Origin of the sequence: Pseudoalteromonas sp. APM04 (assembly GCF_022809815.1) — a bacterium.
Classification (GTDB): Bacteria; Pseudomonadota; Gammaproteobacteria; order Enterobacterales; family Alteromonadaceae; genus Pseudoalteromonas; species Pseudoalteromonas marina.
The window spans coordinates 1-461373 of record NZ_CP094441.1; the positions used below are offsets into that span (position 1 = coordinate 1).

Below are 461373 nucleotides of genomic sequence, written 5' to 3' on the forward strand. Positions count from 1 at the left end.
TTGATGTGCGGGAATAAAAATTATATCTCTGGGAGTTTAACTGTGTATCTGTCGGTTTGGCAAAGTTGTTTATATGTATTGCAAGATGAATTGCCTTCGCAGCAGTTCAGTATGTGGGTAAGACCACTTCAAGCAGAAAGTACCGAAGATACTCTGACTATTTATGCACCTAATCGCTTTGTGCTTGATTGGGTGAGAGAAAAATACCTTAACCGCATTAACGAACTACTCGTCGAGATTTGTGGTGACGAAGCACCGGAACTTCGTTTTGATGTAGGTAGCAAACCACTTTTAAGTACACAGGTTGCACCTGCTACAGAAACACAGCCTGCACCCAGTATTCAAGCATCAGCAAAGCAACAGCCGCGTGAGCAAAAACCGGTTGTTGAACCCGCACCTAAATCGGGCTATAAATCAAACATTAAAGAAAACTACACCTTTGATAGTTTTGTTGAGGGTAAATCTAACCAATTAGCAAAAGCGGCTGCAACTCAAGTGGCCGATAACCCAGGCTCTGCATTTAACCCTGTATTTATATACGGTGGTACGGGCTTAGGTAAAACGCACTTACTCCATGCTGTAGGTAATGGCATTATGGCAAATAAGCCTGATGCTAAAATTGTGTATATGCATTCAGAGCGTTTTGTACAAGATATGGTTAAAGCACTACAAAATAATGCAATAGAAGAATTTAAACGTTATTACCGTAGTGTTGATGCATTAATGATTGATGACATTCAATTTTTTGCCAATAAAGAACGTTCTCAAGAAGAGTTTTTTCATACCTTTAATGCGTTGCTTGAAGGTAATCAGCAAATTATTTTAACTTCTGACCGTTACCCTAAAGAAATTGAAGGGGTAGAAGACAGGCTTAAGTCTCGTTTTGGTTGGGGATTAACAATTGCTATTGAGCCACCAGAGCTTGAAACACGTGTCGCTATTTTGATGAAAAAGGCGCAGCAGAGTAAAATAAATTTACCTCATGAAGTGGCTTTTTTCATTGCAAAAAAATTACGGTCAAATGTACGTGAACTTGAAGGCGCACTTAACCGTGTAATTGCAAATGCAAACTTCACTGGACGTCCTATTTCTATCGACTTTGTAAAAGAAGCACTGCGTGACTTATTGGCGCTGCAAGATAAGCTCGTCACAATTGATAATATACAGCGTACAGTGGCTGAGTATTATCGAATTCGTGTCTCGGATTTACTTTCTAAACGCCGAAGCCGCTCTATAGCAAGGCCTCGTCAGGTTGCTATGGCGCTGTCTAAAGAATTAACCAATCACAGTTTACCTGAGATTGGAGACGCGTTTGGTGGTCGTGACCATACAACGGTTTTGCATGCGTGTCGTAAAATAAAATCGTTACGTGATGAAAGTCACGAAATTAAAGAAGATTATCAAAATTTAATAAGAACATTGTCATCTTAGGGCTGACTTTTTTATGCAAATAACAATATCAAGACAACAATTTTTAAAGCCATTGGTTCAAGTATCGGGCGCAATTGAGCGTAAGCATACGTTACCAATTTTATCTAACGTTTTGTTAGTAGTAGAAAACGGACAGCTTTCGATGACAGGGACCGACCTTGAAATTGAATTAGTGTCTGGTGTTTTTGTTGGTGATGATATTGCCGATACAAAATTAACTTTACCTGCTAAAAAGTTACTCGATATTTGTAAAAGCCTACCTGAAGGTTCAGACATTACGTTAAGCTTACAAGACCACCAGTTGTTATTAACGAGTGGTAAAAGTCGTTTTTCACTCACAACGTTATCAGCGGCTGACTTCCCTAATTTAGAAGAGTGGGATGGTGAAGTTGAATTTCAACTAACGCGTTTAGAGCTTCGTAAATTACTTGAAAGCACGCACTTTTCAATGGCAAACCAAGATGTACGTTATTACTTAAACGGTATGTCGTTTGAAGTTGATAACAGCGATATTAAAACGGTGGCTACCGACGGGCACCGCTTGGCGATTGCACAGAAAAAACTTACTCAATCACTGAATACTCAACGCCAATTAATTATTCCACGTAAAGGTGTGCAAGAAATCATGCGCCTTATGGTTGCCGACGATGAGCTAGTGACTATTCAATTCGGTGCTAACCACATTCGCATTATTGACATTGAGTTTACGTTTACCAGTAAACTAGTTGATGGTCGTTTTCCTGATTACCGTCGTGTACTTCCACGAGGCGGTGATAAAACAATTATTGCCAACCGTGAATGGTTACGAAATGCTTTTCAGCGTGTATCTATTTTATCAAATGAGAAGTTTCGTGGCGTACGCTTAAACTTATCAAATGGTTTATTAAAAATTACTGCCAATAACCCAGAGCAAGAGCAAGCTGAAGAGGTTGTTGAAGTAAATTATCAAGGTGATGAGTTAGAGATTGGTTTTAATGTTTCATATGTTTTGGATGTATTAAACACATTAAAAACTGAAGATGTACAGTTTACGTTAGCAGACTCAAACAGCAGTGCACTAATAGAAGGTGCTGGTGATGATGAAGCAATGTATGTTGTTATGCCTATGCGTTTATAAGATCACAAACATATAATGAGCTTAAGTCATTTGAGCCTCAAATATTTTCGTAATATTGAGGCGCTGACGCTAGAACCTGTTAATGGCGTAAACATTATATATGGTGAAAATGGCAGCGGAAAAACCAGCCTTTTAGAAGCTATTTATTACCTTTCTCACGGCAAGTCTTTTAGAACACCAAAGCACAAAAGCATTATTGCACACCAACAAGAGCAATTTGTAATTCATGGCCGTAAGACGGTACATGATTTATCAATTCCTATTGGTATTAGCAAAACGCGTTTAGGTGAAACAAATTTAAAGATTCAGGGAAAAGCGAGCCGAAAAATATCTGAGCTTGCACAGCTTATGCCTGTTCAAATTATTACGCCTGAGAGCTATTCCTTATTTTTTGGTGGGCCAAAAGAGCGTAGAAAGTTTTTAGACTTAGGTTTGTTCCACGTGGAACATGAGTTTTTTTACTTGTGGCAATCGTTTAATAAAGTATTAAAACAGCGTAATGCTTTACTAAAATCTAAGCCTAAGAATTATTTTGACCAAATTAAGTTTTGGGACAAAGAATTTGTTAGACTGGCTGAAGAAATAAATAAATTAAGATTGGCGTATATAAGTAGGTTTAAGCAGCAATTTTTTGATAAAATGTGCCCAGAATTAACGCTTATACGCGATTTAGAAATGACGTTTAATGCAGGCTGGAAAGAGAGTGAATCTCTTGCAGATGCGTTAGAGCAAAACTTTGAGCGAGATGCTCGCCAAGGATTTACAAGTAAAGGCCCACATAAGGCCGACTTTAGTTTCAGTGTCGCTGGCAACAGTGTAGAGAATACGTTCTCACGCGGGCAGTTAAAGTTATTATTGTATGCGTTAAAAGTAACGCAAAATAGCTTAATTGAGTCAGAGACCGATAAGCAATCTATATTGCTAATAGATGATTTACCCTCAGAGTTAGGCGAAGATACAAAAGAGAAAGTTGGGCAATTATTGTCTCACTGCAGTTCTCAAATATTTATCTCTTCAATTTTATCTGAGAGTATTTCTGCTGTGGTGGAACCCATGCAACGAGAACTAAAAATGTTCCACGTGAAACATGGCAACCTAATAACAAGATAAGTGGGATTAACCATGTCTGAGAATTATGACTCGTCGAGTATTAAAGTACTTAAAGGATTAGACGCAGTAAGAAAGCGTCCTGGGATGTATATAGGGGACACCGATGATGGCACAGGCTTACACCACATGGTGTTTGAGGTCGTTGATAACTCAATAGACGAAGCCCTTGCTGGTCATTGTGATGATATTTTTGTAACGATTCACTTAGATGGCTCTGTATCGGTTAGAGATAATGGCCGTGGTATCCCAGTGTCTATCCATGAAGAAGAAGGCGTTTCTGCTGCCGAAGTAATCATGACGGTACTTCATGCTGGTGGTAAGTTTGATGATAACTCTTATAAAGTATCAGGCGGCTTGCATGGTGTGGGTGTTTCGGTTGTAAACGCACTTTCAGAAAAATTAAAACTAACCGTGCGTCGAGAAGGTAAACTTCATGAGCAGTTTTACACTATGGGTGTGCCAGATGCGCCACTTGCTGTTATTGGAGATTCTGAAACAACGGGTACAGAACTACGTTTTTGGCCAAGTGCAGAAACATTCACTAATTTAGATTTTCATTACGATATTTTAGCAAAACGCCTACGTGAACTGTCGTTCCTTAACTCGGGCGTTAGTATCATTTTAAATGATGAGCGTGAAGAAAATAAAAGCGACCACTTTAAATACGAAGGTGGTATTCAGGCATTTGTTGAATACATTAACCGTAACAAAACACCTATTCATAAAGGCGTTTTCCACTTTACACATGAGCGTGTAGAAGACGGAATTAGCGTTGAAGTATCAATGCAATGGAATGACGCATACCAAGAAAACATTTACTGTTTTACAAATAACATTCCACAACGTGATGGTGGTACTCACTTAGCCGGTTTTAGATCTGCGCTAACACGTACACTTAATAACTTTATGGAAAAAGAGGGCTTTAACAAGAAAGCAAAAACAACCAGTAACGCAACCGGTGACGATGCGCGTGAAGGTTTGACTGCTGTAATTAGTGTTAAAGTTCCTGATCCTAAGTTCTCTTCGCAAACAAAAGATAAGCTAGTATCTAGCGAAGTTAAGTCTGCCGTAGAACAAGCAATGGCTGAGAAGTTCACTGAGTTTTTATTAGAAAACCCAGTAGATGCAAAAATTGTTGTTGGGAAAATTATAGATGCATCACGTGCGCGTGAAGCGGCACGTAAAGCGCGTGAAATGACACGTCGTAAAGGCGCAATGGATCTTGCAGGTTTACCGGGTAAATTAGCCGATTGTCAGGAAAAAGATCCTGCACAATCAGAACTTTATATAGTGGAAGGGGACTCTGCTGGCGGTTCAGCCAAGCAGGGTCGTAACCGTAAGAATCAGGCGATTCTTCCGCTTAAAGGTAAAATTCTAAACGTAGAAAAAGCACGTTTTGATAAAATGCTGTCTTCACAAGAAGTTGCAACACTAATTACTGCATTAGGTTGTGGTATTGGCCGTGACGAATATAACCCTGAAAAACTACGTTATCACCGTATTATCATCATGACCGATGCGGACGTAGATGGTTCTCACATTCGTACTTTATTGCTTACGTTCTTCTATCGTCAAATGCCGGAAATTGTAGAGCGCGGATATATTTATATTGCTCAACCACCACTTTATAAAGTGAAAAAAGGTAAGCAAGAGCGCTATATAAAAGATGACCCAGCACTTGTTGAGTACTTAACATCGCTTGCACTTAATAATGCAGCTTTATACACAAGTGCAGACGCATCTGCGCTTGAAGGTGAAGCATTAGAGAAAATAGTTCACGATTACCAAAATACAGTTAAAGTAATCGAGCGCTTAAAACGTAAATACCCTAACACGGTAATGGAACGTTTAATCTACCAAAGCGAGTTGACCAAAGAAGACCTTGCAGACGAAGCTAAAGTAATTGCGTGGACAAAAGAGCTTGTTGACGATTTAGTTGACCGTGACGAAGATGCAACTATTTTCAACGCTGCAACTCAGTATGATGCAGAGCGTAACTTGTATTATCCTGTTGTGAATATTCGTCAACACGGTGTAGATAAGTCTCACGTACTAAGCTACGACTTCATCACATCGCGTGACTACCAACGTATTGCTGTGACTGGTGTTAACATTGCAAACATCATTACAGAAGGTGCTTATATTCAACGCGGTGAGAAAACAAAACCTGTTGATAACTTTGTGGATGCTTTGGAATGGTTGATCACTGAATCTAAGCGCGGGATCTATATTCAACGCTACAAAGGGTTGGGTGAGATGAACCCAGATCAACTTTGGGAAACTACCATGGATCCAGACGCACGCCGTATGTTACAAGTAACCATTGAAGATGCTGTAGGCGCGGATCAGTTATTTGCTACGCTTATGGGCGATCAGGTAGAGCCACGTCGTGACTTTATCGAAACTAACGCACTACGCGTAGTTAACTTAGACGTGTAAAAACATATTTAGATAATAAAAAGGAGCCTAAGGGCTCCTTTTTTATTTTCTACAAATACACAAACTGCTTAAAACCTGAGTGTACACACGGTATACTAAGGATAATTTTCACGCTACTTCTTAGATAGTAAAAAGCCAAATATGCAAAAATACGACGTAAAAACCTTCCAAGGTTTGATCCTGGCTTTACAGGATTATTGGGCACAGCAAGGCTGTGTCATTATTCAACCACTTGATATGGAAGTGGGCGCTGGGACATTTCACCCGCAAACATTTTTGAAATCAATTGGCCCTGAGCCAATGTCTAGCGCATACGTACAACCGTGTCGCCGTCCTACGGATGGCCGCTATGGTGAAAACCCAAACCGCTTACAACATTACTACCAATTTCAGGTAGTCTTAAAACCATCACCAGATAACATCCAAGAGCTTTACTTAGGCTCACTAGAAGCAATGGGTATTGATACCCTAACTCACGAAGTACGCTTTGTAGAAGATAACTGGGAATCACCAACGCTAGGTGCATGGGGCTTAGGTTGGGAAATTTGGTTAAACGGTATGGAGGTAACGCAATTTACCTACTTCCAACAAGTAGGTGGATTAGAGTGCTCACCAGTAACTGGCGAGATTACTTACGGCCTAGAGCGTTTAGCGATGTACATTCAAGGCGTAGATAGCATTTACGACCTAGTATGGGCAGACGGTCCACTAGGGCGCGTAACTTACGGTGATGTGTTCCATCAAAATGAAGTTGAGCAATCAACCTACAACTTTGAACATGCAAACGTAGAAGACTTGTTTGCGCAGTTTGATAAGTGTGAAGCTGAGAGCCAAAAGTTAATAGAAGCAAATTTACCACTTCCTGCCTACGAGCAAGTGATGAAAGCATCGCATGCATTCAACCTATTAGACGCGCGCCATGCTATATCGGTAACAGAACGTCAGCGTTATATTTTACGTGTTCGTGCGTTATCAAAAGCGTGTGCACAAAGTTATTACGATGCACGCGAAGCGCTTGGTTTCCCGCTGTGTAAGGATAAGTAAGCATGACAGCACAAAATTTATTAGTAGAAATTGGCACTGAAGAGTTGCCACCAAAGTCGTTGCGTAAACTTGCCGAGGCATTTGCTGCAAATTTAACTCAAGAGTTAGAATCGCTAGAATTAGCACATCAAGGCGTAAGCTGGTATGCATCGCCTCGTCGTTTAGGTTTACAAGTTAAAGCACTTGAAGCTAAACAACAGGACAAAGAAGTTGAAAAGCGCGGCCCAGCAACTAAAGCAGCATTTGATAGTGAAGGTAACCCTACAAAAGCAGCAATGGGTTGGGCACGCGGTTGTGGTATTGAGGTAAGTGAAGCACAAACACTTGAAACGGATAAAGGCGCATGGTTATTGCACATTGCTAAAGTAGCAGGGCAAGAAACTAAAACGCTAATGGCAGATGCTATCGCAAAAGCGTTAAGTAAATTACCAATACCAAAGCCAATGCGCTGGGGTGCGAATAAAACACAATTTATTCGCCCAGTTCATACCGTCACTATTTTATTTGGTAGCGAATTGCTAGAAGGTGAGATTCTTGGTAAGCAAGTAAGTAACCAACTTCAAGGTCACCGTTTTCATCACCCAGAAAAAATTAGCATTAACCATGCTGATGAGGTTTTTGATGTACTTAAATCTGCTTACGTTATTGCTGATTACGAACAACGTAAAGCGCAAATACGTGCACAAATAGAAGAAGCTGCAAGCGCAGTTAACGCTGTTGTTGCAATGGATGAAGATTTACTAGAAGAAGTTACTTCACTGGTAGAGTGGCCAGTTACTTTAACGGCAACATTTGAAGAAGCATTTTTAGATGTACCAGCCGAAGCGCTAATTTACACCATGAAGGACGATCAAAAATACTTCCCGTTATTAGATCAAAACGGCAAGCTTTTAAATAAGTTTTTGTTTGTATCTAACATCGAGAGTAAAGATCCAAGCGTAGTAATTTCTGGTAACGAAAAAGTTGTACGCCCACGTTTGGCTGATGCACAGTTCTTCTTTGAGACCGACAAAAAGAAAACATTAGAAAGCCGTTTAGAATCGCTTGATACCGTTTTATTCCAAAAGCAATTAGGTACGCTTAAAGACAAGTCTGAGCGTATTAGCGAACTTGCAGGGTATATTGCTGAGCAATTAGGCGCAGATAAAGACTTAGCAAAACGTGCAGGCCTATTAAGTAAAACAGACTTAATGACCGAAATGGTAATGGAATTTACCGATGTACAAGGTGTAATGGGAATGCATTACGCTCGCTTTGACGGTGAAGCAGAAGATGTAGCGCTTGCACAAAACGAGCAATACATGCCACGCTTTGCAGGCGACAACTTACCTACAAACCTAATTAGTTGTGCAGTAGCCATTGCAGATAAGTTTGATACGCTGGTGGGTATTTTTGGTATAGGCCAAGCACCAAAAGGTGATAAAGACCCATTTGCACTTCGTCGTGCTGCTATTGGTGCACTGCGTATTATGGTAGAAAAAGAGTTACCTCTTGATATTTTAGACCTAGTAGCAAAAGCACAAACATTGTTTGGCGATAAGCTAACTAATCTAAATGTATCAACCGACGTATTTGAATTTATGCTTGGGCGTTTCCGTGCATGGTATCAAGACGAAGGTATTGAAGTAGATGTTATTCAAGCTGTGTTAGCACGTCGTCCAACTAAACCAGTTGATTTTGACCGTCGTGTTAAAGCCGTAAGCCACTTCCGTACTTTAGACGCAGCAGAAGCCCTTGCAGCCGCAAATAAACGCGTAAGTAACATTCTTGCTAAAAACGATATCACAAGCCAAGGTAATGTTGATGAGAGCTTATTAAGCGACGACGCTGAAAAAGTATTAGCATCACAAGTGGCAAAATTTGCAACTGAGCTTGCACCACTTTATGCCGATGGAAACTACCAAGAAGCGCTTAGCCAATTGGCTGGCATTCGTGAAAGTGTTGATAACTTTTTTGACAACGTAATGGTTATGGCCGACGATGAAGCTGTTAAGCAAAATCGCCTTGCGCTATTAAGTCAGTTAAGTAGTTTATTTTTAGATATTGCAGATATTTCTGTTTTACAAAAATAACTGCCATTAGCAATTTAAAAAGCCAGCATAACGCTGGCTTTTTAGTTTTAATACCTATTAGCTTAATTAAGCTAATAGGTATAACGAATAGGATGAAAATTGATGATTTCAATAAAAAAAATAATACCACTCGCTATTGCTGGGTTACTCAGTGCATGTTCAAGCCAAATATCAATTAACGATGTATTGCCACAAAAAGAACTCGACCGCACCATGTACCTGCGAGGCGATTTTACTTTATGGGACGCAGAGCCACAGTACCAATTTAACTTAGTGGGCCCAGCACTGTATCAAGCACAGGTAAAATTTAGCACACCAGGTAAAGTGTACGAATTCAAAATTGCCGATGCCGATTTTAGTGAAGGCTTTAACTGTGGTTACAGCGACTCATACCCACAAGGTCAAAGTTTAACACTTGGGCAAGCTGCAACGGCAGACTGTAATACTATTTATAATTACTTTAGTTACACACCTGCGATAAAAGGCACATACATAGTAAGCATTGATTTTAGTGACTATGACGAGCCAAAAGTGACTATTACTAAGAAATAGCAGAATGTTTATAGTTGTCAGTTTTTAGCGTAAAGAGAAGTAAAAAACCGTACTTGATTTAACGAGCACGGTTTCTATTTTGAAACTGAGAACTGAGAACTGAGAACTGAGAACTTTACAACCCTTTCTTCACCACATACCTATACGGTGCTTCATCGGCATCTTTAGCCACCAGCGTGTGATCCATAAATACACAAAAGCTGGGGATGTCACGTGTGGTTGATGGGTCATCAGCGGTTATTAAAAGTGTTTCACCATCGTTCATTTTACGAATAGCAGCACGTACCATCATTACAGGCTCGGGGCAGCGAAGGCCAATGGCATCTAATTGGTGATCGGGGTTATCAAAATTCATAGTACGTATGCCTGTAAATAGTTTTCAAATCTGTGATTTTACGAGTAGTCAGATTTTTTGTTGCGCCAAAGTTTAGCGTAATTTTAAGTATAAATTAACTAATTTACTTAGATCTGGATCAGTTTTAATTTAAGTGTATTTATATCAACGCCAAATTATAAACCCGATCACAACAACACAAATCTAAATTGCGTTAGTAAGGCGCCTTAAAAATTGGCAAATAAAAAAGGCGAACTAACTTTCGTCAGTGCGCCTTTTTACTCACCAAGATGGTTTACGTGTTAAGAGTATTAGTCTTGAACACGCTCAAATACAGTTGCGATACCTTGGCCTAAACCAATACACATTGTCGCTAAACCGTACTTAGCATTTTTGTCTTCCATTAAGTGAATTAGCGAGGTGCTAATACGCGAACCAGAACAACCCAGAGGGTGACCCAGTGCGATAGCGCCGCCATTCAAGTTAACTTTTTCGTCAACCACATCAGCTAAACCTAAGTCTTTAAGTACTGGTAGTGATTGCGCAGCAAAGGCTTCATTAAGCTCAGCTACGTCGATGTCATCAATAGTGATACCTGCTTGGGCAAGTGCTTTTTTACTTGCTGGTACTGGGCCGTAACCCATGATTGATGGATCGCAACCGGCAACCGCCATTGCTTTAATGCGCGCACGAATTGGTAAACCTAGCTCTTTTGCTTTTTCTTCGCTCATTACTAACATGGCTGATGCACCGTCAGAAAGTGCTGAAGACGTACCCGCTGTAACAGAACCCGAAGCTGGGTTAAATACTGGGCGAAGCTGAGATAAACCTTCAACCGTTGTTTCAGGGCGAATTACTTCGTCATCTTCAACTAAAATTAAAGAACCATCTGCTGCGTGACCTTCCATTGCTAAAATTTCGCGGCGGAAACGGCCTTCAACCGTTGCAGCATGTGCACGTTGGTGCGAACGGTATGCAAATTCATCTTGCTGCTGACGGCTGATACCGTGAATAGTCGCAAGGTATTCTGCTGTTAAACCCATAGAGCCAGACGCTTGTGCAATTGAAGTTGCTAAGCCTGGGTGAAAGTCGTTACCGTGAGTCATAGGAACGTGACCCATGTGCTCAACACCACCAATTAGGTAAGTGTCGCCAGCGCCCGTCATAATGGCGCGTGCTGCGTCATGCAATGCTTGCATTGACGAACCACATAAGCGGTTAACTGTGGTTGCTGGTACTGAGTGTGGAATACCCGCAAGAAGTGATGCGTTACGTGCAACGTTAAAGCCTTGCTCTAATGTTTGCTGTACACAACCCCAATAAATGTCGTCGATTGATGCTGGATCAACCGCTGGGTTGCGTTCTAGTAAGCCCTTCATTAAATGAGCGCTTAAGTCTTCCGCACGCTTGTTTTTAAATACGCCGCCTTTTGAGCGACCCATTGGTGTGCGGATACAATCTACAATTACTGGATTATTCATGATATTAACCTTCCACCTTATAGAAAACACGGCCTTCTTCAGCCCATTTGCGAGTTTGCTCTGATACTTGGTAAATCGCACCTAGGTGAGCGTATTTGTCTGCTGCTGCAACAAAGTTAGCTAAACCAGTTTGATCTAAGTAACGGAACGCGCCGCCTCTAAATGGAGGGAAACCAACGCCGTAAACAAGTGCCATGTCAGCTTCTTGTGGAGAAGCAACAATGCCTTCTTGTAAACAAAGAAGTACTTCGTTGATCATTGGAATCATACAACGGTCAATGATTTCTTGCTTATCGAATTCTTTCGGTGCATCAGTAATTGGCGCTAGTAGCTCAACGGCTGTTGCATCGCTTGATTTTTTAAGACGACCACGACGGTCTGTTTCGTACTTGTAAAAACCTGCTTTGTTCTTTTGACCAAAACGTTTTTCGTTAGCAAAAACAGTTACCGGATCTTTTTCTGCACGTGCCATACGCTCAGGGAAACCGTCAGCCATTACGCCAGTACAATGATAAGCCGTATCAATACCTACAACATCAAGTAGGTAAGCCGGACCCATAGGCCAGCCAAATACGTTTTCCATTACTTTATCTACTTTTGCAAAGTTAGCGCCTTCAACAACTAATTTGCTAAAGCCTGCAAAGTAAGGGAATAAAACACGGTTTACAAAAAAGCCTGGGCAATCGTTTACAACAATAGGAGACTTGCCAAGTTTAAGGGCGTAATCAACGACTGCGTTAATTGTTTTGTCTGACGTTTTTGCACCACGGATAATTTCTACTAATGGCATTTTTGGCACTGGGTTGAAAAAGTGCATACCACAGAAGTTTTCTGGTTTATCAAGTGCTTCAGCAAGTAGGTCAATACAGATAGTCGACGTATTTGATGTAAGTACAGTGCCTTCTGGCATGTTCTTTTCAAGGTCTGCTAATACTGCTTGCTTAACTTTAGGGTTTTCTACAACGGCTTCAACAATAATGTTAGCGTCTTGTAGGTCTGCATCGTTAAGTGTTGGCTTAATTTTGCTTAGTGTTGCCAACATTTTTTCCATTGGCATGTGGCCACGCTTAACTTTTGCACCTAATAATTTAGACGCTTCACCCATACCTAAATCAAGCGCATCTTGTTGGATGTCTTTCATTATGATTGGTGTGCCTTTATAAGCAGACTGATATGCAATACCGCCGCCCATAATACCCGCGCCTAATACTGCAGCTTGTTTAATTTCTACATCGCTGTGCTTAGCAAGTTTGCGTGCTTTACCTTTGATGAACTGGTCATTTAAGAAAATGCCCGTTTGCGCTGCAGCTTCGTTGGTACGCGCAAGTTTAGCAAAGTTAGCATTTTCGATTGCCATTGCTTCATCGCGAGTACAGTTTGCCGCTGCTTTAATAGTACGCACTGCCATAACCGGAGCAGGATAGTGGCCTTTGGTTTTACCCATTACCATACCTTCTGCCATAGCAAAGCTCATACCTTGCTCAACACGGTTTAATTTAAGTGGCTGTAGTTTTGCGTTGCGTTTTGCTTGCCAATCTAGCTTGCCTGCAATCGCTAATTCAAGTGTTGCTACACTTGACTCTAAAAGTTTGTTAGCACTAACTACTGCGTCAAACGCACCTACTTTAAGGGCGTCAGCTGCGCGGTTTTCAGCGCCAGAAGTGATCCACATCATGGCGTTATCTGCGCCAATGATACGTGGTAAGCGCACTGTGCCACCAAAACCAGGCATTATGCCAAGTTTAACTTCTGGTAGGCCCATTTTAGCGCTTTCGCTTGCAACACGATAATCGGTAGCAAGTGCCCACTCACATCCGCCGCCAAGTGCTAAGCCGTTTACAACGCTTAGAGTTGGGAATGGAAGGTCTTCAATTGCATCAAAAACGTCAGTTGCGTTTTTGATCCACACGACTAAATCTTCTTCAGGTTTAGTAAATGTAGGTAAAAATTCGAAGATGTCGGCGCCAATAATAAAGTGGTCTTTATCACTGGTAAAAACCATGCCTTTGATATCAGAATTAGCAGCTAATTCTTTTAATGCTGCTGCACAATCTGAAAGAGTTTTTTGAGATAATGTGTTTACAGAACCTGCAACACAAAACTTAAACTCGGCGATGTTTTCCTTTAGGAAGCTAACTTCAAAGGAATCGCTTTTATATAACATTTTATTCTCCCTAGTTGACGAACTAAGACTGGTACGATGAGTTTGCATTTCAATCAGTGTGCTTGCTTTGAGTAAAAAATGCAACGAAAAATTTAACTCGGTTACAAACGACTGGTTAAAATATAGCTGGTTTGGTGCTAAGGTGGTGAAAAAGCTTTTATTCACTACTTTAATTTTTTATTAAAGGACATTATGAAAAAACAATTATTTAGTTTTGCGGCAGCTGCTTTTATTTTTCCTCTTTATTCTGCCGAGGCTAGCATCGATAACGACGCATTTTTAGATGCTGAAAAAAAAGTACGCAACGCAAGTTACCGCGAGTTTAAAAACGTAGTTAATAACCTAAACCACCCACTAAAACCGTATGTAGAAAAAACATACTGGCAACGAAACCCGAGCATAAAATATCAAGCAGAAATAGAAGATTACTTAAATATATATCAGCATACGCCACTTGAATGGCCCGTTCGTAAAGTATGGCTGGAGTATCTTGAAAAAAATAATAGAAAAGCGGCGTATATTCGTAATTACCGCGACACGAGCAACGCTGAATACACCTGTACATATTTGGGTTATCAATTAGATTTAGGCGCCCCAGAAAAAGCCATTTTAAATCAGGTGACGGATTTATGGACGGTGGGAAAGTCACAACCTAAGGAGTGCGATTCGTTATTCTCGTACTGGCGCAAAAAAGGCTATATGAATGCCGATACTGTATGGCAACGAATTACACTTGCCGCGCAAGGTGGAACGCAAAGCCTACTACCTTATTTAAAAACACTTTTACCAAAAAATGAGCGTTACCTTGCTGACTTATATTTAAAAGTTCGCCGCGACCCAAGCGCTGCGGCGGGGTTATATCGCTATAAAAATAAATCGCTTAAAGAGGGTCAAATTGCACTTTATGGTGTTAAGCGTCTAATTTGGCGCGACAAAGAACTAGCGCTGCGCGCATGGGAAAAAATAGAGCGTATGTTTAACTACAGCGATAAAGAAAAGGCAGATTTATACTACACCTTTGCTTTATCACTAGCTTCTAGCGGACATAAGCAAGCCAGTTTTTGGTTAAACAAAGTGCCAAAAGAGCGCCAAGACAACAAATTAATGCAATGGCAGCTTGGTAACATGCTTAAAACCCAAGATTGGGCAGGCATTGCTGCGTTTTTTACAGGCAAAGAAAATCTTAGTTTAGGCCAGCAATACTGGCTTGCGTATAGTTATGCAGAACGCGGTGACGATCAAACAGCTAAAAAAATGTGGCAAAGTATTGCGACTAACCGAGACTACTACGGTTTTTTAGCCGCTGCGCGTCTAGGCTTGCCGGTTGATCTAAATAATCAACCAAAAGTGGTTAGTGAGCAATTAATTGCAAAGGTGAGTAATGCCCCTGGTTTTAAACGTTCAAAAGCATTATATGAGTTAGATCGTGTTACTTCAGCGAGACGTGAATGGAATTACTTAACAAACACTTCAAATGAAGAAGAAAAGCTTGCAGCCTCTGTTTTATCTACCAATTTGGGATGGCACGACAGCACAATATTCACACTCGCAAAAATAAAAGCCTGGGATAATGTTGAACAACGTTTTCCATTTGCTTTTCAAGACATATTTGAGCGCTACAGCAAGCGTAATAAAATAGATGTAGCTTGGAGTATTGCTATTGCAAGGCGTGAAAGCTCATTTGCTCCTGACGCGCGATCAAGTGCTAATGCACGAGGTTTAATGCAATTGCTGCCAAGTACCGCTAAGTATGTAAATAAAGGCAGTGTGTCTAATAGTCGGTTATATCAACCTAAAACAAATATTAGGCTAGGTACCAGTTATTTACGTTACTTGAAAAAGAAAAACCATGGTAACGAAATACTTGCTACAGCATCTTATAACGCAGGCTACCATCGTATAAAACGTTGGGTGCCTGATGATGCAATGCCAGCAGAGTTATGGATAGAGCTTATTCCGTATAGAGAAACACGCGATTATGTCAAAAATGTATTTGCTTACAGGCAGGTATATCATACTCGTATGGGCCGAGAGGGTAATTTACTGGCTCCTATACTGGAAATGAAAATAGGCGGTTAGTAAACATAAGTTTAAATAAGGGGGATTGTGCTTACAGTGGGCCATCCCCCTTTTTTGAGCGTAATAGCTATAAGTGGTAGACTCAAAGCAAGTTAAATTTAACAGATGGATTAACAATGGATAAATTAGCCGTTTTATACGCCGAACATATTGCAACACTGCAGCAGCGTACTCGTACAATTTGCGAAAGCGAAGGGTTAGAAGGATTAGTTATTCACTCTGGCCAAGCAAAGCGCCAATTTTTAGACGACATGTATTACCCGTTTAAAGTTAATCCTCACTTTAAAGCTTGGTTACCTGTTATTGATAATCCACATTGCTGGATTGTTGTTAATGGTAGCGACAAACCTAAGCTTATTTTTTATCGTCCTGTTGATTTTTGGCATAAAGTACCTGACGAACCACGTGATTTTTGGGCTGAATATTTTGATATAGAGCTATTGTTACAACCCGATCAGGTTGAAAAGCTACTTCCTTATGACAAAGCAAAGTACGCTTACATGGGCGAATACATAGAAGTAGCTCAAGCACTTGGCTTTAGCATAATGAACCCAGAGCCCGTGCTTAACTATTTACACTTTAATAGAGCATACAAAACGCAGTATGAACTTGAGTGTTTACGTAATGCTAACCGCATAGCGGTTGATGGCCATAAAGCTGCTCGCGACACTTTTTTTAATGGTGGCAGTGAGTTTGATATTCAACAAGCGTACCTTATGGCTACACGCCAAAGCGAAAACGAAATGCCGTATGGTAATATAGTGGCGCTTAACGAAAACTGCGCTATTTTGCATTACACTCATTTTGAGCCAAACGCGCCGCAAACACATAACTCATTTTTAATTGATGCTGGCGCAAACTTTAACGGCTACGCCGCAGATATAACGCGTACTTATGACTTCAAAAAGCAGGGTGAATTTGCTGAGCTAGTTAATACAATGACGACGACGCAAATTGAATTAGGCAAAGGATTAAAGCCAGGTATGCTTTACGGCGACTTACATGTTGAGTGTCATAACCGCATAGCGCAAATTCTTAGCGACTTTAATATAGTTAACTTACCGGCTGCAGATATTGTAGAGCGTAAAATCACCTCTACTTTCTTTCCGCATGGTTTAGGGCATCACCTTGGTTTACAAGTACACGATGTGGGCGGCTTTATGAGTGACGACAAAGGTACTCATCAAGCATCTCCAGAAGGGCATCCATTTTTACGTTGTACACGTATGATAGAGAAAAATCAGGTGTTTACTATTGAACCTGGCTTGTACTTTATTGATTCGTTGTTAGGTGATTTAGCGCAAACCGACAACAAGCAATACATCAACTGGGATAAGGTTGAAGCGTTTAAACCTTATGGCGGTATTCGTATTGAAGATAACATTATTGTGCACGATGATAGTTTAGAAAATATGACGCGCGACTTACACTTAGATTAAGTGATAAGTTAGCAAGAGAAGGGGCCTAATGGCCCCATTTTTTTGGTTAAGTAAAATATGTCAGAATATAAATACCCAGCCGACGCTGTGTTTCACCAAGAAGAAATTAAAAAAAGTACGTTTATTGTGCATATTGCACATACTCCCGATTTAGCCGCAGCTAAAGCTTTTATTAAAAGTATTGAAGATAAATACAGCGATGCTCGGCATAATTGTTGGGCCCATGTGGCAGGTAACCCCGGTGGCAGCCACGTGTATGGTTTTTCAGATGATGGTGAACCCAATGGTACGGCCGGTAAACCAATGTTAAATGTGCTGGTGGGATCAGGGCTAGGTGAAGTTACTGCCGTGGTAACCCGGTATTTTGGAGGAATTAAACTTGGAACTGGCGGGTTAGTGCGAGCTTATGGCGGGTCGTTAAATAATGCATTAGCCAAATTAGACACCGTACTTAAAGTTCCAAGTGTTGAGCTAATTGGCAGCAGTGAATACAGTATGCAAGGCGCAATTGAGCAGCTACTTAAAACGCACTACCAAGTGCTCAACATTGAAAAGCAATTTACTGCTAATATTGATTGGGTGATCACCATTGATAGCCGCCAAGCACAGCAAGCAATTAAAGATATTTTTGATTTAAGTCACGGCGCAGTTGAGTTAACTATTAAAGAGTAATAACCTACACAAGTTGCATACAATGCATATTCATTCTATTTAACCAGGCTAATGCAGTTGAGCCTGAATTTACTAATAATAAAAGCGATTAGCTAAATGCAATTTCGTACCATCATAAAAATTCTTGGGCAACTTGTTGCGCTGTTTAGTATTACCATGGTGCCACCTGCTGTGGTGTCTTTAATTTATAAAGATGGTGGTGGTGTTCCTTTTGTTTTAGCGTTTATTTTCAGTATTATTATTGGCTTAATAGCGTATTACCCAAACCGACATGAAAACGGGGATTTAAAAGCGCGTGAAGGCTTTTTAATTGTGGTTTTGTTTTGGTTGGTACTGGGGGCATTCGCATCCTTGCCTCTTATCTTTCTACAAGAACCTAACTTATCCCTTGCTGATGCGGTGTTTGAAGCCTTTTCGGGTTTAACAACCACAGGCGCTACGGTGCTGACGGGGATTGAATATTTACCTAAGTCAGTGCTGTTTTATCGCCAGCAATTACAGTGGTTTGGCGGTATGGGGATCATTGTATTAGCTGTTGCAATACTGCCCATGCTAGGTGTTGGTGGAATGCAGTTGTATCGTGCTGAAATCCCCGGCCCAGTAAAAGATTCAAAAATGACCCCTCGCATAGCCGATACCGCAAAGCATCTTTGGTATATTTATGTGTCGTTAACCATTGCCTGTATGTTGGCGTATTGGGCGGCAGGGATGGATTGGTTTGATGCCATTTGTCATGCGTTTTCTACCGTCGCCATTGGTGGGTTTTCGACTTATGATGCTTCTATGGGCCATTTCGACAGCCCGGTTATTAACTTTATTTGTGTATTCTTTTTAATCATTGCCGCTATTAACTTCTCCTTGCACTACGCTGCGGTGGCAAGCCGGAACGTGCAGGTCTACATTCGCGACCCCGAGTTTAAAGTATTTTTATGCATTCAATTGGCGCTGGTGGTTATTTGTTTTACTGTGTTGTCGTCGAACGAGATATACGCCAATGGTGATGAAACCCTTGACCAAGCACTATTTCAAGCGGTATCAATGAGTACAACGGCGGGTTTTGCTACCGATAACTTTTCAACATGGCCGCTGTTTTTACCTATTTTATTAATATTTTCGAGCTTTATTGGTGGTTGTGCAGGGTCTACCGGGGGCGGTATGAAAGTGGTGCGCGTGTTTTTACTTTACCTGCAAGGCGTACGTGAGCTAAACCGCCTAGTGCACCCTCGTGCTATTTATTCAATCAAACTTGGCCGTAAAGCATTGCCCGATAAGGTTGTAGAAGCTGTGTGGGGGTTCTTCTCTGCCTATGCTTTAGTATTTATTATTATTATGCTGGCGCTTATGGGTACGGGAATGGATAATATTACGGCGTTTTCGGCCACGGCAGCGTGTTTAAATAACTTAGGCCCAGGGTTGGGTGATGTTGCCTCGCATTATGGTGCAATAACCGACGGCGCTAAATGGTTGCTGACTATTGCAATGGTATTTGGCCGACTAGAAATTTTTACTTTGCTTGTGTTATTTACGCCTACGTTTTGGCGCGGATAAAACACAACGTTTTACTACTATGTTTATGGAATGGATATGCCAGCAACACATGCAGATAAATTAAATAATATACCGGTTGGCAGTTTAGTTGACTTAGAAATATTAACACCCACTAGCAGTAAGCGCGTGAAAACAGAAATGGTAGGCTTGCTTGATGAAAAGTTTATTATTTTAAACTTTCCTACAGCTAAACGTTTACCGGGTGGAAATGATTACTTACGAGATGGCGTCACCGTAGTTGTAAGAGCATTAATAGAGGGTGACGATGGACAAATAATTGCGTTTAGACAGCAAATTAAATCTATTGCATCACACCCCGTTAGGCTGATTTTTATAAACTACCCCAAGCAAGTTCAGCTATTTAGTTTACGTTCGCAAACCCGTATTCCAACTCTATTGCCTGCAAAACTTAAACTCAGTGATGACAAGGTACTCGATGGTGTTATAAAAGATATTTCGCTAACGGGGGCTATGTTTGATGTAAAAACTGACGCAGATCTAGAAAGCATCAAAGACTCACAATGCACTGTGGTATTAGGTAGTAATAGCAAAGGCTTTGAAGGCGAAGTGTGCAGCGTGAAAGATCATAATGCAGGCGTGCGTTGCGGTATTAAGTTATTAGCCAGTAAAGAAGAGATGAAAGCTTTTATGAAAGAGCACTTTATTGACCCCGCTATGATAGAACTCGATGCCGATTAGGTTTTAATGTCGCTATTTTGCAACAAAATAGCGACTTTTTACTTTATGAACGAAAATAAATTACCAACCTCTAAATTATTATTTTTTATTAAATAAAAACAGAGATATAGCATTCAAATTTTTTATATTTTATTTTATTTTTACACCTTGTTCAGTTTAAAACTTCCTGCTCAATACCTAATTACACCTTGATCATTTAAATAACTTCGCTTTGTGGTTTTTTACATTAAACCTAAGCATCTGATTTTTAATAACTTATAGTTTTTAATTAAACCAGCGTTGCTAAATAGCTACAAAAATAATGCTTAAATTTGCACTTTTTTCAGTATTTAACACGTAAGGCACTGAAAAATATAAACTAATAAATATTGGCATTTAAGTTGTAATAGTCTGGTTGTACTAATCGAAAAACGTGATTAACAGTAAGTACCAATCACTCACATACAACTTGAAGGATACATACTATGAAACGCATTAATAAAACATTAGCACTTATCGCACTCGCTTCTTCGTCAGCCGTTTTTGCAGGCTCTGACTTTAATACACTCGATGTAGACGGTAATGGTGCAATTAGCCAAGCCGAAGCATCAGTTGATGCAAAATTAATGAGCATGTTCTCAGAGCTCGATACAGACCAAAATGGTGAGTTATCAAAAGAAGAGTTTTCAAAAGCCTAAATTCAGTAAATGGAATCCTGAGTTGCCAAAGACAACCTAAGTAGGCAAGGGAGCTTACGAAAAAGGATAACAAGGAAGTGAAACCATTTTAAAAGGTAATAAGCCCATTTTTTTGATAGAACATTAAGTATGAAGGATTAAGTTATGAAACATTTAAATAAAGCATTAGCACTTATTGCATTAGCGTCTTCTTCAGCTGCGTTTGCAGCATCAGATTTTGACAGTTTAGATACCGACAGCAGTGGAGCAATTAGCCCAAGTGAAGCGGCAATAGACACCGATTTAATGGCTGAGTTTACAGAGCTAGATACAGATGGTAACGGTGAGCTGTCTAAAGACGAGTTTGCAAAATTTTAAAGTTAACCGGTATTGGTTTAGCTATTTTTCACAGACAGGGATCTTAGAAAAGGATTTCTCATTTTACTAGGAACATCACTATGAAAACATTAAATACAACACTTGCGGTTTTAGTTTTAGCGTCTTCTTCAGCAGCTTATGCAGCGGTAGACTTTGCATCGTTTGATAGCAACAGTGACGGTGTTATCAGCATGGAAGAAGCTCAAGTAAACTCACAATTAGTGAAAATTTTTAAAGATTTAGACACAGATGGAAATGGTGAGCTTTCTAAAGAAGAATTTGCCAAAGTACAGTAGCATTGATAAGCCCCAATCATACTCCACTAAAGCCGCGATGTTCAGCGGCTTTTTTGTGTTTGATGCGTTATAAAAATATAGCACTTACTTGGAAGAGCTTTTCTACTACGTTGATATGTTTTTTATCAATTAAAAACATAATCACGTGATCGCCCGACATAATAATGGTGTCGTCGTGGGCAATAAGTACATCGTCGTTACGCACAATGGCCCCAATAGTTGTTCCAGCGGGTAGTTTTATATCGGCAATTGCACGGCCAACTACTTTGGAGGTATTTTCATCGCCATGAGCAACTGCTTCAATAGCCTCTGCAGCCCCTTTACGCAATGAATACACGTTAACAATATCACCTCGACGTACATGGGTTAACAATGCAGAAATTGTTGCCTGTTGCGGCGATATGGCAATGTCTATTTCGCCACCTTGTACTAGGTCTACATACGCACCACGTTGAATAAGCACCATGGTTTTTTGCGCGCCCATGCGTTTGGCAAGCATGGCCGACATAATATTGGCTTCATCGTCGTTGGTAACGGCAATAAACACATCCACTTGTTCAATATGTTCTTCAGAAAGAAGTTCTTGATCGGAGGCGTCGCCACAAAATACTACCGTGTTGTCGAGCATTTCTGAAAGCTGTTCAGCACGTTCTTTACTGCGCTCTATTAGCTTAACGGTGTGATTTTTTTCAAGAGAGCGAGCAAGGCCTGCACCAATGTTACCGCCACCAGCAATCATTATTTTTTTGTATGAACGCTCAAGCTTCTGCAGTTCGTTCATTACGGCGCGTATATGTTTGGTTGCCGCAATGAAGAATACTTCATCGTCGGCTTCAATAACGGTTGTACCGAGCGGTTTAATGGCTTTGCCTTGACGGTAAATAGCTGCAACGCGAGTTTCTACATTGGGTATATGCTCTTTTAATGCAGATAAGGCATAGCCCACTAATAAACCACCGTAATAGGCTTTTACTGCAACTAGCGAGAGCATACCATCGGCAAACTGCAATACTTGCAATGCGCCAGGGTAGTCAATTAAGCGGCGTATATACTTAGTAACTAACGCTTCTGGGGCAATGTAATGGTCGATTGGTAAATCATCGTTTTGGAAAAGTTTTTCACGGTATTTTAAATACTGCTCAGAGCGAATTCGGGCAATTTTAGTGGGTGTATTAAAAATACTATACGCCACTTGGCACGCCACCATGTTTACTTCATCTGAGCTGGTTACCGCAATAATCATATCGGCATCGTCTGCGCCGGCGCGGCGCAAAACATCAGGGTGAGCACTGTGGCCCATTACACCTTGAAGGTCGTATTTATCTTGCAGTTCGCGTATACGGTTACCGTCAATATCTACTACGGTAATTTCGTTTTGTTCGCCTACTAAGTTTTCAGCTAGCGTGGCGCCAACCTGTCCAGCACCGAGTATGATTATTTTCATTATTTACCAGTGTATTAAGTAGTAATAAAAAGCCATTTTTAAATTTAAAAATGGCTTGTTGTACGCGTTATTAAGCCTTGTTTAACTAGGCTTTTTTAACCATTTTAGCGTAATAAAAACCATCACTTTCACCCGGAAGTAGCTGCAAACCCGGTGTGGTGAGGGTGTCTTTATCATGAAGAGGAATATGCTCTACGTCATCGTTATTAGCTAAAAATTTAGCAACTTGTTGTTGGTTTTCTTTTGGAAGAACCGAACATGTTGCATATACCAATGTACCACCAGGCTTGAGTAGAGGCCAAATGCTATTGAGTATATCGCCTTGTAGTGCGGCTAAGTCTTCAATGTCGGATGCACGGCGTAGCCATTTTATATCAGGGTGGCGACGAATAACGCCGGTTGCTGAACAAGGCACGTCTAATAAAATACGATCGAACTGTTCATCGTCCCACCATGTGTGCGGTTGCGATGCATCACCACATTGTAGGTCGGCACCTAAACCTATACGGGTTAAGTTTTGCTTTACGCGTTCAAGGCGAGTGGCATCGCTATCAAGTGCAAGTACGTCGGCGTCGGCAAGCTCTAATATATGGCATGTTTTACCGCCGGGTGCTGCACAGGCATCTAAAATAACGTCATCATCTTTTGGCTCTAAAAAGCGAGCAGCTAATTGCGCTGCTGCATCTTGCACTGAACAAGCACCCGTATCAAACTCAGGAAGTGAAAAAACATCACGCGGCTTGGCTAGTTTAATCCCATCTATAAAGTTTGGGTTTAATGTATGTTCTATATCGTTAGCCGTTAGCATATCGCTGTATTCTTGCGTGCTAAATTGTGATTGATTTACACGTAACCACATTGGCGCTTGTTGCTGGTTTTCTTCAAGTATGGCTTCCCAGTTTTCTGGGTAGGCTTCTTTTACCTGTTTAATAAACCAATTGGGGTGGTTGTATAAACACACTGGAATAAGCTTTGCTTTTTCTTCAAGCTCTGCTTGCTGGCGTTGAAAGCTACGTAAAATAGCATTTATTAACCCTTTTAATCCTAGTGCACGCATTTGACCCAGTGCATTTACGGTCTCGCTTATTGCTGCATGCGGTGGAACGCGCATGTGCTGCAATTGATAAATACCTACGTAGAGTAAAAACTGAAAAATTCTGCGTTTACCTTTTAATGGGCTTTCTACTAAATGTTGGCAGTAGTTTTCAAGGCTAGGTAAGTAGCGTAATACGCCATAACAAATTTGCTGTAACAGTGCTTTGTCTTTTGGTGGTAAACCTTGGCTTGCAAATGGTAGTTCTTGATTAAGCGAAGCGCCTTTATCAACCACGTTATATAAAGTCTCAGCGGCTAGCGCTCGTACGTTTTGTACTTTATTCATTATTTTCGCCTAATAGTGTGCCAGGGCTAACCCAGTCACTGCGACCATTTAAAAAGTCGCTAATTGCCATTGGTTTTTTACCTTGCGGTTGTAACTGAGTAATGCTTAAAGCGTGTTCACCACAGGCAACCACAACACCGTTTTTATCACTTGTTAAAATTTCGCCTGGCTTACCTGATTGATCAACTACTTTCGCTTGGTATATTTTTAGGGTTTGTTCGCCCATTTGGGTAAAACACACTGGCCAAGGATTAAAAGAGCGAATATTACGTTCTATTTGCACGGCGCTCATAGACCAATCTATATTTGCTTCTTCTTTAGAGAGTTTTTTAGCGTAGTTAGCTAGCTCATCATTTTGAGGCTCAGGGGTAATGTCGTCATTAGCTAGCTTATTAACGGTGTTGATTAATGCACTAGGGCCTAACTCTGCTAATTTGTCATATAAACTGGCACTGGTTTCTGTGTCACTAATAGGGCAGCGGCTAATATGCAGCATGTCGCCGGTATCTAAGCCTTCATCCATTTGCATTATGGTTACGCCCGTTTCCTTGTCACCCGCCCAAATTGCACGTTGAATAGGCGCAGCACCACGCCAGCGAGGTAGTATAGAACCATGCACGTTTAAGCAGCCTAAGCGTGGCGCATTTAAAATAGCTTTGGGTAAAATTAAGCCATAGGCCACCACAATCATTATGTCGGCGTTTAAAGCGGTGAGCTCTGCAAGTGCCTCATCATTTTTTAATGACTGAGGCTGAAAAACAGGCAAGTCATTTTCAAGTGCTAGCGCTTTAACTTCGCTCGCTTTTAATTTTTTACCACGACCTGCTGGGCGATCTGGTTGACTATATACGCCCACAATTTCATGTTCGCTATTTATTAGCGCTTGTAAATGGCGTGCGGCAAAATCCGGCGTACCGGCAAATATTATGCGTAATGGTTGGATCACTGAGTTTTCCTAAGGTACTGATTACTGTGCTGCAAACTTAGCTTCTTTTTCAAGCTTTTTACGAATACGTTGGCGCTTTAATGGAGATAAGTAATCAATAAATAGCTTGCCTTGTAGGTGGTCTAGTTCGTGTTGAATACAAATAGCTAATAGCTCATCTGCGTCTAACACAAATTCTTCACCGTTTTCGTTTAGTGCAGCCACAGTCACTGTTTCTGCTCGGTCTACTTTTGCGTACGAGTTAGGCACTGACAAACAGCCTTCTTCGCTAATCGTTGACCCATCTTTTTTAATGATTTGCGGGTTAATTAATACCAGTGGTTCGTCACGCTCTTCAGAGACATCAATAACCACAATACGCTGGTGGATATTTACTTGTGTTGCTGCTAAACCAATGCCATTTTCGTCGTACATGGTTTCGAGCATGTCTTTTACAATTTGGCGAACTTGGTCGTCAACGTCTGCAACATCTTTTGCTATTGTACGTAAACGCTCATCTGGAAATCTTAAAACTTCTAACCTAGCCATTAGTTACCTTTTTCACTTGTGCTTAATTTAGGGTATTGTATGCTCTTATTTTAGCCATTCACGTTCACCTTTAACAGGTTTTGGGCAATAATAATGAAAAAACAATACAAGGAAGCTCAATGAAATTTCCGTTAGTTGCAATCATACTGGCACTAAGCACCTCTTTTGGGGCGATTGCTGATGTGCTAAAAATAAAAAAAGATGCACCAAAACAGTATGTTGTAAAAAAAGGTGATACGTTGTGGGATATATCTGGCATTTATTTAGATGAGCCATGGTTGTGGCCTGAACTATGGCAAATGAACCCGCAAATCGATAACCCTCACCTAATTTATCCGGGTGATGCGTTGGCACTTATATACGATGCTGACGGAAATCCACGTTTAGTTATTAATAAAGCGTACCGAAAGCTGTCACCTCAAGGACGTATTACCCCAAAAGGGTTGAATGCAATTACCACTTTACCTTTGCAAATGATTAAACCTTATTTAAGTTACGAGCAAGCGATTAACAGTGACGATATAAAAAATATGCCGTATGTGTTAGGTGCTAACGAAAACACAAAAACACAAACATTAGGCCATATTTTATACGTTAAAGGTGACTTAAAAGTACATGGTGCTTATGCGATTTACAACGAGGGTGAACCCTACAGAGATTTAAACACAGGCGAAGTATTAGCAACGCGTGCATCGTACGTTGGCATGGCGCGAGCGTTTAGAAGTGGCGATGAAAGTAATGGTGTGCCGTCGTCATTACGTGTTGAGTCAGTAAAACGAGAAATTAAACAAGGTGATTTTTTAATGCCAGCAATGGAGGGGCAGTTGCTGCCAGCCTATTTTGATATTCACCGCCCACTAGAGCCAGTAGAAGGGCAAGTTATAGCGTCTCCTCGCCAAGTAAGAGAATTCAGCACGATGGATGTTGTAGTGCTAAACTTAGGCAGCGAGCAAAATATTGAACCAGGTCATGTTTTAGATTTAGAGCGTGAGTCACCTACGGTTATTGATGGCCCTCGTGGTCCTCGTTACCCAGAGGATTCAAGTAAATTTGAAAAACTGTTATCTGATGCAAGTCAGTTGTTTAGTAATAAAGCTGACGAAGATAATACAACATGGAAAATGCCTAAAGAAAAAGTAGGCGAGTTAATTGTATTCAAAGTGTATGACAAAGTAAGTTATGCATTAATAACAAAAAACCAGCACCCAATTCGCGTTGGAGATATTGCAGTTATTCATTAAGAAGTAGCGAGTCGGTGCTCTAGGAGAGAGCATGGATCAGTCATCAGGCAAGTTAGCTCACTGGCTTGCCTTTTATATGTGTAAGGGATTAGGCACAAAAACCTTATTAGCCCTATCTAAACACCACCCACTTGAGTCATTGTTTGACTTACCCCACGCTAAATTACACGAGTTAGGGTTAACGGCTAATCAGGCCAGTAATTTACTCAATACAGATTGGCAAAAAGTACAGCATTATGAGCGGCTTGTTGCAGAGCATAATATTGAAGTTATTTGTTTTTTTGATACACGTTACCCAGATTCACTAAAACACATAGCTAGCGCACCTTTATTACTATTTTGTAAGGGTGATGTGTCTTTACTTTCTAGCTCACAAATAGCCATTGTTGGTAGCCGTAACGCCACCCCAACAGGGCTTGAAATAGCCTCCGAGTTTGCCTACGAATTAACAAAGGCTGGTATTACTGTGACATCGGGCATGGCTAGAGGAATAGATGGCGCAGCACATAAAGGTGCTTTAGCAGGGAGTGGTAAAACTATCGCGGTATTAGGCACGGGTGTTGATATTTACTACCCTAAACGCCATAAACTATTAACAGAACAAGTACTCAATAGTGGTTTATTAATTAGTGAGTTTTTACCCGGAACCGCCGCTAACGCACATAATTTTCCTCGTCGAAATAGGATTATTTCGGGCTTATCTTTAGGTGTATTAATTGTTGAAGCTGAAATTAAAAGCGGCTCATTAATTACTGTGCGTTATGCGCTTGAACAAAATAAAGAGGTGTTTGCAGTACCAGGCTCTATTAAAAACCCGCTTGCACAAGCCAGCCACTTTTTAATTAAGCAAGGTGCTAAACTTGTTGAAAATGTGACAGATATTTTAGATGAAGTGAGCTTTTCTTATCAAAGCGGTCTATATAGTAAAGAAGAAACGCTTCAGCAAAGTAGTGATTGTGAAGTTTTAAACAGTATTGGGTTTGAGGTAACAACTGTTGACGATATTGTACGCCGTGTTCAATGGCCAATAGATAAAGTACTAGCAAGGTTGCTTGATTTAGAGTTAGACGATCAAATTGAACGCATTTTAGATGGTTATATTAGGCTTAGCGTAGGAAGGTAGCATGTTCGATATTCTTATGTATCTATTTGAAAATTACATTCATAGCGAAGCTGACATTTTTGCTGAGCAAAATGAATTAACCGACGAGTTAGTTCGTGCAGGCTTTAATAAACCAGAAATATTTAAAGCCTTAAATTGGCTAGAACAGTTAGCCGATTTACAACACAGCGATGAATCTCCTTATTTAATCGCTAACCCAGGGCGCGCTATTCGTATATTTACAGAAAGCGAATGCAATATGTTAAACGTTGAGTGTCGTGGCTTTTTAATGTTTGTTGAGCAAATTGGAGTTATTAATAGCATTACCCGTGAAATGGTTATGGATAAGCTTGCAGCACTTGATAAGCCAGCGATTAGCTTAGATGATTTAAAGTGGATAGTACTTATGGTGTTATTTAATGTCCCCGGCTCTGAAGAAGCATATGAGCAAATGGAAGACTTAATTTTTGATGAGCCCACCGAGTTATTGCATTAATACCTTATGAATTTATTTATATAACCCAAATTACTCGAGATGAAGCGCATAGCATAGCTTGTATCTTTAAGTGGTTTGGGTATATTAGGCGAAAATTCACTTACCTCTTAGGAACACTATGAGTAAAATCGACCATTCGCTTTTCTCGGCGAATAAGCACGCCTTAGAAAAAGAATACGAAGTATGCCCACAGTGTGGTTCAGAGTTAGTGATCCGCAACAGTAAGTCAGGCCCTTTTTTGGGGTGTGCAAGTTACCCTCAATGTGACTTTATTAGGCCATTAGTACAACACGAAAGTAACGAAATAAAAGTACTTGAAGATTCCTCTTGCCCTCAATGCAGCAAACCGCTGGTGGTTAAAAATGGCCGTTACGGTATGTTTATTGGTTGTACGGGGTACCCTGATTGCCATTATATTGCAAACGACAACGAGCAAAAGGAACAAGAGGCTACGTTACCAGCATGCCCAAAATGTAAAAAAGGCCACTTAGTTGCTCGCAGTAATAAGTTTGGGAAAGTATTTTACTCATGCGACAGCTACCCAAGCTGTAAATACACGCTTAATAATAAACCTGTTGAGCAGCCATGCCCTAAATGTGATTGGCCCATCGTCATAGAAAGACACATGGCAAATGGTACACTACTGCAATGCCCGCAAAAAAGTTGCATGCATAAGCTTACTCAATAACGTTTAACATTTTTGGAGACCACCTTGTCAGAACTTTCAAATATGCCTTCAGCACTTACATGTTTAAATGAAGGCGAAGTTATTGTTTATCCAACAGAGGCTGTGTTCGGCTTAGGATGTGATCCCGATAATCAGCATGCTGTTGAAAAATTATTGGCAATTAAGCAACGACCAGTTGAAAAAGGCCTTATTTTAATTGCTGATAATTATGGGCAATTATTAAAGTATGTTGATGATGCTAAAGTACCTATGGACAAACGTGCAGACATATTTTCTAGTTGGCCTGCTGCTATTACGTGGGTTATGCCAGCGGCAAAAAGCACACCAAAATGGTTAACAGGGCAGTTTGATACTATTGCGGTTAGGGTAACAAATCACCCAACAGTTAAGCGCTTATGCCAAGAGTTTGGAAAGCCACTGGTATCAACCAGTGCAAATTTAACAGGCCAAGAAACAGTAATAAGCATTGAGCAAGCAAAGGAGCAATTTGCTGATCAAGTTGGCTTTTATGTTGATGAGCCGTTAGGTGGAAACACACAACCCAGCACAATAAAAGATGCCATGACCGGTAAAGTATTTAGAGGGTAATATGCAAAGCGAATTATTAGAACAAGTAAAAGCCTACTTTATGGCTTTGCAAGATACCATTTGCCAAGGGCTAGAAGCTGCAGATGGCAGTGCTAAATTTGTCGAAGATAGCTGGCAAAGAGCTGAAGGCGGTGGTGGCCGTACTCGAGTAACTACTGATGGTAACGTAATTGAGCAGGGGGGCGTAAATTACTCTCATGTATTTGGCGCATCCATGCCAGGTTCTGCAACCGCCCATAGGCCAGAGCTTGCAGGGCGTAGTTTTCATGCTTGTGGGGTTTCACTTGTTATTCATCCCAAAAACCCGCACGTACCAACAAGTCATGCCAACGTACGCTTTTTTATAGCCGAAAAAGAGGGCGAAGAGCCAATATGGTGGTTTGGTGGAGGTTTTGATTTAACCCCTTTTTACCCGGTATTTGAAGACGTACAGCATTGGCATCAAGTTGCACACGATATATGTGTGCCGTTTGGTAGTGATGTTTATTCAAAATACAAAACATGGTGCGATGAGTACTTTTACCTTAAACATCGTGATGAAACACGTGGGGTGGGTGGTTTATTTTTCGATGATTTAAATGAACTAGGCTTTGAGCAAAGCTTTGCATTTATGCAGTCAGTCGGCAATGGCTTTTTAGATGCCTATATTCCGATTATTGAACGTCGCAAAAACGATGAGTACACTGAACAGCAACGTGACTTTCAGCTCTACCGCCGTGGTCGTTACGTTGAGTTTAACTTAGTGTGGGATAGAGGCACATTATTTGGATTGCAAAGTGGCGGGCGAACAGAGTCTATTTTAATGTCGATGCCACCACTAGCGCGCTGGGAGTATAACTTTACACCAGCTGAAAACAGCCTTGAGGCAAACTTATATCAGTATTACTTGCGACCACAAGCTTGGCTTTCAAGTAAACCAGAAGAGCTAATAGCCCGAGAGTGGCAAATATAAACAATATAAAAGACGCAAAAGCGTCTTTTTTATTGTTTATGATTAATGTTGGTTAATCATGTGGCTTGCTAGCTGAGCAAATGAATTTTTAAGCCCTTCTCGAAGTAGTGGGTTGTCAATTTCAATATCAAGAGTTTTGTTCATACAATACATCCATTGATCCCGTAAGCTCTGGTCAATTAAAAATGGCATATGGCGTTTACGTAACATGGGCTGCCCATGATTTTGCTCAAATAGTGAAGGCCCACCTAACCAACCAGATAAAAACTCGAAAAAGACTTGGCGAATTCTATCTAATGGTTGAGGATGCATATCATATAACGGTTTAGCGTATTCATCTGAGGCCATAATGTCGTAGAATCGTTCAGAAATAGCGCGTGCACCTTTCTCTCCGCCAATGATTTCGTAAGGCGTTTTTTCAGGTGTAGGTGTTTGATCTACTTTCTTAGGCTTAGATTTAGAAAAAAGTCGTTTAATCATATTATTTATCATCGATTATAGGCAGCACTTAGCTGCAAAGAGGTTGTTTTAAAATGGACAAATATGCGGTTTTTGGAAATCCAATTAAACATTCAAAATCCCCCGCGATACATAAACAATTTGCTATCTCGCTAGGTGAGCAAATCGACTATCGCGCAATATTAGCACCTATCGACAGCTTTGAAAAAACAGTATCGACATTTTTTGAGCAAGGTGGAAAAGGTGCGAACGTTACCATGCCATTTAAAGAGCAGGCGTTTGCAATGGCTGATGAACTTACACCGCTTGCTAAAATAGTCGGTGCAGTTAATACACTTAAAAAAAGAAACGATGGAACATTATTAGGAGATAACACCGACGGTGTTGGTTTTGTAAATGACCTCCTTGCTAACAAAGTTGTGATTACAAATAAGCGTATTTTAATAATTGGTGCTGGTGGTGCTGCAAGGGGGGTAATATTACCATTGCTTGAACAAAAACCCGCAGAAATTATTATTGTTAATCGTACCGCTCAAAAAGCAAAAGACTTAGCTCTGCTATTTGCTGAATACGGAAAAGTTTCAGGCTATGGGTTCGATGATTTACCAGTAAGCGATTACTCACTAATTGTAAACTCAACGTCTAGTAGTATGAATAACGAATTACCAGCCTTAGGTAAAAAGCACTTAACATGCTGTGATGTTGCATACGATATGTTTTATTCACTGACAAACACTATTTTTATGAACTGGGTTGCAGAGCATAATAACAATACTAAGCTTTTAGATGGCAGTGGTATGTTGGTAGGGCAGGCAGCACAAGCTTATTATGTTTGGCATAACAAAATGCCAGAAATTCTCCCCGTGGTTAAAGCACTTAAAAAAGGCTCACTAAAATGAACCAAGCTGTACAATTTATAGATAGACTCGAGTTTAGAGAGCCTCATCACCAGTTAGTGTTTTTTGCTCAAGTGAGTGGCGTGCTGGTGGAGTGTGTTATTGCGATAAGTACACTTAAACTCACGGATGAAAGTCACGCAACAGATTATTTTGAAAAATACCGTTTTGAATACGAAGAACGTGCCGAGCAACTAATAGAAGAAGAAAGTTATAACTCGGCAGGTCAAATTGAAGTGGAATTAGTTAGCTTCAGCTAGATATTCATCTTTTAATTGGACATAGTTATCTGCCGATATTTTTAAAAAAGCGAGCTCCTGCTCAGTCAATGGACGGGCTTGCTTTGCTGGACTTCCTACATACAAATAGCCTGATTCCAAGCGCTTATTTGGTGGTACCAACGAGCCCCCACCAATAATAACATCATCTTCTACAATTACATTATCCATGACAATCGCACCCATACCCACGAGTATACGGTTACCAAGCACGCACCCATGTAGCATAACTTTGTGACCAACCGTTACATCGTCGCCTATTATAAGAGGGTAACCATCTGGATTGCTTTTAGTTGCACGCGATAAATGTAATACACTGCCATCTTGAATATTAGAGCGCTCACCAATACGAATATGGTTAACATCGCCGCGAGCAGCAACTAAAGGCCATACACTGCTATCATCGCCTATAGTAATATCACCGACTAATACAGACGACTCGTCTATATAAACAGACTTGTTAAACGCAGGGGTAATTCCTTTATAAGAACGTATTGCCATATATGCACCTTTAAATTAAACATATTAAGTGTATTAGTGTAGCAGTAGTGCTTATTTCAGTGCCAGTAAAGCCTATATTGTTTATAAAACTATCAGTTTTAAGGGCTTTCGCTCATATACTGACCGAACAGTGTTTTATTTTAGTTTTTCTTTGAAAAAGTACTTGCGTAAAAATCTGTTCTCCCTATAATGCGACCCCACTGAGACGGCAGGCGCCAACGCATAGCGAGGCAAGAGTTAATCAGAGAGTTAAGTAAAACTTCGGTTTTAAATTGTCGTAAGAAAGTTTAAAACAAAGTGTTGACTCGAAAAATAAAGGATGTATTATACGCATCCCTAGCGACAACGTCGCAACGTTCTTTAACAATATAAAGCAATCATCTGTGTGGGCACTCGTACAGATTGAGTTCTAACAGCCAAGCTACTAAGGTAGTGAGGCAAACAAATTAGAGTCTCAATTGAAACTGAGTGACCAACAGCAATAACTTACTTAGGTTTTACTTAAGGAAAGAATTGCAGCACAGTCAATTCAATATCGAAAGATATTAAATAAATTCAGAATTCATTGAGCTGTCGAAAGACACAAAACTTTTTAATTGAAGAGTTTGATCATGGCTCAGATTGAACGCTGGCGGCAGGCCTAACACATGCAAGTCGAGCGGTAACAGAAAGTAGCTTGCTACTTTGCTGACGAGCGGCGGACGGGTGAGTAATGCTTGGGAACATGCCTTGAGGTGGGGGACAACAGTTGGAAACGACTGCTAATACCGCATAATGTCTACGGACCAAAGGGGGCTTCGGCTCTCGCCTTTAGATTGGCCCAAGTGGGATTAGCTAGTTGGTGAGGTAATGGCTCACCAAGGCAACGATCCCTAGCTGGTTTGAGAGGATGATCAGCCACACTGGAACTGAGACACGGTCCAGACTCCTACGGGAGGCAGCAGTGGGGAATATTGCACAATGGGCGAAAGCCTGATGCAGCCATGCCGCGTGTGTGAAGAAGGCCTTCGGGTTGTAAAGCACTTTCAGTCAGGAGGAAAGGGTGTGAGTTAATACCTCATATCTGTGACGTTACTGACAGAAGAAGCACCGGCTAACTCCGTGCCAGCAGCCGCGGTAATACGGAGGGTGCGAGCGTTAATCGGAATTACTGGGCGTAAAGCGTACGCAGGCGGTTTGTTAAGCGAGATGTGAAAGCCCCGGGCTCAACCTGGGAACTGCATTTCGAACTGGCAAACTAGAGTGTGATAGAGGGTGGTAGAATTTCAGGTGTAGCGGTGAAATGCGTAGAGATCTGAAGGAATACCGATGGCGAAGGCAGCCACCTGGGTCAACACTGACGCTCATGTACGAAAGCGTGGGGAGCAAACGGGATTAGATACCCCGGTAGTCCACGCCGTAAACGATGTCTACTAGAAGCTCGGAACCTCGGTTCTGTTTTTCAAAGCTAACGCATTAAGTAGACCGCCTGGGGAGTACGGCCGCAAGGTTAAAACTCAAATGAATTGACGGGGGCCCGCACAAGCGGTGGAGCATGTGGTTTAATTCGATGCAACGCGAAGAACCTTACCTACACTTGACATACAGAGAACTTTCTAGAGATAGATTGGTGCCTTCGGGAACTCTGATACAGGTGCTGCATGGCTGTCGTCAGCTCGTGTTGTGAGATGTTGGGTTAAGTCCCGCAACGAGCGCAACCCCTATCCTTAGTTGCTAGCAGGTAATGCTGAGAACTCTAAGGAGACTGCCGGTGATAAACCGGAGGAAGGTGGGGACGACGTCAAGTCATCATGGCCCTTACGTGTAGGGCTACACACGTGCTACAATGGCGCATACAGAGTGCTGCGAACCTGCGAAGGTAAGCGAATCACTTAAAGTGCGTCGTAGTCCGGATTGGAGTCTGCAACTCGACTCCATGAAGTCGGAATCGCTAGTAATCGCGTATCAGAATGACGCGGTGAATACGTTCCCGGGCCTTGTACACACCGCCCGTCACACCATGGGAGTGGGTTGCTCCAGAAGTAGATAGTCTAACCCTCGGGAGGACGTTTACCACGGAGTGATTCATGACTGGGGTGAAGTCGTAACAAGGTAGCCCTAGGGGAACCTGGGGCTGGATCACCTCCTTATACGATTTAGAACTTATTTGTTCGTAGTGTCCACACAGATGATTGTTATTGTAAAGAGAACAACACTTATTGTTTGGGTCTGTAGCTCAGCTGGTTAGAGCGCACCCCTGATAAGGGTGAGGTCGGTAGTTCAAATCTACTCAGACCCACCACTTCTTCGCGAAGTCGGTAACTAAACAATAAGACCAGCATATGTGGGGCTATAGCTCAGCTGGGAGAGCGCCTGCCTTGCACGCAGGAGGTCAGCAGTTCGATCCTGCTTAGCTCCACCACTTTTACTTCTTAAAAATAAATATTCTTTATCGGGCAGCTAAATCGCCTGAGAATAGAGTGTGTTTAATTTTGAGAGGTTTTTGTATCTCTTGCTCTTTAAAAATTTGGAAAAGCTGATAATAAAATTCGTATGAATAACAATGTTATTTGTACAGAGTTTTCAAAAGTAAAAAAGAATGATAGCAGTATCATTCAGTGCCATTTAATCACTCTTTGAGTCGATTGATTGGTATCTACTTTAGTATTCAATATTAACTTCTGGCGAAGTTAAACTGTCACAAAACAAAGACCCGTTTGGGTTGTATGGTTAAGTGACTAAGCGTACACGGTGGATGCCTTGGCAGTTGGAGGCGATGAAGGACGTATTAACTTGCGATAAGCCTAGTCAAGCTAGTAAAAAGCACTTGAGACTAGGATTTCCGAATGGGGAAACCCACCTGCTTGCAGGTATCGTTAACTGAATACATAGGTTAACGAGGCGAACGCGGAGAACTGAAACATCTAAGTACCCGTAGGAAAAGAAATCAACCGAGATTCCGAAAGTAGCGGCGAGCGAAATCGGAACAGCCCTTAAGCTTATTATGTGTTAATGGAAGGCTCTGGAAAGTGCCACGATACAGGGTGATAGTCCCGTACATGAAAAGACATTTTAAGTGAAATCGAGTAGGTCGGAGCACGTGAAACTTTGACTGAATATAGGTGGACCATCATCTAAGGCTAAATACTCCCAACTGACCGATAGTGAACCAGTACCGTGAGGGAAAGGCGAAAAGAACCCCTGTGAGGGGAGTGAAATAGAACCTGAAACCGTGTACGTACAAGCAGTAGGAGCAGACTTGTTCTGTGACTGCGTACCTTTTGTATAATGGGTCAGCGACTTATATTTTGTAGCGAGGTTAACCGATTAGGGTAGCCGTAGGGAAACCGAGTCTTAACTGGGCGAATAGTTGCAAGGTATAGACCCGAAACCCGGTGATCTAGCCATGGGCAGGTTGAAGGTTGAGTAACATCAACTGGAGGACCGAACCCACTAACGTTGAAAAGTTAGGGGATGACCTGTGGCTAGGAGTGAAAGGCTAATCAAACCGGGAGATAGCTGGTTCTCCCCGAAATCTATTTAGGTAGAGCCTCGGACGAATACTTACGGGGGTAGAGCACTGTTAAGGCTAGGGGGTCATCCCGACTTACCAACCCTTTGCAAACTCCGAATACCGTAAAGTAATATCCGGGAGACACACGGCGGGTGCTAACGTCCGTCGTGAAGAGGGAAACAACCCAGACCGCCAGCTAAGGTCCCAAAGTCATAGTTAAGTGGGAAACGATGTGGAAAGGCCCAGACAGCCAGGAGGTTGGCTTAGAAGCAGCCATCCTTTAAAGAAAGCGTAATAGCTCACTGGTCGAGTCGGTCTGCGCGGAAGATGTAACGGGGCTAAACTATGCACCGAAGCTGCGGATTCATACTTTGTATGAGTGGTAGGGGAGCGTTCTGTAAGCGGTTGAAGGTGTACCGGGAGGTATGCTGGACGTATCAGAAGTGCGAATGCTGACATGAGTAACGATAATGCGGGTGAAAAACCCGCACGCCGGAAGACCAAGGGTTCCTATCCCATGTTAATCAGGGTAGGGTAAGTCGACCCCTAAGGCGAGGCCGAAAGGCGTAGTCGATGGGAAACGGATTAATATTTCCGTACTTGGTATAATTGCGATGGGGGGACGGAGAAGGCTAAGCAAGCATGGCGATGGTTGTCCATGTGAAAGTGAGTAGGGCGTTTGTTTAGGTAAATCCGGACGAACATTAAACCTGAGACACGAGACGAGTCACTACGGTGATGAAGTTGCTGATGCCATACTTCCAGGAAAAGCCTCTAAGCTTCAGATTATACCGAATCGTACCCCAAACCGACACAGGTGGTCAGGTAGAGAATACTAAGGCGCTTGAGAGAACTCGGGTGAAGGAACTAGGCAAAATCGTACCGTAACTTCGGGAGAAGGTACGCTCCTATCTGTGATGAGACTTGCTCTCTAAGCGGACGGGAGCCGCAGTGACCAGGTGGCTGGGACTGTTTATTAAAAACACAGCACTGTGCAAAATCGCAAGATGACGTATACGGTGTGACACCTGCCCGGTGCCGGAAGGTTAATTGATGGGGTTATCTTCGGAGAAGCTCTTGATCGAAGCCCCGGTAAACGGCGGCCGTAACTATAACGGTCCTAAGGTAGCGAAATTCCTTGTCGGGTAAGTTCCGACCTGCACGAATGGTGTAACCATGGCCACGCTGTCTCCACCCGAGACTCAGTGAAATTGAAATCGCAGTGAAGATGCTGTGTACCCGCGGCTAGACGGAAAGACCCCGTGAACCTTTACTACAGCTTGGCACTGAACATTGAACCTACATGTGTAGGATAGGTGGGAGACTTTGAAGATGAGACGCTAGTCTTGTTGGAGTCGTCCTTGAAATACCACCCTTGTAGTTTTGATGTTCTAACGTTGGCCCCTGAATCGGGGTTACGGACAGTGCCTGGTGGGTAGTTTGACTGGGGCGGTCTCCTCCCAAAGAGTAACGGAGGAGCACGAAGGTTGGCTAAGTACGGTCGGACATCGTACGGTTAGTGTAATGGTAGAAGCCAGCTTAACTGCGAGACAGACACGTCGAGCAGGTACGAAAGTAGGTCATAGTGATCCGGTGGTTCTGAATGGAAGGGCCATCGCTCAACGGATAAAAGGTACTCCGGGGATAACAGGCTGATACCGCCCAAGAGTTCATATCGACGGCGGTGTTTGGCACCTCGATGTCGGCTCATCACATCCTGGGGCTGAAGTCGGTCCCAAGGGTATGGCTGTTCGCCATTTAAAGTGGTACGCGAGCTGGGTTTAGAACGTCGTGAGACAGTTCGGTCCCTATCTGCCGTGGGCGTTTGAGAATTGAGAGGGGTTGCTCCTAGTACGAGAGGACCGGAGTGAACGAACCGCTGGTGTTCGGGTTGTCATGCCAATGGCATTGCCCGGTAGCTACGTTCGGAACTGATAAGCGCTGAAAGCATCTAAGCGCGAAGCAGGCCTCGAGATGAGTTCTCACTAGACTTTTAAAGTCTCTGAAGGGCCGTTGAAGACTACAACGTTGATAGGCAAGATGTGGAAGTGGTGTGAGCCATTAAGCTAACTTGTACTAATTACCCGTGAGGCTTAACCATACAACGCCAAACGCGTTTTGTGTGACAGTTAAGACAGAAGTTAATAACTAAAGTAGATATTACTGACAGAAAGACTTAAAAAATATTATCAGATATTTTCCAAATTCAGTTAGTGCGTAGAAATACGAATTAACGCCCAAATTTGCTTGGTGACAATAGCGTTTTGGACCCACCTGACTCCATGCCGAACTCAGTAGTGAAACGAAACAGCGCCGATGATAGTGTAGCATTTGCTATGTGAAAGTAGGACATTACCAGGCTTCAAATTGTAGAAAGCCGCTTCAGAAATGAAGCGGCTTTTTTACGTCTGCAGGAAAGCAATCTTCAGTATTCCCTTCTCTAAAGCGTAGCGTCTGTTGAGCAAAGCGCCTCTTTGTAAAGAGTGTTTTGACTATTTAATACAATGACTTATGGTAGGTAACATTTCACTGTGACTCTCTACCGCTGAGGGCACCATGACATTAACAGGCTCAAATAATAGAGACCTGTTACAGCAGTGTGACAGTTTTTTACTTTCTTGGATAAAATAAAGAACTAAACTAATATCATCTCCATCAAAAATGCCAACCAACGTAAGGTTAAGTCAATTCTATCCCGTGTCTAGATCATAAACTTTTTACCTTTGACTACTGAGTTTTGTGATCTACTTTATTCTTTACATCTCTTCTTATTTTGTTGCAATTTCATTCTTGGCTTACTAAGTGACCTGTGTAAGACTAGCTGTGTTAATTTAGTAAATCAGGTGACATGAATGTCGAATAGTAAAGTTTGGAAACTTATAAGCCTGTTTTGTTTGTTTACAGTGCTTATGGGTTGTCAATCTAAAGAAGAGCAACTACAACAAACAATTCAAGAGTCTATAAAGAAAGCGGATGCTGAGCTATCACAGCTAGGTAGTGCGCTAGATAATGGCAGTATACGCAATGCTGTATTACTTAAAGAGTATGGTGCGCTTTTAAAAAAACAACAGCCAGAGCTTTCAAATGTTGTTGATGTAATTACTTTAGATGCTTCGCGCCAAGGTGCACTTTATAGTGGTTTATTACAGCGACTTAAAGAGACTAAAAGTACTTACTTAATCCCCCCTTACGAAGATACGTTGCACAGCATCGATCTTTTACGTGAAGCTGCAAAACCTTCACTGTTCTCTGACGCTTTAACTGATCCAATCAATATGCTTGCTGATATGTCAAAAGGATCGCTAGCTCGCGTTGGTGCTATTAGCCAACAAGCCGAGGGTGAAGGGGTAGGTAACCAGATGGTGGGTAATCCCAACTATGGTAACTGGCAAACAAATAGCAGTGGCATCAGCTTTTGGCAATGGTACGGCATGCACCGTATTTTAGGGGATGTATTTGACAGGGTTGAATACGGAAGCTGGAGTAAACGCCGTAAGTACAGCTATTACAACGACTATGGTCGTTATCGCTACTCAAGCCCTAAACAAATTAAAACACAAAGCGCGCTAGAGACTCGTACACGTCAAACATATCAACGCCAAGGTAAGCAGTTCACAAGCCCGTATGCGAGTAAAAAGACTGGTGCATCAGGGTTAAGTCGAAGTAGCTATACACCGCCTAAGAGTCGCAGCAGTTACTCACGTTCAAGTAGCTATAGCAATAGCTCTGGTTCAGTTCGTGACAGTGGAAGCAGAACCTCTCGTGGCGTGAGTCGTGGTAAGTAAAGAATAAAGTTGGAGTTAGAATAATATGTATGAATTTAATGGAATAACTACGTGGTCGCTGCAAGCTTTAGCGATAGACTTTGCAATAATTGTGCTGCTATTTGTTAGCCTTAAATATATAAAGGGCTGGGTTTCAAATTTACATGCCAATGACGAAATAACAGAGCGTGATAATTTTGCCTTTGGTATTAGTTTTGCCGCTGGTTTGGTTGCGCTGGCTATCGTATTAACCGGTGTAAGCAGTGGTGCATTTGCTGCAACGCTTCAGCAAGAAGCACTGCAAATGCTTGGCTATGGTGCGCTTGCCATTGTGTTAATTAAGCTTGGTCACTTTTTTCAAGACAAAGTTGCACTGCGTAAAGTGAGCCTACATGATGAAATTGTTAAAGGTAATGTGACTGCTTCTATCATTGATTTTGGCCATGTAGTGAGTGTGGCAATTGTCATTCGTTCAGCACTGCTATGGGTAGCTACAGAGGGATGGCATGGTTTACCGATTGTCATTGCTGCCTTTGTTATTGGTAGCATCGTGCTGTTATTTGTGAGCCAGTACCGAGTTATGTTATTTAAACGCACAAATAAAAATGGTGACTGTCTTCAACAAGCTATTATTGATGATAACTTAGCTGTTGGTATTCGTTACGCTGGTTATTTAGTGGGTAGTGCATTAGCAATCACAGCGGCAACAGGTGTTGCACCGTATGCTGCAGATAATATTAATGCTAGCCTATTATATTGGGCTGTTAGTGCAGTAGTGAGCCTAGTTGCGTTTATTATTTTACACTTAGTGACCATTAAAATAATTTTATCGGGTTGTGATATTTCTGATGAAGTTAATCGTCAAAAAAATGTGGGTGTAGCAGCTATTTCTGCCGCTGTATCGTTTGCCGTAGGCATCACAATGGCAACCTTATTAGGCGCATAATTCGTGTCATCAACAACTCAAAGCCCAAGTAAGTCTCGCTTACTTGGGCACGATATATTACTTATCACTGTTATGGCTGTGCTCGCTGGGTGCGGCCTTATTTATGAGTACCTACTCTCTCACTATGCCGGCCGAGTACTAGGCTCTGTAGAAAGTGCTATTTACGCCATGATTGGCACCATGATAGTAGCTATGGGGCTAGGGGCTTTTTTAGCGCGTTGGTTTAAAGATGCGTTCACCGCATTTGCTTGGCTAGAAAGCATTATAGCTTTGATTGGCATGGGCTGTATTTTGGCCATAGCAAGTGTGATTGCAGTTAGTTATTCGCTTCCTCATTTGTTCTCGAGCATTTTTAACCTGCCACCTGACGTTGTACTTAATGGCTATGTATTTCAAAAGTTACAAGAATGGTCACGCTTTTTACCTTATGTATTTGGCTTAGTATTAGGACTGTTTATTGGTATGGAAATACCGCTTATAGCGCGTATTCGCCAACATGTGTACGGGCGGTTTTTAGAAAACAATGCAGGAACTATTTATGGTGCAGACTACATTGGGGCAGGTATTGGGGCAGCAATTTGGGTAAGCATAATGTTGGCTATGCCTATCATGCAAGCTGCTGCATGGACCGCTTTATTTAATATTATTGCAGGGCTTGCTTTTTTATGGCGCTACCATGCCCATGTTCGCTTTGCTAAAGCTTTGTTGGTTTGCCATATTTTACTGCTTGTGCTGTTTGGCTTTATTTTAGTGCTCGGCAGCAGTTGGATGAATAGCCTAAGCAACGTCTTATATAAAGATAAAGTTATTTATTCTCAAGCGACTAAATATCAGCATGTTGTATTAACAGAACGACTTAGCAAAAATCAACCGCAACCTATTACCGACCTATACTTAAATGGCCGCCTACAGTTCTCAAGTGTTGATGAACAAATATATCATTCAATGCTAGTTTATCCGGCTATGCTTGCCTCTAACCGACATGATAAGGTGCTAATTATTGGCGGGGGTGACGGTTTAGCATTAAGGGATGTACTAAAATGGTCGGTAAACGAAGTCACTTTAATTGATTTAGACGGACAGTTACTTAACCTATTTGGCCACGAAGACGATAAGTTTACCCCGCCCAAAGCCATCACGCAGCGATTAATAAACCTCAACAACGACTCAATGAAAGACCCCAAAGCTAACATAATCGTGGGTGATGCTTTTTTAGAGGTTGAGAAGTTACTCGATCAAAACAAACAGTTTGACACTGTTATTATTGATTTACCTGATCCGAATCATCCTGACCTAAATAAGTTATACAGCGATTATTTTTATAATCATGTACGTCAATTACTTGCTCCTGATGGGGCTATGGCTGTGCAATCAACGTCGCCATATCATGCAAAAAAGGCGTTTCTGAGTATAGCTAAAACTGTTAAGGCTGCCGGGTTTGATTACGTGGAGCAATACCAACAAAATATTCCATCGTTTGGTCAGTGGGGGTGGACAATTGCTACCAAAATGGGTCAACCAGCCAGTGCACGAATAAGTAATATAGGCGAAATGCCGGTATCGTCACGATGGATAAGTAAAAAATATTTACTAGCAAGTTTTGTATTCCCTAATCAGTATTTTGAACAAATAAATGACATTGAGGTCAATAGGTTAGGTTCTGGTCAGCTTTATGATTATTACCGTTCAGCATGGCAAATAGAGAGTGAATTGTATAAAAACTAACAAAACATGGTTGACATAATATGTCTACCGTGCGAATCTTAACTCAGACATAATATGTCAAACAACACAAAGGCAGAGACATGGAATTAAACGAACTTTCAATAAAATTAGCCTCTTTTGAAACTGAAGGCGCTAACTTTGAGTCTTTCTTGATTGCCAATCCAGGTGAGCAAGATGTTTTACAAGTCATTGTTGATGGAAATGATGAACTTCCAATTTTTGTTACGCAAACTCAAGAGCAGTTGTTATGTATTAGCTACTTGTTTGGCGAAGACGAAGTGAAAAGTGAATTACGCAACGAGTTAAACGAAACATTGTTACGTTTAAACGTGCCAATTCCACTAAGTGCATTTGCTAAAATCGATAATAAATACGCGATTTTTGGTGCACTGTCGGTAAACTCATCATTAGATGATGTTACCCACGAACTAGTGACATTAGCTGACAACGCTATTGATGCACTAGAAGCCGTGACCTTGTATTTAAACGATTAGTAACTAGTTAGTGGAGTTAAGATTATGAGTATTTTAAAAAAATTATTTACAGCAGTACGTGGTGGCGCTCGTGAAGCGGGCGAAGCAATTGTAGATGCAAATGGTATCCGTATTTTTGAACAAGAAATCGCTGATGCACAAAATGCACTTCACCGTGCTAAAAAAAGCCTGACCGAAGTAATGGCTAAAGAAATGCAAACTAAGCGAAAAATTAGCGCTGTAGATGCATCAATTGCTGAACACGAAGCGTATGCAGGCCAAGCACTTGAAAAAGGTAACGAAGCCTTAGCATTAGAAATTGCAGAAAAAATTGGTGACTTTGAAGCTGAAAAAGCTGAAAACGAGCAAGTATTAGCAGGTTTTAGCAACCACATTGTAACGCTTAAGCAGCAAGTTAAAGACGCTGAAAAGTCGATTAAAGAAAATCAACGTCAGCTTACTATGGTTAAAACCACAGAAAGCGTACAGCAAGCGACAATGGCTGTTAACAGCACGCTTAATACGAATAGCTCTTCGATGACCTCAGCTCGACAATCACTAGAGCGTATTAAACAGCGTCAACAAGACCGTAGCGATCAGTTAGGTGCTGCAAAAGAGCTTGAGTCAGAAGTTAATGGCGACGATTTAAAAGCGAAAATGGCTGAAGCAGGCATTGGCGATACAAGTCCAAAAAGTGCCGATATTTTAGCGCGCATTAAAGCCAAGCAAAACGGCTAATAGTTCGTACATTTATAATAAAAGGTAATTAAGCGTCGCTTAGTTACCTTTTTTGCTTAAGGGATGCTTTATTATGTTTAATTTTTTCAAATCTAAAAAAGAGCCAGAACGTCAGCTTAACCATGCAAGTGAGCTTAAAAAAGGTGACATGTTTACCGTTATAGATTCGTTTGCTTATCCGTTGTGGTTAAAAGGACAAACATTGCGTGTTATTGATGTGCAAACTTATCAATATCAGCACAGTAGTGATACTGAGTTTGTGCTTGAGACAAACAGTGGTCAAGTTGTGTTTTTACAAATAGCACAAGAAGACGGCGAGCAGTGGGCTAATTTTTCGATAAAAGTTCAACGAGATGAAGTAGACGATATTTTCACATTAGATGAATTTGCTCGTATTTTTGATGAAGAGTTGTTAACGCATATTGCAGTTAAAAATACTCCTGAGCGTTTTATGCAGTTTTTGGCTAAAAGTTACCAACAAACTGAATCGCCGTTTGTTTGTTATTTTCATAATAAAGACTTTCGTGGTCAAAGCCTACCTCGCTATGAGCAAGACGGTGGCGAGCCTTGTGAAATGATATGTTTAGAATCGCCTGATGAAGGACATAGTCTAAATATTGAAATTTGGGATGGCGGCGAAACCGAAGTGTCATTAACACTTACGCGTCCAATTACCGATATAGTGGATTTATTTCCTGGAGACGCGAAGTGAGTGATGCTAAAGATAAGTGGTTGCGCCAAGAGCAGGCTGTACGTGCAACACAAATGGCATTTGATTTGAGTAGCGATGTTCAAAAGCAAATAAAAAAGCAAGCAATTGACCAAGAGCTCACGCCATCCGATATGATCCGCAAAATACTTGGCTTAGATGTTAAGTCTAAAAAGACTCGACAGCGCTTATCGTTCAATTTGAATGATGATGAGATAGCGCAACTAGCGAGCCGCTTTGATGTACCAAGCGAAGATAAGCGCGCGGTAAAGCAACAAGTAGCAGAGCTTTTAATTGCGCATACTAAAAAAGCTAAGTAGTTGACCTAAATCCTGGCTTATAAAAGTATGTTAGGCAGTTATTTTAGCTAAAAATAAGATTAAATGGATGGGTACTTCAATGTACTTCTAAATCATTTATCAAAAGCTAATAAATTGAAAAGCAGTGCTTTTGCGTTCTTTGTATTAAGCCCTTACACTAAAGGTAACAACTATAAAGAAGTACTGCTTTGAATATTATACTGATTACTTACCTAATTATTTTTGCTTTATTTGGTACTGCAGCAAGTTATTTTGTGCGTTTTATATATGCATACTGGGTACTAAAAACCATGCCAATGAAGTACATACTAAAAGCAGGGATATGTGTGCTGCTAGTCGTGGTTATTTCAGCGCTTATTCCGTACTTAAGTCAATAACGCTGAAATAGTACTTAATACTTTATTTATTACTTAATATCTATTGATTGGCATTGCTGGTTAATACACAGCGATTGTACTTCAATAACCGGTAAGCAATCGGTTAGTGATTGTTGCTCATTTTGATTTTTTTCTTGTTCGGTGATCTGCTTTGCAATGCTTTCTGCTTGCTCTTGAGGGGTATTTAGCGTTGAATAAACAGCATATTTGCTCGGCCCGCCACATGCTCGCGCCCCTACTTCAAGTACCTTACACTGAAAGCTTGCTGTACAGCCATTGTTATCAACAATATTGGCAAGTTGGCTATTTAAAGCCGACAAGCTCTGCCCTTGATCGCTATTTACAGATGCTGTTGTTGAGCAACCGCTGAGTAAAAAAATGCTAGCAGCAACACTAAAAATTGATAATTTAACTGTCAATGTCAAACCACTCATATTGTTATCCTTAAAATACACTTACTGCTGAGCCTTCAAGTTTAACACATTTATTTTCAACACACTGAGTGCTTGGTGTTGTTAAATGCTGGCAAATACTCATCATTCCTTTTTGCGTATTAAAATTACTTTCAAGCTCGGTGATTGTTTTACTCAGTGTTTTTACTTGCTCGTCTTTTGCTGTTTTGGTTGAATAAACTTCAAAGCTACTAGGGCCACCACAGGCGCGACTACCTACTGCAATAACTTTACATTGCATACTTGTATCGCAGCTAGTGTCAGCAATAAGCGTGTTTAATTGGGTTTTAGCTGTCGTAATATCTTCAACCGATACCGCTTTAAGACTTGAGTTTGAAAGTTCCTCAACGTCACTTTTTGTTTGAGTGGTTTCTTTTAGTGTTTGTTGTTTTGGTTTTATTACTTCAGCAGTGGTTACTGATTCTTTTTCTGCTGGTGTTTTATCTAAACACGCACTTAAACAAAGGGGTAAAACAAGAGCTAATAATACAGGGCGCATAAGATACCTTGATAGTGATGAATAATTCATCACTATCATACACGGTGCATTTTTTACGGCAATAAAAACTCTATAATCAAGTAATTAAAGCCGTATTTATGGCTTTTCAAAAACTACAAACCACCTTGTGTGAGCTTAGTCGGGTTGAGCAGTTTTTCGAGCTCTTCACGTGGTAAGTCAGTTTCTTGTTCGGCAACATCAATAATAGGACGGGCTTCTTTATAGGCTTGCTTGGCTATTTTTGCTGCTTTTTCGTAACCGATCACCGGATTAAGTGCAGTCACTAAAATAGGGTTTTTAGCAAGAGCGCGGTCAATGTTAGCTTGATTTACGATAAATGTGGCTATGGCTTTTTCTGCCAAAGCTTGGGCGCTGTTTGTTAGTAGCTCTATGCTTTGCAAAATATTATAGGCAATAACGGGCAGCATAACATTTAGTTCAAAGTTACCAGATTGACCAGCAACGGTAATTGTAGCGTCGTTACCAATCACTTGTGCGCTAACCATCGCAGCGGCTTCTGGTATGACTGGGTTTACTTTACCCGGCATAATAGATGAGCCAGGTTGTAGGGCTTCAAGTTCTATTTCGCCTAAACCTGCAAGAGGGCCTGAGTTCATCCAGCGTAAGTCGTTCGCTATTTTCATTTGTGCTACAGCGAGTACTTTTAACTGCCCAGACAGTGCAACAATGGCATCTTGTGAACCAATATTATAAAAAAAGTTTTTGCTTGGCGAAAACCGGATCCCCACGTTTTTAGTTAGGTTAGTGCAAAATAAGTCTGCAAACTTTGGGTCGGCATTAATACCGGTACCAACAGCTGTACCACCTTGAGCAAGCTCACACACTGGCTCTAAGCTATGGCGAATGCCTGAGGCTGCGTTGTTTACTTGCGATTGCCATGCATTAAGGGTTTGCTCGAATGTAACAGGCATCGCGTCCATTAAGTGGGTGCGACCTGTTTTAACAATATCGCCTACCTCGCTCTTTTTATTTTCTAAATGTTGCGAAAGGTTTTCAAGAGCTGGCAGTAATGCTTGTTTAACGGCTAATGCACTACTTAGTGCAATAGCCGTAGGGACTACATCGTTTGAGCTTTGGCCCATGTTTACATCATCATTAGGATGTACAAGCTCCTGTTGAGTACTGGCAAGTGTTGCTATTACTTCATTGGCGTTCATATTAGAACTAGTTCCTGATCCGGTTTGAAACACATCAACAGGAAACTGATCATGATGCTTACCATCAATAATCGCTTGGCAAGCATGCTCTATTGCAGTTGCCTTGGTTTTATTTATAAGCCCTAGCTCACAGTTACTTTGTGCTGCAGCTTGTTTTATATATGCCAGTGCCTTTATAAATTGTGCTGGCATAGTGAGGGCGCTAATAGCAAAGTTATTAACAGCGCGCTGTGTTTGTGCTTGATATAAAGCGTTAACAGGTACTTTTAATTCGCCCATACTGTCTGATTCTATTCTAAAGTTGCTCATTAATGTGCTCCTTAAAAAGGGTTGAATTCGTGACTAAGAATACGAGCTTCACGCTCAAGTAATAAAAATTTAGCACGGCTATTGTGGCTTATGTAGAAACGCTTTAATGCAAGTAATGGTTTGTGTAGCTGGTGTAGACATTGTTTGCGAATTGAATTATGAGTAAGAGGATCGCACATTTTATTTATAATTTCATGGTGTGTGCGTCTAAGGTAATACTCCTGAAGTAGCGGATTATCAAGTTGTTCAAAGTTTTTAGCTACGTTGAGAGCTGCGTCTATATAATGAGCGACAAGCATTGGGGCATGCAGACCTGGTCTTTTGCAATTAAATGCAAGAGTATGCTGATAGTTATGTAAGGCGTGATTTGAAGACATAAAAAAACCGACTCAACTAATGATAATAGTTATCATTACATTTAATCGGTTTCAGTGTAAATAGTTATTATAAAAATTATTTACGGCGTGTATTTTAATTATAGCCGAGAATAAATATCTGGTCTGTTTCATGTTTAGTGATCGCCTTTTGATTATGTTTTGGATGAGAAAGTAAATCAATTACTGTTGCTCTCATATCAAGGGTTTCACTGTGATCATCGGTACTTTTTTCGGTTATAGCTACTGCTGCATCAACAGCGGTATAGGGAGGCATATGCATAATTTTATCCTTTTGTGATTAGTTAATTAACCCTTAAATGGGTCAATTATGTTGCTGCATAATACATACCAATCAAGCCAGCTATATCTAACTACATGATTATATTTAACTTAATAAATAAATCATAATTAGTCACGACAACATATTGCAAATTTGCTTTACTATTGTGCAAACATCCACAATTTTGGTGCACTCAATGACAAAGCCATTTTCACAAGCATGTGAAAACAATAAAGGGCCAATTTTAGAGCATTTAAACAGCGCGTTAAAAAACGTTGAAACAGTATTAGAAGTTGGTTCTGGAACAGGTCAGCACAGTGTATTTTTTGCTGAAAAATTACCTTATCTACAATGGCATACAAGTGATCGTGTCATTAATCATGAAGGTATTAGGCTATGGCATAGTGAAGTTAATTTAGCTAATTTACATGCCCCTATTGAGCTTGATTTAAACCAGCCATGGCCTATCGAAAAAGTAGATGCTATATATACCGCGAATACATTTCATATTGTAAGTTGGTTGTTAGTTGAGCGTTTTTTTGACGGGGTTAAACGTCACTTAAATGATGAGGGGATTGTGTGTATTTATGGTCCTTTTAAGTACAAAGGTGAATACACTAGCCAAAGCAATCAAGAGTTTTGCGCCTTTTTAACTGAGCGAGATCCTTTAAGTGGTATAAGAGATTTTGAAGCTGTTTTATTATTGGCTAAGCAAGCAGGGCTTTCGCTTATGAGCGATCATGCTATGCCAGCTAATAACCAGTTACTCGTTTTTAAACGGCAATAACGATGTGCACTGTGCTTTGTAAAGTGCAATATGCTGGCGTTCTCGAGACAGGTAATCTTCAATTGCACTGCTAAAGTCATTGTTAACAATATGGTGGGCTGAAAAAGTAGTAACGGGTTCAAACCCCCTCGCTATTTTATGCTCCCCTTGTGCACCTGAATGAAAGCAGTCGAGTTTATGTTTAATAGCAAATTCTATCCCTTGGTAATAACATAGCTCAAAGTGAAGTGCGTCAATATTTTCGCTTGCCCCCCAGTACCTGCCGTAAAGTGTGTTTTCACCAATTAAACTGAGTGTTGCAGCGATGACTTGACCGTCTTTTTTGGCAAGCATAATAACCAGCTGCGATGCCATAAGTGCATGCAAAAGGGTAAAAAATTCACTGTTTAGATAGCCTAAATGTCCTGAGCGTTTTAAATAGGTGCGCTGATAAAATTCGCAAAACAGCTGCATTATTTCAGGTGTAATATCTGAACCCTTTAGCCATTCAATAATAATATTTTGATGTGTTATTTTAGCGCGTTCTTTTTTTAGCGATCTACGTTTACGCGAGTTTAGCGTTGTTAAAAAGTCGTCAAAAGTATCAAACCCTTTATTAAACCATTGAAATTGAACGCCCTCTCTGAGCATCGCTTGCTGCTTAGTGAGTAACGTTGCTTGTGTTTGGTCGCAAAAGTTTATATGCCAGCCAGACCATCCTTGCTCAATGCTGTGTGTGCAGAGCTGCTCTGTAATATAGTTGTATACGTCGTTGTGGTTTGTGTGATGAATGGCAATACGTTTACCTTCAATTGGGCTAAATGGCACGCCTGATAGCCATTTGGGATAGTAATGCAAACCATTTTTTTCGTATGCTTCAGCCCATGCCCAGTCAAATACATACTCACCATAAGAATGGCTTTTTACATAACCAGGTGCAAGCGCTATTAAGTTACTCCCTTCATATACAGCTAAATGATAGGGCTGCCAGCCACTTTGCTGTGTTACACATTGGCTTTGCTCTAAGGCGTATAAAAAGGCATGTTGAGTAAAAGGTTCATCACCAAAAAAAGCATGCCATTGCGCTTGGTCTATTTCATTAATATTTTTAAACCATCGATGAGAAAAGCTTTTCATGATGCCGACCTTGTAAATATTGCGTGCTTAATTGTGCGCTCTAACTTGTAATTTTATTGGCACTTAATTTACTTCTAAGCTTCAATTTATTTTTTCAGAGCTTTAAGTAGTCACGTATTAAAGTGATTTTTACGATGCGATTAGGCTATTGTGTTATTAAACACCACGAGTGACCATAATAACTCAGTCACGTAGCGTGATGGTAACAATTTTTTGGGTGCTATTTAGTAACTGTTTTTACAAACTGACTCAAGCACTCGGTCAGTTTTGCAAGTTCTATGGGTTTTGCTAAATGTTCGGTAAAGCCTGCTTTTTTAGCTTTAATTTTATCTTCTGGCATGGCATCAGCTGTTAGCGCAATGATGGGTAATGTGTGTTGCGATTTAAACGCTCGAATTAATTCTGTTGCTTTATAGCCATCCATAACAGGCATTTGGCAATCCATTAATACCAAATCAAAATGTTGTTCTTTGATTATATTTACAGCTTCTTCACCATTTTCAACCAAGTGAGGAATGATACCTAAAGATCCCAACATCGCTTTTATTACCATTTGATTCACAGGATTGTCTTCTGCGACCAAAATATTTAAAGACGTAATATCAATATCTTTTGATATGGCTTCTGGCTCTATATCTGGCTCTGATGTTGTTAAGTTAACGGCAAACGTAAAGGTTGACCCTTCACCCAGCTCGCTTTTTAAATTAAGTGTTGCTCCCATTAGCAAACATAGTTCTTTAGCTATTGTTAAACCAAGGCCTGTGCCACCAAATTTTCGAGAGGTTGAACTGTCAGCTTGGGTAAATGCGTTAAATAAGGTGTTGTGTTGGTTTTTTTCAATACCTATGCCAGTATCTGATACTGCAATGCTTAGTTTTACCTTATTGGCAGACACAAACTCTGTATCTATATCGAGCGTAACGCTTCCTTCGTTAGTAAATTTAATCGCATTACTACATAAATTAAGTAGTATTTGTTCTATGCGCATTGCATCGCCTAAAAACCAGGTATCTACAGGTAAGTTACATTTGAGAATCCATTCAATGTTTTTATTTTTCGCACTTTGCTCAAACATTGTGTCAATGCGCGTTACAAGTGCTTTTGGATCAAACGCAATGGACTCTAGTATTAAATGTTGTGACTCTATTTTTGAAATATCAAGAACGTCGTTAATTAGGTTTAATAGACTGTTTGAAGAGGAGTAAATTTTTTTAATGTAGCTGAACAGCTTTTGAGCATCATCACCTCTTTTCGCAAGTGACGATAGGCCAATAATGGCATTTAATGGGGTGCGTATTTCGTGACTCATATTGGCTAAAAATTGGCTTTTAGCGCTATTGGCTAAGTCAGACTGTTTTTTGGCTTTTACCAATGAGCTTGTTCGTTCTGCAACTTGGCGGCTAAGCGCTAGTTGCTGCTGGTTAAATAGCATTAACACTACAATAATAAGTAAACACACAGCGGTTTGTAGCATAAGTAAAAATAAAGACATTTCAATGTTTTGTTGTGAAATGTAGTTTTCTTTAAGTGCTAATTTTATTACCCATTGCTGACCTCCAAAGTTAATATTGAATGACATTAACTGGCTTTGGGTTGCTTGCTCAAAGTTTTGAGAGTCGTTACTGTAAAAGGCGGGTTCGTTGTCAAATTCAAACACATCAATAGAAAACATTTCAGATTGCTGCTGTGTAATAGCTTGTTCAATAATTTTATGGGCCAAAAATACACCGGTGGCATAACCCTTTATATTTTCATTTTGACCATAAACAGGCGCAAATAGTAGATAGGCGGGTGTTGGTGTTTTTGTTTGGACTAATTGAATGATTTTAGTGCTGATAGGTAAATATTTGATAGCTGGATTTTGCAAAGATGCTTTTCGATCTGGGTTTGAATATACATTAAAGCCAACCGCCTTTTGGTTACTTTCTAAAGGAGCTATATATTTAACAACCACTAGAGGGTCATCATCTTCGAGAGGATCACCAACAATGTTTATATTTTGCCGATAAATTGTTGACATTGTATTACTGAGTGTTTGGCGCTGCGCTTGTGTTATTTGTACATTCCAAGACAATGCTTTAATAAATGAATGCTTTTCAAGTAGTTTATTTGCTGAAGCGTAAAAGTCTTGCTCATTAAACTCAGGTGATGATTGTACTTGGCTTGCTAAGCTTTGCACGGCGATAATACTTTGATTTATATACCTGTATAAACTGTTTTCAATAACTTCAACTTCTCGCTCTGCAATTTTAATTGTATTTTTGCTGTTTTCGCGTTCGTAAATTTGTGCTGTAAGCGCCACAGATATAAATAAAATAGAGCAAACTGCAATGGTTTCATAGGCTAAGACTTTGCGTTGTCCAGGTGCTTTGGGCAGTAGCGACAATAAAAAAGGTGAGGCAATAAGTACCCCTAATATATCTCCTAACCACCAATAAATAACATGAAGCCAATGGTCCTCAATACTATAAAGTGGGTTAAAGTTACTTAACGCAAATACACCAATATTTGATGATAGTAAGCTTACTAAAACAGCAACTACAGCAATAAAATAAGCAATGTATTTTCGTTTACGAAAATAAAGCGGATTTCCCAACCAATACCTTAATATTGCGGCACCGACCATAGCTTGGATAATAACGCCAAGGGCAATGTAAATGGCCTGAGTAAACGTATTGCCGACCAGCATTATTTCATGAGCTGAGTTGTCGAATATATTTAAGTTAAATGCAATTGCTGCTGCAAATAAAGGCGGTATAAAACGCCACCACCATATATAACAACCAACTAAAGCAATACCTGCCGGTAGCCAGATAGGGACTATTTGCGAGTTAAATGCAAACGCAGTAAGTCCAACGCCCAGTAAGTAATAAGCGAGGGCGAATAATATGTAGAAAATAATTGATTGAGAGGTTGAGGCGAATATTTTCACATAATATCCATATATCTATGTTTCTGTTTAAGAAATATCAGTATAGCTAACAACTTTGTATTTGCCGTACTTTTATAGCGGAAGCTGCTTTTTAGTGAACGACTGCTTAAGTACCACCGTTGACTCTATATTCGCTATGCAGCTCAAACTACCTAACCGATGTTTAACAAATTGTTCATAGCTTTCAAGATCGTTAGCAATAATTTTTAGTAAATAATCATAGCTACCTGATATTACACTGCACTCTAATACATGAGGTAGCTTTTCTACCGACTGTTCAAATAAGTCTGCCGCGCTAACAGAATTTTGATTTAGCCTAATAAAAGCATATACCAATACGTTCAGTTCAAGTTTTTTAGGATTAATTGACGCGTGGTAGCCCGTAATAACATGCTCTTTTTCAAGTTTTTTGATTCGCCTTAAGCAAGGCGTATCAGACAAGCTAATCGTATTTGCTAAATCTGAAACCGGTATTCTGGCATTTTCTTGTAGTGCTGTGAGTATTTGCTGATCTTTTTTATCTAACATTTATTGTTATCTATTTTTAAATTTTTAGTGATTATCACTAATTATAGACACTTTCACTTTGTTTTTTGATGATTTACGCTCACGTTACTCTGTTAGCATTTAAATATAAAAATAATAGAGCAAAATAATGAATACACATACGGCCACATTTGATGATTGGATACGCACTGAGTTTGTAGAGATAAATACTGAATTAGAGCTGCTTTATTGGCAGCAATTCGATAAAGCAAATGTTGAAGGTGTTGGTGAGAAATTAAAGCAACAATTAAAAAGGCAAGGCAATGTATTAATTTCACACTTGTTAGCAGAAGGAAATACCGATCAAGGGTTTGATCGTGCATTTGATTTATTAGGCAATGTTGGATTATTCATGGCTGCATGTCGCCGCCATGAAATAACTGAGCCCAGTAGAGAAACTACTTCACCTTTGGTAGAGGCATCGGCATTGGCAATGCATATTGGTGCGTCGATTGGTGTAACACCGCGGTTTGCTACCGCGCATTTAACCACCCACAATAAAGCTGTTAATGGCACCTATAAGCGCTTTACTAATTTACCTGATGAAAAACTTTTTTTAGATTATAACACTCAAGGTATTTTAGCCTACAAGCGAGCAAGTGATGCCTTATTAAAGATAGTACCACTGGGTATTTCGCACCCTTTGTGTGGTGAATTACTAAAGGCTGCAAAGTACGCGCTCATTAATGTAATTGAATCTAACAATGCACTTTACACACAATTAGATACAGATCGTTTTTTTAACTGCGTTCGCCCTTACTACAAACCATACCGTGTTGGTAAAGAGATTTATCGAGGTGCAAACGCAGGCGATTTTGCCGGAATTAACGTAATTGATATGTTGCTTGGTCTTTGTAGTGCAAATGAGCCAAGCTACTCACAAATGCTGGTGGATAAGTTTTTGTATATGATGCCAGAAGATCAGCAAATATTAAGAGAATCAATGCGAATACAAAGCTTTATGGACGATTTTTTACAGGCGCAGCAATATAAAAATAGCAACTGGTTTAAATCACATGGAAAGCTATTTATGCAAGTATGTAAGTTACATGGTGACACAGCAATCGGACATCATAACCAGTTAGTAGAAAAATTTATTGCGCAACCGTCAAAGCAAATGCAAGAGCAACATTTAAGTAAAGTAACGGCAAGTGGACCGCCACTTCATGTATTACTCGATTCGTTAGAAAAGTTGAGGGATAGACGCGCAGCGGCAAAAAGGGACGATATAAAAACGCGGTTTGATGATCTCAATTCATTAAAAGAGTGGGTGAAGTAATATGCTTAAAAATGATTTTTGTATATCTGAAGGTTGCTACTTTTTAAGCCACTCCGTCGGCAGGCCACTAAAAAGTTCTCAACAGTACTTTACAGAGCATTATCTATCACCATGGCAAGATTCAAATAAAGAGCCATGGCAACAATGGTTACCTCAAATAGATGCGTTTACTTCTGCACTAGGTAAGTTATTTAATTCGCCAAGTTCACAATTTTGCCCGCAAGTTAACTTATCAAGCGGTTTAACTAAGTTAGTTATGTCGCACCCTCAATTACAACAAGCACGCTGCAAAGTGCTTATGGCACAAAGCGACTTTCCAAGTATGGGGTTTGTAATGCAAAAGGCGTTACCGCCTTGTGCAGAAATACTGTTTATTCCTGAAGAGGAAAATCTAAGCGATATAGCTGTATGGGAGCGTTATTTAACATCCGATATAGATATGGTGTTTGTAAGCCATGTTTATTCAAATACGGGGGTTCAAGCACCGATAAGCGATATTGTACTACGCAGTAAGATGACTAATAGCCTTTCACTAATTGATGTGGCGCAATCTGCTGGAGTGTTGCCTATTGATTTAACAACGCTTGATGCCGATTTCATGATTGGCTCAAGTGTTAAATGGTTGTGCGGCGGGCCAGGTGCAGCCTACTTATGGGTTAATCAAAACCAGCTGGAGCAGTGTAAGCCAAAAGATGTGGGGTGGTTTTCTCATGAAAACCCCTTTGAGTTTAATATTAACCATTTTAGTTATCATCACAGCGCGCTGAGATTTTGGGGAGGCACCCCTTCTATAGCCCCGTACGTGATTGCTGTAAATAGTATAAATTACTTTGCAGATCTGACAGTTAGAAAGGTAAGAGAGCATAATCTCGCGATGATTTCGAATATTCATCAGCATTTAAGTGAATTTGTTGTGTCACCAATACAAAGCAATCAATGTAGTGGTACCGTTATTATGTTTTTTAAGAATAAACAGCAGCAAATATTAGCAGCGCTGGGTAAAGCAAACATGAGTGTTGACGAGCGCAAATACGGAATACGAGTCTCACCGCATATTTATACAACGGAAGAAGATGTAAACGCGCTTATCAATACCATAAAGCAAGCGCTTAAGGAATTTGACTAAGCAACTGCTTTCGTTGACGTAAAGCATCTATTTGTTGTTGTGTTCGCGTAACCTTTGATTCATATGCGCTGGTAATTGGCGCTGTTTTTTTAGCAATGGCGTCAGCAATAGAAGAGGCGCCTAACCGGTTAGCCTGATCTTGTGTAACATAGCTGGCTTGCTTTACTTGCTCTTGGTAGGTCTTTTCTGTTTGTTTAAGTGTTAATTGTAGCTTGCTTATTTCACGTTCTATTTGCTGAACTTCTAAAAAATTGTCTACTGAACTATCGGTAACATTATTTGTTTGAGTGGGGCTTTTATAGGCTTCAATTATATTGATTTCTTTTAGTGTGACCTGTTCGGCATCTTTTGAGCAAGGTGTTTGGCTAAAGGTAGGAACACCTTTAATTACACACTTGTATACCGTTGTATTTTGCGAAAAAGAAAAAAAAGGTAGCGCTGTGCATGTAATTAACAATATGAACCTGTTCATAGCAAACCTTAAGTGGCTATCGTTTTAGTAATAATGCACTAAGTCATAGCGGGTTACAATTTGTTTAATTTTTATAAATTTTAGGCACAAAAAACCACAGTTAAGTGGTTTATATCTAGCATATAGTGGAGAAAGGGGAATAGACTTGCTTTCATCCATGTAATCAATCGCTGTGCGACGCTTGCAGCGGCCCAAAATGTTCCAGACATTTTGTCGAACCCTGTCGAGGGTCTCACCGTCCAATTTAGTATTAGTGTTAAAATTTAGGCACAAAAAAACCACAATTAAGTGGTTTATATATAGTATATGGTGGAGAGGGAGGGATTCGAACCCTCGATAGAGCTACAAACTCTATACTCCCTTAGCAGGGGAGCTCCTTCGGCCACTCGGACACCTCTCCAACGCATAACCGGTTGTATTGATGATATAAAAAACCACCAACTAAAATATGGTGGAGAGATAGGGATTTGAACCCTAGATAGGCTACAAACCTATGCCGGTTTTCAAGACCGGTGCATTCGACCACTCTGCCATCTCTCCGTGACGCAGAATAATACTTAGGTGATGGGGGTGTGTAAATAGCAAAATGTCTGTTTGCCTAAAAAATAGACGTAAATACGTGTTTTTTTACAAATTAGGGGAAATTAAGGCAATTATTAATAAAATAAAGAGGTTGCAGCAAACTGTGGGAGCTAAAAAAGAGACTTTTTAGTGGTTGGGTGTTTGCTGCACCGAATAAATAACCATGGTTGGGTGATTATTTATATTGCGCTGCGCCGCCAAGTGCTAATTTTTTACCAAGGGTATTAAGCCTAGCTAGCATTTTTGCTTTTCGGTTGGTTGGTTTAACTGCAATTTGTGTGTTTGCTGTTTGGTTTAATGTATTTATTGGGTTCATCACTTGGCTCCGGTTTAGGTCTGTTGAAAACATGCGCATTTTGCATGCAAAGCGTACAAAAATAAAACGATAAAAATTACCTGTGAGGCATTAGTTATTTTTATCTGAAGTAGTGGTTGTTAATAAAATGTTTAATTATATTTTTTCTGTTTTTTAATTTTTATTTCACCCTGATCTTTTTTAGTTTGTTGTTTTAATTGTATTTTTACTGATTTTGTTTTTTATTTATGCATATTCGATTATTTTAAATGGGTAATTATTCAGATTATTTTATTTTGGTTTTTAATTGTTATTTTTGTGGTTTTTTTATAGCAGCTAGTGGTTATGCTTAGTGCATTAAAAATCGTCGTTAATTTGATATTTAAAATAGTAATTGACTTAAAAATACGATTTTTTAATAGTGTGCTTCTCTAATAAATAAAAAGCGCCTGCTATGAGGCAGGCGCTTTAGTGTTAGTTACGTTTAAACGTGTCTAACTGGGGATGGAGCCTCTCAGCTTTTTGCTAAGGGCATAAATTTTGAAGCAAATTGCTTGCTGAATATTTTAGTCTTGCTTAGCCACTAAAAATTGGATGATTAAATCTTTAGTGTGATCAAAAACAGGGGGGCATATGAGTTAAATTTATGTCCATAAAACGCTGCTTTTATCTTTATTGTTTATAACGATAAATAACGAACGCAGTCTATGTTTGTATAAAGCCATAGAGTTGTTTACTTAGGCAAGTACTAACTAGACCAATGGCCCTTATTCTGAGCCGAACAACATAAACGAGAAAAAAGAGACAGAACAGATACAAAAAAGCAGCATTCAATAAAATAAAATGCTGCTGAAGGGATGTTAAATATAGTGAGTTAATTGCGGGTTATTTAACGTGTTTAAAGGTAAATAATTGATAACCTTCTAGCTCAGGAACTAACGTTACTAGCTGCTCTTCTTGTTTTGCAATTTCAGCAAAATTACCGCATAACGAATTAGCTCGTTGCTCTAAGTTGTTCGCGTGTAACTCTACTTTCTCTTCAATTTGTGCGCCCATATTTTCCATGCGTTCTTCGAATGCATCCATATCGCCGCCAGAACCTAATAACTCCGATCCAAGCGCGACCAGGATACTACCCATAGATTGCATGACTGCTGATTCAACGGCTGTTTCTATTTGATTTTCAAACTGATGCTCAAAGTTTTCACCAAATTGGTTAAAACTTTGCTGGCCCATAACAAAGGTGCCTTCTTGATAAAACGTGTTTTCTACTTCTACGCGTATATCGTCCATTAACGATGACATATCGTCTAAGCCATTAATGTTAAATGCATTACCGACTTCTTCTAAAGCAACACCGGCGATTTTTACGCCGTCTAATGCAATATTAGCGACTTCGGGTAGCTGTATACGTAAGCTATCAGAGTATTGAGTAAGAGCTTGGCGTTGTGAGTTATTAAGCGCTACAAACTCACCGTTTACCATTAAATCGCCATTGCTGTTGAATTGCATAGCTTGGTTTTTTGCTGTAAAAATTTCTAGTTCGTTTGGCTTGATGCGAACATCATTTTTAAACTCTACGTCGCATTGATCGTTGCTAAATGAAATTGTTGAATCATTATCGTTGTGTGCCATAGCAACAGGTGTACAGATTAATGCGCTAACTAATAGTAATTTTTTCATGTGATGACTCTATTTTTTGTTGATAACAAATAACTAATAACAAGTTTGGTGCCACTATTTTTTAATCAACAAAAACAATGACTTGCATTTCATGCTAGGTTTAAAGGTCTGTTTGGTTTTTATTATTAGACTATATTTTGGTGAAATTAACCAATGAATATAAATTTATAAAAAAAATTTATCGATACGATAAAAAACTCTCACTTTCCACAATTGCAATTTAGCGCTATTTATTCACATTAATGACATGAAGGCTATTTACTATGGCTTTGTGGCTTTACTTTGATGCTAATTTGCACAGCATATTGGTGTTAAATTTTTTAATTTACCAATTACATTAATTAAAGCGTAATTGGTCTCAAACACTTTATGGAGTGGGTTGTGGGTAAGACATTTAGTTACGATGCGCTAGATGATGATTTTGTTGAAGACGAATACGAAATGGTCGGTCGAAATCAACACGATAAAAATAAGCAAAAGGTTAAGAAAAAGTTGGAAGACTACCTTGAGCAAAAACGCTTGCGCAAAAATCTAGGCGAAGACGACTTAAGCGATTACATCGATTAAATCGCACTAGTATAATTACAATACCAATTAATAACGGCGGCTAGGTGCACAAAAAAGTGCGCTTAAGCGGTTGTTACATTGGCAATAAAGAGGCTATGTGCCTCTTTATTACTTTTTACTGCGTGCTTTTAGCCTTACTTAATGCTTTTTGTATAGTGAGCTCTATCTTTTCTGGCTTAGTAAAAGGGGCATAGCGCTTAATTGGCGTGCCATCGGCTGCAATTAAAAACTTAGTGAAATTCCATTTTATTTTTCGAGTTAAAAACCCCGGTAATGCTGATTTTAAAAATCGAAATACAGGGTGTGCATTTTTACCATTCACATCAACTTTGTCTGTTATTAAAAAGCTGACTCCGTAATTTATTAAGCACCCTTGCTCTATTTGCGACGCATCTCCAGGCTCTTGTTGGCCAAATTGATTGCACGGAAAGCCTATAATCACAAGTCCTTGACTGGCGTACTTTTCATGAAGCGCTTGTAAAGATGCGTACTGGTAGGTAAATCCGCATTTACTTGCAGTATTAACAATGAGTACAACTTTTCCCTCAAAGTCATCAAAGTTAATAGGTTGGCCTTGTAGACTTGTTGCGCTTAATTGATGAAACTTTTGCATGGTGGCTTCTTATTATTGTTGTTAGGCATACTTTAACGCGGTAAAGGTTTCACATAAAGTATAAAGTATACTCGTGACGCGAGATATGTGACCTAACGGCCTTGGTATAGTTTGAGCTAAATTTTGCGTATTGCTTATACCTAATTGCACATCCTTGTCGGTGAAAAATAATAAACAATCCTCAGGCTGATAAAACTTAACTTTAGAGGGTAATAAGCCCTAATTTAAAATTAGAAACAAACCCATACCGGCAAGTGTTGTGTAATAAATGTTATGTGTTTTATAAGCTACAATAATGGCTACAATAGCGGCACTTAAGTAAGGGTTTTGCCAATGCAGGTTTATGCCTTCTTCACCCAAAAATACAATAGGAACCCAAATAGCGGTAAGCACGGCCGGTGCACTAAAGCTTAAAAATTGCTGCATTTTAGGGCCCACTTTAAAAGGCAATGCACGGTGTAAAAATAAATAACGCGTAAAAAACGTAATGCAGGCCATGAGTAAAATAGTGGTCATCATGTTTTAGTGTCCTTTTTCGCTGTTAGCCTTGCCGTTGTATAGCCTGCACTCATTGCTAATAATGCGGAGCACACTAGCCATAATTCAAACCCTGTGCTTTTTAACCACGTAGCAGTAATACCTGCCACAATAACAGTCACTAAAGAGGCGGTATTTTTAATACCTGGAATAACCAAGGCGATAAAAGTAGCTGCAATTGCAAAGTCGAGCCCTAAGTTAGTTAAATCAGGAAGCATAGATCCTGCAACAATGCCTATTAATGTCCATATATTCCATGCGATGTAAAAACTAAAACCTGCACTAAGCGCATAAACTAAACGCACTTTTGTGCGATAAGCTTTACGGTGATGAGAAAACGCAAATAATTCATCGGTTAATACAAAGCTAACAGGTAGGCGCCATCGCATTGGTTGATCTATGACTTTATGTCTAACAGCAAGTCCATATAAAAAATGCCGAGAGCTAATTATAAACGTAGTGAATAATATGGTAAGTAAGGGGGTGTTACCCGCCATAAGTTCAATAGCGACAAGTTGAGCTGAACCTGCAAAAACCAGTAACGACATGGCTTGTGTTTCAAGAGCTGTAAATCCATTTTGAATAGCTAAAGAGCCGCAGAGTATTCCCCATGGAATAACGGCTAAGCAAAGCGGAAGCATATCTAAAAAGCCTTTTATTATCGCTTTTTTAACTGGTTGCATAGCATTTACCTTGCTGGCTTGTAGAATGGCAGATAATGACACCTTATTATGAGGTTGATGAGCATTTTAATAATACTGTTTTTTTGAGGGTAAACACAATGACGACGATAAAAGTATGGGATGGGTTTATACGGTGTTTTCATTGGCTATTAGTCATTAGTATTGCCGTTTTATATTTTAGTGTAGAAGAGGGTATGATTGAGCTGCATTTTGTTGCTGGGTTCTTTACTTTAGCGCTCATTGTTACGCGAATAGTATGGGGGATTGTTGGTAGCCGAACAGCAAAATTAAGTGGCTTGATTCACTCACCTAAGGCTGTGTTACAGGGGCTTAAAAAACCGATTGACACCATTGGGCACTCTGCTCCTGGTAGCTATATGGTTATTGCTTTTTTTACGCTTATATTAACGCAATTAATTACTGGGTTGATGAGTAGCGACGGTATTTTAACTGACGGCCCGCTTGTTGAATATGTATCGAGTGATACGGTAGATTTTGCTAATTGGCTGCATCACCTCAATTTTGACATATTACTGTATGCAATAGGCTTGCATATAGCGGCAATTGTTGTGTACAAGATTAAAGGTAAGCCTTTAGTAAAGGCAATGATTACTGGAGAAAAAGCATCAAAATCAAACGGTGTAAAAAGCTCCGTAACTAAGTCGCCTTGGCTCGCGTGGGCTATATTTGCAGGCTTACTAATTGTACTCGCATTTACTTGGGGGCAAGAGCCTTTACAGTACTTATTTGGATAAATTTGCTTTAAAGTGGTCCTTAATTACTGGTTGTAAATCTCGGTTACATTCTTTTGTTTGATTGTTAGGGTGTGGGTATTTATAATTAACCCTTACTTGGCAAGTTAGTGGTTTGCAGTATTACTTGTTATTGGTGCTTGTTGTTTATTCATAGTGAATAAACTATGTCACTCTTAAGGTGTAGCCGTGTTTATGCATACGTCGTTGGCCTGCGGGGAATGGTCAACAATTGGTTGCTTAAATCATCACACTCAATTATTTATTGGTGATGTGGTGAAAGTAACTTTTTATGACATGCAAGGAGAGCTAATTAGCTTATCGTTTGATTTTAAAATTACTTCATTTGAACAAGGGGAGCCCCACGCTTGGCCGCGTTTGATAGCAGAATACATTAATGTTCACATTCCTTTGGTTAGTGCAGGAAAAATGACTGAACACGGTTTAGTAGTCGCTTATCGGAATAATAAAATCTTTGCATTGCAAAGTAGCGGTATATGCAAAGCGCATATTGATTTTCATTGTATTGCAAAATGCGACGATCGTGACGTGAGCACTCAACGCTTGTATGAGTATGTTTACCCTGAGCATAGTGAACGCTATAACGCAGGTACTAAGGTGTTACAGCCTAAAGATGGTTGCATATATCAATGTAGGCCTTGGCCTTTTAACGAGTTTTGTCGAAAAGCAAAGGATAAACAGTCAATATTTGAACCAGGGATAGGTAAAAGTTGGGCTATGGCTTGGCTGCAATTATAAATTAGTTAATTACATGTTTCTTCCCATAGGTATTACAGGTTTAGGAATAAATCAGTTGCCTTTAAGCCCACTCAACTATTGAGTGGGCTTTTTTATTTTTATGATAAACTGCGAGCATTATTACTTCTTTAATTTGGTTTATTTGTGCCTAGTTCAGACTACTCTTTACGCTTGTTGCCTCATTTCCCTGTTGCTGAAAAGCAGCCCCACATATTAACTACACATAATAAAAAAAGAACCGACCATTACTATTGGATGCGTGATGATGAGCGCAAAAATGAAAAAGTACTCGCACATTTACAAGCCGAAAATAACTATTGCGATGAGCAATTAGCATGTATTAAACCCTTGCAAAATACCTTATTCGAAGAGTTAAAAGCGCGTATTGTAAAAGACGACAATTCCGTGCCCGTCAAAGATGGAAAATACTGGTATCACTCTGAAGTGCGCGGTGACGATGAATATGCGCGTCACTATCGTAGCACAAGTATTAAAGCTGAAAATAAAGCCCTTTTGCTAGATGTAAACGAACTTGCACAAGATTTTGAATTTTTTGACCTTGGGGAAGTTGCATTAAGCCCTAATGAGCAGCTTATGGCATATTCACAAGATACTGAAGGTCGCCGTATTTATAACGTTCGTTTTAAAAATATATCAACAGGCGAAATGCTCACTGATGAGCTTGAAAATACAGAAGGGCAAGTTGTTTGGGCAAACGACAATAAAACCGTTTTTTATGTTAAAAAAGATCTGCAAACTTTATTAGGGTACCAAGTATTTAGGCATGAGCTGGGAAGTGCGCAAAGCCAAGATGTGTTGGTGTATGAAGAGCAAGACAGCAGCTTTTTTATGGGACTGGGTAAAAGCCGAGATGAAGCGCTAATTATAATTGATTTGGCGTCTACTGAGTCCAACGACACATGGGTGCTTGATGCCAATAATCCGCAAGGTCAATTTAGCGCACTCATGCAAAGAGAAGAGGGCCATGAGTTTGATGTCGATAAGTTAGGTGACACATTTTATATTGTCACCAACTGGCAAGCTAAAAACTTTAGATTGATGACTGCAACCGAGCAGACCATTGCAGATAAAACTCAGTGGCAAGAGCATACAGCCCACAGGGAACATGTATTACTTGAAGGCGTTGAGCTTTTTAATGATTTTTTAGTCCTCAGCGAACGAGAGCAAGGACAAGCACGTTTTGTTGTAGTAAATAAAGAAGGCAAGCGTATGGCGCTTGAGTTCGACGATCCTTGCTATTACGCTGCTGTTGCAATGAACCCAGAGCCCAATGTTAAAACGGCGCGCATTTATTACTCAAGCTTAACCACTCCTGGTTCTTTGTACGACGTTGACCTTATAACGGGTGAAAAAACATTGCTTAAACAGCAAAAGGTATTAGGTGACTTTAAAGCCACAGATTATAAGTCTGAGCGGCTGATGATTACTTCGCGTGATGGCGTCAAAATACCTGCTTCTGTTGTATACCGAAAAGATAGTTTTAAAAAAGATGGCACCAACCCATTATTTCAATATGGGTATGGGGCTTATGGTTACACCATTGATCCGAGCTTCTCTAGCACGTCGCTCAGCTTACTTGACCGTGGTTTTGTTTATGTCATTGCACATGTGCGTGGTTCCGAAATGCTAGGCCGCAATTGGTATGAGCAAGGTAAAAAAACACATAAACAAAATAGTTTTAGTGATTTTATCGACGTAACAAAAGCGCTGGTTGAACAAAAATACTGTGATAGCAGCAAAGTATTTGCATCCGGTGGTAGTGCGGGTGGCTTGCTTATGGGGGCGGTGCTGAATCAAGCTCCACAGTTATATTGTGGTGTAGGGTGTCATGTGCCATTTTTAGATGTACTCACCACTATGTTGGACGAGAGTATTCCACTGACCACCAACGAGTACGATGAATGGGGAAACCCGAACGATCCACAGTTTTATAATGTAATAGAAGCGTATTCGCCTTATGACAATATAAGCGCACAAAATTACCCTAATATATTAGTCACTACCGGCCTACATGATTCGCAAGTGCAGTACTGGGAGCCCATGAAGTGGGTTGCTAAAATGCGAGAATACAAAACAGATAATAATATATTGGTATTTAAAACCGATATGGACGCAGGTCACGGCGGCGCATCTGGACGCTTTAAAAGCTTGGAAGAAAAAGCACTAGAAATGGCATTTTTTATTGCGTTGGTTCAGTAATTACATTTAGAAGCATCTGCACTACTGAGTATTATGAGGACTCCTAACTAGGGCTCATAATACTCTCTAAACAGCTTTTATAACGCCTTGAAAGGTTGAGGTATATATCGTTTTTAAGTTTGATTTTATAATCACCGCTATCTGTTGGCATAAGCTCAGAAATAGCTTGTTTTCTTACTAATGTTGAACGATGAATACGTATAAAGCCTTCAGGCTCTAACTTTTTTTCAATGTTCTTCATTGTTTCACGATGTAAAACCGGTGTGTCACATTTACTAAAATGCAATTCGACATAGTTACCAGCTCCATTGACCCAGATAATGTCTTTTACATCTATAAGTCTTACTTTCCCTACATCTTTTACAACGATATGGGAAGATGATTTATCTACCTTGATATCTTCTTTATAAGTAAGCTTTGTTTCATTTTTATAAGAGTAAACATGCATGATTTTATCAAAGCATTTAGCAATACGCGCTGGCGTAGAGTTTAGAAGAAGAAAATCAACAGCTCCAATTTCGAATGCAAAACTAGCTAAACTTGAGGATTCCGCCACTAAAATAACATTAAGTTTTTTTGCTAGCTCACACAAATATACTATTTGTAAGGGGTCGGATTCAGCATTTAATTCGTAAAAAAGTACGTTGTAATATTCTGTGTCTATTTGATTAAGCCGACCTTTTTGATAAGGCTTAAATTCAAAATGTTTGTAATTTTCTATCATGTCATTTAAAGAGATAGAGAATTCTGTGTTATCAATAAGAGTTAATGCGTGAAAAGAAGCCGTCATTATCTTATTCCTTTAATTTACATAATGAGCAAGACCGAGGTTATAACAAAAAAATTACAAAATCCTTATTTTTTTGTAAATTAATTGTGAAAATATTTTTTATCACACAAAACACGCACTTTATACCAAAGTAAACGCCTACCAAAAAAAGTATCTAGAGTCTGTTGGTCAATCACCTTACTGTTGCGCATGAGGTAACTTTCAAGTTACACAAAAATAACAACTTACAATAGTTCAGGGAAATCATATGAGTTTAACTAACATAAATAATGAGCGATCTTTTAAAAAATCATCGTTAACATTAGCGCTTAGTGGTGCATTAATGGCCGGTTTTTCATTTCAAGGTGTTGCAGCTGAGGATGATACGGTAAAAAAAGTAGAGCGTATTGAGGTAACAGGCTCAAGGATTAAGCGTGCAGACATTGAGGGCTCTTCGCCAGTTACATCAATTGGTCGCATGGCAATTGAATCATCAGGTGTTCAAAGTGTTGGTGAGCTTCTTCAAACTGTAGCTCAGGCCGATTTGTCGGGCTTGACTCAGTTAACAAATAACACAAACGCGAATGATGGCTCTCAAACTATTTCACTTCGTAATTTAGGCGATAACAGAACTCTTGTTTTAGTTGATGGTCGCCGTTTCTTAGCGTTAGGTGGTGGTCAGGTTGATATTTCTCAGATTCCTATCGCAATCGTAGAGCGTGTAGATATCCTAGCTGATGGAGCATCAGCTGTATACGGTTCTGATGCTATAGCTGGTGTTGTTAATATAATAACCAAAGATGGCTTTGAAGGCGTGAGTTTAGACGCAACCATTGGTGCTAACTTTGAAGGTGATGGCGAGTACAAACAGGCCGGTATTTCAATTGGTACTATTCAAGGAGATACTTCATTATTTTTAAATGTATCAAAATCTGAAGAAAAAGAGATTGGTGCGGGAGATCGTACAATTTCAGAAACCCCAGTTGCATATGTTCCTCAACGATTTGGTTCTGCTTTTGGTTTATATGGTATTTTTAATACATCGGAAGGCTTTCAATCGCTTGACCCTGAAAAAGAAGGTGCAGGTGTTAGAACTGCTGACGATTTCGAACCTTTCGGAACAAAGCATAGATACAATTTTGCTCCGACAAACTACTTAAAAACACCGTCAGAGCGTTTAAACGTTTTCGCTAAAGTTAATCATGAGTTTTCTGATACATTATCGGCATTCGTCAATTTTACTTACAATCAACGCAAGTCTGTAACTCAAATCGCAGCCGTTCCTCTTGTGGCAGGCTTCTCTGGCCCACAATGGGAAATTCCTTATAGTAAAGATAATATCTATAATCCGTTCGGTGAAGATTTAACTGCATTTGGTTTTAGAACATTGCCTATTGGCCCTCGCACTAATATTCAAGATTATGATACTTACTTTATTACAGGTGGCTTTGAGGGTGAGTTTGAAATTGCTGACACAAGCCTATTTTGGGATGTGTCTATGTCACGTGGTGACAGCAGCCGAAATGAACATGGTGAGAACTTTGTAAACTTACAAAACTTAAGAAATGCGGTAGGACCATCTTTTGTACAAGATGGTGTCGCACAGTGTGGTACTGCTGATGATGTAATTTCAGGTTGTGTGCCTTTAAACCTATTTAATGGTGAAACTGGTTTTACAGACGAAATGGCCAACTACATCGGTTATGAGCTGAACAATCAAGTTAAAACAGGTACAACTAACTTTACTGCAAATATTTCTGGTGAAATATTTGAATTACCGGCTGGGTTTGTTGGTTTTGCGGCAGGCTACGAAAAACGAACGAATACATACGTAGATAATCCTGACTCTGTTGTTGCTGCTGGTTTAAGCTCGAGCAACTTTAGTGAGCCAACTAATGGTAGCCAGACTGCTGAAGAGTCTTACTTTGAATTTGCAATCCCGTTACTATCTGAGTTACCAGGTGTTCAAAGTTTAGAGCTTAGTATTGCTGGTCGGTTCTCGGATTTTGAGAATAGTGGTTTTGTAGGGACAAATCCGGTCACGTCTAAATTTGACAACGAAAGCTTTAAATTTGGATTTACATGGCGCGTATTTGACGATTTAATGTTCCGTGGTAACTACTCTGATACTTTCCGTGCACCTTCAGTAAATAACTTATTTGCAGGTGGTGGTGAAGGTTTCCCATCAACTCAAGATCCATGTAATACAACTCAGTTTCCACTTCAGTCTGCGGCAACGCAAGCTCGATGTATAGCTGATGGTGTGCCTGACGGTGGTTCAATTCAACCTACAGGTCAACTTCGTTCGTTGAATGGTGGTAACCCAGGTCTACAGCCAGAAGAGGGTAATACAACTACTTTCGGTGTGGTTTACAACCCAAGCTGGTTAGACGGCTTTGATATGACCGTTGATATGTATAAAATTGAACTTAGCGATGCGCTATCTTCTATTTCTGCAGGTGGGATGCTCAATAATTGTTATGTTCAAGGTGAAAGTGAGTTTTGTGGATTTGTTGAGCGTCGAAGTGATGGTCGTATTGCTACAGTACGTACCTCACAGTTTAATTTAAGCCAGCTTGAAGTTGAAGGTGTGGATTTTAATGCGAACTATGCTTTCCAAACAAATGATTACGGTAATTTTAATTTCCGTTTAAATGGCTCATACACTGATTCTTACCGCACTGCTGGTCTAGAAGAAAGTATTGATGATGCAGTGAATCAGGTTGCCCGAATTGATAGTGACATTCTTCGCTGGAGAGGAACGTTTAATACTACATGGTCTTATGATGATCTAACGGTAACATGGGGTATGCGTTACACAAGTGAACTAACAGAGTCATGTTCTATTCCTGAAAGTTTCTTAGAAGATGGGCTTGCAACGCGTGAGCTATGTAATATGCGTTCAGCGACCAGTGAAGATTACCCAAGCGGATTAAACCGCATTGGTAGCGTAACGTATCATGATTTATCTGCAAGCTACGTTCTTCCTTGGCAAGCAAATGTTCGTGTAGGTATGAGAAACGTGTTTAGAAAAGAGCCTCCTGTTGCTCTTAATCCATTCGCTAACTCATTCTATTCTGTGCACGATATCCCAGGTGGAACATGGTTTGTGAATTACAAACAAGACTTTTAAGGTTTGTTTCTAAATTTAAAACTGTCTAGTGTTTTATCTCGGCTTATAAAATTAGAAATAGCCTTGTAAAAAAACGCCACTGGTAACAGTGGCGTTTTTAAGTGATTTTAGACTTTTTTCTAATCCAAATAAGCTTTTAGCATCCAAACTAGTTTTTCTTGTTCAGAGATGTAGTCTCCCATTAATGATGCTGTACCTTCATCGCCTGCATCACCTGCTTGGTTTAAAATCTCACGTTGCTTTTTAATTAATGTACTGTAGCCCGCTAATATATTTTCTACGGCAGTAACACCATCACTTATGCCTTTTGCTTCTTTTATTTCACTTACTTCAAGATAATCTGAAAATGCATGTAACGGCGCGCCATCGAGCGTTAAAATACGCTCTGCAACCTCGTCTACTTTCAAAAGTAACAGGTTATAAATTTCTTCAAACTTAACGTGTAATTCAAAAAAGTTACGGCCTTTGATGTTCCAGTGAAAACCACGAGCATTCATATACTGTATTTGGTAACTACTCAGCAGAGTATTAAGTGATTTTACAATGTCGTCGCTTTTTGCGCTGTTTAACCCAATTGCATTTACTTGTGACATAACTTGCTCCTTAAGAACCGTTTGTTTGTTAACTTGAGTAAAGTATTACTTTTTTAGTTAGATTAGTAAAATTGTTTATATCTATAGAATTAATAGTTAAAACCTATTAAATGACAGGTGCATAAGTTTTGTTCGCTATATAGACATGGGGTCTAATTATAAAAATTCACCTCATTTTTTAAAGTGGTTTGTTGCGTAAAATATGATCTGAAACAAGCTTAGAAGGTGTTACTAAATGTGTTAATTTATTTTTTGATTTAGGTCAAAAATCACTCTTTTTGAAAGCGCATAATAATGATGCTGAATTAATTAGGAGAGTGAACATGTACGCAAAAACAGGCAAACAAAATAAAGCAGAGTTAATTGTGGTATGTATTGCGCTGGTGGCATTTGTGCTCGGTTTAGTAGCTCATCTAGCGGGTGCAAGTATCGCTAACTCAGACGTGTTTGGTTATATAGCTGCGCCAATTCCGTTGGTGCTCGGGGTTATTGTATTACTAAGTTATAAAATAGCTGAGGCAGCAGAAGATTAACTGCCTTCGCCTAAACACTTTAAAATATAATCGACCACTTCACGTGAGTAAATCATACTGGTATGGCTTAAGTGAAACACTTTGTGTTCTGCCATACCTTTTAGTTTAGTTTCATCAAGAAGAACCGTGCCGTCTGACTTGCTACCCTTTACAATAAGAGGCATTAAGCCGATTGGTAGGTCGCCAGCAATACTATAAAGCTTTGCTTTAAATGGCCAGTTACCATTTTGTGTGAGTAAAAACTCAACGCTATTTTTTAAAAAAGCTTCAAACCCTTTTTGTTTCATTTTTTGTGCAATGTGACTGCCTTGATGCGGAGTACCAAGCGTCACTACTTTTGTAACGAATTGGCTCGCGCTTGAGTTAGCTTCTAAGTAAGCTCTAGCTACTAACCCACCCATAGAGTGGCATACTAAAGCTGTTGGTTCGTTACCAATAAACTCATCTATTTGTGTAAAAATAGCATCACGATTTGGGTCAAGAGTATTGTATGTAAGGTTTAACACGTTAACGCCTGAGCTCTCTAACCTAGAGCAAAGGGGGCGCATAACAAAGCCAGACATATACAAGCCATGTAAAACAATAACGTGTTTAACTTTCATATAACCCCTAAAGCAACAGCAATTACATCAATTGCTGTGGTTTTATCTCAATATTTGTATTATCAGTGTTAACCCATACCTCACCATCTTGAATGGTAACTGTAAGCTGTATGTTGCGATCAACTAGCTCAGCAAGTGCTTGTGTTGCTGCATAGTCTAAACTAAAGATACTTAAATTTTTAAATTCGTACAATTTTGGTTGGTGTTTTTGCCACCATATAGCTTGGTTGTTTTCACCGTAGGTATAAAGCACAACTTTTTTAGATTTATTGCAGGCTTTTTTAAGGCGCTTTTCGTCAGGTAAGCCTAGCTCAATCCAAAGCTCTACTTCTTCACTGTAATTAACGTGCCAAAGCTCTGGCTCGTCATCAGCGCTTAGCCCCTTGGTAAACTCTAAACCATCACAATAGTTAAGTGCAAACGCAAGCAGGCGAATCATTAACCGCTGGTCAGTTTCCGATGGATGCTGAGCCAGAGTTAAATTTGTATCTTGATAAACATGGCGATCCATATCGCTAAGCGATAATTGTGCCTTCATAATGGTTGATTTAAGAGCCATAACAACTAATCTAAAAATATTTTCGCCAGTATAGCGCAATTAAATGAATTGCCAGTTAAAATAGCGCTTAAATATACGTTAGGAGTTAAAAATGGCTATCCAGTGGTTCCCTGGACGCTTGAATTAACTTCCGCAGCACTCCGCAGTTATATTAAAAGCCTAATAAAAACATGGTTGTAACCTGTTTTTATTCCGGGTTTGTCCAGTCTTATCTTGTTACTTCTACTATTTTTAGTACCCACGTTAGTACCCATGAGGTTGTATTTTATATATACTAGCCTTAATCATCACTGTGGAGCTTATTATGGCCAGGCCTGTAGTTCGTCTAACGGATAAAAAAATAAAATCAATTACTAGTACAGGCAAAGAGCAAACGCTTTCTGATGGTGGCGGTCTTCAACTGCGGGTTTTACCTAGTGGGACTAAATCTTGGCAGTTTAAGTTTAAAAACCCAGTTAGCGGAAAGTTTAATAGGATGCCTTTAGGTTTATACCCTGCTTTATCACTTGCTAATGCCCGTATTAGAGCACTTGAATGCCAAGAGCAACTGGTGCAAGGCATTAATCCAAAAGCTCAAGAACAGAATAAAAAACAAGCTGAAAAACAAAAGGCTAAAAATACATTAATTGTTGCTGCGCAGCATTGGTTTGAAATCAAGAAAACTAAAGTTACGTCAGCTCATGCACAAAGGGTATGGCGAACTTTGGAGATTTATATATTTCCAAAGATGGGAGATTTACCTTTAGAAGCTATAAATAGACGTAATACATACGATTTGATAAGACCTATAGAGATAGATGGAAAGCTCTCGACTGTAAAGCGTATTTGCGAAAGTTTGGGTCAAATTATGGATCACTATGTAAATATTGATGTTCTTGATGTCAATCGATTAGCAAAAATCGGAAATATGTTTGCTAAAAAGAAAGAGCAACATATGGCGACGATTAAACCTGAAGAGCTTCCTGATTTTTTAATAGCTTTAAATAGCTCTAAAACCATACAAAACCAAACTAAGTTATTAATTTTGTGGCAACTACACACTATAGCTCGCTCAAAAGAAGCAGCTAGAATCAGGTGGGCTGATATTAATATCGAAGAAGCCGTTTGGGTTATTCCGGCAAAAGAGATGAAACGCAGGAGAATTCACCGAGTCCCCTTAACCCCAAGCACTTTAGCAATACTAGAGCAAATGAAGCCTCTAAGCGGTCACCATGAATATGTATTTCCAAATAAACGTAACATACAAAGCCATGCAAGCACCTATACGGTCAATAATGCTATAAAGAAAAGCTTGGGTTATAAAGATAAGCTGATGGCTCATGGTATGCGCTCCATAGCCTCTACAGCACTTCATGAACATGGATATGATTCATTAGTCATAGAGGCCTGCTTAGCTCACAATGATGAAAATAAAACAAGAGCTGCATATATGCGTTCAGACTTTCTTAAACAACGTAGGCCTATAATGAGCTGGTGGAGTGAGTTTATAGAGAATTCATCTCCAATTAAAAAACAAGGACTTACATAATTATGATGTAAGTTTCACTCAGTTTTTTAACTTTTTATGTGCTTCTTCTATGAGTAGTTCTATAGTTTCATTTAACTTGAGCCGCTCTGCTTTGGCTAACTCTTTAAGCTTTTTTTTCACTTCAGTCCGAAGCATGTAATTAGATGATGATCTTCCCTCGTTTTCATTTCTATATTTACGCTGGGAATAAGCTTTTCTAATTTTCAAATTTAGATTTTCAGCAATCTCTGGCTTAGTTGTCATGTGTAAAGTATCAAAAAAGTACATCACCCCTAATGCTTTTTCCTTTAATTCAAGACCCAGATGTAAGCTTGGTTTATTTTTATGTAGGTCTTGAAATTCTGCCACTCTGGCTTGCATCAGTTTGTCAATTGCAGTAATTATGTTGCGGTCTTTATAACTCTTTATGTAGCTAATTATCCAGTTCAATTGATCATCATCTTCACTATTAATCCATTGATTACTATTAAATATAGAACCGTATGCATTAACAAATAAATCAAAATCTGAGTCTTTTTTTTCTGCTCGATTTGAAAAGTTTCTTTTATTATGTAACACAAAATGCTTGTAATTTATACAATCTAACAGCGTTTGAAGATGTAACAGAGGATTAGTAAAAGTCAAAGAATCTGGGATAAGATTCCTAAGAGAGGCATAGGAGTTATAACAACAGCTGAGTAAGTAATTTACGAACCTAAAATCAGACTTCTTATTATCCTCAAGCTGATCGATGATTGGGTGGCTAAATCTGTGTTTTTTATACATGTCTAAAGCTGCGTTCAAGTCACCTATTTGGAACTGATAAAGCTCTTGATGTAGGTCTTTAACGTGGATGTTTTGAGAGGCCTTAGTTTGACGGTAATCGCCAATTAAGTAGATATATAAAAACAAGGCCTTTCTATAGTCTGTCTTAAGCTCGCTAATGATTTCATGCTGATTCACTAATATCACTCCGTAATTTGTTGTCGTTTTTGTAGTGGGTTATTAATGCTTTCTTAGTTTCTTATTAGTGTTTTATTATAGTTAAAAATATAGATATTTTTGTTTAGAGTCAATGAATATAAAGGGTTATGACTATATGGCTAAGTGAAAAGTGATTTTTAGGTAGTAAATAAGAGGTTAGCTTTTAAAACAAAGCATTTAGAGTTACAAATCTAAGTTTTTTAAAGAGAGCTGATTTCGTATAGTTATTATAATGACTACAAATAACAGGTATTAAAATTCAGTGTTATTTATCAGTTAAGGTATTTTTTCACATAACTCTAACTTCTTATGAACTATTTAAAATAGAGAGTTAGAAATGAAAAAGAAACGAAACATAGTGTTAAGTATCAATCCTTATAATAAAAAGCAGGGTATTTATGGGGACCATTGGCTATTAATTAAAAAGGCTTTAACGATGGCTCACAATAGTTACTCTAGGCTATCTGTAATCCGTTTTGACTTACGTATAACTGATATTAAGACCGATGATCCAAGTATTATTCTAGATGGTGTTATGAAGCGATTCTTTACATCCCTACAATCCAAAATAAAACACAATACTAAGTTTAAAGCTCATGCTAAAACTCAATATTTGAGATATGTTTGGGTCAAAGAAAAAGGTAATGAAAAGGATAAAGAGCACTTCCATATTTGTATTTTTCTAAATAAAGATGACTTCGGTTTTGTAGGTCAGTACAGGAAGGATAAAAGAGGAAATAAAAAAGTAATAAATACTTTACGTGAATCTATAGTTCAGGCATGGGCTACAGCTATTAATGTCCAGTTACTGATGGCTGAAAGATTGGTTTACTTTGGTAAAAAATCAGTTCATTGGCTTGATATAAAAAGGCATAACTATTCTGCCGATTTAGAAAACGTCAAGAAAAGACTTTGCTATATGGCTAAAGTAGAGACTAAAGAATTTTATGCAAGGAAGATAGGTATCGGAAAGTATGAGATTTATAAACCAAGTAGAAAAGCTCTAGCTCTACAGCAATAAAAATAATTAATTAGAGAGAAGGTATTACCTTCTCTCTATGCTTATTTATCATTTATGACATCACGTAAAATAATTAAAATTGCAATTACATGCGTGACTAACCGTGCAGTTTTATTACGTCTAAGCATTCTACCTCCTGTTTTAGTTGAGCTAATAAATTAAGTTCAGCAAAAGAGGCGTATGAGTTACCAATGATTAAATGATCTAGTACCTCAACATCTATTAGCGATAAAGCTTTAATCAGTTTGCCGGTTATAAGTTTATCTGCTGTGGATACCTCTACGTTCCCTGAGGGGTGATTGTGCGCGAGTATTACACTTGCGGCGTTAACTCTTAGGACGTCCTTTACAACCTCTCTGGGATACACTGAGGCTGAATTAATTGTCCCAAAAAATAACTCCTTATATTCAATTATTTCATTGTTATTGCTTAAGTAAATTATCGAGAATACTTCCTTCTCGTAGCTACCTAATTTCAGCTTTAAAAAATCTACAGTAGATCGTGGTGAGGTTATTTTCCCTTCTCTTTTTAAGCGTCGAAATAATATTCTTGATGCCAAATCAACAATTTCATCATCAGTCAAAATTGTATTATTTGTGCTTGGTAATTGCTGGCTTTTTAACATGTGGATCTCTTATGAATTGTTTGCTCATAGAAGTGATATAGATTTGAAAGTATTTGGAAAAGTGCTTTAGGAAAGCAAAGGAAGCCTAAAAGTATTTTTTTACGCAACTCCCTCATTAGATGACAAAAATTAGGAGTCATCAAATGCGTTTAATCAAATTAAAAGAAGTAATCGAAAAAACATCACTTGGCCGCTCAACAATTTATGAGTTTATGACTAAAGGCACATTTCCAAAGCAAGTATCATTAGGTGCCAAATCTGTAGCTTGGCTTGAGTCAGAAGTGGATGACTGGATTATGGAGAGAATAGGTGAAAGGGGATAGGCTTATGTAGTCACTTCATCATTTTATGATTAAGTAAACTGTTACTTGTATTAAGAGCCTTAGCAGCTCAATTATTAATGTATAGAGGGGTAGGCCATGCCTACCCCTCTATTTGATCTAATATTTAAATATGGAGTTTAGAAGCTTAAATACGGCCTTGTTCTTTAAGCCACCACTTTGGCGCCCAGCTGGTGGCACCTTTAAATAACTCCTCGTTTTCATTAAACGTATAAAACTGTTTTAACTCGTCGAGTACTGTTGAGCTATTTGATTCAATGTTTGAGTTTGGGTACATAGAGCGAAGCCAAAGACCAAAGTAATCGGTGAATTTAGGGTGCTCAGCTATTTGGTACCTACAGTTATCCATAACAGATCTAAAGTAATGACCCATGGCCAATAATAAGTATCCTAAATCTTCGTACTGTGTCTTTTTGCTTTCAAGGCAAGAATCTCCGTATTGCTTTAGTGTTTCCTTATCAATTTTCCACCTAGTTAATTGCTCAATATTCTCTAGTGGTGACTCATTATTAATTGGAGTACACAGTAAATCCCAAAACTTAGCTATAAGCTCGTCTTTTGGTTCTTTTGTTATACAGCCATCAAATGCTTTATTAATAAGCTCAGAGTACTTATCGATTAAGCAAGCACGGGGAACAGCATTGCTATTCAACGAATTAGCTTGCTGCATTAAATCGTGATAATTACGATAGCCTAAATCCCGCGAGCACTCTTCTAAGCATTGTGAGTGTGTTTTTTCTGGGTTTTGTTTATATAGTTTTTTTGCACGTTTTTTAACGTGTGCAATTAAATTTGAATTTGTATCTGACATGACGTTCTCCTCAAAGCCATTGAACAAAGTGCACCCCTCACCAAAAACAATGACGAAAAAAACGTTAAATTTGAATAGTTAGGTTCTCCTGAGGAGATTTCCCTTTGGGGTGGGGAGGCGCCCTTTTAAGCACCACAAATATGATGTCTTAAAATAACAGGTGTTGTCAACATAGATATTTCATAAGTAACCAATAACGTTACAAATAATATTTAATTTTGGTGTGTATAAGTTCGGCTGTTAGTAAGGGATAGCTAATATATTTACTTAGGAGTGTTCAATTTATTAAGTTTGTTTTACTCTGTCAGTAATAAGGGATTGTTTAGCGTTAGATTGAGTCAGTAAAGCTTAATATGGATATGAGCAAAAAACCATGCCATTGTATTTACTAAGCTTCCATCAACTACTCTGCTCATTAATGTATAATCTAACCTAGAAATCCTCAGCTTATCGCAAGTTAAATACAACGAGATTTAATAATGGAAAAAATAACGCTCTCACAGCTAGAGCAGTACCTCTCAAAAGCAGCCTGGATCTTAAAAGGGCCAGTAGATGCTTCCGACTTTAAAGTATACATATTCCCGCTACTTTTCTTTAAGCGTATATCTGATGTATATGACGAGGAGTACCGCTTAGCGCTTGAAGAGTCAGATGGCGATGAAGATTACGCCGCACTACCAGAAATGCACCGCTTTGAAATCCCACAAGGCTGCCACTGGCAAGATATTCGTGAAACTACCACCAACGTAGGTGCAGCCATAGAAAGCGCCTTACGTGGCATAGAGCAGGCCAACCAAGAATACCTTTACGGTATATTTGGGGATGCACAGTGGAGCAATAAAAATAAGCTATCTGATGCCTTACTCATTGACTTAGTTGAACACTTTTCACAATACATATTAGGTAATCAAAACGTTGACCCTGATATGCTAGGTAATGCCTACGAATACCTTATAAAACACTTTGCCGATCTAACTAACAAAAAAGCCGGTGAATTTTATACGCCTCGCTCAGTGGTGCATTTACTAGGGTTGATTTTAGACCCACACGAAGGCGAAACAGTTTACGACCCAGCATGTGGTACGGGCGGCATGTTACTTGAGTGTGTCGATAACCTAAAACACAACAACGAAGATTACCGAACGCTAAAACTCTACGGCCAAGAAAAAAACCTAACGTCTAGCTCTATTGCGCGTATGAACATGTTTTTACATGGCATAGAAGACTTTGAAATATTACGTGGCGATACACTGCGCAACCCAGCCTTTTTTGAAGCCGACGGCCTTAAAACGTTTGATTGTGTAATAGCTAATCCACCGTTCTCATTAAAAGACTGGGGCGCTGAAAATTGGGCTAACGACCCATACGGCAGAAACATCGCTGGAGTACCATCTAAAGCTAACGGCGATATGGCCTGGGTGCAGCACATGGTTAAATCCATGAACAGCACTGGTCGCATGACAGTTGTACTGCCACCAGGTCCATTATTCAAAAGCGGTGCAGAAGGAAAGATCAGAACTAAGTTGTTAGAACTAGATTTACTTGAAGCTGTCATTGGATTAGGAGAGAACCTATTTTATGGAACACCTATTTCAACCTGTATTTTAGTTTTCAAGCAAAACAAGCTTACTGATAAAAAAGGTAAGGTGTTGTTTATTGACGCTTCTGATCAAATTCGCTTAGGTCGAGCACAAAACTTCCTTGAGCCTAACCATGTCCAGCAAATTTATGATTGGTACCACAATTTTAAAGACGTAGAAAATTACGTAAAAGTAGCTTCTATGGACGAGTTAAAAGAAAATGACTTTAACTTAAACATACCACTCTACGTTGAAAAAATAATTGAAGACGATCTGCCATCAGTAGAAGAAGCAATGGCCGATTTAAAACAAGCCTGGCAAGCAAGCTTAGAAGCAGAAGAGAAGTTTAAAGCTGTTTTAAAAAGGTTTTTGTAAATGAACAAGCATTTAAATATCTTTAAAACATACGCTAAAGACAACCGTAGTTACCAGTTAGAGAACGATCTAACCAGGGCTTTAGCAATATGCTTGCAAGAAGACGCATTATTTTTTCATGAGGTACTAAAAGCCGTTATTGGCAACTCCGGATTGTACAACAGGCTATTTGAAGATCTCGACGGCGATACAGAAGTACAAATAGAAATACAAAAAAGAACCAGCCAAATACAAGAGTTTGAACAGGTTTTTGCCGTTTCGCTAAGCGAAAGCGCTATGTCTGACTTTTGGCAGCAAACTCATAACACTGAATACGACCCTATTTGCGACATGGTCATCACCATAAACAATATTTTAATTGTTATAGAAGCTAAAAGAGACAACATCGACTGTACTTCGCAACTGTATAACCAAATACTTAATATATTCACTAATCAAAGCAAGCGCCTTGAAGACAACAAACAAGCGATTACACCAGTTGATTTAAACTGGAAAAAACTAATGGTAATAGCTGTTAAGGTGGCCAGTTTTGAAAAAACCACAGCTAATGCAAATAGGTTTCTTAGTGATTTTATCCAATTAGTAAAAGAGCATAATTTTAGTTGGCTACCAGAGACGCCAATAGGTTCTTTAAAAACCGTTAATGCTAAATCAATTTCCAGGCGAATTGAGTCAGCACTTATAAAGTTTTGTGATGAGGATACCAAGGTAGAAAAGTTAGCCTACCGAGATAGGTTAGGTACCACATTTACTAAAAGGTGGGCTAATGAACTGCTATTTAATATAGACGCGAACACCGGTGACTTAATTGTCGATATTTACCCTGGTAATACCAAAGGCCAAGGGTATGACATTTTTCAAAATGAGCCGCAGTTTAATACCCAGCTAAATATAGATGATCAGTTTTACAGCACAAAAAAAAGCTACCATATCAAAATTATGGGGCAATCATACATAACAGGCCTGTGGCTTAGCGATAGCGACTTTAAAAAGCCTCTATACACTAAACAAAACTTTAATAAATACACTGGTAGAGTTAAAAGGGAGTCATGGAACACCATTGAGGCTCTATTAAACGACCACATAAGCTCAGACTGGAAAAGCGAATGCCAGTGGCAAGATAAAATCATCAATTCAAACAGGACACTGTTTAACATTGCCTTTGGTTATCAAATTAAAATTAGAATACCGTTTAATAAACTGTCGCAGTTAGATACTAATCACAGCGACATAACGCCATTAGCTAATTTAATTAATAGTATTTATAAAGCATTTGAAACAAGTTTGCTTATTGAGGAGCCATCAGCATGATGACCCAACAAGAATTAGAAAAATACCTTTGGGGTGCAGCCACAGCACTCAGAGGTACAATAGATGCCGGTGATTACAAACAGTACATATTCCCGCTTATGTTTTTTAAACGTATATCAGATGTATACGATGAAGAGTTTGAAAACGCACTCGCAGAAAGCGATGGCGATTTAGAGTATGCAGCCTTTGCTGAAAACCATAACTTTTTAATCCCTGAAGGCGCACATTGGAATGATGTACGTGAAACCACTACCAACATTGGTTTAGCACTGCAAAACGCCATGCGCGCTATTGAAAAAGCCAACCCAGATACCTTAGATGGTATTTTTGGCGATGCCAGCTGGACCAATAAAGACCGACTAACCGATGCCATGCTCACTAACCTTATTGAGCATTACTCACAGCACAAACTTAACTTAAAAAATGTACCCGACGACAAGTTAGGTAATGCTTACGAGTACTTAATTAAAGAGTTTGCTGACGATAGCGGCCATACCGCAGCAGAGTTTTACACCAACCGTACCGTGGTTAAATTAATGACCATGATAATGGACCCACAACCAGGTGAGTCAGTATACGACCCGACCTGTGGCTCGGGCGGTTTATTACTTAACTGTGCCTTGCACCTTAAAGACGAAGGCAAAGAATACCGCACCCTTAAATTATATGGCCAGGAGATTAACCTATTAACCTCAGCCATTGCCCGTATGAACATGTTTATGCATGGCATTGAAGAGTTCGATATTGTGCGTGGTAATACCTTAAGTAATCCCGGTTTGCTAGAGAATGACGAGCTAAAAAAATTCAATGTGATTTTAGCTAACCCTCCATATTCAATTAAATCATGGGATCGCAAAGCCTTTGAAAGTGATCCGCATGGCCGAAATGTATGGGGTACGCCGCCACAAGGTTGTGCTGATTATGCCTTTCAGCAACATATTCAAAAGAGCCTTGATTTAGGTAATGGTCGTTCCATTTCATTATGGCCACATGGCATTTTATTCCGTGATGCCGAAACAGAAATGCGTAAGAAAATGATCGAGCAGGACCAAGTTGAATGTGTCATTGGCCTTGGTCCAAACCTTTTTTATAACTCGCCTATGGAAGCCTGTTTGTTAATTACTAAAACAAATAAAATCGAGAGTAAAAAAGGTAAAGTACTAATCATTAATGCCGTGAAAGAAGTAAGGCAAGACAAGAACATTGCCTACCTTGAGCAAAATCATATTGAGCGTATTTACAATGCTTATCAAAATTATGCTGATGAAGAGGGTTTTAGCAAAGTAGTTACTATAGACGAAGTGCTTAATCATAAAGCCAGTTTAAATATGGCGCTTTATGTCAGTAATGTTGATAGCAGTAAAGTACAAATATCATTAGATGATGCACTCGATAACTGGAAAACATCATCAGAGCAGCTATCAAACAGCATGGATCAATTATTTAAGGAATTAGGTTAAATGTCAGAAGTAAAAACAGATTTAAACTCTTTTGATTCGAGATTGGACCTAAACAATTTAGATAAATCCAATTGGAAAACTTACCGCTTTGATGAAATTGCCAAAAACATTTCCGAGCGTGTAGATCCGAATAATACCGATTTAAAGGTATATATTGGCCTTGAACATATTGATTCTGAATCGCTACATATCAAGCGACACGGTACACCTGATGATGTAAACGGTCAAAAATTAAAGTTCTACAAAGGCGATATCATCTTTGGTCGCCGACGTGCTTATCAACGTAAAGCGGGCATCGCCACTTGTGATGGGTTTTGTTCAGCACATGCCTTGGTTCTTAGGGCAAATTCTAGTGTTATAGAACCAGAGTTGTTCCCGTTTTTTTTACACTCAGATCAATTTATGAACCGAGCAATTGATATTTCTGTGGGCTCTCTATCGCCAACTATAAATTGGGGAACATTGAAAAACCAAAGTTTCATTTTACCTCCAAAGGAAATGCAATCGAAGTTTATTAACTTGTTTTCATCTGTAAACGAATTAGTCAATGCCAAAACAATTGTGCTAAATAGACAGAAAGTTTTTAATTTTTCTAGGGAAAAGGCTGGGTTGCATGGTGAGAATATTTCAAAGAATGATCGCAAGGATACTGCTATTGGGTTACTACCAAGCTCGTGGAAAGTTGTCCCTCTTACTGAAGTCGCTTGGTTTCAAGAAGGGCCTGGCCTCAGAAAATGGCAATTTACAGATGAGGGAATAAAAGTAATAAATGTGACAAATCTTGTTGAAGGTAAACTAGATTTAACATTAACTAATAGGCACGTGTCTCTTGAAGAGTTCAATGCCAAATATCAGCACTTTGAATGTGATGAGAATGACATAGTTATTGCTAGCTCTGGAAATTCTTATTGCAAACATGGGGTTGTTAAAAAGCATGATTTACCATTAATGATGAACACAAGCGTGATAAGGTTTAAGCCACTAGATGGTGTAGACTTCAATTACCTTAATCAATTTTTAAAGTCAAAATCATTCAAGAAACAGATAGACAAGTTAATAACTGGTGCAGCACAACCTAACTTTGGGCCTTTTCATTTAAAGAAGGTGTTATTCCCATTACCTGAAAGCATAGATGAGCAAATTCATATAGGTTTAAAATTAGAAGAGTCTGATGATCGTATGGATCTTTTGTTAGAAAATTTAGATATTTCAAAGCAATTGCAATTAAGTTTAATAAACAAGGTGTTTTAGGTATGGGATTTACCGAATTAAATAGTGTGGAACACTACATCATCCATCAAATGACGGGCGTTAATTTTAACGTCTCTCATGGTAAAAATGAAGTTTCAGAACCAAAGCCAAAATCATTTGGAATTCAATGGCAATTCCAATCGCCAGAGCAATTAGGCCGTGGTGTTAATGAGGTTTTAGTTGAATCTGAATTGGTTAAAGCATTAATACGCCTTAATCCTGAGATTGAAGCTAACCCTAATTTGGCTGATGAAGTAATACATAAACTCCGTGCTATTTTAATTTCGGTAAATCAAGTTGGGCTAGTAAAAGCCAATGAAGAGTTTTTCGCTTGGATGACAGGTGAGAAAACTATGCCATTTGGCGAAAACAATCGCCACGTACCCGTTAACTTAATCGACTTTGATGATTTAACCCGTAACGACTACGTGGTGACTAACCAATACCGTATTCACCACCGTGAAACCAAAATACCCGATGTGGTATTAATGATTAATGGTATTCCTGTAGTGGTGGGTGAAGCAAAAACACCGATTAGACCCTCAGTAAGTTGGTTAGATGGTGCTCATGAAGTACATAGCATTTATGAAAATGCTGTACCTCAGCTATTTGTGCCAAATATCTTATCTTTTGCTACTGAAGGCAAAGAGTTGTTCTATGGCGCAATACGTTGCCCGTTAGAGTTCTGGGCTCCGTGGCGTGTTGAAGATGCACAGTTAACCCGTGCTGTTGGCTTATCGGGTGTAGGGGCTGAACTAACCGATTTATTAAGCCCTGAACGCTTGCTGGATATAATGCGAAACTTCTCGTTGTTTACCACTAATAAAAAGAAACAGCGTATTAAGGTAATACCGCGATTTCAGCAATATGAAGGTGCTAATAAAATTGTTCAGCGTGTGATTGAGGGTAAAGTTAAAAAAGGTTTAATTTGGCACTTTCAAGGCTCGGGTAAATCATTATTAATGGTGTTTGCTGCACAAAAGCTCCGCCGTGCTGCACAGCTTAAAAGCCCAACAGTTATTGTGCTGGTTGATAGAACCGATTTAGATACCCAAATTAGCGGCACCTTTAACGCGGCTGATGTCGCTAACGTGGAATCAACCGATAGCATTAAAGAATTACAGCAAATGCTAGAGCGTGATACTCGAAAGATCATTATCTCAATGATCCACAAGTTCCGTGATGCCAAACCTAATATGAACGAGCGTGAAAACATCATTGTATTAGTGGATGAAGCACACAGAACCCAAGAAGGTGATTTAGGCCGCCAAATGCGTGCTGCTTTACCTAATGCCTTTTTATTTGGTTTAACCGGTACGCCCGTAAACAAAGCTGATAAAAATACCTTTTGGGCATTTGGCGCAGAAGAAGATAAAGGCGGCTATATGAGCCGTTATACCTTCCATGACTCTATTCGTGATGAAGCCACCTTGCCACTTCATTTTGAGCCACGTTTGGTAGATGTACACGTAGATAAAGAAGCACTCGATAAAGCCTTTAAAGACTTTAAAGAAAGCGCCGCGCTAACAGATGAAGAAGCCGATGCGCTTAATCAAAAATCAGCCAAAATGTCAGCGTTTTTAAAATCACCTGAGCGCGTTGAAAAAATAGTCGAAGACATCGCCATTCACTTTATGGATAAAGTGGAGCCCCATGGTTTTAAAGCCATGATAGTGACACCAGACCGTTATGCCTGTGTGCAATATAAAGAGGAACTTGATAAACACTTTGATGTAGCGGCCAGTAAGGTGGTTATATCCACCAGCGCGAACGATGACTATGAGTTTAAGCAAAAATGGGGCGTAGATAAAAGCCAGCAAGAAAAGCTGGTGGATGAATTTAACGATGCAAAATCAGAGCTTAAATTTATTATTGTTACCGCAAAGCTGCTAACCGGGTTTGATGCACCTATATGCCAAACCATGTATTTAGATAAGTCGATTAAAGACCACACCTTATTACAGGCAATATGTCGTACAAACCGTTTATATCCCAATAAAACCTTTGGCTGTATTGTTGACTACTTTGGCGTATTTGACGATGCCGCAAAAGCACTAGAGTTTGATGAAGAAAGCGTACAACAAGTTATCTCTAATCTGAGTGAACTACGTGTGAAGCTTCCACAAGCGATGTCCGATACATTAGCTCACTTTATTGGTGTAGACAGAACTATTGACGGTTTTGAAGGCCTAGAGGCCGCACAGAACGCTATAAGCACCGATGATAAGAAAGATGCTTTTGCACTCGATTTTAAATACCTAGCCAAGCTTTGGGAGTCGCTTTCACCCGATAGCGTACTTGATGAATACAACGAAGATTACAAATGGCTAGCCCAGGTTTATGAGTCGGTAAAACCAGCCTCAGACAACATTGGTAAGTTGTTGTGGCTAACGCTAGGCGCACAAACAACACAACTCATACACGACAACGTGCATGTAGGTAATGTACATAACCTAGAAGAGTTTGTGCTTGATGCTGATGTTATAGAAAACATATTTAATAACCCAGACCCACGTAAAACAAAACAGCTTGAAAAAGAGCTAGCAAAGCGTTTTAAAGACCGTGGCGATTTACCTGTATTTAAATCATTAAGTGAACGACTAGAAGCCCTGCGCGACAAAGCCGAAAAAGGCCTAATAGCCTCAATCGACTTTGTTAAAGAGCTTTGTAAAATAGCCAAAGAAACCGTCCAGGCAGAAAAAGAATTAGACGACGAACTGCAAGAAAAAACACCCAAAGCCGCATTAACAGACCTGTTTTTAGAGCTTAAAGACGATCAAACCCCTGCTGTAGTAGAGCGCATAGTAACCGACATAGACGCTATTGTACGTGTTGTTCGCTTCCCAGGCTGGCAAACCACCACAGGTGGCGAACGCGAAGTACAAAAATCACTGCGCAAGGCACTACTTAAATACAAGCTCCATACAGACCAAATACTGTTTGATAGAGCGTATGGGTACATAAAGGAATATTATTAATGACAATTATTTTAGGGACTGGGTATGCAAGTTTTAGATGATATCTGGTCTACGATAAAAGGTAATGCAAAGACCAGAATCAAAGATCCCATAGCAGGAACGTTTATTGTTTCATGGTGTTTTTGTAACTGGGATAAATTAGCGCTTTTGTTTTGGGGTAAAGGCGACTTAGAGAAAAGAATAAATGCTTTAGTCGAAAGTATGTCTGTGTTGTCAAATCCAAGTCTATTAAAACAAGATTTAGATTTATTAGTAATACCTACTGTGCTCACTATAGGCTACTTATTTATACTTCCTTGGGCTTCTTTATGGGTGAAAGAAAAGCAAAAAAAGACAGCTGTTTTGCAGCATTCACATGCTGTTGATTTAGATATTGAACATACTAAAAAGCAATGGGAACTCAATAAGGAAAGGCTTAGAGCAAATCCTGAAAAAGACTTTTTAGCACAAGATGTAACATTAGATATTCAAAAAGAAAAAGATAGGGTAGAACGAAGAAATAGAATTCGAGATTACATTGATAAGAAAGTTAAAGCAGCTACAGCAATAGCTGATAAAGCTAAAGCAGATGCTGAAGCTGAACAAATTAGTTTAGAGAAAAAGCGTTTAGAGCTAGAAGAAAAACAACGCAAAGCAACCAAAGAAAAGCAACGGTATGAAGAGCAGTCTGCAATTCATAACGCCACTATGGCTTCGCATCGGTTTCCCGCTGTTTTTTATTTTATGGATTTGCTGTCTAACTCTTTAAAAGAGGATGGGGTTGCACTTACAGCATCAGGGCTTGCCTCATGTATTGCAGCTGTTTTTGGCTATGAAATAGCTGATGACCTTATAAATGACAAAGATTTTAATAATGAGAATCTGAGTAAACTTAAATATATTATTTTAGATAACGATTTAGCTAAAAAGTTAGATGATATATGTGAACTAGAAAATTCAGAGAATGAAGATTTAAGTTCGGATTTAATATTTGATCATACTCAAATGTTATTTGAGCGCCTTCCTTTTAAGCTTGTATCAGAAGATACATTAGCCGAAGAAATCTCAGAAAGGGTTAATGAAGATTCATATGATTTGTTAATGGGAGATGAGTTATCAGGACCGATGGCCGAAACAGATACCATTTTTGATGAAATTGAGTTATCAGTTGATGTTTATAATTTTAATACAAGCTTTGATGTAAAACTAAGTGGATATGCGAGTGGCTCTCACAGAAGGGAGTCAGATGTTCCGGGAAGGGATATAACTGTAAGTGTTGAGGCTAAATGCCAGCCAGTTATGGGCTATTTTGGCTTACAAGATTACGAACTTACTGTTAACGGTGCACCAAGGGATTACGACTAGGCTTTTAATTGTTATTTACGTTACATTGATTTCATATTGGAATTTAAGCGAGTTAAAGAATTTTGGGTTATGAGGATTTCATGACAGTATCAGTATCTCATATAACGCACATTGATAACCTGGCTAGCATTTTAGGTCAAGGTTGCTTATGGTCTGACGCTAAACGTATTGAGCTTGGTTTAGTTAACCAAAATATTGGCTATAACCATATTAAGCAACGCCGTTTAGTTCGCCCTGTAAAAGTGGCTGCGGGTGGTACAATTGGGCAGTATGTGCCGTTTAATTTTTGCCCGCGCTCAGTCATGTTGTATGTTATTCATTGCGGGCATGATGATTTTGGCGGTGGGCAAGATAAGGTATTACACTTAATTAGTGACACAGAAACTGTGTGCCTGGGAAACCAACATTGCTTTTTTACTGATATTCATGCTGATTTAGACTATGCAGAGCAAATTGATGATTTTACACGTATTAATGAGTTGGATATTAAACGTATTATTAATGAACGCTATTGGCAGGACTTTAAAGAAGAAAAACAAGCTGAGTTTTTAGCGTTTGAATCTGTACAATGGGCAGCTATTCGCCAAATAGGCGTAAAAACACAAGATGTTGCTAATGAAGTAAATATGCTACTTCAAACTGTGCAGCATAAACCAGAGGTCGTAGTTAGGCCGCAGTGGTACTACTGAGGTTAAGATGATTACTTATCAAACAGGCAATATATTACATGATCAAGCTGATGCTATTATCAATACAGTTAACACTGTAGGGGTAATGGGTAAAGGGCTTGCTTTGCAGTTTAAAAAGGCCTTTCCAGATAATTTTAAGGTATACAAAAAAGCCTGTGACGATAAAGAGCTAGTAACAGGTGAAGTGTTAACTGTTGAGCTTAACTCCATTAATGCACCATTTTACATTATTAACTTTCCTACTAAAGCACACTGGAAAGGTAGTTCTAAACTTGAATATATAGAGCAAGGGCTGAACAGCTTAAAAGCTGAAGTAAAGCGGTTAGGGCTTAAATCTGTCGCTTTACCAGCACTGGGAAGTGGTTTAGGGGGCTTAGATTGGCATGCTGTTGATTCACTAATACAGGGTTCTTTAGCTGAGTTACCAGGCGTTGAGTGGCGCGTTTATCCTCCACAAAATGCACCAAGTGCCCAGGCTATGCCTAATAAAACTAAAAGACCCGACATGACCTTGGGTAGAGCCGCCGTTTTAGGCTTGATTGAGCGTTATACCTCTACAGGATTTGGTTATCGCTTATCGCTATTAGAAGTACAAAAGCTTGTGTATTTTTTAACTGCTGCTGGTGAGCCTTTAAACAAAGTGGTATTTAAAAAGCATCATTATGGCCCTTATGCTGATGTGCTGCGCCATGTACTAGATAAAATGGAAGGTCACTTTATTACTGGTTATGCAGACGGTATAAATAAGCCTGATACGCCTATAGAGTTAAAAGGTGATGCGGCTATCGAAGCAATTAACTATTTGCAAGAATGCCCAAACACAAAGCAACGATTTGATAAAGTAGCCAGGCTAATAGAAGGCTTTGAGTCGCAAAACGGTATGGAGCTACTTTCAACTGTGCATTGGGTTGCAACGAATGAGTTAGAAGGCAATAACATTACTGATGAAGAGCTTATTAATACAGTACATAGCTGGAATGCTAGAAAGTCGGAAATGAAGCCCACCCATATCCTTGCTGCTTGGAACAAGCTAAAACAAGAAGACTGGTTGAACTTAAAAGCACAAACAGCTTAAAACTATTTTAAAGGGAAGCGCGATGCTTCCCTTTTGTGCCGTGCTTTGGCTATGCTTTGAATATCAGATTAACTTACTTAGGTTACCCTTCGAAATACTTACTGAAAATTGAAATAGGCCCTGAGTGTTTAGACGAATTTGCACTTAATAATGTTAGTTACCATGTTTGGTCTTACTAGAAAGGGCTGTTTTCTGATTAAATTGTTACTTGTGGCTTAGCCTAATCTGAGTCAATAAGTAGTCATAGTTTTTTAAAATAACTATCTTTAATATAAATTCAAGGATGAAAATGAAGTCTGTTTTTAATACTGTTGATATTTTATTTGGGCATTTTGCTCATGGTTTTATAATTGTTTTTCTTTATTTGGCCTTAAGCTTAATTGCTGCTTTTAGCTTGGTTTCTATTCCCCTTTATTTTTTTGAGTATGATGCTGGCTTATCTGATTTAGATCTGAGTGAAGTCGGACTTTTCATTATATTTATAGCCTCAGTATGGCGGTTTTTTGCGCGTTGTTTTGCTTTGAACTGGACTAAATGGAAAGCACTTAAGCGCTTTGTATTTGTAGTTGCCCTTGCTGAACTGTTTTGTACGCTCTTTTTTACACTCTATTTAATAATTGAATTAATAGACCAAGGTGTACTTGGGGTGGCTATATTAGATAAATATGCAGATATTCAATCCTTCCTTTCTATTCTTATTACAATTATTGCAATTTATGCGAGTACGCCTTTGCCCAACTTTTATAAAAGTAAAGATGATGCAACCAGTAACTTGCCTGACAATGAATCAAATAATGATCAACCAGCAGCGATGAGCTAAGTTTACAAATGTTTGGAAGTATAACAATGAAAAAATTAATTTTAAGTTTAGTGGTCTTAACCGTTTTTTTTAGTACGACCCGCCTTGAGGCAAAAGAGCAAGTATTCCAACCTGATGACCCAGTATTTTTGCAATCATCTTGTAGAGAAGTGATTGAGATATTTGACCGAAAACAAGAGCCTGGGAAGTATGCTGCTCTTCATACTTCAGTATCAGAGGCTATGCGTGCTGGCTACTGTATAGGCGTATTGCAACAATATATTAAGAGCTCACCGTCGTGTAAAAAAAGATATAGACATTATAAAAAGAGTAATTGGTTCGACTTAGCACAAATAATTGCGAATATGTCATTTGGTGCAGAGCAACTAAAAGGACTTAAAGCGAGTCACTTACTTGAGGCGGTTTACTGCAATGACTAGTGGTATGACCGTTCCTGATGCTATTCGCTTCTTATTTGGGATCGATGTTGCCAAAGAAAGCACATATTTAAAAGATAAAGCAAATTCCCTTGTTCGTAATAAGCTTATTAAAGTTGAAACTGAGCTAAAGGTTCAAAGGTCAACAAAGCGCTTGGCGGATGGGCAGCTAGATGTGCTATTTAATGCTTTACTACTCAATGCAATTTTTCATGATCCCAAAGACGTAAAAAAAATATTTGAAGATAAGAGCTTTAGGCACCATTGTGCTGTGATAGTTAAGCAATTATTTGGCGAAAGTAATTCATTAATGGGAATTTCTCTGAGTAAAGCGACCGCTGCTGAATTTGCGAATGCGCTTGCTAGTGATTGTGACTTGCGTAAAAAGAGATTACCTAACCCGTTTGCCGTAATGCCTCAGCTAGCTTTAGGGAAAAATCTCAGTTTATTACATGCATTGCTTGCGCAATCTGCCCTTACCAGCTCAACAGATAACTTGCTCTTAGCTTATTTAAATAACGATATAGACAAAGCGTTAGCATTATCAAGCCAATTAGATACAAATAATCATAGTGTTAAGCAATTAATAGAACATATAACATCTCGACACAAGGAAGCAGAGGAGTTTGATGATCTATTAGGGTATTTTCAAAAAATGTAATTATTAAAAAAATAATGTTTGTTAGTGCATTGCACTAAGTGAATCTATGGCTGTCAGCAATAGATGGAGATTCATATGACAAATATTAAAGAGCTTGTTATTAACTTTCACATGACCGAAGCGTGTAATTACCGTTGTGGTTATTGTTACGCTAAGTGGCAAGATAATACGTCAGCAACAGAGTTACATCATTCTTCAGAGAGCATTCAAGATTTACTGCTAATGCTGGCTGAGTACTTTTTTTCGAATAATCAAATACGACAAGAATTAGGTTATCAATCAGTAAGGATTAACTTTGCCGGTGGAGAGCCTGTTATGTTAGGTGCTCGCTTTGTTAGCGCTTTATTATTTGCAAAGAGTATAGGCTTTAATACATCACTTATTACTAACGGACATTTTTTGTCACCAACAATGTTAAGGCGTATTGCCCCTCATTTAGATATGCTTGGTTTAAGTTTTGATACTGCAGATTATTTAATTGCTCAAAGCATTGGCCGAATAGATCGTAAAGGTGAGTGGTTTTCCCCGCAAAAAGCATTAACTGTTACAGCGCTATATCGTCAGTTAAATCCTCAAGGTAAGTTGAAAGTTAATACTGTTGTTAATGCATTTAACTTTCGTGAAAATTTGAATGCAGCAATCGCATTATTGCAACCCGACAAGTGGAAGCTCTTACGTGCATTACCTGTCTATAGTGACCAGTTAACTATCTCGCAAGAAAAATATGATTCTTATGTTCAAAAGCATAAAGAGCACAATAATGTTATTGCAATTGAAGATAATTGCGATATGTGGCAATCATATTTGATGATAAATCCAGAAGGTAACTTTTACCAAAACTCGTCATCGTGTCAGGGATTAACGCTTAGTCCTTCAATATTGGATATAGGGGTTTCTAAGGCTTTGAATCATGTGAACTTTAACGTTAAAGCATTCGCAAGCCGATACCCTTCAAGCTTTCCGCAAGTTATTAAAGAGAATTTGATAACACTAGGAGAGCAATAATGAAAAAATATAGTAATGATAAAAACATTAATACGTTGGTTTGTAAGTTATTGAAGAAAAAAGGTTGGTCTTTAAAGCGTGGGCGTCATCCAAGGCTGATTGCGCCATCAGGTATTAAAATAACAGTTCCAAGCACACCAAGTGACTTTAGAGCATATCGAAACTTTAAAATGGATATTCGACGATTGAAGGAGTTTTAGCTAACGCTGAAACTCCATAAGTCGAATCACAATTAACTTTTTAAGGAGACATATATGTCTAGCAATAATGATCATAAATCAAACCAAGGAAACAGCAATAAAGGCACTTCTGGAGTCAATGTTCCATACCAAAGAACACAAGATAATCGAAGTAATCAGTTAAATCCGAACAACCCTAACTATAACGGTAAAAAATAGTTAAATAATTTTATTTAAGCTAAGCGCAGCAAAAGCTGCGCTTAGCTTTATATTACGCAAGATACTTTATATAAATTTGTAGGTAAGAGATTTGAATTATAAAAAAAGAATTGAAGACGCGGTGCTTAGAACTCAAGAGTTACAGCTAAAATTGCCTCCAAGTCCAGTACCGTTTAGTAAAAACATTAGTGAAGATAAAAAACAAGAAGTATTAATACATTGTCTTGAAATGTTGCAACTTCACGGTTTTAAGTCATCCCAAGACTTGGCAGGTAAATGTACGGATGTTCATCTAATGCTTCAGTATTTTTTAAAGAAAGATTTAAATATAGACAGCTATATTACAATAGGGGATCGGTATTGGCATGATTATATTTATTGTGAAATGTCGGATGCGAGTATTAAAAGTGAGTTAAATTCCCCTGGTTTAAATGAACCTATTAAGGCACATGTTTGGCTAACTTTAACTGATGGAACGATACTTGATTGTACTGGGGAAGCACATGCTGATTTAATATTTAATCGAGGTAACTTTCCATTGCATGAGTGTATACACTTATTTGCCCCTAATGAAAAAGAAGATTCAATTGAGGGATATTATAGGCCGTATTTAATTGGCATAGATTTCCTTGAAAAAACGGGTGTTTGCAAAATACTTATACCATCGTAAATTTTTATTGAAATAGAAATAACTGACTGGCTTAATCAGCCCACAACAAGCACGTGAGAAAGGGAATAACATGCCTATAGAAAGGTATATAAAGAGTGTGGACTAAATTGATATTTAGTTATTCATATATTTTCATAAGAATCCAAGTGCAATTTTGTAGTAGACTAACTCCCATAAACGAAAAGTACAAAAGCATAGTTTTACTTTTAGTACCCACATTAGTACCCATAGGCTGCGGCCTTTAATTAAAGGTCATACAAATCAAATGAGTAGAGCAGGAATACAGTGGTTCCCTGGGCACATGAATAAAGCCCGAAATGAAATTAAAGAAATAATGCCACAAATGGATGTGATCATTGAAGTGCTTGACGCACGCATTCCTTATAGTAGCGAAAATCCAATGGTGACAAGCCTTCGTGAAGGCAAACCGGTCATCAAAATTTTAAATAAGGCTGATTTAGCCGATCCTAAAATGACTCAAGTATGGAGAGACTACTTTGAGCAAGAAAGTGGTGTTAAAGCCATTGCGTTTGGTCATGATAAAGCCGCTGAAGTACATCGTATTAATGAGCTTTGCAAAAAGTTAGTGCCGCACAAAGTGGGTGCCGATAAGCAAATCAAAGCCATGATCATGGGTATTCCAAACGTGGGTAAATCTACATTAATTAATGTATTAGCTGGTCGCATAGTGGCAAAAACGGGTAATGAACCTGCGGTTACCAAGGCGCAGCAGCGCATTAAGCTTGAAGATGGCATTATGCTATACGATACGCCAGGCATGCTTTGGCCAAAAGTAGAGAACGAAAATTCAGGTTATCGGTTAGGTGCAACGGGTGCAATACGCGACACTGCACTTGAGTACGAAGAAGTTGCTAGTTACACCGCTGAATATCTACTGCATGCTTACCCTGAACTACTAAAAGCGCGCTATAAGTTAAACGAATTGCCAGAAAGCGATTGGGAATTTGTGGAAATGGCGGGTAAAAAGCGTGGTTGTATTCGTGGTGGTAATCAAATAGACACGTATAAAATGTCTGAAATACTCATTAACGAACTTCGAGATGGCATTATTGGTCGCATTACCATGGAAACACCAGCCATGCGTGAAGAAGAAGAAATAATGGTTGCCGGATTACGCGCCGCTGCAGAAGCTAAAAAAGCTGCTAAAGAAGAAGAGAAAAAACAGCGCCGTGCACGCGCACGAAAAAACCGCCGTTAAATTGTGAGCTTATGTGAGTATGTTGCTCACTAAATTTCAGACATAAAAAAAGCCCGTAAGGGCTTTTTTAGTTTCATATCTACCGTCACCGATATGAGCAATGTAGCAAGTAAAATAGTAGGACGGTTACTTATCATCAACATCAAGGGGCGTTGCGGTTAATAACAAGTAACCATAGCTGTTAACGTGCGCCACACGTTGTTTCAGGGTCGAGAAACAAGTTATTCATTCCGTTACAAAGCTGTATGTTCTGCCTTGTTGATAGTGATTATCAATTAGATCTAAGTATCTGTCAATACTCAAATGCAAATAATTATCATTATCTTGGTGGGCGTTTTTTATTCTCTTTTAAATCGGTATGTTAGCGTTAAATAACTACTCTTTTTTATTTTCACTTAAGCGTAAATTTATTTTATCAACTAGCACTTCATCGAGCTTATTAAACCTGCTAACAATAAGTAAAAAATCACTTCCATCTGTTTTTATTACTTTAATAGTGGTGTTATCTAGTTCAGTTTTACCGTATGAGGTTTCTATTTTATCAATGTCATTAAAGTGACTAAGGTCTGACTCAAGCTTTCCAGCATCGTTTTTATAGTAGCTAAAAATATAATTATCAGTTATTCCGTTTCCATCGTCTCGATAGTCAAACATGGCATCACTATAAAAATAGAGAACGTCTTCATTTTCTGGTGTTAGGCGGTTACGTTTTAAAAAGTGAGTTTGATAAGCCCATAACTTTTCGCCTTTTATTATAGCGCTACCAGGTAAAATATTAGCTTCTTGAAGTACACCGAAGAGTAATATTGGCGCAAGCGCCAGAGACATAAAGTACTGTCTGACTCGCCAGTAAGAGTTGTAATGCAAAGCTTTTTGGTTGGTGTTTGCGTGCTCTATGTAACTCACTAATGGAAGCCATAGAAAAGGCATAACCAGCAATGCGATAGTGGCGTATTCTTCCATGCGGTAAACCAATGTGGTTGCAAGTACTAATAAAAATAAAACAGCAGCCCCCCAGCTTGGGATTATTTTACTTTTACTTGATTGCAATTCACTGTGTTGCTTCAGTGCTTGATAAAGCGGGTAATACCATAAAATGGCGAAAATACCGCGAGCAATAGGCATTATATTAGCATTGCTGTGCTGCTTTATAGCTTTAAAGTTACGGTAGCACCAATAGTTAATATAAATACCTAAGCTTAAAATGCTGTAAATAATAAACTTGCTGACCGATACAGCGTAAAATGGGTTATTTTCAAAAGTAGGGCGCTTTGCCGACTCGAGTCGCCAGTCTGCAATAAAGAAAATAAATAATAAAAGGTAACCGGCAAGTGCGTATTTAAGCCAATTACCTCCAAGGTTATCGAGTATGTCGGCCGTTGTTTGAGGCGCCTCAGTTGTGTTTGCGTACTTTAAAATTGAGTAGTGCGTGGCTGAAATAAGTTTGTTTCGTTGCGCTAGGTAGTCGCTGATTTTATCAGCGGGAATATGGTCTTTCTTTGCGTAAAAGTGATAGCTTAGCGTTAAAATATTATCATTAAAGCTAACGGATGTTTTTAAATAAAAGTAGTCGTTATCAATCTCGTCTTGGCTATTGTCAAACGCCCAGTTTTTTTCAGTGAAATGAAGTTTTATGCTGGTGTCGATTATATTGGGGTATTCAAAATAAAGTGGGTCTGTGCGATTAGTTTGCTTTGGCTCGTAAACACTGTTTTGTATTTCAGAGGCGTAAAAATCAGCTTCATATCCGTCACTGGTTTTTTCCCAAAATTGGCTAATAAGGTACGACTCGCTAGTGATAAACTGACCTGTTTGTTGGTCCTCACTTACCGCCATGGGTTTATCGATTTTGAGCTCGTCAAAAAAACCTTGGTAGTATTCAAGGTATGATTTTGCAACGCTGTCTAGCCCGTTGCGCGCTAAATTACTTCTGCGATTAATAGCCTGAAACTCGGCATAAGAATATTCGGTAGTAAATAGGACCGGTTCTTTTACTGTTTTAGGAATATAAAATTGATCGTTTACTGTTACCTTTTTATGCACAGGAGTTTGTGCCATAGGCGTTAATGTATTTTCGCCATTTTTTATAATAAGTGCATATCCGTAATCGGGCTGCGCTAAATAGGGAAGTGTCCCTCGTTGATAACTAATGGTTGGATCCAGCCAATAGCGTTTGCCTTTGTACTCAAGAGTTACAATTACGTGGTTAAAAACGCTTGCTGTGGCCGGTAGTTCTATTAAGCGCTTCGTTTCTTCTGTATCTACAAGAGCAGGGTATGCCTCTATTTTCATCGCTTCTAATAATGAAATGAGTAGAGTTGTTTTATCTTTACAGTCACCATAACGTAGAGATAGCGTTTCTGAGGCAGGTGTTGGCTGATGAGAATTGGTGCCCATTTCTAAACCTAAATAGCGTATTTCGTCTTGGCTAAAGCGTAATGCTGCGGCAATCCTATCGGATGTATTGGTATGCTGTGCCTGTATAGATTGCGCTATGGCGTTAATACTACTGGGTGTTTCGATTGCTGACTCATAAAGTGGTAATGCCCAATTAACAACTTCGTCCCAACTATTATATTCAGAGAGATAAACTTGCATGTATGGGTTGTACCAGGTGGGTGTTTCAGAGTCTTGCGTGAGTAAAGGGGCTTCGAACTCTGATATAGAGTAGTCCGTACCGTATTGGTTTTCAGTCTGTTTTGTTTCGGCAGTGCCATTTATGGTTTTTATATTAAGAGGTGTTTTTTTACCCCATAAAACACGCATATACTGTTGCACTACGGGCACTGACCACCTTAGTGTGCGCCGAGTACTAAATTTATTGGCATAGATAGGATTACTGCCGGTAACACTGTAGCTATAATCGAGCATATCTCCGCTTCGCATATCGTCAACAATGATATTTAAAGAAAGCCTTCCGTTATAAATTTTATCAGCTAATTCAGGCTCGCTCTGGATAACAGATAACCTTGCAGTTGAAAGCTTATCTATGTGCTTACCATCTCTAATTATGGAGAGTGTGTGCAATGTTAGGGTCTGATAGCTTGGGTCAAAATCGAGGCTTAACTGGCTTATATAGTCAACGCCACTTTGATTAAGTGCTTGCATTACTAGGCGTGTGTATCGTTGTTGCTTTTGACGTTCAGGAACATAAGTTTGGTTGTCGAGTAATAGGTAAAGTGTGCCATCGCGCATTTTTGCCATATCACTTTTTTGGGGCTGTTTTACGTCATGTAGGGTGACCCAATTACCAGGTGCATCTATTTTATATTGCGTAGCATAAGCTGGTGCATTACATAGAAATAAAACACATGTTAGTAGCCAATAAATAGGGTAAAGAAATGTCCGTTTCATTTTTAATTCTTATTATTTGTTATTAATGCATACCACTTATAGGTTTATATAGTGGCCTATTTTTAATCGATATTATCATACAGATTGAATCGTGAAGAGCTTTAGTAATGCGTTATTTTTAAATACTCGCCTGCTTTAACTTTAATTAAATAAACCTTTCTTCAATGTGTTTATGGGAGAATTTACGACTATTTATTTATACCTTAAAGGGCGCAGCTGCAGTAAAAATTATTAAACATAACAATATGCTCGATATCAATAAGGCCTTTTAAGTTACCGATACAAAATTAAAAAGCATTATTTAAAATGCAGTGTTTATGAAATAAAGCCTAACGTTTTTATTGGTTTATATAATAAACAGCGTGTTGTACCGTTAATATATTCTCTTTGTAAAAAAAATATAGTGAATTGATTGCATTTTAAGCGACTTCTATGGTGATGTTCGCTTTAAGTAATGCTATACTCCCGCCGAATAATTTATCGACTTTATTAAGAGTAAAATAATGGCAGATTTATCGAAGTACAGAAACATTGGTATTTTCGCGCACGTTGATGCGGGTAAAACCACGACTACTGAGCGTATCCTGAAGCTTACAGGTACTATCCACAAAACAGGTGAGGTTCATGATGGTGAATCTACTACCGATTTCATGGATCAAGAAGCTGAGCGCGGTATTACTATCCAGTCTGCGGCAGTAAGCTGTTTCTGGAAAGATCACCGTTTCAACGTTATCGATACTCCTGGACACGTTGACTTCACAGTTGAAGTTTACCGTTCACTTAAAGTATTAGATGGCGGTGTTGGTGTATTCTGTGGTTCTGGTGGTGTTGAGCCACAATCAGAAACTAACTGGCGTTACGCGAACGAATCAGAAGTTGCACGTATTATTTTCGTAAACAAATTAGACCGTATGGGTGCTGATTTTTACCGTGTAACTGAGCAAGTACGTAAAGTACTTGGTGCTGTACCATTAATCATGACTTTACCAATCGGTATTGAAGATGATTTTGTTGGTGTTGTAGACGTTCTTACTAAAAAAGCATACGTTTGGGATGACACTGGTCTTCCTGAAAACTACGAAATCACAGATGTTCCTGCAGACATGGTAGAAAAAACTGAAGAATACCATGAAATGCTTATCGAAACTGCTGTAGAGCAAGACGATGATCTAATGGAAGCGTACATGGAAGGTGAAGTACCTTCTGTTGAAGATATTAAGCGTTGTATCCGTAAAGGTACTCGTGACCTTGCGTTCTTCCCAACGTTCTGTGGCTCTGCATTTAAAAACAAAGGTGTTCAACTAGTACTTGATGCTGTTGTTGATTACTTACCGGCTCCTACAGAAGTTGATCCTCAACCTCTTATGGATGAAGAAGGTAATGAAAACGGCGAGTTTGCAATTGTTTCTGCAGACGAACCTTTCAAAGCGCTTGCATTCAAAATCATGGATGACCGCTTTGGTGCATTAACATTCGTACGTATCTACTCTGGTAAGCTTAACAAGGGTGACACTATCCTTAATGCGTTTACTGGTAAAACAGAACGTGTTGGCCGCATGGTAGAAATGCAAGCTGACGAGCGTAAAGAGCTTACTTCAGCGCAAGCGGGCGATATCATCGCTATCGTTGGTATGAAGAACGTGCAAACTGGTCACACTCTTTGTGATCCTAAGCACCCAGTAACACTTGAACCAATGGTATTCCCAACTCCAGTAATCTCGATTGCTGTACAGCCTAAAGATAAAGGCGGTAATGAGAAAATGGGTGTTGCTATCGGTAAAATGGTTGCAGAAGATCCATCTTTCCAAGTTGAGACTGATGAAGATTCAGGCGAAACTATCCTTAAAGGTATGGGTGAGCTTCACTTAGATATCAAAGTAGATATCCTTAAGCGTACTTACGGTGTAGACCTTGTTGTTGGTCAACCACAGGTTGCTTACCGTGAAACTATCACTCGTGAAATCGAAGATAGCTACACGCATAAGAAACAATCTGGTGGTTCTGGTCAGTTCGGTAAAATTGATTACCGCATCAAGCCAGGCGAAGTGGGTTCAGGCTTCACGTTCACATCATCAGTTGTTGGTGGTAACGTACCTAAAGAATTCTGGCCTGCAGTTGAGAAAGGCTTTAAATCAATGATGCAAGAGGGTGTGCTAGCTGGCTTCCCTGTACTTGACGTTGAAGTAGAACTTTTCGACGGTGGCTTCCACGCCGTGGATTCATCTGCAATTGCATTCGAAATCGCTGCTAAAGGCGCTTTCCGTCAATCGATCCCTAAAGCGGGCGCACAACTTCTTGAGCCAATCATGAAAGTTGACGTGTTCACGCCAGAAGATCACGTTGGTGATGTAATCGGTGACCTTAACCGTCGTCGTGGTATGCTAAGCGACCAAGAAGCTGGTTTAACTGGCGTTCGCATTAAAGCTGACGTACCGTTATCAGAAATGTTTGGTTACATCGGTTCACTACGTACTATGACATCAGGTCGTGGTCAGTTCTCTATGGAGTTCTCACACTACGCACCATGTCCAGCTAACGTATCTGAAACGGTAATCGCTGCAGAAAAAGAGAAAAAAGCTGCTAAGTAATTAGCCTTTTAAACTCTAAAAAAAACCCGCACATGTTGCGGGTTTTTTATTGGCTAAAAATTTTTCTAGCTTCTGTGTAATTTATAGTTAGCATATATTTTAAGCATAAAAAAAGGAGCGCTAAGCGCTCCTTTTTAGTGTGATGCACGGTTAATTAAACTTTCTAATTAACTTTGCTTTGAGGTTTTTGATTTTTAGCTTACGAACACGATGAAAGCGTTGTACTGGCATTGTTGTTAATTGCTCTGCGGGTAGTCCTGGCAAAGTTTCAGGGTATTGCCCTTTGCTTGGTACTGATACTGTTTGTAAATGTACTTTAAGTGCCGCGAGTGTTTTACTGTTATCGACTTCACTAGGGCATATAAATATGCCTAGCTTTCTGAGCGCTAAGCCAAACTTAATACTACTCGAGTAACGAACAATAGGAGCTGCAAGTATCAGCCCTAATAAAATAGGTGATAGCCACCAGAAAAATACAGGGGTAAAGTAATAAGCAACCCCGCCCCAAACAACTGCAACTACAGTTGAAAATAGTGTATAGCCAAAGGCTTCTTTCCACGACACCATGCGGCCTTCTCGCGGTTGAGCATCCCACGTTACTTTTTTACCTAAAAATACACATACTACAAAGTAAGCATGAAAAACCATCATCAGCGGTGCCACAATAACGGCAAATAAAGTTTCAATAACTGAACCAGCTATGAGTTTAATTGATCCACCAAAACGCTTATTTCTGTGAACTAGGGTAACAATGACCCCCATTAACTTAGGCATTAATAAAATAATAATGGTTAAATAAAGTAATGAGTCAATTAAATCTGTTTTAGCTATTTGCCATGTAGGAAATAACTGATAAGCACGATTAAAATAGACATCACTGTTTAATGCGCGGGTAACGGCATCAATAGTACTTAATGCGAGCATTGATAGCCAAATAAGCGACGATATATATGCTGTGGCACCCAGTAAAAAATGAAACTTACTCATAAGCTTTAATTTATTTGATGACAATAAACCAAGGTGTTGAATATTGCCTTGTACCCAGCGCCTATCACGAATTGCGTAGTCTAATATATTGCTTGGAACTTCTTCATAGCTACCTTCAATTTCAGATAACAACAATACATCCCAATCTGCGGAGTGAAGTAAAGAAGCCTCAACAAAGTCGTGGCTGAGAATTTCACCACCAAAGGGCGCATTCCCTTTTAATGTTGGCAAACCACAACATTTAATGAAGGCATCGACCCTTATAATTGCGTTATGTCCCCAGTAGTTAGCTTGATCGGTTTGCCAAAAAGCAGAGCCAGTAGCTAGCATGGGGCTGTAGAGTACCGATGCGAATTGTAAAAAGCGACCAAAAAAAGTATCTTGGCGAACCGGAATAGGGATTGTCTGAATAAGACCTGCTTGTGGGTTATTTAGCATGCTAGTTGTTAGCTCAAGCATACACTTGCCAGTCATTATACTGTCTGCATCGAGTACAATCATATGATCGTATTTACTACCCCAGCGTTCACAAAAATCCGTTAGGTTGCCTACTTTGCGGTGTTTATTGTCTTCACGGCGGCGATAAAAAATATGTTTGGCAGTATCTCCTAAGCGCTCGCACATTGCGTGCCATGCATTGAGTTCATTCTCGGCTATCTGCGGGTCTTGTGTATCGCTTAGTAAGTAAAAATCAAAGTGTTCGAGCTGTCCGGTCTCTTTAAGCGACGCTAGACTTACTTCAAAACCAGCAATTACACGGTGGGTGTCTTCGTTGTAAATAGGCATTACAACCGCTGTTTTTTGCTTAGCAATAGCTTGGGCGTGGATCGCGATTGGTTTTATGCGCTTTAAGGTAAGTGGATCGATACGAAATAGCTGTAATACAAACCCTATTGTGCCACTACAAAATGCCGTCACTATCCATGCAAATGTAATAGAAAATAAGACAAGCAGTGCATACTCAAGCAACGTCATGCCGTTTGAGTTAAGTATGTCGAACATGATTGATATGCCATAGCCTGATATGAATATAGCGGCAATTGCAAAAAGCCATACACGAGCTGTTTTAAATGGCATTGTCGTTCCCTTTTTTTGCTTACTTGATGTCATTTGGATACCAAACATAGCTCCATACCTCACTAATGTCTTTGTCACGTAGTTTTAACGATAAGCGCATATCGACGGGTTTGTCGTCTTGTGGTGCAATTTTAAAAGCAACACGCCAGCCGTACCCTTCAGGCAGTTTTTGAACGGATACATCACTTACTTCACCCGTAGTTAGCTGAATACCTGCATTTAACTTAAGTTGTTCAGAGAGAGCATTTAGAGCAGGGCCTGAAAAATCAACAGTGAATTGACGATGACTTTGTGGTGGCGGGTTATCTTCACCGGGCAATGCCGCGCTGCCGATACGAGTACGAACTACATGTGCTTTTTCATGTTTGTTTAAACTGCTATTAAACGTGCTCATTTTGTAGCTAAGTTTTAATGAATCACCTGCTTTGAAGGGGTTTTCTGGTACCCAGTAGCTAACAATGTTGTCGTTTGTTTCGGTATCTGTTGGAATTTCTACTAGCTCAACACGGCCATTGCCCCATTCACCCTGAGGTTCAATCCACAGGCTTGGGCGATCATGGTAATGTGCTTCTATATCAAAATAGTTATTAAAGTCACGGTCGCGTTGCGCAAGCCCAAAACCTTTAGGGTTTTCGTACGCAAATGAGGTAACACTCAGTTGCGATGGATTATTCAGTGGGCGCCATACCCACTTGTCATCCTGTGATTGAGTTAACAAACCATCAGAGTCATGCACCTCAGGACGATAATCATCAAAAAATTTTGTGCTATTTTCACCATGATAAAACATGCTCGTTAGTGGTGCGATGCCTAACTTTTTCACGTCTTTACGGGCAAATATTTGCATGTCTATTTTAACGGTTGTGTTGGTAGTAGGGTCAATATTAAATTTATAAGCGCCAGATACTGATGGGCTATCAAGTAATGCAAACAGTACAATGCTAGTTTGTTCTGCTGTCGGTTTTACTAGCCAAAACTCTTTAAACATAGGGAACTCTTCGCCAGATGCAAGCGCTGTATCAATTGCTAATCCGCGAGCTGAAAGGCCATAAACTTGGTTTGGACCTACAACACGAAAATAAGAAGCACCTTGAAACACTATAATCTCATCTTTATAAGTATTAGTATTTAAAGGGTAGTGAAGCCTAAAACCTGCATGGCCAAGCTGTGTATTGGTTGTGCTTTTAGTTAACTCATCTTTTAGCGGTGCAGCCGTTCCATCGTAATTATAAAAGTCAGTATTAAAGGGAAGTCTGCTGTGTTTTGAGTCGCTATCAACAGTATTTATTGTCACCGGTGTTTTGTATAAAAAACCAGGATGAAATAGCTGTAATTCATACAAACCATCATCTTTCCAAACAGCTTGATCTTGCTTAAAACGAATAGAGCGGTAATCCTGATAATTAATGTTATTTAGTGCATCAAGTTCAATATTGTTTGGCGCCTTATAGTCTTCACTGGCTAATTTTTTTGCACGTGCGCTGATAACATCAAATAAACTACTTTGTGAAATAGAGGCTTTGGTGGTACTTGCTAATGCTTGGTTACTAACTGCAAATGTTGAAAGTGCAATAAATAAACCCAAAATCGATTTAGTATGAGACTGCCATCGTGTTGTTAATTTGATAAGTTGCTTCATTTTTTCTTCCTTTATGAAAACGGCTAGGTCACATTTAAAAGTGATTTTTTTACTTAATGGGTAAGCCTAAATTAATCTATGAATTTGATGTTAAGTACTGAAGTTACGAGGTTTGTAAAGTTACATTTAATAAAAAATGAACTACCTAACGCAAAAGATATTAAGGGGGGATAGCTGAAGCTTGTCTGAATTATTTTTACAGAGGAATAAAAAAAGCCGCGAATGCGGCTTTTTATTTCTTACTTTAAGCTAATTATTTCTTTTTAAAGCGACGCACTATAGAAAGTGGTGCTAAAAGAAGAGATAACCAAAGCAATGAGCCAGCATCGTTATCATCATCTGAACGCAAGTTATTTACCTTCACAGCAACTTTTTCAGCTTTTGATACATTACCAACGCTATCTTCAACTTGTACAGTAAACGTAATGCGGTTTTCAAATTCATAATCAATTTCACCAGCAACAATTAGCTGACCTTGATCATTAATTGACACACTATCGTTTTCAGACACGATAAATTTAACAACAGGTGAATCTTCAGGGTTAGGATCTGAGTAATCAAGCATGCCAATAACAGTACCTACAGCGCTGTTTTCATCAATAGAGAATACTTGATCTGGGGCAACCACAGGAGTCTGTTCTTCTGGTGTAAGCACAACTTCAGATTTGATATCAACAATCACAGGGTCATGATCAGACGCGCGGTATGCACTTTCTGAGTAAAGAGTAGACTGATGCCCTTCGCTCTTAAACTCTACATTGTAATCAAGTACGATAGGCTCATCGGCATTAATGTGCCAATCTTTAGCAGCCACTACTTTACTAAGTAAAGACTCAGTCGCCACTGCATGGTCAAGGCTACCAGCGCGGCCTGAGAAGCTGTAAGAGTAAGCTAATGTATTACCATCAAGCTCAGCAACAACATTTTTGTAGCCTTTTTCGTCAAATTTGCGAATTGGATCTTCCATCGCGTAGGCGTTCATATCACCCACTAAGATAATATCTTCGTCGTCTACACCTGTTGGTTTGCTGTCTAACCAATCAGCAAATGCGCTTGCACCTTCTGTACGGATTTCATTCCAACATGCTTGACCATCGTTTTGATCTTCATTAGCGCCACTTGCACTACCACAACCGCCTTTTGATTTTAAATGCGCGACAGCAACAGTAAATACTTCTTGCGACTCTAACGATTTAAAGCTTTGTGCGATAGGTGTACGGTTGCTGAAATCAAATGGTGCTGCGGTAGTAATAGCAGCAGACCCTACTTCTTCAACTTTGTTTGCGCGGTAAATAAGTGCAGTTGTAATTGCGTCAGTACCTACTTGGTTAACATTAAAGTCTACAAAAGCATATTCGTTAGCACTGTCAGCATCATTTAGTGCGTTTACTAAACTTGCAATTGCACTAAACTCACCAAAGCCATCGTTTTCAATTTCCATTAAACCAACAACGTCAGCTTGCATTGCGCTAATTGCACTTACTAACTTAGCTTCTTGGCGCACCAACTCTTCAAGTGAGTCAGCACCGCGGCTGGTTGGGAAACCAGCGCCTTGGCCGTCACCGTTGAAGTAGTTTAGAACGTTAAAGCTTGCAACACGTAAGTCTGCTTCAGGATTTAGTTCCGGTGCGTCTTCACGTGGATTAGTTGCAATAAACTGCGGTGCAACTGTTGGGTGAATACGGTATGTGCTAAAGCTATACGCTAATGCGCCTGTTACGCTGTTCACACTATCGCCTGTACGTAATGTGTTTTCTGCTGATAAACCTGGGGTCGGGTAAGCAGTAGGATCTGAGTTTTGAACAGTTGAACCGTCATCAACTAAGATTTTTTTAGTTAGGTTTTCTACTTCAACAGCGTTAGCTGCATCGCCAGGCATAGCAACTTGTGTGCCTTGGTATAAACGTTCTGTTGCAAGCTCAACTTCACCGTAACGGCCTAAACCAAAGTTATTTGTTACAACTAACTCTTGGTCTAAAGTAACCAGCATGCCTTCAAAGGCTTCTAAATCATCTTGGCTTGCTAAAGGTAAAGAAATTTTAGTGGCGCTTACTGATTGACCCGTTGCACATACCGCAACTTGAACAACATCAGAAATTTGCGTTGAATCGTAGTATTCATCAACTGTACCTTGAACGCGTACGTGATCGCCAACGTTTACATCTGTATCTGCAAAGTAAACAAATACACCTTCAGAAGTTAGTGGGTTTGTATCTTCATCAGCGGCAAGAGAGGTTACAAAGAAACCTTTAAGTTCATCATCACCTTGGAAGTCGGCAGTAACAATACCCTCTAGTTCTACTAGTGTGTCAACTAGTGGGCTTTCGTTTCCTTCGCCTTGAATAGCACTAATTAGCGTTTTGTCTGCAGCACATACGATTGGATCAATTGGATCTGGTTCAGGTTCTGTTCCGCCACCATTACCCGCATGAGAACCGAGACCGTCAAAGGTATCAATATCAAACTGTTCCCACTCTTCACTTGGTAAAAACTCAGCAGTTGAATCGGTGCGACCTGACGTTATGCTTAGCTTACGGCGTAACGTTTTGTTTTGTGTTTGTGCCGTAGCATCGGACCAAAATGACCCAGGATCAACCCCCACTTGGCCAAAGCTATCAACAATCACGCCGTCTTTAGTTAAAACAAGGGCATCATCACCGTTGTAGTAAGTCACAGTGCTAGTTGTATCTGCAATGTCCAGTATGTCGGCTGTTGCACCCGGATTTGAAATTATGTAGGTAGTATTAGCGGCTAATGTACCTGTTAAATCAATCGAGTTACCAACTGAACTGCTACCATTTGAATAAAGTCCTAAAACATAGCCTTCAAGAGAAATCTCGGTATCAGCATTATTATAAAGTTCAATGGCTTTATTATTACTGCTACCTTCAATATATTCAGAAATGATTAGATCAGCGGACGCTGGTGCACTAAGACCTGCTAGTACAAGCGCCAGTGGCGTTATTTTTGTTTTTAACATTTTTTATTATTCCCGTGTATTTAAATCCCAAAATGGGACACCAGTTTAGAGAATCTAAATGACAAAAATAATACAATTATGTTAATGAATGTAAACGAAAAGGCGGTTTTACCGCCTTTTTATCAATTACTTACTTTTTAGTGAGGTATTGCGCGGCTTGCTTAGCGAAATAGGTTAATATGCCATCAGCCCCTGCGCGCTTAAAAGCGAGTAAAGACTCCATAATTGTGGCTTCTTCGCTCAGCCAACCGTTATCAATCGCTGCTTTGTGCATTGCGTATTCTCCACTAACCTGATATGCGAAAGTAGGTACACCAAATTCGTCTTTAACGCGGCGGACAATATCAAGGTAGGGCATACCGGGTTTAACCATCACCATGTCGGCACCTTCTTGTAAATCAAGCGCGACTTCTCTAATTGCTTCATCTGAGTTGGCAGGATCCATTTGATAGGTTTTCTTATCGGCTCCTTTTAAGTTACCTGCAGAGCCTACAGCATCTCTAAAAGGCCCGTAGTAGCTAGAAGCATATTTAGCTGAGTAAGCCATAATACGTGTATGAATATGGCCATCTGCTTCAAGTGCTTCGCGAATAGCGCCAATACGACCATCCATCATGTCAGATGGCGCAACTACATCTGCGCCTGCCTCGGCGTGCGAAAGCGCCTGCTTAACAAGAATTTCAGTGGTTATGTCATTAATTACATAACCTTTATCATCAATAATGCCGTCTTGACCATGAGTAGTAAATGGGTCAAGGGCTACATCGGTAATAACCCCAAGCTCAGGAAAAGCTTCTTTTAAAGCGCGCACAGTACGTTGTGCTAAGCCATCTTCATTAAAGGCTTCTTCAGCCATCAGGGATTTTTTGTCACCAGGAGTTACCGGAAAAATAGCCACGGCAGGTACACCTAAATCTACAAGCTCTTTTGCTTCTTCAAGCAAAAAATCAATCGATAAACGTTCAATTCCAGGCATAGATTCGATGACTTCTCGGCGATTCTTACCTTCTAGTACAAAAACAGGGTAAATGAGGTCATTTACACTAAGTTGGTTTTCGGCCATTAGACGACGAGAAAAGTCATCGCGGCGCATTCTGCGCATACGAGTATATGGGAAAAGGTCTAGTCCAGATTGGGCCATATTACTATGCTCCTATTGTATAGTTTCAAAATTAACAACTTGGTTACGACCTTGTTGCTTAGCGCTATAAAGTGCTTTATCTGCGCATTCCGTGAATAACTCAGGGGTATTTATATCATCAGCGATAAATGTATAGACACCGGCACTAATCGTAAATTTAACCTCAGCACCTGCAACAATGACTGGGTTTTGGTATATATGTAGTCGTATTTGTTCTGCTATATCAAAAGCGCCTTGGTTTGCAGTGTTAGGGAGTAAAATTACAAACTCCTCACCGCCATAGCGAGCGACCTCATCCAGCGGTCGTTTCAAAAAGCGTTTGATAATATCAGCAGTTGCTTTTATAACGTTATCACCGCTTAAGTGTCCGTAGGTATCGTTAATTGTTTTAAAGTGATCGATATCAATCATAATAATACTTAGCGGTGTTTGTTCTCTTCGTGAACGACGAAGTTCCATTACCAGTTTCTTATCAAAAAAGCGGCGGTTTTTAGCGCCTGTTAGCGCATCTTCTGTATTTAGCTGTTCAAGCTCTCTGTTTTTTTCTTCAAGTTCTCTAAGTGTTACTTGTAGTTCAAACGTGCGCTCATCTACTTGTGATTCAAGTTCGTACTGAGCTTCTTCTTGAAGTGCGAGCCGCTCTTTTAACAGTGTGTCTTGAGCCGTACTTTCTGCAATCACAGTTTGTTGTTCGATTATCTGCTCATCTCGTTCAGTTATAAATTGCTTCATAACTGCATAACATAAGCAAAATGTACAACTAAAAAAGAACACCGATACAATGAACAACCCCATTGTTTCAAAGGTGTACCATCCCATCACGGTTATAATAAAATAAACCGTTACTGCATTAAAAAAGCCTAAAGCTAGTAATAATGCATTTATAGATTTTGAAGGGTGGGAGCGAGTAGATAAGTAGGTTGTTAAAAAGTACAGACTTAAAACAAGAGGGGTTAATATTAGGCAATATGCAGTGACCAACCAGTTAGGAAGTAGCCAAATAAATAATAGAGAGGCAGCCAGCAATTTTGTTATTAATTTTTGCACACGTATAATTTTTTGAGCGTGAGGCTTGCACATTTGTTGTTGAAGAGGGAAAAACAACAGCGCGATTAAAATAAGTAATATTGGCATTATTACTTGTTGGATTGTGGGAATATTTGGGTGCAAGTAACGAAATCCAAAGCCGCCAAGGTACGCTAGAAAAAGCCCTAGCGTGAAAGTGATCGCTCCCGCTAGTGCAAAATAGCGCTTTCGAGTAAATCCATACAAAAATATACAGCTTAATGCCAATGCTGCTAAAAAGCCGACCATTAATCCATAAACTAAGTTAAACCCCTCTTTTTGAGTTAAATAAACATCTTGTTGCCATAAACTGATAGGGATACGTAAACCTGATGGGTTACTAACTTTGAGAATAACCCGAGTGGAGGAGCTTGCTGGAAGCGTTAATTTAGTTAACAAAAACTCACTCTTTATAGTACGTTCGTCAAGTGAGAATGAATCACCTAGCCGCATTTCTGACAGTATTTGTGCATTTCTCAAGTGAAACAGCTGAACTTCATTTAAAAATGGATTGTCTATTAAAATTAATGGACTAAAGCGACTATTTAACGTGTTATTTATTTCAAACGTAACCCAAACAGGGCGACTTTCTAGGCCAAAATTTAACAGTTTGGTGTTAACCGAACGCCATTGGTTAGGCTCAAGTTGTAAAGCTGTCTCTATCGATGAAGGCTCAAAAGAATAAGTAAGATTTGTAACGATATGGGATGAAAAATCTGAATTTATTACTACGGTAGACGCAAAGCTTTTAAAAGTGAAAAGCATTATAAGTAGGCAGATAGCAGCCTTTATACTGTTCATTAACGGGCTTCTAAACCAAAAACAGCATAAAAGTTATCTGTTGTTTGCTTCGCCACACTCTTGGCATCTATTTGATATAGCTCAGCAAGTGTTTGGCAGACATACGTTAATAGTGCTGGCTCATTTCTTCGCGACTTAGGCTTTGGTTTAACTGTGCGTGGAATTAAAAAAGGCGCATCAGTTTCTATAAGTAAGCGGTTTAAGGGAATGCTTGGGGCTAAAGCTTGCAATGCTTGTCCGCGTCTTTCATCACAAACCCACCCTGTGATACCAATGTATAGGCCTAATGCTAAATAACTTTTGAGTGCGCTTTCATCTCCTGTAAAGCAGTGAAGCACACCGCGAACATTGAACTCCGTAAGAATATTGATCATGTCATCACTCGCATCACGCTCATGCAAGTAAACCGGTAAATTTAACTTTTCGGCTAGTGCAAGTTGGCGTCTCAATACGCTACGTTGAACATTTCGAGGCGAAAAATCACGGTTATAATCAAGCCCGCATTCACCAATAGCAACAACCTGAGGTTGAGTGGCAAGCAATGTTAATTGGTCTTCTAATGAATCAGTTGCTGTTTTGGCATCATGTGGATGAATACCGGCGGTTGAAAACAAGTGATAGCTTTTAGCAAGTGCTAAAGATTGCTCACTTGATGAGATGTCGCAACCAATAAGCAGCATTTTTTCGACACCCGCGCTTTGAGCGCGGGAGATGATATCTGAATGCTCATTATCAAACTGGTGGTTTGTTAAGTTAACGCCAGCATCAACCAGTGTGTAAGGCATTACTTAGTTCGTTTAACGCGAATAGAACGGTTTTGACCATCTTTTCGTAATAAAAATGAGTTAAATACACCGCGGGTAATGGTTACAGTATCAGACTCTTTCAAACGCATGCTATCAGAACCAATTTGGCGCCATTTTTGGTTGTTATCCAAAGTGATGATCAGCTCACCATAGGGGGCTTTGTCAACAGATGTTACCGCTGCTTTTATTTCACTGTCTTTTTCTGTGTGATTTTCTTTGTGCTCTAGACCGAAGTCTTCTTTTGGCGCTTCAACTGCAACAACAGGGACATTGGTGGCTGTTGTTGGCGCTGTCACTTTTTGGGTTACTGTAGATTGTGTAAGTGGTTTACCCGCCATTGTGTTGTCGTAACAAAGTAGGCGGTTAAAGTCATTTTCGATAAAGCTACACGCTTTTAGCGTTTGAGTATTAATGTCTGACTGCGCAGAAAATGCAGGTGCGCTCAATATAACCAGTAGTGAGAGTATTTGTTTTTTCATTTTATTCCTCAACTTCTTCTCGTGGTTTAGCGGTGTAAAATTTCGCTAAAATTAAACCTAATTCAAACAAAAGCAACATCGGAAATGCTAATAATGTCTGCGATAAAACATCGGGCGGCGTTAAAAACATCGCCACAACAAAAACACCCACCACAATATAAGGGCGCTTTTCTTTTAAGCTCGTTGTTGTCGTTGCACCACTCCAGCACAAAAGCATAATAGCAACTGGAATTTCAAATGCGACGCCAAACGCAAAAAACAGCTTTAATACAAACCCTAAATAACTACTTATATCTGGCGCTAGGGTCATCATTTCAGGCCCCGTATTGGTAAAAAAACCTAAAATAATGGGTAGCACTACAAAATAGCAAAATGCGATACCGCCATAAAATAGTAAAATACTGGAAGCAAGAATAGGCATCAGCATTTTCTTTTCATGCTGATATAGTCCCGGCGCTATAAACCCCCAAATTTGATGCAATATCCAAGGTATAGACGCAAATAATGCAACAAATAAAGTCAGCTTAAATGGGGCAAAGAAGGGGGCTGTGACATCGGTTGCAATCATGGTTGCAGTGCTTGGTAAATGAGAGACTAACGGCTGCGCAACAAACGCGTATATATCGTTTGAAAAATATACTATTGCAATAAAAATAACTAAAATACTCAACAGTGATTTTATAAGCCTGTCACGCAGCTCTATTAAATGAGCTACAAACCCCGATTTTACTTCCTCAACCATTTTTATTTATACCATTTAGTAAGTTGACCATAGAAAGGTAAATTAAATTCACTTTTTTTCATCAATTTGTTGGTTAGGTTCTGATTCTTGTGGCTGTTTTTTATAGCTGTGAGTCACTGATTCTGCAGCCTGTTTTAGCTCACTTAATGAGCTTTGTAATTCAGGGCTTAAATCTTGTAGGTTTTGTTGCTCAGCTTTTTTTAGGTTTTCGTGGAGCTCGTGTACGCGCAATTCTTCACTCACTTCAGCTTTAACTGAGTTAGCAAGAGATTTAACAGTTTTGATCCAGCGACTAACCGTTCTTATTGCAACGGGTAAACGTTCAGGCCCTAATACAACAAGCCCTACAATAAAAACAACAACTAGCTCCCACATGCCCATGTTAATTAAGCCTTATCGGTGTCTTTTGTTTTTTCAGTATCAGTCGTCGTTTTTTGTGACGTTTGAATTTGTTCAGGGGAGTCTGTTTCAGTTGGTTTTTCATCCGACATTGCTTTTTTAAACCCCTTAACAGCACCACCTAAGTCACCCCCCATGCCGCGTAATTTTTTAGTACCAAAAAGAAGTACAATGATTGCCAAAACAATCAATAATTGCCAAATACTAATGCCGCCCAATCCCATGGTTCTCTCCAAATAATAAAATGATTAAATGTATATTTTAAATACTAATTATACGCCCTAAACCGTAAATAGCACTTTGTTTATGTGTGTCGCCATGCCGCAATAAAACACGCGGCGGAACAGGTTGCTGTAACGCCCGCAGCAATTAAATCATGTTGCAAATAACACAGTGCAGACACTACCAAAGTAGCACTCCCCAACAAGCTAAGCACTAACGCTTTATGAGAAGCTGGCTTTACAACTGCGTGGGTGCGCACTGGGCGCTTTAAGTTTTGATAAATCAAGTCAGGTAACTCAGGCATTTTTTCAGCCCAAAATGGTAGGTTTGCATACATTTGTTTCAAGACAGATAGCGGCCCTACTTGTTCTTTAACCCACTGCTCTAAGAAGGGTTTAGCCGTTTTCCATAAATCTAGTTGAGGATAAAGCTGTCTTCCCAGCCCTTCAACATAGAGTAATGTTTTTTGAAGTAGCACTAATTGTGGTTGCACCTGCATATTAAATCGACGCGCGGTGTTAAATAAATTTACCAGTACATGCCCAAATGATATTTCAGCAAGTGGCTTATTAAAAATAGGTTCGCAAACAGTGCGAATAGCAAATTCAAACTCTTCGATACTGGTATCTTCAGGAACCCAGCCAGAGTCAACATGCAGTTGGGCTACTTGGCGATAGTCGCGATTAAAAAAGGCGATAAAGTTTTCTGCTAAATAGCGCTTATCTTCTTTGCTTAAGGTACCAACAATACCGCAATCAATACCAATATATTTAGGGTTTTCAGGATGCTCGCGAGATACAAAAATATTACCGGGATGCATGTCTGCATGAAAAAAACTATCTCTGAATACTTGTGTAAAAAACACTTCTACACCACGTTCTGCAAGCAATTTCATATTTGTATTTTGCGCTATTAACGACTCGGTATCTGACACGGGTATACCGTAAATACGCTCCATCACTAACACGTTGCTTCGGCTGTAATCACTGTAAACAGTAGGAATATAGAGTGCATCTGAATCATCAAAATTACGTTTTAATTGAATGCCATTGGCACCTTCACGCATTAGGTCTAATTCATCAAGCAGTGTTTTTTTATACTCTTTTACTACTTCAACAGGGCGCAAACGTTTTGATTCGTTATGAACATTAGCAAGCACCTGAGCAAGCTTTTCCATTAATGCTAAGTCTGCATTTATTTGTTCATGGATGTTTGGGCGAATTACTTTAATGACAACATCTTGCTCAATATTATCGTTGTCAACTAGTGTTGCAGTATGCACTTGCGCTATTGATGCAGATGCCAATGGCGTTTGTGAAAATTCACTAAACAGCTCGCTAATGTCATTAATATCGAGTGCATTTTCTATAATTTGTTGCGCCAATTCACCTTCAAAAGGCTGAACTTGGTCTTGCAAAAAGGCAAGCTCTTGCGCGATATCGTGAGGAAGTAGATCGCGACGTGTTGACAGCATTTGGCCAAATTTAATCCATACAGGTCCTAGCTCTTGTAATGCTAAACGTAAGCGCAGTCCTGCAGGTTTTTCTTTATGCTGATTTCGTAGCCAAAATAAACACCCCCTGGCAATTTTTGCAAACCAAGGTGTTTTACTTTTAGGCACTAATTCGTCTAAACCATAGCTAAGTAATGTTTTAGTGATGTAATACAATCGTGAAGAAGACACAAAAAGTCCTTAGCGTGTTTTGGCGCTTAATAAAGTGTTTATACGCTGCTCTATGGCGGCAACTTGGCCTTTTAGCTCTCGGTTTTGTTGTTTAAATTGTGCAAGTTCTAAAGGGTGAATTGTAACAGCTAGCTCGTCTTGAAATAAGCTTGTTAACGTGGTGCTTAGTTGCGCGTTAATTTTGCTACCATGGCGCTTTATCGACATAAAATGCAAATAAAGTTGTTGAGCTGGTGCATCGCCAATATAACTTGATAACTGTTCGGGCCAATCTATGTCTAACCCTGAAAATGCACCGCTATATGCTTGCGCTATATTCAAGTCGCCTTGTAAATCGAGTTTATCTTGACGAATTAGCTGTGTAAGCATGGCTGGGTTTTTAAGAGCAACAAGCGTGTCTATATCGGCGCTGATCATGCAATCGCTATAATCGCTGTTGTCAGCGGCATAAAGGTGTAATTTTTCGTCAGCAAAAACAACCTGTATGGTTTGTTGCCAGTCTCTAACTTCAACAAGTAAACGCTGTTGTTTTACCGTGTTTAGCTTTTGGGCAACGTTAGGGTCGAGTTTAAGTGCTTGATTTAAAATGCGCTCAACAAGCGAAAGTACAAAGTTAGGTAGCATCAAAAAGGTCGATGTGTTTGTATTATCACTGTTTTTTTCAGATGCTTGATCAAGCGCCATGACTCAGAGCCTTAATATTTAAAACCACGGTGAAGGGCAACAATTCCGCCAGTTAGGTTTTGATACGTTGTTTGTTCAAACCCAGCTTCATCCATCATTGCTTTAAGCGTATCTTGGTCTGGGTGCATACGAATCGACTCTGCTAAATATTGATAAGACTCACTGTCGTTAGCAACTAGCTTGCCCATTGTTGGCAGTAAATTGAACGAGTAAAAATCATACGCTTTGCTAAGTGCTTCGTGTTTTGGCTTAGAAAACTCTAATACTAACAAACGACCACCTGGCTTTAGTATGCGATACATTGAGCGCAGCGCCTTGTCTTTGTCGGTTACATTACGTAAACCGAAGGCAATGGTGATCACATCAAAGCTGTTATCTGGAAATGGCAGCATTTCAGCATTCATTTGTACGTAGTCAATATTGCCTACAAGGCCTAAATTATGAAGCTTTTCACGACCTACTTTGAGCATAGATGAGTTAATATCGCCCAAAACCACTTGGCCAGTTTCACCGACCAGTTGACTAAATTTTGCAGTTAAATCGCCTGTACCACCGGCTAAGTCAAGAACATGATGGCCTTTACGCACGCCTGAACTGGCTATAGTTTGACGTTTCCATAAACGGTGGACACCAAAAGACATTAAATCATTCATTACATCGTACTTAGCCGCAACAGAGTGAAATACATCTGCAACCATTGATGCTTTTTCGTTTTCAGCAACGGTTTTGTAGCCAAAGTGCGTGGTCTTTTCTGGGGTCTCGTTCATGATTAATCTCTATCGTGGCAATAAGCACTAGTGTACTTTATTGTGCACCGAAGGTGCAATTTGAATATGATTTATCAGGTGTTTTATTGGCCGGCGGTAAAACTACTTTGGCCAAGAGAGCGGGCTTTAAATGCCGCATGTGATGCCTTTTTAGCCAGTTGGTTAAAGTCTTCTTTTTGCTGATGCTGAGCGATTCCCAGCGATAAGTTAATGCTGGGCAGTTTTGCGCCACTTTTTGAGCTTACAAAACGCAATTTTTCTACACCTTTACGAACTTTTTCAGCAATGAGAATCGCTGTTTCAGGATCAATGTCAGCTAATAAAACAGTGAACTGATCTTTAGCGGTACGCCCCGGTAAACCACTTTGCATTACATACTTTTGAACTTGTTTAGCCACTTTATTTAAAATCACTTCACCAATAATATCGCCAAAGTTATCAATAAAATGCGCTAAATTATCGATTTGAATGGCAATGGCACAAATAGACTTGTCTTGAGTCGCCCATAGTTCAGTTTGTTGGGTTAAGTAATGGCGTTTAAATAAGCCGGTTTGACTATCTATAATGTGTTGCTTACGAAGTTGAGAAAGTTGTTTTTGTGTTCTTTCGTGTAGTTTTTTTGCTCTCGTTAGCTCTAGCTTAAACTTTTTATGTTGAGCGAGTAACTCAGCAGTTTGCTTATCAAGTTTGTTAAGTGCTTGGCGGCTTTGTTCTATATTGTTTTCGTCAAGCGAATGAACACATTCACTCACTTGATCTGCAAAGCGACTGATTTGTTTTTCTGTATTTTGCGCATTGTTAGACAATGAAGTAATAACGCCGTCTACGTTTTGAATCATCGACACTTGCGTATTGTGTCCGACATTTAAAAATTCAAAATAAAGTTGCTCTATTAATACGCCATCAATGTTTTCATCGGTGGAAATAGCGCGATCTAATGTTTTATTTAATTTTAAATTTGCTTGGCTAACGTAGGTGTAAACAACTTGAAAGTTCAGGGGCGTTGGCGGCAATGTATAGCGTTCTAAGAACATACACACTTGAGTCATTTTCTCTTGAGCAATAGCCATGGAATCATGGAACATCATTATTTAATACCAACTAAGTACGCATCAATGCTTAATTTATAATTTCATTCCATGAGTCGATTGCGCGTCCAAGCTTTTTTATTATTTTTTACTACTGTATTCGTTATAACTGCTATTAAAAAGCAAAAATAGGGCCAAGGGAACTTAAATTTTACTTTAGTCGCTTAATAGCTGCTTTTCTCATCAATTAGGCTTGTTTTTAGCTCATTTAATAGGATTGATCGTTTAATAAATACTTTTTAAAACTGTACTTTTAGAGTTGATTTTTATTTAAAACTTTATCTTACAGTGGTGGTTTTAGTAATAAGGTAAAGGCACGTAATAAAGAGACGCTATTGCAAATGCGCCTGATAGCGCAGTGTAATTGCAATATGCTGTATCATAGCTTGCCCTTTTATTGAATAAGCTTTAAGCCTGGTAGGGCGTTAATATCAACGATACTTGTCTCATTTACTTGCTATTTACTGAGTCTGCGATAGCTTTGTGAAATTCATTATCTGACTAAATTTTATTATGACGAATAATTTATTACTTAAGCCATTCCGCAATACACTTATCAGCATGACGCTTTTATGTACTTTAAGTGCCTGTCAAACCACAAACTATAACGCCGATAGTCAATTTACAGCGGTTGCAGATAGCATTGTTGATTACCGACAAAGTTCCAGCCCTTACGGCAACATTGAGGGTGTTAATGGTTATTTGTTAGCGAATTTATCGCCTGAGTTTTTAGAGCAGCAATACAATAAAAAAACTCAGTTCTTGGCTGAGCTAGACGCCTTAGATGCAGCGTCCCTGAGTGATGAAAACCAAATAAACTTCAGTATTATTCGTGCTCAAGTACAAAACAGCGTTGACGAATATGTATTTAATGCTCATTACATGCCGCTAACTTCTGAGTACGGTTTTCATTCTGGCTTATCGTATATTGTAAACAGCAGCCAATATAAAACACTGCAAAATTATCAAACTTATTTAGCACGTTTGGCTCAGGTCCCTCGCTTTTTTGAACAAAATATTTATTGGATGAAAAAAGGTCTTGAAACAGGTTTAACGCAACCTAAAGCGGTGCTTGAAGGGTACGAAGAATCAATATCAGCCTATATAGTTGAGGATGTTACAACGTCTGAATTTTATAAACCTTTTTTAAAAAATAACGCAGGCTTGCCAGAGGGTGAATTTAAATCACTTCAGCAACAGGCGCAGTCGGTAATAAAGGATAAAGTAATTGAATCATATAAAAATTATTTAGCTTTTTTTACACAGGAGTATCGCCCCGGTGCGCGCACTTCGATAGGTATTTCAAATACCCCAAACGGCGAATCGTTTTATAAAAATAGAGCTAAATATTACACCACTACTGAGATGACCCCTAAAGAGATACACGAGCTGGGGTTAAAAGAAGTTGCACGCATTCGCGGCGAAATGGAAGCCATTATAAAAGAAGTCGAGTTTGAGGGAACATTTGCAGAGTTCATTCACTTTTTACGAACCGATCCGCAATTTTATGCAACCACACCGGAGGAGCTACTTAAAGAGGCAGCATATATAGCAAAAAAAATGGACGCACAACTGCCTAAGCTGTTTCATACCTTGCCTCGTAAACCGTATGGTGTTGCGCCGGTACCCGCGAGCATAGCGCCCAAATACACAACGGGTCGCTACTCAGGGTCAAGTAGAGATGATGAGGCGGGCTATTATTGGGTGAATACGTACGCACTTGATAAACGCCCACTGTATGTATTAGAAGCGCTCACTTTGCACGAAGCGGTACCGGGTCATCATTTACAAATATCATTAAATGCAGAATTAGAAACCTTGCCACGTTATCGTCGAGATGCGTATTTATCGGCATTCGGTGAAGGTTGGGGGCTTTACTCTGAGTACTTAGGCATTGAAGCGGGCTTTTATCAAAGTCCATATAGCCGATTTGGTCGTTTAACTTACGAAATGTGGCGAGCTGCTCGTTTAGTGGTAGACACCGGTATGCACATGTATGGTTGGAGCAGAGAGCGCGCTATGCAGTTTATGAGCGAAAATACAGCGTTGTCGTTACACAATGTGAAAACCGAAACCGATCGCTATATAACTTGGCCTGGCCAAGCACTGTCATACAAAATTGGCGAGCTTACGATTAAACGTTTACGTAAAGAGGCTGAGCAAGCACTTGGGCAAAGTTTCGATATTAGGGAGTTCCACCATCAGGTATTACGCCATGGCTCTGTCCCTTTATCAGTTTTAGAGGCGCAAGTACGTTTATATATTAATGAAGAGTTAGCCAAACAGAAGAGTTAACTTACAGATGGTTAATTCTTGAATGCATAAAAGTGTTATGTCATTTTGGATATAGCACTTTTTTATTTTTACAGCAGCGGATCACCAATGAACAACTTTATAATGTTTAGTATTGACGTATTTGCGAGTCTATTTATTGTTTTTTTAGGCTTATTAGTTTTAATTGTGGCTGTTTTTTATATCCGCGATGTTACACAAACAAAGCATGCAATTAGACGAAATTACCCTGTAATTGGACGCTTTAGGTATTTTTTTGAACGTCAAGGCGAGTTTTTTAGACAATACTTTTTTGCTCTCGACAGGGAAGAAATGCCTTTTAATCGTGCCGAACGTAGTTGGGTTTATCGCGCTGCAAAAAATGTAGACCGTACCGCGGCATTTGGATCTACACAAAGCTTAGAGGTCACAGGTACAGTAATGTTTATGAACTGCGCCTTCCCTACGCTTGATGAAGAAGCGCTTGCGCCAAGTGAAGTAACGCTTGGTCCCTATTGCCAAACACCTTATTCAACCAATTCTTTATTTAACGTATCGGGAATGAGCTTTGGTGCGCTATCTAAGCCCGCTGTGCGTGCTCTTTCTAAAGGGGCAAAGCTCGCGGGTTGTTGGATGAACACGGGGGAGGGGGGCTTGAGCCCTTATCATCTTGAAGGTGGCGCAGATTTAGTTTTTCAAATTGGTACTGCTAAATACGGGGTACGCGATGAAAATGGCCAGCTCAGTATCGAAAAACTCAAACAGATTGCAGCACACGAGCAGGTTAAAATGTTTGAGCTTAAAATGAGTCAAGGTGCTAAACCCGGTAAGGGAGGCATGCTTCCTGGGCGCAAAGTGAATGCTGAAATAGCAAAAATACGCGGTATTCCTGAGGGCGAAGATTCTATTAGTCCCAATGGGCACCCTGAAATTAAAAACCCCAGTGATATTCTCGATATGATTGCGACGGTACGAAATACCACAGGTAAACCAACTGGCTTTAAGGCTGTTATTGGTGCGTATGGCTGGTTAGAAACCTTATTTGCTGAAATAAATCACCGTGGTATTGAGTCGGCTCCTGATTTTATTACCATTGATAGTGCTGACGGTGGAACCGGCGCTGCTCCTCAGCCCTTAATGGATTCTGTGGGATTACCACTTCGTGAAAGTTTACCGCTAGTAGTCAATATGCTTGAAAAACACGGACTGCGTGATCGTGTTAAAATAATTGTTTCGGGTAAGCTTATTGTGCCTTCTAAGGTTGCTTGGGCGTTAGCGCTTGGGGCCGATTTTGTTGTATCGGCTCGCGGACATATGTTTGCATTAGGGTGTATCCAAGCAATGCAATGTAACAAAGATTCTTGCCCTACCGGTATTACTACTCATAACGAACGCTTGCAGCGCGGTTTAAACGTTGCGGATAAAGCGCAGCGAGTGGCTAACTACAATAAGTATATTCACTATGGCGCGGGGCTTATTGCTCACTCATGCGGTGTAACAAGTGCACGAGAGCTTAAACGCGAACATGTGCGTATAGTTCAAGAAAGTGGCCTTTCGGAGCCATTAGATAAAATTTACGAAAATTATAAGTAGGTTAAAATAAACAGATGTAATAGGTGCGTGTTTATTTTGAGTGGTTCCAAAAATGAAGTAAGGAAAGCGTGTGTTCAATAGTAAATTACCTGACGTTGGTGTGAGTATATTTAGCCAAATGAGTGAGCTGGCGAATCAGTTCTCTGCAATTAACCTTTCGCAGGGTTTTCCTGAGTTCGACACACCAAACTTTTTAAAAAGTCAGATTACTCATTATGTTCAACATGGTGTTAATCAATATTCTCCTTCAAGTGGTGTACCTAAATTACAGCAGCAAATTGCAAGTTTGATACAAAAAAAATACGCTACAGAGCTTAATGCTGCAAAGCAAATAACCATCACATCGGGGGCAACCGAAGCTCTTTTTGTTGCCATTCAAACAATAGTTCGCCCAAACGACGAAGTCATCGTATTTGACCCAGCTTATGACGCTTATAAACCCGCGATTGAGCTTGCAGGCGGGAGGTCCGTACATATTGCATTAAAGGCCCCCGACTATACGATTAACTGGCGTACGGTAGAGCAAAAAATTACAAAGCACACCCGCGCTATTGTTATAAACACGCCTCATAATCCAACCGCTAAAGTGATAACTCAGCAAGACATTACAGAGCTTAAAAGGTTGGTTGGTACTTACAAACTATATATTGTAAGCGATGAGGTGTATGAGCATATTGCATTTGATGGGCAACCACATTTAAGTGTATTACGAGATAAAGAACTGTTAGCTCAAAGTTTTGTTGTTTCGAGCTTTGGTAAAACATTTCATTGTACAGGTTGGAAAATGGGTTATTGCATTGCCCCTGAACATTTAGCGAGCGAGTTTAGAAAAATTCATCAATATGTGACCTTTTCTAGCTTCACACCTGCTCAGCATGCATTGGCCGACATGTTAGAACAACAAAGCGAGCATGTAGATTCGCTCAGTGATTTTTATCAACAAAAGCGCGATTTACTTATACGTCATTTACTCGGCAGTCGATTTACAGTTTTACCAAGCCAAGGAACCTACTTTTTATTGTTAGATTATAGTGATGTATCTGATTTAAACGATGTTGAATTTTGCCATTGGCTAGTTGAGCAAGCAGGTGTTGCGGCAATACCTTTAAGTGTTTTTTATCAAACGCCACCGGGTGATAAAGTTATCCGCTTATGTTTTGCAAAAAATGATGAAACCCTAAAAGAGGCAGCCCATATTTTATGTCAACTTTAACGCTTACATTGGTGCAAAGCTCCCTTCACTGGCTTGATAAAAGCGCTAATTTAGCGATGCTTGATAAGCTGCTAGAGGCGCTAACAGAAAAGCCTGACCTTATTTTATTACCTGAAACATTTGCCACTGGTTTTGCTATAAATCTTGACTGCGCGGAGCCAGAAAATGGCCTAGTGCTTACGTGGTTAAAACAACAAGCAAAAAAACATAATGCAGTGATTGCTGGGTCGGTGCTGGTGGCGCAAGGTAATAAAAAAGCCAACCGCTTTTATTGGGTAAAAGCATGTGGTGAAGTGAGCTATTACGATAAGCGCCATCTATTTCGCTTAGGTAATGAGGGAGCCTATGTTATCGCCGGTAAAGAGCGAAAAGTGTTTGAAATTAATGGCTTTAAACTATTACCGCAGGTGTGCTATGACCTGCGTTTTCCGGTGTTTCAGCGCAATAAAAATGACTACGACATAATGGTAAATGTAGCAAATTGGCCAGCAGTGAGACGGCCCGTTTGGGATACATTATTGGCAGCTCGTGCAATAGAAAATTTATGTTATGTGGTAGGGGTTAACCGTATAGGCGACGATGGCAATGGTGTTGCCCACACTGGTGGCACTGCAGTTTATAACTTTAAGGGAGAGGCATTAGCTAAGGCGGCCGATAACACAGAGCAGTTAGTGACAGTGACACTTGAAAAAAAACATTTAGAGGCCTTTAAAGCGGCTTTCCCTGCTTATTTAGATGCCGATACGTATACTCTGACTTGAATCATCTTCACATAGCACTAAACATATTAAGTGTTAAAATAGACGCTATTACATTGATTGGCGGCTAATTAGCAAAATGAACACTTTAATCACTCCTGTTATTTTAGCTGGTGGTATTGGCTCTAGGTTGTGGCCTTTGTCGCGCCAAGCAATGCCTAAGCAATTTTTGCCACTATTGAATAATGAAAACTCATTATTGCAAAATACATTAAATCGGGTCTCTGGGGCTGAGTTTTCACAGCCAATTTTAGTGTGTAACGAACAGCACCGGTTTATTGCTAAAGAGCAAAGTAGTGCAGCTAATGTGTTTGGGTTGATACTAGAGCCTATAGGTAAAAATACGGCTCCTGCTATTGCACTTGCTGCCCATTATGCAATTCAAAGTGGGCTCAAAGGCCCTATGTTGGTGATGCCTGCTGATCATCATATAAAGGATTTTTCTCCGCTAACATCACAAATAAACGATGCTGTAACACTGGCAGAGCAAGGAAAGTTGGTTACTTTTTCAATTACACCTTCAATGGCCCACACTGGGTTTGGGTATATACAGCAAGGCTGTAAAATTTCAGGCTCAAACTGTTTTGAGGTCGCTGAATTTAAAGAAAAGCCAAATTTAGCCACCGCTGAGCGTTATATAGCTGAAGGGGGTTATAGCTGGAATAGTGGGATGTTTTTATTTACACCACAAGCCTATTTGGATGAACTGGAACGCTTCGCACCAAAAATTGCGCACAGCGTGAAGATGGCTTCTCATTTTTCACATGACTTAGGTTTTACTAGGCCCGATAGTAAACCGCTTGAGTTTTGCCCCAGTGATTCAATTGATTACGCTATTTTAGAGCGTAGTAATAATGTTGCTGTTATGCCTGTAGCACTTAAATGGAATGATGTGGGCAGCTTTAGTGCGCTTGCTAGCCTGAGCAAAAAAGATAGTTATGGCAACAACAAAAACCAAAACCATATAGCACAAAACAGTACTAATAATTTTGTTATTAGCGAACACGACCATAGTATCGCTACGCTTGGCGTAAGTGATTTAGCCATTATTCACACCCACGACGCCACACTGGTTGCCGATAAAAATAAGCTCGATGAGTTACCTTTACTATTAAAAAAATTAGCACTAGAGCACAGTGATAAGCTTGATCATCATCGAGTAGTATACCGCCCGTGGGGTAGCTATCGCACATTAGTTGAGGGCGCTGGTTTTAAAGTAAAAAAAATAACTGTAAATACTGGCGCTAAGCTCTCAACGCAGCGCCATCAGCACCGTGCAGAGCATTGGGTTATTGTATCTGGGGTGGCAGATGTGCGTTTTGACGACCAAGTATTAATGCTCACCCAAGATCAATCTTGTTATATTGCCGCTAAACAACTACATAGCTTAGCGAATAACCAGCAAGTGCCGTTAATTGTTATTGAGGTACAAACGGGTGCCATACTTGATGAAAATGACATTGAGCGATTTAATGATATGTACGGAAGGTATTAAGCTGCTCTACTTTTTAAAGTAAACCGCTTTAACCTAATTCACTACGTACAAATTTTAAGTATTTCTCAAGGCTGCGTTGCCAAAGATCAAGTGCCTCATCAAGCATGCCGTTATGAGGCTTATTGTCGAGTAGGCGACGCTCAATTTTTTTAAGTTCCATACCGTAACGATTAAACCCTAATTGCAATGCAGTACTCGCTTGGCGGTGTAAAAGTTTAATGCACTGTTCAGGATGCTGGTCTATTAAATCTTGGCAGCGTATCAGCTTATTACGAGCAGAGAGAACAAACTCGTTATAAATAGACGATACCTCATCCTCACTAAACGAGCTGGCGAGTGTTTCAATAGCCGTTTTATCATACAGGGTATCTATAAGCTCTACTGCAATATTTGTGGTTTGATTTGATTGAGAATCGCTTAATGCTTGGCGCAGTTTTTGGTGTTTAATTGGCTTACCAACAATGTCTTTTATACCCAGCGCTAAATACTCTTTAACTTCATCAGGGCTTAAACTCGCAGTAAAAGCGAGTACTGGTGTACGCTGGTTTTTGTGATCAAGGCGTTTAAGGCGTTTAAGAACTTCTTGGCCTGTTAAATCGGGTAGATTCATATCAAGTAAGACGACGTCAAAATGATGAGCTTGCATTAACTCAATGGCACTTTTACCGTCTTTAGCGAGCTTAATTTTGTGTTCGTCGTCGGCCATAAACTCAATAGCAATTTTTTGGTTTAGGTCTAAATCTTCCACCAAAAGAACATCAAGCCCTGTTAAATAATCTTTTGTTTGATGGCGTTGCTCTACAAGGCTTAACTCACCCAGCGCAAAAGTAATCGTAAAGCTAAATACACTACCAGTGCCCAGTTGACTAGAAATTTCAAGGCGGCTACCGAGTTTTTCTAATAAGCGACTGGTAATTGCAAGTCCAAGACCGGTGCCGCCCTTTTCCTTGCCTGCACTACTTTGTACATAAGGCTCTGTTAAGTAGGCGATTTCTTCATTTTCGATACCTGGGCCTGAATCTTTAACACTCACTTTTATAGTGTGTTCTAGTTGTTTTTCTAAAACTAAATCAACTTGAATTTTTACTACGCCACGGTCAGTAAATTTAATAGCATTACCAACTAAGTTAATAATTATTTGTCGAAGCTTTTGCTGGTCACAGTAGTAGCATGCTTGTTCAGGAATATTACATATAAGCTCAAATTTAAGCTGTTTTTGTTCTGCTAATGGGCTGAGCAATAAGCATAAGTTATTTAGCCATGTTTTAAATTCAATATCTTCTTCATAAAGGGCTTCGTCACTTTGGTCTAGACTTGCATATTCAAGTACTTTATCGACCAGTAGGTTTAGTGATTCGGCAGAATTAATAATTGCTTCGCAATAGGCTTTACTATGCGTATCGCTTGTTTGGTTCATGACCAATTGTGCACTACCTAAAATACCATTGAGTGGTGTACGTATTTCGTGACTAATAGTCGATAAAAATAGCCCTCGTATTTCTAAATCTTTCTGCGCTTTATCGGCGAGCGTATTGAGGTGATGCTCTCGGCGTTCATTACATAACAGTGCCATACCAGCGGCATAAAACATAGGTGCTATGATGCCATTTAAAAATAATACAGTGCTAAACCAACTGCTTGAGACGAGATCTTTTTGCTCAATTTCATTCATAAAAATTGAACGCGCAATAAAGGCTAACACCACGAGTGTTAAAATTGTAATGTATACAATACTGCCGTTGGGGTAAGGTTTACGAGCGTACTTTATAAATATAAACAGTAAAAACAAGGCTTCTGAAATATGTTGTAGGTCGGATGCGATAACACGACCAGCTAAAGAAGGATCAAAAAAACTATAATAACCAAATACCATTGCACTAAATGCGGTCACTGAACAAAGAAGCTTAAATCCAGGTCCGCGATAATCTAAAAATTGACTAATAGCAAAACAGTGCACAATAGAGGCTGCAAACATTAAGCTACACGCTGCATTTATAACAAGTAAGTTATGTGAGCTACTTACAAGCGAAAATGCAACGACAGCACATAGCATCAATACTGGATAAAAAATGTATATCAGTGTCCCTGGGGTTTGCTTATTGGTTCGCCAAGTTAAAATATTCAAAAAAGTCATTACGACAATAACGGCTATGCTGGCAAAATATAAAGTGTATGAGTCAAGCATGGGTTTTCCAGCAGGTGATTTTGATTAGATTAATTAAAAATTATAAACTTAACAAGCGCTTATATTAAATACAAAAACAGACACCTAAGTGTCTGTTTTTGTATTTCAGTCGAAGTCAGCGTTTAGCGAATTTCGTCTGGTATATTTTGCTGTGCCCACGATAAAAGCTCAATACGGTTACGACACTTGGTCTTTCTAAATGCGCTGTATAAATGAGTTTTTACAGTGTGTGGGCTAATGCTAAGTTCTTCAGCAATTTCTTTGTTTTTAGAACCGTTACTCATTAATGAAATAATCGCTTTTTCTCGCTTAGTAAGTTTGACAGGTTCAATATCGCCCTCTGTAAGCTTGTGAAGTGCGTCTTTATTAAACTGCAACATGCGATTTAATGCATTACACATGATGTCGCGACGATACCAAAGCTGATCTTCTAATAAGAGTCGAATACCTTTCATTAGCACATCTGCATTATCGGTCGTGTAAAATACACCACGAATACCGCTGAGTAGTGCTCGATTAGCAAGCTCTGGGTTTTCATCTAAGTTAAATAATATGATATCGCACTTAACACGAAGGTTTACTAGTTGTTCTTTTAATTTTCCCCACGCGTCATTGCTAGATGTTTCAATAAAAAGTAAGCGAGTCCCTTCAGGTGTATCCAATATATTAGTACCTGTTGTAACGTCTAGTCCTTGCGTTTTTAGCAATGGCTCTAATACGTTAATACCAATAGTATTAATTGGATCTTTATCTAATAACAAAAAGGCAGAACTGCTCATGTTTTTATACTCTTTTATAAAGCTGACTGATTAAGTTTATCACGATTCCCACACCTTTAGTATTAGAAAACCGCTATCGTACTTAAAAACAAGTACAATTTTATGATTATTTAAACATAAAATGTTGCAAATAAGTAATTGTTTTTTAATTTATAGGAACACATGCTTTTACATAGCATGTAGTAACTGAGCTTAATTAAGCGATTTCTTTTTTATTATCTTGATAAGGAGGCCACCCCATTTGCTTACCGGCAAGCATGTGAAGATGGATATGATAGACGGTTTGTCCGCCATGATCGTTGCAGTTCATAACAACACGGTAGCCGTCATCACTAAAGTTATGTTCTTTTGCAAGCTTAGCGGCCACCACATACAAGTTGCCTACTAAATGTGCGTTATCATCATTTATATGATTTATGGTAGGAATTGCAATTTTTGGGATAATTAACACATGAAAAGGAGCTTGAGGGTTTATATCTTCAAACGCGAGAGTATTTTCGTCCTCGTAAATTATGTTTGCTGGGATCTCGCGGTTGATTATTTTTGTAAAGATAGTCTCTTGGCTCATTGTGTGTTCCTTATCAAGTGGTATGAAATTTAGATTCACTAATGACAAATTTTCAAAGCAGTGTCAAACTCAAATCAACCAAAGGAGTTAATATGCGTAAATCAGTGTTAATGAGCAGTGTAGCTGCATTGCTATTTAGTGTATCGAGTATGGCAGAAAATATTCACTTTCCTGAAGAGTTTGTGCCGTTGCAAGTCGGTGAGCGAATAATAGAAAGCTCTTTGTTTAGCCGTGTAGAAGATTTAGAGCTAGCGCCGGGGTCGTATCGGCTAAAGCTTAAATATACCGACTTATACGATGAAGATTACGATATGCATGAGGTGGTCGAGTCAGAGCCTTTTTGGGTTGATATTACAATTGAGGCGGGTACAGATTATACCTTGGTATTTAATCGTGCTGAAAATGCAGTAGCGGCTAAAGTATTTGCTCAATCGCCCATGGTAAGTTTAAAAGCTAAAGGCAGTGCGTTAGCTGCACCATTGAGTGTTGTCTCTAATAACCAACTTGCTAGCGAAGCGCCTGTTAGAACTATGCGAGAAGCACCAGCGGGTCCAGAAAAGCCAAGTAGGCCAATTAAACCTATTGCGCCTATTACAGGCAAAGGCATGCCAAGTGCGGCGCAAATGCTCGACTTTTGGTGGCAGCAAGCAACAGTTGCTGAGCGCAAAGCTTTTTTAGAAAAAGTAACAAACTAAGCTATTTAAAATAAGCATTAAAAAAGGGCCAAATTAGGCCCTTTTAGTTGTTACTTTACATTATTTATTATTCAAATAATGCGTCAATAGTGCCTTGTGCTAGTGGGTGGTATCCGGGACGTGCTTTTAAGTAAACACTCTGCGCCCAGTCTTTCTTACCGTTAGTGATAAGTGATTTGTACAGAGGCACAATTAGTTTACGACGACCAATACCTGATAAGTGCGCATCAAGTGCAGGGTAAATTGGCTGATAACCGTTGCCTACTGCTAGCATATACCATGCAAATGCACGTTCTGCGTTGGTTGATTGCGTTAAGTTAAACTCATCATCTAATTCAGTCATTTTCTCAATGCTTAAATCGCGTGGTAAGTTATTTAAAAAGTGCAACCACTCGTGTACTGTCCAGTTTGCTGTAGGTAACTGAGCAGCAGTTTTTGCGCCTTGCAACCAGGCTGTAGTTGCAGTATCAACCTTATCGAACGCATCAGAGGTAGGGTTAGGAGCATCTGTTGGTAAACCTGGCTCAAAAATCCACTCGTTCACTTTATCCATGCTAACAATACCTGGGTACTTGTTAATTAAATTAGCTTCAATATAGGTAACAAATTGTGCAGTCGTTAACGATTTAAAAGCAAACTCGTCAAAATAAGTTTTTACGAAAGGGTCAAACTTGTCACGACCAAACTTGTTTTCCAAGTAAATTAAGAATAATTGACCTTTAGTGTATGGTACCGAGCTAAATGCATCATCTGGGTCACGACCATTAAGCTTTAAGTTAAGGCGTGTGTCTGGCGCGTCAATGGTTTTAAGCTGCGCGCGAAGACCTGCTGCATCGAGTGCTTGTTCCATAACGGCACGGTCGCGGCCAAACACTTCTTCCATAATGCGGTTTTCAACGTATGAGGTAAAACCTTCGTTTAACCATAAATCTTCCCACGTTGCATTAGTCACTAAGTTACCAGACCAAGAGTGAGCAAGCTCATGCGCAATAAGGTTAACTAAGCTTTTATCGCCTGCAACAACGGTAGGGGTAATAAACGATAAACGTGGATTTTCCATGCCACCAAACGGAAAACTTGGCGGAAGCATGAGTAAGTCGTAACGGCCCCAAGCATAGTCGCCATACATGGCATTGGTTTTATCGATCATGGCTTGCGTGTCGTTAAATTCGGCAACAGAGGCTTCTAAAATTTCAGGCTCTGCAAATATACCCGTCTGATGAGACATTGCTTTAAATTCCAGGTTACCTGCACCAATGGCAATTAGGTATGGCGAAATAGCTTGCGGCATTTCAAAATGGTAGTCGCCATCTTTATAAAGCGCATCTTTGTTGTCTGCGCTCATAACCGCACGAATATCTTTAGGTGTGGTAATTCGTGCAGAGTAGGTTACACGCATTGCTGGAGTGTCTTGTACTGGTAACCAGCTACGAGCGTGAATTGCTTGCGATTGGCTGTACATAAACGGGTGCGTTTTACTGGCAGTTTGCGTAGGTGTTAACCATTGTAGACCAGATGCTTCTGGGCGACTGTTATAATAAATACGCACTATTTTAGCTTGGTTTTTAAATTCAATAGTAAGCTTTGAGCCTTTAACATCATCACGATTCGCTAAAGTGAATTTAGCTTTGTGCCAGCTGCCTGTTTGTGTTTGATACATTACTTTATCAATGTCTAAGTCGCGGGTATCAAGCACTAGTTTTTTGCTTTTGCTGTTATTCCATTTAAGCGTATGCTCAACAAAGCCTTCTAATTGCTTGTCGTCAAAATCGACATCTAAATCAAGGCTAAGGTGAGTTGTAACAACATCGTCAAGATTGGCGTATGAGTTTTGATCAACCGCATTCGCCATTGCTTGCGAACACATACCTGCCATAGCGAGGCTTAAAAAGAGAGGTTTAATTTTCATAATTACCCTGAACACAAATAAAAAGTGCAGGTTTTATATCACGATTGGCTGGGTGGGTTGAGCAATTTTTACAATCTGATGCGCATTTTGCGACGATGAGGTAAACTATTACGATTAGTTAACGGTTTATCTTGAGAGCTTTGTGGCGTACGCATTACACCCTTTACACACCTTTGCATTACATAATCAATGCCAAAATTTAGTTAAAATTACTCACCTTGAGCAACTTTATACTCAAAGCTTTTCGTCACCATTTTGTTTGTTGGGGGAGGGGAGTAATACCATTTTTTTAAACGATTACCACGGTACGGTTATTAAAATGGCCACCAAAGGGATTACTATTACACCCCGTGAAACCGATACTTTAATAAGCGTTGCCGCTGGTGAAAATTGGCACGCATTAGTAAGTTACTTGCTGGATAAAAACTTACCAGGGCTTGAAAACTTAGCACTTATACCTGGTACAGTTGGGGCGTCACCTGTACAAAATATTGGAGCCTACGGTGTTGAGCTTTCTAAGTTTGTAGAGTCGGTTGAGTACTTTGACATACACAGCAAGAAACTTGTTTGTTTGACTAACGCGCAATGTGAGTTTGGCTACCGCGACTCTGTATTTAAACATGGACTAAAAAATAAAGCCGTTATCACACGTGTATTGCTAGCATTGCCAAAGCAATGGCAACCTGTTTTGAGTTATGGGCCATTAAAACAGCTAACAAACGTGATACCACGCGCCGTATTTGAACACGTTATTCAAACTCGTAATAGTAAACTGCCAGATCCATACACGTTACCAAATGCGGGCAGTTTTTTTAAAAACCCGATAATTACCAATCAACAGTTAGCAACGTTGTTAAAGCAGTTTCCTGATGCACCGTATTACGCCTATGGGCAAAGTGAACATAAGGTAGCTGCGGGTTGGCTAATCGATAACGCAAATCTTAAAGGTTATCGCGTAGCGGGTATTGAAGTTCATAGACAACAAGCACTGGTATTGGTTAATCACGGTAACAGCAAAGGCAAAGACTTGATTGCTATGATCACGCATATTCAGCATGTTGTGTATTCGCGTTACAACATACTGCTTGAGCATGAAGTACGGTTAATAAACACAACCGATGAATGCTACATACAAGGAGACGTTACACAGTGAAAGCACCCGATGGCAATAAACTCGCTATATTGAATGCGTTAAATCAACCCGGTTTTGTATCTGGCCAAGCGCTAGGTGAGCAGCTCGGTATTAGTCGCGCGGCAGTGAGTAAACATATAAATAGCTTACAAGTTATGGGTTTAGATATTTTTAAAGTAACGGGTAAAGGCTATAGCCTAAATAACCACGCTGGGCTTTTAAATCAAACAAAAATACAGCAGCATTTCAATCAATTAACTAGCCAGTTAAAGTCACAGCCAGTGAACGTAGAAGTACATCCTATAATTGACTCAACCAATTCCGAACTTATGAGGCGGGTACAAGCTAAAACAGCGCTTGAGTCGGGGACCGTGATTGTGGCTGAAATGCAGCAGGCTGGCCGAGGACGACGAGGCCGTGTGTGGCAGTCACCGTTTGGTGCAAACCTTTATTACAGCTATTTTTGGCGTTTAGATGATGGTCTTCAAGCAGCTATGGGGGTGTCGATTGCGGTCGGATTAGCGGTATACGATACAATTAAAGCGCTTTACAACATAGAGTTAGAGCTTAAGTGGCCAAATGATATTTACCTAAATAAACAAAAACTTGCTGGTGTACTTGTTGAGCTAGATGGGCAGCCGCAAGGGCCGTGTCAGTTAGTGCTAGGAATAGGTATTAATTTGCAAATGCCACAGAGCTTTAGTCAACACATAGATCAAGCATGGACTGATCTAAGCCAGCATACCCAGCAGCTAGATAAAAACGAGCTGGTGGCATCACTCACCTACCACTTAGAGCACCGGTTAGATCAGTATCGTAAAAGTGGGTTACACACAATGCACGAGCAATGGAATTCGCTTAATGCATTTGCGGGTGAGTACGTAGAGCTAAATACAGGCCATAGAAGTTGGCGGGGAATATGCGAAGGAATTGACCCTCAAGGTGGGATTCGTATTCGCCAAGACGGCGAGGTAAAAAGCTATTATGGCGGTGAAATATCACTGAGAAAGGCACAGCTATGAGATTACTCATTGATGTAGGTAACACATCTTTAAAAGCAGTACTTTGGCACAATCAGCAGGCACAACCAGCAGATTTAAATAATTTACCCTGGCTGCAAATAACAGAAGTTGTATACGCTTGTGTAGGTCGAAGTGACTTACTTAATAAATTATTAGCCCAAGCTGCTAAGCATCATATAGCATGCTATGAAGCAACGGTGACTAAAACACTTAAAGGATTAAGCTGCGCATACGAGCAAGTAAACAACCTAGGCATAGACAGATGGCTTGCGCTTATTGCTGGTTTTACATTGCACCCTAACCAAGCATGTATCGTGGTTGATGCTGGTACGGCCACAACGATTGATGTGTTAACCAGTGAAGGCCACCATTTAGGTGGGTGGATTTTACCTGGGCTCGATTTAATGACGTCATCGTTGACACAAAACACCCAACGAGTATTTGATGACGAAAAAACCCCCTTTGAGAATCAATTAGGGAAAAATACACCTAACGGTTTAAAAAATGGTGCGTTGGTTGCGACCATCGGGGCGGTAGAACAAGCTAAATTACACTTAGGCGTGCAAAATAGCACAAAAACAGTACAAATTGTTTTTGCTGGTGGTTATGGCGCACTGTTACAGCAACAATTTGAAGGTAGTATTTTTGATTCTTTATTAGTAATGAAAGGTTTAAATTTTTGGCGAGATTTAAGCAAAACAAGCTAAAAATAGAAAAATCAGCGACTTTTGCATGAATATTGAACATTTAACCAATAAAATCGCATTTTTTTTAATTTTATTGTTGCATCCCAATAAACCTTACTCTAATATCTCGCCCCGTACTAAAGCAGTGCCGACTTAGCTCAGCTGGTAGAGCAACTGACTTGTAATCAGTAGGTCAACCGTTCGACTCGGTTAGTCGGCACCACTTTCCTTTTACCGAAAGTGAATTAGTAGAGAATTATCGTGGAGGGGTTCCCGAGCGGCCAAAGGGATCAGACTGTAAATCTGACGGCTCAGCCTTCGCTGGTTCGAATCCAGCTCCCTCCACCACTTTATTCTTGACGGTTAGAGGTAGATTAAGAACAGATTCCTAACGCGGGCATCGTATAATGGCTATTACCTCAGCCTTCCAAGCTGATGATGCGGGTTCGATTCCCGCTGCCCGCTCCAGTTCTTGTGTTGCTGATATAGCTCAGTTGGTAGAGCGCACCCTTGGTAAGGGTGAGGTCGGCAGTTCGACTCTGCCTATCAGCACCAGTCTTAAGAATCTTCTTGATTACTTCCTTTATCTGTCAGAAAATACTATTTGAAAAAATTAACTTAATCTACCTTCGGTGGATTATTTTCATATGTAATCTAGATACACAAAACTGATAGGTTCCGTCATGGCAAAAGAAAAGTTTGAACGCGTAAAACCGCACGTAAACGTTGGTACAATCGGCCACGTTGACCACGGTAAAACTACACTAACTGCAGCAATCACTAACGTACTTGCAAAAGTATACGGCGGTGTTGCTAAAGATTTCGCATCAATCGATAACGCTCCAGAAGAGCGCGAGCGTGGTATCACAATCTCAACTTCACACGTTGAGTACGACACACCAACTCGTCACTATGCACACGTAGATTGTCCTGGTCACGCCGATTATGTTAAAAACATGATCACTGGTGCTGCACAAATGGACGGCGCTATCTTAGTAGTAGCTGCGACTGATGGCCCAATGCCACAAACGCGTGAGCACATCCTTCTTTCTCGTCAGGTTGGCGTACCTTACATCATCGTATTCATGAACAAATGTGACATGGTTGATGACGAAGAGCTACTTGAACTAGTAGAAATGGAAGTTCGTGAACTTCTTTCTGAGTACGATTTCCCAGGTGACGACTTACCACTAATTCAAGGTTCTGCACTTAAAGCACTTGAAGGCGAGAAGCAATGGGAAGACAAGATTGTAGAGCTTGCAGAAGCACTAGATTCTTACATCCCAGAGCCAGAGCGTGACATCGATAAGCCATTCATCATGCCTATCGAAGACGTTTTCTCAATCCAAGGTCGTGGTACTGTTGTAACTGGTCGTGTTGAAGCCGGTATCATCAACGTGAATGACGAAGTTGAAATTGTTGGTATCAAAGAGACTACTAAGTCTACTTGTACTGGTGTTGAAATGTTCCGTAAGCTTCTTGACGAAGGTCGTGCTGGTGAGAACATTGGTGCACTATTACGTGGTACTAAGCGTGAAGACGTTGAACGTGGTCAAGTACTAGCTAAGCCTGGTTCAATCAACCCACACACTACATTCACTTCAGAAGTATACGTACTTTCTAAAGATGAAGGTGGTCGTCATACTCCATTCTTCAAAGGTTACCGTCCACAGTTCTACTTCCGTACAACTGACGTAACTGGTGACGTACAGTTACCAGAAGGCGTAGAAATGGTAATGCCTGGTGATAACATCAAGATGACAGTAACTCTAATCGCACCAATCGCGATGGATGAAGGTCTTCGTTTTGCTATCCGTGAAGGTGGCCGTACTGTAGGTGCTGGTGTTGTAGCAACTATCGTAGAGTAATAATTAACGTTTTAGTTAATTGTTAGAAAAAGGTCACTTAGGTGGCCTTTTTTAATGCCTGCAATTTGCCTCACGTGAAGGCGGCGCTCTTACCTCAGGCGTAGGTGCTTTGTAGCAACGTTCAATGAGTGATAGTTAACGTTTAAGTTAATTAATACTAAAAAACTCGAGCTTAGCCTCGGGTTTTTTAATGCCTAAAGAAAAGTGTTTCGTTTTCAGCTATTAGTAGCTTGGTGTTAAATTATACTTAACACATAAAAAAGCACGACTTTAAGCCGTGCTATTAATTAAACTTTTTGATAACTGACAAATTTTACAGCTTAGTGTTTTTTGGCATATGCTTCAGCTTGCTTCCATACTCTTAGTGTATTGCCACTTAGTATTTTTTTTATGTCGCCATCGCTGTAGTCTCTATCCATAAGGCCTTGTACTAAGTTTGGATAACTAGATACATCCTTCAAGCCAATCGGTAACGAATCGCCAACACCGTCGTAATCAGAGCCAATGCCAACATAATCAATGCCAATCAACTCTACAACGTGATCAATATGATCAAGCACTTGTTCAAGGCTGGCAAAAGGATACGGATTTTTAGCGCGATAAGCCGCATCAAAATCATTACTTAACTTAGTGCCTTGTTCTTTAGCAGACTCTTTTGTACTTTTTAGTTGCTTACCCCATGCACCTGCTTTTGCTGTAACAAAGCTTGAACCAAAGTTAATTTGAATCACACCACCGTTCTTTTTAAGGGCTAATAGCATATCGTCATTCATATTACGCTCAAAACCAGGGGTGTACTTACGCAATGATGAATGTGAGGCAATAACAGGGGTTTTAGACAATTCCATTACCTGATAAAACGCATCATCTGAGATATGCGACACATCAATCAGCATACCCATATTATTCATTGCAGTGACCAGCTCTTTACCAAAGGGGCTTAAGCCTTTCCATTTGCGGCGAATATCGTAAGATGAGTCAGAAATATGATTACTTTGTGAGTGTGCAAGAGTGATGTAACGTACGCCACGGTCAAAAAAGTGCTGAAGGTTTTTTAAGTCACCTTCAATAGGGGAGCCGTTTTCCATCCCCATAGCAATAGACAATTTGCCATCTTTAAATTGTTGTTCTATGTCGTTTGTAGAGCTTGCCATTGCAAATTTAGCGGGTGCACGTTGTGCAATCGCTTCCATCCCGTCAATTAACTGATTAGCTAACTGATAGCTTTTGCCTTTACCTTCAAACTCTAAATGGGCAGGAATATATATCGACATAAATGGCGCGTTTAAGCCACCTTTTACTGCGCGAGGATAATCAAAATCGCCATCCTGAGTCGCTTTAGTTACATCAGCCCATTTATCATGAATACGGTAAGGTACATCAATGTGGGTGTCGATTAAAATAGTGTCTTTGGCAAGTTTAACCGCTTTGTCTGACGCGCTAACAGGTTGCTCTGCAAAGGCTTGGTTTGTTAAAGCTAGTGATACGGCTACCACTAGAGTGCTGAGTTTTATCATGTTTTGGCTCTTTGGGTAAAAAGCCATTGTGTACGCTCAGCTAAAAAGTTACAAGTATTACACTCTAATCATACGACGCTTGTTGGTGCTCTTCACTTTGCATAGCTTTGAACTCGTTTTTTGAAATAATGGTGACCGATTCGTGCAGCTCTGAAAAAAACACCATGGCTTCACCATTTTTTAGTTGCTGATTGACTTGCGCTACTTTACTTTCAATACTGAACTCTTGCTCGCCATAATCAGTGCCTTCACGCAGTACATAGCTTTCTATTAAATTGTATAGTGTGTCTTTATCAAGTTGTTCAAAAGGGATAATCATTACTGCTTGTTACTCGTTTTGTTTATTATGTGTTGGCTAAAATAGCTAGGTACGGCTTTTTCTAACCAAAAAATGGGTTTAAACGGATTACTACCGCTAATAAATCCAACGTGCCCACCTTTTTCAGAGACGCACAGGGTAACATCTTCACTCACATCTTGCTTGCTAGGCACGGCTTTAATCGACAGCATTGGGTCGTCTTTCGCATGAATGATTAAGGTAGGTACAGCAATATGTTTTAAGTAGGGCATAGCACTGGCTTGACGATAATAATCATGTGCATTCTCAAAGCCATGCAAAGGGGCTGTTATATGATTATCAAATTCTAATAAATCATTAATGTCCATTAATTCATCAGTTGTAATGGGTATTTGCTGCTTAATTTGAGGCAACTTGCGCTGCATCGATTTTTTCATACGATCGAGCAAATACTTTTGATAAATTTTACCCAAGCTTTTGCGTATTACATCACTTGATGATGATAAATCATACGGTGCTGATATAACGGCTGCTGCATTTAATGGGCATCGCTGAGCTTGCTCACCTAAATATTTTGCTAATACATTACCACCTAACGAAAAACCAACCGCAAATAAAGGCCTGTTTGGAAATTGTAGTTTTAAGTGATTAATAAAAAAGGCTAAGTCGTCTGTGTCACCACTGTGGTACGCACGGGGAAGTCGGTTTACCTCTGTTGAGCAGTTTCTAAAATGCATGAGTACAACGGCATACCCTTGCTTTTTTAGCGCTTTCATCATGCCTTTGGCATAAAAGCTATTAATATTGCCTTCAAGGCCATGCAATACAATGGCAAGTGGAGCATTTTCGTTATGCGGAAGTGACCATGCAAGCTCAATAAAATCACCGTCGGGTGTATCAAGCTGTTCTAATTCGTAGCGAGTATTATGAAAAGGGCGGAAAAAACGCGGCATTATGGTTTGAACGTGACGATTGGTCATCCACCATGCGGGTTTAAACTTATGAGTCATGTTTATACTACACACTTTGCAAAAACGAAGCGTTAGTGTATCAAAAAGAATAAAAAGCGCCTAATTAATAACTAATTAGGCGCTTTGTGCGTCGTGCTTAATTTTTTAATGTTGTTCTTTCAGATCAGCGTCGTGTACTTTTTTCATGAAAAAATACACAAAAAATAGGCACAAACTAATAACGACGCCTAAAAAGCCAAATGATAGAAATAACACTGGGTCGCTAAAAAAATCTCTAAAGAATACGTCCATAATTGCCTCCTGATGTCTATGGGGTAATCATAGGTCTATTTTTGCAGCTCTGAACTGATCCAGATCAAGCTATTTTCCTGATTATTAAATGAGTCGTAAAGAAGTTGATTTGGATCAAATAGGTTGGCTAGAGCTAGCGAAACCCAACGAGAATTAATGATAAAAAGCAGTTTCAAGGTAATGAATTACTGTAGGTCGTCATTTATGGCGATAATTTTTATTGTAAGTTTGCTGAGCTAAATCACGGCTTTGTTTTTCTCTTAAAGCGAAGCGCCTCTATGCCTCATTGTGAGTCAGTTATTTAAATAGTTTTTTGCACAAAGAGAGAATGAGAAGTAAATGAGGGGAATGCAAAATTTATTCGCAGCTAAAGCTGGTTCCTACAAGCTTAGTAGCAATAACATCTGCTTGGGCTTATAATTTTCCTTTATAGCTTTATTTTTATACCTAGTAATAATGGTGGTAGGCATTGAACATTATACGGATAGTTAAATACACTTTAGTGATTATGCTGCTGCAAATTGCCTTATCGACATTACTTAATACTGTTGTTGGTTTTGAGCGCTATGCATCATCGAGGCTTGGCGATTACATTCTTATTGCAATCATGCCTTCTAGTGTTTTATCTTTTTTACTATACGGTGTAATGGCATATCGCAGTGATAATTATGCTTGGCGATATACATTTTATGTTTACTTTTTAGGCTCTTTGCTTGGTACAGTAACTGTCTCATTGATATTGCAAGAGTTTTACTTTTTCAGTGAAACTTCCATTATAGAGTTGCCTGTTTCATTGTTAGTTATTACTTTAGCAACCCTAACAGGGTTGCAGTTGCAGCAAAAAACGAATGCTTAAAGCTCTCCAACATATAGCATTACATTAGTGGTCCTCGAATCAGGCTCTAATGTTAAAGTATTCACTTTTTCTACTAACATCTGTTGTTGTTGTTTCTCGAGCTTGAGCTCAGTACTGAGCAGCTCTTTACGAATTACAGCGTAATCTGCAATCTCGGTTTGATTTGCTTTTAGATAGGCGCGTGTAGCACGAAGGGGCTTCAGTACCTGCTGGTCAAATTCACAAATTGATTGTTCAAGCTTGTTTAGCTGAGTTTGACTAACTGCTAGCTTGAGAGAGTCTAGGTAATACAGTAACAAACACAGGTTTACATTTTTACCTAGCTGGTTTTGATAATCCAACAGGCGCGTTTGCATGTCACCCTTGCTATAAAGGTCACATGCAAACTGCCAAAAGTCGTCTTTATTGAGCAAGTTCATCGGCAAAGGCCTGTTCTTTTTCTTCCATTTCTTCAAGCGCCATAAGTAACTCTTCTTCAATATCGTTAAGTTTAGGCGTAAGCGTGGCTTGCTTAGCAATTAACTCTTTTAACCGGGCTTTGTTGTCATCGTTGTAGAGCTCGTTATCGCCAAGTGCAACTTCCACTTCGCTGAGCTCTGCGGTGTGTTTGTCGAGCTGCTTTTCAAGTTTCTCAATTTGCTTTTTAAGCGGTTGAATGGCTTTTCTAAATTCAGCCTCTAAGCGCTTTTGCTCTTTTCTATTAACCCCTGAGTTTGCTTTTGGCTCATCGGCCTGCTCCGATTTAGTAGCCGCTTTATTCGCATTAAGAAGCCATTGGTAATAATCGTCAAGTTCGTAGCCAAATTGGGTTACTTCACCGCTGTCTACAAGGTAAAACTCATCGGCGGTATTTTTCAGCATGTGGCGGTCATGCGATACGGTAACCATAGCGCCTTCAAATCCTTGTAGAGCCATAACAAGAGCATGGCGCATTTCTAAGTCAAGGTGGTTGGTTGGCTCATCGAGTAGCAGTAAATTTGGTTTTTGATATACCAGCATAGCCAGCACTAAACGGGCTTTTTCTCCACCCGAAAACGGTGCTACAGGCTCAAGCGCTTTATCGCCAATAAAGGCAAAGCCGCCTAAAAAGTCGCGTAGTGATTGTTCAGTAGCTTTTGGGTTTAAACGTTGTAAATGCGTAATTGCGCTGGCTTTTAAGTCAAGGGATTCAAGCTGGTGCTGTGCAAAATAGCCAATATTAAGGCCTTGGTGCTGAAATACATCCCCAGCTTGTGGTTTTAAGTCGCCGGCAAGTAATTTAATTAATGTGGATTTACCTGCGCCATTTCTACCCAGTAGTGCAATACGGCTGCCAGGTACTAAGTTCAGCTTAATACTATTTAAAATAGTTACGTCGCCATACCCAGCTTGAGCTTTGTCGAGCGTCATAAGTGGGTTTGGTAGCGCTAATGGCTCTGCAAACTCAAAATTAAATGGTGAGTCAGCATGTGCAGGGGCAAGCTTTTCCATACGCTCAAGAGCTTTAACACGGCTTTGCGCCTGTTTAGCTTTACTGGCTTTTGCTTTAAAGCGAGTAATAAACTGTTCTAGGTGGGCAATTTGCTCTTGCTGTTTTTCGAACATGGCTTGCTGTTGTAATAAACGCTCTGCTTTTTGGCGTTCAAACTGCGAGTAGTTACCTTTGTATACATTGATAAGTTGTTTATCTATGTGCCAAATTTGATCAACCACTGCATCTAAAAACTCACGGTCGTGCGATATAAGTACCAGTGTGCCTGTGTAGGCACGTAAAAAGCGTTCAAGCCAATATACGGCATCTAAATCAAGGTGGTTTGTTGGCTCATCGAGTAATAGTAAATCAGCGTTTCGAATAAGTGCTTGGGCAAGGTTTAAACGCATGCGCCACCCCCCCGAAAACGCACTAACAGGGTTTTCTATTTGGTTATTAGCAAATCCTAACCCATGCAATAGCTCGCCAGCTTGCGATTCAATGCTGTAGCCTTTCATGTTTTCTAGCTGAATATGCACTTTGGCTTGAGTATCGCCATCGTTATTTTGTTCTGCTTCTCTCAGCGCAATACGCAGCGCGTAGTATTCAGGGTGTCCTTGCAATACATAATCAATCGCGCTTATTTCGAGGGCAGGGGTTTCTTGTTTAACCGAAGCAATAGACCAATCTTTAGGAATACTGCAATTACCAGCATCAAGTTGCAATTCAGATTTTAGTAAACCAAATAAGGTTGATTTTCCACAGCCATTGGCGCCCACAAGGCCTACTTTGTGCTCTGGAAATAACGTAGCTGATGCATTTTTTAATAAGGCTGTTCCGCCACGAAGGAGTTCTATTTCTGATATTTGGATCATGAATGCGTTACTTTACTGTACCCTTGTTAAGTTGGCGCTATCATACCATAGAACTTAATGCGCTTATCAAGCGTATCAACAAGTGATGTTATACGATAAAATAGTTGTAGTTCAAACCACAGGAAAAATGTTGTGAGACAAAAGAAGCGATTTATTGCTGGTGCATCGTGCCCTGACTGCAAAGCCATGGATACAATGATGCTTTACAGAGAACATGATGTTGAAAAAGTAGAGTGTGTTGAGTGTGGGCATAAAATGTCACAACCAGAGAACGCTGTTCAGGCATCTACTCGCCAATTTGAGCAAGTCATTGGTGTGTTTAAACCGGGCGACTAACCCGGTTTTTATTGCCTAAGTACACACCTTTTAGTAATGCGGAGGCGGTGGCTCTGGCATATTAGACATCATAGAAGGCGAGGTTTGCGCTTCTTTAATTTTTTCTGCCAGCAGTTCTGTTTGGCGTTTCATTTTAGCTAGCATTTGCTGGTGCACTTTGATCTCATCGTTTAAGATTTCAATCGTTTCATCTTGAAAAGCCACTTTGGCTTCAAGTTCCATTACGCGGTGTTCAATTGTGTTCATTAGTGTCTCGTATAATAAATCGCTCTGCGATACCGCTGGAGCTTTCGGTTAACAACGACTTATCGTTATCTATAAATGCCACATCAAGCACAACGGCCGATTTTGGTTTACTGCCTTCTCGCGGCGTAACTTGCCACGTTTGAATTTTTTCACCGCTTGATATTTGCCATAAATCAACTCGCTTATTAGGCGAACCCGTTGCCAGCAATGTGCCTTGCTCGTTAAAGCGCACGGCGGTAAAAATTTTCTGACGCGCAATATACGCCAGTTTACTCACAAGATCACCTGTAGTCAGTTTCCATACATGTGCTTGTGCCATACTGTCGGCGGTAAATGCAAAGCGACCTTGTGGATCAAGGGTTACTTGAGTAACACGAGTTGGGTGGCTAAAGCGATGAATAACTTGGCCTGTATTGGTATCCCAAAAATAGGCCACGTAGTCGTTAGAGCCGCTTAAGGCGTAGCGCCCATTAGGCGATAAATCAACGGTGTTAACTTTATCTTGATGGCCTAAAAACTCAATGCGACGTCCGGTTTCAAGGTTTAAAAATACAACCACACCATCGCTACGGCCATATAATACACTGCGACCTTGGTTACTAATGGCAATATCTCGAATCGTGGCTTTTTGTATTTTGTAATAGCCTTTGTTTTCGCCAGTGCTGATATCCCACACTGCGAAAGTTGTTTTTTCTGCGGTAACCGCCACGCTGTTATCAAAGGCAATAGCAAGGCTGTAAACTAAGTTGTCTTGTGATTGCTGCTGAAACCATTGGTATTTTAAAACGTGCTGTTGATTATCCCACAGCGCGACCCCATGGTTGATAGAAGAGATTAAACTGTACTTTCCATCGTGAGAGAGAGCTGACGAAAATGCACCTTGTGCGGTGTGCTCAAAGCTTTCTACCGATTGATTTTTTTTATCGGTACAGGCAATGGCTAAAAAACAGCTAAAAACGATTAAAAAAGTACGAAATATCGACATCTTACAGGTATTTCCTCTTAACTCTTAGTGACTGAGAGGTTAGACTAGGTGCGTTAAATGCCTAGGTTGTTTGTCTAATCACTGGATATATATTTCTAAGTTTAGCTAACAATACAGACTTTAGTTATTAAACAAACAGCCTACCATGTAGGGCGTTAATCTTTAACTAGTAATATTACAATAAATGACAACTGCAAAGTATGTCGGAGATTTAAAATGAAAAAGACGATTAGATTGTCATTGATTGCAGCGTCGGTTTTAGCGCTTACAGCTTGTAATCAAGAAGCAAAAAAAGAGCAAGCTGAAGTAACATTAGACACTGTAGAGCAACAACAAGCATACGGTATTGGTGCTTCTGTAGGTAACTTTTTAAATAAAGACCTAGCAGACAAATCTGAAATTGGCATTGAGCTAGACCAAGCGCTATTAATTCGTGGTTTTGAAGATGCACTTGCTGGCAATGCAAAAATTGACGAAGAAAAAATTCGTGAAGTGTTAACAGCTTTAGATACCTCAGTACGCACTAAGCAAGAAGAAAAAGCGAAAGTTGAGTCTGAAAAAAGCAAAGCGGCAGGTGTTCAATACCTAGCTGATAACGCTAAAAAAGAAGGCGTAACAGTAACTGAGTCTGGTCTACAATACGAAGTATTAAGCGAAGGCGAAGGCGAAAAGCCAGCAGCAACAGACGTTGTTAAAGTACATTACAAAGGTACTTTATTAGACGGCACTGAGTTTGATAGCTCATACGCACGTAACGAACCAACTACATTCCCACTTAATCGCGTAATTGCTGGTTGGACGGAAGGTTTACAACTTATGCCTGTAGGGTCTAAGTACAAGTTTACTATTCCTTCAGAGCTTGCTTACGGCGATCGTGACCTTGGTAAAATTCCAGCTAATTCAACACTTGTTTTTGAAGTTGAATTACTAGAAATTCAAAATGCAGAAGCACCTGCAGAATAAGCCAAGCTTAAAACGTAAAAAGGGACCTTAGGGTCCCTTTTTTAATTCGTGTAACTTAATTAAATCTTGATTTAATCAGTATGATTAGAAAACAGGTTATCAATCAGTTCATCTTCAAGCTCAAAACGAAGCTCTAATGATTCACCAATAACTGAAAGGTCGTTATCAAACCCTTCTAATAAGTCTTCTTTATTTACTTCAGCGTACTTGTCATTAAAATCAAGTGCGACATCGGTGGTGCTTGAAATGCGCGGATAAATTGAGTTTGCAAGCTTTTGGCTCTCTAAGCCCTTTTTTTCACAGGCTTTAGCAATATCATCGTACACTTCAAAATGCCCTGCAGAGAGGTAATCCATAAGGAGTTGGCAAAAAGACAGTATTTGTTCAGGCTCTGGTAGCGCGTGATCTTTTTTATCATAAGGCGCAAACCCTGCAATCTTGCAATACAGTACAATAAGTTCTTGGCGTTCATTAAGCCAGTTATCGATTACTGTATGGCTACCACCCCATTTCTGTTGAGCTTTTTCTACACGCGTCAGCATAACTGTTCTCCTAAGCTGGGTTGGTTTTTAGTTACATTCGTTTTTATGTACATCAAGATATATTTAATTTGCGTGTATATCAACAAGTAATGCAGATGTTGTAAAAGTGCAGAAGAATTATTTATTGAAAGGCTAAATATTTTATTGCAGGCAAGAAAAAACCACCGGTTAAGGTGGTCTAATTTCTTCAAGTGGCTTGTTATAACAAGCTTTCTTATTTTTATTAAATGATTTTTATTGTTATTATTTAAAACTTTTTATTTTTATTGTTTTAATAATTTATTATTGTTTTTGTTAACGCGGGAAAGACAATACCAAGGTTTTTGTTATGTTGCAAACATATTAACAAAAAGTTTTAAATGTTAGTGTTTTTTGCCTAATTTATAATCAAAATGGATTAAAACCATCAATATTATTGATCTGCTTCTATGTAAAGGCGTTTTCGTCTTTAAGAAATAGAGAGGCGATGAATATGGTGGTACAATCTTGCATAATTTCTATAAGCATTAGGATCATTTACGCCATGAGCGAATTAAAAAACGACCGTTATTTACGTGCACTTGCAAAACAACCTGTTGATGTAACGCCTGTATGGATGATGCGTCAAGCTGGACGTTATTTACCAGAGTACCGTGCTACACGTGCGCAAGCGGGCGATTTTATGAGCCTGTGCCGTAATGCTGAGCTTGCTTGTGAGGTAACACTTCAGCCACTGCGTCGTTACCCATTAGACGCGGCCATTTTGTTCAGCGATATTTTAACGATTCCTGATGCAATGGGTTTAGGTTTGTACTTCGAAACAGGTGAAGGCCCTAAGTTTGAACGTCCTATATCGTCGCTTGCAGATGTTAAAAAAATACCTAAGCTCGATCCAACTGACGAGCTTGGTTATGTAATGAATGCAGTAAGTACTATCCGCCGTGAACTTAAAGGCGAAGTACCACTTATTGGCTTTTCTGGTTCACCATGGACACTTGCTACATACATGGTTGAAGGCGGTAGCAGCAAAGTATTTGGTAAAATTAAAAAAATGGCGTTTGCAGAGCCGCAAACACTTCATTTATTACTAGATAAACTTGCTGATTCAGTAATCGACTACTTAAACGCACAAGTAAAAGCCGGCGCGCAGTCGTTAATGGTATTTGATTCGTGGGGCGGTGTATTAAGCCCGCGCGACTACAACGAGTTTTCACTGCAATACATGCACAAAATTGTTGATGGTCTGATACGTGAGTACGATGGTCGCAAAGTGCCTGTAACGTTATTTACTAAAAATGGTGGCCAGTGGATAGAAGCCATTGCAGCCACAGGTTGTGATGCAGTAGGCCTAGATTGGACCATTAATATTGGCGATGCTAAACGCCGCGTAGGCGATAAAGTGGCCTTGCAAGGCAACATGGACCCGTCAATGCTTCATGGTACGCCAGATCGTATACGCCAAGAAGTAGGCACTATTTTAGAAGACTTTGGTACAGGCAATGGCCATGTGTTTAACTTAGGTCACGGTATTACGCCAGATGTTGACCCAGAAAATGCCGGTGTATTTATTAATGCTGTGCACGAGCTTAGCGGCCAGTATCACAAATAATTAATGTGTTTTATGCATTAATACTAAAAAGCCCGCTTAACAGCGGGCTTTTTGTTTATACGCTTTAAAGTGCTTACTTAAACAAGCGATTTAAACCATTTAATGCTGCAACTCGATAGGCTTCTGCCATAGTTGGGTAGTTAAATGTGGTATTTACAAAGTAGTCGATATTATTGCCACCATTTTTTTGCTCCATAATGGCTTGGCCAATGTGAACAATTTCAGAGGCACGTTCGCCAAAGCAATGTACCCCAAGTACTTCTTTGGTTTCGGTGTGGAACAATATTTTCAAACTACCTACTTCAGTACCTGCAATTTGCGCGCGTGCAAGGTGTTTAAACTGAGCGCGGCCTACTTCGTAAGGTACTTTAGCAGCGGTTAGTTCTTGCTCTGTTTTGCCCACGGAACTCATTTCTGGAATGGTATAAATACCCGCTGGGATATCAATAATTAACTTATCATCACAGTTACCACAGGCTATTGCATCAGCTGCAATACGGCCTTGGTCAAACGCAGCACTAGCTAGGCTTGGGTAGCCAATTACATCGCCTACCGCATAAACGTTTTCAACCTCAGTTTGGTAGGTTTCGTTTACTTTTATTTGCCCACGGCCGTCGGCTTTTAAGCCAATGGCTTCAAGGTTAAGTGTGTCAGTGTTACCTGTGCGGCCATTCGCAAATAAAATACAGTCAGCCTTTACACGCTTGCCCGATTTTAAATGCATAACAACGCAATCGTCGCGCGTTTCTACACGATCAAACTCTTCGTTATGACGAATAACAATGCCGCTATTCCAAAAGTGGTAGCTAAGTGCATCAGATATTTCAGCATCCATAAAGGCAAGTAAACGGTCGCGAGTATTCACTAAATCAACTTTAGCGCCTAAACCTTTAAAAATAGAAGCATACTCACAGCCAATAACCCCTGCGCCGTATATAAGTACGCGCTGAGGGTCGTGCTCAAGGCCTAAAATAGTATCGCTCTCGTAAATACGAGAATGGCTAAAATCAACTTCAGGTGGGCGGTAAGGGCGAGAGCCCGTAGCAATAACAATTGTTTTTGCAGTAATACGCTCGGTTGAACCGTCAAGACGTTTTACTTCAACAGTGTGTTTATCAACAAAGCTCGCATCACCTTGAAACATATGAATACGATTACGATCGTAAAAGCTGCTACGCAAATTAGACTGCTTAGAAATAACCGAACTTGCGTGACGTAAAATATCAGGAAACGTTAAACGACTCGGGCGTTCACCAATATTAAACAACGGGTTGGCTTTGTATTCAATATAGCGGCTAACCGAGTGACGTAATGCCTTAGAAGGGATAGTTCCCCAATGCACACAACCGCCGCCGACTGTTTCTTGGCGCTCTATAACCGCTACTTTTTTGTTGTTTTTCGAAAGGTTCATGGCGGTGCCTTCACCGCCAGGGCCCGTACCAATAATTATTGCGTCATATTGGAAACTTACGGGTGCTTTTTTCTGTTCTGGTTGTTTGGCCACAGCCACTCCTAAATTAATTAAAAGAGGCTTTTAATAACCTCGCATTAAGTGCTAGCCATGCCTGCTTTTGATTTTCCCAGGCGGCTTCCAGCTCGTGATATTGTGCCATTAAAGCTGAACGTTCACACTGCTTTGCCATATTATTTTTTTTAACTTCTAAAACTTGTTTTTGAAGTGAACAATAAGTCTGCAGTTTTTTCAGCAATAAATCGTATTCTTGTTGTAATAATGTAAGCCTATCTTGCGCTAAAGGCAATTTTGCAAGGCGTGTTTGCGTTTTGCTCATAAGCGTATCGGCTTTGGCTTTTTCTATGCGCTCAACAGGGGTACGCTTTAATTTACTGGCTAAACCAACAGCAGCTAAAGAGCGAATCATCCATTTAGTGGGGTCATAATGAAACCACTTAATCCCATTACGGTAATCACTTGCAAAAATATGATGAAAGTTATGGTAACCCTCGCCATAAGTAAATAACGCTAAAAAGCCATTATCGCGTGCGGTATTTTTTTCAGTGTATGGGCGCGAACCCCATATGTGAGCCACCGAGTTAATAAAAAAGGTAAAGTGTTGGCTTAATACTAAACGCAGTAAACCCGCTAAAATAAGCATACCCCATACGTCGCCCACTAATAAACCAAGTACTAATGGTAGGCCAACATTCATCGCAATAACTAGTTTTAGGTAGTGCTTGTGTTGCCACATAACGATTTTATTACGCTGTAAATCACGACAATTACTGTAATCACCGTAGCTATCGCCTTGGTAGTCACGTAACATCCAGCCAATGTGGCTGTACCAAAAGCCATTGGTTGCGGCGTAAGGGTCTTTTATTGGGTCGTCAACTTGGCCATGGTGTATACGGTGATCGCTACTCCAGTGCAAAGCGCTGTTTTGCAACGCAAACGCACCGCCAAGGGCAAAAATAAATTCAACAGCAGGATGAGCATTATATGTTTTATGTGCCCATAAACGGTGGTAACCGGCTGTGATAGATAGGCCCGCAAAAAACATACAGGCTACAAAAGCAATCCAATGTGCGCTGGTAAATCCGTAGCTAATGCCATACCAAGGAACAAGTGTGATAGCCGCTAAAAAGGTAAGGCTAAAAAATAGGACGTTTGTCCAGATAATCGGTGGTTTATTCATCATTCTCAATCTCAGCGTACAACTGTAAGCTAAAATAGTATTTCAAACTCTCGCCGTCAAGTATTAGACTGGGGAATTGAGCTATTATCACTAAATATTAATATAAAATTATTCAGGGAGTTGTTGATGTCGGGTGTTAGAGCGCAACAGAAACAAAAAACACGACAAGCCTTAATTCAGGCGGCATTTAATCAGCTAAGTGCAGATCACAGCTTTTCGAATTTAAGTTTACGCGAAGTAGCCCGCGAAGCCGGCATTGCGCCCACCTCGTTTTATCGCCATTTTAAAGACATGAACGAGCTAGGTTTAACCATGGTAGATGAAGCCGGTTTAACCCTTCGCCAGCTAATGCGCCAAGCCCGCAGACGCATAGCAAACGACGGTGGCAGTGTAATCAACACCTCGGTTGTTACGTTTATGGAATTTATAGACAGCTCAAGCAACCAATTTAGGTTATTACTGCGTGAGCGCTCTGGCACATCTAAGGCGTTTAGAGCCGCAGTCGCACGCGAAATCAAACACTTTATTTTAGAGCTTGCCCACTATTTAGAAAGCGAAACCAAGTGCGACGCCATGCACGCCTACATTCAATCAGAAGCCATGGTAACACTGGTATTTAATGCCGGCGCTGAAGCATTAGATATAGAAGGCCAACAACTTGACGAACTTGTTGAGCGTGTTATTTGGCAGCTGCGTTACATAACGCGTGGTGCAACCCATTATGTAAGAGAAAAGGCTGACTAATTTAAATTATTTACATAAAACATTGTAGATTTATTGTTCTAATTTCATTATATTACGCGTTGTAAAAGCAGCGCGTTACCTAGACAGTAAAAAATAAATAACTCTCTTACAAAGAGAAAGCGAGGATGCAAATGCTCACCAAGGATCCGGTGAACTTAAATTACCCCCCATTGTTTGAACAACCACATGACGAGCTTGAAAACTCTCAGCCCGTGGTTACATTCTCTCATTTGAGCCGTGCTCAATTTTGCCAACTGCCAAAAGTACTACAGAGCAAATTACAAAGTAATTTATTTGGTGTGGTAGACAAGTACCAAGCTGCTTGCCTGCGCGACGATACACGCAGCCAATACTGGGTAAAAAATAAAGAGTGGCAAAAAGTGTCGTATTCGGCTTACAAACAAGCAAGTACGCGTGTTGCTATTTATCCAAAACAAACTCAAGCACCCACAAAATACTCAGGCGCAATTAATAATGGCTCAATAGCATCATCGCAAGCAGCGCTACAAAGTAATAACTTTACTAATAAAGGGGTTATAGCCCCTAATACACCTGCATTTATTAATAGCCAAGCAGCGGCGCAAAATACGCCACAGTATATAAACCAGCAAAGCTATAAGGCTAAAACAACAAAAAAACCTCGCCCTGCGCAGCAGTATACCCCCGCTATACGCATTTATAAGCCAGAGCTAAACAGCACAATGCTATTAAAAGCATCGCACACAGTTAGGCAAAATTTTACAACTCACGTACTTAGCGCCGCCGAAACCGTAGAGCAACTCGCACAGCAATATACCGGCTATAAAAATGCCAACTTAATTTACGATTACAACTTAGGCTATAGCGAACGCAAACCTGCAAAAGCAGGCACAAGCTTAACAGTCCCCAATGGTTGGAAACTTAATATTGAAGGCTCATGCAGTAACAGCCGCAGTGTAGTTATTCAGTGGCAAGGGCCAACTAGTGGGCAAATAACGCTACAACTAGAAAAAAAACGCCCCGACGAAGTCTCGTTTTGGCAGCACTACGCTGAAGTAAAACCGGGTATTTATAATGTTACGGTAACGGCCAGTGGCGCAACCGACACCACCACATTTACAGTTGAACAACCCACTTTAGCCTACGAAATAGAACTACTCGACGAAGCTGGCGAGCCACAAGCTAACATGGGCTACAAAATACGCCTACGCAACGGCCACATTATTACCGGGCAGCTTGATCAAAACGGCTATGCCAACGTATCAGGCCCCGACTTTGAAAATGCTAAAGTCAGCTTTTTTGAACTCGACAGCGAAGATTGGTCTGTAGGTAAAGTTTAAGGATATACAATGACCCAACAACACACCGTAGCCCAAGGTGAAACGCTATTGCGCATAGCAAAGCAATACGGCTACCAAACATCTAAAGCACTTTACAACCACCCAAGCAATGCAGAGTTTAAAGCCCTACGCCCAGACCCAAACTTAATTTACCCGGGCGATAAAATTACGATTCCGCCAAAAAAAGAAAAGTTCATACCGCTGCGCACCAACAGCATTAATAGCTTTGTTGTACAAAACGAAAAAGAATACTTTCGCCTGCAAGTTATTCATGAAGATGGCGACGATATTACGGGTAAGCGCATCGTAATTACTATTGGTAGCCAAACAATAGACACTGTATTACCAAGCAATGGCTTAATAGAAGTTGAGTTAAACGAAAATGATTCACTCACTGGGCAGGTTGATTTATACCTCAAGGAAGATCAAAGCTCACCAAGTGAAAGTTTTACCGCACAAGTTGGTCATTTAGATCCCATCGATACCCTTTCAGGCGTACAAGCTCGCTGTAATTTATTAGGCTTTGACTGTGGTACAGTTGATGGAATTAACGGCTCAAAAACCAAAGCGGGAGTGAGGGATTTTCAATACGAGCATGATCTCGAAGTAGATGGAATTGCAGGGGCAAAAACCAAAGCAAAATTACAGCAAGTATTTGGGAGCTAAAATGAATATTTCACAGTGTTCGCCCATGCAGATAAATAATATAAATAAAAAGTATATTACAGAGCCAAAAATCACCTTTGCATACCAGTTAAATTTAACTAAATCATCGGCTAAACCAATAAACCCGCTCAATGAGAAAATTATTTTAGAACATGTGGAAAGCAGCTGGCGCCAAGAATGCCCTGTCGGTGAACGACGTATTGTAGATACAGATTGGGTTCGGCTCACGTTTAAAAAAATCCCTACAGAAGGTACATTTAATTTATTACAAGATCCTAATGACGGGGCTGAGCCTTTTTATATCTTTGAACGAGTGCCTTACGCACAGCTCAGTGGTCAAACACCGCAAGCAGAATTAATGCCAAGCATTAATATAGATGATGAATGAATTTATTATAAATAACATAGGCTTAAGATATAAATCCATTGATGAATTCACACCGCATATACTAGGATTACCCATGTCATTAATCTCAAAAAACACAGCCCGATACAAACCGTTTTTAACGCCGCTGTTAACTAAGTCATTTTTACGCCTTGCAGTAATAATGTTATTAAGTGTCGCTACATTGCTATTAACTGGCTGTGGTGAGGAGCCTAATCCACCTGCTAAACAAGTTGCTGAAGAGCAACCCAGTCGATTTAGTAAAGATAAAAGAGCATATCGGCATACATATCATCCTGAGTGGCCTAAAGAGGTGCGCGACGAGGTGTATGGCGATAAAAAAACATTTTCAACCCCGCGTATTTTATTTAACGCGAAAGTCGAATGGATGAAAAGGAAAACGCTGTTCTCAGCACGGATGGATGGCTCTGATAGGCGCCGCATTATCCCAGAAGCTGCCTTTGAAGGTAGAGGGCTTATTGGTAGCCACACGCCAAAGCGCTCTCCTGATAACCGGTACATTGCTTTATCTATGGATACAACAGAGCACGGTTTTACCCGCGAGCTGTGGGATACCAAAACCCAACAGTTTATTTTAATGAGTGAAGGTTATGGGCATGCCCATTTTAATTGGACTAAAGACAGTGAAAATGTGATTTTTTACGCCAGTGGAAAGCATTATAACTTCCATGTGCCTACAAAAAAGCTCACTGAGCGGCCAATTATTTACTCTAATGGCTTGTATTTATTACCAGACGGCAAAACTTTTTTAGCCGATAAAAAAAATAAATATTGGTTACATGACTTTAATGGCGATGTGATAGAGAAGGTCGATTTAGGCTTTAATACTCAATTTACTATGAAGTATTTAAAAGTATCCCCCTTCGGTGATTATATTTATTTTGTATCAGAGGGACTTGGATACCCTAAAAATTACTGGATTAATTTATCAGATCCGAGTAAGCGCATTATACTACCAAGGAAAGCAGGGACGTTTTTTTTCTCAAATAAAAAAATAAAGTGTTTAGTCCCGCATCAAGAGATTCGACAGAGCTAATGGGGGACGGCCGCCCATACCCTGATTATTACTTTATTGAATTGGATTTAATCACTAAGCAAGAAAAAGAAATACCGCTTAAAGAAAGTAATATTTGGGGCATGGGAACTTTGCGTATTTTTGGCGTGTTTAATATCAAGGATGAACAATGACAGAGCAATTTGATAAAGGGCAATCTAGTTTTCCTAAAGCGTATTTACTCACGGGTTATGTTAATGGGGGGGAGCCAATCAGTAAGCTCACTCCACTGTTTAACCGTGTGGTGGTGGCTGATAGCAATGAAGCCACACCAATACTATTAAGTAGTGATGAAGGTGCGGTGTTAGAAACTGTTGATGACAAACAGTTAACAACACGCACACCGTTTCATACTCATAAAACTATTTATCTTAAGCTTCTTAAGCTTCTTAAGCTCAGCAATGCTGCTTCTACGGCCAATTTACACCGTACAATCAAGGACTATTGATGTCATTAATCTCAGTAAAAAACTCACCAATAACGCCGCTGTTAACTAAGTCATTTTCACGCCGTGCAGTAATAATGTTACTAAGTGTCGCTACATTGCTATTAACTGGCTGTGGTGAGGAGCCTAATCCACCTGCAAAACAAATTACTGAAGAGCAACCAAGCCGATTTAGTAAAGATAAAAGAGCATATCGGCATACATACCACCCTGAGTGGCCTAAAGAGGTGCGCGACGAGGTGTATGGCGATGAAGAAATATTTTCAACCCCGCGTATTTTATTTAACGCGAAAGTCGAATGGATGAAAAGGAAAACGCTGTTCTCAGCACGGATGGATGGCTCTGATAGGCGCCGCATTATCCCCGAAGCTGCCTTTGAAGGTAGGGGGCTTATTGGTAGCCACACACCCAAGCGCTCGCCAGATAACCGTTATATTGCCTTGTCTATGGATACAACAGAGCACGGCTTTACCCGCGAGCTGTGGGATACTAAAACCCAACAGTTTATTTTAATGAGCAAAGGCTATGGCTATGCCCATTTTAATTGGACCAAAGACAGTGAAAATGTAATTTTTTACACCAGTGGTAAACATTATAACTACCACGTACCCACTAAAACACTCACTGAGCGGCCAATCATTTACTCTAATGGCTTGTATTTATTGCCAGATGGTAAAACCTTTTTAGCACATAAAAAAAATGAGTATTGGTTGCATGATTTTAATGGCGATGTGATAGAAAAAGTCGATTTAGGTTTTAACACTCAATTTAGTATGCAGTATTTAAAAGTATCGCCTTTCGGCGATTATATTTCTTTTTTATCAGAGGGACTTGGATACCCTAAAAATTACTGGATTAACTTATCAGACCCCAGTAAGCGTATTATATTAGACTATGATAGATATACATATTTTTTCTCAGATAAAAAAAATAAAGTAATGTATATTGAAACGATAAGGTCAACGGAGGAGATGAAGCCGAATGGTCGATTCTATTTTGATGACTATATTGTAGAAACAGATTTACTTACTCAAAAAAAGAGAAAAACACCCTTAAAGGAATGTGGTATTTGGGGAATTGGGTCAATATATATTTTTGGCGTGTTTAATATCAAGGATGAATAATGACAGAGCAATTGAATACAGGAATATGTAGCTTCCCTAAAGCGTATTTACTCACTGGCTATGTGAATGAAGGTAAGCCAATCAGTAAGCTCACTCCGCTGTTTAACCGTGTGGTGGTGGCTGATAGTGATGGAGCTGCACCAATAATATTAAGCAGTGATGAAGGCGCCGTGCTTGAGGCTGTTGATGGCAAGCAGTTAACAACACGAACACCGTTTCATGCCCATAAAACCCGACCTATTATTGTGCCGCCGGTAGATGCGATAAGCTTGTTAGCGGCAAGCCAAGGTGATGAGTGGTTTGAGGCGTTTAAAACTCAACTAGGAAGTTATAAGGGGAAGACCAATACCCTGAGCTACACAAAAATTGCAGTTGAGGATTTAAAGCGCCCTGATATTAATAGTAAAGATAAAACTTACAGCGATTGGTATAACGAGCACATTATTAAATGCAAGGTAAGCCATATTTATGGTTATGTGATACCCAAAACACGGGCGCTGTTGCTGAGTGTAAATCGCTCTATTCCGTTAGCGGCCGGCGCTGGTAATGTTGAGGTAATCAAAGGTACTGAAAGGCCAATTATAGGTTTTTTTAATACGGAGGATGAACTAGGAGCTGATAGCAAAGTCTACACCGCTATAATTAATAGCAGTGACCAAAAATTAAGTGCAGGACTATATAAAATTAGGATCTATTTAAATAAAGTAGAGCTTGAGGATCTGCACTCCTATTGGAGCCAAAACGCTCTTAGTTATGATGAACATGGCACCCCTTATTACGAACTCAGCGAAATGTTACATTTTGATATTCAAAATGAAGCCGGTGAGTTTGATATTGTTAACTGCGACCCAATTTCAGTTGAAGAGTCACTGATTAAGCAGTTTCCGAGTTATTACCCCCATTTAATTAACTTTGCAAAAAACACGGCCTCTGCCCCTGCTGCTTTTGACCCTAATGAGCCAAAAAAAGGCTTGCCTGAATATGGCTCGCCCGATGCCAAAATGCCGAATAGCAAACCCACGGCAATTGCCAGTGGCTTTTTAGATTACTGTACAAATTGGGAGTTAACTAAAACCCGCGCCAGCCTTGCTGCGGGCTTTTTAGTTGCCGACATGCAGCAATATGTTGATGCCGATGGCGTACACCATGATAACCGAGGGAAATTTGCCAAGTTAGTTGCTAAAACGCTGCATACCCACTTTCAAACTAACCAAGACCCTGCAGTATCGGCAATGCTTGATGCTACCTTTGCACTTGATAGCGGTGTTGATGCGTGGGCTAAAATGAGGGAGGCGTTAATTAACCCCAGTGACCTGACAACAAGCGATGCATTAAGCAAATACTTCTTACCTTTTAGTTTAGCTAACGGTGGTTTAACTGATAATCAGGAACGGCAATTCAATAATACCTTCGGTGATACGTTAGGTGTGCCTGCGCGCGTACTCAACGTATTAGATAAGTCTATCAATACCGTTGATTTAGCTGTAAGTATTAGCGCGTTTAGTGAGGCGACCATATCGTACTTTGGTAAGGCGAAAAACACTTTAAACACTAGTGTTAATCATTATAAAAGAGTAGCTGATGATTATTTTGCCCGTTTAAGCGAGCGCGAAGTAAGCCACGATGTAGTTATTCAAAGCCAGTTTGAACTTGATAGTGACGTTGTGAGTGAGCAGTACCAAAATGAAATAATATCGCGTAGCCAAATTATTGTTGAAGGGCTGCTCGCAAACCCTAATGCAATGGTTGATATTTCGGGGTATACCTGTGATATCGGAGGCGTTGAATATAATAAAAAACTGTCTTTAAGGCGCGCTGAGGCTGTTAAAAGTATTTTGGCTGAGCAGATGATTAGCCGCGGTATGGATTCTAACCAAGTTGAATCTCGCATGCGGGTATATGGGTACGGCATGCTTGAGAACTTGGTTGATAACGATTCAGAAAGCCAACGGGCAATTAACCGGCGGGTAAGCCTTAAGGCTTATATTGTCAGTAGCCTTGCTGTAAGTGTCTCACGTGAGGGGCTGAATAATTTAGAACGTTACCGTAGCTTAAGTGTTGAGAAAAAAATCGCACGCTCAAAAGAGGGCGACAAAGCATTAATGGCGGCGCTTGACACTGCGCTTGCGGTATTAAGTGTAATACCTCATACCGCGCTTGCGGCACGCTCAATTGGTTTTTTTAAAGCTGTGGTAGACGCAGCGCCTGTTGTTACTCGTGGCGTTGCTGCATTAGCTGATGAAGTAATGACAGATAATATATGCAAACAATATTTAGCAGTTGATGATAGGCAAAAACAGCAAAGCGAACGAAGTAGCGCCAACCAAGCACTGATGCGTGATTTAGTAACAGAGATGAACAGTAACCACACCATTGCTAATAGTACTTTGTGGGCGGCGCAATACAGAGTAAGAGCTGAAGCCATTGCGGGTTTAGTGGGTTTACTACTGAGAGCGCAAGTGTATGCAAGCACCAAAGAAGACTACATTAACAATGCAAGAAAATTAGAGATTCAAGCGTATATTGAAAACTTTTTACTCGGCGATGAGTGGGCATATCCGCTAATAGATAACGCGGTAATAAAAATGGATACGTTTTGGGTTAACTTAGTTGAAAACGTAAATAAAATGAAAAGCTCTGGTGCCGCTGAGCAGGAGTATCAATTAACCTACGGTGTAAACCAAGACTTTAAATTAACCGCCGCAAGTAATCGTAAAACGTTATACGAAAACCACGTACAAGTAATGGACGATAAAAGAGCAACATCAAGTTTGATAGGCATGGTTAGCCCTGCGCTTGGGTTTTATATGATGTCTAAAGCGCCAGTGTCTTCATTGCAAGGTTACTTACAAACACAGTATCAAAAGTATTTTCCGATTCATACTTTAGGCACTAATGAGCTTGACAACTTTATTGATACTTTTGACCCCTTAATGATGCAATACGGTGAGGCAAACTATCATTGTAGTGTGATGTATTACCAAGATGTTAATACCAAAAAATGGCACTTAATGAGTGATTTAGGGGATGAATCAATTACACCATTTACGCCGGTTAGAGTGCTGGTAGTGTTTGATGAAAAAATGGCCCATATAGCACCACTCACATTTGAAGTGGAGCGTATCGATGGCTGGGATGTGACCAGCATTAAGTATTCAGAGCTTGCACGTGCGTTGACCAAAGATGAGCTGTTTATAAATCAAGACGGTTTTGATGAATCGCGCTATATAGGGATGGTTGGGTGTGTATTTCAGCCATTTTATCAACTTGGGCCTAAAACGTATTTAGGCATAAAGCCAACCGCACACCAAGGAGCTTTTTTATTACCCGGGATTAATAGCGCAGATGACTATGCTGACTCTGGTCGGCTAAATAATATGCGCTATAGAATCACGTGCCAAGTGGCTGGCACTAAGAGTGAAGATTTACCGCTTCAACAAACACCTGCACAAGGCCCTGTTGAGTTTGATGGGGTATTTAGTTTTATTGAAGACGACTTTTTAGTGAGTGTTGATAAAGAAAAGCACAGCTCCATGTTAATTAAAGACTACCTAACAAGCTATGATTCAAGCTTTGCCTACCCTGAGTTATTTGATGGTGAGAAAACCGTTACTATGGCAATTAGAATTGGGGGCAAAGGCGCGCCATTTATCTCATTAGCGAATTTAAACAATGAGTATTTAGAGGGACCTTACAAAAAAACTATTAATGAAGAGCTGTATAAGCGCGAGCTTTGGGCAAGTGAAAATAAAAACAACCTTACCATCACTCGCCACGGTAATAGCCTTAAAATTAAAAAATATGATTGGGATACTGAAATAGAAGTGTTTGTCGTGGTAACCGCTGATAAGTTACTTGAAGATAATTACAGCAAAGACCTGATCAACCTTAACCCCAATACTATTCCGTGCTCTTTAAGTATGGCGGGTATTTCGTCAAGTTGGCTCAAAGACAGTGAGTTGCAAGGACCTACTTATCCCAGTAATTTAATTAATATTGGTGAAATTGAGCGTTCTCTAACAGGTGGTTTTAACAGAGGCAAAATACGTGGTAATCACTATAAACTAACAAGACGACGTAAAGTTAAAGAGCAATTTCAACTTCGCGATTTTATCTCATTTTTAAAAGATGATACTCCAGAGGTACTCTCGTTGTTTAATTGGCATAACAAAAAAGCTGAGTTAGACAAGCAAGGCCAAACTGAGAAAAAACATTTGTATGTCGCACGTTTTAAACTGGATTATAAAACCCCTAAAGGTAATACCGTAAAAGGTATTCGCCCTTTCGGTAACGTGGACATAAACGCTAATGGCTCGGTTGATGAATCACCTAAAATATGTTTTAAAGAATTTAGAACGGCTGGTAATTCAGGAATAAGCGTTGCCGACTTTAGTACTGTTGATGGTTTGTTTTTAGACGATACATACAGCCATGGCTTTGGTCTAGAGGTGGAGTTACCGAAATCGATAACCAGCAACGTGCCATGGTCTAAAGCCATGAAGAGTAAACGCTATAACAAACTCGAGCCCCACTTGAGTGATTATCAAAAAGACTTTTATAGCTCCAATGACATGACTGTTGATGAAGTTAAAGAGTGGTTTGAAACACATTCAAACAGCTTATATGAAGCGCGTATAGAGGCAATCAATGTACGTAAAATAAGTGATTAGCCACAATATACAAAAAAAGCCCATTAACTTGGGCTTTTTTATTGAGTTTTTTAAAAAGGATATTTAAATGTTTTCGCCAAAAAGGCACTGTGTTTTTATATTAGTTTTCAGTTTAATTGTGTTTTTAACTGGTTGCTCAGAGCCCTCATCGCAAAGTATAACAAACACAACAGCCGTTGATGTTGCTAAATACCCATGGGCTAAAGAGCACAAAAACCATCCAGAGTGGCCACTCGAAATACGCGAAGAGGTGTATGGTGATGCAGATACATTTTCAACCCCGCGGCTAATGTTTTGGAATAAATATAAAGGCAGTGACGTGCGCACACTGTGGTCATCACGGTTAGATGGCTCAGATAGGCGCCGAATTATTCCTGAGAAAATATTTACCCAAATGGAGCCTGCGGGATTGCATCCACCAGCACGCTCACCAGATAACCGTTATATTGCTATTTCGGGTTATATAAATGATAGAGCAACTCGCCAGTTATACGATACTAAAGAGAAAAAGCTAATTACCATGTCAGGCGGAGGCGGCTACCCTTGGTTTAATTGGACCTCAGACAGTGAAAACGTCATTTTTTACTCAGATGGTAAAAACTTTAATTACCATATACCAACAGGGGAGCTAACCCCACGGCCACAAATTCATCACAGCGGCGCTGCTTTTTTACTCCCGGGAGATAAAGAATTTTTAGCCATAAAGCACGATGGCTTTTGGATACATAAGTTTAATGGTGAAGTGGTTCGCAAAGTTAATTTTGGTTTTCCACGTAAGTGGAGAATGAAAAACCATCGAATTTCGCCCGATGGCAAGTATTTAGCGTTTATGACCCACGCTAGACCGAAAGCCCACTTTCATTGGGTGAATATTGCAAACCCTGAAATAGAGCACTCAGAAAAAGGGGAGGGAAATGGCGTAATCTTTTCACTTGATGAAGATGTTACCCTTAAATTTGGCTATAACCCTAGAGGTGAAGTTGATGAAAATAACAAGCCAGTTACTTATAGTATTATTACCCAAACTAATATTTTAACCGGTGAACAGCAGGTAATACGCACTAAAGAAATGAGAATGTGGGGGCTTAGAAGCATAGCGCCTATTGCTATTACCAACCAAAAAGCACAGAGTAACTAATTATGCATGACATGAGCAAAGGAAGTGCCAGCCCACTTGTTTATTTACTAACTGGATATGTTGAAAATAATAAACCGATTCCATTGATGTGAAAGTAGGTTCAATATGGCTCAAATCATTTCGGGTCTTCGGCCATAAAGTGGTAATGGCACTTTTTAATCATTAAACATGTGATTACTTTATAAACTTAAATAAAAGTGACAAAACTTATCTAATCGGGGATCACTTTAAAGCCGATTTAATTATGGTGACAAGAAGCGTGTTTGGTATTTTTAATCTTATTATTTGCGATTTTTTAGTTTATATTTTCTTTGTGGTTGTGTTTTGGAGGTGTTTTGTGGAATATTTATGCTTGCTTCGATCTCTCTGTAATGTTAAAAATAGGCCTCACTGAACACACACACAAGAAACAAGATGCAAAATATTCGTTTAATTACACTAAAACTTAACCTCTTACTGCTATGGCAAGTAAGCGGGGATTAGTGTGTTTGCATTGAGTTGAACATTAAAAACCCCGCAATTGCGGGGTTTTTTTTATCTCGCGGCTGGGATAAATTGAAATTTGGGTAACATAGGAATGAGGGGCAGTTATGCAAGACAAAGATAAAGTATGGATTTTTGATACCACTTTACGTGATGGCGAGCAGGCACTTAAGGCAAGCCTTACTGAAGATGATAAAATTCAGTTAGCGCATACTATTAGCCGTTTGAATGTTGATGTGATGGAAGTGGGTTTTCCGGTATCCAGCCCTGCTGACTTTCGCTCGGTGCAACGAATTGCAACTGAAGTAAAAGGCCCAATTATTTGTGGCTTAGCACGTTCAGTAGCAAAAGATATTGAAGCCTGTGGTGAGGCACTTCGCACAGCACAGCAAAGCCGTATTCATACTTTTATTGCCACAAGCCCTTTGCACCTTGAACATAAATTACGTATGAGCCTAGATGATGCAACGGCCATGGCGGTTAAATCAATTAAATTAGCGCGCAACTACACAGACGATGTGGAGTTTTCGTGTGAAGATGCAGGGCGCACGCCGCACTGGGATTTATGTAAAATTGTTGAGCAGGCCATTAACGCGGGTGCCTCTACTATTAACTTACCCGACACTGTTGGCTTTGTAACGCCAGACGAATACGCTGCAATGATCCGCCATTTAATGAATAACGTGCCAAATATTGATAAAGCACGCTTAAGTGTGCATTGCCACAACGATTTAGGTTTAGCTGTCGCTAACTCGGTAGCCGCGGTACAAGCGGGTGCTCGCCAGATTGAATGTACAATAAATGGTATTGGTGAGCGTGCGGGTAACTGCTCGCTTGAAGAAGTGGCGATGATCATGAAAATGCGCAAAGACCACTTAAAAGTTCACACCGATATTAAAAGCGAAGAAATTTATCGCGCATCTCGCCAAGTGGCAAAAATTTGTAATATGCCAGTGCAGCCAAATAAAGCCATTGTGGGCGAAAACGCCTTTGCACATAGCTCGGGCATTCACCAAGATGGCGTACTAAAAGCACAAAATACGTACGAAATAATGTCGCCAGAAAGCGTAGGCGTACCAAACAACCAATTAAACATGACTTCGCGTTCGGGGCGTCATGTTATTGAGCACCGCTTAGAAGAGTTAGGGTATCAAAAAGCGGACTACGATATGGACAGCCTATACGAAAGCTTTTTAGCCCTAGCTGATCAAAAAGGCACGGTGTACGACTACGACCTTGAAGCCATGATTTACCTAAATCAAATTAACGACAAAGATGAAAAATACCAGTTAGAGTTTGTTAACTCAGCGTCTAACTCGCAATCGGTAGCCAGCTCTACTATTGGTATGGTGATTGATGGCGAAGTTAAACAAGAAGCCGCAACAGGTAATGGCCCAGTAGAGGCGTCGTTTGCAGCTATTGAGCGCTTAACCGGTATGAGCGTTGAAATGATTGAATACAACTTAGAAGCGACAGGCCAAGGCGCAAGCTCGCTAGGCCAAGTAAACATTATTGCTAAATACGATGGTCGCCCTTATCACGGTGCGGGTATTGCTGCGGATGTGGTAGAAGCGTCGGTACGCGCCATGATCCGTGTTTACAACTTAATTTATCGTGCACAAAAAGTGTCTGATTTAAAACAACAAAGGAAAGCAGGATGAGTAAAACAAACTACAGCGTTGCCGTATTAGCAGGCGACGGTATTGGCCCAGAAGTAATGGCAGCAGCAGAGCAAGTACTTGATGCTGTGAGCAATAAGTTTGGTTTTACTCTAAACCGCGAGCATCATGCTATTGGTGGTGCAGCCATTGATGAATTTGGTGAAGCATTACCACCAAAAACACTAAGCGCGTGTGAAAACGCCGATGCCATTTTATTTGGCTCAGTAGGTGGCCCTAAGTGGGAAAACCTTCCACCAAACGAGCAGCCTGAGCGTGCATCGCTTTTACCGCTTCGTAAGCACTTTGGTTTGTTTTGTAACTTACGCCCAGCACAGTTATTACCAGCATTAAGTGCAGCGTCGCCATTACGTGCCGATATTAGCGAAAAAGGCTTTGATATTTTATGCGTACGCGAGCTTACCGGCGGCATTTACTTTGGTGAAAAAGGGCGAGGTGGCGAAGGCGAAGAAGAGTTTGCCTTTGATACGCAAAACTACTCGCGAAAAGAAATTGAACGCATTGCCCGCTTTGCTTTTGAAGCAGCAAAATTACGTAGTAACCATGTTACCTCTGTTGATAAAGCCAACGTACTTGCATCAAGCGTATTATGGCGCGAAGTAGTCACTGAAGTAAGTAAAGACTACCCAGAAGTCAGCCTAGATTACATATACGTAGATAACGCAGCTATGCAATTAGTTAAACAGCCTAGCCAGTTTGACGTGCTACTTTGCGATAACTTATTTGGTGATATTTTGTCAGATGAGTGTGCGATGATCACAGGCTCAATGGGCTTATTACCATCGGCAAGCTTGAATCAATCGGGTTTTGGATTGTATGAGCCAGCAGGCGGTTCAGCACCAGATATTGCAGGTAAAGGCGTTGCAAACCCAATAGCACAAATTTTAAGTGCCGCATTAATGCTACGCTACTCGCTAGGGCAAGACGAAGCTGCGCGTACGATTGAAAAAGCAGTAGCAGAAGCCGTAGAAGCAGGCGTTGGCACGCCAGATATCTACCCACAAGGTGGATACAGCACAAGCGATGTGGCAGCTGCCATCGTTTCACGTATTTAATATATAAATCGCAGCACCGTTATGCTGCGACTTAACAAAGTAGGGAATTAGCAAGTGGCCCAAACGTTATACGACAAAATTTGGCAAGCACACACCGTTGCCAGCATAAACGAGCAAACTGATTTACTTTATATTGACCGCCATTTAGTACACGAGGTGACATCACCACAGGCTTTTGCAGGCTTACGTGAAAAAAACCGTACGGTGCGTTGCCCAGAAAAAACCTTTGCAACGATGGATCATAATGTATCGACTAAAAGCCGATCACTTGATGCCGCAAGCGAAGTCTCTAAAAACCAGTTAATGGCGCTAGATGCGAACTGTAAAGAGTTTGGCATTGTACTTTACGATTTAAACTCAATTAACCAAGGTATTGTGCATGTAATGGGCCCAGAGCAAGGTATTACGCTGCCTGGCACTACCATTGTATGTGGTGATAGCCATACTTCTACGCATGGTGCGTTTGGCGCATTAGCACATGGTATTGGTACCTCTGAGGTTGAGCATGTATTAGCAACGCAAACGCTACAGCAAAAAAAGGCAAAATCGTTAAAAATTCAAATTAACGGTGTGCTTCGCCCAACGGTAACTTCTAAAGATTTAATTATGGCGGTTATAGGCAAGTTAGGTACCGCTGGTGGCACAGGTTATGTTGCTGAATTTTGCGGTGAAGGCATTGAAGCACTTTCAATGGAAGCCCGTATGACGCTATGTAACATGAGCATAGAAATGGGTGCTAAAGCGGGTTTAATAGCATCTGACCAAATTACGTATGATTACTTAAAAGGTCGTCCGTTTGCACCAAAAGGCGCTGACTTTGACGCAGCAGTTGAATATTGGGAAAAATTAAAAACAGATGAAGGTGCACACTTTGATTTAGTTGTTGAGCTTGAAGCTGACGACATTCAGCCACAAATTACCTGGGGTACAAGCCCAGAGCAAGTAATTGGTGTTGATGAATGCATACCAGATCCAGACCAAGAGCCAGATTTAATTAAAGCCGACGCTATTCGCAGCGCACTTAGATACATGGATTTAAAAGCGGGCGATAAATTATCAAGCGCGAAAGTAGATACAGTCTTTATTGGCTCTTGTACTAATAGCCGTATTGAAGATTTACGTGCCGCGGCAAAAATTGTTGAAGGCAAGCAAGTAGTAGCTGGCATAGAGGCATTAATTGTACCGGGCTCTGGTCTTGTTAAAAAGCAAGCCGAAGACGAAGGCTTAGCCGATATTTTTAAAGCGGCAGGTTTTGAGTGGCGCGAGCCGGGCTGTTCAATGTGTTTAGCAATGAACGACGACCGCTTAGAGGCGGGCAAACGCTGTGCATCTACGTCTAACCGTAACTTTGAAGGTCGCCAAGGTCGTGGCGGACGTACACATTTAGTAAGCCCTGCAATGGCGGCAGCCGCTGCAATACATGGTCACTTTGTTGATATAAGAGGAGAAGCCTAATGAGCGTATTTTTTAGTGGCTTAATGGCCCCACTTGATAAAAACAATGTTGATACAGACCAAATTATTCCTAAGCAGTTTTTAACATCAACTAGCCGTGATGGTTTTGATGCAGCACTGTTTTACGATTGGCGTTACCTAGAAAACGGCGAACCAAATCCTGATTTTATTTTAAACCGCCCATGCTACCAAGGTGCGCAAATATTATTAACGCGTGACAACTTTGGTTGTGGCTCATCACGTGAGCATGCACCGTGGGCGCTTAAGCAATATGGTTTTGAAGTAATTTTAGCGGAAAGCTTTGCAGATATTTTCTTTAATAACTGTGGCAACAACCAAATGCTAGCCATTGCCCTACCAGCTGATACGCTTGAACAATTGTTTGTACTTAGTGAGCAACACGACGATATAAACATTCAAATCGATCTTGAAAACCAAACACTAACAAGCGATAAGTTTGCGCCAATTAGTTTTGATATTCGTAAAGACGTAAAAGAGCGTTTATTAAGTGGCTTAGATTTTATTGGTGTGACCGAAACGCTAAATCCACAAATTGATGCGTTTGAAAAACAACTTGCTGCTGAGCGCCCTTGGCAGTAAAAAAAGCAATTAATTACATATGAAAACAAAGCGCGGCTGAGTATATAAGCCGCGCTTTTTTATGTTTAAGTTTTCTAATTATTAATGTCTAAAATCTGCCATTAGCGCGGGTATGCCTGGCAGCATGCCAACAATGGCCATTACTGTGGTTAAAACCACAAACATAATGAGCGGTACAACCCAGCGGCTCATTTTAGTTAAATTAGCACTGCGCTCTTTACAGCCAATTAAGCCTAAGTTATCAAGCAGCATAGTTAGAGACCAACCAAAAGCAGGGTTAACCAAGCTAGAGGCAAACACAACAATAGCGGCCGATTGCGTTGTTTTACCTTCGCGTGTCATTTCCATACCCGCCTCAAGCAGCGGAATAAACACACCTACAATAAGCGCAACACACAGCACAGGTTGCCAAATGGCTAAATCCATTGGGTAGCCCCATAAACCCGCAATAATACAAAATACGGCTGTTAAAATGGCGCCCGCCGGGATAGGGCGTTTAGCAATAGCGGCAGGGACAATGTAAGTCCCCCACGATGAGGTAAAGTTAGCACCACCGGCCAGCGAGCCAAAGGTTTGTCTAACCGATGCGCTTAGCATGGTGTCGTCTATGTTCATTTGAACTTTTTCAGTGCGTTGCGGGTAACTAATTTTTTGAAATACTTGATGCCCTAAAAAATCCGGTGACCACATAGCGACAGCTAATACCGCAAACGGCAGCACAACCACAAAGCTTTCAAGCGTAGGTAAGCCAAGCATCCAACCTGTGTTTTCGCCCCACCAATAAGCTGGGTTCATATTTGGTAAGCCCGGCGCGGTATTAAATTCAAACGGCGCACCGAGTGCAAATGCAACCACACCGCCAATAAGGCAGCTAAGCGGCACAGCTAACCAGCGCTTTTTAAAGTGCTCAAGTAACGCATACAATAAAATGGTCGCCAAAATAACAATAAACGCAATGTGCGCCATATCAATGGCCTCAGCCCATGCAAACAGTTTTTTAACCTGCGAAATTGTGCCAATAAAGCCTAAATATATAAGTAAGCCCCCGCACACGCCTTTACTCGTTAAGCGTGCCAGCAAGCTCCCTCCTTTGGTTATGGCTAAAATAAAGCCAAAGGCACCAATCAGTAAGCCAAACGCCATAGGATGGCCGCCAGCGGCAACCACAATAGGAATAAGTGGAATAAGTGGGCCATGAGTACCCGCTAAGTTAGCGGTAGGTAAAATAAAGCCCGAAAACAAAATAATAAAAATAGAAACAATCAGTAATTCATAACGTACGTTCTCTAACACAAACGCATCGCTTAAACCTAGTGGCGCTGCAAATGTAGCGGCAATAGCACCTACCATAACCACTTTGCCAATGGTGCCCGCCATGGCAGGAATCGTGTCTTCAAATTCAAAGCGGTAGTCTCTAAAGGGTAAATTAGGCCGCCAGCGCTTAGGCTGCATAATTTGCAGTTCGTGCTCTAGGTATTCGTCACGGGTATTAAACTCTGAACTGGGTTTATGGTTGTTTTGATAGCTGTTGGTATTGTCGTGCAATGTACTTTTGTGATCTGAGTTGTGACCCTTTGGGGTTACTGACATAGTCCCTCCTGTTACTCGTTGCTTATTTACTAATACGGCTTTTGTTAAAGCAAATGAATAGTGAACAAGCAGGGTAGATCAGCTTTTACTCAGGAATGTATAGGCAAAAGGTCGTGTATGGTTGTTTTTAATACAGTTAATTTAAAAAACAGCTTTACACTAAAAGTCATAAATTACAGAAAATGATTAAAAGTTTATATAGATCATGTTCTTGAATGTGTCATTAAAGATGCTCAGAGCTATTTGCAGAAATAGTATCGTGTTAACGGCAGGTTATTATCCTTTAGTCTTAGTGGTTGTTAAAGTTGTTTTATTTCAAGCTATTTGTTTGCGGGAGCCGTTAATTTTGTTTTATTTGTGGTGGAATAATACATCTGTTACTTTCTGATTGTTAATAACAACAATAAAGAATAGAGATGCAATTCAACTCCCCTAAATCAATTGGTATTTTACTTGGTACGCTTTACGGCATATTTATGCGGCTGTTTGTAGAGCTGCTTGATACTTATAATTTAAGTAGCCTTGTATCCATTTCATTTATGTTTTTAGTGCCCGTTGCAATTGGTTATATTCGTATTCATTTTGAATTTAAAAGCTCAAATACATTAACTAAAAGGCAAATGGTGACTATTGCTTGGCAGCCAATTTTTGTTTTTTTACTTGTAAGCGTTATTACACTGCTTGAAGGCAGTATTTGTGTGGCAATGGCTTTGCCTGCCTTTATGCTCTTTGCAAGTATGGGTGGTTTATTGGCAGGCTTTATTAAAAATCGCAAAACAAAAAACGCTAATAGGCCTTTACTTTCAATCGCTTTGCTTCCTGTATTGCTCTCACCTATTGAGGTAAATTATTTACACTTATCAAAAACGTACGAAGTCACCAACTCTATAATTATTGAAGCGCCTATAAATCGTGTATGGCAGCAGCTTGCAAATGTAAGCACCATAGAGCCACAAGAATTGCCATTTTCGCTTACCCAATTAATAGGTGTACCTAAACCCTTAGAGGCAAATATGAATGCTACTGGTGTTGGTGCAATTAGAACCAGTAAATGGAAAAAAGGGGTTATATTTAAAGAAGTTATTACTGATTGGCAGCCAAATAAACAGATGCTTTATAGGTTTGACATAGACCCTGATGCTATTCCCGATGATGCACTCGATAAACATGTAAAACTAGGCGGCGAATACTTTTCACCTCTTTACGGTGGATATGAGTTAAGTGAAGATAAAAGCGGCAATACCATTTTAACTTTAAAAACGACCGTGCAAGATAATACAAATTTTGGTGTTTATTCGCGAATATGGGGTGAGGTAATTTTTCAAGACTTCCATTATTCACTTTTAACATTAATGAAAAGCAGAGCAGAAAAGCCACTTGTCGCAGCTACTTCCTATTATTAACTTAAACCGCTATGGTATTAAAAAACTATTATAAGAGTACTTTATGAAATTATTAACGGCAGCAACGTTATTACTTGCTTCATCAGCCGCTATTGCGCGCCCTGCGCCTTTGGTATCTATACCAACACACGATGCGTTTTTTAATAATATAGCTGCGCATTGTGGTAAGGCGTTTGAGGGCAAAGTAAGTGTAGATAATGCAAAAGGCCCAAGCTCATTTGATAATAAAAAGTTAGTTATGCATGTACGTAAATGTACTGATAGCGAGCTACAAGTGCCATTTCATGTGGGTGATGATGCATCGCGTACGTGGATCATTACTAAAACGGGCAGTGGTTTGAGCTTAAAGCATGATCATCGCCATAAAGATGGCACTGACGACGCTTCTACTATGTATGGCGGTCATACACTTGATGCGGGTTTTGCACAAATGCAGTCTTTCCCGGCCGATCAATACTCTAAAGAATTATTTGTAGCACAAGGTATTGCGCAGTCGGCAGGTAATACATGGCAAATGTATATTTATCCTGAGGTATTTACGTATCGGTTAATTCGCCAAGGGCGCGAGTTTAAGGTGGACTTTGATTTAACTAAACCTATTACGCCACCCGCTGCACCATGGGGATACGAAGAGTAAGCTTATTATTCAGGCTTTTCGCATTGCAATAAAACCGTTAAAGGTGGTTGATAAGCGCGTGGTTTAGTAGGAAAACGTTCGTACTCTTGCACGCCTTCAAGCACTTTTAACATAAAAGTGTTACCACGGCATAACCTGTCTGCATGGCGCAGTAAAAACATACTTTGATTAGCAAAGTGTTTGTAATCGTCTGATTGTATTTCTATTTTATAATTGCTGTTGTCAATTTTGGTTTGATAATAATGAACTTTGTTATCAAAGTCGTATGATTTTTCTTTTTCGACGGTGTCGGCCAGTGCAGTGCCTGTATTCGAAAGGCCCACCAGTACGCAACTAATGATAAAGCGCGGTGAATATAACCCTTTCATAAAATGTATCCTTTAATTTGCGAACTTAATACCCATTAAATACTCATACAAGTTCGGTTTATGTACGTTAAGTCTAACACCCAAAAGAGATAATGTGATGTTCAAACAAATAAAACAGCTTTTTACAGCATTCGATGATCCAGCGCCAAGTATAGAGCCACACGATTTAAAAACGGCTGTAGCAGCGTTGCTAATTGAAGTGATGCGTGCAGATACCAAGCTCGACCATGATGAACAACACACCCTGACTGTAACCTTAAAAAAGTATTTTAATTTAACAGATTCTGAGGTTGAAGAACTCACTACCAATGCAGCAAGTAGTTTAGATGGTGCAATTGATTACTTTCAGTTTTCAAAGCAGATTAATGAGCATTGCAGTGCGGCAGAGCGAATAGAGATAATAGAATTGCTGTGGCGTTTAGCCTACGCAGACGGTGAAATAGACCCACAAGAAGAGTACGTAATACGTAAAATAGCGGGTCTATTATATGTAACGCATGTTGATTTTATCGCCGCAAAAATAGCGGCGACAAAGCAAAAGTAAAGCGTATAAGGTTACTTTAATTTGCTTGCAACACTGACTAATTGATGAGCAAGCGAAGATACTTTATCAGCTATTTCTGGGTCGCTAATTTGGCCATTGTCATCAAAAACAGAAAACGCAGACGGTACAGCAAGTTGGTCGGCAAGTACTAACGAACCAATGCCGCTTAAAATATCACGTACGTGGTTTAAACCGCGTAAACCTCCTAATCCACCCGGTGAAGTAGCAAATAAGGCCACAACTTTATTACGAAACGCCGGTACTGCACCTTGCTCAGTGCGTGAAGCCCAGTCTATAGCGTTTTTTAACGGCGCAGTGATAGACCCGTTATACTCTGGGCTTGCCAGTAAAATACCATCTGCAGAGCGAAGTTTGTCTTTTAAACGTTGTGCATCAGCGGGTGTACCTTGTGCTTCAATATCTTCGTTAAATAGTGGAATATCTAACTCGTTTAACTGAATAACTTCTACTTCAGCACCTGTTTGCAGAGCAAAACGTGCTGCTTCATTAATAAGTTTTTGATTAAAGCTTTCTTTACGTAAGCTGCCCGCAAGCGCGATAATTTTTGGTGCTGACATGAGTTTGGCCTTTTTATGTTTTAAGTTACATACCTAATGTAGCAAACTTTTACTTGTAGAAAACCCAAATAAACGCAACACTTATGTGCATATATGCACACAAGTTAAAGGCAGAGCGCATGGCAATTAAATTTGATGACTGGCAAGACGTAAAAGTGGCCTTTGAAGTGGCGCGGCTTGGCACACTTACAGCTGCAGCAGAGGCACTTAATGTGCACCACAGCACTGTGTTAAGACGAATTAACAGCCTTGAAAAAAACCTAGATACCCGCTTGTTTCATCGCCATGCTCGTGGTTACAAGGTAACTGAAATTGGCGCTAAATTATTTGCGACAGCGCAAACTATAGATACCTCGCTCGAACAGCTACATAACGATATTGCCGCTGCCGACAGTACTTTACGCGGAAGTTTATTACTTACTACGGTGAGTGGGTTTATTGATGTTATGGGTGATGTATGTGAGCAATTTCAGGCATTACACCCACAAGTGCAGCTTGAAGTTATTTTGGAGCAAAAACGCTTGCGGCTCGATCACGGGCAAGCACATATTGCGCTTCGTGCAGGCCCTAAACCTGATGAGGGTGACTACATTGCTCAGCACTTAGCAAAGCTTACATCGGGTTTATATGCTAACAAACGCTACATTACAAGGCATGGCATGCCTAAATCACTAGGTGATTTATTGCAGCATAATTTTGTATCAGGAGTGGCGGGATATAATGCGCGCGTACCTTATTTTGCTTGGGCAGACGAAAACATTCCTGCATCGCAAATCAAATTACGTGTATCAGAAACTGCCGAGGCCACGCGCGCGATTATTAAAGGCTTAGGCATTGGTGGTTTACAACATGATGTAGCAGCGCAATATAGCGATTTGGTCCCTGTGCTACATAGTGAATTAAATTGGCCCACAGATGTGTGGTTAGTGACCCACCATTTAGTGCATCGCACCGCGAAAGTACAAGCTTTTGCAGGCTTATTAAAGGCGCATTTTAATAAACTTGCTAAGTAAAAAAATTGAAGGGCTCCCGATCGAGTTATTTTTTGGCAATTAGCATTTAAACAGTTTTACAATGAAAAGGCGTACAACAACAAGTTGTACGCCTTTTTAGTTTTTAAATTACTGTGCTTTACAACTTACGTTTTTAAGCTCAATAGTGAGATCTTTTTTAGGGTAATACAGCACGCATTGCTCGCCAATAATTTGCAAAACAAACTTTTCTGACTTGATATTATGCGCGCCCATAATGGGCATACCATTGGGATCTTTACTTGTACCATGGCTTAGTAAAAGCTCACTGCGTTTGGTAAAAACGGTGTCGGCCAGTGTAACAAGCGTACCGTCTTTAGCTTTTATTATTGCCTGTTGCAGCACAGTTATAACGCCTGGGTTAACTTCTGTTAATAGCGCAGGCTTTGCAACGGCATTACTCATACTATTACACCCTCCTATACTTATTAATACAGTGAGTACCGCCAGTAACTTTACCATTATTGCTCCTTAGACAACGTAGGCCATGTAAGGTCCATGTTACCGCGGGTAAGATCATTTGGTGCGTTTAAAGGCTGCAGTTTTTCGCCCGTTGCAGCAAAGCTTGGTACATCTACTTTACTATTAGCGACTGTTGTTGTAATTGGGCATGCGCCGTTATTATCTATATGAAAAAGTGCTGTAGATAGTAACCTTTCGTTGCTATCACCAAGTTGATTATCAAAGTCATCACTAACAACACACCCTTGTACATCGGCATTAAATTGTGGTGTTGGTGTTGGGGTAAAGCCTGCGGCATATTCGCCAAAGCCTTTACTGTTAACGCCACTAAATTGAATGGTGTAGTAGGTTGTTCCACAGTTGTGTGTAGGCGTAAATCCGTATGGTTTACCACAGGTTGTGTCGCCAATAAGTACCACCTCTGCATCTATTCCTTTTAAGCCATTAATAAATGCTTCAGAGGCTGAACAGGTACCTGATGTACTTAGTACATACACTTTAGATAAGTTTAAATCAGGTAATTTATCGCCAGTACTAAAAAACGTTGAGTAATCTATTTCTTCGTCAATAAACGGAAATGGAGAATCGACAGGCTGTTTATCATTTTGTTGTGTTTGATAGTAAAAGCGGTTTTGTACATTGGCACTTCCTGCCACCATATAAGCTAGCTGCGCAGACAGCGCTAATAAACCACCGCCGTTGTATCTAAAATCAATAACGAGTTCGTCTACGTTATCGGTTCTAAATTTATTTACTGCATCAATTAGGCCCTCTTGGGCAATACCTATATGACTATTAAACTGCATATAACCAACGCGCGTGTTATTGCTTGTTACAATCGTTTTTACATTTTGAACAGGCGTTTGCTCAATGTTACCCGCTGTGACGTTAAATGTTTTTTCCGTGCCGTCGTTACTGCGAACAACAATTGTATGTGAATCACCGTTGGTTGGGCTAAATAAGCCTTCGTTTAAAGTATCAATCCCTGCTTGGGTATTGGTATTAATGCTTACGCCATCAACTTCAAGTACGGTATCGCCTCGTTGAAAGCCAATTTGGCTAGCTGGTGAGTCATCTTCAAGGTAAGCAACACGTAAAATTCTATCGGCTGAATCACCAATAAATGCCCAGTTAATACCATAACCAGAGGTAACGCCCGATTGTGCTTCTTGGAAGTAATCTTCAGAGGGTTCTGAAAAATGAAAGTTATCTTTTTTAGCGCCTGAATCGGTTAGCTCTTCGGTTTTTAGTTGAGCAAAATAGTCAGCGACGGTATCGAACGATTCAGGGTCGTTATCGGCTATTTCGTCATACCACAGGTATGTTTCGTCGCTCCATGAGCGAAGCCATAGTTTTTCGTATAAGGCTGAACCAGCTTGGTCAGGGTAAGGCTCATTATTATTAAACGGGTCGTTACCTGTACGTGGGTTTTCGCAAAAGTTTTTGAGTTCGTCTGAAGGTTCAAATACACCGGCAGTCCATGTCGGTGTGCTACTTGTAGGTGGCGTGACAGGCGCTGGTGTAGTGTTGCTACCTCCGCCTCCACCACAACCTGTTAAAGCAAAAACTGAGAGCGCGCTAATAATTGCAAGCGATAGAGTGTTGTTTTTAAACATATTCGGTACTTCCTGTAAATAAGTTGTTTAAAATACTACAACACCTGATTATTTATTCAACGTTTTGCTTTTTCTTTATGTAAATAATTGTGTCATTTTTTATTGGTAAAGCAGTATTTTAAGTTCGCTTATTAGCGGGAATATCATTACATTTTTTGTATAGTGCTTTTTAGTGCTAGATCTTGCTTTTGCCACGCATTAAAAAGTTTTTGTTGTTGTTTTGAAATTTTTAAACCATAGGTTTTTTGCATGTAAGCATAGGCGTCGGCAATTTTTTTACGGGCATAAAATGGTGGCTCAACAACACGTTGCTTAAAGTTTACTTTTACATCGCATTGGCCGTATTGAGTCGCGGCTCCACCTAGCATGCCAAAACGATAATTAGAGCGGTCAGCATTTATTTCGCCAATTGCGGGGGCTAAGTTATTTATATCAGCTTCCATTTTTCGAAATTTTTCGCTGACTTTACGGCAGTTTTTCCGCCCACCATTTTGCCAACATTGTAGTTGATGCCCAAACTCCCATGCCGATACAATATGCTCCCATTCAATACGTAAAGCGCGCTGGTTTACTTTGCCTGAGCGGGTAAATGTATTACGAGGTACATAGCCACAACCCGTTGGATCTGGCACTAGTTTTTTACCTTGTTTTTTAATATCACAACCGCAATACAGGCTTTTTGCATTGTGCGGTAGCGTTTTTATTAAGTGCTTTTTAGCAGTAGAGAAGCGAGTAAAGTCTTTACTTGATACCGAAAAACAGACACAGCAAGCCAGTAAGGCCAAAATCAATCGGGTCATATCCATCACATACGTGAACTACAGGAGCCCCTAGTTTACTGGCTCAACAGGCAAACATAAACTTATTTAAATCTGCGTTTAATCCTTATGTTTTGCAATAGCAGTAAAAAGCCAGTTAAACAAAAAAGCACACTGGTTGCAGCAAAGCTAATTAATAGAGGATTGTTAAAGTTTTCACGTTCATCGTAATCCATAATATGCAGCATCCAAAAAAAATCGAAAATTCGCCACAGTGTGCTGCGCACAGTAATCACTTTGCCCGTATCTGATGACAAATAGAGTGTGGTACTAAATGTATCGTTAAATTGTACTTTCCATACATCTTTTTTATAACCGCTTTCTCTTGGTCCTAAACCTATTAAAGTGGTACTTACTGGTTGAGCATCAATAAGTAAATGCGCGTGTGCATTAGCAATTATTTGCTGTTTATTGGGGGCTTTAAATGGTTGCCCAGTAATACCATTAAAACTTTGAGGGTTGCCTTCACTGGTTACAGTTATAAGTGGGGTAGATAAAAAATGCGCAAAGGTTATCTTAGTCGGATTAGTTACTTGCGAAACAATATTATCAATTGATGCGACGTAATCGCTGCTTTTAAAGGGGTTAGCTAGGGTGCGTGTTGCTAGGTGTTTACCATGTACTTTTTCAAGCGGAATAGCGCTCATAACCAAACCGCCAAGCAACCAAGCTAATATTTGTATTCCTAATAAATAGCCCAACCATTTATGAAGTTTACGTGCTGGTTTAAAAACTTTTTTCATGTGTGTTTATCTTATTATTTTTACGAGACATTTTACGCGATGGTTGAGCAAGGTGAGTGCGACAAAATGTCGCACTAGTGCATTAAAATAGCGTTTCAGCACAATAGCGCCAATTGTAAGCAGCAATAGCACTCTAAAATAAGAGTATTACTATATAAAACGTCTATTTATAGGGTGTTGATTTGGTATAAAGGTAAAACTGCGTTAAAGTTTGCATGGTAACCATTAGAGGATAAATACGAGACAATGTCGGAAATTCAATTTTTAAATGTAGATCTAGAGCTTGAGTCAAAACAAGATATTAGTGTGCTGGTGGCCGACCTAAAAAAAGTCGCAACGATTTTACATTATGACAAAGACGAATACCGTCAATTAGCACGTATTGAGGTAGCTGGCGATGTAAAATCACCAGACAAAGCAATAAACCATATATGTGAGCTTATTGAGTCATGTTCACGCAATGCATTAAAGCAATGGTTGAGCTGCTCACGTAGAACGTTTGATATAGGGTTTGAGTCAGGCACGTCGCCAAAGTGTTTTAATCAAGCTTTACATGCAGATACACTACTGCGTATATCTGCTATTGGCGCGGGTATGGAAATAACAATTTACCCTCTCGAAAAATAACTTACGTCTTTCGCTCAACAACGGCTGCGGTCATTTTTGATACGCAGCACAGCTCGTTGCGGCTGTTTGTGATTTTTATTTCCCAAACAGAGCTTCGTTTTCCAATATGAAATGCGCGTGCTGTTGCCGTTAATGCACCATTGCGAGAAGCCTTTAAATGGCTTGCACTTATTTCTTGCCCAACACAGTAAAACTTTGTGAAATCAACCACAAAATTAGCAGCATAGCTAGCTACGGTTTCGGCGAGTACAACGTTTGCGCCGCCATGAACCATACCAATAGGGTTATGGTGTGCAGGGATTGCAGGCATAGTTGCTACTAAGTAATCGTCGCCTATCTCTGTTATTTCGATTCCCATGGTTTTCATTAGTGTCCCTTGGCCATTAATGCCTTCGTCCAATTGTTTACACAATGCTAATGTAATGGGTTGATGCCAAATACTCATATAGATTCCTTTAAATTTAATGTAGCAAGTTACTATTTTTATAGGCTATTTTAGAAAGCCCCTAAAATGTACACGTAAGGAAGTAATTTGGCTATTTGAACGGATAATTTAAATTTGCGATTTTTATTTAACTGTATATACTCACAGTTAAATGTACTGTATGGAAAACCAGTTGTATGCGCCCATTAACTAAACGCCAAGCTCAAATACTCGAATTAATTAAAGTGTTTATTAAAGACACTGGTATGCCGCCTACACGTGCCGAAATAGCACAAACGTTAGGGTTTAAAAGTGCAAATGCCGCTGAGGAACATTTAAAAGCCCTTGCCAAAAAAGGGGTGATTAAAATGAAACCTGGCGCAAGCCGTGGAATCCAACTTGTTGAAGAAGAGGAGCCAGAACAATTAGGTTTACCGCTTATTGGCCGAGTTGCGGCAGGTTCCCCTATTTTGGCGCAAGAACATGTTGAAAGCCACTGTAAAATTGACCCATTAATGTTTAAACCAGCTGCCGACTTTTTACTGCGCGTAAACGGTATGAGTATGAAAGATATAGGCATTATGGATGGCGATTTACTTGCTGTGCATAAAACACAAGTGGCTGAAAATGGTCAAGTTGTGGTTGCCCGTGTTGATGACGATGTAACCGTAAAACGCATTGAAAAGGCGGGTCGCCAGGTGTTGCTTCATGCTGAAAATGACGAGTTTGCACCAATTAAGGTCGATCTTGAAACTGAGTCGTTCAACATTGAAGGCTTGGCAGTGGGCGTTATTCGTAACGCAGACTGGATGTAGTTTTTCTTATTTTATAAAAAGCGCACTTTTTTGGTGCGCTTTTTTAATTTTTAAAATTTTGTTTGTTTTTTATTCACACTCTTTCATTTCATCCTTAGCCCTTACTACCTCTCGACTTGAGCTATTTCTCTCTACGTTCAACTAAACCAACTCTCTACTTTTTATATATTTATTGTTTGTTTTTAATACAAAAAACTTGCATGGTGGTTAAATATTAACTAATTGTTAATAAGCTGACGCTGGCAATACTCATCGCTTTTAAGTTTTGAGCACACACAATAAATTTTTGCTAGCGCAGTGAATGCCAATTTTTATAAATAAAACGGCATTAATAAAAAAATAAAAATAACGAATTGGCGTTTAAGCCGTATGCCTCTTCGCTTTGCACTAGCAACAGCATCAAAGGAGTCGTCACATGGGTAAACTTAGTTGTACCTTGTGGCTTATATTGTGTGTTTTTCCGCAGTTAGCCTTGGCAAATAGCCAATTTAATATGCGTAAAGGCGTTACAGATATAAGTGAAAATGTTTACGAATTACACATGACCATATTTTTTATATGTTGTGTGATTGGGATAATAGTGTTTGCCATTATGCTTTGGGCACTCATTCATCATCGCAAATCTAAAGGAGCGGTTCCCGCTCAATTCCACGAAAGCACCAAAGTAGAAATTCTTTGGACCGCCATTCCATTTGTTATTTTAATTGCTATGGCTGTGCCTGCTACAAAAACCTTAATCGCTATGGAAGATGCCAGTAAAGCCGACTTAACAATTAAAGTTACAGGTTCACAGTGGAAATGGCATTATGAATACATGGGAGAAGATGTAGAGTTTTACTCAATGCTTGCAACTCCTCAGGATGAAATAACTAATTTAGCTGATAAAAACCCAAATTATTTACTTGAGGTAGACAAACCCCTCGTACTACCAATTAATCAAAAAATTCGTTTTTTAATGACCTCAGATGATGTTATCCACTCTTGGTGGGTACCAGACTTTGCCGTTAAAAAAGACGCCAATCCAGGCTTTATTAACGAAACATGGACCAACATAAACGAAGAAGGTATTTACCGAGGTCAGTGTGCTGAGCTGTGCGGTAAAGATCACGGATTTATGCCCGTTGTGGTAGAGGCTAAATCTGAGGCTGACTTTAAAGTATGGTTGGCCGATGCTAAACAAGCTAAGCAACAAGCAGCTTTAGCTGATGCCGCTTTACTTGGTCAAACATTACCTAAAGAAGAGCTAATGGAGCTGGGCGCTCAAGTATACATGGCAAGTTGTGCAGCATGTCATCAACCTACGGGGTTAGGGCTACCGGGCGTATTTCCGGCTCTAAAAGGCAGCCCAATTGTACTTGGCGATATAAAAGGTCATATTGACATACTTATTCATGGGAGCCCAGGTACGGCAATGCAATCATTTGCCAAGCAGTTATCTATAAAACAATTGGCTGCGGTTATTACTTACAAGCGAAATGCATGGGGTAACGATACCGGTGATGTTATTCAGCCTAGTGAGATTCAAGCAGCACTTGATGCCGACGTGGAGGCTAACTAATGAGTAGCATAGCAGAACAACCAAACGCCAATGAAGCGCATCATGCGCATCATCCAGCTAAAGGCTTTAAGCGCTGGCTTTATACAACAAATCATAAAGATATTGGCAGTTTATATTTAATATTTTCGTTGACCATGTTTTTAATTGGTGGCGCCATGGCTATGGTGATCAGGGCTGAACTATTTCAGCCTGGGTTGCAGTTGGTCGATCCCCACTTTTTTAATCAAATGACTACAGTTCACGGTTTAATAATGGTGTTTGGCGCCGTTATGCCTGCCTTTACGGGATTAGCCAATTGGATGATACCGTTAATGATAGGTGCGCCAGATATGGCATTACCTAGAATGAATAACTGGAGTTTTTGGATTTTACCTTTCGCATTCTTAATTTTGCTTGCTTCTTTATTTATGCCTGGAGGAGGCCCTGCTTTTGGCTGGACCTTCTATGCTCCGCTTTCAACCACATACAGTAACGACAATACTGCCTTGTTTGTATTTGCGGTGCACATAATGGGTATTAGCTCAATTATGGGTGCTATTAATGTGGTTGTGACTATAGTTAATTTGCGTGCACCTGGGATGACGTGGATGAAACTCCCCCTGTTTGTATGGACATGGCTAATAACGGCATTTTTACTCATTGCTGTTATGCCCGTTTTGGCAGGGGCGGTGACCATGGTTTTAACCGATAAATATTTTGCGACTAGCTTTTTTGATGCTGCCGGCGGTGGCGATCCGGTGATGTTCCAGCATATATTTTGGTTTTTTGGTCACCCCGAAGTTTACATCATGATTTTGCCAGCCTTTGGTATCATTTCAACCATAGTGCCCACTTTCTCGCGTAAAAAGCTATTTGGCTATGCATCTATGGTTTATGCCACGTCATCTATAGCATTGCTAAGCTTTATTGTGTGGGCGCATCACATGTTTACCACCGGTATGCCGGTAGCTGCAGAGCTATTTTTTATGTACTCCACAATGCTGATATCGGTACCTACCGGCGTGAAAGTATTTAATTGGGTAGCCACCATGTGGCGCGGTTCTATTAGCTTTGAAGTCCCTATGATGTTCAGTATTGCTTTTATAGTGCTGTTCACATTAGGTGGTTTTTCAGGGTTGATGCTTGCTATTACTCCCGCTGATTTTCAATACCACGACACTTATTTTGTAGTGGCTCATTTTCATTATGTGTTAGTGACAGGGGCGGTATTTTCTATCATGGCGGGTGCTTATTACTGGCTGCCAAAATGGACTGGCAATATGTTTAATATCACGCTGGCTAAGTGGCATTTTTGGTTGTCGTTAGTCAGTGTAAATGTGCTGTTTTTTCCAATGCATTTTGTGGGTTTGGCTGGTATGCCTCGTCGTATTCCTGATTATGCACTGCAATTTGCAGACTTCAACGCAATTATAAGTATTGGTGGTTTTGCATTTGGTTTATCTCAGCTGTTGTTTGTAGTGGTTGTTTTTAAATGTGCAAGAGGCGGCGAAAAAGTCCCTGCAAAAGTATGGGATGGCGCTGAAGGGTTAGAGTGGGAAGTTGAATCCCCTGCGCCTTACCATACCTTTTCAACACCACCGGAAATTAAATAATGACCCACGCACCGCTCCTTAAACGCTTGATTATTATCAGCATAGGTATGTTTGCGTTTGCGTTTGCCTTAGTGCCGTTATACGACGTGTTTTGTGACTTAACCGGGCTAAATGGTAAGCCATCGTTAGAGCAAGCGCAGCATAGTAGCGTGATTGAGCAAACAAGGGACGTTAGCGTGAGTTTTACAACTCATGCACAAAGCGGTGCACCTTTTGAGGTGAAATCAAAAGAGTACAGTGTGGTTGTGAAACCCGGAGAAATGCGAGAAGTCGTTTTTAGCGCAAAAAATAGTAGTGAACTCGATAAAGTTATGCAGGCAGTACCGTCTGTTTCACCAGGCAAAGCGGCAAAATATTTACACAAAATGGCCTGCTTTTGCTTTGATCAACAACCCCTAAAAGCGGGGGAAGAGCTCGAATTTAAATTGCTTTTTTATGTTGATACAGCGCTTCCAAGTGATGTTGAAGAGCTAACTTTGTCTTACACCGTATTTGATATTAGTGAGCAACTAGTTGCCAGTAATAACTAGCAACAAACACTAGTGCGAAACTAGGAGCAAGTAAAATGAATCAAGAACATGAGCATTATTACGTACCAGAGCAAAGCCCGTGGCCCATTGTAGGAGCGGTTGCGTTGTTTTTTATCGCCGTAGGCGCAGGCTTAACAGTTATGGAAGTTGGCAAGGAAGGGGGGAGCGGTGTTTATTTACTTTATGCCGGTATAGCCGTTCTTTTATATATGTTATTTGGCTGGTTTAAAAATGTTATTCACGAGTCAGGCCAAGGGTTGTACTCAGCACAAATGGATCGTTCTTTTCGACAAGGCATGAGCTGGTTCATTTTTTCTGAGGTTATGTTTTTTATGGCCTTTTTTGGTGCGTTATTTTATGCACGTATGATTTCGGTGCCCTGGTTGGGGGGCGCGGGTAACAATGCTATGACTAATGAAGTGTTGTGGCCTACCTTTGAAGCTATGTGGCCTTTGGTTGTTACACCCTCCGGTGACACAACCCAAGCTATGGGGTGGCAAGGCCTACCATTGATCAATACGTTAATTTTAATCGCTTCATCGGTCACGTTACATTTTGCCCATGTTGCAATGGAGAACAACAAACGTAAACCACTGAAAGTGTTTTTAGGACTTACGGTGTTATTAGGCGTGTGCTTTTTAGCATTGCAAGTAGAGGAATACGTTCATGCATACAATGACTTAAATTTAACATTAGATGCCGGTGTGTACGGTAATACATTCTTTTTGCTTACAGGCTTTCATGGCATGCATGTCACACTCGGAGCCATACTTTTATTTGTCATTTTAATACGAATATTAAAAGGTCATTTTACCAAAGAAAAGCACTTTGCGTTTCAAGCTGCTGCTTGGTATTGGCACTTTGTTGATGTGGTATGGCTGTGTTTATTTGTGTTTGTATATGTGCTGTAACGTTTATGGGCGAGCTATTTGCCTTTATATAACCGAGCTTAACTGCTGCGATTGTGACCACTAATACAACAACCGAAAACAACACTCGGCGTCCTAAAAAGTGAGACATAGGTCGCCCGTTTGTTTTCCCAGACACCATAATAAATAGCGCTCTAAATAAGTTAAAAAGTATAAACATTAACAACAGTACAATAATAATTTTAATAATCACTGAGTTGACCCTTTATGCAAGTAGTTTTAAGGCACAAACAAAAGCTTAGTTCAATAATCACAATTTGTATGGTTGTGGTTGTCGTACTGGTATGTGTGCGCCTAGGTTTTTGGCAATTAGAACGAGGTGAAAAAAAACAGCAACAGCTCACTGCTATTGCTCAAATACAAACTCATGGTGTTATGAGTTGGTCGCAGTTGCTTAATTTACCAAAGCAGTGGAATAAAACCGGTGTACTAGTCGAGCTTAAAGGGACACTTTTAAGCGAACATTACTGGTTGTTAGATAATCAAGTATATAACGGACAAGTGGGTTACGACCTACTCGTCCTGTTAAAACCAAATAATGATATGCGTGCAGTATTGGTTAATTTAGGTTGGATGAGAGCCCCGCTATCACGGGATATTTTACCTGCAGTAGTTATGCCCCAAGGTGAGTTTACGGTCAAAGCACAAATTAAAGAAAATAACCTCAGTAGTTTTACTCTAGAAGACAAAACCTCGAGTGGTGATCTGTCCAAACGCATTCAATCAATCGACTTAAGCTTTATACAATCACACACTCATTTCCCATTAGTTAACTTTATGGCTTACCGCCAAGGTGAGGGTGATGAAATTGCGATACCGCATTACGAAGCGGTTGTAATGAGCCCACAAAAACATAACGCCTATGCGGTGCAGTGGTTTTTAATCGCCTTTGCATGTGTTGTTGTAGCCATTTTTGCGAGTAAAAAAAGGAATAAAAATGAAAAATAAACCCCTTTTATTGTTTGTAACCTGTTGTGCTATCCCTTTGTTTTTAGCCTATAGCGCGCTCAAATTCGATTGGTTACCTAGTGCGGTTACAAATCACGGTGAATTTCTAAATGAAGAGATAAAACTAGAAAACTGGCAACAAAATAATCCTAAACAATGGACTATAGCGCTTAATTATTCGAGTGAGTGCAGTGCGTCATGTAACGAGCAACTTGAGGCGCTTAATAATTTGTATATAGCGCTTGGTAAAAATCAAGGAAAGGTAGATATGGCTGTTATGGGGAGTCCTTCACAAGCTGACTTACCGTGGAAAAAAATGGCCCAGCAAGCAAGCTTGACCCCCGCAAGTTTGTATTTAATTGATCATATGGGACTTGTGGTACTTGAGTACCCATACAAAGCAAAGCCTCAAGAAAACCGCTTAGTTCAAAAAGGGCTATTAAAGGATTTAAAAAAACTACTTAACTATTCTCGTTCAAGCTAATCCGTTTAGTGTGAGGTAAAAGATGTACAAAAATTATAAGAATTGGGTTTTATTGACCGGACTTTTTGCTTTAGTTGTTGTTGCACTGGGTGCATACACTCGTTTGAGTGATGCAGGGCTGGGTTGCCCAGATTGGCCCGGGTGTTATGGCTTTTTAACGGTTCCTAAACATGAAGCTGATATTGCTTTAGCAACACAAAGCTACCCTGATATGGTGTTTGAAAAAGCAAAAGCCTGGAAAGAAATGATTCATAGGTATTTTGCGGGCACCTTAGGATTGATGATTTTAGCGCTGTTTATTGTTGCTTTTTTAAAGCGCCAATTTCCAACTACACCATTAAAGCTCACATCTTTATTGCTATTACTTGTTGTGTTTCAGGCTGCCTTAGGTATGTGGACTGTCACTATGAATCTGCAACCACTTATAGTGATGGGGCATTTATTGGGTGGTTTTAGTATTTTATCGCTGATTACATTGCTGTATTTAAGGTTAACAGCAAAACCCATTATGGGCGGAGATGCGGGGGCTAAGCGGTATTATGGATTAAGTTTAATTGCGCTTATTGTACTGGTCTTGCAAATAGCGCTGGGTGGTTGGCTTGCGGCTAATTACGCAGCACCACACTGTAATGGTTTACCTTTGTGTGATTACGCTCAGCCTTTTTCACTGAGGAGTGTTTTTCAGTTACCGCTTGAGCACAGCAACTACGAGTTTGGTGTGCTTTCACAACAAGCAAGAATGTCTATTCACTTATTACACCGTATTTGGGCATTAGTAACCTGTATAGTTTTGGCGCTTATTATGTGGAAAATTTACAGTCACGCTTACTCTCAAAAAATTAAAAGCTGCGTAATAGCAGTATTGGTTACTTTATTTTGCCAAATTAGCTTAGGACTCATTTTGGTACATTGGCACTTTCCGTTGGGTGTTGCACTGGCGCATAACCTAATGGCTGCCATACTGTTATTAAGTATGGTTAGGTTGTGTTATTACCTAAAATCACGCACATAAAGGAGAAATATAATGGCACTAACAATAAACAAAAAAACAATACAGCCTGCACATACTCAATCACTTAGCTTGCGTGCTTACGATCTATTACAAGATTACTTAGCCATCAGTAAATTTAAAGTGGTGGCGATGTTGGTTTTAACAGCCTGGGTTGGATTAGCATTAGCCCCGGATGTTGGACGTGGAATAGGCGTTCAGATGATTAGTCTATTAGGAATAGGGCTGTTATCTGCTGCCGCTGCCGTTATTAACCATGTAGTAGATAGCGAAATAGACTCTAAAATGGCAAGAACGCGTCATCGCCCTGTTGCTAAAGGGCGTTTAAGTAAAACACATGCATTAACGTTTGCGGCAAGTATTGGTATTGCTGGTTTCATCATGCTTATGGTGTGGGCTAATACGCTTACAGCAATATTAACGTTATTTGCATTAGTGGGTTATGCCTTTATTTATACGTCATTTTTAAAACGTGCAACACCTCAAAATATTGTAATAGGCGGACTTGCTGGAGCGATGCCGCCATTGCTTGGTTGGGTATCTGAAACAAACCAAATGGCAGCAGCGCCGTGGTTGCTTGTTATGATTATATTTACCTGGACTCCTCCTCATTTTTGGGCTTTAGCCATTGCTCGAAAAAGTGATTACGAGCGTGCAAAAATTCCAATGCTGCCGGTTACCCACGGTATCGACTTTTGTAAAACATGTGTAGTTGCGTACTCAGTTTTATTGGCCTTAGTGTGTGTGATGCCATACTTAATTGGTATGTCAGGAGGTATTTACTTAGTTGGAGCTTGTGCGCTAAATAGTGTGTTTATGTACAAAGCCATTAGGTTAAAATTTGCAGCTAATAACGACAAGGCTATGGATTTATTTCGTTTTTCGATAGTGCATTTAATGGTACTCTTCGTGATCTTATTTATAGATAAATGGCTTCCTTTATGAAACGGTTATGGCTTTTAGTAATTGTTGTTTTAAGTTTATTTTTATCAGCGTGCTCAAGTGAAAACGATCCTCAAAACTTAAATGCACTTGTTTATGAAAACGCTAAATCACTTTCGGATTTTACGTTAAAAAATCAGCACGGCGAACCAGTGACAAAAGCGCAATTTAAAGGGCAATGGAATTTAGTGTTTTTAGGATACACAAGTTGTCCCGATATATGCCCGTTAACATTGGCTAAGTTAAACGCAGTTTATAAAGAGCTGGAGGCTGATTACCCATTACAAATATGGTTTGTGTCGGTCGATCCAAACAGAGATACAGCAGAAAAACGAAAACAATATATAGATTACTTTAACCCCAATTTTTTGGCTGTTTCAGGGGAGCACAAAGATCTTTTTCCAGTAGTAAGAGAGCTTGGCCTCATTTACGCAATTAGTGATACAACAAAAGCTGATTATGCGGTTGATCATAGCGCATCAGTTGCGTTGGTTGATGATACAGGAGCGCTAAGAGCTATTTTCAAACCTGAGTTTAAACAAGGCAGTGTGCCGCTTATTAATTCAACTCAATTAGCGCAAGAGTTTAAAGTTATTGCAAACTACTACTAAAAACTGACTTTTTAGATTTTCACGTATTTTAAGGGGGCTTTAGGCTCCCTTTTTTGTTTTTTCATTCCTGTTTATAAATTTATTAAATTTTTTTTTGACCCTTTTATGGCAATTTTAGTAACTAGAGCTAAGCTTTTGTTATGAATTGAAATGAAAGGGATTACACAATTTTAAATGTTAAAACTTCCAAGCGAACTTGTGATTACCCAAGTTGAAACGCTCCACCAAGACTTACTACAAGAACTCAATAGCAACGACGATATAAGTCTTGATATTAGCGGTGTAGTGTCTGCAGATACTGCATCTATTCAGCTGTTATGTGCGCTTCAAAAACACTTACTTACCATCCAACACAAAATTATATGGGTCGGCAGTAGTGCAGCATTAGCACATACCATTAATCAGCTTGGCTTAAGTCATTATTTAACAATCGAAAGAAATAGTTAGAGGTTTATATGAAAAAAATCTTAGCAGTTGATGATTCAGCATCAATGCGTCAGATGGTGAGCTTTACCTTAAAAACCGCAGGCTTTGATGTAACAGAGGCCAAAGACGGCAGTGAGGCATTGGCTATTGCTAAGCAGCAAGGTTTTGATGCGGTTATTTCAGATGTAAACATGCCCATTATGGATGGTATTACATTAATTCGAGAGCTACGTACATTACCCGATTATAAATTTACGCCACTACTTATGCTAACAACCGAGTCGGGCTTAGAAAAAAAGGTAGAAGGTAAAGCGGCTGGTGCAACAGGCTGGATAGTAAAGCCATTTAATCCTGAGCAGTTACTAGCGGTAATTAAAAAGGTTATTCGTTAGTCAAGGAGCGCAAAGTGAGTATAGATTTAAGTCAATTTTTTGAAGTTTTCTTTGAAGAGAGTTTTGAAGGCCTCGATACCATGGAAGCTGAGCTTTTAAACTTAGTACCCGGTGAGGAAGACTTAGAAACTATTAACACTATTTTTAGAGCCGCCCATTCAATAAAAGGGGGGAGTGGGACATTTGGTTTTTCATCGGTGTCTGATTTTACTCATGTACTTGAAACCTTACTTGACCAAATTCGTCAAGGCGAGCGCACCCTGACAACCGAGCACGTTAATTTATTACTTAAAGCGGTTGATTGCCTTCGTTCGTTACTGGCTGGATTGCAGGCAGAGCAAGAGACCGACTTAACTGAAGCCGATACACTACGAGCACAATTTGAAGAAGTGCTAGGAATAAATAGCACAACGCAAGAGTCCAACATTCAAACGTCTGATAGCCAGTCTGATAGCGATACATACCAAATAGACTTTAAGCCTCATCATCACTTATTTAAAACAGGTAATGAACCACTCATTATGATTAGTGAGCTTGAGCAGTTAGGCGAGTTAGATACCACCGTTTTTTATGATGAAGTCCCTGAAATAACCAATTTGAGCAGTGATGAGTGCTTTTTACATTGGCGTTTTTTCTTAAATACCAGCCATGGTGAAAGCGCAATTAAAGAGGTGTTCGAATGGGTTGAAGATGACGCTGATATTACCATTGAACTGTGTGGCGGCCTGTTTACTGATGAGTTACCCGCTCCTGAAAATGACAGTAGTACAGTAGCTCAAGAGCCATTAATCCAAGAGCCAGAGCCAAAGCAGGCGGAACAAGCTAAGCCCATAAAGCCAACCTCTGCTAATACTAATAAAAAATCAACAACACCCGAGTCGACTTCTATTCGCGTTGGGATTGATAAAGTTGACTCATTAATAAACATGGTGGGTGAGCTTGTTATTACTCAAGCTATGCTTAATCAACTTAGCGAGCAAGACATTACGCCAGCAACAATTACGGCATTGCAAGAAGGTTTAGCGCAACTTGCGCACAACACTCGCGATTTACAAGAAAACGTAATGCGTATCCGCATGTTGCCAATTAATTTTGTATTTAGCCGTTTCCCACGTTTGGTGCGCGACATTGCGCAAAAGCTAAATAAACAGGTTGAATTAAAGCTGATAGGCGAGCAAACCGAATTAGACAAAACCGTGATGGAAAAAATTTCTGATCCTATGGTTCATTTGGTTAGAAACTCATTAGATCATGGCTTAGAAACGGTTGAGAAAAGACTGCAAGCCGGAAAAGATCCAGTAGGAACGGTCACTTTAAATGCATTTCACCAAGGCGGAAATATTGTTATTGAAATAATGGATGATGGGCAAGGGCTAAACACTAAAAAAATTCAAGAAAAAGCCATTGCTAATGGACTGATCTCTGCCGACAACCACCTTAGCAATGAGGAAATAAACGAGCTTATATTTATGCCTGGTTTTTCCACTATGGATGAAGTGAGTGACTTATCTGGCCGTGGTGTTGGTATGGATGTAGTTAAGCGTAATATTCAGTCATTAAATGGCTCTGTAGAGGTTACATCCGCGCCAGGTGTAGGATCAACGTTTACAATTAGATTACCGCTTACACTGGCTATTTTAGATGGCCAATTAGTTAAAGTGGCCCAGCATACCTATATTATTCCGCTTATTTCTATTGTTGAATCGCTGCAAATTGATATTGCCAAAGTAAGCCGTGTAGGCAAAAACCTAGACGTACTTAGATTGCGTGATGAATACATTCCAATTTTAAGACTCTACGATATTTTTAATCATGATAACGCCATTGAGTCTCTTGATAAAACCCTGCTTGTTGTCGTAGAAACCGACAACCAAAAAGTGGGTTTATTGGTAGATGACCTCCTATCGCAACAACAGGTTGTTATTAAAAGTTTAGAGGCAAATTACCAAAAAGTAGATGGTATATCCGGTGCGACTATTTTGGGCGATGGACGGGTTTCATTGATAGTTGATATAAGCGGGTTGATAAAGCTTTCAGGTTTAAAAAAGCCGGGCAGCCAAGAGTTAAGTATTGAGTCGCAAGCTGCTTTGGAGGCGTTATGATTTCGGAGCTAAATCTGCAGCAGCAAAAGGGCGTGAAACAATTTTTAACATTCATTATGGCTGATGAAGAGTACGGCGTAGATATTTTAACTGTGCAAGAAATTCGTAGCTGGGAGGAAATAACCGTTTTACCCAACGCTCCCGAATTTGTAAAAGGCGTTATAAATTTGCGTGGCACCATAGTGCCGATTATTGATTTAAGGCTGCGATTTGGATTGCCCAGTATAGAGTATGGGCCGCTTACAGTGGTAATTGTAGTAAAAATAGAGTTTGAGCACGACAGTAAAATTATTGGTATTACCGTTGATGCCGTTTCTGAGGTTTACAGTATTTCAGAGCAAGACGCCAAAGCGGTACCAAGTATTTCAGAGACAAATAACGACGATTATGTGGCAGGGTTAGTTAACGTGGGTGAAAAAATGGTGGCGTTAATCGACTTGCAAAAAACAATGAATATTTAGAGTCAGTATTTGCTAAATAAAGTAAAAATAACTTAAAGGTGGTGATGAGCATGGGATGGTTTAGTAATCCAAAACAGTCTGAATCAAATAATGATTTAATTGTAAGCGCATTAAATAAGTCATTAGCTGTGATTGAGTTTGAGCCAAGCGGTAAAATAATTACCGCTAATGCTAATTTTCTTCGCGTAATGGAATATCAACTAGAAGAGATTCAAGGCCAGCATCACTCTTTATTTGTTGATAATACCGAGGCCCAAGGGAGTGACTACACACATTTTTGGGTACGATTAAACAGCGGCGAATTTATATCTCAAGAATTTAGGCGTTTTACCAAAAGTGGTAAGGAGGTTTGGATTCAGGCCACTTATAACCCAATTATAAACTCCCAGGGGCAAGTTATTAAGGTTGTAAAATTTGCGACGGATATAACACCACAAAAACTCGCTGCAGCAGAGGCAAGAGGGCAAATTAATGCAATTAGTAAGTCTCAAGCAGTAATAGAGTTTAATTTAGACGGCACTATTATTGATGCAAACGATAATTTTTTAAATACGTTGGGGTATCAGCTTAACGACATTATAGGGCAGCACCACCGATTATTTGTTACACCTGAACACGCAAATAGTGATGAATATAAAGCTTTTTGGGCTAAGTTAGGGCGCGGTGAATTTGACTCGGGTGAATATTTAAGAATAGGTAAACAAGGTCAGGAAGTTTGGATTCAGGCCTCTTATAACCCAATTTATGATATAAATGGCAAGCCATTTAAAGTAATTAAATACGCATCAGATATAACAGCTCAAAAAGAGTTAGAAAAATCTTCGCGCAAAACTGCAGACTTAGCCAGCGCCTTAAAAGTATGCCAAGCAAATGTAATGATTGCAGACCAAGACCTCAATATTGTATTCGTAAACGAACGCGTGCAAGACATGTTAAAAGCGCGTGAAAAAGACCTACAAACCGTATTGCCACAATTTTCTGTTGATAATTTAATAGGTACTTGTGTTGATGATTTTCATAAGAAGCCGTCACACCAACGAGATTTATTAAAAAATTTAGATGAACCTTATAAAGCAGAGCTGCGTTTAGCGGGGCTTATTTTTACATTAATAGCGACGCCATGGTACAGCCAAGCAGGAAAGAAACTCGGTACCATTGTTGAGTGGGACGATATTACTGAAAAGGTTGCTAAAGCTGACGCAGAGCGTGCCATAGCACAAGAAAACCTTCGTGTGCGCCAAGCACTTGATACTGTCGCGACTAATACCATGATTGCAGATTCATCAAATGTCATTGTGTACATGAATAAAGCTGTTAGAAATATGATGCGTATTGCTGAAAATGACCTTCGAAAAGACCTACCTAATTTTGATAGCAAAAATCTACTTAATCAAAATATTGATGTGTTTCATAAAAACCCAGCGCACCAACAAAATCTATTAGCAACGTTAAAAAATACTTATAGCACGCAAATAAAGGTTGGTGGACGCACATTTGGTTTGGTTGCAAACCCAATAATAACCCCAGAGCAAGAGAGAATTGGCACCGTTGTAGAGTGGGAAGATAGAACCGCAGAAGTTGCAATAGAAAGAGAAATAGCGCAATTAGTGAGTGCTGCAGGAGAGGGAGACCTTGATACGCGTGTAATGGAAGAGGGTAAAGAAGGGTTCTTTTTACGCTTGGCACAAGGGTTAAACAGTTTAGTTAAAATTGTAGACGATGCGGTCGCAGACACTGGCAATATGCTAGATGCCTTGGCAACCGGTGACTTATCTAAGCGAATTGAAAAAGAATACAAAGGCTCGTTTGATAAATTAAAACGCGACGCAAACACCACGGCAGATAAATTAACGGAGGTTATTAATCGTATAAGTTCATCAGCAACCTTAGTGGCCAGTGGCGCAGAAGAAATTTCTCAGGGGAACGCAGATTTAAGTCAGCGCACGGAAGAGCAAGCATCATCATTGGAAGAAACCGCCTCAAGTATGGAAGAAATGACGAGTACAGTACGTCAAAATGCAGACAATGCTAAAGTGGCAAATACACTCGCAGAAGAAACATGCGATAAAGCGATTCAAGGTGGTGAGGTGGTTAATCGTGCTGTGACGAGTATGTCGGCAATTAATGAATCGAGTAAAAAGATTGCTGACATCATTGGTGTGATTGACGAAATTGCATTTCAAACTAACTTACTTGCACTTAATGCGGCCGTTGAAGCAGCTAGAGCGGGAGAGCAAGGGCGTGGCTTTGCGGTTGTTGCAGGTGAAGTGCGTAATTTAGCTCAGCGCTCAGCAGGGGCCGCTAAAGAAATTAAAGAGCTGATAAGAGATAGTGTAGGTAAAGTAGCAGATGGCTCTCAGCTTGTTAATGAATCAGGTGCAACGCTTAAAGAAATTGTGGTGTCGGTACAAAAAGTGACGCAAATGATTTCAGATATTACTGAGGCATCTGAAGAGCAAAGTGCAGGTATAGAGCAAGTAAATAAAGCTATATCTCAAATGGATGAAATGACCCAGCAAAACGCAGCCTTAGTTGAAGAAGCATCGGCTGCAGGTGAATCAATGGCTGAGCAAGCAAATGAAATGCGCAGACTTCTTAATTTCTTTTCACTGGGTCAGCAAGACATGGCTATTATGTCGCCCACAATGAATACCCCAAGCTTAGCTCACAAATCACAAAGTAACGCAGTACAAAGCAAGCCAAGAGGCGATAATTTTATTGATTCGGCAGACGAGTGGGAAGAATTTTAATTATTTGATTACAGGCCTTATTGGAAAAGCGCTCAATAAGGCCACACTCACTACTATGTATGAGAGCTGCTAATGAAAGAGTTTCTGTGTACCGATCGCGATTTTAAAGACATTGCCAATTTAGTTTACAACGCTTGCGGTATTGTATTGGGCGATCATAAACGTGAAATGGTGTACTCACGTTTAGCAAGGCGGATAAGAGCGCTAAAATTAAACGACTTTAAAGCCTACTTAGCCTACTTAGATACGCATAAAGACCAAGAGTTTGATGCGTTTATAAATGCAATTACCACTAATTTAACGTCTTTTTTTCGTGAAGTTCATCATTTTGAATTTATTAAATCTGAGCTTATACCTAACTTAATAAAGGCGAACAATGACACCAAGCGGGTCAGAATATGGTCTGCAGGCTGCTCAACAGGAGAAGAGCCCTACAGCTTAGCAATGACGCTAAATAATGCATTTCCAAGTAATTGGGATGTAAAGATTTTAGCCACCGATTTAGATTCTAACGTGTTAGAAAAAGCGCAAAAAGGTGTGTATACCGCGGCAAACGTAAATGGCTTAGATGCCACTCATCTAAAGCGTTGGTTTTTAAAAAGTAAAGATGGCGAACACTATAAAGTGAAAGACACGCTGCGTGAGCGTATTTCTTTTAAGCGCTTAAACCTATTGCAAGACTGGCCAATGAAAGGGCCGTTTGATCTTATTTTATGCCGCAACGTGGTTATTTATTTTGATAAAGAAACGAAAGATCATTTATTTAAACGCTATGCAAATATTCTAAGCGATCACGGTTACTTATTTTTAGGTCACTCAGAGAGTATGGGTAAAGAGCACTCAAATTATAAAAATTTAGGAAAAACTATGTATCAATTGAGAGCACATGCAGGCTGAATTTAGAAGTGTTTTACCCAGTTTTGAACACATTAAGCGTTACTGGGATTCAGGAAGAAATCATGTTGTTGCCAAAGTGCTTCCAGGAGAATTTTATGTATCTAAAAATAATGAATTGATTTCAACGGTACTTGGCTCATGTATTGCGGCCTGTGTTTACGATGAAGTGTTAGGTATTGGCGGGATGAATCATTTTATGCTGCCGATACAAAAAGGCGTAGAGCTTAAAAGTGCACACGGCTTAAACTGCCGTTATGGTAATTGGGCTATGGAATACCTAATTAATGAAGTATTAAAAAACGGTGCGTCTCGTCATAATTTAAAAATTAAGCTATTTGGTGGCGGAAAAATAATTAGTGCGATGACAGATATTGGGCTGGGTAATATTAGTTTTGCTACCGCCTATGTCAAAGAAGAAGCCTTAAATTTAGTGGCCCATGATATGGGCGGCCCGTGGCCTAGAAAAATATTTTTTCATCCACAAACGGGTAAAGTGTATATGAAAAAACTTAAAAAATTACATAACGATACCATTGAAAAGCGCGAAGTACGTTACTTGCAAAACCTTAAAAAGCAAGAAGTGATATCGAATATAGAGTTGTTTTAGGAGTCGCTATGATAAATGTATTAATAATCGATGACTCCCCTTTAATTAGAGGGTTGCTTACAGAAATACTGCAACAAGCTAACGACATTAACGTAGTGGGCTGCGCAGAAGATCCATACCAAGCACGCGAAATGATTAAAAAACTTAATCCCGATGTACTTACCTTAGACGTAGAAATGCCAAAAATGGATGGACTTAGCTTTTTAAAAAACCTAATGCGCCTGAGGCCTATGCCCGTGGTTATGATTTCTACGCTTACGCAGAAGGGGTCGCCCATTACATTAGAGGCGTTAGAGCTAGGTGCTGTGGATTTTATTGCTAAGCCAACAAGTAACGTAAGAGCCCAGCTGAGTCATTATGCGTCACTGGTTCAACAAAAGGTAAGAATAGCCGCCGGTGCACGAATACGCAGCTTTAAAAAAACGCCACCCGATACAAAACCTATAAGTTCAGAGACTGAATTTTTATTAAATAAAGTGATGGCAATTGGTGCGTCTACCGGTGGTACCGAGGCAATAAAAGAAGTACTAATAAAAATGCCAGTTAATTGCCCTCCTATTGTAATTACTCAGCATATTCCTCCCGTATTTAGTGCTTCGTTTGCTGAGCGTATGGATAGAACATGCTTAATTAACGTGAAAGAGGCACAACATGGCGACAAGCTAAGCCCAGGTTGGGCATATATTGCCCCCGGCGGGCTTCATTTAAGTGTAAAAAAGCGAGGAATTGCTTTGTATTGCCAACTCGACGATGGTGAGCCTGTAAATCGGCATAAACCAGCCGTTGACGTACTATTTGATTCGCTTGTAAATTGTGGATCAAAAAATGTAGTGGCAACAATACTTACAGGGATGGGCGCTGATGGGGCTAAAGGACTGTTAGCACTTAAGCAAAGCGGTGCATACACGTTAGCGCAAGATGAATACTCATCAGTTGTGTGGGGAATGCCTAAAGCCGCTATTGATTTAAATGCAGCCAATGAAGTGGCTGCACTTGATAAAATGGCTGAGCGATTATTAAGCCAAGCAGTTAAACCTAACTAAATAAATAGAAAGCTTAAAGTTATTGAATAACCCAAGGCTGAGAAAACCAATAATAGCTGTTCGGTTTTTTAATTGAAGGCGCTGTACAATTAAAGCGTGAACGGCCTTTGTTCAGTTTTTTAGGTGATGTTACCTCTACCGTATTATCAGTCACCCAGTTCAAGTTTGCTTTGCCTATACCCGATACATAACAAGCTAGTTGAGACTTGTTAAAATCATCAACTTCAAACCCAATGGTTAACGCAGGTGGGTTTTGGGTTGTTACGCTATTTTTATAGCTTAATTGAGTAATATTAAATGCCTGAGAATTCAATTTGGTTGCCAGTGTTTTTATGTCGCTATAAACGCCAGATGCAGGAAAGCGAGGTAATCGACTAAAGTTAGCGTGTTTATTTAGAGCACCAGAATGCTGGCCAATGCCTATATAGCCAAGCTCTGTTACTAAAGCTTGTAGCTCGTTATCAAACTCTCCGTAGGGGTAGGCTAAATATTTATAGTTGTGGCCTATTTCATCTTTTATACGTTGTTGTGAATGAACAATATCTTGGGTGATACGTTTTTTCCATTGCGTGTTAGTTTCACCGTCAAGTTTTAGATGTAAATAGTCATGCTGTGCGGTGTGGTTACTTATAAGTGCGCCTTTTTTACTCAGTTCTTTAAGTTTATCCCACCCCATCACATAGCGTTTACCTTCGTCTATGAGCTTAGGGTTAACAAAAATTGTGTATGGATAGCCAAACTTTTCGAGTATTGGAGCAGCTTGATCATAATTATTGTTGTAACCATCATCAAACGTGATGGCGACGGTTTTATCAGGTAAGGTATGGCCTTGTTTTAAAGCATCAAGTAGTTCATTTAAGGCAATAACATTAAAATCATTATTTTTTAAATAGTTTAGATGCTCTGTAAACGTTTCTTCGCTCACACTAGTGACCGCCGGCAGGGTTTCACTTACATGGTGGTACTGTAAAATAACACCAGCATGAGCACGTAAAGATAACCCAATAAGAGTCAATAAAACTAAATGAAACAATTTCTTATACATAATAAAGCACACCATAAAAGCTTGCTGTTGTTAGCAGGACCAATGATATTATCAAATATCACCGTGCCACTGTTAGGAATAGTTGATACCGCGGTCATTGGCCATTTAGGCAGTGCTCATTATTTGGCTGGTATTGCGTTAGGCTCAGCTGTTATCTCCATTTTATTTTGGCTCGCGGGTTTTTTAAGAATGAGCACAACCGGCATGGTTGCACAAGCCTATGGCCAAAATGACTCAACCCAATTAGCTGCTTTACTCAAACGAAGCCTATTACTTGCCAGCATAGTGGCATTATTTCTTATTGCTATGTCTCCTTTAATAAAACACGCAATAGCATTTTTATCAGACGCTAATAATGCCGTGCTAAGCGAGGCCTATACTTATTTTAGTATTCGAATTTTTAGCGCGCCAGCGGCACTATGTAACTTGGTTTTATTGGGTTGGATGTTAGGCGTTCATTATGGACGAGGGCCATTTTACTTATTGTTGGTAACAAATAGTGTAAATATTGTGCTTGATATTTATTTTGTTGTTTTTTTAGATTGGGCTGTAGCAGGCGCGGCATGGGCATCGTTAATCGCTGATTATACTGCGCTGGTATTCGCGTTGTTTTTAGTGACTAAACTCGCAAAAAAACAAGGTGTAGTGTTAAGTACTCCGCACTGGTTTAGCTTTAAAAAAATGGCCGGGTTATTGAGTTTAAATCGCGACATTTTTATTCGCTCTTTAATACTTCAGTTGTGTTTTAGCTTTATGACTTTTTATGGCGCGCGTATTGGCGAAACAACCCTTGCAGCGAACGCAGTATTACTAAACTTTTTAATGTTAGTCAGCTTTGCACTGGATGGCATAGCTTACGCAAGTGAGGCCAAAGTAGGCCAAGCTAAAGGACAGCAAAGTGTAAGTAAAATACAGCTGTGGGTAAAAATAAGTGTATTTTGGGGGATGTTATTTGGCGTGATTTATAGCGTGTTTTTTGCTGTGTTTGGCGCTTATATAATTACGCTATTAACCAACGTACCTGAGGTTATTAATGAGGCTACGCAATATTTACCATGGGTAATTGCTTTGCCATTATTAGCAATGAGCTGCTTTTTATTTGATGGTGTATTTGTTGGTTTAACGCGCGCTAAAGATATGCGAAATAGTATGTTGCTATCGGCAGCTGTTGGGTTTTTTGGTGTATTTTGGGTATTTAATGATTGGCAAAATAATGGGCTATGGCTTGCGATGAGCTGCTTTATGCTAATGCGTGGAGTTACATTAATAATAAAATATCAAACGCTTAAAGCTAATAATCAGCTGCTAGATTAAGGCTTATTTCCACAGATCAGGATCGTGATGTTTGGGCCCTATTTCTTTTATTACTTGCGAAAAGCGATTGGCAAAAATGCCACTGTAGCCCCAAAAAGCAAAAAATAGCGCAGGTATTAAAATTAAAACGCCAATAATTTGCAAACTGTAATGACTATAGTAACCCGCAAAAATAAAAATCACGGCTAGCACAAACAGTGCTACGCCGCGAAAAAACCGCTTTAAACTCAGCTTAGGGTTGCTCCCTAAGCGGTATATAAGAGGCTTTAGCATTTACTTGGCTTAATAGTAAGAGTGCTCGCCAGCTTCGTGATCAGTAATATCTGCAACACCTGTGATCTCGTCAAACTTAGCTATCATTTCTTTTTCGATGCCTTCTTTTAACGTTACATCGATCATAGAACACCCATTACAACCGCCACCAAACTGAAGCACTGCAACGCCAGCAGCTGTAATCTCTACTAGGCTTACTTGGCCGCCATGGTTAGCTAGTTGTGGGTTTACTTCTGTTTCAAGCATGTGCTGAACACGTTCGTTTAATGATGCATCATCACCAATTTTACGTGCTTTTGCATTAGGCGCTTTAAGCGTTAGCTGAGTACCCATTTTGTCGGTAACAAAATCAATTTCAGCTTCTTCTAAAAAAGGAGCACTTTCAGCATCAACAACGGCATCAAAACCGTTAAAATTTAAGCGAATATCGTTGTCTTCAACGGCGTCTTCTGGACAATAAGAAACACCACACTCGGCTTGTGATGTACCAGGGTTTACAACAAAAACGCGAATATTGGTCTGTTGCGATTGATCTGCTAATAGTTTAGCAAAATGTGCTTGTGCTGTTTCGGAAATAGAAATCATAAAAACGGCTTTATACCTGACTAAATTACTCGGATACTGCATATCATACTCCGCTCATCGTGTTGCGGCTAGTGTTGAGCGTAAAAAGTTGGCATCTATTTTAAGCAATGCTAGCGTGCAATTAACAAACATTTTTAGAGTGATCTATATGCGTTTATTAATAACAATAATGGTGGTAATGCTGAGCTTTTCAAGTGTAGCAAAACCGCTTTCATACTATTTTGAAGACGATGTTGTATTCGACCCGGCCATTCCCACGCCCGAAGAAGTATTGGGTTATCAAGTAGGTGAGTGGCATGTAAGACACGACCAACTCGTGCGCTACATGGAAGTACTTGCTCAAAAGAGCGATAGAATAAACTTTGAGATAATTGGCCGCACACATGAGCAACGACCACTGGTAATGTTAACGGTTACAGCGCCAAATAAATTAACTCAAATAGAGCAAATACGCCAAGCGCACTTGGCTCGTTTGGGTAATAACAGCAAAAAAGCAAACGATAAACCTGCAGTCGTATGGATGGGCTACAGTGTGCACGGTAACGAATCATCGGGTAGCAATGCATCGCTTTTAACGGCTTATTACTTAGCTGCAGCACAAGGCGATGAAATAAATAACCTACTAAACAATACCGTTATTTTGCTCGACCCATCATTAAACCCCGACGGACTTGCACGTTTTGCTAATTGGGCAAACAGCAACCGCGGCATGAATTTATCGTCAGATCCAAAAACTCGCGAGCATACCGAAAACTGGCCAAGCAGCCGCACTAATCATTATTGGTTTGACTTAAACCGAGATTGGCTATTGCTACAGCACCCTGAGTCGCGTGCGCGTATTGCAAAATTTCATCAGTGGAAACCAAATGTACTTACCGACTTTCATGAAATGGGCCCAAACAGCAGCTACTTTTTTCAGCCGGGTATTCCAAGTAGAAAGCACCCAATTACGCCAATTGAAAACGTAACATTAACCAAAGCAATTGCTAATTATCATGCCAAAACGTTGGATGAAAATAATGCACTGTATTTTACAGAAGAAAGCTTTGACGATTTTTACTACGGTAAAGGTTCAACTTACCCAGATGTGAACGGGGGTATAGGTATTTTGTTTGAGCAAGCAAGCTCTCGAGGCCATATACAAGAGACCATTAATGGCCCTTTAACGTTTCCATTTACTATAAAAAATCAGTTATTAACGAGCTTATCTACCTTTAAAGCGGCGGTTGAAAACCGTCAAGCATTGCTTGACTACCAAGCTAAATTTTATGATCAAGCCGCAGAGTTTGCAGGTGACGAAAACTTTGCAGGTTATGTTGTTGAAGGTGCAAAAGACAGCACCCGAATTACTGACTTTTTAGCGCTATTAGAGCAACATAAAATAAAGGCATTTGAACTTACTAAACCACTAAAAGCAGGTGGCATAAACTTTACTACCAACAGCTATTATGTGCCTTTAGCGCAGCCTCAATATCGTTTAGTTAAAGCGATATTTAGCGAGCAAAAAAACTTTGCAGACAATACATTCTACGATGTATCTGGTTGGACATTAGCGCACGCATTTAATCTACCCTTTGCAAAAGTAAAAAGTAATTGGGGGCTAGACGTTGCAGATACCCCTTGGAATAAAGCGCCTAAAGCACCCCTAACAAGTTTAGAATCAGCGTATGCATTTGGTTTTGCATGGGACGACTACTTAGCGCCTAAAATGCTAAATACATTATTAAAACAAGGTATAAAAGCACGCGTGGCATTGAGCGCCTTAACGGCAAAATCGAGCGCGGGCGACATAAATTTTGAGCCAGGGAGTATTATTATTCCGGCTGGTTTACAAACACAGCAAAACTGGATTACTTTGTTAAACAGTGCGCAAAGTGAATTTGGTATTGCCATAAAACCTATTACAACGGGCTTAACCAGTAAAGGTGCTGATTTAGGTTCACGCTCTATGGCAGTTGTTAAAACACCCAAGGTTTTACTGATTGGCGGCCAAGGCACTAGCCAGTACGAAGTAGGTGAAGTGTGGTATTACCTAGATAGGTTTGTAGGTGTTGCCCCCACAATTGTTGAAATGACGCGTTTAAGTTCACTTGAGCTCAGTGATTATAGCCATATTGTGTTGGCCCACGGTAATTACAATAGCTTAACAGATGCAGAAAAAGTAGCGATTAAAAGCTGGGTAAGAAAAGGCGGTGTTATTTGGGGCCACAAAGGCGGCGCTAAATTTTTAGTCGACCAGCAACTACTTAAAGCAAATTATTTATCGCGACAGGATTTAGCTGGTGCTTTCAAAACTGAAGGCCTAAGCTATGGCGATAAAGATCATCTAGCGGGGCGTCAGCGTATTGCTGGGGCTATTTTTAACACTAGTGTGGATTTAACGCACCCATTAACTTTCTCACTCACGCGCGACACCTTACCGGTATTTAAAAACAGTACATGGCTACTTGAAGCGTCAGATGCCCCTTTTGTAAATGTACTAACCTACACAAAACGCCCGTTGTTAGCTGGCTTTACTGACTCTGTAAATGTAGAACAAGTAGCTGAAGGCGCTGGTTTAATAGCACATTCGTACGGACGCGGCAGTGTTATTGCTATGACTGACAACCCCGTATTTAGAGGTTACTGGTATGGTACAAGTCGATTGCTTAGCAATGCACTGTTTTTAGGCCATACATTCCGCGCAAGTGGTCAGTAACATAAATTAACTAAATTGGCGTTAAACAGGTTGTGAATGCCCACACTTGTTTAGCGCCGGCTTTCTTTAAAGCCTGAGTTGCTGCATTTAATGTTGCGCCGGTTGTCATAATGTCATCAACAATAGCGACTGTTTTACCGCTCATATCTTCAGTACATATAAATGCATTGGTTAGATTTTTAATACGTTTTGCTTTAGTGAGCTGCGATTGCGCATGGGTTTTTTTATTACGGATAAGCGCATTATTTAAAACAACGCGAGAGCACAAACAAGGGTGCCATACTTGGCTTACTTGATTAAAACCTCGCTTTAAAAATCGGCTTTTATGTAAAGGTAAAATTATAAATAGATCAGGAGATTGCGTGCTGTATTTAAAAAACGCATCGAGCTGCTTGTGTACAACCTGCTGAAGTGCTTTTTTGTAATGTATTTGGTTACTAAATTTAAGTTGGGTTAGCCACTGCTCAAATGGAGGGCGGTAAAAAGCGCAAGCAAATAACCTGTCAAATTCGCAGTTAGGAAACATATCAACAATATCAGGTCGGTGAAGTAAATTTGGGTGTTTAGTTACATCTAGTAATGCTAAATCTTCTAAGCAATATTCGCATAAACCTAGGCTTGCACTTACAGGGCTTTTGCACTGTACGCAATACGACGGGAACAGCCAGTTAAACAGACCTTTCATGAGATAGTGCCTTCCATTGCAATCATCTTTTTAAACGTTATTATGAGCCTAAGTTTGGTTAAGAATATGCAAATATGCAAAAAGAGTTAGTACTTTTACATGGTTGGGGAATGAATCAAGGCGTTTGGCAACTTATACAGCCAGAGCTTGAAAACTTATATACAGGACAAGTACGTAGCCTTGATTTACCTGGGTTTGGTAATAGCGCAACCACATTACCAACCCCGTATAATTTGCATGATGCCGCTATGCAATTAAGCCAACAGTTAAAACCTCATTCTATTTTAATGGGGTGGTCTTTAGGTGGTTTGTTTGCTCTATACATTGCAAAGCATTGGCCTGAAAAAGTATCGAAGGTTATTTTAGTCGCATCGATACCTTATTTTGCAGAGCAGGGTGAATGGCCGGGAATTAGTGAAAAAGTACTAACTCAGTTTAAAGACCAATTGGTTAATCACAGAGAAAAAACCATTGAGCGCTTTTTGGCTATTCAGGCTATGGGAAGTGAGTCAGCGAGAGATGACATAAAGCAGCTTAAACAATTGCTAAATCAATATTCAGAACCCAACAGTGAGGCGTTAGCGGCCGGTTTAGATATTTTACAAAATAATGATTTACGCGATTTATTTGCAACGTGTCCGGTAAAAATTATGGGTGTATTTGGTCGCTTAGATGCTTTAGTGCCGTATAAAGCAATAGCTAAAATGTCAGTACTAAATTCTGAGTTTGAATACCAAGTAATAGATAAAGCATCTCATGCTCCGTTTATTTCTCACAAAAATGAGTTTTTATCTATCGTTAAATCAATGCTTTAAAAATGCGACGATAATTGCGCCCCGTAAAGCTTTATTTTGCGCACAAACTGAGCGATAATTAAACAATATTTAAGTGGTGGAGGTTTACCGATGTCAATCGGATCTGTATTTAATAATGGTGTTGAAGGGTTTAACCGTGCAAGCCAAGGTATTGAAAAGGCCAGTGCAGAAATCAACCGTGCCAGTATAGAACAGCAAGACGATGCGCAACTTGCACAACAGCGACAGTTAGTTGCAGCAACGCCGGACGAAGCAGTAACAGCACCGGTTGCTCAGCCTGCGCGTATTGACGAATCACTTGTTAACCTAAAAGTTGAAGAATTTAACGCTAAAGCTAATGCGCAAACAATTCAAACAGCTGATGACGTACTTGGTACGTTAGTCGACATTAAAGTGTAATTTAATGAATATTGTCACGCCATTTCCATCAATTAATATAAACACAGCCAATGTTTATACGGAAACCGCTCGTCGTGACAATCAACTGCGGGAAGTCATTCCTGCTCCTTCTGCAAATAGCGCAAGTAATACCGAAACCAAAGCGCAAAGCGATGCTGAAAAAGCCAAATTACCAGGTAATAATGATGGTGCAACGTATAGTGCATCGGGTAAGTTAGCTGACGAAAAAGTGGTTCAAGCGCGCGACGATGAAAACGCCGAGAACCCTGAAAGCTCTGAAGAGCAAAAAGCGCAGCAACAAGAGTCTGAGCAAGAACAGCAAGTTTTAGAGCAAGAGCAGCAGCAAATAAAAGAGCTAAAAGCGCGCGATACTGAAGTGCGTATTCACGAACAAGCTCATGCTTCTGTAGGCGGTAAATATGCGGGTTCGCCAAGTTACGAATATCAACGTGGCCCTGACGGCACTAACTATGCAGTGGGCGGCGAGGTGCAAATTGACGTTGCTGAAATTCCAGGTGATCCCCAAGCAACCATAGAAAAAATGCAAACGGTTAGAGCTGCAGCCCTAGCTCCAGCGGAGCCTTCGGGTGCTGATCGATCAATAGCGGCAGACGCTACTCAAAAGCTGGTAGCAGCTCAGGCTGAACTTGCAGGGCCTCAAAATGAGGAAGACGACAGCGCTGAAAACAATAGCAAAGCGTCATTTACAAGCAGTGAAACTCAAGAAACTAAAACGGCAGAAAGTGAAGAGCAAACACGAGATGCAGACGTGGAAGCACGCGCAGGACGAATTGCTAATTTTTATCAAATGGCAACTTCGCCATCCACACAAAGTGGCTTTTCAGCGATCTCTTAGCGAATAGCATGAACACCGAATATTAAACTCTCCTCAATAAATCACTTTTAATGCTTACTGATTTGAATAAAAAAACCGCTTTCGCGGTTTTTTTATTTTAAAGCGTAGAGCGCTTTCCGATTTTTACTTAAAGCTAAACAAGCTATATGGCCTGCTATTTTTTTACTTTGGCATTCGCAAATGCATCGGCAAACGCGTTACCCATAACCGCATTACCGCTATCGCGTTTAGGTTTAGCAGCTTTGGGTTGCGCATTGTTAGTGCGCGGCTGTTGTTTTTGTGCAGCAGGGGCTGGCTTGTTGCTGGTGTCTATTTCGTCGTTTAAACGCATGGTAAAGCTAATACGTTTACGCGAAGCATCAACTTCCACTACTTTAACTTTTACAATTTCGCCCGCTTTAACTACTTCGCGAGGATCAGATATAAACTTATTAGTAATCGCCGAAATATGCACTAACCCATCTTGGTGAACACCTACATCCACAAACGCACCAAAGTTAGCAACGTTCGATACAACACCTTCTAAAATCATACCTGGTTTTAGGTCACTTATTTTCTCTACACCTGCTTTAAACTCAGCCGTTTTAAACTCTGGACGTGGATCGCGACCCGGCTTATCAAGCTCAGTAATAATATCGGTAACCGTAGGTAAACCAAATTTTTCGTTGGTGTAGTCGTTAGCAACGAGCTTGTTTAAAAATTCGCTGTTACCAATTAATGTGGTTACTTCTGCGTTGTTTTTTTCGCAAATTTGCTTAACAACAGGGTAGGCTTCAGGGTGAACTGATGAGTTATCAAGTGGGTCGCTGCCATTGTTAATTCGTAAGAAACCAGCAGCTTGTTCAAATGCTTTTGGCCCTAAGCGTTCTACTTTTTTTAGCTCACTACGTTTTGCAAATGATCCATTGGAATCGCGGTAATTTACAATGTTTTGCGCTAAGGTTTTGTTTAATCCTGATACGCGTGTAAGTAAAGGAACCGACGCCATATTTAAATCAACACCTACCGAGTTTACACAGTCTTCAACAACAGCTGTAAGTGTTTGTCCGAGTTGGCTTTGCGACACATCGTGTTGATATTGGCCTACACCAATTGATTTTGGCTCTATTTTAACAAGCTCAGCAAGCGGATCCTGCAAGCGACGTGCAATCGATACCGCGCCACGTAATGACACATCTAAGTCAGGAAATTCGTTAGCTGCAAATTCAGATGCTGAGTAAACCGACGCGCCAGCTTCGCTCACCATAATTTTATTAAGTTTTAACTCGGTATTTGCTTTCATTAGCTCAGCAACCAATTTGTCTGACTCGCGCGACGCTGTACCGTTACCAATGGCAATAAGTTCTACTTTGTGTTGGCGGCAAAGTTGCTCTAGTGTACGCAGCGACTTATCCCAATGATTTTGCGGGGCATGAGGGAAAATAGTTTGCGTAGTTAGCAGTTTACCTGTGCTGTCTACAACAGCAATTTTGCAACCGGTGCGTAAACCGGGATCAAGACCAAGTGTTGTGCGTGGACCTGCAGGTGCCGCCATTAGTAAGTCTTTTAAGTTTTTAGCAAATACATCAATAGCGCCTGCTTCTGCTTTTTCGCGCATGGCTGCAAAAAATTCGTTTTCTAGGTGTAAACCTAGCTTAATTTTCCAAGCCCATTGCACCACGCTTAAAAGCCAAGCACTCGCTGTTTGGTCGGTAATATTTAAGCGGTAGTGCTGTGCAATCATATTTGCACAAAGTTGAGCAGGGTTTTCAGAACTTGGTTCAGGGTTTACATTTAATTGAAGTATGCCTTCGTTGCGAGCTCGCAGCATAGCTAATGCACGATGAGAAGGAACTTTAGTAAGTAGCTCCTGATGATCGAAGTAATCGCGATATTTAGTGCCCGCTTGTTCTTGACCTTTAATTACCGTGCTTTGTATTGCACCGTTTTGGCTTATGTGACTTCTTAATTTAGCGAGTAATTTTGCATCTTCGGCAAAACGCTCCATTAAAATAAATTTAGCACCATCAAGCACGGCTTTTGTGTCATCAAAGCCTTTATCAGCATTAATGTACTGCTCAGCGTGTTGCTCAGGATTTAAACTCGCGTCGGTAAATAACGCATCGGCTAGGGGCTCTATGCCTGCTTCTATAGCTATTTGGCCTTTGGTGCGGCGTTTTGCTTTATAGGGAAGATATAAATCTTCGAGTTCTGTTTTACTTTGCGCGCTAGTGATATCGGCTTTGAGCTCTGCGGTGAGCTTCTTTTGAGATTCGATAGTCGACAAAATAAAGCTACGACGCTCTTCAAGTTCTCGAAGGTAAGATAAACGCTGCTCTAGCAAGCGCAATTGAGTGTCATCTAAACCGCCGGTGACTTCTTTTCTGTAGCGGGCAATAAAGGGAACAGTTGCGCCTTCATCAAGTAATTTTGTTGCAGCAACAACTTGTTGTTGTTGTGCATTTAGCTCACTAGCTAAACGTGCAGAGATATCGCTCATGCAAAAACCTTTTTAAACAAAAAATAAGACCAGAAATAAATATCTGGGTCGGCTAATTGCTTGAATAATATCACATGAAGTTGTAATAAAAAGCTCTTAAAGCAAGCTATTTAACTTGCTTTAAGACGGTTGCTTTAGTTGAGATAGATAAGCGATAAAACAACCTCTAATGAGGGTGGTCTACGCTTTCTAGTACGTCGCTAAACGAAGTGGCAATTGGGCTAATGTGCAGCGGAATATGCAATGTTTTAGCAATTTGGCGAGCTGAAATTAATCCACATATTTCGTTATTGGCTGTTGTTACTAATAAAAACATCGCCCCTTGATGCTCCATTGTTTGTAAAGCATCGCCCACACAGGCATAACTTAAGCTTTGCATGCTGACACCCATTAGCTGGTTTATTGGGGTCATTACATGGCGAAGGCTCACTTCATTTCGCGGTGTATTTAAACGTTGAGCAATAATAGTAATTTTAGCACTTTGTAAATCAGCACTTGAAACAATACCTATTAGCTTGTGGTCGTCATCCATCACCAATACAAAGTCAGACTGCTGGCTGCTCGTTTGTTTAAGGGCGTCAGTGATTGTTGTTTCGTGCTGTGCTCGAACAGGTTTTTTTTGTGTAAAGTTATTCACCATTTTTAAAGCGGGTGAGGTCAAATCGATCAACGGTTGATTGTCAGCAAATGATTTTGCAATAACACCATGAGAGATATTTTGGGTACGTAATTCTTTAAAGTTAGACATAATATCCACCTATTAGTTAAAAATTTAATTAAATTGAAAGTAATAAATTAAATTAAATAACAGGGGGCCCACGTTGGTACGCAGTGCTAAACGGTCTGCTAAAAGATGAACTCTTGTAGAAAGAGTGAGCGCCTTTAGGGAGTGGTTGAGCTGCCTTAAGGGAAGTGACATCAACAAATGAATCTTCGTCAAAGTCAGGGGTTGCCTGATCGGGAATATCTAAGGCAATTAAATTATTTAAAACGGTTGGGTGTTCAAGGTTGGTGTTTTGGTTGCTGGCATGCAAAGTCAAACTCACACTCATAAAAAGTGCAAACAATACGGCATTACTAAATATGCGCTGTACTACGTTTGACATAACCATTACAACCTTTGCTAATCCCACATTAAAATTATGTGCGAGCTATTTATATATAGCCTAATGCGATAATTTAAACAATCAAAAGTTAATATGATCTGAATCAAATGCTACTTAGCCGTTTTTTGATACTCAATTGAGTTTATGTACCACTCTTTTTTTCCCTGCGGTGTCATTACTTCAAAATCGTCATCGACTTGTTTTTTAATAAGCGCCCGGGCCATGGGTGAGTCGATAGAAATATAGTCTTTTCGGTCATAAATTTCGTCTGGGCCCACAATTCTGAACTTTTTTATGTCGCCTTGCTCATTTTCTATTTCGACCCACGCACCAAAAAATACTTTTCCGTCTTGCACGGGGGAGTAATCAATAATATTTAAATCGGGAATACGCTTTCGCAAATAGCGAACACGTCGGTCTATTTGGCGCAGCAGTCGCTTATTATATTGATAGTCGGCATTTTCAGAGCGATCGCCTAAGCTTGCTGCCCAGCTGACTATTTTTGTTATTTCAGGGCGTTTTACATTCCACAGGTGGTCGTGTTCTTGTTGCAGTTGCAAGTAGCCTTCACGGGTAATTAAATTTGTTTTCATCGACTTTTAATTATTAGCTCTAATGATGGGCACGGTAATAAACTTAGAAAAATTTGTCGAGCTTAAAGTGTTTAAAGCAGCCATTATTGTTGTTTGAAATGTTCAGTAACAATCTAAGGCCGTAATTAGTTTTTGATTATTTGTTTTTTCATTTATATTAATACTTAATTGGATATAAAAATAAGAAACAGGTAATGGGACACGAAACGACAAAAGTATTGGTTGTAGACGACGATATGCGCTTACGCAGCTTATTGGAGCGTTATTTAGTAGAGCAAGGTTTTATTGTTAGAACCGCTGCAAACTCAGAGCAAATGGATAGGCTTTTAGAGCGCGAAAACTTTCACTTAATGGTACTCGACTTAATGCTTCCCGGTGAAGATGGCTTATCTATTTGCCGTAGGTTACGCCAAAAAGAAAACGAAATCCCTATTGTTATGCTCACCGCAAAGGGCGACGAAGTCGATCGTATCATTGGTTTAGAGCTTGGCGCAGATGATTACATTCCAAAGCCATTTAATCCTCGTGAGTTACTTGCGCGCATTAAAGCCATATTGCGCCGCCGCGCTAAAGAAGTGCCAGGTGCGCCCGCCGCAGAAGAAAACCTAATTGCCTTTGGTAAATTTACGCTTAATTTAGCCACACGTGAAATGAGCGAAGGCGATAAAACAATATCGCTAACCAGCGGCGAGTTTGCCGTACTTAAAGCGCTTGTGTCACACCCAAGAGAGCCGCTTAGCCGCGATAAACTCATGAACTTAGCGCGTGGCCGAGATTACAGTGCCCTAGAGCGCAGTATTGATGTGCAAGTGTCGCGCCTTCGCCGCATGATTGAAATAGATGCGGCTAACCCGCGTTATATTCAAACTGTGTGGGGATTAGGGTACGTGTTTGTTCCTGACGGTGAAAAGTAGTTTTTATGGGATTTTTTCCGCGTAGTGCGTTTGGGCAAACTGTATTTTTGGTTGCGGCGTTATTACTTATAAACCAAGTTGTATCTTACGTAACAGTTAGCTTATATGTTGTAAAACCCACCATAGAGCAAGTTAACTTAATGCTTGCTAAGCAAGTTAAAACCGTTTTTATTGACTGGGAAGACGGTATAGAAATAAACGACGACTTATCAGAAAAGTTTTTTGAAATAACCGGTATTGATGTGATGACCCAGCGCGAAGCCATGCGCCAAGGGCTTAGTCAAACCCGTGAATACCCAATGCTTTCACGTAGTATGTCTGCGCAGTTAAATGGCTCGGCGCGGGTGCGTATTACGCAAACTGGCCCACTCGTTTATTGGATAGAGGCCCCGCAAGCGCCTGGCTATTGGGTTAAAATTCCGCTTTCAGGGTATCAAGAAAACAACCTCGAATTTTTAACGTTTTACTTATCAAGTATTGGCTTTTTGAGTGTGCTAGGTGGTTGGTTATTTGCACGCCACCTAAACCGCCCGCTTAAAGCACTGCAACAAGCCGCTGTAAAAGTGGGTAAAGGCGATTTTAGCACCAAGCTAGAAGAAGAAGGCTCTACCGAAGTAATCGAAGTAACGCGTGCGTTTAACCAAATGTCGCGCGGTATCGCTGCCCTTGAAAACGACCGCCGTTTACTTATGGCGGGTGTATCTCACGATTTACGCACACCACTTACACGTATTCGTTTAGCAACCGAGATGATGAGCGACCAAGACGAGTATCTTCGCGAAGGGATTATTTACGATATTGAAGATATGAACGGTATTATCGATCAATTTATTGAATATTTACGTCACCACAAACGCGAAGAACTCAGTTGTGAAGATGTAAACGCGTTAGTGGGTGAAGTCGTTAATTGCGAGTTAAAGCATCAGCGTTCTATTACCTTTAAAAGTAACCCTAGTATAGAGAGCATTCCGCTCAGCAGCGTGGCTATAAGGCGTGTTGTAACTAACATGATTGAAAATGCTATTCGCTATTCTGACGGCGATATAGAGGTACTTAGTTATTATAACTCCAATAAAAAGTATGTGGTCATTGCGGTAAACGATAATGGCCCAGGTATTCCTGAAAGTGAATTAGAGTCGGTATTTGAACCGTTTAAGCAAGGTGATGCTGCACGAGGCAGTGAGGGCAGTGGCCTAGGCCTTGCTATTATTAAGCGCATTGTTGATATGCACGACGGCAAAGTAAAACTAGAAAACCGGCCTGAAGGCGGCTTAAGTGCACAAATTTATCTGCCTATAAAAATAGTAAACTCTGCACAGTAACCTGTGCAGAGTGTGCTATTTGTAACACTTAAATATCTGTAACACTGATATAACCGTTGAGCTTAAAGTGCTTTAAAGCGAATGGCAGTGCCGCCGCAACGACAGTCGCGGTCGTCCAAGCGGTCAAACCGTTGCAGGCAGTGGTAAAAGCTATACCACAACCACCTTCTACGACAGCAATTATGGCCGCGTAAAAGGGCTGCGTTACCCCAACAACCTCACACTTGAATACAGTTACAATGACGTAGGCTATCAAACGCAGGTAAAAAATGCGGCTAGTGGTTATGTGTATAAAAATATAACTGAATTCGACATATTTGGTAATGGCTCTCAAAATACGCTAGGTAATGGACTCACTGAAAATACTGCTTACAGTAATAAAAGTGGGCAAATGATCCTAAAAACAATAGCTAAAAATAATAGCAACATTATGAACATCGATTACTCCGCGTACGATGGTTTTGGTAATTTAAAAGCCGTGGATATCACCACGGGTAATATTGGCAATCAGCACAGCTTTAGTGAAACTTACAGCTACGATGCACTACACCGTTTAGAGAGTAATGCCGTTAATGGTATCAGCACCATCAACTATAGCTATGATGCGGTGGGTAATTTGTTATCCAAATCAGACTATGCAACGCAGTATGATTATGAAAGCGGCGCAACAGGCGGGCCTAATGCAGTTAAACGCGTATACCGTAGTGGAAGCTGGAAAACATTTAGCTATGATGCTCGTGGTAATATGACGCGAGGTGATGGGCTTACTAGTTCAACCTACAACGCTATGGACAAACCCACGCAAATTATAAAAAGTGGTAAAACTCTCAATTTTACTTATGGCCCGCAGCATATGCGCTTTAAACAAGTAAATGGCAGCGTGACTACTTTTTACAGTGATAAATTATATGAAGAAGAAGTTACTGGCACAAAAACCACCTGGCGGGCTTATATAGACGACATAGCCGTAATAAGCCAAACCACTAGTGAGGGCGCAACCATCCGCTATACTCACCGCGATCGCCTAGGCAGTGCACGGGTATTTACCGACCACAACGGGCAAGTAGAAGCAGAGCGAAACTACGACCCATTTGGCAAACCACGTTTAGCCAGTGGTGGCTTAAAATCATTTGGCAATTCAAAACTTAATGATTTGGCGGATGCAAAAACGAATCGAGGCTTTACTGACCATGAGCATTTAGATAGTGTAGAGCTAATCCATATGAACGGTCGGGTGTACGATTATAACCTTGGGCGTTTTATGTCGGTTGACCCGTTTGTTCATGAGGGTTCGCAAGGATTAAACCCATACTCTTACATCATGAACAACCCGCTGTCCGGTATTGATCCAACAGGTTATTCACCAGAAGAACCTGAGTTAGAAAAGGTTGAGTACACGGAACAGACTGAAAAGGTCGCTGTTACTGGATCAAGGATAAAACGAGAAGTTGTAACAGGTGCCAGTGGAACTGCAACTTACTCTAATGGGGCTACACAATCGTTTTCAGCGACATTCAGTGGTGGGAAGGTAGCCACGATGGACATTGGCTCCATGAAACAAACTAATGCAAATAATACAAAATCCGATCCTATTTCCAATAATATAGAACAATATGCACAAGAAAATGAATATAAAACTAAAAGTAAAATTAGTTACTCCACATTACCAATAGATAAGACAAACTTGGATGAGAATGTAAAACCTTATGACAAAGTAACTCTCCATCACACAGGTGGAGCGGATACGCCAAAAAAAGTAGAAGACATGCATAGGGCTAACGAGGGGATTATAACCATAATGCGACAAGCAGGAGATATGGTTAAATTATCACAAGCCTATAATAATGCAGATGTTGGTTATCATTTTATGATTTCTAAAGATGGCACTATCTATGAAGGTCGATCGCTTGAGTATTCCGGGGCACATGTGAAAGGTAATAATCAAGGGAATATAGGGATAGCATTTTTAGGGGATTATACAGAAAACCCAATTTCTAAAAGGCAATTTGGTGCAGCTAGGCAATTAATAGGGAACTTGCGGCAGAGATATAAATTGTCTGGACAGTTTATTAAGACTCATGGTCAATTTAACCCAGATAAACATAATGAGTTACAAGGTGCTAAACATCAGGTTGGTATGTTAAGGAGTGAATTTAAGTGATTAAGAAAATAACAATAATTACATTACTTATAGTAATAGTAGGTTTTTTTGTCCATGTAAACCAAAAGACATACAGCACGTTCGTAGATTTTTTACCTTCTAAGGTGAGATCTAATTATATTGAGTATATTTTAGATGACAGAGCTGGAATAGGCTCTGATTATATAAAAATATTATTATTACAAGCTTTAGAGCGTGAGGAGTATGAATTTAATATACGGTTACTTTTTCCTTTATGTGATAGAACTGATACTCCATATGCAGAGCCTATCCCTCAATTAGCTGTAAAAGTTATATATAAAAATAAACCGTCTATTATAGATGAGTTAATAGAGTATTATAATAATGATGAAATTACACAAATAGTAATAGAAAAACAGTTAGAGAAAATAAGTTTGATGAATAGCGAGAAATTAAAATAATCAAGTCATAAGTATCTTACTGATTTAAGCTGGAATTAAAATAATGAAAGTGGGGTCGCGTCTTGCCTTTTTCCTGTTTATTGCCGAAAAAAGTTATTAAGTGCGCGACCAACCCCAGTAGAACTGCGCACTTGCTAACAGCAAGCCGTGCAATCTGTGTCAGTGCCACTAGCTAGTGGCGCTGGCTCAAATAGCTAGCTCTGCTGTTTTTAAGTGACACGGCTTACTGAGTTTGAATGAACACAGTACTGGTTTAAGCTGCTCATAATGAATTGTATTTATGTGGTGGTTGTTCGCAATAAATTAAATGAATCGAGACAGAATTTGTTGTTTGAGTGCCTTTAAGCTCGTTGGTGGAGTTGGTTGGAATAAAATGTTTATAAGCTCAACGATTTCTGTATGGCAAATGAAGTTATAGAAACGATTCATCCCTTCAAAAGAATTAGCTACTAGCCCAATTTAAGTGATTAGGGTCAAATCTTGACTTCAGACATCAAAGGTCTAGATTTATAGTTCAGTTAATTGAATGGATTGCTATGTCTAGGCCGTTGCGAATAGAGTATGAAAATGCGTTTTATCATGTGATGAATCGTGGAAGAGGGCGTGATAATACCTTTTTGAGTGATGACGACTTTAAGTATTTTTTATATAGCATTGAGCAAGCAAGCCTTCGTTTTAATATTGAGGTGCATTCATATTGTTTAATGACTAATCATTACCACCTGTTAATAAAAACCCCCGATGCTAATTTAGGCCGAGCCATGAAGCATATTAATGGCCTTTATACTCAATACTTTAATAGAGCACATAACATAGATGGCGCGCTGTTTAGAGGGCGATACAAAGCGGTGTTGGTGGATGCTGATAACTACTTATTGCATGTTAGTCGGTATATTCATCGTAACCCAATTGAAACGAGTACCCCGATGGTAGATGACCTGGCTAAGTATAAATGGTCTAGCTATTCATCGTTTATTAAAAGGGGAGCGACGCCTAAATGGCTTGTACGAGATTTTATATTTTCGCTGCAAGGTAAAAAGCGTCAATATGCAGCTTATAAGCAATTTGTGGAATATGAAAACAATGAAGAGATAAGCGCATTTTATAGCTCTAAAAAGTTATTGTCGGTGTTGGGTTGTGATAACTTTATTGAAAACATAAAGGACTATATTGCAAAATCTAACAGTGAAAGAAAGCTTGTTAGTAAAAAGCATTCAGCAGATGATGTAATTTCTTACATAGCTAAACACTTTAGTGTTGAGGTAGATGACATAGTAATGGCTAAAAAAGGGCGAAAAGAGAAAAACTTACCCCGTTGGTATGCTATTAAATTATGCCAAGATTTAACGGAATTAAATTTGCAGGCATTAGCAGATATTTTTAATGTTAAACACTATTCGGCGATATCCAAAACTGTCTGTAGATTAAATGCATTAATGATTGAAAATAAGAAGGTTAAATTACAATTGGAAGAGCTACGAGGTTGTTTGATGTCTGAAGTCAAGATTTGACCCTCGGGCCTTATAACGCGATGGATAAACCCACACAAATAGTAAAGGACGGTAAAACCCTCAATTTTACTTATGGCCCACAGCATATGCGCTTTAAACAAGTAAATGACAGCGTGACTACTTTTTACAGTGATAAATTATATGAAGAAGAAGTTACTGGCACAAAAACCACCTGGCGGACTTACATAGACGACATAGCCGTAATAAGCCAAACCACTAATGAGGGCGCAACTATCCGCTATACCCACCGCGATCACCTAGGCAGTGCGCGGGTATTTACCGACCACAACGGGCAAGTAGAAGCAGAGCGAAACTACGACCCATTTGGCAAACCACGTTTAGCCAGTGGTGGCTTAAAATTATTTGGCAATTCAAAACTTAATGATTTGATGGATGCAAAAACGAATCGAGGCTTTACTGACCATGAGCATTTAGATAGTGTAGAGCTAATCCATATGAACGGGCGGGTGTACGATTATAACCTTGGGCGTTTTATGTCGGTTGACCCTGTTATTCAAAGTCCGACGAATAGCCAAAGTATTAACCCTTATTCATACATAATGAATAATCCATTGAGTGGAACAGACCCGACTGGTTATACAAGTTGTGATGCAGATGATCCTGAAAACTGCCAAGAGGCTGCAGAAGAGCTAGGTAAAGATGAAAAGGCTGATATTACTCAGAGGCAATCTGTCACGGGGTCCCGTATAAAACGCGATGTGAAAGTCGGCACAATGACAGGCAATGGTAATGGCACGGTTAATGTTCAAATAGGCAATATGTCTGCAACAGCCGATATTGGCGCACCAGCTAGTAACAATAAAGGGGCTAATAGTACCAATCAAAATGATGATGCACAAAAATCGTTAATTGTGGGAATTACTGGAGGTGGTGGGCACAAGTCAGGTGCTGGCCCAGATTTACTAAACCTTACTGAGCAATACAAAGATGATGATGGCGTTGATGTTCAAACCTTTGAGTGGGACGACTCAAAGGCCGCCAGAAAAGCCATTATTAACTTCAGGAAGGACAATCCTGAAGGTAGAGTTGTACTTATGGGGTACAGTCTTGGAGGTAGGGCCGCAGTAAATATAGCTAACAAACTGGGCAAAAAAGATATTTCAATCGATTCGCTGGTAACATTTGATGCTTATTCATTTGTTGGTAGTTCGCACAAGTTGCGCTACAACAGCGTAAAACAAGCACTGAATTTTTACCAACAAAATCCTACTGACAGGAGTTGGGGGATATCCCCCGCAGGAGCAAGCAACCCGTACCCCGGTAGTGTGATAAATTCAAAGCACATTAATGTTATAAATCACAATTACACAGGCGATAGTAGGGGAATTAATCATATAAACATTATTGATTACGCCATCAGAGATTATGAGAAAGTGATTAGGGTCAAATCTTGACTTCAGACATCAAAGGTCTAAATTTATAGTCTACAGCTAATTGCTTACTTACTTACTTCTTACTTACTTAATTATGGGGTCAGGTCTTGTTTTTTGCTTTTTAGCCGACTAGTGCTTAATCTTTAGTTGTTCATTTACTAGCATAGATAGGTAAAAAGGTGGCTAGGCCGTTAATATTAGAGTTCGAAGGTGCTTTGTATCATGTTACGTCGTGAGGGAATGAGCGAAGAAGGCGGCTTAAGTGCACAAATTTATCTGCCTATAAAAATACAAAACTCTGCACAGTAACCTGTGCGGAGTTTGCTATTTGTAACACTTATATATCTGTAAAACTGATATAACCGTGAAGCTTAAAGTGCTTTAAAGCGGATGGCAGTGCCGCCGCTGGTGGCAAGTGTTAGTGTTAGCTTGTCGTTTGCGGTCACCATGCGTTTTTCGATGTTTAAATCGTACGGGTTGTTTTTCCATTCGGCGTTTTTACCGTCTTGGTATATATGCGCTTCAAACTTTTTACCTTTTTCTAAAAAGTCGAGTTTTACTTCAATAGTGCGGGCTTTTTCGTCAGTGACTGCACCTAAGTACCAATCGTTTCCTGAGTATTTATCGCGTTTTCGTTCTTTACGAGCGAATATAATAAAGTCGCCCACCTCGCCATCTAGCGCAATACTCTGCTGCCAATCGGTTGGTACATCTTGAATAAATTGAAATGCATCAGGTTTAGCTAAATAGTTTTTAGGTAGGTCGGCGGCCATTTGAATCGGGCTATACAGTACAACATACAACGCAAGTTGCTTGGCTAGTGTTGTTTGCGGGCGGTTTGTATCATCGCCTAAGCCATTAAAGCCCATATCAAATATACCGGGGGTAAAGTCCATTGGCCCTGCCAGCATGCGGGTAAACGCAAGCATAGAGATATGCTCTGGCGGGTTAGGCGGTGTGCCCCATGCATTAAACTCTTGCCCACGTGCGCCTTCGCGCGCAATCCAGTTGGGGTAGGTACGGCGCAGGCCAGTGTCTTTTATAGGTTCGTGAGTGTTAATACTAATTTTATGTTTAGCAGCGAGCTTTACGTTATAAAGATATTCGTTAACCATAAATTGGCCGTCGTGCCACTCATGGCGGGCAATGCCGTTTTCATCTATGCGTTTTATGTTACCGCCATCGGCCACATAGCCCGTTTTAACTTGGCTTACGTTTGACTTTTCGTATAGGGCAAAGGCATCTTCCATTTGATTGCGATAGTTAGTTACATTGCCCGAGGTTTCGTGGTGGCCAATTAACTGCACCCCTTTTTGCTTACCGTAGCGAGTAAGCTCCTCAATATCAAAGTCGTCGTAGGGTTGTGTAAAGCTAAACACATCGCCATTAAAAAACCAGTCGCCATCCCAGCCTATGTTCCACCCTTCTACTAACACGCCGTCAAAGCCATATTCTGCGGCAAAGTCCATGTAGTATTTGGTTGTTTGAGTTGTAGCACCGTGTTTTTCACCACTGCCCCATGTTTGCGTATTTATGTGCATACCCCACCAAATACCGACGTATTTACCCGGTTTTACCCACGAAACATCACCTAATTTATTTGGCTCATTAAGGTTTAAAATAATATCGGAGTTAATCAGGTCGACCGCTTTGCTGCCTATTTGAATAGTACGCCACGGCGTATTAAATGCGCCTTGTTTTTTAACTGCAATGCCGTCAGACCATGGTGTTAAATCGGCTTGAAAAACACCTGGTCGACGCTGGTTAAGGGTCATACCTGCATAATCGACAAGGGCTGCTTCGTGAATGCTAACGTGTACGCCCTCTTTATTTTTAAATGTAAAAGGGGTGTGTACTAAGGGCGCGTCGTTAACTGGGGTGGTGTTATAAACATATTCGTAACGGTTCCAGCCTCGGGCTGGGATCCACCACGCTGTTGCACTTTGGCTGTCGGCAATGGCAAATTCGGTAAGTTCTTTTGTGATTTCTATATTTTCAAAACCGGGTTGTTTAGGTATTTCGTACCTAAACCCTATACCGTTGTTAAACGCTCTAAATTTAACGGTAAATACGCCGCCTTGTGGTTTTTTAAATGTAACAGCAACTTCGTTATGGCTGTCTGTAACGGTTTGTCGCTCGCCCCAGGGCTGCTGCCACTGGGTGTTTTGTGTGTTTTGTTGTGTGTGGGTTATTTTAAAACCTTCGCTAAAAGGGGCTTGTTGTTTAAATTTAAAACCAAGCGCGGAGCTATTAATAACCGGTTTGTTTTTAAAGTCGATTGAATAGCTTGGGGTCGTTAATTCGTCAGAAATAGTTATTTTAATATTGCCGTTGGGCGATTGTAATGTGGCTGTTTGTGCAAAACAGCTGCCCGAAAAAGCGAAAAGCAAAAGTGCTGATGTTCTCATTTAAGAGATCCTTACTGTGTCAGTGTGACTTGTCAGAATAAAGGCTGTTGTTAACAAATACGAATATCTACATACGTATTCATTTATCAATAAAATAGAAAGAAATAAGTAACATAATGGGTCTATACTGTAAATAATTTGAAAAATAAGAATAGTAAGATGATGTTCAAATATTTAACGTTAATTATTGTCATGTTATTAACTTGGCAGGTACAAGCGGTTTCTATCACGGTTAACAATAATAAAAACGAGCCTATGGCTAATGCCGTGGTGTGGCTGACTTCTGAGGTGCTTTCTAGTGACCCCAGCCAAGCAGATACACTTTATTCTATGGTGCAAAAAGATAGGGAGTTTACGCCGCGCATTTTAGTTGTACCACAAAATGCAAAAGTGGAATTTCCAAACGCCGATTCAATTTTGCATCATGTGTATTCGTTTTCTGAGGCAAAAACGTTTGAATTAAAGTTATATAAGGAACAACCCAAGGCGCCATTAGTGTTTGATCAAACCGGTGTTGTTGAGTTGGGATGTAACATTCATGACTGGATGCTTGGTTATATTGTGGTTGTTGATAGCCCTATTTTTGATATTACCGATAACAGCGGACATGTAAATTTAACCGTAGAGCCAGGTGAGTACACCCTTAATGTTTGGCATTCAGGGTTTGGCGATATAAGTCATGTTGAGTCTAAAAAAGTAACCATAGGGCAAGCTCCATTTATATATAAAATTAAACAAGCGATAACTGAGCAGTTTGATTTTGCTACGGATGAATTTGATGACTATTAACCACATGCTTAAATGTGCGGTTGTTAGTAGTGTGCTTTTATTTAGCGCGTCAATCAGTGCACAGGTTAAAGGGCTGCTACAAGTGCGTGCAGTTCAAGGTGATACGCTAAAAAGTTTTCAAGAAGGAGGCACCGGCTTATACCGACACGATGCTAAAAACGATGGGGTTTTATTATCGCAAGGTATTATTGACGTGCGCGCCGATTTAGCAACAAGTTGGTCTGCTCATGGGGTGTTAAACGTTAATCAGGACCCTGATGTAGGTTTAGGTTTAACACAAGCCTATTTTACATATAAACCATTAACTAGTAGCGCTTATAAGTGGCATGTACGAGTGGGTGGGTTTTATCCGCTAATGTCGTTAGAGAACCCAGATATTGGCTGGACATCTCCTTACAACTATACCAATTCAGCAATTAATAGTTGGATAGGTGAAGAGCTTAGAACCGTTGGCGCAGAGGTAACAATAAAACGCCCCGCTAAACGTTTTAACAGCCCGCATAGTTTTAGTTTAGTGGGGGCAACATTTAAAGGTAACGACCCTACAGGCACGTTACTATCTTGGCGTGGCTTTGCCATGCACGACAGGCAAACTACATTTAACGAAGGTATTAGGTTTGCACCCGTTGCAGCACTTAGCGAATATGCATTGCGTTGGCAGGCAAATCAGGTTTTACCATTTGAAGAAGTTGATGGGCGCTTTGGTTATTACCTTGGTGCACACTGGGATTATTTAAAACAATCACAATTTAGAGTTTATTATTACGACAATAATGGCGATCCAACTAAACTGAACATTAGCTCAGGACAATATGCATGGCATACACGTTTTACCAGTGCTGCATGGTTATATAAATTTAATAATAAAACGCGTTTTATAACACAGGTACTAAGCGGTAAAACCGAAATGGGGCATAGCAAATTAATAGATAACGACTTTTACAGCCATTATTTAATGCTAAGCCATAAAGAAGGTAAACATAGAATATCGTTGCGGTACGATTACTTTAAAGTAACCGATAACGACACGACGGTATTTGACCCAAATGCAAGCAATGGCGAAGGGGTAACAGCCTCTTGGCGTTACGCGTTTAGCAAACATGGTCAAATTGGTATTGAAGGCTCAGCACTAAAAAGTTTTGTAGACAATAGAGTTGCAATGGGGCTGCAGCAGCGAGCTTCGCAGCAGCAAGTAATGATTAACACGCAATGGAAGTTTTAGGTTTTATCAACCTACTGCAATTTTAGGTTTAATTTGTAAGAGGCGTTTAGGGCCTTGCAGGGTGATAAAATGAATTTGCATAGTATTCGCGTTAAAGTGTCGTTTCCGATAGTTGTTTTAGGACTTGCCATACTCTCGTTAATTGTGGGGTATACCTACTTAATAACCTTACAAAAAAATGCACTTGATGTGCAGTCTGAAAAGTTTATTAAGGCGCTGTCTCTTGCTTTAAACGCAGACCGCGACCTATACCAAGCTAAAGTGGCCGAATTAAATTTAGTAACTCATTCAAAAAATACAGAAAAGTACCAGGCAGAGCACGAAGAAAATGCAATGCAAGTTACTGATAAAATTAATCAGTATTTATCTTTAATGAAAGATTACCCCAGTATAGCTAAAGAGCTAAATGGCTTTGAAAACGACTTTAATGCTTGGCTTGCAGCGTCAAAAAGCTACATGGATGATAAAAATAGCCAAGCTAAACAAACGAATTCAGAGCAAGCATTTGCCACTTTAAGGATTAGGCTTGATAAAGCCGGTGAGCTGGCTGAAAAAACCTCGGAGCAAGAAATCATCACGCTTTCATCTAATATCATTTCAACAAAAATGATGATGCTGACAGTGGTTACTATTATTTTAATTGCAGCGAGTTGGTTTAGTTACAGTGTACCTAAACAACTTACTCGCCAAATTAATTATGTAACTAAGCGTATTAGTGATATTGCCTCAGGAGATGGCGATTTAACTGGCCGAATACAAGTAACGTCTAAAGATGAGTTTTCTGACTTAGCCACCGAATTTAATACTTTTTTAGATAACTTACAGCAATTAATACGCGATATATTAGAGCAATCTAAAGAGTTAAATGGTTTAGGTGTTGAGCTTAGCAAAGTGGCTACCCAAAATAACAGTGTAAACCAAGCCTTGGGACAAGCGTCGGAATCTATTGTAAGCGCAGTACATGAAATGAGCACTGCTAGCAAGGAGGTTGCAGGGGTTGCACAGCAGTCATCAAGCGAAGCCGATAATTCGTTAAAACTAGCGCAACAAGGGCTTAGTGCGGTGGCTAATTCTAGTTCGCGAATTACCTCTCTCTCTAGCAACATGGAGCAAGCTATGGCGCGCTCTACTGAGCTGCAACAAAGTTCTGACAACATCGCAAAAGTCCTTGAGGTGATTCGTGCCATAGCAGAACAAACAAACTTATTAGCACTTAATGCAGCAATAGAGGCGGCACGTGCTGGCGAATACGGACGAGGCTTTGCGGTTGTGGCTGACGAAGTAAGAACGCTTGCTACGCGCACACAAGATAGTACCAACGATATTCAACAAATGATTGAGTTGTTTGCATCGAGTGTATCGCAGTCGATTAATGCCATAGGTGAGAGTAAGCAATTTGCAGATGATGCTGTGGAGTCGTTTTCGCAAACTAACGATATACTCAATGCTATGCAAAGTTCATCTACTAAAGTAAACGATATGGCTATGCAAACTGCGCAAGCTACCGAAGAGCAAACAACGGTTTCTGATGAAATAAGCCATAACTTATCATCACTTAACGATCAAACCTTAGAGGGTGGGTCGCTTGCGCGCACAACGCAAGATGTATCAAATAAAATGGAGCAGTTAACAGACGAGCTAAATCGATTAGTTAACCGGTTTAAGGTTTAACGTAACAAAAAGGGAGCGTGTAGAGCTCCCTTTGTAGAATATTAACACTTATTATTTTTTATCAAACGCGCGTTTCATAAAGTTAGGTGTTGCTAAAGCGCCATGGTGAATACCACTGTTGTAGTATTCACTTTGCGTTGCAACGTGTGCTGCGCCGTCTTCTCTAAAACCATTAAATGCTTCAGACTTACGAGCAAGTGTTACCGACCATAAACCACTTGGGTAAATAGGCTGAGGGAATGGCAATGTTTGTAAATCGTTAAAACCCACGCTTAACATCGCTTCACGCATTTCAACCAGTAGTGGCATATGCATAAGTGGCGATTCGCTTTGTTGCACTAAAATACCGCCAGGGCGAAGTGCGTTTAAGCAGCTAGTGTAAAATGCATGGTTAAATAAACCTTCACCTGGGCCTACTGGGTCGGTGCCATCAACAATAACAACGTCGATAGACTCGCCAGCTGCTTCGCGCATGTACTTAATGCCATCGTCAAACATAACTGTAGCGCGTGCATCGTTATTAGACTCGCATAGCTCTGGGAAATATTTTAACGACATTTGCGTGACTACTTCGTCTATGTCAATTTGCGTTACGCTTTCTACGCCAGGGTGTTTTAATACTTCACGTAACGTGCCGCAGTCGCCGCCGCCAATAATAACCACATTTTTAGGATTTGGGTGTGCTAAAAGTGCAGGGTGGCTGATCATTTCATGATAAAAAAAGTTTTCGCGGGTTGATACCATGGTACAACCGTCGATGATCATTAAATTACCAAAGTCTGTGGTTTCGAACATTTCTACTTTTTGAAAAGGAGACTGTTTTTCATCTAACTTTTTGTTAATGCGTAATGAAAATGCGCTGCCGTCGCGGTCGCTAATTTCAGTAAACCACTTACTTTGATCTAAGTTTGCCATAGTTGCTGATACACTTTTTAGGTTAAGGTAAAAAAAGGGCAATTCTGCCAGTGCTTGGCGGTTTGCTCAATGACATTTTAACTGATTTAGCGAATAAAGTTAGTGAGGAGTGAGTGAAAGTTCAATTTTTGTTAGCCTAGGGGATAGCGACGTATTAAAATGCGCCTTTATACCTAATTGACTAAAGAAGAGTTGCCATGACCTGGGGTTTAGAAACAGCACGTGCTACTTATAATGTTGCTCATTGGAGTGATGGCTATTTTGATATCAATGCACAAGGCGAATTGGTTGCCTACCCCGACGGCGATCAAAGTAAAGCCGCAATCTCTTTAACAGACTTAACAGAGCAATTTAAACAGCAAGGGCTAACATTGCCTGTTTTAGTGCGCTTTACCGACATTTTAAAAAATCGTGTAGATACGCTTACTAATGCTTTTACTAAAGCGCGCAGTAGCCGCGAATATAATGGCAAATACACCTGTGTTTATCCTATTAAAGTAAATCAGCAGCGCTCTGTGGTGAGTAAGTTATTGGCGCACCCAAGTGGTTTAGTTGGTCTTGAAGCGGGTTCAAAACCTGAGCTAATGGCTATTTTAGGTGTGGCAAAAGAGCCAATTACCATTGTATGTAACGGCTACAAAGACAGCGAATTTTTACGTTTAGCGTGCATTGGTCAGGCCATGGGGCACAGCGTAAAAATAGTGGTCGAAAAGCTATCAGAGCTAACCACCTTACTTGAAGAAATAGATAACTTAGGCATAGAGCCTGCAATTGGTATTCGCATACGCTTAAATTCGGTGGGTAAAGGTAAGTGGCAAAATACCGGTGGCGAAAAAGGTAAGTTTGGTTTAACTGCAGGGCAAGTATTAAGTGCAGTAGAAGTACTTAAAAAACACAATAAATTACACTTAATGCAAATGGTGCATTTTCATATTGGCTCTCAAATTGCCAATATTCGTGATATACACCGCGCGCTTCGTGAGTGTGCGCGTCACTTTGCAGAGCTAACGCAGCTAGGCGTACCACTGAATACGGTTGATGTAGGTGGCGGTTTAGGCGTTGATTATGAAGGCTCGGGCTCTCGCAGTGCGTGCTCAATGAACTACACAGTGGAAGAGTACGCCCGTAACGTAGTAAATGCGTTTGCGGAAGTGTGCGACCAACACGATTTAACCCATCCAGCTATTATTACCGAGTCAGGCCGCGCTTTAACAGCCCATCATGCGGTACTCATTACCGATGTGATTGACGTTGAAAAAGCACCCAATCATTTAAATCCTGAACCACCGCTTGAAAACAGCGTGTTAGTGCTTGATGAAATGTGGCAATGTTTACAGCGTTTGAATCCGCGTATGGCGCTCGAAATTTATCACGATGCGATGCACTTATTTAGCGAAGCACACGATCAGTACGTACACGGTTTAGTAAGCATGCTAGAGTGGGCGAAAATAGAACAGCTTTACTTTACTATTTTGCATCGCGTACGTGCGTCGCTTAGCAATAACGCCCGCGCACACCGAGAAGTACTCGACGATTTAAATGAAAAGTTAGCCGATAAACTATTTGTTAATTTTTCACTGTTTCAGTCGTTACCAGATGTGTGGGGCATACAGCAGCTGTTTCCGGTTATGCCAATCGAAAACTTAACGCAACCGCTTACTCAGCGCGCCATTATTCAAGATATTACTTGTGACTCGGATGGGCAAATACGCGAATACGTTGAAGGTGCAGGTATTGAAACCAGCTTGCCAATCCCTGAATATAAGCATGGCGAACAATACCACCTTGCTATGTTTATGGTGGGCGCGTATCAAGAGATTTTAGGCGATTTACATAACCTATTTGGCGATACCGATTCAGTGCATGTTGAGCTAAACGACGACGGCTATGTATTAACCAATGCCATAAAAGGTGATAGCGTTAAGGATGTATTAAAGTTTGTTGATTACGATAGCGCTATTTTAGCCGAAAATTTTGCTTCTCAAATTAATAAACTAGATGCCTCAGAGCAGTGTAAAGCAAGTTACCTGGCCGAACTCAATGCAGGGCTTGAAGGCTACACCTATTTTGAAGATTAATTTTTAAGTATAAAAGCGCAGTGTTTGCTGCTGCGCACCGTTAAAGGAATAGAAGTAATGTCAGTTATTCGTAGTGTTTTTAGTCTTATTTTTTATGCATTAAACACACTTTTTTGGTTTATACCTATTTTTATTTGTGGCTTATTAAAGCTTATTCCTATTAAACCATTACAAAAGTTATTGAGCTGGATTGCTAAACAGTGCGCCACTATTTGGGTGTCGTTTAATACCTTAAACCAGCGGCTGTTTACACCAACAAAACTTAACGTGACGGGCTTGGATTCTCTGAAACTAAAAGATTGGTATTTGGTGATTGCCAATCATCAAAGCTGGGTTGATATTTTAGTATTGCAGCGCGTATTTAATCGCAAAATTCCGTTTTTAAATTTCTTTTTAAAGAAAGAGCTTATTTATGTGCCTATTTTGGGCTTATGTTGGTGGGCGCTCGACTTTCCATTTATGACGCGCACGAGCAAAAGTCAGCTTAAAAAGAACCCTAAATTACGTGGCAAAGACTTAGAAACAACACGTAAAGCCTGCGAAAAATTTAAAGAAATGCCTGTAACGGTAGTTAACTTTGTTGAAGGTACGCGCTTTACACAAAGTAAACATGCAAAACAGCAAAGCCCATTTCCGCATTTATTAAAACCAAAAGCTGGTGGCATTGCCTTTGTTATGCAAGCAATGGGTGAGCAAATTTCTCAAGTAGTGAATGTTACTTTGCATTACCCTGACGGTATTCCTACGTTTATGGACTTTGCTGGTGGGAAAGTAAAAAATATTAATGTACACGTGGATGTCATGCCAGTAAGTGACGAGCTAATTGGTGATTACACGGGTGATTCTGAATTTAGAGTTCGTTTTCAAGGCGAGTTAAACCGTTTATGGGAAGAAAAAGAACAAACATTGCAATCACTTGATGCCCCAACAAGTACAAAATAACACGGTGAGCTTACAGTTATGCTAAAAAAATGGTTACCAAATTGGCTAAACGGCCTAATTGTAGGCTGCGTATTATTTACTAACCTTATAATTTTTGGCGTGTTGGTATTACTTTTAGGATTAGTGAAACTATTACTGCCTATTCATGCTGTTAATCGTTTATTACATAGCGCTTATCGGGGATGGTGTAATGGTAATCGATTGGGTTTATGGTTAGGCTGCCCAGACATTAAAATTGATGTAAAAGGTGATTTAAACTCAAAAAGTTGGTACTTACTAATTTGTAACCATATGAGTTGGTTAGATATTACGGTGCTCAGTTCGATGCATGCGTTACCCGCTCCTAAGTTTTTTTTAAAAGACGATTTAAAATATGTGCCATTTATTGGCACAGGTGCGTGGGCGATGGGAATGCCATTTATGAAACGTGTAAGCAAAGCGCAAATAGCTAAAAACCCAAAGCTTAAAGGGTTAGACATAGAGCGTACCAAAAACAGCTGTCGTAACTTTCGTAACCATCCAACAACTATTATCAACTTTGTTGAAGGAACGCGTTATACCCCCGCTAAACATGCACAACAGCAAAGCCCGTTTAAGCATTTACTAAAGCCAAAAGCAGGCGGAATTGCATTTGCACTTGAGGTACTCGGAACCCAGTTTGATGCTATGTTAAATACCAGTTTGGTCTATAGCGGTAAGTCAGATCATGTGTGCCGCAACTTATTAAAAGGTGAGCTAGACTCTATTCACGTATCAATTGATGTAATGGCTATTACCGACACTATGTTAGGTAGTTACCAAACAGATGAAGCGTTCAAAGCTAATTTTCAACAGTATGTGAACGACTTATGGGTTGCAAAAGATAAGCAATTGGCAGGTATTTATGCTCAGCAAGCTATGCCAGATGCACAAATTAGTAAGGAAGCCAAAACACTATGACCAACACCCATATACAAGAGCTAATTGCCCCTTGGTTTGAAAACGTCCCCGACGCTGCTTTTTTTAGTGCACTAACGGCTACCGCCATTGGCATTTGTTCGTTATTTGTTGTGTATTTATTTACTCGCAGGCTTATGCTGCCAGGTATTCAAAAGGTGGTTACTAAGTTATCGCCTGAGCGTATTGGCGCGCTTTCTCCAATGTTAACTAAGCTTAATAAGCGTATTGCTGGGCTACTGTGTTGTGTACTGTTTTTAGCCACCTTCGATAGTGTATATCCGGTTGGTGAGTTAGCGGCTGAAATACTTAAAACCATAGGCCAAGCTTTATTAATTATTTATACCGGTTTTATTATTAGCAGTATTGTTAGTCTTGCGGCTGCTATTTATAACCAATTAGACTTTGCTCGAGAAGTCCCCATTCAGGGCCTTGTGCAAGTTGTAAAGCTAATTACCTTTATTGTTTGTGGCATTTTAATTGTTAGTATTGTGCTTGAAAAATCACCGACGTATATTCTTTCGGGTTTTGGTGCGATTGCCGCCGTCACTTTATTAGTATTTAAAGATACGATTTTAGGGTTTGTTGCCAGTATACAAATTGCGGCTAACCGATTAGTTACTTATGGTGATTGGATACAAGTTGATAATTATGGCGCCGATGGTGAGGTAATAGACTTAGGCTTAAACACGGTAAAAGTACGCAACTGGGATAACACTATTACGACTATTCCTACGTACATGCTGGTGGCAGGCTCGTTTAAAAACTGGCGTGGTATGCAGGAGTCGGGTGGAAGGCGTATTAAGCGCTCACTCAATATTGATATGAACAGCATTTGCCTAGTAAACGACGAGTTTAGAGCGCAAATAGACGCCGCTATTCCGCTGCACGAGTATATTCGTGTATCGACATTGCCAGAGCCTGTGTCTAATTTAGGGCTGTTTCGTCGTTATGCCGAAGGGTATTTAAAGCAGCATAGTAAAATAAACTCTTCGCTTACTTTAATGGTGCGGGAGCTTCAACCTTTAAACCACGGTTTACCTATTGAGTTTTACTGCTTTAGTGAAGATAAGCGCTGGATTTCTTACGAACATTTGCAAGCCGAAATAATGGATCACTTACTTGCCGTGCTGCCTATTTTTGGATTGCGCGCCTATCAAAGTGTGAGTGGGCAGTTAAGCCCACCAACCAATGCAGGGCAAACTGAAAAGCCCAGTATTAAAGTGCCCAATAATGCTGTGCAAGACCCACACTAATAAATAATATTAATAGCCACCAAATAGGTGGCTTTTTAAGTCGTAGCCATGCAAAAGCTACAACAACTAACCCAATATGTAACCAGCTGTGCACTGCCGATGTCCAAATAGGTGAGTATAAAGCTGCGGCCAAAAAGCCCACAACGGCGGCATTAAGTGCGGCAATTGAACTAGCAAAACGCGGTTTATTAGCCAAGTTAAGCCAGCTTTTTTGAAATGCTAACATCAATAAAAAGCCGGGTGCAAAAATTAATAACGTAGCAACCAGTGCGCCAAATAAAGGCTGCGCAGTATTAAGTTGTGCACCTAAATAAGTAGCAATAGTAAACATAGGGCCAGGGATTGCTTGAGCGCTGGCATAAGCACTTAAAAATTGGTCATCACTCAGCGCAGGTACACCAGCTTGCAATACGGGTAATACAACGTGCCCACCACCAAACACCATAGCGCCTGCTTGGTAAAAAGGCGCAAATAATGCAAATTCTTTTCCAAGCGGGGCAAAGCTAATTGCCAGTAACAATGCAAATAAGCTCAGCGCAACCCAGTTAATATTACTTTTTGTATTGGTATTCGTATTTTGATTTGCCTCGCCTAATTTTAATAAAGGCCATATAGCACCAATAGATGCAGCAATAACTAAAACTGCAATTTGCGTGCTTAACACCGGAAGTAGTACAAGCGCTAAGGTGCTTAATACGGCAAGTAACTTTAGCACCGCACTTGTGCAAAAGCTTTTAGCCATAGACAGTGTGGCATCAGCTACGATGACCACGGCAAATAGTTTTAAACCCGCAATAATCGCATAGTAAACGGCATCAAATTGGTGTGCACTAATGGCCAGTATCACCATAATTAAAAAAGATGGCAGCGTAAAACCAACAAACGCGGTAATACCACCTAATATCCCTGCGCGTTCAACGCCAATAGCAAAGCTTACTTGGCTCGAACCAGGCCCCGGCAACGCTTGGCTTAAACTAATTAATTGCGCGTAGCGTGTGTTAGTGATCCAATTTAGTGTATCTACAAAGTGGCGCTTAAAATAGCCTAAGTGTGCCGCTGGACCACCAAAGCTCATGCAGCCAAGTAAAAAAAACTGTCTAAAAATAGCAATTAGCATTGCGCTTTTATCCTTTTTTGAATTCATTAAATTGTCACAAAGGAATGTGACATATTTATTAAAACTCAATTTTGTAGGGTTAATAACAAAATTATAAGGCGATTGTTACGCACTTCATAGTTTGTTCATACAGGTAATTTCATACTGTTGCTAAATTCTAAATGAATAGGACATCATCATGACATTATCAAAATCACTTTTAAGCGTTACAGTGGTAGCCGTATTACTTTCAGGTTGCGAAATGAATAACACCGGCAAAGGCGCGGCAATTGGTGCAGCTGCTGGTGGCGTGTTGGGTAAAGCAACGGGTAACCACAAAGATAAGCGTATATTTATTGGTGCTGCTATTGGCGCATTAGCAGGTGCTGCTGTAGGTGACTACATGGATAAGCAAGAAGAAGCGTTTCGTGATGAATTAGCTGGTTCGGGTGTTGAGGTAGTACGCGAAGGCGATAACTTACGCTTGGTAATGCCCTCTAATATTACGTTTGCAACCGACCAATCATACATTTCAACAGGGTTTAACGATACGCTAAACGCCATTGCTAAAGTTATGAATAAGTATGAAAAAACCTACCTAAGCGTAGAAGGGCATACAGATAGCACAGGGCAAGATAGCTACAACATGAACTTATCGCGCGAACGTGCTCAAAGTGTAAAAGCTTACTTAGCGAACCAAGACATTATGGCAGCACGCATTAGCACTAGCGGCTTTGGTGAAACACGCCCAATTGCCACTAACGATAATGCAAATGGCCGTGCTCAAAACCGCCGTGTAGAAATTCAAATAGTGCCAAACACAGAGGGTTAATCCTTATTAAACTGTAATTCACACAGCTTTTGATACAACGGGTTACTTGCTACTAATTCTTGGTGAGTGCCCGTTGCAATAATTTCGCCATTTTCCATGACTACAATCATATCTGCGTGGATAACTGTTGCTAGCCTATGCGCAATTATAAGTGTGGTTCTATTTTGCATTAAGTGCTCAAGCGCGGCTTGAACGTGGTGCTCGCTTTGCGCATCAAGTGCGCTGGTAGCTTCATCAAGAAGGAGTATTTCAGGGTCTTTTAAAATAGCCCTAGCAAGAACAATACGCTGCTTTTGACCACCGGATAACCTAACGCCTTGCTCGCCTAAAAAGCTGTTGTAGCCTTGTGGTAATTGTTTAATAAATTCATCAGCATGAGCATGTTTTGCAGCAGCGTATACTTGTTCATCAGTGGCGTTTGGATTACCGTAACGAATGTTATGCATTACATCTGAGCTAAATAAAATAGGGTTTTGTGCCACCATGCCCATTTTATCGCGCAGAGTGTTTAAAGAGAGCGACTTAATATCAATATCGTGAAATTTTATTGCGCCACTAGCTGGGTCGTAAAAGCGCTGTAGTAGCTCAAATAAGGTTGTTTTACCTGCGCCAGATGGGCCAACAATAGCGACTGTTTGACCTTGCGAAATGGTTAAGCTTATTTTGTTAAGTGCACTGACATCCGGGCGAGACGGATAATTAAAGCTGATATTTTCAAGCGAGATTGCAGGTAAACTTGCGTTATTTTGTAGCTGAGCGTCTTGCGGGTTTTCAGGATTTTCAATTTCACTTTTTACCGCAAGTAATTCAAGTAAGCGGGCGGCTGCGCCTGCCGCTCTTTGTAGTTCACCGTACACTTCAGCAACCGTTGCCACCGACATTGCTACCATAATAGCGTAAAACACAAACGCTCCCAGTTCCCCCCCGGTCATAGTGCCTGCCAGTACATCACTGCCGCCAACCCAAAGCATTGCGCTAATGGCACTAAAGGTTAAAAATATTACAGCGGCAATTAAAAACGAGCGCTGTTTAATGCGGCTTTTGGCAACGTTAAAGGCTTTTTCGGTTTCAAGTGCAAAAGCATCTTGCTCTTGTGTTTCGTGGCTATAGCTTTGTACCACTTTAATATTTTGAATGATCTCGCCGGCATAGGTGCTTATATCGGCAATGGCGTCTTGACTCGAGCTTGCAAGCTTACGCACCTTTTTGCCAAATACCATCATCGGGACTAATACCAGTGGCACACACGCAACCACTACGAGCGTAAGTTTTAAGTTGGTAATTAATAACATGACCAAACCGCCAACCAGCATTAACGCGCTACGCAGCGCCATAGAAAACGATGAGCCAATAATTGATTGCAGCAAAGTGGTGTCGGTTGTTAAACGCGACATAAGCTCGCCACTGCGGTTTTCTTCAAAGTAGCTTGGGTGCAAGGTAACAATGCGATTAAACACGGCTTTACGAATATCGTTACTGACTCGTTCGCCAATCCACGACATTAAATAAAAGCGGCTAAAAGTGCCTACAGCCAATAAGCTAATTAAACCAATAAGTACCAATACTGCTTGTTGAAGTTGCGCTTGAGAGCCCGCAATAAAGCCATGATCTATAACAAACTTAACGCCTTGGCCTAGCGATAAGTTAACGCCAGCCGTTACTAATAAAGCGCCAAGGGCTGCTATAACCATCCATTTATAGGGTTTTATAAATGCAAAAATAGGCAATAAACTGCTAAAGGCAGCTTTTTCGGTTGCGGGGGTACTGTTTGGCATAGTGGATTCTTTTTATAAGTTGAGGTATAGATATGGCATCATTGGATTAAAAATCAATAGCTTTAAAAATCATCAATAAGGAATTGTTATGACAAGCAACATAGTAACAGGCCAATTTACGGTGGCATTAGCCCCACTAGATGGCTATGCCAAAGGACAAAACGGCATTAATTTAGGGCGTATGTCGATTGATAAAACATTTACAGGCAAGCTTAATGCTTCCAGCCAAGGCGAAATGTTAAGCGCTATGACACCTGTTCAAGGCAGTGCTGGTTATGTAGCAATAGAGCAAGTAATAGGCGAACTTGAAGGCAAAAAAGGCAGCTTTGTATTACAGCATTTTGGCACTATGGATAAAGGCCAAGACAGCCTAATTTTAAATGTAATTTCCGACTCAGGCACTGATGAGCTAGAAGGATTAGCCGGTAGTATGAAAATACGCATTGAAAACGGTGTACACTACTACGATTTTCAATACACGTTATAAGATACACAGGGATTTAAATGCAAAAAGTAATCGAATTTAGAAAGACCCGCTTTATGGGTGGGGTAAATATAGCGGCGTTGAATGATCGCATACAGGAATTAAATCAAGATGGCTGGAAAGTAATTAGCGCAGTGCCAATAACCGGTTTTTATGGGCAAGTGCATGGTTATACATTATTTATTGAAATTGACGAGCTGTAAATGACTCTTTCTATGTGGTTAGGCCTAGTGGCTATTTGTATGATGGGCGCAATGTCGCCGGGTCCAAGCCTTGCGGTTGTATTAAAGCATTCGCTCAACGGCAGTATGAAAAACGGCATGCTAGCGGCGCTAAGTCATGGTATTGGAGTGGGATTATATGCGGGAGCCTCATTACTTGGCTTGGGTGCGTTAATGCTGCAGTTTCCTACTGTGTATCAGGTGTTAGTGTATTTAGGCGCTGCCTATTTAGCTTACTTAGGAATTAAAATTTTATTGTCTAAACCCAACAATGATGAACTTAAAATACAAAATAGCGAAGTGAGTAGCATTAAAGCATTACAAGATGGGTTTGCCATTGCCTTTTTAAATCCCAAACTTGCTATTTTCTTTTTAGCCTTGTTTTCACAGTTTATTGATCCAGAAAATCTTACCCTAAGCATTGCAATGGTGATGTGTTTAACTGTATTTGTGATTGATACCGGTTGGTACTTACTTGTTGCCGCCCTAACAGAGTTTTCTAAAAACCGTTTTGGGTTTACTAAACACAATCCATGGTTAGACAAAGTACTGGGTTTTGTATTTGTTGCCTTAGCCATTAGGGTGGTAGTGAGTATTTAAGCTATTGCTAGCTAAATTGCTCAAAATAGCTGCAGCCTAAGCAGGCTATACTGCATACGTATTCATCACAAAATATTCACCTTTTGGTTACAATTTGTTGGTTGTGTTTTTACTGCACTGACACACCACACAAAACAATAACCAAAAGGCACACACATGCAAAAGTTTAAATTAAATGCGCTCATGCTGGCATTATTTGCCGCCAATAGTGCTATTGCAGCTACTGAAGAACCACCTGAAGAGACGAGCAAACCCGCTCAAGTTCAAACCGATGTAGAAGTGATTGAAGTGCGCGGCTTTAGTCGCAGCTTAATTCAATCGCTTAACCAAAAGCGATTTAGCGATACGGTGTCAGAACAAATTTCTGCTGATGACCTAGGCGCATTACCTGATATTTCAATGGCCGATGCACTGACTCGTTTACCGGGTATTTCAGCTGTGCGTACTGGTGGGCAGGCTGCACAAATTAATATACGCGGACTTTCGGGCGGCTTTGTTTTTTCAACACTTAACGGTCGTGAGCAGGTATCTACAAGTGGTAGCCGCAGTATTGAGTTTGACCAATACCCATCAGAATTAATTAGCTCTGCGGCGGTATATAAATCGCCAAAGGCATCGCTTATAGAAGGTGGTGTGGCAGGTACGGTAGAGCTTGAAACAGCCAGCCCACTCAATAATGATCAAAAGCATAAATTTGTAGCTAATGTGCGCGGTATGTATAACGACCGTGCATCTGAGGTATCGGATGCCACTGAGTTTGGTGACCGAATTAGCTTTTCGTATCAAGGTAAATATTTAGACGATACATTAGGTGTAGCACTGGGGTTTGCGCGTTTATTTCAGCCAAGTGTAGCAACACAGTTTATTGGCCTTGCATACAACGATAGAAAAGATGTTGATGGCGTACCAAACGACACAAATGGCCCCATAGATAGCCCAGAAAGTGAATACATTAGCGAGGGCTTTGAGCTACAGCATTTAGGCGGTGAAGAAACCCGTAATGGCTATTTGGCTGCCATAGAGTGGGCACCGGTAGATAATTTTAAATTAAAAAGTGATGCGTTTTTATCGCGCTTTGATAAAGAGTCATTTGCCCGCGGTTTTAGGGTTAAATTAGGCGGCCCATCTGCAGCATACGCAAATGCGCAACTTGATGGTAATGCTGTAATTGGTGCTGCTGTTAATCGTACTTCACAAAGTTATACCCGTGTTGAAATAGTGAATGACGACAACCAAGATTTTGACGAAGTAGACAGCTTTGGCGTTAATGCCGATTGGCAAGTAACCGATAGACTAAATGTTAATGCTGATGTAGCGCTTTCTCGCGCAAAAAGTAATTTTAGAAACGGTTTGTTGTGGAGCTTAGTGGCTGAAGATGCCAATGCAGAAACGCCAGTATTTGATAACAACGTTGCAATTAACTATCAGTTAAATGGGTTAAATTTACCTGACGTTGGGTTTAATCAGGCGGCCGCCTTTAGCGATATAGACCGAGTAATGGTCAGTAAATATGGTATTTACCCTGATCAAACAGAAGATGAAGTAACGGCATTTAGACTCGATTTTAAATACGAGTTAGAAAGCGATATTTTTAGCTCAGTAGAATTTGGTGCACGCTATTCAGATAGAGAATACAGCCGAAAGCGCTCGGTGTTTGAGTACGGTAACGACGGGGCATTTTCAACAACGCAGCCCCCTTTGCGTTTAACCGACGATATGGCATCAGTGGTTGATTGGCAGGGCGACTTTAGTTATTTCCCATCGTATTTAGCCATTGATTTAGATAAAGCACTTAATGCATGGTTTCCAGATGGCACGCCAGAACCCGTTCAAACATGGGGCAATGCCGATGGCGTAGACGACGCGCAAGGTTACACAACTAACTATTCGTGGTCAGTGTTACAAAGCGGTTCGGTGTTTGAAGATGTGCTAGCCGCGTACGTGATGGTAAACATTAACACGCAAATTGCCGGCCTTGACCTATCAGGTAATGTGGGTGTGCGCCGTATCGAAACCGACCAATCAGCAACCGTACTTGAAAACGTAGCAGGCGATGCGCGCTTAGGTGCGCAAAATATTGTTGATGAGAATGGCATTGTAAATGACTTATACGCGCCTAATGTATTAGGCACTAAATATACCGATTACCTGCCTTCGCTAAATTTAAACCTGCAACTTAACGACAATTCACTTGTACGCTTTGCTGCGGCTAAAGTCATGTCGCGTGCACCAATTAACCGTTTAGCGGGCGATGCCAGCGCAAACGTAAGTGACGATGGTGTTATTAATGGTTCAAGTAATAACAACCCATTTTTAAAACCCTTTTATGCTGACCAGTACGACTTATCTTACGAATATTATTTTGAAGAAGGTAACGGTACTGTCGCTGCGGCGTTATTTTATAAAAATATAGACTCGTTTGTTGAAACGTTATCGATTGAGAACTTCGACTTTAAAGGTAATGGCTTTAACGTCCCTGACTTTATAGAAGATCTGGTCAGTGGTGAGCAAGTTGCTACAACAAACGGTATTTACACCACGGCTGTTAATAATGGCGAAGGTGGTTACATTAGAGGGCTAGAGCTTGCCTATACGCAAGTGTTTACCTTTTTACCAGAGCCATTTAATGGCTTAGGCGCTAATGCAAGTTATTCATACACCGAAAGTGAAATTGAATCGATTACCAGTTTAGGGGGCGATACTCTCGTTCAATCTTTACCTGGGTTATCTAATAATGTGCTTAATGCTACGTTATTTTATGCTTTAGACGATTTTGAAACGCGCCTTAATGTACGTTACCGCGATGAGTTTGTATCAGAGCAGGTTGCCATTAACGAACAAGTGGTCAATTTTGATGCTGAAACAGTCATCGATTTTCAAACGTCTTATCGCTTTAGCGATTCACTCACCATGCTTTTGCAAGTTAATAACTTAACCGATGAACCAACCCAAAGTTACTTTGGCTCAGAGCAGCGAACAGGGACTACTCAGTACTTTGGTCGTCAGTTTTATCTTGGTTTTACATACAGTCATTAATTAGCAAACGGAGCGTTTAAAAATGAAAATTATAACAATGTCTAAATATTTGCTAATAGCCTTAGGGTTAATGATATTAGCAGGATGTGGTGGGACAGATGAAGTTGAGTCGGGGCAGCAGCTTTTAACCTGTAATGTGCCACAAGTACCAAACGAAGCTGGCTCGCAATGTGTGGACCCTGAGCCTATAACGTGTGCAGCGCCTACTGTACCGGATGATAAAAACGAAAGCTGTGTAGTGGGCGCCGACCCAACCCTACCTGATCCTATTGTATTTGCAGGTGAAGGTGAGGCAGTTTTATTTTATAACCGTTTAGCCGACGATAACTACGAAGGTTATCGATTACATTCGTGGAATAACGATGTGTGTGATGCTTACGCACCTCCGTTTGACACGAGCGATTGGGCTAACGGTCATGAATACGATGGGATTGACCCAAACTACGGTGCCTACTGGATAATTAATCTCAAAGAAGGATATAACGAGTGTGCTAACTTTATTGTGCACATTGGCACAGAAGGATCGGGTAAAGCGTTTGGTGATGTTGATTTAACCATGCCGCTTATGCAAGACGATGAAAAGTTTCAGCGTATGAACTTTACCATTCATGGTGAGCCTTCGGTGTTTGAATACCCTATTTTAAGCTTGGGCGAACGTCCGGTCGCGATAGATGGTGCATCAGCACATTGGATTGATTTAAATACAGTATTGTATAAGCCAAGTAATGAGCTTACACAAATCATTAAGTTACATTCTTCAGCAGCCGCTGACTTGGTGGTTGATTTAGACACTGGGCTAAATGGTGAAACCGTTGAGCTGACTGCAAGCGAGTTAACTGATGAGCAAGCTGCAAAAGTACCACACTTAACGGATTGGACTGCTTATGAAGGTAGTTGGGATGCAGACGCTGCAAAGCAGCTTATAAAGCAACAGCTTGTTGTTGCAGGCTACGATGCCGATGGCAAGCTACTAGAAGCAACCTTTGTACAAACCGCTAAAGCACTCGATGCCCTTTACACACAAGGCGAAGACGATGCTAACGAGGCATTACTTGGCGTAAATTATGGTAATAACACGATTGATGTAACTGTGTGGGCACCCACCGCTAATAACATGGTGCTAAACGTGTTTGATGATGCAAAAACACAAGTGCACTCCACGCCAATGACATTAAATACGCAGACAGGTATTTGGCAAGTAAGTTTAGATACGCAATATGACCGCCATTACTATCGCTTTAATTTTGATGTTTACCACCCACTGACTCAGCAAATAGAGTCGCTATGGAGTACAGACCCTTACTCACTCAATGTATCTGCCAATGGCTTATACAGCCAGCTGATTAATTTAGCCGATGAAGACACTAAACCAGAAGGCTGGGATGAGCGTATCGTGCCTACTATTACTAACCCAGAAGATGCGGTTATTTATGAAGGCCATGTACGTGATTTTAGTGTGCGTGATCAGTCAGTAAGCGAAGCAAACCGTGGTAAATACCTCGCATTCACTGAACTTGAAAGCGTGCCAATGCAGCACCTTAAGCAATTAGCAGATAAGGGCTTAACACACTTTCATTTACTGCCAGTGACTGATATTGGCACCATTGAAGAAGATGCCTCACAGCGTGTGGAAATTACAGACACCTTAGGTAAATTGTGTGAGCGTATTAACGATGAAGCTGATGCATGTAAAATCGAAGATAAAAACAGCACTATTGTCGATATTATGCAAAGTTACCTACCTGGCTCAGACGATGCACAAGCATTAGCCAGTGCGATGCGTGATTTAGATGGCTTTAACTGGGGTTATGATCCTCATCACTTTATTGCGCCTGAAGGCTCGTATGCATCAATCAGCGATGGCATTGCTCGCGTAGTTGAGACACGCGCTATGGTGCAATCACTGCAAGAAGTAGGACTTCGTGTTGTACTGGATGTGGTTTATAACCACACAACATCATCGGGTATTTGGGATAAGTCGGTATTTGATAAGCTAGTACCAGGTTACTACCACCGCTATAGCGAAGTAAGTGGTGAAATAGAGCGCTCAACCTGTTGTGAAAACACAGCGACAGAGCATGTAATGATGGATAAGTTTGTTACTGATTCAATGGTTATTTTAGCGCGTGAATTTGGCTACGACAGTTTTAGATTTGATGTAATGGGGCATATGCCTAAATCATCAATATTAGCTGCGCGTGAAGCCGTGCAAGCCGTTGACCCTGACAACTATTTTTACGGTGAGGGCTGGGATTTTGGTGAAGTAGCCAACAATCGTTTATTCACACAAGCTAAACAAGCTGATATGGCAGGCTCAGAGGTAGGCACATTTAACGACCGTATTCGTGAAGCCGTACGTGGTGGTGCAATGTTTAGCAATAACCCGACAGATGGCAACCTAGCCGAACAAGACACGTTACGGTTATCGCTGGCGGGCAACTTACAAAATTACATTTTAAAAGACTTTAAAGGTAATTCATCTAAAGGTAATAGCTTTACTTGGAACACTCAACCAACGGCGTATGCACTTGACCCTGCCGACAGCATTCATTACGTATCAAAACACGATAACGAAACGCTGTGGGATCAGTTGCAATACAAACATGCATCAAGCATGAGTATTGAGCAACGTGTGCGCGCGCACAATGTGGCATTGTCGATTCCACTTATGAGCCAAGGCATTCCGTTTATGCAATTGGGCGCTGATTTACTGCGTTCTAAGTCAATGGACCGTGATAGCTATAATGCCGGTGATTGGTTTAATGCTGTTGATTTAACCAAAGAGAATAATAACTGGAACATTGGTTTACCAAACGCAGAGAAGAACCAAGAAAAATGGTCTGAAATTATGCCTATCTCTGCTAATGCAGATGCGCAGGCAATGCCGCAAGACATAGCGTATGCAGGTGATGTATTTCAAGAATTCTTAGCTATCCGCAGCGCAAGCCCGTTATTTAGATTAACAACTGAGCAAGATGTTATCGACCGTGTCGGATTTCACAATGTGGGTAAAAACCAGCAGCACGGCTTAATTGTAATGAGCATTGATGATGGTGAAGAACTCACAGACTTAGACCCCGCATTTGATGCGCTTGTCGTGGTGATTAACGCAACCGAGCAAACTCTTAGCCATACTATTGCCACTGCAGCGGGTTTTGAATTACATGACGTATTAAAAAACAGTGTTGATGCAAGCATGGCCAGCGCCAATTTTGCCGAAGGCGATAACGAAGGCACATTCACTGTACCGCCTTATACGTTAGCTGTTTTTGCTAAAAACCAAGGTGAGAGCCAAGGTACGGGTTTAAGTGCAAATGCAACTGTAGGCGCACCTGATGTAGTACCTTATGGCAGCACCGCAGTGTTTGTTCGTGGTACGTTAAACGACTGGGGCACACGTGATGCATTTGAATATATTGGCGAAGGTGAATACCGTATAGCAATTGCACTCAGTGCTGGCGACTACGAATTTAAAATTGCCTCAGAAGATTGGTCTACGGTTGATTTTGGTGCGCTTTCTGATGCCGATAAAGACGTTGTAGAAAACCAAAGTGAGCCACTAACGCGCTCAGGTGCCAACATGACCTTTAATGCAGCCATTGATGCAACTTATGTATTTTCGCTTGATGCTTCAAACCCTGAAAATCCAACGCTTACTTTATTCAACGAAGAGCCATTTGTAGGCACCGCTATTTATGTGCGCGGTACGCTTAATGACTGGGGAGTAACCGATGAGCTGAGCTATCAAGGCAAAGGCATTTACACCTTTACTAAAACACTGAGCGCTGCAAGCTATGAATTTAAAATAGCGTCAGAAGATTGGAGCACGGTTGATTATGGCTCTGGCGAGGGGGATGCAAGTGTGATGATAGGCACAGCAGAGCAGTTATCGGTTGCGGGCGCAAATATGACCTTAGATATTGCCGAGCAAGGTGAATACCAGTTTGTATTTGATGCCAGTGATTTAAATAATGTAACGCTCAAAGTACTTAACGCTGAAATGTTTGCACAAACACCGGTGTTTATTCGCGGCAGTTTAAATGGATGGGGAACAGACAACCCACTGATGTACGAGGGTAATGCGGTTTACTCTACATCCATAGAGTTAGAAGCGGGCGACTATGAGTTTAAAGTAGCGTCTGAAGATTGGAGTACCGTTGATTATGGCGGAGCAGGTGATGCACCTGTAGCCACCATTGGTGAGCTTACTTCACTCGAAGCCATAGGTGCCAATATAGCACTGAATATTACCGAACAAGGTACTTACACCTTTAAGGTAATAGGTCCAGATAGAGAAAATGTGAGCATACTTATAAACAAACAGTAGCAGTTATATTTTCCCAGACCTAAGCCGAGCATAATCCTGCTCGGCTTTTTTAATGCCTAATTAAAAGTATATTAAAAACGGGTGTTAATTCATGGTATTCGCGTTCTAATGCAAAAATAAACTTTATGCAAAGTGAAGCCAGTTCAGAACTGAGGTTGAAGATATTTTTTGTTTAAAGGGGGGGGATAAAAGGAAGTGTGACAATTTGTTTCAGTGTAATAAGTTAAATTGCATTAAAGTTACGGTTCACGTAACTTGAGTATCTAAAGGCGTAAAAACGACCTAGTACAGGGTATACGCTCTCATTAAATTAAGGATAAATTTATGAATAACCTCGTTTTAAAAAGCGCAACTTTCGACCCCAAAGTGCAGCAATATTGGATGCTAATGGCCGCTTTTTTTAGTGTGTTAGCACTCGTGACCATTCCGCTATTACCTATTGTTTTGGCGATTGTGTGGCTGGTGGGAGGGCGAATATTGGCGGCTATGTCGGCACAATTACTCACGCAAAAACTCGTTGTAAAACGCGGGATATTTTTTAAAGAAGAAAAATCAATACCACTTGAAAAAATAACCGATGTAGGCCTAAGTCAGGGCCCAATAATGCGCATGTTTGGGCTGTATCGTTTAAGTTTTGAAACAGCAGGGCAGTCTGGCCACGGTGCATTGGTGTCATTACTTGGTGTTGAAAATGCCAGTGAATTCAGAGAAGCCATACTTGAGCAAAAAGATAACTTAACCGCAAGCACACCAGCAAAATCATCAAATGAAGAAAGCCCGCAAAGCCAACTAGAGTTAATACGTGCACTTACCTATAGCGTAAAAAACATAGAAAACATGCTTGTTACGCTAATTGATGAGAAAAAATAGCCTTAAAAAGCTTCACACACTTGCGTTGCGTTACAAGTAATGACGGTGACGTTTTCATATCCTATACGTGTAATTGCTTCAGCACTTAATGTGGCGCGTGCGCCACTAGCGCAGTGCAGATAAATAGGGCGGGAAGCGTCTTTTTCTATTTCCATCAACTTCATTTCAAGTAAGCCACGCGGAATATTAATAGCGCCTACCGCAGGATTGGTGGCATGTTCTGCGGGTTCGCGCACATCAATAAGTAAGCCCTTGTTTTCGCTAATCTCTTGTTTTGCTTGTTCAGCGTCGATACGTCGTTGGTTAGGTGTAATAACTTTTAGTAAATCGGGGATAGAAGTAAGCATTGTATTTATTCCTTAACGCCAAATTTGCGTAGTAGTGTAATCATAGGGCACCAGCTAGTGAAAGCCGATTGCATCAAGTTTAGGGCAATGAACACTGTAAAATATACCCACCTAGGATCGTGATAGGTTTGTAATAAAATTGAGATCACAATCATTATGCCAGCGATCAGACGAAGCGCATTATTGAGTTTCATTATAGTCGGTCACTTATCCAGTTAAATACCTAATTACTATAATCGTATTTTATATATTAGTAAATCCTAATATTAGACTTTTCTAATGTAACAATTTATACTGCGATCACATTAGATTATTAGAGCTTTATATGAATATTGATTTTACTGCTATGGCGGGGAACGTTGAGCAAGCAGAGCAGCTATTAAAAATTTTAGCTAATAAAAATCGTTTAATGATTTTATGTTCGTTGCAAGATACCGAAATGAGTGTGACACAGCTTAATGAAGCGGTGCCGTTAGCGCAGTCGGCACTTTCTCAGCATTTAGCTGCCCTTAGAAAAACGAATATTGTTGCTACTCGCCGTGAGGGGCAAACTATTTATTACCGTGTGATTGATCAGAATGCTATTCATCTTTTAGGCACATTGTATGGTTTGTTTTGTAAGGGGTAGTGGTAATGAACATGATTGATAACGCAGTAAAAAGCAGTTTAACGGGTCGTATTCCGGTTATTATTTTTGTGTTATCAATTTTGTTTGGTCTGTTTGCTTTAAAACAAACGCCTCGTGAGGAAGAGCCGCAAATAGTGGTGCCTATGCTTGATATATATGTATCGGCTCCTAATGTAGAAGCGCCCGAAGTGACACGGTTGGTGACTCAGCCTCTTGAAAAGTTACTTTCCCAGCTTGGCGGTGTTGAACATATTTATTCAACCACACAAACTGGCGCTAGCGTGGTGACACTTAGGTTTGAGGTGGGGCATGATCGCGAACAAGCTATTTTAGATACCTACGCCAAGCTTAATAGTTACCAGCATACAATGCCTTCTGTTATTAAAAATTGGCAAATTCGGCCCATTGAGGTCGATGATGTTCCCATTGTTATGCTTGGGCTGTACAGCAAAGATCCACAACTCTATAGCGATTACGAATTAACACGATTTGCAAACGAAATTGCGAGTGCTTTACAACGTATTGAAAACACCAGCGAGGTAAAAGTGATTGCTGGGCGTAAACGCACGCTCACTATTAATTTAAATGCCAGCGCGTTGGCTGCTCACCAAACGACTATAAGCGATGTACTTTATGCATTAAGTGTATCTAATCAACTTACGCAATTAGGCAGTGTTGTAAATGGTCAGCAAAAAATAGCTTTGCAAGCGGGTGACGTTTTACGTAATAAGTCTGCAGTGGAGCAGCTTGTAGTGAATGTAGTAAACGGTAAGAGCGTTTACTTACTTGATATTGCAAGCGTGATTGACGGACCTGGCGAGAGCGAACATTACCAATGGCTTGCACAATCTTCTAATGATCAACAGTTACCCATGGTCACATTAAGTGTGGCTAAGCAAACAGGCACGAATGCCGTGGCGGTGGCAAACCATGTTCATCAAATGATGGCCGAGTTATCACGCACGCTTTTACCGCCAGAAGTGAGCTACTCGGTATTAAGAGATTACGGGCAAACCGCCAATGAAAAAGTAAATAATCTAACATCAAGCTTGGTGTTTGCAGTATTTACGGTAGTGATATTTGTTGGGGTGTTTTTGGGCTGGCGCCCCGCCATTGTTGTTGGATTAGCGGTGCCTATTTGCTATGGCATTACACTGGCACTGGATTTTGCGTTTGGGTATACCATTAACCGAGTAACGTTATTTGCACTTATTTTATCGTTAGGTTTATTGGTAGATGACCCAATTACAGGCATTGATAATATAAGCCGTTTTTTAAATAAAAAAGGCAACAAAAAGCAGCAAATAGTTGGTGCAATGAGCGAAATTCGCGGTGCATTACTTATGTCTACGTTAACGATTATGGTGGCATTTATTCCGCTGGCATTTATTACCGGCATGATGGGGCCATACATGGCACCTATGGCATTTAACGTTCCAATCAGCGTGATGGTATCCACCATTGTGGCGTTTTTTGTAACGCCATGGCTTGCGATGAAGTTACTTAAGCCCAATACAGATACCCACACTGAAATTAAGCCCAAAATCAGTATTTATCAAACGTTATTGAGCCCACTGCTTGTCTCAAAGCAGCGCGCAAAATGGGTATTATGGGGTACATTAATTTTGTTTATTATTAGCGCCATGCTGCCAGTGATGCGTTTAGTGCCTTTAAAGTTATTACCGTTTGATAATAAAAATGAGCTACAAGTATTAATAGACATGCCAGAGGGCACAAATTTAGAACGAACCGCAGCTTTTACTAAACAAGTGCAAACACTCACTTGGCAATTAAACGAAGTAAGTGAAATAGCAGCCTACGTTGGTAAGCCTTCAAGTATGGATTTTAATGCCATGGTACGTGGCTATTATCGCCGTGAAGCGACACATTTAGCAGAACTAAGAGTGTTATTGATTGATAAGTCTGAGCGCGAGCATCAATCACATGCTGTGGTTATGCGCTTACGTAAACAGCTCGCACCTTTAGCAAAACAAGGCATAGTAATAAAAGTTGTTGAAGTGCCTCCTGGTCCGCCCGTATTAAGTACTTTAGTTGCTGAGGTTTACCGAGATGATTTTGTTGATGAGCAAACTCATTACCAAGCAGCTAAACAATTAGCTGAACGTTTAAAGCAAGAGCCACACGTAGTCGAAGTGGATACCTCTATGGCTGCACCTTCACCTTTACAGCGTTTTGTAACCGATAAGAGCAAAGCGGCAATCAGTGCAATTTCTACTCAAAATATTGCTCAATCGTTAAGCGTTGCAACACAGGGTGAAACCATGGGGGTACTTTACGTAAGCTCTGAAACTGAGCCTGTTGATATTAAATTACAGTTACCATACAGCGAGCGTAATCAAATTTCGCAATTACTTGCACTGCAAGTCAGGGGTGATAGAGATTTAGCTAAAACCAGTGATGAATTTGGCTTACAAAGTGCACCTAGGCCATTAGTGTCGCTTTCAGAATTAGGTGAATTTACGCAACATCAGGTTGCTGACATCCGGGTTCGTAAAGATCAACGCGATGTAATTTATGTTATGGCTGAGCTAAACGGGCGAACGCCAGCAGAGGTTATTGCAGACGTAAATGCTGATTTTAACGCCGAGCCTACCTATTTTGAAAAAACACCGTGGATAAACCGCCACTTTTTTAACAATGGCGGTACTGCACCATGGCAATTACCTAAAGGCACTCATGCCAACTTTAGTGGTGAGGGTGAGTGGCGTATTACCATAGATGTGTTTAGGGATATGGGAATTGCATTTGCCTTTGCACTTAGTGCCATATTTATTATTTTACGTGTTCAAACACAATCTGCGAGCTTGTCGCTAATCATTATGTCGGCTATTCCGCTCACGGTGATAGGTATTATGCCAGGTTTTTGGTTATTAAATCAGTTTGGTGAACGTGCTATAGCTGGCGCTCCTGAGCCGGTATTATTTACCGCCACAGCAATGATTGGGATGATTGCCCTTGCTGGTATTGTGGTTCGTAATTCGCTTATTTTAGTTGAATTTATTAATCAAGCCCGAGGCCAAGGTATGGCTATAAAAGATGCGCTGGTTGCTGCTGGAACAGTGCGCATGCGCCCTGTATTACTAACCGCAGGCACGACCTTATTGGGTAACTTAGTAATCACACTTGACCCGGTATTCAGCGGGCTCGCGATTGCGATAATTTTTGGTATTGTGGCGTCTACTGTATTTTCGTTATTTGTAGTGCCACTTGTTTATTATTTAGTGTTTGCAAGTTCAGAGGGTGAAGCGCATGCAGGGTAAATCAAAACTAATCGGCGCTTTAATCGCTTTATTGGTAATTATTATGGCTGTGCTTTACATGGCAGGCAGCTTTTCTGACCAACAAACGGCTGGTTTAAAAGAATCACAACAAAGTAATTATCAGGGGCAGCGCGTCACCATTGCGCTGCAAAGCATCACCGGTATTGAGCAGGTACCGGGTAGTGTAATTGCTAAACAAAATACGCAAATTTCATCAAATGTGATGGCGCAGGTGGAGCAGCTAAAAGTACGAGCGGGCGATAAGGTCACTAAAGGCGATTTACTTATTACCCTCAAGCAAGATGATTTTAAAGCGGCGTTAGCACAAAGCGACGCGAATATTAACGCGGTGAAAGCATCGTTGACGCAAGCTCAAAAGCAATTAGTTAGAGTGAGTGATTTAAATGCGAAGGGGTTGGTGCCTGTTAGTGAATTAGATAATGCTAAAGCTAAATTTGATAATTTCACTGCTAATTTAGCCGCCGCTCAGCAGCAGCAAGCACAAGCAAAAGTGGCGCTAAATTATACTCAAATTATAGCGCCTATTTCGGGGGTTGTGGTTGAGCGTTTAACAGAGCCTGGCGACACCGCAACACCGGGAAAGCCACTTATTACAGTGTATAACCCATTGCAATTACAGCTCGAATTTAATGTGCGTGAACAACAAGCTGTAAAATTAAAACTCGGAGATAGCTTAAATGTGGTTCTTCCATCTTTGTCAATAACAACACCTGCCGTAGTAAGCGAGATAGTCCCTGTTGCCGACAGTAGCGCGCGTAGCTTGCTTATTCGCCTAGACACGAATACACAATTAGGGTTAATTCCTGGTCTTTACGCACAGTTGCAGTTGCCTACAAAAAGCGCTCAAGGTATTTTAATTGAGCCAAGCTGGGTACATGAGTTTGGGCAATTAAACATGGTGTATGTACTAGAAAACGAAACGCCAGTTAAACGTTTCGTAAGGTTAGGTACAATGGTTAATAACAAGCAACATGTAATTGCTGGCCTTAAAGAGGGAGATATTCTTGCTATTGATTATTCCCCCTTGCACGGGATTAAATAAAACTGGCTATTTCATCAATCGATTTTTTATCTAGTGCATGCATTGGTACTGTTGCATGCTCATCCGGATAGCCTGCAATTAATAGCATATAAGGGCGCTCGTTATCTTTATCGCGGCCACAAATGTCTGTTAAAAAGCTCATAGGTTTTGGGGTGTGAGTAAGCGTTGCAAGGCCTGCTCTGTGCAGAGCTTGTATTAAAAACCCGGTTGCTAGCCCAACAGACTCATGCACATAGTAATTTGTATTTTTATCGTCAGTACTCACGCCGCCCTTTTTTTGACTAAACACAGCAATAAGCCAAGGTGCATGCTCTAAATAGGGTTTGTTCGCGTCAGTCCCTAATGGTTTTAATGCATCCAGCCACTCCTCGCCTGCTCGCCCTTCGTAAAAAGAGCGCTCTAGCTTTTCAGCCGCGTCGCGTATTTGTTTTTTTACATCGCTACTGTTAATAGCCACAAAATGCCAAGGCTGGTGGTTTGCACCACTAGGTGCTGTACCCGCTGCTTTTATACAGGTTTCGATAATCTCTTTTGGCACTGGGCGGTCACTAAAACTGCGAATGCTATGGCGGCGCTGGCTTGTTTGTAAAAATTCATTTGCACGGGCTAACATTTCATCGTGTGAGTATTCTATAAAATCGGTCAATGGCTGGTTTTTATGTTCTTGCATGGCTTTTCGCTTCTTATCAATGGTGTGTGGTTTTTATACCCAGAGGCTCACTTCTTAGCAAGTGTTATTAGAGTGTGTTGCTGTTTATTTATTGTTACAAAGTTGGCCACAGCGTAACTTATGTTCCCGTTTTTAATGTGGTATAAAACAGTATAAAAATAATACTTACAATTCAAGGAAGTAAAAAATGCTATCAATAACAGGGTTATCAAAAACCTACGACAACGGCGTGCACGCTCTGCAAGGTGTTGATTTATCAATAGGTAAAGGCATGTTTGGGCTACTTGGGCCAAATGGTGCCGGGAAGTCATCGCTAATGCGCACTATTGCAACGTTACAATCTGCCGACGCGGGGGCAATTACCTTTGATGGTATTGATGTATTTAAAGACCCACAAGCACTGCGCCAACGTTTAGGTTACCTTCCGCAAGATTTTGGTGTTTATCCGCGTGTTAGTGCTTACGACTTGCTAGACCATATGGCTGTTTTAAAGGGGATTCATAATAAAGGGGAGCGTAAAGAGTCGGTTGAAGGCCTACTAGCACATACTAATTTATATCAACATCGCTCAAAAGCGGTAAGTGGCTTTTCGGGCGGGATGCGCCAGCGTTTTGGTATTGCTCAAGCGTTATTGGGCGACCCTGATTTACTAATCGTTGATGAGCCAACCGCAGGGCTAGACCCTGAAGAGCGAAATCGCTTTCATAACTTGTTAGTAAGCTTAGGCGAGCAAAAAGTCGTTATATTATCAACCCACATAGTAGAAGATGTGGCTGAACTATGCCCTAATATGGCGGTACTGGCTGGTGGTAAAATTTTATTAGAGGGTAACCCGATTGCCCTCACCGACAAGCTGCAAGGCCAAATTTGGCGCAAAGCCATGAGCCAAGAAGAAGCGCAAGAGCTTGAGCCACAGCTACCTGTTATTTCTAAACGCTTATTTGCTGGGCAAACCATATTGCATGTATTAGCGGAACAAGCCCCTGAAGGTTTTCAATCAAGCCATGCAAACCTAGAAGACGTGTACTTTTCTACTTTGCTCAATCATCGTAATAGCCAAGTAGCATAAGGAGGCGTTATGTTTTTTAATATGCTCGCGTTTGAGCTGCGCTATTTTGTGCGCCAGCCTTCGTTTTATATCATTTCATTAATGTTCTTTTTTATGGCGTTTTTTATCAGCTCTTCTAGCAAATTTCCGCTAGGCGGCGCTAATGTACATATGAATTCGCCTTTTTCAATTATGATGTTGACCATTACATTTTGTGTATTTGCGATGTTTTTGGTAGTTAACTTTGTTGCCAGCTCCGCTATTAGAAATAGTGAAACTAAAATGGATGAACTGGTTTTTAGTAAGCCTGTTAATCCTGTCCCTTATCAAACTGGGCGCTTTTTTGGTGCTTACTTAGTGGTGCTGGTTGTATTTTTAACCGTGCCGTTAGGAGTACTTTTAGGGTCGCAGTTTGGCTTATCTGTTGGATGGCTCGATAGTGAGCTAGTGGGTCCAAATAAGTTTGTGTATTACGCTGCACCTTATTTTTATATTGCAGTACCCAGTTTGCTGGTGCTTTCGGCTATTTTTAACAGTGTGGCTGTCTATTTTAAAACCATGATGTCGGTGTATGTCGCAGCCGTTGTTATTTTTATCGCCTATCAAATAGCCAGTGCTTATTTTGATGATTTAGCATTTAGAAATATAGTTGTTTACGCCGACCCATTTGGCTTGGGGTCTTTAATTGATTTGACGCGTTACTGGACTGTGAGTGATAAAAACACAGAAGTGCTAACCCTCACAGGTGACCTTTTAGTTAACCGTATATTGTGGGTTGTACTGGGCTTAGCTATGTTTTTTAGCCTTGGAAAATTAAGTAACCGCATAGTAGCTAAAAAACAGAAAAAGCAATTTAAAGTCTCTGCATTTGTGCAAAATAAACAAGCTGCACTGATTAATAATGCTAAAAATTACAAGTCTGCAGGAGCGAGTACGCAATCGCAGTTAATAATGCGCAGTATATTTGAACTTAAACAAGTAATATTTAGCGCGCCATTTATGATTTTAGCGGGTGTAAGTATTGTAACGCTTATGATCCCGCTGTTTGCTCCCATTGGCGCTTACGGTACAACTAACTGGCCAATTACCGCGAATATGGTCAATATTATTAGCGGTATTTCGGGTTTGTTTTTGTTTGTTATTATCGCTTTTTATAGCGCTGAGCTTGTTTGGCGAGAACGTCAAAGTGGTATGGGCGATATTGTTGACAGCTTTCCAGTACACAACAGTGTTTTTTGGGTATCAAAAATACTGGCGTTAATAACAGCTATTTCAGGCTTGTTTATTGTTGGAATGATACTAACAATCACAGTGCAGTTATTTAAAGGGCAATTTAATTTAGAGTTAGGGCAGTATTTATTCAGGATTGTTTATTTATCGCTTTTACCGTTAATTATGCTTACGGTGCTTGCCTTCTTTTTACAAATTATTAGCCCAAATAAATATGTAGGAATGGGGTTATTTATTTTGTACTACATAGTGCAAATGGTAATGGATTCGTATGGATTTGAACACCATATGTATCATTTTTCGAAAAGCAGTAGCGTACCGTACTCTGATATAAACGGCTATGGACACTTTTTGCAAGCAGCGCATTGGTACACATTGTATTGGGGCGCGTTAAGTCTTGTTTTGGCTATTGTAGGATTTGCGTTATGGCATAGAGGACCTTCACAAACGCTGCGTACACGCCTGTCTATGCTTCGTTATAATATGTCGTTAAAGGGGCAAGTAATTGTTTGTGTTAGTGCACTGGTGTTTGTTGGTGCAGGTTATAACATTTATCACAATACGCGTGTTTTAAACGAATTTATCACAAGCGATGCGTTTCAAGACAAGCAAGTAAGCTATGAAAAACAGTTTGCACAATATAAAGATTTAGCAGTGCCTATGGTGACCGATGTTGACTTAACTGTTGATATTTACCCTAAAAAGCGTGCTTTAAGTGCAGTTGCAAAAATTAAGTTTACTAATACATCTAATGAGCCAATTTCGCGAGTATTGATCACCTCACCGCAACACGCCAAAAGCTGGGATGTAACGATGGCTGGCGGTAAAATTGTTGAAAAATTACCAGCGCTTTATTCTGCATGGTTTGAATTTGATCAGCCCCTTATGCCAGACGAGGTAAGAGAAGGGCAGCTGTCTGTCACTCGCGAGCATACAGGCTTTACCGATAGTGGCTCCGATACACAGTTAGTGGCTAATGGTACGTTTATTAATAATTGGGAGCTTTTTCCTAACTTTGGGTACAACCGTGGTTTACAGGTGGCTGATAAATTTAAGCGCCGTAAACATGACTTACCAGAGCTAGAACGAGCAAATAAACTTGAAGATAGCCAGTACTATACACAAAGTGATTTTGGTCAAGCTACTGGGTTTATTAACTTTAGGGCCAGGGTAACGACCGATGAATCGCAATTTGCGATTACACCTGGTTATTTACAAAGTGAAAGCGTAAAAGATGGGCGCCGAACCTTTGTTTATGAAATGGATGCACCTATTATAAATTTTTATGCGGTGCAGTCGGCTGAATTGGAAAGTAAAAAGGTTGAGCATAATGGTGTAAATATTGAGGTTTATTTCCATAAAAGTCATGCGTGGAATGTTGACCGCATGATTGAATCGGTTCAAGACTCGATAGATTATTTTACACAAGCATTTGGCCCCTATCAGCATAAGCAATTACGTATTATTGAATTTCCTCGCTATCGCTCATTTGCGCAAAGTTTTGCTAATACTGTTCCTTATTCAGAAAGCATTGGTTTTGTTACAGACTCAAGGGATGAAAGTAAAATTGACCTGCCTTATTACGTAACTGCACACGAAGTAGCGCATCAATGGTGGGGTCATCAAGTATCAGGCGCCAATGTAGAGGGGAGTGAAGTTATGTCTGAAACGCTTTCACAATACAGTGCGCTTATGGTGCTTGAAAAACGCTTTGGCCCAGAAAAGCTACGTAAGTTTTTAAAATACGAGCTAGATAGGTACTTAATGGGCCGTACTGGAGAAGCGTTTGAAGAGATGCCACTATATAAAACCCAGGCTCAGCAATACCTTCATTACAATAAAGGATCTGTTGTTATGATGGCGATTTATGATCGCCTAGGTGAAAAACGCCTAAACGCTGCACTTAAGGCATTTTTAAATGAGTTTAGATATCAGTCAACGCCATACCCAACAACACTTGATTTACTAAGTTATTTAAAACAAGACGCAACCCAAGCTGAGCAAAACTTTATTGACGATCAGTTTAAATATATCACTTTGTATGAGCTGGAAATGAAAGAGGTTTCGATTTCAGACGAAGCCGACAGTGAGGGCTTTTACAGTGTTACGTTAAACGTTGAAGCTGTTAAGCAACGTGCTGATGGTCAAGGTGAAGAAACAGAGCAGCCACTCGATGAGTTAATTGATATTGTGTTGTTTAGTGACGATCCTGAAAATCTACTCGCTGAAGATTTTGTGATTTACTCACAAAAACATCAAATAGTAACGGGTACTAATATTATTGAGTTAAAGGTAAAAGAAAAACCTTTATTTGCAGGAGTCGATCCGTACGTAAAACTGGTTGATAAAGATAACGTAAATAACTTAGCTAAGTTTTAATAGCTGACAGCACATTTACTCAAAGGCCGCAATTTTGCGGCCTTTTTTTGTGTAAAAAACTGTTTGAAATCTGTAAGGCTGGCTACATTTTTCGCACAGCTTTTTACTCATTATTTTACTGGTTTACTGTAAGGTTTATTTACTGAAAGTGAGTACCAAGTAAGGACAAACATGAAATCATTAATAATGGGGTTTGTAGTATTAGGCTTAAGCGCCTGTTCTGCGGTTACCATACAGCCACACGCTATCGCAAAAATTACAAGTAAAGCGACCTACGAAGATAGCCGTCCATTTTATTTATGGGGATTAGTAGGAGAGGAACGTGTGGATGTAAAACAGATTTGTACAGATACACAAGCGGCTCAAATGCAGTCGCAACAAACATTTAGCGATGGTGCGTTGGGTTTAATTACGCTAGGCATTTATTCACCACATACCATAAAGGTATGGTGTGAAGAGCAAAATACGCAGGAGGCGTTATGAATCTTAAATTAATTTTAGGCAGTATTACTTTTGCTATGTTAACTGGTTGCACAAATATTTACTTTGATAATGGTGTACCTGAAAAAGTTAATAACCAGTCGCACAATAGTTCTCAGTGGCATCATAATTTTGCTTTAGCTTTGTATGAAGGATCTGATGCGGTTGACTTAAGTGAGCATTGCCCACAAGGGCAATGGCAAACGGTGCACACGTATAAGTCATTTAGTAATGGAGTAGCGGAGGTTGTAGTTAATCAGATAGGCCCGGCTTGGTACCCTAAAACAGTTGAAGTGAGCTGCACTAAGGTACCTTTTAAAGCTGAGTAATAATTTAAATATAACCCAATACAAAGAAAAGATGCTAGGTGCTAAAAAAGGGCCAAATGGCCCTTCAGTTGCAGCAAGTAACACATGTTTGTTTATAGGCTGAAGTCTACAGCGTAAGCAACGTAAACTTTTACATCTGACTCGTCCATATCAGTGTCTGATACGCCAAATGTGAATCCATCTTTTGATACAGACACACCGTAATCAATGATGTCTTCGTCACCAATAAAATCGCCAGAATAATGACCTATGTGTAAAGCCATTTCTGTACCATTGCTGCCTACGGCAAAGCCGTAATCAGCTGTCAAATAAAGTGAGTCACCAAAGTCTGTACCGTCGCCACTTGCAGCAGAAGTAGCAAGCACTGATGCACCAAAGGTAAAGCCTTCAACACTGATGCTACCGTAAATTTCTGAAAAATCAGCATCTGCGCTTGATGCCGCGTCTGGGTAAGCATAATAAATGTAACCTACATCGTAGCTAACACCTTCGCTAATATCGCCACCAAAGCCTGCGTAAAAATCTAGCTCGTAGGTCATTTCGTCAGCCCAAGATGCATTAGATACCCATGTACCAGCATAAAATCCAGATTCGTCAGCGTAATCAATACCACCAGAAATAGCAGCGTCGCCGCCAGTTTGTTCTTGTCCACGCCATAAGTAATTTGAAGTAGCTGCTACATTGGCAGACACTTCAGCATTTACTGCTGTTGATGTAAGTGACGTTGCAGCCATTAATGCCACGGCGCTAAAAGCGATTGTTTTTTTTAGTTTTAACATGTTCCATTTCCCGTTATATGATTTTTTGCATAGGAAGGCTTTTTATTATGAAGTACCGTAGCCTTTTGATTTATGCGTTTTTATTGTTTAACTGAGAATAGAATTGCACTGTGTGTGCCAGCTTGATTTATTTTGTTTTAAAATTAAATTTTATATTTTATTAACAATGACTTGCGTTTGCGGTGGGTGGTTTGGATTATGCGGAAGAAATATTTTATCGCACATCGCTGGTGCATAAAATAATCAAGCTGCACCATGAAAGTACAGCTTGTTTAGAATTATTTAGCCAAATATGGTGCGCATTAGACTAATTGTTTCGTTTACACTGCGGCCTTTTTGAACTTCGCTGATTATTGAGTCGCGTTTGCTACGAATATGCTCAGGAATATCATCGGCAGCCAAAGCGCGGTCAACTAAAATTTCAGCAGACTCTTTACCTCTGCGTTGTGTTTTACCCGTTTTAGTGGTGCTACGCTTTGGTTTATTAAGTAATTTAATATAGTTAGAGCTATCTGGTGTTTTGTTATCCGCGTAGTAAAAAAAGCACGGAATAAGCGCTTTAATTGACACTAGTTGCTCTTCTAGTTCATTTGAAGCATTTGCCATTTTGTACCATGACATAGCTTGAATGCCTTTTACAATATCTTGCCAGTAACGCTCAAAATCACTATTTTTGAGTTTAGTAACCGCAAGTGCTGAGCATAATGCGTCTAAACGGCTATTTGTAATTGGCGTAAAAATATCAGGGCGACGCATTGCAAGTAGTCGTGTTGCCGGAGCAAGAGTTGGCTTTTCACTGCTATCAGTAAATATTTTGCTATAAGCAGCTACAAACTGTTGGTACTCGTAATGGGTAATGTCACCTTCAAGAGGAATATTAGCCAGTGCTTCATCAAACGCACCCGGTAAATCACCAATGAGTTGGTGGAAAACTTTAGCACTCTTAGTTGATGCAAACCACTCAACATCAAAATCGTAAGTGCTTGGATCAAGTGAAGCCATATGCTTGCCAGTAAAAGCAAGAAGGTCTTCAGGGATCATGTCTTTTAATGATTGCTCACGAATACTTTTTACGTAACTTGCTAAACGAAGTTGTTCATCAAGTGCAATAACGTCTTTATGTTGCTCTATAAATACACTTACCACAGGCCAAGGGGCTACACGAAGCGTTTTAACTTGTAAAAAGCTGATAGCCGAAATAAGCTGATCATGCAGTTTTTTAAGAACAGGTAGCTGTTGCGGCTCAAGTAAATCGTAGTTAATACGGTCTCTGCTTGCGTTTAATAGCTCGTAACACCAAGGTAAAAAATCATCAGGATGGTTTTCTACTTTCACGGCCATAAGGTTAAGGCTTAATTCTGAAGATTGTTTCAGAATGTTCTGATAGATTTGATTTTCTTGCTCGCCTAGTGTCATTTTTGACGGTGAAATTAGCAGTTTTTTCATGCCTTGTAGATACTCCGGATTTATATATATGTATTAGCATTGCTTATTTTAGCTCAAATACACTAATAACAACAGCGCTGTCCTGCGCGCTGCATTATTATGGTGTTTAAAATCGGGGTTAATCTAACCAGCTCGGTTATTAATCAGCCTCTTCTAATATGAAGAGGCTTTCAACTGATGCGTGAAAATGAGCTGCGATTTTAAGGGCTATAATGACCGATGGCGTAAATCGATTTGTTTCTACTGTACTTATTGTTTTACGTGAAACGCTAATAGCATCGGCAAGTTCTTGCTGTGAAAGCCCCGCCTCTTTACGAAATTTTGCTATGTTATTTTGCACTTTGACTCCTAATCACGGCTCTGCCAAAGTAATGAAGCACCATATACCAAAAGCATGATACTGAGATAAAGTATTGCCATAGTTGCATGCGAAACCTCGCTAGGTATTGAATTGTTATTATACAAAACACCAATAAGACAAACTCCAAATGCACAACTTGTATGTTTATAGGCATTAATGTCAATGGTGTTGAGAAACTCATCTTTATAAGCATATTTAAAATACATTTTTAGCGGAAAGCTTGCTTTAATCATAAAAATAGCAGTTACAACCATATAAAATAAAACGCTCATTCCAACAACTATCATCTTTTCTATATTATGGTTAGTTAGTGAGTAAACACTGAGAAGCAAACAAACTACGCCAGCGCTTATACAAAACCGTATATTTTGTCTCATAAATTGTTCTTCTGTTTTAATATCTTGTTGTTTCATAGTATTCATCCTGTAATAGTATTTGATTTCTTGTAACCTCTGGGTATCAATGCAACCTTGGGGTATCAATGAGTCAATTATTTTTTGTAACCTAAAGGTATCAAAATGTTTCAGGAACGATTCATATGAAATAAGTAAACTGCTTTTATGAGCTTTTTTTATCTACAGCAATGCTTTTAGGCTTAACACTCGCTATGATAAAAACATAATTTGACCGCTTAAAGGACGAACATGAAAACCTTACTCAAAATTTTTGGTGTAATACTCTTACTCTGTATTGCTTTAATTGTGGCAGCGCCTTTTTTAATTCCTACCGATACCATTTTTAATAAAGTATCAGAGGAAGTTCAAAAAACGACGGGAAGAACGCTAACAATTAATGGTGACAAAACGCTTAGTGTGTTTCCTGCACTAAAGTTAGAGTTGAATGATGTCCACTTTGCTAATATGCAAACAGGTTCGCGAGCTGATATGGCAAGTATGCAGCAGCTGGCAGTACATATACCTTGGTTCTCGTTATTTGGCGGTGAGTTTAAGCTTGATAAGTTTGTTATTAACGAACCAGATATTTTATTAGAGACAGATAAAAATGGTAAAGCTAACTGGCAGTTGTTTGATGCTGTAGCAGAGCAACCAACAGAGCAAACTGAGCCTGGTGAGGCAATTAAGCTACCTGCTAGCTTTGATATTGAGCTGGGTGAGGTCGCTATTTATGGCGGTACATTTACATATCTAGATGGTCAAACGGGCGCCAAGCAGCAAATTAGCGATTTAGAGCTGGCTATTTTACTTCCTTCATTACGTAAAACCCTTGAAGTTAAAGGGGGAATTACCTATATGCAGGAGCGATTTGAACTAGATGTAAAACTTGATACGCCTGCAAAGGCAATTGAAGGGGCGACGTTTGAGGTTACTCAAAGCGTAGACTCTCGCTTGGTCGATCTTACTTTTAACGGCAGTATTGCTCGCCAAGGTAAAGATATAAAAGGCGAGTTAGCGCTAAGTGGCGACTCTGTTAAAGAGCTAGCGACTTGGCAAGGGGTAGACTTAAACGCTAAAGAAAATGCATTTAATGCGTTTAGTGTAAACGGTAAAATGCATCTCATAGATGATACGTTTAACTTAGAAGAGCTGATTGCTACCCTAGATGAATTAGAGATTAAAGGGAAAAGTGAAGTAAACTTAAGCAATAAACTAGCGGTTAATGCTGATATAGACCTAGGTATGCTTGATTTGAATCCCTACTTACCAGAGGCTGTCGCTAAACAGCAAGCGCCGCAAAATGAAGAACCTAAAGCCGCGCAGCCGATTGTTTGGGACGATACTAAAATTGATTTAAGCGCATTAAATGCACTTAATGCTAATGTAGTTATTCGCTCAAGCGGTTTAAAAGCTAACGATATTGAGCTAGGTGCTAATCAATTTACAGTCGATTTAAACAACAGCGTTGCTAAATTAAGCTTAGATAGCTTTAAAGCATATGAGGGCACTGGTAAAGGGGTTATCAACATAAATGCGCAGCAAACGCCGTATAAAATAAACACAAATTTTGATTTAGCCGACATAGACGCACAACCGTTACTCACTGATGCAGCTGGCTTTGATAAGCTCATGGGTAAAGGGTCATTAAATTGGAATTTGACCACAACTGGGCAAAGTCAAAAAACCTTTATTAATGCATTAAATGGTAAGGTTGGCTTTGAATTTGCCGATGGTGCTGTTAAAGGCGCAAACGTGGCTGAAATGGTTCGCAAAGGCAAAGAGCTTATTACGGGTAACCTTGGAGCTGTGAGTGAAGGGCTAGATACGGGCTTTGAAGAATCAGAGCAAACAGATTTTTCTGCGCTCACCGGTAGCTTTAACTTTACTAAAGGTGTTGGACGCAATACTGACCTTTCACTAATTAGCCCTCTGATTCGTATTTCCGGTGAAGGAGATGTGGATTTACCTCTTACTAAAGTTGATTATCGTTTGGTAACAGGGATTGTAGATTCAATAGAAGGTCAAGGCACTACCGATGACAGTACAGGCTTTAAAATACCGTTACGCATAAAAGGACCATTTCACGATGTGGGAATTAAACTTGATGTAAGTAATGCCTTAAAAGATGAAGCAAAAAAGAAACTCGATGACGCAAAAGAAAAAGCGAAAGAGAAAGCCAAAGATAAAGTAAAAGATAAATTAAAGGGGCTATTTGGCTAAATAACCACTAGTAAAATAAACAAGGCACTTTTTAAGTGCCTTGTTTATTTTATAACCATTGAAAAAATAGTCACATAGCTTTACCAACGTTAATAAAATCCCCTCAGTCCTTAAATTAATTAAAAAATAACCTATCGCTACATGCTCAATGCTGGTACAATTGCCCGCCCTTAAGAGACAACTCGTTTGTTTTTGAGTGGGATTTAATCGAAATGTCTTGATTTTAAACAATTTTAAGACACGTTGTAATTACTACACCGGAGGTCATTAACATGATCCAAATGCAAACTCAGCTGGAAGTTGCTGATAACAGCGGCGCTCGCAAAGTGCAGTGTATAAAAGTCCTTGGTGGTTCACACCGTCGCTACGCAGCGATTGGCGACATCATTAAAGTTTCTGTAAAAGAAGCTATTCCTCGCGGTAAAGTGAAGAAAGGTGATGTTAAAAACGCGGTAGTTGTGCGTACCAGAAAAGGTGTTCGCCGTCCAGATGGTTCTCTGATCCGTTTCGACAGCAACGCGGCTGTTATCTTAAATGATAACTTGCAGCCAATTGGTACACGTATTTTCGGCCCTGTGACTCGCGAACTTCGTAATGACAAGTTCATGAAAATCGTTTCACTAGCCCCAGAAGTACTGTAAGGAGCCAATCATGGCAGCAAAAATCCGTCGTGGTGACGAAGTAATCGTACTAGCAGGTAAAGACAAAGGTAAGCGCGGTAAAGTGCTTTCAGTTGTTACTGAATCTGGTCGAATCTTTGTCGAAGGCATAAACTTGATCAAGAAACACCAAAAGCCGGTTCCACAATTGAACCAAGCTGGCGGCATTGTTGAGAAAGAAGCGTCTATGGACGCATCAAACGTTGCGATCTTCAACTCGGAAACGAGTAAAGCAGATCGTGTAGGTTTCAAGATTGAAGATGGTAAGAAATTACGTATCTTTAAATCTACTGGTAAAACTATCTAATAGTTGGAGTAGAATGATGGCGAAACTGCATGAAGTATATAAAGACAAAGTAGTTGCTGAGCTTCAAGAGAAGTTTGGTTTCAGCTCTGTCATGCAAGTCCCTCAGATCGAAAAGATCACATTAAATATGGGCGTGGGCGAAGCCCTAGCTGACAAGAAAATTTTAGATCACGCTGTAGCTGATTTAACTGCAATCTCTGGTCAGAAACCTTTAATCACTAAAGCACGTAAATCTGTTGCTGGCTTTAAAGTGCGTGAAGGCTACCCAATTGGTTGTAAAGTAACCCTACGCGGCGAGCGTATGTGGGACTTTTTTGAGCGTTTGGTATCAATCGCTATCCCACGTATTCGTGACTTCCGTGGCGTAAGTGCTAAGTCTTTTGATGGACGTGGTAACTACAGCATGGGCGTACGTGAACAAATCATCTTCCCAGAAATCGATTACGATAAAGTAGACCGTGTACGCGGTATGGATATCACTATCACTACTTCTGCGAAATCTGATGAGGAAGGCCGTGCGTTGTTAGAAGCGTTTAACTTCCCATTTAAGAAATAAGGGTAGGGTTATGGCAAAGAATTCTATGAAAGCGCGCGAAGCAAAGCGCACAAAACTAGTTGCTCAGTATGCTGAAAAGCGTGCTGCACTAAAAGCTATCATCAGTGATGTTAATACATCTGAAGATGATCGTTGGGACGCGGTACTTAAGCTACAAGCTTTACCTCGTGATTCTAGCCCTGCACGTCAACGTAATCGTTGTAACATTACGGGCCGCCCACATGGTTTCCTTCGCAAATTCGGCATGAGCCGTATTAAAGTTCGCGAAGCAGCTATGCGCGGTGAAATTCCTGGCCTTAAAAAGGCTAGCTGGTAATAGAATCATGGGAGTAAGACTATGAGCTTGCAAGATCCTATCGCGGATTTGTTCACACGTATCCGTAACGGTCAATCAGCGAAGAAAGTATCTGTAACGATGCCAACTTCAAAGCTGAAAGTAGCATTAGCTAAAGTACTAAAAGACGAAGGTTACATCGTAGACTACGCAGTTAACGGTGAAGTTAAACCTGAGCTTTCTATCGAGTTGAAGTACTTCGAAGGCAAAGCTGTAATTGAAAATATCCAGCGTGTAAGTCGCCCTGGTTTACGTATCTACAAGAAACGTGACGAATTACCGAAGGTAATGGGTGGTCTTGGTATCGCTATCGTATCAACTTCTAAAGGCCTAATGACAGACCGCGCAGCACGTAGTGCTGGTGTTGGTGGTGAAATCATTGGCTTTGTAGCTTAATCGGAGGGGAACTATGTCTCGCATAGCAAAGGCACCAATTAATGTTCCTGCCGGTGTAGAAGTTACATTGAAAGGCCAGGAAATCACAGTTAAAGGCAAAAACGGTGAACTTACTCGTACTATCAACGACGCAGTTGAAGTACAAGTTAACGACAACGTTATTACAACTTTACCTCGTGAAGGCGTAGCAAATGCATGGGCACAAGCAGGTACTGCTCGCGCTCTAATCAACAACATGGTTGTTGGTACGCATGAAGGTTACGAGAAGAAACTTCAGTTAGTAGGCGTTGGTTACCGTGCTGCAGCTAAGGGTAAAGTTTTAGACTTAACACTTGGTTTCTCACACCCAGTTAATTTCGCAGTTCCTGAAGGAATTACGATTGAAACTCCAAGCCAAACAGAAGTTCTAGTTAAGGGCGTAGATAAGCAGTTAGTTGGTCAAACAGCTGCTAACATTCGTGCATACCGTAAACCTGAGCCTTATAAAGGTAAAGGTGTTCGCTATTCAGATGAGAATGTACGCCGTAAAGAGGCTAAGAAGAAGTAAGGTAAGACGATGGATAAAAAAACAGCTCGTCTACGTCGTGCTAAACGCACTCGTAGAAATTATATTGAACAAGGCACAACGCGTCTTGTTATCCACCGCACGCCACGTCACATTTACGCTCAAGTAATTAATGCTGAGGGTAATGTACTGGCTGCTGCTTCTACTGTTGAGAAGGCTATTAGCGAAACAGTTAAAGGCACCGGTAACGTTGAAGCTGCGCAAGCAGTTGGCAAAGCGGTTGCTGAACGTGCGGCTGACAAAGGCATCGAAAAGATTGCTTTTGATCGCAGTGGCTTTAAATATCACGGCCGTGTGAAGGCGCTAGCTGATGCTGCGCGTGAAGCCGGTTTGCAATTCTAGGAGTAGACAATGGCTAACGTAGAAGCAAAGCAACAACAGCCTGATCTAGCTGAAAAGCTAATCGCGGTAAACCGTGTGTCTAAAGTAGTTAAAGGTGGTCGTATCTTTAGCTTTACTGCACTAACTGTAGTTGGTGACGGCGCAGGTAAAGTAGGTTTTGGTTATGGTAAAGCACGTGAAGTTCCAGCTGCTATTCAAAAAGCAATGGAAAAAGCACGTCGCAACATGATCAATGTAGACCTAAATGGCAATACATTACAGCATCCTGTTAAGGGACGTCATGCTGGCTCACTAGTGTTCATGAAACCAGCCTCTGAAGGTACTGGTATCATCGCAGGTGGTGCTATGCGTGCAGTACTAGAAGTGACTGGTGTTCAGAACGTACTATCTAAATGTTACGGTTCTACTAACCCAATCAACGTAGTACGTGCAACGATTTCGGCTCTTGAGAATATGAATTCTCCACAGTCTATCGCTGCAAAACGTGGCCTTCGCGTAGAAGAAATACTGGGGTAACCATGGCTAATCAAACTGTAAAAGTAACACAAGTAAAAAGCTCTATCGGTCGTTTACCGAAGCATAAAGCTACATTACGCGGTCTTGGTTTACGTCGTATCAATCACACTGTTGAGTTAGAAGACACAGCATGTGTACGTGGTATGATAAACAAGGTTTCTTACATGGTTAAGGTAGAGGGTTAATTTCATGCATTTGAATACACTTTCACCTGCTGCAGGTTCAAAAACTGCCCCTAAACGTGTTGGTCGTGGTATCGGTTCTGGTCTTGGTAAGACTGGTGGCCGTGGTCACAAAGGTCAAAAGTCACGTTCTGGCGGTAAAGTACGCGTTGGTTTTGAAGGCGGTCAAATGCCTATGCAACGTCGTCTACCTAAATTTGGTTTCACTTCACGCAAATCGTTAGTATCTGCAGAAGTTAACCTTTTTGAAATCGCTAAAGTTGAAGGCGATGTGGTAGACCTAAGCGCGTTACAAGCAGCTGGTCTAGTTAAAAAGAACGTTCTTTTCGTTAAAGTTGTTAAATCTGGTGAAGTTTCACGCGCTGTTACACTTAAAGGTCTTAAAGCCTCTAAGGGTGCACGCGAAGCTATTGAAGCTGCCGGAGGCAAGGTAGAAGACTAAGGAAGTACAAATGGCTAAACCAGGTCAAGATACACAAAGTGCACAAGGTGGGCTTTCGGAATTGAAGCGTCGATTACTCTTCGTATTGGGCGCTATCATAATTTACCGTCTAGGTTCATTTGTGCCGATCCCTGGGATTGACGCCGCTGTACTTGCCGATTTCTTCGAGCAACAAAAGGGCACCATTGTTGAAATGTTCAACATGTTCAGTGGTGGTGCACTTGAGCGAGCTTCAGTGTTAGCGCTGGGTATTATGCCGTATATCTCGGCTTCGATTATTACGCAACTATTAACGCATATGTATCCTCCGTTTATAGAGCTTAAGAAAGAAGGTGAGCAAGGGCGTAAAAAAATTAGCCAGTACACACGCTACGGCACGCTTGTGCTAGCTACTATCCAATCTATCGGTATTGCTACTAGCTTACCGGGCATGATGAACGGGTTAGTTGTTAATCCGGGTATGGGTTTCTATTTCACCGCTGTGGTGAGCTTAGTAACTGGTACTATGTTCCTTATGTGGTTGGGTGAACAAATAACAGAACGTGGTATCGGTAACGGTATTTCAGTTCTAATATTTGTTGGTATTGTAGCTAACTTGCCGTCTGCTATTGGTTCGACAGTCGAAATGGCGCGCCAAGGTGATTTGAATGTTTTTGTACTACTTATGGTTGCGGTTATAGTATTCGCTGTTACTTATCTTGTAGTGTTTTTCGAACGTGGACAACGTCGTATTGTTGTTAACTACGCTAAACGCCAACAAGGTCGTCAAGTATTTGCTGCTCAAAGCACGCATTTACCACTAAAAGTAAACATGGCGGGTGTTATTCCACCAATCTTTGCTAGTAGTATAATTCTGTTCCCTGGTACAATTGCTAGCTGGTTCGGCCAAGGTGAAGGTCCTGTCGCTGATGCATTACAAGCTGTTGCTACAACGTTGACTCCGGGTCAACCTTTGTACTCACTTGTATTAGCTGCGGCAATTATCTTCTTCTGCTTTTTCTATACAGCGTTGGTGTTTAACCCTCGTGAAACTGCAGATAACCTTAAGAAATCTGGCGCATTTATCCCAGGTATTCGTCCAGGTGAGCAGACATCTAAATACATTGATAAAGTGATGACACGCCTGACATTGGCAGGTGCTTTGTATATAACCTTTATCTGTCTGGTGCCCGAATTCATGACTATGGCATGGCAAACGCCATTCTATTTCGGCGGTACATCAATTTTGATTATCGTTGTTGTAATCATGGACTTTATGGCACAAGTACAGACTCACCTGATGTCTCATCAGTATGATTCTGTGCTGAAAAAAGCGAACCTTAAAGGCTACGGTCGATAAGGTCAGTTTACGGAGTTGAGCAATGAAAGTACGTGCTTCCGTTAAGAAAATATGCCGTAACTGTAAAGTTATTAAACGTGCTGGTGTAGTACGCGTAATTTGCAGTGAGCCTAAGCATAAGCAAAGGCAAGGCTAAGTAAACAGTCGTGCAGGCTGAGATTTCTCGGCCTGTGTTTTTAGTAGTGATTTGGTCTTCGTTTGAGTATCCTTACGGGCTTTTCAAACTTTTGATTACCAAATTCGAATATAGGAGATGTGTTAGTGGCCCGTATTGCTGGCATTAACGTCCCTGATCATAAACATGCAGTTATTGGTTTAACAGCTATTTATGGCATAGGTAAGACTCGCTCTAAGGCTATCTTAGCAGCGACTGGTATCGCCGAGACCACAAAAATCGGTGAACTTTCTGACGAAACACTTGACGTACTGCGTGATGCAGTTGGCAAGTACACTGTTGAAGGTGACCTTCGTCGTGAAGTTACATTAAATATCAAGCGCCTTATGGACCTTGGTTGTTACCGTGGCCTACGTCACCGTCGCTCTTTACCACTACGTGGTCAAAGAACTAAGACTAACGCGCGTACCCGTAAGGGTCCTCGTAAGCCTATTAAGCGATAAGGGGATAGTATTATGGCTAAGACACCAATTCGTCGTAAAAAGGTTAAAAAACAAGTTGCTGATGGTATGGCTCATGTTCATGCTTCTTTCAACAACACTATTGTAACGATTACCGACCGTCAAGGTAATGCACTATCATGGGCTACTGCCGGTGGTTCAGGTTTCCGTGGTTCACGTAAATCTACACCATTTGCTGCTCAGGTTGCTGCAGAGCGTGCAGGTACTGCTGCTCAAGAATACGGTTTAAAAAATCTAGAAGTTTTCATCAAAGGTCCAGGTCCAGGTCGTGAATCTGCTGTACGTGCTTTGAATGCTGCTGGTTACCGTATTACAAACATTACTGACGTGACGCCAATACCACATAATGGTTGTCGTCCACCGAAGAAACGTCGCGTTTAACAATAGGTTAGGAGAAATAACATGGCAAGATATTTGGGCCCTAAGCTCAAGCTGAGTCGTCGTGAAGGTACTGACCTGTTCCTTAAGAGCGGCGTAAGAGCTATCGACTCTAAGTGTAAACTTGAGACTGCACCTGGTCAGCACGGCGCTCGTAAAGGTCGTCTATCTGATTACGGTTTACAATTACGTGAAAAGCAAAAAGTACGTCGTATCTACGGTGTATTAGAAAAGCAATTCCGTAACTACTATAAAGAAGCTGCTCGCCTTAAAGGTAATACAGGTGAAAACTTGTTACAGCTTTTAGAGCAACGTTTAGACAATGTTGTATATCGCATGGGTTTTGCTAGCACACGCGCTGAAGCACGTCAGTTAGTAAGCCATAAAGCGATTCTAGTTAATGGTCGTGTTGTGAACATTCCTTCATACGTAATTACTCCAGAAGATACTGTAGTAATCCGTGAGAAGTCTAAGACACAAGCACGTATCATCGCTGCTCTAGAGTTGGCTGAGCAACGTGAAAAGCCGACTTGGGTTGAAGTTGACGGTAAGAAATTGGAAGGCAGCTTTAAGCGTCTACCTGAGCGTTCAGACCTGTCTGCGGACATTAATGAACAACTAATCGTCGAACTTTACTCTAAGTAAAGTTAAGAGTTAAGAGAGGATAAAATGCAGGGTTCTGTTACAGAATTTCTAAAACCAAGGTTAGTCGACATCGACGCTATCAACCCAACGCGTTCTAAAATAGTTTTAGAACCATTAGAGCGTGGCTTTGGTCACACTCTGGGTAATGCTTTACGCCGTATATTACTTTCATCTATGCCTGGATGTGCAGTAACTGAAGTAGAAATCGACGGTGTATTACATGAGTACAGCGCGAAAGAAGGCGTTCAAGAAGACATCATTGAAATACTATTAAACCTTAAAGGTTTAGCAGTAACGTTAGAAGGCAAAGATGAAGTTTTTCTGACCCTGACTAAATCTGGTGTAGGCCCTGTTACTGCGGCTGATATTCAGCACGATGGCGATGTAACAATTGCTAATCCAGATCACGTTATCTGTAATTTAACTACAGGTAACAGCGAGATCAGCATGCGTATTCGTGTTGAGCGCGGTCGTGGTTATGTGCCGGCATCTAGTCGTTTATCCTCTGATGACGATGAGCGTCCAATTGGTAGATTGTTGCTTGATGCATCATTCAGCCCAGTTGAACGTATTGCGTACTCGGTTGAATCAGCTCGAGTTGAGCAACGTACAGATTTAGACAAATTAATCATTGATATGGAAACAAACGGTACATTAGATCCTGAAGAAGCGATCCGCCGTGCGTCTACTATCTTAGCTGAGCAATTAGATGCATTCGTAGATTTACGCGATGTAACTGAGCCAGAAGAGAAAGAAGAGAAACCAGAATTCGATCCTATTCTGCTTCGTCCAGTCGATGATCTTGAACTAACAGTACGCTCAGCAAATTGTTTGAAAGCCGAGCAAATTCAATATATCGGTGATTTAGTTCAGCGCACTGAGGTTGAGCTTCTTAAAACGCCTAATCTAGGTAAGAAGTCTCTAACTGAAATTAAAGACGTGCTAGCTTCACGTGGTCTTTCTCTAGGTATGCGCCTAGAAAACTGGCCACCTGCAAGTTTAGCTGAATAATCTAAATCACTATATTAGTTTAGTTAGAAGGATAGGGTCATGCGCCATCGTAAGAGTGGTCGTCAATTAAACCGTAACAGTAGCCATCGTAAAGCGATGTTCAGCAATATGGCAGGTTCTTTGGTGAAACATGAAATCATCAAAACTACTTTGCCAAAAGCGAAAGAGTTACGTCGTGTAATTGAACCTTTAATCACACTGGCTAAGACTGACAGTGTAGCAAACCGCCGTTTAGCGTTTGCTCGCACACGCGACAATGAAGTTGTTGGTAAATTATTCAGTGAAATCGGTCCACGTAACGCGGATCGTCCAGGTGGTTACACTCGTATTCTTAAGTGTGGCTTCCGTACTGGTGATAATGCACCAATGGCTTATATTGAACTAGTTGGTCGCCCAGCGACTAGCGAAGAAGTTCAAGAAGACGCACAGTCTGCAGAGTAAGTCTTAAAGAAACCTAAAGCCGAGCTTATGCTCGGCTTTTTAATGCCTGAAATTTACAAATTAAACTTCTGCATTATTATATTTACCTATTACCTATTACCTATTACCTATTACCTATTACCTATTACCTATTACCTATTACCTATTACCTATTACCTATTACCTATTTACCACTAATCTCAAGTCAGCCAAAACACAGCTCTATTGCATTAATGATTTGGCTAAGTGAGTAGCATTACTATAAAAACGGTAACGTTACACCTAAGAAAAATCATAAGCTAAAAAGGTTGTTACCATAATTACCTTTCAAATAAGCACTAGAAAGATATTTATCATCATACACTTAGTAAAATGGCGCTATTACATAAATAAAGCTTACTATTAGTTGTGTTTTTGAGCGTTTAGCTCAAATACTCATCGAACAGCATGTTTTTTCAAGTTTTCTTTAAAAAAGGGTTGATCTGTTTTCGGATCTCCCTATAATGCGACCCCACTGAGACGGCAGAGCAGGCAACGCTTAGCGAGGCAAGCAAACCACTTAGTGAGTCGAGTAAAACTTGAGTTTAGATTTTTATAAAATTTAAAATTAAGTGTTGACAAAAACACAGGAAAGCGTAAGATTCGCTTCCCTTGAGTCGCTAAGGCAACTCAAACGTTCTTTAACAATATAAAGCAATCATCTGTGTGGGCACTCGTACAGATTGAGTTCTAACAGCCAAGCTACTTAGGTAGTGAGGCAAACAAATTAGAGTCTCAATTGAAACTGAGTGACCAACAGCAATAACTTACTTAGGTTTTACTTAAGAAAAGAATTGCAGCACAGTCAATTCAATATCGAAAGATATTAAATAAATTCAGAATTCATTGAGCTGTCGAAAGACACAAAACTTTTTAATTGAAGAGTTTGATCATGGCTCAGATTGAACGCTGGCGGCAGGCCTAACACATGCAAGTCGAGCGGTAACAGAAAGTAGCTTGCTACTTTGCTGACGAGCGGCGGACGGGTGAGTAATGCTTGGGAACATGCCTTGAGGTGGGGGACAACAGTTGGAAACGACTGCTAATACCGCATAATGTCTACGGACCAAAGGGGGCTTCGGCTCTCGCCTTTAGATTGGCCCAAGTGGGATTAGCTAGTTGGTGAGGTAATGGCTCACCAAGGCAACGATCCCTAGCTGGTTTGAGAGGATGATCAGCCACACTGGAACTGAGACACGGTCCAGACTCCTACGGGAGGCAGCAGTGGGGAATATTGCACAATGGGCGAAAGCCTGATGCAGCCATGCCGCGTGTGTGAAGAAGGCCTTCGGGTTGTAAAGCACTTTCAGTCAGGAGGAAAGGGTGTGAGTTAATACCTCATATCTGTGACGTTACTGACAGAAGAAGCACCGGCTAACTCCGTGCCAGCAGCCGCGGTAATACGGAGGGTGCGAGCGTTAATCGGAATTACTGGGCGTAAAGCGTACGCAGGCGGTTTGTTAAGCGAGATGTGAAAGCCCCGGGCTCAACCTGGGAACTGCATTTCGAACTGGCAAACTAGAGTGTGATAGAGGGTGGTAGAATTTCAGGTGTAGCGGTGAAATGCGTAGAGATCTGAAGGAATACCGATGGCGAAGGCAGCCACCTGGGTCAACACTGACGCTCATGTACGAAAGCGTGGGGAGCAAACGGGATTAGATACCCCGGTAGTCCACGCCGTAAACGATGTCTACTAGAAGCTCGGAACCTCGGTTCTGTTTTTCAAAGCTAACGCATTAAGTAGACCGCCTGGGGAGTACGGCCGCAAGGTTAAAACTCAAATGAATTGACGGGGGCCCGCACAAGCGGTGGAGCATGTGGTTTAATTCGATGCAACGCGAAGAACCTTACCTACACTTGACATACAGAGAACTTTCTAGAGATAGATTGGTGCCTTCGGGAACTCTGATACAGGTGCTGCATGGCTGTCGTCAGCTCGTGTTGTGAGATGTTGGGTTAAGTCCCGCAACGAGCGCAACCCCTATCCTTAGTTGCTAGCAGGTAATGCTGAGAACTCTAAGGAGACTGCCGGTGATAAACCGGAGGAAGGTGGGGACGACGTCAAGTCATCATGGCCCTTACGTGTAGGGCTACACACGTGCTACAATGGCGCATACAGAGTGCTGCGAACCTGCGAAGGTAAGCGAATCACTTAAAGTGCGTCGTAGTCCGGATTGGAGTCTGCAACTCGACTCCATGAAGTCGGAATCGCTAGTAATCGCGTATCAGAATGACGCGGTGAATACGTTCCCGGGCCTTGTACACACCGCCCGTCACACCATGGGAGTGGGTTGCTCCAGAAGTAGATAGTCTAACCCTCGGGAGGACGTTTACCACGGAGTGATTCATGACTGGGGTGAAGTCGTAACAAGGTAGCCCTAGGGGAACCTGGGGCTGGATCACCTCCTTATACGATTTAGAACTTATTTGTTCGTAGTGTCCACACAGATGATTGTTAATTAGTTAAGCCACTGGCTTAGTTAATTAATATGCTCTTTAAAAATTTGGAAAAGCTGATAATAAAATTCGTATGAATAACATTGTTATTTGTACAGAGTTTTCAAAAGTAAAAAAGAATGATAGCAGTATCATTCAGTGCCATTTAATCACTCTTTGAGTTGATTGATTGGTATCTACTTTAGTATTCAATATTAACTTCTGGCGAAGTTAAACTGTCACAAAACAAAGACCCGTTTGGGTTGTATGGTTAAGTGACTAAGCGTACACGGTGGATGCCTTGGCAGTTGGAGGCGATGAAGGACGTATTAACTTGCGATAAGCCTAGTCAAGCTAGTAAAAAGCACTTGAGACTAGGATTTCCGAATGGGGAAACCCACCTGCTTGCAGGTATCGTTAACTGAATACATAGGTTAACGAGGCGAACGCGGAGAACTGAAACATCTAAGTACCCGTAGGAAAAGAAATCAACCGAGATTCCGAAAGTAGCGGCGAGCGAAATCGGAACAGCCCTTAAGCTTATTATGTGTTAATGGAAGGCTCTGGAAAGTGCCACGATACAGGGTGATAGTCCCGTACATGAAAAGACATTTTAAGTGAAATCGAGTAGGTCGGAGCACGTGAAACTTTGACTGAATATAGGTGGACCATCATCTAAGGCTAAATACTCCCAACTGACCGATAGTGAACCAGTACCGTGAGGGAAAGGCGAAAAGAACCCCTGTGAGGGGAGTGAAATAGAACCTGAAACCGTGTACGTACAAGCAGTAGGAGCAGACTTGTTCTGTGACTGCGTACCTTTTGTATAATGGGTCAGCGACTTATATTTTGTAGCGAGGTTAACCGATTAGGGTAGCCGTAGGGAAACCGAGTCTTAACTGGGCGAATAGTTGCAAGGTATAGACCCGAAACCCGGTGATCTAGCCATGGGCAGGTTGAAGGTTGAGTAACATCAACTGGAGGACCGAACCCACTAACGTTGAAAAGTTAGGGGATGACCTGTGGCTAGGAGTGAAAGGCTAATCAAACCGGGAGATAGCTGGTTCTCCCCGAAATCTATTTAGGTAGAGCCTCGGACGAATACTTACGGGGGTAGAGCACTGTTAAGGCTAGGGGGTCATCCCGACTTACCAACCCTTTGCAAACTCCGAATACCGTAAAGTAATATCCGGGAGACACACGGCGGGTGCTAACGTCCGTCGTGAAGAGGGAAACAACCCAGACCGCCAGCTAAGGTCCCAAAGTCATAGTTAAGTGGGAAACGATGTGGAAAGGCCCAGACAGCCAGGAGGTTGGCTTAGAAGCAGCCATCCTTTAAAGAAAGCGTAATAGCTCACTGGTCGAGTCGGTCTGCGCGGAAGATGTAACGGGGCTAAACTATGCACCGAAGCTGCGGATTCATACTTTGTATGAGTGGTAGGGGAGCGTTCTGTAAGCGGTTGAAGGTGTACCGGGAGGTATGCTGGACGTATCAGAAGTGCGAATGCTGACATGAGTAACGATAATGCGGGTGAAAAACCCGCACGCCGGAAGACCAAGGGTTCCTATCCCATGTTAATCAGGGTAGGGTAAGTCGACCCCTAAGGCGAGGCCGAAAGGCGTAGTCGATGGGAAACGGATTAATATTTCCGTACTTGGTATAATTGCGATGGGGGGACGGAGAAGGCTAAGCAAGCATGGCGATGGTTGTCCATGTGAAAGTGAGTAGGGCGTTTGTTTAGGTAAATCCGGACGAACATTAAACCTGAGACACGAGACGAGTCACTACGGTGATGAAGTTGCTGATGCCATACTTCCAGGAAAAGCCTCTAAGCTTCAGATTATACCGAATCGTACCCCAAACCGACACAGGTGGTCAGGTAGAGAATACTAAGGCGCTTGAGAGAACTCGGGTGAAGGAACTAGGCAAAATCGTACCGTAACTTCGGGAGAAGGTACGCTCCTATCTGTGATGAGACTTGCTCTCTAAGCGGACGGGAGCCGCAGTGACCAGGTGGCTGGGACTGTTTATTAAAAACACAGCACTGTGCAAAATCGCAAGATGACGTATACGGTGTGACACCTGCCCGGTGCCGGAAGGTTAATTGATGGGGTTATCTTCGGAGAAGCTCTTGATCGAAGCCCCGGTAAACGGCGGCCGTAACTATAACGGTCCTAAGGTAGCGAAATTCCTTGTCGGGTAAGTTCCGACCTGCACGAATGGTGTAACCATGGCCACGCTGTCTCCACCCGAGACTCAGTGAAATTGAAATCGCAGTGAAGATGCTGTGTACCCGCGGCTAGACGGAAAGACCCCGTGAACCTTTACTACAGCTTGGCACTGAACATTGAACCTACATGTGTAGGATAGGTGGGAGACTTTGAAGATGAGACGCTAGTCTTGTTGGAGTCGTCCTTGAAATACCACCCTTGTAGTTTTGATGTTCTAACGTTGGCCCCTGAATCGGGGTTACGGACAGTGCCTGGTGGGTAGTTTGACTGGGGCGGTCTCCTCCCAAAGAGTAACGGAGGAGCACGAAGGTTGGCTAAGTACGGTCGGACATCGTACGGTTAGTGTAATGGTAGAAGCCAGCTTAACTGCGAGACAGACACGTCGAGCAGGTACGAAAGTAGGTCATAGTGATCCGGTGGTTCTGAATGGAAGGGCCATCGCTCAACGGATAAAAGGTACTCCGGGGATAACAGGCTGATACCGCCCAAGAGTTCATATCGACGGCGGTGTTTGGCACCTCGATGTCGGCTCATCACATCCTGGGGCTGAAGTCGGTCCCAAGGGTATGGCTGTTCGCCATTTAAAGTGGTACGCGAGCTGGGTTTAGAACGTCGTGAGACAGTTCGGTCCCTATCTGCCGTGGGCGTTTGAGAATTGAGAGGGGTTGCTCCTAGTACGAGAGGACCGGAGTGAACGAACCGCTGGTGTTCGGGTTGTCATGCCAATGGCATTGCCCGGTAGCTACGTTCGGAACTGATAAGCGCTGAAAGCATCTAAGCGCGAAGCAGGCCTCGAGATGAGTTCTCACTAGACTTTTAAAGTCTCTGAAGGGCCGTTGAAGACTACAACGTTGATAGGCAAGATGTGGAAGTGGTGTGAGCCATTAAGCTAACTTGTACTAATTACCCGTGAGGCTTAACCATACAACGCCAAACGCGTTTTGTGTGACAGTTAAGACAGAAGTTAATAACTAAAGTAGATATTACTGACAGAAAGACTTAAAAAATATTATCAGATATTTTCCAAATTCAGTTAGTGCGTAGAAATACGGATTAACGCCCAAATTTGCTTGGTGACAATAGCGTTTTGGACCCACCTGATTCCATGCCGAACTCAGTAGTGAAACGAAACAGCGCCGATGATAGTGTAGCATTTGCTATGTGAAAGTAGGACATTACCAGGCTTCAAATAAGAGAAACCCGTTACAGTAATGTGACGGGTTTTTTGCTGTCTGGGGTTTAGTAAGAGCCAAGACCCCATGCCGAACCCAGTAGCGGCGGCTCATACATATCCTGTGCTCCACGGTATTTTATTCCCGTACATTACGCAAAACAATGTCAAAGCGAGATTCGTACAAGGCAGACCGGCACAACGTAGCATCCCATTTGCTATGTGACTTTTTACCGCTGTGGGCACCATGACATTCTACTGCGTAGCGCACCGACTTCAAATTGTAGAAAGCCCGACTAGCGATAGTCGGTTTTTTTACGTCTGCAGAAAAGTGACATTCAACATTTCCTTTTCTAAAGCGAAGCGTCTCCCAAACGAAGCGCCTCTTTGTGAAGAGTGTTTTAGTTATCTAGTAAATTACCAGATGATGACGCAGAATTAGCTCTTTGGCTCTTTAGCGCAGGGTACAGCGCCATTGCTATAAAGCCGCTCTCCTACTCTAAATACAAGAAAGCACGACTCGAAAGAGTAAGAGTTTATATGACTGTAGACCTTTAACAGTTTGGCTTGTGGTGTTGGAGTGTTCTATCTTATGTATTCGGTTATTTATTAAAGAAACTTAGTTGCTGGGGTAAAAATTAGAATCAAAAACGCCAACTCAAGGTTGGCGTTTTAATTATGAGGCTAAAGGTTATTTTTAAGCTTTAGGGCCTGCATTTTTAATATCGTCAGATACGTCGTATTTAGCAAAGTTTTCTGTAAAGTCAGCAGCCAATTTAGCTGCATATTCATTATATTTAGCCTTATCTTCCCACGTGTTAATAGGGTTAAGAAGGTTGCTATCAACACCAGGTACTGCAACTGGTACGTTTAAGTTCAATGCATCAATATGTTGAGTTTCAACACCGGCTAATTTACCTGACACTATAGCGTCAATTACAGCACGTGTAGTTGGTATATCAAAACGCTTGCCGATACCGTAAGGACCGCCAGTCCAGCCAGTATTCACTAGGTAAACTTTAGCGCCAAACTCACGTACACGTTTCATTAGAAGCTCAGCATAAACCCCTGCAGGACGTGGGAAGAATGGTGCGCCAAAACAGGTTGAGAATGTAGATTCTATATCGCTTGTTGAACCAATTTCGGTTGAACCTACTTTAGCAGTATACCCGCTTAGGAAGTGGTACGCAGCGGCTTCTTCACTCAGTACAGATACAGGAGGTAATACGCCACTCACATCACATGTTAAGAATACAACAGCTTTAGGCTCACCTGCGCGGTTTTCTACTTTACGCTTTTCAACATGTTCTAATGGGTAAGCAGCTCTGCTATTTTGGGTCAGACTTGTATCGTTAAAATCTGGCACACCTTTATCATCAAGCACAACATTTTCTAAGATAGTGCCAAAGCGGATTGCATCCCAAATAACAGGCTCATTCTTTTGTGAAAGGTCGATACATTTTGCGTAACAGCCGCCTTCGATGTTAAATACACTACCAGGTGCCCAGCCATGTTCGTCATCGCCGATTAGGAAGCGAGTTGGGTCAGCTGATAACGTTGTTTTACCAGTGCCAGATAAACCGAAGAATAATGCTGTGTCGCCAGCTTCACCAACGTTAGCCGAACAGTGCATTGGTAATACACCCTTAGCTGGTAATAAGAAGTTTTGAACTGAGAACATCGATTTCTTCATTTCACCGGCGTAGCGCATTCCCGCCAGTAATACTTTACGTTGTGCAAAGTTAATAATTACGGTGCCATCGCTGTTAGTGCCATCACGTTCTGGTTCACATACAAACGATGGTACGTTCATCACTTGCCATTGTGGTAAGTTTGAAGCGTTATAGTTTTTAGGTTCAATAAACATGTTTTTGGCAAAAATGTGATGCCATGCAGTTTCTGTTGTGACAACTACAGGTAAATAATGCTCTGGGTCAGCGCCAACTTCTAGGTGAGAGGTGAAGTGGTCATTACTTTGCACATGTGCTTCTACGCGTGCCCATAAAGCATCAAATTTGTCAGCATCGAAAGGACGGTTTACATTGCCCCATTGAATTTCATTTTGTGTTGTAGCTTCTTGTACAATAAAACGATCTCGAGGTGAACGGCCTGTTCGTTTTCCTGTAATGGCTACGAAAGCACCATTTGCGGCTAAAGTTCCTTCGCCGCGGCGGATCGCATGCTCGACAAGTTCAGCTGCGGTTAAATCGACAAAACGTGTAGCGCTTGTAATCATGTTTATACCTAACTATGTATGAGAGTTTGAACGGGATAGCTCTGGGTAAATAGTGCCCTTCAGCTGTAATGATAGTAACAGAAGGTTTTCAGATATTCGAGCCTGTAAAGCCCTTAAAAACATATATATTTGCAAAAAAACATGAATAATTTCAATGATACCGGTGTCATTAAATGTCACTTTTTATGACACCGGTATCATCTTTTTATAATATAAAACCGCATATTTTGCGGCTTTATATAGGAAGATGAGCTGAGATGGAGTTTTTAGTTGAAAATACTCTTAATGTCTTGCTCATTAAACGTATATTCTTTTAAGCAGTAATGACAGTTGATATTAACACTGCCGTTTTCTGCTACATCATCGAGTAGCTCTTGTTGTCCTACATTAACTAATGCGGTGATTGTTTTGTCGCGACTACAGCCACATTTGAAACGTATGCTTTGTGGTTCAAAAACACGTGGATTATCTTCATGATACAAACGAGTTAAGATTGTATTTGCATCAAGATTTAACAACTCTTCATCTTTTATCGTATTGCTGAGAGCTTCTAGGTGGGTGAAGTCTTCAATTGACTTTTGTTTATCAACAGGCAGTACCTGTAAAAATAAACCACATGCCTTTGCACTGCCTTCGGTTGTATTGGTTGCAAACCATAAACGAGTTTTTAACTGCTCTGATTGCTCAAAGTAACTTTCAATACACTCACTTAGAGTGTCATGCTCTAGAGGGACTATACCTTGGTAGCGCTCACCTTTATCTGGCGTAATAGTAATAACCATATAGCCATTACCGATTAGTTCTTTGACAGTACTGCCTGTCACTTCATTTTGTAGACGAGCAATACCACGCATATTTTGCTTATCATCACCATTTATTACTGCATATTTAACGGGTCCGTCACCTTGCAGTTGCACGGCTATTTCACCTTCAAATTTTAATGTAGCTGTAAGTAAGCAAGTAGCGACCAATAGCTCACCTAGTAATGCTTTTACAGGTGCTGGGTAATTATGGTTGGCAATCATTTCATTGTAGGCACTCTCAATTTGAACGAGTTCGCCACGAACATCTAGTTCGTTGAATAAATAACGGTGAAGTAAATCTTGTTGCATGAGCGGCTATACCTAACTTGATTTCATTTTTAAAAGTTCGCGTCTTTGCTTTTTATCGGGTTTTTTATCCGGATGAGGAGCAAAAAAGCTATTATTTTTACGTGCGATGCTGTTTTCTTCGCGTTTAGCGATACTAGCATCAGATTCTTGGTACAAGGTCTGAGCAATGGGGGCGCTTTGTCGTTTTTCAAGCACCCTAGTTATGGTTACGATTTTTTCATCTACACCTTGAGCGAGTTTCACTATCGCACCAACCTCGACTATTTTACTCGCCTTTGTTCGCTGTCCATTATAATGCACTTTACCGCCTTGTACCATTTCCCTTGCTATCGCACGTGTTTTATAAAAGCGTGCTGCCCATAACCATTTATCTAATCGAACTTTTAGGTTATCTATGAGGTCAGAGTCTTTATTACTATTACTTTTTTTACTCATAACGTGTTTGTACCTGCAGTAATTTATTATCTAAAATTTACCACGAAATCTATCTAGGATGAAGGTATTACAGTGGGCGTTTGTTTTTTGTTCAAGTAAATAGAAGTTATTCATTCTGTTTACAAAGTTTAATATTAGTGTGCTTGTTGAATGAAAAATGAAAGGGTACTATGGGGTCGCGCTTACGCAGTAAATTAAAAAAAGAACACTATTTATGGAACAGCAAATCCAACAGCTAAAACACATTTTAACTCGATTACCGCATGCTAAATTAAGTGCGTTAGTCACGCTATTAGTTGTTGTTTACCTTGCATTTTTATTATCAAAATTGGTTTGGCTTTTATGGCCTCAACCTCAGGTATCTTTACTTAGTCCTACTCAGTTTGCCACACAGTCATCGGGAACAAGTAATAATTCGGCACAACGTATTGTTGAGCAGTTTTTGTTTGGTAAAAAAACGGTAACAAACAGCGCTAATACTGCAAAACAATCACAAATTATTAATGACGCCCCTGAAACACGTTTAAGTATTAACTTAACAGGCATAGTAGCTGTAAGTAATGATGATAAAGCAGGCGTTGCAATTATTGAGTCGCAGGGCAAGCAGGTTAGCTACCTTGTCGATGAAGTTGTATCTGGGACCCGTGCAAAAGTAGCGCAAATACTTCCTGACCGTGTCATTTTAAGTGTAAATGCCCGTTTTGAAACGCTTATGCTTGATGGACTCGATTTCACCAAAACAGTCTCTATGCCGGTGCTCGCTGCAAAAGATGAGCAAGAAATGGGACCGCAACGATTAGATGGCAGTGAAGAACAAATAAATGCGACTGCAGACCCAGAAGTAAAAGAAGCCATTATAGAAACACGCGAAGAATTATTAGAAGAACCCGGTAAACTTTTTGATTACATACGTGTATCTCAAGCAATGAGTGAAGGTGAGCTAATTGGTTACCGCTTAAGTCCGGGAAAAGAACCCGCACTATTTAAGCAAATGGGATTAAAAAATAACGATTTAGCTGTTTCTATTAACGGCTATCAACTAACGGATTTAAAACAGGCTATGTCAGCCATAAACGAGCTGCGCAATAGCACCGATGCTACTATCACCATTGAGCGTGATGGTGAGCAAATAGATGTGCAATTTAGCCTGCAATAACTTAGCTTTGGAGTTTTAACATAATGGTTCAGGTGCTACACCTCACAAAAATTAAAAAAGGGTTAGCTAAGTACGCAGCACTTTTTTTGGCGGCAAGTATATCTTTGTCTGTTTCTGCAGTTGAATATGCAGCAAACTTTAAGGGTACTGATATCAACGAGTTTATTAATATTGTTGGTAAAAACCTTAATAAAACGGTGATTATAGATCCCAACGTGCGTGGTAAAGTGAATGTACGTAGCTATGAGTTAATGGATGAAGATCTTTACTATCAATTCTTTTTAAATGTATTAGAAGTTTACGGCTACTCAGCTGTTGAAATGGATAATGGCATTATTAAAGTAGAAAAAAGTTCTGACGCTAAAAAGTCGAATGTGCCACTAATTACTGAAAACAGTTCTGCATCGGGCGATATGATGATCACCCGCGTGGTGCGCGTAAAAAATGTAAGCGTGCAAGAACTAGGACCATTAGTTCGTCAATTTAGCGATCAGAAAGATGGTGGCCATGTTGCTAACTTTAATGCTGCAAACGTAATGATGTTGACTGGCCATGCTGCATCAGTAAACCGCTTAGTGGAAATTATTCGTTCAGTTGACCAAGCCGGTGATAAGCGTGTTGATATTGTAAAGCTTAAATACGCAACGGCTGATGATGTTGTTTCTGTAGTAGAAAATATTTATAAAGATAGTGGCAAAGGAAGCGTACCAGAATTTTTGATTCCTAAAGTCGTAGCCGACGGCCGTACCAATAGCGTAATTGTAAGTGGTGAAGGGCAAGCCCGCACACGTGCAATTGAATTGATTAAGCGCCTTGATGGTGAGCTTGAAAGCCAAGGCAACACTAAGGTGTTTTATTTAAACTACGCCAAATCGGAAGACTTAGTTAAGGTTCTTCAGGGTGTAAGTAAGTCGTTAACCGAGGAAGCTCAAGGTAGCGCAACTAAAACGCGTTCGCGTAGTAACAACGAAACCAGCATTGAGGCACACCCAGAGTCTAATTCACTAATCATCACAGCACAGCCCGATACTATGCGTTCATTAGAGTCAGTTATTGAACGATTAGATATTCGTCGTGCACAAGTATTAGTTGAAGCAATTATTATTGAAGTAATGGAAGGTGATGGCGTTAATTTAGGCTTGCAGTGGATTTCAGAGCAAGGTGGCATGCTGCAGTTTAATAACGGTACAACAGTACCTGTTGGGTCGTTAGCTGTTGCAGCAGAACAAGCTGCAGATCAAACAGTAACTAAAACAATTATTGGTACAGAGTCTGGCACGGTTACACCTTACACAGAAACGACAGAAGGTGACTACGGGCCGCTTGCATCATTACTTAGTGGTATTAATGGCTTAGCACTGGGCGTTATAAAAAACGACTGGGGCGCAATTATTCAGGCTGTAGCAACCGACACTAACTCAAATATTTTGGCAACGCCTTCAATTACCACCATGGATAACGAAGAAGCCTCTATTTTAGTGGGTCAAGAAGTACCTATTATTACCGGATCTCAAACAGGCACTAACAATAGCAACCCATTTCAAACGGTTGAGCGTCAAGAAGTGGGTATTAAACTTATTGTAACGCCACAAATTAACGATGGCTCAGCGGTACAGCTCACCATTGAGCAAGAGGTATCGAGTGTAAGTGGTGCAACTGCGGTTGATATTTCAGTGAACAAACGCGCTATTAAGACAACGGTTATCGCCGATGATGGCGGTATGGTTGTTTTAGGTGGCTTAATAGACGAAGACGTCCAAGAAAGTGTGTCTAAAGTCCCATTATTAGGTGATATTCCTGTTTTAGGGCACCTATTTAGGTCAACAAACACGACTCGCCGTAAGCGTAACTTAATTGTATTTATCCGCCCAACGATCATCCGTGATGGGGTGAGCATGAATAAGTTAAGTTTTAACAAGTATAACTTTATTCGTGGTGAGCAAACTAAGCAGCAAGAAGATGGTATTGATTTAATGCCAATGACCGATACCCCTGTATTACCAGAGTGGAATGATGAGCTAGTGCTTCCGCCAACTTATGAAGAGCATTTACGTAAACAAAATGCACAAGAGCGTAAAGATGACTAATGCGATACAAGAGATAAACCAAGACGTGGTTCATCCTAATACGCATAGTGCAGATGAGCCCTTAGCTGATGACGTACTCGTTGAGTTACCAGCAAAACGTTTACCATTTTCGTACGCGCGACGTGCGGGTGTTTTGCTCAGTGAATATCAAGGCCAAACTACCGTGTACTTTCGTGGTGAGCTTGATTTATATGTATTACTTGAAGTGCGCAGAATCGCAGGTCATGGCTTTAAATTAGAGCAGCTTGATGATGACAAGTTTGAATTGTTACTTGAGTCATCTTACCAACGTGATAGCTCTGAAACGCAGCAAATGATGGAAGATATTGGCAACGAAGTTGATCTGTTTTCTTTAGCTGATGAGCTCCCGCAAACTGAAGATTTATTAGCTGGTGATGACGATGCGCCCATTATAAAACTCATTAATGCCATGCTTAGCGAGGCCATTAAAGAGGGGGCGTCAGATATTCATATTGAAACGTTCGAGCAAGAACTTGTGATTCGTTTCAGGGTTGATGGAGTTTTAAAAGAAGTACTAAAGCCAAATCGTAAACTTGCCTCATTGCTTGTATCGCGTATTAAGGTAATGGCAAAACTCGATATAGCTGAAAAGCGTATTCCGCAAGATGGTCGTATTAGCTTGCGTATTGCAGGACGTGCAGTAGATGTGCGTGTATCAACCATGCCGTCGAGCTTTGGTGAGCGAGTAGTATTACGTTTACTTGATAAGAACAATGCTCGCCTAAACCTAGAAGATTTAGGTATGACTCCAAAAAACCGTGAGTTGTTTGCTGACTTAATTAGTAAGCCGCACGGGATTATTTTGGTAACAGGACCAACGGGTTCTGGTAAAAGTACCACCTTGTATGCAGGTATGAGCCAAATAAATTCTCGCGATCGTAATATTCTGACTGTAGAAGATCCTATTGAATATGAGATCCCAGGTATTGGTCAAACGCAAGTAAATACAAAAGTAGATATGACGTTTGCAAGAGGGTTGCGTGCTATTTTACGTCAAGATCCCGATGTTGTAATGGTGGGTGAAATACGTGATCTTGAAACTGCCCAAATAGGGGTTCAAGCATCACTTACTGGTCACTTAGTTATGTCTACACTGCATACAAATACGGCGTCTGGTGCTATTACTCGAATGGAAGACATGGGCGTTGAACCGTTTTTGCTTTCTTCATCGCTATTAGGTGTTTTATCTCAGCGCTTAGTGCGTACGTTGTGCAACAGCTGTAAAGAAGGGCATGTGGCAGACGAACGTGAATGTCAGCTTTTAGGTGTACCATTTGAGAGCAAGCCAACGATTTACCGTGCAATAGGCTGTGAAGAATGTAACTTTAATGGTTACAAAGGTCGTACTGGTATACACGAGTTACTTGTTGTAGATGAAACAATACGAGAAATGATCCACAACGGTAAAGGTGAGCAAAGTGTAGAAAAATACATCCGCACTCATAGCCCAAGTATTCGCCAAGATGGTTGCAGCCGTGTGCTTGCAGGAAAAACCACGCTTGAAGAAGTGCTGCGTGTTACCCGTGAGGAAGGCTAATAATGGCTGCGTTTGAATATCGGGCATTAGATGGCCGCGGCAAAGAAAAAAAAGGTATTTTAGAGGCCGATACCGCCAAGCAAGTTCGTCAGCTTCTGCGCGATAAAAGCTTAACCCCTTTAGAGGTTGTGCCTGCGGCTCAGAGTGATAAACAGGTAAAGGGTGAGAAAGCGCCTTTATTTGGTAGCCTTTTTAAACCAAGTATTTCTACATCTGAACTTGCGCTCATCACACGCCAGTTAGCAACGTTAATTCAGTCAGCATTACCAGTTGAGGGCGCGGTTATGGCGGTGGCTGAGCAGTGTGAAAAACCACGTTTAAAACGTATGTTAATGTCGGTTCGTTCAAAAGTTGTTGAAGGCTATACCCTTGCTGATGGTATGAGTGAGTTTCCCCATGTGTTTGACGACTTATATCGTTCAATGGTGGCTGCGGGTGAAAAGTCAGGGCATCTTGACCAAGTACTTAATCGCTTAGCCGATTACACCGAGCAGCGTCAGCATATGCGTAGTCAAATAACACAGGCTATGGTTTACCCAACTATTCTAGTTATTTTTGCCATTGGTATAGTGTCGGTTTTATTAGGTACTGTTGTTCCTAAAATACTAAAAACCTTTGAAAAAACTAAACAAGTATTACCTTGGACCACCGAGTGGGTAATGGCTGGGAGTCATTTTGTACAAAATTACTGGTTTATTAGCCTACTAGCCATCACCGGCATTGCGATTGGCATTAAGTACGCATTAAAAAAACCACAAGTGCGCTTTTGGTGGGACGACCGTGTGCTGCATATGCCGGGTATTGGTAAGGTGGCTCGTGGTATTAATACCGCTCGCTTTGCTCGTACGTTAAGTATTTTATCTTCAAGCTCTGTACCACTACTTGAAGGAATGCGAATTTCTGGCGATGTACTCGTAAACGAAAAAATCAAGAAGTCGGTAGCCGACGCAGCTGACAGAGTAAGCGAAGGTGCAAGCCTTAGAGCGGCCTTACAGCAAACTAAATTATTCCCGCCGATGATGCTACATATGATCGCCAGTGGTGAAAAATCAGGTGAGCTAGAGCAAATGCTAGAGCGTGCAGCGAATAACCAAGACCGTGAATTTGAAAGCATGGTTAACGTATCGCTTAAGTTATTAGAGCCTGCAATGATTGCATCTATGGCTGTTATCGTTTTATTTATTGTTATGGCCATTTTGCAGCCTATTATGGCAATGAACAAAGCAGTTGGGCTCTAAATTTAAATAGTTTTTATATATTAATGGTTTTACCTAAACCATTTTTGCTTAGTGTTTTTAGAATAATGAGGTAATTACGTGAACAAACAATCAGGTTTTTCTTTACTAGAAGTAATGGTGGTACTGGTTATCATCGGGATGATTATGTCTATTGTTGCGCCAAATATTATGGGTCAACAAGAAGAGGCCGCTATTGATAAAGCGCATTTAGATATTCAGCAGCTTGAAGATGCGATGAGCTTATACAAGCTTAAAAATAAAAGTTACCCAAGCACAGAGCAAGGTCTTGAAGCGTTAGTAACTAAAACGTCTATTGAGCCTGTTCCAAAACGTTTTCCTGATGGCGGCTTTATCAGCGAATTACCAGAAGATCCATGGGGTAATACATACTTATTAATAAGCCCAGGTGAAATTGGTAAATTTGATATTTTCTCTATGGGACCAGACGGTGAAGTCGGTACTGACGACGACATTGGTAACTGGGATGAAGAAAAGCAGTAATGAGTCAGTCTACTGAGCTTAAACTAAATGTATTTGTTGAAGACTTATTATGAACGTAGGTCTTCAATTAATGCACAAGAAAAAGGGTTTTAGCTTAATCGAGATTTTAGTTGTATTAGTGGTTATCGCTTTTGCAACAAAAATGGTGGTATACAGCTTAGACGGCGGCGCCGAAGATGAGTTAGATGCTCAAGCGCTTAGGTTGCATACCACCATTAATATGGCGTCAGAATTTGCAATTTTAAATCAGGTAGAGCTTGGCTTACTCGTTGAAAAAAATACCCTAGAATACTTGGTATTTGATGGGGAAAAATGGGTAACCTTTGATAGGGAGGAGTTATTTAAACCCATAGAGTTGGAGCCACGACTAAAGCTTACCCTCAACTTAGAAGACCTTGCATGGGCTCAAGATAATCTACTTGAACAGTCTAATTGGCGAGAGCTTATGAGTGGTGGTGAAGACGATAGCTTACTCGAACTTAAAAAGCTTAAAATACCTCAAGTACTTATTTTATCGTCGGGCGAAGTAAGCGCATTTCAGTTAATTCTTGAGCTAAAAGATCAAAGTGACCCTGTTTACTTTATTGAGGGTGAATTTACAGCACCAGTAAATTTAAGAAGAGAGCCAGAGTAATGACATTAAGTAAAGGCTTTACCTTGTTAGAAGTACTTGTTGCTTTGAGTATTTGTGCAATGGCGGGTATTGCAGCAATGCAAGCCACAGGCGAGCATATTCATCACTTAACAACAATTGAAGAACAAACATATGCCTCCTGGGTTGCTGAAAATGTCATTATTGAACAACGGGTAAAAGGCGAGCAATGGCAAGGTAAAAATAACTTACGTGGTAGTGAGGTTATGGGTGGTGTTGAATGGTTTTGGCAGCAAGAGGTTGTGCCCACTGCAGATAAAAGCTTTGTTAAATTAACCATAAATGTATTTATCGATGAAAAGTACGAACAGTCAGTCTATGAGCTTTCAACGTATTTAAATAAAGGTAAAAAGTAAGTGAAGCAGCGCGGATTTACATTGCTTGAAGTAATGGTTGCTTTGGGGATTTTAGCTTTTGTTGTTATTTCTACGCACCAAATACTAGACAGCACAACTAAAGCAAAAGACGCATCGGACGAAAAAATAGCGGAACTTAATGGTTTACAAACAACGTTTAGGCTTATGGACCAAGACTTTAGCCAAATGACTAAACGTGCAGTTAGAAACGAGTCTGGTGACGTACAAGAATATTATTTATTAGCAGGGCGTTATGTGCTTGAAAGCCAATATGACGGCATTGCATTTGTAAGAGACGGTTGGATAAACCCAATAAATTTATTACCTAGGTCAGAGCTGCAGGCTGTTGGATATAGGGTCATAGATGATAATCTTGAGCGTGTGTATCGCGTGTACGTTGATCAGCTTGATAATATGGAGCCACGTGTACAGCAGGTATTAGAAAACGTCGAAGAGCTTAAGTTTGAATTTTTAGACAGTGACAATAAGTGGCAAGAACAATGGGAAGTAAAAGCATTGCCTAAAGCGGTTGCGGTTACTTTACAACAAATAGAGGCCGAACCTATTCGTCGTGTATTTTTAGTTCCTGGGCAAGGAAGTAGAAGTAATGGGTAGGCAGTCTTCGCGCGGAGCAGCGCTGGTTATTGTGTTATTTATTGTTGCATTAGCTGCTATTTTAGCCGTAGAAATGAGTGCTAATTTAATGGTGCAAGTGCAAAAAAGTACTAATTTACAAGGTCACCAACAAGCAAAATGGTATGCTTACGGTGCTGAAGAGTTGGCTATTAAAGGACTCATTCAAAGCAAGAAAGATGACCCAGATAAAACAACGCTTGATCAAGTATGGGCAACACAAGGTAACGCAGCATACCCAGTTGATAACGGCACATTAAGTGGTTCAATTACTGACTTGCAATCATGTTTAAATTTAAACGCCATAGCGATTGAACCCGATACAAATAGTGCTGACAAAACAAACCCTGCACACAAAGCACTGTTTGCCTTACTTGAAAATATAGAAGATTTACCAGCGGATGAATCGGAAGAAGCAATGGCTGATAGCGTGTTCGACTGGCTGGATGAAAATAGCATAACCTATCGCTCAGGTGCTGAAGAGGGAGAGTACTTATCTCGTAAATTTCCGTATATGACTGCTAATAGTTTATTTGCATCTCCATCGGAACTTCGCTTGGTAAAAGGCTTTAACCCGCTAGTAATGGAAAAAGTACTGCCTTATGTGTGTGTTATTCCGGGGAGCACTCAGCTTTTAATTAACATTAATACAATAGCACCAGAACAGGCTTTACTACTAAGCGCGCTGATGGATAATTTAAGTTTGTCGGCTGCAGAGGCTGTTATTGCTGCAAGGCCACAAACAGGTTTTGATTCTTTAGAAGAATTTTTTGAACAGGTACAGCAACAAGGCGGTACAAACACTGAATCAGTGAAAGACTTATTTAGTATTAAAAGCGAATATTTTAAATTACAAACGCAGGCAAACTTTGTAGATCTGCGTTTTTCGATGACCACCTTACTGCACGCCAAAGACGGCGAAGTAACGATACTGGCGCGAAAATTTGGAGGCGTACAGTGACAGAAATATTGTTGATCCGTACGGGTCAAACCCAACAAGAACGATTAAATTGGCTTGTATATTCACCACAAGAACAAGAAATAATAGCCAGTGGTGAGCTATCAAGCGCAGGCAATTTGAATGAATTATGTGAAAAAGCAGCCAACAGGGAGGTGGTTGTTTTATTGCCAAGCGATCAAGTGCAATTAAAAACGGTAACACTACCCACAAAGTGGAATCGCAAATTAGAGCAAGCACTCCCTTACATGCTTGAAGAAGATATAGCCTGCGATGTAGACGATTTGTATATAGCTATAGGCGAAGCAACCATGGTTGGTGAGCAGCATGCTATTCAGGTTGCTATGACTGACCGCGAATGGTTTGAGCAATGGCTCGCGTTGTTTGTGGAACATGAGCTGCCTGTTTATAAAATATTACCTGATGCACTGTTGTTACCCTCTGTAGGTGAGGGAGAGGCTAGTGCTATAGAGCTCAATCAGCAGTGGCTGTTTAAGCAAGGGGCATGGCATATTAGTGCGGTTGAATTAAGCTGGTTGTCAGGTTACTTGACTGCGTTAGGTAACCCTGAGGTTAAACACTTTAGCCCAGCGGAAGACTTCCCAGAGGGGACGAATTTACAAGCGCAAACAAGTCAGTACGATCTCCCGTTAGCTTTATTTGCTAAGCAATTAAATAACGTTAAATTCAACCTTCGCCAAGGTGTTTACCAGCTTAAAAAGAAGAGCGCGCTCTGGTGGGGTTACTGGAAAGGCGCGGCAATTTTTACAGCCGTCGCATTGGGCTCTACTTTAGTTATAAAGGCAATTGAGTTGCAACAGCTTAATTCTCAGGTCGATATAGTAAAAAACCAAGTAGTTGAGCGATACCAGACAGCATTCCCCGGATCTAAAGTGCACCCTAATTTGATAAAAAATCAGATTAAAGGCGCATTAGATAGAATAGAAGGCTCTGATGAATCCGGTTTTTTAGAGCTGACGACTAATTTGGTTGATGTATTTTCACAAGTGAATGAGTTCACACCAGAAACGTTACGTTACGACAAGCGAAGAAACGAGTTACGTATTCGCGCGCGTGCTAAAGACTTTCAAACCTTTGGTAAAGTAAAAACCATACTTGAAAAGCAAGGCTTAACGGTAGAGCAAGGGTCTTTAAATAACGATGGTGATTTTGTGGTAGGTGAGATTAAATTGCGAGGTGCTGCATGAAAGCACAAGCGATAAAATACTGGCGTTCTTTAAAAGAACAAGAGCAGCAACTTATTATGGTTGCTGGTGGTATATTTGTTATTTTTATTCTTGTGATGGGGATATTCAGGCCGTTAAATAACGCCATAACAAAAGCGGAACAATCGAAAATTAAGCAACAGGCTTTGCTCGTGTGGGTTGACGAAAGCATAGTAAAGCTAAAAGCAGCGGGTAATACGCGTGTTGCGAGTAGTCAAAATCTAAGCCAAGTGGTTAACTCTACCCGCAGTCGCTATCAAATCAATATTAGTAAAATGCAGCCTAGTGATGGTTCGCTGCGTTTAACGCTCGACTCAGTAGAGTTTAATAAACTAGTAGAATGGCTCGATGAATTAGTGAATCAGCATGGTTTAAAAATCGAAAACTTAGATTTAAGTCGCGACGATAAATCGGGTTATGTAAGAGTAAGCCGTTTGGTATTAGAGAATTAATAAATGAAAAGAATAATTATATTATCGGCTGTTTTTTTAATTAGTTTTATTGTGTTTTGTATTATTAAATTACCCGCTGCTATCGCGCTTGATTTAGCAAAACCTCATTTTCCTAAGCAGTTAGAAGTAGGGCAGGCGGTAGGCACTGTATGGCAAGGCCAATTAATGCAAGTTCGTTTTGATGGCGAGCAGTTAAACAATGTGCGCTGGGATATCGCCGGTTGGGCATTATTTACTGGCAATTTAAATACTAATATAAAGTTTGGAAATGCTCGCGAACGCACCGATATATCGGGATATGCAACCGTCAGCTATGGATTGTTTAATCATACTTTAAAAGTAACAGATGGTTTAGTTCGCTCAACGGTAGAGCGAGCTATGCAACGAGTTCAGTTACCATTACCTGTTACAGCAAAGGGGCGTGTAATACTTGAGCTAGATGAATACACCTCAGGTGCTCCTTACTGTAAGTCATTAAAGGGTGAAATAGCGAGCCCAAATATCGACGTGCAAGGCTTAAATGGTTGGTTTAATATAGGACCTCTGGCTGGCAAGTTAAGCTGTAAGTCGGGTGATGTGGCAATATTAATCGACCCTGATAACACCCTTGGGCTTGAAGCCGATGCCACTCTTAAAGCTAACTTTGACTTTAGCGTGGCAGGGTATGTAAAACCAGATGCTAGCTTACCAAAAGATGTTCACGATGCGGTTAAGTTTTTAGGCCGACCAGATAGCCAAGGCCGTTACCCGCTCAATTTTTAATGTTTTGATATAAAGAGTTTTAATGCAACTACCGCAATTCACTGAGCTGCATGCTAAGCAGCTCAGCACATTTCTAAATACCCAACCTCAAGCCATGACCTTTGAACAAAGCCAAGGTTATTTATTTGGTGTTATATGTTCACCCGACCCTCTTGATGTGCACGAGTGGGTTGATGTGATACTCAATAATTCAGCAAACGAATTAGATGAAGAAACGCTATTTTTATTTATGGCGTTTTACCATCAAATAAGTGAACAGGTGTTTGAAGTAGGGTATAAACTGCCACCACAGTACGACAGTGCATTTTGCTCGCAGTGGAGCCAAGGCTTTTTAACAGCAAGTAATGCTTACACGCAAAAGCTATTAGCAGCAACGAAGTTAGATGCACAGTACAAAGAGGCCTTAGAAACCGCACAAGCAACCCTCAGCTTTTTTGCATTAGATACACAGCTTATCTCTCAAATAGCATCACAAAATTCAATGAATACATCGCAGTTGTGTGAGCAACAATATGACCTTATGGGGGATTTTGCACTTGGTTTTGCAGAGCTAGTAGAAATAGTGGCGCTCAATAGTGGTTTGTATAACGATGATGGCTGGGACGAGTAGTTAGCGTCAAACTTTTTAATAATGGCGCTTTAATTAATATCAAGCGCCAAGATCTAAAATAATATCTGTGCAGCCTTGCTTGCACTTCACCACGCCTTTTCCCACTTCGCTGGTGGCTAAATCGAGTGTGAGTACCGTATTACATTTTTCGCATTTTAGCGTTTTACCTTGTGCTAACTGTTTAAGCATATTACGTTGCTTGTGAAACGAATCACTGGTTTTTTTGTTTAAATTAGAAAAGTCCATTATTTAGCCCGTTTTTGCTCGAGTGATTCAGACACTATTTTACACACTTTATTTAAGCGTTCAGCGTAGAAGTAAAGGTTTAAGTCGCGTTCACGACAGTAGCGCAAATTAAATAGCTGAACTGCGTCATCAGTGGTGAATGTTTTTTCTACGTATTCTTTTTCTGAGCTTGAAAGTGTTAGCTCATGACTAATTCTGTTTTTTGCTAAATTAGCAGCAGGGCTTCTATTTACTTTACTTGCATCACTTAAAAAGCCAATACCTTCGCCTAATAGCTTTTCGCGTGGTTCTTTTACAAGTGGATGATCAATGGTAAAAAACGCAAGGATCACAATTATCAAAATAATAAACTTCTTCATGGATACGTAAACCTTGATCTAAATAGGGTTGAATCATCAAGCAGTGTAATAAACTGCCTTTTAAAAGCAAGTAACTGAGATGAATAAATTAGTCGCAATCTATACCAGTAATTTTAGCCAATATTGGTATAATAACTAACAAAAGTTAGATATTTCTGAAATATCTGAAAGTATTTAATTTTGATTTATTAAACTAGTCTTACTTAGCAAGTTACTTGCTACACTATGAGTATAGAGCATTTGATTAGTGCTCAGCTTTTATTTTCCAAGCGGTGTTGAGGAACTTCGATGGACAAACAGATTAAAGTAAAAAACATTCCTGTTGAGGTAAAAATTCAAAAGCCGGATTTAAGCCGTCAAGATGATAGATTTAACCCCCGTAACCGCATTTATGTGAGAGCCGTAAAAGGTCTTCACCAATTACTAAGACAGCGCATTGGTTTTTTAGGCATGCTCGCATTTATGGTTTTGCCATGGATAAACTTTAACGGCCAGCAAGCCGTGCTATTTGATTTAATAGCACAAAAATACAATATTTTTGGTCTAACTTTATGGCCTCAAGACTTCACCATACTGGCGTTTATATTCATGCTGGCGGCTTTTGCGCTGTTTTTGGTAACTACATTTTATGGACGAGTCTGGTGCGGATATACTTGTCCTCAAACGGTATGGACCTTCATTTTTATCTGGTTTGAAGAAAAACTTGAAGGCACAGCAAATCAACGTAAAAAGCTCGATCAACGGCCTATGGACTTTGACAAGTTCTGGCGAAAAGCGGCTAAGCATTCCAGCTGGGTGTTGTTTTCTTTGTATACTTCTATTTCGTTTGTTGGTTACTTCACACCGATAAGAGAGCTACTCCCCGATTTTATAACCTTTAATGTTGGCGGTTATGCACTAGTGAGCATTTTAGTATTTGCTGTGTGTACATATGGTAACGCAGGCTGGATGCGTGAAATTATGTGTTTGCATATCTGTCCCTACTCACGTTTTCAGTCAGCAATGTTTGATAAGGATACCTACACAGTAACCTATGATGAAAGCCGAGGTGAAAGCCGGGGCCCTCGCTCACGTAAGGTTGCCCACGCAGATTTAGAAATAGGTGACTGTATTGACTGTAACCTATGTGTACAAGTCTGCCCAACAGGCATTGATATAAGAAACGGTTTGCAGGCTGAGTGTATAAATTGTGGTGCGTGTATTGATGCGTGTGACGGCGTAATGGATAAAATGGAGTACCCGCGAGGGTTAATTTCGTATACCACAGAACGTAATCTTGAGACGCCAGAAAATAAAACCAATCCTCTACGAGCCAAAATTATTGGGTATACGGTCATACTAGTGTTGCTAACAGGCGCGCTTGTTGCAAATATTGCACTGCGTAAACCAATGGACTTTGATATTATTCGTGATCGAAATCAGCTATATCGTGTCGACTTTAATGGCTTGGTTGAAAACACATATACCTTAAAGGTCATCAATAAGGCGCAATATGAGCAAACCTTTAACATTAAAGTGGCAGGGCTAGAAAACTTTAAATACATAGGTAAACAAGTATTTACTGTTCAAGCAGGTCAATCGCATAATGTGCCATTATCACTCGTTATGGACCCTTATGACTTAAAAGCGCCTATAACAGAGTTTAATTTTGTATTGTCGCCAGTTAATGAACCGGATGAAACAATTTCGCAATCGAGCAACTTTTTTAGAGCGCGATAGCCGTACTTTCTAATTCGGTAAATATAGCAATAACAAAAGCGGGTTTAACCCGCTTTTCATTTATATAAGAAGAGCATGAGCAAATTTAGCTTTATAGATTTAACCCCAGATTTAATACTTGATGCGATAGAAACCATAGGTATTTATCCCGAGTCTGGGTTACTAGCGCTTAACAGTTATGAAAATAGAGTTTATCAATTTAAAGCCGAAGACGGTCTGCGTTACGTAGTAAAGTTTTATCGTCCCGAGCGTTGGAGTAAAGCACAAATTCAAGAGGAGCACGATTTTGCTTTTGAGCTTGCTGACGCAGAAGTACCCGTTGTAGCCCCTGTTTTACATAATGGACAAAGCTTGTTTGAACACCAGGGTTATATGTTTGTGGTATTCCCAAGTGTGGGTGGGCGATTATTTGAAGTAGATAATTTAGATCAGCTTGATGTTATGGGACGTTTAATTGGTCGAATGCACCAAGTAGCTAAAACCAAACCCTTTACTTACAGACCAACAATAAGCTGTGAAGAATATTTGCATACAGCTAAAGTTCATCTTCAAAAAAGTAACTTGGTGCCAATGGGATTAAGCACTGCTTTTTATACTATTTTAGATTTGGTAATTGAGCAGACACAAAAGCAGTATCAAGATACAAATAGTATTCGCTTACATGGCGATTGCCACGCAGGCAATATATTATGGGCTGGCGATGCGCTAATGTTCGTGGATTTAGACGATAGTCGTCAAGGGCCTGCTATTCAAGATCTATGGATGATGCTCAGTGGCGACAGACCAACGCAACTGTTACAGTTAGACACTTTGGTGGGAGCGTATGAAGAATTTTGTGATTTTGACCACGCGCAACTCAAATTAATTGAACCGCTGCGAGCAATGCGTATTATTCACTACATGGGATGGGTGGCAAAAAGGTGGAGCGATCCAGCTTTTGTGCGGAACTTTTCATGGTTTGCTGATGACAAATACTGGGAGCAACAAATTTTAGCGCTTAAAGAACAACTTGCTGCACTGCAAGAACCGCCGTTAAAGTTATTGCCGTAAATTATTATTTAATGACGAGTACAACGAGACACTAATGCTTAAAAAACTAAAACTGAGCCTACTTCTTTTATGTTTACCATTTGCAGCCTTTGCTGCACAGTTTGAGGCAAATAACCAATACACGATTATTAAAACTGAAAAAAGCACAACACCACAGGTAACAGAGTTCTTTTCATTTTATTGTCCGCACTGTTTTAAATTTGAACCAGTGGCTAAAGCAATTGAAAAAAAACTGCCTGAAGGCACTGATTTTGTTAAAAGTCACGTCAACTTTTTACGTGGTGTATCTCCACAGGCACAAAGTAATTTAAGCTTTGCTTACTTAATCGCAAAACAACAAGGGCAAGCACAAAATATAGCTGACCAAATTTTTAGAAGTATCCATATTCAAGGTGCGCCTTTAACAGAAGTTAAAGACCTTAAAAAGCTATTGGAAGTAAATGGAATAGACAGCGACACATTTGACCAAGCGATTGCAAGCATGCCAATTATTGCCGAAGAGCAAGCAATGCAAGATAAGCAAAACAAATATTCAAAGTTAGGTGCGTTAACTGGTGTACCTACTTTTATTGTTAACGATAAATACAAAATCAATATTAACACCATAAAAAACCAACAAGAACTTGATGAGTTAATTGCGTTTTTATTAGCATTATAAATTTTGGAGCATAAGAATGATTAAACTACTTAAAGCAGGGTTACTTGCATTAGTATTACCGATGGCAGCAACAAGCTTTGCGGCGGACTACCAAGAAGGCGTCCATTACGATGTTATTGCTGAACGTGCCACTAAAAAGCCAGAAGTAAAAGAGTTTTTCTCTTTTTACTGCCCGGCGTGTAATAACTACGAGTCACTGATCAGCGAATTTAAGCCTAAACTAGATAAAAATGTTAAGTTTAAAAAGAGTCACGTTGACTTTGTGGGTGTTCGTAATCCAGAAAACCAACAAATGATGAGCCAAGCACTTGCAACTGCTGAAGTACTTCCTCAGAAAGAGAAACTTATCGCAGCTATTTTTAATCATATTCACACTAAGCGCGCTAAATTTAACGAATTAGCTGACGTGAAAGATGTGTTTGTTGCGCAAGGTGTTGATGGCGATAAGTTTGATAAGTTATTTAAAAGCTTTTCGGTTCGTACATTAAGTTCTAAGATGAAACGTGATCAAGAATACTTTAAAGAAAAAGGTGCTCTTCGTGGTGTACCCACATTTATCGTAAACGGTAAGTATAAATTAAACTTAGGCCGTGAATCGGGTGTTACAGCTCCTGAAGATATCAGTAAATTAATTAATTACTTAGCTAACAAGTAAGTTTAGCTAAAATCAAAAAAGCTCCTTAGGGAGCTTTTTTGCTTTATAAGGATGTAGCAATGAAAAAAATATTAGTATCGAGTTGCTTGCTAGGGCAGCCTGTTCGTTATGATGGGAAAGGACAAACATTACAGCATCCACAATTACGGGTATGGCAAAGTAATAAGAAAATAATATCCTTTTGTCCTGAAGTGGCTGGTGGGCTATCTACTCCTAGAGCTCCTGCTGAAATAATACAGGGGAAAGTAATTACTAATTCAGGCGAAGATGTAACAGAGCAATTTCAAACTGGGGCTAATATAGCGCTAGAACTTTGTAAAAAATATAAAGTTCATTTTGCTTTACTTAAAGAATCGAGCCCTTCTTGCGGACGAAATACAATATATGATGGAAAGCATCGCGGAATAAAAATCGAAGGTCTAGGTTTAACTGCAGCATTATTAATAAAGAATGGAGTTCAAGTATTTAGTGAAGAGCAAATACCAGCACTTATAAAAGCACTGGCACTTTAATTTGGGTTGGTTATTTACGCTGTAAGAAAACACCCGACTCTATGTGATGTGTATAAGGGAACTGATCAAATATCGCAAAGCGCTTAACGTTATGCGAACGCGTTAAATGATCTAAATCGCGTTCCAGTGTGTCAGGATTACACGATATATAAATTATGTTTTCGTAATTAGCCACTAAATCACAGGTTAACTCATCCATACCAGCGCGTGGCGGGTCGACTAATATGGTTTGGCAGTCATAGCTTTTAAGGTCAATACCGTCTAAACGAGAAAAAGTACGTTCGCCATTCATTGCTTGAGTAAACTCTTCGCTCGACATACGAATAATATCTAGGTTGTCTACATTGTTTTTGGCAATATTATATTGAGCAGAGTGAACAGACGATTTAGATATTTCAGTTGCGAGTACTTTATTAAAAGATCCCGCTAGCGCAATAGAAAAGTTACCATTACCGCAGTAAAGCTCTAGTAAATCATTTTTAAGTGGTTTACATAAATCTTGTGCCCACTCAAGCATACTTATATTTACTTTTGCATTAGGTTGCGTAAAGCTATTTTCTACTTGTTGGTAAATTAGTTCTTGGCCATTTACAGTTAATTGCTCTGTTACAAAGTCATCACCTAGCACTTCTTTCTGCTTACGTGCTCGGCCAATAAAATCTATTTTATATTTTTCACTCAGTTTTGCCTTTAGTGACTTAATTTCACGTAGCCATTCATCATCAAGCGGCTTGTGATAAAGCAAGCTCACTAAAATTTCACCACTGAGTGTAGACAGGTAATCTATTTGAAATAGCTTCCGGCGTAAAACCTCGCATGGTTTAAGGTTTTCAATCATCACCTGCATGATTTCACTAACAAGCGGTGCCGCAGGGTCAAACGTATCAACGCGTATTTTTTCTTTAGTTTGCTGATCAAACATTATATGAAACAGATCGTCTCCATCATGCCATACTCTAAATTCGGCACGTTGGCGGTAGTTAATTGGCTCCGAGCTAAATACTTCTAGCTGCTCCACACCAAAACGTTGAAACTGTGAAGTTATACGCTGTTCTTTTTCACTTAACTGCGCTTGGTACTGTGTGGTATCTATTTTAATAACTGCCATTCGCGTTACTACCTTATCTAAGATCTGTTTATCGGCGCTATTGTAGGGAGCGGTTCGCATTTGTCTAGTTTTGGCAAGAATAAATGATGTTTTTTTGCACGGTTTACTTTAGTTTTTTATGCCCTGGCCGATAACAAACTACGCATGCTCAGGAGACGATTCATGAAAATAGGCAATTATGGCTTTATACCAAGCCAGAACATAAACAAATTCAACAACAAAGCTGACGTACAACAACCTACCATCGCGTCTCCGCAAGACAGCTATCAGCAACGAGGTAAAGAATTAGCTGCTAAAGTTTTAGGTGATAAAATGGCAGAGCAGCTTGGTTTGCCAGTCCAAGAAAAAAAAGCAGATAAGCCCCTTTTTGATTTTGAAGCAATAGTTAAAAATGTACTCGACTTTGTCACCGGCGCCGTTAATAAAGCAAAAGCTGATGGTGCCGATGACGATAAATTAAAAGGTATGCTAAGTGATGCCCGTAAGGGGGTGCAAATAGGTATTGATGACGCTGTTGATGAGTTAAAAGAATCCGGCGTTCTGAACGATGAAACCCAAGAGGGAATCAACAAATCAAAAGAAGGTATTTTTGATGGCCTTAATAAGTTTGAAGATAACTTGTTCAACCCAATGCCCGCTAGTGTGGGGGTAACTCAAGCACAATACGCAAGTTTAAGTAATAATGCTCAGTACAGTTTCACAACCGCAGAAGGTGATGAAGTAACGATAAGTTTTGCCGATGCGTTTAAATCTCAGTCTGCTAGTAGCTATCAGCGTGGTAAGGGAGGGGAGGCATTCGTAAGTGAATCATCACAATCGAGAGAGCTTTCATTTTCAATGTCAGTTAACGGCGACCTTAATGATAAAGAGCAAGAAGCAATTAATGAGTTAATGGAAAACCTACAAAACGTAAGTAAGACCTTTTTTAGCGGCGATTTAGAGCAGGCATTCGAAGAAGCGCAAGAGCTTAGTTTAGGCAATGAACAACTTGTCGCATTTTCAATGGATTTACGCCAAACCAAAACAGTTGCTGCAATAAAGGGTTACGAAGAAAATAAACCGGCTCCAGAAAAAGTAATTGCAGATAAAGTAGCGCCTTTTAATGATGACCTCCGAGAGGCATTTTCTAAAGCAACCGAGCTAGGTATTCAAAATCAGTTATCAGGCATTATGCAGTGGCTTAATGAAGATCAAAGTGAGATCGATAAACTGGTTGATTACACAAAAGCTATGTTTGAAAACCTTAATAAGTTAAATAGCGCGACAAAGCAAACAGCAGAGGAAGTTTAACCTCAACATTAAACTACTTTCTTTTGCAAAAATCACATGGCAAACTGCCGTTCTAATCTAATAATAGGAACGGTCGTTTGTCAGCGCATATAATGGTTTTTGATTCAGGGATTGGTGGCACAACAGTACTTGATCATATAAAGCAACGTATCCCGAATGCTCAATATAGCTATTTTATGGATAATGCTTTCTTACCTTATGGAGCTCAAACACAACAAACAATTATTAATCGTTTGTGTTCGCTCATTCATTTCATTAAGTTAAATAAGCTAAACGTCGATTTAATTGTAATAGCATGCAACACGGCATCCACATCGGCATTAAGTGCTGTACGCAAAATTACAGATATACCCATAGTTGGTGTTGTACCAGCAATCAAGCCCGCCGCAGAATTAACACGTTCAAATCACATTGCTTTACTGGCAACACCTGCAACAATAGCGAGCTCATATACAAATAAGTTAATAGCGCAGCACGCTAGTAATGTAACTGTTAACTTATATAGCAGTGTTGAGTTGGTAAACGTTGCTGAATTACTTTTCTTTAATGGCTATTTAGATACAAATAAATTACATGCTGTACTTGAAGGCTTGAGTATTGAAAAGCAAACAGATGTGCTTGTATTGGGGTGTACTCACTTTCCGATACTTACAAAGCAGATTAGTGAGCACTTTAAAAATAGCATTCAGCTGGTGGATTCTGGTGCAGCAATAGCAAATAGGGTTATTTATCTATTAACTGAGTCAGGTTTATTAGCACAAAATATACCTGGCATAAAAAAGCCATTGCAATACTATGCAACGGCTAATGTGATCAGCGATAAACTTGCGGTTAAGCTAGTTAAACTGATTGATCCGCCTGAGCTCGAAGCGTATTAGAATCATCTTCTTGTTTTTGTTTTGCTTCACGAACTTTTAAAGTACGTTGTTGGAACTCACTATCGTTCAAGTTAGCAATAGCATTGTCTGCATCAGCTTGCGCCATTTCAACAAAACCAAAGCCACGACGTTTGCCTGTATTTTTATCCTTTAATAGACGAACGTTGAATACTTTACCTTGCTCTTCAAACAAAGCACGAACAACACCTTCGTTTGCACGGTAAGGAAGGTTACCAACGTAAAGTGTTTTAGTTTTTACTTCAGCCTCTTCTAAAACGTCAGAAGACATAGCAGCAATAACTAGCCCACCTATTAATAAGCCAACAGCAAATACAATTGCAGGGTCAAGTTCTAAGCTTCCAAGGGCGAACTTAACAATAACAAAACCAACTACAGCAATAACAACAGAAAAGATAAAAGATTTTTGATCGGGTAATTTCATTTTAGATCTACCAATAAACAGGAAATAAACATTAATTTAACATTGTGAACTTGCTATCTTAACGTCTTAAACGAACTTAGCAATGATATTTATATGAAATTATAAAAAACAGTGTAAAAAAACATCAATTTAAGCGTGTTTTAACATGGTTTTTTGTGGTTTTGTTCTAATTTTGTTCGAACAGTAAAAAGATCTAAAAAAAGGGTTGATCTGTTTTCGGATCTCCCTATAATGCGACCCCACTGAGACGGGAAACGCTGAAGCATAGCAAAGTGTTAGCGGCTCAGAGAGTTAAGTAAAACTTTGGTTTTAAATTGTCGTAAGAAAGTTTAAAACAAAGTGTTGACTCGAAAAATAAAGGGTGTATTATACGCATCCCTAGCGACAGCGTCGCAACGTTCTTTAACAATATAAAGCAATCATCTGTGTGGGCACTCGTACAGATTGAGTTCTAACAGCCAAGCTTAGTTCGCTAAGTGAGGCAAACAAATTAGAGTCTCAATTGAAACTGAGTGACCAACAGAATAATTACTTAGGTAGTTATTCAGCACAGTCAATTCAATATCGAAAGATATTAAATAAATTCAGAATTCATTGAGCTGTCGAAAGACACAAAACTTTTTAATTGAAGAGTTTGATCATGGCTCAGATTGAACGCTGGCGGCAGGCCTAACACATGCAAGTCGAGCGGTAACAGAAAGTAGCTTGCTACTTTGCTGACGAGCGGCGGACGGGTGAGTAATGCTTGGGAACATGCCTTGAGGTGGGGGACAACAGTTGGAAACGACTGCTAATACCGCATAATGTCTACGGACCAAAGGGGGCTTCGGCTCTCGCCTTTAGATTGGCCCAAGTGGGATTAGCTAGTTGGTGAGGTAATGGCTCACCAAGGCAACGATCCCTAGCTGGTTTGAGAGGATGATCAGCCACACTGGAACTGAGACACGGTCCAGACTCCTACGGGAGGCAGCAGTGGGGAATATTGCACAATGGGCGAAAGCCTGATGCAGCCATGCCGCGTGTGTGAAGAAGGCCTTCGGGTTGTAAAGCACTTTCAGTCAGGAGGAAAGGGTGTGAGTTAATACCTCATATCTGTGACGTTACTGACAGAAGAAGCACCGGCTAACTCCGTGCCAGCAGCCGCGGTAATACGGAGGGTGCGAGCGTTAATCGGAATTACTGGGCGTAAAGCGTACGCAGGCGGTTTGTTAAGCGAGATGTGAAAGCCCCGGGCTCAACCTGGGAACTGCATTTCGAACTGGCAAACTAGAGTGTGATAGAGGGTGGTAGAATTTCAGGTGTAGCGGTGAAATGCGTAGAGATCTGAAGGAATACCGATGGCGAAGGCAGCCACCTGGGTCAACACTGACGCTCATGTACGAAAGCGTGGGGAGCAAACGGGATTAGATACCCCGGTAGTCCACGCCGTAAACGATGTCTACTAGAAGCTCGGAACCTCGGTTCTGTTTTTCAAAGCTAACGCATTAAGTAGACCGCCTGGGGAGTACGGCCGCAAGGTTAAAACTCAAATGAATTGACGGGGGCCCGCACAAGCGGTGGAGCATGTGGTTTAATTCGATGCAACGCGAAGAACCTTACCTACACTTGACATACAGAGAACTTTCTAGAGATAGATTGGTGCCTTCGGGAACTCTGATACAGGTGCTGCATGGCTGTCGTCAGCTCGTGTTGTGAGATGTTGGGTTAAGTCCCGCAACGAGCGCAACCCCTATCCTTAGTTGCTAGCAGGTAATGCTGAGAACTCTAAGGAGACTGCCGGTGATAAACCGGAGGAAGGTGGGGACGACGTCAAGTCATCATGGCCCTTACGTGTAGGGCTACACACGTGCTACAATGGCGCATACAGAGTGCTGCGAACCTGCGAAGGTAAGCGAATCACTTAAAGTGCGTCGTAGTCCGGATTGGAGTCTGCAACTCGACTCCATGAAGTCGGAATCGCTAGTAATCGCGTATCAGAATGACGCGGTGAATACGTTCCCGGGCCTTGTACACACCGCCCGTCACACCATGGGAGTGGGTTGCTCCAGAAGTAGATAGTCTAACCCTCGGGAGGACGTTTACCACGGAGTGATTCATGACTGGGGTGAAGTCGTAACAAGGTAGCCCTAGGGGAACCTGGGGCTGGATCACCTCCTTATACGATTTAGAACTTATTTGTTCGTAGTGTCCACACAGATGATTGTTATTGTAAAGAGAACAACACTTATTGTTTGGGTCTGTAGCTCAGCTGGTTAGAGCGCACCCCTGATAAGGGTGAGGTCGGTAGTTCAAATCTACTCAGACCCACCACTTCTTCGCGAAGTCGGTAACTAAACAATAAGACCAGCATATGTGGGGCTATAGCTCAGCTGGGAGAGCGCCTGCCTTGCACGCAGGAGGTCAGCAGTTCGATCCTGCTTAGCTCCACCACTTTTACTTCTTAAAAATAAATATTCTTTATCGGGCAGCTAAATCGCCTGAGAATAGAGTGTGTTTAATTTTGAGAGGTTTTTGTATCTCTTGCTCTTTAAAAATTTGGAAAAGCTGATAATAAAATTCGTATGAATAACAATGTTATTTGTACAGAGTTTTCAAAAGTAAAAAAGAATGATAGCAGTATCATTCAGTGCCATTTAATCACTCTTTGAGTCGATTGATTGGTATCTACTTTAGTATTCAATATTAACTTCTGGCGAAGTTAAACTGTCACAAAACAAAGACCCGTTTGGGTTGTATGGTTAAGTGACTAAGCGTACACGGTGGATGCCTTGGCAGTTGGAGGCGATGAAGGACGTATTAACTTGCGATAAGCCTAGTCAAGCTAGTAAAAAGCACTTGAGACTAGGATTTCCGAATGGGGAAACCCACCTGCTTGCAGGTATCGTTAACTGAATACATAGGTTAACGAGGCGAACGCGGAGAACTGAAACATCTAAGTACCCGTAGGAAAAGAAATCAACCGAGATTCCGAAAGTAGCGGCGAGCGAAATCGGAACAGCCCTTAAGCTTATTATGTGTTAATGGAAGGCTCTGGAAAGTGCCACGATACAGGGTGATAGTCCCGTACATGAAAAGACATTTTAAGTGAAATCGAGTAGGTCGGAGCACGTGAAACTTTGACTGAATATAGGTGGACCATCATCTAAGGCTAAATACTCCCAACTGACCGATAGTGAACCAGTACCGTGAGGGAAAGGCGAAAAGAACCCCTGTGAGGGGAGTGAAATAGAACCTGAAACCGTGTACGTACAAGCAGTAGGAGCCTACTTGTTAGGTGACTGCGTACCTTTTGTATAATGGGTCAGCGACTTATATTTTGTAGCGAGGTTAACCGTATAGGGTAGCCGTAGGGAAACCGAGTCTTAACTGGGCGAATAGTTGCAAGGTATAGACCCGAAACCCGGTGATCTAGCCATGAGCAGGTTGAAGGTTGAGTAACATCAACTGGAGGACCGAACCCACTAACGTTGAAAAGTTAGGGGATGACTTGTGGCTAGGAGTGAAAGGCTAATCAAACCGGGAGATAGCTGGTTCTCCCCGAAATCTATTTAGGTAGAGCCTCGGACGAATACTTACGGGGGTAGAGCACTGTTAAGGCTAGGGGGTCATCCCGACTTACCAACCCTTTGCAAACTCCGAATACCGTAAAGTAATATCCGGGAGACACACGGCGGGTGCTAACGTCCGTCGTGAAGAGGGAAACAACCCAGACCGCCAGCTAAGGTCCCAAAGTCATAGTTAAGTGGGAAACGATGTGGAAAGGCCCAGACAGCCAGGAGGTTGGCTTAGAAGCAGCCATCCTTTAAAGAAAGCGTAATAGCTCACTGGTCGAGTCGGTCTGCGCGGAAGATGTAACGGGGCTAAACTATGCACCGAAGCTGCGGATTCATACTTTGTATGAGTGGTAGGGGAGCGTTCTGTAAGCGGTTGAAGGTGTACCGGGAGGTATGCTGGACGTATCAGAAGTGCGAATGCTGACATGAGTAACGATAATGCGGGTGAAAAACCCGCACGCCGGAAGACCAAGGGTTCCTATCCCATGTTAATCAGGGTAGGGTAAGTCGACCCCTAAGGCGAGGCCGAAAGGCGTAGTCGATGGGAAACGGATTAATATTTCCGTACTTGGTATAATTGCGATGGGGGGACGGAGAAGGCTAAGCAAGCATGGCGATGGTTGTCCATGTGAAAGTGAGTAGGGCGTTTGTTTAGGTAAATCCGGACGAACATTAAACCTGAGACACGAGACGAGTCACTACGGTGATGAAGTTGCTGATGCCATACTTCCAGGAAAAGCCTCTAAGCTTCAGATTATACCGAATCGTACCCCAAACCGACACAGGTGGTCAGGTAGAGAATACTAAGGCGCTTGAGAGAACTCGGGTGAAGGAACTAGGCAAAATCGTACCGTAACTTCGGGAGAAGGTACGCTCCTATCTGTGATGAGACTTGCTCTCTAAGCGGACGGGAGCCGCAGTGACCAGGTGGCTGGGACTGTTTATTAAAAACACAGCACTGTGCAAAATCGCAAGATGACGTATACGGTGTGACACCTGCCCGGTGCCGGAAGGTTAATTGATGGGGTTATCTTCGGAGAAGCTCTTGATCGAAGCCCCGGTAAACGGCGGCCGTAACTATAACGGTCCTAAGGTAGCGAAATTCCTTGTCGGGTAAGTTCCGACCTGCACGAATGGTGTAACCATGGCCACGCTGTCTCCACCCGAGACTCAGTGAAATTGAAATCGCAGTGAAGATGCTGTGTACCCGCGGCTAGACGGAAAGACCCCGTGAACCTTTACTACAGCTTGGCACTGAACATTGAACCTACATGTGTAGGATAGGTGGGAGACTTTGAAGATGAGACGCTAGTCTTGTTGGAGTCGTCCTTGAAATACCACCCTTGTAGTTTTGATGTTCTAACGTTGGCCCCTGAATCGGGGTTACGGACAGTGCCTGGTGGGTAGTTTGACTGGGGCGGTCTCCTCCCAAAGAGTAACGGAGGAGCACGAAGGTTGGCTAAGTACGGTCGGACATCGTACGGTTAGTGTAATGGTAGAAGCCAGCTTAACTGCGAGACAGACACGTCGAGCAGGTACGAAAGTAGGTCATAGTGATCCGGTGGTTCTGAATGGAAGGGCCATCGCTCAACGGATAAAAGGTACTCCGGGGATAACAGGCTGATACCGCCCAAGAGTTCATATCGACGGCGGTGTTTGGCACCTCGATGTCGGCTCATCACATCCTGGGGCTGAAGTCGGTCCCAAGGGTATGGCTGTTCGCCATTTAAAGTGGTACGCGAGCTGGGTTTAGAACGTCGTGAGACAGTTCGGTCCCTATCTGCCGTGGGCGTTTGAGAATTGAGAGGGGTTGCTCCTAGTACGAGAGGACCGGAGTGAACGAACCGCTGGTGTTCGGGTTGTCATGCCAATGGCATTGCCCGGTAGCTACGTTCGGAACTGATAAGCGCTGAAAGCATCTAAGCGCGAAGCAGGCCTCGAGATGAGTTCTCACTAGACTTTTAAAGTCTCTGAAGGGCCGTTGAAGACTACAACGTTGATAGGCAAGATGTGGAAGTGGTGTGAGCCATTAAGCTAACTTGTACTAATTACCCGTGAGGCTTAACCATACAACGCCAAACGCGTTTTGTGTGACAGTTAAGACAGAAGTTAATAACTAAAGTAGATATTACTGACAGAAAGACTTAAAAAATATTATCAGATATTTTCCAAATTCAGTTAGTGCGTAGAAATACGGATTAACGCCCAAATTTGCTTGGTGACAATAGCGTTTTGGACCCACCTGACTCCATGCCGAACTCAGTAGTGAAACGAAACAGCGCCGATGATAGTGTAGCATTTGCTATGTGAAAGTAGGACATTACCAGGCTTCAAATAAGAGAAACCCGTTACAGCGATGTGACGGGTTTTTTGCTGTCTGGGGTTTAGTAAAAGCCAAGACCCCATGCCGAACTCAGTAGCGACACAAAACAGGGCGAAGGCAAGCCCCGCAAAAGGCGACAGGCACAACGTAGCATCCCATTTCACTGTGACTTTTTACCGCTGTGGGCACCATGACATTCTACTGCGTAGCGCACCGACTTCAAATACGAGAAAGTTGCTTCAGAAATGAAGCGGCTTTTTTACGTCTATAGAAAAGTAAGATATACAAAAGTAATGCACACGCACCCACTACCTAACACGCAGGTCGGGCGAGCGTAGCGACTCCCGACGCTAAATCTATATTTAATTAGCTCAAGATCCCAGAAATTTAATAATCTAGAGTGATGCTGAAATAAGTATAATTGGGTTATGCTTGTGCGTAGTTTGTTTTATTGCCCAACCAGCGTTGAATGAGTGGATCTACATATTGAGGGTATTGACTTAACATCTGTTGTGCAATAGGTCTTACTTGGTTTAGGGTTTGTTTATCTCGGGTTAAATCAGCAATTTTAAATTCTGCTAAGCCTGTTTGCTTAGTTCCTAGGACTTCACCTGGGCCGCGTATTTCTAAATCCCGCTCAGCTATCACAAAGCCATCGTTACTGTCTCTAAGTACACCTAAGCGTTTTTGAGCGGTATGCGAAAGTGGTGCATGGTATAAAAGGACACAATGGGAGGCAATATTACCCCTTCCCACACGCCCGCGTAACTGGTGTAATTGTGCTAAACCTAAGCGCTCTGGGTTTTCTATAATGATTAAGCTTGCATTAGGTACGTCAACACCTACTTCAATTACTGTTGTAGCCACTAATACATGTATAAGGCCTTTTTTAAAGTCGTCCATGATGGACTGCTTTTCTGCTGGCTTCATTCGTCCGTGTACTAAGCCAATACTTAAATCTGGCAAGGCTTCTTTCAATTGCACAGCACTATCTTCAGCTGCTTGACATTGCAGTGCTTCAGACTCATCAATGAGTGTGCATACCCAATAAACTTGACGTTCTTGTTCATTACAAGCTGATTTAACGCGAGTAATTATATCGTCACGACGCGTGTCTGGAAGTGCTACTGTAGTAATAGGTGTTCGCCCAGGTGGTAACTCATTAATAATTGAGACTTCTAAGTCGGCATAAGCTGTCATTGCTAAAGTGCGTGGAATGGGGGTTGCGGTCATCACTAGTTGATGTGGATAACAGCCATTAAATTGTCCCTTTTCTCTTAGTGTTAAACGCTGGTGAACACCGAACCGATGTTGTTCATCAATAATTATAAGTACTAGGTTGTTAAATTTTACTTCATCTTGAAATAAAGCATGTGTACCTACAATCATTTGTGCTTCACCAGAGGTAATCTTTTCTAGAGTTGCTGTACGTTCTTTACCTTTTGTTTTTCCACCAAGCCATGCTACGTCTATGCCTAATTGTTTAAACCATGAGGTGAAACTTATACCATGCTGCTCTGCAAGTATTTCAGTAGGTGCCATCAAAGCTACTTGAAACCCTTGAGCTATTGCTGTTAATGCGCTTAATGCCGCAACTAAGGTTTTGCCTGAGCCTACATCGCCTTGAACTAGGCGCATCATAGGATAAGGAGATGCGAGATCAACTTTAATTTCTGACACAACACGATTTTGTGCATTGGTTGGCGCAAAAGGCAATTGTGATAAAAATTGAGGCTCTAATTTATTTGTAGAACTTAGAGACACCGCTTTTACTTGCTGTCCTTGCTCTCTTACTTTTAATAAGCTTAGGTTTTGTGCAAGTAATTCTTCAAATACTAAACGCTGCTGAGCAGGGTGTGTGCATTGCTCTAGTTCATTAACGTCGATATCACTAGGTGGGCGATGAAGCAACAATAAGGCATCAGCTAGTGCAAGTTGAGAAGGTTGCCATTGCACGGGTAACAGTTCTTCAACAGAGTATTTATTAAGCAGCTCTACAGCTTGTTCACTTAGGGCCCTAATAGATAATTGCTTTAAACCATCTGTTGTTGGGTATACTGGCGTTAATGTTGAAGCTGTTGGTTGCTCACTTGGTGTATCACTTAAACTGTATTCTGGATGGCTCATTTCAAAGCCAACACGCCCGCGGCGAACTTCGCCGAAGCAACGTATTATTTTTCCAGGGCTTAATGCATTTTTTTGTGTTGCACTGAAATTAAAAAACCTAAGTGTGAGCCTCCCTGTATTATCATTTACTTGCACAACGAGCATACGTCTTTTGCCAAATGTGATCTGGCTTGTTTCTATTGTGGCTTCAATGCTCACGTGGCTGTGTAATGACAGTTCGTTTATGGAATAAATACGGGTTCTATCTTCGTACCTAAGCGGTAAGTGAAAGAGCATGTCTTGCACGCTTTTAATACCTAGCTTTAAAAGGCGTTCGGCCATTTTAGGTCCGACCCCTTTAAGTTCCGTAATGGGGTATTGGTTTAAGCTAGGTTTAGACAATGTAGGCTCAAATCTTTTTATTTGTGAATGAGTTAAGTGTACTCACAGGCTCACTAAGCATCAAGCATGTTTTAAGGCGTGCCAAAATTCATCGTCAGCAATTATTTCACCTTCTTCATCGAGTGGCGGGTAAGGTAGTTTTTTTATACGGCATTGTTTAGCTATAACGGGGTGGTAGCCTTCAAAATACATAGGGTGTTTTATATCTTCGCTCAACATATTACGGCTATATAGCCCTGCCTTTTCGCGTTGATGTTGTGCTTCAAATAAAATGAGTGCTGCAGCCACAGAAACATTAAGAGATTGCACCATGCCTTGCATAGGGATAATTATGTTTTGATCGGCATGCTTAAGGGCTTGTGCTGAGATCCCGGTTTTTTCTTGCCCAACAATAATTGCTGTGGGTTTTGTGTAATCTATTTCTCTAAAATCAACGGCATCTTCGCTCAGGTGCGTGGCTAATATTTGTACATTTGGGTTGTGCTGTCGCATCATGGTTGCAGCATCATCAATATTTTTATGAAGGTGGGTTTCTAGCCAATTTTTACTCCCGCCAGAGGTGTTATTAGTTAGCCATTTTTGGTTTTCAGGCCATACAGCATGTACATGGTGGCAACCCACTGCATCGGCACTTCTTACAATAGCCGATAGGTTATGGTGTTTGTGCACGTCTTCTAGGCACACGGTTAAGTCGGTTTGGCGACGCGATAAGACGTCTTTAATTCGTTGATAGCGATTTTGCTGCATGGTGATCCTCTTTTTTGTTAATTATACGAAATTTTATGTACTAAGGCATCACTGTGCGGCTAATTGGGTTTTGTAATGAAATAAGTGTCTCGGTGGACTGAATAGCTTCTATCGCTTGAATTTTATTTATTAATACATCCTGTAAGTGGTCGATTGATTTAGCCATTACTTTAATAAAAATGCTGTAATTACCGGTGGTGTAATAGGCTTCAACAACTTCTTCAAGCGCTTCGAGTTTAATGAGTGTTTCAGGATAGTCGCGTGCATTATTTAAATTAATACCAATAAAACAGCAAACGTCATAGCCAAGTCGCTTTGTATTTATACTTAATTGGGTACCTGTGATAATTCCTGCTTGTTTTAATTTTTCTACACGCACATGAATAGTACCGGCACTTACGTTAAAACGTTTAGCTAATTCTGCATAAGCTGTACGGGCGTTTTCCATTAAAGCGTGAAGTATCTGTTTATCGAGATTATCGATTTGATAATTTTCCATTATTTTTTCTTATTTAAATTAGTGAATTCACATTTTTATACCCTGTAAATTAGTCGAATTAATACATTAAAGCTATTTTTATTATGGGTTATTGAATTAAAAGTTTAAATCGTTACAGTAACTTCATTAGCAGCATCTGTTAGGTGCGTTATTAAAAATAAAGTAAGTAACAATAACTGGGAATGAGGCCAATTATTATGAGTTCACACTATGTGCAGCAGCAGTTGCAAATAAGCAGCGTAAAGCAATTTTTTTCACGGCAATTGGAAAAACAGTTAGGGCTAGTCGAAGTGCAGGCACCTATTCTTGCAAAAGTAGGCGATGGCACACAAGATAATTTAAGCGGTCATGAAAATGCTGTAGCAGTAAATGTAAAAGCGATTGCCGATAGCCAATACGAAGTTGTGCATTCGCTAGCAAAGTGGAAACGTAAAACGTTAGGTGAGTATGGATTTAGTAAAGGTGAAGGCCTTTACACTCAAATGAAGGCACTGCGCCCTGATGAAGAGTCGCTAAGCCCTATCCACTCGGTTTACGTTGATCAGTGGGATTGGGAAAAGGTAATTTGTGAATCAACAGAACGTTCTTTAACTACTCTCAAACTTACAGTTGAATCAATTTATAAAGGCATAAAAGAAACAGAGAAATTTGTTAGCGAACACTTTTCGCTTGATCCTTTTTTACCGAGCAATATTCAATTTGTGCATAGTGAAGAGCTTCGTAAAATGTACCCTGACCTTACTGCTAAAAATCGCGAAAAAGCAATAGCAAAAAAATATGGTGCTGTATTTTTAATTGGGATTGGTGGTCAATTAGCTGATGGTCAAATTCACGATGTAAGAGCGCCTGATTATGACGATTGGTCTACACCAACGAGCGAACAATATATAGGGCTCAATGGTGATATTTTAGTATGGAATCCAATACTGGAAGATTCCTTTGAGATATCTTCAATGGGGATTCGTGTAAGCCCTGAGGTACTAAAAACTCAGTTGAGCATTACAGGAGATGATAACCGCCTGCAATTGGATTGGCATAAGGCATTATTAAAAAGTCAGTTTCCACAAACTATTGGTGGTGGTATTGGGCAATCACGTTTGGCTATGTTATTGCTGCAAAAGGAACATATTGGACAAGTTCAAGTTGGAGTATGGTCAACACAAACATATGCAAGCGTTGACGGTCTACTCTAATGAAAGATATAAGAGTGCTGCTTTGAGCACTCTATATTCACGATGTTTTAAACTCAACTTCTACTTTGTTATTCATCAGTTTTATTGTGCAAGGTGGGTAATTACGGTTTGTTTTAAGAACTTTATCAAAAATATGTATTTCCACACCTGAATGTAAAACTGTATTGACGATTAAGTGTGTATTTGTAAGTAATTCATGAAGGTTATTCTCTAATGATGAGAGTTGCCTTTCATATTGCTCTGCTTGTTGACATAGATGTAACTGAGTAGCACCAATTTTATTGATAAGTTCGTTTTTTCTTTCTGGATCTTTAAGTAAGTCTGCTTTTTCTAATGCAGGTTGTAAGGAGTCTAATTGCTGCTCCGTTTTAGCAAGCTCTTTAAAGCACTCGTCAGTTTCAGCAGTAATATCACCGCCGGAGCTTGCTAAATTAATAACCATTTTAGCACCCGATTCGTTGCCAATTTCACCAGCAATTAATGTTGTCGCGTCTAAAATCTCGCCGCCAAATATCTTACCTTTAGGTAAATCTGGTTGACCTACCTTAAGAGCATGACGTGCCTTCATAATACAGTGGCTAGTTTGTCGCTCAATAAAAATATTTGCAGCTTCTAAATAGCAATATTGTGAGTGTGATACATGAATGTCGCCTTCACATATAAGCTTACACGAAAGCGATTTGTCGTCAGATTTTTGATGCCCAATAACGCCTTGCTTAACAGTAATATTACCGCCGGCCGTTAACTCACCAGATTCAACAGTACCAAATATTGTAATATCACCTTTGGCGGTTACTTTCATTCCAGGTTCTATATTTCGAGTAACAATCACACTGCCTTCAAAATCAATATGACCGCTTTTAACGTTGACATCGGGAATAGTAAAAATATCGTCTACGCGCATTCCGTTAGTAATTTCAATAGGCACACCTGATATGGTTGATACTAACTCTAGAGGGTTAAGTTTAGAGATCTCGGTACCCTCACCGGCAACAAGTTGTTTATTGTCACCCGGTTTCGCTGGTAGTATATCGCCAAGTACAGTAAAGCCTTCTTTTCCTGGAGTTGCGGGTTGCTGGCGTATAAGTACCGCACCAGGCTCAACACTTGCCATTTTACCAAAGTCACGCATATCAACGCTGCCATCTTCTTTTAACTTTGGGGTTTTTAGATGGTCTTTTAAGGTTCTTACTTTGGTAACGAGTTTAGTTGCTAAGCCATCACTGGGCAGGCGGCCTTGAGCCAAAATACCCTGCACAACCTCACCTGCTTTAGCAGTAAATTGCTTTTGTAATAGTTGTTCTAAATATGCTTGCTTATAACCACGAACTATACCTGCTTTGACTAGCTGTTTTTTTGCATCATCAAGGCTGAGTAAATCACCGCCTTGCGCGACGGTAAGCTCGCCAGTAGCCATCATTTTATCATCACTGATGACAACCTCTAACTTTGCATCGTATTTGGTCGCGACGATAAGTACTGGCTCTGCACTTTTATCTTTGAAGAATGCATTAATTGCGTCGTAATCAATTTTACAGTCGCAAAATTTAGACATTTCTATTGCTTCAATAACAAATGTAGCACTTGGAGGCGGGTGTTTATTTACATCGAGTAAAACATTCCCATTATGAGTAAGCTTAAACACAGCTAATCCTTTTTAACCACTAAAGTTTTAGTAAATTAATGACATAGTTACAGAGTGATAGAAATTGAAGACGGAGTCAAGATAGTAAGAATAACAATATAGTATAAAAAGAGGACAGGTGTGAGCTATAGAGTGGGTCTATAGCTCAGGAAAATATTAGTTAGTTGAAGGCAGTTCCATTATTCCGTCAATCTCAACTTGTACACCTTTTGGTAAAGCACGTACACCAACTGCTGCACGTGCAGGGTATGGCTGCTTAAAGTACTGGCTCATCACTTCGTTAACGACAGCAAAGTTAGATAAATCAGTTAAATAAATATTTACTTTAACTAAGTCTTGAATTTTACCACCGGCTTCTTCACACACTGCTGTGATATTTTTAAATACTTGATGTGTTTGCTCACTAAAGTCTTCTGATATAACTTCCATAGTCTCAGGTACTAATGGAATTTGACCAGACAAGTATACTGCAGTGCCAACTTTAACTGCTTGGCTATAAGTACCTATTGCTGCAGGTGCTTTTTCGGTGGATATAAATGCTTTGTTCATGTTTTTCCTATGTTATTTTTTTCGATAGACTTTTTGCACATCGGGCATTACGCGAATTTTTCGCATAATATTGGCAACATGGACACGGTTTTTAACCGTGACTCCAAGGTCTATCACATATAAATTACTTTCTTTTTCGTCAGTCGCTATTTCAACAATATTAGCGTGGGTTGTGGCAACTACGTTGGTTAACTTAGCTAACGCACCTTGATGATTAATAATCTCTACCCTAAGGGCTGCTATGTATTCTTTTTCAGGGTTATCATCCCATTTTACGACCAAGTATTTAGATCGTTCACTTTCCCAGCCACGAATATTTTTACATTCTTGGCGATGAACTGTTAATCCTTTACCTTGGCTTATGTGTGCAGTAATTGCATCACCTGGGACAGGACGGCAACATTTAGAGTAATTGACTAACATGCCTTCTGTTCCAATAATGGTCGCTTTGGCTTGTTTAGTTATGTCGGTCAAGTCGTCAGAATCATTTTGCAACAAACGCTTGGCTATGAGTACGCTCATTAAATTACCGGCGCCAATTTCTACAAGCAGCTCAAGTAAGGTCGAAAGTTCATGCTCTTCAAGAACGCGTGCAATATTTTCATCAGGAATACTATCTAGCTTGTTTTCGCCTAGTGCAGAGTCGAGTAAGCGTCTACCAAGCAACATAGCTTCTTCATGATGCTGACTCTTAAGGTAATTACGAATACCTAAGCGCGCTTTACCTGTCACAATAAAGTTAAGCCAAGTCGCATTAGGGTGAGCGCCTGAACTGGTGATCACTTCAATTGTTTGGCCTGTGTCTAGTGGTTTACTTAACGGGTAAGGTTTGCGGTTAACACGCGCGCCTACACAGGTATTGCCTACGTCGGTATGAACTGCATACGCAAAATCGACCGCAGTAGCGCCCATTGGTAGTTCAACTATTCGGCCATCAGGGGTAAATACGTAAATTTCCTCAGGGAATAATTCTGTTTTAACGTTTTCAATAAATTCAAATGACGACCCTGCACTTTGTTGAAGTTCAAGTAAGCTTTGCATCCATTGACGAGCACGTTGCTGAGACGTATTTCCTGCACCATCGCCTGCTTTTTTATACATCCAATGTGCTGCAACGCCTTTGTCGGCCATATGATCCATATCATGAGTACGAATTTGTATTTCTACAGGAATACCATGCGGGCCAACAAGCGAAGTATGCAACGACTGGTAACCATTTGTTTTAGGTACCGCAATGTAATCTTTAAAGCGAGTTTCAATAGGTTTATATAAATTATGCGCAACGCCTAATACACGGTAGCAGGTATCCATTGAATCGACGGCAATTCTAAACGCATAAATATCCATTACCTCATTAAACAGCAACTCCTTATTTAGCATTTTTTTATAAATGCTATAAAGGTGTTTTTCGCGTCCAGATACAGTAGCAGCAATGCCCGACTCTTCTAAGCGAGCTTCTACTTCGGTTTGAATATTGGAGATAACTTCTTTGCGGTTACCACGGGCTTTAGCCACTTCCGACTTAAGTGCACGATGGCGCATAGGGTATAATGCTTGAAAACCTAAGTCTTCCAGTTCATTTTTTATATCGTGAATACCCAAACGGTTTGCAATGGGTGCGTATATTTCAAGTGTTTCACGCGCTATGCGGCGGCGTTTATCAGGGCGAAGTGCGCCAAGGGTGCGCATATTGTGTGTTCTATCGGCAAGTTTGATTAAAATAACTCGAATGTCTTGGGTCATTGCCATGATCATTTTTCGGTAGTTTTCAGCCTGAAACTCTTTTTTATCTTTAAAGCTCAGCTTATCAAGCTTACTTACACCTTCAACAAGTTCTGCAACAGTTTCGCCAAAAATCTCAGCTAAGTCTTGTTGGCTAAAGTCGGTATCTTCAATTACATCGTGCATTAATGCGGCCATGAGCGTTTCATGATCAAGGTGCATACCTGCGAGGATTTGAGTTACTTCAACGGGGTGAGTAATGTAAGGCTCGCCGCTTGAGCGAGTTTGACCTTCATGGGCCTCTCGTGCTACCACGTAAGATTTTTGTACCAGCTCTACTTCAGCAGCAGGTAAGTATTCAGAAATTTTCTTTTTTAGACCTTCAAAAAGATACATTCACACTCCAATGTTCTAGTGAAGCAAATTAGGTAACGGTAAGTTAAGAATATACGATGAAAAGAAAGGATTGCCAACGGCTATAGTAGAAATACTACACCGTTGGCTAAATCAGACCGGGAGGTCGATTATTGGTTGCCACCAACAATAGCAGCAACAGCAGCAAGTTCTGCTGCTTCTTGATGTTGTTGTTCTTCACGGTCAATTAAATCCATTGATGAGCTATCAACAAGGTTTAATTCAATTTCACGTAAAGCAACAACGGTTGGTTTATCGTTTTCAGGGTCTACTAGTGGAGTTTTACCACCAACAGCAATTTGGCGGGCACGACGAGCCGCAACTAAAATTAAGTCAAAACGATTACCAACTGCATCTACTGCATCTTCAACTGTTACGCGAGCCATCTCAGCACTCCAAAAATAATTTAAAAGCAAAGGCGTAGTTTACTGTACGCAGGGACTTTCGCCAATAGGTAGTGGTCAATTTTTATCAGTTTTACTGAGTATGACCTAATTAAATGCCCTTAATTTACTTCAAAAGGTCATTTAGTAATTTTTTATTACGAATTTCTTGAGCGCTTAATGTTAAACGCTGCGCCATAACAATCGTTTCGATATCACCAAGGGCAGTATCAAAATCATCGTTTACAATAACAAAATCGTACTCGTTGAAATGAGATGTTTCAGATTGTGCTTTGGCCATACGAGACGCAATAACATCTGCAGAGTCTTGGCCGCGGTTATTTAAGCGTTGTTCAAGTTCTGCTTTAGAAGGCGGTAAAATAAAAATAGTCTGCACGCTTGGCATAATTTTACGAACTTGCTGTGCACCTTGCCAGTCTATGTCTAAAAATACATCTATGCCTGCGTCAAGTTGCGACTCAATAGCTTGTTTTGATGTACCGTAATAGTTATCAAAAACTTGTGCCCACTCAAAAAAATCATCTTTGGTAATTAATGCTTTAAACTCATCTGTAGTTACAAAGTGATAGTGAATGCCATTTTCTTCACCTGGGCGAGGTGAGCGAGTGGTGTGCGATACCGATACTTTCATATCTGCATGTTTCTTAAGTAAGGCATTAATTAAGCTAGACTTACCTGCACCTGATGGCGCTGATAAAATAAATAAGTTTCCGCGAGTTTGAGCCATGTTTTTCTCTATCAAAAAATAAACAGGCTTGAGTTATAAATAACCCAAGCCTTTAATTATTACATTGTACTTTATTTAGCTATTTGTGCTCAAGTGAGTCACAGGCGTACTTTACGCTATTCAATATTTTGGATCTGCTCACGCATCTGTTCAATTAGAACTTTAAGCTCCACTGCTGCATTAGTAATATCGCTATTAATAGACTTAGAGGCGAGGGTATTTGCTTCTCGGTTAAACTCTTGCATCATGAAATCTAAGCGACGGCCACATGCGCCGCCTTTTTTAAGAATTTTTTTAGTTTCTTTAACATGAGACTTTAAGCGATCTAGCTCTTCAGCTACGTCTTGCTTTTGTGCCAAATAAATTAGCTCTTGCTCAAGACGAGACTCGTCAATATTTGTTGTTAAATCTTCCAATTTTTGTTCGAGCTTCTCACGTTGCCATTTAGTAATTTCTGGCATGTGGGTTTCTACAGTGTTTACTTGTTCTATAATTGCATCAAGGCGAGTTGCTATCATTTCTTCTAAATTTGCGCCTTCATCACCCCGTGCTGATTTAAAGTCTTCTATTACTTCATCAAGCCCTGCAATCAGCGCTGTGTTTACGCTGTCCATATCCAGTTCTTCGGCTTCCATTACACCAGGCCAACGTAAAATATCAACAGGGTTTATCTCACCATTACTTTGCTGTTGAACCCATTTAGCACTATTTATAAGTTGCTCAGCCAATGCTTGATTGATTGATAACTCACCAACGTGGGCTGGGTTTGCAACAAACTTTAAAAATACTTCTACTTTACCGCGCTGTAGATGTTTACGTAAGCGTTCACGAATAACAGGCTCCATCCCACGAAATTGCTCTGGTGCGCGAATAAAGGTTTCAAGGTAACGTTGGTTAACTGATCGAACTTCCCAAGTGCCAGTGCCCCAATCGCCTTTTATCTCGCGACGCGCATAAGCTGTCATACTGTGGATCATGGATGGTTTCCTAAGTTTTATAATACATAATTAATTATTATTATACCGAAACACTCTCCAACCTCTAGGGAAAATTTAAGTAGCTGAATGTTTTGCAACCAGGTATTTGTTAAATCAGCATGGTATCTGTACTCACATACACTTATAATGTGGCAAATTATGAATTAAGGGGATCGTCAATGCGTCCAAGCCAAAGAACACCAAATCAAATTAGACCCGTATCATTTACACGTAATTATACTTTACATGCAGAAGGGTCTGTACTTGTTGAATTTGGTAATACCAAAGTACTTTGTACAGCTACGGTTGAATCGGGCGTTCCGCGTTTCATGAAAGGCCAAGGTAAGGGATGGATAAATGCTGAGTACGGCATGCTTCCAAGGTCAACACACACGCGCAATGCTCGTGAAGCGTCTCGTGGTAAGCAAGGTGGCCGAACAATGGAAATTCAACGTTTGATCGCACGTGCACTTCGCGCTGCAGTTGATTTAAAAGCACTTGGCGAAAACACGATTACTATTGATTGTGATGTCATTCAGGCCGATGGTGGAACACGCACAGCATCAATAAGTGGTGCTTGTGTTGCACTTGTCGATGCACTAACCCACATGCGTGCTAAGGGTATGATTAATTCAAACCCGCTTAAGCATATGATTGCTGCAATTTCAGTTGGCATATATAAGGGCCAAGCTATAAGTGATTTAGAATATATTGAAGACTCAGCGGCAGAAACTGATATGAATGTAATTTTAACTGAAACAGGTAAAATTATTGAAGTTCAAGGCACGGCAGAGGGCGAGCCGTTTTCGTTTGATGAGCTTGATGAGTTACTTACATTAGCAAAACACTCTATTAGAGAGATCATTGACGTTCAAAAGCAAGCATTAGCATAAATAAGTAGGTAGCAAAAAATGAAAGATTACCAAAAAGAATTTATTGAATTTGCGCTAGAAAAGCAGGTACTGAAGTTTGGTGAGTTTACCCTTAAATCAGGCCGTACTAGTCCATACTTCTTTAATGCAGGCTTATTTAACACTGGACGTGATTTAGCACGGTTAGGCCGTTTTTATGCTGCAGCTCTAGAAGATGCGGCTATACAATATGATGTTTTATTTGGACCAGCTTATAAAGGTATTCCAATCGCTACCACCACAGCTGTAGCATTAGCAGATCATTACAACAAAGATGTACCTTATTGCTTTAACCGCAAAGAGAAAAAAGCGCATGGTGAAGGCGGTACATTAGTAGGCTCACCATTAAATGGTAAAATTATGCTGGTGGATGATGTGATCACTGCGGGTACCGCAATTCGCGAATCAATGGAAATCATCGCAGATAATGGCGCAGACTTAAGTGGTGTATTAATAGCACTAGATCGTCAGGAAAAAGGTAAAGCTGAGCTCTCTGCTATTCAAGAGGTTGAACGCGACTTTAATACACAGGTAATTTCTATTGTTAAACTTGCTGATTTGATTAGTTACCTTGAAAACCAAGGGACAATGGGTGAACATTTAGTATCAGTAAAAGCGTATCGTGATAAATACGGCGTAGCCTAAAATATAAAGCCTCGCATTGCGGGGCTTTCTTTTGACCTTTAAAAGAGCTTATTTAATGAAAGATGTATTCAAACCAAATGGATTAGGGTTCAAGCGTGTATTTAAAGCCACATACTGCTCCTATCTAGGATTTAAAGCAGCGTTTAAAGAAGAAGCTGCATTCAGGCAAGAGTTACTGATCTGCATAATCCTTTTTCCTTTTTCATTTCTGCTGGCATCTTCATTACTTCATTGGGCAATTCTTATGTGCTCACTGCTAGTGGTATTAATTGTTGAATTATTAAACTCAGCAATTGAAGCACTCACTGATCGTGTAAGCACAGAACTTCATGTCTTGTCAGGCAGAGCAAAAGATATGGGCTCTGCAGCCGTCACGCTTTCACTAATGATCCTTGTGATCTTGTGGGGAGTGAGTTTGTATATGAAGCTCGTTGGATCTTAGCCTACCGTTTCAAAGCAAAATTGACGATACATGTTAATAAAATGAAAGGAATGTTGTTTTTTTAGTGTGTTTAGTTTAGAAACTCATCGAAAAGCATGTTTTTTCAAGTTTTCTTCAAAAAAGGGTTGATCTGTTTTCGGATCTCCCTATAATGCGACCACACTGAGACGGCAGAGCAGGCAACGCTTAGCGAGGCAAGCAAACCACTTAGTGAGTCGAGTAAAACTTGAGTTTAGATTTTTATAAAATTTAAAATTAAGTGTTGACAAAAACACAGGAAAGCGTAAGATTCGCTTCCCTTGAGTCGCTAAGGCAACTCAAACGTTCTTTAACAATATAAAGCAATCATCTGTGTGGGCACTCGTACAGATTGAGTTCTAACAGCCAAGCTTAGTTCGCTAAGTGAGGCAAACAAATTAGAGTCTCAATTGAAACTGAGTGACCAACAGAATAATTACTTAGGTAGTTATTCAGCACAGTCAATTCAATATCGAAAGATATTAAATAAATTCAGAATTCATTGAGCTGTCGAAAGACATAAAACTTTTTAATTGAAGAGTTTGATCATGGCTCAGATTGAACGCTGGCGGCAGGCCTAACACATGCAAGTCGAGCGGTAACAGAAAGTAGCTTGCTACTTTGCTGACGAGCGGCGGACGGGTGAGTAATGCTTGGGAACATGCCTTGAGGTGGGGGACAACAGTTGGAAACGACTGCTAATACCGCATAATGTCTACGGACCAAAGGGGGCTTCGGCTCTCGCCTTTAGATTGGCCCAAGTGGGATTAGCTAGTTGGTGAGGTAATGGCTCACCAAGGCAACGATCCCTAGCTGGTTTGAGAGGATGATCAGCCACACTGGAACTGAGACACGGTCCAGACTCCTACGGGAGGCAGCAGTGGGGAATATTGCACAATGGGCGAAAGCCTGATGCAGCCATGCCGCGTGTGTGAAGAAGGCCTTCGGGTTGTAAAGCACTTTCAGTCAGGAGGAAAGGGTGTGAGTTAATACCTCATATCTGTGACGTTACTGACAGAAGAAGCACCGGCTAACTCCGTGCCAGCAGCCGCGGTAATACGGAGGGTGCGAGCGTTAATCGGAATTACTGGGCGTAAAGCGTACGCAGGCGGTTTGTTAAGCGAGATGTGAAAGCCCCGGGCTCAACCTGGGAACTGCATTTCGAACTGGCAAACTAGAGTGTGATAGAGGGTGGTAGAATTTCAGGTGTAGCGGTGAAATGCGTAGAGATCTGAAGGAATACCGATGGCGAAGGCAGCCACCTGGGTCAACACTGACGCTCATGTACGAAAGCGTGGGGAGCAAACGGGATTAGATACCCCGGTAGTCCACGCCGTAAACGATGTCTACTAGAAGCTCGGAACCTCGGTTCTGTTTTTCAAAGCTAACGCATTAAGTAGACCGCCTGGGGAGTACGGCCGCAAGGTTAAAACTCAAATGAATTGACGGGGGCCCGCACAAGCGGTGGAGCATGTGGTTTAATTCGATGCAACGCGAAGAACCTTACCTACACTTGACATACAGAGAACTTTCTAGAGATAGATTGGTGCCTTCGGGAACTCTGATACAGGTGCTGCATGGCTGTCGTCAGCTCGTGTTGTGAGATGTTGGGTTAAGTCCCGCAACGAGCGCAACCCCTATCCTTAGTTGCTAGCAGGTAATGCTGAGAACTCTAAGGAGACTGCCGGTGATAAACCGGAGGAAGGTGGGGACGACGTCAAGTCATCATGGCCCTTACGTGTAGGGCTACACACGTGCTACAATGGCGCATACAGAGTGCTGCGAACCTGCGAAGGTAAGCGAATCACTTAAAGTGCGTCGTAGTCCGGATTGGAGTCTGCAACTCGACTCCATGAAGTCGGAATCGCTAGTAATCGCGTATCAGAATGACGCGGTGAATACGTTCCCGGGCCTTGTACACACCGCCCGTCACACCATGGGAGTGGGTTGCTCCAGAAGTAGATAGTCTAACCCTCGGGAGGACGTTTACCACGGAGTGATTCATGACTGGGGTGAAGTCGTAACAAGGTAGCCCTAGGGGAACCTGGGGCTGGATCACCTCCTTATACGATTTAGAACTTATTTGTTCGTAGTGTCCACACAGATGATTGTTAATTAGTTAAGCCACTGGCTTAGTTAATTAATATGCTCTTTAAAAATTTGGAAAAGCTGATAATAAAATTCGTATGAATAACATTGTTATTTGTACAGAGTTTTCAAAAGTAAAAAAGAATGATAGCAGTATCATTCAGTGCCATTTAATCACTCTTTGAGTTGATTGATTGGTATCTACTTTAGTATTCAATATTAACTTCTGGCGAAGTTAAACTGTCACAAAACAAAGACCCGTTTGGGTTGTATGGTTAAGTGACTAAGCGTACACGGTGGATGCCTTGGCAGTTGGAGGCGATGAAGGACGTATTAACTTGCGATAAGCCTAGTCAAGCTAGTAAAAAGCACTTGAGACTAGGATTTCCGAATGGGGAAACCCACCTGCTTGCAGGTATCGTTAACTGAATACATAGGTTAACGAGGCGAACGCGGAGAACTGAAACATCTAAGTACCCGTAGGAAAAGAAATCAACCGAGATTCCGAAAGTAGCGGCGAGCGAAATCGGAACAGCCCTTAAGCTTATTATGTGTTAATGGAAGGCTCTGGAAAGTGCCACGATACAGGGTGATAGTCCCGTACATGAAAAGACATTTTAAGTGAAATCGAGTAGGTCGGAGCACGTGAAACTTTGACTGAATATAGGTGGACCATCATCTAAGGCTAAATACTCCCAACTGACCGATAGTGAACCAGTACCGTGAGGGAAAGGCGAAAAGAACCCCTGTGAGGGGAGTGAAATAGAACCTGAAACCGTGTACGTACAAGCAGTAGGAGCAGACTTGTTCTGTGACTGCGTACCTTTTGTATAATGGGTCAGCGACTTATATTTTGTAGCGAGGTTAACCGATTAGGGTAGCCGTAGGGAAACCGAGTCTTAACTGGGCGAATAGTTGCAAGGTATAGACCCGAAACCCGGTGATCTAGCCATGGGCAGGTTGAAGGTTGAGTAACATCAACTGGAGGACCGAACCCACTAACGTTGAAAAGTTAGGGGATGACCTGTGGCTAGGAGTGAAAGGCTAATCAAACCGGGAGATAGCTGGTTCTCCCCGAAATCTATTTAGGTAGAGCCTCGGACGAATACTTACGGGGGTAGAGCACTGTTAAGGCTAGGGGGTCATCCCGACTTACCAACCCTTTGCAAACTCCGAATACCGTAAAGTAATATCCGGGAGACACACGGCGGGTGCTAACGTCCGTCGTGAAGAGGGAAACAACCCAGACCGCCAGCTAAGGTCCCAAAGTCATAGTTAAGTGGGAAACGATGTGGAAAGGCCCAGACAGCCAGGAGGTTGGCTTAGAAGCAGCCATCCTTTAAAGAAAGCGTAATAGCTCACTGGTCGAGTCGGTCTGCGCGGAAGATGTAACGGGGCTAAACTATGCACCGAAGCTGCGGATTCATACTTTGTATGAGTGGTAGGGGAGCGTTCTGTAAGCGGTTGAAGGTGTACCGGGAGGTATGCTGGACGTATCAGAAGTGCGAATGCTGACATGAGTAACGATAATGCGGGTGAAAAACCCGCACGCCGGAAGACCAAGGGTTCCTATCCCATGTTAATCAGGGTAGGGTAAGTCGACCCCTAAGGCGAGGCCGAAAGGCGTAGTCGATGGGAAACGGATTAATATTTCCGTACTTGGTATAATTGCGATGGGGGGACGGAGAAGGCTAAGCAAGCATGGCGATGGTTGTCCATGTGAAAGTGAGTAGGGCGTTTGTTTAGGTAAATCCGGACGAACATTAAACCTGAGACACGAGACGAGTCACTACGGTGATGAAGTTGCTGATGCCATACTTCCAGGAAAAGCCTCTAAGCTTCAGATTATACCGAATCGTACCCCAAACCGACACAGGTGGTCAGGTAGAGAATACTAAGGCGCTTGAGAGAACTCGGGTGAAGGAACTAGGCAAAATCGTACCGTAACTTCGGGAGAAGGTACGCTCCTATCTGTGATGAGACTTGCTCTCTAAGCGGACGGGAGCCGCAGTGACCAGGTGGCTGGGACTGTTTATTAAAAACACAGCACTGTGCAAAATCGCAAGATGACGTATACGGTGTGACACCTGCCCGGTGCCGGAAGGTTAATTGATGGGGTTATCTTCGGAGAAGCTCTTGATCGAAGCCCCGGTAAACGGCGGCCGTAACTATAACGGTCCTAAGGTAGCGAAATTCCTTGTCGGGTAAGTTCCGACCTGCACGAATGGTGTAACCATGGCCACGCTGTCTCCACCCGAGACTCAGTGAAATTGAAATCGCAGTGAAGATGCTGTGTACCCGCGGCTAGACGGAAAGACCCCGTGAACCTTTACTACAGCTTGGCACTGAACATTGAACCTACATGTGTAGGATAGGTGGGAGACTTTGAAGATGAGACGCTAGTCTTGTTGGAGTCGTCCTTGAAATACCACCCTTGTAGTTTTGATGTTCTAACGTTGGCCCCTGAATCGGGGTTACGGACAGTGCCTGGTGGGTAGTTTGACTGGGGCGGTCTCCTCCCAAAGAGTAACGGAGGAGCACGAAGGTTGGCTAAGTACGGTCGGACATCGTACGGTTAGTGTAATGGTAGAAGCCAGCTTAACTGCGAGACAGACACGTCGAGCAGGTACGAAAGTAGGTCATAGTGATCCGGTGGTTCTGAATGGAAGGGCCATCGCTCAACGGATAAAAGGTACTCCGGGGATAACAGGCTGATACCGCCCAAGAGTTCATATCGACGGCGGTGTTTGGCACCTCGATGTCGGCTCATCACATCCTGGGGCTGAAGTCGGTCCCAAGGGTATGGCTGTTCGCCATTTAAAGTGGTACGCGAGCTGGGTTTAGAACGTCGTGAGACAGTTCGGTCCCTATCTGCCGTGGGCGTTTGAGAATTGAGAGGGGTTGCTCCTAGTACGAGAGGACCGGAGTGAACGAACCGCTGGTGTTCGGGTTGTCATGCCAATGGCATTGCCCGGTAGCTACGTTCGGAACTGATAAGCGCTGAAAGCATCTAAGCGCGAAGCAGGCCTCGAGATGAGTTCTCACTAGACTTTTAAAGTCTCTGAAGGGCCGTTGAAGACTACAACGTTGATAGGCAAGATGTGGAAGTGGTGTGAGCCATTAAGCTAACTTGTACTAATTACCCGTGAGGCTTAACCATACAACGCCAAACGCGTTTTGTGTGACAGTTAAGACAGAAGTTAATAACTAAAGTAGATATTACTGACAGACTTAAAAAATATTATCAGATATTTTCCAAATTCAGTTAGTGCGTAGAGATACGGATTAACGCCCAAATTTGCTTGGTGACAATAGCGTTTTGGACCCACCTGACTCCATGCCGAACTCAGTAGTGAAACGAAACAGCGCCGATGATAGTGTAGCATTTGCTATGTGAAAGTAGGACATTACCAGGCTTCAAATTGTAGAAAGCCGCTTCAGAAATGAAGCGGCTTTTTTACGTCTGCAGGAAAGCAATCTTCAGTATTCCCTTCTCTAAAGCGTAGCGTCTGTTGAGCAAAGCGCCTCTTTGTAAAGAGTGTTTTGGTTATTGGTAGCACACCGACTTCAAATAAGAAAAACTCGTTAAATCAATGTGATGGTTTTTTGCTGTCTGTGGTTTAGTAAACTCACTATCCCTATACTTGAACAACTATTTCTTCATGGCTACCTGATAAATAACGTAATTAGATATACAGTATTGCCCTAGTAACCTCATTTTGCCCAATTCTCTTAATACACGGAGCTAATAACCTAGACGGTATTCAGAAATACAGCCCCTGTCTTAGATAGCATCATTTAGATTTCAGCAAGTTCCTTATATCTCTCATCGACTCTTAGCAGTTATTGATCTAAGCTAATTAAAAAATAATCTTGCGTGCTATATTTCAAGAGTATGTTTGATATAAAAATAACAAAGGCTTTTATATGGATAATTATCCTCAGGGTATTTTTTGTTGGTCAGAGCTTTGCACACATAATTGGAAAGAAGGTAAAGCTTTTTATACCTCTCTATTTGATTGGGGTTATGATGATCAGCCAATTGGCGATGGTATTTTTTACACTATGCTCCAGAAAGAGGGTGACGACATTGCCGCTATGTACGAAATGCAAAAAGAGCAAATTCAGGAGGGTGTTCCAAGCAGTTGGTTAACTTACATTGCTGTAGATGATGTAGATCATTGTGCAATTAAAGCGAAAGAGCTTGGGGCTAAAATAATTGCGGGTCCGCACAATGTTATGGATGCAGGTCGTATGCTCATGTTTACTGATCCGGGGGGAGCAACCGTTGCATTATGGCAAGGAAAAGATCATAAAGGATGTAAACGTTTATCAGAGCTATCAACGCCTTATTGGCATGAGTTAGCGACGCGAAATAGCAAAGTAAGTAATGAGTTTTACTGTGCTTTACTAGGTTGGAAGAGCGAAGTGAAACCTATGGACAACATGGAATATACTTTATTTATGGTAGACGGTAAGCCGATTGCTGGAATGCTGGAAATGAGTAGCGAATGGCCTGATGATGTCCCACCTCATTGGATGATTTACTTTGCAGTTGACGACTGTGATTCTGCCCTTAATAAGGCGAAAAAGCTGGGAGCCCAAGTATGTGTACCTTCTACTACAGTACCAGACGTTGGCCGATTTGGTGTTCTTTGTGATCCTCAAGGTGCTGTTTTTTCGGTGATCCAAACGAAGGATTAAAGCGTTTACAATATGCTGATAAGTGCATGAGAGGGTTGTCTTGCACTTAGCTACTTTGGTTATTGGCATTAACGTTTAATTTTTTGTTATTTTGTTATAATGCCAGTTATATAAATTATGCATGTTGAGTAGACAATGGAATTTGAACAAGATAGCAATTTAACGCTGCCGTTATTTTTATTAAACGAGTCCTTAAGTGAAAGGGATGTAGAGCAGCCTGATTTTGAAATATCAGTAGCGCTCGATGATGAGTTACTTGCTCAAATTTGCCAAAATCCCTCAGCGGACAGCAGCATAGCTATTACAATAACAAGTTATGAGCTGTTAATAGCCGATCCTTCTTACAAATACATGTTAGAACAATCACACCATGCGCAGATAACTTTAAATCATGGACCTGTATTGAGTGTTGTACTAAATACTGAGAATCAAGATGTATTTATATCTCCGCAGATGGATATGATGCCGACCTTTGATTTAGGTGATGAAGGCGAATGAATAAACTCATAGGCATCGTTACATTAGTTATTTTAAGTGGTTGTGCATACTTAGGTAATGCTCATTACAATGAGCTATTTGGCACTGAGCAGGCCCAGCAGCGTATCGTATCTCATACTACTGGCGAAGGGGCTAATTTTTTACAGAATGTGAAACCGGTGCTCGATACTCGGTGTGTTGTGTGTCATGGTTGTTACGATGCACCTTGTCAGTTAAAGCTATCATTCCCTGAAGGAATAGATAGAGGGGTAAGCAAAGACCTTGTTTACGACGGAACTCGTTTACTTGCTACAACGCCGAGTAGATTGTTATTTGATGCTACAACCACAGAGCAATGGCGAGAAAAGAACTTTACTCCTGTTTTAAATGAGCGAGTACAAACTGAGGAAGCTAACTTAGCTGGTAGCGTCTTGTTTAACAGTTTAGTACTGAAACAAAGCCATGAATTGCCTGCAAATGAAATATTAAATAATGAATTTGATTTTTCGCTGAGCCGCTCTCAAACCTGTGCCACTATGGGAGAATTTGATCAATTAGCGGGTGAGCAACCTCATGCTGGTATGCCTTATGGATTACCGGGCGTATCCCGTGATGAATTTAATCACTTGCAGACGTGGCTCAAAGCAGGCGGTAAAATGGCGCATATTGACCCGCCAACAGAGTATGAACTTGAGCAGGTAAAGCGTTGGGAAGCATTTTTAAACCAAGATGATTTGAAGTATCAGTTATCGGCTCGCTATATATACGAGCATTGGTTTTTAGCTCACATATATTTTGATCAAAAATCTCCTGATAACTTTTTTAAGCTCGTCCGTTCGAGCACACCTCCAGGCGAAAAAATAAAATTAATAAGCACACGTCGACCTTATGACGACCCTAAAGTTAACCGTGTTTACTACCGACTTTTGCATGATCGCAGCACTGTTTTATCTAAAACTCACTTACCTCTTAAGCTAAATGATGAAAAGTTGACGCGCTTGTACCAACAGTTCATTGCACCAGAGTATACGGTTAAAAGTATGCCTAGCTACAAGGCAGAGTCTGCATCTAATCCGTTTAAAACGTTTGAAGTGATCCCAATTAATTCTAAATATCAGTTTATGCTTGATGAAGCTGAGTTGATTATTATGGGCTTTATTAAAGGGCCTGTCTGTCGTGGTCAGATAGCGTTAAATGTGATTAACGACCACTTTTGGGTTGCTTTTGCTGATCCAAAAAAAGTGGCCACCCCAGCGGTTGGACAAATGATAATGCAGCATGAAGACGCACTTGAATTACCCGCCGCAGAAGAAAGTAATGCGTTCCCTATTGCTAATTGGGTTAAATACTCAGCTCTGGAGCAAAAATATTTAAAAGCAAAGGTCAATTTAGCGAATGAGATGTTTAAAGGCGGTGAGCATTTAACAACAGATTTATTGTGGAAAGGAGATGGTCATAATAAAAATGCAGCACTGACTATTTTTCGTCATTTTGACAGTGCCACTGTGGTGAAGGGTTTCATTGGCCAAGAGCCAAAAACAACTTGGATTTTAGATTATGCCTTATTCGAGCGTATACATTATTTACTGGTTGCTGGTTTTGATGTTTACGGCAATATTGGGCACCAGTTAGTCACGCGTTTATATATGGATTTTTTACGCCTAGAAGGAGAACAAAACTTCTTAGCATTATTACCAGAAAAAAAACGAGATAAAATCAAAGGCCAGTGGTATCGTAAATCCCCACCAAGTCTTGCTGAGTTTTTTAAAAATAACCGTGAGTTTAGTCAGCCAAGCGGAATAACTTATAAAACAAACACCCCTCAAAAAGAATTGTATGCACTAATGAAAGAGGCGCTAAGTCCAGTGCTAAGTGAGCACTACGATTATAAGCAAGTACCTAAATCGTTAAGTGCCATTAATGCTATGCCGGCAAAAGCAGTAAATTTATTACCGCAGTTATCGTTTGTATTAGTAAAGCAAGATGACGATAGCCATAAGGCTTACACGATTATTCATCATAACGCGCATTACAATATTTCGAGCTTATTAAATGAAGACGGTCAACGAGCTTTTGACGAAGACACTGCAACAATCGTCCCTGGTTTTATAGGTGACTACCCAGCTTCCATTTGGTATTTGAATAATGAACAACAAGTTGAGGCTTTTGCTGAACAGTTACCTATGATGCAAGTAGAAGCTGATTACGCAGCCTTAAAAACTAAATTTGGAATTAGACGTTCTCATCCACAGTTTTGGCAATACAGCGATATTTTACACGCTACAGCAAAAAAATACCGTGGTGTTGAATATGGCTTGTTCGATTACAACCGTTTAGAAAATAGATAGTAAGCCCTCTTATATAGCCCAGCTCTGAGTTGGGCTTTTTTATATTTATAGATTAAGCATAGATATTGATGTAATTGGACTACACTTAAACCAAAAAGTTAGGCTAACTATGTTTGAAGTTGTTGCAAATATTCGCCTACGTAATCGGTGGGCATTAATCGCTATTGCGCTATTAATTAGTGTTTCTGTATCACTAATGCAGTACTTTTTTTCAGTACAGAAAAATGATGCAAACATTATTAACATTGCTGGTAAACAGCGAATGCTGTCGCAAAAAATTGCATGGCATGGTGATAAGTTATTAACCTCGCAAGTTCCTAGTACTAGTCATCAGCAGTCTTTAGATGCATCGCTCAGCCTATTTAAAGCAAACCATCAATATTTATTGTTAAAAAACGATAATGGTCAATATAAATACCTCAGCCCTGAGCTTATAAAGTTGTATACACAACCACCTGTTGAGCTAGATTTGCGCGTGCAAAAATTTATCCAACAGGTAGAAGGGCTGCTGTATAAACAGGAAAAAATAAACCCCGATGTGTTTTCTGTTAAGCGCATGGAAGAGTTACTAAAGTATTTAGATCAAGCTGTTGGCTTATTTGAAAAAGAGTCCGTTAAAAAAGTGGCGTGGGTGTCTTCAGCCGAGCTATTTTTTTGGTTGCTAACTATGTTATTGCTTATTGGTGTATTACGTTTTGTGTTCATACCGATGGAAAAGCAGATCACTAAGGCGTTATCAAAGTATCAACAGCAAAAAGATTTTGCGCAGCAAGTGAGTAAAAATAAAGAACACTTTATAGCTCGAGCAAGTCATGAGTTTAGAACGCCCCTACAAGGTTTTGTTACCTCGATTGATTCGTTAGAGGTCAGTAATAGCCAAAAATCGATTAAAACACAGGCCTCTTATTGCGCATCAAGAATAATAGCAATGCTTGACGAACTTCAAGATTTACAGACGCTTAGTTTGGGCCGTTGGGCATTAAAACCGTCAAATGAAAACTTACTTCAGTCATTCAATAAAGTGCTTTTAGGGTATGAATTTGGTTACAACCAAAAAGGCATTGCCTTAGTTAGAGCACTTGATTCGACACTTGACCAAGCTATAAAACTAGATCATCAACGCTTTCAGCAAGTGTTAGCTGAGTTAGTTGGCAACGCATTAAAGTTTACAGAAGAGGGGTCTGTTACTGTTAAGGCTTGTGTTAACAATAAGCAATTAACAGTAACAATAACGGATACAGGTTCAGGATTAACCAAGCCAGTCAGCAGGTTAACCTTTGATTCATCTAATCAAAATAATCACTTTCAAGGGTTAAGAACAGGCCTTGCAAGGGTGCAGTATATTGTTGATGCTTTTGACGGAAATATTGTGTTTGAAAATACATCGCCAAATGGGGTGTGCGTTACGCTAAAAATGCCCGTTGTGATTGATGAAAGTGCACCTTCGTTTAGTGCACTGTTACCTAAAAATATGCATTGTTTAGTTGTTGAAGATAACCCGTTAAACATGCACATTTTAACCCGTATTCTTTCACAGCTTAACTACAGCTATGAATGTGCAAAAAACGGAAAGGTCGCATGCGAGATGGCAACTAAAAACGAATACCAAGTCATTTTTATGGATTTAAATATGCCAATAATGGATGGCTTTGAGGCTATTAAAAAAATACGCATTTTTGACGCTAATACGCCTATTATTGTGGTTACCGCCAATACATCAGAAAGTGATATTGCAATTACCACTCAATTAGGTGCAAATGGGCATGTTTTTAAACCTATCAGCACGCAAGCGTTAGCTGAAGTGTTAATAGGTAGCTTAAACCCTAAATAATAAATTGATTATATAGCGTTATTTTCAGCGTTAATTTAGTAAAAATTATTTGCAATAGGTAAGCTAAAACGCTCAATTGGTCTTTTTCAAAGAGAGGTCTATTTGAGAAAATTACATGTATTTTTTCTGTAAGTGGGATACCAATCCGCCATCGTACTTAATCATCTTGTGGGGCTAAACGTGTCGCTTTCTGCGCTATAAAACGCCTATTTAGAAAAATTGAACAACGAAAATTCAACTTGTTATCAACAGTGTTTTTTAAATCAAAATCGGTTTCTTAATTAGTATTTGTTGAACTTAGCGCATTGATTTACGTTTTTTAATAGAGCTTAAACTAATAATATTAGCAACCCTTAGGGCAATTAATATCACCCTAGGTATAACAATGAGGTTAGAGTCGAGTAACACTGAAACCTTTATCTTTTAACTGCTTTATTAAACCATGCTGCTCTGGTAAGTGCAGCGCGCCTACTGCAATAAATAGCTTTTCGTTATTTAAGCGAGGAACAAGTTGCTCTACCCATTTGTTATTACGGTTTATTAGCATGACTTGCTCGCTTATTTCACCATAATTACTCTCGTCAAAACTCATGTTGTAGTACTCGGTAAGGGTATCCATATCGCCATTTTTCCATGCGTTTACTAGCTTAATAAAGTATGTATTAATATCGCTAAGCTGTTCAAAGGTTTCTTCAATCATTTCATTACTTAATAGCGCCATACCATCAAACATTTGTAACTGCTGCTCTAGGGTTTCTAGTTCACCAATTTTAATGTTGTGCTCTTTAGCATAAGCAAGTACTTGCTTGTCTATGCCTGTTTGATCAGAAAAGCCTGCATTTTGAAACTCAATTTGCATCATAGTCACCATTACAGCCCAAGGTTTGAAGTTGCTAAACATAGCAATATCAATCGATTTTTTTGCAAAGTAATTTTTAAGCTTATTGTAGTTTTGTTTTGATAGTTCTGTTTGTAATGTTTTACCATTTTTTAGCATCATTAATGGCATTGAGCGCTGTTGCATTTGAAATGGAGTCAGTTTGCTAATATCCACTTCTACAATAACGTGTTCGCTCTCATCAATCGCTTTGGTAACGTTTGCTGGTAAGCCTTTCATGCTGGCGTCACCTACGTGTACGGTGCCAAACAAATACGAGCTAGTGCCATTTTTTTCTACTTTATATAAAGCTGGTGCCGCAACGTTATTAAAACTAAGTACTGTAAATAGCACCATAATAAAAAAATGACTAATACGAGGTATCGCTTTCATGGTTTGTCCTTCAAATCCTGTTGTTGAGTTACACAAATACTAACCTAAATTTGCCTATACAGCAGTGCTAAATTTAGTATTTATCAATCGTCTTTTGTGAGGTTATTGGTACTAATATGTGCGCTCAGTGGAGTATTTGTTCTATTTACGTTTTTTGATTTAGTACAGTCGCAAACCATGATTATTAAAACTATTCGGAAGGTCTAAACACTATCTGTATAAAAAAATTAATTTAATTTTTACTAAAACTCAAAAATTAATCAAACCATAAATGGGGAATATAAGAATAGTGAATTTCTATACTTTAAATTAAAACATAAAAATTCCTTCATGGTTGCATTTAGTGAATTTTAAAACCACTTAATTTGGTTTTTCGTGCTTTTTTTGAATTGAGTTTGGTATTGACTTAAGCCGCTCAGCGCGGTACTAATACATAACAGAGCGAAAGATGAACTTTCGCAACAGATTATTTAAATTTGGTGTCAATTACATGCTTACAACTGCACTTAAACTAGTCCTGATTATTATCGTGGTGATTATTCCCGCGAGGGCTTTGTAGTGCTATAAACTTGAGCATTAAAAAGCCCTCCGCACTTAACAGTTCGGAGGGCTTTTTAGTTTAAGGGTAAAAATTAATTAGGTTGTCACTGAAGAATGAGGATTTATTAATGACAGGCGCAGAACTCACAATCGACTTATTAGCCAAACACGGCGTAAAAGAGGTATTTGGCTACCCTGGTGGAGCCATTATGCCAATTTACGATGCGCTGTATGGTGCGCCAGTCAAGCATTACCTCACTCGCCACGAGCAAGGTGCTGGTTTTGCTGCTGTAGGTTATGCCCGCAGCACAGGTAAATTAGGTGTATGTATAGCAACATCAGGCCCTGGGGCTACTAACTTAATAACAGCACTTGCAGATGCAATGATGGACTCAGTGCCATTATTAGCAATTACCGGCCAAGTACCGACTGCCGCTATTGGCTCAGATGCATTTCAAGAAGTCGATGTACTAGGTATGTCGCTTTCATGTACTAAACACAGTTACATGGTAGAGCGAGCAGAAGATTTAGCCGAAATACTACAAGAGGCCATGCACTTAGCCCAAAGTGGTCGCCCAGGTCCTGTGCTTGTTGATATTCCAAAAGATATTCAAATGGCGCAAGTGCCGTTTAAACCTTGGTTAGCCGCTGATGAGTACTTACCGCAGCTTGATTTAAACCAAGTAGCCATTGCCAATCAGTTATTAAGCGAAGCAAAGCAACCTGTGGCGTATGTAGGTGGCGGTGTACAAGCCGCTGATGCGCAAAATGAGTTAATGCAGTTTTTAAATAAAACGCAGATGCCTGCGGTATCAACACTTAAAGCGTTAGGTAGCGTATTACCAGATTACGAACACTACCTAGGCATGCTAGGCATGCACGGTACACAAGCCGCTAATATAGCGGTGCAAGAGTGTGATGTTTTAGTGTGTATAGGCGCTCGCTTTGATGACCGCGTAACTGGGAATTTAGCTAAATTTGCCGCTAAAGCAAAAGTAATTCATTTAGACATAGATGCGGCCGAAGTAGGTAAACGCAAACCAGCTAAAGCCTCATTAATTGCTGATTTAAAAACCTCATTACCGGCACTTGAGTGCTTTGTAACCTCTAAACTATGGTGCGATATAAATAAGCAGTTAAGCGTAAAACATGCGTGGCGATACGACTACCCAGGCGAAAAAGTATTTGCCCCGTATTTATTGAACCAATTAAGCCAACGTATGCCAAAAACAGGCGTAGTGTGCTGTGATGTGGGTCAGCATCAAATGTGGGTAGCGCAACACATGAAGTTTAGCCACCCGAGCAACCATTTAAGTAGTGGTGGCGCAGGCACTATGGGCTTTGGTTTACCAGCGGCTATTGGCGCACAAGTAGCACGCCCAGACGATTTTGTAATAACGGTGTCGGGTGATGGCTCAATCATGATGAACATTCAAGAGCTTGCGACTATTCGCCGTAACAATTTACCAGTAAAAATACTAATATTAGATAACCAACGCTTAGGTATGGTTCGCCAATGGCAGGAGCTATTTTTTGAAGGACGTTACTCTGAAACAAACCTTTCAGATAACCCTGATTTTGTTCAGTTAGCCGCTGTATTTGGTATTCCTGGGCAAACAATTACCCATGCAAATCAAGTTGATGATGCAATAACAGCATTAGTTAACAGCAAAGGGCCGTACATAGTACATGCCTGCATAGACGATAAAGAAAACGTATGGCCACTTGTACCACCAGGGGCTGCAAATGACGAAATGATTACGGAGAAAGCACAATGAAACACAGCCTAACTATTGCATTAAAGAGCCAAAGTATAGCGGTCGAGCGTTTTTTACGTGTAGTGCGTCACCGTGGTTTTGATCTTACGCATTTTCAGCTCAATATGGATGATGGCCACTACAATGTTGCAATGACAGTAGACAGCGATAAACCAATTCATCTTTTAACAAGCCAGTTAAATAAGCTGGTGGACGTTAAAGAAATCACTTTACAAAATTTACAGCAACAAGCTGTGTAATTGCTAACAACACAAATTTACGAGTAATTGAATAACTGTTACTCACCAATTTTTAGAATGAGGAATGCCCGCTTACACAGCGGCAAAACAGAGGTAACTATGGCTAAATTAAGAAGTGCAACAACAACTGAAGGACGTAAACGCGCAGGCGCACGTGCATTATGGCGCGCAACAGGCATGACCGACACCGACTTTGGTAAACCAATTATTGCTGTAGTTAACTCGTTTACGCAATTTGTGCCAGGGCACGTACACCTTAATCAGCTAAGTGAGTTAATGGCTGAAACAATCACGCAAGCGGGTGGTGTACCAAAAGAATTTAATACTATTGCAATTGATGACGGTATCGCAATGGGCCACGGGGGCATGCTTTACTCACTCCCTTCGCGCGATCTCATTGCCGACTCAGTTGAGTACATGGTTAACGGCCACTGCGCCGATGCGATGATCTGTATTTCTAACTGTGACAAAATTACCCCAGGGATGATGCTTGCAGCGCTACGCTTAAACATACCGGTTATTTTTGTATCGGGCGGACCAATGGAAGCGGGTAAAACGAAACTTGCTAACATCGATATTAAATTAGATTTAGTCGATGCCATGGTAAAAGGCGCTGATGAAACAGTAAGTGATGCTGATTCAGAACAAGTAGAGCGCTCTGCGTGTCCTACTTGTGGGTCGTGTTCAGGTATGTTTACTGCAAACTCAATGAACTGTTTATTAGAAGCTATTGGCCTTGCACTACCGGGTAACGGTACAACGCTTGCAACCCATAAAGATCGTAAGCAACTGTATGTAGAAGCGGGTGCTCGCATTGTTGATTTATGCCGTGAGTACTACCAAAAAGATAACCAAGACGTATTGCCACGCGCTATTGCTAACAAAACAGCCTTTATGAACTCTATGGTTGTTGATATTGCCATGGGTGGTTCATCTAACACCGTACTGCATTTACTAGCAGCCGCACAAGAAGCTGGCGTAGATTTTGACATGTCGCACATTGACGAGCTATCTCGTAAAACCCCATTTTTATGTAAAGTAGCTCCAGCAACAGCACAGTACCACATTGAAGATGTTCACCGCGCTGGTGGCATGATGGCAATTGTGCGTGAGCTAGGCAAAGCCGGTTTAGTTGATTTATCGGTAAACCACGTTGCAGGTATGACTATGGGTGAGCTTGTTAAAAAATGGGATGCGACAGATCCTAAAAACGAAGCGGCACAAAAGTTTTACCGCGCGGGACCAGCTGGCATTCGTACTACAAAAGCAATGAGCCAAGAGTGTCGTTGGGATGAAGGCGATAACGACCGCGAACACGGTTGTATTCGAAGTGTTGAACACGCATTTAGACAAGATGGCGGCTTAGCTGTACTTTCAGGTAACTTAGCGGTTGATGGTTGTATAGTTAAAAGCGCAGGCGTAGTTGACGAAATGCTACATTTTGAAGGCACTGCAGTGGTGTACGAATCACAAGATGATTCAGTAGAAGGCATTTTAAACGACGAAGTAAAAGCCGGTGATGTTGTGGTTATTCGTTACGAAGGCCCTAAAGGCGGCCCTGGTATGCAAGAAATGCTTTACCCAACGAGCTACTTAAAATCAAAAGGTTTAGCTGAAAAGTGTGCGCTGATCACAGATGGACGCTTTTCGGGCGGCACGTCTGGTTTATCTATTGGCCACGTATCGCCAGAGGCTGCAAGCGGTGGTGCTATTGCGTACGTTGAAAATGGCGACAAAATTATTATTGATATTGCAACGCGTGAGATCACGCTTGCACTAAGCGAGGAAGAGCTTGAAGCGCGTAAGCAAAAGCAATTAGCGCGTGGCAAACAGGCGTATAAGCCCCTTGACCGTGAGCGTTATGTTTCGTCGGCATTAAAAGCCTATGCACTACTTGCAACAAGTGCAGATAAGGGCGCAGTGCGTGACTTAGAGAAACTGGAGGAGCTGAGCTAATTATGGTTTCTCAAGAGCTCGATTATTTTCGTGCAATTATTCAAGCAAATATGGAGCCCTTGGCTAAAGTTACTGAGGTCAGTGAAATGCCTGACCTTAGCGCTAAACTTGGCAACCATGTATGGCTTAAACGTGAAGATCAACAGCCCGTGTATTCGTTTAAATTACGCGGCGCATACAATAAATTAAATAAGTTGCCAAAAGGGTCTGTTGTAATTACTGCATCGGCTGGTAACCATGCTCAGGGTGTTGCATTAAGCGCTTCGCATTTAGGGCATAAGGCAACGATTGTAATGCCTGTTACAACACCAGAAATAAAAGTTAACGCCGTACGCGCTTTAGGCGGTGAGGTTGTATTGCATGGACATCAGTTTGATGTAGCTAAAGCGCACGCGCTTGAGCTCACAGAGCAGCGTAATGGCATTTTTGTCCCACCATTTGACGATCCTGACGTTATTGTTGGGCAAGGTACTGTAGCGCGAGAACTCATGCAGCAGCTCAATGAGCTTGATGCGGTATTTATTCCCGTTGGAGGCGGTGGCTTACTGGCAGGCATGGCTGTTTATATAAAGTCACTTCGTCCTGATATCAAAGTCATTGGCGTAGAAGCTGATGAGAGCGCCTGTTTACAAGCTGCACTTGAAGCGGGTGAACCGGTAGAGCTTGACCGAGTAGGTAGTTTTGCCGATGGTGTAGCGGTTAAAATTATTGGCAAGGAAACATTTCGCTTAGCACAAAAGTTTTGCGATGAAGTAATCACTGTGACTAGCGATGAAATTTGCGCCGCCATGCAAGATATTTTTGTGTCTACTCGTGCAATTGCAGAGCCTTCTGGCGCTCTTGCAACGGCAGGGCTTAAAAAGTGGAGCCAACAATCGCTCTTAAAAGGGTTGCATTTAGCAGCTGTGCTTTCGGGCGCAAATTTAAACTTTGATCGCTTACGTTATGTCGCTGAGCGCACTGCGCTAGGTGAAAAAAACGAAGCGTTATTAGCCGTTACCATCAAAGAAGAAAAAGGCAGTTTTAAACAGTTTTGTGCGTCTTTAGGTGGCCGTGCTATTACTGAGTTTAACTACCGTTATGCAGGGCCTGGTGAAGCGCAAATATTTGTAGGTATTGCTCTGCGCCAAGGAGAGCAGGAGCTCAATGAGCTCAAGCAGGACCTAACTCAAAACGATTACACATTTTGCGACTTATCAGATAATGAACTTGCTAAATTGCACGTACGCTATATGGTTGGCGGTAAAGCACCCGAAAAACTGCATGAACGTTTGTTACGTTTTGAGTTTCCAGAATACCCCGGCGCACTAGCGCGCTTTTTAGAAACGCTAGGCAACGATTGGAATATCACATTATTTCATTATCGGAGTCAAGGCGGCTCAATGGGTTATGTATTAGCCGGTTTTGCTATTGAACCTGAGCAATTTGAGACTTTTAACGAGCATTTAAATGACTTAGGCTATAGCGTGCAAGATGAAACGCATAATCCGTGTTTTACACAGTTTTTAACGACGCAACCTCTTTCAGAAAAAACCGCAAAGCTCGCTTCAGTTTAACAGCCATTAAAGAGCAAGTACCTTACAAGGGTGCTTGCTTTATCATTTGTTTTACATATAGTTACTGATACCGTCATTAACTTGAGGAAACTTGGTTGTTACTTAAAGGATTAATACTTGGATTGTGTTTTTTTTGTGGCCAAATTGCGGCGCAAGAATCGGTCACTTTACAATTAAAATGGACGCATCAGTTTCAGTTTGCTGGTTACTACATGGCTAAAGAAAAAGGGTTTTATAAAGATGTGGGTCTTGATGTAACCATAAACCCAGCAGATCTAACAATGCCCGATGCGTTTAGTGCTGTGGCTAATGGCGACGCCGAGTTTGGTGTAGGTCACTCGGGTATTTTACAGGAACGTATAAACGGCCAATCTTTTGTAGCAATGGCGCCTATCTTGCAATATTCACCTTATTGCTGGATGGTCAAAGACACCTCTGATATTTTTCATCCTCGTGATTTTGTAAATAAGCGTATAAGTAAAGTGAGTCACAATGATAGCAATGAGTTAATGGCTATGCTGACACGCAGCGGAGTTAATACGCGTTTGCTTAGTGTATACAACGGTGACAACCCAAGCCAAGCCTGGATTGAGAACAGGCTCGATGCGATGCAAGTTTATCTATCTACAGAGCCCTACAATATGACTCAAAGAGGTATATCACATCGCCTAATATGCCCTCAGCGTTACGGTATAGACGTTTATGCAGATATCTTATATACCACTGGAAAAATGTTAAGCACATCCCCAGAAACCGTTGAAAAATTTTACCAAGCCAGCCTAAAGGGGTGGCGCTACGCAATGATGAATATGGATGAGGCCATTGCGGTTACCCAAATACTTTACGCACCTAACAAAAGTTTCCATGAATTAGCATACGAGGCTGAAGTATTAAAAGAGTACATTATGCCAGCAACAACTAGCCTGGGGCATATGTCTATTCCAAAATGGCGCCTAATTGCAGACTTGTACGGTATTCACCAAACTGATTTTGATAATGTTAAAGCCAGTTTTATTTATAAATATCAGCGACCAGAAAAAATGGAACTATCGTGGATGTTAATTGCAGCGATGATTGTGAGTGTTATCTCTATACCGTTGTATTTGCGCTTAATGTTTAGTAAAAAAATAACCGTTTAATGGCTGTTAATGTTAATGTTACTGATACAATTGGCTACCTTTCAATAAATTAAGCTGTTATGACATTAGCCGAGCAATTTACTTCACTTGACTCTATTTTAAAGCGTACTCGTACCTATTGGCAGTGCACCGCTTTTGACTTTGATGCGATCCCTTGGCCCGAACTGCGAGGCATATTAAATAGCTTAACAGATGAGCAAGTAGCAACGCTTGATACCAAGCAGAATGAATTAATAGACTTCTTTAATCCACACATTAAGTTACTTGATGAATTACAGCTATTATGTAAATTACCTCAGGCAAATACCCTCCGATATAATTACCCTTTTTGGATTAGTAACGGCATAAAAGGGCGTAAATTCGAACAACTCCAAGACTTTGTATCTGCGTTGCCAAACACAAAATTACCGGTATTAGAATGGTGTGCGGGTAAAGGGCACTTAGGTCGTATGCTCGCATTTAACGGTGCCACGCAGGTCAGCAGTGTTGAGTTGCAAGCAACATTATGCGAACAAGGCCAAAAAGCAGCACTGCAACAAGGCTTGGCAATGCAATTTAGCCAAGTTGATGTATTAAAAGATGATACTACATCACTTTTTAATACACAGATGCATGCTGTGGCGCTTCATGCATGCGGCGCTTTACATCAGGCTATGATGCGCAAAGCAATAGCTGCAAACGTGCAGCAAATTAGCTTTTCACCTTGTTGCTATCATTTATTCACACCTAACGATTACTTACCAATGAGCGAGCTTGCCAAGCAAAGTCAGCTTAGATTAACTCATCGTGATTTAAAACTGGCTTTGCAAGAAACAGTAACCGCGCCAACTCGTGTTGATAAAATACGAAAAACAGAACTTGAGTGGCGGTTGGGCTTTGATGCACTCAGGAGGTCAATTACTAATGAATTGCACTATGTTAGTGTTCCCTCTGTTAATAAGGCCGTGTTCTCAGGTTCATTTAAATCATTTTGTGAGTGGGCGGGCGATAAAAAAGCCTTAAAAATACCGCAAGATGTTGATTATGAATATTTTTTATCAGTGGGTGTGGCTCGAAAAAAGATCACTGACAGAGTTGAACTGGTTCGACATGTGTTCAGAAGAGCAATTGAGGTTTGGCTTGTGCTCGATCGTGCTTTATATTTGCAACAGCATGGCTATCAAGTAAGTATTAAAACCTTTTGTGAAAAGCAGTTAACGCCTCGGAATATTTTAATTCTTGCCAATACTAACCCTTCAACCAACAACTAGTCGTTTTGGCTTAATAAGAGATGCAATGAGAAAATTAAAAAATTTGTTCGATAATAATAAAAACTGGGCTGCGCGAACAAGCGAAGCGAATCCAGAGTTTTTTAAAATTTTATCTATGCAGCAAAACCCTGAGTACTTATGGATTGGTTGCTCAGACTCTCGTGTACCCGCAAACCAAATAGTTGATTTATTACCCGGAGAATTATTTGTACACCGTAATGTAGCAAATGTCGTTGTACATACCGATCATAACTGTTTATCTGTTATGCAGTATGCGGTAGAAGTACTAAAAGTTAAACACATAATGGTTGTTGGCCATTATGGGTGCGGTGGCGTTCAAGCTGTACTAAGTGATGCAAAGTTTGGTTTTATTGATAACTGGCTTCGACATGTTGGCGATGTAAAAGAAAAGCACATAGAGCAACTTAACAGCATTGACGAAGAGCAGCGCTTAAGTCGCCTTATTGAGCTTAATGTAATAGAACAAGTACGCAATGTATGCCGTACCAATATTGTGCAAGATGCATGGGAGCGCGGCCAAGATTTAACAATACATGGTTGGGTTTATGGTTTAGAAAACGGCCACTTACATGATTTAGAAGCCGTTGTTACGTGCGCGGAAGAAGAGTCGGACAGTTATAAACGTGCAATACAACATGTTTTTAAAAAAGCAGGTTGTGAGTAAATAAATGACAAAAACGGCGGTTGTTATTGGCGCAACAGGTTTAGTTGGGTCTGAGCTTTTAACTGCATTACTCAGTTGCGCTGAGTATAGTCAGGTTGTCGCGATAACACGCCGAGCGTTACCACTTTCCCATCCTCAGTTAACTAATCACGTTATTGATTTTGAAAAGTTGACTCAATACCGCGATTTCTTTAAAGGTGATGTGTTTTTTTCGTGCTTAGGGACTACGCTTAAGCAAGCGGGCTCTGTAGATGCGCAGCGTAAAGTGGATTTTGACTATCAATTTATCGCCGCACAACTTGCAGCATGCAATGGCATAAGCCATTATTGTTTAGTGTCATCAAGTGGTGCTAACGCAAATAGCAATAGCGCTTATTTAAAAATGAAGGGGCAGCTAGAGCAACAGGTTGTGCCATTAGCATTTAATAAAATAAGTATTTTTCAACCGTCGTTGTTAATAGGTGAGCGAGATCACCTTAGATTAGCTGAAAAAATAGGCAGTGTGATTTTACCATTGCTTACAAAAATTGGTTTCTTAAAGCGTTATAAACCTGTAACAGGAAAGCAAGTTGCTTTAAAAATGTTAGCGGTGAGCTTAGAGCAAAAAGAGGCGCAAAATATTATGTGCTTGATGAGTTATTTATCTAGATTTTTGTTAGACATAAAAAAGCAGCTCAGGCTGCTTTTTTATGTGTTGAATTAATTATTCTGCGTTTGTATTTTCGTTTAGTTGCTGTTCAAGAATAGCGACTTTAGCTTCTAGCTCAGTTAGTTTTTCGCGTGTACGGATAAGTACTTGGCTTTGAATATCAAATTCTTCTCGGCTAACAAAGTCCATCTCAGCAAGTTTGTTTTGTAAAACTTGCTTTGTTTTACCTTCTAGCGTGTCTGCTAAATTTTTTACACCTTGTGGCATATTACTCGTAATTTGCTTAGCAATTTCTTCTAGTTTTGCTGGGTTGATCATAATTGTCCCTTCGGCCTTGCCTAAAATGAATATAACTAATATTACCTTATACCCACCTCATTTAACACATGATCATGTTTAGGTAATTAATTATGGCAATTGCTATGCCTGTAGTAATGGTTACGTTAAAATTGCGCGTCTTTTAAATCTTTCTGGTCGTTATGAAACTCAATCCAAAACAAGATGAAGCAGTAAAATACATTAGTGGTCCATGTCTAGTACTTGCTGGTGCCGGTTCTGGAAAAACCCGCGTTATTACAAACAAAATTGCTTACTTAGTGCAAAAATGTGAATACAAAGCACGTAATATTGCAGCGGTTACCTTTACTAATAAAGCGGCTAAAGAGATGCGTGAGCGTGTATTACAAACGCTTGGCAAGCAAGAAGCAAAAGGGTTATGGGTATCAACGTTTCATACACTGGGTTTAGAAATAATAAAAAAAGAAATAAGTACACTTGGCTTTAAACCTGGTTTTTCGTTGTTTGACGATCAAGATACCAACCAGCTGTTGTCGGAGCTCACTGAAGATGAATTAAAAAAAGACAAAGATTTACTCAAGCTACTTAAAATGGAAATTGGTAGCTGGAAAAACGAATTAGTATTGCCAGAGCAAGCAATACGTGAAGCGCGTGACGCGCAAAAGGCGTTATTCGCGCAGCTATATGCGCGCTATCAAACACAATTACGTGCTTATAATGCATTAGATTTTGACGATCTAATAATGATCCCTACGTTACTACTTACTAGCAATGCAACATCTCGTGAGCGTTGGCAGCAACGTTTTAAATACTTGCTGGTGGATGAATACCAAGATACCAACACCAGCCAGTATCAGCTTGTAAAGCTACTCGTAGGTGAGAGAGCACGCTTTACTGTAGTGGGCGACGATGACCAATCGATTTACTCATGGCGTGGTGCACGTCCGCAAAACCTTGTTCTTTTGAGTAAAGATTATCCCGGACTTAGGCTTATAAAGCTTGAGCAAAATTACCGAAGCGCGCAGCGAATACTTAAATCTGCCAATATACTCATTGCCAACAACCCGCACGATATAGAAAAAAAACTATTTAGTGAGTTAGGGTACGGTGAGCCGATAAAAGTTATTGGATGTCGTGATGAAGAGCATGAGTCGGAGCGTGTAGTTGCTGAAATTATTTCGCATAAATTTATGAAGCGCACCAGCTACAAAGACTACGCTATATTGTATCGTGGTAATCACCAAGCACGTGGCTTTGAAAAGTCATTAATGAGCAACCGTATTCCCTATAAAATTAGTGGCGGTATGTCGTTTTTTGCGCGTTCAGAAATTAAAGACATCATGGCGTATTTACGTTTGCTCGTAAACCAAGACGACGATAACGCATTTTTACGTATAGTAAACACGCCTAGACGAGAAATAGGCACGGTAACACTAGAAAAACTGGGCACTTTAGCCAACGAAAAACATCAAAGTTTGTTTGCTACTTGTTTTGATAACGACCTGGGTTACAGGCTAAAAGGGCGAGGTTTTAACGCTTTAGCTGGGTTTGCTCGATGGGTTGTCGAATTGTCAGATAACGCGGTACGCAGTGATACGTTAGAGGCAGTGAAAGACTTAGTGCGTAATATTAATTACGAAGCCTACCTATACGAATCATCGCCCAGTGCTAAAGCGGCCGAAATGAGAATGAAAAACGTCTCTGAATTATATCGTTGGATCACAGACATGCTAACCGGAGACGCTGACAATGAACCGATGACGCTTGCCGAGGTGGTTAGTAAACTTACACTGCGCGATATGCTTGAGCGTAACGAGGAAGAAGATGAGTCCGATGCAGTTCAGCTACTTACATTGCATGCTTCTAAAGGCTTAGAATATCCGTATGTGTTTATGGTTGGCATGGAAGAAGGGTTATTACCTCATCAGGTAAGTATTGATGAAGACAATGTAGATGAAGAGCGCCGACTCGCTTACGTTGGTATTACGCGTGCTCAGCAAGAGTTAACACTAACTTATGCAAAAATTCGCCGTCAATTTGGTGAAACTTCTGAAACAGAGTTAAGTCGATTTGTGCAAGAGTTACCGCAAGATGATTTAGCATTTGAAAACAAAAAGGCGCCTAGTTCGCAGGCAGAGCGAATGGAAAAAGGGCAGGCCAGGGTAGCAAACTTACGTGCTATGTTTAAAAAGCCTGAGTAATACTCAGGCTTAAATAGACTGGCTGAGGTGTCCTTGATTTGGCTTAGAGCACGTTAGTGTATGCTGTTTGCCAACAAAATATGACAAGCCATGTTTCTCCAATAAGGCTCTAAAATTAAGAATAGAGGGTCCTTTTGCAATGACCTTCATTTTTTTGAGCTTAGTGATAGGAAGCACACCTTGTAGTTGCAGGTCGTAACTATCTTGTTGCAATATTCGCTTGCTAAAGGTGGAGCTAAGCAATAGATAGTCAAAATTTACATCGGTTAATAGGTTAAGTTCACATCTGTCTTTAGCAAAATTATTTAAGCCAATTGAGTAGCCTAACAAAGATAATTGCTTAAGATTTTCTAGCTGAGTAGCACATGCATGGCGAATTTCTTGCTCATCAAAAAGTAAACAAAGTTGGCTTGGGCCACGTTGTTTATTTAACACATCAACAAATAAAGTAAATTCGTGTTTTTCAAGTAATAAGCAAGAGCATGGTACTAATGCCATTGCCACATTTGCATTTATGGCCTGCGTGTAAGCACACTCTAGAAGTTGCAACTCTACTTTTAAGTGTTGCTCTTTGTCGGTAGCAAATTTTTTCAAAACCTCAAAACTGGTAAACCCTAAAATAGGGTGCTCACCGAACGCTTCAAATAGCGATTCAGATTGCTGTTGCTCGTTTAGTGTAATAATTTCTGAGCTTCTAAAGCTCATTGGCATAACATCAAGATGATGCAGTGCTTTTTGCCCTACATCAGCTATTGATTGAGTGAGTAACGGATGAAACAGCTCGTAACGATTTTTTCCAGAATTCTTTGCATGATACATCGCGGCATCAGCATCACGAATAATTTCGTCGGTATGCTTATAGCTTTGTTTTGAGTAGTTTATCCCAATGCTAGCGCCGCTTTGCAGCAAAGTACCTTTAATATTAAAAGGCTTTTTCATTAAATCGATAATACGATTAGCTACATCTTCGGCCTGTTGTGGTTCGGTTAAATGCGTTAGTAAAATAACGAATTCATCTCCCCCCAAACGGGCTAATAAATCGTGCTCACGAATGCATTGTGAAAAAAGCTCACTCACATTAATTAAGAACTGATCGCCAGCTTGGTGACCTAGTTGGTCGTTAATATCTTTAAACTTATCTAAATCAATAAACAGAACGGCAAATTGACGCTCTGGAAAACGCTGAAAATGTTGAAGTGTTTTTTCTAATTGGGTTAAAAATAAACTGCGGTTTGGCAAGCTTGTTAACGAATCGTGATGGGCGTCGTGATAAAGCTGTTGCTCTATTTTTTTTCGTTCTTCAATTTGCATTTGCAAATGCAAATTAGTTTGTTGCAGTTCTTTTGTTTTTTCGTTTACTCTAAATTCAAGCTCTTGGTGACTTTTAGCTATAGCCTGATTTGCTAGCTTAGTTTGTAAAACAGCCGCTATTTGGTGCGATACAAACGTAATTAATTCGTTATCGTCTTGACTAAAAATATGTTTATTGTTGTATGCTTGGCACACAATAAGGCCAATAACACCCTGTGATGTTTTTAAAGGTGCACCTAGCCAGCTCGTCGCTTTTTGTTTGTTAGGAACGGGGGCTGAACGTTGTACCACGCCACTATTTAATAATGCTTGTGCTTTTTCTGGGTTAATAAGCTGCGTTTCTTCGGTGCTTATTACTAATTCGCTGTAGCCTTTGGCAAACTGACGGGGCTGAGTATTTTCCTTATATTCATCAACACAGTAAGGGAATGATATCCAACCTGAGTCTTTGTCATAGAGTGCAATATAAAGATTTTCTGCGTAGGTAATTGTTTTTATTATGCCATGTATTTTAACGTAAGCATCATCAATATTTTTAGCTTGAGTGGCGATTTCAGATACTTTAAATAAAATTTGTTGACGTTGCAGCGCGCGTTTACGGTTAGCTACTTCAAGATTAAGTGCATCGTTACTTTGAGTCAGTGCTCGAGTGCGAATTTTTACTTCTGACTCTAAATACTCACGTTTTTTTACACGTTCTATCGCCGTCGCTAAATACAGCGACATCACTTCAAGAAGTTGTATTTGCTGGGAGTTATAACTTTGATTTACGTCATAGCTTTGAGCGGCTAACACACCAATAATATTTTTTTCTTGGTACACAGGTACACCTACCCAATGTTCGGCGGGTGTGCCTAGCGCTTTGAATAAGCCGTTAGCGGCTGCCTCTTGCATTTGTTGTTTTGTAAAGTATGTGGTTTTACCTTCTTTAAATACATAACCGGTAGCACCTTCATCAAAACTATTAGAGTGGTTTAGTGGTACTGCAATGCCATCTTTTTCATCTGAAAAATAAGAAAGCTCTAATGTTTGGCACTGCTGGTTTTGTAAAACAACATAAAAGCTTTTACTGGGAACATACTTTTGTAAAATATCGTGTATAGCGGGATAAAGTAGTGTTAACTCCGCAACCGTACTCGCGCGCTCAGAAAGTTGGATAAGCGCATTTTGCAAATGGTGTGATTGCTTGTACTTTTCGAGTAGGGTTTTGAGGCGTTTATTTTGATACGCTAATCTACGCGATGAAGGGAGTTTATCTTCCAATGATGTAACCGATATTATTATTGTATAGTTATTAGACTTATACTTTCACTTTTAGTGCTTAGCGTCAAGCTGATATTCTAATAAAAATAATGGTTAACGCGGTATTTCGGGCATAAAAAAAGGCTTAACAAGTTAAGCCTTTTTTTATGTATAACTGAGCGTTATTCTGCTGTCATGAAGTCGATTGCTGCGCTTATTTCATCGTCAGAACAATCCATGCATGTGCCTCTAGCTGGCATTGCATTAAAGCCGTTAATTGCATGCTCAAGTAGCGTATCTTTGCCTTTGGCAATACGCGGTGCCCAATCGTCTGCAGATTTAGGTGCACCTAATGCGCCTGTACCATGACATGCAAAGCACGCAGCCTGGTAAACTTGCTCACCAGAGCGAGGCCCTGTTGGCGCGGCAGCTACTGCAGCTTTATCACCCTCAAGGTACACAGCACCAACAGGTGCTAAACGCTTTTTAATTGCATCTTCAGTCATAGAGTTATCATATGGCTGTGCGTATGCTGTAGTTGCTAACACTAATAATGCTAATGCTGTTAATTTTTTCATTTTGCCTTGCTCACTTCGATTTGAACGTGATCAATCACGATATAGATGACGGAAATTACGCCGATTATAACTCTCTGAGGCAATTTATAAAATGCTAAGAGGTATTTTTATTACTAAAAACTGACTACTTTTTGCGTTAGCTCAACAAAAATAAGTGCCTTGGCGTATTTATTTAGCCAATATACCTGGTCATCTAATAAATAACCTTTGTTACAATCAATTTAATGCTAATACGGATTTAACAAGTTTTTCGATCCCCGCATCTGCTTCAACAATCGATTGCGCTAGCATGTAAGCAGGTGTAGTCACAATTTTATTGTGTTGATCAATTACAACGTCATCAACGTCACAATTTAAGTGTGTTGCGCCAAGCTTAGTGAGTGCGGCTGCTGTGTCTTTATCGTTGCCAATAGTGATTTTTGCATCGTCGTAAATAAATGGAGTTAACGCAGGCGCGATACACATATAGCCGGCTGGTTTATTGGCATTAGCGAATTTTTTACAGGCGTTTAATACGTCGTTGTTAATGCTCGCTTGTGCGCCTTTGACCGCAAAGTCACATAAGTTTTTCGCAGCACCAAAACCACCAGGAACTATTAATGCGTCAAATTGATCGCTATTAAGGTGGTTAAGCGCTTTTATATCACCTCGGGCAATACGTGCAGCTTCTACTAATACATTACGCTTTTCACTCATTTCCTCACCCGTTAGATGATTAATAGTGTGAAGTTGCTCTATGTCTGGTGCAAAACACTGGTAGGTTGCACCATTTTTAGCTATGTGTAAAAGAGTCAAAATGGCTTCATTAATTTCGGCACCATCGTATACACCATTTCCAGCTAATAACACGGCTACTTTTTTCATGCTTTTGTGCTCCTTGATTTAATTTATTCAGTCTATAGTTTGAAGTTTAACACGGACGAAATTGCCTATTTAAATTAATTTTTGTGTGAAAATTATCCGCTAAGTAAGTTGCAATGCGGCATATGCCATTTCACAATTAGCACCAATAAAAAAAAGTATAAAGGATCGCTATGATCTTCGATCCATTATGCTAGAATACTCCTCCGGTTATTTAATTGGACACGAATAACCAAAGTAGATGATGGCACTAGTAGCCATACAAAAACTTTTTCCACATTGGTTTAAAAATAATAAAAAAAGAACTTCGTATTATCTTTTTTAAATTAAAACATATAGTTAATCATTTTTCTAGGCGTTTAAATAGGCCTTGGAAGAATTATTTGTGCCTGTTATCTACATACTTATCCACAGCTTGCTCTTATTTTAATAAAATACCGAATATCAATTGATAGTCGTTTTATTTTAACCCTTATGGCATGCTTACAATTATCATAATTTTTAGCATTTAGGATCCAAATTCACCATGGCTCAGATCCCCGAAAATCCACTTATTTTAGTTGATGGTTCGTCGTATTTATTTCGTGCTTATCATTCTCCTCCACATCTAACTAATTCTAAGGGTGAGGCTACGGGCGCTATTTATGGCGTTATTAATATGCTGAAAAGCTTGATCAGACAGTATGATCCCTCGCATATGGTGGTTGTATTTGACGCCAAAGGTAAAACATTCCGTAACGACATGTACAGCGAATACAAAGCTAATCGCCCACCTATGCCTGACGACTTACGCACCCAAATAGCACCTATCCACAGTATTATTAAAGCAATGGGGTTTCCGCTTATTAGTATTGAAGGGGTTGAAGCAGACGATGTCATTGGAACCTTTGCGCGAATTGCCTCTGAGCAAAAACGCCATGTACTGGTTTCGACCGGCGATAAAGATATGGCCCAGCTTGTGAATGAGCATGTGACACTCATTAATACGATGACCGACAGTATTTCAGATCCTGACACAGTTGTTGAAAAGTTTGGTGTGGGCCCAGATCTTATAATTGATTACCTAGCACTGATGGGCGATAAGGTTGATAACATTCCTGGCGTAGAAGGCTGTGGTCCTAAAACAGCTGTAAAATGGTTACAAAAATATGGATCTCTGCAAGGTGTAATGGATAACGCAGGCGAAATTAAAGGTAAAATTGGTGAAAAATTAGCAAATGCATTAGATCATTTACCTTTAAGCTATGAGTTGGCGACCATTAAGTGTGACGTTGAGGTTGAGTCAGATCTTGATACGTTTAAACTGCAGGAGCCAAATAAAGACGAATTAATTGCATTATATGGTGAATGCGAGTTTCGTCGTTGGTTAGCTGAGCTACTAGATAACCCAAGTGATGCACAAACTCACTTAGCAGTTCCATCGCAAGAAACAGAATTACCAAAAGTTGAAGAGGCTCACTACGAGACTATTTTAACAGAGGCGCAGTTTGATACGTTAATAGAACAACTTAATGGCGCTGATCTTTTTGCTTTTGATACAGAAACAACTAGCCTCGATTATATGCAAGCGCAATTAGTAGGCATGAGTTTTAGCGTTAAAGCAGGAGAAGCTGCATATTTACCTGTTGCGCACGATTACCCCGATGCACCAGATCAACTAAGCCTTGAATTTGTGATGCAAAAGCTTGGGCCAATTTTAGCTGACGCTAATAAAGCGAAAGTAGGGCAGAATCTTAAATACGACAAAAGCGTATTAGCTAATGCAGGCTATGAACTCAATGGTATTAAATTTGATACTATGCTTGAGTCATATGTATTTAACAGCGTAGGTACGCGTCACGATATGGATTCGTTGGCATTAAAGTATTTAGGTCATAAAAATATTAGCTTTGAAGATATTGCAGGCAAGGGTAAAAAGCAGCTGACGTTTAATCAAGTTGAACTCGACAAAGCAGCGCCTTATGCAGCAGAAGACGCGGACATAACACTTCGCTTACACGAAGTACTGTGGCCTAAAATTGAGGCAGATGAAAAGCTTAAATCGGTATTTGAAGATATTGAAATGCCATTGGTAAGCGTCATTTCAGATATTGAGCGCACAGGGGTTGCGATTGATAGCAACATGCTTGGCGCGCATAGCCAACGTTTAGGTGAGCGCTTAATTGAACTTGAAAAAGAGGCGTTTGAAATTGCAGGTGAACCTTTTAATTTAAGTTCACCAAAACAGTTACAAGTATTATTGTTTGAAAAGCTAGAGCTGCCAATAATTAAAAAAACGCCTAAAGGTGCACCTTCAACCGCAGAAGAAGTACTTCAAGAACTCGCTCATGATTACCCGTTACCTAAGGTTATTATTGAACACCGTGGTTTATCAAAACTTAAATCAACATATACCGATAAACTACCGCTTATGGTTAATGAAAAAACACAGCGTGTACATACGTCATATCATCAAGCTGTAACAGCGACAGGGCGTTTAAGTTCTACTGATCCTAATCTGCAAAATATTCCTATTCGCTCAGAAGAGGGTCGTCGTATTCGAGAGGCCTTCATTGCTGCCGATGGTTATAAAATAGTGGCAGCCGATTACAGCCAAATTGAATTACGCATAATGGCGCATCTTTCACAAGATAAAGGTTTGCTTAATGCTTTTGCAAACGGTTTAGATGTTCATAGTGCGACCGCAGCAGAGGTGTTTGGTGTTGATTTAGATGACGTAACAACAGACATGCGCCGAAAAGCAAAAGCCGTAAACTTTGGTCTTATTTATGGTATGTCGGCTTTTGGTTTAGCCCGCCAGTTAGATGTACCACGCCATGAAGCTCAACATTATATTGATAAATATTTTGAACGTTTTCCAGGCGTATTAGAGTACATGGAAACAACACGCGAAAAAGCAGCAGAAAATGGTTATGTTGAAACAATATTTGGACGCAGATTGCATTTACCTGAAATAAATGCCCGTAACGGAGCTCGTCGTAAGGGCGCGGAGCGTGCTGCTATAAATGCGCCCATGCAAGGCACTGCTGCTGATATAATTAAAAAGGCTATGTTAAGTGTTAATCAGTGGGTTTACGAACAAGCTCCAAATACCGTGAAGCTGCTTATGCAAGTGCACGATGAATTAGTATTTGAGATTAAAACTGATTGTGCAGAGGCTTACACAAAACAAATTTGCGAGTTAATGTCACAAGCTGCTTCACTCGATGTACCGCTAATAGTAGAGGCTGACGAAGGTGAAAACTGGGAACAAGCCCACTAAACTTTATAAATAATAAAAGCGCCAATAGGCGCTTTTTTTATGTGTATTAAAAATAGTAGTACCTTAACGGTATATTTTATATAAACAGAATTTAGTTAATAATTGGTTAAAATAGGTAATTATTTATGCCAAATGGTTACATGTTCGTCAATTCTAACTATTAATGCAGAATATGATTGTATTTTTATGCGCGCTTTTGTTAAAGTCCCGCCCGTCCTACTATGTAGGACATCCTGTTGATGATGCGTCTGTAAAGATGCAACAAATTGTTAGCGACTCCCCAGTTTGCTATATCGGCCTAATAACCTTTTATTAGGCCGTTTTTTATTCCGCACTTTTCAGTATTCTCGACCTAATTATTACTTCTATTGTGATCATCTTTACGTTTAAATCCCGTAATTATAGCGAGTATTAGTTGCGATATTACAATCTCATATTTTAGTATGGTTTATGTTATTTCTAAATGATAGTATTCAATGAGGTTTTACCTTCATCTATGTGTTTAAAGGAGTGCGTTATGTTTAAAGCGTTAGCTATTACAGGCCTTTCGTTATCAAGTTTATTTATGTCTAATTTTACCTTTGCTAATTGGCTGCTAGACAACGATAAAAGCCAGGTAAGTTTTGTTTCTATAAAGAAAGACACGATTGCTGAAGCCCATCACTTCACTGCAATCGAAGGTAAGCTTAACGATAAAGGTGAGTTTAATGTTTATATAGATTTAGCATCAGTAGAAACGTATATACCTATTCGTAATCAAAGGCTTACAAGCCTTTTGTTTGAAGTAAATACATTTCCAAAAGCCGTGCTAACAGCTAATTTGAAGCAGTCGTTAGTAATAATTAAAAAACCGGGTAGTTACGTATTAAAAGGTATTAGCGCAGAGCTTGATTTTCATGGTAACAAAAAATCACTTTCAATTGATGTGCTGGTAAATAGCAATAAAAGTGGTGATTTGACGCTTGCTTCATTTTCGCCAGTCATCATAAATAGTGGCGACTTTGGTGTGACAGAGGGAGTTAAACAGTTACAAGAGCTTGCTGGTTTGCCTTCGATTGCAACGGCTATCCCAGTTTCATTTGCATTAACGCTTAATAAACAGTGATTTCGCTTAATGAGCTCAGTAAACAGTTAAGTGAGCCGAGTAAGCCCTTTGATAGTTGGCAACCCTCTCGTTGTGGTGAGTTGCCAATCGTTATTAACGACCAAGGGGAATGGTTTTACGATGGTAGTAAAATAACAAGACTACCTATGGTCAAATTGTTTGCTTCTGTATTGTGCAAAGAGGGTGCACATTTTTATTTAAAAACACCTATCGAAAAAGTAACGATTACAGTAGAAGATGCGCCGTTTATTATTGTTGATTGGTTTTTAAAGCAAACTAATGAAGGCGAGGCTTTGTGTTGTATTGATAATTTAGCCAGGCAGTGGATTGTTTGCCAGCAACAGCCCTTACGGGTAAAAAATTATAAGGGCGCTAAAGTACCTTATTTAATATTACCTTTTGGTTGTAGTGCACGTATAGCAAGAAGTGTGTTTTATCAGTGGGCAGAAAAAGCCGAGTCTGATGAGCTCGGCTATTTTATTCAATCTGCAGGTGAGGTGTTTTACTTAAGTTAGCTTGCAGTGTTTGTGTCTGAACTGCTTTCGTCAGCTACTTTTTCTGCAGGTGGTACCGCGATAACGGGGCCTAAATACCACTCGTCTAGTTTTTTAGCTACTTCTGGTAATCCAGTGCCTTTTAAAGATGAAAATGCATGGACAGTAATATCACCGTCCAGCTCGCTTAGTTCGCGGCGAACTTGTAGTACTTGTGCCTTTCTTGCACCTTGCTTTAATTTATCAGCTTTTGTTAGCAGGGCCAATACTGGAATCTCGCTTCCAATCGCCCAATTAATTAAGTCGCGGTCTAAATCTTTTAATGGATGACGAATATCCATTAAAACAACTATTCCTTTTAAGCTTTGGCGTTTTTGAAGATATTCACCTAATGACTTTTGCCATTTCTTCTTCATTTCAATTGGTACTTTGGCAAAACCGTAGCCTGGTAAATCTATGAGGCGCATGTTATCAACATCAGCTAACTCAAAGGTATTAATTAACTGAGTTCGCCCAGGGGTTTTACTCGTACGTGCTAATTTTTGATCGGTTAATGCATTTAGCGCACTTGATTTACCAGCATTAGAACGACCCGCAAACGCAACTTCAATTCCCGTATCAGCAGGTAATTTAGTAATGTCTGGAGCGCTTGTAACGAAAGACGCGGTATTATATTTGATACGAGATTTGAGCACAGGCTCTCCTAAAACTTTAAAAATAACGTTAAGTAAACCAAATTTACTTAGGGCGCGTATTTTATACTATAAAAGATGTATTAAAAAGCGTATTTAAATACCTTAAATCAGTGTCTGTGGTACATTTAAAGCATATTAAAGCTTCACCTTAGTCAAAACCCTGTAAATTATAAGCTTAATATGTGTAGAAAACGTGCCAGAGAATTTATTATCGTGTAGAATATATGTATTGCAACATCATGATTGTAGATGATACAGGGTCGGGAACAGAGAATTCACCATGAAAAAAATAGCACTATCTTTAACAATATTGCTTGGTGCGTTGTCAGCAAGCAACGCAACAGCATTTGATGGCGATGTAAACGCAGGTAAACAAAAATCAGCAACGTGTGCGGCATGTCACGGCCCAGACGGTAATGCACCGATTACTATTTACCCTAAAATTGCAGGCCAACACCCAGATTATATCCTAAAGCAACTTCAGGATTTGAAACTAGGTATGACATCAGGCGGGAAAGAAGGCCGTATGGATCCTGTAATGAGCGCAATGGCAATGCCACTTAGCGAACAAGACATGAAAGATCTGGCAGCTTACTTTTCGTCACTAAACATGTCAGAGGGTTCAACACCTAAAGACGTCGTTGAAGTTGGCGCTATGCTTTATAAAGCGGGTGATGCAGAGCGAGGCATTCCTTCATGTGCTTCGTGTCATGGTCCTCGTGGTAACGGCTCATCGTTAGCTAAGTTTCCAAAAGTGTCTTTTCAGCATCCAGAGTACATAAAGTCTCAACTTGAAAAGTTTCGTAATGGTACACGCCATAATGACCTAAACGGTATGATGGGTGACATCGCTAAAAAGCTAACAGATAAAGACATTGAAGTGCTTTCTAAGTACTTAGGCGGTTTACACTAAAGTCGTATTTATCTAAATTTAGATACCAACTACAGTGTAATATGAAAAAAAAGCAGCCTCGGTTGCTTTTTTTGTGTCTGAAATTCGCGATATCGTCTTTCACTTTGTGAGACATTGACCATGCGGATGTATGGTAAAAGTCTTATTTTAAATGTCTTTTATTTGTTAAGTTGTTGTTATTTAAATAGGCTTTTATTTATGTATGGCTGTAATGTAAGAAAAAAGATATAAACCAGTTGTAACAAAATTATTAACGAGTAAATTAACAGTTGTCGCAAAAAACAATAAAAAAATGGAAACAGCTATAAGGAAAGTAGCGCGGCACGACTACATAGCACAAAGATTGTGCTACTAAAGGAAATACTACAAAAGAGTCAGGATGACCGAAAATAATAAAATAACTCATGGAAGTTTAATAATAAAAACAAAATGGAATGAAACAAGGAACGTAAAAATAATAACAATACGGACTGATAATAATAAAAATAATAAAGACTAAAAAGTCGAAGGGAGAAGTGTCCATTTTATGGCGCTCAGATTAGTAGGCGGTAGAGATGTTTTCTCTACCGCCTTTTTATTTGTCCTGTTACAATACCCACCGTTTAGCAATATGCTAGTGCGTCATGTTAAAGAGAAGCCCAACCTCTAAAGCGCAAACTGAATTCTTCTGGCTATGCCAGCATTGCGATGCCTATTAATATACGCCTCGCTCAAAACCTCTTAAGTGAGATGATCAAGATATGAGTAGAAAGAAAAAGTCACGCAAAATCCCATCAAATGGACCTGTTCGCTTAAGCCAAGATAAGCTTAAAGAAATGCGTGCGTTAAAAGAGCAGCGCGTTAAAAAAACTAAAGGTGCTAAGCCTGGTTCTCGTAATGCGCCAGATTTGGTTGAAGAACAAAACCAAACATCGCATTCAGGTTCGAGAGATAAACGTATTGGTAGTAAAAAGCCGGTGTCTTTAGTGCCTGTTGCTGCTGAACCAAAAGTAGAAATGAAACGTAACTTAAAACCAGTGGTTGAACTTAAAAAAGTAGTTCAGCCAGAGCTTACACCAGAACAAGAGCTTGAAGAGCTTGAAAATGATGTACGCTTACTTAAGTTGGTTGAGCGTCATGAAGGCGGTGAGATGCTGACTGGTAAAGATGCTAAGTACTTTAATAGTCGAATTGCTCGCCATCAGGTTCTATGCAAATTATTAGGCCTTGAGGATGAAGACGAGTTTGATGATGAAGATGACTTTGGCGAAGAGAGTAATTCAGACTTCGACCAGTATTTATCAAACGATCTTGCCAGTGAATGGCTAGACGATGATGAAGACGAAGATAAGTAATTAAGGGTAATCAATGAGTACTGCTGTGATCATAGCCTTGTGTTTAGGCGCTATTATTATAGCTGGTTTGGCATTCTATGCGGGTCAGTTGTTGTACAAGTTAAGTGCACAAAAAAAGTTAATAGCTAAAAAGCAAGCAGAGCAAAAGCAAAAGCTTGCAGCATCTCGTTTAAAGCGAAATGCTAAGCTTGCCGACAGTATTCATCTAATTGCGCGTGCAATGAAAGAAGAACAATGTGAGTTTTCAGAGGGATGTTTGCGCGTGTGGGTGCTTATGTCGCAATATGGCTTTGAAGACGAGCGAGATTTAACCATACAGTACCCTGGCATTTATAAGATGTACCAAGTGGTAAAAGAAATGCCGACACACGATGCCCGAAAAAAATATTCTAAAAAAGAAATATTTAAGCAAGACACGGCGCGTTGGCGTGCAGAAGAAAGCTACAGTGATGAGATTAAGGCCGATTGCGTTAAAATTATTTCTGAGTTCAAAGCTGCTCCAGGTAGTGAAAACGTAGTTTTTAACTAAATCTCGTTCATAACATTAAAAAAGCATACCTAGGTATGCTTTTTTTGTGCCCAAATAATATTTAATTATGGGGCTAAATGACTCGAGAAAAACGCGTTGCGTTGATTTTATTTTGTAAGTGGGCATCAAAACACATACAAATTATACGAATGAATAAGTTACCCCGGGGTGTGACACTGACGTGATTTTTTTCAATAATCACCATGTTCTCGTCTATAAGTGGTTTAAGAGAAACCAAAGCCTCCGCAAAGTAGGTATCAAATTCAATATGATACTTTTTAGCAAACTCGTCTATGTTTAGTTCAAACTGACAAATAAGCTGCTTAATAGCATCCGCTCGAATAACATCATCATGGGTTAAATGCATACCTTTACTAAGTGCGCAGCCGCTTTGCGTTTCAATGCTATGGTAGTAATGCTTTAGCTCTTTTTTATTTTGTAAAATAGCGGTGCCAATTTGTGAAATAGACGATGCACCCAGCCCTAATAAATCACAATTACCATGCGTTGTATAACCTTGAAAGTTTCGATGCAATTCCCCTTCATTTTGTGCGATAGCCAGCTCGTTGTCTGCTTTCGCGAAGTGATCCATACCAATAAACTGATACCCTGCTTTTGTCATCTGCTCTAAGGTATTTTTAAACATGGTTAACTTGTCGTGAGCGTTTGGTAAGTCGTGCTCTTTTATTTTGCGTTGTGCGGCAAATCGCTCTGGTAAGTGAGCGTAGTTAAATACCGAAACACGATCGGGGCTAAGCTCAATGAGTTGCTCTATTGTTTGTTTAAAGCTTTCGGGGGTTTGCAGTGGAAGCCCGTAAATCATATCGGCGTTAATTGATTTGAAGCCCAATTCACGTGCCTGAGTAATTAACCGCTTAACGGTATCGGCATGTTGAGGGCGATTAACTGCAAGTTGCACGTCGTCATTAAAGTCTTGAATCCCAAACGACACTCGGTTAAAACCAAGCATTCTTAAATCAACCAACATATTTTCAGCAAGCGATCGTGGGTCAACTTCAATACCGCGCTCTGTTGTGCTGGTAAAATTAAAGTGCTGTTCGAGCAGGGTAATTAAGCGTTTCATTTGTTGAGGGGTTAAAAAGGTAGGAGTGCCTCCACCTAAATGCAGTTGCTCAACGCTGTAGTGCTTAAACAAAGGTGCTTGTGCGGCAATTTCTTTTGCTAAAAAGTCTATATATGTATCGGCTTTAGATTGGTGGCGAGTGATTATTTTATTACAACCACAGTAGTAGCAAAGCTGACTGCAAAATGGAATATGAACATATAGAGAAAGCGAACGAGATTGAGATGATTCTACAGCGCTTATTAAATCGTGTTTATCGTATCCCTCATTCAAAGATAATGCGGTAGGGTAGGATGTATACCGCGGACCAGACACATTGTATTTATTAATGAGAGCTTGGTCCCATTGAGGAAGTTTTATCATCACGCGCACCTAAGTTTTAACTAGAGCCGTGATTATAAAAAAGTAACTAAGGAGATATGTTGATCTATAACAAAAAAGGTGCCGAAGCACCTTTTTATCGCAACGTATTACGCGTTAGTACGTGACGGTATGCGCATCTTTTAAATACTGAAAAAGCTCTTTATAGCCTTTACCTGGCTTTTCGGCTTTGACCTCTTTTGCTGCATTACGCACTAATTGACGCATTTTTTGACGATCAAGCGATGGGAACTGCTCAATAGTCTCGTTTATAAGACTATCACCTTGTTCTATTAAGTCTGAGCGCAGTTGCTCTATTTTTTTAACCAATACTTCAGCCTGGTTATTTTTATTAAGCATTACATCGATAATAGCTTTAATATCTTCAATGTTTTCTACTGTGCGAAGCGTTTTTGCAATGTAATTTAAATGACGACGATATGCATCACTTTTGTTACTAATTTTATCAGCAACAACCATCGCTTCTTTTAAATCGTCATTTAATGGTAGGCGCTCACGCTGCTTTTTACCCATTTTGGCAATTTCAGAACCTAACTGATGAAATTCTTGTGCTTCGCGCTTAAGCTCTGTTCTTGATACGTATTCAATTTCTTCTTCAATTTCAGCAGGCTTGCCTTTTTTCTTCGCCATGGGGTGCTCTTAAATAAAAATAACTGGCGACATTATACGCCATTCTTTTAGTGATTAATATTAGCTGATGTGGTGCAGTGAGTGTGTTAGCATTTAACTATAAGAAATGCATGCATTATGCCTCTAAGGCTCAGGACTTAATTTATGAAAAGCCAACAAAACGATCCAATTTATTCTCAAATATCGCAGGTTAAAGATGCGGTAGCAGAAGTACTCGAACATGCTAAAAAATTAGGTGCTACAGCAGCTGAAGCTGCAATGTCTAGCACGTCGGGTTTATCGGTGAGTACACGAATGGGTGAAGTAGAAACCATTGAGTTTAACCAAGATGGTGGCCTGGGTATTAGTGTTTATGTTGGCAATAATAAAGGCTCTGCCTCAACGGCTGATTTAAACCCTAAAACGTTGCGCACAGTGGTAGAGAAAGCCATTGATATTGCAAAGTTCACATCAGACGATCCTTTCAATGGGGTCGCCGATAAAGAGCTACTTGAGTTTAATCCACAAGATCTCGATTTATACCACCCTTGGGATGTAAGCCCAGAGCAAGGTATTGAGCTTTGCCATACAGCTGAGCAAGCGGCATTAAATGCTGATGAACGTATTGTAAATTCTGATGGCGCGAGTTTTTCATCGCATCAAGGGCTTCGTGTTTATGGGAATAGCCATGGTTTAATGGCTGGCTTTCCTCGCACTCGTCATAGCATCAGCACCATGGTAATTGGTAAAGATGGTGAACAAATGCAACGCGACTCAGCATACACGGTTGCCCGCGATCAAGCAGGTCTGACTGATGCAGCCGCGGTTGGGCTTGAAGCCGCATCAGAAACATTGGCTAAATTAAACAGCCAAAAATTAGGAACAATGAAAGTCCCGGTTGTATTTAGGGCTGATATTGCAAACTCATTGTTTGGTCACTTGGTTTCGGCAATTGGCGGTGGCGCACTTTATCGTAAGTCGAGCTTTTTACTCGACAGTTTAGGTACGCAAGTATTTAGTCATTGTGTAAATATTGCTGAACGCCCGCATATTTTAAAAGGATTAGCTTCATCACCGTTTGATAGCGAAGGTGTTAAAACGGTTGATCGTGAAATAATTCAAGGTGGTGAGTTACAAACTTACTTATTAGCAAGTTACGCCGCGCGTAAAATGAATATGACCCCTACAGGTCATGCCGGCGGTATTCACAACTGGTTAGTAGAACAAACGCATAATGATTTAAAAGCATTGTTAAAAACAATGGGTACCGGCTTGTTAGTTACCGAGCTTATGGGGCAAGGCGTAAACACAGTAACAGGTGATTACTCTCGAGGTGCTGGTGGTTTTTGGGTTGAAAATGGAGAGATTCAATATCCAGTAAGTGAAATTACGATTGCCGGTAATTTAAAAGATATGTTTAAAGGTATTTCTGCTATCGGTGGTGATATTGAGCGCAGAGGCGGCATTCAAACTGGCTCTGTTCTAATCGAGCAAATGCAAATAGCGGGTGCTTAATACCTGATTTATGCTTAATTATGGACACACTTTAGTTTACTCTGATGGTGCTAAATTTAAGTGTGTAAATAAGTACGAGTTGAGATATTTAATGGCTAAAGATAGATACGCACCAAAACCACTCACCGATATTATGGCGGGCCTAAACAACCGTCTGTCGGCTTACGCTGGTAAAAGCCAAGCTCTTGATACTCAGCAAACTTTACTTAAAGGTTTTTTAGGCCCTAAATTAGGGGATAAGTGCCGCGTAAGTAATTATCGCGATGGCACTTTAATGATTGAAGCGGTATCGGCCCCGATAGCGCTTCGGCTTAATTATTTAAAAATGGATATGCTTTCGCACTTTAGGGCGAAAGGTATGGCCGAACTAGGGCAAATTAAAATTACAGCTAATCCACAGGCAACTCAGCGATTAAGTACAGCCAACAAATCCGCATCAGCCGCCGTCACAAATTCACGTAAAATGAGTGAACAAACAGCCGATTATTTAAATGCGATTGCCGACTCAGCACCACCTTCATTAAAAGAGAAGTTACAACGTTTGGCCTTACACGGTAAAAATAAGAGTTAATTGCCGGCTGTTTTATTAAGTTATTGATAGGGCAATTTAGAACGTTTATCTCATTCAAAATACTTTGTTACATAATCTATTTCAATGTTCTCAAAATCAGGTTTATTATAGCGTCATTGCACTCAATAATTAGTGTAAGTTGATGCCCATTCCATTAAGTAAAAGCTGACTGCTATCTTGTTAAAGAGCTTAATGGAGTTGGTATGAGCAATTTATAAAATTGACTAACAAATGGATTAATTATGAATAAAGTAACAATGGCCGCTGCAAGTATTGCACTTGCGCTTGGCTTAGTAGGTTGTGGCGAAAAACAACAAGAAACCCAAGTAGCCGACACTCAAGCAGCAACAGCACCGGCAGAAAAACCGTTAGAGCTAGGTATTGAATTGGCTAATATGGACAGCTCAGTTCGCCCGCAGGATGACTTTTACTACCATGTAAATGGCACTTGGTTAGCAACAACCGAAATTCCAGGTGACAAGTCTAACTATGGTTCTTTTTCGCAATTATATGATGAGTCGCAAAAAGCGATGAAAACGGCGCTTGAAAACGCAGCGGCCAATAAGTCGGCTGAAAAAGGCAGCGACGAGTACAAAATTGGCGCGTTTTATAAAAGCTATATGAATAAAAACGCCCGTAATGAGCTTGGTGTTACACCGCTGCAACCGTCGCTAGATAGTATTGATGGTGTAAAATCTAAGTCTGATCTAATTAGCCTTATGGCGTCTATTCAACAGCAAGGCGGCACTCTACCGTTTGGTTGGTTTATCAATAACGATGCTAAAAATTCAAGCGAATATGCTTTGTATTTATCTCAATCTGGTTTGGGTTTACCTGATCGCGATTACTACTTAAAAGACGATGAGAAGTTTACTAAAATTCGCGCCTCTTACGAGCAATACATAACTGATGTATTAGCTAAAGCGGGTGTCAAAGAGGCCGCACAAGCAGCAGCAAGCGTACTTGCCTTTGAAAAAACCATTGCTGATGCGCAGTGGAGCCGTGTACAAAGCCGTGATGCAACTAAGTCATACAATAAAATGACCCTAGCAGAGGCAGATAAGCTTGCTGGAGAGCTTGATTTATCGACGTTTTTTAAAGAGGCAGGTGTAAACACCGCTGATATTATTGTGCGCCAACCAAGCTTTTTAGAAGCGCTGGGTGGTATTTATCAAAACACCGACTTAGCAACCTGGAAAAACTACCTTAAGTTTCATTTTGTGAGTGGCTATGCGCAACTATTAAATGATGATTTGGTTGACCTTAAATTTAACTTTTACAGCACCACTTTACGTGGTGTAGAAGAGCAAGCACCACTTTGGAAAAAAGCCGTAGATGCGTCTAACAGTGTGTTAGGTGAAATTTTAGGTAAAGTGTACGTTAAAGACAATTTTCCGCCTGAAGCTAAAGCACGTATGGAAGAGCTAGTTGATAACGTAATTAAAGGTTACAGCGTTGCAATTGAAGGTCTTGATTGGATGGGACCTGAAACAAAAATTGCAGCACAGGAAAAACTAGACAAATTTATTCCTAAAATTGGCTACCCAGATAAGTGGAAGGATTACTCTGAGCTTGAAATTAATTCAGACGAGCTGGTAGGTAACTACATTCGTTACAGCCAATGGGCGTATAAAGACATGATTGCCAAATTAGGCAAACCTGTTGACCGTTCAGAGTGGTACATGACACCGCAAACAGTGAATGCCTACTACAATCCGGTAAACAACGAAATTGTATTCCCTGCTGCTATTTTACAACCGCCATTCTTTAATTTAGAAGCGGATGATGCGGTAAACTACGGTGCTATTGGCGCGGTAATTGGACACGAGCTAGGCCATGGTTTTGACGACCAAGGCTCTAAATACGACGGCGATGGTAATTTACGTAACTGGTGGACTGAAAGCGACCTTAAACAGTTTGAAGAGCGTTCAGGTGCGTTAGTTGAGCAATTTAACAAGTACAAACCGTTTGACGATGCGAATGTAAATGGTGAGCTTACGCTTGGCGAAAATATTGGTGACCTAGGTGGGTTAACAGTCGCGTATAAGGCATATCAGCTATCATTAGGTGATAATAAAGCGCCAGTTATTGATGGTTACACAGGCGATCAACGCTTCTTTATGGGGTGGTCGCAAATTTGGCGTCGTAACTACCGCGATGAAGAATTACGTAACCGTTTAATGACCGACTCGCATTCACCAAGCCATTATCGTGTAATTGGTATTTTGTCTAATATGCCAGAGTTTTACGAAGCGTTTGATGTAAAAGAAGGCGACAAAATGTATATCAAACCAGAAGATCGCGTAAAAATTTGGTAATCAGATAATGTTATACCAATCCGCAATAATACTTGATTATTTTTAGGGGCTAAAAGTGTCGTTATCTGCGTTAAAAAATTCTCATTTAGAATAACTAAATAACGAATTTTTTGCCTAGCTATCAACACGTTTATCCATCCTCAAAATAGATCACTTAATTAAGCAGATTGGTATTAGTTAACTAAAAACCAGTGAATAAAAAAGCCAGTAAGTTTAACTTACTGGCTTTTTTGATACGAAATTTTAAACGCTTACTTTATTGTTTCATTAGGGTTTCGTACATCCATGCTTCGTTAACTAAAATGTTTTTATATAAAGCGAGTTGGTTTTGAGTGCGTACTAAATTGTGTTCGGGGTATGCGGTTTTAAAGTACACGTCGTTATTTAAGTAATCTGTTAAAAAGCGCACACTGAGCATCAGGGGCATTATTTTAGCGCCTAAAAGTAAACTGAGCTGTTCTTGTTTACTCAATATTGGTTTGAGTGGTGCTAAGTAACCTTTAACGAGTGCTTCAAAAACCTCTTTTCTAATAACAACCTTATCAAGACTTGTCGAATCCTCTGCTTCTGCACAGCAAAATGTACGTACCATATCGCCAAAATCGTGTAATAAAAAACCAGGCATGCAGGTGTCTAAATCAATAACAGCTTTCGCTTTATGAGTTTTACTGCAGTAGAGCATATTATTGATTTTAGTGTCGTTGTGGCAAACTCGAATAGGTAAATGCTGAGTTATAGCTTTAAGTTCATTTACTAAGTGTTGTTGCGATAAGCAAAATTCAATGTCTTTTTTACTGCGGTTAAGCCTGCTTTCATCACTATGAGTTATTGCTGTGTTTAGCTGCTCAAAGCGCATAGCCAAGTTATGAAAATCATCAATCACAGTATGCAGTGTGGCTGTGTCAAAATCGTGTAAGGCACTTGCAAAAGTACCAAAGGCCAAAGCAGCTTGATGCGCTTGCTCTGGGTTTTTAACAATATCCTCGCTGTAACTGTGCTCAATATAGTTAAGTACGCGATATGGCTCTTCATTAAGCATGGTTAAATACGCGTTGTTGCCTGTACTAATGTGTTTAACAATATCGAGCGGATAGTTGTTTTGCTTCTGCTTAGTATTTAGGTGTTGCTCTATAAGTTGTGCGTTACTGACAATTTGAGCTGGGTACTTAAATACATGAGTGTTAAGTTTTTGCACAATAAATCGCTGTTCAAAATGTGTTAGTAGCCATGTGCTATTGATATGACCGCTACTGATGGTACTCAACTGAGTTGTTTCAGGGTTGAGTTTTAGCAGTTTACTCAACGTATTTTGTACAGTGTTATTCATTGTAACTCACTTAATCAAGCGTATCGAGATTGCAGTTTTTCAATTATTTCAGCATTAGCGGCAGGGAAGTCATAGTGAGTTAACTCACTAATATTTACCCATTCACTAGGTTGCCCTTCAGCGCCATGCGCTTCACCGCTAAAGTTACTGACAACGTGAATATCGAGTTTTACGCATTTGTCGCCATAATCATGTTCGATCACCATGAGCTGGCTAGAGCTGTGAATAGTAATACCTACTTCTTCAGTCAACTCACGTTTAAGCGCTGCAAATACACTTTCATTCGCTTCAACTTTACCACCAGGAAACTCCCATAAGCCACCTTGATGTTGGTCATCGGCACGTTTGCAGATAAATATTGCATTATTTTTTTTAATTACACCAACGGCTACATTTACTATTTTTATTGTCATATTTTTATCCCATAAAAAAAGCGACGCAAGCGCCGCTTTTTAATTACTTACAATGCGTGGTTATTTTAATTTACCACAACATTGCTTGAATTTTTGACCTGAACCACAAGGACACGGATCGTTACGACCAACTTTTGGCTCTGTTCTGGCCATTACCGTCGCACTTGGAGGTGCTTCGCCGCCTACGTGCTCAGCTTCTTCATGTTGGTACTCGCGAGGGGCATTTTCACTCTTACGGTGTTGCTCTTCTACTTTTTCAACATCTTCTTCTGCACGTACTTGTACTTTACTTAAAATGCTAACTACATCAACTTTTAAGTTTTCAAGCATTTCAGAGAACAGTTCAAACGACTCGCGTTTGTACTCTTGCTTAGGATTCTTTTGCGCGTAGCCACGTAAATGAATACCTTGGCGTAAATGATCCATCGCCGCAAGGTGATCTTTCCAATGTTGGTCAAGACTTTGAAGCATAATTGCTTTTTCGAATTGACGTAGAACTGAATCACCAACTTGTTGCTCTTTTTGCTTGTAAGCTTGATCAACAGCTTCTTCAATACGCTCACGAAGTTTTTCTTCGTATAGTTTATTGTCGTCTGCTAACCATTGAGTAATTGGTAGCTCAATTAAGAAGTCTTGTTTTAAGCGCTCTTCAAGACCTGGTACATCCCACATTTCAGCAAGGCTTTGTGGAGCAATGTATTGATCTATTGTATTGCTTAGTACGTCACCACGAATTGCTGTGATAGTTTCTGAAATATCACCTTCTTCAAGTAATTCATTACGCTGAGAGTAAACAACACGACGTTGATCGTTTGCTACGTCATCGTATTCAAGTAGCTGTTTACGAACATCAAAGTTACGTGCTTCTACTTTACGCTGTGCATTTTCAATTGCGCGGTTAACCCATGGGTGTTCAATTGCTTCACCGCGTTGCATACCTAGTTTACGCATCATGTTAGTCATGCGCTCGCCGGCAAATATACGCATAAGCGCATCGTCCATCGAAAGGTAAAAACGGCTAGAACCAGCATCACCTTGACGGCCAGAACGACCACGTAATTGGTTATCTATACGGCGCGATTCATGGCGCTCAGTACCAATAATGTGCAAACCGCCAGCATCAATAACTGCATCGTGGCGAAGTTTCCATGCTGCTTTAATTTCAGCAATTTTTTCATCAGTTGGATTATCAAGTTTTTCAACTTCGCTATTCCAGTTACCACCTAGCACAATATCGGTGCCACGACCGGCCATGTTAGTTGCAATGGTAACAGTACCAGGTAAACCTGCATCTGAGACGATATCAGCTTCTTGTGCGTGGAATTTAGCATTAAGTACATTGTGCTTAATTTTTTCTTTGCGTAAAAACTGTGATAAGTATTCGGAGCTTTCAATTGAGATAGTACCTACTAGTACAGGCTGTCCGCGTTCTTGACAGTCTTTAATATCAACTAAAATAGCTTCGTATTTTTCTTCTTGCGTTAGGTAAACTAAATCAGCGCGATCATCACGGATCATAGGCTTATTAGTTGGCATAACAACCGTATCTAGGCCATAAATTGACTGAAACTCAAATGCTTCGGTGTCGGCTGTACCTGTCATACCCGCTAATGTTTCGTACAAACGGAAGTAGTTTTGGAACGTAATAGACGCCAATGTTTGGTTTTCGTTTTGAATTTTAACACCTTCTTTAGCTTCTACAGCTTGGTGTAAACCTTCAGACCAACGACGACCTTCCATTGAGCGACCAGTATGCTCGTCAATGATGATAACTTCGTTTTCTTTAACAACGTAATCAACATCTTTTTGATATAATTTGTGCGCGCGAAGTGCAGCATATACATGGCTTAACAAGGTAATACTTGCAGCAGAGTATAGCGAATCGCCTTCTTCAATTAAGCCACGCTCACTAAGTAATTCTTCTACTTTAACTTGGCCGCGCTCAGTTAAATGAACTTGCTTAGACTTTTCATCGATTGTGTAATCGCCGTCGCCTTCAACACCTTCCTCGTCTTCTTTTTCTTGTAGTTCAAGTAAAGGAACGATGGTATTTATTTCAGTGTATAGCTGTGAGCTGTCCTCGGCTGGGCCTGAGATGATAAGCGGTGTACGCGCTTCATCAATTAGGATTGAATCCACTTCATCGACAACAGCGTAAAATAATGGACGCTGAACGCGCTCATCAATACTAAATGCCATGTTGTCGCGAAGGTAATCAAAACCAAACTCGTTGTTTGTACCGTAGGTGATGTCAGCAGCATACGCTTGCTTTTTTTGTTGTGGCATCATGCCAGGAACATTGCAGCCAACCGTTAGGCCTAAAAATTCAAATAACGGACGGTTAGTTTCAGCATCGCGCTTAGCAAGATAGTCATTCACGGTAATAACGTGAACCCCTTTACCTGTTAAGCCGTTTAAGTAAGCAGGTAAGGTTGCCGTAAGTGTTTTACCTTCACCGGTACGCATTTCTGCAATGCGTCCTTCGTGTAAAACCATGCCGCCTAGTAACTGTACGTCAAAGTGGCGCATGCCATTAACGCGTTTAGATGCTTCACGAACTACTGCAAATGCTTCAGGTAGAATATCGTCAAGGCTTTGTCCGTTATCGTAACGTTCTCTGAATTCTGCTGTTTTAGCGCGTAAATCTTCATCAGAAAGGGCTTCTAACTGCGTTTCTAGCGCATTGATTAGCGCGACCGTCTTTCTAAAGTTTTTAATAGTGCGGTCGTTGCGACTACCAAAAATCTTGGTAAATAAATTAGATATCATGATAAAACCGTTACAATCAATTCGTTGTTAGCCGCGTATCGGCTAACCCATTTTTAACAATTGGTAATTAATATGTGCTTTTAAGTAACACTTAGTACATATTAATTAGCAATTTTGTATTAAACCATTCAAAAAGCACTGTTTATTACGTGCGCTACTATACCAGACTCTGCCAAACAACAAACTATCTCAGCCAAAAGATCTGTATATAAAATAGAAAAATTTGATCTGCATTCTAAAAAAGCCGTGGTATTAACTCATTACTATAAAAATAGTAATGAACTGTGAATATATGGTGCTTAAAAAATTAAAAACAAGGGGGGCGTTACATTTGTGAACTTTAGAAAATTATGCTCAGATAACAGCATTAAACAATGGTGCGCTTAACGCGAAGGTGTGTTTCAACATGCAAAATAAGGTGAATAAATTAGTTGTATTGGGTGCTGGCTGGTTAGGTCATGCGCTATGTGTTAATGCACAACAGGCAGGTTGGAAGGTGCAGGGTACTCGTCGGTCAAATACACGAGAATTTGATTTTGAGCGCCAGTTTAAATTAGAAGGTAATCAGCTAATACATCAGGTTGATTTAGACAATGCGTTTTGGGTCTGTGCTATTCCACCACGAAGTCGTCATAGCGAGAGTAATTACCCAGAAACACTTACTGCAGCCTTGGCGTTGTCTAAAAAGTTAAATGCAAAAGGGTTTTTATTATGTTCATCCACAGGGGTTTACGACCAAGGACCCGGTGTATACAGTGAAAGTAGCGATATTGCTTGCGCCAATCCAAGGCAAACAAAATTATATCAGGCCGAAGAGCAAGTCCTTGAGCAAAACGGTAAGGTACTGCGTTTAGCAGGATTACTTGGCCCAAACAGAGAGCCGGGTAAGTTTGTTGCGGGTAAAGAGCTTAATACTTCAAGTCAGCAAGTGGTTAACATGGTGCATCAGCAAGATGTAATAAATGCTATTTTTGCGGTAATAGCGCATTGGCAAGTAGGACAAAATATTTACAATATCGTTAACCCCGAGCACCCAACAAAAGCCGATTACTATGCATTAAAGTGTAAGCAGCATGGTGGCGAAATACCAAAATTTACGAGCGATGAAAAAGCTGAGCGCAAGGTTATTGGCTCAGCTATCGAGGCGTTAGACTTTACTTACCAGTACGGTATTTAACACTTATTTTAATAAGAAGGGAGAGGGTTGTGGTCAATAAAGTCGCACAATTTACCTTCGCTCAATAGAGTGTTAGTTTGTTCTATATCGGGTGCAAAATAGCGATCTTTATCGTAGTAGGTCACGTATTCGCGTAGTAAATTTTTTGCCTTTGATACTTTTTCACACGGGCTTAGCGGTTTTCTAAATTCTAAGCCCTGTACTGATGCAAGCCACTCTATAGCCAAAACACCTTGTGTATTATTTGCCATCTCTTGTAACCGCCTCGCGGCAAACGTAGCCATTGAAACGTGATCTTCTTGGTTGGCAGATGTTGGTAAGCTATCTACAGACGCGGGATGCGCAAGCGATTTATTTTCAGATGCCAATGCTGCTGCTGTTACTTGAGCAATCATAAAGCCAGAGTTTACGCCACCGTTTTCAACTAAAAAGGGCGGTAATTTTGATAAGTTAGAATCAATAAGTAGAGCAATTCTGCGCTCTGCTAAAGCGCCAATTTCAGCAATTGCAACAGCGAGGTTGTCGGCGGCCATAGCGACAGGTTCAGCGTGAAAGTTTCCGCCAGAAATAATATCGCCTACATCAGCAAATACGAGTGGGTTGTCGGTTACACCATTTGATTCGCACAGCAATACGTCAGCTGCTTGGCGTATTTGTGTTAAACACGCACCCAATACTTGAGGTTGGCAGCGTAAACAATAAGGGTCTTGTACTTTTTCACAGTTTACATGTGAGTCGCTAATTTGTGATTGAGTATCAAGCAAATCTCTAAACACTTGTGCGGTATCTATTTGACCACGTTGCCCACGAATTTCGTGAATACGTGAGTCAAAGGGAGCGCGGCTCCCCATTGCTGCTTCAATACTTATAGAGCCTATTACACAGCTTTGCGCATATAAATCTTCTGCTCTAAATAACCCCTGTAATGCAAAAGCGGTAGACGCTTGAGTACCGTTAAGCAGCGCTAAACCTTCTTTTGCTGCAAGCGTAAGCGGTTCAAGCCCTGCTATTTTCAAACCTTCAGCCGCACTGATTATTTTACCCTGATGGCGCATCTGGCCTTCGCTTAGCAAGGGTAAGCACATATGTGCAAGTGGAGCTAAGTCACCCGAAGCGCCAACAGAGCCTTTTTTAGGAACGCATGGGTAAACTTCACTATTTAGCAACTGTATAAAGAACTCGATGACTTGTAAGCGAATGCCAGAAAAGCCACGAGAAAGTGAGTTGATTTTTAGTGTAATCATCAATCTTACTGTGCTGTCGTCCATGTACTCGCCAATGCCAGCGGCATGAGAAAGCACAATTGAACGCTGAAGTAGCTCAAGCTCGTCATCGGCAATTTTGGTATTAGCAAGCAGGCCAAACCCGGTGTTAATTCCATACACTGTGCGTTGCTCATTAATGACATTTTGAACGGTTTGTGCGCTGGCAGCGATTTGAGATTCGGCATTTTTTTCAAGGTTTATTTGTACACTTGATGCATTAATCTTTCTTAGACTATTTAAATCAAGCGAGCCGGGCGTGAGAGTTAGTTCGACCATGATTATTCCTCGTTCAGCATTGGTAAGTCTAAGTTTTGCTCTTTGGCACAGTTTTTTGCGATGTCGTAACCGGCATCTGCATGGCGCATTACACCGGTAGCGGGGTCATTCCAAAGCACGCGACCAACACGTGCTTTCGCTTCGTCTGTACCATCGGCAACAATAACAACACCTGAGTGTTGGCTAAAGCCCATTCCTACACCACCGCCATGGTGAAGTGATACCCACGTAGCACCGCTTGCAGTGTTAAGCAACGCATTAAGCAATGGCCAATCAGAGACGGCATCTGAACCATCTTTCATGCTTTCTGTTTCACGATTAGGGCTTGCTACTGAGCCAGAATCAAGATGATCACGGCCAATAACAATAGGTGCTTTAAGCTCACCATTTTTTACCATTTCATTAAATGCCAGTGCTAGGCGTGCTCTGTCTTTTAAACCCACCCAGCATATACGAGCCGGTAGGCCTTGGAATTGAATGCGTTCGCGCGCCATATCAAGCCAATTGTGCAAATGTGCATCATCAGGGATTAGTTCTTTTACTTTAGCATCTGTTTTATAAATATCTTCTGGATCGCCCGATAAAGCGACCCATCGAAACGGGCCAATACCCTGGCAAAATAATGGGCGGATATAAGCTGGAACAAAGCCAGGGAAATCAAATGCGTTTGTAACACCTTCTTCAAATGCCATTTGGCGGATATTATTACCGTAGTCAGTGGTTGCTGCGCCTGCTTTTTGTAGGGCTAACATGGCATTAACTTGTACAGCCATTGATTGTTTGGCTGCTTTTACAACCGCTTTTGGATTTTGTTCACGCATTTTTGCGGCGTACTCCATAGTCCAACCTTGTGGTAAGTAACCATTAAGTGGGTCGTGTGCTGATGTTTGGTCAGTCACTATATCGGGTGTAATGCCACTGCTTACAAGTGTGCTAAATATATCTGGAGCGTTGCCCAGCAAGCCAACCGAAATTGCTTTGTCGTTAACGCATGCGTCAGTAATTAACTGCAGTGCATGTTCAAGATTTGTGGCTTTTACATCAACGTAGCCAGTTTTAATGCGAAAATCGATGCGGCTTTCGTCACACTCAACAACTAAGGCGCAAAAGCCCGCCATAGTTGCCGCCAGTGGCTGCGCGCCGCCCATGCCACCAAGGCCACCTGTTAACACCCATTTACCTTTAGCTTGACCATTAAAGTGTTGTTTAGCCATAGCTACAAATGTTTCGTATGTGCCTTGTACAATGCCCTGAGAGCCAATATAAATCCAAGATCCAGCCGTCATTTGGCCGTACATCATTAAACCTTTTTTATCTAGCTCGTTGAAGTGCTCCCAGTTAGCCCAGTGGGGTACCAAGTTTGAATTTGCAATTAAAACGCGAGGAGCATTGCTGTGTGTTTTAAATACGCCAACAGGTTTACCTGACTGAACAAGCAATGTTTCGTCATCATTTAATCGGTCTAGGGTTGCTATTATTTTATCAAAACTTGGCCAATCACGTGCCGCTCTACCAATACCACCATAAACAACTAATGCGTGAGGATGCTCTGCAACCTCAGGGTCTAAATTGTTCATGAGCATGCGTTTTGCCGCTTCAGTTTGCCAGCTTTTTGCGCTTATCATATCGCCATGCGGTGCACGTATTATGCGACTTGTGTCGAGTCGGTTAGTCATGTGTTGCTCCTGTTGTATATACAAGGTGATTTGTCACAAAAAAAGCGCATGATGCGCAATTTTGTTTATCTTATTTTTTAAACGTTAAGTGTCCGCCCAAGCGGTATTTGCTACCAGGCGATACAAGTCGTGCAAAACTTACAATACCGTTAACTGACCATGTTCTGCGAATAACTTGCAGGCAAGGCTCTTCGTTATATAGGTTTAACCATTGGCACATTTCGTTGTTGGGCATAATGGCTTCTACTGTGTGTCTAGCTTGGGTGAGAGGTGCAACACTTGAAAGATACTCATGAGGAGTCGTTGCACTAAAATCTTGTTGTAAATAGCCGCTAGCAAGCGCAGGGTTTACAAAGCGTTCTTCAAGCTGTATTGGGCTGTCGTTTTCGTTATGAACCAGTACGCTTCGGTACACGACGCTATCTACTTCTACTCCTAGTGCGATAGCAATAGGGGCCACCGCGTTTATTGATTCAAGTATAAGCACGCTACAGGTGTAGTTGCCGTTACGTTCTTTAACTTCATCGGCAATATTTTTAATTTCAAGTAATGAAGACTGCGACTTAAACGAAGCAACAAATGTTCCAAGGCCTTGGCTACGCGTAAGTATTCCAGATTCTGTTAATTCGCTAAGTGCGCGGCGAGCAGTCATTCTGCTAACGCTAAATTGTGTGCTTAGCTCGTTTTCAGAGGGAACGCGTTGGTTTTCTTGCCACAAACCGCTGCGAATTTTATCAACAATAAATTGTTTTATTTGCGCAAATTTAGGTGTTGTCATTAACTAGGTAGCTGCATTAGGAGTAATTTATATTAAATAAGATGACACAATCCTCTTGTATATACAAGAGGATTGTTAGACTATATTTCAATCATGTCAGGGTATGTATGGACTGCAATATGCAAAACACTCAGCAAAATAATAACTTAGAAAATATCGATTTACTTTTAACCGATGCAAATATTGCCACAATGGATCCCACTAGAGATACGCCTTATGGGATCATCAAAAATGCAGCATTAGCCATTAAAAACGGAGAAATTGTATGGCTAGGTGAGCAAGCATCGCTGCCGTCATTTGACGTTTTCGCAACGCCAACTTTGAGCATAAAAGGGCAATGGCTAACACCTGGTTTAATAGATTGCCATACACATTTGGTATTTGCTGGTTCTCGTGCGCAAGAATTTGAGCAGCGATTACAAGGCGTAAGCTATGAACAAATTGCAGCGCAAGGCGGAGGCATTGCAAGTACAGTAAAAGCAACCAGAGCTGCAGATAGAGAGCAACTATTTGTTGATGCCAAAGACAGGCTCAATACACTGTTAAAAGAAGGCGTAACAACAGTTGAAATTAAGTCGGGTTATGGGCTTGATACCGAAAACGAAATTAAACTATTAGAAGTGGCAAGACTACTGGGTGAGCATCATCCTATTGATATAAAAACAACATTTTTAGGCGCTCATGCATTACCCAAGGAATACAAAGGCCGTGCAGATGAATATATTGATTTGGTGTGCAACGAGATGCTTGAGCAAGTTGTTGCAGGTGGCCTTGCCGACGCCGTTGATGTGTTTTGCGAAAATGTAGGGTTTAGTTATGAGCAAACTAAGCGCGTATTTGCGGCGGCGGCTAAACATAATTTGCCAGTAAAATGCCATGCAGAGCAGTTATCTAATCAGCATGGTGCTGAGCTGGTGGCCGAATTTAATGGGTTATCTGCAGATCATATAGAGTACCTTGATGAGCAAGGTGTAGAAGCCATGGCAAAGGCTGGAACTGTGGCTGTGCTGTTACCGGGGGCATTTTATTTTTTAAGAGAAACTAAACAGCCACCCATAGAGCTACTTAATCAATATAAGGTGCCAATTGCGATTGCGAGCGACTTTAACCCAGGTACTTCACCCCTGTGTTCGGTGCAATTAATGATGAATATGGCATGTACACTCTTTAGATTAACACCAGAGCAAGCATTGGCAGGAGTAACGTGTAATGCGGCTAAGGCACTGGGTTTAAATGATAGAGGAGTGTTAAAAGTGGGAGCCAGAGCCGACATTGCACATTGGCAAATCAGCCACCCATCGCAATTAAGTTACCAATTCGGCGTAAATAAACTGTCAAATTTATGGATTTTGGGTAAACTTAATTAGTTTGTATTATTTTTGTTCATATTTAACATGTTGTTGTTAAAGTTTTTTTACGAATACGAGTGCCGTTAACTTGAATATATTAACCGACAGTAATTTTCCGATTTTTTTTAGTGGTGCGCTTTTAATGGCGATGATCACCACTTTATTTTCGGTAAAAAATACCAACATTAAATTTAGTTATTTATGCATAGGTGTTGTAGGTTTAGCTATTTTAAGTAGCGGTGAAGCATGGTTAGCTATTTTATTGGCCTTTGGTTTTTGTTTTCACTTATGGCAATCATTTGAGCGTAATAATTGGAGTATGATTATTACCAGCTCTGCCGCTGGACTGTTATTTGTGGTGTTGTTTTCAGCACATTTGTTATTGGATGTGCCGTTATTTTGGGTGGTACTAGCCATATTACTGTGCGCTGTAGTTGGGTTACTAAATGATGAAAGTGACGAGCCCAAAGTTAGCATGGCGCCTAAGCTGGTCGACGACGCCTTTGTAGAAGAGTCACCCCTTTCAGTATTTGCTAGTAAAAAAGAGTTACGTCAAGGTTACTATGTTTGGTGTGATGATACTCAAGTTGAAGCCGTGCTTATTATTATTCGACTTGAAGGCTTTGAGCAAGTTAATCAGCATATAGGTCGTGGCTTTGGCGATATTTTATTAGCGCAATCAGCAAATAGAATACAAGAACAATTAGAAAGCGAAGAAGTGATTACTTTAGTGGGTAATGAAAAGCTTGCCCATTTAGGTGGATTAAATTTTGCGTTTATTTGCAGCTTAGCCAATCACAAGCATTTACATGAACAAATTATTGATACCATACTCGGTGCAACACTTAAGCCTTTTAATGTCGCCAATTGCACGGTTGAGGTTAAAGCGAGAGCAAGCTATGTTGCCTGTAATGAGCAAGATACTAACTTTGACGATTTAATTTCCTATGCCTACTTAGCCCTTGATAGCCAGCCTACTCAAAAAGTGGTGCCTTATCACCAGCAAATGATGATTGAGCAATTAGAACAGCAAGCGCGTTTAAAAGAACTTGCTAACATTGACTTCGCAAGCGAGCTTGAGTTGTATTTTCAACCGGTTATTTGTAATAAAAATGGTCAAATTGAGTTTTTGGAATTGTTATTGCGTTGGCAGCATCCTAAACAAGGGATTTTATCTGCTAATCGTTTTATTGATGATATTAGAATTGCAGGGCTTGGTTACCCACTTGCTAAGTTTGTTATAGAGCGGGCTGCAGAACTTGCTATGGCACTTAGAATAGAAGGCATAGCTATACCGCTAAGCATTAACGTATTTGGCCCAGAAATGCTTAATGAAGAGTTTGTTGAGTTTGTTGATAATGTAATAACAGAGCACAACTTACAAATGGGGGATTTAATTGTTGAGTGTCCATTACATATATTTACGGGGCTCGATGATAAAGGCAGAGCGATGATCGCAAGGCTGAACAATATTGGCTTAAAGCTTTGTGTTGATGGCTTAGGTGATAACCCTGTACTGCTTTCTAAGTTACCTAGCTTAGCAGTGGAATATATAAAAGTAGCGCCGTCATTAACGGCTGATTTTAGCAACCAAAATAATATCCGCAGTTTAGTTGGCGGTATGGTTGAAATGCATAATCAGCAAAAAACAAAAGTCATTTTTGAAGGGGTGGAAACCCTTGAGCAACTTAAATTTGTTAAAAGTTTAAATGCCTATGCTGCCCAAGGTTATTACTTTGGGCATCCGCTTAGTAGCATAGGCTTAATGAGCTGGTTAAAAGAGTGGCAACAAGCACAAGGTTAATTAGAGTGAGCACAAAGAACTTCGTTTTGCGCTACCTTACTGACGTTTCAAGGTTGTAATACAGGAGAGTAATGCTGCTAAGGTTACATTATCTATTAATTTATAGCCTCACATCACGATCAAATTTATTTGAATGAGCACTCGCTTTCTTTTGCCAGTAAATAGCTATTTACCAATGCACTGATCACTTGTCCTACATGGGTTGAACCTATTTCAGGTCCGTTTGGATGTTGGCTTGGTGATGCCTCACATAAGTGTAAGTATTTAGCGTTTCGGTTACTTGCTGCTTTATATATAAAATGTTCAGTGTCGCTGACACTAAACCCACAGCATGTATAGGCACTTACAGGCATAAATGTAATACTGTCTAGATCTACTTCAATACCAAGGGGTAATGAATTAAAACCGTTAATAGCCTTATCAATAGACTGAGTAAGCGTTATGTCGCGTTTTACTTTGAGTGACTGATAGCTATCAAACGTGAAGTTTGCCTGCGTCATGGCATCAATAATTGCTTGGTTATTTTTCTGCTCGTGTAGGCCAATAACATGGTAATTATTCAGTAGCTTCTCGTTATAAGCATATCGAAACCCATTGCCACTGTGGCGTCCTTCGCATTCTCTAAAGTCAGCATGAGGGTCAAAGTTTATTGCATTAACAGGTGTATGCTGTGAACCACTAAGTGCACGAATAATCCCTAAACAGTTATTATGCCCGCCACCAATCACAATTGGTTCAAGACCCGCTTTAAATATTAGATTTAATACACTTTCTACGCGCTCATCTAACTGTTGGCATAGCAAACGCAATTGCTGAAGTTGTTCAGGGTTTTTGTTGTTTAGGAGGTTACTTTGCGCCATTAGGTCATCTACGTGTACTTCGCCAAGTAACAACACTTTTTGAGTGGCAATAAATTGATTATGAGGTTGGTTTAAAAACTTAGATAAAAAAGCAGGCCAGGCTTCACTTGCTCCACCATTGCCTAAATTTGCTTTAGGGCCAATGTCTTCACATATGCCTAAAAGTACATAGCGCATACCAAACTCAGCGGCATCAACAAGGGCTTGTTGAACATCTACGTGAGTGTCGAGTAAAGACATGGCTTGCCATGCTTTTTTTTCGTTTGCGCGGGTAGAGCATAAGGCTTTAACCGCGCTTTCATCATATACTTTTAACTGAGTGGTCACGTTATACTTCTACAACTTCCAACTCAAGTTCCTCAGCAGATAACACAATACCCGTGCTATCGGCATAGATGAAGTCGTCATCGAAAAACGACACACCAGCAAAGTTAACACCAATCCCATTTTCGCCAGCGCCTTCGCTGTCGGCAGCCACAGGGATTGATGCTATGGCTTGAATACCTACATCAAGCTCTTCTAGCTCATCTACATGGCGGACAGCTCCGTACACAACAATGCCATTCCAATTGTTTTCAAACGCTAGTTCAGCAAGTTCAATATCAATAAGTGCGCGGCGAGTAGAGCCACCACCGTCAATTAATAGCACTTGTTCTGTACCGTCTTGAGATAGTATTTCGCGGATCAGTTCATTATTTTCAAAACATTTAACCGTTTTAATGCGGCCACCAAAACTGTGTCGACCACCAAAGTTGATGAACATTGGCTCTAGCACGTCAACCACGTCAGCAAAGTGGTCACATAAATCAGAAGTGCTGTAATCCATTATTTTATCCTCAAAAGGTACATTAATTTATAACTCAGTATACCTGCCTTATAACCAATAACAACGACTTAATCGTAGTAAATTTAAGCAAAACAAGGAGTAAATCAAGAATGGCAACAATAGTGTCTTAAAAGCGTCACTCAATTGTTATTTACAACACCTAAGCTAAATCAGTGTTCATATATTATGCGATGAGGAATAAGCAATGGGTAATAATAATATACTTAAAAAAGTAGCTCAGTTTGACGAGCGATTATTTTTAACTTTGTTTAACTGTAACTCACCTAAGTGGCTAAAAAAAATGGCGTTTGGATTATCTAAAAGTGGTGACGGCGGATTGTATCTAGTTATATGTGCAGGTGTGTGGTGGCTTAGTAAAAATGAGCTGTACCAGCTATTACCAATCACAATAATGCTTGGCTTTATTATTGAGCGGCCTATTTACTTTTTAGCTAAAAAGTATTTTGCACGAATAAGGCCATGCGATTGTTTAGTAACCAATGCTTATATAGTACCGAGTGACAAATTTAGCTTACCGTCAGGTCACAGCGCTGCCGCTTTTTTAGTTGCTATTATTTTGTGCCACTTTTTCCCTCAGTATGTATGGCTATTTTTAGGCTGGGCTGGTGGTGTGGCAATATCGAGAGTGGTATTGGGGGTCCATTATCCTGCTGATATTATTATTGGTGCACTGATAGGTAGTTCATGTGGGTTATTTGCATTGGCACTAGTGGTGCCAGCATGAAAATATTATACGGTATTCAAGGCACTGGGAATGGCCATATAACACGGGCCCGTGTTATGGCTAGCTGCTTTAAAAAACTAAATATTGACGTTGATTATGTTTTTTCAGGACGTGCAAATAAAGATTACTTTGATATGCACGACTTTGCGAACTATAAAAGCTTTAGAGGGCTGTCGTTTAATACTAAAAACGGGCAAGTAAAAAGCCTTCAAACCGTTAAAAATGCGCGTATTTGTAAGTTAGTGAAAGACATTAAATCGTTCGATGTAAAGCAGTATGACTTTGTGCTTAATGACTTCGAGCCAATTACTGCATGGGCAGCTAAACGAGCGGGTGTTCCTGTGGTTGGTATCAGTCACCAGGCGGCTTTTTTATCTAACAGTGTTCCTATGTTTAGCCGAGGTATTTTACGTAAGTCGTTAATAAAATATTATGCACCTGCTGATACGTATTTGGGGGTTCATTGGCAGCCATTTGCTGAAAACATTATTCCACCCTTTATTGCACATCATGAACATAGTAATCCTGTTGCGATTATTAACAAAGTGTTGGTGTACTTACCCTTTGAAAACCTTGCTAGCATTATTGACTACCTAAAGGACTTTCCCGAAAAAGAGTTTTATTGTTATCACCCCGATGCGCAAAATAGATCGCTGGGTAATATACATTTACGTTCGCCTTCAAGATCTGACTTTTTAAATGATTTAGCCAATACAAGCGGCGTGATTGGTAATGCCGGGTTTGAACTTGCCAGTGAGGCATTAAAGTTGGGTAAAAAGTTATTACTAAAGCCGTTAGATGGCCAGTTTGAACAAAGTGAAAATGCACAAACATTACTCACTATGGGAATGGCTCATGTAATGAATTACTTAAATCCACAAGCATTAGATGACTGGAATAATGCACCTCAAAACAGGCAAATTAATTACCCTAGCGACCCTGAACCACTTGTAGATTGGTTATTACAAAAACAGTGGCATAAAACTCAATTACTACACAGAGGTTTATGGGGAAGTGTTAATTTGTAATGCCATACATTTTTCAGGTATGACCAGTTTGCAAAAAGCTAAAAAAAATAAAAGCAGATTAGGACATTAGTCTATAATAAGGTTGCATATTAACCAAAGGTGTTTGAAATGAGTTTTTTAGAAAATTTAACGATTAAGAGGCGATTGCAACTTAATGCTTTGGTAGTTGGTTTAGCAATGGTTATTCTATTATGTGTAACTATTTTTGAGGGAAAGGAAAATCTTAAATTAAATCAGACTATACAGCTAGCGAAAGAGCTGAATATTCAGCAATTAGAGTTAAGAAAGCATGAAAAAAACTTTTTGTTTTACAAAACAGAGAGCTCTTTAGAGTCGTTCGAAAAAGAGTATGCAGTCCTGGATACAAAGTTAGCTGAATTACAGGCTTTAATGTCTAGTTTAAATATTGATACTCAAAAAGCAGCGCAATTAAAAAGCTTAGTTGCTAAATATAATAGCGATTTTAATAACGTAGTCTCTCTTCAAAGAAAAATAGGCTTAAATCCAAAAGACGCTCTTTATGGTGACCTAAGAAGTGCTGTGCATAAAGTAGAAACCTTGCTTAACGAGCAGCAAAGCGATGAGTTGCTCGTGCTTATGTTGCAATTAAGACGTGCTGAAAAAGATTTTATGCTGCGTTTAGATACCAAGTATCTCCCCCGTTTTGATGACACAATTACTAAGCTTGAACAAAGCCTTTCTCGTTCAACAATAGACTCAAACACCAAATCACAGCTCAATAGCTTAATTGCTACTTATCAAAGTTCTTTTCAGGCGCTGGTAAAGGCCCAAGTTGAATTAGGGGTAAACTTAGAGTCAGGAGCTCTTGGTAAAATGCGAGAAAGCGTGTCAAAAAGTGACACTGTTGTTAGCCAAATTGTTGAGGAGACAGTAACTCATGTTAAAAACAGCGTAAGTGAGGCACAGTTTTTGGCAATTACTATTTTCGTTATTGCAGGCGTTATTGTTTTAGTATTGGTTTATTTTACTAGCCATTCTATTATTGTGCCTATTGAACGCGTTTATCACAGCATAAATGACATTAGGCGCAATAACGACTTAAGCGTAATGATAGAGCAAACAGGTAAAGATGAAATCACTATCATGACGACTGACTTTAATAGTTTAATAGGTGACTTTAAAAACCTGATTTACGAAGTAAATGGCGCATTAAACACACTCAATGTAGCAACAGATCATTTATCTGAGAGCACAGCAGCCACAAGCTCAGGTATGCAAGAGCAATTACACGAAGCTGACATGGTTGCTACCGCAGCGACAGAAATGCAAGCGACTATTCAGGATATTTCGCACAACACTGAAGCGGCTGCTAAAAAAGCGGAGTCTACAAACTTGAGTGCTCAACAAGGCCGTAGCGAAGTTGAATCAACCGTTAACCATATCAGAGAATTGTCTGGATCTTTAGGCAGTGCATCTGATGTGGTGTCTCAACTAGAAAAAGACGGTGAAACGATTGGCTCGGTGCTTGATGTTATTCGTGGTATTGCAGAACAAACTAACTTACTTGCGCTTAATGCTGCAATTGAGGCTGCTCGTGCCGGCGAGCAAGGTCGCGGTTTTGCGGTGGTTGCTGATGAAGTGCGCTCATTAGCCCAGCGTACGCAAGAGTCTACAAGTGAAATCGAAGGGATTATTAATACCCTACAGCAACGTACTCAGGAAGTTGTAAGCATTATGCACCAATGTCGCTCACAAGGTGATGAAAGTGCATCTCAGGCAATTAAAGCGGGTGAGTTGTTGGGTGCTATTACTGAAGATGTACAAACCATTATGGAAATGAGTACACAAATTGCCGTTGCTATTGATGAGCAAAGCCAAGTTGCATCAGAGGTTAATAAAAACGTGGTACGTATTAGAGATATTGCACAAGATGCATCAGAGCATGCATCGCGTAACGCGCAAACCAGTGAAGAGGTATCTGAGCAAGGTCGCGTACTATATGCTGCGATAGATAAATTTAAAGTCTAAATTTATTAAAGAGCCAATAAGGTTTAAGGAATAAACTTTATTGGCACACTGTCTTTATTTTTTGTGTTTTCGCTTACACGTTCTAAATATTCATTCCACAGCTTAGTCTGCTGTTCTTGCAGCTTAGCAAAATAGTTCCAGCTAAATAATCCGCTATTATGGCCATCGTCAAAATCTAGGCGCAGTGCGTAATGCCCAACCGGGACTATTTTTTTTATCCCGACTGATTGCTTGTTTAAAACCAGCTTCATAGGGCCAGAGCCATGGCCTTGTACTTCTGCTGATGGAGAGTGAACACGTAAAAATTCACAACTAAATACGGCTTTACTATCATCGTCAAAGTAAACATCTAAATTTTTGCTCACGCTATGATAATGCACTTTTGTTACGTGTTTCATGTTTTGTATCCCATTAAAAAAGCCCCCAATATGGAGGCTTTTAGTATAACTACTTATAGTACCAATTAAAGAATAAAGCGGCTTAAATCTTCATCTTCAACTAGTGCACCTAAATGTTTTTCAACATAAGCCGCATCAATAACTACTGACGACCCAGCTTGCTCAGACGCATCGTATGAAATCTCTTCCATTAGCTTTTCCATCACGGTATGAAGACGACGAGCACCAATATTTTCGGTTTTCTCGTTAACTTGCCATGCCGCTTTTGCAATACGCTCAATAGCGTCATCACTGTACTGAACATCAACTTGCTCTGTTTTAAGTAGCTCGCGCTGTTGCTCTGTGAGTGAAGCATGAGGCTCTGTAAGTATACGTTTGAAGTCGTTTGCAGTAAGCGCTTCAAGCTCAACGCGAATAGGTAAGCGACCTTGTAGTTCAGGGATCATGTCTGATGGTTTAGCCATTTGGAATGCACCAGAGGCAATAAATAGCATGTGGTCAGTTTTAACCATACCGTGCTTAGTATTTACTGTTGAACCTTCAATAAGCGGAAGTAAATCGCGCTGTACACCTTCTCGACTAACATCTGGACCCGATGAATCTCCGCGCTTACAAATTTTGTCTATTTCATCGATAAACACAATACCATTTTGCTCTACAGCAAATATAGCCTGCTCTTTTAGCTCTTCTGGGTTTACTAATTTGCCCGCTTCTTCTTCGGTTAGTAACTTAAAGGCTTCCTTAATTTTGAGCTTGCGCTTAGTGCGCTTATCGCCACCCATGTTTTGAAACATGCCCTGTAGCTGGTTGGTCATTTCTTCCATACCAGGAGGCGCCATAATTTCTACGTTTGGTTGTACTTGTGCTAAATCGATTTCAATTTCTTTATCGTCTAGTTGACCTTCGCGAAGCTTTTTACGGAATGTTTGGCGTGTTGATGAGTTTTCATCACGCTGAGTTTCACCGTATTGATCTTTAACAGGTGGTAATAGTGCATCTAAAATACGATCTTCGGCCGCTTCTTCTGCGCGGTGTTTAAACTTTTTAGTTTGTTGCTCACGTGTCATTTTAATAGACACTTCAACTAAGTCGCGAATGATGGTTTCAACTTCCTTACCAACATAACCCACTTCGGTGAACTTGGTTGCTTCTACTTTAATAAAAGGGGCATTAGCAAGTTTGGCTAAGCGGCGCGCAATTTCTGTTTTACCAACACCTGTAGGACCAATCATTAAAATATTTTTTGGCGTTACTTCTGCACGTAAATCATCGTTTAATTGCATACGGCGCCAGCGATTACGAAGTGCAATAGCAACTGCTTTTTTTGCGTTAGCTTGGCCAATAATATGTTGATCTAACTCGTGAACAATTTCTCTTGGGGTCATAGCAGACATAGCGGTTCCTATTATAATTCTTCAATAGTTTGGAAGTTGTTAGTAAATACGCAGATATCACCTGCAATAGTTAGGCTTTTTTCTACTATTTCACGAGCGCTTAAATCGGTGTTTTCTAATAACGCGGTTGCGGCCGATTGGGCAAAGTTACCACCACTACCAATGGCAATTAAGTCATTTTCTGGCTGAACGACGTCGCCGTTACCGGTGATAATTAAAGAGGCAGTTTCATCGGCTACAGCTAACAGGGCTTCTAACTTTCTGAGTGCACGGTCACTACGCCAATCTTTCGCCATTTCAACAGCAGCTTTAGTGAGATTACCTTGATGCATTTCTAGTTTGCTTTCAAAACGTTCGAACAGGGTGAAGGCATCAGCAGTACCGCCGGCAAAACCTGCGATTACTTTGCCATTATAAAGGCGTCGAACTTTACGGGCGTTACCCTTCATTACGGTATTACCCAATGAAACTTGGCCGTCGCCACCAATTACAACTTTGTTGTCGCGGCGTACACTTACAATAGTGGTCATGTTATTCCTCATCATCGAGTTGCAGGGGCAACTCGTTAAAAACGATTATGATGAGGTTATATGGGTGAATGGTTTATTTTCAAGTCCAGCCCCAAATTCCGCAGCCGACGACTTTGACACGCTTGAGTTTATTTTTATCACTTTCTGCTTGGCGTTTCGTTTTATAAGGCCCTAAACGTACTTTATACCAAATACCCGTTTCGCCTTTGGTTTCTCTTATTTCAGATATAAGACCAGCAAAGGCTATTTTAGCTTTTAACGATTCAGCCTGTTCATGTGTCCTGAACGAGCCGCATTGCATAACATAAGGACCTTTTTGTTCAATTTCTTTTACTTCTACTTGCACTTCATGGTTTCTGATTTCTTTTATAAATTCAGGCGCACGAGGAACGACCACTTCTATTTTTTCTTTTTCGGCTGGGTTAGTTTGTTTTTCAACAAGCTCGGGGTCGGCATTATTTTTAATAAACCATAATCCATAGGCAAAACCGCCCACAAGCAAAGCTGCAACAATTACCAAAAGATAAGGGAATGGCTTTTTAGCAGGTTCTTTTTTGGTGTTTTTTCTATTTTTTGGTTTTTTATTAATGTAATCGTGCTGTGCCATAGCGTTATTTTGGCCTTAACCTAAATCATATCTATAGGGTCTACATCTAAACTCCAGCGAACTTTTTGTGCAAGTTTACTGGTGCTTAAATAATCAACCATTTGCGCAAGATACTGATGTAATATGCGGCGATCTTGCGCTTGAATGTGCAATTGAAACCGATACATACCCGCAATTCTTTCTAATGGGGCAGGGATCGGACCGAGCAATTGTATACCAGATACCCCGTTAACTGGAACCAAATCTGTCAAAAAGTCGACGACTAGTTTAATACTGAGCCCTTGTGCGCGGACTATAGCCATATTTGTGATGGGAGGTAAGTCGGCGTCATCACGCTCGCTTAACGCAAAGCGTGCAAAATCTTGGTAACCATTATTGACCAAATCTTGTAAAAGTGGATGTTCGGGAAAATGTGTTTGTAATAACACCTGGCCAGGCTCTCCTGAGCGACCAGCACGTCCTGCTACTTGAGTCACTAACTGCGCTAAATGTTCCGTTGCTCTGAAGTCGCAGGAATATAGGCCGCTGTCTACGTCTAAAATTATGACAAGGCTTACATCAGCAAAGTGATGACCTTTTGCAAGCATTTGCGTACCAACTAATATGCGCGCTCCACCTAAATTAATTTCGTCGAGGGCTTTTTCTAAACTGCCTTTTCGGCGAGTTGAATCGCGATCAATACGGGTTACCGGCGTATCAGGAAACTCGTTTGTTAAAAACTCTTCTATTTGTTCAGTCCCTTTACCATTAGGGAATATTTGCGTGCTCCCGCAATCAGGGCATTGATGAGGTACTTGATGTTGGTCGCCACAATGGTGGCAAATCATTTGACCAATCGCTTTATGGAACGTGGCACTAGTACTGCAACGGTTACATTCACTTAACCAACCACATTCATGGCAAATAAGTGTAGGTGAAAAACCACGACGATTTAAAAACACCATAACCTGTTTACCACGATTCAAATGTTGGCGCATAGTAGCAAGGCTTGCGTGAGCAATACCCGCCTGATCGGGCTGGCCTTTCATGTCGAGTAATTTAAATTGGTTATCGGTTGAGGTTTGAGCGCGCTCAGTCAGGCTTAATAGTTGGTACTTGTTATTAATGGCTTTATGCAAGGTTTCGAGCGCTGGAGTAGCACTGCCGAGTATAAGTGGAATTTTATGCTGGAATGCACGATAAGCTGCTAAATCTCGAGCATGGTAACGAAGGGTATCTTGTTGTTTAAATGATGAGTCATGTTCCTCGTCAACTACAATCATACCGAGCTTTAAAAAGGGTAAAAAAATACTTGAGCGCGTACCTATTACAATAGCGCAACTCCCTTTTTCGCAAAAGCGCCATGTTTGTAGGCGTTCGTTATCGGTAAGTGCAGAATGCCATAACATGATGGGTGTATCTGGAAAGCGACGACGAAAACGGTTTACCGTTTGAGGGGTAAGGCCTATTTCGGGGACAAGAACTAACGCTTGCTCACCTCGCTTTAATACTTCTTCAAGACATTGAAGATAGACTTCGGTTTTACCACTACCGGTAACCCCTTCTAATAAAAACGTGTTAAAGCCTTTACTTTGATTAATTGCAGTGCAAGCTACGGCTTGCTCTTTATTCAGTGTAGGCTTACTACCTACTGTTGGTGCAGTACTTTGCCACTGATTATCATGTTCTATGGTTTGTGTAACAAGCGCTTTTGCAATAAGGCTATCGATAGTTTTTTTACTAAAGCCGAGTGCTTTGAGCTCGGTTAATGATGATTTACCTGACTGTGCAAGTTGCTTTAATAAGTTAAGTTGAGTTTTTGCTTTGAGTGACGGAAGTGTTGATCCTTTTTCTGTCAGCATAACCATATTGATACTGGTTTTATCCGGTGACTCACCTTGGCGCAGCGCACTTGGTAGCGCTATGTGAATTGTTTCGCCGAGTGGGTAGCAGTAATAGCGAGATGTAAAACTCAAAAGTGCAATGTGCTCAGATGATAAAATAGGCGCGTCATCAATGATTTCGATGATGGATTTTATTTTGTTTTCGGGGACGTCGGTCTTGCTTTTAATAGCTAAAACAACGGCGACTTTTTTTTGGTTACCAAAAGGCACCAACACACGCATACCTGGTTTTAGTGGTGATTTCATGCCATCGAGTTGCTTATCTACTTTATAATCAAAGGTGCGCGGTAAGGGGACTTTTATAGCGACTTCAGCAAAACACATAGCAACTCAACTCATAAAATTAATGATGTAATGTACTAAAAATAACGTTAAAAACCTACTAGCAAATATTGCTTGCTTAAGTGTCTGCCTACTTTTTTAGCAAAACAGTTAATAATAGCTTGTGTGTTTGATGGTAGTTGGATAAAATCCGCGACCAACAAATTTGTTTTAACGACGTATGGTGCCAGACTTCGGGTTTGGAGAGCGATGCGGCCTTAACTAGAGGTTTCTATGAAAGAAGGTATTCACCCTAAGTACGAAGTAATTTCTGCAACTTGTTCATGCGGCAATAAATTCGAAACAAGCTCTACTCTATGTAAAGACATTCACCTTGACGTATGTTCAGCGTGTCACCCTTTTTACACTGGTAAGCAAAAAGTTTTAGACACTGGCGGACGTGTTGATCGTTTCAACAAGCGTTTCGGTGCACTTGGTAGCAAGAAGTAAATTTTGCTGTCTCGTTAAATTAAGCACCTTAGGGTGCTTTTTTTATGCTTTTAATTTAGTTATACCAATTTAATAGTAATAACGTTTCGATTTAAAAAATTAAGTTTTACACGAACGGCGTCAATATTTTTTAATATAGGACAGCTAAATAACAAATTATTTAGCTTATTGCTCGATTTTCATATTCCCCTGCTATGCATAACTATTTCCTGTTCTTATTCTGAATATGCATAAACCTTTACAGACAAACCGCAAATTATTCTCTATATTTTTAATTAGTTCATTTTTTAACTAAGTAGTTAAATGTAGCTAACGTGAAGTTATATGTTTTTAAAGTATGTGAATAAGCCTATTTTTGCTTATTTTTATAGTACTTTATTAAGATGTTTTATAAAAAATAATGAAAGAACAAATGTGCCTTTAGAATCCGTTATTGGATGAATTTTTATTTATAAAGTGTCGATATAATTTACAAAAGTTATTGAAAAACCTCTTAAAATTAATCGAACTAGCATATAACAGGATAGACCTGATATTGCTTGGAATTTAAAAATAATAAGGGTATCGTAGCCTAAACTTCACCTCTCACTTTTACTTTAATTGCAGGATACAATCGCGTTATGTCAGACTTTCGTGAACAAGCACTACACTATCATTCGCATCCCGTTCCAGGAAAAATTAGCATTGAACTAACAAAGCCTGCTGAAACGGTAAAAGATCTCGCATTAGCATATAGCCCAGGAGTTGCAGAACCCGTACGTGAAATCGCTGCAGACCCTGCAAACGCTTATAAATACACAGGTAAAGGGAATATGGTTGCGGTTATCACTAATGGTACTGCAATTTTAGGCTTAGGTAATTTAGGCCCACTTGCTTCAAAACCTGTAATGGAAGGTAAGGCGTTACTGTTTAAGCGATTTGCTGGCCTTGATTCTATTGATATCGAAGTGAAACACCGCACTACTGAAGACTTTATTAATACAGTTGCTAATATTGCCGACACGTTTGGCGGAATTAACCTTGAAGATATTAAGGCGCCAGAGTGTTTTGAAATAGAAAAAGCATTGATTGAGCGCTGCAGTATCCCGATATTTCATGATGATCAGCACGGTACAGCCATTGTAACTGCTGCGGGTATGTTGAACGCGCTTGAGGTGCAAGGCAAGTCTATCGAAAATGCGACTATTGTGTGTTTGGGTGCCGGTGCTGCTGCGGTTGCTTGTATGGAGCTGTTAATTAAGTGTGGTGCTTTGCGCGAGCACATTTATATGCTTGACCGTAAAGGTGTTATTCATACTCGTCGTGATGACTTAAATGAATACAAAAAACTTTTTGCTAACAATACAGACAAGCGCACGTTGCAAGATGTTATTGAAGATGCAGATGTATTTGTTGGTGTATCGGGGCCTAATTTATTAGCTGCCGATGATTTAAAATTAATGGCAGAAAAACCAGTTGTGTTTGCTTGTTCAAACCCAGATCCAGAAATTGATCCTGCACTGGCTCATTCTGCTCGAAACGATCTAATTATGGCAACGGGTCGATCAGATTACCCTAACCAAGTTAATAATGTACTGTGTTTTCCGTTTATATTCCGCGGTGCTCTTGATGTACGCGCCAGTGCAATAAATGATGAAATGAAAATTGCAGCTGTAGAAGCGATTAGAAGTATTGCCAAAGAGCCTGTACCTGCTGAAGTACTGACAGCTGCGGGTGTTGATAAGCTGGAGTTTGGTAATAAGTATATTATTCCAAAACCAATGGATCCTCGTTTATTACCGCGTATTGCAAAAGCGGTTGCAATAGCTGCTGTAGAGTCAGGTGTTGCACAAATTGATTTACCAGAAAACTATATGGAATAACGACTAAGCTGTAATTTAGACACAAAAAAAACCTCAATTAATTGAGGTTTTTTTGTGTCTAAATTACGTTTAGTCTTCGTTTAAAACAGGCACTTCTAGCCCCATTTCTTGCATTATTTTTTTCACTTCTTCAGGCACTTTTTCGGCGTTGTCTTTGCGTAAGTCGTCGTCGTTAGGCAAAGGTTGACCGGTAAATGCATGTAAAAATGCTTCACAAAGTAATTCACTATTTGTTGCATGACGTAAGTTATTAATTTGACGACGCGTGCGTTCGTCCGTTAATACCTTTAATACATTTAGTGGGATTGAAACGGTAATTTTTTTTACTTGTTCTGATTTTTTCCCGTGTTCTGCGTATGGGTGAATATACTCACCATTCCATTTAGCCATAAGATGTATCGTCGCCTCAGATTAATAATTGCTCATATGCACTACAATGCATATGAATATGCGTGAAATTCTATCGATTTAAAAAAGATAGTCAAATACTAGTTTTTTAGCCATCTGGAGCTTTAAATGTTTTGACATCTTTAATAAGATAAATTACTCTTTTAGACGTCTAAACATCCAAATTAAATAGGTGACGAATATGAGCGAAAAAAATAAAGCAACCATTGCAGTAAGAAGTGGTGTTGAAGCAGACAAACATCATGGCGCAGTTGTCGCACCTATTTACTTATCAACCACCTATTCGTTTGCCGACTTTGATACAAAGCGTCAATACGATTACGGGCGAAGTGGTAACCCCAATCGTGATATTTTAGCCGAAACCTTGGCTGAGCTTGAAGGTGGCGCACGCGGTATTATTACTGCCACGGGTATGTCTGCCGTTCATTTGGCTACGCAAATCCTGAATCATGACGATACGTTAGTGATCCCACATGATTGTTACGGCGGAAGCTATCGTTTATTTACTTCACTGCAAAAGCGCGGTTTGCTCAAGCTAGAAGTTTTAGATTTAACACAAGCACAAAGTTTAGATAAAATTTTAGCAATTAAGCCTAAGCTAATTTGGATAGAAACACCAAGTAACCCATTACTACGCTTAACTGATATTAAAGCAATAACCGATGTTGCTAAGCAGTGCGGTGCTTTAGTCGCTGCCGACAACACATTTTTATCACCAGCATTACAAAACCCTATTAAATTTGGTGTTGATATAGTTGTACATTCCACCACCAAGTACATCAATGGTCATTCAGATGTAGTGGGCGGTGCGGTGATTGCTGCTTCACAAGAGCTGGGCGATGAACTGGCATGGTGGGCAAACAATATAGGTATTACAGGTGCGCCATTTGATAGTTATTTAACATTGCGCGGGTTGCGAACACTAAATGTGCGTTTAAAGCAGCATCAAGAAAACGCATTAGCGATTGCTAAATATTTAGAAAAATCGGAATTTGTTCGCCAAGTTTATTACCCTGGTCTTGAATCACACCCTCAGCATGAATTAGTCAAAGCGCAGCAACTAGGCTTTGGTGGCATGGTGAGTTTTGATATTAAAGGCGACATAAACGATGCTGCGGCGTTTTTAACCAGCTTACGTGACTTTAGCTTGGCAGAGTCTTTGGGCGGAGTAGAGAGCTTAATATGCCATCCTGCAACTATGACCCATGCTGGCATGGAGCCTAAAGCACGTCTTGAGGCGGGAGTGGGCGATACACTTATTCGAGTTTCAGTAGGTATAGAAGATATAAACGACTTATTAGCTGATTTAGAGCGCGTGTTTCAGCTTGTAAAGCCAGGCAGTAAAGCAAATTTAAACAAAGGAGCTGGCGGTGACATTAAATTAAGTGCCGCTCATCCAGCGCTTTGGTGAACAATATGACACAAACAGTACATAAATTTGGTGGTTCAAGCCTTAGTTCGGCTCAACGGTATGAGCGGGTTGCGAGTATTATTTTAGATCATACTCAGCCGGGCGATTGTGTTGTTGTATCTGCGGCGGGAAAAACAACCGATACTTTGGTGAAGTTATGGCAAAGCTATCAGCAACAAGATACGCATGTCGTTGCTGATATATTGCTGCAATTAAATAATCATCAAACTGATTTAATCACACAGTTACTCCATGCAGATCTTAAGCGAACTGCTTTAACGCGTTTGCATAGTGAACTAACAGCGATTAGTGAATTGATAAAAAACCAAGGCTTGGAAGAGGCTCCCTTGCTTGCTCATGGTGAGGTATGGTCTGCACGCTTATTGGCGCTTTACCTTACGCAATTAAATATTAATGCTTGTGACCTTGATGCTCGAACACTTTTTACATTAAATAATGGGCAATTGTTACATACCCAAAATGCGCAGCAATGTGCGAAGTTTATAACCCCAGACTACATTAATGTTGTCACAGGCTTTATTGCATCAAATACGTTGGGTGACACGGTTACACTTGGTCGCAATGGGAGTGACTATAGTGCAACCTTACTCGCTAATTACTGCCATGCTAAGCAGGTGTGTATTTGGACCGATACACAAGGTGTATACAGCACAGACCCTCGCAAAGTTAGTAAAGCGGTTAAATACAATAAAGTGTGTAGAGGTCAAGCTAACCTATTAGCGCGATTAGGTAATCCTGTTTTACACGCTAAAACGCTTTCTCCTTTAAGAAACAGCGATATAAAACTATCTGTTCGTAGTAGTTTTGATGTGCAAGCAACGCCTACAGATATAGTTAAAGAAGGAAATGTAAAACAAAAGCGTTTTATTACCACGTTAAACAACATCGATTTATTAACAGTTGAAAAGCTGGCCGAAGGCGAAGTCGCAGATGTTAGCCAGCTTATTCAACACAGCATTCATCACTTTAGTCAAAATGGTGAAACTTATTTAGTTGTACCCGCTGCTTCAACATATAAAGTTGTTAGTTTTTTTGAGGGTAGAGCAAACATTAGCGAATCGAGCTTAAATGGCTGTGCGGTTGTTGCGCCTGTTAATGATATTTCAAAACTGAATGTGTTGGCTATTGATACGTTAAATGCTCATGCCATCGAGCCGCGCTTTATTCACCAAGACAGTGGATACATTTTACTATTAACGGATCAGGTTATAGATAGCGACATACTGAGTGTTTTACACGATAAGCTTATTAATAAAGGCCAAGAAGTTGCTTTAATAATCGCGGGCCTTGGAAATGTGGGAGAGGTATTTATAGAGCAGCTGTCAGCTCAATTCGAGCGTTTCTCTGATGACTTTACAATTAAATTGGTTGGGTTAATACGCTCTGAAACGTTACTTTTTAATCCCAGTGGTATAAACATTGCTGATTGGAAAACGCATTTTCTCTCACAAAGCAAAGCTTATAATAACCAAACATTACTAAACATAATTAGTGAGCTTGATTATGAGCATAAAGTGGTTGTTGATATTACCGCAAGCGAGGCATTTAGCCAGTTATACCCGGAGTTTGTTGCATTAGATTGCCACTTGATCAGTGCTAACAAATACGCTGGAACTGCTGATACAGCATGGTATAAAGCTTTGCGTACGAGTATTAGTGAGCGAAATTTGCATTGGCGCTACAACACAAGCGTAGGTGCAGGCTTACCTGTTAACTTTGCATTGGCAGATTTGCAAAACAGTGGTGACAAAATTACTCGTATTGAAGGTGTTTTTTCAGGCACGTTATCGTGGTTATGCAGTAAGTTTGACGGAACAATACCATTTTCTGATCTGGTGCTTGAAGCACAAAAGATGGGGTTCACAGAGCCCGATCCGCGTGAAGATTTATCAGGACGTGATATGCAGCGTAAACTGCTTATACTTGCCAGAGAGCTTGGTTTAGAGCTCGACCTTGATGATATAAGCTTATCAGCACTCATGCCCGAAACGCTTGCTATAGGAAGTTGGGACGACTTTTTAGCTAATGAATCCACCCTCAATGACTTTATTGACGCTCATGCTGCAAATGCCAAAGCACAAAGTTCCGTACTTCGTTACACGGGTTTACTTGAAATTACGGAAAATAAAGTAACCGCCCAAGTAGGTATTACTTATACTCCTATTGGTGATGCGTTAGCTAATTTAACACCTGGCGATAATATTTTTGTCATTAATAGTAAGTGGTATAGCGCTAACGCTCTTGTGATTCAAGGGCCTGGTGCGGGTAAGGAAGTAACCGCTGCGGGTATTCATTCTGACTTATATTGGTTGGTACAAAATATAAAATAAAGGTTACAAGGGCCTTGTATCAATCCGCAATAATACCTAATCATTTTGCGGGGCTAAACGTGTCGCTACATGCGTTAAAAAATTCTTATTTAGAACAGTTAAATTTGGTATTAACTAAAAACGGCAGCCAATGGCTGCCGTTCTTTATTTAAAACAGTTCTTCTTCTGTTTTAGTGTCTTCTTCAAATATATCTGTTGGTTGAGACATTACGTATTTTGTGGGGGCGGTGCCTTTGTCAAAATACTCAAAGCGACTGGTGTAATCATTTTTATGACTTAATAAACCGGTTTCTAAATCAATCCGAATAGACACTAAACCTTCTGGCGGCTCTATGGGGGCTTCAGGTTTACCTTCAAGCGCAACTTTCATAAACTCAACCCAAGCTGGCTGTGCTGTTTTAGCGCCAGATTCAGCCCCTGATATTTGCCCGCTATCAAGATTATTATTGTATGAAGTTCTGCCTAGCGGGTTGCCAGGGTTATCAAAACCAACCCATACCGAGGTCATCACATTTCGATTAAAGCCACTAAACCAAGTATCTACAGAGTCATTAGTTGTGCCTGTTTTTCCTGATAGATCACGACGGCCTAATGCTTGAGCGCGCCAACCTGTTCCTGACCAACCCGTTTTATGTGACCAGTTTCCGCCTCCCCAAACAGCGCTATGCATTGCTTGAGCAATTAAAAATGCATTTTGTTTTGATATGACCTGAGGGGCACATTTTAATTGTGGTGTATCAGTATTTTGTTGTGGGAATAATCCAGTGGCATTGTCTGGGGTTAATGGCTGAGCTGAAGTGTCGTCACACACTACTGAAGGATTAGCTTTAAACAAACTATTACCGTAAGCATCTTGGATTTCTGAGATAAAGTACGGCTCAATCAAATGCCCACCATTTGCAAATGCACTCATACCGCGCGCTAGTTCAATTGGAGTAATTGAAGCACTGCCCAGTGCTAATGATTCACTGCGGTTGATGTCTGAGTTTTTAAAGCCAAATTTTAGTAAGTGATCTGCTGTTCGTTGCAAACCAACACCTCGGAGCAAACGAACTGATATGACGTTTTTAGATTGTGCTAACGCGCGACGAATTCTAATCGGGCCATTGTAAACAGCCGGACTATTCTTAGGTCGCCATGCCACACCTTGGCTTTTATCCCACTGATTAATTGGCGCATCGTTTAAAATTGAGGCGAGCGTATAGCCGTTTTCAAGCGCAGCAGAATAAATAAATGGTTTTATGTTTGACCCCACTTGGCGCTTTGCTTGAATAGCTCGGTTGTATTGGCTCTGTTCAAAGCTATAGCCGCCAACAATAGCTTTAATGCGGCCATCTTGTGGGTCAAGTGAAACAATTGCGCTTGATGCTTCAGGTAGTTGGCTTAGTTCATACTCGTTATTGCTGTTCTTACGCACCCAGATTTGCATTCCTGGCGTTAATATTTCAGTTGCCGTAGTTGGAGCAAAACCTTGGCGATAACGAGTTATGTATTTGCGTGCCCATTTTAAGTTGTCCCAATTCAGGTTTATTTGCTCTGCATTTTTAAGCAATACCGTGGCATTTTTTTCATCCACGTTAATAACAGCAGCTGCTTTTAACGTTCCTATCTCTTTGGCTTCATTGAGTTTAGCTAGTATTTTCTCTTCACTTAGCGCTGATTGTTTTTCAGGATCCCATAAAATAGCGGTTGGGCCTCTAAAGCCATGACGCATATCGTAGCTATGAAGATTATTAACTAGCGCGGTTTGCGCCGCTTTTTGTACTTTAGACTCAACAGAGGTAAATATCTTAAAGCCTGAATTATATGCCTTGTCTATTCCGTAACGTGAAACCATTTCTGCACGCACCATTTCAGAAATGTACGGTGCGTATAAATCTATTTCAGCACCATGAAAGTAAGCGGTAATAGGTTGGCTTGTTGCATCATCATACACGTCTTGTGTTATGTAATTTTCAGTTAATAAACGACCAAGTACAACATTACGGCGTGCTTTTGCACGGGTAGGGTTGCGAATTGGGTTTAACGCCGAAGGCGCTTTTGGCAAGCCAGCAATCATCGCCATTTGAGCAAGCGTTAAGTCTTTTAACTCTTTACCGTAATAAACTTGAGCGGCAGCTCCAATACCAAAGGCGCGGTTACCTAGCTCGATTTTGTTTAGGTAAAGTTCTAAAATTTCATCTTTAGTAAGTACATTTTCTATGTGTAGAGCGATGAATATCTCTTTTATTTTACGGATATAAGCTTTTTCTCGGGTTAAGAAAAAATTACGTGCAAGTTGCATGGTAATAGTACTAGCACCTTGTTTTTTCTCGCCTGTAGAAATAAGAACAATAGCAGAGCGAACTATGCCAATAGGGTCTATACCTATATGGTCATAAAAGCGATTATCTTCAGTTGCTAAAAATGCATCAATTAGAGGCTGTGGGATTTCATCAATAGTGACCGGAATTCGACGTTTTTCACCAAATTGATTGATCAAAAGGCCATCTTTAGTGAATACTTGCATAGGAGTTTGTAATTGCACGTCTTTTAAAACTTGCACACTGGGGATATCAGGTTTAACGTAGTAATAAAGACTGACCAAAGTTATCAGACCGATTAACGTACAAATGATAAAAAATTGTAAAGTTCGTTTTAATAAAATCACTTATATTTCCCTAAATGGACTCCCAATTGCGAGTTTGGACTGATAGTATATATTGATTAAAAAATGAATAATATTTTTTCAGAAAAAAATTATAACTTGTTTATTATTAAAACAAAGGCCAAGTTGCAAACATGCTAAGTCAACTATTTCAAAAGCCGTCGCCAATGATGGTAGGAATTGATATCGGATCGCACTCGATTAAAGCGGTGCTTCTGAGAGAAATTGAAAGTGGATTTCGATTAGAGGCCCTAGCAATTGAGCCCATGCCTAAAGGCGCCATGAGTGAACGAACGATTCAAGATATTGAAGCGATTGGTAATGTAATAACAAAATTAAAAAGAAAATTACCTAAGTCACTTAAAAATGCAGCAGTGGCGGTGTCAGGGCAAACGGTTATTACAAAAGTAATTTTTATGGATGTGTCGTTGAGCGATGCAGAACTTGAATCTCAAATTGAAATTGAAGCAGATAGTTTAATACCTTACCCCCTTGATGAAGTTAGCTTAGACTTCGAAAAGCTCTCTACTAACGAAGCTGACCCGAGTAAAATGAATGTATTACTTTCAGCTGCCCGAACAGAAAGTGTTGAAGCACGTGTTGGCGCATTAGAAGAGGCTAATCTCGATACTAAGATTGTTGATGTAGAAAGCTACGCTTTAAGCCGTGCGATGGACGTTTATTATCAACAACTACCCAGCGATGCCTTCAATAAGTGTGTTGCTGTTGTAGATATTGGTGCCGTACTCATGCTTGTAAGTGTTGTGCAAGCTGGTGAAACTATTTATACACGTGACCAGGTTTTTGGTGGTGATCAATACACAAATAGTATTGTTAACTACTACAACAAAGGGTTTGACGAAGCTGAAATAGGTAAAACATCAGGCGACTTACCACCGAATTATACCTTTGAGGTATTAGCACCATTTCAAACAGCGTTGCTTCAGCAAGTACGTAGAGCGGTGCAAATGTTTTTAACAACGAGTGGCAAAGAACAAATAGACTACATTGTGCTTACCGGTGGAACATCTATGATCAAAGGGCTTGATCGCTTATTAATTGAAGAATTAGGAATACACAGTGTTGTTGCAGAACCGTTTGCAAATATGGAAATTTCGCCAAAAGTAGATCGTAATGTTATGCAGCGTCACCGAACACAGTTTGCAATTGCAACAGGTTTGGCATTAAGGAGCTTTTCATCATGCCACATATAAATCTATTGCCTTGGCGAGAACTGCAGCGCGAAGAATCTAAAAAGAAATTTGTAACCATACTAGTTGGAATTGTTGTAGCTTGTTTTTTAAGTATGTACTTATTAAGTATGTTTTACAGTGCATTAAAAGACGGACAAAACTTAAAAAATAATTACTTAAGTTCTGAAATAAGCATGCTTGATCGAAAGATCAGTGATATTAGAGAATTAGACAAACGAAAAGAAAACCTACAGCAGCGAATGCGATTAATCGAAGAGCTGCAAAGTAGCCGTAACCTTGGCACACAAATTATGGATGAAGTAACAAAAATAGTACCTCAAGGTATTTACTTAACAAAGCTGGAGCGCAGAGGGAACCAGATTTATGTACTTGGCCGAAGTGAATCAAATAACCGTTTATCTACTATGATCCGCCAGGTACAAAGTTCATATTTGTTAGAGCGTTTGACCATGCAGGATATTGTAGCAGGTGATCAGTCTTCGCGTTTACTAAGTGACTTTAGTATGGAGTTTTACGTAAAACCATTTGATGAGATTGGTGAGGTACGTAATGAACCTTGATTTTAAAGCGCTTGGCGAAATAGATTGGAATGAAATTGAGTTAGACAATATTGGTGATTGGCCAGCTGCTGTAAAGGTAATTTGCTGTGCATTTGTTGCTGGGCTCATATTATTTTTTAGCTATAGCTTGTTAGTTTCTGATGAGATTGATAGCTACCATAATGCGGTATCAAAAGAGGTCGACTTAAGAAGTACCTACAGAACAAAATACGCTGTAGCGAGTAAGCTAGATATTTATCGCCAACAAATGATAGAAATGGAAGACAAGTTTTCTCAATTACTTAAGCGGTTACCGACATCAAACGAAATACCTGGTTTACTTGACGATTTGTCTTATGTTGGCACAACGAGCGGTTTAACATTTTTAAAAATTGGTTGGTTACCTGAAGTAGAAAAAGAGTTTTATACAGAGCTACCTATCAAAATAGAAGTAGTAGGTACTTATCATGAATTTGGTGAATTTGTTGGCAAAGTTGCTCAGTTACCACGAATAGTTAGTTTGCATGACTTTTCTATTACGTCTTCTGGCGAAAAACAACTAACATTTAGTGTTGTAGCAAAAACTTACCGTTATGAAGAAGGAGTTAAAAAATGAGGCTCCTTCATTTAATGCCGCTATTGGCTGTTGTTGCGTTAGTGGGGTGTAACGACGATACCTCGGAACAAAAAGAGTTTATTGACCAGGTAAAAGCAAGCACAACGCCTAAAGTTGAGTCGATTCCTGAGCTTACTCAATTTGAGATTTTTGAATATAGTGCTGGAAATTTACGAAGTCCATTTGTGGCACCTCAACCTGAAATAATTCAGAACAAACTGACGCAAATAAAAAACTGTTTACACCCAGATCCAGACAGACGCAGAGAGCCATTAGAAAAATACCCGTTAGATAATTTAGCAATGAAAGGTACAATTGGTTCAAGTGGTCAAGTTTGGGCGCTTATAACTGCCGCAGATGAAACATTACATCGTGTAACGATTGGTAATTATTTGGGTAGTTACGATGGCAAGGTAAAAGCTGTGAGTAACGATTTTATAGAATTAGTTGAATTAATCCCTGATGGGTCTGGTTGTTGGAAAGAGCGCCTGACTAAACTGGAAATGTTAGAGGCGGCAACTGATGGCGCAAATTAATAATAAAAAAGGTAAAAATAACATGCATAAGGATGTTCTTTGGTTTAATCGCATTGCGAGAGCTTTATTTGCAACAGCCGCTTTGGTTTGTGCTAACAATGCTTTGGCAGGACCATTGCTTTACGATGTACGTTATAACCCATTACTTAAAGGTGAAACCGAACTACAGCTTGTTTTCGACGAAGAGATAACTTTAGAACCGCAAATTCAAGTATTTAACAGCCCAGCGCGTATTGAAATGTTTTTTGATACCGCAGAGTTAGAGTTAGGATTAAATGACGTTGAAGTTAATCAAGCAGGTATTAGTAGTGTCACCAATGTGTTATCTGAGCAAGGTTTAAAGGTAACAGTTAATCTAGACAGATTAAAAATGTATGAAACAGAAGTTAATAACAACTTAGTTTCAATACGTGTATCGGATAATCCATTAACCGGTTCAGTAACTGAAGATGAAGCCGTTCTGACAGGTGATGTGAGTGGAAACTACATTAACCGCATCCAATCTATTGATTTTAGACGTGGTGAGAAAGGTGAGGCAAAGGTACTTGTATTTTTACAAGACACTCAAGCTGCTATAGAGGTTCACGAAAGTGGCGGCAAAATTTACGCAGATTTTCACCATACAGATATTCTGGACGATCTACTTTATGAGTTAGATGTTTTAGACTTTGGTACCATTGTTAGTACTATCGAAACGTTTAAAGAGGAAGGGCGAAGCCGCGTTGTTATAGAACCTAATGCCGAGTTTACATTCACGTATCAGCAAATAGACAATATTCTTACCCTCACAGTTGAAAAAGATGAAACTCAAAATGCTTACCTAGATGGTGGTAAAGAGTATCAAGGTCGACCAATGACCTTAAACTTTCAAGATATTTCAGTCCGTGCAGCGTTACAAATTATCGCAGGCTATAACGACTTTAACTTAGTAACAAGTGATTCCGTTACCGGTAACATTACCTTGCGCTTAGATGGCGTGCCGTGGGATCAAGCACTTGATGTCGTATTACGTATAAAAGGGTTGGACAAGCGTATGGATGGCTCTATCTTAATGGTAGCGCCAGCAGAAGAACTTGCAGCCCGTGAAGCAAAAGATCTAAAAGCAAAGCAGCAAGTTGAAGATTTAGAGCCGCTTTACAGCGAATATATGCGATTAAATTACGCCAAAGCTGAAGACTTTGCTGACTTACTTAAAACCGATATTAATAGCATCATTACCCCACGCGGAAGTGTGTCGGTTGATCAGCGTACTAACACTTTACTCGTTAAAGACACTGTTAAGAGCATAGAAAATATTAGACGTATGATTGAAACCCTGGACATACCGGTTCAACAGGTTGTTATTGAATCTCGTATGGTAACAGTGCGTGATAACGTAACTGAGGACCTAGGTGTTCGTTGGGGATTTAGCGATCAGCAAGGTAGTGATGGCATATCTGGTTCTTTAGAAGGCGCTGAAACCATTTCAAATGGCGTAATCCCTGACTTAACAGATAGATTAAATGTAAATCTACCTATTACAAACCCAGCGGCAAGTATAGGCCTCCACATAGCAAAACTCGCCAACGGGACATTAATCGATTTAGAGTTAAGTGCGCTTGAAGAAGAGAATAAAGGCGAGATTATTGCAAGCCCGCGTATTATTGCTGCCAATCAGCAAAAAGCGCGCATTGAACAAGGTACTGAAATACCCTATACAGAATCAGCTTCTAGTGGTGCAACAACGGTAAGCTTTAAAAAAGCAGTACTTAGTTTAGAGGTGACACCACATATAACGCCTGATAATAAAGTAATTTTAGACTTAATTATCACGCAAGATACACGTGGCGATACTGTACAAACAGGGACCGGTGAGGCCGTTTCGATAGATACTCAAGAAATTCAAACACAAGTATTAGTAGAAAACGGGCAAACTATCGTACTGGGTGGCATTTTCCAACAGCAGATAATCAACACTACAAATAAAGTGCCGGTGTTAGGTGATATTCCTTATGTTGGTAGGTTGTTTAAAAGCACTAGTGAATTTAATGAAAAGCGTGAATTGCTTATTTTCGTGACACCAAAAATACAAATAGATTAAAATAAGGTACTTTTTTGTTAATCAACGGGTGATTATTTAGTTTAATTGCTCGTTATGTGGCTTTTTATTCTAATTGACTTGAAATACCCCTGCAATTACTGAGATAATCCCCTCCTTAATTTTGGGGCCAGGTCGTTAGGCGGGGTTTTATTTCAAATTTTAGAGTTCGTTTGTACTAAAAGATATGGCTGAGAAACGTAATATATTTCTAATTGGCCCCATGGGGGCTGGAAAAAGCACAATTGGTCGTCACATTGCCGATCAATTACACCTTGAATTTGTTGATTCTGATCAAGAAATCGAACGCCGCACGGGTGCAGATATTGCCTGGGTATTCGATCTTGAAGGTGAAGAAGGCTTTAGACTTCGTGAAGAATCTGTTATTGGCGACTTAACTGAAATGCAAGGTATTGTTCTTGCTACAGGTGGTGGTTCAGTAATGAGTAAAGAAGTTCGAAACAAGCTTTCGGCTCGTGGTATCGTTGTATACCTAGAGACACCTATTGAAAAGCAAGTTGCACGCACACAACGCGACAAGCGTCGCCCGTTACTGCAAACAGAAGAAGCACCTCGTGATGTACTAGAGCGCTTAGCAGAAGAACGCGAACCGTTATACAAAGAAGTGGCTGATTTTGTTGTACGCACTGATGAGCAAAGCGCTAAAGTCGTTGCAAATCAAATCATTGAGAAATTAGATTTTTAAAACCAATACATAATAAAGGATTAGCTGAGCATGCTTAAATTAACTGTTAATTTGGACGAGCGAAGTTATCCTATTTATATTGGGCAATCTGCACTTCAAGATAATGGCCGTCTAATTCATCATATTGGTGATTGTCGGCCTATCGTCATTACTAATGACACAATAGAACCTTTATACCTACAAGGCTTACTTGATTCATTAGCTGAATTAAATCCTCTTTCCTTTATCATACCTGATGGTGAGCAATACAAGTCACTAGAGTGGTTTGAAAAAATATCCGCTTTTTTACTGCAAAATAATTGTGGTCGCGATACTTGTTTAATTGCATTAGGTGGTGGCGTAGTTGGCGATTTAACTGGTTTTGTAGCTGCATGTTATCAACGTGGCGTGCCGTTTATTCAAATACCTACAACACTTTTATCGCAAGTGGATTCATCTGTTGGTGGAAAAACAGCGGTGAACCATCCGTTAGGAAAAAACATGATTGGGGCTTTTTATCAGCCACAAGCTGTTTTTATTGATACTCAGTCTCTTCATACACTCCCAAAAAGAGAGTTTGCGGCAGGAATGGCTGAAGTTATCAAGTATGGTTTAATATACGATACCGAGCTTTTTACTTATTTAGAGCAAAATGTTGAAAACTTACAGCAGCTAAATGAAACATGCCTGCAGCATATCATTTATAGGTGCTGTGAAATTAAAGCGTTAATCGTTGCTGAGGATGAAAAAGAACAAGGTCTCAGAGCATTGCTAAACCTGGGGCATACCTTCGGCCACGCAATTGAAGCCCAAATGGGTTATGGTAAGTGGCTTCATGGTGAAGCTGTTGCTACGGGTATGGTGTTAGCTTCTCAGTTAGCTCACACTCGAGGTGACTTAACGCAGCAGGATGTAGCGCGTATTGTGGATGTTATTAAACAATATAACTTACCAACTGAAGTACCTGCAGATATGACGAGTGAACAATTTTTATTGCATATGCGCAAAGATAAAAAAAATAAAAAAGGAACTATCCGTTTTATTTTACCCACTCAATTTGGTCAATGTGCACTGGTAGACAATGTATCTGACGATCAAGTCCGAGCATTAATCGAGCACTAAATGCAGTCACAAATTTTACCAAGCCGTGCGGCTTTGGTGGATAGAATCGCACTGCAGTTTGAATATGGTCAAAACCTTATTATTTTACTGGGCACATCAGGCCTAGGAAAAAGCTATCTGCTTGAAACCTTTATTACCGATAAATACAACGACTTTAATAAAGCATTTGTACAATCGAGTGCAAAATTGACAGACGCTCAGTTAATGAGCGATCTATTAGAGCAAAGCTTTAACAACCCGTTGGTTGATCATAATTTAAGTTTGTCTGAAAATTTTTATCAGTTACTTAATCAACAGCAACCGGGCTCCTGTTTATGGGTTATTGACGGTGGTAGGCACTTATCAGAAGAGTTTTTAGTTGAGCTGGAGCTGCTAGCTAAAAATAGCCCAATCACTCTTTATATTATGATTGCCTCAGCTGCAAAGTTACCGGTTGAACATGCAGTTGAAATTCATCTTGAACGCCTCCCTCTTCATGAAAGTAAGCAGTTAATGGGATGGTACTTTGAAAAGCTTCCTCACGATGAAGATCCTGTTTTCCAAGCTTTTTTAGCTGAAGCTAATGGTAATCCTAGTTTATTGCTTGCATGGCAACAGGATGAGTACATCGCAGATATCAAAGTTAAAGATAAAGTATCATGGCGTGTACATTTGCTGGTACTTATGTTGCTCATTATGTTCTTAATTATAGGCTTGTTATATAAGTCAGATATGAGTGATTGGTGGCAAAAGCATTATGAGCAAGGCACCATTGAGGTTGATAGCACTGCTATTCCAGTGAGCCAGGCTATTGCACCTATACCTGACACAGTAACAAAAGAAAAAGTAGCCGACATACAGCCTACCGCTAAAGGTGAAAGAAAAAATGATATATCTGCAATTATGCAAAGCTTAAATGCAGGCAGCGAGATCAATGAGCCTATTAGCTCTAATACGCTCATAAAAGATGAACCTGTTAAAGAGCTTGTGCAATCAAAAGTTAACAATGAGGTTGATGCATCATCAGTGCAACTGCCCATAAACGAAGTTAGCTCATGGTATTCTAAGCAAAATGATTCAAATACGGTGATTCAGTTACTTGCAGTAACACAAAAGCAGGTTGTAGATGATTTTATAGAGCAGTATGCACTCCAATTAACAACGTACACTTATCAAACTCAAAGAAACGGTAAAACATGGTGGGTGGTGACAACCGGCAGTTTTACAAGCATGAACGATGCACAGCAAGGTATGAAAAACCTACCTGCAAGTATCTTAAAAAATAAGCCGTTTTATAAAAAAATTAGTAAAATAAAACAAGAAATTGCACTAGTTGATCAGTAATATAAATCGCTTTAGTGTAAAATCGCGCAACACCAGATTGAAGTAAAGAACCAATGCAGCAAAAGAGTAGAGCCTTCCTTAAATGGGCTGGCGGAAAATACAGTCTCGTTGATGATATTAACGCGCGATTAAACCAAGCAAGTTCGCATGCTGATACCTTGGTTGAACCTTTTGTTGGTGCCGGTTCCGTTTTTCTAAATAGCGATTTTAAGCATTATATTCTTAACGATATTAATGCTGATTTAATCAACTTATATAAAGAATTAAGAAATTCACCCGATGAATTTATTAGTGATGCAAAAAAGCTATTCGTTGATTTAAATAACCACCCCGATGCGTACTACGAATACCGAGTTCAGTTTAATCAAAGCCGTGATGTATATGAGCGGTCAATGCTATTTTTATACATGAATCGTTTTGGTTACAACGGCTTATGCCGTTATAACTTAAAAGGTATTTTTAATGTACCATTTGGTAAATATAAAAAGCCTTATTTTCCTGAAAAGGAAATGTACTTTTTTGCTGAAAAAGCACAGCAAGCGACGTTTACATGCTTAGGCTACGATGACGTATTTAAACTGGTTCCTAATAACGCGGTTATTTATTGCGATCCACCCTATGTCCCTTTGAGTAAAACGGCTTCGTTTACTTCTTATGCTAAGGGCGGGTTTAATTTAGATGATCAGGCTAATTTAGCTAATTTGGCAGAAAAAGCGGCGTTTGAAAATAACACCCCAGTGCTTATTTCAAATCACGATACAGTATGGACACGGAAAATATACAGCCAAGCATCACTTGATCAAATTCAAGTAAAAAGGACGATAAGCCCTAAGGGCGGAACTCGTAATAAAGTAGGCGAGTTAATGGCTATGTACTTACCACTAAAACAACCACAGCATAAATTGAAAGCGCAAAAGCGATAAATAGTATTATCGCAATAGCAATGATTGAGGAAATAGAGTGTTCTTGAAAATCTGCGCGGCGCTTTTGTTCTGATTGAACACCAAAAAATGCGGCTAGCACACTTTGCAACGCGCTAATAAAGTGCCGCATTGTCTAGAATAAAGGCTTTAAAGAAGGTGTTTTCTTGCTGTCGTCTGAGCTTGTTAATAACTCAAGTAAATCCAAGTAGTGAAACTGAGCGCTGCGGCTATCACCAGTGATCCAAGAAAACCAAGAAGAGTCTTCTTCAAGTACGTGTAAACAGGGTTTACTTGTGTTTATTTCGTGTGTTGATTGCGGAGCACAATTATTAACCGAGCTTAACTCTTGCCCTGAACTTGGCGTAAAATTTACTACCCCAATAACTAATAATGCAGATGCAATTAATATCCCAATTTTAAAAGCGCGCATGATTTGAACCTAATATTTTGTTACTTTTTTAAGCATAACAAAAACTGCTCAAATAACAAACTTGTTTCTAATAAAGACTATTAATTAAATTTCAAAAATAGCCACTTAAGCACTTCAAACGCAACAGTATTACGCTTTAGTTGCTTGGGTAACGTCATCAATTGAGTTACATTAACGTAATATTTTACTCATTGGTGAATCTGCTATGTTTAGCCCAGAACAAAAATACTTAATTGCCCCATCAATTCTTTCAGCTGATTTTGCAAAGCTTGGTGAAGATGTTGATAGCGTTTTAGCCGCAGGTGCAGATGTAGTGCATTTTGATGTAATGGATAATCACTATGTACCTAACTTAACGATTGGACCTATGGTGTGTAAAGCACTAAGGGACTACGGTATCACCGCGCCAATTGATGTGCATTTAATGGTTAAGCCTGTCGATAGCATCATTCCACAGTTTGCAGAGGCGGGGGCTTCAATAATTACTTTTCACCCAGAGGCGAGTGAGCATATTGATCGCACGATTCAATTAATCAAAGATCATGGCTGTAAAGCTGGCTTAGTATTTAACCCAGCGACCAGTTTAAGTTATTTAGATCATGTAATTGATAAGCTAGATACTATCTTACTCATGTCTGTTAACCCCGGATTTGGTGGGCAAAGCTTTATTCCTCATACACTTAAAAAGTTAGCGCAGGCAAAGCAACGAATTGTTGAGTCAGGTCGAGATATTCGACTAGAAGTGGACGGTGGTATTAAGGTGGATAATATCGCTGCAGCAGCTCAGGCCGGTGCAGATATGTTTGTAGCAGGCTCTGCTATTTTTAATCAGCCAGACTACAAAGTAGTTATTGATCAAATGCGTAAGCAACTTGAGAGTGTAAAATAATGCAGTACGATGCGGCATTTTTTGATTTGGATGGCACACTAGTCGATAGTGTATATGACCTATATATCTCAATTAACTTAACATTAAGCGACTTGGCATTTCCTATTGTAAGCCAACGTTTGGTCGAAAGCTGGGTAGGAAATGGTATAGATATGTTGGTAAAGCGGGCACTGAGTGGTGATATGCAGGTTAGTGAGCATTTAGATGAATCACTAACTAATAAAGCCATTGCACAGTTTCATAAGCATTATGAACAACAAGTAGGCCAATACAGCGTGTTATACCAACATGTTGAAACAGGGCTTGCAGCTTTACGTGGTATGCAAAAAGCATTGATAACTAATAAGTCTCGAATTTTTACTGAAAAACTTCTTGATAAGTTAGCACTTACCAATCATTTTGAGCTTATTATTTGTGGCGATGATATGGCAAAAAAACCGTCACCTGAGCCATTATTGTTTGCGTGTAAAAAGCTAAATATTGAGGCCTCTAAAGCAATAATGATTGGCGATTCTAAAAGCGATATACTTGCTGCAAAAGCGGCGGGTATTGATGTAATTGCAGTAGGCTATGGCTATAATCAAGGTGAAAACCTTGCTGATTATAATCCACAGTACCTATGCGATAACTTCTTAGATATAATACCTGTCCTAACACAGCGTTAAATATTAATAATTAAGTAAATAAAGGAAAATCATGAGTAAACCAGTAGTTTTAAGCGGCATTCAGCCAACCGGTGGTATGACAATAGGCAACTATGTTGGCGCTATTAACCAGTGGCTAAAGTTACAGGAAGATCACGAAAGTTTCTTTATGTTGGTTGACTTGCATGCTATCACCGTTCGCCAAGAGCCAGAATTATTACGCTCTCGTGTACTAGATGGCGTTGCATTGTATGCTGCATGCGGTATCGACCCTGAAAAGTCAGCGTTATTTGTTCAGTCTCAAGTGCCAGAGCACGCACAGTTAGCGTGGGTACTTAATTGTTACGCGCAAATGGGTGAACTTAACCGCATGACCCAGTTTAAAGATAAGTCGTCAAAGCATGCTAACAATGTAAACGTGGGCTTATTTTCGTACCCAGTTTTACAAGCGGCCGATATTTTACTTTATCAAGCCGATCAGGTACCAGTAGGCGAAGATCAAAAACAACACTTAGAGCTAACGCGTGACATAGCGACACGCTTTAATAACTTATACGGTGACGTTTTTAAACTGCCAGAGCCTTACATTCCAGAGTTTGGTGCGCGTGTAATGAGCCTACAAGACCCACTCAAGAAAATGTCAAAGTCTGACGAAAATCCAAACGGCTACATTATGTTATTAGATGAGCCTAAAAAGATTGAGAAAAAGCTTAAAAAAGCAGTGACCGATTCAGACGAGCAAGCGCGTATTTACTTTGACCGAACTGAAAAGCCAGGTGTATCTAACTTACTTACTTTATTAAGCGTAGCGACTAAGCGCTCAATAGAAGACTTAGTACCAGAGTTTGAAGGTAAAATGTACGGTCATCTTAAAAAAGATACAGCCGATGCAGTAGTAAGCATGATTGAACCAATTCAAGCTCGCTTTAAAGAAATTAGAGAAGATCAAAATTTACTTGATAACATAATGAAATCTGGAGCTGAAAAAGCCAGTGTACGTGCCGAGAAAACGCTTAAATCGGTATACGATGCATTAGGGTTTATTCCACGCGGGTAGGTTTATTGAAATAAAAATGCCGCTTATTAGCGGCATTTTTCATATGGCACATATCAACATGATAGACCCAAATAAAAACAGTAGCGATACTGCTAATTTGTCTGTTTTATCCATTATTCGGCTCCTTTTACAGTTATGTCTTGTGCGTTATTAATGCTCACTAAAGAAACGCTGTAGCCTTTATTTTCAAGTAATGTAAGCAAGCTATCTTGGCCTACAAGGTGTCCAGCCCCAACTAGTACAAACTCACTGCTGTCGTTATTAAACATTGCCTCTACTTTTGGTAACCAATTATTATTTCTATCTTTAAGTAGCTGCTTGTAGGTTTCTGGGTCATTTTTCTGCATATTTTCAACCGCTACCTTGTTTAGTGTGTCGGTATCACCTTCTCGCCATGCAGTTAATAATCCTTTAAATATATCATTATAGTTATTTAGCTCTGCTAGGTTACGTTTAATAAAGTCATTTTCGTTACCTTGACCCATTGCTTTATATAACTCTAACTGAAACTCCATTGTTTCTAAGTAGTTTTTTGTTTTGTTGTCTTTAGTCGCTTTTTTCGTATAGTAAGCATCAACACCTTCACCCATTAAGTTTTGTTTTTGCAGTTCCATCGACATTAAAACGATACCCACCATGGCTGGGCGAAAACCATCTAACTTTTCTAGGTTAGCGCCAAACTCACTCAGTTTATTTTCGAGTGAAGCTTTAACCTCAGGCTCTAACTTTTCACTTAACGTTTCATTATTAGTATATGAAAGCGCGCCAAGCATTTGCATTTGAGCATTAGTATCAGCTGGGTCTGCTATTGGCGCTTCAAAAACAATTGTATCGGCTTGTTCATAGGCATGATTAAACTCAACAGGTAATGGCATTTCAGCTTTAGGTAAAATATGTACAGTACCGCCAATAAATAACGAGTCATCTCCTTTGCTTACTTGCCATACAGAGCTTTGAGCTTGTGCTGTATTTGCTACCAAGCTGCAACCAAGTAAAACGCTGGCAGACACTAATTTTTTTGTAAAATTTTTCATAATGATTTCCTAATACTTTAAAATTTGTTGTTTTTAGTTAGATAAAATATTGCTGAAATAAGCAGTAATTGACGATGTTACTTTTGAAAGGTTTTCGTCAATTTCTGTGTTTATTTTGCTCATTGAAGAATCAAGTTCAGCTGATATTTTTTCATCTATTGAAGAAAGCAGTGTTTGCGTATCGACATGAGTTTTTAAAGACTCAGTTGCATTTACTGTGTTAGTTTTTTGCTGCTTTTTGTTAGTTGGTTTGTTTGTTTCTGTATGTTCACCAATTACACACTGCTCAACACTCTTTTTAAATATGTGTTGTTTAGTATCAACTGCGAAGGCTGATGTAGTATTAAAAGCAGTTACTAGTAGTAAAGTAGATAGACCTTTTTTCATTGTGCTGTTCATAATTAAACCTTTTATATTTTTAATTGCAGCTAATTTAGAATCGCAAATGATTTTTAGTAAGCTGCTTGTTGATGACGGTTTAAAGAATATCGCTGAATTTACTGAGAGTCGCTTATCTAGTTATGAGCAATTAATAGATAAGGTTTTAATTGTATTTAATTGTTTTAATTTAATGGGTTAGCGTAAAACCTTATATTGTTGATATAAGGTTTTAAATGCTTTTTATACACAATAATGAGTTGATGTGGTACGGTTTATAAAAATAAAAATACCTAAAGACTATGAATTATCAAATCGGACCTTGGCAATTTATAAGTAATCGCTGTGTGATTACTTCAAATAACTTAGAAAGGGAATTAGATCCACTTTTAGTAAAGTTATTACTGCACTTTGTAAATAAGCCTCAACAAATAGTTTCCCGCCAAGCGCTAATCGAAAGTGTATGGCAACAAAGCTATGTAGACGATAACGCGATTAACCGAGCTATCTCAGAGCTAAGAAAACAGCTTGCTCATCCAACTGAAAAAGCACCGCTTTTAAAAACGCATTACCGTAAAGGATATAGCCTTACGGTAGTACCTGAACAGTTAACACGAGAAAGCGTTACTGAAAAGCCTGTAAACTCAATATCTGACTCGGCTACTGACACTACAAATAGTGATGATTTTACTGCTGCGACTATTTCAAAACCTGTTCCAGAAAAGAACATCAAAACGCTTTTGGCTTATACGTTATTAGTCATCACCTGTATTTTCTCTATTGTGTGGTTGGTACTGTTTTATACAAGTGAAGGCGCTGGTGATGTAGTTAAACAAGTTACGGTAAATAAGGTTGCGAGTACGTGGAATATAGGTAGTGAGGTTCACCCTGAGCTATCTTCAGATAAACACTATTTAGCTTATACCAATGTTGAACCTGAACAGGATTTTAATCGTGCATTTGTTAAGCGACTTTCTGATCAGCGAGAAGTAGAAATTACATACCCTGGTTTTCAGGTATCTATTTTATCGTGGCAGCTAAACCAACATGCTGTGCTATTACAAGCGACAAACTTAAAACAGCAGCAATGCGAAATGGTAATAGTTGATTTAAGCCAGTTTCCTATTATTGGAGACGCTAAACTTATAAAAAAATGTGACCTCAGATACACAGGTTATGCGCAATTAGATCAAAATGGTGAGTATGTTTATTATACCGAATACAAAAATGAGCAAGATGGCTCAGGTTTATACAAATTTGATTTAGAATTACAAAAGGAGTCGATTGTTATTCCTCCGCCAGGTGTAATGTATGGTGTAATAATGCCGCGTTTATCTCATTCGGGTAATAAAATAGCGTACATATTAAGCCAAAAAGGCCAGCCATTTTCTGTATTTAGTTACGACTTTAACACACGTGAGACTAAGCGATTATTTAAGGCAAAGAGAAGAGCCATCAGTTTCGCGTTCGATTGGCTTTCAAATGATCAAGGCGTTATTGTGTTTGAAGACTCTGATCTTTCAAGCATTACGTTTAATGAAAATAATATAATTAAACATACTCTAAATGTTACCCCCGCAATTTCACCTTATTATATTGCAGTTCAGTCTGCTAATAGTCTGTTTTATTCAGCAAATAAAACACAAGCATTTTCATTAATTAAAGCAACAGATACCTTTGGTGACAATCCAGTTTATGAACCTTTGTATAAAAGTGATAATGACGACTACAGTATTGTTGAAGTAATAAATAAAGCAGGGCCAGCGCATGTTTTTGTATCAGAGCGCTCTGGTAGCAGCCAATTATGGATTGCTCAAAATGGGCTAACTAAGCAACTTAGTTTTTTTAATTACGACGATGACTCCTCTACCTATAAATTTAAAGGTTTAAAAGTATCTCCTAATAAGAGGCGTATATTATTAATAAAAAATAAGCGCTTTTCACTTTATGACCTAAACACGCAAAAATTCTACCCGTTAGAGATGTTAAGTGGGCGTAAAATAGAGAGTTATATTTGGTCAAAAAATAACGAAAGTATTATTTATATTGAGCAGCTTGATTCAAAAAATAGAGTCGTTGAGTTGAACTTGCTAACCCGAGATACTCGCGTAATTGAAGACATTAAAGCCAATAAGCTTATTTCAGATAGTGAAGGGAACGCTTACGCAATAACATTTGATCAGTTAATTCGTCTCTCAGATAAGCAAAGCTGGCCATTACCTAAAAATGCCAGAAAGGCGAATGTATATGGAGTAAGCAAAGACTATTTTTATTACTCAGATTCTATTTCAAGAATTGCTAGGCTCAATTTAAAAGAGGGTACCGTGCAAGATACACACGTGGACTTTCGGCCTATCACTTTTGAGGTGAGTTCAGATAACGAAATTTTATTTACGGGTGCTAAATACAAAGATATGCAAATTATACAAATTAGTTGGGATGAATAAAAAGTTTATCAAGGACTAACAGTTGGGAGCCAAATATAAAAAACACCAAGTAGTTAAATTACTTGGTGTTTTTTTATTGGTATTAAAGCAATGGCTTTAGGTAATGACCTGTGTGCGAGCGCTCACATTCGGCTACTTCTTCAGGCGTACCTGCAATAAGTATTTCACCGCCGCCAGCGCCCCCTTCAGGGCCTAAATCAACCACCCAGTCTGCAGTTTTAACCACATCTAAGTTATGCTCAATAACCACGATGGTGTTACCGTGATCGCGCAGGCGATGTAATACAACAAGCAGTTGTTCAATGTCGGCAAAATGTAAGCCGGTTGTGGGCTCATCAAGTATGTACAGTGTTTTACCTGTATCGCGTTTAGAAAGCTCACGGGCAAGTTTTACACGCTGAGCTTCACCGCCAGAGAGAGTAGTAGCTGCTTGTCCTAAGCGAACATACGATAAACCAACGTCCATTAGCGTTTTAAGCTTACGGGCTATTGCAGGTATTTTATCAAAGTAGTCGTGCGCGTCTTCAACGGTCATTTCGAGTACTTGGTGAATGTTTTTACCCTTGTATTGTACTTCTAGAGTTTCGCGGTTGTAGCGTGCCCCTTTACATACATCACAGGGGACATATACATCAGGTAAAAAGTGCATTTCTACCTTAATTACGCCATCACCTTGGCAGGCTTCACAGCGTCCACCTTTAACGTTAAAACTAAAGCGACCCACTTTATATCCACGAGAGCGTGATTCTTGTGTACCCGCAAATAACTCACGAATACCCGTAAAAATACCGGTATAGGTAGCAGGGTTTGAGCGTGGTGTACGGCCAATAGGGCTTTGGTCAATATCAATTACTTTATCAAAATGATCAAGACCACTAATTGATTTATACGGTGCAGCTTCTGCTGTGGTTGCGCCGTTTAATTCAGTATGCGCTAGTTTGAATAGCGTATCGTTTATAAGTGTTGATTTACCAGAGCCCGACACCCCTGTTATACAGGTCATTAACCCAAATGGAATTTTTAAATCGACATTTTTAAGGTTGTTACCTGTTGCGCCAAATAGCTCAAGCCATTTATCGCCGGTTGGGTTACGCTCTTTTGGTACTTCTATTTTTCGCACGCCTGATAAAAACTGGCCAGTTACTGAGTCTTTGGTTGCTAAAATATCGTCGCGTGTACCTTGTGCGATAATATGTCCGCCGTGCACACCCGCACCTGGGCCAATATCAATAATATGATCGGCGGCGCGAATGGCATCTTCATCATGTTCAACAACGATAACGGTGTTACCAAGATCGCGTAAATGCACTAATGTTTGTAATAGACGGTCGTTATCTCGCTGGTGTAAACCAATTGATGGTTCGTCTAATACATACATAACACCAACAAGACCCGCACCAATTTGGCTGGCTAAACGAATTCGCTGCGCTTCACCACCAGAGAGGGTATCGGCACTGCGCTCAAGCGATAAGTAATTAAGGCCAACATTGATTAAAAACGATAAACGGTCGCGAATTTCTTTAAGAATTTTTTCTGCTATTTGTGCTCTTTGGCCACTTAACGATAAGCTCTCGAAAAAATCCATCGCTTCGCCAATACTCATGGTCGTAATAGCAGGTAAGTTAGTTTGGCCAATAAATACGTGGCGTGCTTCTTGGCGTAAACGTGAACCCTTACAGCTAGGGCAGGCTTGGCTGGTTTGATATTTAGCGAGCTCTTCACGTACCGAGTTTGACTCAGTTTCGCGATAGCGACGGTTCATGTTATTTAACACGCCTTCAAACTCGTGGTTGCGTGTGATTAAATCACCTCTGTCGTTACGGTAGTTGAAGGCTATTTTTGTACTGCCTGAACCTTCTAAAATAATTTTTTGAGAATCTTTAGCCAGCTTTTCAAAAGGTACGTCTAAATCAAATTTATAATGTTCTGCTACTGCTTGTAGCATTTGGAAGTAGTAAAAGCTGCGTTTATCCCACCCTTTAATAGCACCTCCGGCTAAGCTTAACTCTGGGTTATGCACTACGCGGTTAGGATCAAAGTACTGGCGTACGCCTAAACCATCACAACTTTGACACGCACCGGCAGGGTTATTAAACGAAAATAAACGCGGTTCTAATTCGGTCATTGCATAGCCACAGGTAGGGCAGGCAAAGTTGGCTGAAAACAGCATTTCTTCAATACTGCTGTCGTCCATGTAAGCTACATTTGCTACGCCGCCCGACATTTCAAGTGCTGTTTCAAACGACTCAGCTAAACGCTGCTGTTGACCGTCTTTTACCTTAAAGCGGTCAACAACCACTTCAATAGTATGTTTTTTATGAAGTTCAAGCGTTGGCGGATCTGATAAGTCGCACACTTCGCCATCTATTCGGGCACGAATATAACCCTGGCTTGCAAGCTGCTCAAGTAATTTAACGTGCTCACCTTTACGGTCTTTAACCACTGGCGCTAAAAGCATCAGTTTAGTGTCCTCTGGCAGCGCTAAAACGGTATCAACCATTTGGCTAATTGTTTGTGCGGCTAAAGGTAAATCATGTGTAGGGCAACGAGGTTCGCCCACACGGGCAAACATTAAACGTAAGTAATCGTATATTTCGGTAATGGTACCTACGGTAGAGCGCGGATTATGCGAAGTTGATTTTTGTTCTATTGAAATTGCAGGAGACAGTCCCTCAATATGATCAACATCGGGTTTTTCCATCAAGGATAAAAACTGTCTTGCATAAGCAGAAAGTGATTCAACATACCGGCGTTGCCCTTCAGCGTATAAAGTATCAAATGCAAGTGATGACTTTCCCGAACCAGATAGGCCTGTGATAACAATTAATTTATCACGTGGGATGGTTAGGCTGATGTCTTTTAAATTGTGCGTACGGGCGCCTCGGACTTCAATGTTTTCCATGCTATCTCGTTAATTACCAAAATTATTTACTGAGTATCTCATAATACGCTGCAATATTAATCCTTGATCATGAAAAATCCTTAGCTTTAAGCGATTAATTATTGCCAAGCTTGTGGTAGAATCCTTGCCTAATTTTTTCACATCGTAAGATTTAGCTGATAATGACTGCATCTTCACTTAATTCACGAGAAAAGCGCGCCGCGGTATCGCTAGCGAGTGTGTTTGCATTTAGAATGCTCGGCTTATTTATGCTGATGCCGGTATTAGCGATTTATGGTCAGTCGCTTGACGGTTTTTCACCTATTTGGATTGGCTTTGCTATTGGTGCGTATGGCCTAACGCAGGCTGTGTTGCAAATACCTATGGGCCGTTTGTCAGACAAAATAGGCCGTAAAAAAGTTATTATTGGTGGCTTAGTTGTGTTTGCTATTGGCTCAGTCATAGCCGCATTAGCTGAATCTATCCAAATGGTAACTGTGGGGCGTGCATTACAAGGCATGGGCGCTATTGCTAGTGCTTTACTTGCATTTGCCAGCGACTTAAGCCGAGACGAACAGCGACCCAAAGTAATGGCGGTTATAGGTATGAGTATAGGCATGAGCTTTGCTTTTGCTATGTTATTAGGGCCTATTGTTGCCGCGTCGTGGGGTGTTGCTGGCGTTTTTTGGCTAACAGCAATACTTGCGGTATGTGGTATTTTTATTATTACGTTTTTAGTGCCCAAAGCGGTTAATAAAGCCCCCAAAGGCGACACGCTTGCAAGCTTTAGCGATATTAAAAAACTGATTAAACACCCGCAGTTAGCACGCTTAAATGCCGGTGTATTACTGTTGCATTTAACATTAACAACCATTTTTGTTGTGTTACCCAGCCAGCTAATAAAAGAAGGCCTAGCGGCAGAACAACATTGGTATTTGTATATTCCAGTCTTGCTTTTAGCATTTCTATTAATGGTGCCCATTATGATTGTGGCCATAAAAAAAGAAAAAGAAAAGCAAGCATTTATAAGTTCTGTAGCGCTGTTAACAGTCAGCATGCTTGCCATGTCAGTATGGATTAATAGTGTGGTAGGAATTGCAATATGTATGTTGCTTTATTTTGTTGCGTTTAACTTTTTAGAAGCAACAATGCCCGCGCTTGTCTCGCGTTTAGCGCCTGCTAGCCAAAAAGGGTCAGCCATGGGCGGGTACTCGTCTAGCCAGTTTTTAGGTGCCTTTTTGGGCGGGGTGTTAGGTGGTTATGTTGCCCAAACTACAAGTACGCAAGCTGTGTTTGCGGCAGCGGCACTTGTTGGGTTAATATGGCTTGTTGTTGCGTGGAAAATGGAAGTACCACCCAAAAGTAAAGTTATTAGTTTAATGACCAAATTAAGTTCTGAGGAGCATGCTCAAACATTGGCTTCTCAGTTAGTTGCTTTACCCGGTGTAATAGAAGCAACAGTAGTACGCGACGAAAGCCGTAGCTACTTAAAGATTAATGATAAAGAATTTGACCTAGACCAAGCACGAAAAGTCGCTGGTTTAATCTAACGTTTATAGGAGATGGTTTCATGGCACGCGGTGTGAACAAAGTAATTTTGGTTGGTAATTTAGGGCAAGATCCTGAAGTTCGTTACATGCCTAACGGTAACGGTGTAGCAAATATTACCTTAGCAACTTCAGACAGCTATAAAGATAAAAACACTGGCCAAATGGTTGATAAAACTGAATGGCACCGTGTTGTATTTTTTGGGAAACTGGCTGAAATTGTGGGCGAATATTGTCGTAAAGGTTCACAAATATACGTAGAAGGTAAACTTCAAACACGTAAATGGACTGATCAACAAGGCCAAGAAAAATACACCACAGAAATCGTTGTTGATGGCTTTACAGGTCAAATGCAAATGCTAGGTGCTCGCGGTGGAGACCAGCAAAGTGGTGGCGGTTACCAAGGCAATCAAGGTGGCCAGCAAAACAGTGGTTATCAAGGTAATCAAGGTAGCCAACAAGGCGGTTATTCACAAAATAATCAAAACCAGCAAGGTAGTTATGCACCACAGCAGCAAGCTGCACCTGCTGCACAGCCTCAATCGGCGCCTGCACCACAGCAAAATAACCAGTATCAGCCACAAGGCGGTGGTTTTGCTCCACAGCAAAATAGTGCACCACAGCAGCAAGGTGGTTTTGCACCTAAGCCTCAAAATGCACCACAAGGCGGCGCATCAAATCCAATGGAACCAACAATAGATTTTGACGACGATATTCCGTTCTAACCAAAGAAAGAATGTTGAAAAAAATTATAGAAAGCCGCTATCAAGCGGCTTTTTTTATGTCTTTCACTCCATTAATGTTAGCCAGTTTTATCGTGTTGTTAATAATGGTAATTAGCTTAAGTACTGTTTTACATTTAAAGTTAATTGGCTACCTTGTGCTTATGGCTTTTTTGAACAACACTTTAGTGACTAATATTACGTGTGGGTGAGTTATGTCTAAGGGACAGTATTGGTTATTAAGATATTTTAAGCCGATTTGTTTGGTCATGCTTGTTGTATCGCTTATTGGCTTTAACCTCATTTTAAGCAATGCGTTACATTTAAAAGTACATAGCGCTGGCCAGCAGCTCACAAAGCAAGTTTATGAGTTACAATTAAATGCCCCTTTGAATCAAAAAACACTGTCTGTTTTAGCACAAAGCAATGGCTTTATGCTTGCACCTGAGTCGTCTTCCCTCCACTTTAAAAACATTATAAAGCCGCAGCTTGAGGTGTTTTCATATAAAACATTGAACTTAGGCCTTTACCATTCACCTGTGTGGATAATGGAAAGCTACTTATTTATTTTACTTAACCTGGTGATAGTGGGTGCCGCTATTTCATTATACCGTTGGGGAAGCGCTGCTAACTTTAGACAATTAAAACACCGAAGTCGTCATCACAAGACGACAAAATTGACTAGTAGTATTTCCAATTTAAATGTGGTTAAAAATGTTGAAAGTGAGGAGTTAGCCTCACTATATGCTGCCGCTGAACAGTATCATAGTTTGTTTGTTTTGGTCAGTTGGGAGTGTAAGTTTGACAAAAATACCGACTTAGAAACTAGTTTTAAAGTTTTTATTCTAAAAGGTATTCCAGAGATAAAAAAAGTAGCTGTGAAACTTATTAATCCAGACAAGCTAACCATTATGCTTTACAACGTACCTATTGCAGAGCTTGATCGGTACACGGAGCGTTTGCATAAAATAATTTTTAATGTGTGCCAAAGCCATCAAAAAAATACGACTCGTAAGCATGTTAAATTGGGTGCGTGTAATTTTCGTCTAGGAGCAGATCAATCAAAGGTTTTGCAAATAGCGCAGTCGGCCCTAACGCTTTCAAAAAATAGTATGTTATTACACCGTCACCGGTTGGCGCTGAGCAAAAGCCAAGAAGTGTTATTTTGTAATGAGCAGGTTATAAACAATATTAAGAAAAATAAATTTATGCTGTCTTTTCAGCCTGTTTTCGATCTGATTAGTGGTGATATTATCCAGCATGAGGCGTTAATTAGAGTAAGACACGACATGCATGGATTACTAGCTGCTCAGTATTTTATTAACCAAGTTGAGAGTAAAGATGACGCGTTAATTCTAGATAAGGCGGTATTGTCGCAAATACTAACACTTGTAATGGCAGAGAAGTCGCCTTTGAGCGTAAGTATTAATATGCATCCTAAAAACTGGCTTAACGATAAGTTTTGGAGCTGGTTAACCATGCAAATGGATAAGCTTAATCTAAGCTGTCAATTACAGTTTGAAGTGAGTGAGTCTTTCTTTTGCAACAACAAAAATGCGTTAGCAAATACGTTAAATATAATAAAAAAACACAGATCTAATATTATTATTGATAATGTGAAAACGAGTGAAAACATTCCTTTGCTTATTCACTGTGAAGAGGTAATAGGCTTAAAGCTAAGCTATGAACTCGTTCACTTAGTTAATGAAAAATCGCATAATCAAAAATGTATTAAAGAGATTGTTGATGCAGGTAAAATGTTAAACCTTCCTGTTTATGCCGTAGGCGTTGAGACTCAAAAAGAGCTCATTATGTTAACTAAATTGGGCGTTGCTGGCGCACAGGGTTTTTATTTTTCGGAGCCTTTACAAGAGCTAACTCAGGCTGTTTTTCATTAAAATATTTAAGCTTTGTAAATTAACGCCTTATGCAGTGGGACTTAACCGAAAAAAAGTATGCCTAAATAAGTTGTCTGTATTTAAGACCCTCTAACCCCTGCAAGCCACCGGTATGAATCGCAATTATTTTACTGCCAGAAGGAAAATAATCTTGCTCTATTAGTTTCCATATTGCGTACATCATTTTACCACTATAAATAGGCTCTAATGGTAAATTATGTATAATATCCATATGTTGGCAAAACGCCCATAACTCAGGGGTAAATTTACCGTAACCACCTCCATGAAAGTCGCAAAGTAATTGCCAGTTAGTTTGTGACTTTGCTTTGCAGCTTAGCTCCCGGACTTCATCTATTAAATATTGCGCTTGCTTTAAAACTGCAATTCCTATTATTTGTGTTGCTGTATTACTCCCCTCAATTAACCCTGATAATGTCCCTCCGCTTCCAGTGGGGCAAATTAGGTAATCGTGTTCTGGTAAACTTTGTGCAAGCTCTGCACAACCAGGTACTGCGTAGGTATTTGTCCCGCCTTCGGCAAGAATATACGCATCTGGAAACTTCTCTTGAAGCTCAGCAAGGTATTGTGAATCGTTTCGTAACTTATATTCAATGCGATTAACAACATGAAGCTGCATGCCACACTGCTGTGCAAATTGAATTGTTGGGTTGCTTAGATCTAAGTTAGGCCCGCGAATAATCCCATGTGTTTTTAAACCAAAGATTTTTCCAGCTGCGGCGCATGCATGTATGTGGTTTGAAAACGCCCCACCAAAAGTAAGTAGCTCAGTTTTATTCTGCGACTGCATTTGTAATAAATTATATTTTAGTTTGCGCCACTTATTCCCATTTATTAGAGGGTGAAGCAAATCATCTCGTTTTACTAGTAACTCAATGCCTTTACTTTTTAACCACGGGTCATCAATTGTTTGCGTAATAGTGGTTTCATTTATTTTAAAAGATGCAGGCATTTTTTCTCAATTAAAAGGATTAATAAAATACATGACCAATTTTATAGCTTATAAACAAAAGGGGCTATCCAAAATTACGACGGATTGTTGTGTGTAACAGTGCGTTGATTAAATTTTGAGTAGCTAGATTGGTAAACATGTTTTAAAGTTAACCAATTGTAAAGGGAGTTTAGTTATGAAGAAGCAATTTCAAGAAACAATACTTATAAAAAAACAGGTTGGCTTTTCGTTACTGCAGCTAATAATTGTTATTGTCACTTTTGGTGCGTTAGCTGTTTATTTTGCCCCGCGCTTTTTAAACCTTCAAGGTGAGGCACACGCATCCATTCTTGAAACACTGCAAGTATCAATTCAAGCTGAAATAAGCGTTGTACATGGAAAAGCCATTGTAAAAAGTGTGCATAATAAAGCTAATGCTAGTATCGAGCTTGATTCAGGAAACATGGTTGATATTGTTTACGGCTACCCTGCTGCAACCGAGGCCGCTTTTAAGGCATTTTTAGATACTAAGTTTGCGAGTGATAATACTGGGGAATTTAATATTACTAGCAACCCACAAGTTGCAAAAGCTATTATTTATCCCAACAGTTATTCTGCAGTGGATAATTGCCGTATTGAATATGTTGAAGCCAAAAACAACACTAAACGAAATGTAATTACTGCGCCTGTTTTAAGCGTATTTACGTCTGAGTGTTAGTACAAAAAATAAGTGCTTATAAGTTTGTTAGTTTATTTGATAACGTAATTTTTAATGGTTAACGGTTAAATAACGCCAATACGCTAGCTTTAATACAAAGTGACACTTAACGGTGATCAATAACCTAAAATAAAACAGTTTCACTGTTAACTTTAAGTTTATGAATTTAATTGAAATTTAAGTAATTTTTCACAATTTATTGGCTTTAGAGTAAATGATCAGGTTATTTACTAGCGTGAAACGGGCGAATAGTTGTAAACTAAGATAATAATTGAACAAAGCTTGTGTTTTGCGCTGCAAGTACATAGCATAAGACTTTAATTATAAAAAAATAATAACGACCAAATAATTGCCGCTTTTTGGGACTGGAATATATGCGAATTACTCCTTTATCTCTGTTAATTACAGCTAGTTTGTTAGCAAGTAGTGCATTTGCACAAGACACAGCTACCGTAACTGGAATTGAGTCAGAGATTAGTGTTAAACAGACAGAATACGATAACTCGACAAGAATACTTGATAAACATTTAAAAGAAGAAAGTCAGTTACAAAATCAATTAGAGCTACTTCGTTCTCGTTCAACTGAGCTAGATAAAGAAAAAAACCAAGCGCTCGACGCGATGAACGAAATGTATCGCCGTTTAATTGATGATCCATCAATAAATATTACAAGTGCTCAATCTCGCTATCAACAGGCGGTAGTTGATCACAAGCAAAATAAAGATGATATCTCTATGCAGTTGGCGGCAATTGCATCTCACCGAAAAGATATTGAGCAAATACGAGTTGCTAAGCACACTTTACTAAATACCTTAGAAAGTTTAAAAGAGCAGTTAACAACAGCTCGTGTTGAGCGCTTGCGTAACGAGTTTACGCGTGAAGGTACGCTTGAGGTTAACCATACAATAAATTGTAAGCGCACCGAAACACTTGCAGCCTGTGAGCAACGTGGTCAGCAAATGGGTTTACAAAAAGCAACCAAACGCTTTGTAGATCAAATTTTTGCAAACTTAACCGAAGAGCGCATAGTTGAACCAAAACGCAATTTAGCAGGGGCGCAAGTACAAATTTTAAGTAGCCATGTGGTTAATAGTGCGTTTAGCGGCCAAGGTAATTACAACGTTAACTTAAGCGTTTCAATGCGCGGCGAAGTGAATAGCAGCCGTTTATGTAACCTATTAAGTATAGATAACCGCTATTGTTCAGAATACGGTTCACCGCTAAATACAGCTTACCAGCCAACTTATGGCACTACCTATTCAGATAGTCAGTTAACATTCAGCAATAGCGCGGATAATAACAATACAGTTTCGGTATCGCGTTTAAACAACAAGCCTGTACGCGATTATTCTGTTAAGCAGCCAGTTCAGTCTAAGCCTGATTACACGGTTGTTGAACAAAAAAAAGATCAGTCGGTAGAGTTAACACTTCGCTCTAATGTATACGATGATGAAGTATTCATTAACGGTGTAAGCTTTGGTTCTACTCGTTTAATTACGCGTTTACCAAAAGGTGTGCATGAAATTGAAATTCGTAAATTAGGTTACAAGCCTTACCAAGCACGTGTAAACCTAAATAAAGCGCAAACAATTAATGCTAACTTAGTAAAAAAGCCTAAGTCGATTGCTGCACCGACCTATACTCGCGAGCAACCAGAGACACAAACACGCAGAGTAAGCGAAAATGTTAACGTTTTAAACGCAAATGTAGAAACACCTGTTGTGGTTATTCCTGCTGGCAAATTTAAAATGGGTGATATCAATGGTAACGGATTAGCTAATGAGCGCCCCGTTATTGAAAAAGCCATTGCTAACTCTTTTGCTATGCAAAGCAAGGAAGTGACTGTAGGCGACTATGAAAAATTTGTTGCTAATACGGCTTATAAAACAGAAGCAGAAATAAATAAAGGCTGCGCATATTATTTAAATGGCGAGCCAGTATGGGAAGCGGCTTTAAACTGGCGCAATCCTGGCTTTGAACAGGGCAGTGACTTTCCGGCTGTATGTTTAACTTATAACGATGCAAAAGCATATGCTGACTGGTTATCTGGCCAGACAGGGCAGCAGTTTCGTTTACCTAGCGAGGTTGAGTGGGAATATGCAGCTCGTGCAGGTACAGAAACTGAGTACCCTTGGGGTAACGAAATTGGTAAAAACTTAGCTAACTGTGGTTGGTGTGGTAGTGAATGGTCAAACAAGCGCGCAGCACCGGTTGGGTCTTTTTCTCCAAATGCGTTTGGACTTTACGATACGGTAGGTAACGTATGGGAATGGACCGGTAAAAAATCAGGTGAATCGGATGTGGCAGTAAGAGGCGGGGCATGGAACTTTGCACCAAGCCTTGCACGTGTATCAACACGATTAATTTTAGCGGCTGATTTTAGATCAAACTACATTGGTTTTCGCTTAGTTCGCGAGAGATAAAATTATAAGGAAGCTTTGCTTCCTTTTTTAACAAATTCACAAAGGCGCTGCACTTTATATTGCTCATCAAAATGAGCATGTTAAAGTGAGGCAGCTAATATAAGAACGTATTTCAAAGGTCATCCAGCCTCATGTTTAAAAAACTCCGTGGTATTTTTTCTAACGATCTGTCGATCGACTTGGGTACAGCCAATACCCTAATTTATGTAAAAGAAGAAGGTATTGTTCTAAACGAGCCTTCAGTAGTTGCTATCCGTCAAGAGCGTGCTGGTGGACCTAAAAGTGTTGCATCGGTAGGTACTGAAGCAAAACAGATGCTAGGTCGTACGCCGGGTAATATTAAAGCAATCCGCCCAATGAAAGACGGTGTAATTGCTGACTTTTATGTAACAGAAAAAATGTTACAACACTTCATCAAGCAAGTGCATAACAATAACTTTATGCGCCCAAGTCCGCGCGTACTAATTTGTGTACCATGTGGTGCAACGCAAGTAGAAAAACGCGCAATTCGTGAATCTGCAATGGGCGCTGGCGCCCGAGAAGTTTACCTAATTGAAGAACCAATGGCTGCGGCAATTGGTGCGGGTTTACCGGTATCAGAAGCAACAGGATCTATGGTTGTTGATATTGGTGGTGGTACAACTGAAGTTGCTATTATTTCACTAAATGGTGTTGTTTACTCATCATCAGTACGTATTGGTGGCGATAAATTTGACGAAGCTATTATTAACTATGTACGCCGTAACTTTGGTAGTTTAATTGGTGAAGCAACCGCTGAAAACATTAAGCACCAAATTGGTTCTGCGTTTAAAACGGATGAGCCAATTGAAATCGAAGTACGTGGCCGTAACTTAGCTGAAGGTGTTCCACGTTCATTTACGCTTAACTCACATGAAATCTTAGAAGCGCTTCAAGAGCCTCTAATGGGTATTGTAAGTGCAGTAATGGTTGCCCTTGAGCAATCGCCACCAGAGCTTGCATCAGATATTTCTGCGCACGGTATGGTACTGACTGGCGGTGGTGCACTATTAAAAGATTTAGATCGCTTATTAATGGAAGAAACAGGCATTCCTGTTGTTGTTGCTGACGATCCATTAACGTGTGTAGCACGTGGCGGCGGTAAAGCATTAGAAATGATTGATGTTCACGGTGGTGACGTTTTTAGTTACGACTAATGAAATTAATGTTTGGGCGCACTGTCTCTTTGCAACTGCGACTTTTTGTCGCAGTGCTTTTGAGTATCGTACTCATAGCTGGAGATAGGTACACAGAAGGTGGAACCGTTGTGCGCACCAGTTTAAATACACTGGTTAGCCCGCTTATTTATGTTGCCAACTTACCTTATGAGTTATTTAGCATTGGTGCTAAAAGCTTACACACGCGAGACCAACTCCTTACTGAAAACGAAGCACTGAAAAAAAAGCAAATGCTACAAAGTGAGCAGCTGCAACAGTACCAATTTTTAGCCAGAGAAAACCAAAAGTTACGTGCATTACTAGGCTCGTCAGCAAAACAATCTAATCGTAAAATTATTGCACAAGTATTATCGGTTCACTCAAACCCATATAGCCATCAAGTCGTTATTAACCGTGGTACTACAGACGGTATAAGTGAAGGGCAAGCGGTAATAGACGAAATGGGGGTGGTAGGGCAGCTTACTAAAGTAGGTTCCACTACGTCGCGCGTATTATTGATGACCGATACAACTCACGCAACACCTGTGCGTATACTTAGAAATGACGTACGAACCGTAGTTGAAGGCATTGGTAAAATTAATGTGGTTAAGCTTTCGCATGTTCCACACAGCTTAGATGTGCGTATTGGTGATGTATTGGTGACTTCAGGGCTTGGGGGCACATTTCCTGAGGGGTATCCTGTCGCCATTGTGACAGAAATTAACCGAGATGAAGGTCGTCCATTTGCACAAGTATATGCAGAGCCTATTGCGTTGCTTGACCGTATTCGCTTACTTGTAATTCTATGGCGCAGCCAGCAGGAGCAAATAAACGATGATTAACCGTTATTCATTGTTAATTGCGCTGAGCATATTTTTTGCTTTAATTATGGCGCTAATGCCGCTGCCATTTTCGTTTGAACCATTTAGACCGGATTGGGTCTTATTAGTACTTATGTATTGGTCATTGGCGGTGCCACATCGGTTAAATATTGGTACTGCTTGGGTCGTAGGTTTACTCATTGATTTAGCGTCAGGCTCACCTTTAGGTGTTAACTCGCTGACATTTTCGGTATGTATATTTATTACCGCAAGTAACTTTCAAAAAATTCGTAACTTCTCGCTTTGGCAGCAAAGTTTGTTAATTGGTTTGTTTTTAACGCTGTATCATTTAATGCAGTTTTGGCTAAACCATTTTTTGCTTGGTGTTTACTTTAACCCACAATACTTATGGCCGGTATTTACTGGCATGATTAGTTGGTTTTGGGTGTTTTTATTACTTCGTAAATACCGCAGACATTTTAGGATCAGATAATGAATACTGCCGTATATCTGGCATCAGCTTCTCCTCGTCGTAAAGAGCTATTGGCTCAACTTGGTATCGAATTTTCGCAATTTAGTGTTGATGCAGACGAGAGCCAACTCCCTAATGAACTTCCTCATGCCTATGTAGAGCGCTTAGCGAGGCTAAAAGCTTGCTCAGGTGTCAAGCTTGGTTACACAGACCGGCCAGTACTAGGTAGTGACACAGTCGTTGTTATTGATAATGAATCGTTGTGTAAACCACGCGATGAAGCCGATTTTACGCATACACTTAAACGCTTGTCTGGAAACACTCACCAGGTACTAACCGCTATTGCTTTTGCGACTGAAGATAAAGTGCTTAGCCAAGTTATCAGTACCGATGTGACATTTAAAAAACTGAGCGATGAAGAGATTAAAGCCTACTGGCAAAGTGGTGAGCCGCAAGATAAAGCCGGTGGTTATGGTATTCAGGGGCTAGGTGGTCGCTTTGTTACACATATTGCGGGTAGCTATTTTAGTGTTGTCGGTTTACCTTTATATGAGACTGAACAATTATTACACGCACTTCTAAGAGGGTAGCATGAGTACAGAATTACTGATCAACGTAACACCGAGTGAAAGTCGTGTTGCCCTAATCGAAAACGGTGTGCTGCAAGAGATTCAGTTAGAACGAATTGGTAACCTAGGCATTGTTGGCAATATCTATCTAGGAAAAATAAGCCGCGTTTTACCTGGAATGCAGGCCGCTTTTGTTGATATTGGCTTAGAGAAAGCCGCATTTTTACATGCATCTGACATAGTAAACAGTGCCTCCATTGTTGAAGGTGTTGACGATGTACCAATAAAAAAAGTGCAAGATATACGAGAGTTAGTGCGCCAAGGTCAATACATTATGGTGCAAGTGGTTAAAGATCCATTAGGCACAAAAGGCGCGAGACTCACTACCGACATCACTATTCCATCTCGCTACTTAGTATTTATGCCAGACGCAACGCATGTTGGTGTAAGCCAACGGATAGAAACTGAAGAAGAGCGATCACGCCTTAAAAAAATTGTTGCCGAATATGGCGATGAAAATGGCAGTTTTATAGTACGTACCGCGGCTGAAGGTGCAAGCGAAGCAGAGTTAAGGCACGATGCTGGTTTTTTAAGAAAATTATGGGAAAAAATAACCGCACGCCGTAAAAAAACCAGTAAAGCAACCATATTACATGAAGACCTAACGCTTGCCTTTAGAACACTGCGTGATTACGTAGGTGAAGATATGGAGCGTATTCGTGTTGACTCAAAGCTTACCTACCAAGAGCTAAAAATATTTACCGAAGAATTTGTGCCGCAACTTTCACAGGTACTCGAGTACTACCCGGGTGAGCGACCTATATTCGATTTATTTGATGTAGAAAACGAAGTGCAAAAAGCGTTGCATCGCAAAGTCACGTTAAAGTCAGGCGGGTACATCATTATTGATCAAACAGAAGCGATGACTACGGTTGACGTAAACACCGGTGCGTTTGTCGGCCATCGTAATTTAGAAGAGACTATTTTTAACACTAATGTCGAGGCAACGTCGGCCATTGCGCGCCAGTTAAGACTTCGTAATTTAGGTGGAATAATTATTATCGACTTTATCGATATGGTCAGCGAAGAGCATAAAAGCCGTGTATTACATTCGTTAGAATCTGCGTTAGCTAAAGATCGCACTAAAACAAATATCAATGGTTTGTCGGCACTTGGGCTAGTTGAAATGACCCGAAAACGCACCCGCGAAAGCTTAGAGCATATTTTATGTGATGTATGCCCAGCATGTTCAGGCCGTGGCTCACAAAAAACAGTCGAAACGGTATGCTACGAAATATTACGTGAAATTGTTCGCGTAAACCGCGCCTACGCAGCCGATAAATTTATGGTTTATGCAGCCCCAGCAGTAAGTGAAGCCTTACTTAATGATGAATACCACAACTTGGCGGAGCTTGAACTATTTATAGGTAAGCAAGTACACATACAAACAGAAAGCTTATACAGCCAAGAACAGTTTGATGTGGTAATGATGTAATGAATGCAAAAGCGGTCTGTTTTTTTTGTTTTAGAAAGTTATGGCAAACCTGTGCCATAATTTTAGTATTACTGGCCGTTATTGTTTCAATATTAAAGTACACACTCCCTTACGCAAATGATTACAAAGGCGATATAGAAACCTACCTAGACGAAAAGTTTGCTATTAGTTTATCTATTGGCGCTATTTCAGCAAGCTGGCAGGGAAATGGTCCTGCCCTCGTGCTTGAAGAGCTATCGTTTAAAGACAACGAAACTGCGCCAATTTCCCTCACTATTGCAAAAACTAGCTTAGAGCTTAATTTATGGGAAAGCATTAAAACCCTGCAGTTAAAGTCTAACTACTTTGTTATAAATGGCTTTCATACCACGGTAAACGTGGCAGACCTGTTTGAGAGCGGTAATCAAGATGATGTTTCGTTTGAGCAAAAAGAGCTTATAGAAGGGCTGTTTTTAGGTAATACCGGTCATTTTGCAATAGAAAACTCCAGTATTAATTTTGTTTTAGACGATAACAAAGAGCGAAAACTCCTGCTTGAAAATATCATTTGGCAAAATGAAGAGTCTCAACATTTAGGTAGCGGAACATTAGCTTTACCTGGTATCACAGTAGGCACCTTTGATGCACGCATTGCTCTCAAAGGTGAAAGCTTAGAAGAAGTTGCTGGCAATATGTATGTCCAAGCCAATAAGGTGGATGTGTCTAATTGGTTGGCGCAATATATAAATACTGAAAAACAACAATTAACCAGCGATATCAATTTACAAGCTTGGCTAAAAATTGAAAAAGGCCTAATTGACGATATAAAAATGCAGTGGCTACCTAGTTCTGTTACTTGGTTTAATGAATCTCAAAGCCAGCAAGTTAGTTTAAGTGAAGGTGGCTTTCATCTTTATCCCGAGCAAGGTAATTGGTTTTTAAAAAGCACTGGTTTAGCGTTTAATAACAATAATACAACATGGCCAAGCTTAGAGTTTGAGGCTCAACTTGGTGAAAATAATCAAATTTGGTTAAATCAAATAGATATAGCGCTACTGGCTAACTTGGCAGCGCTGACAAATTTTGACTCTCTCGACGCGTTTTTAAAACGCAAACCAAGTGGCCAAATACAGCAGGCGTACGTTAATTACGAGAGTAACCAGCAGTGGCAAGTATGGTTTAACGCTAATAACATAGGCTGGCAAGAGCTTAATTCAGTGCCAGCTGCGCAAGGTTTACGCGTAAGCGGTTTATTAAACCAAGATAAAGGCCGTATCAGCTTATTTGGAGAAAACGGCACTTTAATAACTGGCGATAGTTTTAGTGACAACATTAATTATAACCAGCTCAATATAGAATTAGACCTCGCAAAGCAAAATAATAACTGGCGTATTAGCAGTGATAATATTTGGTTTGATAACAATGAGATAACGCTAGCCGCAGAGATGCAACTGAGCTTTGGTGATGCACCGCGTCTTGATTTATACGCAGAGGCATTTGCAGAGGATGCCAGTATTGCCGGTCATTATTTTCCGTTAAAAGCGATGAGCCCAGAATTAGTTAGCTACCTAAACGGGGCTATAAAAGGCGGTGAAATATCAAAAGCGCAGGTTCTATTTGCAGGGCCGTTATCAGGATTTCCATTTAAAGATGGCTCAGGGCAATTTGATGTACTTGCTCAAATTGACAATGCCACCTATCAGTTCGACCCGCAGTGGCCAGCAGTAACTGATGCAAAGGTAAAACTACATTTTGCTAATGAACGCATGGACATTTACAGCCAACAAGGCTCTTTGGTTAATTTAGATGTGGGTAATAGCGTTAAAGTTAGCATTAACGATTTAATGAATGCCGATGAGCTGGTGGTGCAAATAGATAAAAAAGCACCGATGGAAAACCTATACACCTTTTTTAAAGCCACGCCGATTGCGAGCCCGCTAGCTGATATTTTTGAGGTAATACAAGGCCAAGGTGAAGCAGATGCCAGCATTGAGTTACTGGTAGGTTCAAAGTTTGAAGGTGGTGCCAGTGTTAGCGGCACTGTCAAGCTAGATGATTTACCCGTATTTATTGCCACACCCGGTATTGCGTTAAATAACTTAACTGGCGTGCTTAACTTTAAAAACGATAATATCGAACTTAAAAATGCCACCGCTACATGGCTTGGGATGCCGCTGGCAATTAATTACAACAGCCAAAGTGAAGCGAGTGACTACAAAGCAAACATAGATATTAATGCACAACTTGATGCCAATACCTTAATTGATAGCGGGCAAGGTATTTTAAAAGGATCACTAGAAGGACAAAGTGCAGTTGATATTGGACTAGTGCTTAATTTTACCGAGCAAGGGTTTAATTATCGTGCACAGGTTAAATCTGACCTTGTTGGGTTAACAAGTAAATTGCCAACACCATACAAAAAAGCCGAGGCACAACCGTGGGTTCTTGATGCGGTTGTTCAAGGCGATGACATTTCAAACCTTATAACTGCACAGATAAATAAGCAGTTTTATTTTAATGCAATATTAGAAAATGGAAAATCGCAATTTAGTAATGCGCATTTTGTTATAGGTAAGCAAGATTTAGGGCTAAATTCACAAGACTTAAGCGTTTCAATAAACCTAGAGCAAACCGAACTTGTACCTTGGGTTGATCTTATTGATCAAATCATTAGTGCGGCCCAAAACGAGGATGACCCAGAATCACAAGGTATCATGCCACCGCTTAACGAGATTGTCGCAAATATTGGCATGCTCGATATTAGTAGTATGGTGTTTAATGATTTTGAAATGCGCCTAGCCCCTGAGCAAAGCAATGTGTATTTAAAATTAAACGCCAAAGAGTTACGTGCAGGTGTATTTATTCCTACCTCGCAGCGCAGCCAGCCTATTCGATTTAACGCTGATTATTTACGCGTGAATTTTGCAGAGCAAATTGAAGCGCCCATCACTGAGGCTGCAAAAGCAGACCCTGACACCGATTTAACGTGGCTGACGAACTTACCTGCTATAGAGTTTGAATGTGCAGATTGTAAAATTACCAACTATCAGTTAGACAAAGTAAGCGCGTCTTTACTTGGCGACGGTAAACGTTTGGTTATTTCTGAGTTGGTTGTTGATAAAGGCGATCATATTTTGCGAACAAAAGGGCAATGGAAAGATGGCTCCACACAGTTAAGCGGTGAAGTTAAAAGTGATGATATAGGCGCGTTGTTTGATGAGTTTGATATTACCACGGCTATTAAGGGCTCTAAGGCCACTATAAATTACAATCTTGCTTGGCAAGCCGCACCTTACTCATTTGATGTCCCGAGCCTCAGTGGTGAAATTGATTGGGATTTAGCAGAAGGGCATCTGACAGAAATTAGTGATGGTGGCGCACGGGTTTTTTCGTTGTTGAGCTTAGATTCGTTGGTGCGAAAACTAAAACTTGATTTTAGAGATGTATTTTCAAAAGGGTTTTTCTACAACAGCATGCAAGGTTCTATGCAATTAGAGAACGGTATTGCTTATACAAAAGACACTAAGATGGATGGCGTTCCGGCTGATTTAACCATTAAAGGCTACGCAAATTTAAATACGCTTGATATCAACTACGATCTCGCTGTTGCACCGCAGGTCACCTCAAGTATTCCCGTTATTGTAGCGTGGATGGTAAACCCAGTAACAGGGCTAGCAGCATTGGCACTAGATAAAGTAATACACTCTGCGCGTGTAATTTCTGAAATTAACTTTAAAGTGACTGGCACCATGAGTGAGCCTGTTGTTCAGGAGCTCGATCGTAAAAGCCGCGAAGTTACATTACCACAAGCAGCGCAAAACCAGCCCCAAGCCTCAGTCGATTTAAAACTTAAAGATGCTGAAGTAACCGCAACTAATGACTAATTTAGCGAACCCTAATAACCACAATATATTTGCTTTACAAATGTGTTCTGGTTTAAATGCTGACGACAATATTGCAGAACTTAAAAAAGCATTAAACACACTTCCCGCAACACGGCCGTTGCTTGTATGTCTCCCTGAGGCCTTTTTAGTGTTTAGCAAAAGCGGTCACGATACGCTCTCAACAGCTAAACACATTGAGCAATACAAACGTCAAATAAGCCAATTATGTAAACACCATAATATTTGGTTAAACGCAGGCACAATACCTGAACCATACAATAATACTAAATATTATGCCGCCTCACATTTATATAATAACCAAGGTGAGTGCATCGCAACGTATAATAAAATACATTTATTTGATGTAAACGTTGATGATAAAACAGGGAGTTACCGCGAATCTGATTTTACCCAAGCAGGAAGTGATGTGGTTGTGGTTGAATCTCCCTTTGGTAAACTAGGTCTAACAGTGTGTTATGATCTGCGTTTTAGTGCCTTATTTAATGCGCTTGCACGTAAAGGTGCTGAAGTTATTTTAGTGCCAAGTGCATTTACAATGGTGACTGGTCAAGCACACTGGCAACCATTATTAGCGGCGCGAGCGATAGAAACCCAATGTTATGTGGTTGCTGCAGCCCAATACGGCACACATGAAAATGGCCGCCAAACATATGGTCACAGTATTATTATTTCACCCTGGGGTAATACTTTAAGTAATTTACCCAGCGGTACAGGTCTTATTAGCGCTAACGCTGATTTAGAGCCGTTACAAAAAATTAGACGAGATATGCCAGTGCAGTCTCATCAACGATTTAGAGAGCATTTATTATGAATTCGGTTGAACAGCATTTATTACACGACAGCCAACTAAATAGAGAAGAGCTCGAAAAAACGCTCGCCTACATACATCAGCACAAAGTAGATTACGCCGATTTATACTTTCAATCGAGTCATCACGAGTCGTGGGTACTTGAAGATGGCTTGGTAAAAGAGGGCTCATACAATGTTGAGCGCGGCGTTGGCGTACGTGCAGTCAGCGGCGAAAAAACAGGCTTTTCATATTCAGATGCTATCAACTTAGAAGCGCTTAACAAAGCGGCTACAGCAGCTCGCAGTATTGCCGATGCAGGCGAAGATAAAGCCATTAAAGTATTTAGCGATGTATCGGCAAAAGTGCAATTTGCACCGCATCAGCCAATTTCAAGTATGAGCGATAGCGATAAAGTTAGTTTATTACGCGAGCTTGAAAACTACATTCGAGAATTGGCACCCGATGCAGAGCAAGTAATTAGTTCTATGTCAGCAGTATACGAAGAAGTATTAATTGCAGCCAGTGACGGTACATTTGCTACCGATATTCGCCCGCTTATTCGTTTAAACTGTTCAGTATTGCTTGAAAAAAACGGCCGTCGTGAGCGCGGTGGCGCAGGTGGCGGTGCTCGTTTAGATTACGGCTATTTTAAAGAGCTAGTAAATGGTAAACCACGTTGGATGGAGTTTGCACAAGAAGCTGTACGCCAAGCTAAAGTCAACCTAGAAGCCATTGACGCGCCAGCTGGCACTATGGAAGTGGTATTAGGAAATGGTTGGCCAGGTGTACTTTTACATGAAGCGGTAGGCCATGGCCTTGAAGGCGATTTTAATCGTAAAGGCGCATCAGCGTTTAGCGGCAAAGTAGGGCAAAAAGTGGCTTCTGAGTTATGTACCGTCGTTGACGATGGCACCATGGCTGATCGTCGCGGCTCTCTAAACGTAGATGATGAAGGCACTCCTGCTGCATATAACGTGCTTATCGAAAACGGTATTTTAAAAGGCTACATGCAGGATAAGCTAAACGCACGTTTAATGGGGGTTAACCCAACCGGTAATGCGCGTCGTGAGTCGTATGCGCATTTACCTATGCCACGCATGACAAATACCTATATGTTGGGTGGCGAGCATAGCCAAGCCGATATTATCAGTAGCGTTAAAAAAGGCGTGTTTGCATCTAACTTTGGTGGCGGGCAGGTTGATATTACCTCGGGTAAATTTGTTTTTAGTGCATCAGAAGCCTACTTAATCGAAAATGGTAAAATTACACAGCCAATCAAAGGCGCAACGCTTATTGGTAATGGCCCTGAAGTAATGCAGCACATTTCAATGGTAGGTAACGACTTAGCACTTGATAAAGGCGTTGGTGTGTGTGGTAAAGATGGGCAAAGTGTTCCTGTTGGCGTAGGGCAACCTAGCCTTAAAATTGATCAGCTAACGGTAGGTGGAACAGCTTAAAGGTCTAAACGCTAAAATTTAGGCGCGAAACCGTTCGCGCCTAGTCGCTCTATCAGCTAGTTACTTGGTTATGTACTTCGCTTAATGCAATTTTATGCTTCATTTCTTCTTCATACCACAGCGCCATAAAACACTCAGTGAGCTTATGCTCTATGTCCAGTGCCTGCTCGGTTGGGCAAAATAGCGTAAAGCGGGCTCTAAACTCACCCAATTCGGTTGTTCCAAAATGTATTTCTGGTGCTGGGCCCGATATTTTTGCATCTAGTTTTCGCTCAATAATCGAGTTATAGCGAGTGGCGAGCTCTTCAAACTCTTCACAGTACATTTTAGCTTTTACCGAGAGCGTGTCGTAAATTGGGTAAGGGTTAAAGCTCTCTTTTCGAACAATAGAAAAGCTATGTGTTGCAAAGCGTTTTACATAATTTAGATTTTTAATTGGGCTGGTGATGAGTTTGTTATTAGGTATGTAAATCGTTTTTCTAGAAAACTGATAAGTATGCATGTCGATTTCATGCATGGTTGTTTTTATCCAGTCTGTTTCTGCTACTTCACCATAATATTCACCGACTTGCACCCAGTCGCCGACTCTAAATGGGCGTGTGGTGACTAAGTAAAAAAAGCCAATAACGCATTGAATAAACTCGCGCGTAGCTAAAACAATGGCAACCGCAAAGGCCGCAATAGATAACGCAAAATTTTGAATTTCAGTCGACCACACAAACAACAGCGACAGCACCAACACAAAATTAATAAAATGCTTAATGTTATGTGCAATGTAGCGAATATCTTTGTCTTTTTTTTCTGCGCGGTTTCTCGCTAATTTATCAACAAGTACTTTTAATCCTAGTGCAAAACTAAGCATAACAATTGAAACAAGAAACGGGTGTAGCAATATATCAGTAATCATAATATCCAGTTGTAGGTATGTTGATAAACACACGCTAGTATATTGAGTTATTTAGCTAATAAGCAAATTTAACCTTAATAAAAAGCCCCTTTGCACGTATGTGTAAGGGGCTTAAAGTTGTTAAATTAGTAAATAACCTGAACTCTGATTAAGTGATTTATTATCCAGAGTTTAGCTTAAATAACTTAGCGCATAGTAACAAACTCTTCAGATCCTGTTGGGTGCAGTGCAACAACAGCGTCAAAGTCAGCTTTAGTTGCGCCCATTTTCATTGCTACGGCAAAACCCTGAATCATTTCATCAACGGCAAAACCAAGGCCATGTAAGCCAACTACTTTTTCGTCTTCTCCTGCACAAACTAGCATCATGTTGCATGCTTGGCGGTGCTGAGTTACCGCTGTGTACATAGCTGCAAAGCTTGATTTATACACTTTTACGTTTTCTGCGCCGTACTGAGAAATCGCTTCTTGCTCGGTTAAACCAATAGTGCCGATAGGCGGATGACTAAATACGACTGTTGGTACTAGGCTGTAATCCATTTTTAAATCATCAGGGAGTGCTTTATTAAATAAGCGTTCTGATAACGTGCGGCCTGCTTTAACTGCCACAGGAGTAAGCTCAATACCGCCTTCAATAATATCACCCACTGCATAAACGTTTTTAGCAGTCGTATTTTGGTATTCATCTACTTTTACATAACCGCTTTCATTTACTTCTACACCGGCTGCCGCAAGATTTATCCTGTCTGTTGTAGGTGTGCGGCCAATTGCCCAAATAACCTGATCAACATTTTGGCTGTAACCGTTTTCAAAATGAATAGTTAAACTGCCGTCACTTTCTTTGATTACTTCTTTAGGGGAGCATTCAGTATGAAGAGTCGGGCCTTCTTTAGCCATAATATCGACGAGCGTGTCGATAATATAAGGGTCAAATGTACGCAGAGGCTTACTTTTACGCACGAATAAATGTGTTTCTGTGCCTAAACTATGTAATACACCTGCAATTTCTACGGCAATGTAACCTGCACCGATTACAGCTACGCGTTTAGGTTGTTCATTAAGTTCAAAAAAGCCATTTGAATCAATACCATGCTCAGCGCCCGGAATGTTTGGAATAGTAGGGCGCCCGCCTACAGCCACTAAAATATGATCGGCGGTGTAGTGTTCACCATTTACTTCTACTGTTTTGCTGTCAATAAAGGTAGCAAAGCCTTTAATAACGGTAACGCCATTACTTGCTAAACCGTTGTCGTACCCTTTATGAATTCGGCCAATATAGGCTTCACGACTTTCTACTAGCTTACTCCAATTAAAGTCTTTTACCTCAACGTTAAAACCGTAATCGGGTGCATATAAGTTAATTGCTTCGGCTACTTGTGCGCCGTGCCACATAACCTTTTTAGGCACACAGCCTACGTTTACACAGGTACCACCCATGTGTTTTGCTTCAATAAGTGCCACTTTAGCACCGCGCATTGCAGCTCTGTTTGCAGAAGCAATACCACCGCTGCCACCGCCAATTGCAATGTAATCAAAGTGTTGTGTCATTTTAAGTCCTTAGGCGTTGAGTTTTATGCGCATAAGCATAACATTAAGTTTTAAAAATAAAGAGTGTTTAGATGACCTATGTTGAGTAAAAAAACATTCAAATTTACAGCCTTATCGATATAAAGCGATACGTTAAGTCAGTACCAAACAGAATATCTGCAGTACGTAACCGGGCTCGCTTTAGATTGCATTACCTGTAGGCATTTCATTATTACCGAGCCTAAAAGTAGTTATTAATGGCTTTTGAATAGCTAGATTAATAAAAAGTATGTTGTTTTTTAACTTTTAGACCCAATCTAAAAATGAAATGCATTAACGCAAAGAGAGTATTTATGAGCAACCCACTAATTGGCCTTGAAGGCTTACCACCATTTTCTAAAATTAAGCCTGAATTTGTAGTACCGGCACTTAAAGACGGAATAGCAAATTGTCGAAAAGCCATCGATGACGTACTCGCGAAAAAGTCATACACGTGGGATGACTTAGTGTTACCACTTGAAGAGGCCGACGATAAACTATCGCGACTATTTTCGCCTGTTTCTCATTTAAATTCTGTTATGAATAACGACGAACTGCGTGAAGCATACGAGCAGTGTTTACCGCTTATTTCTGAGTACTCTACGTTTGTCGGTCAGCATCAAGGTTTATACGAAGCGTATAATGCTTTGTACAACAGTGACGAATTTAAAACACTCACCACAGCACAACAAAAATCAATTACTAACGCCTTGCGTGACTTTAAATTGTCGGGTATTGCATTAGCGAGCGAAGATCAAAAGCGTTACGGCGAAATTAGTGCGCGTTTATCTGAGCTTTCATCAAAGTTTGGTAACAATGTAATGGATGCGACTTTAGCGTGGCACAAGCACATTACTGATGAAGCCGATTTAGCCGGACTCCCCGAGTCTGCACTAGCGCTTGCTGCTGACACAGCCAAAAGTAAAGAGCTGGACGGTTGGGTATTTACGCTTGATTTTCCATCTTACTTGCCAATTATGACTTACGCTGATAATCGTGAACTTCGTAAAGAAACTTACACCGCATTTAGCACACGCGCATCTGATCAAGGCCCAAATGCGGGTGAGTTTGATAACTCAGACATTATGAAAGAAGAACTTGCACTTCGCCATGAGCTTGCGCAGTTATTAGGGTTTAAAAGCTACGCTGAGAAATCATTAGCAACAAAAATGGCTGAAACACCAGAGCAAGTGTTTTCGTTCTTAGAAGATTTAGCCGCTAAATCTAAGCCGCAAGCAGAGCAAGAAGTGGCAGAACTCAAAGCGTATGCAGCACAAAAACACGGAATTACAGAGTTAGAAGCGTGGGACTTTGGCTACTATGGCGAAAAACTAAAACAAGAAAAATATGCAATTTCTGATGAAGTACTACGTCCTTATTTTCCTGCTAATAAAGTATTGAGTGGCTTATTTGAAACAGTTAACCGTTTATTTGGCATTAGTGTTAATGAAGTAACCGACTTTGATACGTACCATAAAGATGTACGCTTTTTTGAAATTGTTGATAGCAATAACACGCTACGAGGACGTTTTTACTTAGATCTTTACGCACGCGATCGCAAACGCGGTGGCGCGTGGATGGACGATTGCATGGGTCGTAAGGTACGCGCTAATGGCGAGTTACAAACCCCTGTAGCTTACTTAGTATGTAACTTTAATAAAGCGGTAGGCGATAAACCAGCTTTGTTCACCCATAATGAAGTAACGACTTTATTCCATGAGTTTGGTCATGGTATTCACCATATGCTGACTCAAGTTGATGCTGCTCCCGTAGCAGGTATTAATGGTGTAGCATGGGATGCCGTAGAGCTACCAAGTCAGTTTTTAGAGAACTGGTGTTACGAGGAAGAAGCGCTGAGCTTTATTTCGGGTCATTTTGAAACCGGTGAGCCATTACCAAAAGAATTACTTGATAAGTTATTGGCCGCTAAAAACTATAACTCAGGCATGCAAATGCTGCGTCAAATTGAGTTTTCGTTATTTGATTTTAAAATTCATAACGATTATGTCGCGGGCGAGCCGTGTCAGATCCAAGCGGTATTAAACGATGTGCGCAGTCGTACATCCGTTGTTCACGCTCCTGAGTTTAACCGTTTTCAGCACGGGTTTAGCCATATTTTTGCAGGTGGCTACAGTGCCGGTTATTACTCGTATAAATGGGCTGAAGTATTATCGGCCGATGCTTACGCTAAGTTTGAGGAGGAAGGAATTTTTAACCCACAAACAGGGCAAGCCTTCATGCAGCATATTCTAGAAAAAGGCGGCAGTGAAGAGCCTATGGAATTATTTAAAAACTTCCGAGGCCGCGAGCCACGCGTTGATGCGTTACTCCGCCACAGCGGCATCGCAGCTTAAAAATATGTCGTTTATTAAATTTAACAAAAGCGCCTTTTAGGCGCTTTTTTATTGTTTTTAGATAATAGGCTATAAACGTTAGTAATTTCAGCACGCCGTACTATGCTCTAAGCATGCTCAACTAAACGGATTTGTGTATGGAAAAGTTAGTACTTACCATTGATGACGATAAATTAACCCACCTTATTATTGAAGAATCTCTAGCTGGGTTTTGTAAACTTCTTCATGCTAAAGAGGGCGAAGAGGGGCTAAGGTTAATAAACGAACATAAACCCGATATTATCCTTCTCGACATAGAAATGCCGGGTAAGTCGGGTTACCAAGTCTGCCAAGAAATAAAACAAAATGCCGATACAAAAGATATTCCGGTTATGTTTTTGTCATCAAAAGAAGCGCTTATCGACCGAGTAAAAGGCTACAGCGTTGGTGCGTCTGACTACATAATGAAACCGTTTAACGCAGAAGAGCTAATGGCACGTATTAAAATACTTTATGCGTATCGCCAACAATGCGTCAAACTCGAAAGCGACATAAATAAAGCCAATAAAACGGCTGCAATGGCGATGACCGAGTCGGGAGATATGGGTCGAATTATGCGCTACGTTGGACAAAGTTATCATGCCAACAGCTTACAAACGTTGAGTGAGTTCTTCTTAGGGTTTTTTACTCCTCTTAATTTGGATGTAGTGGTTGTATTTTGGTATCAACATAAAAGTGAATTTTACAGCTTACAAGGTGGTGTATGTCCACTAGTGCAGGAGTTATTGGCGCAACACAAAGATGCACAGCGGTTTGTTGATATAGGCGAGAGCACTATTATTAATTACCCAAAACTATCGTTGCTGGTTAAAAATATGCCCGTCGATGACAGCGAAAAATATGGGCGTTATAAAGATTTGTTTCCTCATATTTTAGAGGTTACCAATGAAAAGGTCGTTACTATGGAAAGAAACGAAAAAAATTACCAGCAAGCTGAACAAATTAGCACGGCACTGGAAGATATAATAAGCCAGTTTAATGCTCAAAATATCACGCAAAGTACTGTAGCAGAGCAGTTTTGTACACAACTAGAGGCATTAAATACAGCTATTGAGCTTCAAAAGAATAATTTAAACCCCGCCGATATTGATTCATGTATATCGCAGCTCGAACATACTATGCAGTTACTGGTGTCTGCCAATAGCGATTTAGCGTTTATAAAATATCAGTTTGAGCAAGTAACACAAAGCCGCAGTGAGTTTTTACAGAGTTTACGCCATAAAGTTGAAGACATTGAGCCGGCAAATAACCAAGACCCTGACATAGAGCTATTTTAGTGCGCTTAAGCTCGCTGGTTGATATACTCTGACGGTATTTTATCGTCGGAGTGTATTGTGGTTATTCAGTGTGCCTTTAAAGAGTGTCGCCCGTATTTAAATGAATTAGAAACGCGTTTTGGTTTAGTAAATTGGCAACAAAATAGCCAAGGTTTTAGCCTGCACTATGACGATACAGGGCTGAGTTTATTTAAAACTGATGAACCTAAATTAGGTGCCATTAATGTTGATTTTGTTACCGGAGCAGCCGCTCACAGGCGAAAATTTGGTGGCGGTAAGGGGCAAGCTATTGCAAAAGCGGTTGGCCTTAATAAAGGGGCAACGCCTGTAGTACTTGATGCAACCGCAGGTTTGGGCCGCGATGGCTTTGTATTAGCATCATTAGGGTGCAAGGTTATTTTACATGAGCGTCATCCGGTGGTTGCTGCACTGCTTGCCGATGGTTTAAACAGAGCTTACAGCGACAGTGAAATTGGTCCTTGGATGAAAGAGAATATGAGCTTAGTGTTTGGCTCCAGCCACACGTTACTTGCCCAATGTGAAAGCATGCCCGATGTGGTTTATCTAGATCCTATGTTCCCACACCGTGAAAAGTCAGCCTTAGTAAAAAAAGAAATGCGAGTATTTCAAGAGTTAGTAGGTGCAGATACCGACGCCGATGATTTACTTGAATTTGCCTACCCACTTGCTAGCAAGCGAGTGGTGGTTAAGCGCCCTGATTACGCCCCGTTTTTAAATGACAAAACCCCCAGCATGCAAATTAAAACTAAAAAGAACCGTTTTGATGTGTATGTAAAAGCGGCCATGGTTTAAAGGCCCTTATTACGAGTGTTGATCGGGTTTAAGGATCTAGGATCTTAGTGTGCTTTTATGTTAGAATTCGCGCAATTTTTTGGCATTAGTAAGAAGCACAGCAATGATCTTAGACGATATTCGCGTTGTTTTAGTTAACACATCACACTCAGGTAATATAGGTTCGGCGGCTCGCGCCATGAAAACAATGGGTTTATCAAAACTCTATTTAGTTGACCCTGCTTGTGAAATTGATAGCCATGCAAGTGCGTTATCTGCAGGTGCCAGCGATGTATTAGGCAATGCAGTGATTGTTGATAAGCTTGAAGACGCTATTGCTGATTGTGCATTAACCATTGGTACAAGCGCACGTTCGCGCACGCTTTCATGGCCTATGGTTGAGCCTCGCGAGTGTGGTGAAAAGCTGGTGGCAGAAGCTGAAAATGGTCCTGTGGCATTAGTGTTTGGCCGTGAAAACAGTGGTTTAACTAACGAAGAGCTACAGCTGTGTAATTACCATGTATGCATTCCAGCTAACCCAGAATATAGCTCGCTAAATCTTGCTATGGCTGTGCAAACTTTGTCTTACGAAACACGTATGGCATTTTTAAATAAGCAACCTAGGCAAGAAGCACAAGACGACACCGTTTACCCTAACTCTAAACAAACAGAGTTATTTTACGATCATCTAGAAGAGACACTTTATAACACAGGTTTTATTATCAAACAGCACCCAGGCATTGTGATGACAAAGCTTCGTCGTTTATTTAACCGTGCACGCCCAGAAGAGGCTGAAATGAACATTTTGCGCGGTATTCTTACCTCTATAAATAAATCGATTCCTAAGTAAGGTATAGCAATTAGTTATATAAACGGGTGTTTAAATAACTGGCTAATACTTGACTAAATTACTCAGGTAATTACAATGGAGACAATACTTGACCAAACTGGTCAGGTATTAAAAATTTGTTAACTACATTCACTTTGAGCGATATGTTTTTAAATCAAATTTTTATCAAGTGATAATACTTGACTAATTTACTCTGGTAATTAAAATTTGCACTCTTTGTGCAGGGGGCGTTATGAAATTAACATCAAAAGGCCGATATGCCGTTACAGCGATGCTTGATGTTGCGCTGCACACAGGTGTTGGTCCTGTCGCCCTTGCTGATATTTCACAGAGACAAGAAATTTCTTTGTCATACCTTGAACAATTATTTGCTCGGCTGCGTAAAAATGGCTTGGTAAGTTCGGTTCGAGGACCTGGTGGCGGCTATTTACTAGGGCGAGAAGCCGGTGTTATTTCTGTTGGTGACATTATTACCGCAGTTGATGAATCGGTTGATGCAACACGTTGCCAAGGCGCCAACACTGGCTGCCAAAGCGGTATGCGCTGTTTGACCCATAATTTGTGGTCAGATTTAAGCGCACGTATAGAAGAATTTTTGAACAGTATTACCCTTGCTGAATTGGTGGAAAAATCAGATGTGAAAGAAATTGCATCGCGCCAAGATAACAGTATCAATAACGCAATTAAGCAGTTGGAAAACATTCAAGTAAGCTGTCAACTTTAAGGTTGACCTGCAGCGGAGAGAGAAATGAAGTTACCGATTTATTTAGATTACGCAGCAACCACGCCTGTTGATGAGCGTGTTGCTAAAGAAATGATGCAATGCCTTACAATGGACGGTAAATTTGGTAACCCTGCATCACGTTCACACCGTTTTGGTTGGCAAGCTGAAGAAGCCGTTGACCAAGCACGTACAGATATTGCTGATTTAGTAAATGCAGACCCACGTGAAATTGTTTTCACTTCGGGCGCAACTGAATCAAACAACCTAGCTATTAAAGGTGCAGCACAGTTTTACAAAAAGAAAGGTAAGCACGTTATTACCGCTAAAACTGAGCACAAAGCAGTCATCGACACATGTCGTGAATTAGAACGTCAAGGTTTTGAAGTAACCTACATGGACGTTGAAGAAAATGGCCTGCTTGATCTGCAAAAACTAGCAGATACAATGCGTGACGACACAGTACTTGTTAGCATCATGCACGTGAACAACGAGCTAGGTGTAATTCAAGACATTGCGACGATTGGCGAAATGTGTCGTGAACGTAAAATCATGTTCCACGTAGATGCTGCACAAAGTGCAGGTAAAGTACTTATTGACGTGCAACAACTTAAAGTTGATTTTATGTCGTTTTCTGCACATAAAGCATACGGTCCTAAAGGTGTAGGTGCGCTTTACGTTCGTCGTAAACCACGCGCTCGTTTAGAAGCGCAAATGCACGGTGGCGGTCATGAGCGTGGTATGCGTTCAGGTACACTTGCAACTCATCAGTTAGTGGGCATGGGTACTGCATTTAGAATCGCAAAAGAAGATTTTGAAAAAGATTTTGCACACATCAGTGCATTACGTAAACGCCTAATTGACGGCATTATGGCTGATATGGACGAAGTATATTTTAACGGCACACAAGACCAATCAGTACCGGGTATTGTAAACATCAGCTTTAACTTTGTTGAAGGTGAATCGTTACTTATGGCAGTAAAAGACATTGCGGTATCGTCAGGTTCAGCCTGTACATCTGCAAGCTTAGAGCCTTCTTATGTTTTACGTGCACTTGGCCGTAACGACGAATTAGCACACAGCTCAATTCGTTTCAGTATTGGTCGTTTTACTACCGAAGAAGAGATTGATTACACCGTTGAATTAATGAAAAACTCTATCGGTCGCCTACGTGAAATGTCTCCACTTTGGGAGATGCATCAAGAAGGTATTGATTTAGATTCAGTTGAATGGGCTCACCACTAATACTTAGTGGTGTAAGCACATACCCTAGCAGGTAATGAGGATAGAATTATGGCGTACAGTGATAAAGTAATCGACCACGTAGAAAACCCACGTAACGTAGGTGCTCTAGACAAAAACGATCCGTCAGTGGCAACGGGTATGGTAGGCGCACCAGCATGTGGTGACGTAATGAAATTGCAAATTAAAGTATCGGATACTGGCGTTATTGAAGATGCAAAATTCAAAACCTACGGTTGTGGTAGCGCAATTGCCTCTTCTTCACTTGTAACAGAGTGGGTTAAGGGTAAAACACTTGATGAAGCAGCAACCATCAAAAACACTGATATCAGTGCTGAGCTAGAATTACCACCAGTGAAAATTCACTGTTCAATTTTAGCCGAAGATGCAATTCAAGCAGCAATTGCAGACTACAAAAGCAAACAAGCGAAGTAAGAAGAGAAACTCATGGCAGTGACATTGACAGATGCGGCAGCAAACCGCGTACAATCATTTTTAGCAAACCGCGGCAAAGGGTTAGGTCTGCGCGTTGGCATTAAAACGACGGGCTGTTCAGGTCTTGCTTACGTACTTGAGTTTGTTGACGAGTTAAACGAAGACGATGAAACCTTTGCGGCTAAAGGCGTTACTTTAATAGTTGACGCAAAAAGCTTAGTTTACATCGATGGCACAGAGCTCGACTACACTAAAGAAGGCTTAAATGAAGGGTTTAAATTTAATAACCCTAATCAAGCTGACGAGTGTGGTTGTGGCGAAAGCTTTACCGTTTAATTGCTACGTGTAATTGTATTTTGAAGCCCTGCAACTGTAGGGCTTTGTTATTTCTGAATATTACTGGTTGAAGCTATGCGTTACTTTGAATTATTTGCAGTGCCCGTTGATTATAATATTGATTTAGCAACGATTAATAAAAATTATCTAGAATTACAGCGTGCTGTACATCCCGACCGCCATGCCAATGCAAGCAGCCGTGATAAGTTAATGTCTGTGCAAAGTGCTGCAGAAATTAACGATGCCTTGCAAACACTTAAGCACCCAGTTAAACGTGCTGAGTATATGTTAAGCGAACTGGGAGTTGATATTCGCGCTGAGCAACAAACACTGCAAGATCCATTATTTTTAATGCAACAAATGGAATTGCGCGAAGAGCTTGAAGAGCTTGCATCAGCAAGTGACCCGGATGCAGCCATTGCTAATTTTGAAAAACAAATCAAACAACTTAACGAGCAATACAGTGCACAACTTGCAGAACAGTTAGCAAGCAGCAACGAGCAACAGTACCAACTCGCTGCCGATAATATTCGTAAATTGAAGTTTGTTTATAAATTACGTGACGAACTAGAACGCATTGAAGACAGTTTATTTGACGATTAATTACTTGCTGTAAAGCGAGCAAAACGAGTTTAAAGAGCATTATGGCATTATTGCAAATTGCTGAGCCGGGGCAAAGCGCGGCACCACACGAACACAAACTAGCCATAGGTATTGACCTTGGCACGACTAATTCATTAGTTGCTACCGTACAAAGTGGCGAAGCGCGCACTTTAACAGATGAGTTAGGTGCGGCAATGTTGCCGTCGGTTGTTCGTTATCAAGCCGGTGGTATTACTGTGGGTAGCGATGCGGCTCAAGCTGCAACACAAGACCCTGCAAATACACTTATTTCGGTAAAGCGTTTTTTAGGCAAAACACAGGCTGAAATAGAGCAAAGCTACGGCCAATTACCGTATCAATTTTGTGAAGATAATGGCTCGCTTGCCATTCAAACTGAAGCTGGAAAAGTCAGCCCAGTTAAAGCGTCAAGCCACATATTAGCCGCGTTGAAAGCGCGTGCAGAACAAAGTTTTGGTAATCAAGAAATTTTAGGCGCTGTTATTACTGTTCCTGCGTATTTCGATGATGCTCAGCGTCAAAGTACTAAAGATGCAGCAGAGCTTGCTGGCATTAATGTATTACGCTTGTTAAACGAGCCAACAGCGGCGGCTGTTGCCTATGGTTTAGATTCGGGCCAAGAAGGGATCATTGCCGTTTACGACTTAGGCGGTGGTACATTTGATATTTCCGTTCTTCGTTTACACCAAGGTGTGTTTGAAGTAATGGCAACTGGCGGCGACTCAAGCTTAGGTGGTGACGATTTTGATTCACTACTCGTTGACTACTTTAAGCAGCAAACCGGAGTATCAGCTTTATCACCTTCGGTTTTACGTTTATTTATTAACAAAGCCAAAGCCTGTAAAGAAGCGTTAAGCCAATACGCAAAAGTAAATGTAGGGCTTGAGTTTGACGGGCAAAACCACACGGTAGAAGTAACGCGCGAAACATTTGACGAAATGGCGATGCCACTGGTTAAAAAAACACTGCGTTCGTGTCGCCGAGCTGTTAAAGATGCTGGCATTGAAAACGAAGAAGTTTTACAAGTTATTATGGTCGGCGGTTCAACGCGTATGCCACTGGTACGCAGCCAAGTACATAGCTTTTTTGATAAAGAACCGCTAACCTCAATCGACCCTGACCGCGTTGTAGCATTGGGTGCAGCACTGCAAGCAGACGTGCTCATTGGCAATAAGCCAGACTCAGACATGTTATTACTTGACGTACTGCCACTGTCGCTTGGACTTGAAACCATGGGCGGTTTGGTTGAAAAAATTATTCCGCGTAACACCACTATTCCGGTAGCGCGTGCTCAAGAATTTACGACGTTTAAAGATGGCCAAACGGCGATGTCTTTGCATGTATTACAAGGTGAGCGTGAGCTGGTTGACGATTGTCGTTCACTTGCTAAGTTTAGCTTAAAAGGTATTCCACCAATGGCAGCAGGCGCTGCGCATATTCGGGTTACCTTTAAAGTAGATGCTGATGGTTTATTAAGTGTCTCAGCGATGGAAAAATCAACGGGTGTGCAAGCCGAAATTCAGGTTAAACCTTCGTTTGGTTTATCTGACGACCAAGTGGCTAATATGCTAAAAGAGTCGATGAGCAACGCAAAAGACGACATGCAAGCACGTATGCTTAAAGAGCAACAAGTTGAGGCTCTTCGTGTTATTGAGGCACTAAATGCTTCATTAGATGCTGATGGCGCGTTACTTGATGACGCTCAGCTTACAAGTTTAAGAGCTGAAATTGCAGAGCTGGTAAAAGTGCGCGAAAATGCTCAACAACCTAACGAAATTAAAGCGGCTATCGAAAAAGTAGATAACGCCAGTAGTGAATTTGCATCGCGCAGAATGGATGCATCAATTAAAAAAGCCCTAACGGGTCAGTCAGTAGACAACATTTAAGAGAGATTAGAATGCCACAAATTGTTTTTCTTCCACATCCTGAATTGTGTCCTGACGGCGCTGCAATTGAAGCACCTGAGGGGCAAACTGTGCTCGACGCGGCGCTTAAAAATGGCATAAGCATTCCACATGCATGTGAAAAGTCGTGTGCGTGTACTACGTGTCATTTAGTTATTCGTGAAGGGTTTGATTCACTTGATGAAAGTGACGACCTAGAAGACGATATGCTAGACAAAGCGTGGGGCTTAGAGCCTGAGTCGCGCCTTGGTTGCCAAGCAATCATTAGAGATGAAGACTTAGTGGTTGAAATACCTAAGTACAATCTCAATATCGTTAATGAAGAGCACTAGTTTTTAATTAACGACTAATCTATTAAAAGCCGCTGTTTAATACAGCGGCTTTTTTGTTTGTAAATTGTAGGCATGACGAGTAAAGCTCGTAAGTTATTTTGTAGACGTAAAGAGTTAGCCTTGGCTCTATGCCACGCATTAAAAGCTAACCCCTAAAATATTTTTCGGAGGTGTACTTTGAGTAATCTAATTTTTTGTGACTCGTTTATTGATGGTGAATTTTATAAAACCAATGAACACTTTAGCGTTAACGATCCCGCTACCCAACAAAGTATTATTGAAGTAAGTGATATAGACGAGCAAGGCGTTAATAGCGCCATAACTGCCGCACAGGGCGCTTTTGTAAAATTAAAAAACACTAACGCCACTGAGCGTAGTGAAACGCTAATGCGCTGGTATGAGCTTGTGATCAAGCACAAACAAACATTAGCTGAGCTAATGACTAAAGAGCAAGGTAAGCCACTTAAAGAATCGCTGGGCGAAATAGATTACGGTGCAGGCTTTATAAAATGGTTTGCAGAAGAAGCTAAGCGAAGTTATGGTGATGTGATCCCACCTACCGACAATAACCACCGTTTAACCAGTTTTAAGCAGCCTGTAGGCGTTGTAGCAGGTATTACACCATGGAACTTCCCGGTTGCAATGGTGACGCGTAAAGTGGCGCCTGCTTATGCTGCAGGCTGTAGTTTTATATTAAAGCCTTCTGAGCATACGCCGCTATGCGCGATTGCATTAGCATACCTAGCCGACCAAGCTGGCTTTGTTAAAGGGGCATTTAACGTACTTGTATCGCAAGACGCAAAAACAGTGGGTAAAATGCTCACTGACTCACATGTTGTCCGCAAGTTTACTTTTACTGGCTCTACAGGTGTTGGTAGCCAATTACTTAAGCAATGTGCCGACATGGTTAAGCGTACCTCAATGGAATTAGGCGGCAATGCGCCGTTTATCATTTTTGATAATGCGGATCTGGATGATGCGATTGACGGGCTTATGGCGGCTAAATTTAGAAACAGCGGCCAAGCATGTGTAGCCGCAAACCGCATTTTTATTCAGCGCAGTATTTTAGATGAAGTGCTGAGTAAAATTACGCCTAAAGTAGCCTCATTAAAAGTAGCCAATGGGTTTGAAGAGGGCGTAGATATTGGCCCCCTTATTTACCCAAAAGCGAAAGAGAAAGTGCAGCAGCTTGTGCAAGATGCACTTGATAAAGGCGCAGACCTAATAGGTGATAACAGCAGTTTAGGCGGCAGCTTTCAAAACCCGCTCATCGTTACTAATGTAACGACTGAAATGGATATATACCACGAAGAAGTATTTGGCCCTGTATTAACGGTCATCCCTTTTGATGAAGAAGCAGAAGTGCTTGCGCTTGCTAATGATGTGCCTTATGGTTTAGCCGCTTATTTTTATAGCCAAAATTTAAAACAAGTTTACCGCATTAGCGAAGGGCTTGAGTTTGGCATGATAGGCGTAAATGAAGGGGTAATATCAAACCCCGTTGCTCCGTTTGGTGGGGTAAAACAATCTGGCTTAGGGCGAGAGGGTGGACACCAAGGACTTAATGAATACCTGGAAGAAAAGTACGTGTGTATCAAAATTTAATAGCAATCCGCGATTTTACGCTTGAGGTTTTTGGGCTGTGTTTCGGTAACGTTTGTTTATTACAATAATATGGCGAAATCATGAACTTTTCTTTTTGCTATTGATACAGCAAGGACTAAGTGCTACCTTTACCACATATTTTTGTTAATAAAACAACACTAAAAAACAAATAAAAAGTAAAAGGATTTCTATAAGTAGAAATAACCCCGTGTGTAAATGCCACCGTAAGGTGGCATTTTTTTGTTTAGCGTTGTTAATGTTGGTGAGGCATTAATGGATTGGTTTATATCCAGGTAGGTTATTAAGGTCTACGTCATCAAGCTGTTCTGGGTTTGCGTATTCACTAATATAATTTTTGTACACGCCGGATTCGATAAAAACAGCGAAAATATCAGGGTCTAAGTGGTTTTTTTCGACCATAGTACCGAGTATAAATAAACACTCACTTACCGGCTTTGCTTTTTTGTAAGGCCTATCTACCGCTGAAAGTGCTTCAAATATATCGGTAATTGCCATTAACCGAGCAGGTATCGATATTTGCTCTTTGGTTAGACCCCTTGGGTAACCTGTACCATCGAGTTTTTCATGATGGCCTAATGCATACTCAGATACTTTACTTAAGTGTTTAGGGAACGGCAGGGCATCTATTATTAATTCGCAATAATACACAATCATTTTGCGGGGCTAAACGTGCCGCTACCTACGTTAAAAAACTCTCATTTAGAACAACTAAATAGCGAGTTTTGCCTAGCTATCAACTCGTTTTCCAGCCTCAAAATACATCACTTAATTAAGCGAATTGGTATAAATTTTTTACTAAAATGGTTTGAGCAAATTAAATTATGTCTTGAACAGAAAATAAGCGTTTTTAATAAAAATACATAATGAATTCAATGATATTTAGCTATAAGCATAAATAGTAATTCATGGGGAGCTATACAGGGCAAGCGATATAGGGAAAATATAATTGAACTAGAAGGAGTTATATTTAATGATTAATTATGTATTTTGAAAAGAGATAAGGAGAGAAAATGGGGCGATTGACGGGGCTTGAACCCGCGACAACCGGAATCACAATCCGGGGCTCTACCAACTGAGCTACAACCGCCACTACACACCTTGTTTGGTGTGGCGCGCATAATACATAAAATAATAAACCTTGTGAAGCCTTAAATTAAAAAAAATTAAATTTAAAAATAAAATCTAAAAATTCACTCTCGTACAGCGAAAGTTCAGTAATGCTTGTTCAAGCTATGCGCGGTTAAAAACTATAAACAATTAGCCATATATATAGTATGAATTCATTAATAAATGAGAACAAATTGTAAATTAATGTATAATGCTATCCGGAAAAACACTAATCAAAAACATTTGGAGTAAACATGGATTCAGTACTTAATTGGCTTAATGATAACTCAGGCTTAATTTTACACTATAGTATTCAAGCAGTTGTTGCGCTTATTATCTTTTTAATAGGTAGTAGGGTTGCTAAGTTTTGTTCTAACTTAACAGAAAAGGGCTTTGCGAAAAAACAAGTAGATAAAGCGGTTGGCTCTTTCGTAGCAAGCATTGTTTATACATTGGTATTTGCATTAACAGTACTAATGGCGCTTTCGCAAATTGGTATTGAAACAACGTCATTCATTGCTATTTTAGGTGCAGCCGGCTTAGCGGTAGGTTTAGCGTTGCAAGGTTCACTGTCTAATTTTGCGTCGGGTGTACTAATCATTTTACTTCGTCCGTTTAAATCGGGTGATTTTGTAGAAGCCGGTGGCAAATCTGGTACGGTTAAAAAAATCGAAATATTCTCTACAGAACTTCGCACACCAGATAATAAAGTAATTATTGTGCCAAACTCTCAAATTATGTCAGGTGCGATCACAAACGTATCGCGCGAATCAACTCGCCGTATCGATTTAGTGATTGGTGTTGGTTACGATGCTGATTTACGCCAAGCAAAAGAAGTATTAAAATCAGTACTTGATGCAGAAACACGCTTACTTACAGACCCTGCTTATACTGTAGCTGTTTCTGAACTAGGTGATTCTAGCGTTAACTTTGTTGTGCGTCCTTGGGTTAATGCTGCTGATTACTGGCCTACATATTTTTCATTAATGGAAAATATTAAAATTGCATTAGACGACGCAAATATTTCAATTCCATTTCCGCAAATGGATGTTCATTTACACAAGCAAGACTAATTTTTAGTATTAAATAGGTTATTTTTAATGAAATTAAAGCTTTTATCAGTGTTAGTTGCAGCATCTGCTGCGACTAACGCTTTCGCTGAAGATGCAGAGCAAAAAACGTGGGAAGTTACCAGTGAGCTTGGTGCTATTGTTACTAGTGGTAACACTGAAACAACAACGCTTAAAGGTGGTATTAAAGTACAACACAACCTAGAAAGCTGGAACAACGAGTACAAGCTTGACGGTATCTACAAAGAAGATGAAGTAGAAAACGACGACGGTACAAAAGAAAAACAGCGTACTAACGAAAAGTACTCTATTTCAGCGCAGGGTAATTACAAATTAAACGAAAAGCACGCTCATTTATTTATTTATGGGTCGCACGTATCTGATTACTTTGGCGCATACCGAAGTGAATCAGTTATTTCAGCGGGTTATGGTTTACGTTTACTAAACGAGTCAAACATGAAATTAAACGCTGAAATTGGTCCAGGTTATAAGTACTTTAAATACCCAGATGTAAGCGAAGAGGTTGATGAAAACGGCAACTCACTAGCGGGTGAATACGAAGGCGAAGTAATTGCCTTAGGTAAAGTAGATTTTAGCTGGAAAATTTCAGACAACGCACGTTTTACCCAGTTAGTATCGGTAGAATATGGTGATACCAATACCAAAACGCGCTCAGAAACTGCGCTACTTACTAAAATTAATGGCTCACTACAAATGAAAGTAGCCTACAATATCACTAATAACTCAGATGTTGCTGATGATAAAGAAGCTACCGACACTGAAACGTCATTAACATTGGTGTATAGCTTTTAACCAATAGCGGTTTTAATAACAATTATGTAATAAAAGAGGCGGTTGCCTCTTTTATAATTACGCGAAAATGGTGTATGATACGCGCATTATCGACTGTAGAACTAGGGAAATACCTACTCGTGAACTTTTTTAAATACTTTATTAGTGCGCTGATAATTATCAGCAGCTTCAACGCATTGGCTTTTACCCCAAGTGCATCGCAAATAGAGCAATTTAAAAAGTTGCCTAAGTCTCAACAGCAGGCGCTTGCAAAGCAGTACGGTGTTGATTTATCGGTAATAACTGGGTCAAGCCAATCAAGTAATCAACCTCAAGTTGAAGAACTAACAATCGGTCCTCGTTTAGTACAACAAGAGCAAGCAGCAAAAGCAGAACCATCAAAACAAAACCCTAATACAGTTAAGCCATTTGGCTATGAACTATTTGCCGGCGAACCCACCACTTTCATGCCTAGCGAAACGTCAGCAGTACCCGATACGTATTTAGTTGGCCGAGGTGATCAGTTATTAATTAATTTTTATGGTAAAGAAAGTGCAAGCTTTGAAGTAGTTGTTGATAGAGAAGGTCGAATTAACATTCCTGACTTGAGCCCGGTGCAAGTAGCGGGTTTAACCTTTGCTGAAGTTAAAGAATTAATAAAAGTTAAAGTAGAACAAGAAGTTATTGGCGTTAAAGTATTTGTGTCGCTCGGCCAGTTACGCAGCATGCGTATTTTAGTACTTGGCGAAGCATACAAGCCTGGTAGTTATAATGTATCGTCTTTAACTACTGTATCGCATGCATTATTTGTAAGCGGTGGTGTGTCGGATATTGCTTCACTGCGTAACATTCAAGTAAAGCGTGCGGGTAAAGTGGTTGCTAATTTTGATTTGTACGACCTACTTATTCATGGCGATAGCAGTAACGATATAATTTTAAAGCCAGGTGACGTAGTATTTGTACCTTCAGTTGGTGCACAAGTAAAAGTAGAAGGCTTAGTGAAACGCCCAGCTATTTTTGAACTTAAAAAAGGCGAAACGGCGAAAGAATTACTAGCTATGGCTGGCGGCTTAAAACCTGGTGCCTATACTAAAAATGCCGTGGTAGAGCGTTTTAAAAACAACCGCAAAGAAGTACTTACCGTAGACTTTTCTGCTAGCAATATAAATTACATTCCGCAAGACGGCGACCGTATTCGTTTTAACACGGTAAGCGCACAATATAATAACGTTGTAAATTTAGTGGGGGCAGTAGTTCGCCCTGGCAGCTACCAGTGGTATGAAGGCAAACGCATTTCCGACGTGTTAAAGTCGGTACGTGGTGATCTACTACAACAAGCTGATTTAAGTTATGGCTTAGTAATTCGTGAAATAAATATTAGTGGTGATATAGAAGTGCATCAGTTTGATGTTGCGCAGGCCATTGTAAAAAATGCTAAAAACGACTTAACCCTTAACGCAAACGATAAAATTATTATATTTAGTGAGTTTGAGCAAAAGCAGCAAGAGCAACTTACTTTATCAACTACAGGCTCAGGTACTAAAAAAGATAAATCTATTAAGCAAGCATCGCGCAATGAAAACAGTAATGAGTTAAGCGCTGATAGCTATTCACCATACAGCCGTAATAATTTACTAGCGCCAATAATTAAACAGTTGAAGCAGCAAGCATCAACGAATAAAGCAATACAACTAGTAGAAATTAACGGCAAAGTAAGTCACCCGGGGGTTTACCCTTTAACCGTAAATGGCCGTGTAGCTGACTTAATAACAGCTGCTGGGGGCTTGTTAGAGTCGGCTTACACCAAAGAAGCTGAAATAACCCGCATGATTGATGGCAATGCTTCACAAGTAGAACATGTAAAAATAAACCTTGAACAACTAATAGGTAGTAACGAAAGCAGCCTTGCTTTGCAAAGCAAAGACAGCTTAAATATTTTTGCAATTCCTAACTGGCAAGAAAACGTTAAGGTAACTTTAAAAGGTGAGTTGCTATTCCCGGGTACGTACACCATTCGCCGCGGCGAAACACTAACCGATTTATTAAACCGTGCCGGTGGCTTTACTAACTTTGCCGAGCAAAAAGCAGCGGTGTTTATTCGCCAATCGGTAAAGCAGCAAGAGCAACAACAACTAGCCCGTTTAGCTACTGAACTACGCCGCGATGTAGCATCAAAAAGCTTTCAAAATTCAGTAAGTAGTAGTGCGCTTTCGTACGACGAAATGAACAAACTACTTAACGACTTAGCCAGTGTAGAAGCTGTAGGGCGTTTAGTTATCGACCTACCACTAATTGCTAAAAACCAGCAAACACTAGTGCTACAAGACGGTGACACTTTATATGTTCCAAGCAAGCGCGACTCTATCAGCGTAGTGGGTGAAGTTAACTACGCCACCACACACCTATATAAAGCAGGCGTTAGCCTAGACGACTACCTAGAGCTAAGCGGCGGCTTAAAAGAACGCGCTGACGATGACCGTATTTACATTATTAAAGCAAATGGCGCAGTAAGCATACCTAACACAGGTAACTGGTTTGCTCCAGGTAATGAGCAAATGCTAGAACCAGGCGACACCATAGTAGTGCCAATGGATGCAGGCCATATGGACAAGCTAACGCTGTGGAGCACTGCAACGCAAATACTTTACCAACTAGGCGTAGCAGTAGCTGCGATAGGCAGCCTGTAATATAGGTAATAGGCGCAAGGAATAAATAGGTATTAGGCTCTAGGTACGAGGAAGACCTAGAACCTAAACCCTAGAACCTAGTTTTTTGTAGGCGGGGCTTTACGCCTCGCAAAGGTAGCAGCGACTTTATGTCGCGTTAAGGTGATTTTATTTACCACAGAGGTAAAGAGAACACAGAGGAAAAGAGCAGTTATTAGCTGTCAGCAGGCTAATCTTCTCAGTGTAGCGCGCAGTGCCTCGCGTGCTCTGTGGTTCAAAATGATTTTGTAGGCCGGGCTTTACGCCCGCAGGTGTTTACTTAAAGATTATGAACCTAGAACCTAGAACCTATTTTTTTATCAGACCGTAGGAACTGCAACCTAGGGGCGGAAGCGTGCCCGAAGGGCTAGACAAGCAAATAGTTTTGCTTTCAAGCTGGAGCGAGAGAAGCTCTGCGACGAACTAGAACGTGGAGCGTGCCTGAAGCTCGAAGCTCGAAACGTCTGTTAGTGATTTTATTCACCACAGAGGGTAAAGAGAACACAGTGGAAGAGATTAAAGGTAAAGGCTTTTATCAATATAAGCTTTTCTTCTCAGTGAAGCGCGCAGCGCCTCGGTGTACTCTGTGGTTCAAAATGGTTTTGTAGACGGGGCTTTATGTCGCGTAAATGTAGCAGCAGGTTTGGTGTTATGAGGAACGAGCTAAGGTTCCTAAAACCTAAAACAATAACTTGACCTAATGTTCTCGTTATTCAATTTTTGATAGCTGATAGCTGATAGCTGATAGCTGATAGCTGATAGCTGATAGCTGATAGCTGATAGCTGATAGCTGATAGCTGATAGCTGATAGCTGATAGCTGATAGCTGATAGCTCGCGGCCCGAAGCCACTCACTAGAACTTATGAGATTTAAATGGAAAATAACTCAAACAATCTAAACCAAGCAAATATGCCAATGCAAAATAATATTGCCGATGACGAAATAGACTTGCGTGAACTCTTTGCCGTAATTTGGCAAGGTAAATGGATAATTATTGCTATAACTGCCTTGTTTGCTGTGGCTTCAGTTTTTTACGCCATTAACCAACCTAATATTTATAAGTCTGAAGTATTATTAGCTCCAGCAGAGCAAGAAGGTGGCGGCGGTTTGAGTGCATTGGCAGGGCAGTTTGGCGGTTTAGCGAGTTTAGCGGGTGTTAACTTAGGTGGTGGCTCAAGTAATAAAGCCCAATTAGCCATTGAGGTATTAAAGTCACGCCAATTTACCAGCGACTTTATTCAAAAGCATAACATTCTCCCAGATTTAATGGCCGCTAAAACATGGAATATGCAAACGAACACCATTGTATACGATAATGAAATATACGATACTGAAAACAATAAATGGGTGCGTGAAGTAAAAGCCCCCTTTGCGCCTGAGCCTTCAATGCAAGAAGCGTATAAAGAATTTAGTAAAATTATCAGTGCCAACACAGATAAAGAAACCGGTATGGTTAAAATCTCAATAGAGCATGTTTCTCCTTATGTTGCACAGCAATGGGTAGATTGGTTAATTAAAGATATTAACCAAACCATGAAACAGCGTGATGTATTAGAGGCAATAAAAAGTACCGACTTTTTAACACAGCAGCTAGAGCAAACAAAAATTGCTGATATACGTGCGGTACTATACAAGCTAGTTGAAGAGCAAACTAAAACAATCATGTTTGCTAAAGTACGCGACGAATACGTATTTAAAACAATTGACGCAGCATTAGTACCAGAAGAAAAATTCAAGCCTAAACGCGCTCTAATTTGTGTGCTTGGCGTACTTTTAGGTGGAATGCTAAGTGTAATGATAGTATTGATCAGACACTATGTAGGTAACTCTAAATCCTAGAACCTATTTCTAGAAGGCCTATTGGGCACTTTTTATAAAAAGTACAAAAACAAGCAATTACAATGAGATAGTCTAAATTGACTGTCTCAATTTAGAAAAAAGTGTCTCAGTGGGGTGTTAAATGACTGAGATACTAAATTGCAAAAATGCAATTTTATAGTGAGCTATTATGGTCTAACTTAGTAAGTTTAGAGCGTTTTTATCATCAAAAAATGAACGGCAATCCACCCGAAATAGATTGTAAAACGTGTTTTTACCCACGAGAATCCATCTTGATATTCGATTTTTATTGCACATTTTAACTTGAAACTAATTTTAAAATTTAACTTTTACAAAGCTCGAAGTCCAAAGCTCGAAGCTGTATTACTAAACAAAGAGAACACAACTATGCACGATTCATTAACGGACCTAAAAATTGGCATTATAGGTTTAGGTTATGTAGGCCTTCCTTTAGCTGTTGAGTTTTGTAAAAAATTTCCAGTAATAGGTTTTGATATTAACCAAGGTCGAATTGCACAATTACAAGCCGGCCACGACTCTACACTTGAAGTAAGTGATGAAGAGCTTAAACAATCTCCACAACTTAATTTCTCTTACACAGTGTCAGACCTTAAAAGCTGCAATGTATATATTGTTACAGTACCAACCCCCATTGATGAGCATAAACAACCTGATTTAACACCACTAATTAAAGCCAGTGAAATGCTAGGTAAAGTGGTTAAAAAAGGCGACATAATAATTTATGAGTCAACCGTATACCCAGGTGCTACAGAAGAAGCATGTTTACCTGCAGTAGAGAGAGTATCAGGCTTAGTATTTAACCAGGACTTTTTTGCGGGTTATTCGCCAGAGCGTATCAACCCAGGCGATAAAGAACGTCGGGTAACCAATATTTTAAAAGTAACTAGCGGCTCTACTTCTGAAATAGCTGAAAAAATAGATCAGTTATATAAATCTATAATTACAGCGGGTACTCATAAGGCAAGCTCTATTAAAGTAGCTGAGGCATCTAAGGTTATTGAAAATGTTCAACGAGATGTCAATATCGCACTGGTAAATGAATTACACCAAATATTTGAAAAGTTGGGTATAAATACAAAAGAAGTTATAGAAGCTGCTGGTACTAAGTGGAACTTTATGAAGTTACAGCCAGGCTTAGTAGGTGGTCATTGCATAGGGGTTGACCCATACTATTTACTGCACAAATCACAGATATCAGGGTATGTACCAGATTTAATGCGTAAGGCTCGAGAAATTAACGACTTTATGCCAACATATATAGCTCAAGATTTCTTAAAAAAATTAATTAAACAAAAAATAAACCCAGTAGATTGTAAAATTGCCTTACTCGGGTTTACTTTCAAAGAAAACTGCCCTGATATCCGAAATACAAAGGTACTTGATTTATATAAAGCTTTAATAGAACTCGGTTTGAATGTTCAAATTGTCGACCCTTGGGCCAATATTAAGGAAGTTAAAGCAGAATATAACCTAGATATTATTAATTCATATAACAACGAGGCTATCAATGCCTTATTGTTGGCAGTTGGGCACAGCGAACTGATTGAGTTAAGTAGATCATTGAAAGAGGATAAGTTTATTTATGATTTTAAAGGTTTATTAGTGGGTAATTGATAATATTTTCATATTAGGCTTCTTATATAAATGTATTTGGCGGCCTATAAAAGTTAAAAATGTTATTTTCTCTGAAATTATCACCTCAATGAATAATAATCTATTAATAACTTTAGCGACGTAAAGTATAAGAGTGTAAGTACTATAAAGTACAAGTCAAATAATTCTACTACAGGAGCTATTAGTAAATAAATGACAGTAACCTTTCAACCTTTTAAACACTAAATTTAAGTTTAACTATGAATAAAATATTAAAGTTAATTGGTCGTAATAAAACGCTCTTCTTGCATGATATTGATAAAGCGGAGAACAAACTTCAGCAAATAGTGTCAAATTCAAAATTTCTTGTGCTAGGTGGGGCTGGCTCAATAGGCCAAGCTGTAACAAAAGAAATTTTTAAACGTAACCCTAAAAAACTTCATGTTGTTGATATTAGCGAAAATAACATGGTTGAGTTAGTGCGTGACATTCGTAGTTCTTTTGGCTATATCGACGGTGACTTTCAAACCTTCGCACTTGATATTGGTTCAGTTGAGTATGATGCATTTATAAAAGCAGATGGCCAATATGACTATGTATTGAACCTTTCTGCACTTAAGCATGTTCGTAGTGAAAAAGACCCATTTACATTAATGCGTATGATCGACGTAAATGTATTTAACACTGATAAAACAATTCAACAATCGATTGATTGCGGTGCAAAAAAATATTTTTGTGTGTCTACCGATAAAGCAGCTAACCCAGTTAATATGATGGGGGCTTCAAAGCGTATAATGGAAATGTTCTTAATGCGTAAAAGTGAAGACATTGCTATTTCTACCGCTCGATTTGCAAACGTTGCTTTTTCAGATGGCTCATTGCTACATGGTTTCAATCAGCGCATACAAAAACAACAACCAATAGTCGCACCGAGTGATATCAAACGCTACTTTGTTACACCTCAAGAATCTGGTGAGCTGTGTTTAATGTCATGTATTTTTGGTGAAAATAGAGATATTTTCTTTCCAAAATTAAGTGAAGCTTTACACTTAATTACCTTTGCAGATATTGCTGTAAAATACCTTCATGATCGTGGTTACGAACCTTTCTTATGTAAAACTGAAGACGAAGCACGAGAGCTAGTAAAAACGCTACCAGCTCAAGGAAAGTGGCCGTGTTTATTTACTGAAAGTGACACTACAGGTGAAAAAGATTTCGAAGAGTTCTTTACCGATAGTGAAACATTAGACATGGAGCGTTTTGAAAATTTAGGCATTATCAAAAATGACGCAATTTTCGAGCAAGCATTATTATCTGAGTTTGAAGAAAAAATTACTCAAATGAAAGCTGATAAAAATTGGACTAAAGACGAAATTGTCTCACTTTTCTTTAAAATGCTTCCTGATTTTGGGCATAAAGAAACGGGCAAATACCTTGATGGTAAAATGTAATTAGGCAGATATATCATGACTAAACAGCTTGTTTCATTTGTAAAAGATCTCTACCAAACTAACGAGTTTATTCCTCTGCACGCACCCATTTTTTCAGGGAATGAACAACAATATGTATCCGAAACTATAAGCAGCACGTTTGTTTCAAGTGTTGGTAAGTTTGTAGATGACTTTGAAACACATATTGAAAATTACACCGGCACCGCAAAAGCAGTGGCTACTGTAAATGGTACCGCCGCGTTGCATGCAGCACTCTATATGGCGGGAGTTAAAAATAACGATATCGTTATTACTCAAGCACTTACTTTTGTAGCAACCTGTAATGCTTTACATCACATGGGGGCTGAGCCTGCGTTTGTTGATGTATCACCTGTTAGCTTGGGTTTATGCCCTAAAGCATTGTCTGCATTTTTAGAGCAACATGCGGTATTAACCGAATCGGGGCCGATACATAAAAAAACAAAACAGCGCTTTCAGGCAGTGGTGCCAATGCATACATTTGGGCATCCTGTTGAGCTTGATGAACTAATTAGTGTGTGCAATGAGTGGCAGATTGCCTTAGTCGAAGATGCAGCAGAAAGCCTTGGCTCATTTTATAAAGGTAAGCATACAGGTACGTTAGGTGATTTTGGCGCAATTAGCTTTAATGGTAATAAAATTATTACCACCGGTGGCGGCGGCATGGTTTTATGCAAAACCTTAGCCTCGGGGCAGTATACAAAGCATATAACCACTACAGCTAAGGTTCCTCATCCGTATGAATTCTTTCATGATGAAGCGGGCTTTAATTATCGTATGCCTAATCTAAATGCAGCACTTGGTTGTGCGCAAATGGAAAGCCTTGCCGCATTTATCGACAATAAACGTCACCTCGCCAGCCTATATTCAGACTTTTTTAAAGGCTCTGACTTTAAATTTGTAACAGAGCCTAGCTATGCAAAATCAAACTATTGGTTAAATGCAATTATTTGCCCAAATCCCAGTGAGCGAGAAAAGCTACTAAAGCAGACTAATGCTGATGGTGTTATGACTCGACCAATATGGCAACTAATGCATCGACTACCTATGTTCGAAAATGCAATGCGAGGCGATTTAAGCCATTCAGAGTTTATTGAAGCTCACTTAGTTAACATACCAAGCTCTCCAGTTAAAAGTTTAGGCAAGTTATAATGACACAGAAAATAGCTGTATTTACAGGGACTCGTGCAGAGTATGGACTGCTGTACTGGCTTATAAAAGATATTCAAAGTGATCCAGAGCTTACATTACAGCTATTAGTTTCAGGCATGCATTTATCATCTGAGTTTGGTGAAACCTACAAACAAATAGAGCAAGATGGTTTTAGCATAGATGAAAAAATAGAAATTCTACTCTCATCAGATACTGCCGTCGGTACCGCTAAAAGTATGGGGCTTGGTGTGCTTGGTTTTGCTGATGCACTAAGTAGATTAAAGCCTGATGCGCTGGTCATTTTAGGTGACCGCTTTGAAGCACTTGCGGCTGCTCAAACCGCAATGATATTACGCATACCTATTTTGCATCTGCACGGAGGCGAAATCACCGAAGGGGCGTATGATGACGCTATTCGACATGCTATTACTAAACTTAGCTATTTACACGGAACCTCTACCGAGGAATATCGCCAACGTGTAATCCAGTTAGGTGAGATGCCTGAGCGAGTTAAAAATATTGGTGCAATTGGCCTAGATCATTTATCACGTAGTGATTTTATGAGTGTTAATGAAATTGGCAACTCATTAAACTTTAATTTAAAGCAGCCTTACTTTCTTGTTACCTATCATCCAGTAACGTTAGGTGAAGAGCCACCGGAGCAAAGCTTTAGCGCATTACTCGATGCATTAGATGAGTTTAAAGATCATCAGGTTATTCTAACCTACCCCAATGCAGACGATGGTGGGCGCCGTATAATTCCAATACTTGAAGATTATGCTAAACAGCACCCTAATAGAGTATGTGCAATACCGTCATTGGGACAAAAGCGCTATTTGAGCACGGTAAAAAATGCCGCTGTTGTTATTGGTAATTCATCGAGTGGTATCATTGAAGTCCCCGCATTTAACGTGCCTACAGTCAATATAGGCGTACGACAAAAAGGCCGTTTAGCAGCTAAAAGTGTACTTAACTGTATAGCAACAAAAGCCGCTATTTCAGCAGCAATAAAATCGGCTGTTACAGGTAGCTATAAAGATCCAGGCGAAACAATTATTAATCCATATGGCGCCGGCAATGCAAGTGCTCAAGCAATTCAAATGCTCAAATCTTTAGAGTTTGAGCCGAGCAAATCTTTTTACGATTTAAAGTGAGAACCTCTATGACATTAATTATAGCTGAAGCTGGTGTAAACCATAATGGCAGTGACGACATAGCGTTTTCTCTTGTTGATGCTGCGCATCAAGCAGGAGCCAATATAGTTAAATTCCAAACATTTAAAGCTAAAAATTTAGTCACTGAAGATGCACAACAAGCAGAGTATCAAGTCACTAATAGTGGTCAAAAAGAGTCTCAGTACTCAATGCTAAAGCGATTAGAGTTGAGCTACGAAACGCACCATAAGCTAGTGAAATATTGTAATGAGTTAGGTATTGAGTTTTTATCTACCGCATTTGACTCAGAAAGCCTTTCATTTTTAGTTGATGATTTAGGAATAACGCGCCTAAAACTACCATCGGGTGAAATTACTAACGCGCCATTAGTACTAGAACACGCAAGAACAGGTTGTGATCTAATCGTATCAACAGGTATGGCAACGCTTTCTGAAATAGAGCAGGTATTATCAGTAATTGCTTTTGGTTATTTAAACCCAGAAGGCAATCCAACAGAAGAAGCATTACAAACAGCGTATTTTTCAGAGCAAGGTAAGCAATTATTAAAAGACAAAGTAACGCTTTTACATTGTACAACCGAATACCCAGCGCCATTTAATGATATAAATTTAAATGCCATGGATACAATGAAAGACGCGTTTAAGCTAGAAGTAGGTTACTCAGATCATAGCGCCGGAATAGTAGTGCCTATTGCTGCAGTGGCCAAAGGAGCGGTCTTAATTGAAAAACATTTTACTGTTGATAAATCATTACCAGGGCCAGATCACAAAGCATCTCTAGATCCAATAGAATTAAAAGAAATGGTTGATGGAATTCGCATTGTAGAAAAAATATTAGGTGATGGCATTAAAGGACCACGGCCTTCTGAAGTTAAAAATAAAGCCGTTGCGCGTAAAAGTTTAGTTGCAGCACAAGCAATTAAACAAGGAGACATATTGACTGAAAAGCATATTTCAGTGAAACGACCTGGGGACGGCTTTGCACCAATTAATTTTTGGAAATTATTAGATACCCCGGCCACTAAAGATTACTCAGTTGGTCAATTACTCGATGAAAAATAAACCTCTTGTAATGATTGGTGGCGGAGGCCATGCCGCCGCCTTATTAGAAATTCTTTTACTACAAGGAAGAGATATTATTGCTGTTGTCGCACCCGAAATAACAGCAGGCAAGGAATTATTTAAAGGTATTAAGCACTTTAAAAATGATAACGCTATTTTAGACTTTGCTACTGATGAGGTTGAACTTGTAAACGGCATAGGGGCAATGCCTTATTCTGGTTTACGCACCAAGATCCATACTGAATTTAAAAGCAAGTTTTATGGATTTGCCACAGTGATCGCAAGCTCAGCTAATGTGTCTACATACGCAACCATTGCACAGGGAGCACAAGTTTTATCAAATGCCACAATCTGTATAGGAAGTAAAATTGGTTTTGGAACTATAGTAAATACTTCAGCTAGCATTGATCACGATTGTGAAATAGACGCATTTTGTCATATAGCACCGGGTGTTGTAATGAGCGGCCAAGTTCATGTAAAAGAGTCCGTACATATAGGCACTGGTGCAAAAATTATCAATGATATTCAAATAGGCAAAAATACAATAATAGGTGTTGGCGCTAATATTTTAAAAACACTCCCAGACTCCGCTATCGTTTATGGAGCCAGACCATACATAAAACTGGAAGGTAAATTATGACCACAAATTTTGAAAATATTTTGATCTCTCCAGATGTCAAAATACGAGACGCGCTAAAAGTTATAGACAAAGAAGCCATGCACGCCGCTTTAGTTGTTCTAGAGTGTAATAAGTTAATCGGCTTAGTAACCGATGGTGATATTCGTCGAGGATTAATTAACGGCATTGGTCTTGATGATCCTGTGACCGAAATAATGAATACATCACCAACCAGTGCAACAACGTTGATGTCTAATGAATCCTTAAAAATAATGATGCAAAAAAAGAAAATTTTGCTTTTACCTATACTTGATGAAAATGGCCGACTTGTTAATGTAAAAACATTACATGAAACACTTGAGATTGAAAAACGTGATAATCCCGTTTTTTTAATGGCGGGCGGCTTCGGCACTCGATTACGCCCGCTAACAGATAACTGCCCAAAGCCTATGCTTAAAGTGGGCGGTAAGCCAATGTTAGAAACATTAATCAATCATTTTAAAAGTCATGGTTTTTATAAGTTTTATATTTCAACGCACTATTTACCTGAAGTGATCATGAATCACTTTGGTGATGGTAGTCAGCACGATATAGAAATCACATACGTTCATGAAGATGCCCCTTTAGGCACTGGTGGCGCACTTTCTTTATTACCAAAGTCCATTCCTAAGCTACCTCTTATTATGATTAATGGAGATATTCTTACTAACGTAGATTTTAGAAAGGTACTTGATTTTCATAATGCAAACCAAGCTGATGCGACTATGTGCGTGCGCGACTATGAAATTAAAGTGCCTTTTGGTGTTATTGAAGGTAAAGGGAATGAAATTTCAAATATCGTCGAAAAACCCACTTATCGCTACTTTGTAAATGCCGGTATATATGTCATTTCAAATAAAGTAATTGAGTCACTATCAAGTAATGAGTACTTAGACATGCCAACATTATTTGAAAACTTAAAAGCGAACGATGAAAGAACATTAAAATTCCCGATACATGAATATTGGCTAGATGTTGGCCGCCATGATGATTTTAATCGTGCGCAAATAGATATTCATGATCTTGGGGTGCTTTAATGAGCAATGAAAAAACTATTTTAGCGATTATACCTGCTAGGGGAGGAAGCAAACGCCTTCCAGGAAAAAATATCTTACCATTAGCAGGTAAGCCAATGATTAATTGGTCAATCGAAGCGGCAAGAAATGTACCTTCAATAGCGCGAGTAGTGGTAAGTACAGATTGCGAAACCATAGCCAATACGGCAAAGGCCGCTGGCGGAGAAGTCCCTTTTTTAAGACCTGCTAGCCTATCATCAGACACAAGCAGTAGTGTCGATGTAGTACGCCATACGCTCGAGTATTTTAAAGGTATAGGCGAATATTTTGATTATGTATTACTACTCCAACCAACATCGCCTTTACGCTCAGCTGCTGATATACAAGGAGCGATTGATTTATTAAATGTAAAAAATGCTGATTCAGTAATATCAGTTTGTGAGTGTGAGCATTCTCCACTGTGGAGTAATACATTAGATAATTCATTATCTTTAGAAAACTTCATCCCTAAAAACGTAAAAAATATGCGTAGCCAAGATCTACCACAATATTACAGATTAAATGGTGCAATTTATTTAACTAAAGTTGAACAGTTTCTGCAAGAAGGGGGTTTGATGTCAGGCAATAGCGTAGCTTATAAAATGGATAGCCATAGCTCTGTAGACATCGATACAAAACTAGACTTTATAATTGCTGAAACAATCCTGCGAGACAAAATACATGAATAAAATACTTATAATAGGTGCAGGGCAACTAGGAAGCAGACACTTACAAGGTGCTTTACAAAGTGCTTTACCACTGAATATTACGGTTGTAGACCCATCCAGCGACTCGTT

401 protein-coding genes, 11 tRNA genes, 12 rRNA genes and 2 pseudogenes (1 of these 426 only partly in view) are annotated in these 461373 nt (G+C 40.4%); 288 read left to right on the top strand and 138 right to left on the bottom strand.

What is annotated here, in order from left to right:
- The first annotated feature begins 42 nt into the window (after nt 1–42).
- The 7 genes from dnaA (at nt 43) to MTP24_RS00035 (ending at nt 9765) form a co-directional block, all read left to right on the top strand.
- The gene (dnaA, locus tag MTP24_RS00005; RefSeq protein WP_243532162.1) at nt 43–1431 is read left to right on the top strand and encodes a chromosomal replication initiator protein DnaA; all 1389 of its coding nucleotides are present in this window, start codon (nt 43–45) and stop codon (nt 1429–1431) included.
- Between the two features lie 13 nt (nt 1432–1444).
- Nucleotides 1445–2548, top strand: coding sequence for a DNA polymerase III subunit beta (gene dnaN / locus MTP24_RS00010; RefSeq protein WP_006793980.1), 1104 nt, complete (start codon nt 1445–1447; stop codon nt 2546–2548).
- Between the two features lie 15 nt (nt 2549–2563).
- Nucleotides 2564–3658: a DNA replication/repair protein RecF gene (recF, locus tag MTP24_RS00015; protein ID WP_243532164.1), complete on the top strand. Its 1095-nt coding sequence runs from the start codon at nt 2564–2566 to the stop codon at nt 3656–3658.
- Nucleotides 3659–3670: 12 nt separating this feature from the next.
- On the top strand, nt 3671–6097 hold the full coding sequence (gene gyrB / locus MTP24_RS00020) for a DNA topoisomerase (ATP-hydrolyzing) subunit B (protein ID WP_008130779.1): 2427 nt from the start codon (nt 3671–3673) through the stop codon (nt 6095–6097).
- 141 nt (nt 6098–6238) lie between these two features.
- Nucleotides 6239–7141 (top strand): glycine--tRNA ligase subunit alpha, encoded by a 903-nt coding sequence (gene glyQ, locus MTP24_RS00025; protein WP_008130780.1) that lies wholly within the window; start codon nt 6239–6241, stop codon nt 7139–7141.
- A gap of 2 nt (nt 7142–7143) precedes the next feature.
- Nucleotides 7144–9213, top strand: coding sequence for a glycine--tRNA ligase subunit beta (gene glyS, locus MTP24_RS00030; RefSeq protein WP_203985631.1), 2070 nt, complete (start codon nt 7144–7146; stop codon nt 9211–9213).
- A gap of 102 nt (nt 9214–9315) precedes the next feature.
- Complete coding sequence (locus MTP24_RS00035) at nt 9316–9765, top strand: hypothetical protein (protein WP_058430326.1); 450 nt, start codon at nt 9316–9318, stop codon at nt 9763–9765.
- 115 nt (nt 9766–9880) lie between these two features.
- Here the strand turns inward: MTP24_RS00035 and tusA are convergent, their stop codons facing one another.
- The 3 genes from tusA to fadB all read right to left on the bottom strand — a co-directional run bounded on the left by tusA (nt 9881) and on the right by fadB (nt 13744).
- Nucleotides 9881–10120, bottom strand: a complete 240-nt coding sequence (tusA, locus tag MTP24_RS00040) for a sulfurtransferase TusA (protein WP_006793987.1) — start codon at nt 10118–10120, stop codon at nt 9881–9883.
- 290 nt (nt 10121–10410) lie between these two features.
- Nucleotides 10411–11580 (bottom strand): acetyl-CoA C-acyltransferase FadA, encoded by a 1170-nt coding sequence (gene fadA / locus MTP24_RS00045; protein ID WP_008130791.1) that lies wholly within the window; start codon nt 11578–11580, stop codon nt 10411–10413.
- 4 nt (nt 11581–11584) lie between these two features.
- Entirely contained in the window at nt 11585–13744 is a 2160-nt protein-coding gene (gene fadB, locus MTP24_RS00050) for a fatty acid oxidation complex subunit alpha FadB (protein WP_243532166.1), read from the bottom strand.
- A 192-nt stretch (nt 13745–13936) separates the two neighbouring features.
- Here fadB and MTP24_RS00055 point away from each other — a divergent pair, with 192 nt between their 5' ends.
- The 8 genes from MTP24_RS00055 (at nt 13937) to MTP24_RS00090 (ending at nt 21511) form a co-directional block, all read left to right on the top strand.
- A complete protein-coding gene (locus MTP24_RS00055) occupies nt 13937–15823 on the top strand; it encodes a transglycosylase SLT domain-containing protein (protein ID WP_243532168.1) in 1887 nt (628 codons plus the stop codon).
- Between the two features lie 116 nt (nt 15824–15939).
- A complete protein-coding gene (pepQ, locus tag MTP24_RS00060) occupies nt 15940–17262 on the top strand; it encodes a Xaa-Pro dipeptidase (protein ID WP_039038509.1) in 1323 nt (440 codons plus the stop codon).
- A 57-nt stretch (nt 17263–17319) separates the two neighbouring features.
- Complete coding sequence (locus MTP24_RS00065) at nt 17320–17934, top strand: YigZ family protein (protein ID WP_243532170.1); 615 nt, start codon at nt 17320–17322, stop codon at nt 17932–17934.
- Between the two features lie 96 nt (nt 17935–18030).
- Nucleotides 18031–19482 carry a TrkH family potassium uptake protein gene (locus MTP24_RS00070; protein WP_008130797.1) on the top strand — a complete coding sequence of 484 codons (1452 nt, stop codon included), beginning with the start codon at nt 18031–18033 and terminating at the stop codon, nt 19480–19482.
- Nucleotides 19483–19518: 36 nt separating this feature from the next.
- Complete coding sequence (locus MTP24_RS00075) at nt 19519–20181, top strand: flagellar brake protein (RefSeq protein ID WP_138741114.1); 663 nt, start codon at nt 19519–19521, stop codon at nt 20179–20181.
- A gap of 464 nt (nt 20182–20645) precedes the next feature.
- Nucleotides 20646–20858 carry an EF-hand domain-containing protein gene (locus tag MTP24_RS00080; protein WP_243532172.1) on the top strand — a complete coding sequence of 71 codons (213 nt, stop codon included), beginning with the start codon at nt 20646–20648 and terminating at the stop codon, nt 20856–20858.
- Nucleotides 20859–21002: 144 nt separating this feature from the next.
- On the top strand, nt 21003–21215 hold the full coding sequence (locus MTP24_RS00085) for a calmodulin (protein WP_006793997.1): 213 nt from the start codon (nt 21003–21005) through the stop codon (nt 21213–21215).
- Nucleotides 21216–21295: 80 nt separating this feature from the next.
- Complete coding sequence (locus MTP24_RS00090; RefSeq protein WP_006793998.1) at nt 21296–21511, top strand: calmodulin; 216 nt, start codon at nt 21296–21298, stop codon at nt 21509–21511.
- A gap of 67 nt (nt 21512–21578) precedes the next feature.
- Here the strand turns inward: MTP24_RS00090 and trkA are convergent, their stop codons facing one another.
- The 4 genes from trkA to def all read right to left on the bottom strand — a co-directional run bounded on the left by trkA (nt 21579) and on the right by def (nt 25810).
- Complete coding sequence (gene trkA / locus MTP24_RS00095; RefSeq protein ID WP_006793999.1) at nt 21579–22955, bottom strand: Trk system potassium transporter TrkA; 1377 nt, start codon at nt 22953–22955, stop codon at nt 21579–21581.
- An 85-nt stretch (nt 22956–23040) separates the two neighbouring features.
- Nucleotides 23041–24336 carry a 16S rRNA (cytosine(967)-C(5))-methyltransferase RsmB gene (rsmB, locus tag MTP24_RS00100; protein WP_010558121.1) on the bottom strand — a complete coding sequence of 432 codons (1296 nt, stop codon included), beginning with the start codon at nt 24334–24336 and terminating at the stop codon, nt 23041–23043.
- Nucleotides 24329–25282, bottom strand: a complete 954-nt coding sequence (fmt, locus tag MTP24_RS00105; protein WP_243532174.1) for a methionyl-tRNA formyltransferase — start codon at nt 25280–25282, stop codon at nt 24329–24331. Before fmt ends, rsmB begins: the two co-directional genes overlap by 8 nt.
- Nucleotides 25283–25303: 21 nt before the next feature.
- Nucleotides 25304–25810 (bottom strand): peptide deformylase, encoded by a 507-nt coding sequence (gene def / locus MTP24_RS00110; RefSeq protein WP_006794002.1) that lies wholly within the window; start codon nt 25808–25810, stop codon nt 25304–25306.
- A 119-nt stretch (nt 25811–25929) separates the two neighbouring features.
- On the opposite strand from def, the gene MTP24_RS00115 reads away from it, so the two are divergent.
- From MTP24_RS00115 to hemF, 6 genes are all read left to right on the top strand, one after another.
- Nucleotides 25930–27051, top strand: a complete 1122-nt coding sequence (locus MTP24_RS00115; RefSeq protein ID WP_006794003.1) for a LysM domain-containing protein — start codon at nt 25930–25932, stop codon at nt 27049–27051.
- 31 nt (nt 27052–27082) lie between these two features.
- Nucleotides 27083–28174 carry a DNA-processing protein DprA gene (gene dprA / locus MTP24_RS00120; protein WP_008130810.1) on the top strand — a complete coding sequence of 364 codons (1092 nt, stop codon included), beginning with the start codon at nt 27083–27085 and terminating at the stop codon, nt 28172–28174.
- Nucleotide 28175: 1 nt separating this feature from the next.
- Nucleotides 28176–28649: a DUF494 family protein gene (locus MTP24_RS00125; RefSeq protein ID WP_006794005.1), complete on the top strand. Its 474-nt coding sequence runs from the start codon at nt 28176–28178 to the stop codon at nt 28647–28649.
- A gap of 118 nt (nt 28650–28767) precedes the next feature.
- Nucleotides 28768–29337 carry a topoisomerase DNA-binding C4 zinc finger domain-containing protein gene (locus MTP24_RS00130; RefSeq protein ID WP_010558124.1) on the top strand — a complete coding sequence of 190 codons (570 nt, stop codon included), beginning with the start codon at nt 28768–28770 and terminating at the stop codon, nt 29335–29337.
- Between the two features lie 24 nt (nt 29338–29361).
- A complete protein-coding gene (locus tag MTP24_RS00135) occupies nt 29362–29925 on the top strand; it encodes an L-threonylcarbamoyladenylate synthase (RefSeq protein ID WP_243532176.1) in 564 nt (187 codons plus the stop codon).
- A 1-nt stretch (nt 29926) separates the two neighbouring features.
- Entirely contained in the window at nt 29927–30877 is a 951-nt protein-coding gene (gene hemF, locus MTP24_RS00140) for an oxygen-dependent coproporphyrinogen oxidase (RefSeq protein WP_006794008.1), read from the top strand.
- A 42-nt stretch (nt 30878–30919) separates the two neighbouring features.
- Here hemF and MTP24_RS00145 read toward each other — a convergent pair whose 3' ends face one another.
- Nucleotides 30920–31357, bottom strand: coding sequence for a group II truncated hemoglobin (locus tag MTP24_RS00145; RefSeq protein WP_243532178.1), 438 nt, complete (start codon nt 31355–31357; stop codon nt 30920–30922).
- Nucleotides 31358–31410: 53 nt separating this feature from the next.
- Between MTP24_RS00145 and aroE the strand changes: the two genes are divergently transcribed.
- Nucleotides 31411–32235 carry a shikimate dehydrogenase gene (gene aroE, locus MTP24_RS00150; protein ID WP_243532180.1) on the top strand — a complete coding sequence of 275 codons (825 nt, stop codon included), beginning with the start codon at nt 31411–31413 and terminating at the stop codon, nt 32233–32235.
- A complete protein-coding gene (locus MTP24_RS00155) occupies nt 32232–32492 on the top strand; it encodes a DUF1488 domain-containing protein (protein WP_243532182.1) in 261 nt (86 codons plus the stop codon). Before aroE ends, MTP24_RS00155 begins: the two co-directional genes overlap by 4 nt.
- On the opposite strand, the gene MTP24_RS00160 is transcribed toward MTP24_RS00155, so the two are convergent.
- A complete protein-coding gene (locus MTP24_RS00160; RefSeq protein ID WP_006794012.1) occupies nt 32475–33011 on the bottom strand; it encodes a gamma carbonic anhydrase family protein in 537 nt (178 codons plus the stop codon). The genes MTP24_RS00155 and MTP24_RS00160 overlap by 18 nt on opposite strands.
- 593 nt (nt 33012–33604) lie before the next feature.
- Between MTP24_RS00160 and MTP24_RS00165 the strand changes: the two genes are divergently transcribed.
- The 13 genes from MTP24_RS00165 to MTP24_RS00225 all read left to right on the top strand — a co-directional run bounded on the left by MTP24_RS00165 (nt 33605) and on the right by MTP24_RS00225 (nt 45556).
- Nucleotides 33605–35140, top strand: a 16S ribosomal RNA gene (locus tag MTP24_RS00165).
- A gap of 75 nt (nt 35141–35215) precedes the next feature.
- Nucleotides 35216–35292, top strand: a tRNA-Ile gene (locus MTP24_RS00170).
- Between the two features lie 44 nt (nt 35293–35336).
- A tRNA-Ala gene (locus MTP24_RS00175) sits at nt 35337–35412 on the top strand.
- 306 nt (nt 35413–35718) lie between these two features.
- A 23S ribosomal RNA gene (locus MTP24_RS00180) occupies nt 35719–38605 on the top strand.
- A gap of 145 nt (nt 38606–38750) precedes the next feature.
- Nucleotides 38751–38865 (top strand): 5S ribosomal RNA (gene rrf, locus MTP24_RS00185).
- Together the 16S, 23S and 5S rRNA genes with 2 tRNA genes alongside form the textbook arrangement of a ribosomal RNA operon.
- A 491-nt stretch (nt 38866–39356) precedes the next feature.
- Entirely contained in the window at nt 39357–40289 is a 933-nt protein-coding gene (locus MTP24_RS00190) for a CHAD domain-containing protein (protein WP_243532184.1), read from the top strand.
- A 25-nt stretch (nt 40290–40314) separates the two neighbouring features.
- On the top strand, nt 40315–41214 hold the full coding sequence (locus tag MTP24_RS00195; protein ID WP_008128289.1) for a DUF350 domain-containing protein: 900 nt from the start codon (nt 40315–40317) through the stop codon (nt 41212–41214).
- Nucleotides 41215–41217: 3 nt separating this feature from the next.
- Nucleotides 41218–42939 carry a polyamine aminopropyltransferase gene (locus MTP24_RS00200; RefSeq protein ID WP_006793817.1) on the top strand — a complete coding sequence of 574 codons (1722 nt, stop codon included), beginning with the start codon at nt 41218–41220 and terminating at the stop codon, nt 42937–42939.
- A gap of 80 nt (nt 42940–43019) precedes the next feature.
- Entirely contained in the window at nt 43020–43433 is a 414-nt protein-coding gene (locus MTP24_RS00205; protein WP_006793818.1) for a DUF2170 family protein, read from the top strand.
- A 24-nt stretch (nt 43434–43457) separates the two neighbouring features.
- Nucleotides 43458–44150, top strand: a complete 693-nt coding sequence (locus tag MTP24_RS00210) for a PspA/IM30 family protein (RefSeq protein WP_006793819.1) — start codon at nt 43458–43460, stop codon at nt 44148–44150.
- 73 nt (nt 44151–44223) lie between these two features.
- Nucleotides 44224–44862 carry a DUF4178 domain-containing protein gene (locus tag MTP24_RS00215; protein WP_058430271.1) on the top strand — a complete coding sequence of 213 codons (639 nt, stop codon included), beginning with the start codon at nt 44224–44226 and terminating at the stop codon, nt 44860–44862.
- Nucleotides 44859–45179 carry a hypothetical protein gene (locus tag MTP24_RS00220; protein WP_006793821.1) on the top strand — a complete coding sequence of 107 codons (321 nt, stop codon included), beginning with the start codon at nt 44859–44861 and terminating at the stop codon, nt 45177–45179. Before MTP24_RS00215 ends, MTP24_RS00220 begins: the two co-directional genes overlap by 4 nt.
- A 188-nt stretch (nt 45180–45367) precedes the next feature.
- Complete coding sequence (locus tag MTP24_RS00225; RefSeq protein WP_006793823.1) at nt 45368–45556, top strand: hypothetical protein; 189 nt, start codon at nt 45368–45370, stop codon at nt 45554–45556.
- Nucleotides 45557–45585: 29 nt separating this feature from the next.
- Here the strand turns inward: MTP24_RS00225 and MTP24_RS00230 are convergent, their stop codons facing one another.
- The 5 genes from MTP24_RS00230 to MTP24_RS00250 form a co-directional block, all read right to left on the bottom strand.
- The gene (locus MTP24_RS00230) at nt 45586–45990 is read right to left on the bottom strand and encodes a hypothetical protein (RefSeq protein ID WP_006793824.1); all 405 of its coding nucleotides are present in this window, start codon (nt 45988–45990) and stop codon (nt 45586–45588) included.
- A gap of 10 nt (nt 45991–46000) precedes the next feature.
- Nucleotides 46001–46507, bottom strand: coding sequence for a hypothetical protein (locus tag MTP24_RS00235; RefSeq protein ID WP_058430272.1), 507 nt, complete (start codon nt 46505–46507; stop codon nt 46001–46003).
- A 113-nt stretch (nt 46508–46620) separates the two neighbouring features.
- The gene (locus MTP24_RS00240; RefSeq protein WP_243532185.1) at nt 46621–47994 is read right to left on the bottom strand and encodes a class II fumarate hydratase; all 1374 of its coding nucleotides are present in this window, start codon (nt 47992–47994) and stop codon (nt 46621–46623) included.
- A gap of 11 nt (nt 47995–48005) precedes the next feature.
- On the bottom strand, nt 48006–48371 hold the full coding sequence (locus tag MTP24_RS00245; protein WP_243532187.1) for a hypothetical protein: 366 nt from the start codon (nt 48369–48371) through the stop codon (nt 48006–48008).
- 94 nt (nt 48372–48465) lie between these two features.
- A complete protein-coding gene (locus MTP24_RS00250) occupies nt 48466–48651 on the bottom strand; it encodes a hypothetical protein (protein WP_010558102.1) in 186 nt (61 codons plus the stop codon).
- 196 nt (nt 48652–48847) lie between these two features.
- On the opposite strand from MTP24_RS00250, the gene MTP24_RS00255 reads away from it, so the two are divergent.
- Complete coding sequence (locus tag MTP24_RS00255) at nt 48848–49438, top strand: DUF938 domain-containing protein (protein ID WP_243532189.1); 591 nt, start codon at nt 48848–48850, stop codon at nt 49436–49438.
- Here MTP24_RS00255 and MTP24_RS00260 read toward each other — a convergent pair.
- The 3 genes from MTP24_RS00260 to MTP24_RS00270 all read right to left on the bottom strand — a co-directional run bounded on the left by MTP24_RS00260 (nt 49415) and on the right by MTP24_RS00270 (nt 54014).
- Nucleotides 49415–50554, bottom strand: coding sequence for a GNAT family N-acetyltransferase (locus tag MTP24_RS00260; protein WP_243532191.1), 1140 nt, complete (start codon nt 50552–50554; stop codon nt 49415–49417). The genes MTP24_RS00255 and MTP24_RS00260 overlap by 24 nt on opposite strands.
- A gap of 220 nt (nt 50555–50774) precedes the next feature.
- Nucleotides 50775–53486 carry an ATP-binding protein gene (locus MTP24_RS00265; protein ID WP_243532193.1) on the bottom strand — a complete coding sequence of 904 codons (2712 nt, stop codon included), beginning with the start codon at nt 53484–53486 and terminating at the stop codon, nt 50775–50777.
- Between the two features lie 72 nt (nt 53487–53558).
- Nucleotides 53559–54014 carry an Lrp/AsnC family transcriptional regulator gene (locus MTP24_RS00270; protein ID WP_243532196.1) on the bottom strand — a complete coding sequence of 152 codons (456 nt, stop codon included), beginning with the start codon at nt 54012–54014 and terminating at the stop codon, nt 53559–53561.
- A 127-nt stretch (nt 54015–54141) separates the two neighbouring features.
- On the opposite strand from MTP24_RS00270, the gene MTP24_RS00275 reads away from it, so the two are divergent.
- Nucleotides 54142–55311, top strand: coding sequence for a monodechloroaminopyrrolnitrin synthase PrnB family protein (locus MTP24_RS00275; protein WP_243532198.1), 1170 nt, complete (start codon nt 54142–54144; stop codon nt 55309–55311).
- Between the two features lies 1 nt (nt 55312).
- Entirely contained in the window at nt 55313–56437 is a 1125-nt protein-coding gene (locus MTP24_RS00280; protein ID WP_243532200.1) for an aminotransferase class V-fold PLP-dependent enzyme, read from the top strand.
- Here the strand turns inward: MTP24_RS00280 and MTP24_RS00285 are convergent.
- The 5 genes from MTP24_RS00285 to MTP24_RS00305 form a co-directional block, all read right to left on the bottom strand.
- The gene (locus MTP24_RS00285) at nt 56421–56909 is read right to left on the bottom strand and encodes an RNA-binding protein (RefSeq protein WP_243532202.1); all 489 of its coding nucleotides are present in this window, start codon (nt 56907–56909) and stop codon (nt 56421–56423) included. The two genes, MTP24_RS00280 and MTP24_RS00285, sit on opposite strands and share 17 nt — an antisense overlap.
- 307 nt (nt 56910–57216) lie before the next feature.
- Nucleotides 57217–57309 (bottom strand) — tRNA-Ser (locus MTP24_RS00290).
- A gap of 49 nt (nt 57310–57358) precedes the next feature.
- Nucleotides 57359–57449, bottom strand: a tRNA-Ser gene (locus MTP24_RS00295).
- A 217-nt stretch (nt 57450–57666) separates the two neighbouring features.
- Complete coding sequence (locus tag MTP24_RS00300) at nt 57667–57807, bottom strand: hypothetical protein (RefSeq protein WP_008128321.1); 141 nt, start codon at nt 57805–57807, stop codon at nt 57667–57669.
- Nucleotides 57808–58671: 864 nt separating this feature from the next.
- Nucleotides 58672–59469 (bottom strand): YggN family protein, encoded by a 798-nt coding sequence (locus tag MTP24_RS00305; RefSeq protein WP_243532204.1) that lies wholly within the window; start codon nt 59467–59469, stop codon nt 58672–58674.
- Between the two features lie 381 nt (nt 59470–59850).
- On the opposite strand from MTP24_RS00305, the gene MTP24_RS00310 reads away from it, so the two are divergent.
- On the top strand, nt 59851–60036 hold the full coding sequence (locus MTP24_RS00310) for a hypothetical protein (protein WP_010558095.1): 186 nt from the start codon (nt 59851–59853) through the stop codon (nt 60034–60036).
- A 115-nt stretch (nt 60037–60151) separates the two neighbouring features.
- Here the strand turns inward: MTP24_RS00310 and MTP24_RS00315 are convergent, their stop codons facing one another.
- The 3 genes from MTP24_RS00315 to MTP24_RS00325 all read right to left on the bottom strand — a co-directional run bounded on the left by MTP24_RS00315 (nt 60152) and on the right by MTP24_RS00325 (nt 61869).
- Nucleotides 60152–60649, bottom strand: coding sequence for a glutathione peroxidase (locus tag MTP24_RS00315; RefSeq protein WP_010558094.1), 498 nt, complete (start codon nt 60647–60649; stop codon nt 60152–60154).
- Nucleotides 60650–60868: 219 nt separating this feature from the next.
- Entirely contained in the window at nt 60869–61168 is a 300-nt protein-coding gene (locus MTP24_RS00320; protein WP_010558093.1) for an AzlD domain-containing protein, read from the bottom strand.
- On the bottom strand, nt 61165–61869 hold the full coding sequence (locus tag MTP24_RS00325; protein WP_008128327.1) for an AzlC family ABC transporter permease: 705 nt from the start codon (nt 61867–61869) through the stop codon (nt 61165–61167). The genes MTP24_RS00320 and MTP24_RS00325 overlap by 4 nt, the downstream gene beginning before the upstream one ends.
- Nucleotides 61870–61967: 98 nt before the next feature.
- Between MTP24_RS00325 and MTP24_RS00330 the strand changes: the two genes are divergently transcribed.
- The 3 genes from MTP24_RS00330 to MTP24_RS00340 all read left to right on the top strand — a co-directional run bounded on the left by MTP24_RS00330 (nt 61968) and on the right by MTP24_RS00340 (nt 65600).
- On the top strand, nt 61968–62624 hold the full coding sequence (locus MTP24_RS00330) for a cytochrome b/b6 domain-containing protein (RefSeq protein ID WP_243532206.1): 657 nt from the start codon (nt 61968–61970) through the stop codon (nt 62622–62624).
- Nucleotides 62625–62816: 192 nt separating this feature from the next.
- Nucleotides 62817–63380, top strand: coding sequence for a chitin-binding protein (locus MTP24_RS00335; protein WP_243532208.1), 564 nt, complete (start codon nt 62817–62819; stop codon nt 63378–63380).
- A 144-nt stretch (nt 63381–63524) separates the two neighbouring features.
- A complete protein-coding gene (locus MTP24_RS00340; protein ID WP_243532210.1) occupies nt 63525–65600 on the top strand; it encodes a S9 family peptidase in 2076 nt (691 codons plus the stop codon).
- Nucleotides 65601–65643: 43 nt separating this feature from the next.
- On the opposite strand, the gene MTP24_RS00345 is transcribed toward MTP24_RS00340, so the two are convergent.
- A complete protein-coding gene (locus MTP24_RS00345; RefSeq protein ID WP_243532212.1) occupies nt 65644–66390 on the bottom strand; it encodes a LytTR family transcriptional regulator DNA-binding domain-containing protein in 747 nt (248 codons plus the stop codon).
- Between the two features lie 247 nt (nt 66391–66637).
- On the opposite strand from MTP24_RS00345, the gene MTP24_RS00350 reads away from it, so the two are divergent.
- Nucleotides 66638–69502: a TonB-dependent receptor gene (locus tag MTP24_RS00350; RefSeq protein WP_243532214.1), complete on the top strand. Its 2865-nt coding sequence runs from the start codon at nt 66638–66640 to the stop codon at nt 69500–69502.
- A gap of 119 nt (nt 69503–69621) precedes the next feature.
- Here the strand turns inward: MTP24_RS00350 and MTP24_RS00355 are convergent, their stop codons facing one another.
- Complete coding sequence (locus MTP24_RS00355) at nt 69622–70095, bottom strand: Dps family protein (protein ID WP_243532216.1); 474 nt, start codon at nt 70093–70095, stop codon at nt 69622–69624.
- A gap of 323 nt (nt 70096–70418) precedes the next feature.
- Between MTP24_RS00355 and MTP24_RS00360 the strand changes: the two genes are divergently transcribed.
- Complete coding sequence (locus tag MTP24_RS00360) at nt 70419–70628, top strand: hypothetical protein (protein WP_058552761.1); 210 nt, start codon at nt 70419–70421, stop codon at nt 70626–70628.
- Here MTP24_RS00360 and MTP24_RS00365 read toward each other — a convergent pair.
- Together MTP24_RS00365 and MTP24_RS00370 are read right to left on the bottom strand one after the other, a co-directional pair.
- Nucleotides 70625–71230, bottom strand: coding sequence for an alpha/beta hydrolase (locus MTP24_RS00365; RefSeq protein WP_010558086.1), 606 nt, complete (start codon nt 71228–71230; stop codon nt 70625–70627). The genes MTP24_RS00360 and MTP24_RS00365 overlap by 4 nt on opposite strands.
- A gap of 22 nt (nt 71231–71252) precedes the next feature.
- A complete protein-coding gene (locus MTP24_RS00370; RefSeq protein ID WP_243532218.1) occupies nt 71253–71789 on the bottom strand; it encodes a YaeQ family protein in 537 nt (178 codons plus the stop codon).
- A 304-nt stretch (nt 71790–72093) separates the two neighbouring features.
- On the opposite strand from MTP24_RS00370, the gene MTP24_RS00375 reads away from it, so the two are divergent.
- On the top strand, nt 72094–73317 hold the full coding sequence (locus MTP24_RS00375; protein ID WP_243532221.1) for a tyrosine-type recombinase/integrase: 1224 nt from the start codon (nt 72094–72096) through the stop codon (nt 73315–73317).
- A gap of 18 nt (nt 73318–73335) precedes the next feature.
- On the opposite strand, the gene MTP24_RS00380 is transcribed toward MTP24_RS00375, so the two are convergent.
- Nucleotides 73336–74259, bottom strand: coding sequence for a hypothetical protein (locus MTP24_RS00380; RefSeq protein WP_243532223.1), 924 nt, complete (start codon nt 74257–74259; stop codon nt 73336–73338).
- A gap of 358 nt (nt 74260–74617) precedes the next feature.
- On the opposite strand from MTP24_RS00380, the gene MTP24_RS00385 reads away from it, so the two are divergent.
- A complete protein-coding gene (locus MTP24_RS00385; protein ID WP_243532225.1) occupies nt 74618–75301 on the top strand; it encodes an inovirus-type Gp2 protein in 684 nt (227 codons plus the stop codon).
- A gap of 97 nt (nt 75302–75398) precedes the next feature.
- On the opposite strand, the gene radC is transcribed toward MTP24_RS00385, so the two are convergent.
- Nucleotides 75399–75926, bottom strand: a complete 528-nt coding sequence (gene radC / locus MTP24_RS00390; protein ID WP_243532227.1) for a DNA repair protein RadC — start codon at nt 75924–75926, stop codon at nt 75399–75401.
- A 143-nt stretch (nt 75927–76069) separates the two neighbouring features.
- Here radC and MTP24_RS00395 point away from each other — a divergent pair, with 143 nt between their 5' ends.
- Nucleotides 76070–76249 carry an AlpA family transcriptional regulator gene (locus tag MTP24_RS00395; protein WP_138764442.1) on the top strand — a complete coding sequence of 60 codons (180 nt, stop codon included), beginning with the start codon at nt 76070–76072 and terminating at the stop codon, nt 76247–76249.
- A gap of 145 nt (nt 76250–76394) precedes the next feature.
- Here MTP24_RS00395 and MTP24_RS00400 read toward each other — a convergent pair whose 3' ends face one another.
- Entirely contained in the window at nt 76395–77078 is a 684-nt protein-coding gene (locus MTP24_RS00400) for a hypothetical protein (protein WP_243532229.1), read from the bottom strand.
- Between the two features lie 479 nt (nt 77079–77557).
- Here MTP24_RS00400 and MTP24_RS00405 point away from each other — a divergent pair, with 479 nt between their 5' ends.
- The 16 genes from MTP24_RS00405 to ylqF all read left to right on the top strand — a co-directional run bounded on the left by MTP24_RS00405 (nt 77558) and on the right by ylqF (nt 94330).
- Nucleotides 77558–79033 carry a class I SAM-dependent DNA methyltransferase gene (locus tag MTP24_RS00405; RefSeq protein ID WP_243532231.1) on the top strand — a complete coding sequence of 492 codons (1476 nt, stop codon included), beginning with the start codon at nt 77558–77560 and terminating at the stop codon, nt 79031–79033.
- Complete coding sequence (locus MTP24_RS00410) at nt 79034–80344, top strand: hypothetical protein (RefSeq protein WP_243532234.1); 1311 nt, start codon at nt 79034–79036, stop codon at nt 80342–80344.
- Nucleotides 80341–81804, top strand: coding sequence for a class I SAM-dependent DNA methyltransferase (locus MTP24_RS00415; RefSeq protein WP_243532236.1), 1464 nt, complete (start codon nt 80341–80343; stop codon nt 81802–81804). Before MTP24_RS00410 ends, MTP24_RS00415 begins: the two co-directional genes overlap by 4 nt.
- Nucleotides 81805–83055: a restriction endonuclease subunit S gene (locus MTP24_RS00420; RefSeq protein ID WP_243532238.1), complete on the top strand. Its 1251-nt coding sequence runs from the start codon at nt 81805–81807 to the stop codon at nt 83053–83055.
- Between the two features lie 2 nt (nt 83056–83057).
- Nucleotides 83058–86033: an HsdR family type I site-specific deoxyribonuclease gene (locus MTP24_RS00425; RefSeq protein ID WP_243532240.1), complete on the top strand. Its 2976-nt coding sequence runs from the start codon at nt 83058–83060 to the stop codon at nt 86031–86033.
- 24 nt (nt 86034–86057) lie between these two features.
- On the top strand, nt 86058–87377 hold the full coding sequence (locus tag MTP24_RS00430; protein ID WP_243532242.1) for a hypothetical protein: 1320 nt from the start codon (nt 86058–86060) through the stop codon (nt 87375–87377).
- An 80-nt stretch (nt 87378–87457) separates the two neighbouring features.
- Nucleotides 87458–88066 (top strand): DUF4433 domain-containing protein, encoded by a 609-nt coding sequence (locus MTP24_RS00435; protein ID WP_243532244.1) that lies wholly within the window; start codon nt 87458–87460, stop codon nt 88064–88066.
- Between the two features lie 7 nt (nt 88067–88073).
- The gene (locus MTP24_RS00440) at nt 88074–89141 is read left to right on the top strand and encodes a macro domain-containing protein (protein WP_243532246.1); all 1068 of its coding nucleotides are present in this window, start codon (nt 88074–88076) and stop codon (nt 89139–89141) included.
- A 289-nt stretch (nt 89142–89430) separates the two neighbouring features.
- Nucleotides 89431–89961: a hypothetical protein gene (locus tag MTP24_RS00445; protein WP_243532248.1), complete on the top strand. Its 531-nt coding sequence runs from the start codon at nt 89431–89433 to the stop codon at nt 89959–89961.
- A gap of 26 nt (nt 89962–89987) precedes the next feature.
- Nucleotides 89988–90380 (top strand): hypothetical protein, encoded by a 393-nt coding sequence (locus MTP24_RS00450; protein ID WP_243532250.1) that lies wholly within the window; start codon nt 89988–89990, stop codon nt 90378–90380.
- Complete coding sequence (locus tag MTP24_RS00455; protein WP_243532251.1) at nt 90373–91038, top strand: hypothetical protein; 666 nt, start codon at nt 90373–90375, stop codon at nt 91036–91038. Before MTP24_RS00450 ends, MTP24_RS00455 begins: the two co-directional genes overlap by 8 nt.
- Before the next feature lie 75 nt (nt 91039–91113).
- Nucleotides 91114–92043: a viperin family antiviral radical SAM protein gene (locus tag MTP24_RS00460; protein ID WP_243532253.1), complete on the top strand. Its 930-nt coding sequence runs from the start codon at nt 91114–91116 to the stop codon at nt 92041–92043.
- A complete protein-coding gene (locus tag MTP24_RS00465) occupies nt 92043–92243 on the top strand; it encodes a hypothetical protein (protein ID WP_182678416.1) in 201 nt (66 codons plus the stop codon). The genes MTP24_RS00460 and MTP24_RS00465 overlap by 1 nt, the downstream gene beginning before the upstream one ends.
- 54 nt (nt 92244–92297) lie before the next feature.
- Nucleotides 92298–92441 carry a hypothetical protein gene (locus MTP24_RS00470; protein WP_243532255.1) on the top strand — a complete coding sequence of 48 codons (144 nt, stop codon included), beginning with the start codon at nt 92298–92300 and terminating at the stop codon, nt 92439–92441.
- A gap of 91 nt (nt 92442–92532) precedes the next feature.
- Nucleotides 92533–93111, top strand: coding sequence for a hypothetical protein (locus MTP24_RS00475; protein ID WP_243532257.1), 579 nt, complete (start codon nt 92533–92535; stop codon nt 93109–93111).
- Between the two features lie 265 nt (nt 93112–93376).
- A complete protein-coding gene (ylqF, locus tag MTP24_RS00480) occupies nt 93377–94330 on the top strand; it encodes a ribosome biogenesis GTPase YlqF (RefSeq protein ID WP_243532259.1) in 954 nt (317 codons plus the stop codon).
- Nucleotides 94331–94705: 375 nt separating this feature from the next.
- On the opposite strand, the gene MTP24_RS00485 is transcribed toward ylqF, so the two are convergent.
- The gene (locus tag MTP24_RS00485) at nt 94706–97684 is read right to left on the bottom strand and encodes a DUF3857 domain-containing transglutaminase family protein (RefSeq protein WP_243532261.1); all 2979 of its coding nucleotides are present in this window, start codon (nt 97682–97684) and stop codon (nt 94706–94708) included.
- A gap of 503 nt (nt 97685–98187) precedes the next feature.
- Between MTP24_RS00485 and fusA the strand changes: the two genes are divergently transcribed.
- Nucleotides 98188–100272 (top strand): elongation factor G, encoded by a 2085-nt coding sequence (gene fusA / locus MTP24_RS00490; RefSeq protein ID WP_006793851.1) that lies wholly within the window; start codon nt 98188–98190, stop codon nt 100270–100272.
- A gap of 150 nt (nt 100273–100422) precedes the next feature.
- Here the strand turns inward: fusA and mdoH are convergent, their stop codons facing one another.
- From mdoH to MTP24_RS00560, 14 genes are all read right to left on the bottom strand, one after another.
- Nucleotides 100423–102384 (bottom strand): glucans biosynthesis glucosyltransferase MdoH, encoded by a 1962-nt coding sequence (gene mdoH, locus MTP24_RS00495; protein ID WP_243532263.1) that lies wholly within the window; start codon nt 102382–102384, stop codon nt 100423–100425.
- The gene (locus tag MTP24_RS00500) at nt 102356–103975 is read right to left on the bottom strand and encodes a glucan biosynthesis protein G (RefSeq protein ID WP_243532265.1); all 1620 of its coding nucleotides are present in this window, start codon (nt 103973–103975) and stop codon (nt 102356–102358) included. Before MTP24_RS00500 ends, mdoH begins: the two co-directional genes overlap by 29 nt.
- Before the next feature lie 253 nt (nt 103976–104228).
- Nucleotides 104229–106955 (bottom strand): ExeM/NucH family extracellular endonuclease, encoded by a 2727-nt coding sequence (locus tag MTP24_RS00505; RefSeq protein ID WP_243532267.1) that lies wholly within the window; start codon nt 106953–106955, stop codon nt 104229–104231.
- A gap of 130 nt (nt 106956–107085) precedes the next feature.
- Nucleotides 107086–108096, bottom strand: a complete 1011-nt coding sequence (gene hemB, locus MTP24_RS00510) for a porphobilinogen synthase (protein WP_243532269.1) — start codon at nt 108094–108096, stop codon at nt 107086–107088.
- Nucleotides 108097–108108: 12 nt separating this feature from the next.
- A complete protein-coding gene (locus tag MTP24_RS00515) occupies nt 108109–109962 on the bottom strand; it encodes a diguanylate cyclase (protein ID WP_243532271.1) in 1854 nt (617 codons plus the stop codon).
- On the bottom strand, nt 109962–110747 hold the full coding sequence (locus tag MTP24_RS00520; protein ID WP_243532274.1) for a TatD family hydrolase: 786 nt from the start codon (nt 110745–110747) through the stop codon (nt 109962–109964). Before MTP24_RS00520 ends, MTP24_RS00515 begins: the two co-directional genes overlap by 1 nt.
- Nucleotides 110747–111247, bottom strand: a complete 501-nt coding sequence (locus tag MTP24_RS00525) for a hypothetical protein (RefSeq protein WP_008127154.1) — start codon at nt 111245–111247, stop codon at nt 110747–110749. Before MTP24_RS00525 ends, MTP24_RS00520 begins: the two co-directional genes overlap by 1 nt.
- A 1-nt stretch (nt 111248) precedes the next feature.
- Complete coding sequence (gene tatC / locus MTP24_RS00530) at nt 111249–111989, bottom strand: twin-arginine translocase subunit TatC (RefSeq protein WP_243532276.1); 741 nt, start codon at nt 111987–111989, stop codon at nt 111249–111251.
- Nucleotides 111990–112037: 48 nt separating this feature from the next.
- A complete protein-coding gene (gene tatB, locus MTP24_RS00535; protein WP_006793860.1) occupies nt 112038–112370 on the bottom strand; it encodes a Sec-independent protein translocase protein TatB in 333 nt (110 codons plus the stop codon).
- Nucleotides 112371–112375: 5 nt separating this feature from the next.
- Complete coding sequence (gene tatA, locus MTP24_RS00540; RefSeq protein WP_008127151.1) at nt 112376–112612, bottom strand: Sec-independent protein translocase subunit TatA; 237 nt, start codon at nt 112610–112612, stop codon at nt 112376–112378.
- Between the two features lie 80 nt (nt 112613–112692).
- Nucleotides 112693–114294, bottom strand: a complete 1602-nt coding sequence (gene ubiB, locus MTP24_RS00545) for a ubiquinone biosynthesis regulatory protein kinase UbiB (protein ID WP_008127149.1) — start codon at nt 114292–114294, stop codon at nt 112693–112695.
- A gap of 9 nt (nt 114295–114303) precedes the next feature.
- Nucleotides 114304–114978, bottom strand: coding sequence for an SCP2 sterol-binding domain-containing protein (locus MTP24_RS00550; RefSeq protein WP_006793863.1), 675 nt, complete (start codon nt 114976–114978; stop codon nt 114304–114306).
- A gap of 11 nt (nt 114979–114989) precedes the next feature.
- Nucleotides 114990–115745: a bifunctional demethylmenaquinone methyltransferase/2-methoxy-6-polyprenyl-1,4-benzoquinol methylase UbiE gene (ubiE, locus tag MTP24_RS00555; RefSeq protein ID WP_006793864.1), complete on the bottom strand. Its 756-nt coding sequence runs from the start codon at nt 115743–115745 to the stop codon at nt 114990–114992.
- 83 nt (nt 115746–115828) lie between these two features.
- On the bottom strand, nt 115829–116815 hold the full coding sequence (locus MTP24_RS00560; RefSeq protein WP_243533646.1) for a GGDEF domain-containing protein: 987 nt from the start codon (nt 116813–116815) through the stop codon (nt 115829–115831).
- Between the two features lie 531 nt (nt 116816–117346).
- On the opposite strand from MTP24_RS00560, the gene MTP24_RS00565 reads away from it, so the two are divergent.
- The 5 genes from MTP24_RS00565 to MTP24_RS00585 all read left to right on the top strand — a co-directional run bounded on the left by MTP24_RS00565 (nt 117347) and on the right by MTP24_RS00585 (nt 124163).
- Nucleotides 117347–119128 (top strand): DUF885 domain-containing protein, encoded by a 1782-nt coding sequence (locus MTP24_RS00565; RefSeq protein WP_243532278.1) that lies wholly within the window; start codon nt 117347–117349, stop codon nt 119126–119128.
- Nucleotides 119129–119215: 87 nt separating this feature from the next.
- Entirely contained in the window at nt 119216–120697 is a 1482-nt protein-coding gene (locus MTP24_RS00570; RefSeq protein WP_006793867.1) for an FMN-binding glutamate synthase family protein, read from the top strand.
- Between the two features lie 70 nt (nt 120698–120767).
- Entirely contained in the window at nt 120768–121910 is a 1143-nt protein-coding gene (locus MTP24_RS00575) for a methionine aminotransferase (RefSeq protein ID WP_039038483.1), read from the top strand.
- Nucleotides 121898–122671: an amidohydrolase gene (locus tag MTP24_RS00580; protein WP_243532281.1), complete on the top strand. Its 774-nt coding sequence runs from the start codon at nt 121898–121900 to the stop codon at nt 122669–122671. Before MTP24_RS00575 ends, MTP24_RS00580 begins: the two co-directional genes overlap by 13 nt.
- 76 nt (nt 122672–122747) lie before the next feature.
- Nucleotides 122748–124163, top strand: coding sequence for a mannose-1-phosphate guanylyltransferase/mannose-6-phosphate isomerase (locus tag MTP24_RS00585; protein ID WP_243532283.1), 1416 nt, complete (start codon nt 122748–122750; stop codon nt 124161–124163).
- A gap of 28 nt (nt 124164–124191) precedes the next feature.
- Here MTP24_RS00585 and MTP24_RS00590 read toward each other — a convergent pair whose 3' ends face one another.
- The 3 genes from MTP24_RS00590 to MTP24_RS00600 all read right to left on the bottom strand — a co-directional run bounded on the left by MTP24_RS00590 (nt 124192) and on the right by MTP24_RS00600 (nt 127695).
- On the bottom strand, nt 124192–126348 hold the full coding sequence (locus MTP24_RS00590; RefSeq protein ID WP_243532285.1) for an ATP-binding protein: 2157 nt from the start codon (nt 126346–126348) through the stop codon (nt 124192–124194).
- Nucleotides 126349–126470: 122 nt separating this feature from the next.
- Nucleotides 126471–127127, bottom strand: a complete 657-nt coding sequence (locus MTP24_RS00595; protein WP_008132268.1) for a response regulator transcription factor — start codon at nt 127125–127127, stop codon at nt 126471–126473.
- Between the two features lie 196 nt (nt 127128–127323).
- Nucleotides 127324–127695, bottom strand: a complete 372-nt coding sequence (locus MTP24_RS00600) for a histidine triad nucleotide-binding protein (protein ID WP_006793873.1) — start codon at nt 127693–127695, stop codon at nt 127324–127326.
- Nucleotides 127696–127787: 92 nt separating this feature from the next.
- On the opposite strand from MTP24_RS00600, the gene MTP24_RS00605 reads away from it, so the two are divergent.
- Nucleotides 127788–128390 (top strand): DUF2057 domain-containing protein, encoded by a 603-nt coding sequence (locus MTP24_RS00605; protein WP_006793874.1) that lies wholly within the window; start codon nt 127788–127790, stop codon nt 128388–128390.
- Between the two features lie 67 nt (nt 128391–128457).
- Here the strand turns inward: MTP24_RS00605 and MTP24_RS00610 are convergent, their stop codons facing one another.
- Nucleotides 128458–130299, bottom strand: a complete 1842-nt coding sequence (locus MTP24_RS00610; RefSeq protein WP_243532287.1) for a M1 family metallopeptidase — start codon at nt 130297–130299, stop codon at nt 128458–128460.
- A 142-nt stretch (nt 130300–130441) separates the two neighbouring features.
- Between MTP24_RS00610 and murB the strand changes: the two genes are divergently transcribed.
- The 8 genes from murB to tuf all read left to right on the top strand — a co-directional run bounded on the left by murB (nt 130442) and on the right by tuf (nt 135007).
- A complete protein-coding gene (gene murB, locus MTP24_RS00615; protein ID WP_243532290.1) occupies nt 130442–131452 on the top strand; it encodes a UDP-N-acetylmuramate dehydrogenase in 1011 nt (336 codons plus the stop codon).
- Nucleotides 131449–132453, top strand: coding sequence for a bifunctional biotin--[acetyl-CoA-carboxylase] ligase/biotin operon repressor BirA (gene birA / locus MTP24_RS00620; RefSeq protein WP_243532292.1), 1005 nt, complete (start codon nt 131449–131451; stop codon nt 132451–132453). The genes murB and birA overlap by 4 nt, the downstream gene beginning before the upstream one ends.
- Nucleotides 132450–133160 carry a type III pantothenate kinase gene (locus tag MTP24_RS00625; RefSeq protein ID WP_058430309.1) on the top strand — a complete coding sequence of 237 codons (711 nt, stop codon included), beginning with the start codon at nt 132450–132452 and terminating at the stop codon, nt 133158–133160. The genes birA and MTP24_RS00625 overlap by 4 nt, the downstream gene beginning before the upstream one ends.
- 126 nt (nt 133161–133286) lie before the next feature.
- A tRNA-Thr gene (locus tag MTP24_RS00630) sits at nt 133287–133362 on the top strand.
- A 40-nt stretch (nt 133363–133402) separates the two neighbouring features.
- Nucleotides 133403–133487, top strand: a tRNA-Tyr gene (locus tag MTP24_RS00635).
- Nucleotides 133488–133532: 45 nt separating this feature from the next.
- A tRNA-Gly gene (locus tag MTP24_RS00640) sits at nt 133533–133607 on the top strand.
- Nucleotides 133608–133618: 11 nt separating this feature from the next.
- Nucleotides 133619–133694, top strand: a tRNA-Thr gene (locus tag MTP24_RS00645).
- A 128-nt stretch (nt 133695–133822) separates the two neighbouring features.
- Nucleotides 133823–135007 (top strand): elongation factor Tu, encoded by a 1185-nt coding sequence (gene tuf, locus MTP24_RS00650; RefSeq protein ID WP_006791257.1) that lies wholly within the window; start codon nt 133823–133825, stop codon nt 135005–135007.
- Between the two features lie 320 nt (nt 135008–135327).
- Here tuf and MTP24_RS00655 read toward each other — a convergent pair whose 3' ends face one another.
- From MTP24_RS00655 to MTP24_RS00665, 3 genes are all read right to left on the bottom strand, one after another.
- On the bottom strand, nt 135328–136524 hold the full coding sequence (locus tag MTP24_RS00655) for a dipeptidase (protein ID WP_243532294.1): 1197 nt from the start codon (nt 136522–136524) through the stop codon (nt 135328–135330).
- 64 nt (nt 136525–136588) lie between these two features.
- Nucleotides 136589–136843: a YheU family protein gene (locus tag MTP24_RS00660; RefSeq protein ID WP_243532296.1), complete on the bottom strand. Its 255-nt coding sequence runs from the start codon at nt 136841–136843 to the stop codon at nt 136589–136591.
- Nucleotides 136843–137832 carry a hydrolase gene (locus MTP24_RS00665; RefSeq protein ID WP_138740762.1) on the bottom strand — a complete coding sequence of 330 codons (990 nt, stop codon included), beginning with the start codon at nt 137830–137832 and terminating at the stop codon, nt 136843–136845. The genes MTP24_RS00660 and MTP24_RS00665 overlap by 1 nt, the downstream gene beginning before the upstream one ends.
- Before the next feature lie 721 nt (nt 137833–138553).
- Between MTP24_RS00665 and MTP24_RS00670 the strand changes: the two genes are divergently transcribed.
- Nucleotides 138554–138940, top strand: coding sequence for a hypothetical protein (locus MTP24_RS00670; RefSeq protein ID WP_138740763.1), 387 nt, complete (start codon nt 138554–138556; stop codon nt 138938–138940).
- On the opposite strand, the gene MTP24_RS00675 is transcribed toward MTP24_RS00670, so the two are convergent.
- Nucleotides 138937–139359 (bottom strand): TIGR02444 family protein, encoded by a 423-nt coding sequence (locus MTP24_RS00675; protein WP_138740764.1) that lies wholly within the window; start codon nt 139357–139359, stop codon nt 138937–138939. The genes MTP24_RS00670 and MTP24_RS00675 overlap by 4 nt on opposite strands.
- Nucleotides 139343–141265, bottom strand: coding sequence for an ATP-binding cassette domain-containing protein (locus MTP24_RS00680; protein WP_138740765.1), 1923 nt, complete (start codon nt 141263–141265; stop codon nt 139343–139345). The genes MTP24_RS00675 and MTP24_RS00680 overlap by 17 nt, the downstream gene beginning before the upstream one ends.
- Before the next feature lie 132 nt (nt 141266–141397).
- Here MTP24_RS00680 and MTP24_RS00685 point away from each other — a divergent pair, with 132 nt between their 5' ends.
- Complete coding sequence (locus tag MTP24_RS00685; RefSeq protein WP_010557786.1) at nt 141398–141601, top strand: YheV family putative zinc ribbon protein; 204 nt, start codon at nt 141398–141400, stop codon at nt 141599–141601.
- A 30-nt stretch (nt 141602–141631) separates the two neighbouring features.
- Here MTP24_RS00685 and MTP24_RS00690 read toward each other — a convergent pair whose 3' ends face one another.
- Together MTP24_RS00690 and MTP24_RS00695 are read right to left on the bottom strand one after the other, a co-directional pair.
- Nucleotides 141632–141847 carry a SlyX family protein gene (locus MTP24_RS00690; RefSeq protein ID WP_006793743.1) on the bottom strand — a complete coding sequence of 72 codons (216 nt, stop codon included), beginning with the start codon at nt 141845–141847 and terminating at the stop codon, nt 141632–141634.
- Entirely contained in the window at nt 141834–142832 is a 999-nt protein-coding gene (locus MTP24_RS00695; RefSeq protein ID WP_243532299.1) for a hypothetical protein, read from the bottom strand. Before MTP24_RS00695 ends, MTP24_RS00690 begins: the two co-directional genes overlap by 14 nt.
- Nucleotides 142833–143048: 216 nt before the next feature.
- Here MTP24_RS00695 and fkpA point away from each other — a divergent pair, with 216 nt between their 5' ends.
- A complete protein-coding gene (gene fkpA / locus MTP24_RS00700) occupies nt 143049–143795 on the top strand; it encodes an FKBP-type peptidyl-prolyl cis-trans isomerase (RefSeq protein WP_008126756.1) in 747 nt (248 codons plus the stop codon).
- Between the two features lie 71 nt (nt 143796–143866).
- Here fkpA and rsd read toward each other — a convergent pair whose 3' ends face one another.
- A complete protein-coding gene (gene rsd, locus MTP24_RS00705) occupies nt 143867–144337 on the bottom strand; it encodes a sigma D regulator (RefSeq protein ID WP_243532301.1) in 471 nt (156 codons plus the stop codon).
- Nucleotides 144338–144860: 523 nt separating this feature from the next.
- Here rsd and hemE point away from each other — a divergent pair.
- A complete protein-coding gene (gene hemE, locus MTP24_RS00710; protein ID WP_008126752.1) occupies nt 144861–145925 on the top strand; it encodes a uroporphyrinogen decarboxylase in 1065 nt (354 codons plus the stop codon).
- Between the two features lie 73 nt (nt 145926–145998).
- On the opposite strand, the gene sthA is transcribed toward hemE, so the two are convergent.
- On the bottom strand, nt 145999–147429 hold the full coding sequence (gene sthA, locus MTP24_RS00715; RefSeq protein ID WP_010557785.1) for a Si-specific NAD(P)(+) transhydrogenase: 1431 nt from the start codon (nt 147427–147429) through the stop codon (nt 145999–146001).
- Nucleotides 147430–147442: 13 nt separating this feature from the next.
- Nucleotides 147443–148576: a fatty acid desaturase gene (locus MTP24_RS00720; RefSeq protein ID WP_006793749.1), complete on the bottom strand. Its 1134-nt coding sequence runs from the start codon at nt 148574–148576 to the stop codon at nt 147443–147445.
- Between the two features lie 126 nt (nt 148577–148702).
- On the opposite strand from MTP24_RS00720, the gene fabR reads away from it, so the two are divergent.
- The 14 genes from fabR (at nt 148703) to leuD (ending at nt 165413) form a co-directional block, all read left to right on the top strand.
- The gene (gene fabR / locus MTP24_RS00725; protein WP_006793750.1) at nt 148703–149320 is read left to right on the top strand and encodes an HTH-type transcriptional repressor FabR; all 618 of its coding nucleotides are present in this window, start codon (nt 148703–148705) and stop codon (nt 149318–149320) included.
- 131 nt (nt 149321–149451) lie between these two features.
- Nucleotides 149452–150639 carry a hypothetical protein gene (locus MTP24_RS00730; protein WP_243532304.1) on the top strand — a complete coding sequence of 396 codons (1188 nt, stop codon included), beginning with the start codon at nt 149452–149454 and terminating at the stop codon, nt 150637–150639.
- A 9-nt stretch (nt 150640–150648) separates the two neighbouring features.
- Entirely contained in the window at nt 150649–151305 is a 657-nt protein-coding gene (locus MTP24_RS00735; RefSeq protein WP_243532306.1) for a peptidoglycan-binding protein, read from the top strand.
- Nucleotide 151306: 1 nt separating this feature from the next.
- Nucleotides 151307–151693, top strand: a complete 387-nt coding sequence (locus MTP24_RS00740; protein WP_243532308.1) for a hypothetical protein — start codon at nt 151307–151309, stop codon at nt 151691–151693.
- A gap of 73 nt (nt 151694–151766) precedes the next feature.
- Nucleotides 151767–152747 (top strand): hypothetical protein, encoded by a 981-nt coding sequence (locus tag MTP24_RS00745; RefSeq protein WP_243532310.1) that lies wholly within the window; start codon nt 151767–151769, stop codon nt 152745–152747.
- On the top strand, nt 152747–152899 hold the full coding sequence (locus tag MTP24_RS00750) for a hypothetical protein (RefSeq protein WP_243532312.1): 153 nt from the start codon (nt 152747–152749) through the stop codon (nt 152897–152899). The genes MTP24_RS00745 and MTP24_RS00750 overlap by 1 nt, the downstream gene beginning before the upstream one ends.
- Complete coding sequence (locus MTP24_RS00755; protein ID WP_243532314.1) at nt 152896–153213, top strand: hypothetical protein; 318 nt, start codon at nt 152896–152898, stop codon at nt 153211–153213. The genes MTP24_RS00750 and MTP24_RS00755 overlap by 4 nt, the downstream gene beginning before the upstream one ends.
- Nucleotides 153213–154334, top strand: coding sequence for a hypothetical protein (locus MTP24_RS00760; protein ID WP_243532317.1), 1122 nt, complete (start codon nt 153213–153215; stop codon nt 154332–154334). The genes MTP24_RS00755 and MTP24_RS00760 overlap by 1 nt, the downstream gene beginning before the upstream one ends.
- Nucleotides 154334–159004, top strand: coding sequence for an OmpA family protein (locus MTP24_RS00765; RefSeq protein WP_243532319.1), 4671 nt, complete (start codon nt 154334–154336; stop codon nt 159002–159004). The genes MTP24_RS00760 and MTP24_RS00765 overlap by 1 nt, the downstream gene beginning before the upstream one ends.
- Before the next feature lie 67 nt (nt 159005–159071).
- A complete protein-coding gene (locus tag MTP24_RS00770; protein ID WP_243532322.1) occupies nt 159072–160142 on the top strand; it encodes a hypothetical protein in 1071 nt (356 codons plus the stop codon).
- A 590-nt stretch (nt 160143–160732) separates the two neighbouring features.
- The gene (gene leuA / locus MTP24_RS00775; protein WP_010557777.1) at nt 160733–162286 is read left to right on the top strand and encodes a 2-isopropylmalate synthase; all 1554 of its coding nucleotides are present in this window, start codon (nt 160733–160735) and stop codon (nt 162284–162286) included.
- Complete coding sequence (gene leuB, locus MTP24_RS00780) at nt 162283–163359, top strand: 3-isopropylmalate dehydrogenase (RefSeq protein WP_006793757.1); 1077 nt, start codon at nt 162283–162285, stop codon at nt 163357–163359. The genes leuA and leuB overlap by 4 nt, the downstream gene beginning before the upstream one ends.
- Nucleotides 163360–163413: 54 nt before the next feature.
- Nucleotides 163414–164814 (top strand): 3-isopropylmalate dehydratase large subunit, encoded by a 1401-nt coding sequence (gene leuC / locus MTP24_RS00785; protein WP_243532324.1) that lies wholly within the window; start codon nt 163414–163416, stop codon nt 164812–164814.
- A complete protein-coding gene (gene leuD / locus MTP24_RS00790) occupies nt 164814–165413 on the top strand; it encodes a 3-isopropylmalate dehydratase small subunit (RefSeq protein WP_004589386.1) in 600 nt (199 codons plus the stop codon). Before leuC ends, leuD begins: the two co-directional genes overlap by 1 nt.
- Before the next feature lie 81 nt (nt 165414–165494).
- On the opposite strand, the gene MTP24_RS00795 is transcribed toward leuD, so the two are convergent.
- Nucleotides 165495–167003, bottom strand: a complete 1509-nt coding sequence (locus MTP24_RS00795) for a DUF3360 family protein (RefSeq protein WP_243532327.1) — start codon at nt 167001–167003, stop codon at nt 165495–165497.
- A 416-nt stretch (nt 167004–167419) separates the two neighbouring features.
- Here MTP24_RS00795 and MTP24_RS00800 point away from each other — a divergent pair, with 416 nt between their 5' ends.
- Both MTP24_RS00800 and MTP24_RS00805 read left to right on the top strand, forming a co-directional pair.
- The gene (locus MTP24_RS00800) at nt 167420–168406 is read left to right on the top strand and encodes a hypothetical protein (RefSeq protein WP_243532329.1); all 987 of its coding nucleotides are present in this window, start codon (nt 167420–167422) and stop codon (nt 168404–168406) included.
- A 43-nt stretch (nt 168407–168449) separates the two neighbouring features.
- Nucleotides 168450–169043 carry a hypothetical protein gene (locus tag MTP24_RS00805; protein WP_243532330.1) on the top strand — a complete coding sequence of 198 codons (594 nt, stop codon included), beginning with the start codon at nt 168450–168452 and terminating at the stop codon, nt 169041–169043.
- A 5-nt stretch (nt 169044–169048) separates the two neighbouring features.
- Here MTP24_RS00805 and MTP24_RS00810 read toward each other — a convergent pair whose 3' ends face one another.
- Nucleotides 169049–169411 carry a hypothetical protein gene (locus tag MTP24_RS00810; RefSeq protein WP_010557772.1) on the bottom strand — a complete coding sequence of 121 codons (363 nt, stop codon included), beginning with the start codon at nt 169409–169411 and terminating at the stop codon, nt 169049–169051.
- Nucleotides 169412–169508: 97 nt separating this feature from the next.
- On the opposite strand from MTP24_RS00810, the gene MTP24_RS00815 reads away from it, so the two are divergent.
- Nucleotides 169509–169955, top strand: coding sequence for a TerB family tellurite resistance protein (locus MTP24_RS00815; protein WP_008129052.1), 447 nt, complete (start codon nt 169509–169511; stop codon nt 169953–169955).
- Nucleotides 169956–169966: 11 nt separating this feature from the next.
- Here MTP24_RS00815 and MTP24_RS00820 read toward each other — a convergent pair whose 3' ends face one another.
- Nucleotides 169967–170533, bottom strand: coding sequence for an NAD(P)H-dependent oxidoreductase (locus tag MTP24_RS00820; protein ID WP_010557771.1), 567 nt, complete (start codon nt 170531–170533; stop codon nt 169967–169969).
- Nucleotides 170534–170652: 119 nt separating this feature from the next.
- Here MTP24_RS00820 and MTP24_RS00825 point away from each other — a divergent pair, with 119 nt between their 5' ends.
- Nucleotides 170653–171546 (top strand): LysR family transcriptional regulator, encoded by an 894-nt coding sequence (locus tag MTP24_RS00825; RefSeq protein ID WP_058430109.1) that lies wholly within the window; start codon nt 170653–170655, stop codon nt 171544–171546.
- A 108-nt stretch (nt 171547–171654) separates the two neighbouring features.
- Here the strand turns inward: MTP24_RS00825 and MTP24_RS00830 are convergent, their stop codons facing one another.
- From MTP24_RS00830 to MTP24_RS00845, 4 genes are all read right to left on the bottom strand, one after another.
- On the bottom strand, nt 171655–172026 hold the full coding sequence (locus MTP24_RS00830; RefSeq protein ID WP_243532332.1) for a hypothetical protein: 372 nt from the start codon (nt 172024–172026) through the stop codon (nt 171655–171657).
- Nucleotides 172026–173642 carry a S41 family peptidase gene (locus MTP24_RS00835; RefSeq protein WP_243532334.1) on the bottom strand — a complete coding sequence of 539 codons (1617 nt, stop codon included), beginning with the start codon at nt 173640–173642 and terminating at the stop codon, nt 172026–172028. The genes MTP24_RS00830 and MTP24_RS00835 overlap by 1 nt, the downstream gene beginning before the upstream one ends.
- Nucleotides 173643–173788: 146 nt before the next feature.
- Entirely contained in the window at nt 173789–174448 is a 660-nt protein-coding gene (locus MTP24_RS00840) for an endonuclease (RefSeq protein WP_006793769.1), read from the bottom strand.
- A gap of 56 nt (nt 174449–174504) precedes the next feature.
- The gene (locus tag MTP24_RS00845) at nt 174505–175203 is read right to left on the bottom strand and encodes a hypothetical protein (RefSeq protein WP_243532336.1); all 699 of its coding nucleotides are present in this window, start codon (nt 175201–175203) and stop codon (nt 174505–174507) included.
- A gap of 246 nt (nt 175204–175449) precedes the next feature.
- Here MTP24_RS00845 and MTP24_RS00850 point away from each other — a divergent pair, with 246 nt between their 5' ends.
- Nucleotides 175450–175830: a hypothetical protein gene (locus MTP24_RS00850; RefSeq protein WP_006793771.1), complete on the top strand. Its 381-nt coding sequence runs from the start codon at nt 175450–175452 to the stop codon at nt 175828–175830.
- A gap of 1 nt (nt 175831) precedes the next feature.
- On the opposite strand, the gene MTP24_RS00855 is transcribed toward MTP24_RS00850, so the two are convergent.
- Entirely contained in the window at nt 175832–176275 is a 444-nt protein-coding gene (locus MTP24_RS00855) for a hotdog fold thioesterase (protein WP_243532338.1), read from the bottom strand.
- Nucleotides 176276–176451: 176 nt separating this feature from the next.
- Here MTP24_RS00855 and lexA point away from each other — a divergent pair, with 176 nt between their 5' ends.
- The 5 genes from lexA (at nt 176452) to MTP24_RS00880 (ending at nt 181660) form a co-directional block, all read left to right on the top strand.
- Nucleotides 176452–177069 (top strand): transcriptional repressor LexA, encoded by a 618-nt coding sequence (gene lexA, locus MTP24_RS00860; RefSeq protein ID WP_006793773.1) that lies wholly within the window; start codon nt 176452–176454, stop codon nt 177067–177069.
- A gap of 415 nt (nt 177070–177484) precedes the next feature.
- On the top strand, nt 177485–178627 hold the full coding sequence (gene coxB / locus MTP24_RS00865) for a cytochrome c oxidase subunit II (protein WP_243532340.1): 1143 nt from the start codon (nt 177485–177487) through the stop codon (nt 178625–178627).
- Entirely contained in the window at nt 178627–180219 is a 1593-nt protein-coding gene (gene ctaD / locus MTP24_RS00870) for a cytochrome c oxidase subunit I (RefSeq protein ID WP_006793775.1), read from the top strand. The genes coxB and ctaD overlap by 1 nt, the downstream gene beginning before the upstream one ends.
- Nucleotides 180219–180749 (top strand): cytochrome c oxidase assembly protein, encoded by a 531-nt coding sequence (locus MTP24_RS00875; protein WP_243532342.1) that lies wholly within the window; start codon nt 180219–180221, stop codon nt 180747–180749. Before ctaD ends, MTP24_RS00875 begins: the two co-directional genes overlap by 1 nt.
- A 35-nt stretch (nt 180750–180784) precedes the next feature.
- Nucleotides 180785–181660 (top strand): cytochrome c oxidase subunit 3, encoded by an 876-nt coding sequence (locus tag MTP24_RS00880; RefSeq protein WP_006793777.1) that lies wholly within the window; start codon nt 180785–180787, stop codon nt 181658–181660.
- On the opposite strand, the gene MTP24_RS18965 is transcribed toward MTP24_RS00880, so the two are convergent.
- A complete protein-coding gene (locus MTP24_RS18965) occupies nt 181560–181871 on the bottom strand; it encodes a DUF2909 domain-containing protein (protein ID WP_347814585.1) in 312 nt (103 codons plus the stop codon). The two genes, MTP24_RS00880 and MTP24_RS18965, sit on opposite strands and share 101 nt — an antisense overlap.
- A 14-nt stretch (nt 181872–181885) precedes the next feature.
- On the opposite strand from MTP24_RS18965, the gene MTP24_RS00890 reads away from it, so the two are divergent.
- From MTP24_RS00890 to MTP24_RS00950, 13 genes are all read left to right on the top strand, one after another.
- Nucleotides 181886–182626 (top strand): SURF1 family protein, encoded by a 741-nt coding sequence (locus MTP24_RS00890; RefSeq protein WP_243532344.1) that lies wholly within the window; start codon nt 181886–181888, stop codon nt 182624–182626.
- Nucleotides 182616–183110 (top strand): hypothetical protein, encoded by a 495-nt coding sequence (locus MTP24_RS00895; protein WP_006793780.1) that lies wholly within the window; start codon nt 182616–182618, stop codon nt 183108–183110. The genes MTP24_RS00890 and MTP24_RS00895 overlap by 11 nt, the downstream gene beginning before the upstream one ends.
- Nucleotides 183111–183132: 22 nt before the next feature.
- Complete coding sequence (locus MTP24_RS00900; RefSeq protein ID WP_058430114.1) at nt 183133–184122, top strand: COX15/CtaA family protein; 990 nt, start codon at nt 183133–183135, stop codon at nt 184120–184122.
- A 12-nt stretch (nt 184123–184134) separates the two neighbouring features.
- Complete coding sequence (cyoE, locus tag MTP24_RS00905; RefSeq protein WP_243532346.1) at nt 184135–185064, top strand: heme o synthase; 930 nt, start codon at nt 184135–184137, stop codon at nt 185062–185064.
- The gene (locus MTP24_RS00910; protein ID WP_243532348.1) at nt 185061–185672 is read left to right on the top strand and encodes an SCO family protein; all 612 of its coding nucleotides are present in this window, start codon (nt 185061–185063) and stop codon (nt 185670–185672) included. The genes cyoE and MTP24_RS00910 overlap by 4 nt, the downstream gene beginning before the upstream one ends.
- Before the next feature lie 174 nt (nt 185673–185846).
- On the top strand, nt 185847–186119 hold the full coding sequence (locus MTP24_RS00915) for an STAS domain-containing protein (protein ID WP_006793784.1): 273 nt from the start codon (nt 185847–185849) through the stop codon (nt 186117–186119).
- 8 nt (nt 186120–186127) lie between these two features.
- Entirely contained in the window at nt 186128–186490 is a 363-nt protein-coding gene (locus MTP24_RS00920) for a response regulator (RefSeq protein ID WP_006793785.1), read from the top strand.
- Between the two features lie 14 nt (nt 186491–186504).
- Nucleotides 186505–188592, top strand: a complete 2088-nt coding sequence (locus MTP24_RS00925) for a chemotaxis protein CheA (RefSeq protein ID WP_243532350.1) — start codon at nt 186505–186507, stop codon at nt 188590–188592.
- The gene (locus MTP24_RS00930; protein ID WP_006793787.1) at nt 188589–189053 is read left to right on the top strand and encodes a chemotaxis protein CheW; all 465 of its coding nucleotides are present in this window, start codon (nt 188589–188591) and stop codon (nt 189051–189053) included. The genes MTP24_RS00925 and MTP24_RS00930 overlap by 4 nt, the downstream gene beginning before the upstream one ends.
- Before the next feature lie 50 nt (nt 189054–189103).
- Nucleotides 189104–191803 carry a methyl-accepting chemotaxis protein gene (locus MTP24_RS00935; protein WP_243532352.1) on the top strand — a complete coding sequence of 900 codons (2700 nt, stop codon included), beginning with the start codon at nt 189104–189106 and terminating at the stop codon, nt 191801–191803.
- A 72-nt stretch (nt 191804–191875) separates the two neighbouring features.
- Nucleotides 191876–192700: a protein-glutamate O-methyltransferase CheR gene (locus MTP24_RS00940; protein WP_243532354.1), complete on the top strand. Its 825-nt coding sequence runs from the start codon at nt 191876–191878 to the stop codon at nt 192698–192700.
- Complete coding sequence (gene cheD, locus MTP24_RS00945; protein WP_243532356.1) at nt 192690–193307, top strand: chemoreceptor glutamine deamidase CheD; 618 nt, start codon at nt 192690–192692, stop codon at nt 193305–193307. The genes MTP24_RS00940 and cheD overlap by 11 nt, the downstream gene beginning before the upstream one ends.
- 8 nt (nt 193308–193315) lie before the next feature.
- The gene (locus MTP24_RS00950) at nt 193316–194350 is read left to right on the top strand and encodes a chemotaxis response regulator protein-glutamate methylesterase (protein WP_243532358.1); all 1035 of its coding nucleotides are present in this window, start codon (nt 193316–193318) and stop codon (nt 194348–194350) included.
- Between the two features lie 19 nt (nt 194351–194369).
- Here MTP24_RS00950 and MTP24_RS00955 read toward each other — a convergent pair whose 3' ends face one another.
- On the bottom strand, nt 194370–195395 hold the full coding sequence (locus MTP24_RS00955) for a polysaccharide deacetylase family protein (protein WP_243532360.1): 1026 nt from the start codon (nt 195393–195395) through the stop codon (nt 194370–194372).
- A gap of 42 nt (nt 195396–195437) precedes the next feature.
- Here MTP24_RS00955 and MTP24_RS00960 point away from each other — a divergent pair, with 42 nt between their 5' ends.
- Nucleotides 195438–196709: an MATE family efflux transporter gene (locus MTP24_RS00960; protein ID WP_243532362.1), complete on the top strand. Its 1272-nt coding sequence runs from the start codon at nt 195438–195440 to the stop codon at nt 196707–196709.
- 3 nt (nt 196710–196712) lie between these two features.
- Here the strand turns inward: MTP24_RS00960 and MTP24_RS00965 are convergent, their stop codons facing one another.
- Together MTP24_RS00965 and nfuA are read right to left on the bottom strand one after the other, a co-directional pair.
- The gene (locus MTP24_RS00965) at nt 196713–196982 is read right to left on the bottom strand and encodes a hypothetical protein (protein ID WP_006793794.1); all 270 of its coding nucleotides are present in this window, start codon (nt 196980–196982) and stop codon (nt 196713–196715) included.
- Between the two features lie 9 nt (nt 196983–196991).
- Nucleotides 196992–197567 carry a Fe-S biogenesis protein NfuA gene (nfuA, locus tag MTP24_RS00970; protein ID WP_006793795.1) on the bottom strand — a complete coding sequence of 192 codons (576 nt, stop codon included), beginning with the start codon at nt 197565–197567 and terminating at the stop codon, nt 196992–196994.
- A 148-nt stretch (nt 197568–197715) separates the two neighbouring features.
- Between nfuA and MTP24_RS00975 the strand changes: the two genes are divergently transcribed.
- Nucleotides 197716–200265 (top strand): M14 metallopeptidase family protein, encoded by a 2550-nt coding sequence (locus tag MTP24_RS00975; RefSeq protein WP_243532364.1) that lies wholly within the window; start codon nt 197716–197718, stop codon nt 200263–200265.
- A gap of 10 nt (nt 200266–200275) precedes the next feature.
- On the opposite strand, the gene MTP24_RS00980 is transcribed toward MTP24_RS00975, so the two are convergent.
- The gene (locus MTP24_RS00980; RefSeq protein WP_243532366.1) at nt 200276–200950 is read right to left on the bottom strand and encodes a ComF family protein; all 675 of its coding nucleotides are present in this window, start codon (nt 200948–200950) and stop codon (nt 200276–200278) included.
- A gap of 74 nt (nt 200951–201024) precedes the next feature.
- Here MTP24_RS00980 and bioH point away from each other — a divergent pair, with 74 nt between their 5' ends.
- From bioH to MTP24_RS00995, 3 genes are all read left to right on the top strand, one after another.
- Nucleotides 201025–201765, top strand: coding sequence for a pimeloyl-ACP methyl ester esterase BioH (gene bioH, locus MTP24_RS00985; protein WP_243532369.1), 741 nt, complete (start codon nt 201025–201027; stop codon nt 201763–201765).
- Between the two features lie 90 nt (nt 201766–201855).
- Entirely contained in the window at nt 201856–202164 is a 309-nt protein-coding gene (locus tag MTP24_RS00990) for a hypothetical protein (RefSeq protein WP_006793799.1), read from the top strand.
- Between the two features lie 4 nt (nt 202165–202168).
- Nucleotides 202169–203020 carry a putative metalloprotease CJM1_0395 family protein gene (locus MTP24_RS00995; RefSeq protein ID WP_243532370.1) on the top strand — a complete coding sequence of 284 codons (852 nt, stop codon included), beginning with the start codon at nt 202169–202171 and terminating at the stop codon, nt 203018–203020.
- Nucleotides 203021–203174: 154 nt separating this feature from the next.
- Here MTP24_RS00995 and MTP24_RS01000 read toward each other — a convergent pair whose 3' ends face one another.
- The 4 genes from MTP24_RS01000 to greB all read right to left on the bottom strand — a co-directional run bounded on the left by MTP24_RS01000 (nt 203175) and on the right by greB (nt 207198).
- Nucleotides 203175–205499: a Tex family protein gene (locus MTP24_RS01000; protein ID WP_243532372.1), complete on the bottom strand. Its 2325-nt coding sequence runs from the start codon at nt 205497–205499 to the stop codon at nt 203175–203177.
- A gap of 166 nt (nt 205500–205665) precedes the next feature.
- Nucleotides 205666–206247, bottom strand: coding sequence for a CBS domain-containing protein (locus MTP24_RS01005; protein WP_243532374.1), 582 nt, complete (start codon nt 206245–206247; stop codon nt 205666–205668).
- A 52-nt stretch (nt 206248–206299) separates the two neighbouring features.
- Nucleotides 206300–206605: a hypothetical protein gene (locus MTP24_RS01010; RefSeq protein WP_010557746.1), complete on the bottom strand. Its 306-nt coding sequence runs from the start codon at nt 206603–206605 to the stop codon at nt 206300–206302.
- A gap of 110 nt (nt 206606–206715) precedes the next feature.
- Nucleotides 206716–207198, bottom strand: coding sequence for a transcription elongation factor GreB (gene greB / locus MTP24_RS01015; protein ID WP_010557745.1), 483 nt, complete (start codon nt 207196–207198; stop codon nt 206716–206718).
- A gap of 194 nt (nt 207199–207392) precedes the next feature.
- Between greB and ompR the strand changes: the two genes are divergently transcribed.
- The 6 genes from ompR to MTP24_RS01045 all read left to right on the top strand — a co-directional run bounded on the left by ompR (nt 207393) and on the right by MTP24_RS01045 (nt 214943).
- Nucleotides 207393–208112, top strand: coding sequence for a two-component system response regulator OmpR (ompR, locus tag MTP24_RS01020; protein WP_006793806.1), 720 nt, complete (start codon nt 207393–207395; stop codon nt 208110–208112).
- Between the two features lie 5 nt (nt 208113–208117).
- Nucleotides 208118–209434: a two-component system sensor histidine kinase EnvZ gene (gene envZ / locus MTP24_RS01025; RefSeq protein ID WP_243532377.1), complete on the top strand. Its 1317-nt coding sequence runs from the start codon at nt 208118–208120 to the stop codon at nt 209432–209434.
- 286 nt (nt 209435–209720) lie between these two features.
- Nucleotides 209721–211595 carry an RHS repeat-associated core domain-containing protein gene (locus tag MTP24_RS01030; protein WP_243532379.1) on the top strand — a complete coding sequence of 625 codons (1875 nt, stop codon included), beginning with the start codon at nt 209721–209723 and terminating at the stop codon, nt 211593–211595.
- Nucleotides 211592–212017 carry a hypothetical protein gene (locus tag MTP24_RS01035; RefSeq protein ID WP_010557742.1) on the top strand — a complete coding sequence of 142 codons (426 nt, stop codon included), beginning with the start codon at nt 211592–211594 and terminating at the stop codon, nt 212015–212017. The genes MTP24_RS01030 and MTP24_RS01035 overlap by 4 nt, the downstream gene beginning before the upstream one ends.
- A 536-nt stretch (nt 212018–212553) precedes the next feature.
- Entirely contained in the window at nt 212554–213528 is a 975-nt protein-coding gene (locus MTP24_RS01040; protein ID WP_243532381.1) for a transposase, read from the top strand.
- Between the two features lie 20 nt (nt 213529–213548).
- Nucleotides 213549–214943, top strand: coding sequence for an RHS repeat-associated core domain-containing protein (locus MTP24_RS01045; RefSeq protein ID WP_243532382.1), 1395 nt, complete (start codon nt 213549–213551; stop codon nt 214941–214943).
- A gap of 350 nt (nt 214944–215293) precedes the next feature.
- Here the strand turns inward: MTP24_RS01045 and MTP24_RS01050 are convergent, their stop codons facing one another.
- Nucleotides 215294–217330 (bottom strand): glycoside hydrolase family 97 protein, encoded by a 2037-nt coding sequence (locus tag MTP24_RS01050; RefSeq protein WP_010557740.1) that lies wholly within the window; start codon nt 217328–217330, stop codon nt 215294–215296.
- Between the two features lie 162 nt (nt 217331–217492).
- Between MTP24_RS01050 and MTP24_RS01055 the strand changes: the two genes are divergently transcribed.
- The 3 genes from MTP24_RS01055 (at nt 217493) to MTP24_RS01065 (ending at nt 221012) form a co-directional block, all read left to right on the top strand.
- The gene (locus tag MTP24_RS01055; RefSeq protein WP_033035406.1) at nt 217493–218119 is read left to right on the top strand and encodes a methylamine utilization protein; all 627 of its coding nucleotides are present in this window, start codon (nt 217493–217495) and stop codon (nt 218117–218119) included.
- Nucleotides 218109–219341, top strand: a complete 1233-nt coding sequence (locus MTP24_RS01060) for a hypothetical protein (protein WP_243532384.1) — start codon at nt 218109–218111, stop codon at nt 219339–219341. The genes MTP24_RS01055 and MTP24_RS01060 overlap by 11 nt, the downstream gene beginning before the upstream one ends.
- A gap of 69 nt (nt 219342–219410) precedes the next feature.
- Complete coding sequence (locus MTP24_RS01065; RefSeq protein ID WP_039038373.1) at nt 219411–221012, top strand: methyl-accepting chemotaxis protein; 1602 nt, start codon at nt 219411–219413, stop codon at nt 221010–221012.
- 51 nt (nt 221013–221063) lie between these two features.
- Here MTP24_RS01065 and speE read toward each other — a convergent pair whose 3' ends face one another.
- Nucleotides 221064–221927: a polyamine aminopropyltransferase gene (speE, locus tag MTP24_RS01070; protein ID WP_010557736.1), complete on the bottom strand. Its 864-nt coding sequence runs from the start codon at nt 221925–221927 to the stop codon at nt 221064–221066.
- 197 nt (nt 221928–222124) lie between these two features.
- Here speE and speA point away from each other — a divergent pair, with 197 nt between their 5' ends.
- From speA to MTP24_RS01090, 4 genes are read left to right on the top strand one after another with little or no spacing between them, the layout of a single operon-like run.
- The gene (speA, locus tag MTP24_RS01075) at nt 222125–224005 is read left to right on the top strand and encodes a biosynthetic arginine decarboxylase (protein WP_243532386.1); all 1881 of its coding nucleotides are present in this window, start codon (nt 222125–222127) and stop codon (nt 224003–224005) included.
- Between the two features lie 57 nt (nt 224006–224062).
- Entirely contained in the window at nt 224063–224947 is an 885-nt protein-coding gene (locus MTP24_RS01080; RefSeq protein WP_243532389.1) for an acyltransferase, read from the top strand.
- Nucleotides 224948–224965: 18 nt separating this feature from the next.
- Nucleotides 224966–225886: an acetyltransferase gene (locus MTP24_RS01085; RefSeq protein WP_243532390.1), complete on the top strand. Its 921-nt coding sequence runs from the start codon at nt 224966–224968 to the stop codon at nt 225884–225886.
- Entirely contained in the window at nt 225883–227139 is a 1257-nt protein-coding gene (locus tag MTP24_RS01090; protein WP_033019818.1) for a mechanosensitive ion channel domain-containing protein, read from the top strand. The genes MTP24_RS01085 and MTP24_RS01090 overlap by 4 nt, the downstream gene beginning before the upstream one ends.
- Here MTP24_RS01090 and chrA read toward each other — a convergent pair.
- Nucleotides 227102–228256 carry a chromate efflux transporter gene (chrA, locus tag MTP24_RS01095; protein ID WP_243533648.1) on the bottom strand — a complete coding sequence of 385 codons (1155 nt, stop codon included), beginning with the start codon at nt 228254–228256 and terminating at the stop codon, nt 227102–227104. The genes MTP24_RS01090 and chrA overlap by 38 nt on opposite strands.
- Before the next feature lie 178 nt (nt 228257–228434).
- On the opposite strand from chrA, the gene MTP24_RS01100 reads away from it, so the two are divergent.
- Entirely contained in the window at nt 228435–229067 is a 633-nt protein-coding gene (locus MTP24_RS01100; RefSeq protein WP_243532392.1) for an OmpA family protein, read from the top strand.
- Here the strand turns inward: MTP24_RS01100 and MTP24_RS01105 are convergent.
- Nucleotides 229064–230842: an ABC transporter transmembrane domain-containing protein gene (locus MTP24_RS01105; RefSeq protein WP_243532396.1), complete on the bottom strand. Its 1779-nt coding sequence runs from the start codon at nt 230840–230842 to the stop codon at nt 229064–229066. The two genes, MTP24_RS01100 and MTP24_RS01105, sit on opposite strands and share 4 nt — an antisense overlap.
- 88 nt (nt 230843–230930) lie before the next feature.
- Between MTP24_RS01105 and MTP24_RS01110 the strand changes: the two genes are divergently transcribed.
- The 6 genes from MTP24_RS01110 (at nt 230931) to MTP24_RS01135 (ending at nt 240380) form a co-directional block, all read left to right on the top strand.
- On the top strand, nt 230931–231329 hold the full coding sequence (locus MTP24_RS01110) for a DUF3224 domain-containing protein (RefSeq protein WP_243532398.1): 399 nt from the start codon (nt 230931–230933) through the stop codon (nt 231327–231329).
- Nucleotides 231330–231346: 17 nt separating this feature from the next.
- Entirely contained in the window at nt 231347–231529 is a 183-nt protein-coding gene (locus MTP24_RS01115; RefSeq protein ID WP_006794217.1) for a hypothetical protein, read from the top strand.
- Entirely contained in the window at nt 231530–232147 is a 618-nt protein-coding gene (locus MTP24_RS01120; RefSeq protein WP_058551409.1) for a LysE family translocator, read from the top strand.
- 156 nt (nt 232148–232303) lie between these two features.
- Nucleotides 232304–235183, top strand: a complete 2880-nt coding sequence (locus MTP24_RS01125) for a TonB-dependent receptor (RefSeq protein ID WP_243532401.1) — start codon at nt 232304–232306, stop codon at nt 235181–235183.
- A gap of 22 nt (nt 235184–235205) precedes the next feature.
- A complete protein-coding gene (locus MTP24_RS01130) occupies nt 235206–239510 on the top strand; it encodes an alpha-1,6-glucosidase domain-containing protein (RefSeq protein WP_243532403.1) in 4305 nt (1434 codons plus the stop codon).
- Between the two features lie 324 nt (nt 239511–239834).
- The gene (locus tag MTP24_RS01135; protein WP_010557725.1) at nt 239835–240380 is read left to right on the top strand and encodes a PH domain-containing protein; all 546 of its coding nucleotides are present in this window, start codon (nt 239835–239837) and stop codon (nt 240378–240380) included.
- Between the two features lie 2 nt (nt 240381–240382).
- Here the strand turns inward: MTP24_RS01135 and MTP24_RS01140 are convergent, their stop codons facing one another.
- Both MTP24_RS01140 and MTP24_RS01145 read right to left on the bottom strand, forming a co-directional pair.
- Nucleotides 240383–240727 carry a rhodanese-like domain-containing protein gene (locus MTP24_RS01140; protein ID WP_039038386.1) on the bottom strand — a complete coding sequence of 115 codons (345 nt, stop codon included), beginning with the start codon at nt 240725–240727 and terminating at the stop codon, nt 240383–240385.
- Nucleotides 240728–240732: 5 nt separating this feature from the next.
- Nucleotides 240733–240921, bottom strand: coding sequence for a DUF2892 domain-containing protein (locus MTP24_RS01145; RefSeq protein WP_006794224.1), 189 nt, complete (start codon nt 240919–240921; stop codon nt 240733–240735).
- A gap of 131 nt (nt 240922–241052) precedes the next feature.
- Between MTP24_RS01145 and MTP24_RS01150 the strand changes: the two genes are divergently transcribed.
- Genes MTP24_RS01150 through MTP24_RS01160 form a run of 3 tightly spaced genes read left to right on the top strand, consistent with a single transcriptional unit; the run spans nt 241053 to nt 245699 of the window.
- Nucleotides 241053–241355 carry a metalloregulator ArsR/SmtB family transcription factor gene (locus MTP24_RS01150; protein WP_006794225.1) on the top strand — a complete coding sequence of 101 codons (303 nt, stop codon included), beginning with the start codon at nt 241053–241055 and terminating at the stop codon, nt 241353–241355.
- Nucleotides 241356–241360: 5 nt separating this feature from the next.
- The gene (locus MTP24_RS01155; protein WP_243532405.1) at nt 241361–244636 is read left to right on the top strand and encodes an efflux RND transporter permease subunit; all 3276 of its coding nucleotides are present in this window, start codon (nt 241361–241363) and stop codon (nt 244634–244636) included.
- The gene (locus MTP24_RS01160) at nt 244626–245699 is read left to right on the top strand and encodes an efflux RND transporter periplasmic adaptor subunit (protein WP_203985794.1); all 1074 of its coding nucleotides are present in this window, start codon (nt 244626–244628) and stop codon (nt 245697–245699) included. The genes MTP24_RS01155 and MTP24_RS01160 overlap by 11 nt, the downstream gene beginning before the upstream one ends.
- Here MTP24_RS01160 and MTP24_RS01165 read toward each other — a convergent pair.
- Nucleotides 245692–246369, bottom strand: a complete 678-nt coding sequence (locus MTP24_RS01165) for a nitroreductase family protein (protein WP_008130030.1) — start codon at nt 246367–246369, stop codon at nt 245692–245694. The two genes, MTP24_RS01160 and MTP24_RS01165, sit on opposite strands and share 8 nt — an antisense overlap.
- 187 nt (nt 246370–246556) lie before the next feature.
- On the opposite strand from MTP24_RS01165, the gene MTP24_RS01170 reads away from it, so the two are divergent.
- From MTP24_RS01170 to MTP24_RS01185, 4 genes are all read left to right on the top strand, one after another.
- The gene (locus MTP24_RS01170; protein ID WP_008130025.1) at nt 246557–247438 is read left to right on the top strand and encodes an ABC transporter ATP-binding protein; all 882 of its coding nucleotides are present in this window, start codon (nt 246557–246559) and stop codon (nt 247436–247438) included.
- A 9-nt stretch (nt 247439–247447) separates the two neighbouring features.
- On the top strand, nt 247448–251026 hold the full coding sequence (locus MTP24_RS01175) for a M1 family aminopeptidase (RefSeq protein WP_203985797.1): 3579 nt from the start codon (nt 247448–247450) through the stop codon (nt 251024–251026).
- Nucleotides 251027–251197: 171 nt separating this feature from the next.
- Entirely contained in the window at nt 251198–251509 is a 312-nt protein-coding gene (locus MTP24_RS01180) for a Bor family protein (RefSeq protein ID WP_010557717.1), read from the top strand.
- On the top strand, nt 251506–251835 hold the full coding sequence (locus MTP24_RS01185; RefSeq protein WP_008127820.1) for a hypothetical protein: 330 nt from the start codon (nt 251506–251508) through the stop codon (nt 251833–251835). The genes MTP24_RS01180 and MTP24_RS01185 overlap by 4 nt, the downstream gene beginning before the upstream one ends.
- 92 nt (nt 251836–251927) lie before the next feature.
- On the opposite strand, the gene MTP24_RS01190 is transcribed toward MTP24_RS01185, so the two are convergent.
- The 4 genes from MTP24_RS01190 to MTP24_RS01205 all read right to left on the bottom strand — a co-directional run bounded on the left by MTP24_RS01190 (nt 251928) and on the right by MTP24_RS01205 (nt 254834).
- Nucleotides 251928–252614 (bottom strand): TorF family putative porin, encoded by a 687-nt coding sequence (locus tag MTP24_RS01190; RefSeq protein WP_006794238.1) that lies wholly within the window; start codon nt 252612–252614, stop codon nt 251928–251930.
- A gap of 282 nt (nt 252615–252896) precedes the next feature.
- Nucleotides 252897–254060: a hypothetical protein gene (locus MTP24_RS01195; protein WP_010557712.1), complete on the bottom strand. Its 1164-nt coding sequence runs from the start codon at nt 254058–254060 to the stop codon at nt 252897–252899.
- A 139-nt stretch (nt 254061–254199) separates the two neighbouring features.
- Complete coding sequence (locus MTP24_RS01200) at nt 254200–254400, bottom strand: helix-turn-helix transcriptional regulator (protein WP_010557711.1); 201 nt, start codon at nt 254398–254400, stop codon at nt 254200–254202.
- A gap of 8 nt (nt 254401–254408) precedes the next feature.
- Nucleotides 254409–254834, bottom strand: a complete 426-nt coding sequence (locus MTP24_RS01205; protein ID WP_243532407.1) for a hypothetical protein — start codon at nt 254832–254834, stop codon at nt 254409–254411.
- 231 nt (nt 254835–255065) lie between these two features.
- Between MTP24_RS01205 and MTP24_RS01210 the strand changes: the two genes are divergently transcribed.
- The 21 genes from MTP24_RS01210 (at nt 255066) to rrf (MTP24_RS01310) (ending at nt 271655) form a co-directional block, all read left to right on the top strand.
- Entirely contained in the window at nt 255066–257036 is a 1971-nt protein-coding gene (locus tag MTP24_RS01210; protein WP_243532409.1) for an AsmA family protein, read from the top strand.
- Between the two features lie 272 nt (nt 257037–257308).
- The gene (rplN, locus tag MTP24_RS01215) at nt 257309–257677 is read left to right on the top strand and encodes a 50S ribosomal protein L14 (protein ID WP_002959498.1); all 369 of its coding nucleotides are present in this window, start codon (nt 257309–257311) and stop codon (nt 257675–257677) included.
- A 10-nt stretch (nt 257678–257687) separates the two neighbouring features.
- Nucleotides 257688–258002 (top strand): 50S ribosomal protein L24, encoded by a 315-nt coding sequence (gene rplX, locus MTP24_RS01220; protein WP_006794243.1) that lies wholly within the window; start codon nt 257688–257690, stop codon nt 258000–258002.
- 16 nt (nt 258003–258018) lie between these two features.
- Nucleotides 258019–258558: a 50S ribosomal protein L5 gene (rplE, locus tag MTP24_RS01225; RefSeq protein WP_006794244.1), complete on the top strand. Its 540-nt coding sequence runs from the start codon at nt 258019–258021 to the stop codon at nt 258556–258558.
- Between the two features lie 10 nt (nt 258559–258568).
- The gene (gene rpsN / locus MTP24_RS01230) at nt 258569–258874 is read left to right on the top strand and encodes a 30S ribosomal protein S14 (protein WP_006794245.1); all 306 of its coding nucleotides are present in this window, start codon (nt 258569–258571) and stop codon (nt 258872–258874) included.
- A 21-nt stretch (nt 258875–258895) separates the two neighbouring features.
- On the top strand, nt 258896–259288 hold the full coding sequence (gene rpsH, locus MTP24_RS01235) for a 30S ribosomal protein S8 (RefSeq protein WP_006794246.1): 393 nt from the start codon (nt 258896–258898) through the stop codon (nt 259286–259288).
- Between the two features lie 13 nt (nt 259289–259301).
- Nucleotides 259302–259835 carry a 50S ribosomal protein L6 gene (gene rplF, locus MTP24_RS01240; protein ID WP_006794247.1) on the top strand — a complete coding sequence of 178 codons (534 nt, stop codon included), beginning with the start codon at nt 259302–259304 and terminating at the stop codon, nt 259833–259835.
- Between the two features lie 9 nt (nt 259836–259844).
- Nucleotides 259845–260195, top strand: a complete 351-nt coding sequence (gene rplR, locus MTP24_RS01245) for a 50S ribosomal protein L18 (protein WP_006794248.1) — start codon at nt 259845–259847, stop codon at nt 260193–260195.
- A gap of 9 nt (nt 260196–260204) precedes the next feature.
- Nucleotides 260205–260711: a 30S ribosomal protein S5 gene (gene rpsE / locus MTP24_RS01250; RefSeq protein WP_006794249.1), complete on the top strand. Its 507-nt coding sequence runs from the start codon at nt 260205–260207 to the stop codon at nt 260709–260711.
- Nucleotides 260712–260713: 2 nt separating this feature from the next.
- Nucleotides 260714–260896 carry a 50S ribosomal protein L30 gene (gene rpmD, locus MTP24_RS01255; protein ID WP_002959482.1) on the top strand — a complete coding sequence of 61 codons (183 nt, stop codon included), beginning with the start codon at nt 260714–260716 and terminating at the stop codon, nt 260894–260896.
- Nucleotides 260897–260900: 4 nt separating this feature from the next.
- Nucleotides 260901–261335 (top strand): 50S ribosomal protein L15, encoded by a 435-nt coding sequence (gene rplO, locus MTP24_RS01260; protein ID WP_006794250.1) that lies wholly within the window; start codon nt 260901–260903, stop codon nt 261333–261335.
- A gap of 10 nt (nt 261336–261345) precedes the next feature.
- Nucleotides 261346–262674 (top strand): preprotein translocase subunit SecY, encoded by a 1329-nt coding sequence (gene secY, locus MTP24_RS01265; protein WP_006794251.1) that lies wholly within the window; start codon nt 261346–261348, stop codon nt 262672–262674.
- A 22-nt stretch (nt 262675–262696) separates the two neighbouring features.
- Nucleotides 262697–262810: a 50S ribosomal protein L36 gene (gene rpmJ, locus MTP24_RS01270; RefSeq protein ID WP_002959476.1), complete on the top strand. Its 114-nt coding sequence runs from the start codon at nt 262697–262699 to the stop codon at nt 262808–262810.
- A 125-nt stretch (nt 262811–262935) separates the two neighbouring features.
- Nucleotides 262936–263292 carry a 30S ribosomal protein S13 gene (gene rpsM, locus MTP24_RS01275; protein WP_006794252.1) on the top strand — a complete coding sequence of 119 codons (357 nt, stop codon included), beginning with the start codon at nt 262936–262938 and terminating at the stop codon, nt 263290–263292.
- Between the two features lie 12 nt (nt 263293–263304).
- Nucleotides 263305–263691 carry a 30S ribosomal protein S11 gene (rpsK, locus tag MTP24_RS01280; protein ID WP_002959471.1) on the top strand — a complete coding sequence of 129 codons (387 nt, stop codon included), beginning with the start codon at nt 263305–263307 and terminating at the stop codon, nt 263689–263691.
- 21 nt (nt 263692–263712) lie between these two features.
- Nucleotides 263713–264333 (top strand): 30S ribosomal protein S4, encoded by a 621-nt coding sequence (rpsD, locus tag MTP24_RS01285; RefSeq protein WP_002959461.1) that lies wholly within the window; start codon nt 263713–263715, stop codon nt 264331–264333.
- Between the two features lie 24 nt (nt 264334–264357).
- Nucleotides 264358–265344 carry a DNA-directed RNA polymerase subunit alpha gene (gene rpoA, locus MTP24_RS01290; RefSeq protein ID WP_008127834.1) on the top strand — a complete coding sequence of 329 codons (987 nt, stop codon included), beginning with the start codon at nt 264358–264360 and terminating at the stop codon, nt 265342–265344.
- Between the two features lie 39 nt (nt 265345–265383).
- A complete protein-coding gene (gene rplQ / locus MTP24_RS01295) occupies nt 265384–265785 on the top strand; it encodes a 50S ribosomal protein L17 (RefSeq protein WP_006794892.1) in 402 nt (133 codons plus the stop codon).
- A gap of 892 nt (nt 265786–266677) precedes the next feature.
- Nucleotides 266678–268213: ribosomal RNA gene (locus MTP24_RS01300) — 16S ribosomal RNA — on the top strand.
- A 295-nt stretch (nt 268214–268508) separates the two neighbouring features.
- A 23S ribosomal RNA gene (locus tag MTP24_RS01305) occupies nt 268509–271395 on the top strand.
- Nucleotides 271396–271540: 145 nt separating this feature from the next.
- Nucleotides 271541–271655, top strand: a 5S ribosomal RNA gene (rrf, locus tag MTP24_RS01310).
- Between the two features lie 684 nt (nt 271656–272339).
- Here rrf (MTP24_RS01310) and MTP24_RS01315 read toward each other — a convergent pair.
- The 3 genes from MTP24_RS01315 to hslR all read right to left on the bottom strand — a co-directional run bounded on the left by MTP24_RS01315 (nt 272340) and on the right by hslR (nt 275425).
- Nucleotides 272340–273878, bottom strand: coding sequence for a phosphoenolpyruvate carboxykinase (locus MTP24_RS01315; RefSeq protein ID WP_243532411.1), 1539 nt, complete (start codon nt 273876–273878; stop codon nt 272340–272342).
- A gap of 266 nt (nt 273879–274144) precedes the next feature.
- Nucleotides 274145–274990 (bottom strand): Hsp33 family molecular chaperone HslO, encoded by an 846-nt coding sequence (gene hslO / locus MTP24_RS01320; protein ID WP_243532413.1) that lies wholly within the window; start codon nt 274988–274990, stop codon nt 274145–274147.
- 12 nt (nt 274991–275002) lie between these two features.
- Nucleotides 275003–275425 carry a ribosome-associated heat shock protein Hsp15 gene (hslR, locus tag MTP24_RS01325; protein ID WP_243532416.1) on the bottom strand — a complete coding sequence of 141 codons (423 nt, stop codon included), beginning with the start codon at nt 275423–275425 and terminating at the stop codon, nt 275003–275005.
- A gap of 214 nt (nt 275426–275639) precedes the next feature.
- Here hslR and gspC point away from each other — a divergent pair, with 214 nt between their 5' ends.
- From gspC to MTP24_RS01390, 13 genes are all read left to right on the top strand, one after another.
- Nucleotides 275640–276581, top strand: coding sequence for a type II secretion system protein GspC (gene gspC, locus MTP24_RS01330; RefSeq protein ID WP_039038558.1), 942 nt, complete (start codon nt 275640–275642; stop codon nt 276579–276581).
- Nucleotides 276582–276604: 23 nt separating this feature from the next.
- Nucleotides 276605–278668, top strand: a complete 2064-nt coding sequence (gene gspD, locus MTP24_RS01335; protein WP_203985815.1) for a type II secretion system secretin GspD — start codon at nt 276605–276607, stop codon at nt 278666–278668.
- Nucleotides 278661–280226, top strand: a complete 1566-nt coding sequence (gene gspE / locus MTP24_RS01340) for a type II secretion system ATPase GspE (RefSeq protein WP_243532418.1) — start codon at nt 278661–278663, stop codon at nt 280224–280226. The genes gspD and gspE overlap by 8 nt, the downstream gene beginning before the upstream one ends.
- Nucleotides 280227–280228: 2 nt before the next feature.
- Nucleotides 280229–281464, top strand: a complete 1236-nt coding sequence (gspF, locus tag MTP24_RS01345) for a type II secretion system inner membrane protein GspF (protein WP_006794633.1) — start codon at nt 280229–280231, stop codon at nt 281462–281464.
- A gap of 78 nt (nt 281465–281542) precedes the next feature.
- Nucleotides 281543–281965, top strand: a complete 423-nt coding sequence (gene gspG / locus MTP24_RS01350) for a type II secretion system major pseudopilin GspG (protein WP_006794634.1) — start codon at nt 281543–281545, stop codon at nt 281963–281965.
- A gap of 49 nt (nt 281966–282014) precedes the next feature.
- The gene (locus tag MTP24_RS01355) at nt 282015–282599 is read left to right on the top strand and encodes a prepilin-type N-terminal cleavage/methylation domain-containing protein (RefSeq protein ID WP_243532420.1); all 585 of its coding nucleotides are present in this window, start codon (nt 282015–282017) and stop codon (nt 282597–282599) included.
- Complete coding sequence (gene gspI, locus MTP24_RS01360; RefSeq protein WP_006794636.1) at nt 282599–282973, top strand: type II secretion system minor pseudopilin GspI; 375 nt, start codon at nt 282599–282601, stop codon at nt 282971–282973. The genes MTP24_RS01355 and gspI overlap by 1 nt, the downstream gene beginning before the upstream one ends.
- Complete coding sequence (gene gspJ, locus MTP24_RS01365; protein ID WP_006794637.1) at nt 282974–283588, top strand: type II secretion system minor pseudopilin GspJ; 615 nt, start codon at nt 282974–282976, stop codon at nt 283586–283588.
- A complete protein-coding gene (gene gspK / locus MTP24_RS01370) occupies nt 283581–284567 on the top strand; it encodes a type II secretion system minor pseudopilin GspK (RefSeq protein ID WP_006794638.1) in 987 nt (328 codons plus the stop codon). Before gspJ ends, gspK begins: the two co-directional genes overlap by 8 nt.
- On the top strand, nt 284564–285772 hold the full coding sequence (gene gspL / locus MTP24_RS01375; protein ID WP_243532421.1) for a type II secretion system protein GspL: 1209 nt from the start codon (nt 284564–284566) through the stop codon (nt 285770–285772). Before gspK ends, gspL begins: the two co-directional genes overlap by 4 nt.
- The gene (locus MTP24_RS01380) at nt 285769–286242 is read left to right on the top strand and encodes a type II secretion system protein M (RefSeq protein ID WP_010558132.1); all 474 of its coding nucleotides are present in this window, start codon (nt 285769–285771) and stop codon (nt 286240–286242) included. The genes gspL and MTP24_RS01380 overlap by 4 nt, the downstream gene beginning before the upstream one ends.
- A gap of 3 nt (nt 286243–286245) precedes the next feature.
- Complete coding sequence (locus MTP24_RS01385) at nt 286246–287004, top strand: type II secretion system protein N (protein WP_243532424.1); 759 nt, start codon at nt 286246–286248, stop codon at nt 287002–287004.
- Nucleotides 287005–287026: 22 nt separating this feature from the next.
- Nucleotides 287027–287614 (top strand): UPF0149 family protein, encoded by a 588-nt coding sequence (locus MTP24_RS01390; RefSeq protein WP_243532426.1) that lies wholly within the window; start codon nt 287027–287029, stop codon nt 287612–287614.
- Between the two features lie 39 nt (nt 287615–287653).
- On the opposite strand, the gene MTP24_RS01395 is transcribed toward MTP24_RS01390, so the two are convergent.
- On the bottom strand, nt 287654–287860 hold the full coding sequence (locus tag MTP24_RS01395) for a hypothetical protein (protein WP_006794643.1): 207 nt from the start codon (nt 287858–287860) through the stop codon (nt 287654–287656).
- The gene (locus MTP24_RS01400) at nt 287860–288219 is read right to left on the bottom strand and encodes a hypothetical protein (RefSeq protein ID WP_008129647.1); all 360 of its coding nucleotides are present in this window, start codon (nt 288217–288219) and stop codon (nt 287860–287862) included. Before MTP24_RS01400 ends, MTP24_RS01395 begins: the two co-directional genes overlap by 1 nt.
- Nucleotides 288220–288507: 288 nt before the next feature.
- Between MTP24_RS01400 and ccoG the strand changes: the two genes are divergently transcribed.
- The 5 genes from ccoG to MTP24_RS01425 all read left to right on the top strand — a co-directional run bounded on the left by ccoG (nt 288508) and on the right by MTP24_RS01425 (nt 292813).
- Nucleotides 288508–289938, top strand: coding sequence for a cytochrome c oxidase accessory protein CcoG (gene ccoG / locus MTP24_RS01405; protein ID WP_243532428.1), 1431 nt, complete (start codon nt 288508–288510; stop codon nt 289936–289938).
- A 75-nt stretch (nt 289939–290013) separates the two neighbouring features.
- Entirely contained in the window at nt 290014–290988 is a 975-nt protein-coding gene (locus MTP24_RS01410) for a serine/threonine protein kinase (protein ID WP_006794646.1), read from the top strand.
- A gap of 34 nt (nt 290989–291022) precedes the next feature.
- Nucleotides 291023–291646: a thiol:disulfide interchange protein DsbA/DsbL gene (locus MTP24_RS01415; protein ID WP_058430365.1), complete on the top strand. Its 624-nt coding sequence runs from the start codon at nt 291023–291025 to the stop codon at nt 291644–291646.
- A gap of 16 nt (nt 291647–291662) precedes the next feature.
- A complete protein-coding gene (locus MTP24_RS01420; protein ID WP_006794648.1) occupies nt 291663–292301 on the top strand; it encodes a thiol:disulfide interchange protein DsbA/DsbL in 639 nt (212 codons plus the stop codon).
- A 59-nt stretch (nt 292302–292360) separates the two neighbouring features.
- The gene (locus tag MTP24_RS01425) at nt 292361–292813 is read left to right on the top strand and encodes a DUF523 domain-containing protein (RefSeq protein ID WP_243532430.1); all 453 of its coding nucleotides are present in this window, start codon (nt 292361–292363) and stop codon (nt 292811–292813) included.
- 10 nt (nt 292814–292823) lie between these two features.
- On the opposite strand, the gene trmA is transcribed toward MTP24_RS01425, so the two are convergent.
- On the bottom strand, nt 292824–293921 hold the full coding sequence (gene trmA, locus MTP24_RS01430) for a tRNA (uridine(54)-C5)-methyltransferase TrmA (RefSeq protein WP_243532432.1): 1098 nt from the start codon (nt 293919–293921) through the stop codon (nt 292824–292826).
- A gap of 162 nt (nt 293922–294083) precedes the next feature.
- Here trmA and MTP24_RS01435 point away from each other — a divergent pair, with 162 nt between their 5' ends.
- Both MTP24_RS01435 and murI read left to right on the top strand, forming a co-directional pair.
- Complete coding sequence (locus MTP24_RS01435) at nt 294084–295211, top strand: DUF5610 domain-containing protein (protein WP_243532436.1); 1128 nt, start codon at nt 294084–294086, stop codon at nt 295209–295211.
- Between the two features lie 77 nt (nt 295212–295288).
- Nucleotides 295289–296089 (top strand): glutamate racemase, encoded by an 801-nt coding sequence (gene murI, locus MTP24_RS01440; RefSeq protein WP_243532438.1) that lies wholly within the window; start codon nt 295289–295291, stop codon nt 296087–296089.
- On the opposite strand, the gene MTP24_RS01445 is transcribed toward murI, so the two are convergent.
- Nucleotides 296052–296531, bottom strand: a complete 480-nt coding sequence (locus tag MTP24_RS01445; RefSeq protein WP_010558141.1) for an RNA-binding protein — start codon at nt 296529–296531, stop codon at nt 296052–296054. The genes murI and MTP24_RS01445 overlap by 38 nt on opposite strands.
- 622 nt (nt 296532–297153) lie before the next feature.
- On the opposite strand from MTP24_RS01445, the gene MTP24_RS01450 reads away from it, so the two are divergent.
- The 5 genes from MTP24_RS01450 (at nt 297154) to rrf (MTP24_RS01470) (ending at nt 302414) form a co-directional block, all read left to right on the top strand.
- Nucleotides 297154–298689, top strand: a 16S ribosomal RNA gene (locus tag MTP24_RS01450).
- 75 nt (nt 298690–298764) lie between these two features.
- A tRNA-Ile gene (locus MTP24_RS01455) sits at nt 298765–298841 on the top strand.
- Between the two features lie 44 nt (nt 298842–298885).
- Nucleotides 298886–298961 (top strand) — tRNA-Ala (locus MTP24_RS01460).
- A 306-nt stretch (nt 298962–299267) separates the two neighbouring features.
- Nucleotides 299268–302154, top strand: a 23S ribosomal RNA gene (locus MTP24_RS01465).
- Nucleotides 302155–302299: 145 nt separating this feature from the next.
- Nucleotides 302300–302414, top strand: a 5S ribosomal RNA gene (gene rrf, locus MTP24_RS01470).
- 420 nt (nt 302415–302834) lie between these two features.
- Here the strand turns inward: rrf (MTP24_RS01470) and recG are convergent.
- The 3 genes from recG to asnC are packed head-to-tail and all read right to left on the bottom strand — an operon-like array spanning nt 302835 to nt 306162.
- The gene (gene recG / locus MTP24_RS01475; RefSeq protein WP_243532440.1) at nt 302835–304916 is read right to left on the bottom strand and encodes an ATP-dependent DNA helicase RecG; all 2082 of its coding nucleotides are present in this window, start codon (nt 304914–304916) and stop codon (nt 302835–302837) included.
- Between the two features lie 60 nt (nt 304917–304976).
- Entirely contained in the window at nt 304977–305663 is a 687-nt protein-coding gene (gene trmH / locus MTP24_RS01480) for a tRNA (guanosine(18)-2'-O)-methyltransferase TrmH (protein ID WP_243532442.1), read from the bottom strand.
- 40 nt (nt 305664–305703) lie between these two features.
- Nucleotides 305704–306162 (bottom strand): transcriptional regulator AsnC, encoded by a 459-nt coding sequence (gene asnC / locus MTP24_RS01485; protein ID WP_006794737.1) that lies wholly within the window; start codon nt 306160–306162, stop codon nt 305704–305706.
- 197 nt (nt 306163–306359) lie between these two features.
- On the opposite strand from asnC, the gene asnA reads away from it, so the two are divergent.
- Nucleotides 306360–307355: an aspartate--ammonia ligase gene (gene asnA / locus MTP24_RS01490; RefSeq protein ID WP_243532443.1), complete on the top strand. Its 996-nt coding sequence runs from the start codon at nt 306360–306362 to the stop codon at nt 307353–307355.
- Nucleotides 307356–307392: 37 nt separating this feature from the next.
- Here the strand turns inward: asnA and MTP24_RS01495 are convergent, their stop codons facing one another.
- From MTP24_RS01495 to MTP24_RS01520, 6 genes are all read right to left on the bottom strand, one after another.
- Entirely contained in the window at nt 307393–309000 is a 1608-nt protein-coding gene (locus tag MTP24_RS01495) for a FapA family protein (protein ID WP_243532445.1), read from the bottom strand.
- 156 nt (nt 309001–309156) lie between these two features.
- Entirely contained in the window at nt 309157–309549 is a 393-nt protein-coding gene (locus MTP24_RS01500; protein ID WP_006794740.1) for a RidA family protein, read from the bottom strand.
- A 12-nt stretch (nt 309550–309561) separates the two neighbouring features.
- Entirely contained in the window at nt 309562–311667 is a 2106-nt protein-coding gene (spoT, locus tag MTP24_RS01505) for a bifunctional GTP diphosphokinase/guanosine-3',5'-bis pyrophosphate 3'-pyrophosphohydrolase (RefSeq protein ID WP_008130682.1), read from the bottom strand.
- Between the two features lie 128 nt (nt 311668–311795).
- Entirely contained in the window at nt 311796–312071 is a 276-nt protein-coding gene (rpoZ, locus tag MTP24_RS01510; RefSeq protein WP_006794742.1) for a DNA-directed RNA polymerase subunit omega, read from the bottom strand.
- 124 nt (nt 312072–312195) lie between these two features.
- Nucleotides 312196–312816, bottom strand: coding sequence for a guanylate kinase (gene gmk, locus MTP24_RS01515; RefSeq protein ID WP_243532447.1), 621 nt, complete (start codon nt 312814–312816; stop codon nt 312196–312198).
- Between the two features lie 116 nt (nt 312817–312932).
- Nucleotides 312933–313793: a YicC/YloC family endoribonuclease gene (locus MTP24_RS01520; RefSeq protein ID WP_008130686.1), complete on the bottom strand. Its 861-nt coding sequence runs from the start codon at nt 313791–313793 to the stop codon at nt 312933–312935.
- A 179-nt stretch (nt 313794–313972) separates the two neighbouring features.
- On the opposite strand from MTP24_RS01520, the gene rph reads away from it, so the two are divergent.
- The 10 genes from rph (at nt 313973) to MTP24_RS01570 (ending at nt 327257) form a co-directional block, all read left to right on the top strand.
- Entirely contained in the window at nt 313973–314686 is a 714-nt protein-coding gene (gene rph, locus MTP24_RS01525) for a ribonuclease PH (RefSeq protein WP_006794745.1), read from the top strand.
- A gap of 18 nt (nt 314687–314704) precedes the next feature.
- Complete coding sequence (gene pyrE, locus MTP24_RS01530; protein WP_243532448.1) at nt 314705–315349, top strand: orotate phosphoribosyltransferase; 645 nt, start codon at nt 314705–314707, stop codon at nt 315347–315349.
- A gap of 55 nt (nt 315350–315404) precedes the next feature.
- The gene (locus tag MTP24_RS01535; protein WP_243532450.1) at nt 315405–315791 is read left to right on the top strand and encodes a diacylglycerol kinase; all 387 of its coding nucleotides are present in this window, start codon (nt 315405–315407) and stop codon (nt 315789–315791) included.
- Nucleotides 315792–316339: 548 nt separating this feature from the next.
- Nucleotides 316340–317875 (top strand): 16S ribosomal RNA (locus MTP24_RS01540).
- A 295-nt stretch (nt 317876–318170) separates the two neighbouring features.
- Nucleotides 318171–321057: ribosomal RNA gene (locus MTP24_RS01545) — 23S ribosomal RNA — on the top strand.
- A gap of 141 nt (nt 321058–321198) precedes the next feature.
- Nucleotides 321199–321313 (top strand): 5S ribosomal RNA (gene rrf, locus MTP24_RS01550).
- 511 nt (nt 321314–321824) lie between these two features.
- On the top strand, nt 321825–322601 hold the full coding sequence (locus MTP24_RS01555; protein WP_138741103.1) for a VOC family protein: 777 nt from the start codon (nt 321825–321827) through the stop codon (nt 322599–322601).
- A gap of 135 nt (nt 322602–322736) precedes the next feature.
- Entirely contained in the window at nt 322737–323099 is a 363-nt protein-coding gene (locus tag MTP24_RS01560; protein WP_008133269.1) for a hypothetical protein, read from the top strand.
- Nucleotides 323096–325426, top strand: coding sequence for a fatty acid cis/trans isomerase (locus MTP24_RS01565; protein ID WP_243532452.1), 2331 nt, complete (start codon nt 323096–323098; stop codon nt 325424–325426). Before MTP24_RS01560 ends, MTP24_RS01565 begins: the two co-directional genes overlap by 4 nt.
- A gap of 109 nt (nt 325427–325535) precedes the next feature.
- On the top strand, nt 325536–327257 hold the full coding sequence (locus MTP24_RS01570) for a response regulator (RefSeq protein WP_138741105.1): 1722 nt from the start codon (nt 325536–325538) through the stop codon (nt 327255–327257).
- A gap of 391 nt (nt 327258–327648) precedes the next feature.
- Here the strand turns inward: MTP24_RS01570 and MTP24_RS01575 are convergent, their stop codons facing one another.
- The gene (locus MTP24_RS01575; protein ID WP_243532456.1) at nt 327649–328527 is read right to left on the bottom strand and encodes a TraB/GumN family protein; all 879 of its coding nucleotides are present in this window, start codon (nt 328525–328527) and stop codon (nt 327649–327651) included.
- Nucleotides 328528–329195: 668 nt separating this feature from the next.
- Here MTP24_RS01575 and ilvG point away from each other — a divergent pair.
- From ilvG to MTP24_RS01615, 8 genes and pseudogenes are all read left to right on the top strand, one after another.
- Complete coding sequence (ilvG, locus tag MTP24_RS01580) at nt 329196–330845, top strand: acetolactate synthase 2 catalytic subunit (RefSeq protein ID WP_243532458.1); 1650 nt, start codon at nt 329196–329198, stop codon at nt 330843–330845.
- Nucleotides 330842–331084 carry an acetolactate synthase 2 small subunit gene (ilvM, locus tag MTP24_RS01585; RefSeq protein WP_006793049.1) on the top strand — a complete coding sequence of 81 codons (243 nt, stop codon included), beginning with the start codon at nt 330842–330844 and terminating at the stop codon, nt 331082–331084. Before ilvG ends, ilvM begins: the two co-directional genes overlap by 4 nt.
- Nucleotides 331085–331183: 99 nt before the next feature.
- On the top strand, nt 331184–333040 hold the full coding sequence (ilvD, locus tag MTP24_RS01590; protein WP_008133264.1) for a dihydroxy-acid dehydratase: 1857 nt from the start codon (nt 331184–331186) through the stop codon (nt 333038–333040).
- Between the two features lie 2 nt (nt 333041–333042).
- Nucleotides 333043–334596, top strand: coding sequence for a threonine ammonia-lyase, biosynthetic (gene ilvA, locus MTP24_RS01595; protein ID WP_243532460.1), 1554 nt, complete (start codon nt 333043–333045; stop codon nt 334594–334596).
- A gap of 95 nt (nt 334597–334691) precedes the next feature.
- Nucleotides 334692–335735, top strand: a complete 1044-nt coding sequence (locus MTP24_RS01600; RefSeq protein ID WP_138741109.1) for an ABC transporter substrate-binding protein — start codon at nt 334692–334694, stop codon at nt 335733–335735.
- Between the two features lie 59 nt (nt 335736–335794).
- Complete coding sequence (locus tag MTP24_RS01605) at nt 335795–336985, top strand: methyltransferase (RefSeq protein WP_138741110.1); 1191 nt, start codon at nt 335795–335797, stop codon at nt 336983–336985.
- A gap of 25 nt (nt 336986–337010) precedes the next feature.
- Nucleotides 337011–337670 (top strand): carbonate dehydratase, encoded by a 660-nt coding sequence (can, locus tag MTP24_RS01610; protein WP_039036235.1) that lies wholly within the window; start codon nt 337011–337013, stop codon nt 337668–337670.
- Between the two features lie 4 nt (nt 337671–337674).
- Nucleotides 337675–338318, top strand: a pseudogene (locus MTP24_RS01615) (short chain dehydrogenase).
- Between the two features lie 55 nt (nt 338319–338373).
- Here MTP24_RS01615 and MTP24_RS01620 read toward each other — a convergent pair.
- Complete coding sequence (locus MTP24_RS01620; RefSeq protein ID WP_006793056.1) at nt 338374–338637, bottom strand: accessory factor UbiK family protein; 264 nt, start codon at nt 338635–338637, stop codon at nt 338374–338376.
- A gap of 161 nt (nt 338638–338798) precedes the next feature.
- Here MTP24_RS01620 and rep point away from each other — a divergent pair, with 161 nt between their 5' ends.
- Complete coding sequence (gene rep / locus MTP24_RS01625) at nt 338799–340817, top strand: DNA helicase Rep (protein ID WP_243532462.1); 2019 nt, start codon at nt 338799–338801, stop codon at nt 340815–340817.
- 9 nt (nt 340818–340826) lie between these two features.
- On the opposite strand, the gene MTP24_RS01630 is transcribed toward rep, so the two are convergent.
- The 3 genes from MTP24_RS01630 to elbB form a co-directional block, all read right to left on the bottom strand.
- Nucleotides 340827–343391: a diguanylate cyclase gene (locus MTP24_RS01630; RefSeq protein ID WP_243532464.1), complete on the bottom strand. Its 2565-nt coding sequence runs from the start codon at nt 343389–343391 to the stop codon at nt 340827–340829.
- A 161-nt stretch (nt 343392–343552) separates the two neighbouring features.
- On the bottom strand, nt 343553–343948 hold the full coding sequence (locus tag MTP24_RS01635) for a cytochrome c5 family protein (RefSeq protein ID WP_006793059.1): 396 nt from the start codon (nt 343946–343948) through the stop codon (nt 343553–343555).
- 216 nt (nt 343949–344164) lie between these two features.
- On the bottom strand, nt 344165–344812 hold the full coding sequence (elbB, locus tag MTP24_RS01640; RefSeq protein ID WP_243532466.1) for an isoprenoid biosynthesis glyoxalase ElbB: 648 nt from the start codon (nt 344810–344812) through the stop codon (nt 344165–344167).
- A 523-nt stretch (nt 344813–345335) separates the two neighbouring features.
- On the opposite strand from elbB, the gene polA reads away from it, so the two are divergent.
- The 3 genes from polA (at nt 345336) to MTP24_RS01655 (ending at nt 349691) form a co-directional block, all read left to right on the top strand.
- The gene (polA, locus tag MTP24_RS01645) at nt 345336–348071 is read left to right on the top strand and encodes a DNA polymerase I (protein ID WP_243532469.1); all 2736 of its coding nucleotides are present in this window, start codon (nt 345336–345338) and stop codon (nt 348069–348071) included.
- A gap of 517 nt (nt 348072–348588) precedes the next feature.
- The gene (locus MTP24_RS01650) at nt 348589–349176 is read left to right on the top strand and encodes a YceI family protein (protein WP_243532471.1); all 588 of its coding nucleotides are present in this window, start codon (nt 348589–348591) and stop codon (nt 349174–349176) included.
- Complete coding sequence (locus tag MTP24_RS01655; RefSeq protein WP_243532473.1) at nt 349173–349691, top strand: DUF1285 domain-containing protein; 519 nt, start codon at nt 349173–349175, stop codon at nt 349689–349691. Before MTP24_RS01650 ends, MTP24_RS01655 begins: the two co-directional genes overlap by 4 nt.
- Here the strand turns inward: MTP24_RS01655 and yihA are convergent.
- Nucleotides 349688–350365 (bottom strand): ribosome biogenesis GTP-binding protein YihA/YsxC, encoded by a 678-nt coding sequence (gene yihA / locus MTP24_RS01660; RefSeq protein ID WP_243532476.1) that lies wholly within the window; start codon nt 350363–350365, stop codon nt 349688–349690. The two genes, MTP24_RS01655 and yihA, sit on opposite strands and share 4 nt — an antisense overlap.
- A 280-nt stretch (nt 350366–350645) precedes the next feature.
- Here yihA and MTP24_RS01665 point away from each other — a divergent pair, with 280 nt between their 5' ends.
- The 3 genes from MTP24_RS01665 to MTP24_RS01675 all read left to right on the top strand — a co-directional run bounded on the left by MTP24_RS01665 (nt 350646) and on the right by MTP24_RS01675 (nt 353141).
- Nucleotides 350646–351278, top strand: coding sequence for a c-type cytochrome (locus tag MTP24_RS01665; RefSeq protein WP_006793065.1), 633 nt, complete (start codon nt 350646–350648; stop codon nt 351276–351278).
- A gap of 740 nt (nt 351279–352018) precedes the next feature.
- Entirely contained in the window at nt 352019–352612 is a 594-nt protein-coding gene (gene yihI, locus MTP24_RS01670) for a Der GTPase-activating protein YihI (RefSeq protein ID WP_008133239.1), read from the top strand.
- A gap of 13 nt (nt 352613–352625) precedes the next feature.
- A complete protein-coding gene (locus tag MTP24_RS01675; RefSeq protein ID WP_058428231.1) occupies nt 352626–353141 on the top strand; it encodes a DUF2489 domain-containing protein in 516 nt (171 codons plus the stop codon).
- Between the two features lie 73 nt (nt 353142–353214).
- Here MTP24_RS01675 and hemN read toward each other — a convergent pair whose 3' ends face one another.
- Nucleotides 353215–354588, bottom strand: coding sequence for an oxygen-independent coproporphyrinogen III oxidase (gene hemN / locus MTP24_RS01680; RefSeq protein ID WP_243532478.1), 1374 nt, complete (start codon nt 354586–354588; stop codon nt 353215–353217).
- Nucleotides 354589–354702: 114 nt separating this feature from the next.
- Nucleotides 354703–355236: a ribosome biogenesis factor YjgA gene (gene yjgA, locus MTP24_RS01685; RefSeq protein WP_006793069.1), complete on the bottom strand. Its 534-nt coding sequence runs from the start codon at nt 355234–355236 to the stop codon at nt 354703–354705.
- 144 nt (nt 355237–355380) lie between these two features.
- Here yjgA and pmbA point away from each other — a divergent pair, with 144 nt between their 5' ends.
- The 3 genes from pmbA (at nt 355381) to MTP24_RS01700 (ending at nt 359619) form a co-directional block, all read left to right on the top strand.
- Complete coding sequence (gene pmbA, locus MTP24_RS01690; RefSeq protein WP_243532480.1) at nt 355381–356730, top strand: metalloprotease PmbA; 1350 nt, start codon at nt 355381–355383, stop codon at nt 356728–356730.
- 91 nt (nt 356731–356821) lie between these two features.
- Nucleotides 356822–357301 carry a DUF721 domain-containing protein gene (locus tag MTP24_RS01695; RefSeq protein WP_243532482.1) on the top strand — a complete coding sequence of 160 codons (480 nt, stop codon included), beginning with the start codon at nt 356822–356824 and terminating at the stop codon, nt 357299–357301.
- Between the two features lie 242 nt (nt 357302–357543).
- A complete protein-coding gene (locus MTP24_RS01700; RefSeq protein WP_243532484.1) occupies nt 357544–359619 on the top strand; it encodes a M13 family metallopeptidase in 2076 nt (691 codons plus the stop codon).
- 256 nt (nt 359620–359875) lie between these two features.
- Here MTP24_RS01700 and MTP24_RS01705 read toward each other — a convergent pair whose 3' ends face one another.
- The 3 genes from MTP24_RS01705 to secA are packed head-to-tail and all read right to left on the bottom strand — an operon-like array spanning nt 359876 to nt 364128.
- Nucleotides 359876–360946, bottom strand: a complete 1071-nt coding sequence (locus MTP24_RS01705; RefSeq protein WP_243532486.1) for a phosphotransferase — start codon at nt 360944–360946, stop codon at nt 359876–359878.
- Between the two features lie 14 nt (nt 360947–360960).
- Nucleotides 360961–361359, bottom strand: coding sequence for an 8-oxo-dGTP diphosphatase MutT (gene mutT, locus MTP24_RS01710; protein WP_010557984.1), 399 nt, complete (start codon nt 361357–361359; stop codon nt 360961–360963).
- Between the two features lie 60 nt (nt 361360–361419).
- Nucleotides 361420–364128 carry a preprotein translocase subunit SecA gene (secA, locus tag MTP24_RS01715; protein ID WP_008128203.1) on the bottom strand — a complete coding sequence of 903 codons (2709 nt, stop codon included), beginning with the start codon at nt 364126–364128 and terminating at the stop codon, nt 361420–361422.
- A 406-nt stretch (nt 364129–364534) separates the two neighbouring features.
- Between secA and MTP24_RS01720 the strand changes: the two genes are divergently transcribed.
- The gene (locus MTP24_RS01720) at nt 364535–365305 is read left to right on the top strand and encodes an NADP-binding protein (RefSeq protein WP_243532488.1); all 771 of its coding nucleotides are present in this window, start codon (nt 364535–364537) and stop codon (nt 365303–365305) included.
- An 8-nt stretch (nt 365306–365313) separates the two neighbouring features.
- On the opposite strand, the gene hutH is transcribed toward MTP24_RS01720, so the two are convergent.
- The 3 genes from hutH to hutC form a co-directional block, all read right to left on the bottom strand.
- Complete coding sequence (gene hutH, locus MTP24_RS01725; RefSeq protein WP_243532490.1) at nt 365314–366846, bottom strand: histidine ammonia-lyase; 1533 nt, start codon at nt 366844–366846, stop codon at nt 365314–365316.
- A gap of 2 nt (nt 366847–366848) precedes the next feature.
- The gene (hutU, locus tag MTP24_RS01730) at nt 366849–368522 is read right to left on the bottom strand and encodes a urocanate hydratase (RefSeq protein ID WP_243532492.1); all 1674 of its coding nucleotides are present in this window, start codon (nt 368520–368522) and stop codon (nt 366849–366851) included.
- A 70-nt stretch (nt 368523–368592) separates the two neighbouring features.
- Nucleotides 368593–369300 carry a histidine utilization repressor gene (hutC, locus tag MTP24_RS01735; RefSeq protein ID WP_203985887.1) on the bottom strand — a complete coding sequence of 236 codons (708 nt, stop codon included), beginning with the start codon at nt 369298–369300 and terminating at the stop codon, nt 368593–368595.
- Between the two features lie 119 nt (nt 369301–369419).
- Here hutC and hutI point away from each other — a divergent pair, with 119 nt between their 5' ends.
- Both hutI and MTP24_RS01745 read left to right on the top strand, forming a co-directional pair.
- A complete protein-coding gene (gene hutI, locus MTP24_RS01740; RefSeq protein ID WP_243532494.1) occupies nt 369420–370667 on the top strand; it encodes an imidazolonepropionase in 1248 nt (415 codons plus the stop codon).
- Nucleotides 370668–370791: 124 nt separating this feature from the next.
- Entirely contained in the window at nt 370792–372453 is a 1662-nt protein-coding gene (locus MTP24_RS01745; protein WP_243533649.1) for a GGDEF domain-containing phosphodiesterase, read from the top strand.
- A gap of 125 nt (nt 372454–372578) precedes the next feature.
- Here MTP24_RS01745 and MTP24_RS01750 read toward each other — a convergent pair whose 3' ends face one another.
- Together MTP24_RS01750 and rraA are read right to left on the bottom strand one after the other, a co-directional pair.
- Nucleotides 372579–373640 carry a formimidoylglutamase gene (locus MTP24_RS01750; protein ID WP_243532498.1) on the bottom strand — a complete coding sequence of 354 codons (1062 nt, stop codon included), beginning with the start codon at nt 373638–373640 and terminating at the stop codon, nt 372579–372581.
- Nucleotide 373641: 1 nt separating this feature from the next.
- On the bottom strand, nt 373642–374139 hold the full coding sequence (gene rraA, locus MTP24_RS01755; protein ID WP_006793083.1) for a ribonuclease E activity regulator RraA: 498 nt from the start codon (nt 374137–374139) through the stop codon (nt 373642–373644).
- 205 nt (nt 374140–374344) lie between these two features.
- On the opposite strand from rraA, the gene MTP24_RS01760 reads away from it, so the two are divergent.
- The 3 genes from MTP24_RS01760 (at nt 374345) to MTP24_RS01770 (ending at nt 377901) form a co-directional block, all read left to right on the top strand.
- Nucleotides 374345–374884: a phosphatase PAP2 family protein gene (locus tag MTP24_RS01760; protein WP_243532500.1), complete on the top strand. Its 540-nt coding sequence runs from the start codon at nt 374345–374347 to the stop codon at nt 374882–374884.
- Nucleotides 374881–375912, top strand: coding sequence for an MJ1255/VC2487 family glycosyltransferase (locus tag MTP24_RS01765; protein WP_006793085.1), 1032 nt, complete (start codon nt 374881–374883; stop codon nt 375910–375912). The genes MTP24_RS01760 and MTP24_RS01765 overlap by 4 nt, the downstream gene beginning before the upstream one ends.
- Nucleotides 375913–376020: 108 nt before the next feature.
- Nucleotides 376021–377901 carry a methyl-accepting chemotaxis protein gene (locus MTP24_RS01770; RefSeq protein WP_243532502.1) on the top strand — a complete coding sequence of 627 codons (1881 nt, stop codon included), beginning with the start codon at nt 376021–376023 and terminating at the stop codon, nt 377899–377901.
- Between the two features lie 23 nt (nt 377902–377924).
- Here MTP24_RS01770 and MTP24_RS01775 read toward each other — a convergent pair whose 3' ends face one another.
- From MTP24_RS01775 to priA, 5 genes are all read right to left on the bottom strand, one after another.
- Complete coding sequence (locus MTP24_RS01775; RefSeq protein WP_058428244.1) at nt 377925–378299, bottom strand: gamma-butyrobetaine hydroxylase-like domain-containing protein; 375 nt, start codon at nt 378297–378299, stop codon at nt 377925–377927.
- A 65-nt stretch (nt 378300–378364) separates the two neighbouring features.
- The gene (gene hslU, locus MTP24_RS01780) at nt 378365–379693 is read right to left on the bottom strand and encodes an HslU--HslV peptidase ATPase subunit (protein WP_006793088.1); all 1329 of its coding nucleotides are present in this window, start codon (nt 379691–379693) and stop codon (nt 378365–378367) included.
- Nucleotides 379694–379704: 11 nt separating this feature from the next.
- Nucleotides 379705–380223 (bottom strand): ATP-dependent protease subunit HslV, encoded by a 519-nt coding sequence (hslV, locus tag MTP24_RS01785; RefSeq protein ID WP_006793089.1) that lies wholly within the window; start codon nt 380221–380223, stop codon nt 379705–379707.
- Nucleotides 380224–380302: 79 nt separating this feature from the next.
- On the bottom strand, nt 380303–380830 hold the full coding sequence (locus MTP24_RS01790) for an SPOR domain-containing protein (RefSeq protein WP_006793090.1): 528 nt from the start codon (nt 380828–380830) through the stop codon (nt 380303–380305).
- A gap of 20 nt (nt 380831–380850) precedes the next feature.
- Nucleotides 380851–383037, bottom strand: a complete 2187-nt coding sequence (gene priA, locus MTP24_RS01795) for a primosomal protein N' (protein WP_243532504.1) — start codon at nt 383035–383037, stop codon at nt 380851–380853.
- A 231-nt stretch (nt 383038–383268) separates the two neighbouring features.
- Between priA and rpmE the strand changes: the two genes are divergently transcribed.
- Together rpmE and MTP24_RS01805 are read left to right on the top strand one after the other, a co-directional pair.
- Nucleotides 383269–383484 (top strand): 50S ribosomal protein L31, encoded by a 216-nt coding sequence (gene rpmE / locus MTP24_RS01800; RefSeq protein ID WP_006793092.1) that lies wholly within the window; start codon nt 383269–383271, stop codon nt 383482–383484.
- 620 nt (nt 383485–384104) lie between these two features.
- Nucleotides 384105–385346 (top strand): malic enzyme-like NAD(P)-binding protein, encoded by a 1242-nt coding sequence (locus tag MTP24_RS01805; RefSeq protein WP_010557974.1) that lies wholly within the window; start codon nt 384105–384107, stop codon nt 385344–385346.
- A gap of 69 nt (nt 385347–385415) precedes the next feature.
- On the opposite strand, the gene metJ is transcribed toward MTP24_RS01805, so the two are convergent.
- Nucleotides 385416–385736, bottom strand: coding sequence for a met regulon transcriptional regulator MetJ (gene metJ, locus MTP24_RS01810; RefSeq protein ID WP_006793094.1), 321 nt, complete (start codon nt 385734–385736; stop codon nt 385416–385418).
- A 199-nt stretch (nt 385737–385935) separates the two neighbouring features.
- On the opposite strand from metJ, the gene metB reads away from it, so the two are divergent.
- Nucleotides 385936–387165, top strand: a complete 1230-nt coding sequence (gene metB, locus MTP24_RS01815; protein ID WP_010557973.1) for a cystathionine gamma-synthase — start codon at nt 385936–385938, stop codon at nt 387163–387165.
- 5 nt (nt 387166–387170) lie between these two features.
- Nucleotides 387171–389516, top strand: a complete 2346-nt coding sequence (gene metL, locus MTP24_RS01820) for a bifunctional aspartate kinase/homoserine dehydrogenase II (RefSeq protein ID WP_243532506.1) — start codon at nt 387171–387173, stop codon at nt 389514–389516.
- A gap of 148 nt (nt 389517–389664) precedes the next feature.
- On the opposite strand, the gene MTP24_RS01825 is transcribed toward metL, so the two are convergent.
- Nucleotides 389665–392166 (bottom strand): penicillin-binding protein 1A, encoded by a 2502-nt coding sequence (locus tag MTP24_RS01825; RefSeq protein WP_243532508.1) that lies wholly within the window; start codon nt 392164–392166, stop codon nt 389665–389667.
- 131 nt (nt 392167–392297) lie between these two features.
- On the opposite strand from MTP24_RS01825, the gene MTP24_RS01830 reads away from it, so the two are divergent.
- The 9 genes from MTP24_RS01830 to MTP24_RS01870 all read left to right on the top strand — a co-directional run bounded on the left by MTP24_RS01830 (nt 392298) and on the right by MTP24_RS01870 (nt 401198).
- Nucleotides 392298–393377: a pilus assembly protein PilM gene (locus tag MTP24_RS01830; RefSeq protein ID WP_006793098.1), complete on the top strand. Its 1080-nt coding sequence runs from the start codon at nt 392298–392300 to the stop codon at nt 393375–393377.
- Nucleotides 393365–393937, top strand: a complete 573-nt coding sequence (locus tag MTP24_RS01835) for a PilN domain-containing protein (protein ID WP_243532510.1) — start codon at nt 393365–393367, stop codon at nt 393935–393937. Before MTP24_RS01830 ends, MTP24_RS01835 begins: the two co-directional genes overlap by 13 nt.
- Nucleotides 393927–394532, top strand: coding sequence for a type 4a pilus biogenesis protein PilO (locus MTP24_RS01840; protein ID WP_006793100.1), 606 nt, complete (start codon nt 393927–393929; stop codon nt 394530–394532). The genes MTP24_RS01835 and MTP24_RS01840 overlap by 11 nt, the downstream gene beginning before the upstream one ends.
- Nucleotides 394529–395068: a pilus assembly protein PilP gene (locus tag MTP24_RS01845; RefSeq protein ID WP_006793101.1), complete on the top strand. Its 540-nt coding sequence runs from the start codon at nt 394529–394531 to the stop codon at nt 395066–395068. The genes MTP24_RS01840 and MTP24_RS01845 overlap by 4 nt, the downstream gene beginning before the upstream one ends.
- Nucleotides 395055–397148 (top strand): type IV pilus secretin PilQ family protein, encoded by a 2094-nt coding sequence (locus MTP24_RS01850; RefSeq protein ID WP_039036262.1) that lies wholly within the window; start codon nt 395055–395057, stop codon nt 397146–397148. Before MTP24_RS01845 ends, MTP24_RS01850 begins: the two co-directional genes overlap by 14 nt.
- Before the next feature lie 184 nt (nt 397149–397332).
- Complete coding sequence (aroK, locus tag MTP24_RS01855; RefSeq protein WP_006793103.1) at nt 397333–397851, top strand: shikimate kinase AroK; 519 nt, start codon at nt 397333–397335, stop codon at nt 397849–397851.
- 30 nt (nt 397852–397881) lie between these two features.
- Complete coding sequence (gene aroB, locus MTP24_RS01860) at nt 397882–398952, top strand: 3-dehydroquinate synthase (RefSeq protein WP_243532512.1); 1071 nt, start codon at nt 397882–397884, stop codon at nt 398950–398952.
- Entirely contained in the window at nt 398953–400275 is a 1323-nt protein-coding gene (locus tag MTP24_RS01865) for an AAA family ATPase (protein WP_243532514.1), read from the top strand.
- A 53-nt stretch (nt 400276–400328) separates the two neighbouring features.
- Nucleotides 400329–401198 carry a Dam family site-specific DNA-(adenine-N6)-methyltransferase gene (locus tag MTP24_RS01870; RefSeq protein ID WP_006793106.1) on the top strand — a complete coding sequence of 290 codons (870 nt, stop codon included), beginning with the start codon at nt 400329–400331 and terminating at the stop codon, nt 401196–401198.
- Here MTP24_RS01870 and MTP24_RS01875 read toward each other — a convergent pair.
- The gene (locus MTP24_RS01875) at nt 401143–401328 is read right to left on the bottom strand and encodes a DUF2970 domain-containing protein (protein ID WP_074210163.1); all 186 of its coding nucleotides are present in this window, start codon (nt 401326–401328) and stop codon (nt 401143–401145) included. The two genes, MTP24_RS01870 and MTP24_RS01875, sit on opposite strands and share 56 nt — an antisense overlap.
- Nucleotides 401329–401331: 3 nt before the next feature.
- Nucleotides 401332–401628: a hypothetical protein gene (locus MTP24_RS01880; protein ID WP_006793107.1), complete on the bottom strand. Its 297-nt coding sequence runs from the start codon at nt 401626–401628 to the stop codon at nt 401332–401334.
- Nucleotides 401629–401833: 205 nt separating this feature from the next.
- Between MTP24_RS01880 and rpe the strand changes: the two genes are divergently transcribed.
- Genes rpe through trpS form a run of 3 tightly spaced genes read left to right on the top strand, consistent with a single transcriptional unit; the run spans nt 401834 to nt 404218 of the window.
- A complete protein-coding gene (gene rpe / locus MTP24_RS01885; RefSeq protein ID WP_010557964.1) occupies nt 401834–402517 on the top strand; it encodes a ribulose-phosphate 3-epimerase in 684 nt (227 codons plus the stop codon).
- A complete protein-coding gene (locus MTP24_RS01890) occupies nt 402517–403182 on the top strand; it encodes a phosphoglycolate phosphatase (RefSeq protein WP_243532516.1) in 666 nt (221 codons plus the stop codon). Before rpe ends, MTP24_RS01890 begins: the two co-directional genes overlap by 1 nt.
- A gap of 31 nt (nt 403183–403213) precedes the next feature.
- A complete protein-coding gene (trpS, locus tag MTP24_RS01895; RefSeq protein ID WP_006793110.1) occupies nt 403214–404218 on the top strand; it encodes a tryptophan--tRNA ligase in 1005 nt (334 codons plus the stop codon).
- A gap of 113 nt (nt 404219–404331) precedes the next feature.
- Here trpS and MTP24_RS01900 read toward each other — a convergent pair whose 3' ends face one another.
- Together MTP24_RS01900 and MTP24_RS01905 are read right to left on the bottom strand one after the other, a co-directional pair.
- Nucleotides 404332–405252, bottom strand: coding sequence for a TraB/GumN family protein (locus tag MTP24_RS01900; RefSeq protein WP_243532519.1), 921 nt, complete (start codon nt 405250–405252; stop codon nt 404332–404334).
- A 33-nt stretch (nt 405253–405285) separates the two neighbouring features.
- Nucleotides 405286–405651: a hypothetical protein gene (locus MTP24_RS01905; protein ID WP_058428255.1), complete on the bottom strand. Its 366-nt coding sequence runs from the start codon at nt 405649–405651 to the stop codon at nt 405286–405288.
- A gap of 281 nt (nt 405652–405932) precedes the next feature.
- On the opposite strand from MTP24_RS01905, the gene MTP24_RS01910 reads away from it, so the two are divergent.
- A complete protein-coding gene (locus MTP24_RS01910) occupies nt 405933–408077 on the top strand; it encodes a winged helix-turn-helix domain-containing protein (RefSeq protein ID WP_243532521.1) in 2145 nt (714 codons plus the stop codon).
- 82 nt (nt 408078–408159) lie between these two features.
- Here MTP24_RS01910 and uvrA read toward each other — a convergent pair whose 3' ends face one another.
- Nucleotides 408160–410979, bottom strand: coding sequence for an excinuclease ABC subunit UvrA (uvrA, locus tag MTP24_RS01915; protein WP_243532523.1), 2820 nt, complete (start codon nt 410977–410979; stop codon nt 408160–408162).
- Nucleotides 410980–411140: 161 nt separating this feature from the next.
- Between uvrA and MTP24_RS01920 the strand changes: the two genes are divergently transcribed.
- From MTP24_RS01920 to MTP24_RS01930, 3 genes are all read left to right on the top strand, one after another.
- On the top strand, nt 411141–412508 hold the full coding sequence (locus MTP24_RS01920) for an MFS transporter (RefSeq protein WP_203985903.1): 1368 nt from the start codon (nt 411141–411143) through the stop codon (nt 412506–412508).
- A gap of 20 nt (nt 412509–412528) precedes the next feature.
- Nucleotides 412529–413230 (top strand): single-stranded DNA-binding protein, encoded by a 702-nt coding sequence (gene ssb / locus MTP24_RS01925; protein WP_006793117.1) that lies wholly within the window; start codon nt 412529–412531, stop codon nt 413228–413230.
- A 212-nt stretch (nt 413231–413442) separates the two neighbouring features.
- A complete protein-coding gene (locus MTP24_RS01930) occupies nt 413443–415125 on the top strand; it encodes an EAL domain-containing protein (RefSeq protein ID WP_243532525.1) in 1683 nt (560 codons plus the stop codon).
- Between the two features lie 61 nt (nt 415126–415186).
- Here the strand turns inward: MTP24_RS01930 and MTP24_RS01935 are convergent, their stop codons facing one another.
- Nucleotides 415187–416095: a pyridoxal-phosphate dependent enzyme gene (locus MTP24_RS01935; protein WP_243532527.1), complete on the bottom strand. Its 909-nt coding sequence runs from the start codon at nt 416093–416095 to the stop codon at nt 415187–415189.
- Nucleotides 416096–416270: 175 nt separating this feature from the next.
- Between MTP24_RS01935 and MTP24_RS01940 the strand changes: the two genes are divergently transcribed.
- From MTP24_RS01940 to tldD, 10 genes are all read left to right on the top strand, one after another.
- Nucleotides 416271–416792, top strand: coding sequence for a type II secretion system protein (locus tag MTP24_RS01940; RefSeq protein WP_243532529.1), 522 nt, complete (start codon nt 416271–416273; stop codon nt 416790–416792).
- Between the two features lie 374 nt (nt 416793–417166).
- On the top strand, nt 417167–419215 hold the full coding sequence (locus MTP24_RS01945) for a formylglycine-generating enzyme family protein (RefSeq protein WP_243532531.1): 2049 nt from the start codon (nt 417167–417169) through the stop codon (nt 419213–419215).
- A gap of 131 nt (nt 419216–419346) precedes the next feature.
- Complete coding sequence (locus tag MTP24_RS01950) at nt 419347–420390, top strand: rod shape-determining protein (RefSeq protein ID WP_002958401.1); 1044 nt, start codon at nt 419347–419349, stop codon at nt 420388–420390.
- Entirely contained in the window at nt 420390–421232 is an 843-nt protein-coding gene (mreC, locus tag MTP24_RS01955) for a rod shape-determining protein MreC (protein WP_006793122.1), read from the top strand. Before MTP24_RS01950 ends, mreC begins: the two co-directional genes overlap by 1 nt.
- Nucleotides 421225–421704, top strand: coding sequence for a rod shape-determining protein MreD (gene mreD / locus MTP24_RS01960; RefSeq protein WP_006793123.1), 480 nt, complete (start codon nt 421225–421227; stop codon nt 421702–421704). Before mreC ends, mreD begins: the two co-directional genes overlap by 8 nt.
- Nucleotides 421704–422273 carry a Maf family protein gene (locus MTP24_RS01965; RefSeq protein WP_138741069.1) on the top strand — a complete coding sequence of 190 codons (570 nt, stop codon included), beginning with the start codon at nt 421704–421706 and terminating at the stop codon, nt 422271–422273. Before mreD ends, MTP24_RS01965 begins: the two co-directional genes overlap by 1 nt.
- 1 nt (nt 422274) lies before the next feature.
- Nucleotides 422275–423747 (top strand): ribonuclease G, encoded by a 1473-nt coding sequence (rng, locus tag MTP24_RS01970; RefSeq protein WP_006793125.1) that lies wholly within the window; start codon nt 422275–422277, stop codon nt 423745–423747.
- Nucleotides 423747–427610, top strand: a complete 3864-nt coding sequence (locus tag MTP24_RS01975; RefSeq protein ID WP_243532533.1) for a YhdP family protein — start codon at nt 423747–423749, stop codon at nt 427608–427610. Before rng ends, MTP24_RS01975 begins: the two co-directional genes overlap by 1 nt.
- Entirely contained in the window at nt 427603–428442 is an 840-nt protein-coding gene (locus tag MTP24_RS01980; protein WP_243532535.1) for a carbon-nitrogen hydrolase family protein, read from the top strand. Before MTP24_RS01975 ends, MTP24_RS01980 begins: the two co-directional genes overlap by 8 nt.
- A complete protein-coding gene (gene tldD, locus MTP24_RS01985; protein ID WP_243532536.1) occupies nt 428439–429878 on the top strand; it encodes a metalloprotease TldD in 1440 nt (479 codons plus the stop codon). The genes MTP24_RS01980 and tldD overlap by 4 nt, the downstream gene beginning before the upstream one ends.
- A 52-nt stretch (nt 429879–429930) precedes the next feature.
- Here tldD and MTP24_RS01990 read toward each other — a convergent pair whose 3' ends face one another.
- Together MTP24_RS01990 and gorA are read right to left on the bottom strand one after the other, a co-directional pair.
- Nucleotides 429931–430785: a mechanosensitive ion channel family protein gene (locus tag MTP24_RS01990; RefSeq protein WP_243532537.1), complete on the bottom strand. Its 855-nt coding sequence runs from the start codon at nt 430783–430785 to the stop codon at nt 429931–429933.
- A 185-nt stretch (nt 430786–430970) separates the two neighbouring features.
- Nucleotides 430971–432332 carry a glutathione-disulfide reductase gene (gene gorA, locus MTP24_RS01995; RefSeq protein ID WP_203985935.1) on the bottom strand — a complete coding sequence of 454 codons (1362 nt, stop codon included), beginning with the start codon at nt 432330–432332 and terminating at the stop codon, nt 430971–430973.
- Between the two features lie 332 nt (nt 432333–432664).
- On the opposite strand from gorA, the gene prlC reads away from it, so the two are divergent.
- The 12 genes from prlC to MTP24_RS02055 all read left to right on the top strand — a co-directional run bounded on the left by prlC (nt 432665) and on the right by MTP24_RS02055 (nt 444858).
- Nucleotides 432665–434704 carry an oligopeptidase A gene (gene prlC / locus MTP24_RS02000; RefSeq protein WP_243532538.1) on the top strand — a complete coding sequence of 680 codons (2040 nt, stop codon included), beginning with the start codon at nt 432665–432667 and terminating at the stop codon, nt 434702–434704.
- Between the two features lie 137 nt (nt 434705–434841).
- On the top strand, nt 434842–436020 hold the full coding sequence (locus MTP24_RS02005; RefSeq protein WP_243532539.1) for a response regulator: 1179 nt from the start codon (nt 434842–434844) through the stop codon (nt 436018–436020).
- A gap of 57 nt (nt 436021–436077) precedes the next feature.
- Nucleotides 436078–436833, top strand: coding sequence for a class I SAM-dependent methyltransferase (locus tag MTP24_RS02010; RefSeq protein ID WP_203987248.1), 756 nt, complete (start codon nt 436078–436080; stop codon nt 436831–436833).
- 103 nt (nt 436834–436936) lie between these two features.
- On the top strand, nt 436937–437662 hold the full coding sequence (gene trmJ / locus MTP24_RS02015) for a tRNA (cytosine(32)/uridine(32)-2'-O)-methyltransferase TrmJ (RefSeq protein ID WP_243532540.1): 726 nt from the start codon (nt 436937–436939) through the stop codon (nt 437660–437662).
- A gap of 232 nt (nt 437663–437894) precedes the next feature.
- Nucleotides 437895–438386 (top strand): Fe-S cluster assembly transcriptional regulator IscR, encoded by a 492-nt coding sequence (gene iscR, locus MTP24_RS02020; protein WP_006791973.1) that lies wholly within the window; start codon nt 437895–437897, stop codon nt 438384–438386.
- Nucleotides 438387–438410: 24 nt separating this feature from the next.
- A complete protein-coding gene (locus MTP24_RS02025) occupies nt 438411–439628 on the top strand; it encodes an IscS subfamily cysteine desulfurase (protein WP_006791974.1) in 1218 nt (405 codons plus the stop codon).
- Nucleotides 439629–439676: 48 nt separating this feature from the next.
- A complete protein-coding gene (iscU, locus tag MTP24_RS02030) occupies nt 439677–440060 on the top strand; it encodes a Fe-S cluster assembly scaffold IscU (RefSeq protein WP_006791975.1) in 384 nt (127 codons plus the stop codon).
- 12 nt (nt 440061–440072) lie between these two features.
- Nucleotides 440073–440396, top strand: coding sequence for an iron-sulfur cluster assembly protein IscA (gene iscA, locus MTP24_RS02035; RefSeq protein ID WP_006791976.1), 324 nt, complete (start codon nt 440073–440075; stop codon nt 440394–440396).
- Between the two features lie 75 nt (nt 440397–440471).
- Nucleotides 440472–440999: a co-chaperone HscB gene (gene hscB, locus MTP24_RS02040; protein WP_008131647.1), complete on the top strand. Its 528-nt coding sequence runs from the start codon at nt 440472–440474 to the stop codon at nt 440997–440999.
- A 41-nt stretch (nt 441000–441040) separates the two neighbouring features.
- The gene (hscA, locus tag MTP24_RS02045) at nt 441041–442903 is read left to right on the top strand and encodes a Fe-S protein assembly chaperone HscA (RefSeq protein ID WP_243532542.1); all 1863 of its coding nucleotides are present in this window, start codon (nt 441041–441043) and stop codon (nt 442901–442903) included.
- An 11-nt stretch (nt 442904–442914) separates the two neighbouring features.
- A complete protein-coding gene (gene fdx, locus MTP24_RS02050; protein WP_006791979.1) occupies nt 442915–443253 on the top strand; it encodes an ISC system 2Fe-2S type ferredoxin in 339 nt (112 codons plus the stop codon).
- A 177-nt stretch (nt 443254–443430) separates the two neighbouring features.
- Nucleotides 443431–444858, top strand: a complete 1428-nt coding sequence (locus MTP24_RS02055; protein WP_243532545.1) for an NAD-dependent succinate-semialdehyde dehydrogenase — start codon at nt 443431–443433, stop codon at nt 444856–444858.
- Nucleotides 444859–445128: 270 nt separating this feature from the next.
- Here the strand turns inward: MTP24_RS02055 and MTP24_RS02060 are convergent.
- Together MTP24_RS02060 and MTP24_RS02065 are read right to left on the bottom strand one after the other, a co-directional pair.
- A pseudogene (locus MTP24_RS02060) lies at nt 445129–445509 on the bottom strand (HD domain-containing phosphohydrolase); the annotation flags it as partial.
- A gap of 381 nt (nt 445510–445890) precedes the next feature.
- Nucleotides 445891–445966: transfer RNA gene (locus tag MTP24_RS02065), tRNA-His, on the bottom strand.
- A 274-nt stretch (nt 445967–446240) separates the two neighbouring features.
- On the opposite strand from MTP24_RS02065, the gene MTP24_RS02070 reads away from it, so the two are divergent.
- From MTP24_RS02070 to MTP24_RS02130, 13 genes are all read left to right on the top strand, one after another.
- Nucleotides 446241–447059: a mechanosensitive ion channel domain-containing protein gene (locus MTP24_RS02070; RefSeq protein WP_058428275.1), complete on the top strand. Its 819-nt coding sequence runs from the start codon at nt 446241–446243 to the stop codon at nt 447057–447059.
- Nucleotides 447060–447086: 27 nt separating this feature from the next.
- Nucleotides 447087–447869, top strand: a complete 783-nt coding sequence (locus MTP24_RS02075) for a DUF481 domain-containing protein (protein ID WP_243532550.1) — start codon at nt 447087–447089, stop codon at nt 447867–447869.
- Nucleotides 447870–447988: 119 nt separating this feature from the next.
- Nucleotides 447989–450535 carry an SLBB domain-containing protein gene (locus MTP24_RS02080; RefSeq protein ID WP_243532552.1) on the top strand — a complete coding sequence of 849 codons (2547 nt, stop codon included), beginning with the start codon at nt 447989–447991 and terminating at the stop codon, nt 450533–450535.
- A gap of 891 nt (nt 450536–451426) precedes the next feature.
- Nucleotides 451427–452392: a Wzz/FepE/Etk N-terminal domain-containing protein gene (locus tag MTP24_RS02085; RefSeq protein WP_243532554.1), complete on the top strand. Its 966-nt coding sequence runs from the start codon at nt 451427–451429 to the stop codon at nt 452390–452392.
- Nucleotides 452393–452779: 387 nt separating this feature from the next.
- Entirely contained in the window at nt 452780–454027 is a 1248-nt protein-coding gene (locus MTP24_RS02090) for a nucleotide sugar dehydrogenase (protein ID WP_076920486.1), read from the top strand.
- A gap of 239 nt (nt 454028–454266) precedes the next feature.
- Nucleotides 454267–455457 (top strand): UDP-N-acetylglucosamine 4,6-dehydratase, encoded by a 1191-nt coding sequence (locus MTP24_RS02095; RefSeq protein WP_076920529.1) that lies wholly within the window; start codon nt 454267–454269, stop codon nt 455455–455457.
- Nucleotides 455458–455472: 15 nt separating this feature from the next.
- Complete coding sequence (locus tag MTP24_RS02100) at nt 455473–456627, top strand: LegC family aminotransferase (RefSeq protein WP_243532556.1); 1155 nt, start codon at nt 455473–455475, stop codon at nt 456625–456627.
- Nucleotides 456627–457781 carry a UDP-N-acetylglucosamine 2-epimerase gene (gene neuC / locus MTP24_RS02105; protein ID WP_076920527.1) on the top strand — a complete coding sequence of 385 codons (1155 nt, stop codon included), beginning with the start codon at nt 456627–456629 and terminating at the stop codon, nt 457779–457781. The genes MTP24_RS02100 and neuC overlap by 1 nt, the downstream gene beginning before the upstream one ends.
- A gap of 8 nt (nt 457782–457789) precedes the next feature.
- Complete coding sequence (neuB, locus tag MTP24_RS02110) at nt 457790–458863, top strand: N-acetylneuraminate synthase (RefSeq protein ID WP_243532558.1); 1074 nt, start codon at nt 457790–457792, stop codon at nt 458861–458863.
- Nucleotides 458853–459503: a NeuD/PglB/VioB family sugar acetyltransferase gene (locus MTP24_RS02115; RefSeq protein WP_076920525.1), complete on the top strand. Its 651-nt coding sequence runs from the start codon at nt 458853–458855 to the stop codon at nt 459501–459503. The genes neuB and MTP24_RS02115 overlap by 11 nt, the downstream gene beginning before the upstream one ends.
- On the top strand, nt 459500–460558 hold the full coding sequence (locus MTP24_RS02120; protein WP_243532560.1) for a nucleotidyltransferase family protein: 1059 nt from the start codon (nt 459500–459502) through the stop codon (nt 460556–460558). Before MTP24_RS02115 ends, MTP24_RS02120 begins: the two co-directional genes overlap by 4 nt.
- Nucleotides 460558–461265: an acylneuraminate cytidylyltransferase family protein gene (locus MTP24_RS02125; protein ID WP_243532561.1), complete on the top strand. Its 708-nt coding sequence runs from the start codon at nt 460558–460560 to the stop codon at nt 461263–461265. The genes MTP24_RS02120 and MTP24_RS02125 overlap by 1 nt, the downstream gene beginning before the upstream one ends.
- Nucleotides 461258–461373 carry the 5' portion of a Gfo/Idh/MocA family oxidoreductase gene (locus tag MTP24_RS02130; protein ID WP_076920522.1) on the top strand. The gene runs 847 nt beyond the window's last position, so the window shows 116 of its 963 coding nt (coding positions 1–116); its start codon is at nt 461258–461260; its stop codon lies off the right edge, out of view. The genes MTP24_RS02125 and MTP24_RS02130 overlap by 8 nt, the downstream gene beginning before the upstream one ends.

What these genes read in the sequence shown, in the direction of transcription:
- rsd (WP_243532301.1), bottom strand. Translation starts at nt 144,337, where the DNA reads ATGCTGACGCGTGTAGAAAAAGCTCAACAGAAATGGGGTGGTAGCCAT.
- MTP24_RS01880 (WP_006793107.1), bottom strand. Translation starts at nt 401,628, where the DNA reads ATGCGCGCTTTTAAAATTGGGATATTAATTGCATCTGCATTATTAGTT.
- MTP24_RS02095 (WP_076920529.1), top strand. Translation starts at nt 454,267, where the DNA reads ATGAATAAAATATTAAAGTTAATTGGTCGTAATAAAACGCTCTTCTTG.
- MTP24_RS00430 (WP_243532242.1), top strand. Translation starts at nt 86,058, where the DNA reads ATGCAAGTTTTAGATGATATCTGGTCTACGATAAAAGGTAATGCAAAG.
- speE (WP_010557736.1), bottom strand. Translation starts at nt 221,927, where the DNA reads ATGGCAAACTTAGATCAAAGTAAGTGGTTTACTGAAATTAGCGACCGC.
- MTP24_RS01425 (WP_243532430.1), top strand. Translation starts at nt 292,361, where the DNA reads ATGAAAAAAATATTAGTATCGAGTTGCTTGCTAGGGCAGCCTGTTCGT.
- MTP24_RS01120 (WP_058551409.1), top strand. Translation starts at nt 231,530, where the DNA reads ATGACTCTTTCTATGTGGTTAGGCCTAGTGGCTATTTGTATGATGGGC.
- cyoE (WP_243532346.1), top strand. Translation starts at nt 184,135, where the DNA reads ATGGCACTAACAATAAACAAAAAAACAATACAGCCTGCACATACTCAA.
- MTP24_RS01050 (WP_010557740.1), bottom strand. Translation starts at nt 217,330, where the DNA reads ATGAGAACATCAGCACTTTTGCTTTTCGCTTTTTCGGGCAGCTGTTTT.
- MTP24_RS00470 (WP_243532255.1), top strand. Translation starts at nt 92,298, where the DNA reads ATGTCTAGCAATAATGATCATAAATCAAACCAAGGAAACAGCAATAAA.
- priA (WP_243532504.1), bottom strand. Translation starts at nt 383,037, where the DNA reads ATGTGTTTTGCTGAAGTCGCTATAAAAGTCCCCTTACCGCGCACCTTT.
- MTP24_RS00250 (WP_010558102.1), bottom strand. Translation starts at nt 48,651, where the DNA reads ATGCATATGCCTCCCTATACCGCTGTTGATGCAGCAGTAGCTATAACC.
- MTP24_RS00605 (WP_006793874.1), top strand. Translation starts at nt 127,788, where the DNA reads ATGCGTAAATCAGTGTTAATGAGCAGTGTAGCTGCATTGCTATTTAGT.
- MTP24_RS00210 (WP_006793819.1), top strand. Translation starts at nt 43,458, where the DNA reads ATGAGTATTTTAAAAAAATTATTTACAGCAGTACGTGGTGGCGCTCGT.
- MTP24_RS00720 (WP_006793749.1), bottom strand. Translation starts at nt 148,576, where the DNA reads ATGAATAAACCACCGATTATCTGGACAAACGTCCTATTTTTTAGCCTT.
- MTP24_RS00795 (WP_243532327.1), bottom strand. Translation starts at nt 167,003, where the DNA reads ATGTCAGTAACCCCAAAGGGTCACAACTCAGATCACAAAAGTACATTG.
- MTP24_RS01920 (WP_203985903.1), top strand. Translation starts at nt 411,141, where the DNA reads ATGACTGCATCTTCACTTAATTCACGAGAAAAGCGCGCCGCGGTATCG.
- ubiE (WP_006793864.1), bottom strand. Translation starts at nt 115,745, where the DNA reads ATGAACGAGACCCCAGAAAAGACCACGCACTTTGGCTACAAAACCGTT.
- MTP24_RS00190 (WP_243532184.1), top strand. Translation starts at nt 39,357, where the DNA reads ATGTCGAATAGTAAAGTTTGGAAACTTATAAGCCTGTTTTGTTTGTTT.
- gspK (WP_006794638.1), top strand. Translation starts at nt 283,581, where the DNA reads ATGGGTAGGCAGTCTTCGCGCGGAGCAGCGCTGGTTATTGTGTTATTT.
- MTP24_RS02100 (WP_243532556.1), top strand. Translation starts at nt 455,473, where the DNA reads ATGACTAAACAGCTTGTTTCATTTGTAAAAGATCTCTACCAAACTAAC.
- MTP24_RS01875 (WP_074210163.1), bottom strand. Translation starts at nt 401,328, where the DNA reads ATGCGGCACTTTATTAGCGCGTTGCAAAGTGTGCTAGCCGCATTTTTT.
- MTP24_RS00830 (WP_243532332.1), bottom strand. Translation starts at nt 172,026, where the DNA reads ATGGTAAAGTTACTGGCGGTACTCACTGTATTAATAAGTATAGGAGGG.
- MTP24_RS00910 (WP_243532348.1), top strand. Translation starts at nt 185,061, where the DNA reads ATGAAACGGTTATGGCTTTTAGTAATTGTTGTTTTAAGTTTATTTTTA.
- MTP24_RS00305 (WP_243532204.1), bottom strand. Translation starts at nt 59,469, where the DNA reads ATGAAAAAATTACTATTAGTTAGCGCATTAATCTGTACACCTGTTGCT.
- MTP24_RS02075 (WP_243532550.1), top strand. Translation starts at nt 447,087, where the DNA reads ATGAAATTAAAGCTTTTATCAGTGTTAGTTGCAGCATCTGCTGCGACT.
- MTP24_RS00460 (WP_243532253.1), top strand. Translation starts at nt 91,114, where the DNA reads ATGACAAATATTAAAGAGCTTGTTATTAACTTTCACATGACCGAAGCG.
- MTP24_RS01055 (WP_033035406.1), top strand. Translation starts at nt 217,493, where the DNA reads ATGTTCAAATATTTAACGTTAATTATTGTCATGTTATTAACTTGGCAG.
- rplO (WP_006794250.1), top strand. Translation starts at nt 260,901, where the DNA reads ATGCATTTGAATACACTTTCACCTGCTGCAGGTTCAAAAACTGCCCCT.
- MTP24_RS02125 (WP_243532561.1), top strand. Translation starts at nt 460,558, where the DNA reads ATGAGCAATGAAAAAACTATTTTAGCGATTATACCTGCTAGGGGAGGA.
- MTP24_RS00850 (WP_006793771.1), top strand. Translation starts at nt 175,450, where the DNA reads ATGTCGGAAATTCAATTTTTAAATGTAGATCTAGAGCTTGAGTCAAAA.
- metB (WP_010557973.1), top strand. Translation starts at nt 385,936, where the DNA reads ATGAGCGAAAAAAATAAAGCAACCATTGCAGTAAGAAGTGGTGTTGAA.
- MTP24_RS01040 (WP_243532381.1), top strand. Translation starts at nt 212,554, where the DNA reads ATGTCTAGGCCGTTGCGAATAGAGTATGAAAATGCGTTTTATCATGTG.
- polA (WP_243532469.1), top strand. Translation starts at nt 345,336, where the DNA reads ATGGCTCAGATCCCCGAAAATCCACTTATTTTAGTTGATGGTTCGTCG.
- MTP24_RS00625 (WP_058430309.1), top strand. Translation starts at nt 132,450, where the DNA reads ATGAGATTACTCATTGATGTAGGTAACACATCTTTAAAAGCAGTACTT.
- MTP24_RS00855 (WP_243532338.1), bottom strand. Translation starts at nt 176,275, where the DNA reads ATGAGTATTTGGCATCAACCCATTACATTAGCATTGTGTAAACAATTG.
- mutT (WP_010557984.1), bottom strand. Translation starts at nt 361,359, where the DNA reads ATGACAATAAAAATAGTAAATGTAGCCGTTGGTGTAATTAAAAAAAAT.
- MTP24_RS01980 (WP_243532535.1), top strand. Translation starts at nt 427,603, where the DNA reads ATGACTAATTTAGCGAACCCTAATAACCACAATATATTTGCTTTACAA.
- MTP24_RS00440 (WP_243532246.1), top strand. Translation starts at nt 88,074, where the DNA reads ATGATTACTTATCAAACAGGCAATATATTACATGATCAAGCTGATGCT.
- MTP24_RS00810 (WP_010557772.1), bottom strand. Translation starts at nt 169,411, where the DNA reads ATGAAAGGGTTATATTCACCGCGCTTTATCATTAGTTGCGTACTGGTG.
- MTP24_RS01905 (WP_058428255.1), bottom strand. Translation starts at nt 405,651, where the DNA reads ATGAACAGCACAATGAAAAAAGGTCTATCTACTTTACTACTAGTAACT.
- MTP24_RS01420 (WP_006794648.1), top strand. Translation starts at nt 291,663, where the DNA reads ATGATTAAACTACTTAAAGCAGGGTTACTTGCATTAGTATTACCGATG.
- hslU (WP_006793088.1), bottom strand. Translation starts at nt 379,693, where the DNA reads ATGTCTGCTATGACCCCAAGAGAAATTGTTCACGAGTTAGATCAACAT.
- MTP24_RS01210 (WP_243532409.1), top strand. Translation starts at nt 255,066, where the DNA reads ATGAAAACCTTACTCAAAATTTTTGGTGTAATACTCTTACTCTGTATT.
- spoT (WP_008130682.1), bottom strand. Translation starts at nt 311,667, where the DNA reads ATGTATCTTTTTGAAGGTCTAAAAAAGAAAATTTCTGAATACTTACCT.
- MTP24_RS01500 (WP_006794740.1), bottom strand. Translation starts at nt 309,549, where the DNA reads ATGAACAAAGCATTTATATCCACCGAAAAAGCACCTGCAGCAATAGGT.
- MTP24_RS00730 (WP_243532304.1), top strand. Translation starts at nt 149,452, where the DNA reads ATGCTCACCAAGGATCCGGTGAACTTAAATTACCCCCCATTGTTTGAA.
- MTP24_RS00550 (WP_006793863.1), bottom strand. Translation starts at nt 114,978, where the DNA reads ATGGCGCTTGATCAAGCATCTGAAAAAAACAGTGATAATACAAACACA.
- MTP24_RS01085 (WP_243532390.1), top strand. Translation starts at nt 224,966, where the DNA reads ATGCTAAAAAAATGGTTACCAAATTGGCTAAACGGCCTAATTGTAGGC.
- ilvG (WP_243532458.1), top strand. Translation starts at nt 329,196, where the DNA reads ATGACAGGCGCAGAACTCACAATCGACTTATTAGCCAAACACGGCGTA.
- MTP24_RS00435 (WP_243532244.1), top strand. Translation starts at nt 87,458, where the DNA reads ATGACAGTATCAGTATCTCATATAACGCACATTGATAACCTGGCTAGC.
- aroK (WP_006793103.1), top strand. Translation starts at nt 397,333, where the DNA reads ATGGCTGAGAAACGTAATATATTTCTAATTGGCCCCATGGGGGCTGGA.
- MTP24_RS01415 (WP_058430365.1), top strand. Translation starts at nt 291,023, where the DNA reads ATGCTTAAAAAACTAAAACTGAGCCTACTTCTTTTATGTTTACCATTT.
- asnC (WP_006794737.1), bottom strand. Translation starts at nt 306,162, where the DNA reads ATGGAAAATTATCAAATCGATAATCTCGATAAACAGATACTTCACGCT.
- hscA (WP_243532542.1), top strand. Translation starts at nt 441,041, where the DNA reads ATGGCATTATTGCAAATTGCTGAGCCGGGGCAAAGCGCGGCACCACAC.
- MTP24_RS01665 (WP_006793065.1), top strand. Translation starts at nt 350,646, where the DNA reads ATGAAAAAAATAGCACTATCTTTAACAATATTGCTTGGTGCGTTGTCA.
- MTP24_RS01195 (WP_010557712.1), bottom strand. Translation starts at nt 254,060, where the DNA reads ATGAAAAAACTGCTAATTTCACCGTCAAAAATGACACTAGGCGAGCAA.
- iscA (WP_006791976.1), top strand. Translation starts at nt 440,073, where the DNA reads ATGGCAGTGACATTGACAGATGCGGCAGCAAACCGCGTACAATCATTT.
- MTP24_RS00805 (WP_243532330.1), top strand. Translation starts at nt 168,450, where the DNA reads ATGAAATTATTAACGGCAGCAACGTTATTACTTGCTTCATCAGCCGCT.
- hslR (WP_243532416.1), bottom strand. Translation starts at nt 275,425, where the DNA reads ATGAGTAAAAAAAGTAATAGTAATAAAGACTCTGACCTCATAGATAAC.
- MTP24_RS00400 (WP_243532229.1), bottom strand. Translation starts at nt 77,078, where the DNA reads ATGTCAGATACAAATTCAAATTTAATTGCACACGTTAAAAAACGTGCA.
- MTP24_RS01185 (WP_008127820.1), top strand. Translation starts at nt 251,506, where the DNA reads ATGAATCTTAAATTAATTTTAGGCAGTATTACTTTTGCTATGTTAACT.
- ilvM (WP_006793049.1), top strand. Translation starts at nt 330,842, where the DNA reads ATGAAACACAGCCTAACTATTGCATTAAAGAGCCAAAGTATAGCGGTC.
- mdoH (WP_243532263.1), bottom strand. Translation starts at nt 102,384, where the DNA reads ATGTTTGGTATCCAAATGACATCAAGTAAGCAAAAAAAGGGAACGACA.
- MTP24_RS00680 (WP_138740765.1), bottom strand. Translation starts at nt 141,265, where the DNA reads ATGATCCAAATATCAGAAATAGAACTCCTTCGTGGCGGAACAGCCTTA.
- MTP24_RS01975 (WP_243532533.1), top strand. Translation starts at nt 423,747, where the DNA reads ATGAATGCAAAAGCGGTCTGTTTTTTTTGTTTTAGAAAGTTATGGCAA.
- MTP24_RS00075 (WP_138741114.1), top strand. Translation starts at nt 19,519, where the DNA reads ATGCCAGCAACACATGCAGATAAATTAAATAATATACCGGTTGGCAGT.
- MTP24_RS01560 (WP_008133269.1), top strand. Translation starts at nt 322,737, where the DNA reads ATGGAATTTGAACAAGATAGCAATTTAACGCTGCCGTTATTTTTATTA.
- glyS (WP_203985631.1), top strand. Translation starts at nt 7,144, where the DNA reads ATGACAGCACAAAATTTATTAGTAGAAATTGGCACTGAAGAGTTGCCA.
- MTP24_RS00975 (WP_243532364.1), top strand. Translation starts at nt 197,716, where the DNA reads ATGCGTTTATTAATAACAATAATGGTGGTAATGCTGAGCTTTTCAAGT.
- MTP24_RS00070 (WP_008130797.1), top strand. Translation starts at nt 18,031, where the DNA reads ATGCAATTTCGTACCATCATAAAAATTCTTGGGCAACTTGTTGCGCTG.
- MTP24_RS00230 (WP_006793824.1), bottom strand. Translation starts at nt 45,990, where the DNA reads ATGAGTGGTTTGACATTGACAGTTAAATTATCAATTTTTAGTGTTGCT.
- MTP24_RS00500 (WP_243532265.1), bottom strand. Translation starts at nt 103,975, where the DNA reads ATGAAGCAACTTATCAAATTAACAACACGATGGCAGTCTCATACTAAA.
- MTP24_RS00285 (WP_243532202.1), bottom strand. Translation starts at nt 56,909, where the DNA reads ATGAACAGGTTCATATTGTTAATTACATGCACAGCGCTACCTTTTTTT.
- mreD (WP_006793123.1), top strand. Translation starts at nt 421,225, where the DNA reads ATGATTAACCGTTATTCATTGTTAATTGCGCTGAGCATATTTTTTGCT.
- MTP24_RS00370 (WP_243532218.1), bottom strand. Translation starts at nt 71,789, where the DNA reads ATGGCTCTTAAATCAACCATTATGAAGGCACAATTATCGCTTAGCGAT.
- gorA (WP_203985935.1), bottom strand. Translation starts at nt 432,332, where the DNA reads ATGACACAACACTTTGATTACATTGCAATTGGCGGTGGCAGCGGTGGT.
- MTP24_RS00755 (WP_243532314.1), top strand. Translation starts at nt 152,896, where the DNA reads ATGACAGAGCAATTTGATAAAGGGCAATCTAGTTTTCCTAAAGCGTAT.
- yjgA (WP_006793069.1), bottom strand. Translation starts at nt 355,236, where the DNA reads ATGGCGAAGAAAAAAGGCAAGCCTGCTGAAATTGAAGAAGAAATTGAA.
- MTP24_RS00520 (WP_243532274.1), bottom strand. Translation starts at nt 110,747, where the DNA reads ATGCCTTACACACTGGTTGATGCTGGCGTTAACTTAACAAACCACCAG.
- tatA (WP_008127151.1), bottom strand. Translation starts at nt 112,612, where the DNA reads ATGGGATTGGGCGGCATTAGTATTTGGCAATTATTGATTGTTTTGGCA.
- MTP24_RS00085 (WP_006793997.1), top strand. Translation starts at nt 21,003, where the DNA reads ATGAAACATTTAAATAAAGCATTAGCACTTATTGCATTAGCGTCTTCT.
- tuf (WP_006791257.1), top strand. Translation starts at nt 133,823, where the DNA reads ATGGCAAAAGAAAAGTTTGAACGCGTAAAACCGCACGTAAACGTTGGT.
- hemE (WP_008126752.1), top strand. Translation starts at nt 144,861, where the DNA reads ATGAGCGAATTAAAAAACGACCGTTATTTACGTGCACTTGCAAAACAA.
- MTP24_RS02120 (WP_243532560.1), top strand. Translation starts at nt 459,500, where the DNA reads ATGACCACAAATTTTGAAAATATTTTGATCTCTCCAGATGTCAAAATA.
- fabR (WP_006793750.1), top strand. Translation starts at nt 148,703, where the DNA reads ATGTCGGGTGTTAGAGCGCAACAGAAACAAAAAACACGACAAGCCTTA.
- rplR (WP_006794248.1), top strand. Translation starts at nt 259,845, where the DNA reads ATGGATAAAAAAACAGCTCGTCTACGTCGTGCTAAACGCACTCGTAGA.
- MTP24_RS01435 (WP_243532436.1), top strand. Translation starts at nt 294,084, where the DNA reads ATGAAAATAGGCAATTATGGCTTTATACCAAGCCAGAACATAAACAAA.
- MTP24_RS00595 (WP_008132268.1), bottom strand. Translation starts at nt 127,127, where the DNA reads ATGAGCAGTTCTGCCTTTTTGTTATTAGATAAAGATCCAATTAATACT.
- MTP24_RS01395 (WP_006794643.1), bottom strand. Translation starts at nt 287,860, where the DNA reads ATGGACTTTTCTAATTTAAACAAAAAAACCAGTGATTCGTTTCACAAG.
- MTP24_RS00675 (WP_138740764.1), bottom strand. Translation starts at nt 139,359, where the DNA reads ATGAACTTGCTCAATAAAGACGACTTTTGGCAGTTTGCATGTGACCTT.
- rplN (WP_002959498.1), top strand. Translation starts at nt 257,309, where the DNA reads ATGATCCAAATGCAAACTCAGCTGGAAGTTGCTGATAACAGCGGCGCT.
- MTP24_RS00610 (WP_243532287.1), bottom strand. Translation starts at nt 130,299, where the DNA reads ATGAAAATTAAACCTCTCTTTTTAAGCCTCGCTATGGCAGGTATGTGT.
- MTP24_RS00420 (WP_243532238.1), top strand. Translation starts at nt 81,805, where the DNA reads ATGTCAGAAGTAAAAACAGATTTAAACTCTTTTGATTCGAGATTGGAC.
- MTP24_RS00525 (WP_008127154.1), bottom strand. Translation starts at nt 111,247, where the DNA reads ATGAAAAAACAAATACTCTCACTACTGGTTATATTGAGCGCACCTGCA.
- pepQ (WP_039038509.1), top strand. Translation starts at nt 15,940, where the DNA reads ATGGATAAATTAGCCGTTTTATACGCCGAACATATTGCAACACTGCAG.
- MTP24_RS00245 (WP_243532187.1), bottom strand. Translation starts at nt 48,371, where the DNA reads ATGTCTTCAAATCACGCCTTACATAACTATCAGCATACTCTTGCATTT.
- MTP24_RS01555 (WP_138741103.1), top strand. Translation starts at nt 321,825, where the DNA reads ATGGATAATTATCCTCAGGGTATTTTTTGTTGGTCAGAGCTTTGCACA.
- MTP24_RS00315 (WP_010558094.1), bottom strand. Translation starts at nt 60,649, where the DNA reads ATGCAAAAGTTTCATCAATTAAGCGCAACAAGTCTACAAGGCCAACCT.
- def (WP_006794002.1), bottom strand. Translation starts at nt 25,810, where the DNA reads ATGGCTAGGTTAGAAGTTTTAAGATTTCCAGATGAGCGTTTACGTACA.
- MTP24_RS00360 (WP_058552761.1), top strand. Translation starts at nt 70,419, where the DNA reads ATGTACGCAAAAACAGGCAAACAAAATAAAGCAGAGTTAATTGTGGTA.
- rpsN (WP_006794245.1), top strand. Translation starts at nt 258,569, where the DNA reads ATGGCAAAGAATTCTATGAAAGCGCGCGAAGCAAAGCGCACAAAACTA.
- MTP24_RS00145 (WP_243532178.1), bottom strand. Translation starts at nt 31,357, where the DNA reads ATGATTAAACGACTTTTTTCTAAATCTAAGCCTAAGAAAGTAGATCAA.
- MTP24_RS00415 (WP_243532236.1), top strand. Translation starts at nt 80,341, where the DNA reads ATGATGACCCAACAAGAATTAGAAAAATACCTTTGGGGTGCAGCCACA.
- MTP24_RS01110 (WP_243532398.1), top strand. Translation starts at nt 230,931, where the DNA reads ATGACAAGCAACATAGTAACAGGCCAATTTACGGTGGCATTAGCCCCA.
- MTP24_RS00880 (WP_006793777.1), top strand. Translation starts at nt 180,785, where the DNA reads ATGAATCAAGAACATGAGCATTATTACGTACCAGAGCAAAGCCCGTGG.
- gspE (WP_243532418.1), top strand. Translation starts at nt 278,661, where the DNA reads ATGACTAATGCGATACAAGAGATAAACCAAGACGTGGTTCATCCTAAT.
- nfuA (WP_006793795.1), bottom strand. Translation starts at nt 197,567, where the DNA reads ATGATTTCTATTTCCGAAACAGCACAAGCACATTTTGCTAAACTATTA.
- MTP24_RS00325 (WP_008128327.1), bottom strand. Translation starts at nt 61,869, where the DNA reads ATGCAACCAGTTAAAAAAGCGATAATAAAAGGCTTTTTAGATATGCTT.
- MTP24_RS00515 (WP_243532271.1), bottom strand. Translation starts at nt 109,962, where the DNA reads ATGAACAGTATAAAGGCTGCTATCTGCCTACTTATAATGCTTTTCACT.
- MTP24_RS00690 (WP_006793743.1), bottom strand. Translation starts at nt 141,847, where the DNA reads ATGAACACAATTGAACACCGCGTAATGGAACTTGAAGCCAAAGTGGCT.
- MTP24_RS00090 (WP_006793998.1), top strand. Translation starts at nt 21,296, where the DNA reads ATGAAAACATTAAATACAACACTTGCGGTTTTAGTTTTAGCGTCTTCT.
- MTP24_RS00450 (WP_243532250.1), top strand. Translation starts at nt 89,988, where the DNA reads ATGAAAAAATTAATTTTAAGTTTAGTGGTCTTAACCGTTTTTTTTAGT.
- MTP24_RS00355 (WP_243532216.1), bottom strand. Translation starts at nt 70,095, where the DNA reads ATGTCACAAGTAAATGCAATTGGGTTAAACAGCGCAAAAAGCGACGAC.
- cheD (WP_243532356.1), top strand. Translation starts at nt 192,690, where the DNA reads ATGCAGGCTGAATTTAGAAGTGTTTTACCCAGTTTTGAACACATTAAG.
- MTP24_RS01950 (WP_002958401.1), top strand. Translation starts at nt 419,347, where the DNA reads ATGTTTAAAAAACTCCGTGGTATTTTTTCTAACGATCTGTCGATCGAC.
- MTP24_RS00940 (WP_243532354.1), top strand. Translation starts at nt 191,876, where the DNA reads ATGAAAGAGTTTCTGTGTACCGATCGCGATTTTAAAGACATTGCCAAT.
- coxB (WP_243532340.1), top strand. Translation starts at nt 177,485, where the DNA reads ATGGGTAAACTTAGTTGTACCTTGTGGCTTATATTGTGTGTTTTTCCG.
- MTP24_RS00935 (WP_243532352.1), top strand. Translation starts at nt 189,104, where the DNA reads ATGGGATGGTTTAGTAATCCAAAACAGTCTGAATCAAATAATGATTTA.
- MTP24_RS01130 (WP_243532403.1), top strand. Translation starts at nt 235,206, where the DNA reads ATGAAAATTATAACAATGTCTAAATATTTGCTAATAGCCTTAGGGTTA.
- can (WP_039036235.1), top strand. Translation starts at nt 337,011, where the DNA reads ATGAGAAAATTAAAAAATTTGTTCGATAATAATAAAAACTGGGCTGCG.
- MTP24_RS00565 (WP_243532278.1), top strand. Translation starts at nt 117,347, where the DNA reads ATGACGAATAATTTATTACTTAAGCCATTCCGCAATACACTTATCAGC.
- MTP24_RS00275 (WP_243532198.1), top strand. Translation starts at nt 54,142, where the DNA reads ATGAATACACATACGGCCACATTTGATGATTGGATACGCACTGAGTTT.
- MTP24_RS01720 (WP_243532488.1), top strand. Translation starts at nt 364,535, where the DNA reads ATGCAAAATAAGGTGAATAAATTAGTTGTATTGGGTGCTGGCTGGTTA.
- gspF (WP_006794633.1), top strand. Translation starts at nt 280,229, where the DNA reads ATGGCTGCGTTTGAATATCGGGCATTAGATGGCCGCGGCAAAGAAAAA.
- trpS (WP_006793110.1), top strand. Translation starts at nt 403,214, where the DNA reads ATGAGTAAACCAGTAGTTTTAAGCGGCATTCAGCCAACCGGTGGTATG.
- MTP24_RS00875 (WP_243532342.1), top strand. Translation starts at nt 180,219, where the DNA reads ATGACCCACGCACCGCTCCTTAAACGCTTGATTATTATCAGCATAGGT.
- MTP24_RS00035 (WP_058430326.1), top strand. Translation starts at nt 9,316, where the DNA reads ATGATTTCAATAAAAAAAATAATACCACTCGCTATTGCTGGGTTACTC.
- MTP24_RS00950 (WP_243532358.1), top strand. Translation starts at nt 193,316, where the DNA reads ATGATAAATGTATTAATAATCGATGACTCCCCTTTAATTAGAGGGTTG.
- MTP24_RS00825 (WP_058430109.1), top strand. Translation starts at nt 170,653, where the DNA reads ATGGCAATTAAATTTGATGACTGGCAAGACGTAAAAGTGGCCTTTGAA.
- MTP24_RS00125 (WP_006794005.1), top strand. Translation starts at nt 28,176, where the DNA reads ATGTTCGATATTCTTATGTATCTATTTGAAAATTACATTCATAGCGAA.
- MTP24_RS00255 (WP_243532189.1), top strand. Translation starts at nt 48,848, where the DNA reads ATGACAAAGCCATTTTCACAAGCATGTGAAAACAATAAAGGGCCAATT.
- rpsE (WP_006794249.1), top strand. Translation starts at nt 260,205, where the DNA reads ATGGCTAACGTAGAAGCAAAGCAACAACAGCCTGATCTAGCTGAAAAG.
- leuA (WP_010557777.1), top strand. Translation starts at nt 160,733, where the DNA reads ATGCAAGACAAAGATAAAGTATGGATTTTTGATACCACTTTACGTGAT.
- MTP24_RS01705 (WP_243532486.1), bottom strand. Translation starts at nt 360,946, where the DNA reads ATGAATAACACTGTACAAAATACGTTGAGTAAACTGCTAAAACTCAAC.
- MTP24_RS00765 (WP_243532319.1), top strand. Translation starts at nt 154,334, where the DNA reads ATGACAGAGCAATTGAATACAGGAATATGTAGCTTCCCTAAAGCGTAT.
- MTP24_RS00385 (WP_243532225.1), top strand. Translation starts at nt 74,618, where the DNA reads ATGAAAAAGAAACGAAACATAGTGTTAAGTATCAATCCTTATAATAAA.
- pyrE (WP_243532448.1), top strand. Translation starts at nt 314,705, where the DNA reads ATGAAAGATTACCAAAAAGAATTTATTGAATTTGCGCTAGAAAAGCAG.
- MTP24_RS01870 (WP_006793106.1), top strand. Translation starts at nt 400,329, where the DNA reads ATGCAGCAAAAGAGTAGAGCCTTCCTTAAATGGGCTGGCGGAAAATAC.
- MTP24_RS00695 (WP_243532299.1), bottom strand. Translation starts at nt 142,832, where the DNA reads ATGTCGATATTTCGTACTTTTTTAATCGTTTTTAGCTGTTTTTTAGCC.
- bioH (WP_243532369.1), top strand. Translation starts at nt 201,025, where the DNA reads ATGCAAAAAGAGTTAGTACTTTTACATGGTTGGGGAATGAATCAAGGC.
- MTP24_RS00660 (WP_243532296.1), bottom strand. Translation starts at nt 136,843, where the DNA reads ATGATTATCCCTTTTGAACAACTTGATAAAGACACACTATACAATTTA.
- rplE (WP_006794244.1), top strand. Translation starts at nt 258,019, where the DNA reads ATGGCGAAACTGCATGAAGTATATAAAGACAAAGTAGTTGCTGAGCTT.
- MTP24_RS00930 (WP_006793787.1), top strand. Translation starts at nt 188,589, where the DNA reads ATGATTTCGGAGCTAAATCTGCAGCAGCAAAAGGGCGTGAAACAATTT.
- MTP24_RS00240 (WP_243532185.1), bottom strand. Translation starts at nt 47,994, where the DNA reads ATGAGCAACTTTAGAATAGAATCAGACAGTATGGGCGAATTAAAAGTA.
- MTP24_RS00215 (WP_058430271.1), top strand. Translation starts at nt 44,224, where the DNA reads ATGTTTAATTTTTTCAAATCTAAAAAAGAGCCAGAACGTCAGCTTAAC.
- MTP24_RS01190 (WP_006794238.1), bottom strand. Translation starts at nt 252,614, where the DNA reads ATGTTAAAACTAAAAAAAACAATCGCTTTTAGCGCCGTGGCATTAATG.
- hemB (WP_243532269.1), bottom strand. Translation starts at nt 108,096, where the DNA reads ATGGCCCAATCTGGACTAGACCTTTTCCCATATACTCGTATGCGCAGA.
- hslO (WP_243532413.1), bottom strand. Translation starts at nt 274,990, where the DNA reads ATGCAACAAGATTTACTTCACCGTTATTTATTCAACGAACTAGATGTT.
- trmH (WP_243532442.1), bottom strand. Translation starts at nt 305,663, where the DNA reads ATGCAGCAAAATCGCTATCAACGAATTAAAGACGTCTTATCGCGTCGC.
- fadA (WP_008130791.1), bottom strand. Translation starts at nt 11,580, where the DNA reads ATGAATAATCCAGTAATTGTAGATTGTATCCGCACACCAATGGGTCGC.
- MTP24_RS01315 (WP_243532411.1), bottom strand. Translation starts at nt 273,878, where the DNA reads ATGATTACAAGCGCTACACGTTTTGTCGATTTAACCGCAGCTGAACTT.
- rplQ (WP_006794892.1), top strand. Translation starts at nt 265,384, where the DNA reads ATGCGCCATCGTAAGAGTGGTCGTCAATTAAACCGTAACAGTAGCCAT.
- MTP24_RS01135 (WP_010557725.1), top strand. Translation starts at nt 239,835, where the DNA reads ATGAATAACCTCGTTTTAAAAAGCGCAACTTTCGACCCCAAAGTGCAG.
- lexA (WP_006793773.1), top strand. Translation starts at nt 176,452, where the DNA reads ATGCGCCCATTAACTAAACGCCAAGCTCAAATACTCGAATTAATTAAA.
- MTP24_RS01115 (WP_006794217.1), top strand. Translation starts at nt 231,347, where the DNA reads ATGCAAAAAGTAATCGAATTTAGAAAGACCCGCTTTATGGGTGGGGTA.
- MTP24_RS00990 (WP_006793799.1), top strand. Translation starts at nt 201,856, where the DNA reads ATGTCAATCGGATCTGTATTTAATAATGGTGTTGAAGGGTTTAACCGT.
- MTP24_RS01170 (WP_008130025.1), top strand. Translation starts at nt 246,557, where the DNA reads ATGCTATCAATAACAGGGTTATCAAAAACCTACGACAACGGCGTGCAC.
- rpoA (WP_008127834.1), top strand. Translation starts at nt 264,358, where the DNA reads ATGCAGGGTTCTGTTACAGAATTTCTAAAACCAAGGTTAGTCGACATC.
- MTP24_RS01565 (WP_243532452.1), top strand. Translation starts at nt 323,096, where the DNA reads ATGAATAAACTCATAGGCATCGTTACATTAGTTATTTTAAGTGGTTGT.
- mreC (WP_006793122.1), top strand. Translation starts at nt 420,390, where the DNA reads ATGAAATTAATGTTTGGGCGCACTGTCTCTTTGCAACTGCGACTTTTT.
- leuD (WP_004589386.1), top strand. Translation starts at nt 164,814, where the DNA reads ATGAGCGTATTTTTTAGTGGCTTAATGGCCCCACTTGATAAAAACAAT.
- MTP24_RS01945 (WP_243532531.1), top strand. Translation starts at nt 417,167, where the DNA reads ATGCGAATTACTCCTTTATCTCTGTTAATTACAGCTAGTTTGTTAGCA.
- MTP24_RS01385 (WP_243532424.1), top strand. Translation starts at nt 286,246, where the DNA reads ATGAAAAGAATAATTATATTATCGGCTGTTTTTTTAATTAGTTTTATT.
- MTP24_RS00980 (WP_243532366.1), bottom strand. Translation starts at nt 200,950, where the DNA reads ATGAAAGGTCTGTTTAACTGGCTGTTCCCGTCGTATTGCGTACAGTGC.
- MTP24_RS00455 (WP_243532251.1), top strand. Translation starts at nt 90,373, where the DNA reads ATGACTAGTGGTATGACCGTTCCTGATGCTATTCGCTTCTTATTTGGG.
- MTP24_RS01180 (WP_010557717.1), top strand. Translation starts at nt 251,198, where the DNA reads ATGAAATCATTAATAATGGGGTTTGTAGTATTAGGCTTAAGCGCCTGT.
- MTP24_RS00590 (WP_243532285.1), bottom strand. Translation starts at nt 126,348, where the DNA reads ATGCTTGACTCATACACTTTATATTTTGCCAGCATAGCCGTTATTGTC.
- metJ (WP_006793094.1), bottom strand. Translation starts at nt 385,736, where the DNA reads ATGGCTAAATGGAATGGTGAGTATATTCACCCATACGCAGAACACGGG.
- dnaN (WP_006793980.1), top strand. Translation starts at nt 1,445, where the DNA reads ATGCAAATAACAATATCAAGACAACAATTTTTAAAGCCATTGGTTCAA.
- MTP24_RS01745 (WP_243533649.1), top strand. Translation starts at nt 370,792, where the DNA reads ATGGCGATGATCACCACTTTATTTTCGGTAAAAAATACCAACATTAAA.
- MTP24_RS01100 (WP_243532392.1), top strand. Translation starts at nt 228,435, where the DNA reads ATGACATTATCAAAATCACTTTTAAGCGTTACAGTGGTAGCCGTATTA.
- rpoZ (WP_006794742.1), bottom strand. Translation starts at nt 312,071, where the DNA reads ATGGCTCGCGTAACAGTTGAAGATGCAGTAGATGCAGTTGGTAATCGT.
- MTP24_RS01620 (WP_006793056.1), bottom strand. Translation starts at nt 338,637, where the DNA reads ATGATCAACCCAGCAAAACTAGAAGAAATTGCTAAGCAAATTACGAGT.
- envZ (WP_243532377.1), top strand. Translation starts at nt 208,118, where the DNA reads ATGGGATTTTTTCCGCGTAGTGCGTTTGGGCAAACTGTATTTTTGGTT.
- recF (WP_243532164.1), top strand. Translation starts at nt 2,564, where the DNA reads ATGAGCTTAAGTCATTTGAGCCTCAAATATTTTCGTAATATTGAGGCG.
- MTP24_RS00965 (WP_006793794.1), bottom strand. Translation starts at nt 196,982, where the DNA reads ATGCTAAAGCCTCTTATATACCGCTTAGGGAGCAACCCTAAGCTGAGT.
- MTP24_RS00580 (WP_243532281.1), top strand. Translation starts at nt 121,898, where the DNA reads ATGTCAACTTTAACGCTTACATTGGTGCAAAGCTCCCTTCACTGGCTT.
- hutI (WP_243532494.1), top strand. Translation starts at nt 369,420, where the DNA reads ATGCAAAACACTCAGCAAAATAATAACTTAGAAAATATCGATTTACTT.
- MTP24_RS00425 (WP_243532240.1), top strand. Translation starts at nt 83,058, where the DNA reads ATGGGATTTACCGAATTAAATAGTGTGGAACACTACATCATCCATCAA.
- rng (WP_006793125.1), top strand. Translation starts at nt 422,275, where the DNA reads ATGAGTACAGAATTACTGATCAACGTAACACCGAGTGAAAGTCGTGTT.
- MTP24_RS02005 (WP_243532539.1), top strand. Translation starts at nt 434,842, where the DNA reads ATGGAAAAGTTAGTACTTACCATTGATGACGATAAATTAACCCACCTT.
- MTP24_RS02025 (WP_006791974.1), top strand. Translation starts at nt 438,411, where the DNA reads ATGAAGTTACCGATTTATTTAGATTACGCAGCAACCACGCCTGTTGAT.
- MTP24_RS01635 (WP_006793059.1), bottom strand. Translation starts at nt 343,948, where the DNA reads ATGAAAAAATTAACAGCATTAGCATTATTAGTGTTAGCAACTACAGCA.
- hscB (WP_008131647.1), top strand. Translation starts at nt 440,472, where the DNA reads ATGCGTTACTTTGAATTATTTGCAGTGCCCGTTGATTATAATATTGAT.
- tusA (WP_006793987.1), bottom strand. Translation starts at nt 10,120, where the DNA reads ATGAATTTTGATAACCCCGATCACCAATTAGATGCCATTGGCCTTCGC.
- MTP24_RS00055 (WP_243532168.1), top strand. Translation starts at nt 13,937, where the DNA reads ATGAAAAAACAATTATTTAGTTTTGCGGCAGCTGCTTTTATTTTTCCT.
- MTP24_RS01160 (WP_203985794.1), top strand. Translation starts at nt 244,626, where the DNA reads ATGCAGGGTAAATCAAAACTAATCGGCGCTTTAATCGCTTTATTGGTA.
- MTP24_RS01535 (WP_243532450.1), top strand. Translation starts at nt 315,405, where the DNA reads ATGAAAGATGTATTCAAACCAAATGGATTAGGGTTCAAGCGTGTATTT.
- ompR (WP_006793806.1), top strand. Translation starts at nt 207,393, where the DNA reads ATGGGACACGAAACGACAAAAGTATTGGTTGTAGACGACGATATGCGC.
- MTP24_RS00130 (WP_010558124.1), top strand. Translation starts at nt 28,768, where the DNA reads ATGAGTAAAATCGACCATTCGCTTTTCTCGGCGAATAAGCACGCCTTA.
- MTP24_RS01000 (WP_243532372.1), bottom strand. Translation starts at nt 205,499, where the DNA reads ATGAGCGATATCTCTGCACGTTTAGCTAGTGAGCTAAATGCACAACAA.
- yihI (WP_008133239.1), top strand. Translation starts at nt 352,019, where the DNA reads ATGAGTAGAAAGAAAAAGTCACGCAAAATCCCATCAAATGGACCTGTT.
- MTP24_RS00445 (WP_243532248.1), top strand. Translation starts at nt 89,431, where the DNA reads ATGAAGTCTGTTTTTAATACTGTTGATATTTTATTTGGGCATTTTGCT.
- MTP24_RS00920 (WP_006793785.1), top strand. Translation starts at nt 186,128, where the DNA reads ATGAAAAAAATCTTAGCAGTTGATGATTCAGCATCAATGCGTCAGATG.
- MTP24_RS00160 (WP_006794012.1), bottom strand. Translation starts at nt 33,011, where the DNA reads ATGGCAATACGTTCTTATAAAGGAATTACCCCTGCGTTTAACAAGTCT.
- MTP24_RS00080 (WP_243532172.1), top strand. Translation starts at nt 20,646, where the DNA reads ATGAAACGCATTAATAAAACATTAGCACTTATCGCACTCGCTTCTTCG.
- ilvD (WP_008133264.1), top strand. Translation starts at nt 331,184, where the DNA reads ATGGCTAAATTAAGAAGTGCAACAACAACTGAAGGACGTAAACGCGCA.
- MTP24_RS01080 (WP_243532389.1), top strand. Translation starts at nt 224,063, where the DNA reads ATGTCAGTTATTCGTAGTGTTTTTAGTCTTATTTTTTATGCATTAAAC.
- trmA (WP_243532432.1), bottom strand. Translation starts at nt 293,921, where the DNA reads ATGGCAGTTATTAAAATAGATACCACACAGTACCAAGCGCAGTTAAGT.
- MTP24_RS01830 (WP_006793098.1), top strand. Translation starts at nt 392,298, where the DNA reads ATGCTAAGTCAACTATTTCAAAAGCCGTCGCCAATGATGGTAGGAATT.
- neuC (WP_076920527.1), top strand. Translation starts at nt 456,627, where the DNA reads ATGACACAGAAAATAGCTGTATTTACAGGGACTCGTGCAGAGTATGGA.
- MTP24_RS00840 (WP_006793769.1), bottom strand. Translation starts at nt 174,448, where the DNA reads ATGGATATGACCCGATTGATTTTGGCCTTACTGGCTTGCTGTGTCTGT.
- MTP24_RS00115 (WP_006794003.1), top strand. Translation starts at nt 25,930, where the DNA reads ATGAAATTTCCGTTAGTTGCAATCATACTGGCACTAAGCACCTCTTTT.
- MTP24_RS01850 (WP_039036262.1), top strand. Translation starts at nt 395,055, where the DNA reads ATGGCGCAAATTAATAATAAAAAAGGTAAAAATAACATGCATAAGGAT.
- MTP24_RS01650 (WP_243532471.1), top strand. Translation starts at nt 348,589, where the DNA reads ATGTTTAAAGCGTTAGCTATTACAGGCCTTTCGTTATCAAGTTTATTT.
- elbB (WP_243532466.1), bottom strand. Translation starts at nt 344,812, where the DNA reads ATGAAAAAAGTAGCCGTGTTATTAGCTGGAAATGGTGTATACGATGGT.
- MTP24_RS00350 (WP_243532214.1), top strand. Translation starts at nt 66,638, where the DNA reads ATGAGTTTAACTAACATAAATAATGAGCGATCTTTTAAAAAATCATCG.
- rsmB (WP_010558121.1), bottom strand. Translation starts at nt 24,336, where the DNA reads ATGAATAAAGTACAAAACGTACGAGCGCTAGCCGCTGAGACTTTATAT.
- speA (WP_243532386.1), top strand. Translation starts at nt 222,125, where the DNA reads ATGACCTGGGGTTTAGAAACAGCACGTGCTACTTATAATGTTGCTCAT.
- aroE (WP_243532180.1), top strand. Translation starts at nt 31,411, where the DNA reads ATGGACAAATATGCGGTTTTTGGAAATCCAATTAAACATTCAAAATCC.
- MTP24_RS00485 (WP_243532261.1), bottom strand. Translation starts at nt 97,684, where the DNA reads ATGAAACGGACATTTCTTTACCCTATTTATTGGCTACTAACATGTGTT.
- tldD (WP_243532536.1), top strand. Translation starts at nt 428,439, where the DNA reads ATGAATTCGGTTGAACAGCATTTATTACACGACAGCCAACTAAATAGA.
- MTP24_RS00395 (WP_138764442.1), top strand. Translation starts at nt 76,070, where the DNA reads ATGCGTTTAATCAAATTAAAAGAAGTAATCGAAAAAACATCACTTGGC.
- MTP24_RS00995 (WP_243532370.1), top strand. Translation starts at nt 202,169, where the DNA reads ATGAATATTGTCACGCCATTTCCATCAATTAATATAAACACAGCCAAT.
- rpmJ (WP_002959476.1), top strand. Translation starts at nt 262,697, where the DNA reads ATGAAAGTACGTGCTTCCGTTAAGAAAATATGCCGTAACTGTAAAGTT.
- MTP24_RS01835 (WP_243532510.1), top strand. Translation starts at nt 393,365, where the DNA reads ATGCCACATATAAATCTATTGCCTTGGCGAGAACTGCAGCGCGAAGAA.
- MTP24_RS00740 (WP_243532308.1), top strand. Translation starts at nt 151,307, where the DNA reads ATGAATATTTCACAGTGTTCGCCCATGCAGATAAATAATATAAATAAA.
- MTP24_RS00235 (WP_058430272.1), bottom strand. Translation starts at nt 46,507, where the DNA reads ATGCGCCCTGTATTATTAGCTCTTGTTTTACCCCTTTGTTTAAGTGCG.
- MTP24_RS00260 (WP_243532191.1), bottom strand. Translation starts at nt 50,554, where the DNA reads ATGAAAAGCTTTTCTCATCGATGGTTTAAAAATATTAATGAAATAGAC.
- MTP24_RS00845 (WP_243532336.1), bottom strand. Translation starts at nt 175,203, where the DNA reads ATGAAAAAAGTTTTTAAACCAGCACGTAAACTTCATAAATGGTTGGGC.
- rraA (WP_006793083.1), bottom strand. Translation starts at nt 374,139, where the DNA reads ATGGATTACAGCACTTCTGATTTATGTGACCACTTTGCTGACGTGGTT.
- rpe (WP_010557964.1), top strand. Translation starts at nt 401,834, where the DNA reads ATGTTTAGCCCAGAACAAAAATACTTAATTGCCCCATCAATTCTTTCA.
- MTP24_RS00735 (WP_243532306.1), top strand. Translation starts at nt 150,649, where the DNA reads ATGACCCAACAACACACCGTAGCCCAAGGTGAAACGCTATTGCGCATA.
- MTP24_RS02085 (WP_243532554.1), top strand. Translation starts at nt 451,427, where the DNA reads ATGGAAAATAACTCAAACAATCTAAACCAAGCAAATATGCCAATGCAA.
- prlC (WP_243532538.1), top strand. Translation starts at nt 432,665, where the DNA reads ATGAGCAACCCACTAATTGGCCTTGAAGGCTTACCACCATTTTCTAAA.
- MTP24_RS01165 (WP_008130030.1), bottom strand. Translation starts at nt 246,369, where the DNA reads ATGCAAGAACATAAAAACCAGCCATTGACCGATTTTATAGAATACTCA.
- MTP24_RS01575 (WP_243532456.1), bottom strand. Translation starts at nt 328,527, where the DNA reads ATGAAAGCGATACCTCGTATTAGTCATTTTTTTATTATGGTGCTATTT.
- MTP24_RS01845 (WP_006793101.1), top strand. Translation starts at nt 394,529, where the DNA reads ATGAGGCTCCTTCATTTAATGCCGCTATTGGCTGTTGTTGCGTTAGTG.
- MTP24_RS02090 (WP_076920486.1), top strand. Translation starts at nt 452,780, where the DNA reads ATGCACGATTCATTAACGGACCTAAAAATTGGCATTATAGGTTTAGGT.
- hslV (WP_006793089.1), bottom strand. Translation starts at nt 380,223, where the DNA reads ATGACCACTATTGTAAGTGTACGCCGCGACAACAAAGTTGTAATTGGT.
- MTP24_RS00745 (WP_243532310.1), top strand. Translation starts at nt 151,767, where the DNA reads ATGTCATTAATCTCAAAAAACACAGCCCGATACAAACCGTTTTTAACG.
- trkA (WP_006793999.1), bottom strand. Translation starts at nt 22,955, where the DNA reads ATGAAAATAATCATACTCGGTGCTGGACAGGTTGGCGCCACGCTAGCT.
- MTP24_RS00065 (WP_243532170.1), top strand. Translation starts at nt 17,320, where the DNA reads ATGTCAGAATATAAATACCCAGCCGACGCTGTGTTTCACCAAGAAGAA.
- MTP24_RS01760 (WP_243532500.1), top strand. Translation starts at nt 374,345, where the DNA reads ATGGGTAATAATAATATACTTAAAAAAGTAGCTCAGTTTGACGAGCGA.
- MTP24_RS00300 (WP_008128321.1), bottom strand. Translation starts at nt 57,807, where the DNA reads ATGAACCCAATAAATACATTAAACCAAACAGCAAACACACAAATTGCA.
- MTP24_RS00815 (WP_008129052.1), top strand. Translation starts at nt 169,509, where the DNA reads ATGTTCAAACAAATAAAACAGCTTTTTACAGCATTCGATGATCCAGCG.
- MTP24_RS00955 (WP_243532360.1), bottom strand. Translation starts at nt 195,395, where the DNA reads ATGTATAAGAAATTGTTTCATTTAGTTTTATTGACTCTTATTGGGTTA.
- MTP24_RS01205 (WP_243532407.1), bottom strand. Translation starts at nt 254,834, where the DNA reads ATGAAACAACAAGATATTAAAACAGAAGAACAATTTATGAGACAAAAT.
- iscU (WP_006791975.1), top strand. Translation starts at nt 439,677, where the DNA reads ATGGCGTACAGTGATAAAGTAATCGACCACGTAGAAAACCCACGTAAC.
- ssb (WP_006793117.1), top strand. Translation starts at nt 412,529, where the DNA reads ATGGCACGCGGTGTGAACAAAGTAATTTTGGTTGGTAATTTAGGGCAA.
- ccoG (WP_243532428.1), top strand. Translation starts at nt 288,508, where the DNA reads ATGGACAAACAGATTAAAGTAAAAAACATTCCTGTTGAGGTAAAAATT.
- MTP24_RS01570 (WP_138741105.1), top strand. Translation starts at nt 325,536, where the DNA reads ATGTTTGAAGTTGTTGCAAATATTCGCCTACGTAATCGGTGGGCATTA.
- MTP24_RS01900 (WP_243532519.1), bottom strand. Translation starts at nt 405,252, where the DNA reads ATGAAAAATTTTACAAAAAAATTAGTGTCTGCCAGCGTTTTACTTGGT.
- MTP24_RS00505 (WP_243532267.1), bottom strand. Translation starts at nt 106,955, where the DNA reads ATGTTAAAAACAAAAATAACGCCACTGGCGCTTGTACTAGCAGGTCTT.
- MTP24_RS01355 (WP_243532420.1), top strand. Translation starts at nt 282,015, where the DNA reads ATGAACGTAGGTCTTCAATTAATGCACAAGAAAAAGGGTTTTAGCTTA.
- MTP24_RS01990 (WP_243532537.1), bottom strand. Translation starts at nt 430,785, where the DNA reads ATGATTACTGATATATTGCTACACCCGTTTCTTGTTTCAATTGTTATG.
- MTP24_RS01145 (WP_006794224.1), bottom strand. Translation starts at nt 240,921, where the DNA reads ATGAAACTCAATAATGCGCTTCGTCTGATCGCTGGCATAATGATTGTG.
- MTP24_RS01010 (WP_010557746.1), bottom strand. Translation starts at nt 206,605, where the DNA reads ATGTCAAACGTAGTACAGCGCATATTTAGTAATGCCGTATTGTTTGCA.
- MTP24_RS00155 (WP_243532182.1), top strand. Translation starts at nt 32,232, where the DNA reads ATGAACCAAGCTGTACAATTTATAGATAGACTCGAGTTTAGAGAGCCT.
- MTP24_RS01775 (WP_058428244.1), bottom strand. Translation starts at nt 378,299, where the DNA reads ATGAAACACGTAACAAAAGTGCATTATCATAGCGTGAGCAAAAATTTA.
- MTP24_RS01865 (WP_243532514.1), top strand. Translation starts at nt 398,953, where the DNA reads ATGCAGTCACAAATTTTACCAAGCCGTGCGGCTTTGGTGGATAGAATC.
- MTP24_RS02115 (WP_076920525.1), top strand. Translation starts at nt 458,853, where the DNA reads ATGAAAAATAAACCTCTTGTAATGATTGGTGGCGGAGGCCATGCCGCC.
- MTP24_RS01910 (WP_243532521.1), top strand. Translation starts at nt 405,933, where the DNA reads ATGAATTATCAAATCGGACCTTGGCAATTTATAAGTAATCGCTGTGTG.
- MTP24_RS01605 (WP_138741110.1), top strand. Translation starts at nt 335,795, where the DNA reads ATGACATTAGCCGAGCAATTTACTTCACTTGACTCTATTTTAAAGCGT.
- MTP24_RS00270 (WP_243532196.1), bottom strand. Translation starts at nt 54,014, where the DNA reads ATGTTAGATAAAAAAGATCAGCAAATACTCACAGCACTACAAGAAAAT.
- hemN (WP_243532478.1), bottom strand. Translation starts at nt 354,588, where the DNA reads ATGATAAAACTTCCTCAATGGGACCAAGCTCTCATTAATAAATACAAT.
- rpsD (WP_002959461.1), top strand. Translation starts at nt 263,713, where the DNA reads ATGGCAAGATATTTGGGCCCTAAGCTCAAGCTGAGTCGTCGTGAAGGT.
- MTP24_RS00345 (WP_243532212.1), bottom strand. Translation starts at nt 66,390, where the DNA reads ATGACGGCTTCTTTTCACGCATTAACTCTTATTGATAACACAGAATTC.
- MTP24_RS01805 (WP_010557974.1), top strand. Translation starts at nt 384,105, where the DNA reads ATGTCAGACTTTCGTGAACAAGCACTACACTATCATTCGCATCCCGTT.
- MTP24_RS00890 (WP_243532344.1), top strand. Translation starts at nt 181,886, where the DNA reads ATGCAAGTAGTTTTAAGGCACAAACAAAAGCTTAGTTCAATAATCACA.
- fusA (WP_006793851.1), top strand. Translation starts at nt 98,188, where the DNA reads ATGGCAGATTTATCGAAGTACAGAAACATTGGTATTTTCGCGCACGTT.
- MTP24_RS01175 (WP_203985797.1), top strand. Translation starts at nt 247,448, where the DNA reads ATGTTTTTTAATATGCTCGCGTTTGAGCTGCGCTATTTTGTGCGCCAG.
- MTP24_RS00375 (WP_243532221.1), top strand. Translation starts at nt 72,094, where the DNA reads ATGGCCAGGCCTGTAGTTCGTCTAACGGATAAAAAAATAAAATCAATT.
- glyQ (WP_008130780.1), top strand. Translation starts at nt 6,239, where the DNA reads ATGCAAAAATACGACGTAAAAACCTTCCAAGGTTTGATCCTGGCTTTA.
- MTP24_RS01410 (WP_006794646.1), top strand. Translation starts at nt 290,014, where the DNA reads ATGAGCAAATTTAGCTTTATAGATTTAACCCCAGATTTAATACTTGAT.
- MTP24_RS01380 (WP_010558132.1), top strand. Translation starts at nt 285,769, where the DNA reads ATGAAAGCACAAGCGATAAAATACTGGCGTTCTTTAAAAGAACAAGAG.
- MTP24_RS01150 (WP_006794225.1), top strand. Translation starts at nt 241,053, where the DNA reads ATGAATATTGATTTTACTGCTATGGCGGGGAACGTTGAGCAAGCAGAG.
- asnA (WP_243532443.1), top strand. Translation starts at nt 306,360, where the DNA reads ATGAGTTCACACTATGTGCAGCAGCAGTTGCAAATAAGCAGCGTAAAG.
- trmJ (WP_243532540.1), top strand. Translation starts at nt 436,937, where the DNA reads ATGATCTTAGACGATATTCGCGTTGTTTTAGTTAACACATCACACTCA.
- MTP24_RS01140 (WP_039038386.1), bottom strand. Translation starts at nt 240,727, where the DNA reads ATGCTTACTTCTATCCCCGATTTACTAAAAGTTATTACACCTAACCAA.
- MTP24_RS01400 (WP_008129647.1), bottom strand. Translation starts at nt 288,219, where the DNA reads ATGAAGAAGTTTATTATTTTGATAATTGTGATCCTTGCGTTTTTTACC.
- MTP24_RS01445 (WP_010558141.1), bottom strand. Translation starts at nt 296,531, where the DNA reads ATGAAATTACCCGATCAAAAATCTTTTATCTTTTCTGTTGTTATTGCT.
- gspC (WP_039038558.1), top strand. Translation starts at nt 275,640, where the DNA reads ATGGAACAGCAAATCCAACAGCTAAAACACATTTTAACTCGATTACCG.
- MTP24_RS01935 (WP_243532527.1), bottom strand. Translation starts at nt 416,095, where the DNA reads ATGCCTGCATCTTTTAAAATAAATGAAACCACTATTACGCAAACAATT.
- uvrA (WP_243532523.1), bottom strand. Translation starts at nt 410,979, where the DNA reads ATGGAAAACATTGAAGTCCGAGGCGCCCGTACGCACAATTTAAAAGAC.
- MTP24_RS01105 (WP_243532396.1), bottom strand. Translation starts at nt 230,842, where the DNA reads ATGCCAAACAGTACCCCCGCAACCGAAAAAGCTGCCTTTAGCAGTTTA.
- MTP24_RS01090 (WP_033019818.1), top strand. Translation starts at nt 225,883, where the DNA reads ATGACCAACACCCATATACAAGAGCTAATTGCCCCTTGGTTTGAAAAC.
- hemF (WP_006794008.1), top strand. Translation starts at nt 29,927, where the DNA reads ATGCAAAGCGAATTATTAGAACAAGTAAAAGCCTACTTTATGGCTTTG.
- MTP24_RS01930 (WP_243532525.1), top strand. Translation starts at nt 413,443, where the DNA reads ATGTCTAAGGGACAGTATTGGTTATTAAGATATTTTAAGCCGATTTGT.
- MTP24_RS00570 (WP_006793867.1), top strand. Translation starts at nt 119,216, where the DNA reads ATGAACAACTTTATAATGTTTAGTATTGACGTATTTGCGAGTCTATTT.
- MTP24_RS01965 (WP_138741069.1), top strand. Translation starts at nt 421,704, where the DNA reads ATGAATACTGCCGTATATCTGGCATCAGCTTCTCCTCGTCGTAAAGAG.
- MTP24_RS00320 (WP_010558093.1), bottom strand. Translation starts at nt 61,168, where the DNA reads ATGATGACCACTATTTTACTCATGGCCTGCATTACGTTTTTTACGCGT.
- greB (WP_010557745.1), bottom strand. Translation starts at nt 207,198, where the DNA reads ATGAAAACAAATTTAATTACCCGTGAAGGCTACTTGCAACTGCAACAA.
- MTP24_RS01155 (WP_243532405.1), top strand. Translation starts at nt 241,361, where the DNA reads ATGAACATGATTGATAACGCAGTAAAAAGCAGTTTAACGGGTCGTATT.
- rph (WP_006794745.1), top strand. Translation starts at nt 313,973, where the DNA reads ATGCGTCCAAGCCAAAGAACACCAAATCAAATTAGACCCGTATCATTT.
- MTP24_RS00335 (WP_243532208.1), top strand. Translation starts at nt 62,817, where the DNA reads ATGCATACGTCGTTGGCCTGCGGGGAATGGTCAACAATTGGTTGCTTA.
- tatB (WP_006793860.1), bottom strand. Translation starts at nt 112,370, where the DNA reads ATGGGCATGTGGGAGCTAGTTGTTGTTTTTATTGTAGGGCTTGTTGTA.
- MTP24_RS00330 (WP_243532206.1), top strand. Translation starts at nt 61,968, where the DNA reads ATGACGACGATAAAAGTATGGGATGGGTTTATACGGTGTTTTCATTGG.
- MTP24_RS00895 (WP_006793780.1), top strand. Translation starts at nt 182,616, where the DNA reads ATGAAAAATAAACCCCTTTTATTGTTTGTAACCTGTTGTGCTATCCCT.
- chrA (WP_243533648.1), bottom strand. Translation starts at nt 228,256, where the DNA reads ATGCTAATTGCTATTTTTAGACAGTTTTTTTTACTTGGCTGCATGAGC.
- fadB (WP_243532166.1), bottom strand. Translation starts at nt 13,744, where the DNA reads ATGTTATATAAAAGCGATTCCTTTGAAGTTAGCTTCCTAAAGGAAAAC.
- MTP24_RS00770 (WP_243532322.1), top strand. Translation starts at nt 159,072, where the DNA reads ATGTTTTCGCCAAAAAGGCACTGTGTTTTTATATTAGTTTTCAGTTTA.
- MTP24_RS01005 (WP_243532374.1), bottom strand. Translation starts at nt 206,247, where the DNA reads ATGTCTAACTTTAAAGAATTACGTACCCAAAATATCTCTCATGGTGTT.
- MTP24_RS01700 (WP_243532484.1), top strand. Translation starts at nt 357,544, where the DNA reads ATGAATAAAGTAACAATGGCCGCTGCAAGTATTGCACTTGCGCTTGGC.
- ilvA (WP_243532460.1), top strand. Translation starts at nt 333,043, where the DNA reads ATGGTTTCTCAAGAGCTCGATTATTTTCGTGCAATTATTCAAGCAAAT.
- MTP24_RS01890 (WP_243532516.1), top strand. Translation starts at nt 402,517, where the DNA reads ATGCAGTACGATGCGGCATTTTTTGATTTGGATGGCACACTAGTCGAT.
- MTP24_RS00915 (WP_006793784.1), top strand. Translation starts at nt 185,847, where the DNA reads ATGTTAAAACTTCCAAGCGAACTTGTGATTACCCAAGTTGAAACGCTC.
- MTP24_RS01770 (WP_243532502.1), top strand. Translation starts at nt 376,021, where the DNA reads ATGAGTTTTTTAGAAAATTTAACGATTAAGAGGCGATTGCAACTTAAT.
- MTP24_RS01125 (WP_243532401.1), top strand. Translation starts at nt 232,304, where the DNA reads ATGCAAAAGTTTAAATTAAATGCGCTCATGCTGGCATTATTTGCCGCC.
- iscR (WP_006791973.1), top strand. Translation starts at nt 437,895, where the DNA reads ATGAAATTAACATCAAAAGGCCGATATGCCGTTACAGCGATGCTTGAT.
- rpsH (WP_006794246.1), top strand. Translation starts at nt 258,896, where the DNA reads ATGAGCTTGCAAGATCCTATCGCGGATTTGTTCACACGTATCCGTAAC.
- MTP24_RS00195 (WP_008128289.1), top strand. Translation starts at nt 40,315, where the DNA reads ATGTATGAATTTAATGGAATAACTACGTGGTCGCTGCAAGCTTTAGCG.
- secY (WP_006794251.1), top strand. Translation starts at nt 261,346, where the DNA reads ATGGCTAAACCAGGTCAAGATACACAAAGTGCACAAGGTGGGCTTTCG.
- MTP24_RS01840 (WP_006793100.1), top strand. Translation starts at nt 393,927, where the DNA reads ATGAACCTTGATTTTAAAGCGCTTGGCGAAATAGATTGGAATGAAATT.
- MTP24_RS01520 (WP_008130686.1), bottom strand. Translation starts at nt 313,793, where the DNA reads ATGATCCACAGTATGACAGCTTATGCGCGTCGCGAGATAAAAGGCGAT.
- MTP24_RS02070 (WP_058428275.1), top strand. Translation starts at nt 446,241, where the DNA reads ATGGATTCAGTACTTAATTGGCTTAATGATAACTCAGGCTTAATTTTA.
- MTP24_RS00465 (WP_182678416.1), top strand. Translation starts at nt 92,043, where the DNA reads ATGAAAAAATATAGTAATGATAAAAACATTAATACGTTGGTTTGTAAG.
- MTP24_RS00365 (WP_010558086.1), bottom strand. Translation starts at nt 71,230, where the DNA reads ATGAAAGTTAAACACGTTATTGTTTTACATGGCTTGTATATGTCTGGC.
- MTP24_RS00280 (WP_243532200.1), top strand. Translation starts at nt 55,313, where the DNA reads ATGCTTAAAAATGATTTTTGTATATCTGAAGGTTGCTACTTTTTAAGC.
- MTP24_RS01765 (WP_006793085.1), top strand. Translation starts at nt 374,881, where the DNA reads ATGAAAATATTATACGGTATTCAAGGCACTGGGAATGGCCATATAACA.
- rpmE (WP_006793092.1), top strand. Translation starts at nt 383,269, where the DNA reads ATGAAAGAAGGTATTCACCCTAAGTACGAAGTAATTTCTGCAACTTGT.
- MTP24_RS00405 (WP_243532231.1), top strand. Translation starts at nt 77,558, where the DNA reads ATGGAAAAAATAACGCTCTCACAGCTAGAGCAGTACCTCTCAAAAGCA.
- rplX (WP_006794243.1), top strand. Translation starts at nt 257,688, where the DNA reads ATGGCAGCAAAAATCCGTCGTGGTGACGAAGTAATCGTACTAGCAGGT.
- fkpA (WP_008126756.1), top strand. Translation starts at nt 143,049, where the DNA reads ATGAAAAAGACGATTAGATTGTCATTGATTGCAGCGTCGGTTTTAGCG.
- pmbA (WP_243532480.1), top strand. Translation starts at nt 355,381, where the DNA reads ATGAAAAGCCAACAAAACGATCCAATTTATTCTCAAATATCGCAGGTT.
- MTP24_RS01790 (WP_006793090.1), bottom strand. Translation starts at nt 380,830, where the DNA reads ATGGCACAGCACGATTACATTAATAAAAAACCAAAAAATAGAAAAAAC.
- leuB (WP_006793757.1), top strand. Translation starts at nt 162,283, where the DNA reads ATGAGTAAAACAAACTACAGCGTTGCCGTATTAGCAGGCGACGGTATT.
- rpmD (WP_002959482.1), top strand. Translation starts at nt 260,714, where the DNA reads ATGGCTAATCAAACTGTAAAAGTAACACAAGTAAAAAGCTCTATCGGT.
- radC (WP_243532227.1), bottom strand. Translation starts at nt 75,926, where the DNA reads ATGTTAAAAAGCCAGCAATTACCAAGCACAAATAATACAATTTTGACT.
- hutH (WP_243532490.1), bottom strand. Translation starts at nt 366,846, where the DNA reads ATGGTCGAACTAACTCTCACGCCCGGCTCGCTTGATTTAAATAGTCTA.
- gspD (WP_203985815.1), top strand. Translation starts at nt 276,605, where the DNA reads ATGGTTCAGGTGCTACACCTCACAAAAATTAAAAAAGGGTTAGCTAAG.
- MTP24_RS01940 (WP_243532529.1), top strand. Translation starts at nt 416,271, where the DNA reads ATGAAGAAGCAATTTCAAGAAACAATACTTATAAAAAAACAGGTTGGC.
- dprA (WP_008130810.1), top strand. Translation starts at nt 27,083, where the DNA reads ATGGATCAGTCATCAGGCAAGTTAGCTCACTGGCTTGCCTTTTATATG.
- MTP24_RS01695 (WP_243532482.1), top strand. Translation starts at nt 356,822, where the DNA reads ATGGCTAAAGATAGATACGCACCAAAACCACTCACCGATATTATGGCG.
- rpsK (WP_002959471.1), top strand. Translation starts at nt 263,305, where the DNA reads ATGGCTAAGACACCAATTCGTCGTAAAAAGGTTAAAAAACAAGTTGCT.
- MTP24_RS00410 (WP_243532234.1), top strand. Translation starts at nt 79,034, where the DNA reads ATGAACAAGCATTTAAATATCTTTAAAACATACGCTAAAGACAACCGT.
- gmk (WP_243532447.1), bottom strand. Translation starts at nt 312,816, where the DNA reads ATGGCTCAAACTCGCGGAAACTTATTTATTTTATCAGCGCCATCAGGT.
- MTP24_RS00750 (WP_243532312.1), top strand. Translation starts at nt 152,747, where the DNA reads ATGGGGGACGGCCGCCCATACCCTGATTATTACTTTATTGAATTGGAT.
- MTP24_RS00820 (WP_010557771.1), bottom strand. Translation starts at nt 170,533, where the DNA reads ATGTCAGCACCAAAAATTATCGCGCTTGCGGGCAGCTTACGTAAAGAA.
- MTP24_RS01060 (WP_243532384.1), top strand. Translation starts at nt 218,109, where the DNA reads ATGACTATTAACCACATGCTTAAATGTGCGGTTGTTAGTAGTGTGCTT.
- metL (WP_243532506.1), top strand. Translation starts at nt 387,171, where the DNA reads ATGACACAAACAGTACATAAATTTGGTGGTTCAAGCCTTAGTTCGGCT.
- gspI (WP_006794636.1), top strand. Translation starts at nt 282,599, where the DNA reads ATGACATTAAGTAAAGGCTTTACCTTGTTAGAAGTACTTGTTGCTTTG.
- MTP24_RS01390 (WP_243532426.1), top strand. Translation starts at nt 287,027, where the DNA reads ATGCAACTACCGCAATTCACTGAGCTGCATGCTAAGCAGCTCAGCACA.
- MTP24_RS01065 (WP_039038373.1), top strand. Translation starts at nt 219,411, where the DNA reads ATGAATTTGCATAGTATTCGCGTTAAAGTGTCGTTTCCGATAGTTGTT.
- MTP24_RS00665 (WP_138740762.1), bottom strand. Translation starts at nt 137,832, where the DNA reads ATGACTCATAAGTTTAAACCCGCATGGTGGATGACCAATCGTCACGTT.
- MTP24_RS00600 (WP_006793873.1), bottom strand. Translation starts at nt 127,695, where the DNA reads ATGAGCCAAGAGACTATCTTTACAAAAATAATCAACCGCGAGATCCCA.
- neuB (WP_243532558.1), top strand. Translation starts at nt 457,790, where the DNA reads ATGACATTAATTATAGCTGAAGCTGGTGTAAACCATAATGGCAGTGAC.
- MTP24_RS00960 (WP_243532362.1), top strand. Translation starts at nt 195,438, where the DNA reads ATGATATTATCAAATATCACCGTGCCACTGTTAGGAATAGTTGATACC.
- MTP24_RS00205 (WP_006793818.1), top strand. Translation starts at nt 43,020, where the DNA reads ATGGAATTAAACGAACTTTCAATAAAATTAGCCTCTTTTGAAACTGAA.
- MTP24_RS00835 (WP_243532334.1), bottom strand. Translation starts at nt 173,642, where the DNA reads ATGTTTAAAAACAACACTCTATCGCTTGCAATTATTAGCGCGCTCTCA.
- MTP24_RS00900 (WP_058430114.1), top strand. Translation starts at nt 183,133, where the DNA reads ATGTACAAAAATTATAAGAATTGGGTTTTATTGACCGGACTTTTTGCT.
- secA (WP_008128203.1), bottom strand. Translation starts at nt 364,128, where the DNA reads ATGATATCTAATTTATTTACCAAGATTTTTGGTAGTCGCAACGACCGC.
- MTP24_RS01675 (WP_058428231.1), top strand. Translation starts at nt 352,626, where the DNA reads ATGAGTACTGCTGTGATCATAGCCTTGTGTTTAGGCGCTATTATTATA.
- aroB (WP_243532512.1), top strand. Translation starts at nt 397,882, where the DNA reads ATGCTTAAATTAACTGTTAATTTGGACGAGCGAAGTTATCCTATTTAT.
- ctaD (WP_006793775.1), top strand. Translation starts at nt 178,627, where the DNA reads ATGAGTAGCATAGCAGAACAACCAAACGCCAATGAAGCGCATCATGCG.
- MTP24_RS00760 (WP_243532317.1), top strand. Translation starts at nt 153,213, where the DNA reads ATGTCATTAATCTCAGTAAAAAACTCACCAATAACGCCGCTGTTAACT.
- rep (WP_243532462.1), top strand. Translation starts at nt 338,799, where the DNA reads ATGAAACTCAATCCAAAACAAGATGAAGCAGTAAAATACATTAGTGGT.
- MTP24_RS00585 (WP_243532283.1), top strand. Translation starts at nt 122,748, where the DNA reads ATGAACACTTTAATCACTCCTGTTATTTTAGCTGGTGGTATTGGCTCT.
- MTP24_RS00655 (WP_243532294.1), bottom strand. Translation starts at nt 136,524, where the DNA reads ATGATAAAACTCAGCACTCTAGTGGTAGCCGTATCACTAGCTTTAACA.
- rplF (WP_006794247.1), top strand. Translation starts at nt 259,302, where the DNA reads ATGTCTCGCATAGCAAAGGCACCAATTAATGTTCCTGCCGGTGTAGAA.
- tatC (WP_243532276.1), bottom strand. Translation starts at nt 111,989, where the DNA reads ATGGTTGAGGAAGTAAAATCGGGGTTTGTAGCTCATTTAATAGAGCTG.
- fdx (WP_006791979.1), top strand. Translation starts at nt 442,915, where the DNA reads ATGCCACAAATTGTTTTTCTTCCACATCCTGAATTGTGTCCTGACGGC.
- MTP24_RS00560 (WP_243533646.1), bottom strand. Translation starts at nt 116,815, where the DNA reads ATGGCTATTGCTCAAGAGAAAATGACTCAAGTGTGTATGTTCTTAGAA.
- MTP24_RS01045 (WP_243532382.1), top strand. Translation starts at nt 213,549, where the DNA reads ATGGATAAACCCACACAAATAGTAAAGGACGGTAAAACCCTCAATTTT.
- ylqF (WP_243532259.1), top strand. Translation starts at nt 93,377, where the DNA reads ATGAGTAGAGCAGGAATACAGTGGTTCCCTGGGCACATGAATAAAGCC.
- gyrB (WP_008130779.1), top strand. Translation starts at nt 3,671, where the DNA reads ATGTCTGAGAATTATGACTCGTCGAGTATTAAAGTACTTAAAGGATTA.
- hutC (WP_203985887.1), bottom strand. Translation starts at nt 369,300, where the DNA reads ATGACAACACCTAAATTTGCGCAAATAAAACAATTTATTGTTGATAAA.
- hutU (WP_243532492.1), bottom strand. Translation starts at nt 368,522, where the DNA reads ATGACTAACCGACTCGACACAAGTCGCATAATACGTGCACCGCATGGC.
- MTP24_RS00800 (WP_243532329.1), top strand. Translation starts at nt 167,420, where the DNA reads ATGCAATTCAACTCCCCTAAATCAATTGGTATTTTACTTGGTACGCTT.